The organism is Pseudomonas sp. YeP6b, from assembly GCF_025642995.1.
Lineage (GTDB): Bacteria > Pseudomonadota > Gammaproteobacteria > Pseudomonadales > Pseudomonadaceae > Aquipseudomonas.
Window position 1 is genome coordinate 3,644,548 of record NZ_CP080090.1, and the last position, 461,373, is coordinate 4,105,920.

Annotated in this window: 388 protein-coding genes, 2 tRNA genes and 21 pseudogenes (1 of these 411 only partly in view); 235 read left to right on the forward strand and 176 right to left on the reverse strand. The window is 60.5% G+C overall.

Annotated elements, in window-relative coordinates; genetic code table 11:
- Positions 1–15 precede the first annotated feature (15 nt).
- Genes KZH41_RS16275 through KZH41_RS16295 form a run of 5 tightly spaced genes read left to right on the forward strand, consistent with a single transcriptional unit; the run spans position 16 to position 6,458 of the window.
- On the forward strand, positions 16–1,641 hold the full coding sequence (locus KZH41_RS16275; protein ID WP_263273062.1) for an APC family permease: 1,626 nt from the start codon (positions 16–18) through the stop codon (positions 1,639–1,641).
- Between the two features lie 12 nt (positions 1,642–1,653).
- Positions 1,654–2,580: a 4-hydroxyproline epimerase gene (locus KZH41_RS16280; RefSeq protein ID WP_263273064.1), complete on the forward strand. Its 927-nt coding sequence runs from the start codon at positions 1,654–1,656 to the stop codon at positions 2,578–2,580.
- Positions 2,581–2,618: 38 nt separating this feature from the next.
- Positions 2,619–3,566, forward strand: coding sequence for a dihydrodipicolinate synthase family protein (locus tag KZH41_RS16285; protein WP_242149668.1), 948 nt, complete (start codon positions 2,619–2,621; stop codon positions 3,564–3,566).
- A 57-nt stretch (positions 3,567–3,623) separates the two neighbouring features.
- Positions 3,624–5,195, forward strand: coding sequence for an aldehyde dehydrogenase (NADP(+)) (locus KZH41_RS16290; protein WP_263273066.1), 1,572 nt, complete (start codon positions 3,624–3,626; stop codon positions 5,193–5,195).
- Positions 5,196–5,198: 3 nt separating this feature from the next.
- Complete coding sequence (locus KZH41_RS16295) at positions 5,199–6,458, forward strand: NAD(P)/FAD-dependent oxidoreductase (protein ID WP_263273067.1); 1,260 nt, start codon at positions 5,199–5,201, stop codon at positions 6,456–6,458.
- 23 nt (positions 6,459–6,481) lie between these two features.
- On the opposite strand, the gene KZH41_RS16300 is transcribed toward KZH41_RS16295, so the two are convergent.
- Positions 6,482–7,396, reverse strand: a complete 915-nt coding sequence (locus tag KZH41_RS16300) for an ADP-ribosylglycohydrolase family protein (RefSeq protein ID WP_263273069.1) — start codon at positions 7,394–7,396, stop codon at positions 6,482–6,484.
- A 256-nt stretch (positions 7,397–7,652) separates the two neighbouring features.
- The gene (locus KZH41_RS16305; protein WP_263273071.1) at positions 7,653–7,931 is read right to left on the reverse strand and encodes a hypothetical protein; all 279 of its coding nucleotides are present in this window, start codon (positions 7,929–7,931) and stop codon (positions 7,653–7,655) included.
- On the opposite strand from KZH41_RS16305, the gene KZH41_RS16310 reads away from it, so the two are divergent.
- The 7 genes from KZH41_RS16310 (at position 7,900) to KZH41_RS16340 (ending at position 19,563) form a co-directional block, all read left to right on the forward strand.
- Positions 7,900–10,344, forward strand: coding sequence for a LuxR C-terminal-related transcriptional regulator (locus KZH41_RS16310; RefSeq protein ID WP_263273073.1), 2,445 nt, complete (start codon positions 7,900–7,902; stop codon positions 10,342–10,344). The genes KZH41_RS16305 and KZH41_RS16310 overlap by 32 nt on opposite strands.
- A 168-nt stretch (positions 10,345–10,512) precedes the next feature.
- Positions 10,513–12,591 carry a hydantoinase/oxoprolinase family protein gene (locus KZH41_RS16315; protein ID WP_242149683.1) on the forward strand — a complete coding sequence of 693 codons (2,079 nt, stop codon included), beginning with the start codon at positions 10,513–10,515 and terminating at the stop codon, positions 12,589–12,591.
- Positions 12,592–12,603: 12 nt separating this feature from the next.
- On the forward strand, positions 12,604–14,262 hold the full coding sequence (locus KZH41_RS16320) for a hydantoinase B/oxoprolinase family protein (protein ID WP_263273075.1): 1,659 nt from the start codon (positions 12,604–12,606) through the stop codon (positions 14,260–14,262).
- A gap of 66 nt (positions 14,263–14,328) precedes the next feature.
- Entirely contained in the window at positions 14,329–15,219 is an 891-nt protein-coding gene (locus tag KZH41_RS16325; RefSeq protein WP_242149688.1) for a hypothetical protein, read from the forward strand.
- A 31-nt stretch (positions 15,220–15,250) separates the two neighbouring features.
- Positions 15,251–16,072, forward strand: coding sequence for an aspartate/glutamate racemase family protein (locus KZH41_RS16330; protein ID WP_242149691.1), 822 nt, complete (start codon positions 15,251–15,253; stop codon positions 16,070–16,072).
- Between the two features lie 20 nt (positions 16,073–16,092).
- A complete protein-coding gene (locus KZH41_RS16335; protein WP_263273078.1) occupies positions 16,093–17,436 on the forward strand; it encodes an MFS transporter in 1,344 nt (447 codons plus the stop codon).
- A gap of 141 nt (positions 17,437–17,577) precedes the next feature.
- A complete protein-coding gene (locus KZH41_RS16340) occupies positions 17,578–19,563 on the forward strand; it encodes an avidin/streptavidin family protein (protein ID WP_242149695.1) in 1,986 nt (661 codons plus the stop codon).
- Here the strand turns inward: KZH41_RS16340 and KZH41_RS16345 are convergent.
- The 4 genes and pseudogenes from KZH41_RS16345 to KZH41_RS16360 form a co-directional block, all read right to left on the reverse strand.
- Complete coding sequence (locus tag KZH41_RS16345; protein WP_242156061.1) at positions 19,499–20,482, reverse strand: GlxA family transcriptional regulator; 984 nt, start codon at positions 20,480–20,482, stop codon at positions 19,499–19,501. The genes KZH41_RS16340 and KZH41_RS16345 overlap by 65 nt on opposite strands.
- A 70-nt stretch (positions 20,483–20,552) precedes the next feature.
- Positions 20,553–20,771: pseudogene (gene lepB / locus KZH41_RS16350) on the reverse strand (signal peptidase I); the annotation flags it as partial.
- A gap of 301 nt (positions 20,772–21,072) precedes the next feature.
- Complete coding sequence (locus tag KZH41_RS16355; RefSeq protein ID WP_242149698.1) at positions 21,073–21,681, reverse strand: LysE family translocator; 609 nt, start codon at positions 21,679–21,681, stop codon at positions 21,073–21,075.
- 70 nt (positions 21,682–21,751) lie between these two features.
- A complete protein-coding gene (locus tag KZH41_RS16360) occupies positions 21,752–21,985 on the reverse strand; it encodes an alpha/beta fold hydrolase (RefSeq protein ID WP_263273082.1) in 234 nt (77 codons plus the stop codon).
- 58 nt (positions 21,986–22,043) lie between these two features.
- On the opposite strand from KZH41_RS16360, the gene KZH41_RS16365 reads away from it, so the two are divergent.
- From KZH41_RS16365 to KZH41_RS16380, 4 genes are read left to right on the forward strand one after another with little or no spacing between them, the layout of a single operon-like run.
- Positions 22,044–22,793 (forward strand): SDR family oxidoreductase, encoded by a 750-nt coding sequence (locus tag KZH41_RS16365; protein WP_242149700.1) that lies wholly within the window; start codon positions 22,044–22,046, stop codon positions 22,791–22,793.
- Between the two features lie 7 nt (positions 22,794–22,800).
- Positions 22,801–23,337 (forward strand): GNAT family N-acetyltransferase, encoded by a 537-nt coding sequence (locus tag KZH41_RS16370; protein ID WP_263273085.1) that lies wholly within the window; start codon positions 22,801–22,803, stop codon positions 23,335–23,337.
- The gene (locus KZH41_RS16375) at positions 23,338–23,592 is read left to right on the forward strand and encodes a hypothetical protein (RefSeq protein WP_242149705.1); all 255 of its coding nucleotides are present in this window, start codon (positions 23,338–23,340) and stop codon (positions 23,590–23,592) included. It begins immediately after the preceding gene.
- A 49-nt stretch (positions 23,593–23,641) separates the two neighbouring features.
- Positions 23,642–23,887, forward strand: a complete 246-nt coding sequence (locus tag KZH41_RS16380; RefSeq protein WP_263273086.1) for a helix-hairpin-helix domain-containing protein — start codon at positions 23,642–23,644, stop codon at positions 23,885–23,887.
- A gap of 8 nt (positions 23,888–23,895) precedes the next feature.
- On the opposite strand, the gene KZH41_RS16385 is transcribed toward KZH41_RS16380, so the two are convergent.
- The gene (locus tag KZH41_RS16385; RefSeq protein ID WP_263275112.1) at positions 23,896–24,414 is read right to left on the reverse strand and encodes a GNAT family N-acetyltransferase; all 519 of its coding nucleotides are present in this window, start codon (positions 24,412–24,414) and stop codon (positions 23,896–23,898) included.
- On the opposite strand from KZH41_RS16385, the gene KZH41_RS16390 reads away from it, so the two are divergent.
- The 3 genes from KZH41_RS16390 (at position 24,297) to KZH41_RS16400 (ending at position 25,994) form a co-directional block, all read left to right on the forward strand.
- Complete coding sequence (locus KZH41_RS16390; protein ID WP_263275145.1) at positions 24,297–24,626, forward strand: hypothetical protein; 330 nt, start codon at positions 24,297–24,299, stop codon at positions 24,624–24,626. The genes KZH41_RS16385 and KZH41_RS16390 overlap by 118 nt on opposite strands.
- 60 nt (positions 24,627–24,686) lie before the next feature.
- A complete protein-coding gene (locus KZH41_RS16395; RefSeq protein ID WP_242149711.1) occupies positions 24,687–25,247 on the forward strand; it encodes a fasciclin domain-containing protein in 561 nt (186 codons plus the stop codon).
- Between the two features lie 483 nt (positions 25,248–25,730).
- A complete protein-coding gene (locus tag KZH41_RS16400) occupies positions 25,731–25,994 on the forward strand; it encodes a hypothetical protein (RefSeq protein ID WP_242149713.1) in 264 nt (87 codons plus the stop codon).
- 82 nt (positions 25,995–26,076) lie between these two features.
- Here the strand turns inward: KZH41_RS16400 and KZH41_RS16405 are convergent, their stop codons facing one another.
- Together KZH41_RS16405 and KZH41_RS16410 are read right to left on the reverse strand one after the other, a co-directional pair.
- Positions 26,077–26,364: a helix-turn-helix domain-containing protein gene (locus tag KZH41_RS16405; RefSeq protein ID WP_242149716.1), complete on the reverse strand. Its 288-nt coding sequence runs from the start codon at positions 26,362–26,364 to the stop codon at positions 26,077–26,079.
- A gap of 410 nt (positions 26,365–26,774) precedes the next feature.
- Positions 26,775–27,716 carry an aromatic alcohol reductase gene (locus tag KZH41_RS16410; RefSeq protein WP_263273089.1) on the reverse strand — a complete coding sequence of 314 codons (942 nt, stop codon included), beginning with the start codon at positions 27,714–27,716 and terminating at the stop codon, positions 26,775–26,777.
- A gap of 96 nt (positions 27,717–27,812) precedes the next feature.
- On the opposite strand from KZH41_RS16410, the gene KZH41_RS16415 reads away from it, so the two are divergent.
- Together KZH41_RS16415 and KZH41_RS16420 are read left to right on the forward strand one after the other, a co-directional pair.
- Entirely contained in the window at positions 27,813–28,271 is a 459-nt protein-coding gene (locus KZH41_RS16415) for a winged helix-turn-helix transcriptional regulator (protein WP_263273090.1), read from the forward strand.
- A gap of 366 nt (positions 28,272–28,637) precedes the next feature.
- Complete coding sequence (locus KZH41_RS16420) at positions 28,638–29,129, forward strand: AAA family ATPase (RefSeq protein WP_242149724.1); 492 nt, start codon at positions 28,638–28,640, stop codon at positions 29,127–29,129.
- Here KZH41_RS16420 and KZH41_RS16425 read toward each other — a convergent pair.
- A pseudogene (locus KZH41_RS16425) lies at positions 29,111–29,248 on the reverse strand (transposase domain-containing protein); the annotation flags it as partial. The gene KZH41_RS16420 and the pseudogene KZH41_RS16425 sit on opposite strands and share 19 nt — an antisense overlap.
- Before the next feature lie 23 nt (positions 29,249–29,271).
- Complete coding sequence (locus tag KZH41_RS16430; RefSeq protein ID WP_242149727.1) at positions 29,272–29,655, reverse strand: winged helix-turn-helix transcriptional regulator; 384 nt, start codon at positions 29,653–29,655, stop codon at positions 29,272–29,274.
- A gap of 103 nt (positions 29,656–29,758) precedes the next feature.
- Between KZH41_RS16430 and KZH41_RS16435 the strand changes: the two genes are divergently transcribed.
- The 3 genes and pseudogenes from KZH41_RS16435 to KZH41_RS30485 form a co-directional block, all read left to right on the forward strand.
- Positions 29,759–30,601 (forward strand): enoyl-CoA hydratase/isomerase family protein, encoded by an 843-nt coding sequence (locus tag KZH41_RS16435; RefSeq protein ID WP_242149730.1) that lies wholly within the window; start codon positions 29,759–29,761, stop codon positions 30,599–30,601.
- A gap of 763 nt (positions 30,602–31,364) precedes the next feature.
- Positions 31,365–32,042: pseudogene (locus tag KZH41_RS30480) on the forward strand (PAS domain-containing protein); the annotation flags it as partial.
- 99 nt (positions 32,043–32,141) lie between these two features.
- Positions 32,142–32,576, forward strand: a pseudogene (locus KZH41_RS30485) (methyl-accepting chemotaxis protein); the annotation flags it as partial.
- A 331-nt stretch (positions 32,577–32,907) separates the two neighbouring features.
- Here the strand turns inward: KZH41_RS30485 and KZH41_RS16445 are convergent.
- The 4 genes from KZH41_RS16445 to KZH41_RS16460 all read right to left on the reverse strand — a co-directional run bounded on the left by KZH41_RS16445 (position 32,908) and on the right by KZH41_RS16460 (position 35,925).
- The gene (locus KZH41_RS16445) at positions 32,908–33,225 is read right to left on the reverse strand and encodes a hypothetical protein (protein ID WP_263275113.1); all 318 of its coding nucleotides are present in this window, start codon (positions 33,223–33,225) and stop codon (positions 32,908–32,910) included.
- Between the two features lie 442 nt (positions 33,226–33,667).
- On the reverse strand, positions 33,668–34,204 hold the full coding sequence (locus tag KZH41_RS16450; protein WP_263273094.1) for a hypothetical protein: 537 nt from the start codon (positions 34,202–34,204) through the stop codon (positions 33,668–33,670).
- A gap of 364 nt (positions 34,205–34,568) precedes the next feature.
- Positions 34,569–34,868, reverse strand: a complete 300-nt coding sequence (locus KZH41_RS16455) for a hypothetical protein (RefSeq protein ID WP_242149735.1) — start codon at positions 34,866–34,868, stop codon at positions 34,569–34,571.
- A 166-nt stretch (positions 34,869–35,034) separates the two neighbouring features.
- Complete coding sequence (locus tag KZH41_RS16460) at positions 35,035–35,925, reverse strand: LysR substrate-binding domain-containing protein (RefSeq protein WP_242149738.1); 891 nt, start codon at positions 35,923–35,925, stop codon at positions 35,035–35,037.
- A 115-nt stretch (positions 35,926–36,040) separates the two neighbouring features.
- Here KZH41_RS16460 and KZH41_RS16465 point away from each other — a divergent pair, with 115 nt between their 5' ends.
- Together KZH41_RS16465 and KZH41_RS16470 are read left to right on the forward strand one after the other, a co-directional pair.
- A complete protein-coding gene (locus tag KZH41_RS16465; RefSeq protein WP_242149742.1) occupies positions 36,041–36,481 on the forward strand; it encodes a PACE efflux transporter in 441 nt (146 codons plus the stop codon).
- A 49-nt stretch (positions 36,482–36,530) separates the two neighbouring features.
- Positions 36,531–37,061: a hypothetical protein gene (locus KZH41_RS16470; RefSeq protein WP_242149746.1), complete on the forward strand. Its 531-nt coding sequence runs from the start codon at positions 36,531–36,533 to the stop codon at positions 37,059–37,061.
- 203 nt (positions 37,062–37,264) lie between these two features.
- On the opposite strand, the gene KZH41_RS16475 is transcribed toward KZH41_RS16470, so the two are convergent.
- Positions 37,265–37,338: transfer RNA gene (locus KZH41_RS16475), tRNA-Cys, on the reverse strand.
- A 257-nt stretch (positions 37,339–37,595) separates the two neighbouring features.
- Positions 37,596–39,875 carry an acylase gene (locus tag KZH41_RS16480; protein WP_263273096.1) on the reverse strand — a complete coding sequence of 760 codons (2,280 nt, stop codon included), beginning with the start codon at positions 39,873–39,875 and terminating at the stop codon, positions 37,596–37,598.
- A 238-nt stretch (positions 39,876–40,113) separates the two neighbouring features.
- Here KZH41_RS16480 and KZH41_RS16485 point away from each other — a divergent pair, with 238 nt between their 5' ends.
- The gene (locus KZH41_RS16485; protein WP_094950080.1) at positions 40,114–40,491 is read left to right on the forward strand and encodes a fe2+ zn2+ uptake regulation protein; all 378 of its coding nucleotides are present in this window, start codon (positions 40,114–40,116) and stop codon (positions 40,489–40,491) included.
- Positions 40,492–40,498: 7 nt separating this feature from the next.
- Here the strand turns inward: KZH41_RS16485 and KZH41_RS16490 are convergent, their stop codons facing one another.
- On the reverse strand, positions 40,499–40,693 hold the full coding sequence (locus KZH41_RS16490) for a hypothetical protein (RefSeq protein ID WP_053255884.1): 195 nt from the start codon (positions 40,691–40,693) through the stop codon (positions 40,499–40,501).
- Between the two features lie 172 nt (positions 40,694–40,865).
- On the opposite strand from KZH41_RS16490, the gene KZH41_RS16495 reads away from it, so the two are divergent.
- On the forward strand, positions 40,866–41,003 hold the full coding sequence (locus KZH41_RS16495; RefSeq protein ID WP_176462913.1) for a hypothetical protein: 138 nt from the start codon (positions 40,866–40,868) through the stop codon (positions 41,001–41,003).
- Between the two features lie 48 nt (positions 41,004–41,051).
- Here the strand turns inward: KZH41_RS16495 and KZH41_RS16500 are convergent, their stop codons facing one another.
- From KZH41_RS16500 to KZH41_RS16520, 5 genes are read right to left on the reverse strand one after another with little or no spacing between them, the layout of a single operon-like run.
- Entirely contained in the window at positions 41,052–41,813 is a 762-nt protein-coding gene (locus KZH41_RS16500; RefSeq protein ID WP_094950081.1) for an ABC transporter permease, read from the reverse strand.
- Positions 41,810–43,009: an ABC transporter substrate-binding protein gene (locus KZH41_RS16505; RefSeq protein ID WP_263273099.1), complete on the reverse strand. Its 1,200-nt coding sequence runs from the start codon at positions 43,007–43,009 to the stop codon at positions 41,810–41,812. The genes KZH41_RS16500 and KZH41_RS16505 overlap by 4 nt, the downstream gene beginning before the upstream one ends.
- Entirely contained in the window at positions 42,996–43,799 is an 804-nt protein-coding gene (locus KZH41_RS16510; protein WP_263273100.1) for an ABC transporter ATP-binding protein, read from the reverse strand. The genes KZH41_RS16505 and KZH41_RS16510 overlap by 14 nt, the downstream gene beginning before the upstream one ends.
- A complete protein-coding gene (locus KZH41_RS16515) occupies positions 43,796–44,857 on the reverse strand; it encodes an acyl-CoA dehydrogenase family protein (protein ID WP_242149989.1) in 1,062 nt (353 codons plus the stop codon). Before KZH41_RS16515 ends, KZH41_RS16510 begins: the two co-directional genes overlap by 4 nt.
- 51 nt (positions 44,858–44,908) lie before the next feature.
- Positions 44,909–45,469 carry a carboxymuconolactone decarboxylase family protein gene (locus tag KZH41_RS16520; RefSeq protein ID WP_263273101.1) on the reverse strand — a complete coding sequence of 187 codons (561 nt, stop codon included), beginning with the start codon at positions 45,467–45,469 and terminating at the stop codon, positions 44,909–44,911.
- A gap of 102 nt (positions 45,470–45,571) precedes the next feature.
- On the opposite strand from KZH41_RS16520, the pseudogene KZH41_RS16525 reads away from it, so the two are divergent.
- Positions 45,572–46,477: pseudogene (locus KZH41_RS16525) on the forward strand (AraC family transcriptional regulator).
- Here the strand turns inward: KZH41_RS16525 and KZH41_RS16530 are convergent.
- Positions 46,474–47,385: a LysR family transcriptional regulator gene (locus tag KZH41_RS16530; RefSeq protein WP_263273102.1), complete on the reverse strand. Its 912-nt coding sequence runs from the start codon at positions 47,383–47,385 to the stop codon at positions 46,474–46,476. The pseudogene KZH41_RS16525 and the gene KZH41_RS16530 overlap by 4 nt on opposite strands.
- A 118-nt stretch (positions 47,386–47,503) precedes the next feature.
- On the opposite strand from KZH41_RS16530, the gene KZH41_RS16535 reads away from it, so the two are divergent.
- The 19 genes and pseudogenes from KZH41_RS16535 (at position 47,504) to KZH41_RS16625 (ending at position 70,713) form a co-directional block, all read left to right on the forward strand.
- Positions 47,504–48,499 (forward strand): aldo/keto reductase, encoded by a 996-nt coding sequence (locus KZH41_RS16535; RefSeq protein WP_263273103.1) that lies wholly within the window; start codon positions 47,504–47,506, stop codon positions 48,497–48,499.
- Between the two features lie 136 nt (positions 48,500–48,635).
- On the forward strand, positions 48,636–50,630 hold the full coding sequence (locus KZH41_RS16540; protein WP_263273104.1) for a methyl-accepting chemotaxis protein: 1,995 nt from the start codon (positions 48,636–48,638) through the stop codon (positions 50,628–50,630).
- A gap of 90 nt (positions 50,631–50,720) precedes the next feature.
- Positions 50,721–51,179: an SRPBCC family protein gene (locus KZH41_RS16545; protein WP_094950089.1), complete on the forward strand. Its 459-nt coding sequence runs from the start codon at positions 50,721–50,723 to the stop codon at positions 51,177–51,179.
- A gap of 98 nt (positions 51,180–51,277) precedes the next feature.
- Positions 51,278–51,724, forward strand: a complete 447-nt coding sequence (locus tag KZH41_RS16550) for a DUF411 domain-containing protein (protein WP_094950090.1) — start codon at positions 51,278–51,280, stop codon at positions 51,722–51,724.
- 3 nt (positions 51,725–51,727) lie between these two features.
- On the forward strand, positions 51,728–52,168 hold the full coding sequence (locus KZH41_RS16555; RefSeq protein ID WP_094950091.1) for a YqaA family protein: 441 nt from the start codon (positions 51,728–51,730) through the stop codon (positions 52,166–52,168).
- A 218-nt stretch (positions 52,169–52,386) separates the two neighbouring features.
- Complete coding sequence (locus KZH41_RS16560) at positions 52,387–53,400, forward strand: alpha/beta fold hydrolase (protein WP_263273106.1); 1,014 nt, start codon at positions 52,387–52,389, stop codon at positions 53,398–53,400.
- Positions 53,401–53,503: 103 nt separating this feature from the next.
- A pseudogene (locus KZH41_RS16565) lies at positions 53,504–54,516 on the forward strand (alpha/beta fold hydrolase).
- A gap of 26 nt (positions 54,517–54,542) precedes the next feature.
- Positions 54,543–55,496 (forward strand): D-2-hydroxyacid dehydrogenase family protein, encoded by a 954-nt coding sequence (locus tag KZH41_RS16570; RefSeq protein WP_263273107.1) that lies wholly within the window; start codon positions 54,543–54,545, stop codon positions 55,494–55,496.
- Positions 55,497–56,011: 515 nt separating this feature from the next.
- Entirely contained in the window at positions 56,012–57,565 is a 1,554-nt protein-coding gene (gene glgA, locus KZH41_RS16575; RefSeq protein ID WP_094950095.1) for a glycogen synthase GlgA, read from the forward strand.
- 31 nt (positions 57,566–57,596) lie between these two features.
- Positions 57,597–59,342 carry a malto-oligosyltrehalose trehalohydrolase gene (gene treZ / locus KZH41_RS16580; RefSeq protein ID WP_263273109.1) on the forward strand — a complete coding sequence of 582 codons (1,746 nt, stop codon included), beginning with the start codon at positions 57,597–57,599 and terminating at the stop codon, positions 59,340–59,342.
- Positions 59,339–61,423 (forward strand): 4-alpha-glucanotransferase, encoded by a 2,085-nt coding sequence (malQ, locus tag KZH41_RS16585; RefSeq protein WP_242150016.1) that lies wholly within the window; start codon positions 59,339–59,341, stop codon positions 61,421–61,423. Before treZ ends, malQ begins: the two co-directional genes overlap by 4 nt.
- Positions 61,420–64,176 (forward strand): malto-oligosyltrehalose synthase, encoded by a 2,757-nt coding sequence (locus KZH41_RS16590; protein WP_242150019.1) that lies wholly within the window; start codon positions 61,420–61,422, stop codon positions 64,174–64,176. The genes malQ and KZH41_RS16590 overlap by 4 nt, the downstream gene beginning before the upstream one ends.
- Before the next feature lie 24 nt (positions 64,177–64,200).
- Positions 64,201–64,479 carry a DUF2934 domain-containing protein gene (locus KZH41_RS16595; RefSeq protein WP_094950099.1) on the forward strand — a complete coding sequence of 93 codons (279 nt, stop codon included), beginning with the start codon at positions 64,201–64,203 and terminating at the stop codon, positions 64,477–64,479.
- A gap of 131 nt (positions 64,480–64,610) precedes the next feature.
- Positions 64,611–66,767, forward strand: coding sequence for a glycogen debranching protein GlgX (gene glgX, locus KZH41_RS16600; protein WP_242150022.1), 2,157 nt, complete (start codon positions 64,611–64,613; stop codon positions 66,765–66,767).
- Between the two features lies 1 nt (position 66,768).
- Positions 66,769–67,767, forward strand: coding sequence for an acyl-CoA dehydrogenase family protein (locus KZH41_RS16605; protein WP_263273113.1), 999 nt, complete (start codon positions 66,769–66,771; stop codon positions 67,765–67,767).
- Positions 67,764–68,522 (forward strand): PIG-L deacetylase family protein, encoded by a 759-nt coding sequence (locus KZH41_RS16610; RefSeq protein ID WP_263273115.1) that lies wholly within the window; start codon positions 67,764–67,766, stop codon positions 68,520–68,522. The genes KZH41_RS16605 and KZH41_RS16610 overlap by 4 nt, the downstream gene beginning before the upstream one ends.
- On the forward strand, positions 68,519–69,118 hold the full coding sequence (locus KZH41_RS16615; RefSeq protein WP_263273117.1) for a nodulation S family protein: 600 nt from the start codon (positions 68,519–68,521) through the stop codon (positions 69,116–69,118). Before KZH41_RS16610 ends, KZH41_RS16615 begins: the two co-directional genes overlap by 4 nt.
- Positions 69,115–69,774: a glycosyltransferase gene (locus KZH41_RS16620; RefSeq protein WP_263273118.1), complete on the forward strand. Its 660-nt coding sequence runs from the start codon at positions 69,115–69,117 to the stop codon at positions 69,772–69,774. Before KZH41_RS16615 ends, KZH41_RS16620 begins: the two co-directional genes overlap by 4 nt.
- 177 nt (positions 69,775–69,951) lie before the next feature.
- Positions 69,952–70,713: a PIG-L deacetylase family protein gene (locus KZH41_RS16625; RefSeq protein WP_094950105.1), complete on the forward strand. Its 762-nt coding sequence runs from the start codon at positions 69,952–69,954 to the stop codon at positions 70,711–70,713.
- 333 nt (positions 70,714–71,046) lie between these two features.
- On the opposite strand, the gene KZH41_RS16635 is transcribed toward KZH41_RS16625, so the two are convergent.
- Both KZH41_RS16635 and KZH41_RS16640 read right to left on the reverse strand, forming a co-directional pair.
- A complete protein-coding gene (locus KZH41_RS16635; RefSeq protein WP_263273121.1) occupies positions 71,047–72,483 on the reverse strand; it encodes an amino acid permease in 1,437 nt (478 codons plus the stop codon).
- A gap of 66 nt (positions 72,484–72,549) precedes the next feature.
- Positions 72,550–73,584: a histone deacetylase family protein gene (locus tag KZH41_RS16640; protein ID WP_263273122.1), complete on the reverse strand. Its 1,035-nt coding sequence runs from the start codon at positions 73,582–73,584 to the stop codon at positions 72,550–72,552.
- A 121-nt stretch (positions 73,585–73,705) separates the two neighbouring features.
- On the opposite strand from KZH41_RS16640, the gene KZH41_RS16645 reads away from it, so the two are divergent.
- The 3 genes from KZH41_RS16645 (at position 73,706) to KZH41_RS16655 (ending at position 77,392) form a co-directional block, all read left to right on the forward strand.
- Positions 73,706–74,221, forward strand: a complete 516-nt coding sequence (locus tag KZH41_RS16645; protein ID WP_094950108.1) for an Lrp/AsnC family transcriptional regulator — start codon at positions 73,706–73,708, stop codon at positions 74,219–74,221.
- A 71-nt stretch (positions 74,222–74,292) separates the two neighbouring features.
- On the forward strand, positions 74,293–75,021 hold the full coding sequence (locus KZH41_RS16650) for a CPBP family intramembrane glutamic endopeptidase (RefSeq protein WP_256589241.1): 729 nt from the start codon (positions 74,293–74,295) through the stop codon (positions 75,019–75,021).
- 211 nt (positions 75,022–75,232) lie between these two features.
- Positions 75,233–77,392, forward strand: a complete 2,160-nt coding sequence (locus tag KZH41_RS16655; RefSeq protein ID WP_242150039.1) for a TonB-dependent siderophore receptor — start codon at positions 75,233–75,235, stop codon at positions 77,390–77,392.
- Positions 77,393–77,669: 277 nt separating this feature from the next.
- Here the strand turns inward: KZH41_RS16655 and KZH41_RS16660 are convergent, their stop codons facing one another.
- Entirely contained in the window at positions 77,670–77,996 is a 327-nt protein-coding gene (locus KZH41_RS16660; protein WP_094950111.1) for a helix-turn-helix domain-containing protein, read from the reverse strand.
- Positions 77,997–78,159: 163 nt separating this feature from the next.
- On the opposite strand from KZH41_RS16660, the gene KZH41_RS30490 reads away from it, so the two are divergent.
- A complete protein-coding gene (locus KZH41_RS30490; protein WP_263275114.1) occupies positions 78,160–78,240 on the forward strand; it encodes a DUF4287 domain-containing protein in 81 nt (26 codons plus the stop codon).
- A gap of 45 nt (positions 78,241–78,285) precedes the next feature.
- Here KZH41_RS30490 and KZH41_RS16670 read toward each other — a convergent pair whose 3' ends face one another.
- Entirely contained in the window at positions 78,286–78,765 is a 480-nt protein-coding gene (locus KZH41_RS16670; RefSeq protein WP_094950113.1) for a DUF2867 domain-containing protein, read from the reverse strand.
- Positions 78,766–79,076: 311 nt separating this feature from the next.
- Between KZH41_RS16670 and KZH41_RS16675 the strand changes: the two genes are divergently transcribed.
- Together KZH41_RS16675 and KZH41_RS16680 are read left to right on the forward strand one after the other, a co-directional pair.
- On the forward strand, positions 79,077–79,676 hold the full coding sequence (locus KZH41_RS16675; RefSeq protein WP_242150044.1) for a hypothetical protein: 600 nt from the start codon (positions 79,077–79,079) through the stop codon (positions 79,674–79,676).
- 167 nt (positions 79,677–79,843) lie between these two features.
- Positions 79,844–80,005, forward strand: coding sequence for a hypothetical protein (locus KZH41_RS16680; protein WP_263273125.1), 162 nt, complete (start codon positions 79,844–79,846; stop codon positions 80,003–80,005).
- Positions 80,006–80,674: 669 nt separating this feature from the next.
- Here the strand turns inward: KZH41_RS16680 and KZH41_RS16685 are convergent.
- Together KZH41_RS16685 and KZH41_RS16690 are read right to left on the reverse strand one after the other, a co-directional pair.
- Complete coding sequence (locus tag KZH41_RS16685; protein ID WP_176462914.1) at positions 80,675–80,827, reverse strand: hypothetical protein; 153 nt, start codon at positions 80,825–80,827, stop codon at positions 80,675–80,677.
- 86 nt (positions 80,828–80,913) lie between these two features.
- A complete protein-coding gene (locus tag KZH41_RS16690) occupies positions 80,914–81,114 on the reverse strand; it encodes a hypothetical protein (RefSeq protein ID WP_263273127.1) in 201 nt (66 codons plus the stop codon).
- A 150-nt stretch (positions 81,115–81,264) separates the two neighbouring features.
- Here KZH41_RS16690 and KZH41_RS16695 point away from each other — a divergent pair, with 150 nt between their 5' ends.
- The 12 genes and pseudogenes from KZH41_RS16695 (at position 81,265) to KZH41_RS16750 (ending at position 89,697) form a co-directional block, all read left to right on the forward strand.
- On the forward strand, positions 81,265–81,594 hold the full coding sequence (locus KZH41_RS16695; RefSeq protein WP_263273129.1) for a hypothetical protein: 330 nt from the start codon (positions 81,265–81,267) through the stop codon (positions 81,592–81,594).
- Positions 81,595–81,699: 105 nt separating this feature from the next.
- Entirely contained in the window at positions 81,700–82,101 is a 402-nt protein-coding gene (locus tag KZH41_RS16700) for a hypothetical protein (protein ID WP_242150050.1), read from the forward strand.
- Between the two features lie 52 nt (positions 82,102–82,153).
- Positions 82,154–82,633, forward strand: coding sequence for a septation protein IspZ (locus KZH41_RS16705; RefSeq protein ID WP_242150053.1), 480 nt, complete (start codon positions 82,154–82,156; stop codon positions 82,631–82,633).
- A gap of 156 nt (positions 82,634–82,789) precedes the next feature.
- Positions 82,790–83,215, forward strand: a complete 426-nt coding sequence (locus KZH41_RS16710) for a hypothetical protein (protein ID WP_083358574.1) — start codon at positions 82,790–82,792, stop codon at positions 83,213–83,215.
- A 132-nt stretch (positions 83,216–83,347) separates the two neighbouring features.
- Complete coding sequence (locus tag KZH41_RS16715) at positions 83,348–83,968, forward strand: LysE family translocator (protein ID WP_094950121.1); 621 nt, start codon at positions 83,348–83,350, stop codon at positions 83,966–83,968.
- Positions 83,969–84,008: 40 nt separating this feature from the next.
- Entirely contained in the window at positions 84,009–84,524 is a 516-nt protein-coding gene (locus KZH41_RS16720; RefSeq protein WP_263273132.1) for an SUKH-4 family immunity protein, read from the forward strand.
- A 36-nt stretch (positions 84,525–84,560) separates the two neighbouring features.
- On the forward strand, positions 84,561–85,280 hold the full coding sequence (locus KZH41_RS16725) for an SDR family NAD(P)-dependent oxidoreductase (protein WP_263273133.1): 720 nt from the start codon (positions 84,561–84,563) through the stop codon (positions 85,278–85,280).
- Positions 85,281–85,296: 16 nt separating this feature from the next.
- Complete coding sequence (locus tag KZH41_RS16730; RefSeq protein WP_094950159.1) at positions 85,297–85,683, forward strand: ester cyclase; 387 nt, start codon at positions 85,297–85,299, stop codon at positions 85,681–85,683.
- Positions 85,684–85,708: 25 nt separating this feature from the next.
- Positions 85,709–85,824: pseudogene (locus tag KZH41_RS16735) on the forward strand (VOC family protein); the annotation flags it as partial.
- 327 nt (positions 85,825–86,151) lie between these two features.
- A complete protein-coding gene (gene dapA, locus KZH41_RS16740) occupies positions 86,152–87,015 on the forward strand; it encodes a 4-hydroxy-tetrahydrodipicolinate synthase (protein ID WP_094950124.1) in 864 nt (287 codons plus the stop codon).
- A gap of 142 nt (positions 87,016–87,157) precedes the next feature.
- Entirely contained in the window at positions 87,158–88,534 is a 1,377-nt protein-coding gene (locus KZH41_RS16745) for a pyridoxal-phosphate dependent enzyme (RefSeq protein WP_094950125.1), read from the forward strand.
- Positions 88,531–89,697, forward strand: coding sequence for a cystathionine gamma-synthase (locus KZH41_RS16750; RefSeq protein ID WP_094950126.1), 1,167 nt, complete (start codon positions 88,531–88,533; stop codon positions 89,695–89,697). Before KZH41_RS16745 ends, KZH41_RS16750 begins: the two co-directional genes overlap by 4 nt.
- Positions 89,698–89,850: 153 nt before the next feature.
- Here the strand turns inward: KZH41_RS16750 and KZH41_RS16755 are convergent, their stop codons facing one another.
- Entirely contained in the window at positions 89,851–92,049 is a 2,199-nt protein-coding gene (locus tag KZH41_RS16755; protein WP_094950127.1) for an OsmC domain/YcaO domain-containing protein, read from the reverse strand.
- 155 nt (positions 92,050–92,204) lie between these two features.
- On the reverse strand, positions 92,205–95,708 hold the full coding sequence (locus KZH41_RS16760) for an AAA domain-containing protein (RefSeq protein WP_263273137.1): 3,504 nt from the start codon (positions 95,706–95,708) through the stop codon (positions 92,205–92,207).
- Between the two features lie 483 nt (positions 95,709–96,191).
- On the opposite strand from KZH41_RS16760, the gene KZH41_RS16765 reads away from it, so the two are divergent.
- Positions 96,192–96,812 carry a LysE family translocator gene (locus KZH41_RS16765; protein ID WP_094950129.1) on the forward strand — a complete coding sequence of 207 codons (621 nt, stop codon included), beginning with the start codon at positions 96,192–96,194 and terminating at the stop codon, positions 96,810–96,812.
- A gap of 3 nt (positions 96,813–96,815) precedes the next feature.
- Here KZH41_RS16765 and KZH41_RS16770 read toward each other — a convergent pair whose 3' ends face one another.
- Positions 96,816–97,472, reverse strand: coding sequence for an O-methyltransferase (locus tag KZH41_RS16770; RefSeq protein ID WP_263273138.1), 657 nt, complete (start codon positions 97,470–97,472; stop codon positions 96,816–96,818).
- A 126-nt stretch (positions 97,473–97,598) separates the two neighbouring features.
- Between KZH41_RS16770 and KZH41_RS16775 the strand changes: the two genes are divergently transcribed.
- The 3 genes from KZH41_RS16775 (at position 97,599) to KZH41_RS16785 (ending at position 100,686) form a co-directional block, all read left to right on the forward strand.
- Positions 97,599–98,231 (forward strand): TetR family transcriptional regulator, encoded by a 633-nt coding sequence (locus KZH41_RS16775; protein WP_094950131.1) that lies wholly within the window; start codon positions 97,599–97,601, stop codon positions 98,229–98,231.
- Between the two features lie 28 nt (positions 98,232–98,259).
- Positions 98,260–99,066 carry a suppressor of fused domain protein gene (locus tag KZH41_RS16780; RefSeq protein WP_242150076.1) on the forward strand — a complete coding sequence of 269 codons (807 nt, stop codon included), beginning with the start codon at positions 98,260–98,262 and terminating at the stop codon, positions 99,064–99,066.
- A 306-nt stretch (positions 99,067–99,372) separates the two neighbouring features.
- On the forward strand, positions 99,373–100,686 hold the full coding sequence (locus KZH41_RS16785) for an NAD(P)/FAD-dependent oxidoreductase (RefSeq protein WP_263273141.1): 1,314 nt from the start codon (positions 99,373–99,375) through the stop codon (positions 100,684–100,686).
- 7 nt (positions 100,687–100,693) lie between these two features.
- Here KZH41_RS16785 and KZH41_RS16790 read toward each other — a convergent pair whose 3' ends face one another.
- Complete coding sequence (locus KZH41_RS16790; protein WP_263273143.1) at positions 100,694–101,200, reverse strand: GNAT family N-acetyltransferase; 507 nt, start codon at positions 101,198–101,200, stop codon at positions 100,694–100,696.
- 30 nt (positions 101,201–101,230) lie between these two features.
- Positions 101,231–101,668, reverse strand: coding sequence for a hypothetical protein (locus KZH41_RS16795; RefSeq protein ID WP_263273145.1), 438 nt, complete (start codon positions 101,666–101,668; stop codon positions 101,231–101,233).
- A 157-nt stretch (positions 101,669–101,825) separates the two neighbouring features.
- Here KZH41_RS16795 and KZH41_RS16800 point away from each other — a divergent pair, with 157 nt between their 5' ends.
- On the forward strand, positions 101,826–102,389 hold the full coding sequence (locus KZH41_RS16800) for a cysteine hydrolase family protein (RefSeq protein WP_094950136.1): 564 nt from the start codon (positions 101,826–101,828) through the stop codon (positions 102,387–102,389).
- Position 102,390: 1 nt separating this feature from the next.
- Positions 102,391–103,488, forward strand: coding sequence for an NAD(P)/FAD-dependent oxidoreductase (locus KZH41_RS16805; RefSeq protein WP_263273146.1), 1,098 nt, complete (start codon positions 102,391–102,393; stop codon positions 103,486–103,488).
- On the opposite strand, the gene KZH41_RS16810 is transcribed toward KZH41_RS16805, so the two are convergent.
- From KZH41_RS16810 to KZH41_RS16820, 3 genes are read right to left on the reverse strand one after another with little or no spacing between them, the layout of a single operon-like run.
- Positions 103,443–103,907, reverse strand: coding sequence for an NUDIX hydrolase (locus KZH41_RS16810; RefSeq protein ID WP_263273148.1), 465 nt, complete (start codon positions 103,905–103,907; stop codon positions 103,443–103,445). The genes KZH41_RS16805 and KZH41_RS16810 overlap by 46 nt on opposite strands.
- Positions 103,900–104,355 (reverse strand): bleomycin resistance protein, encoded by a 456-nt coding sequence (locus KZH41_RS16815; protein ID WP_263273149.1) that lies wholly within the window; start codon positions 104,353–104,355, stop codon positions 103,900–103,902. The genes KZH41_RS16810 and KZH41_RS16815 overlap by 8 nt, the downstream gene beginning before the upstream one ends.
- A gap of 20 nt (positions 104,356–104,375) precedes the next feature.
- The gene (locus KZH41_RS16820) at positions 104,376–104,807 is read right to left on the reverse strand and encodes an HIT family protein (RefSeq protein WP_263273150.1); all 432 of its coding nucleotides are present in this window, start codon (positions 104,805–104,807) and stop codon (positions 104,376–104,378) included.
- 148 nt (positions 104,808–104,955) lie between these two features.
- On the opposite strand from KZH41_RS16820, the gene KZH41_RS16825 reads away from it, so the two are divergent.
- Positions 104,956–106,308: a PBS lyase gene (locus tag KZH41_RS16825; protein ID WP_263273152.1), complete on the forward strand. Its 1,353-nt coding sequence runs from the start codon at positions 104,956–104,958 to the stop codon at positions 106,306–106,308.
- A gap of 216 nt (positions 106,309–106,524) precedes the next feature.
- Here the strand turns inward: KZH41_RS16825 and KZH41_RS16830 are convergent.
- Positions 106,525–106,638 (reverse strand): annotated as a pseudogene (locus tag KZH41_RS16830) (FAD-dependent monooxygenase); the annotation flags it as partial.
- Between KZH41_RS16830 and KZH41_RS16835 the strand changes: the two are divergent.
- From KZH41_RS16835 to KZH41_RS30500, 3 genes and pseudogenes are all read left to right on the forward strand, one after another.
- Positions 106,636–106,833 (forward strand): hypothetical protein, encoded by a 198-nt coding sequence (locus tag KZH41_RS16835; protein WP_263275146.1) that lies wholly within the window; start codon positions 106,636–106,638, stop codon positions 106,831–106,833. The pseudogene KZH41_RS16830 and the gene KZH41_RS16835 overlap by 3 nt on opposite strands.
- A gap of 231 nt (positions 106,834–107,064) precedes the next feature.
- A pseudogene (locus KZH41_RS30495) lies at positions 107,065–108,069 on the forward strand (cache domain-containing protein); the annotation flags it as partial.
- Between the two features lie 87 nt (positions 108,070–108,156).
- Positions 108,157–108,924, forward strand: a complete 768-nt coding sequence (locus KZH41_RS30500) for a methyl-accepting chemotaxis protein (protein WP_406979655.1) — start codon at positions 108,157–108,159, stop codon at positions 108,922–108,924.
- Positions 108,925–108,951: 27 nt separating this feature from the next.
- Here KZH41_RS30500 and KZH41_RS16845 read toward each other — a convergent pair whose 3' ends face one another.
- From KZH41_RS16845 to KZH41_RS16855, 3 genes are all read right to left on the reverse strand, one after another.
- Complete coding sequence (locus KZH41_RS16845) at positions 108,952–109,722, reverse strand: nucleotidyltransferase domain-containing protein (RefSeq protein ID WP_263273156.1); 771 nt, start codon at positions 109,720–109,722, stop codon at positions 108,952–108,954.
- A complete protein-coding gene (locus KZH41_RS16850) occupies positions 109,719–110,198 on the reverse strand; it encodes an AAA family ATPase (RefSeq protein WP_083358595.1) in 480 nt (159 codons plus the stop codon). The genes KZH41_RS16845 and KZH41_RS16850 overlap by 4 nt, the downstream gene beginning before the upstream one ends.
- A gap of 208 nt (positions 110,199–110,406) precedes the next feature.
- Entirely contained in the window at positions 110,407–111,435 is a 1,029-nt protein-coding gene (locus tag KZH41_RS16855) for a UV damage endonuclease UvsE (RefSeq protein WP_263273157.1), read from the reverse strand.
- Between the two features lie 232 nt (positions 111,436–111,667).
- On the opposite strand from KZH41_RS16855, the gene KZH41_RS16860 reads away from it, so the two are divergent.
- Both KZH41_RS16860 and KZH41_RS16865 read left to right on the forward strand, forming a co-directional pair.
- Positions 111,668–112,093 (forward strand): DUF2231 domain-containing protein, encoded by a 426-nt coding sequence (locus KZH41_RS16860; protein WP_263273159.1) that lies wholly within the window; start codon positions 111,668–111,670, stop codon positions 112,091–112,093.
- Complete coding sequence (locus KZH41_RS16865; RefSeq protein WP_263273161.1) at positions 112,090–113,382, forward strand: PQQ-dependent sugar dehydrogenase; 1,293 nt, start codon at positions 112,090–112,092, stop codon at positions 113,380–113,382. The genes KZH41_RS16860 and KZH41_RS16865 overlap by 4 nt, the downstream gene beginning before the upstream one ends.
- A 31-nt stretch (positions 113,383–113,413) precedes the next feature.
- Here KZH41_RS16865 and KZH41_RS16870 read toward each other — a convergent pair whose 3' ends face one another.
- A complete protein-coding gene (locus tag KZH41_RS16870) occupies positions 113,414–114,322 on the reverse strand; it encodes a LysR substrate-binding domain-containing protein (protein WP_242150111.1) in 909 nt (302 codons plus the stop codon).
- Between the two features lie 92 nt (positions 114,323–114,414).
- Between KZH41_RS16870 and KZH41_RS16875 the strand changes: the two genes are divergently transcribed.
- Together KZH41_RS16875 and KZH41_RS16880 are read left to right on the forward strand one after the other, a co-directional pair.
- On the forward strand, positions 114,415–115,437 hold the full coding sequence (locus KZH41_RS16875) for an EamA family transporter (protein WP_263273164.1): 1,023 nt from the start codon (positions 114,415–114,417) through the stop codon (positions 115,435–115,437).
- Positions 115,394–116,269 (forward strand): alpha/beta fold hydrolase, encoded by an 876-nt coding sequence (locus KZH41_RS16880; protein ID WP_094950147.1) that lies wholly within the window; start codon positions 115,394–115,396, stop codon positions 116,267–116,269. Before KZH41_RS16875 ends, KZH41_RS16880 begins: the two co-directional genes overlap by 44 nt.
- Before the next feature lie 178 nt (positions 116,270–116,447).
- Here the strand turns inward: KZH41_RS16880 and KZH41_RS16885 are convergent, their stop codons facing one another.
- Together KZH41_RS16885 and KZH41_RS16890 are read right to left on the reverse strand one after the other, a co-directional pair.
- Positions 116,448–117,851 (reverse strand): MFS transporter, encoded by a 1,404-nt coding sequence (locus KZH41_RS16885; RefSeq protein ID WP_263273165.1) that lies wholly within the window; start codon positions 117,849–117,851, stop codon positions 116,448–116,450.
- 143 nt (positions 117,852–117,994) lie between these two features.
- Positions 117,995–118,525: a GNAT family N-acetyltransferase gene (locus KZH41_RS16890; RefSeq protein ID WP_263273167.1), complete on the reverse strand. Its 531-nt coding sequence runs from the start codon at positions 118,523–118,525 to the stop codon at positions 117,995–117,997.
- A 153-nt stretch (positions 118,526–118,678) separates the two neighbouring features.
- On the opposite strand from KZH41_RS16890, the gene proP reads away from it, so the two are divergent.
- Entirely contained in the window at positions 118,679–120,181 is a 1,503-nt protein-coding gene (gene proP / locus KZH41_RS16895; protein ID WP_094950150.1) for a glycine betaine/L-proline transporter ProP, read from the forward strand.
- A 52-nt stretch (positions 120,182–120,233) separates the two neighbouring features.
- The gene (locus tag KZH41_RS16900) at positions 120,234–120,740 is read left to right on the forward strand and encodes a GAF domain-containing protein (protein WP_263273169.1); all 507 of its coding nucleotides are present in this window, start codon (positions 120,234–120,236) and stop codon (positions 120,738–120,740) included.
- A gap of 188 nt (positions 120,741–120,928) precedes the next feature.
- Here KZH41_RS16900 and KZH41_RS16905 read toward each other — a convergent pair whose 3' ends face one another.
- The 4 genes and pseudogenes from KZH41_RS16905 to KZH41_RS16920 all read right to left on the reverse strand — a co-directional run bounded on the left by KZH41_RS16905 (position 120,929) and on the right by KZH41_RS16920 (position 123,059).
- Positions 120,929–121,297: a hypothetical protein gene (locus KZH41_RS16905; RefSeq protein ID WP_263273171.1), complete on the reverse strand. Its 369-nt coding sequence runs from the start codon at positions 121,295–121,297 to the stop codon at positions 120,929–120,931.
- Positions 121,298–121,456: 159 nt separating this feature from the next.
- A pseudogene (locus KZH41_RS16910) lies at positions 121,457–121,666 on the reverse strand (helix-turn-helix domain-containing protein); the annotation flags it as partial.
- Between the two features lie 53 nt (positions 121,667–121,719).
- Entirely contained in the window at positions 121,720–122,085 is a 366-nt protein-coding gene (locus tag KZH41_RS16915; RefSeq protein ID WP_094950153.1) for a hypothetical protein, read from the reverse strand.
- Positions 122,086–122,237: 152 nt separating this feature from the next.
- Positions 122,238–123,059: an AraC family transcriptional regulator gene (locus KZH41_RS16920; RefSeq protein WP_094950154.1), complete on the reverse strand. Its 822-nt coding sequence runs from the start codon at positions 123,057–123,059 to the stop codon at positions 122,238–122,240.
- Between the two features lie 97 nt (positions 123,060–123,156).
- On the opposite strand from KZH41_RS16920, the gene KZH41_RS16925 reads away from it, so the two are divergent.
- Positions 123,157–124,368: an MFS transporter gene (locus KZH41_RS16925; protein WP_094950155.1), complete on the forward strand. Its 1,212-nt coding sequence runs from the start codon at positions 123,157–123,159 to the stop codon at positions 124,366–124,368.
- Between the two features lie 300 nt (positions 124,369–124,668).
- Here the strand turns inward: KZH41_RS16925 and KZH41_RS16930 are convergent, their stop codons facing one another.
- Positions 124,669–124,974: a DUF2834 domain-containing protein gene (locus KZH41_RS16930; protein WP_094950160.1), complete on the reverse strand. Its 306-nt coding sequence runs from the start codon at positions 124,972–124,974 to the stop codon at positions 124,669–124,671.
- A gap of 83 nt (positions 124,975–125,057) precedes the next feature.
- On the opposite strand from KZH41_RS16930, the gene KZH41_RS16935 reads away from it, so the two are divergent.
- Positions 125,058–125,846, forward strand: coding sequence for a helix-turn-helix domain-containing protein (locus KZH41_RS16935; protein WP_094950157.1), 789 nt, complete (start codon positions 125,058–125,060; stop codon positions 125,844–125,846).
- Between the two features lie 55 nt (positions 125,847–125,901).
- A complete protein-coding gene (locus tag KZH41_RS16940) occupies positions 125,902–127,611 on the forward strand; it encodes an amidase (RefSeq protein WP_242150135.1) in 1,710 nt (569 codons plus the stop codon).
- 280 nt (positions 127,612–127,891) lie between these two features.
- On the opposite strand, the gene KZH41_RS16945 is transcribed toward KZH41_RS16940, so the two are convergent.
- From KZH41_RS16945 to KZH41_RS16955, 3 genes are read right to left on the reverse strand one after another with little or no spacing between them, the layout of a single operon-like run.
- On the reverse strand, positions 127,892–128,629 hold the full coding sequence (locus KZH41_RS16945) for a CPBP family intramembrane glutamic endopeptidase (RefSeq protein WP_263273175.1): 738 nt from the start codon (positions 128,627–128,629) through the stop codon (positions 127,892–127,894).
- Positions 128,630–128,636: 7 nt separating this feature from the next.
- Positions 128,637–129,107, reverse strand: a complete 471-nt coding sequence (locus tag KZH41_RS16950) for a RidA family protein (protein WP_094953565.1) — start codon at positions 129,105–129,107, stop codon at positions 128,637–128,639.
- The gene (locus tag KZH41_RS16955; protein ID WP_263273178.1) at positions 129,104–129,322 is read right to left on the reverse strand and encodes a DUF6434 domain-containing protein; all 219 of its coding nucleotides are present in this window, start codon (positions 129,320–129,322) and stop codon (positions 129,104–129,106) included. Before KZH41_RS16955 ends, KZH41_RS16950 begins: the two co-directional genes overlap by 4 nt.
- A gap of 256 nt (positions 129,323–129,578) precedes the next feature.
- Between KZH41_RS16955 and KZH41_RS16960 the strand changes: the two genes are divergently transcribed.
- The gene (locus tag KZH41_RS16960; RefSeq protein ID WP_083358615.1) at positions 129,579–130,010 is read left to right on the forward strand and encodes a nuclear transport factor 2 family protein; all 432 of its coding nucleotides are present in this window, start codon (positions 129,579–129,581) and stop codon (positions 130,008–130,010) included.
- 16 nt (positions 130,011–130,026) lie between these two features.
- On the opposite strand, the gene KZH41_RS16965 is transcribed toward KZH41_RS16960, so the two are convergent.
- On the reverse strand, positions 130,027–131,352 hold the full coding sequence (locus KZH41_RS16965; protein WP_094953563.1) for a PLP-dependent aminotransferase family protein: 1,326 nt from the start codon (positions 131,350–131,352) through the stop codon (positions 130,027–130,029).
- A gap of 89 nt (positions 131,353–131,441) precedes the next feature.
- On the opposite strand from KZH41_RS16965, the gene KZH41_RS16970 reads away from it, so the two are divergent.
- Positions 131,442–132,332, forward strand: coding sequence for a DMT family transporter (locus KZH41_RS16970; protein ID WP_094953562.1), 891 nt, complete (start codon positions 131,442–131,444; stop codon positions 132,330–132,332).
- Here the strand turns inward: KZH41_RS16970 and KZH41_RS16975 are convergent.
- Positions 132,329–132,883 (reverse strand): YceI family protein, encoded by a 555-nt coding sequence (locus KZH41_RS16975; RefSeq protein ID WP_242150141.1) that lies wholly within the window; start codon positions 132,881–132,883, stop codon positions 132,329–132,331. The two genes, KZH41_RS16970 and KZH41_RS16975, sit on opposite strands and share 4 nt — an antisense overlap.
- A gap of 135 nt (positions 132,884–133,018) precedes the next feature.
- Here KZH41_RS16975 and KZH41_RS16980 point away from each other — a divergent pair, with 135 nt between their 5' ends.
- The 3 genes and pseudogenes from KZH41_RS16980 to KZH41_RS16990 all read left to right on the forward strand — a co-directional run bounded on the left by KZH41_RS16980 (position 133,019) and on the right by KZH41_RS16990 (position 135,227).
- A complete protein-coding gene (locus tag KZH41_RS16980) occupies positions 133,019–133,513 on the forward strand; it encodes a PaaI family thioesterase (RefSeq protein WP_242150144.1) in 495 nt (164 codons plus the stop codon).
- A 44-nt stretch (positions 133,514–133,557) separates the two neighbouring features.
- Positions 133,558–134,445 carry a YghX family hydrolase gene (gene yghX / locus KZH41_RS16985; RefSeq protein WP_263273182.1) on the forward strand — a complete coding sequence of 296 codons (888 nt, stop codon included), beginning with the start codon at positions 133,558–133,560 and terminating at the stop codon, positions 134,443–134,445.
- 474 nt (positions 134,446–134,919) lie between these two features.
- Positions 134,920–135,227, forward strand: a pseudogene (locus KZH41_RS16990) (DUF6124 family protein).
- A gap of 59 nt (positions 135,228–135,286) precedes the next feature.
- Here the strand turns inward: KZH41_RS16990 and KZH41_RS16995 are convergent.
- Positions 135,287–136,471, reverse strand: coding sequence for a DUF2252 family protein (locus KZH41_RS16995; RefSeq protein WP_094953558.1), 1,185 nt, complete (start codon positions 136,469–136,471; stop codon positions 135,287–135,289).
- 76 nt (positions 136,472–136,547) lie between these two features.
- Complete coding sequence (locus KZH41_RS17000) at positions 136,548–137,438, reverse strand: LysR family transcriptional regulator (RefSeq protein ID WP_242150147.1); 891 nt, start codon at positions 137,436–137,438, stop codon at positions 136,548–136,550.
- A 128-nt stretch (positions 137,439–137,566) separates the two neighbouring features.
- Here KZH41_RS17000 and ampC point away from each other — a divergent pair, with 128 nt between their 5' ends.
- Entirely contained in the window at positions 137,567–138,721 is a 1,155-nt protein-coding gene (gene ampC / locus KZH41_RS17005; RefSeq protein ID WP_263273183.1) for a class C beta-lactamase, read from the forward strand.
- Between the two features lie 49 nt (positions 138,722–138,770).
- Here the strand turns inward: ampC and KZH41_RS17010 are convergent, their stop codons facing one another.
- Positions 138,771–139,718 carry a polyprenyl synthetase family protein gene (locus KZH41_RS17010; protein WP_263273184.1) on the reverse strand — a complete coding sequence of 316 codons (948 nt, stop codon included), beginning with the start codon at positions 139,716–139,718 and terminating at the stop codon, positions 138,771–138,773.
- 326 nt (positions 139,719–140,044) lie between these two features.
- On the opposite strand from KZH41_RS17010, the gene idi reads away from it, so the two are divergent.
- Complete coding sequence (gene idi, locus KZH41_RS17015; protein WP_263273186.1) at positions 140,045–141,592, forward strand: isopentenyl-diphosphate Delta-isomerase; 1,548 nt, start codon at positions 140,045–140,047, stop codon at positions 141,590–141,592.
- On the opposite strand, the pseudogene KZH41_RS17020 reads toward idi, so the two are convergent.
- Positions 141,562–141,735, reverse strand: a pseudogene (locus KZH41_RS17020) (hypothetical protein); the annotation flags it as partial. The gene idi and the pseudogene KZH41_RS17020 overlap by 31 nt on opposite strands.
- A gap of 12 nt (positions 141,736–141,747) precedes the next feature.
- Between KZH41_RS17020 and KZH41_RS17025 the strand changes: the two are divergent.
- Positions 141,748–141,897, forward strand: a pseudogene (locus KZH41_RS17025) (LysR family transcriptional regulator); the annotation flags it as partial.
- Between the two features lie 6 nt (positions 141,898–141,903).
- Here the strand turns inward: KZH41_RS17025 and KZH41_RS17030 are convergent.
- From KZH41_RS17030 to KZH41_RS17045, 4 genes are read right to left on the reverse strand one after another with little or no spacing between them, the layout of a single operon-like run.
- Positions 141,904–144,798 carry a bpX6 domain-containing protein gene (locus tag KZH41_RS17030; protein ID WP_263273188.1) on the reverse strand — a complete coding sequence of 965 codons (2,895 nt, stop codon included), beginning with the start codon at positions 144,796–144,798 and terminating at the stop codon, positions 141,904–141,906.
- Complete coding sequence (locus KZH41_RS17035; protein ID WP_263273190.1) at positions 144,791–146,596, reverse strand: hypothetical protein; 1,806 nt, start codon at positions 146,594–146,596, stop codon at positions 144,791–144,793. The genes KZH41_RS17030 and KZH41_RS17035 overlap by 8 nt, the downstream gene beginning before the upstream one ends.
- A complete protein-coding gene (locus tag KZH41_RS17040; protein WP_094953171.1) occupies positions 146,583–147,029 on the reverse strand; it encodes a hypothetical protein in 447 nt (148 codons plus the stop codon). Before KZH41_RS17040 ends, KZH41_RS17035 begins: the two co-directional genes overlap by 14 nt.
- Positions 147,026–148,147 (reverse strand): AAA family ATPase, encoded by a 1,122-nt coding sequence (locus tag KZH41_RS17045; RefSeq protein ID WP_263273193.1) that lies wholly within the window; start codon positions 148,145–148,147, stop codon positions 147,026–147,028. Before KZH41_RS17045 ends, KZH41_RS17040 begins: the two co-directional genes overlap by 4 nt.
- A 91-nt stretch (positions 148,148–148,238) precedes the next feature.
- On the opposite strand from KZH41_RS17045, the gene KZH41_RS17050 reads away from it, so the two are divergent.
- From KZH41_RS17050 to KZH41_RS17060, 3 genes are all read left to right on the forward strand, one after another.
- The gene (locus tag KZH41_RS17050) at positions 148,239–148,727 is read left to right on the forward strand and encodes a GFA family protein (RefSeq protein ID WP_263273195.1); all 489 of its coding nucleotides are present in this window, start codon (positions 148,239–148,241) and stop codon (positions 148,725–148,727) included.
- Between the two features lie 94 nt (positions 148,728–148,821).
- Positions 148,822–150,645 carry a serine hydrolase domain-containing protein gene (locus KZH41_RS17055; protein WP_242150169.1) on the forward strand — a complete coding sequence of 608 codons (1,824 nt, stop codon included), beginning with the start codon at positions 148,822–148,824 and terminating at the stop codon, positions 150,643–150,645.
- Positions 150,646–150,661: 16 nt separating this feature from the next.
- The gene (locus KZH41_RS17060; RefSeq protein ID WP_094953187.1) at positions 150,662–151,453 is read left to right on the forward strand and encodes a MipA/OmpV family protein; all 792 of its coding nucleotides are present in this window, start codon (positions 150,662–150,664) and stop codon (positions 151,451–151,453) included.
- Between the two features lie 365 nt (positions 151,454–151,818).
- On the opposite strand, the gene KZH41_RS17065 is transcribed toward KZH41_RS17060, so the two are convergent.
- Together KZH41_RS17065 and KZH41_RS17070 are read right to left on the reverse strand one after the other, a co-directional pair.
- Entirely contained in the window at positions 151,819–153,096 is a 1,278-nt protein-coding gene (locus tag KZH41_RS17065; protein WP_094953179.1) for an ATP-binding protein, read from the reverse strand.
- Positions 153,097–153,804: a winged helix-turn-helix domain-containing protein gene (locus tag KZH41_RS17070; RefSeq protein ID WP_094953181.1), complete on the reverse strand. Its 708-nt coding sequence runs from the start codon at positions 153,802–153,804 to the stop codon at positions 153,097–153,099.
- 155 nt (positions 153,805–153,959) lie between these two features.
- On the opposite strand from KZH41_RS17070, the gene KZH41_RS17075 reads away from it, so the two are divergent.
- Complete coding sequence (locus KZH41_RS17075; RefSeq protein ID WP_263273198.1) at positions 153,960–155,159, forward strand: MFS transporter; 1,200 nt, start codon at positions 153,960–153,962, stop codon at positions 155,157–155,159.
- Here KZH41_RS17075 and KZH41_RS17080 read toward each other — a convergent pair.
- The gene (locus KZH41_RS17080; protein ID WP_083358633.1) at positions 155,115–155,717 is read right to left on the reverse strand and encodes a tRNA-(ms[2]io[6]A)-hydroxylase; all 603 of its coding nucleotides are present in this window, start codon (positions 155,715–155,717) and stop codon (positions 155,115–155,117) included. The genes KZH41_RS17075 and KZH41_RS17080 overlap by 45 nt on opposite strands.
- A 156-nt stretch (positions 155,718–155,873) precedes the next feature.
- Here KZH41_RS17080 and KZH41_RS17085 point away from each other — a divergent pair, with 156 nt between their 5' ends.
- Complete coding sequence (locus tag KZH41_RS17085) at positions 155,874–156,737, forward strand: universal stress protein (protein WP_094953184.1); 864 nt, start codon at positions 155,874–155,876, stop codon at positions 156,735–156,737.
- A gap of 1,220 nt (positions 156,738–157,957) precedes the next feature.
- On the opposite strand, the gene KZH41_RS17090 is transcribed toward KZH41_RS17085, so the two are convergent.
- Positions 157,958–158,428 carry a DUF1289 domain-containing protein gene (locus KZH41_RS17090; protein WP_094953656.1) on the reverse strand — a complete coding sequence of 157 codons (471 nt, stop codon included), beginning with the start codon at positions 158,426–158,428 and terminating at the stop codon, positions 157,958–157,960.
- Positions 158,429–158,824: 396 nt separating this feature from the next.
- Here KZH41_RS17090 and acnB point away from each other — a divergent pair, with 396 nt between their 5' ends.
- Complete coding sequence (gene acnB, locus KZH41_RS17095) at positions 158,825–161,434, forward strand: bifunctional aconitate hydratase 2/2-methylisocitrate dehydratase (RefSeq protein WP_094953657.1); 2,610 nt, start codon at positions 158,825–158,827, stop codon at positions 161,432–161,434.
- Positions 161,435–161,584: 150 nt separating this feature from the next.
- Here acnB and KZH41_RS17100 read toward each other — a convergent pair whose 3' ends face one another.
- From KZH41_RS17100 to KZH41_RS30505, 4 genes and pseudogenes are all read right to left on the reverse strand, one after another.
- The gene (locus tag KZH41_RS17100; RefSeq protein WP_242150179.1) at positions 161,585–163,231 is read right to left on the reverse strand and encodes a SulP family inorganic anion transporter; all 1,647 of its coding nucleotides are present in this window, start codon (positions 163,229–163,231) and stop codon (positions 161,585–161,587) included.
- On the reverse strand, positions 163,221–163,838 hold the full coding sequence (locus tag KZH41_RS17105; protein WP_263273201.1) for a ParB-like protein: 618 nt from the start codon (positions 163,836–163,838) through the stop codon (positions 163,221–163,223). The genes KZH41_RS17100 and KZH41_RS17105 overlap by 11 nt, the downstream gene beginning before the upstream one ends.
- A 201-nt stretch (positions 163,839–164,039) precedes the next feature.
- Positions 164,040–165,317 (reverse strand): serine/threonine transporter, encoded by a 1,278-nt coding sequence (locus KZH41_RS17110; protein WP_242150185.1) that lies wholly within the window; start codon positions 165,315–165,317, stop codon positions 164,040–164,042.
- A 349-nt stretch (positions 165,318–165,666) separates the two neighbouring features.
- Positions 165,667–166,653: pseudogene (locus KZH41_RS30505) on the reverse strand (methyl-accepting chemotaxis protein); the annotation flags it as partial.
- Positions 166,654–168,209: 1,556 nt separating this feature from the next.
- Here KZH41_RS30505 and KZH41_RS17120 point away from each other — a divergent pair.
- From KZH41_RS17120 to KZH41_RS17145, 6 genes and pseudogenes are all read left to right on the forward strand, one after another.
- Positions 168,210–168,404, forward strand: a pseudogene (locus KZH41_RS17120) (hypothetical protein); the annotation flags it as partial.
- A gap of 300 nt (positions 168,405–168,704) precedes the next feature.
- Positions 168,705–169,229 (forward strand): cysteine hydrolase family protein, encoded by a 525-nt coding sequence (locus KZH41_RS17125; RefSeq protein WP_242150187.1) that lies wholly within the window; start codon positions 168,705–168,707, stop codon positions 169,227–169,229.
- 98 nt (positions 169,230–169,327) lie between these two features.
- A complete protein-coding gene (locus KZH41_RS17130; RefSeq protein WP_094952743.1) occupies positions 169,328–170,281 on the forward strand; it encodes a 2-hydroxyacid dehydrogenase in 954 nt (317 codons plus the stop codon).
- A gap of 88 nt (positions 170,282–170,369) precedes the next feature.
- The gene (locus KZH41_RS17135) at positions 170,370–172,262 is read left to right on the forward strand and encodes a pilus assembly protein TadG-related protein (RefSeq protein WP_263273206.1); all 1,893 of its coding nucleotides are present in this window, start codon (positions 170,370–170,372) and stop codon (positions 172,260–172,262) included.
- Positions 172,263–172,392: 130 nt separating this feature from the next.
- Positions 172,393–173,460, forward strand: a complete 1,068-nt coding sequence (locus KZH41_RS17140; RefSeq protein ID WP_242150191.1) for a phosphotransferase family protein — start codon at positions 172,393–172,395, stop codon at positions 173,458–173,460.
- Between the two features lie 37 nt (positions 173,461–173,497).
- On the forward strand, positions 173,498–174,265 hold the full coding sequence (locus KZH41_RS17145) for an SDR family oxidoreductase (protein ID WP_094952746.1): 768 nt from the start codon (positions 173,498–173,500) through the stop codon (positions 174,263–174,265).
- 412 nt (positions 174,266–174,677) lie between these two features.
- Here the strand turns inward: KZH41_RS17145 and KZH41_RS17150 are convergent, their stop codons facing one another.
- A complete protein-coding gene (locus tag KZH41_RS17150; protein ID WP_263273210.1) occupies positions 174,678–175,304 on the reverse strand; it encodes a DNA-3-methyladenine glycosylase I in 627 nt (208 codons plus the stop codon).
- A 217-nt stretch (positions 175,305–175,521) separates the two neighbouring features.
- Between KZH41_RS17150 and KZH41_RS17155 the strand changes: the two genes are divergently transcribed.
- The 3 genes from KZH41_RS17155 to KZH41_RS17165 all read left to right on the forward strand — a co-directional run bounded on the left by KZH41_RS17155 (position 175,522) and on the right by KZH41_RS17165 (position 178,422).
- Complete coding sequence (locus KZH41_RS17155; RefSeq protein WP_263275115.1) at positions 175,522–176,847, forward strand: C4-dicarboxylate transporter DctA; 1,326 nt, start codon at positions 175,522–175,524, stop codon at positions 176,845–176,847.
- A 169-nt stretch (positions 176,848–177,016) separates the two neighbouring features.
- Positions 177,017–177,718, forward strand: coding sequence for a FadR/GntR family transcriptional regulator (locus KZH41_RS17160; RefSeq protein ID WP_094952749.1), 702 nt, complete (start codon positions 177,017–177,019; stop codon positions 177,716–177,718).
- Between the two features lie 17 nt (positions 177,719–177,735).
- Positions 177,736–178,422: a GntR family transcriptional regulator gene (locus tag KZH41_RS17165; RefSeq protein ID WP_263273212.1), complete on the forward strand. Its 687-nt coding sequence runs from the start codon at positions 177,736–177,738 to the stop codon at positions 178,420–178,422.
- Between the two features lie 31 nt (positions 178,423–178,453).
- Here KZH41_RS17165 and KZH41_RS17170 read toward each other — a convergent pair whose 3' ends face one another.
- Positions 178,454–179,032, reverse strand: a complete 579-nt coding sequence (locus KZH41_RS17170; RefSeq protein WP_094952751.1) for a TIGR00730 family Rossman fold protein — start codon at positions 179,030–179,032, stop codon at positions 178,454–178,456.
- Between the two features lie 228 nt (positions 179,033–179,260).
- Here KZH41_RS17170 and KZH41_RS17175 point away from each other — a divergent pair, with 228 nt between their 5' ends.
- Complete coding sequence (locus KZH41_RS17175; RefSeq protein ID WP_263273214.1) at positions 179,261–179,878, forward strand: hypothetical protein; 618 nt, start codon at positions 179,261–179,263, stop codon at positions 179,876–179,878.
- A 127-nt stretch (positions 179,879–180,005) separates the two neighbouring features.
- Here the strand turns inward: KZH41_RS17175 and KZH41_RS17180 are convergent, their stop codons facing one another.
- Positions 180,006–184,874: an NAD-glutamate dehydrogenase gene (locus KZH41_RS17180; protein ID WP_263273215.1), complete on the reverse strand. Its 4,869-nt coding sequence runs from the start codon at positions 184,872–184,874 to the stop codon at positions 180,006–180,008.
- Positions 184,875–185,366: 492 nt separating this feature from the next.
- Here KZH41_RS17180 and KZH41_RS17185 point away from each other — a divergent pair, with 492 nt between their 5' ends.
- From KZH41_RS17185 to KZH41_RS17235, 11 genes are all read left to right on the forward strand, one after another.
- Positions 185,367–185,720, forward strand: a complete 354-nt coding sequence (locus KZH41_RS17185) for a hypothetical protein (RefSeq protein WP_094952754.1) — start codon at positions 185,367–185,369, stop codon at positions 185,718–185,720.
- A gap of 213 nt (positions 185,721–185,933) precedes the next feature.
- Positions 185,934–186,893, forward strand: a complete 960-nt coding sequence (locus KZH41_RS17190) for an AAA family ATPase (RefSeq protein ID WP_017739127.1) — start codon at positions 185,934–185,936, stop codon at positions 186,891–186,893.
- Positions 186,894–186,898: 5 nt separating this feature from the next.
- Positions 186,899–187,831 carry a DUF58 domain-containing protein gene (locus KZH41_RS17195; RefSeq protein ID WP_263273221.1) on the forward strand — a complete coding sequence of 311 codons (933 nt, stop codon included), beginning with the start codon at positions 186,899–186,901 and terminating at the stop codon, positions 187,829–187,831.
- Positions 187,828–188,322, forward strand: coding sequence for a DUF4381 domain-containing protein (locus KZH41_RS17200; RefSeq protein WP_094952756.1), 495 nt, complete (start codon positions 187,828–187,830; stop codon positions 188,320–188,322). Before KZH41_RS17195 ends, KZH41_RS17200 begins: the two co-directional genes overlap by 4 nt.
- A complete protein-coding gene (locus KZH41_RS17205) occupies positions 188,315–189,403 on the forward strand; it encodes a vWA domain-containing protein (protein WP_094952757.1) in 1,089 nt (362 codons plus the stop codon). Before KZH41_RS17200 ends, KZH41_RS17205 begins: the two co-directional genes overlap by 8 nt.
- Positions 189,400–191,139: a tetratricopeptide repeat protein gene (locus KZH41_RS17210; protein WP_094952758.1), complete on the forward strand. Its 1,740-nt coding sequence runs from the start codon at positions 189,400–189,402 to the stop codon at positions 191,137–191,139. The genes KZH41_RS17205 and KZH41_RS17210 overlap by 4 nt, the downstream gene beginning before the upstream one ends.
- Positions 191,136–192,776, forward strand: a complete 1,641-nt coding sequence (locus tag KZH41_RS17215) for a BatD family protein (RefSeq protein WP_242150226.1) — start codon at positions 191,136–191,138, stop codon at positions 192,774–192,776. The genes KZH41_RS17210 and KZH41_RS17215 overlap by 4 nt, the downstream gene beginning before the upstream one ends.
- An 898-nt stretch (positions 192,777–193,674) precedes the next feature.
- On the forward strand, positions 193,675–193,974 hold the full coding sequence (locus tag KZH41_RS17220; RefSeq protein ID WP_094953438.1) for a DUF6124 family protein: 300 nt from the start codon (positions 193,675–193,677) through the stop codon (positions 193,972–193,974).
- A gap of 114 nt (positions 193,975–194,088) precedes the next feature.
- Complete coding sequence (locus KZH41_RS17225) at positions 194,089–195,330, forward strand: exonuclease SbcCD subunit D C-terminal domain-containing protein (RefSeq protein WP_094953439.1); 1,242 nt, start codon at positions 194,089–194,091, stop codon at positions 195,328–195,330.
- On the forward strand, positions 195,327–198,965 hold the full coding sequence (locus KZH41_RS17230; RefSeq protein WP_263273224.1) for an AAA family ATPase: 3,639 nt from the start codon (positions 195,327–195,329) through the stop codon (positions 198,963–198,965). Before KZH41_RS17225 ends, KZH41_RS17230 begins: the two co-directional genes overlap by 4 nt.
- Positions 198,962–199,555, forward strand: coding sequence for a glutathione S-transferase (locus KZH41_RS17235; protein WP_242150235.1), 594 nt, complete (start codon positions 198,962–198,964; stop codon positions 199,553–199,555). Before KZH41_RS17230 ends, KZH41_RS17235 begins: the two co-directional genes overlap by 4 nt.
- Before the next feature lie 126 nt (positions 199,556–199,681).
- Here the strand turns inward: KZH41_RS17235 and KZH41_RS17240 are convergent, their stop codons facing one another.
- From KZH41_RS17240 to KZH41_RS17260, 5 genes are all read right to left on the reverse strand, one after another.
- A complete protein-coding gene (locus KZH41_RS17240) occupies positions 199,682–199,861 on the reverse strand; it encodes a hypothetical protein (RefSeq protein WP_065907868.1) in 180 nt (59 codons plus the stop codon).
- A 155-nt stretch (positions 199,862–200,016) separates the two neighbouring features.
- The gene (locus tag KZH41_RS17245; RefSeq protein WP_263273227.1) at positions 200,017–201,192 is read right to left on the reverse strand and encodes a lactonase family protein; all 1,176 of its coding nucleotides are present in this window, start codon (positions 201,190–201,192) and stop codon (positions 200,017–200,019) included.
- The gene (locus KZH41_RS17250) at positions 201,179–201,475 is read right to left on the reverse strand and encodes a DUF5629 family protein (RefSeq protein WP_242150238.1); all 297 of its coding nucleotides are present in this window, start codon (positions 201,473–201,475) and stop codon (positions 201,179–201,181) included. Before KZH41_RS17250 ends, KZH41_RS17245 begins: the two co-directional genes overlap by 14 nt.
- Positions 201,476–201,592: 117 nt before the next feature.
- Positions 201,593–203,968, reverse strand: coding sequence for an efflux RND transporter permease subunit (locus KZH41_RS17255; protein WP_242150241.1), 2,376 nt, complete (start codon positions 203,966–203,968; stop codon positions 201,593–201,595).
- A gap of 16 nt (positions 203,969–203,984) precedes the next feature.
- Positions 203,985–205,019: a WD40/YVTN/BNR-like repeat-containing protein gene (locus KZH41_RS17260; protein ID WP_242156071.1), complete on the reverse strand. Its 1,035-nt coding sequence runs from the start codon at positions 205,017–205,019 to the stop codon at positions 203,985–203,987.
- 421 nt (positions 205,020–205,440) lie between these two features.
- Between KZH41_RS17260 and KZH41_RS17265 the strand changes: the two genes are divergently transcribed.
- Together KZH41_RS17265 and KZH41_RS17270 are read left to right on the forward strand one after the other, a co-directional pair.
- Entirely contained in the window at positions 205,441–206,556 is a 1,116-nt protein-coding gene (locus KZH41_RS17265) for a Gfo/Idh/MocA family protein (RefSeq protein WP_242150246.1), read from the forward strand.
- 326 nt (positions 206,557–206,882) lie between these two features.
- Positions 206,883–208,265 (forward strand): M10 family metallopeptidase C-terminal domain-containing protein, encoded by a 1,383-nt coding sequence (locus KZH41_RS17270; protein WP_263273230.1) that lies wholly within the window; start codon positions 206,883–206,885, stop codon positions 208,263–208,265.
- A gap of 219 nt (positions 208,266–208,484) precedes the next feature.
- Here the strand turns inward: KZH41_RS17270 and KZH41_RS17275 are convergent, their stop codons facing one another.
- Positions 208,485–210,110 (reverse strand): methyl-accepting chemotaxis protein, encoded by a 1,626-nt coding sequence (locus KZH41_RS17275; protein ID WP_094950693.1) that lies wholly within the window; start codon positions 210,108–210,110, stop codon positions 208,485–208,487.
- Positions 210,111–210,344: 234 nt separating this feature from the next.
- Between KZH41_RS17275 and KZH41_RS17280 the strand changes: the two genes are divergently transcribed.
- The 3 genes from KZH41_RS17280 to KZH41_RS17290 are packed head-to-tail and all read left to right on the forward strand — an operon-like array spanning position 210,345 to position 212,803.
- Complete coding sequence (locus KZH41_RS17280) at positions 210,345–211,772, forward strand: nucleobase:cation symporter-2 family protein (RefSeq protein WP_094950692.1); 1,428 nt, start codon at positions 210,345–210,347, stop codon at positions 211,770–211,772.
- Positions 211,773–211,784: 12 nt separating this feature from the next.
- Positions 211,785–212,246 (forward strand): LEA type 2 family protein, encoded by a 462-nt coding sequence (locus tag KZH41_RS17285; protein ID WP_263273232.1) that lies wholly within the window; start codon positions 211,785–211,787, stop codon positions 212,244–212,246.
- A gap of 5 nt (positions 212,247–212,251) precedes the next feature.
- A complete protein-coding gene (locus KZH41_RS17290) occupies positions 212,252–212,803 on the forward strand; it encodes a GNAT family N-acetyltransferase (RefSeq protein ID WP_263273234.1) in 552 nt (183 codons plus the stop codon).
- A 527-nt stretch (positions 212,804–213,330) separates the two neighbouring features.
- Here KZH41_RS17290 and KZH41_RS17295 read toward each other — a convergent pair.
- Positions 213,331–214,257, reverse strand: a complete 927-nt coding sequence (locus KZH41_RS17295; RefSeq protein WP_094950689.1) for a carbon-nitrogen hydrolase family protein — start codon at positions 214,255–214,257, stop codon at positions 213,331–213,333.
- Positions 214,258–214,348: 91 nt separating this feature from the next.
- On the opposite strand from KZH41_RS17295, the gene KZH41_RS17300 reads away from it, so the two are divergent.
- Positions 214,349–215,248: a LysR family transcriptional regulator gene (locus tag KZH41_RS17300; RefSeq protein WP_094950688.1), complete on the forward strand. Its 900-nt coding sequence runs from the start codon at positions 214,349–214,351 to the stop codon at positions 215,246–215,248.
- Here KZH41_RS17300 and KZH41_RS17305 read toward each other — a convergent pair.
- Complete coding sequence (locus KZH41_RS17305) at positions 215,241–215,495, reverse strand: hypothetical protein (protein ID WP_003190904.1); 255 nt, start codon at positions 215,493–215,495, stop codon at positions 215,241–215,243. The two genes, KZH41_RS17300 and KZH41_RS17305, sit on opposite strands and share 8 nt — an antisense overlap.
- Before the next feature lie 164 nt (positions 215,496–215,659).
- On the opposite strand from KZH41_RS17305, the gene KZH41_RS17310 reads away from it, so the two are divergent.
- Entirely contained in the window at positions 215,660–215,989 is a 330-nt protein-coding gene (locus KZH41_RS17310; RefSeq protein ID WP_094950687.1) for a DUF883 family protein, read from the forward strand.
- A 35-nt stretch (positions 215,990–216,024) separates the two neighbouring features.
- On the opposite strand, the gene KZH41_RS17315 is transcribed toward KZH41_RS17310, so the two are convergent.
- Both KZH41_RS17315 and KZH41_RS17320 read right to left on the reverse strand, forming a co-directional pair.
- Positions 216,025–217,062, reverse strand: a complete 1,038-nt coding sequence (locus KZH41_RS17315) for an Ldh family oxidoreductase (protein ID WP_094950686.1) — start codon at positions 217,060–217,062, stop codon at positions 216,025–216,027.
- 445 nt (positions 217,063–217,507) lie between these two features.
- Positions 217,508–217,777, reverse strand: coding sequence for a PepSY domain-containing protein (locus KZH41_RS17320; RefSeq protein ID WP_094950684.1), 270 nt, complete (start codon positions 217,775–217,777; stop codon positions 217,508–217,510).
- A gap of 152 nt (positions 217,778–217,929) precedes the next feature.
- On the opposite strand from KZH41_RS17320, the gene KZH41_RS17325 reads away from it, so the two are divergent.
- From KZH41_RS17325 to KZH41_RS17355, 7 genes are all read left to right on the forward strand, one after another.
- Entirely contained in the window at positions 217,930–218,925 is a 996-nt protein-coding gene (locus KZH41_RS17325; RefSeq protein WP_263273252.1) for a FecR family protein, read from the forward strand.
- A gap of 316 nt (positions 218,926–219,241) precedes the next feature.
- Positions 219,242–219,697: a hypothetical protein gene (locus KZH41_RS17330; protein ID WP_094950682.1), complete on the forward strand. Its 456-nt coding sequence runs from the start codon at positions 219,242–219,244 to the stop codon at positions 219,695–219,697.
- On the forward strand, positions 219,694–220,260 hold the full coding sequence (locus KZH41_RS17335) for an adhesin (protein ID WP_242150264.1): 567 nt from the start codon (positions 219,694–219,696) through the stop codon (positions 220,258–220,260). The genes KZH41_RS17330 and KZH41_RS17335 overlap by 4 nt, the downstream gene beginning before the upstream one ends.
- 67 nt (positions 220,261–220,327) lie before the next feature.
- Positions 220,328–221,002, forward strand: a complete 675-nt coding sequence (locus KZH41_RS17340; RefSeq protein ID WP_094950680.1) for a heme utilization protein — start codon at positions 220,328–220,330, stop codon at positions 221,000–221,002.
- A 62-nt stretch (positions 221,003–221,064) separates the two neighbouring features.
- Entirely contained in the window at positions 221,065–221,742 is a 678-nt protein-coding gene (locus tag KZH41_RS17345; protein WP_263273253.1) for a C39 family peptidase, read from the forward strand.
- 37 nt (positions 221,743–221,779) lie between these two features.
- Positions 221,780–222,529, forward strand: a complete 750-nt coding sequence (locus KZH41_RS17350; protein ID WP_242150270.1) for a hypothetical protein — start codon at positions 221,780–221,782, stop codon at positions 222,527–222,529.
- 49 nt (positions 222,530–222,578) lie between these two features.
- The gene (locus KZH41_RS17355; protein WP_094950677.1) at positions 222,579–223,889 is read left to right on the forward strand and encodes a hypothetical protein; all 1,311 of its coding nucleotides are present in this window, start codon (positions 222,579–222,581) and stop codon (positions 223,887–223,889) included.
- 86 nt (positions 223,890–223,975) lie between these two features.
- On the opposite strand, the gene KZH41_RS17360 is transcribed toward KZH41_RS17355, so the two are convergent.
- The gene (locus tag KZH41_RS17360; RefSeq protein ID WP_094950676.1) at positions 223,976–225,301 is read right to left on the reverse strand and encodes a sigma-54 dependent transcriptional regulator; all 1,326 of its coding nucleotides are present in this window, start codon (positions 225,299–225,301) and stop codon (positions 223,976–223,978) included.
- Positions 225,302–225,645: 344 nt separating this feature from the next.
- On the opposite strand from KZH41_RS17360, the gene KZH41_RS17365 reads away from it, so the two are divergent.
- Positions 225,646–225,906, forward strand: coding sequence for a hypothetical protein (locus KZH41_RS17365; protein WP_083358686.1), 261 nt, complete (start codon positions 225,646–225,648; stop codon positions 225,904–225,906).
- A gap of 90 nt (positions 225,907–225,996) precedes the next feature.
- On the opposite strand, the gene KZH41_RS17370 is transcribed toward KZH41_RS17365, so the two are convergent.
- Genes KZH41_RS17370 through gnd form a run of 3 tightly spaced genes read right to left on the reverse strand, consistent with a single transcriptional unit; the run spans position 225,997 to position 229,321 of the window.
- Positions 225,997–226,821 carry an HAD family hydrolase gene (locus KZH41_RS17370; protein ID WP_094950675.1) on the reverse strand — a complete coding sequence of 275 codons (825 nt, stop codon included), beginning with the start codon at positions 226,819–226,821 and terminating at the stop codon, positions 225,997–225,999.
- Positions 226,818–228,341, reverse strand: coding sequence for a glucose-6-phosphate dehydrogenase (gene zwf, locus KZH41_RS17375; protein WP_263273254.1), 1,524 nt, complete (start codon positions 228,339–228,341; stop codon positions 226,818–226,820). The genes KZH41_RS17370 and zwf overlap by 4 nt, the downstream gene beginning before the upstream one ends.
- Positions 228,338–229,321, reverse strand: a complete 984-nt coding sequence (gnd, locus tag KZH41_RS17380) for a phosphogluconate dehydrogenase (NAD(+)-dependent, decarboxylating) (protein ID WP_263273255.1) — start codon at positions 229,319–229,321, stop codon at positions 228,338–228,340. The genes zwf and gnd overlap by 4 nt, the downstream gene beginning before the upstream one ends.
- 269 nt (positions 229,322–229,590) lie before the next feature.
- Here gnd and KZH41_RS17385 point away from each other — a divergent pair, with 269 nt between their 5' ends.
- The 4 genes from KZH41_RS17385 to KZH41_RS17400 all read left to right on the forward strand — a co-directional run bounded on the left by KZH41_RS17385 (position 229,591) and on the right by KZH41_RS17400 (position 234,395).
- Positions 229,591–229,767, forward strand: a complete 177-nt coding sequence (locus tag KZH41_RS17385) for a DUF6026 family protein (protein ID WP_155296013.1) — start codon at positions 229,591–229,593, stop codon at positions 229,765–229,767.
- Positions 229,768–229,918: 151 nt separating this feature from the next.
- The gene (locus KZH41_RS17390; protein ID WP_242156075.1) at positions 229,919–231,661 is read left to right on the forward strand and encodes a phosphoethanolamine transferase CptA; all 1,743 of its coding nucleotides are present in this window, start codon (positions 229,919–229,921) and stop codon (positions 231,659–231,661) included.
- A gap of 129 nt (positions 231,662–231,790) precedes the next feature.
- On the forward strand, positions 231,791–234,031 hold the full coding sequence (locus tag KZH41_RS17395; RefSeq protein WP_263273256.1) for a TonB-dependent siderophore receptor: 2,241 nt from the start codon (positions 231,791–231,793) through the stop codon (positions 234,029–234,031).
- A gap of 142 nt (positions 234,032–234,173) precedes the next feature.
- On the forward strand, positions 234,174–234,395 hold the full coding sequence (locus KZH41_RS17400; protein ID WP_094950670.1) for a hypothetical protein: 222 nt from the start codon (positions 234,174–234,176) through the stop codon (positions 234,393–234,395).
- 113 nt (positions 234,396–234,508) lie between these two features.
- Here KZH41_RS17400 and KZH41_RS17405 read toward each other — a convergent pair whose 3' ends face one another.
- The 12 genes from KZH41_RS17405 to KZH41_RS17460 form a co-directional block, all read right to left on the reverse strand.
- A complete protein-coding gene (locus tag KZH41_RS17405) occupies positions 234,509–235,000 on the reverse strand; it encodes a GNAT family N-acetyltransferase (RefSeq protein WP_263273257.1) in 492 nt (163 codons plus the stop codon).
- A 158-nt stretch (positions 235,001–235,158) separates the two neighbouring features.
- Complete coding sequence (zapE, locus tag KZH41_RS17410) at positions 235,159–236,265, reverse strand: cell division protein ZapE (RefSeq protein WP_242150278.1); 1,107 nt, start codon at positions 236,263–236,265, stop codon at positions 235,159–235,161.
- 15 nt (positions 236,266–236,280) lie between these two features.
- On the reverse strand, positions 236,281–236,616 hold the full coding sequence (locus KZH41_RS17415) for a nuclear transport factor 2 family protein (RefSeq protein WP_094950667.1): 336 nt from the start codon (positions 236,614–236,616) through the stop codon (positions 236,281–236,283).
- 52 nt (positions 236,617–236,668) lie between these two features.
- The gene (locus KZH41_RS17420; RefSeq protein ID WP_263273258.1) at positions 236,669–237,385 is read right to left on the reverse strand and encodes a helix-turn-helix transcriptional regulator; all 717 of its coding nucleotides are present in this window, start codon (positions 237,383–237,385) and stop codon (positions 236,669–236,671) included.
- A gap of 233 nt (positions 237,386–237,618) precedes the next feature.
- Positions 237,619–240,276, reverse strand: coding sequence for an aminopeptidase N (gene pepN / locus KZH41_RS17425; protein WP_263273259.1), 2,658 nt, complete (start codon positions 240,274–240,276; stop codon positions 237,619–237,621).
- A gap of 13 nt (positions 240,277–240,289) precedes the next feature.
- Positions 240,290–241,120: a DUF2797 domain-containing protein gene (locus KZH41_RS17430; protein ID WP_094950664.1), complete on the reverse strand. Its 831-nt coding sequence runs from the start codon at positions 241,118–241,120 to the stop codon at positions 240,290–240,292.
- Positions 241,117–241,377, reverse strand: a complete 261-nt coding sequence (locus tag KZH41_RS17435) for a YeaC family protein (protein WP_094950663.1) — start codon at positions 241,375–241,377, stop codon at positions 241,117–241,119. Before KZH41_RS17435 ends, KZH41_RS17430 begins: the two co-directional genes overlap by 4 nt.
- A 79-nt stretch (positions 241,378–241,456) precedes the next feature.
- A complete protein-coding gene (locus KZH41_RS17440; RefSeq protein ID WP_242150287.1) occupies positions 241,457–242,380 on the reverse strand; it encodes a tetratricopeptide repeat protein in 924 nt (307 codons plus the stop codon).
- Positions 242,380–242,865 (reverse strand): hypothetical protein, encoded by a 486-nt coding sequence (locus KZH41_RS17445; protein WP_263273260.1) that lies wholly within the window; start codon positions 242,863–242,865, stop codon positions 242,380–242,382. Before KZH41_RS17445 ends, KZH41_RS17440 begins: the two co-directional genes overlap by 1 nt.
- Entirely contained in the window at positions 242,865–244,214 is a 1,350-nt protein-coding gene (locus KZH41_RS17450) for an ATP-binding protein (RefSeq protein ID WP_263273261.1), read from the reverse strand. The genes KZH41_RS17445 and KZH41_RS17450 overlap by 1 nt, the downstream gene beginning before the upstream one ends.
- Positions 244,215–244,252: 38 nt before the next feature.
- Positions 244,253–245,227 (reverse strand): metallophosphoesterase, encoded by a 975-nt coding sequence (locus KZH41_RS17455; protein ID WP_371917674.1) that lies wholly within the window; start codon positions 245,225–245,227, stop codon positions 244,253–244,255.
- Positions 245,224–246,114: an NAD(+) kinase gene (locus tag KZH41_RS17460; protein ID WP_003217892.1), complete on the reverse strand. Its 891-nt coding sequence runs from the start codon at positions 246,112–246,114 to the stop codon at positions 245,224–245,226. Before KZH41_RS17460 ends, KZH41_RS17455 begins: the two co-directional genes overlap by 4 nt.
- A gap of 145 nt (positions 246,115–246,259) precedes the next feature.
- Here KZH41_RS17460 and KZH41_RS17465 point away from each other — a divergent pair, with 145 nt between their 5' ends.
- A complete protein-coding gene (locus tag KZH41_RS17465; RefSeq protein ID WP_263273274.1) occupies positions 246,260–247,207 on the forward strand; it encodes a DUF1853 family protein in 948 nt (315 codons plus the stop codon).
- Here KZH41_RS17465 and KZH41_RS17470 read toward each other — a convergent pair.
- A complete protein-coding gene (locus tag KZH41_RS17470) occupies positions 247,200–248,819 on the reverse strand; it encodes a PvdJ/PvdD/PvdP-like protein (protein ID WP_094950657.1) in 1,620 nt (539 codons plus the stop codon). The genes KZH41_RS17465 and KZH41_RS17470 overlap by 8 nt on opposite strands.
- 142 nt (positions 248,820–248,961) lie before the next feature.
- On the opposite strand from KZH41_RS17470, the gene pvdM reads away from it, so the two are divergent.
- From pvdM to KZH41_RS17485, 3 genes are read left to right on the forward strand one after another with little or no spacing between them, the layout of a single operon-like run.
- The gene (gene pvdM / locus KZH41_RS17475; RefSeq protein ID WP_263273277.1) at positions 248,962–250,311 is read left to right on the forward strand and encodes a pyoverdine-tailoring dipeptidase-like protein PvdM; all 1,350 of its coding nucleotides are present in this window, start codon (positions 248,962–248,964) and stop codon (positions 250,309–250,311) included.
- An 18-nt stretch (positions 250,312–250,329) separates the two neighbouring features.
- A complete protein-coding gene (locus tag KZH41_RS17480; protein WP_083358707.1) occupies positions 250,330–251,610 on the forward strand; it encodes an aminotransferase class V-fold PLP-dependent enzyme in 1,281 nt (426 codons plus the stop codon).
- A gap of 30 nt (positions 251,611–251,640) precedes the next feature.
- Positions 251,641–252,513 carry a formylglycine-generating enzyme family protein gene (locus KZH41_RS17485; RefSeq protein ID WP_242150303.1) on the forward strand — a complete coding sequence of 291 codons (873 nt, stop codon included), beginning with the start codon at positions 251,641–251,643 and terminating at the stop codon, positions 252,511–252,513.
- Between the two features lie 306 nt (positions 252,514–252,819).
- Here KZH41_RS17485 and KZH41_RS17490 read toward each other — a convergent pair whose 3' ends face one another.
- A complete protein-coding gene (locus KZH41_RS17490) occupies positions 252,820–253,647 on the reverse strand; it encodes a N(5)-hydroxyornithine transformylase PvdF (protein ID WP_242150306.1) in 828 nt (275 codons plus the stop codon).
- 201 nt (positions 253,648–253,848) lie between these two features.
- Between KZH41_RS17490 and KZH41_RS17495 the strand changes: the two genes are divergently transcribed.
- Both KZH41_RS17495 and KZH41_RS17500 read left to right on the forward strand, forming a co-directional pair.
- Complete coding sequence (locus KZH41_RS17495; protein ID WP_242150309.1) at positions 253,849–255,501, forward strand: cyclic peptide export ABC transporter; 1,653 nt, start codon at positions 253,849–253,851, stop codon at positions 255,499–255,501.
- Between the two features lie 154 nt (positions 255,502–255,655).
- Positions 255,656–258,034, forward strand: coding sequence for a TonB-dependent siderophore receptor (locus KZH41_RS17500; RefSeq protein ID WP_318654888.1), 2,379 nt, complete (start codon positions 255,656–255,658; stop codon positions 258,032–258,034).
- 135 nt (positions 258,035–258,169) lie between these two features.
- On the opposite strand, the gene KZH41_RS17505 is transcribed toward KZH41_RS17500, so the two are convergent.
- Genes KZH41_RS17505 through KZH41_RS17515 form a run of 3 tightly spaced genes read right to left on the reverse strand, consistent with a single transcriptional unit; the run spans position 258,170 to position 287,330 of the window.
- Positions 258,170–268,588 (reverse strand): amino acid adenylation domain-containing protein, encoded by a 10,419-nt coding sequence (locus KZH41_RS17505; protein ID WP_412548772.1) that lies wholly within the window; start codon positions 268,586–268,588, stop codon positions 258,170–258,172.
- A gap of 10 nt (positions 268,589–268,598) precedes the next feature.
- A complete protein-coding gene (locus KZH41_RS17510; RefSeq protein WP_318654889.1) occupies positions 268,599–276,380 on the reverse strand; it encodes a non-ribosomal peptide synthetase in 7,782 nt (2,593 codons plus the stop codon).
- 3 nt (positions 276,381–276,383) lie between these two features.
- Positions 276,384–287,330 (reverse strand): non-ribosomal peptide synthetase, encoded by a 10,947-nt coding sequence (locus tag KZH41_RS17515; protein ID WP_263273280.1) that lies wholly within the window; start codon positions 287,328–287,330, stop codon positions 276,384–276,386.
- Between the two features lie 209 nt (positions 287,331–287,539).
- On the opposite strand from KZH41_RS17515, the gene KZH41_RS17520 reads away from it, so the two are divergent.
- Together KZH41_RS17520 and KZH41_RS17525 are read left to right on the forward strand one after the other, a co-directional pair.
- Entirely contained in the window at positions 287,540–287,740 is a 201-nt protein-coding gene (locus KZH41_RS17520; RefSeq protein ID WP_263273281.1) for a type II toxin-antitoxin system HicA family toxin, read from the forward strand.
- A 47-nt stretch (positions 287,741–287,787) separates the two neighbouring features.
- Positions 287,788–288,153, forward strand: coding sequence for a type II toxin-antitoxin system HicB family antitoxin (locus tag KZH41_RS17525; RefSeq protein WP_094952019.1), 366 nt, complete (start codon positions 287,788–287,790; stop codon positions 288,151–288,153).
- An 8-nt stretch (positions 288,154–288,161) separates the two neighbouring features.
- On the opposite strand, the gene ispC is transcribed toward KZH41_RS17525, so the two are convergent.
- Positions 288,162–289,343, reverse strand: a complete 1,182-nt coding sequence (gene ispC / locus KZH41_RS17530; protein ID WP_094952020.1) for a 1-deoxy-D-xylulose-5-phosphate reductoisomerase — start codon at positions 289,341–289,343, stop codon at positions 288,162–288,164.
- Positions 289,344–289,626: 283 nt separating this feature from the next.
- Here ispC and KZH41_RS17535 point away from each other — a divergent pair, with 283 nt between their 5' ends.
- The 4 genes from KZH41_RS17535 to ispG are packed head-to-tail and all read left to right on the forward strand — an operon-like array spanning position 289,627 to position 294,708.
- A complete protein-coding gene (locus tag KZH41_RS17535) occupies positions 289,627–290,637 on the forward strand; it encodes a terpene synthase family protein (RefSeq protein ID WP_263273282.1) in 1,011 nt (336 codons plus the stop codon).
- 28 nt (positions 290,638–290,665) lie between these two features.
- A complete protein-coding gene (dxs, locus tag KZH41_RS17540; protein ID WP_263273283.1) occupies positions 290,666–292,486 on the forward strand; it encodes a 1-deoxy-D-xylulose-5-phosphate synthase in 1,821 nt (606 codons plus the stop codon).
- On the forward strand, positions 292,483–293,412 hold the full coding sequence (gene ispH / locus KZH41_RS17545) for a 4-hydroxy-3-methylbut-2-enyl diphosphate reductase (protein ID WP_263273284.1): 930 nt from the start codon (positions 292,483–292,485) through the stop codon (positions 293,410–293,412). Before dxs ends, ispH begins: the two co-directional genes overlap by 4 nt.
- A gap of 18 nt (positions 293,413–293,430) precedes the next feature.
- Complete coding sequence (gene ispG, locus KZH41_RS17550; RefSeq protein WP_263273285.1) at positions 293,431–294,708, forward strand: flavodoxin-dependent (E)-4-hydroxy-3-methylbut-2-enyl-diphosphate synthase; 1,278 nt, start codon at positions 293,431–293,433, stop codon at positions 294,706–294,708.
- Here ispG and KZH41_RS17555 read toward each other — a convergent pair.
- On the reverse strand, positions 294,676–295,848 hold the full coding sequence (locus tag KZH41_RS17555) for an MFS transporter (RefSeq protein WP_094952025.1): 1,173 nt from the start codon (positions 295,846–295,848) through the stop codon (positions 294,676–294,678). The genes ispG and KZH41_RS17555 overlap by 33 nt on opposite strands.
- 142 nt (positions 295,849–295,990) lie before the next feature.
- On the opposite strand from KZH41_RS17555, the gene KZH41_RS17560 reads away from it, so the two are divergent.
- Positions 295,991–296,566: a TetR/AcrR family transcriptional regulator gene (locus tag KZH41_RS17560; protein WP_263273286.1), complete on the forward strand. Its 576-nt coding sequence runs from the start codon at positions 295,991–295,993 to the stop codon at positions 296,564–296,566.
- 6 nt (positions 296,567–296,572) lie between these two features.
- Here the strand turns inward: KZH41_RS17560 and KZH41_RS17565 are convergent, their stop codons facing one another.
- The 3 genes from KZH41_RS17565 to KZH41_RS17575 all read right to left on the reverse strand — a co-directional run bounded on the left by KZH41_RS17565 (position 296,573) and on the right by KZH41_RS17575 (position 299,488).
- Entirely contained in the window at positions 296,573–297,928 is a 1,356-nt protein-coding gene (locus KZH41_RS17565; protein WP_094952027.1) for an MATE family efflux transporter, read from the reverse strand.
- 25 nt (positions 297,929–297,953) lie between these two features.
- Positions 297,954–298,526 (reverse strand): DUF2239 family protein, encoded by a 573-nt coding sequence (locus tag KZH41_RS17570; protein WP_094952028.1) that lies wholly within the window; start codon positions 298,524–298,526, stop codon positions 297,954–297,956.
- Between the two features lie 131 nt (positions 298,527–298,657).
- Positions 298,658–299,488, reverse strand: coding sequence for an IclR family transcriptional regulator (locus KZH41_RS17575; RefSeq protein WP_263273288.1), 831 nt, complete (start codon positions 299,486–299,488; stop codon positions 298,658–298,660).
- 240 nt (positions 299,489–299,728) lie between these two features.
- On the opposite strand from KZH41_RS17575, the gene KZH41_RS17580 reads away from it, so the two are divergent.
- Genes KZH41_RS17580 through KZH41_RS17610 form a run of 7 tightly spaced genes read left to right on the forward strand, consistent with a single transcriptional unit; the run spans position 299,729 to position 306,167 of the window.
- Positions 299,729–300,757, forward strand: coding sequence for an ABC transporter ATP-binding protein (locus KZH41_RS17580; protein WP_094952030.1), 1,029 nt, complete (start codon positions 299,729–299,731; stop codon positions 300,755–300,757).
- Entirely contained in the window at positions 300,754–301,599 is an 846-nt protein-coding gene (locus tag KZH41_RS17585; RefSeq protein ID WP_242150340.1) for an ABC transporter permease, read from the forward strand. Before KZH41_RS17580 ends, KZH41_RS17585 begins: the two co-directional genes overlap by 4 nt.
- 4 nt (positions 301,600–301,603) lie before the next feature.
- Positions 301,604–302,398 carry an ABC transporter permease gene (locus KZH41_RS17590; RefSeq protein WP_094952032.1) on the forward strand — a complete coding sequence of 265 codons (795 nt, stop codon included), beginning with the start codon at positions 301,604–301,606 and terminating at the stop codon, positions 302,396–302,398.
- Entirely contained in the window at positions 302,398–302,688 is a 291-nt protein-coding gene (locus tag KZH41_RS17595; RefSeq protein WP_094952033.1) for a (2Fe-2S)-binding protein, read from the forward strand. The genes KZH41_RS17590 and KZH41_RS17595 overlap by 1 nt, the downstream gene beginning before the upstream one ends.
- Entirely contained in the window at positions 302,685–304,028 is a 1,344-nt protein-coding gene (locus tag KZH41_RS17600) for an NAD(P)/FAD-dependent oxidoreductase (RefSeq protein WP_263273289.1), read from the forward strand. Before KZH41_RS17595 ends, KZH41_RS17600 begins: the two co-directional genes overlap by 4 nt.
- A complete protein-coding gene (locus KZH41_RS17605) occupies positions 304,025–305,122 on the forward strand; it encodes an NAD(P)/FAD-dependent oxidoreductase (protein ID WP_263273290.1) in 1,098 nt (365 codons plus the stop codon). The genes KZH41_RS17600 and KZH41_RS17605 overlap by 4 nt, the downstream gene beginning before the upstream one ends.
- A 13-nt stretch (positions 305,123–305,135) precedes the next feature.
- The gene (locus KZH41_RS17610; RefSeq protein WP_094952036.1) at positions 305,136–306,167 is read left to right on the forward strand and encodes an ABC transporter substrate-binding protein; all 1,032 of its coding nucleotides are present in this window, start codon (positions 305,136–305,138) and stop codon (positions 306,165–306,167) included.
- A 52-nt stretch (positions 306,168–306,219) separates the two neighbouring features.
- Here the strand turns inward: KZH41_RS17610 and KZH41_RS17615 are convergent, their stop codons facing one another.
- Together KZH41_RS17615 and KZH41_RS17620 are read right to left on the reverse strand one after the other, a co-directional pair.
- Complete coding sequence (locus KZH41_RS17615; RefSeq protein ID WP_242150352.1) at positions 306,220–307,209, reverse strand: MBL fold metallo-hydrolase; 990 nt, start codon at positions 307,207–307,209, stop codon at positions 306,220–306,222.
- Positions 307,210–307,232: 23 nt separating this feature from the next.
- Positions 307,233–308,348 carry an NADH:flavin oxidoreductase gene (locus KZH41_RS17620; protein ID WP_242150356.1) on the reverse strand — a complete coding sequence of 372 codons (1,116 nt, stop codon included), beginning with the start codon at positions 308,346–308,348 and terminating at the stop codon, positions 307,233–307,235.
- A gap of 117 nt (positions 308,349–308,465) precedes the next feature.
- On the opposite strand from KZH41_RS17620, the gene KZH41_RS17625 reads away from it, so the two are divergent.
- Complete coding sequence (locus KZH41_RS17625) at positions 308,466–309,356, forward strand: LysR family transcriptional regulator (RefSeq protein ID WP_242150359.1); 891 nt, start codon at positions 308,466–308,468, stop codon at positions 309,354–309,356.
- A gap of 1 nt (position 309,357) precedes the next feature.
- On the opposite strand, the gene nadE is transcribed toward KZH41_RS17625, so the two are convergent.
- From nadE to KZH41_RS17640, 3 genes are all read right to left on the reverse strand, one after another.
- On the reverse strand, positions 309,358–310,167 hold the full coding sequence (nadE, locus tag KZH41_RS17630; RefSeq protein ID WP_263273294.1) for an ammonia-dependent NAD(+) synthetase: 810 nt from the start codon (positions 310,165–310,167) through the stop codon (positions 309,358–309,360).
- Between the two features lie 75 nt (positions 310,168–310,242).
- Positions 310,243–311,481: a nicotinate phosphoribosyltransferase gene (pncB, locus tag KZH41_RS17635; protein ID WP_263273296.1), complete on the reverse strand. Its 1,239-nt coding sequence runs from the start codon at positions 311,479–311,481 to the stop codon at positions 310,243–310,245.
- A gap of 11 nt (positions 311,482–311,492) precedes the next feature.
- Positions 311,493–312,140: a nicotinamidase gene (locus KZH41_RS17640; protein WP_094952042.1), complete on the reverse strand. Its 648-nt coding sequence runs from the start codon at positions 312,138–312,140 to the stop codon at positions 311,493–311,495.
- A gap of 146 nt (positions 312,141–312,286) precedes the next feature.
- Here KZH41_RS17640 and KZH41_RS17645 point away from each other — a divergent pair, with 146 nt between their 5' ends.
- On the forward strand, positions 312,287–312,979 hold the full coding sequence (locus KZH41_RS17645) for an NUDIX hydrolase (RefSeq protein WP_263273298.1): 693 nt from the start codon (positions 312,287–312,289) through the stop codon (positions 312,977–312,979).
- Positions 312,980–314,148: 1,169 nt separating this feature from the next.
- On the opposite strand, the gene KZH41_RS17650 is transcribed toward KZH41_RS17645, so the two are convergent.
- Together KZH41_RS17650 and KZH41_RS17655 are read right to left on the reverse strand one after the other, a co-directional pair.
- Entirely contained in the window at positions 314,149–314,922 is a 774-nt protein-coding gene (locus KZH41_RS17650) for an L-iditol 2-dehydrogenase (RefSeq protein ID WP_263273299.1), read from the reverse strand.
- A gap of 18 nt (positions 314,923–314,940) precedes the next feature.
- Positions 314,941–316,200 (reverse strand): ABC transporter substrate-binding protein, encoded by a 1,260-nt coding sequence (locus KZH41_RS17655; RefSeq protein WP_371917720.1) that lies wholly within the window; start codon positions 316,198–316,200, stop codon positions 314,941–314,943.
- A gap of 261 nt (positions 316,201–316,461) precedes the next feature.
- Between KZH41_RS17655 and KZH41_RS17660 the strand changes: the two genes are divergently transcribed.
- Positions 316,462–317,409 (forward strand): AraC family transcriptional regulator, encoded by a 948-nt coding sequence (locus KZH41_RS17660; RefSeq protein ID WP_242150378.1) that lies wholly within the window; start codon positions 316,462–316,464, stop codon positions 317,407–317,409.
- Here the strand turns inward: KZH41_RS17660 and KZH41_RS17665 are convergent.
- Positions 317,391–318,203, reverse strand: coding sequence for an aminoglycoside phosphotransferase family protein (locus KZH41_RS17665; protein WP_242150380.1), 813 nt, complete (start codon positions 318,201–318,203; stop codon positions 317,391–317,393). The genes KZH41_RS17660 and KZH41_RS17665 overlap by 19 nt on opposite strands.
- Before the next feature lie 205 nt (positions 318,204–318,408).
- Here KZH41_RS17665 and KZH41_RS17670 point away from each other — a divergent pair, with 205 nt between their 5' ends.
- A complete protein-coding gene (locus KZH41_RS17670) occupies positions 318,409–319,356 on the forward strand; it encodes a nucleoside-specific channel-forming protein Tsx (protein WP_094953781.1) in 948 nt (315 codons plus the stop codon).
- A gap of 14 nt (positions 319,357–319,370) precedes the next feature.
- A complete protein-coding gene (locus KZH41_RS17675; RefSeq protein WP_263273304.1) occupies positions 319,371–320,396 on the forward strand; it encodes a purine-nucleoside phosphorylase in 1,026 nt (341 codons plus the stop codon).
- Positions 320,397–320,518: 122 nt separating this feature from the next.
- Here KZH41_RS17675 and KZH41_RS17680 read toward each other — a convergent pair whose 3' ends face one another.
- From KZH41_RS17680 to KZH41_RS17700, 5 genes and pseudogenes are all read right to left on the reverse strand, one after another.
- Positions 320,519–320,854, reverse strand: a complete 336-nt coding sequence (locus tag KZH41_RS17680) for a DUF6124 family protein (protein ID WP_094953783.1) — start codon at positions 320,852–320,854, stop codon at positions 320,519–320,521.
- Between the two features lie 484 nt (positions 320,855–321,338).
- A pseudogene (locus KZH41_RS17685) lies at positions 321,339–321,768 on the reverse strand (AraC family ligand binding domain-containing protein); the annotation flags it as partial.
- 67 nt (positions 321,769–321,835) lie between these two features.
- Positions 321,836–322,006: a metallothionein gene (locus KZH41_RS17690; RefSeq protein ID WP_094952965.1), complete on the reverse strand. Its 171-nt coding sequence runs from the start codon at positions 322,004–322,006 to the stop codon at positions 321,836–321,838.
- Between the two features lie 88 nt (positions 322,007–322,094).
- Positions 322,095–322,550: a DMT family transporter gene (locus KZH41_RS17695; RefSeq protein WP_094952966.1), complete on the reverse strand. Its 456-nt coding sequence runs from the start codon at positions 322,548–322,550 to the stop codon at positions 322,095–322,097.
- A 4-nt stretch (positions 322,551–322,554) separates the two neighbouring features.
- A complete protein-coding gene (locus KZH41_RS17700; protein WP_094952967.1) occupies positions 322,555–323,043 on the reverse strand; it encodes a DMT family transporter in 489 nt (162 codons plus the stop codon).
- Between the two features lie 117 nt (positions 323,044–323,160).
- Between KZH41_RS17700 and KZH41_RS17705 the strand changes: the two genes are divergently transcribed.
- Positions 323,161–324,093: a LysR family transcriptional regulator gene (locus tag KZH41_RS17705; protein ID WP_242156079.1), complete on the forward strand. Its 933-nt coding sequence runs from the start codon at positions 323,161–323,163 to the stop codon at positions 324,091–324,093.
- A gap of 142 nt (positions 324,094–324,235) precedes the next feature.
- Positions 324,236–324,490 (forward strand): type II toxin-antitoxin system Phd/YefM family antitoxin, encoded by a 255-nt coding sequence (locus KZH41_RS17710; protein WP_263273307.1) that lies wholly within the window; start codon positions 324,236–324,238, stop codon positions 324,488–324,490.
- A 13-nt stretch (positions 324,491–324,503) separates the two neighbouring features.
- Here KZH41_RS17710 and KZH41_RS17715 read toward each other — a convergent pair whose 3' ends face one another.
- The 3 genes from KZH41_RS17715 to KZH41_RS17725 form a co-directional block, all read right to left on the reverse strand.
- Positions 324,504–325,823 carry an Nramp family divalent metal transporter gene (locus KZH41_RS17715; protein ID WP_263273309.1) on the reverse strand — a complete coding sequence of 440 codons (1,320 nt, stop codon included), beginning with the start codon at positions 325,821–325,823 and terminating at the stop codon, positions 324,504–324,506.
- A gap of 40 nt (positions 325,824–325,863) precedes the next feature.
- A complete protein-coding gene (locus tag KZH41_RS17720; protein WP_094952971.1) occupies positions 325,864–327,417 on the reverse strand; it encodes a DUF726 domain-containing protein in 1,554 nt (517 codons plus the stop codon).
- 87 nt (positions 327,418–327,504) lie between these two features.
- Positions 327,505–328,287: an AraC family transcriptional regulator gene (locus tag KZH41_RS17725; protein ID WP_094952972.1), complete on the reverse strand. Its 783-nt coding sequence runs from the start codon at positions 328,285–328,287 to the stop codon at positions 327,505–327,507.
- A gap of 99 nt (positions 328,288–328,386) precedes the next feature.
- Here KZH41_RS17725 and KZH41_RS17730 point away from each other — a divergent pair, with 99 nt between their 5' ends.
- Both KZH41_RS17730 and KZH41_RS17735 read left to right on the forward strand, forming a co-directional pair.
- Positions 328,387–329,259 (forward strand): EamA family transporter, encoded by an 873-nt coding sequence (locus tag KZH41_RS17730; RefSeq protein WP_242150392.1) that lies wholly within the window; start codon positions 328,387–328,389, stop codon positions 329,257–329,259.
- Positions 329,260–329,340: 81 nt separating this feature from the next.
- Positions 329,341–329,742, forward strand: coding sequence for a RidA family protein (locus KZH41_RS17735; RefSeq protein WP_263273311.1), 402 nt, complete (start codon positions 329,341–329,343; stop codon positions 329,740–329,742).
- On the opposite strand, the gene KZH41_RS17740 is transcribed toward KZH41_RS17735, so the two are convergent.
- Both KZH41_RS17740 and KZH41_RS17745 read right to left on the reverse strand, forming a co-directional pair.
- On the reverse strand, positions 329,732–330,628 hold the full coding sequence (locus KZH41_RS17740; protein ID WP_094952975.1) for a LysR family transcriptional regulator: 897 nt from the start codon (positions 330,626–330,628) through the stop codon (positions 329,732–329,734). The two genes, KZH41_RS17735 and KZH41_RS17740, sit on opposite strands and share 11 nt — an antisense overlap.
- 19 nt (positions 330,629–330,647) lie before the next feature.
- Positions 330,648–330,953 carry a helix-turn-helix domain-containing protein gene (locus KZH41_RS17745; protein WP_263273313.1) on the reverse strand — a complete coding sequence of 102 codons (306 nt, stop codon included), beginning with the start codon at positions 330,951–330,953 and terminating at the stop codon, positions 330,648–330,650.
- A gap of 723 nt (positions 330,954–331,676) precedes the next feature.
- Between KZH41_RS17745 and KZH41_RS17750 the strand changes: the two genes are divergently transcribed.
- The 13 genes from KZH41_RS17750 (at position 331,677) to KZH41_RS17810 (ending at position 350,034) form a co-directional block, all read left to right on the forward strand.
- Positions 331,677–333,485: a monovalent cation:proton antiporter-2 (CPA2) family protein gene (locus tag KZH41_RS17750; RefSeq protein WP_094952977.1), complete on the forward strand. Its 1,809-nt coding sequence runs from the start codon at positions 331,677–331,679 to the stop codon at positions 333,483–333,485.
- 73 nt (positions 333,486–333,558) lie between these two features.
- Positions 333,559–334,104 (forward strand): hypothetical protein, encoded by a 546-nt coding sequence (locus KZH41_RS17755; protein WP_242150401.1) that lies wholly within the window; start codon positions 333,559–333,561, stop codon positions 334,102–334,104.
- 273 nt (positions 334,105–334,377) lie between these two features.
- A complete protein-coding gene (locus KZH41_RS17760) occupies positions 334,378–334,659 on the forward strand; it encodes a peptidylprolyl isomerase (protein WP_263273315.1) in 282 nt (93 codons plus the stop codon).
- Between the two features lie 127 nt (positions 334,660–334,786).
- Positions 334,787–336,649, forward strand: coding sequence for an extracellular solute-binding protein (locus KZH41_RS17765; protein WP_094952979.1), 1,863 nt, complete (start codon positions 334,787–334,789; stop codon positions 336,647–336,649).
- Positions 336,649–337,710 carry a microcin C ABC transporter permease YejB gene (locus KZH41_RS17770; RefSeq protein WP_094952980.1) on the forward strand — a complete coding sequence of 354 codons (1,062 nt, stop codon included), beginning with the start codon at positions 336,649–336,651 and terminating at the stop codon, positions 337,708–337,710. The genes KZH41_RS17765 and KZH41_RS17770 overlap by 1 nt, the downstream gene beginning before the upstream one ends.
- A complete protein-coding gene (locus tag KZH41_RS17775) occupies positions 337,710–338,732 on the forward strand; it encodes an ABC transporter permease (RefSeq protein ID WP_242150404.1) in 1,023 nt (340 codons plus the stop codon). The genes KZH41_RS17770 and KZH41_RS17775 overlap by 1 nt, the downstream gene beginning before the upstream one ends.
- A gap of 10 nt (positions 338,733–338,742) precedes the next feature.
- Entirely contained in the window at positions 338,743–340,314 is a 1,572-nt protein-coding gene (locus KZH41_RS17780) for an ABC transporter ATP-binding protein (protein WP_094952982.1), read from the forward strand.
- A 127-nt stretch (positions 340,315–340,441) separates the two neighbouring features.
- Positions 340,442–341,839: a sigma-54 interaction domain-containing protein gene (locus tag KZH41_RS17785; RefSeq protein ID WP_094952983.1), complete on the forward strand. Its 1,398-nt coding sequence runs from the start codon at positions 340,442–340,444 to the stop codon at positions 341,837–341,839.
- Positions 341,840–342,759: 920 nt separating this feature from the next.
- On the forward strand, positions 342,760–344,151 hold the full coding sequence (locus tag KZH41_RS17790; protein WP_094951624.1) for a GntP family permease: 1,392 nt from the start codon (positions 342,760–342,762) through the stop codon (positions 344,149–344,151).
- Between the two features lie 7 nt (positions 344,152–344,158).
- Positions 344,159–344,932, forward strand: coding sequence for a 3-hydroxybutyrate dehydrogenase (locus KZH41_RS17795; protein WP_094951625.1), 774 nt, complete (start codon positions 344,159–344,161; stop codon positions 344,930–344,932).
- A 142-nt stretch (positions 344,933–345,074) separates the two neighbouring features.
- Positions 345,075–347,033 carry an acetoacetate--CoA ligase gene (locus KZH41_RS17800; protein WP_263273319.1) on the forward strand — a complete coding sequence of 653 codons (1,959 nt, stop codon included), beginning with the start codon at positions 345,075–345,077 and terminating at the stop codon, positions 347,031–347,033.
- A 137-nt stretch (positions 347,034–347,170) separates the two neighbouring features.
- Positions 347,171–349,708, forward strand: coding sequence for a PAS domain-containing protein (locus KZH41_RS17805; RefSeq protein WP_263273321.1), 2,538 nt, complete (start codon positions 347,171–347,173; stop codon positions 349,706–349,708).
- A gap of 50 nt (positions 349,709–349,758) precedes the next feature.
- Positions 349,759–350,034, forward strand: a complete 276-nt coding sequence (locus KZH41_RS17810) for a peptidylprolyl isomerase (RefSeq protein ID WP_003174397.1) — start codon at positions 349,759–349,761, stop codon at positions 350,032–350,034.
- A gap of 110 nt (positions 350,035–350,144) precedes the next feature.
- Here the strand turns inward: KZH41_RS17810 and KZH41_RS17815 are convergent, their stop codons facing one another.
- The 8 genes from KZH41_RS17815 to KZH41_RS17850 all read right to left on the reverse strand — a co-directional run bounded on the left by KZH41_RS17815 (position 350,145) and on the right by KZH41_RS17850 (position 356,779).
- On the reverse strand, positions 350,145–351,053 hold the full coding sequence (locus tag KZH41_RS17815) for a sugar kinase (RefSeq protein WP_094951628.1): 909 nt from the start codon (positions 351,051–351,053) through the stop codon (positions 350,145–350,147).
- Positions 351,054–351,170: 117 nt separating this feature from the next.
- Entirely contained in the window at positions 351,171–352,379 is a 1,209-nt protein-coding gene (locus KZH41_RS17820; RefSeq protein WP_094951629.1) for an amino acid deaminase, read from the reverse strand.
- 8 nt (positions 352,380–352,387) lie between these two features.
- A complete protein-coding gene (locus KZH41_RS17825) occupies positions 352,388–353,152 on the reverse strand; it encodes an IclR family transcriptional regulator (protein WP_094951630.1) in 765 nt (254 codons plus the stop codon).
- A 207-nt stretch (positions 353,153–353,359) separates the two neighbouring features.
- Positions 353,360–353,749 (reverse strand): RidA family protein, encoded by a 390-nt coding sequence (locus KZH41_RS17830; RefSeq protein WP_094951632.1) that lies wholly within the window; start codon positions 353,747–353,749, stop codon positions 353,360–353,362.
- Positions 353,750–353,763: 14 nt separating this feature from the next.
- Positions 353,764–354,546, reverse strand: coding sequence for an amino acid ABC transporter ATP-binding protein (locus tag KZH41_RS17835; RefSeq protein ID WP_094951633.1), 783 nt, complete (start codon positions 354,544–354,546; stop codon positions 353,764–353,766).
- A complete protein-coding gene (locus KZH41_RS17840) occupies positions 354,543–355,205 on the reverse strand; it encodes an amino acid ABC transporter permease (protein ID WP_094951634.1) in 663 nt (220 codons plus the stop codon). Before KZH41_RS17840 ends, KZH41_RS17835 begins: the two co-directional genes overlap by 4 nt.
- 11 nt (positions 355,206–355,216) lie before the next feature.
- Positions 355,217–355,879, reverse strand: a complete 663-nt coding sequence (locus KZH41_RS17845) for an amino acid ABC transporter permease (protein ID WP_028616418.1) — start codon at positions 355,877–355,879, stop codon at positions 355,217–355,219.
- 51 nt (positions 355,880–355,930) lie between these two features.
- On the reverse strand, positions 355,931–356,779 hold the full coding sequence (locus KZH41_RS17850) for a transporter substrate-binding domain-containing protein (RefSeq protein WP_094951635.1): 849 nt from the start codon (positions 356,777–356,779) through the stop codon (positions 355,931–355,933).
- 356 nt (positions 356,780–357,135) lie between these two features.
- Between KZH41_RS17850 and KZH41_RS17855 the strand changes: the two genes are divergently transcribed.
- Both KZH41_RS17855 and KZH41_RS17860 read left to right on the forward strand, forming a co-directional pair.
- On the forward strand, positions 357,136–357,384 hold the full coding sequence (locus tag KZH41_RS17855) for a hypothetical protein (RefSeq protein ID WP_094951636.1): 249 nt from the start codon (positions 357,136–357,138) through the stop codon (positions 357,382–357,384).
- Positions 357,385–357,475: 91 nt separating this feature from the next.
- Positions 357,476–357,886, forward strand: a complete 411-nt coding sequence (locus tag KZH41_RS17860; RefSeq protein WP_094951637.1) for a thioredoxin domain-containing protein — start codon at positions 357,476–357,478, stop codon at positions 357,884–357,886.
- Here KZH41_RS17860 and KZH41_RS17865 read toward each other — a convergent pair.
- The 3 genes from KZH41_RS17865 to rpiB all read right to left on the reverse strand — a co-directional run bounded on the left by KZH41_RS17865 (position 357,867) and on the right by rpiB (position 361,330).
- Complete coding sequence (locus tag KZH41_RS17865) at positions 357,867–359,432, reverse strand: TerC family protein (protein ID WP_094951638.1); 1,566 nt, start codon at positions 359,430–359,432, stop codon at positions 357,867–357,869. The two genes, KZH41_RS17860 and KZH41_RS17865, sit on opposite strands and share 20 nt — an antisense overlap.
- Before the next feature lie 392 nt (positions 359,433–359,824).
- Complete coding sequence (locus KZH41_RS17870; RefSeq protein ID WP_242150419.1) at positions 359,825–360,805, reverse strand: sugar-binding transcriptional regulator; 981 nt, start codon at positions 360,803–360,805, stop codon at positions 359,825–359,827.
- A gap of 63 nt (positions 360,806–360,868) precedes the next feature.
- A complete protein-coding gene (gene rpiB, locus KZH41_RS17875; protein WP_242150422.1) occupies positions 360,869–361,330 on the reverse strand; it encodes a ribose 5-phosphate isomerase B in 462 nt (153 codons plus the stop codon).
- A 283-nt stretch (positions 361,331–361,613) separates the two neighbouring features.
- Between rpiB and KZH41_RS17880 the strand changes: the two genes are divergently transcribed.
- The 7 genes from KZH41_RS17880 to dhaL all read left to right on the forward strand — a co-directional run bounded on the left by KZH41_RS17880 (position 361,614) and on the right by dhaL (position 368,894).
- Complete coding sequence (locus KZH41_RS17880) at positions 361,614–363,101, forward strand: sugar ABC transporter ATP-binding protein (protein WP_263273340.1); 1,488 nt, start codon at positions 361,614–361,616, stop codon at positions 363,099–363,101.
- Entirely contained in the window at positions 363,098–364,075 is a 978-nt protein-coding gene (locus KZH41_RS17885; protein WP_094951642.1) for an ABC transporter permease, read from the forward strand. The genes KZH41_RS17880 and KZH41_RS17885 overlap by 4 nt, the downstream gene beginning before the upstream one ends.
- Positions 364,076–364,132: 57 nt before the next feature.
- The gene (locus tag KZH41_RS17890; protein WP_094951643.1) at positions 364,133–365,140 is read left to right on the forward strand and encodes a substrate-binding domain-containing protein; all 1,008 of its coding nucleotides are present in this window, start codon (positions 364,133–364,135) and stop codon (positions 365,138–365,140) included.
- 146 nt (positions 365,141–365,286) lie between these two features.
- Entirely contained in the window at positions 365,287–366,042 is a 756-nt protein-coding gene (locus KZH41_RS17895; RefSeq protein ID WP_094951644.1) for an SDR family oxidoreductase, read from the forward strand.
- A gap of 26 nt (positions 366,043–366,068) precedes the next feature.
- Positions 366,069–367,184 carry an MDR/zinc-dependent alcohol dehydrogenase-like family protein gene (locus KZH41_RS17900; protein WP_242150425.1) on the forward strand — a complete coding sequence of 372 codons (1,116 nt, stop codon included), beginning with the start codon at positions 366,069–366,071 and terminating at the stop codon, positions 367,182–367,184.
- Between the two features lie 60 nt (positions 367,185–367,244).
- The gene (locus KZH41_RS17905; protein ID WP_094951646.1) at positions 367,245–368,246 is read left to right on the forward strand and encodes a dihydroxyacetone kinase subunit DhaK; all 1,002 of its coding nucleotides are present in this window, start codon (positions 367,245–367,247) and stop codon (positions 368,244–368,246) included.
- 3 nt (positions 368,247–368,249) lie between these two features.
- Positions 368,250–368,894, forward strand: a complete 645-nt coding sequence (gene dhaL / locus KZH41_RS17910) for a dihydroxyacetone kinase subunit DhaL (RefSeq protein ID WP_263273344.1) — start codon at positions 368,250–368,252, stop codon at positions 368,892–368,894.
- A 142-nt stretch (positions 368,895–369,036) separates the two neighbouring features.
- Here dhaL and KZH41_RS17915 read toward each other — a convergent pair whose 3' ends face one another.
- Positions 369,037–369,918, reverse strand: coding sequence for a LysR family transcriptional regulator (locus KZH41_RS17915; RefSeq protein ID WP_263273346.1), 882 nt, complete (start codon positions 369,916–369,918; stop codon positions 369,037–369,039).
- 150 nt (positions 369,919–370,068) lie between these two features.
- Between KZH41_RS17915 and KZH41_RS17920 the strand changes: the two genes are divergently transcribed.
- Positions 370,069–371,601 (forward strand): MFS transporter, encoded by a 1,533-nt coding sequence (locus tag KZH41_RS17920; protein ID WP_263273348.1) that lies wholly within the window; start codon positions 370,069–370,071, stop codon positions 371,599–371,601.
- A 154-nt stretch (positions 371,602–371,755) separates the two neighbouring features.
- Here the strand turns inward: KZH41_RS17920 and sohB are convergent, their stop codons facing one another.
- Positions 371,756–372,781: a protease SohB gene (sohB, locus tag KZH41_RS17925; protein ID WP_263273349.1), complete on the reverse strand. Its 1,026-nt coding sequence runs from the start codon at positions 372,779–372,781 to the stop codon at positions 371,756–371,758.
- Positions 372,782–372,977: 196 nt separating this feature from the next.
- Between sohB and KZH41_RS17930 the strand changes: the two genes are divergently transcribed.
- Positions 372,978–373,688, forward strand: coding sequence for a histidine phosphatase family protein (locus KZH41_RS17930; RefSeq protein ID WP_242150442.1), 711 nt, complete (start codon positions 372,978–372,980; stop codon positions 373,686–373,688).
- 56 nt (positions 373,689–373,744) lie between these two features.
- Entirely contained in the window at positions 373,745–374,059 is a 315-nt protein-coding gene (locus KZH41_RS17935; RefSeq protein WP_048730219.1) for an SCP2 sterol-binding domain-containing protein, read from the forward strand.
- Positions 374,060–374,121: 62 nt separating this feature from the next.
- On the opposite strand, the gene KZH41_RS17940 is transcribed toward KZH41_RS17935, so the two are convergent.
- The 3 genes from KZH41_RS17940 to KZH41_RS17950 all read right to left on the reverse strand — a co-directional run bounded on the left by KZH41_RS17940 (position 374,122) and on the right by KZH41_RS17950 (position 379,054).
- On the reverse strand, positions 374,122–374,715 hold the full coding sequence (locus KZH41_RS17940) for a hypothetical protein (protein ID WP_263273351.1): 594 nt from the start codon (positions 374,713–374,715) through the stop codon (positions 374,122–374,124).
- A gap of 145 nt (positions 374,716–374,860) precedes the next feature.
- Entirely contained in the window at positions 374,861–377,497 is a 2,637-nt protein-coding gene (locus KZH41_RS17945) for an MGH1-like glycoside hydrolase domain-containing protein (protein WP_094951653.1), read from the reverse strand.
- A 147-nt stretch (positions 377,498–377,644) separates the two neighbouring features.
- The gene (locus KZH41_RS17950; RefSeq protein ID WP_263273353.1) at positions 377,645–379,054 is read right to left on the reverse strand and encodes an OprD family porin; all 1,410 of its coding nucleotides are present in this window, start codon (positions 379,052–379,054) and stop codon (positions 377,645–377,647) included.
- A 289-nt stretch (positions 379,055–379,343) separates the two neighbouring features.
- On the opposite strand from KZH41_RS17950, the gene KZH41_RS17955 reads away from it, so the two are divergent.
- The gene (locus tag KZH41_RS17955; RefSeq protein ID WP_263273354.1) at positions 379,344–380,720 is read left to right on the forward strand and encodes a VOC family protein; all 1,377 of its coding nucleotides are present in this window, start codon (positions 379,344–379,346) and stop codon (positions 380,718–380,720) included.
- 157 nt (positions 380,721–380,877) lie between these two features.
- On the opposite strand, the gene KZH41_RS17960 is transcribed toward KZH41_RS17955, so the two are convergent.
- Complete coding sequence (locus tag KZH41_RS17960; protein ID WP_094951656.1) at positions 380,878–381,102, reverse strand: YdcH family protein; 225 nt, start codon at positions 381,100–381,102, stop codon at positions 380,878–380,880.
- A gap of 175 nt (positions 381,103–381,277) precedes the next feature.
- Here KZH41_RS17960 and tkt point away from each other — a divergent pair, with 175 nt between their 5' ends.
- A complete protein-coding gene (gene tkt, locus KZH41_RS17965) occupies positions 381,278–383,341 on the forward strand; it encodes a transketolase (protein ID WP_263273356.1) in 2,064 nt (687 codons plus the stop codon).
- A 1,157-nt stretch (positions 383,342–384,498) separates the two neighbouring features.
- On the opposite strand, the gene uvrA is transcribed toward tkt, so the two are convergent.
- The 8 genes from uvrA to KZH41_RS18005 form a co-directional block, all read right to left on the reverse strand.
- Positions 384,499–387,018, reverse strand: coding sequence for an excinuclease ABC subunit UvrA (uvrA, locus tag KZH41_RS17970; protein ID WP_263273357.1), 2,520 nt, complete (start codon positions 387,016–387,018; stop codon positions 384,499–384,501).
- The gene (locus KZH41_RS17975; protein WP_263273358.1) at positions 387,015–388,727 is read right to left on the reverse strand and encodes an ATP-binding protein; all 1,713 of its coding nucleotides are present in this window, start codon (positions 388,725–388,727) and stop codon (positions 387,015–387,017) included. The genes uvrA and KZH41_RS17975 overlap by 4 nt, the downstream gene beginning before the upstream one ends.
- A gap of 109 nt (positions 388,728–388,836) precedes the next feature.
- Positions 388,837–391,929 carry an error-prone DNA polymerase gene (locus tag KZH41_RS17980; RefSeq protein ID WP_263273359.1) on the reverse strand — a complete coding sequence of 1,031 codons (3,093 nt, stop codon included), beginning with the start codon at positions 391,927–391,929 and terminating at the stop codon, positions 388,837–388,839.
- Positions 391,905–393,320: a Y-family DNA polymerase gene (locus KZH41_RS17985; protein ID WP_263273360.1), complete on the reverse strand. Its 1,416-nt coding sequence runs from the start codon at positions 393,318–393,320 to the stop codon at positions 391,905–391,907. The genes KZH41_RS17980 and KZH41_RS17985 overlap by 25 nt, the downstream gene beginning before the upstream one ends.
- A gap of 7 nt (positions 393,321–393,327) precedes the next feature.
- Positions 393,328–393,942 (reverse strand): translesion DNA synthesis-associated protein ImuA, encoded by a 615-nt coding sequence (gene imuA, locus KZH41_RS17990; RefSeq protein ID WP_094952636.1) that lies wholly within the window; start codon positions 393,940–393,942, stop codon positions 393,328–393,330.
- Positions 393,942–394,559 carry a transcriptional repressor LexA gene (gene lexA / locus KZH41_RS17995; protein WP_094952635.1) on the reverse strand — a complete coding sequence of 206 codons (618 nt, stop codon included), beginning with the start codon at positions 394,557–394,559 and terminating at the stop codon, positions 393,942–393,944. The genes imuA and lexA overlap by 1 nt, the downstream gene beginning before the upstream one ends.
- Positions 394,560–394,770: 211 nt before the next feature.
- Positions 394,771–395,607: a glutathione-dependent disulfide-bond oxidoreductase gene (gene yghU / locus KZH41_RS18000; RefSeq protein ID WP_094952634.1), complete on the reverse strand. Its 837-nt coding sequence runs from the start codon at positions 395,605–395,607 to the stop codon at positions 394,771–394,773.
- 88 nt (positions 395,608–395,695) lie between these two features.
- A complete protein-coding gene (locus KZH41_RS18005; RefSeq protein WP_263273364.1) occupies positions 395,696–395,851 on the reverse strand; it encodes a hypothetical protein in 156 nt (51 codons plus the stop codon).
- Between KZH41_RS18005 and KZH41_RS18010 the strand changes: the two are divergent.
- From KZH41_RS18010 to KZH41_RS18020, 3 genes and pseudogenes are all read left to right on the forward strand, one after another.
- Positions 395,829–395,981, forward strand: a pseudogene (locus KZH41_RS18010) (LysR family transcriptional regulator); the annotation flags it as partial. The gene KZH41_RS18005 and the pseudogene KZH41_RS18010 sit on opposite strands and share 23 nt — an antisense overlap.
- A complete protein-coding gene (mug, locus tag KZH41_RS18015) occupies positions 395,978–396,511 on the forward strand; it encodes a G/U mismatch-specific DNA glycosylase (protein WP_263273366.1) in 534 nt (177 codons plus the stop codon). The pseudogene KZH41_RS18010 and the gene mug, both read left to right, overlap by 4 nt.
- A 30-nt stretch (positions 396,512–396,541) precedes the next feature.
- The gene (locus KZH41_RS18020; RefSeq protein ID WP_094952632.1) at positions 396,542–397,144 is read left to right on the forward strand and encodes a glutathione S-transferase family protein; all 603 of its coding nucleotides are present in this window, start codon (positions 396,542–396,544) and stop codon (positions 397,142–397,144) included.
- Between the two features lie 5 nt (positions 397,145–397,149).
- Here the strand turns inward: KZH41_RS18020 and KZH41_RS18025 are convergent, their stop codons facing one another.
- Positions 397,150–397,917 carry an SDR family NAD(P)-dependent oxidoreductase gene (locus tag KZH41_RS18025; RefSeq protein WP_094952631.1) on the reverse strand — a complete coding sequence of 256 codons (768 nt, stop codon included), beginning with the start codon at positions 397,915–397,917 and terminating at the stop codon, positions 397,150–397,152.
- Positions 397,918–398,055: 138 nt separating this feature from the next.
- Between KZH41_RS18025 and KZH41_RS18030 the strand changes: the two genes are divergently transcribed.
- Positions 398,056–399,204 (forward strand): aldose epimerase family protein, encoded by a 1,149-nt coding sequence (locus KZH41_RS18030; protein WP_263273367.1) that lies wholly within the window; start codon positions 398,056–398,058, stop codon positions 399,202–399,204.
- Positions 399,205–399,244: 40 nt separating this feature from the next.
- Here KZH41_RS18030 and KZH41_RS18035 read toward each other — a convergent pair whose 3' ends face one another.
- From KZH41_RS18035 to KZH41_RS18055, 5 genes are read right to left on the reverse strand one after another with little or no spacing between them, the layout of a single operon-like run.
- Positions 399,245–400,249: a substrate-binding domain-containing protein gene (locus KZH41_RS18035; RefSeq protein ID WP_242150474.1), complete on the reverse strand. Its 1,005-nt coding sequence runs from the start codon at positions 400,247–400,249 to the stop codon at positions 399,245–399,247.
- A gap of 37 nt (positions 400,250–400,286) precedes the next feature.
- Positions 400,287–401,150 carry an SMP-30/gluconolactonase/LRE family protein gene (locus KZH41_RS18040; protein ID WP_094952628.1) on the reverse strand — a complete coding sequence of 288 codons (864 nt, stop codon included), beginning with the start codon at positions 401,148–401,150 and terminating at the stop codon, positions 400,287–400,289.
- 15 nt (positions 401,151–401,165) lie between these two features.
- Positions 401,166–402,746 (reverse strand): aldehyde dehydrogenase (NADP(+)), encoded by a 1,581-nt coding sequence (locus tag KZH41_RS18045; protein ID WP_263273371.1) that lies wholly within the window; start codon positions 402,744–402,746, stop codon positions 401,166–401,168.
- A 10-nt stretch (positions 402,747–402,756) separates the two neighbouring features.
- Positions 402,757–403,749, reverse strand: coding sequence for an AraD1 family protein (gene araD1 / locus KZH41_RS18050; protein ID WP_263273373.1), 993 nt, complete (start codon positions 403,747–403,749; stop codon positions 402,757–402,759).
- 15 nt (positions 403,750–403,764) lie between these two features.
- Positions 403,765–405,087, reverse strand: coding sequence for an MFS transporter (locus KZH41_RS18055; RefSeq protein ID WP_263273375.1), 1,323 nt, complete (start codon positions 405,085–405,087; stop codon positions 403,765–403,767).
- Between the two features lie 191 nt (positions 405,088–405,278).
- Here KZH41_RS18055 and KZH41_RS18060 point away from each other — a divergent pair, with 191 nt between their 5' ends.
- A complete protein-coding gene (locus KZH41_RS18060; RefSeq protein ID WP_263273376.1) occupies positions 405,279–407,015 on the forward strand; it encodes an IlvD/Edd family dehydratase in 1,737 nt (578 codons plus the stop codon).
- A gap of 47 nt (positions 407,016–407,062) precedes the next feature.
- On the forward strand, positions 407,063–407,785 hold the full coding sequence (locus KZH41_RS18065) for a FadR/GntR family transcriptional regulator (RefSeq protein ID WP_094952623.1): 723 nt from the start codon (positions 407,063–407,065) through the stop codon (positions 407,783–407,785).
- A gap of 217 nt (positions 407,786–408,002) precedes the next feature.
- Here KZH41_RS18065 and KZH41_RS18070 read toward each other — a convergent pair whose 3' ends face one another.
- Positions 408,003–408,602, reverse strand: coding sequence for a hypothetical protein (locus tag KZH41_RS18070; protein ID WP_263273378.1), 600 nt, complete (start codon positions 408,600–408,602; stop codon positions 408,003–408,005).
- A 13-nt stretch (positions 408,603–408,615) separates the two neighbouring features.
- A complete protein-coding gene (locus KZH41_RS18075; RefSeq protein ID WP_263273380.1) occupies positions 408,616–409,200 on the reverse strand; it encodes a papain-like cysteine protease family protein in 585 nt (194 codons plus the stop codon).
- Between the two features lie 437 nt (positions 409,201–409,637).
- Between KZH41_RS18075 and KZH41_RS18080 the strand changes: the two genes are divergently transcribed.
- The 4 genes from KZH41_RS18080 (at position 409,638) to KZH41_RS18095 (ending at position 416,088) form a co-directional block, all read left to right on the forward strand.
- Positions 409,638–410,528 carry a bestrophin family protein gene (locus KZH41_RS18080; RefSeq protein ID WP_263273382.1) on the forward strand — a complete coding sequence of 297 codons (891 nt, stop codon included), beginning with the start codon at positions 409,638–409,640 and terminating at the stop codon, positions 410,526–410,528.
- 81 nt (positions 410,529–410,609) lie between these two features.
- Positions 410,610–411,497, forward strand: coding sequence for a proline iminopeptidase-family hydrolase (locus KZH41_RS18085; protein ID WP_094952619.1), 888 nt, complete (start codon positions 410,610–410,612; stop codon positions 411,495–411,497).
- A gap of 862 nt (positions 411,498–412,359) precedes the next feature.
- Entirely contained in the window at positions 412,360–414,771 is a 2,412-nt protein-coding gene (locus KZH41_RS18090; RefSeq protein ID WP_263273383.1) for a glucose/quinate/shikimate family membrane-bound PQQ-dependent dehydrogenase, read from the forward strand.
- A 51-nt stretch (positions 414,772–414,822) separates the two neighbouring features.
- Positions 414,823–416,088, forward strand: a complete 1,266-nt coding sequence (locus tag KZH41_RS18095) for a carbohydrate porin (protein WP_263273385.1) — start codon at positions 414,823–414,825, stop codon at positions 416,086–416,088.
- A gap of 42 nt (positions 416,089–416,130) precedes the next feature.
- Here the strand turns inward: KZH41_RS18095 and KZH41_RS18100 are convergent, their stop codons facing one another.
- Positions 416,131–416,727, reverse strand: coding sequence for an imm11 family protein (locus KZH41_RS18100; RefSeq protein WP_094953840.1), 597 nt, complete (start codon positions 416,725–416,727; stop codon positions 416,131–416,133).
- 1,237 nt (positions 416,728–417,964) lie between these two features.
- Positions 417,965–419,464: a CoA-acylating methylmalonate-semialdehyde dehydrogenase gene (locus KZH41_RS18105; RefSeq protein ID WP_263273387.1), complete on the reverse strand. Its 1,500-nt coding sequence runs from the start codon at positions 419,462–419,464 to the stop codon at positions 417,965–417,967.
- 109 nt (positions 419,465–419,573) lie between these two features.
- Here KZH41_RS18105 and KZH41_RS18110 point away from each other — a divergent pair, with 109 nt between their 5' ends.
- The 14 genes from KZH41_RS18110 (at position 419,574) to KZH41_RS18175 (ending at position 437,687) form a co-directional block, all read left to right on the forward strand.
- On the forward strand, positions 419,574–420,515 hold the full coding sequence (locus KZH41_RS18110; protein ID WP_094951860.1) for a LysR family transcriptional regulator: 942 nt from the start codon (positions 419,574–419,576) through the stop codon (positions 420,513–420,515).
- Positions 420,516–420,615: 100 nt separating this feature from the next.
- Positions 420,616–421,653 (forward strand): hypothetical protein, encoded by a 1,038-nt coding sequence (locus tag KZH41_RS18115; protein WP_242150506.1) that lies wholly within the window; start codon positions 420,616–420,618, stop codon positions 421,651–421,653.
- 403 nt (positions 421,654–422,056) lie between these two features.
- The gene (locus tag KZH41_RS18120) at positions 422,057–423,922 is read left to right on the forward strand and encodes a 3-dehydroquinate synthase (protein WP_263273389.1); all 1,866 of its coding nucleotides are present in this window, start codon (positions 422,057–422,059) and stop codon (positions 423,920–423,922) included.
- 5 nt (positions 423,923–423,927) lie between these two features.
- Positions 423,928–424,797, forward strand: coding sequence for a UbiA family prenyltransferase (locus KZH41_RS18125; RefSeq protein WP_263275117.1), 870 nt, complete (start codon positions 423,928–423,930; stop codon positions 424,795–424,797).
- A complete protein-coding gene (locus KZH41_RS18130) occupies positions 424,794–425,477 on the forward strand; it encodes an EboA domain-containing protein (RefSeq protein WP_094951856.1) in 684 nt (227 codons plus the stop codon). The genes KZH41_RS18125 and KZH41_RS18130 overlap by 4 nt, the downstream gene beginning before the upstream one ends.
- Before the next feature lie 32 nt (positions 425,478–425,509).
- The gene (locus KZH41_RS18135; protein WP_094951855.1) at positions 425,510–426,394 is read left to right on the forward strand and encodes a TatD family hydrolase; all 885 of its coding nucleotides are present in this window, start codon (positions 425,510–425,512) and stop codon (positions 426,392–426,394) included.
- The gene (gene eboE / locus KZH41_RS18140; protein WP_094951854.1) at positions 426,391–427,605 is read left to right on the forward strand and encodes a metabolite traffic protein EboE; all 1,215 of its coding nucleotides are present in this window, start codon (positions 426,391–426,393) and stop codon (positions 427,603–427,605) included. Before KZH41_RS18135 ends, eboE begins: the two co-directional genes overlap by 4 nt.
- Positions 427,595–429,040 carry an alkaline phosphatase family protein gene (locus KZH41_RS18145; protein WP_094951853.1) on the forward strand — a complete coding sequence of 482 codons (1,446 nt, stop codon included), beginning with the start codon at positions 427,595–427,597 and terminating at the stop codon, positions 429,038–429,040. The genes eboE and KZH41_RS18145 overlap by 11 nt, the downstream gene beginning before the upstream one ends.
- The gene (locus KZH41_RS18150) at positions 429,010–430,152 is read left to right on the forward strand and encodes a hypothetical protein (RefSeq protein WP_263273392.1); all 1,143 of its coding nucleotides are present in this window, start codon (positions 429,010–429,012) and stop codon (positions 430,150–430,152) included. Before KZH41_RS18145 ends, KZH41_RS18150 begins: the two co-directional genes overlap by 31 nt.
- 10 nt (positions 430,153–430,162) lie before the next feature.
- A complete protein-coding gene (locus KZH41_RS18155; RefSeq protein ID WP_263273394.1) occupies positions 430,163–432,526 on the forward strand; it encodes a hypothetical protein in 2,364 nt (787 codons plus the stop codon).
- 58 nt (positions 432,527–432,584) lie between these two features.
- Positions 432,585–433,508, forward strand: a complete 924-nt coding sequence (locus tag KZH41_RS18160; protein ID WP_263273396.1) for a hypothetical protein — start codon at positions 432,585–432,587, stop codon at positions 433,506–433,508.
- 18 nt (positions 433,509–433,526) lie between these two features.
- Positions 433,527–434,813, forward strand: coding sequence for a hypothetical protein (locus KZH41_RS18165; RefSeq protein WP_263273398.1), 1,287 nt, complete (start codon positions 433,527–433,529; stop codon positions 434,811–434,813).
- 3 nt (positions 434,814–434,816) lie between these two features.
- On the forward strand, positions 434,817–436,625 hold the full coding sequence (locus KZH41_RS18170; RefSeq protein WP_263273399.1) for a hypothetical protein: 1,809 nt from the start codon (positions 434,817–434,819) through the stop codon (positions 436,623–436,625).
- Positions 436,626–436,637: 12 nt separating this feature from the next.
- The gene (locus tag KZH41_RS18175) at positions 436,638–437,687 is read left to right on the forward strand and encodes a hypothetical protein (protein ID WP_094951847.1); all 1,050 of its coding nucleotides are present in this window, start codon (positions 436,638–436,640) and stop codon (positions 437,685–437,687) included.
- Positions 437,688–437,689: 2 nt separating this feature from the next.
- Here KZH41_RS18175 and KZH41_RS18180 read toward each other — a convergent pair whose 3' ends face one another.
- A complete protein-coding gene (locus KZH41_RS18180) occupies positions 437,690–437,986 on the reverse strand; it encodes a putative quinol monooxygenase (RefSeq protein WP_094951846.1) in 297 nt (98 codons plus the stop codon).
- A 917-nt stretch (positions 437,987–438,903) separates the two neighbouring features.
- Between KZH41_RS18180 and KZH41_RS18185 the strand changes: the two genes are divergently transcribed.
- From KZH41_RS18185 to KZH41_RS18195, 3 genes and pseudogenes are all read left to right on the forward strand, one after another.
- Complete coding sequence (locus tag KZH41_RS18185) at positions 438,904–443,736, forward strand: RHS repeat-associated core domain-containing protein (RefSeq protein ID WP_263273401.1); 4,833 nt, start codon at positions 438,904–438,906, stop codon at positions 443,734–443,736.
- Positions 443,737–443,906: 170 nt separating this feature from the next.
- Positions 443,907–444,125, forward strand: a complete 219-nt coding sequence (locus KZH41_RS18190) for a hypothetical protein (protein WP_094951844.1) — start codon at positions 443,907–443,909, stop codon at positions 444,123–444,125.
- A 299-nt stretch (positions 444,126–444,424) separates the two neighbouring features.
- A pseudogene (locus tag KZH41_RS18195) lies at positions 444,425–444,735 on the forward strand (IS66 family transposase); the annotation flags it as partial.
- A gap of 84 nt (positions 444,736–444,819) precedes the next feature.
- On the opposite strand, the gene KZH41_RS30510 reads toward KZH41_RS18195, so the two are convergent.
- The 3 genes and pseudogenes from KZH41_RS30510 to KZH41_RS18205 all read right to left on the reverse strand — a co-directional run bounded on the left by KZH41_RS30510 (position 444,820) and on the right by KZH41_RS18205 (position 447,031).
- The gene (locus KZH41_RS30510; RefSeq protein ID WP_412548781.1) at positions 444,820–445,683 is read right to left on the reverse strand and encodes a methyl-accepting chemotaxis protein; all 864 of its coding nucleotides are present in this window, start codon (positions 445,681–445,683) and stop codon (positions 444,820–444,822) included.
- Positions 445,681–446,433, reverse strand: a pseudogene (locus tag KZH41_RS30515) (HAMP domain-containing protein); the annotation flags it as partial. The gene KZH41_RS30510 and the pseudogene KZH41_RS30515, both read right to left, overlap by 3 nt.
- Before the next feature lie 364 nt (positions 446,434–446,797).
- On the reverse strand, positions 446,798–447,031 hold the full coding sequence (locus KZH41_RS18205) for a hypothetical protein (RefSeq protein WP_094951842.1): 234 nt from the start codon (positions 447,029–447,031) through the stop codon (positions 446,798–446,800).
- A gap of 628 nt (positions 447,032–447,659) precedes the next feature.
- On the opposite strand from KZH41_RS18205, the pseudogene KZH41_RS18215 reads away from it, so the two are divergent.
- The 4 genes and pseudogenes from KZH41_RS18215 to KZH41_RS18230 form a co-directional block, all read left to right on the forward strand.
- Positions 447,660–448,397, forward strand: a pseudogene (locus KZH41_RS18215) (MFS transporter); the annotation flags it as partial.
- Between the two features lie 111 nt (positions 448,398–448,508).
- A pseudogene (locus KZH41_RS18220) lies at positions 448,509–449,033 on the forward strand (MFS transporter); the annotation flags it as partial.
- Between the two features lie 121 nt (positions 449,034–449,154).
- Positions 449,155–450,375, forward strand: coding sequence for an MASE1 domain-containing protein (locus tag KZH41_RS18225; protein ID WP_263273403.1), 1,221 nt, complete (start codon positions 449,155–449,157; stop codon positions 450,373–450,375).
- 46 nt (positions 450,376–450,421) lie between these two features.
- On the forward strand, positions 450,422–451,777 hold the full coding sequence (locus KZH41_RS18230) for an HdeD family acid-resistance protein (RefSeq protein WP_263273404.1): 1,356 nt from the start codon (positions 450,422–450,424) through the stop codon (positions 451,775–451,777).
- Positions 451,778–452,206: 429 nt separating this feature from the next.
- Here KZH41_RS18230 and KZH41_RS18235 read toward each other — a convergent pair whose 3' ends face one another.
- Both KZH41_RS18235 and KZH41_RS18240 read right to left on the reverse strand, forming a co-directional pair.
- Entirely contained in the window at positions 452,207–452,404 is a 198-nt protein-coding gene (locus KZH41_RS18235; protein WP_094951838.1) for a hypothetical protein, read from the reverse strand.
- A 185-nt stretch (positions 452,405–452,589) separates the two neighbouring features.
- Positions 452,590–452,820: a hypothetical protein gene (locus KZH41_RS18240; RefSeq protein ID WP_263273406.1), complete on the reverse strand. Its 231-nt coding sequence runs from the start codon at positions 452,818–452,820 to the stop codon at positions 452,590–452,592.
- 365 nt (positions 452,821–453,185) lie between these two features.
- On the opposite strand from KZH41_RS18240, the gene KZH41_RS18245 reads away from it, so the two are divergent.
- The 3 genes from KZH41_RS18245 to KZH41_RS18255 all read left to right on the forward strand — a co-directional run bounded on the left by KZH41_RS18245 (position 453,186) and on the right by KZH41_RS18255 (position 454,524).
- Positions 453,186–453,617: a hypothetical protein gene (locus tag KZH41_RS18245; RefSeq protein ID WP_094951837.1), complete on the forward strand. Its 432-nt coding sequence runs from the start codon at positions 453,186–453,188 to the stop codon at positions 453,615–453,617.
- 109 nt (positions 453,618–453,726) lie between these two features.
- A complete protein-coding gene (locus tag KZH41_RS18250; RefSeq protein WP_094951836.1) occupies positions 453,727–454,053 on the forward strand; it encodes a DUF2388 domain-containing protein in 327 nt (108 codons plus the stop codon).
- A gap of 129 nt (positions 454,054–454,182) precedes the next feature.
- Positions 454,183–454,524: a hypothetical protein gene (locus tag KZH41_RS18255; RefSeq protein WP_242150545.1), complete on the forward strand. Its 342-nt coding sequence runs from the start codon at positions 454,183–454,185 to the stop codon at positions 454,522–454,524.
- Positions 454,525–454,782: 258 nt separating this feature from the next.
- Here KZH41_RS18255 and KZH41_RS18260 read toward each other — a convergent pair whose 3' ends face one another.
- Positions 454,783–455,013, reverse strand: coding sequence for a hypothetical protein (locus KZH41_RS18260; RefSeq protein WP_094953486.1), 231 nt, complete (start codon positions 455,011–455,013; stop codon positions 454,783–454,785).
- A gap of 82 nt (positions 455,014–455,095) precedes the next feature.
- Between KZH41_RS18260 and KZH41_RS18265 the strand changes: the two genes are divergently transcribed.
- The 5 genes from KZH41_RS18265 (at position 455,096) to KZH41_RS18285 (ending at position 457,302) form a co-directional block, all read left to right on the forward strand.
- Complete coding sequence (locus KZH41_RS18265; protein WP_263273409.1) at positions 455,096–455,425, forward strand: hypothetical protein; 330 nt, start codon at positions 455,096–455,098, stop codon at positions 455,423–455,425.
- Complete coding sequence (locus KZH41_RS18270) at positions 455,422–455,610, forward strand: hypothetical protein (protein ID WP_263273411.1); 189 nt, start codon at positions 455,422–455,424, stop codon at positions 455,608–455,610. Before KZH41_RS18265 ends, KZH41_RS18270 begins: the two co-directional genes overlap by 4 nt.
- Positions 455,611–455,739: 129 nt before the next feature.
- Positions 455,740–455,925, forward strand: a complete 186-nt coding sequence (locus KZH41_RS18275; protein WP_263273413.1) for a hypothetical protein — start codon at positions 455,740–455,742, stop codon at positions 455,923–455,925.
- Positions 455,926–455,996: 71 nt separating this feature from the next.
- Positions 455,997–456,233 carry a DUF4224 domain-containing protein gene (locus KZH41_RS18280; RefSeq protein ID WP_263273415.1) on the forward strand — a complete coding sequence of 79 codons (237 nt, stop codon included), beginning with the start codon at positions 455,997–455,999 and terminating at the stop codon, positions 456,231–456,233.
- 4 nt (positions 456,234–456,237) lie between these two features.
- Positions 456,238–457,302 (forward strand): tyrosine-type recombinase/integrase, encoded by a 1,065-nt coding sequence (locus KZH41_RS18285; RefSeq protein WP_263273417.1) that lies wholly within the window; start codon positions 456,238–456,240, stop codon positions 457,300–457,302.
- A gap of 127 nt (positions 457,303–457,429) precedes the next feature.
- Here the strand turns inward: KZH41_RS18285 and KZH41_RS18290 are convergent.
- Positions 457,430–457,520, reverse strand: a tRNA-Ser gene (locus tag KZH41_RS18290).
- Between the two features lie 152 nt (positions 457,521–457,672).
- On the opposite strand from KZH41_RS18290, the gene KZH41_RS18295 reads away from it, so the two are divergent.
- Positions 457,673–458,344: a Bax inhibitor-1/YccA family protein gene (locus KZH41_RS18295; protein ID WP_094952285.1), complete on the forward strand. Its 672-nt coding sequence runs from the start codon at positions 457,673–457,675 to the stop codon at positions 458,342–458,344.
- Between the two features lie 62 nt (positions 458,345–458,406).
- Here the strand turns inward: KZH41_RS18295 and murB are convergent, their stop codons facing one another.
- The 5 genes in view from murB to lpxK are tightly spaced (at most 24 nt apart) and all read right to left on the reverse strand, a layout consistent with a single transcriptional unit that may run on beyond the window.
- A complete protein-coding gene (gene murB / locus KZH41_RS18300; protein ID WP_242150548.1) occupies positions 458,407–459,426 on the reverse strand; it encodes a UDP-N-acetylmuramate dehydrogenase in 1,020 nt (339 codons plus the stop codon).
- Entirely contained in the window at positions 459,423–459,887 is a 465-nt protein-coding gene (locus tag KZH41_RS18305; protein WP_094952287.1) for a low molecular weight protein-tyrosine-phosphatase, read from the reverse strand. Before KZH41_RS18305 ends, murB begins: the two co-directional genes overlap by 4 nt.
- Complete coding sequence (kdsB, locus tag KZH41_RS18310) at positions 459,887–460,651, reverse strand: 3-deoxy-manno-octulosonate cytidylyltransferase (protein ID WP_094952288.1); 765 nt, start codon at positions 460,649–460,651, stop codon at positions 459,887–459,889. The genes KZH41_RS18305 and kdsB overlap by 1 nt, the downstream gene beginning before the upstream one ends.
- Positions 460,648–460,833: a Trm112 family protein gene (locus tag KZH41_RS18315; protein WP_094952289.1), complete on the reverse strand. Its 186-nt coding sequence runs from the start codon at positions 460,831–460,833 to the stop codon at positions 460,648–460,650. Before KZH41_RS18315 ends, kdsB begins: the two co-directional genes overlap by 4 nt.
- Positions 460,834–460,857: 24 nt before the next feature.
- A protein-coding gene (lpxK, locus tag KZH41_RS18320) for a tetraacyldisaccharide 4'-kinase (protein WP_263273421.1) crosses the window boundary here: on the reverse strand, positions 460,858–461,373 show its 3' portion. 495 nt of this gene lie beyond the right edge of the window; only the last 516 of its 1,011 coding nucleotides appear in the window; its start codon lies off the right edge, out of view; it ends in the stop codon at positions 460,858–460,860.

A 461,373-nucleotide genomic window follows, 5' to 3' on the forward strand; every position in this document is an offset into this window, starting at 1 on the left:
CAAGAAGGCGCCGCCATGTCTGCTCAAGGCAAGTTCAAGAAACAACTTTCACTGATGGACCTCACCTTTATCGGGCTGGGCGCCATCTTCGGTTCGGGCTGGCTGTTTGCGGCCAGCCACGTCTCCGCCATCGCCGGGCCCGCCGGGATTATTTCCTGGCTGATCGGTGGTTTCGCCGTGCTGCTGTTGGGCATTGTGTACTGCGAACTCGGCGCCGCCCTGCCCCGCGCCGGTGGTGTGGTGCGTTACCCGGTGTATTCCCACGGCCCGCTGCTGGGCTACCTGATGGGCTTTATCACGTTGATCGCGTTTTCAAGCCTAGTGGCGATTGAAGTGGTCGCCTCGCGCCAATACGCCGCGGCCTGGTTTCCCGAACTGACCAAAGTCGGCTCCAGTGACCCGACCACCCTCGGTTGGCTGGTGCAGTTCGCCCTGCTGTGCCTGTTCTTTGTCCTCAACTACCGCAGCGTGAAGACCTTCGCCATCGCCAATAACCTGGTGAGCGTGTTCAAGTTCATCGTGCCGCTGCTGGTGATTGGCGTGCTGTTCACCTTCTTCAAACCAGCGAACTTTCAGGTGCAGGGTTTTGCCCCGTTCGGGCTGTCGGGCATCGAGATGGCGGTGTCGGCCGGCGGGGTGATTTTTGCGTACTTGGGCCTCACGCCGATCATCTCGGTAGCCAGTGAAGTGAAGAACCCGCAACGCACGATTCCGATTGCATTGATCCTCTCGGTGCTGCTGTCGACGGCGATTTATGTGCTGCTGCAAACCGCATTCCTCGGCGGCGTACCCACCGAGATGCTCGCCAACGGTTGGGCCGGGATCAGCAAGGAACTCGCACTGCCTTACCGCGACATCGCCCTGGCGCTGGGCGTGGGCTGGCTGGCCTATCTGGTGGTGGCCGACGCGGTGATCTCGCCCAGCGGCTGCGGCAATATCTACATGAACGCCACCCCGCGCGTGGTGTATGGCTGGGCGCAGACCGGCACGTTCTTCAAGATCTTCACGCGTATTGACGAGAAGTCCGGCATCCCGCGCCCAGCGCTGTGGCTGACCTTTGGCTTGTCGGTGTTCTGGACCCTGCCGTTTCCGTCCTGGGAAGCGCTGATCAACGTGGTGTCGGCCGCGTTGATCTTGAGCTACGCCGTGGCCCCGGTGACCGTCGCCGCGCTGCGCCGCAATGCACCGGGCATGGCGCGGCCGTTCCGGGTCAAGGGCATGGCGGTGCTCGGCCCACTGTCGTTCATCATCGCCGCGCTGATCGTGTACTGGTCCGGCTGGAGCACGGTCTCGTGGCTGCTCGGCCTGCAAATCCTGATGTTTGCGGTGTACCTGCTGTGCGCGCGCTGGGTGCCGACTGCGCACCTGAACATCAAGCAGCAAGTGCGTTCGGCGGCGTGGCTGATCGGCTTCTACGCGGTGACCATCCTGCTCTCCAAGCTCGGCAGCTTTGGCGGCATCGGCGTACTCAGCCACCCGTATGACACGGTTGTCGTCGCCGTCTGCGCCTTGGGCATCTATTACTGGGGCGCCGCCACCGGCGTGCCTGCGCACCTGGTGCGCCTGGAACACGAAGACGACGAAAGCGAAGCCGTCAGCGAACCCCAGCACAACACACGCTTGTCCCCGGCCACCCATTGAATGGAGTGTTTTATGAAACGGTTGCACGTTATCGACTCCCACACCGGCGGCGAACCTACGCGCTTGGTGCTGGACGGTTTCCCCACCCTGGCCGGCAGCAGTATCGCTGAGCAACTGGACAACCTGCGCAGCGAGCACGACCGGTGGCGCCGCGCCTGCCTGTTGGAGCCGCGTGGCAATGATGTATTGGTCGGCGCGTTGTATTGCGAGCCAGTCACACCGGGCGCCACCTGCGGGGTGATCTTCTTCAACAACGCCGGCTACCTCGGGATGTGCGGCCACGGCACTATCGGGCTGGTCGCCTCGTTGCACCACTTGGGCCGCATCCAGCCGGGCGTTCACAGCATCGACACGCCAGTGGGCCCGGTAGCCGCCACCTTGCACGAAGATGGCGCCGTGACCCTGCGCAACGTGCCCGCCTACCGCCATCGCCAACAGGTCGCGGTGCAGGTGCCTGGCTACGGCGTGGTCTACGGCGACATTGCCTGGGGCGGCAACTGGTTTTTCCTGGTGTCGCAGCATGGGCAAACGCTGGAGATGGCTAACGTCGATGCCCTCACCGATTACACCTGGGCGATGCTCAAGGCCCTGGAAGAGCAAGGCATTCACGGTGCCGATGGCGCGCTGATCGACCATATCGAACTGTTCGCCGATGACGCCCACGCCGATAGCCGCAACTTCGTGATGTGCCCCGGCAAGGCCTACGACCGCTCGCCGTGCGGCACCGGCACCAGCGCCAAGCTCGCGTGCCTGGCCGCTGACGGCAAACTCGCGCCCGGCGCCACCTGGGTACAAGCCAGCATCACCGGCAGCCAATTCGAAGGCCGTTATGAATGGGACGGCGAACGCGTACGCCCCTTCATCACCGGCCGCGCCTACATGACCGCCGACAGCACCTTGCTGATCGACGAGCAGGACCCTTTCGCCTGGGGCATCTGAGCCCAGGCCTTATTTAACTGAACGCTGGAGTTAGAACAATGAGCGACAACATCTTCACCGGTTGCATCCCCGCGCTGATGACCCCGTGCACGCCACAGCGCACGCCGGACTTCGACGCCCTGGTCGCCAAGGGCCGCGAGCTGATCGATATCGGCATGAGCGCCGTGGTGTACTGCGGCTCCATGGGTGACTGGCCGTTGCTCACCGAAGCTGAGCGCCAGGAAGGCGTGGCGCGCCTGGTGGCCGCCGGTGTGCCGACCATCGTCGGCACTGGCGCGGTGAACAGCCGTGAGGCCGTGGCCCACGCAGCACATGCGGCCAAAGTCGGTGCCCATGGCCTGATGGTGATCCCGCGCGTGCTGTCACGTGGCGCTTCGGCCACCGCACAAAAGGCGCACTTCTCGGCCATCCTCAAGGCTGCGCCGAACCTGCCGGCGGTGATCTACAACAGCCCGTACTACGGCTTCGCCACCCGCGCCGAGCTGTTTTTCGAACTGCGCCGCGAGCACCCGAACCTCATCGGCTTCAAGGAATTCGGCGGCGCTGCCGACCTGCGTTACGCGGCGGAAAACATCACCTCCCAGGACGATAACGTGACCCTGATGGTCGGCGTTGATACTCAAGTGGTCCATGGTTTCGTCAACTGTAACGCCACTGGCGCGATCACCGGCATCGGCAACGCCCTGCCCCGCGAAGTGCTGCAACTGGTGGCCCTGAGCAAACAAGCCGCCAAAGGCGACGCCAAGGCACGGCGCTTGGCCCGTGAGTTGGAAGCCGCGCTGGGCGTGCTGTCATCCTTCGACGAAGGCTGCGACCTGGTGCTGTACTACAAGCATTTGATGGTGCTCAACGGTGACCAGGGTTACGCCCTGCACTTCAACGACACCGACGTGCTCAGCGATGCGCAGCGCCGTTACGCCGAACACCAGTACGCGCTGTTCCGCCAGTGGTACGCCCACTGGTCGGCTGAACAGAACCGCGCCTGACCCGTGCGCGCCGCTGTGGTTCTCGCAGCGGCCAACCCTTTTTTCCAGGATGACCCCATGACTCTGACGGGCAAGATGCTGATCGGTCAGCAAGCAATTTCCGGTGATCGCCAAGGGTTCCGAGCGATCAATCCCGCCACCGATACCCCCTTGGAACCGGCCTATGCCGGCGGCAGTGGCGAGCATGTCGAACAGGCCTGCGCGCTGGCGTGGGCCGCGTTCGACACGTACCGCGAAACCTCGCTGACGGCGCGCGCCGCCTTTCTCGAAGCCATTGCCGACAACATTGAAGCCCTCGGTGATGCGTTGATCGACCGCGCCGTGGCCGAAACCGGCCTGCCACGCGCGCGCATTCAAGGTGAACGCGGGCGTACCTGCGGGCAACTGCGGACCTTTGCCCGCACCGTGCGTGCCGGTGAATGGCTGAATGTGCGGGTGGACACCGCGCAGCCTGAGCGCCAGCCGCTGCCGCGTGCGGACCTGCGTCAACGCCACCTGCCACTGGGGCCGGTGGCCGTGTTTGGCGCGAGTAATTTCCCGCTGGCGTTCTCGGTGGCGGGCGGCGATACCGCGTCGGCACTCGCGGCCGGCTGCCCGGTGATCGTCAAGGCCCATGGCGCCCATCCGGGCACCAGTGAGCTGGTGGGCCGTGCGCTGGCCAAGGCGGTTGAAGACTGCGGTTTGCCGCAAGGCGTGTTTTCGCTGTTGTATTGCTCAGGTACCGACGTGGGCATTGCGCTGGTCACCGACCCACGGATCAAGGCCGTCGGCTTTACCGGTTCGCGCAGCGGTGGCCTCGCGCTGACACACGCAGCGCAGGCGCGGCCGGAGCCGATTGCGGTGTATGCCGAGATGAGCTCGATCAACCCGGTGTATCTGTTTCCCGGCGCATTGCAGGCACGCGCCGAAGGCTTGGCGCAGGGCTTTGTCGCATCGTTGACCCAGGGCGCCGGGCAGTTCTGTACCAACCCAGGTTTGGTGATTGCCATCGAGGGCAGCGCACTGCAGCGATTCATCGCCACCGCCAGTGAGCTGCTGCGCGGTTGCGCGGCGCAGACCATGTTGACGCCGGGCATTTTCAACGCTTACGAAACCGGCGTGGCTGCGCTGACCGAACACGCCCACGTCGCCGCCAAAGGTCAGGCGGCTGAAGGCCCGAACCAGGGCCAGGCGCATTTATTCGTCACCCAGGCCCGTGCGTTTTTGAGCAATGAGCACCTGCAAGCCGAAGTCTTCGGCGCCGCATCGCTGGTGGTGGTGTGCGCCAGCGACGCAGAAGTGCGCCAGGTCTCGGAACACTTGGAAGGCCAACTGACAGCCACGCTGCACGTGGATGAAGCGGACCTGGCGCGTGCGAAAACCTTGCTCCCGGTGCTTGAGCGCAAGGCGGGCCGCCTGCTGGTCAACGGCTGGCCGACCGGCGTGGAGGTCTGTGACGCCATGGTCCACGGCGGCCCCTTCCCTGCCACTTCAGACTCACGCAGCACCTCGGTCGGCACGGCGGCGATCCTGCGGTTCTTGCGCCCGGTGTGCTACCAGGATTTCCCCGACGACTTGCTCCCCGGCGCCCTGCAACACGCCAACCCCTGGCTGTTGCGGCGCTTGCTCGACGGCCAGAGAGAGGCCTAGGCCATGCGCGACTCCAACACTGGCGATATCGCGGTCATCGGCGCCGGTATTATCGGCGTGGCCTGTGCACTGCAATTGGCGCGTCAAGGCCGGCGCGTGGTGGTCATCGACCCGCAAGCGCCCGGCATGGGCGCCTCCTACGGCAATGCCGGGCACCTGGCGACCGAGCAGGTGTTTCCCATCGCCGATGTGTCGATCTTAAAGCGCCTGCCCGCGATGCTGATGGACCCCATGGGCCCGCTGCGCCTGGACTGGAAATACCTGCCCCGCGCCCTGCCCTGGTTTGTGCGCCTGCTGTTGAACCTGCGCCCGGCAAACTACCGGCGCACGGTGGCGGGCATTCGTGCGTTGAATGAAGCCAGCCTGGGCGCCTGGCAACGCCTGCTGCAATCGATTGAGCGCCCGCACCTGTTGCGCGAAGACGGTTCGTTGCTGGTGTTTGAGCGCGCCGAATCGCGCGCGGCGGTGGATGCGTTGCAACAGCGCATGCAGCAACAAAATGTACCGGTTGAGTTCTGGTCGAGTACTGCGGTGCGCACGGCCGCGCCGCAGTTGAGCGAAGCGATCCAAGGCGGCTTGTTCTTCCCCGCTACCGGGCATTTTCTGGACCCTTACCACGTGGTCTGCGAACTGGTGGAGGCCGCCAAGGCCGAAGGTGTGCAGTTCCTCAAACAGCGCGTGCTGGGTGGGCGCCTGGAACCAGAGGGCGTGTCGTTATTAACCGACCAGGGCAGCGTTACGGCGCGCCAGGTGCTGATCGCCTGCGGTGCGCACTCAGCCAGCCTGACCGCCGCACTCACCGGTAAAAAGATCCCGCTGGACACCGAACGCGGCTATCACTTGATGCTGCCCCAGGAACACAACCGCCTGCCATTCGCCGTCACCTCGTTCGAACGCAAGTTCATCATGACGCCCATGGCCGGCGGCCTGCGCCTGGCCGGCACCGTCGAGTTCGCCGGGCTCACGCGCCCGGCGAACATGCAACGCGCCTGGCAACTGCACCGGCTGAGCCAGGGTTTGTTTCGCCAGGACCTGAGCACGCAGGGCGCTACACCGTGGATGGGCTTTCGGCCGTCCTTGCCCGACTCGCTGCCGATCATTGATCAGGTGTGTGACGCCAAGGTGCTGCTGGCGTTTGGGCACCAGCATCTGGGGTTGACACAGGCGGCGGTGACCGCCGAGATGGTGGTGCAGTTGGCTACTGCGAAGCCTGCGTTTTCAGGCCTGCCGGCACTTGCACCGTTTCGGTTGGATCGATTCTGAGAAAACTCGCCGCGTGCGGGTTTTCAATCGGCCACTTGGGATGCACTGAACAACGCATCGGCCGCCTCTTGAATCTCCTCACGCATCCATAGCGTCTGCAACCACCCCGCCGGAATACCTTGCACGCCATAGTAGGCGCCCGCCAACTGCCCGACGATGGCGGCGGTGGTATCAGCATCATCACCCAGGTTCGCGGCGGCGAGCACGGCCTCAGCAAAGCTGTCGGTGTGATGAAAACACCAAAACGCGGCCTCTAAAGAGGCGACGGCATACCCGGAACCGACAATGTCATCACGGGACTTGTTGCGGTACTCACCCGCGGCGATAGCCTGCGCTTTAGGGGCCGTCAACGCTGGGTCGCGGACGTGCAGCACTTGATCTTTTGAAACACCGTTCAAGGCATTGCTGATGGCCTGCGCCAGCACCAGGCAACACTCGATTGCTTCTTGAGCGCCATGGGTCGTGCGTGAACTTTCGATAGTGTATGTACGCACCTTTTGCGGGTCGGCAAAGAAGAACAACACCACCGGCGCAAGGCGCATCATCGAACCATTGCCGGCCGAACGCGGGTGTGTAGAACCCGCAAATGGGTTGCCGTCTTGCTGGTACGCCGCCAATGCCTCACGTACGGTCATGCCGATATCAAAGCAGTCGCCGGTAGCACTCAAGTAGCCCCACTGCCACCAATTCAAGTACCGGCCCATCTGATCCTTCGCGTCAAAACCGCCCTTGCGCAGCAGGCTTTCGGCAAGGCACAGGGCCATTGAGGTGTCGTCCGTCCATTGGCCGGGCTTGAGGTTGAACGGCCCGCCGCCGACCATGTCGGTAACGGCGGCAAACGTGCCACGCGGCATGAATTCAACCGTGGTGCCGACCGCGTCACCGCAGGCTAACCCAAGCAGGCTGCCACGGTAACGATCAATGAGTGTGAGGGGCATCCGTCTTCCTTTAGAGCTGATCCAGTCGCAGGGTTATCCTACTCGACCAGCCGCCTTTTGAGGGAACTCGGCACCGTACGCTCAAAATCAGATAAATCCTGCGTTGCGTGTAGGAACTTAATCACACGCGGCTTTTTCTTGGCAGGTGCACAGGGCGTACAAGGGCTTAGCGCGATGGCATTGTGCCAATGCGCACTTGGCCAAGTGGCTTGTGGCGCGTTCAGAGGGCTTGAATAAACATCAGGTGACGATTGCGTCAGCCACAACCTAAAAAGCAGCTGATAAAACCAACGCAAACCTTTGCGTGCGAGACCGATGTCTTGAAAAGAAACTCTTCATCCGCTTCATCCAACGCTTGGTGCTGGGTCGGCAAGCTGGCACCGCCGTTGACATTGCTGACTTCCTTGCCGCGCCAGGCGTTACTGGACTCTTTTCGCGAGCGCACAAGCGGCCCTCTGGTGCTGGTGGTTGCTCCCGCCGGTTTCGGAAAGACGACGCTGTTGATGCAGTGGCGACGCGCCTTGCTGTCGACCACGCTACCCTCGACCATCGCATGGCTTTCAGTGGATGAGGCCGACGGCGACCCCCATCGTTTCCTGTCCTACCTGATCCTGACGCTGGACCACGCCGGCCTTGACCTGGGGCACCTGACCCGTCTGGCACACGCGCAATCACTGGATGTGCAACCGCAGCGCACGATCACGGCCCTGCTGCATGCACTGGCGCGTACTAACCGTAAGGTGACGCTGTTCCTTGACGACTATCACTGCGCGGCAAACCCCCAACTCGACCCCATCGTCCAGGCCTTGCTGGAACAGGCTTCGCCTTGGCTGGAATGGGTTGTAGCGGCGCGCCAGCGGCCTGGCTGGCCCCTGGCGCGCTGGAAAGCCAATGGCTGGGTGCACGAAGTATCCGCCCAGGCGTTGACATTCACAGCGGCCGAAACCACGGCGGTGCTCGGCGCAGATATACCCACCGCTGAACTTCTGGACTTGCATGAGAGAACCGAAGGCTGGGCGGTGGCGGTGCAACTGGCGAGGTTGTGGCGTGACAGTGGCGATGCCTCACTGCATGGCCTGAATGCATTTTCCGGGCGTGTCACCGACATGGCGGAGTACCTGACGGGGCAAGTCGTGCAGCGCCTGTCACCTGAATGCCAGGCTTTTTTGCGTGATATGGCACTGCTGGAGCGTTTCAACGCCGAGCTGGCCGACGCCGTCCGTGGCCGTAATGACAGCGCGCAGCGGATGGCGCAGTTAACGCATCTGGACGCCCTGCTTGTTCCCTTGGATGCCGGCCGCCAATGGTTTCGTCACCACCGGCTGCTGCGCGACTTTCTCAACCAGAGCATTGAGACCGACGCCGCTCATAACCTTTATAACGCCGCAGCTCACTGGCTGGCGGCACAAAGGGACTGGGTCCAAGCCATCCGCTATGCACTGCGTGCCCGTGATACCCGGCTGGCAGTTGACCTGCTCGTGCGGGCCGGCGGTTGGGAGGTGGTCATGCACAACGGCATCCGTTACGCCGAAAGCCTGCTGCAGCAATTCGATGAAAAGGCGCTGAGTACTGAACCGGACCTGATGCTGCTCCAGGCGTACTTGCACGCCAAACTCGGCGAACATGCCCTCGCCAAGCAATTGCTCGATTTGATCCGAGAGCAAGTGCAGGCAGATCAGCGCCTGGCGCGGGACTATCATGTGGTGCGCACGCTCGCCGACGCCTATGTCGATCGCTTTGAACTGGCGCCGTGGGAAAGTGACTGCGCCGACAATATGCTCGCCACGGGCACGCAGGAATGCGCTCAGGCCTTGAAAGCACTGAAACAAGGCCAACTGTCCCTGTCCCTGCAAGTGATTCGCTCGGCGCACATCAAGATGCGGGTGGCCGCCAACCCACGGGGTGAAAATTACTGTCGGATCCATGAGGCGCAAATCCTCGCGTTGACAGGCGATATTCGCGTCTCAGCACAGATGGTCGACACCGCCGTGGCCGTGGCCGACAGTCAATTCGGCAGCGAGAGTTCAGTCAGGGCGGTGGCCGGTTGCCTCAAGGCCCAGCACCTGTACTGGCAAGGCGCCTGGGCCGAGGCAACCCCGTGGTTGCGCGATGGTTGGGCTTCGCTCAAACACACCGACGCTTGGTTGGATATCACTGCCGTCACCGCCGAGCTGGCATGGCGCACTTCGTTGCGCACGCTTGGCTTGCAGCCAGCGTTGCTGGAGCTCACGCAAGTAGCCGAACTCGCCACTGCGCGCAACTGGCAGCGGCTGGAACGGCTGGTCAACGCGTGGCGAGTCGACCTGCTGGTGCAAGCCGGGGCCTTGACGCAAGCGCGTCAGGAAGCGCTGGCCAATGACCTGGAAAGCGCCGCAAAGAACCCCGATGACTGGCGTAACCATGAGGCCGCGACGTTGGCACTGGCCAGGTTACAGTTCGCGACCGGAGCGTCGGCTGACGCGCTCAACCACCTGCAACGCGGCGCCAGGCTCTTGCACGAACGCGGCTTGCAGTTACCCGCCTGGCGCCTGCAACTGCTGGCCCTGGCCGCCCACGGCAAAGGCCATCCACCCGAGCAGAACGCAATCTTGGCATCGATCCCGGCCCAGGCGTTGCCCGGGCTGCTGCTGGAAGCCGGGCCGTGTCTTTTGAGCGCGCTGGAAGCCTGCGCCAGCACCACCCACAGCCAACAAACCATCATCACGCGCTTGCGCGGATGGCGCGCCCACCCTGTGCGCTCACGCCTGTCGTTCAGCGCCAAGGAGACGCAGATCCTCACGTTGCTTGCCGAAGGTCAATCGAACAAAGCCATCGCCCTGGCGATGGATATTTCTGAAAACACCGTGAAATTCCACCTCAAGCACGTGTTTACCAAGCTGTGTGTCGACAGCCGCACCGCCGCAATGGCCGCCGCATTGCGCTTGGGCCTGCTCGACGCGCCCCATTGACCCACCAACCTACCCATGCGGGTAGTCGAAATGCCGCAATCGTCGTCACCTACCCGCCCTACTCGTAGCCTGCGCCGAGTAGCGCGCCCTAGCATCCCCCAACACCAGCGAGAGGCTCTCGCCTGGCTCCCATGACAACGTAAGTACAGCAGGAGATGCCCTGTGGGTATGGAAGGCAAAACAGTGCGCGTGGCCACCGACGTCGGCGGGACTTTTACCGACCTTGTGTATTTCGAACACGACCCGACCACCGGCGAACAGACGATTCGCACGGCCAAAGTCGACACCACCCCACCCAACTTCGCCCAGGGCGTACTCAATGTCATCCGCAAGGCGGACGTGGATCTGGCTGACGTCGACTTCCTGGCCCATGGCACCACCGTGGTCATCAATGCCCTGACCGAACGCCGGGGCGTCAAGACAGGGTTGATCACCACCCAAGGCTTTCGCGATGTGCTGGAAATCGCCCGCGCCAACCGCCCGGATTACTTCAACCTCAAGTGGGTCAAGCCGGCGCCCTTCGTGCCGCGCTATCTGCGTCGCGAAATAACCGGGCGCCTGCACACCAACGGTCAGGAGCGCCAGCCCCTGGACCTTACGCAAGTGGCGCCGATCATCGAAGCCTTTCGCGCCGACAACGTGCAGGCCATTGCGATCTGCTTGATACACGCCTACGCCAACCCGGCCCATGAGCAAGCTGTGCTGAATGAAGTACGCAGGCTCTGGCCGCAGGTGTCGGTGGTTGCGTCCCATCAGATCACCCGAGAATGGCGTGAGTACGAGCGCTCCAGCACAACGGTGCTGTCCGCCTATGTCCAGCCCATCGCCGCACGGTATCTGGACGACCTGGCGAGTGGTTTGCGCGACGGTGGCTACAAGGCGCCGTTGTACATCATGCAATCGAACTGCGGCGTCGACAGTGTGGAGCATGCGCGGGAAACACCGATCACCATGGTCGAATCCGGCCCAGCCAGCGGTTTTTGGGCGGCTGCCGAACTGGGACGGCTGATTGATGAGCCAAACGTACTGGGCCTGGACATTGGTGGCACCACCGCCAAATGTGCACTGATTCGCAACGGCCAGGTATCGATCAAGACCGACTACTGGATTGAGCGCAACCGAATCAATGCGGGCTACCCGATCATGGTGCCCGTGGTCGACCTGGTGGAAATCGGCAACGGCGGCGGCTCCATCGCCTGGGTTGATGACTTTGACAAACTGCATGTCGGCCCACATTCCGCCGGCGCGGTGCCGGGCCCCGCCGCCTATGGCAATGGCGGCACGCTGATCACCACTACCGACGCCAACCTGATGCTGGGGCGCATCAACCCGGATTACTTTTGCGGCGGCGACGTGGTAGCCGACCTGCCGGCCGTTGTACGCGGGCTAAACACCCTGGGGCAGCGCCTGCAACTGCCGGCCGATGAGGTGGCGCGCGGCGTGGTGCGTTTGGCCAACGACAATATGGTCAACGCGTTGAAGCTGGTGTCGCTGAGCCGTGGGCATGACCCACGCGAGCTGACCTTGATGGCCTTTGGCGGAGGTGGCGCCATGCATGCTGTTGCGCTCGCCCAGGAGCTGGGTGTGCAAAAGGTCATCGTCCCGCGCAGCGCCTCAGTGTTCTCTGCCTGGGGCATGACCCTCTCGGACTTGCGACGCGACCTGTTTATCAACCGTTTTGTACAGACCCGCCACCTCGTTGAACTGGAGCAGACCCAGCAGTTTTTGCAAGAACTGACGGGTGCCGCCCGCGAACAGTTCGTCGCGCAAGGCATCACGCCGGCGCACGTCGAGGTCCAGGTGCATTGCAAGCTGCGCTACCAGAACCAGGAGCATTCAGTTGAAGTGCTGCTCGGGCCGAACGAGCGCATCGACGCAGACTGGGCCGTGATCGAACAACGCTTTCACAGCCTCTACAAGCAGCATTACACCTACAGCCTGCAAGCACCCGTGGAAATCATCGGTTTTCATCTGGTGGCGATTGCTCAGATCGGCAAGTTGACGCCCCAGGCGTTGCCGATTACCGGCCGTTTGGTGAGCGAGGCCTGCAAGGGGTGGCGCCGCGTCGACTACGCCCAGGAAGGCATTCATGAGGCGAGTCTCTACGACTACGCCTTGCTCGAACCGCTGATGACGTTTAACGGGCCGGCCATAGTCGAGGACGCCGGCACCACCGTGGTGGTGCACCCCGGCAACCGCGTACAGGTGGACCGCCTGGGCAACCTGCACATCATGATCAACGGCTGACGGAGTATCGCCATGAGCAAGCTCGATATCTTTACCCGCGACATCATCCAGAACTCACTCCAGGCCATCGCCGACGAGATGTTCACTGCCATGCGCACGGCCGCCATGAGCCCGGTGATTTACGAAGTGTTGGACATGGGCACGGGCATCACCGACGCCCACGGCGAGATCGCCAGTTCCGGCGCGGGTATACCCGCCTTTGTCGGTGTGCTGGACAAAGCCGTGAAGAAAATCCGCCAGCACCATCCCTTGCCGCATGACATTGAAGACGGCGATATTTTTATCAGCAACGACCCGCATGATGGTGCGGTAACGCACCTCAACGATGTGGTTTTGGCCATGCCGGTGTTTGCCGACGGCCATCTGGTGGCCTGGACCGCCAACATCGCGCACTGGAACGATGTGGGTGGTCGCGTACCCGGTTCGTTGTCGACGGATGCCACGGATATCTTTCAGGAAGGCCTGCGCCTGTCCTCGGTGAAGCTGTTCAGCAAGGGTGAGCCGATCCGTTCGGTACTGCAGATTTTGCGCGCCAACACCCGTATGCCGGACTTTATGGAAGGCGATCTTTGGGCGGGCGTTGCCGCTGTCCGGGGTGGCGCAACGCGCTTGCGCGAACTCACGGAAAAATACGGTACGGCGCTGTTTTTGCTGGCGATGAGCGACTTCATGGACCTGGGCGAGAGAGTCTCGCTCAAGGCGCTGGCGGCGTTGCCTGAAGGGCAACTGAACCTTGAGGAGCTGCAAGATGATGGCAGCCTGTTCAAGGTGCGCATTGATATCCGCAACACCGAACTGGTGATCGACCTGCGGGACAACCCCGACCAGTGCCTGGGGCCGACCAACCTCAGCCGCGACGGCGCGGTAGTCGCGGCGCAAATGGCGTTCAAGGCCTTGACGGCGCCGCAAGGCGTGACCAATGGCGGCACGTTCCGCCCCTTGCGGGTGCTGACGCGCCCAGGCTCGTTGTTCGATGCGCTGCCGCCCGCCGCCGAGGGGTTTTACTTCGAGAACCTGATTCGGGTGCATGACCTGATCCTGTGCTGCCTGGCCCAGCAGTTTCCGGAGCGTTTACCCGCCGGCAACTTCGCGTCGGTGTGCGCCACCATCATTGGCGGCGCACACCCGGAAACCGGCCGCCTGTTCACCCAGGTAGAACCGGAAATCGGCGGCTGGGGCGCCGAACCCGGGCGCGACGGCAACAACGCGGTTTACTCCGGATTGCATGGCGAAACCTACAACTGCCCCGTTGAGGTCTGTGAGGCCCGTTATGGGCTGTATGTAGAGCGTCTGGCACTGAATGACGAGCCCGGCGGGCACGGCCAGTTCAGAGGTGGGCGCGGGGTGTGCATTGACTACCGAATTCGCGCTGACGGCAGCTTCATGACCTGCGGCTACACCCGTTCGGTCATCCCGCCCTGGGGCCTGGCGCAAGGGGGTGAAGGCACACCCAACTATGTCGAAGTCATTCGCGTGAACGGCCAACAGGAGCACTACAGCATGGCCAGCGGCATCGCCCTGAATGCCGGTGATCTGGTCCGGGTGCGCACCGGCGCTGGCGGCGGCTATGGCCCGGCCAGCCGGCGCGAGCCACACGCCGTTCGCGCAGACCTGAAGAATGGCTACATCGATGCAGCCACCGCCCAATCGGTCTACGGCTTGACACTTTAGCCCGGGGCGCATCGCGCGCCTTGACACTCGGCTTGAAAGAACAACAACAAAAAAGAGAGCACCACTATGAAACCGCAACACTCATCGCGTTTATGGGTAGCGCCTGCGCTTGCCTGGATGTTGGGATTCACCTCCGTAGCACAGGCTGATCAGTTCATTGGTTTCGCCCAGCCGGGCGTTCCTGGGAAGTGGGCACTGGAAACGTTCCCGGTGTTCAACCGCACGCAAAATGGCGACGTGCGCGCGGGCAGTAATACGGTGCTGACGTACTTCTCCGAAACCGGCTTTACCGGCACGCAACGTGATCAGTTGCAAGTATGGGTCGGTGCCGACGCGGGTTACACCGGCGCCAACGGCACGCGCAGCAATGGTTCGTGGGGCGTCGCCTCGCCCAACCTCGGCCTGGCCTATTACTACAACGTGGTAGAGCCCACCAGCGCCTTTGGTGCCGATGATTTCACCACGTTCTGGGTCAACCCCACCCTGTCGCTGGAGTTTCCCAACGGCAACGATGAAGGCAGCGGCTATGGCGCGTTTGCCAACCGCTATGGTGCCAGCTTCAGCGTGGCCAACTACTTGCGCGTGGGGCGCTTCGCCGCCACGTTCACGCCGGTCGGCATCCATTACGCCGCGCGCAATCGTCACGCTTCCGACCTCGGCGACGGCGACCCTACTCGGCTTCAAGGCGGTGTCAGCCTGTGGTTTGCAAACATTGCCGCGGGGTACCTGGTAAGCGATGACTTGTGGCTCGGTGTGCATCACGCCTACCACATCAACAACCGTACGGCCTCGGACTTCAAAGAGTCGCGCCAGGGCAAGATCGGCCCGGCGATGACCTACACCGGTTTCAGCAAGCAGGGGCTCTACCTGTCGAGCAACTTCAACTTCGATTACTACAACAGCGACAACCTGCCCCGTTCCAATAGCTTGACCATGGCGATAGTGAAATTTTTCTAGTGCCACACACATCATCTATGAGGAATACCGTATGGACTTGACTACCAGCACGCCAGAGCCACATGACATGCCGGTCATTGTGCGCTGGCTGAACCCGATTGGCTGCCCAACCTTCGACGCCCCTATCGCCGAACTGCTGCACAGCATCAAACAACCCTCTACCGAAGTTGAGGTGGTGTCGTTTGACCTGACCCCAAGCCCTACGCACTTGGAATACCGCGCCTACGAGGCACTCACTTATGAGCGCACTGTACGCATCGCCCGCGATTGTGCGCAGTCGGGCGTGGACGCCTTGGTGCTGGGCTGTTTTTACGATCCGGCATTGGCCGATGCACGCGAAATTTCCGGTAAAACCCTGGTCGTCGGCCCCTGCCAGGCAAGCCTGCAGGTGGCCGCGCACCTGGCCAATCGTTTTTCGATCATTGTCGGGCGCACCAAGTGGATCGAGCAGATGCGCAGCCTGGTCCAGGGCTACGGTGCCGGCGACAGACTGGCGTCAATGCGCCCGCTGGGCATGGGCGTGGATGAGTTCCAGCTCGACCACGCGGTGACCCGCCGCAAGATCATCGAGCAAGCCCGGCGTGCCGTAGAAGACGATGGCGCCGAGGCCATCATCCTGGGCTGCACCATCGAGTTCGGCTTTTTTGAGGAGGTGCAACGCGAAATCGGCGTGCCGGTGATCGACCCCGTGGTGGCGGCATTCAAAGTCGCCGAAGCCATGGCGGGCATGAAGTGCAGGTTTGGCTGGCGCCCCAGCCGCGTGGGCAGTTGTGAGCCACCACCGGAAGCCGAAATCGAACGATTCGGTTTGTTCAAGGGCCCCGCTCCCATAGGCAATCGCGTCAAAGCCTGAGCATAAAAAGGATAACCGCCATGCGTGATACTCCCTCCACGCCCGACCCGCACGGGTCACAACAGCACCGCAACGTGGGTGATGTGTTCAGAGACGTGCCCCTGACACGCAAGCACCTGCAGTGCTGCCTGGTACTGTTTCTGGTGTTTGCGATTGAAGCCTGGGAGATGATGATCATCGTCTACACCGCGCCGTTGATTGCGGCAGAATTTGCCCTGGATGCACTTGCCGTCGGCCACCTGATCGGCGCGATGTTCATCGGCATGCTGCTGGGTGCATTGCCCTGGGGCAAAGTGGCCGAACGCATCGGCCGCAAGCGCGCGATTATCTGGAGCCTTGGCACCTACGGGGTGATCTCCCTGGCCAGTGCGTTTGCGCCGGATTACTCCACCCTGTATGCCCTGCGATTGCTCAGCGGCGTGGCAGCCGTGGGCATGATGGTGGTGATCTTTGCGCATTTCCAGGAGCTGCTGCCGGTACGCCAGCGCGGTGCGTTAACGGTGTACCTCGCAGCAGGTTGGCCGATCGGTATGTTGCTGGCGTTGGGCGCCACCGTGTGGCTGCTGCCGCAAGGTTGGCGCGCCATTATCGTCTTGAGTTCGCTGGGCGGCTTGTGGGCAATTGCCGTCGCGCGCTGGGTACCAGAGTCGCCTTATTGGCTGGCGTCCGTGGGGCGTCAGGAAGACGCTAAAGCCACGATCTACACGTTGAGTCAGGGCACGGTGCTTATACCCAAAACGTGTGAACTGCAGGTTGATCGTACGACTTCCGGTCGCCAGCGCGATGTATTCAGTGCTGCGCTGCTCAAGGTCAGCCTGCTGCAAATCACCGTCAACTTCACGTTTTCGTGGGGTTACTGGGGCCTGCAAACGTGGCTGCCGACGTTGCTGCAACAGCGCGGCCTGAGCCTGCCGCAAAGCTACGGTTTTATCGCGCTGTCGGCGCTGTGCATGATCCCGGGCTACATGGCGGCGTCTTATTTGACCGGTCGTCTGGGGCGTAAAAAAGTCATCGTGAGTTTCATTAGCGCGTCGGTACTCGCCGGTTACGGTTTTGCCAACGCCCAGAGCCTGGAGATGCTCTACCTGAGCAACTTCGCCCTGGCGTTTTTCAGCCTTGGCGCCTGGGGCGTATGGGGCACGTGGGTCAGCGAGTTGTACCCGACGAGCCTGCGCACGTTGGGCTATGGCTGGGCCATTTTCGCCCAGCGCCTGGCAAATGTGGCGGCGCCGTCGCTGATCGGCGCGCTCATCGCCTATGGCTCCTCGTTCAACCTGACCGCCACCCTCATTAACGCGTTTTTGCTGGTCACGGTGGTGCTCGCCGCCTTCATCCCCGAAACGGAAGGCGAGGCATTGCGCTAAAGCCGGTGGTTTGAGCGTCGAGTCCGACCCACTCCAAGGCACGCTGCTGGCAGTCGCCGGCAGCAAACCCGGATTGAATACTGCCCCTAGACGGCTCCCGACATCAGTCGCAGCCCCCATCCCCTTGGAAACGGAGTTCCCATGGCTAACAGACCCTCGCCAAGCAGCCTGGTTTTCCCCATGCAGCGCGGGCCTTTTCAGAACAACGGCGCGACCCCGTGGTATTGCCCGCTCAAACTCGGCACGCCGGCGCAAACGCTGAAGTTCGCTATCGACACAGGTACCAATATCAACTGGGTTACGTCGACGCTCTGCCCGGATGATCAATGTGTGCATTTCGCGGGCGGGCGTTTTGACGTTCATGCCTCCAGCACCGCAAGCTTTAACGATTGCCTGCGCAGGCCTTACAGCTTTGGCCCTTGGGGCACGATGCAGGTCGAGTCCGCCTCAGACCTGTTGACCACGCCTGCTGGTGCTCAATTGGACACTCAGCTGTTTTTGGCCGCAGCCTATGAGGGTGAGCAATTCAAGCAACTGGACTGGGATGGCGGGCTAGGCCTGCCTTGCAGCAGTGCTTATGTGGAAGGCCGTCATTCATTTGTGCTCCAGACGTTGATGCGTGAAGGGCAACTCGACCCCGCCTACCCGTTTGTGACATTTGACTGGAACGCCGATGCGCACAACGGCACCTGCCGTATGGGCGCGGTTGACCCGCTGAAAACCAAAGGCGCATGCGTGTTTTTGCCTTGGTCCGTCTACACCGCGTTGCCTGGGGTGGAGTACATCTGGTCAGCCGAACTGACGTCTTATTCGGTAGGCTCAGAACAACTGGCGTCCAACCTCAAGTTCGCTATCGATTCCGGCTCTTCGCGGTTCAAGGGCGACGACAGGTTGATGCGCCAGACCCTGGCTCGCATGGCCTTGGGCGATCAACCCAACGTGGTACTGGGGTTCGCCGACGGTGAAATCACCCTGGGCGCCGATCTCTACAACTGCCTGATCGAAGAAGGCCCGCAAAAAAATCAGGTGCTGCCGCAGTTCGCGCCACTGGGTCTCACCGACCTGGTACTGGTAGGGTCGGTGGTGATGGAGCATTGCTATACGGTGTATGAGTACCAAGTGGTGAAATGCTCTAACACTGTTTATTCGCTGGCCCCGGTGGGCGTCTGGCTGTTCAACCGGCCTGATGGCCCCAAGATCATTACGCAATCGTCTTCGACGCCTTTCATCCCTGGCAAACGAACAGTGCTTGATGGCAGCGCCGCCCCGCCGCGCAGTGCCGAAGAAACTGTCTCAGTCGCCGGGACCTGGCAGAACGACTATGGCTCGTTGATGACCCTGGAGGTCTCAGGCCAGCACGTCTTCGGCACGTACCAATCGTCAACCGGCTCAACGGGCCATTACGCAATCTCTGGCTCTTTACTGGGGCCTGGCGCGACACGGCTGAAAAACCAGCCGTTGGCATTGGCGATTGAGTGGCACGACCTTGGCAATGAAACGAGCGACCCCAGTTGGCAGTGGGCCTCAGGATTAAGCGGGCAGCTGAGTACGGGTGACAAAGGCGATGTGCTGGCCCTGTCGCACCTGCTGGTCGCGTCCAGTGAGTTCCCTGACTTGGCGAACCGAGGCAATTACATCGACAAGCTGGTTTATCGTCGAGTGGCACAGCCCTCCCTCGCCACTCCCTGTGCGCCGATCGAATCGATATCGATTGATAACGATTTAAGCGGGCGCTGGGTCGCCAGCGATGAAACGCTCCTGTCATTGACGGTTGAGGCTGACTCCCAGCATCGCTTTGGCATTGTCCAGGGGCGGTTAACCTCGGGCGGCGTCTTTGTCGAAGTGTCCGGCTTTACCGATATCAACGCCGTCTCCAGCAAGCTGGCGTTTCAATCCGTGAGCTTGACCGTCACCAATACCCAGGCAGGCGAGGTTTCGACACTCTGTGGCACCTTGGATTTAGCCGGGCAAACATTGAGCCTGGTGGTATTGGCAAGTTCGCCTGTGGCCCCCGCACAGGCCTACTTGGCCACCAAGCTTTCGTCGTTGCGTTTTATCCGTGCTACTTCACCCGTCTCTTTTCCTTCGACGGCCTATACCCGAAATACGCGCTATAGCACTTACTGAAATGGCTCGGTGACACAAACCCGCACGCCACCAGCACATCCACTTGCGACAGCTCGGTGTGCTGCAACAAGCGCCGCGCCTCGGTGACGCGCAGTTCCATGTAATAGCGTTGCGGTGTGGTGCCCAGTTGTTCCTTGAACAGCCGCTCCAACTGGCGCCGCGAGCGGCCGGCATAGACTGCCAGTTGGTCCAGTTCCAGCGGTTCTTCGAGGTTGGCGTCCATCAGTTTGACCACTTCACGCAGCGGCGCGCTGACGCAGACGTTTTCGGTGGGTTTGATGCGCCGGTAGCGCGACTCTTCGAACGACAGGATGTCTTCGATGCCTTCGACCAACGCCTTGCCATGCAGGGTTTTGATCCAGTCCAGGGCCATGTGAAAGGCGCCTGATGGGCTGGAGGCCGTCAGGCGGTCACGGTCGATCACGTAGGGTTCGCTGGTGACCTGGGCGGCCTTGGCGACTTCCGCCAGTGCCGGGCGATGTTCCGGGTGGATGGCGCAGCGGTAGCCCTGCAACAGGCCGGCGCGCCCGAGGAACCAGGCGCCATTCCATAACCCGGCCAGCCCCACAGCCTGTTCGGCGGCGGTGCGCAGCAGTTGGATCAACTCATCGCAGGCTTTGAGTTCGGTGCGAAAGCCACCGCAGACCACCAATAAGTCCAGTTGCGCCAGCGCCGACAGTTCCAGCCGCGCATCGGGGCGGATCACCAGGCCCAGGTCGCTGATGACTTCGCCCTCGCAGCAACCGAAGGTACGTGTGGCAAACAATTCGGGGCGCAGCAGGTTGGCGGTGATGAGGGTGTCGAGGGTCTGGGTGAATGCGGGCAGGGAGAAGTGTTCGAGCAGCAAGAAGCCGACACGCGTGGTCGCTGCAGGCTGCTGGGGGGGTTCATTGAGGTAGCGCAGGTTTTTGCCTTTCATGCCACCGCTGAACTGGCGTCTTTCCATCGAGGGTAAGCCCACTTTTGTTGTAGATGCAATGGGCGTCATCTTAGAGGATTAGCGCGCCGAATCGACGAAAACGTGGCATCCAGTTATTCAGGATCTGCGCGGTCGCCAGCACAGGGTGCGCGCGGCCGATCAGCAGCCGGCGTGGCACAAAGCCGATTAGCGTGAATCCGCGCTGTTATCGCGGTTATCACCCAACATAAAGTAGCTGCCGGCCGGCACCAGCACCGGTGCCAAAATCGCGCAAGGCACGTGCTGCCGGGATCAATTTACTGCTGATCTTCATAAACGCGCCCGCCTCCCGAGCCCGCAGTTAAGCCGTCACGGCCCAATCTGATACGGTTTTTTCTTTGCTATCTGCGCCTGTATTGAAAACTGTTCGAAGCGGACAATAGGCCCATTCCCGGCAGGAAGATTCCTGCCGCCCTCTTCCTTTCGGAGGTCTTATGACCAAGATGGCACTTTTCCTGTTCGGCTTTTTGGTGCTGACCATTGGTATTGGCTTGCTGGCGACCATCTCGCCCGTTTAAGCCCGCACTGTTGGGCGGCTGTGCGCGGCGCTGTCAGTTGGCAAAGAGCATCGGGTACAGCGACAGCACCAACAACCCCGCCATCGACCCGTTGAACACCCGTATCCAGCGCGGCTCGCGCAACACGTTGCGCAGGCCGGTGCCGCAACCCACCCATACACACACGCTGGGCAGGTTGACCACCGCAAACACCAGGGCGATCACCAACACATTGGTCACATAACCTTCCGCTGGCGTGTAGGTGGTGATGGCCCCCAACGCCATGATCCACGCCTTGGGGTTGACCCACTGGAACGCCGCCGCGCCGAGGAAGGTCATGGGTTTGCCGTGCTCGTCACTGCTGTCGGACATGCCACCTGCGGTCGCGATCTTCCACGCCAGGTACAACAAATACGTCGCGCCCACATAGCGCAACACGGTGTAAGCCCACGGGAACAGCTTGAACACTTCGCCAAGGCCCAGGCCCACCGAAATCACCAGCAGCATGAACCCCATGCTGATCCCCAACGCATGGGGCATGGAGCGGCGAAACCCGAAGTTCACCCCCGACGCCAGCAACATGGTGTTGTTGGGGCCAGGCGTGATCGAGGACACAAAGGCGAACAGCACAAAGGCTGACAGCAGGCTGGTAGACATGAACATGGTGCGGCATCCGAACGGCAGTGGTATGCCTGCGACAGTAGTGGTTTGCGCAGCCCATCGCCCCGTACAGCTAGGGACAGATCAAGGCATACACTTTGGCCTTGTCGAGCAATTTGCGACAGTGTGCGGTGGTTCTGGCGCTGGCCTCGACCATCGGCAGGTGCCCCACACCCTCAAGTACTTCCAGGCGCGCATGCGCGATACCCGCCAGCCAGGTTTGCGCGCTGGCGACCGGCCCCTGCGACTCTCCATGTGGAATCGATGGACGCTGTAAGCAAGCGTCGACTCGGAAATCGACTACCATGAGCCTGCATTTTATCGGCGGAGGCCGCCCATTCCTGTCCCCAGCAAAGGATCACACCATGAGTGCCCCCGTCATCCTGATCACCGGCGGAAGTCGCGGCGTAGGCGCAGCCACTGCGCGCCTGGCGGCTGAGCGCGGCTACGATGTAGCAATCAGCTTCGTGTCTGACGAAGCCGCAGCTCTCGCCGTGGCCAACGACGTGAAAGCCACCGGGCGTCGAGCGCTGGCGATACGCGCCGACAGCGCAGACCCGGAGCAAGTCGCCGCGTTATTCGCCGCGATCGATCGTGAGTTCGGGCGCCTCGATGTACTGGTCAACAACGCGGCCATACTGGGGCCGCAATCGCGCCTGGAAGACCTCGACTTTGCACGGATGCAACGTATTTTCGCCGTGAACGCCATCGGCCCGATGCTGTGCTCCCAGCACGCCATCAAGCGCATGTCCCACCGCCACAACGGGCGCGGTGGCGTGGTGATCAACCTGTCCTCAGGGGCGGCGCGGCTCGGCAGCCCACATGAATACATCGACTACGCCGCCTCAAAAGGCGCCCTGGAGTCCTTCACCATCGGCTTCGCCAAAGAAGTTGCCCGCGACGGCATCCGCGTCAACTGCGTCCGGCCGGGGCACATCTACACCGACATGCACGCCAGCGGCGGCGAGCCGGGCCGGGTCGATCGGGTCAAGGACTCCATCCCTATGGGCCGAGGCGGCCAACCTGAAGAAGTGGCACGGGCGGTATTGTGGCTGGCGAGCGATGAAGCGTCGTTTATTACCGGGACGTTCCTTGATGTGACTGGGGGCAAATGAGCGGCCTATGATTCACTTACGCCAAGCGACAAAAGCCGATATCGACAGCCTGCGTGAGGTCGGCTGTGAGACTTATCGCGAGCACTTTTCCGCCATCTGGTCGCCTGCCGGCATGCAGAGTTTTCTAGATCAAGACTTTTCAGCCAGCGCCCTGAGCCATTCGCTTGAAGCGACCGAGCGGCATGTGTGGCTTATAGCCGCTGACAGTTGCGGTAAACCGGTAGGGTTTGCCAAGGTTAACTGGTCAACCCCCACGCCTATTACCGGGGTGCTGGGGGCGGAGTTGCAAAAAATCTACCTGCTCAAATCAGCCGCAGGTCACGGGTATGGGAAGCAGTTTCTGCAGTTCATTTGTGAGCAGGCGCAATCTCGTGGGGAAACGTTGCTTTGGCTGGATGTACTCAAGACCAACTTGAATGCCCGGGGCTTTTATGAGGCATTTGGGTTCAATCAAATCGGCGAGATCCCATTCAAAACTGACCTGGCTGAAATCGGCATGGTGGTGATGGGATTGGCGTTGAAGCAACGGCAGGCGGTGAAGTAGATGGAAGAGTTGATACAAGGCCTCGATGGGCCGAGGACTGCTCAGCAGGAATTGTTTTATGACCTTGAAGATGCGGCGGCGGTTATCGGCTGGTCGGTGGTTGAGCTGACGGCCATGGCGGCAGGCGCTAAAACGCCTGCGCAGGCAGTCGCGTTAATGAAGATTTGTGCGTTGCTGACGGCTCAGCAGGAGAAGATTGGTGGGTATGCGGGGGAAGTTAAGGAGCAACGTGTTATCAGGCATGAGGCCGAATGAAAACCCATCAGGTCGAACACGTATTCACGGTTAAATAAGGAGTTTACGGATGCCATTTTCAATGGAAGAAAGAACCGCTTTGCTCGCGCTCAAGGGAGTAGGCCCGACCGTCATTGCTCGGCTGGAGCAGATGGGTATCGAGTCGATGGAAGAACTTGGTAAAGCGCACGTGAGCGACATCCTCGCGCAAGCGTATGCGGCATTGGGTTCGACGTGCTGGAAAAACAGCCCTCAGGCGCGAGCGGCAATTACGGCGGCGGTAGAACTTGCGAGGGCTCAGGGAGAAAACGTCTGAACTTGGGGCTAGGAGTGACCCACGCTCGCGGCGATAGAACGCGTGTATATCAAGTCTTCAAATACCTGATCATTGATTCGTACTGCATTCGGAACACGGCTTTCCAGCGAAAAACCACACTTCTCAAGCACGCGACATGACGCAATATTCCCGGCTGTTACCGTGGCCTGGAGTGCAGTGAGCCTCAAGCTTTCATCTGCATAGGCAATCACGCTGCTCAGTGATTCGACACCATATCCCTTGCCGTGCTGCTGCGACAAAAGAAGGTAGCCGACTTCGGCTCCTGGCGCGTCAGCCCCATTGCGGGTCATCTTTAAGCCGGTGACACCTACAGGCTGGCCGCTATGTCGCTCGCAGATGACAAGGCACAACCAATGATCGGAATCTGGCGTCCACTCAGGAAGCCTGCATGCAAACTTCTCTCGTAGGCTATGTTCCGCAGGGTGGTCGCACACATACTCAATCACCTTCGGGTCAGTATGTAGCTGTAGAAAAAGCGCCCAGTCAGTTGAAGACAACTGCCGCATATGGAGTCGATCCGAAAAGAGCTCCAGCACCGGTTTTTCCTTCAATACAGTGGTTTTTCAAGACTGTAGCACTGAGGGCGAGATGCAAAAAAGCTCAATGCGCAGCCGGGCTGAGTATTTTTCGTGATCATTACGAACGTACAGGCTTTGCAGTGATGTACCCATTCACCGCCTTCACACAATTATTTTATGAAACCGTGCATCCACTTTGATGGTTGGCTCGTAGATTCAATACCCTCACTCGGAGGGCATAAGAGCCAAGGAGATACATCATGCACGCTTTTTACAAAAAACTTGCTGCAGCAGCCTGTTTCTCGATTCTCAGCGTCACTGCAACACTCAGCGTTGCCGCCGACACAGTGATGGTCGGAGGCGCAGCGATGTACCCAAGCAAAACCATCGTAGAGAATGCGGTCAATTCAAAGGACCACACCACACTCGTAGCAGCAGTCAAGGCTGCCGGGTTGGTTGATACGCTCAATAGCAAAGGGCCTTTCACCGTATTCGCGCCAACCAACGAAGCCTTTGCCAAGCTGCCGGCAGGTACCGTCGACACGCTGGTCAAGCCAGAACACAAAGCCGACCTGACTAAAATCCTGACCTACCACGTCGTGCCCGGCACTCACACATCGGCACAACTGATGGCCGACGCCAAGAAGAACGGCGGCACCGTTGTGCTGAAAACCGTGCAAGGTGAGTCGCTGAATATCAAACTGCACGACGGCAAGCTTTGGGTGGTGGATGCCAAGGGCGGTAAGGCAAGTATCAGCATCGCCGACGTGATGCAGTCCAACGGTGTGATCCACGTTGTAGACTCAGTCTTGATGCCTTAAACGCTCTGCAATCCCGGCAAACCCAGAGTTTGCCGGGTGTCAAACCTTGGTTGAGCACCACTAAACCTGGCTTTAATCCGGATAACACGGTAACTCTTGTGCCTGCGCTTCACGCTGAAACAGGCTGAACGGCTCCGGCCCGCCGGCTAACTGTCGTAGAAATACCACATCACAGACACCACGGTGGCGACCCATCCGAGGGTGAGCAGAAACGATAGACCTGCAAGGCGCTTATCCATGGTGACCGTTCCAAACGCTATGTTCGCACTACGAACGACACGACGAGCGTAGTTCATAAAGTCAGCAACAAAACAGGCATGGCGCAGATCGTGGAGGGTTTTCGAGCGTCAGGACAGCCAGCACGGACCCCCACGCGGGCATGGGCGGCGCAATAAGTCTCAACAAGTGCAAGCGTGGGCCGATACCCTGTAAAGAAGCGCCCCGAGTCGGGGAAATTGAGAAATGTGGCAGTGGATTTAGGTTATGAAAGATATTTACTTACTGGTAGAGCATGGAAGAGATCAAGGTGAGGTCTACATTTTAGGTTGGTTTGAGGACAAAAAAAGCGCTACGGATGTTGCTGAAGCGAAGGAGTGGCAGGCTTATCGAGACGCCTTGAATGCCGAGCACTCTTGGTCTCTTCATAAACCCGTCCCGCCTGACCAGACCAAGTATCGACGCTTCTGGGTTCAGGAGGTTTCCAAATTTGATCCAGCGCCCACTCAACGTACCTCGGCCATTCACTAAGGCCTCGCCGTACGGAGGCGGCAGGCGAGGTGCACTTTAAGAGCGTTGAGTGCCTCGCTCAGCACTGCGCGCCTCAGGGGGTTCAGTGAATAAGTTCTTTGGCTTTTTCCAAGCACTCAGTTGCGCTGTCCAGTGCCTCAGCCGCCTTCAGGGAGTCCGTACTGCCATTCTGTGTGCGCTGCCCGGTGATGACAAAGAGCACGTCAACGCCGGCTTTTGCAACAGCAGCCAAGTAATCCGCGCGGGGGAACCTTATATCGTTCTCGTAACGCCCCTGAGCATTCACTTCGACACCCCCCCACTTCCCGATCTCAGCTTGGGAGATTCCAAGCCGAAGCCTCTCACTCTTCAGCCTTGCACCTATGCTCATGTTTTTACTCAGGTTAACTAGGTGAAGGTAAGAGTGAGGCCGCAGATTATTAGTTCCAGACGGCACAGCCAAACTGAGAACGTTGGCAACCCTGCTCTCGACTCAACGCTTTCACATACGCCTGCCAAGCCTGCAGTGCGGTTACTGCGTTATTGCCGTCGACGCTGAGTAAGCGTTCGGTGAAGTCACCTTGATTCAGGCTGTGAGTTCTAAAATCTCGACAGCGCGTCGTTTTAGAGCGCCTCAAACTTCGGCAGAGCGTACGAGTACGATAAATAAACGGCGTGGCATCGGACTATGAATCCCGCGCTCCACTTTTCAGTCTTAGTCATCAACGCCCACTATCAGGCCAATGAGCTTCTCAGCAGGTGATTCCCTGGCGCAGGATCATTCAGCTACGCGCTTGTGCGTTAAAGTGCCTGCAGGTTTTTCCGAGCCCATTGCTCGGCGGTGGTGACCTGAATCGACTGTTGCTCGTTGAAAGTGGCAGCTTTAGGCCACGCCACTCCTCTACCTTGTGCGAACACAGCGCGGTACTTTTTGATGTGATGAGTGGGGTCTTTCTCCAATTCCTGGATTAGGTACGGAACAGTCCATACGTTACGTTTGAATGGGCGTCCCAGAACCTGTTCAAGGATATTCGCAACCTGCCCATACGTCACAGTGTCGCCAGAAAGGTAGACAATTTGATTGCGCAAGCGAGGCTCAAAGAAAACGATTTCCGCTGTCAGCGTACCGATGTCGTCTGGTGTCGTGAGCGTCACGCTGTTCTCAAGACTGCCCAGGGCGTTCACTGTGTCGTTTTCGAAGCCCACTACCTCAAATACAGGCTCAAAAAGAAAGCTGGTGAACATACCCGTCGAGATGATTACCCATTCAGTTTTGTCTTGGGCACGAAGCAACTCGCGCACATCGAGTTGAGCATCGAATAGATCCTGGGGACTGCCCCGACCGATCACCTCAAAATCGACGCCAAACTGCCATGGGAAGTAGCGCTTCACGCCGGACTTGAGCGCGGCTGTAGCCAACTTCATCGGGGTTTCTCGACCCGCGACCATGCCTGCACAGCCTATTACGGTATCAAACCGTGCGAACACTTCAGCCAGCTGATCAATTGAGTCATTCACCAGGTCTGCGGCGACCATTTGGATGCCTAGACTGCGAAGCTCATCGATTTCTACCTTTTTCTCCGGCACCTGAGTGTTGATGGTCGAATCCCTGAGCAGGACGCTGATTTTGGAGCCGGGCGTACGCTTTGCCACCCGCGCAAGATTGCGTAAAACCGGAAGACCCAGTTCACCTGCGCCTAGAACAAGAATTGATTGGGGGGGAAGCTGGGTCACTTTGCTCATGATTTCTCCTGAGACCTATTGCCTGTAAGATGAGCGAATGCTTGCACGATTCGGCAGCGCTCGTAAGAAGGCACACGTGTGATACCAGGGGGAGAAATGACCGATCATGAAACTCTTAAGCAGGCAGAAACTATCTGCCAAACGCTAAGAGAAGATGATGATGGCGTCAGGCGCGAAGTCCTCGCTCACGCAGGTAGCCGCTGGTCATTGGGCATTCTGCATGCGTTAGGTGTCTACGGTAAGATGCGCCATGCCGAGATTAAAAGGCAGATGGCGGGTGTAACTCAGCGAATGTTGACGAAGACACTACGCGCCATGGAGCGCGATGGTCTACTGATTCGGCGGGAGTTCGGTGAAATTCCGCCCCGGGTCGAGTATGAGCTGACGCCGCTGGGCCTGGGACTGTTGATCCGTATGTCCCCTATCTGGACTTGGGTAGTCGAGAACGCCGAGGAATTCCGCAAAGCGCGTCGAATGTTCGACAGTCAAGATGGCAAAAAGCCGTCGTGGCAAATTCCCGTGTCGATTCCAGTAGATCCAGAAGCGCCTGAGTAATCTTCAGCGTTACAAGCAACGTCTCACGACTAGATCGCTAAGCGTCCGTCCAACTTACAGCGCGTAAGTCAGGCCTGCATCCATTGATGTGGGAGAAGTTGATCAATATCACTGGCGCGCTGCGTTGGCAGCGACTGGATCAGACTCATGATCGCCGCTGCCCGTTTGCCACTGCGAAGCGATCCGGTAAACAACTCCATCTCGGAGCCATGACGCCCCCCTGGCTAACACACCTTCGATGCTGTTGTGTAAGACGTAAATTTTCACGGCACAGGGCCGACCTTTCCGAACTCCTGCCTAAAAACAGTTTCCGGCCACCCCTGCGTTCAAATGCTACATTCACGCTTTTCCTGGCCGGCCGTCTTCATGCACATCAATCCTGATCACTTCTTACAGACGGAGAATGGCCGCATTATTAATGCTGAGCTAAATAGACTGGCTTGGCAGAGGGCTCACCTTGCCCTATCAGAGGCTCTGCTAGTGACTCCCAAGCCTTCTCGTCTGTATGTGTTGATAGGCGCACAGGGTGCAGGAAAAAGCACTTGGGCCAAATCGACGCGTTTAGTTGAGCCTGGCGCTGTAATCTTTGATGCCATCCTGGTTCAGCGCTGTGAGCGTGAATCGCTCATACAGGCTGCCAAGAAGCATGGGGTAGATGCAGTAGCTACTTGGTTCACTACTTCGCTGGAAGACTGTTTGGCACGTAATCAATTGCGCCCTGATGATGAGATGGTTCCTGAGAATGCCATTAGAAACGTTTTTAAAGCACTTCAGCCTCCACGCTTGAGCGAGGGTTTCACCGAAATTTTAGTTGTTGATGCACAGGCTAGCGCGAACGCTCATGCTTCTAAAGACTGAATCGACTTCCAGTTATGCGGCCACAGCTCGGCGATCTCGCTCGCCCGTTGCGTCAGCAGCCGCGCCAGTACCTCCTTCAAATACGCATACGGATCATGGCCAGTGAGCCGCGCAGGCCCAACCAAGCCACGTAGTGGGTAACTTAACAGTTCATAATTCGCTCTTTTTTTTCAGCTGCGTCATAGCTACGTCGGCAGTCTTGAATGGCGTCCATATTCTCGACTGTCCAGTCGAACAGAACCGAGAATGCCCCCTGCAACGAGCTACCCAGTGGTGTCAGGGCATACTCGACACCAAGCACTCGTCCATCCAGAACTCTACGCGTCAACATTCCGTTGCGCTCCAGTTTGCGTAGCGTCTGGGTCAGCACGCGTTGGGTGATGCCATCGAGACGACGCTTGATGGCATTGAAGCGACAGGGCTCGCACAATACAGCCAGAACCATCATCGACCATTTATCTGCTATCTGATCGAGTATCACGCGGCTTGGACAATCGGCGCGGTAGATCGGGTCAGTATCTTCCATTGGTATCCTCCAGTACACCTAGGATGCTTCAGGTGCGTAATTGACTCCAAGTATCCAATAAATACTATCAGATCATTAGCGCACCTAACCAAGGAGTACTCAGATGACAGATACAGACGTCGGCAAACTTCACATTTCCAACGCTAATGGCGTTACGACGATCACAATTAATAATCCGCCAGTGAACGTACTCGACGTATCTTTGATGGGCGAGATACAGCGCTTTCTCCTTCGCGCTCGTGATGACACAAACAGCCGCGTGCTGGTATTCCAGAGTGCGGACCCAGAGTTTTTCATAGCGCATGTCGATATGACATTAATCGACGAGCCGCACGCGTTTGACGATTTTGTTCATGAGTCTCCAGAGGCTCTCAACCCGTTCCAGGCATTCGGCGAGCTGCTGCGAGATCAGCCACAGGTAACAATTATCAAGCTCGCCGGATTGGCGCGCGGGGGAGGCGCAGAGTTCATCTCGGCAGCCGACATGGTATTTGCCGCAGAAGACCGAGCAGGACTTGCCCAATGCGAAGCGTTGATGGGCATCACCCCAGGGGGTGGAGCGACTCAATACCTTCCTAGTCGGATGACGCGCGGCCGAGCTCTTGAAGTGATACTTGGCGCCGATCTCATCGACGCAATAACGGCAGAACGTTATGGATGGATCAACAGAGCGATACCTGCGGACCAACTTGACGATTTCGTTGATCGGCTGGCGCGCAACATCGCCGCACTGCCCGAAGGGGTAATCGCCGCCGCAAAAAAAGCAGTGCCCAGAACAGACCTGCGGGAAGGCTTTCGCCGCGAGCACGATGCCTGGGCGGGACTCTTCGAACGTCCGGCGGCTGAAAAGCTCATCCGGGGAGGACTTAAGGCTGGCGCGCAGACTAAAGAAGGGGAGCGAAATCTGGAGAGCCTTCTCCGAGGGCTGAATTGCCACCACCGGTAACGGAGGGCGGCGCCTTACTGGAGATAATCCATGGGCCACAACTGCGCACACCTTCGGCAGCTGCCGGGCAAAGGTCCCTGCAAACCGATTTCGACTTTGACGATCACAGCGCCCGAGAGAAACGCTGACCAGCACTTGTGCCAGAGCAGTACTTGCGTGCATTCGATCAACGTTGAGCCAGCTTGGTGGAATAGACGTCCGGCCGAGAAATCCGATCAAGCGCTTCAGCCGCTGACGTGGCCCGCAGGTCTTAATAAGTCAGTTTGATAAAACATATCAAACACGGAACGGATGGCACACGCTTCTACAGAGTTGAAAACGCGTGTAAGAGCATCATAGGTACCCATGCGGAGCATGGCACATTCAACGCATCCGCGATGCGCTCTTTATTGCAGCACTTAATACAAAACGGAACAACGCTTTTGAGTGTTTATTGAAAGCTGAACACCCAACTGAATAGATAAACCTCACTCAGTACAAAGACAGCCTTGGTTGGACACACAGAATAATGGGTTTCAAAAATCTTTAACACGTGTACAAGAGGTCAACTACAATTGAAAAGTAGCTAAAACCATCGAACCACCCAAGCGCTTAGCTAGCTAACTTAATTTTAGCTGCGATGGCTCCGCCTTAGGGCCCACACAACCTTACCTCGGGCATCTATATGTTCAACAGAACCTTAAAAAAAGAGCTAATGGAATTAAAGGGTGAAGTCAAAAGGCAGCAAGCATTACAAGACGGTGTAAGTGCTGAAATGGTCACCATGACTGTCGATAGCAACCTGACGATTACCTGCATCAATAAAAATTTCGCGAAACTAGTAGGTTACGAACAAACTAAATTAATTGGCGCCTCACTAGGCACCCTATCACCCTCGTATGTCAAAGACCTTTCTTGTTATAAAAATTTTATGCGTGCGATGTCTGAAGGACGATCAGTCAGCGATGACTACAGATACATCACAGCCGACGGTCGAATGGTTTGGATACACGCAGCTTGGTGCCCAATCAAAGATGAAAGTGGTCGTACAACCCATATGGCTTGTTATGGAATAGATGCCACAGACTCTATAGACAAGTCACGTGAAAATAGCGAATTCATCCAAGCGCTGCTGAGATCTACCGCAGTGATAGAATTCGACACGTCGGGAAAGATTATCACCGCGAACGATAATTTCTTAAATGCAGTGGGTTATTCACTTGTACAATTAGTGGGGAAGCATCATAGCTTATTTTGTGAGCCCGCCTATACTTCTTCCTCAGAATACCAGCAGTTTTGGAAAACGCTGAATGACGGAAATTTCGTAGCAAACCGATTCAAAAGAATAGATAGTTCTGGCCGGGAAATTTGGCTTGAAGCTACCTACAACCCTGTTTATGACACCCGAGGAAAACTTTACAAGATTGTAAAGTTCGCCACCGTGGTCACCGATCAAGTTCAGCGCGAACAAGAGATTAGTTCTGCTGCTAGCACGGCCTACGACATTTCACAGCAAACTGATATTTCTGCAAATCGGGGAGCAGAAGTTGTTCAGGAAACGGTCGGCACGATGAACAAAATTGTCGACCAAATATCGTCTGCTTCGGAAGGCATTGAAGCCTTGGGTAAGCAGTCTTATCTGATCAGCTCGATGGTACAAACTATCGGTGGAATCGCTGCTCAAACTAATCTATTAGCATTGAACGCGGCAATCGAGGCGGCGCGCGCAGGCGAACAAGGTAGAGGGTTTGCGGTTGTCGCAGACGAAGTACGGCAACTTGCAGGAAGAACGAGTAATGCGACTGAGGAGATCGTTGCAGTCGTGCAAAAAAATCAGCTTCTAGTCGATGAAGCCGTAGCAAACATGGGTAGCAGTCGTTCCCAGGCGGAGCAAGGGCTGATGCTGGCTCAACAAGCAGGAAGCGTGATACTGGAAATTCAATCTGGCGCCCGAGAAGTTTTAGGTGCGGTTGAACGGTTTGCAAAACAACTGTGAACCCGTTGTATCAATGCATCAAACTTGCGGCTTTACCCGACAAGAGGACGCGCTGGCCCTGTGAAATATGGCGGTTTCTGGCTGACCGCTTCTGCGCCAACACGGCGTCAGGATAGGCATAGCCTGCGTTCTCGTGGTGGATGATCGCCGTGACGAAACCAACCATTATAGCCGGCGGTGACAAATCCACGTCAGCACCACACCGGATGTCGGAAAGGCGAATGGCTAAGGGGCGAATAGTGCGCCGAGCTGAGTGCGCCGAATTAACGGCTTGAGCTGATCCAGATGCGCGAATTGGCCCAGCATTTGATTGCTGGGCCAGAAGGGTGAGTTAAAGCAATACAGTGGAAAGCATGCCCAAAGCGCCCAAGACGAACCCAATGAGTGCGCCTCGCCCTGGTGCTTCATGAAACAGAGACCAGACCACAACGGGCTCCAGAAGCAACAAAGAGGTAACCGAGACCACGGTGACGATCCAGATATCACCGACGGCAACGTATCCAAGCCAATAAGCACCCAGCAGACAAAGCCCTGCAAAACACATAAGTGCAACAGGAAGTACGAACCCTTCCCACGAGCCACTCCCTGTGTGGGCAAGCTTGGCGGTTACTACCTCACTGTAAATCGCACAAAACTCACCGACCACCATTAACCCTAGAGCAGAAACTCCGAGTAGTTCTTTGGACATATCAAAAACTCCTTCGTATTCAACGCACTATTTTTCAGCTCCCAGTTAGCGACACCGCCGCTCAGGAGCTTGTTGCAGTGATACGAAGTAGCCTTGAAAAGGCCTGAATTACCGAAGTGCTTTTCCATGCTCATGTCCTTCAAAGGGTGTGAGTCTTAGCGCCCGAAACGGTGCTTGTTCTGATCATACGTTCCGTGAACCAGTCTGAACAACCTACGTCACGACAGCCTATCGATAACGGCCCGAGCGCCTGGCCCTCCCCGGCATCAGTCATATCGCAGTGTGATCTGAAACATAGGCCGAAAGGTTCCCCGGGCAGCCGGTATGCCGGATTAAGTCAGGGCAGACACACCCCGATGCGGACGAAATCGCGGCCCACAATCAACCTGGCCACGAGCCCAGCTTAAAAACCGGGACTCGAGAACTGGATATAAGTGCTAAAGCTTGCAAGAACCACCCAGAAAATCACAAAAAGCCATGGGGTTCTCATAGAAAACTGAAGGGATTTTATATACCCCTTTTGACTGGATTCCGCTTCGCAGAACAGGGGCGAATCATCATAGTTAAGCCCCATTGCAGGCTCGCTGCGCAACAGATTGCTTTGCTTGAAATGCCAGTGATCAATTATTGCGTAAGCAGTTCGAATCCCTGGCCATGCATTCAGCGAACTCACAACCCCGAGTAACGCCAATAGCAATGGCACAACCAACGTAAAGATGTTGCCCCATTGCGGGTTGAGGTTGGCCATTGAGGATGCAAACGCAATCACCAAAAACGATTGCGCCGTCAGATTCGCATTTGTTCGATTCGATAGCAGAGTGGTTTCGTACTGAATTTCTCGGCGATAGAAATCGAGACGGTCTTTCGCAGTGCCGAATACAAATGCCTCAGCGGGAAGAGGCTCATGCGTACTGGTCTCATCGGTAATGATCTTAGACACAGTCGCTCACCAAATATGGATTAATTAATTTAGAAGCCCGTGGACGTGAGTAGTTCATTACATCCAAAAACGCCCCCGCTTTTATTACGTCAGCACTCACAAAGTGCCACTTTATCGATCCTTGATTGGTGAATTTATACGGGTTATCGAGGGCAATGGGCCGAGCTTTAGGAGGCCGACATGCAGGACCCTACAAGCCCGGTGCTTCAGCACCCTCACCTAACAGAGGATGGATCATGACTACGTCACAGCACTCGGCACAACCGGTAAACCTGGCGCAAAAGGTATTCGTCGTTGCCTGAGTGATTCAAGTGGAGTTGCTTATGGAGGGCAGATCTAAGACTCCTCCTTCGGCCAGAAGCGGTCATTCAGGTTGGGCGTCATCCGGATTGATTTTGTCTTCGACGTCAAATCTACTCAACAATGCGGCTCCATCCGAAACACCAAGAATCTGATCAATTGCGGCTATTTTTTGGGTCGCACAGTCGAGTTGAAAGTCAGCATTGCTGTATGTAGCCTCCGCCTCATTATGGAGTGCATAGGCCATATGGGCCGCAACACGGACGCTCATTGGAGCATCTACATCACTTCCCAGATAATCTGCAAGCAACGTCCTGATCTCTATCAGTGCAAGCGCGAGTAGCCTGGTTTGAGCAGTCTGCATAAAGGTATCCCGGGTATTACAACGAATTTGCGAACGGATTTCGCGAGATTACATAAACTTTCAGACTGTCAAAAGCGAAAGACCGTTAAGGGTCGATTCCGGTCTGTTTCGACTGACTGGTTTGGGTCGATTGCTGCCTGTCGTAAGGGGCAGCAAACGAATATTGTCATCCATCCTGTAGAGCAGCACCTGCCAGCCACATCAGGAACGCGCTCACATGTACTTGCCGCTCCCGCCCTGGCACGCACACCGCAATGTAACGCGGACCAAGCAGGCTGACTTCTGGCCTATAGGCCACTAATTCTCCATGCCTGAGGCTGTCGGCTACCAGTACATTGCTTGCCAGCACCAGCCCATGACCCGCGATTGCAGCACTCAAAGCAAAATGCTCATCGTCGAACTCACGCATCTGCGCCGTTTCAAGCCAGGCCTGGCATTCTGCGGCCGCGCACCAGCTCTCCCAGTTTATTGAAAATGCTCCCGGAATTTTCCAGTGTAGGTTGATCAGTTCGATCTGATTTACGTTCAGCGAGGCCACCAGACCGGGGGCGCCGTAAACCGAGAACTGCTCGTTCATTAGCTCCTGACAGAACAACTTCGGGTCATCGCGGCTGACCGAGCGAATAGCAAGATCGACACTGGAATCACGCAGCAGATCGACTAGTTCGTTACGTGTATCGACCCGCACATTGAATTGCGGAAAGCTCCGATAGAAACTACCCAGCCGTGGAATCAGCCAGGCTGCGGCCAAGCCCGGCGTAGTGGAAATGGTCAGGGTTTGGGGAACAGTGTCCGGATAGAAGGCCTCCAGGCTGCTGCGAATGTCTAATAATGCGCGATGAGTCTGGCGATATAGCAACTCACCCTCTTCGGTCAATGCCACACCTTGTCCAGATCGTTTAAACAGCGGCGCTCCGAGGCGGGTTTCCAACGTCTTGACCTGGTGGGAAATGGCCGCGGGGGTGACAGAGAGTTCCTCTGCTGCCGCTTTAAAGCTACCCAGTCGCGCAGCCGCCTCGAAGGTGCGCAACGCGTTAAGCGGAAGAGTCGAAAACACACATGGTTCCCTAGGTGAATTGAATTAATATGTATTCAATTTATCTCATTTTTCCTGGTGTGTACGGAGCGATACCGTCGCGGGTATTCGATCTACTCAACCTTCGGAAAACACCATGCAAGGACCTTCGCGAAAAATTCTTCAAGCCATCCTCTATGAATCAATCGCTGTTGCGGTGCTGTCGCCCAGCATCTCGTTGATATACGACGAAGGTCTGGCCCATGCGGGTGCGCTGTCGTTGATGTTGTCTGTATGCGCGCTGCTGTGGAACGTGCTGTTTAACTACGTTTTTGAATTCTGGGAAGCGCATCAGCCGCAGCGTACTCGCACGTTGGGTAGGCGCTTGCTCCACTCACTGGGTTTTGAGGGTGGGCTAGTTCTACTGTTGGTGCCACTGGTGGCATGGTGGCTGGAGATTTCTTGGTGGGCTGCACTGATCACCGACCTAGGGCTGTTCGTTTTCTTCTTCTTTTACGCGCTGGCGTTTCAATGGGTCTTCGATAGGATATTTGATGTACCAAACTCCGCGAAGGCGGAGGTTTCGGTTAACCCATAATCCGCCCGGAATCCGATTAGCCTACCTACAGCAGCACTAGGATTTGTACATGAAAAACACCACCAAAGCGATTGAGAACTACATCTTTGGCAAGGACGGAAATCGGCCCGACTTGTTGCGCCATGCTTTCAGTCTAGACGCAACTCTTAACGTGTTAGTGAAGACGAGCAGCATCCGATTTCCTCCCAACGTCCAGGGGCGCGAAGATATTGCTGAAGTACTGGTACGCGGCTTTAGCCTGCAATATGAGAACATTTATACATTCTGCTTCGGTGACCCTCCAAAGCCCGGAGCAAATGTTCATAAGTGCAAATGGCTGGTTGGCATGTCAACAAAAGCGACTGGAGAGTTACGCGTAGGTTGCGGGGAATATCATTGGGTCTTTTCACCGCAAAGCGGCCTGGCCATTCAACTGTCCATTGTTATCGAACACATGTTGGAGTGTCCTTCCCAGCATATGCGCAAAATAATGGATTGGCTTCAAGGTCGCAGCTATCCATGGTGTGAATCTACCGACATGCTTGATTCGGCACCGCCGCTCACTTGCCTCCAGCCGGTTCTTGCCTACGTTGCTGCATAACCCCTATCGATTTAAACGTACGCGTTTGGCAGTTAGTGGATGCTCAGGCTCCTCGGTCTCGAGCACAATCCCACGTCCAATCGAGGAGAGGCATACCGATAATGGCGTCTTGAATTTCCCGAAAAAGCGGGGTTGCGGACGCGATGACCAAATCGCAGGCAATAAAAAACCCCGTAGACGTTAATCTACGGGGTTTCTAAGAGTGGAGGCCGAGGTCGGAATCGAACCGGCGTAGGCGGATTTGCAATCCGCTGCATAACCATTTTGCTACTCGGCCTCAAACGATCAATGCCCTTACCACTGACATTCACCGCATAAAAACTTGAGTGGGCTATAGAACCCTGCCTCTACTCTAACTTATTGAATGCATTGAATGCATTGAATGCATTGAATGCATTGAATGCATTGAATGCATTGAAGTTTTTAATGCTTCGTTGCGTTCGATGGTCGCCATTATGTACTCATTTGCTTTTGGCTGCAACCCCTTGATTTCAAAAATATTTCGTATTGGCATCAAGGGGTTGCGCCCCTGCCCTACTCCTTGATGAGCTGTTGCTGATACTGCGGGTCGGCCTGGATCTGGGCTTCGGTGAAGGGCAGCGGGCGCAGTTTTTTCTCGGAGAAGGCTTGGGTCTGGTCCTTTGAATATTTCGATTGGGGGTTGCTGGATTCGGAGAACGCCAGTACGCCCAGGGCTTGGGGGCCTTTGTCGTCAAAGGTGACGATTTGCAGGTAGCTGCTGCCGCTGACCACTTCGCGCTTGCCGTCTTCGCGGGGCACGGTTTGCATGGCGTTGTAGATGCCAAGTTCTTGAGGGCCGCCGTGGATGGGGATTTGGCCGCAGACTTGGATGTCGCCCCAGCGGGTCAGGCCAAGCTTGCTGACGTCTGCGGTGGAGGCCAGCATGGCTTCGCGCAGGGCTTTGGCGACGGGTTCGCGGTCGATGGCCAGGCCGCGTGGCGTGGTCAGCGGGTGCGCCGGGTCGAAGGCGACGCGCCAGGCGTCGGGGAGTTGCTGCAGGTGTTCGAACAGGTTGATGAAGTGCACCAGCCCCAGGCCGCTGTCGAGGTTGGCGCGTTGGTCCCAGCTTTTCAGGCTGCTGCACAGCGGCTGCAAGGTCGCCGCGTCGGTGCCGAGGTGTTTGGCGCAAAACTCAAGCAGGTCGGGCATGACTTGGCTGGCGAGGTAGACCTCGTTGTCCATCACCATGTTTTGTAGGTCGACCACGCCGATCGGTTGTTTCTCCAGGGATTGCAGGCGTTGCACGGCGAATCGCGCGCGCGGGCCGAGGCCGATGTGGTCTTGGCTGATTACTGGGGAGAAACCGGTGAGCGGCGCCTTGGGGTTGGCCAGCCACGCGGAGTCGTTGGAGTGTTGTACGTAGTCGGTGCGTTGCAGTTGCGGCAGTTGGTCAGCGGCGAAGATGCCGGGCTGCGCCGCACGTGGGTCAATGTCCCAGGCGCAGGCGCTGTGGGCGCCGTCGAGCATGATCATCTGCAGGCCGGCCCGTGGGTCGCTGCATTGCGCGAGTTTGGCGGCGCTGACGTTGGGCACCACCGACAGGTTCATGTACAGGCTCTGGCCCTGGTCATCGGCGGCCACGGTATTGACCCATGGGATGCCTTGCAGGGTATGCACTGAGGTTTGCAGTTCCTTGAGGCTGGTGGCGCGGTTCATGGCGTACCACTGCTGCAGCACGCGGTCGTTGCCCAGGTTGGCGTCGCGCAGGCTGAAGGCATAGTGGTTGTCCCAATCCAGTTTGCCGGGCCATTGCACCACCGGGCCGAATTGCGAGCTGTAGACGGTATGCGGCTGGGCCTTAAGGCTACCGTCGGCTTGCTTGACCTGCACGGTTACCGAGGTTTTCTCCAGGGCAATGGATTTGCCGTCGAGCAGGTAGCGTGTGGAATCCTTGGGATCAAGGGTGAGGCGGTACAAGGTGAAATGCTTGGAGGTGTCGACGGTGTGGGTCCAGGCCACGTGCTGGTTGAAGCCGATGTTGATCACCGGCAGGCCCGGCAGCGCGGCGCCCATCACGTCCAACTGGCCGGGAATGGTCAGGTGCATCTCATAAAAACGCATGCCGCCCAACCAGGGGAAATGCGGGTTGGCGAGCAACATGCCACGGCCATTGAACGATCGATCACGCCCTACGGCGACGGCATTGCTGCCGCGGTCCAGGCTAAAGCGTTGCTGGTTGGCAGCGGCCAGTTCAAAGGCTTTCAAGTTGGGTTGCACGCTGGCGGACGCCTGAGGCGGTGCGGCGCCGACCAAGGCTTCGGCGAATTGGCCGACACCGCCTTCCACCAGCAGCCTGCGGGTGAGTTTGACCAAGTCTTGCACCACCAGCGGCCGCACCCACGCCGAGTGACATTGCGCCGGTGCGCCCTGCTCTTTCAAGTATCGGTTGTAGCCCGCCACATAGCCTTCAATCCGCTGCTGGATCTGCGGCGTCTGCGCGTTCCAGAAGGCAGCAACCGCTTCGGGGGTGTTCAGCCAGGTAAAAAATACATCGCTGGCGAGGTTGTTGCGCTCTTCCAGCGTCGCCTGTTCAGGGCCGAAGAACTTGGCGCGTTCGCCGTTGACCGTGACCACTTCATTGGCCAGCAGGCACAGGTTGTCTTGGGCATATGCATAGCCGATGCCGTAGCCCAGGCCGCGTTCGTCGTTGGCGCGAATGTGCGGCACGCCGAAGGTGGTGCGGCGAATCTCTGCCGACGTTTGTGTGACGTGCTCGCGCGCCGATGCGGCAAGGCTCAACCCGAGCAACACCCCGGCCATGCACACCCTGGACAACCCATTGGAAATAATCACGCAAGCTCCACAGTCAAATTGAACGCCCTCACCAGGGGTAACTACCCCACCGTAAGGACGCAAAATACCGGCTGTGATTTAGTCGCGCAGGGTATCTATTTATGTCATCTGCGCTGTGACAAAGCTGATACCGACAAAATTTCTACATCGCGCACTTCATGATTTTGCTCGCTCGTTCGTCTTATTAGATAAGAGCGCCATCATTTTCCTGATCAGGCTCTGATAAGGAGTTTTTTGCATGTACAACTCGCAACTGCCCACGGACGGACAAACACCTGCCGCCGACGCCACTTTCGGCAGCGGCGCGCAAGCATTTGGCAAAGCGCCGGAGCACGGCAACCAGCGTATTCGCCATTTGCTCAAATACTTCGGTTTGCGCACCAGCCTGATTCGGCTGAAGGTCATCGATGCCCTGCTCACCGCCGCCGACAACCAGCGCACCCTGGGAGTGCGCGGCGTGCACAGCCATTTGCTGGAGCTGGGCATTCCGTTGTCGTTTCTCAGCGTGCGTGAGGTGCTCAAGCGCCTGTGCAGCGAGGGCGTAATCACCCTCAATGCGGACAAAAGCTACCGCCTCCATGACGAGGCTGCCAAGGTACTCGAAGGTCGCGCCTGACTCCCCCTCAGAAGTTAGGCTTGACCTTGCGGCGCATGATGCCGTTGATCACCACCACGGTCACCGCCACGGCAATGGCGATGTACTGGAACGTTTTCTCGCTGATAACCCCGGTGTTCTGCAGGTAGGACAGGCCAAACATCGTCCCCAGTACTACAAGGGAAATCAGAATCGAATATTTCAAACGTTGCTTTTGGGTCATGACGGGTTCCTGAACCGGATAAATGTATTCACTTTGTATCGTCGAGCATGCCAAGCACATACCCAGTGACGGGGATGGATGGGGGTCGACAGGGTCGTATGTTACAGGCGATGAAAAGCTTTGGCTCGTTCAGCGCCAGATTGACCCTGTCAGTACTCTAGAGGATGTTGAAATGCTTCGTCGAATCACACTGCTGATTCCATTGCTGATCATGCTGAGCATGAGCGGCTGCTTCTTTTTCCCACGCGGCGGTGGTGGTGGCTGGCACGACCACCGCTATGACGACGGCCGAGGCTACGAGCACCGCTGATCGCCCATGCGTCTCGCTTTGCAGGGCGCAAAGCGAGACGTTTGACCTTCAACTCGCGTGCACCCAGCGTTGGTGCAGCCAACGCGCAAACGCATCCAGGGCAAACCCCAGCAGTCCGATCAGCAGCACCATCGCCATCAACTCCGAATAGGCCAGCCGGTCACGGGTATCAAGGATGTAATAGCCCAAGCCCGCACTGACCCCAAGCATCTCGCACGGCACCAGCACAATCCACACGATACCAATGGCCAGGCGCACGCCGGTCAGCACGTGCCCGACTACGCCGGGAATGATCACGCGCCGCAAGGTTTCCCAGCGCGTGGCACTCAGGCTCTTGCTCAACTGCAACCAGCGCGGGTCCAACTGGCGCACGCCGGCGGCGGTGTTGAGCATGATCGGCCACACCGCGGCAAAGGCCAGCAGGAAGTAGATCGGCTGGTCGCCCACGCCCATCAACATCACCACGATGGGCATCCAGGACAACGGCGAGATCATCCGCAAAAACTGAAAGGCTGGCGTGGTGGCTGCTTCCAGGTTGCGCGAACTGCCCACCAGCAGGCCCAGTGGCACGCCCACCAACAGGGCGAGAAACAGACCAACGAAGATGCGCTTGAGGCTCACGGCGATATGCAGGTACAGCTCGCCGCGCCCGAACAATTCCCACAGGCTGCTGACGGTCGCCGCCAGCGAAAAGCGCGCCGACAAGCCATCGGCGACGCCAAACACTTTGACGCCGAACCACCACAAGAACAGCAAGCCTGCCAAACCACTCAGGCCCAGCAACCAGCCCGGGAGTGTGCCTTTACTCAAGCGCCAATCTCCTCTTGCCGCTCGTAGCCATCCGGCAAGCCGAAGGTTTTCATGCCGCCCACCGACTCGATGGCATTACGCACAAAACGGTCGTCCACCAAGTCTTTGGCGACGAACGCCGGGTCAAGGTCGGCGAGAAATTTCTTGTCGCCCTCGATCAAGGTGTCCTTCAAGCGGCGCACCAGTTCCTCGGTGTAGCTGGGGAATGGGTACGGCTGGAAGTCGATGCGGTGCTCGTCCCAATGGGCGTGCTGGATGGCGCCGTCAGCCAGGTAAGCGGCACGGTCGCTGGCCGCCGGCGCGAGAACTTTGCTCAACACCGGTTCGGCATGCGGCGTGTAGCGGTTCGGGCCGTCCTTGGACAAAAGCTTCACCGCTTCTTCGCGGTTATCACGGGTCCACACCTGCGCCTTGACGATGGCATTCACCACTTTCTGCGACCATTGCGGGCGGTTGGTCAGGTCGTGCTCGTGCATGAACACCACGCAGCACGCATGGTTACGCCATACGTCACCGGTGAAGCGCTGTACGCGGCCGACTTTGAGGTTTTCCGCCAGGGCGTTGAATGGCTCGGCGACGATATAGCCGTCGATACGTTTGCTGGCCAGGGCCGGCGGCATGTCGGAGGGCGGCAACACAATCAGGTTGACCTCGTTGGCGGCAATCCCAGAACCGGCTGCGCGCGCCACGGACGTGAGGCCGTTATCGCGAAACAGTTGCTGCACCACCACGTTGTGGATCGAGTACCAAAACGGAATTGCCACCGACTTGCCGCCCAGTTGCTTCACATCGGTAATGCCTGGCGATACGGTCAAGCCCGAACCGCCGACGTGGTTCCAGGCCACCACTTTAGCCGGCACTTTGCTGCCATAGCGCGCCCACACCGTCATCGGCGACAACAGGTGAATCACGTTGACCTGCCCGGAGATAAACGCCTCGATCACCTGGGCCCAGCTGCGCAACAGCACCGGGCGCTCGGCCTTGATGCCTTCGGCTTCGAACAGGCCGTTGTTGTGCGCAACCAGCAGCGGCGTGGCGTCGGTGATCGGCAAGTAGCCGATGCGTACCGGCGCGTCCGGCTCGCTGGCCGCGCGCGCTTGCAAGCTGCTCAACAGCGGCAAGGCACCGGCAGCGCTGAGCACCGCCGAGAGTTTGAGAAAGTCACGGCGCGAGTGGGTCAGGTCATCCAGACACATAGTTGGGCTCCAGTTGTTCAAGAGGGTTGGGTTGAGGGCGGCTCGCCTGCCGTAAGGTTTTCAGAATCTCGATACGCAGCGCGCCGATGGCCTCAACTTGCTCTTCGCGCGGTTGCGCCAGGTTGATATGCCATTCACCCAAGGTCCGCGCCGGGCGGTTGCCCAGTAGCAGGATGCGGTCGGACAGCAGCAGCGCTTCATCAATATCGTGGGTGATCAATACGGCCGCCGAGCCTTGCTCGCGGTTGACCTTGAGCAGCAAGTGCTGCATATCGGCGCGGGTGACTTCATCCAGCGCGCCGAACGGCTCATCCAGCAGCAACACCTGCGGTTGGCGCGCCAGGCAGCGCGCCAACGCCGTGCGCTGGGCCATGCCGCCGGACAGCTGCGCCGGGAACTGCGCACGAGCATGTTCCAACCCAACCGCCGCGATGGCGTGGTCCACGCGGCGGCGACGCTCCTCAGTGCTCAAGTGCGGCTGGCGAGCGAAATCCAAACCAAAGGCGACGTTCTTTTCCAGGTTCAGCCACGGCAACAGGCTAGGGTCTTGAAAAGCCACGGCCACGCGCGGATGCGGGCCATCCAGCGGCTCGCCCAGCACCCGCACGCTACCGCCCTGGGGCGCCTGCAAGCCGGCCAGCACCCGCAGCAAGCTGGACTTGCCGACGCCGCTAGGACCCAGGATCGACACCACCTCACCCGGCTGCAAGTGCAAGTCAAACCCTTGCAACACCGGCCCACTGGCATACCCCAGGCAAACCGCCTGGGCACTCAATACCGCCTGGTTCATAGATTGGCCTGGCGATGCAGCTCGGTACGCAGTTGCACCAGGCTGGGCGTGACGATGGGCACAAAGGCCGACTCGCGCCAGCGCCGGGCGAAACCACTGCCGTGGGCAGTCAGGTACGCCTTGCCGCCGCTGGCCTGCAGTTCAAGCTGTACAGCACTGGCGGCGGTTTCCGCGAGGGCAATGCGCAGCTTGAACAACGGCACCGGTTCTGCTGCAAATCGCCCGGCCAGCAGGCCTTTTTTCAATTCGTTGACCAAGTGGTCCAGCGTCACGCGTAGCGCCTCCAACTCATCGCGCAATACGGTGCGGCTCGAGCCCAAGTGGTTGGCTACTTCCGCCAGGGAGCGACGGGCCAGGCCGATGGACATACCGCACTGCAACCCAAGAAACGCCGGGCGTACTGCCGGTAGAAACTTGCGCGCATCCTCATGCAACAACCAGTCACGACTCAGCTCAACCCCTTCCAGACCCAGGGCTGCTGTATTGCTTGATTGCAGCCCCAACAGCTCCAGGTCGCGCGAGCGTTGCAAACCCGCAACCGAATCGGGGATCGCCAGGATAAACGGCGCGCCACCACCGGCATGTTCGATAGCAGCGGCGGCAACAAAGCCGTTCTTGCGCAGGTTGGTTACCCAATGCAGGCGACCGTTGAGGGTCCAGCCGTCATCAGTCGGTTCGGCGCTGATTTGCAGCGTCTCGATGCCGGACAAAAACTTCATCGCATTCGACAGCCCCGTGGCCCCGGCCAGTTTGCCGCTGAGCAAGTCCGGCAACAGTTGCTCACGCAGCCGCTCATTCGGGCTCTGCAACAAATACTCGATAAAAGACCGCTGGCCCCAGCACACAAACGCCGCCGCCAGGGAATGGCTGGCGACATTGGCGATGGCGTCCACCGCGCCGGTCACATCGCCGCCCAGGCCACCAAGGGCCTTGGGCACGCCGATACGTAATACGTTGGCTTCTGCCAGCCTTGGCAGCACTTCCTGTGGATCGCAACTGCCCACATCCAGGGCCTGCGCTTGAACGTCGAGCCAACGGCTCAAGATTGGGTCAAGCATTCATGTTTCTCCTTTTTACTGCGTGGGGACCAACACCTGCGCGTGTGCGCCTCAGCTCGCCGGTTTTTCCCAACGGTATTGCGCCAGCTCCGGGTTCAGCGGGGTACGGGCAAACACGTTAGCGAAGTTGCACAGGGTTGCCAGGCTTACGCCCAAAATAACTTCCAGGGCCTGGCCGTCGGTGTAACCGGCGCCGCGAAATGCCTCGAAACCTGCGTCGCTGACATCACCACGCGTGGCGATCACTTCACGGGTGAAGGCGGCGAGTGTCTCATAGCGCGCATCTGGCAACTCACCCAACTGGCGCAAGGCTTCGATCACTGCCTCCGGCAGCTTGGCCTTGTTGCGCGCCACAGCGGTGTGGCCGGCCACGCAGAAGTCGCAACCGTGCGTGGTGGCGGCAATCAGTTGCACCACTTCACGGTCGGCCAGGCTCAGTTCGGCCTTAGCGTTAAGGCCCGACACGGTGATGTAGGTTTCCAGCGCAGCCGGTGCGTTGGCGAGTACGGCGAGCAGGTTAGGGATAAAACCCGAGGTTTTCAGAGCGTTTTCCAGGAACGGTTTCGCGGCTTGCGGCGCGGTTTCAGGGGTGAGCAACGGTACACGGGACATGGAGTGGTCTCCTGATGGGTTCGTGTACCCAGTCTGTTGGTTATAAAAAATCGCCTCAATAGTCTAAAGTAGCGATTACTTGCTCTAGAGTCTTTCCGTTAGATGAATTCGTCGAGTGCCCTTGTCGATTGGTTATTAGACAGCCTCGAACTCAACACCAGCCTGTTCCATGTGGGCCGCTATTGTGGCAGCTGGCATGCGAGCACCCATGGCCTGGCCAGCGCGAGTTTCCACCTGATCGTACAAGGCCAGTGCTGGTTGCATATTGACGGTGAACCTGACCCGAAACACTTGAACAATGGCGACGCGGTGTTTCTGTTGCGTGACCTGGTTTACCAGCTGTCTGGCGCCGCAACGGCGGCGGCCGCACGGGAATGCCCGCGCCGGCCGATGCTCGCGCTGGACAGCGCCGCCAATGACGGCGCGGGCCTGGTATGTGGGTTCTTCCACTTTCATTCCGGCCTGTCGGCCATGATTGTCGACACCCTGCCCGCCTGGATCATCCTGCGCGCCGGCGACCCTTCGTTGACCGCCGCGCGCAACCTGTTCGCACTGATCCTGCAAGAGTGCGAGCGTAGCCCGGCGCCCTCGTCCGCCTTGCTCGAACGTCTTTGCCACTTGTTGTTTCTGTATGTGCTGCGCCAGCAAGTGCTCGATAACGCCGAGCTTGGCGGCCTGGCTGCACTGGCCCGGCAACCGACGTTCGCCAACCTGCTGGAGCAATTGATTGCGCGCCCGGCAGAGCCTTAGACCCTGGAAAGCATGGCGGCTTGCACCGGGCTGTCGCGCTCGGCGTTTTTCAAACGGTTTAACGAGTTGTGTGGGCAATCGCCGGGGCAAGTGCTGTTGATGATGCGCATGCGGCATGCATGCCAGCTGTTCAAGCAAGACCAGACCGTGGCCGATGTATCGCTGGCGGTGGGTTACCAATCGGTGGCGGCGTTTACGCGTGCGTTTCACAAGGTAACCGGGCAGCAGCCCGGCGCCTATCGCAAGGCTCAAGGCTAGCGTTGCAAGCCAATACCCGGCTGCGCGCACAGTTCCACCAGCCAATCGACAAATACCCGCACCCGCGGTGATAACTGGCGATGCGGCGGGTACAGCGCAGTCAAGGCCATCCTCGGCGGCACAACCTCAGCCAGCACTTCCACCAGCGTGCCCTGCGCCAGCTGACGTGTTGCGTGATAATACGGCGCCTGGATCAACCCGTAGCCAGCCTCGCACGCTGCGAAATAACCATCGGAACTGTTCACCGCAACCACCTTGGGCAGGTTGATCTCCCGCAGTTCGGTGCCCACCTGAAACTCCAGGCCGAAGCGTTTGCCGCTGGCGCTGGACACGTACTCGACCATTTGATGGCCGGCCAGGTCGTCCATTGTAGCGGGCACACCGAAACGCTTGAGGTAGTCGGGGCTGGCCAGCGTCAACTGGTCCATCATCGCCAAAGGCCGAGCCACCAGCGATTCGTCCAGGGCCAGGCCACCGCGCAGCACGCAGTCCACGCCCTCGCGAATCAGGTCAACTGTGCGGTCATTAAGGCCGATTTCCAACGCGATGTGCGGGTAGCGCGCCGTAAACGTCGGTAACGCTGGAATCACGATCAGCCGACCGATGCCCGAGGGCATGTCGATGCTTAAGGTGCCGCGCGGGTTCTGGCGGCTGACGGAGAACACCGCCTCGGTTTCTTCCAGGTCTGTCAGCAATTGCACACAACGCTGGTAGTACGCGGCGCCATCCAGGGTCGGACTGACTTGGCGTGTGGTGCGCTGCAACAGTTGCACGCCCAGATGAGCCTCCAGCTGTTTGATCAGGATGGTCACCGACGCCCGGGGCAGTTGCAGGCTGTCGGCCGCCTTGGCAAACCCGCCCAACTCAACAATCCGGGTGAACACGCGCATCGCGTTGAATCGGTCCAAGGGACGACGCCTCCCGCCATTATTTAGAATTTACGAACAGTGATAGCGCTTTTAGCCGGTTTATCTCGGTTTTGTCGAGGATAACAATAGAGGCCTTCGCAACCCAGGAGCTGAACCTATGCACACCCGTCAACTCGGCAAGAACGGCCCTCAAGTCTCCGCCATCGGCCTCGGCTGCATGGGCATGACCGACTTCTACACCACCGGCAGCGATACCCAGGAAGCCGTCGCCACCCTGCACCGCGTGCTGGAGTTGGGCGTCACCCTGCTGGACACCGCCGACATGTACGGCCCGCACACCAATGAAACGCTGATCGGCAAAGCCATCGCTGGCAAACGCGACCAGGTGTTCCTGGCGAGCAAATTCGGCTTTGTGCGTGACCCGGCGAACCCGACAGTGCGCCGCGTGAATGGCCGCCCTGAATACATCCGCGAGGCGATTGAGGGCACCTTGAAACGCCTGGGCGTGGAAACGCTGGACCTGTACTACCAGCACCGCATCGACCCTCAAGTGGCCATCGAAGAGACCGTCGGCGCTATGGCCGAACTGGTCAAGCAAGGCAAGGTGCGTTACCTGGGCCTGAGCGAAGCCTCGGCCGCCAGCCTGGAGCGCGCGCACAAGGTGCATCCGATCAGCGCCCTGCAAAGCGAATACTCGCTGTGGAGCCGCGACCAGGAAGACAACGGTTGCCTGGCAGCCTGCCAACGTCTGGGCATCGCCTTTGTGCCTTACAGCCCGTTGGGGCGCGGTTTTCTCACGGGCGCCCTGAAAAACCCGGATGACTTCGCCGCCGACGACTACCGCCGCTCCAGCCCACGGTTTCAGGGGGAGAACTTTGCAAAAAACTTGCGGCTGGTGGACCGGGTCAAGACGCTGGCCGCTGAAAAAGGCATCACAGCCGGGCAACTGGCGTTGGCGTGGGTGCTCGCGCAGGGCGATTACCTGATCCCAATCCCCGGGACCAAGCAGCGCAAGTACCTCGAAGAGAACGTGGCGGCAGTGGATGTCACGCTGAGTGCTGCTGAGCTGTCAGCACTGGCATCGATCTTCGAGGCGGGCGCTACGGCCGGTTCACGCTACCCCGAGGCCGGGATGGGCCTGGTGAACCAATAGCGCCAATGTGGGAAAGGACGCCGTCAACCGTTCAACTTTGTACAATAGCACCTCAAGCTCTTCCTTACCAAGCCGATAGCCCGACGAAGCTCTAACAAAGCCGCGTCGATAATAAATGCTTCGTAAGGACGACCCCATGACCCCACTACGCTCCATTCAAACCCGCTACACCCTGTTTCTGGTGCTGTTCGTCCTGGTGCTATCAGTGTTAACCGTCGTGGGTATCGGCCAGTTGGTCGCCCCCACGCTAAAACACACCGAAGAACAGGTGGTGCTCAACCGCATCGCCGAGGTGGCTGTGCAGATTCAGGGCGAACTCAACAAGGTTCAAGCCCAGCAACGCAGCATCACCCAAACCATCCCGCTGCTCGACAGTGACGCCATCGACAAGGTGCTGCCCGGCCTGGTGGATCAGTATGGCGAGCTGAAAGTCTTCGGCGGTGGCATCTGGCCGCTGCCCAACCAGCGCACGCCGGGGCGCAACAAACACAGCACGTTCTGGCACCGCGATGCCTCGGGCAAGCTGGCCGTGAATACCTTCTGGAACAGCGACGCCGCGCCCAATTACTACGACCAGAGCTGGTACAAAGGCGGCCTCGCCTCGCCGCGCGGCCAGTGCGCCTGGGCGGCTGCCTACAAAGACGACGCCAGCCAGGAACCGCGCACCAACTGCGCCATGGCGATTCAGCGTGACGGCGCGGCTTACGGCGTCGCCACCATCGATGTGACCCTGGGCTTTTTCAATGAGCTGGTGGCCAACAAGGAAAAAGACATCGGCGGCCAGATGCTGATCGTCGAAGGCGACGGCAAGATCATCAGCAACAGCACGCGCATCAGCAGCCCGGTGGTGCTCAAGAACATCAGCGAACTGACCGGCACCTCGGCGTTTGCCGCCCAGGTCAGCAAGGCCCTCGCCCATCGCGACCAGGCGCTGCAGCGCAGTGAGTTCGACAACCAGGGCGTGTCCAGCACCTTTTACATGCGCCCGATCGAGGGCACGCCGTGGTTCCTCGCCACCGCCCTGCCTACCTCGCTGATCACCGCCCAGCGTGATGATGTACTCGGTAGCTTAGCGCTGCTGCAAATCCCGATGGTGTTGCTGCTGGTACTGCTGGCGTTCTTTGCGATTCGCCAACTGGTGCAACGCATGAAGTCGCTGCGCACCAATATCGACGCGCTGTCTGCCGGCGATGCCGACCTGACGAAGCGCATCACCATCCGTGCCGAAGATGAAATGGGCGCCATCGGCCACTCGGTGAACCGCTTTATCATCTACCTGCAAAACATGATCGGCGAAGTCACTCAGGCCACGGGCGCCATGGCCTCGGGGCTTGAGCAATTGCAGCAGACTTCGGAGCACACTAACCAGATTCTGGTACGGCACGCCTCGGAGACCGATCAGACGGTCACGGCCATCACCGAAATGAGCTCCACCGCCGACACCGTCGCGCAAAACGCCGCTGAAACCGCGTCGTTCACCCAACGCGCCAACGAACACGCCGACCGCTCCCGTGTGGTGGTGGGTGAAGCCTCCACCAGCGTCACCGCCCTGATCGGCGAAGTCGCCAGCGCTACCCATACCGTGGAAAACATGCGCCAGGACGCCGCGCGTATCACTGAAACCCTCGGCGTGATCGGCGCGATTGCCGGCCAGACCAACCTCTTGGCACTCAACGCCGCGATTGAAGCGGCGCGCGCTGGCGAGCAAGGCCGTGGGTTTGCGGTGGTGGCCGACGAAGTCCGAGCGCTGGCCGCACGCACCCAGGCCAGCACCTCGCAGATCAACGAGATGTTGGCGCGCCTGACCACCGGTGTGAGTTCGTCGGTAACGGCGATGGAAAACACCCAGGCCAGTTGCCAATCGGCGGCGGATGCCACGGCACGCGTCAACACCGGTTTGGATGAGATGGCCGGCTCGGTCAGCCATATCAACAACCTCAGCACCCAGATCGCCACCGCCGCCGAGCAGCAAAGCGCGGTAACCGAGGAGATCAACCGCAGCATGGTGCAGATCCGACATATGGTTGAAGAGCTGGTGGAAAGTGGCCATGCCACTGAAACCAATACGCAAAGCCTGCTGGATGCCAATGGCCGGGTGATTGCGTTGATGAGCCGTTTCAAGGTTCGCTGATAAATGAGTGAAACACTCCCGTGCAAACCACGGGAGTGGGACTATTCTGACAGCTCCCAGTGCGAGATCTCGCCACACAGGAGGTGTGTCATGCACGCTGCTGATCATTCTGTCCGCATGGAGCGGATCAGCCAGGAACGCTTCATCCAAGCCCCGATCGAAGTCGTCTACGACTACGTGACCCAGCCCGACCGCTGGCACGAGTGGCACCCTACCTCCCTGAGTGCCGACACCGGCACCACCGGTTCACTGCCGGTCGGCACCCGTTTTACCGAAGTCATCGACCTGCTGGGCGTGCGCGTGCCCATGAGCTACCGCGTGCAGATCGCCCGCCGCCCGAGTGAATTCAAAACCGTGTTTACCTCCCTCGCGGTGGACGGTTCTATTGAGTACTTCTTGCAAGCCCATCGCGGCGGAACGCTGTTCAAACGCGTGCTGACCTACGAAACCGAGTTGCAGCTCGCCACCTTGCATGAGCGCATGGCCGAGCTTTCTGCTATCGCGCTGGACCAGCTCAAGCAGCGGTTGGAAAACGCAGCCGTCGTATAATCTTGAAACATTAACGTCGCCCCCACCCACGTGTGGGCGCTGGCTTGCCTGCGACGCCGCCGTCATGATCGCCGCCATTCCTGCTCACGAGACACGCTATGAAAACCCCCGTGCGACTGGCGCTGCTGTGCGCCCTGCTCACCTCCACCCTGGCCCAGGCGGCCGACCTGATCCCGATCGACGTGCACCGCGACGCCAACTGCGGCTGCTGCAAAAAGTGGATCAGCCACCTGGAAAGCAACGGCTTCAAGGTCAACGACCATGTGGAAGCCGACATGAGCGCGGTTAAACAACGCCTGGGCGTGGCGCCGCGCCTGGGCTCGTGCCATACCGCCGTGATCGACGGCAAGTTCGTCGAAGGCCATGTGCCCGCCGAGCAGGTAATGGCCCTGCGCAAGCGTGACGACTTGCTCGGCATTGCCGCCCCGGGCATGCCCATGGGTTCACCGGGCATGGAAATGGACGGTATGAGCGACGCTTATCAGGTCATCGGCCTGACCCGTGAGGGTAAAGACGTGGTGGTGGCCGACTACCCGGCTCGTTGATTGATGCTCGCGGGTTACCTGGGCCTATTCTTCGCCGCCTTCGGTGCTGCAACGCTGTTGCCGATGCAATCGGAGGCAGTGCTGGTGGGCCTGTTGATCAGCGGGCATTACAGCCTGTGGGTGCTGCTCACGATCGCCACCGTCGGCAACGTGCTGGGCTCGGTGGTTAATTGGTGGCTGGGGCGTTCTGTTGAGCGCTTCAAGGCGCGGCGCTGGTTCCCCGTCAGCCCCCGGCACCTGGAAAAGGCTAGCCGGCACTATCAACGCTGGGGGCACTGGTCACTGTTGCTTAGTTGGGTGCCCATTATCGGCGACCCGCTGACCTTGGTGGCCGGGGTGATGCGCGAGCCGTTCTGGCGTTTTCTGCTGCTGGTCAGTGTTGCAAAAGGCGCCCGATACGCAGTGCTGGCGGTGCTGACGCTGAGCCAGCTCGCCTCTTCATAACGGCTGACCGTTGGTCGCCACTGTCAAATCTGACAGCTAGACGCAATCGTTGCCGGCCTCTAATTTGCGACTCATACGCCCGATAACGTGGCAGTTTTCCGGTAGGAATATTCTGTTTTTTTAGGGCGTTTTGCCTGTGTCTACCGAGTGCCAAAATCAGTTAATCCTCGATTAATTGTTCCCCGACAGCATCCGGCTTTTGATTTCGGAGTCACCCCATGCGACTGACGCGCACGCTCTATCTCAGCAGTTTGTTACTCGTAGCAGCCCTTACCGGCTGCGCCACCGGCAAAGACACCACCTATGGCCCCGAGCTGCAGGGGTTCAAATACCCTTACCCGGTCGAACGGTTCAAGTTTTCGTCCCAAGGCCAATCGTTGCAAATGGGTTACATGGACGTGAAGCCTGAGGGCACACCAAACGGCCGCAGCATTGTGCTGATGCACGGCAAGAATTTTTGCGGCGCTACCTGGGAAGGCTCGATCAAGGCTCTGAGCGACGCCGGTTACCGCGTGGTGGTGCCGGACCAAATCGGTTTCTGTACCTCCAGCAAACCTGAGAACTATCAATACAGCTTCCAGCAACTGGCACTTAACACCTATCAACTGCTGGATAAACTCGGGATTAAAAAGGCCACGCTCCTGGGCCATTCCACCGGTGGCATGCTCGCCACTCGCTACGCCCTGATGTATCCGGCGCAAACCGAACAGCTGGTGATGGTCAACCCCATTGGCTTGGAAGACTGGAAAGCCATCGGCGTGCCCTACCGAACCGTCGACCAATGGGCGCTGGCCGACAGCAAATTGACCTACCAAGGCGTGCGTAACTATCAACAGACCAACTACTACCTGGGGCGCTGGGAACCTGCGTACGATCGTTGGGTAGACATGCTGGTGGGGCTCTACAACGGCCCCGGCCAGAAAGAAGTCGTGTGGAACTCAGCGTTGATCTGGGACATGATCTTCACCCAGCCGGTGTACTACGAGTTCAAGGACTTGAAGGTGCCAACCCTGCTGCTCATTGGCACCTCCGACACCACAGCCCTCAACCGGGACCTGGCGTCACCAGAAGTCAGTGCAAAAATCGGCAACTACAAAGTACTCGGCAAGCACGTCGCCAAGTTGATTCCCCGCGCAACGCTGGTGGAATTCGCCGACCGGGGCCATTCGCCGCAAGTCGAAGACCCTGAGCAGTTTCACGCGGCATTGCTGCAAGGGTTGAAAGCCCTCTAACCCTTCTAGTACGGGGCGTCGACGCATTTCGCCGCGCCCCGTTAATCCTCGCTTAATCCCCCCGCCACAGCATCCGGACACTGTTGCCTCCGGAGCCTGACCCATGACGCTGATCCGTTCACTGTGCGCCGCCAGCCTGCTGCTCGGCAGCGCCCTTGCGGTCTTTGCGGCCACCGAAGGCCCGGCCTACGGCCCTGAGCTGCAAGGCTTCCAGTACCCTACCCGGTCGAGCACTTCAACTTCCAGTCCCAAGGCAAAACCCTGCAGATGGGTTATATGGATGTGCCCGCCAAGGGCAAGGCCAACGGACGCAGCGTGGTGCTGATGCACGGCAAGAACTTCTGTGGCGCCACCTGGGACGCGTCGATAAAAGCCTTGAGCGACGCCGGTTACCGCGTGATCGCGCCAGACCAGATCGGCTTCTGCACCTCCAGCAAGCCCGACCACTACCAATACAGCTTCCAGCAACTGGCGATCAACACCCACCAACTGCTGGATAAACTCGGCATTCAAAAAGCCACCCTCGTCGGCCACTCCACCGGCGGCATGCTCGCCACCCGCTACGCGCTGCTGTACCCGGCGCAAACCGAGCAACTGGCGCTGGTCAACCCGATCGGCCTGGAAGACTGGAAAGCCTTGGGCGTGCCCTATCGCAGCGTCGACCAATGGTATGAGCGCGAGCTGAAACTCAGCGCCGAAGGCATTCGCCAGTACGAACTTAACACCTATTACGTCGGGCGCTGGAAGCCCGAGTACGACCGCTGGGTCGACATGCTCGCCGGCCTGAATAAAGGCCCGGGGCACACCCAGGTCGCCTGGAACTCGGCGCTGATTTACGACATGATCTTCACCCAGCCGGTGTACTACGAGTTCAAGGATGTGCAGATGCCCACCCTGCTGCTGATCGGCACGTCCGACACCACCGCCATCGGCAGCGATATTGCGCCGCCTGCGGTCAAGGCCAGGCTCGGTCATTACGACGTGCTGGGTAAGCAAGTGGCCAAGCTGATCCCCCATGCAACCCTGGTGGAATTCCCAGGGCTTGGGCATGCACCGCAGATGGAGGAACCGGCTCAGTTCAATAAAGCCCTGCTAAAGGGTTTGAACGCCCTGTAATCCAACTTTATTCGAGGTACTCGTGAATGTCGGTACAGATCGCAGTCATTGATGATTGGCAGAATGTGGCCAGTGGCGTGGTGGATTGGTCGGCCTTGGACGCGGCGGGCCAAGTGCACTTCCTGCACGATTACCCGGCGGATACCGCGGTGATGATCGAGCGGTTAAAGGCTTTCGAGGTCATTTGCGTGATGCGCGAGCGCACAACCTTCGACAAAGCCCTGCTGCAAGGCTTGCCCAAGCTCAAGCTGCTGGTGACCGGGGGCATGCGCAATGCGGCCATCGACATTCCGGCCGCCAAGGCCCTGGGCATTCAGGTCTGCGGCACTGACAGCTATAAACACGCGGCGCCGGAATTGACTTGGGCGCTGATCATGGCGTGCACCCGTAACCTGCTGCAGGAAGCCAATGCCCTGAGGGACGGCGGATGGCAGGTTGGCCTGGGTGGCGACCTGTACGGCAAGACCTTGGGGATTCTCGGGTTGGGCAGCATTGGCCAGAAAGTCGCGCAGTTCGCCCAGGTTTTCGGCATGCGCGTGATTGCCTGGAGCGAAAACCTCACGCCGCAGCGTGCGGCTGAGGCGGGCGTGACCTGGGTCAGCAAGCGCCAATTGTTTGAACAGGCCGATATCCTCACCGTGCACCTGGTGCTCAGCGAACGCAGCCGTGGGCTGGTGGATGCCGAAGCGCTGGGCTGGATGAAGCCGACTGCGCGCGTGGTGAATACCGCGCGCGGGCCGATTGTGGATGAGCAGGCGCTGGTCGCTGCGTTGGTCGCCGGGCGCTTGGCCGGGGCGGCGCTGGACGTTTATAGCGAAGAGCCACTGCCGGTTGATCATCGGTTCCGGCGCCTGCCCACTGTGTTGGCCACGCCGCATGTGGGGTATGTGAGCGAGCAGAATTACCGGCAGTTCTACCAGCAGATGATTGAAAATATTCAGGCTTGGGCCAGCGGCACGCCCGTTCGCGTGCTCGACTGATCCTGCTTTGCACCATTTTGTGGCGAGCAGGCTTGCCCTGCGTTGGAGTGCGAAGCGCTCCCATTAAGGTGCTCTCGGTGTACCCGCTGTACCGAGGATGCCGATTTTAGGGCCGCTTCGCGCCCCAACGCAGGGCAAGCCCACTCGCCACAGCATTACTCGCCTCGCCTAATAACCAGTCCATCTCCAGTTACAAGTTTTTTGTCCTACAAAATTCCCACATAAACCATACAGGCTCTGGGATCTGTCCTAGACTCATGACCGATGGGTCCGTTCCAAAACAAAAACCCCGCAAAAAATCGAAACTTTCCAACTCTGCCATAGGTCCAGTTTTTAAGGGAGGCGAGTGCACGCGGTTCACGCCAAATGCCCGTTCATCCACTCTTTTTAGGCTAATCGTGCAACTGGCATACGCCTTGCCAGTTTGTACAGTGCTTGTGCGCCTGGCCGCAGGATGCGGTCATCGGAGCTAATGGCAGCGAGCCATTAGCCAACCAAATATGTGGGAGAGAGCTATGATCAGTGCTGCAGTAGATACTCAGGGAGAGCGTTTTAGTCAGCCGGCTGGGGGGCCAACATCTTTGGCCGACCTGCCCAACACTGTGCGGCCGATCGTGAGTAACCCCAATCGAAAGAAAGTCTTGTTCGTCACTTCCGAGTTCGCCGACTTGGTGAAAACCGGTGGTTTGGGCGACGTGTCCGCTGCCCTGCCCCGTGCCATGGCCCACTTGCATGATGTGCGCGTGCTGATCCCGGGTTACCCGCAGGTGATGGAAAGCGACAACCCCATCCACATCATCGGCGAACTGGGCGGCCACGCGGCGCTGCCGCCGTGCAAGATCGGGCGCATGGACCTCAAGGATGGCCTGGTCATCTATGTACTGATCTGCCCCGAGCTCTATGAGCGCGAAGGCACGCCCTACGGCGCCAACAACGGCCGCGACTGGCCGGACAACCATATTCGCTTCGCCCGCCTGGGCCTGGCCGCCGCCGACATGGCCGCCAACCTCGCGCAGATCCACTGGTGCCCGGACCTGGTGCACGCCCACGACTGGCCTGCCGGCCTGGCCCCGGCCTATATGCATTGGCGTGGTTCACGCACCCCAACCTTGTTCACCATTCATAACCTCGCCTATCAAGGCGTGGTCAGCTTGGCGTCCACGCCGGAGCTGGGCATTCCGCCGCATGCCTTGCAACAAGAAGGCATGGAGTTCTACGGCAAGATGTCTTTCCTCAAGGCCGGCATGGCGTATTCCAGCCATATCACCACGGTGAGCGCCACGTACGCCCAAGAAATCACCACCCCGGAATTCGGCTGCGGCCTCGACGGTTTCCTCGCCAGCAAGACCCAGCAAGGCCTGCTCAGTGGTATTCCCAACGGCATCGACGAAAGCTGGGAAACCTCCACCGACGCTCACCTGACCCACAACTTCAACATCGGTGACTGGGACGGCAAGGCCGTCAACGCTGCCCATGTACGCGAGCTGTTCGGCCTGCACGAATCCACTGGGCCACTGTTCGCCGTGGTCTCGCGCCTGGTGTATCAAAAGGGCCTGGACCTGACCGAAGCAGTCAGCAGCTTTATCGTCGAAAACGGCGGCCAGATCGCGATTATCGGTCGCGGCGAGCCGGAAGAAGAACACGCCATGCGTGAACTGGCCCTGCGCTTCCCCGGCCAAGTCGGCGTGCGCATCGGCTTTAATGAAACCGACGCCCGGCGCATGTTCGCCGGCAGCGACTTCCTGTTGATGCCTTCGCGCTATGAGCCGTGCGGCCTGAGCCAAATGTACGCGCAGCGCTTCGGCTCGTTGCCGGTGGCGCGTAATACCGGCGGCCTGGCGGACACCATTGAAAATGGCGTCACCGGCTTCCTGTTCAATGAATCCACCGTAGAGAGCTACGAAGAGGCGCTGAGCCGCGCGTTCCGCGTGTTTGCCAACAAAGGCCTGCTCAACGCCATGCGCAGCCGCTCCATGACCCAGCCATTCAACTGGTGCCAGGCGGTGGAACCCTACGCCGAGCTGTACGAACAGTTAGTGGCTAAGGCACTGGGGAAATCAACTAAATAGCCACATAAAAAACCAAGGGAGGGCTTCATAGATGCCGTCACGGACTCTGGAAACCTGGCCCCACGGCGCAATCATGCTGGACGCGCAACACACGCGTTTTGCCTTGTGGGCGCCAGACGCGTTTTATGTCAGCGTTGAATTGCAAGACGGTAAGTCGATTGCCATGCTGCCTCAGGCAGCCGGCTGGTTTAAGGTAGAAATACAGTGCCCGGCGGGCACGCTCTACCGCTACAACATCGACGGCGAAACCGATGTACCCGACCCAGCGTCCAGGGCCCAAGCCTTGGACGTGCATGGTTGGAGCGTGGTCGTTGACCCGCTCGCCTATCAGTGGCGGCACTGCCACTGGCAGGGTCGCCCGTGGCACGAAGCGGTGATCTACGAACTGCATGTAGGTGCCCTGGGCGGCTACGCAGCGGTTGAAAAACAGCTGCCACGCTTGGCCGAACTGGGCGTTACCGCGATTGAATTGATGCCTTTGGCGCAATTTCCCGGCGAGCGCAATTGGGGTTACGACGGGGTCCTGCCCTACGCGCCCCACTCTTGCTACGGCTCCCCCGAACAACTCAAAGCCCTGATCGACAGCGCCCACGAGCACGGCCTCGCGGTGATCCTCGACGTGGTCTACAACCACTTCGGCCCCGACGGCAATTACCTGGGCCAATACGCCAAGGGCTTCTTTCAAGAGGACGTACACACGCCGTGGGGCGCCGGGATTGATTTTGAACGGCGCGAGGTGCGCGACTTCTTCCTCGACAATGCACTGATGTGGTTACTCGAATACCGCTTCGACGGCCTGCGCCTGGATGCGGTGCACGCCATCGACAATCCTTGCTTCCTCATGGAGCTGGCACAACGCGTGCGCCAACAGGTGGACGTCGGCCGGCATGTCTGGCTGGTGCTGGAAAACGAACTGAACCAGGCTAGCTTGCTGAAGCACGACTTCGATGGGCAGTGGAACGATGACTTCCATAACGTCCTCCACGTGCTGCTGACCGGCGAAACCGACGCCTATTACAGCGACTTCGCCGAAAACCCTACCGACAAACTCGCGCGCTGCCTGGGCGAAGGGTTTATCTATCAGGGCCACACCACCCGCCATGGCCACGCGCGCGGCGAACCCAGCGCGGACCTGCCACCGAGCGCCTTTGTGGCGTTTTTGCAGAACCACGACCAGATCGGCAACCGCGCCTTGGGTGAACGCCTGCATCAGCTTTGCTCGCCCCAGGCACTCAAGGCCGCCACCGCGTTACTGCTGCTGTCACCGATGATCCCGCTGATGTTCATGGGCGATGAAGTCAACGCCGACGAGCCGTTCCTGTTTTTCACCGACCACCACGGCGAGCTGGCCGAAGCCGTGCGCGAAGGCCGGCGCAACGAGTTCGCCGATTTTGCTGCGTTCAAAGACCCTGAACGGCGCGAACACATCCCCGACCCGAATGCCCTGCCGACCTTTCTGCAATCGGCGCCCAGCTTTACCGAGAACGAACACAGCCAGTTTTACCGCCACCTACTGAGCCTGCGACACCTGCATATCGTGCCGCATTTACCCGCCAGCAGAGCCCTGGGCGCACAGGTGCTGGCTGACGGCGCCGTCACCGCGCGCTGGCGCCTGGGCAACGGCAGTGTGTTGCAGATCGACGTGAACCTGAGCGCTGAACCGCTGGATCATCCGGCCCCGCCACATCTGATATTCGAAACGCCTGCCACGGATGAGGCGCACCTCGCGCCGTTCAGTGCACGCGTCGCCCTATTCCCTGTTGGAGAGCACCCTTGAGCGAAGCGAACCTGGAAATACTCGCCAGCCGCGCGGGCCTGGCCGTCGATTGGATCGACGCAAACGGCCGCCCGCAACATGTAAAACCCGACGCCCTGCGCGCCGTGCTCAAAGGCCTGGGCCACCCGGCCGATACCGACGCCGAGATCGATGCCAGCCTGCTGGAACTGGAGCGGGTGCAACAGGACAAACACCTGCCACCGCTGATGACCGTCGATACCGGCGAAGGCCTGGACCTGGCGCGCTACTTTGCTGCGGACACGCCGTGCCGGGTCAGCCTGGAAGGCGGCGAAACCCTAGAGCTACGCCTCGACGGCGACGCCGTGCTGCCCGGCATCATTGCCCTGGGCTATCACCAAGTGCACATCGATGACCAGACGTTCACCCTCGCCGTGGCGCCCACCCACTGCTACAGCGTGGCCGAAGCCGTCGACAGCCAACTTTCCCGCGCCTGGGGTTTGAGCGCCCAGCTGTATGCGTTGCGCCGCCTGGGTGACGGCGGGTTTGGCGACACCCAGGCGCTGGAACACCTGGCGCGCTGCGCCGCCGAACGCGGCGCCGATGCCCTGGCGATCAGCCCGATGCACGCGATGTTCAGCGCCGACACCGAGCGCTACAGCCCGTATTCACCCTCCAGCCGCCTGTTCCTCAACAGCTTGTACGCCTCGCCCGCCTGCATCCTTGGCGAGCGCGAAGTGCGCAATGCCATTGAAGCCCTCGGCTTGGCCGAGGAGCTGCACGCACTTGAGCAAAACACCTTGATCGACTGGCCCGCCGCCGCCAAGGCCAAGCAACGCCTGTTACGCGCCTTGTACGAAGACTTCCGCCACGGCGAGCATCCACAACATGCCGACTTCTTGAGCTTCCGCCAGACCGGCGGCGAAGCCCTGGAAAACCACTGCCGCTTTGAAGCCGTGCAGGCCGTTCGCGCTGCTGCCGGTGAAGAACTCGACTGGCGCCACTGGCCCGAGGCCTGGCGCACGCCGCAGAGCCCAGCGCTGGTGCAATTCGCCGCAGAACACACGGATGAAATCGGTTTTTACGCCTTCAGCCAATGGCTGATCGCGCGCTGCCTGGAACGTGCGCAACAAGCCGCGCGTGGCAGCGGCATGGGCGTGGGCTTGATCGCCGACCTGGCCGTAGGCGCCGACGGCGGCGGCAGCCAGGCCTGGAGCCGTCAGGATGAGCTGCTGGCCAACCTCACCGTGGGCGCCCCGCCGGATATCCTCAACCGCGCCGGCCAAGGCTGGGGCATTTCCGCATTTTCCCCGGAAGGCCTCAAACGCCATGGTTTTCGCGCCTTTATCGAGATGCTGCGCGCCAACTTCGCCCATGCCGGCGGCCTGCGTATTGACCATGTGATGGGCCTGCAACGCCTGTGGGTCATCCCCATGGAGGCTTCGCCGCGTGAAGGCGCGTACCTGTATTACCCGGTGGATGACTTGTTGCGGCTGCTGGCATTGGAGTCCCAACGCCATAAGGCAATTGTGCTGGGTGAAGACCTGGGCACCGTGCCCGATGGGCTGCGCGAGAAACTCATCGGCCGTTCGATTCTGGGCATGCGCGTGTTGCTGTTCGAACAAGGCCACGATGGCCAGTTCAAGCCGATCCTCGACTGGCCGGACAATGCCCTGGCGACCACCAGCACCCACGACCTGCCCACCCTCAACGGCTGGTGGCACAGCCGCGACATCGAGTGGAACATCCAACTCGGCCTGATCGACGCACCCACCGTGGAGCAATGGAGCGAGCACCGCCTGCATGAACGCCAGGCACTGCGCCAGGCCTTGAGCCAGGACCCGCAGAACTTCGTCGATGAAATCCGCAATGACACCGACCATATGATCGACGCCAGCGTGCGCTACCTGGGCCACACCCGTGCGCCGCTGGTGTTGCTGCCGCTGGAAGACGCGCTGGGTATCGAAGAGCAAGCCAACCTGCCCGGCACCACCGACACCCACCCCAATTGGCGCCGCCGCCTGCCGGGTGAAGCCGCCAGCCTGCTCGACAACGCCGGCGCCGCCCGCCGCCTCGAGCTGTTGGCCGTCGCGCGCAACCAAGCCTATGAGCGTGACCGATGAAAGCACTGCCCCTGCGTGCGACCCAGCGCCTGCAATTTCATAAAGGTTTCACCCTGGATGACGCGGTGCCGTTGGTACCGTACTTCGCCCAGTTGGGCATCAGCCATCTGTATGCCTCGCCCCTGCTCAGTGCGCGCGCCGGCTCTATGCACGGCTACGACGTGGTCGACCCGACCACCGTCAACCCCGAACTGGGTGGCGAACCGGCTTTGCGTCGCCTGGTCGCCGCGTTGCGTGAGCATCAGATGGGCCTGATCCTCGATATTGTCTCCAACCATATGGCCGTGGGCGGTGCCGATAACCCGTGGTGGCTGGACCTGCTGGAATGGGGCCGTTTGAGCCCCTACAGCGAGTTCTTCGATATCCAGTGGCACTCGCCCGACCCGCTGCTCAAGGGCCAACTGCTGATGCCGTTCCTGGGCAGTGATTACGGCGAAGCCTTGCAAACCGGCACGCTGACGCTGCATTTTGATGCCGGCCACGGCACGTTTCACCTCGAACATTACGAACACCGGTTCCCGATTTGCCCACGCGATTACGCGTTAATCCTCGGCACCGACGCGCTGCTCAAGCCTTTGGCCGAACGCTTCAGTGCCCTTGCTTATCAAGATGACGCCTACCACGAAGCCGCCTGGCTCAAGCAGGCGCTGGTTGAGCGCGCCACCGAAGGCGACGTGCTGCACGCCATCGAACAGCGGCTCACCGCGTTCGACGGGCGCCAACCCGAAGGTTTCAATCGCCTGCATAACCTGCTGGAACAACAGGTCTACCGCCTCGCTAGCTGGCGCACCGCTGCGGACGATATCAACTGGCGGCGTTTCTTCGATGTCAACGAGCTGGGCGGCCTGCGCGTAGAGCGCACCGCCGTGTTCGAAGCCACCCACGGCAAGATTTTCGAGCTGATCAGCGAAGGGTTGGTAGACGGCCTGCGCATCGACCATATCGACGGCCTGGCCGACCCGCGCGGTTACTGCCGCAAGCTGCGGCGTCGGGTGGATTCACTGGCGCCTGAGCGGCATTTGCCGATCTTCGTGGAGAAAATCCTCGGCGAAGGCGAAACCCTGCGCGAAGACTGGAAGGTGGACGGCACCACCGGCTACGAATTCATGAACCAGCTGTCGCTGCTGCAACATGATCCCGAAGGCTTTGCGCCGCTCGCCGAACTGTGGACGCGCCACAGCGAACGCCCCGCCGCCTTTATCGAAGAAGCCTGGCTGGCACGCCAGCAGATCCTCAACGGCTCGTTGGCCGGTGACTTTGAAAGCGTGGCCCAGGCCCTGCTGCAAGTGGCCCGTGACGACGTAATGACCCGTGACCTGACCCTGGGCGCGATCCGCCGCGCCTTGCAGGAATTGATCGTGCACTTCCCGGTGTACCGCACTTACATCAGCGCGCGCGGGCGCAGCGAACGCGATGATGTGTTTTTCCTGCAGGCCCTGGCCGGTGCCCGCAGCACCTTGAGCGAGGGCGACTGGCCAGTGCTCGACCACCTGGAAAAATGGCTCGGCGGCCAACCGTGGCGCGATCGCTCGGTCGGCCGTGAACGCAAGATGCTCAAGCATGCCTGCGTGCGTTTCCAGCAACTGACCTCCCCGGCCGCCGCCAAAGCTGTGGAAGACACCGCGTTCTATCGCTCGGCGGTGCTGCTGTCGCGTAACGACGTGGGCTTCAGCACCGAGCAGTTCAGCGCGCCGGTGGCCGAGTTTCACGCCATCAACCAACAGCGTTTGCAGACCTTTCCCGACAACCTGCTGGCCACTGCCACCCACGACCACAAGCGCGGCGAAGACACCCGCGCACGCTTGGCGGTACTCAGCGAGTGTGCGCCGTGGTACGCCGAACAGGTCGAGCACTGGCGCACCCTCGCCGCCCCGTTGCGCCAGGACGCCAACACGCCGTCAGCCGGTGATGAGCTGATCCTTTACCAAGTGCTGCTCGGCAGTTGGCCGTTGGACGCGAACCCGGATATGCAGGGCTATCAACAACGCCTCTGGCAATGGCAGCAAAAAGCCCTGCGCGAAGCCAAGTTGCAAAGCAGCTGGAGCGCACCCAACGACGCCTATGAACAAGGCGTCGAGGCCTTCCTGTCGCGGCTGTTGCTCAGCGAACCGGGCCAGGCGCTGCGCGCTGCCATCGCCACTGCCGCCCAGGCCATCGCCCCGGCCGGTGCGGTAAACGGCCTGGCGCAATCCTTGCTTCGTCTCACCGTGCCGGGTGTGCCGGACCTGTACCAGGGCGATGAGTTCTGGGACTTCAGCCTGGTGGACCCGGACAACCGCCGCCCAGTGGATTTCAACGCACGGCAACACGCGTTGAACAATCCATCGGGCATCGACGAACTGTTGTCCCACTGGCGCGACGGGCGTGTCAAACAGGCGCTGATTGCGCAGGTGTTAGCCTTGCGCAAGGCTGATCCCGAGCTCTTTCGCAGCGGGCGCTACACACCGCTGGAGGTCACCGGCACACACGCTGAACACGTCGTCGCATTCTGTCGCGAACATCAAGGCAAACGCCTGCTGGTGGTGGTGCCACGTTGGCCCCAGCGCCTGCTGGAAAAGGGTGAGCAGCCCCGCATCCATGCGCAGGTTTGGGGCGATACACGGGTGAAATTGCCGTTCGCCGACACAACACAAAACTGGAAGGGACTTTTTCATACAGGCGCAGTCACACCAAACAAGGAGCTGTTAATCAGCGCTGCCCTGGGGGATTTCCCGGTCAATGTCTTTATTAATCCTGATGATCAAGAAAGCTGAAACTTTTCTGTGAGGAGCATTGTGATGAGTACTGAAGACAAACGCATACGCGAGTTGGCGCATCAGATCTGGGAATCAGAAGGCAAACCCCACGGTGAAGATGCACGCCACTGGGAGATGGCCCGCAAGCTGGCCGAAGCCGAAGCCCTGACCCCGAGCAAGCCCAAGGCTGGCGCCAAGCCGAAAACCGCGCCTAAGCCTGCGCCCAAAGCCAAGCCAACCAAACCACCGGCACCGGCCCCCAGCACACCGGCAGCGCCTGTGGCGAAAAAGCCGCCCGCGCCAAAAAAACCTAAGCCTTAAGCCTTTCAACCTTAGGGGCCTCCTCCCGGCGCTGCCGGCAGGAGGTTCGTTTTCAATCACACATGCGTCAGCTGAACAATCGCCAGCACGATCTCGCTCGGCCCGAAAAACATCCTTGCAGGAGCAACTCAATGAGCAAACCCGATAAAACCCAACCGACGCCGGAACACGAGCCGTCGCGGATTCGTGAAGGTTTGCCCTTCCCCCTAGGCGCCACCTGGGACGGCCTGGGTGTCAACTTTGCGCTGTTCTCAGCCAACGCCACCAAAGTCGAACTGTGCCTGTTTGACGATAGCGGCGAAGTGGAGCTGGAACGTATCGAACTGCCGGAATACACCGACGAAACCTTCCACGGCTACCTGCCCGACGCCCACCCCGGGCTGATTTACGGCTACCGCGTGTACGGTGCGTATGACCCGGCCAATGGTCACCGTTTCAACCACAACAAATTGCTGATCGACCCCTACGCCAAGCAACTGGTGGGCGAACTCAAATGGTCCGAGGCGTTGTTCGGCTACACCATCGGCCACCCCGATGACGACCTCAGTTTCGACGAACGCGACAGCGCACCCTTCGTGCCCAAGTGCAAGGTCATCGACCCGGCGCACACCTGGGGCAACGACCAGCCGGTGCGGGTGCCGTGGGACCGCACGATCATTTATGAAACCCACTTGCGCGGTATCAGCATGCGCCACCCTTCGGTCAGCGAGTCGGTGCGTGGCACCTGCGCAGGGCTGATGGAAGACGACGTGCTCAAGCACATCCGCCAGTTGGGCGTGTCATCGGTCGAACTGCTGCCGGTGCATGCGTTCGTCAACGACCAGCACTTGCTGCAAAAAGGCATGACCAACTACTGGGGCTACAACAGCATTGCCTTCTTTGCGCCAGACCCGCGCTACTTGGCCAGCGGCAAGATCGCCGAGTTCAAGGAGATGGTCGCGCACCTGCACGAGGCCAAGCTTGAGGTGATCCTCGACGTGGTCTACAACCACACCGCCGAAGGCAACGAGCGCGGCCCGACCTTGTCCATGCGTGGCATCGACAACGCCTCGTACTATCGCCTGATGCCCGATGACAAGCGCTTCTACATCAACGATTCCGGCACCGGTAACACCCTCGACCTAAGTCACCCGTGCGTATTGCAAATGGTCACCGACTCGCTGCGGTACTGGGCCACCGAGATGCACGTGGACGGTTTCCGCTTTGACCTGGCGACCATTCTGGGCCGCTACCGCGATGGTTTCGATGAGCGTCACAGCTTCCTCGTGGCCTGCCGTCAGGACCCGGTGCTGCGCCAGGTAAAAATGATCGCCGAGCCGTGGGACTGCGGCCCCGGTGGCTACCAAGTGGGTAAGTTCCCACCGGGCTGGGTGGAGTGGAACGACCGTTTCCGCGACACCGTGCGCGCCTTCTGGAAAGGCGACGACGGCCAGCTGGCAGACTTCGCCGCGCGCATGACCGCCTCGGGCGAGATGTTTAATCAGCGCGGTCGGCGCCCGTACAGCTCGGTGAACTTCATCACCGCCCACGATGGTTTCACCCTGCACGACCTGGTGTCGTACAACGACAAGCACAACGAAGCCAACGACGAAAACAACCAGGACGGCAGCAATAACAACCTGTCCTGGAACCACGGCGTCGAAGGCCCCACCGATGACCCGCAAATCAACGCGCTGCGCCTGCGCCAGATGCGTAACTTTTTCGCCACCCTGCTGCTGGCCCAGGGTACGCCGATGCTGGTGGCCGGTGACGAGTTCGCGCGAACCCAGCACGGCAACAACAACGCCTATTGCCAGGACAGTGAAATCGGCTGGGTCAACTGGGAGCTGGACGACGACGGCAAGGCGCTGCTCAAGTTTGTAAAACGCTTGATCAAGCTGCGCCTGGCCTATCCGATTCTGCGCCGTGGTCGCTTCTTGGTCGGTGACTACAACGAAGACATCGGCGTGAAAGATGTCACCTGGCTCGCGCCGGATGGCAACGAGATGACCACCGAACAGTGGCAAGACAGCCATGGCCGCTGCCTGGGCATGCTGATGGATGGCCGCGCCCAGGAAACCGGAATTCGTCGCCCGGGTGGCGATGCAACGTTGCTGCTGGTGGTCAACGCCCACCACGACATGGTCAATTTCCGCCTGCCGCCGGTGCCCGAGGGTGAATTCTGGACCTGCATGCTCGATACCAACGACCCGGCAGTACGGGGCCAGGAACGGTTTGATTTCGAGCACGAATACGCCGTCACCGGCCGCTCGCTGCTGTTGTTTGAACTGCAACACGACGAGGTGTGAAATGGCGTTGCATGGATTCCTTCAAGGCTTTCGAAGCTATGCGCACACGCAGGCTTTGGGGAGTGCCTTGAAGGCGCTTCAGGAGGAAGGCCTGGACCAGCTGCCGTTGCCCGGCAGCGGCCAGACGCTGGAGCGCTTCAGCCGTTTGGCGCAAGTGGCCGGGCATGATTTGCGCCTGTGCAAGTTGTTCGAAGGCCATACCGATGCCTTGGCGATCATCGCTGAGCTCAACAGCCCCTTGCCGCCTTTGGGCAGCGTTTGGGGCACCTGGGCCGCCGAGCCGCCCACGGCCAAGGTGCGCGTGCAGCGCGACGGCCACCGGTTGGTCGTCGACGGGCGTAAAGCCTGGTGTTCGGGCGCGGCGGTAGTCACCCATGGGCTGCTGACCGCCTGGGACGAAGAGGATCGCCAGCAACTGGTCGCCGTGGACATGCAGCAACCCGGCATCAGCGTGACTGACGAAGGCTGGAATGCCGTGGGTATGGCTGCCACGAGCAGTGTCGAGGTGGTGTTCGACGACGCCCGCGGCATCGCGGTCGGCGGCCCGGGGGATTACTTGTCACGCCCAGGCTTCTGGCAAGGCGGAATCGGCATCGCCGCGTGCTGGTATGGCGGCGCACAACGCCTGGCCGAGGTGCTGCGCGAGCAATGCGCGAAACACCCGGAACCGCATGCGCTCGCCCATTTGGGCGCGGTAGACAGCGTGCTCAACAGCGCCGCTTGTGTGTTACGCGACAGTGCTGAACAGATCGACCGCGAACCCCAGGCCTGTGCGCGACAGCTTGCCCAGCTGGCACGTGCCTGCGTCGAAGATACGGTTGAGCAGGTCATGCGCCATGTCGGTCGCGCGGTCGGTGCAGGGCCGTATTGCAAGGACCCGCACTTTGCCCAACTGATGGCCGACTTGCCGGTGTATATGCGCCAAAGTCATGCAGAACGCGACTTGGCGGCGTTGGGCGAGTTGGCCGCTGCAGACTCCGCACGGAGGTGGCATCTATGAAAGCTAATCCGATCGTCGGCCAAGGTACCCCGCTGCATCAGTGGCAGACGTCGTCGCACATGGCCGAGCTGCCCGAAATAAGCGTCGCGCAGTTGGTGCCCGAAGGCCATCGCGCGGTGATCATTGCCCCTCATCCAGACGATGAAGTGCTCGGTTGTGGCGGCCTGTTGCAAGGCTTGGCCATGCTTGGCCGGCCGATTCAGCTGATCTCCGTGACCGACGGCAGCGCCAGTCACCCAGGCTCCAGGCGTTGGCCGGTGGAACGCTTGAGCGTGGTGCGCCCGCAGGAATCGGCCCAGGCCCTGCATCGCCTCGGCTTGCCGCTGCACAGTTTGAAATGGCTGCGCGCGGGCTTCGCCGACAGCCAAGTGGCTGCGCGCGAGGAGCAATTGAGCGCGTTCATCCAGCGTTATCTAAAGCCCACCGACGTGGTGTTCACCACCTGGCGCGAAGACGGTCATTGCGACCACGAAGCCGTCGGCCGCGCCAGTGCCAAAGCCGCCAAGGCGGTGGGCGCGACGTTGTATGAGTTGCCGGTATGGACCTGGCACTGGGCGACGCCCGAAGACAGCCAAGTGCCGTGGCACCGCGCACGCAAGATCCCGCTGACACCCGAGGCGGTGGCGCGCAAACGCCACGCCATCCACGCCTTCGCCAGCCAGCTGGAGGGCGACCCGCAGATCGGCCTTCCGCCCGTGCTCGCACCTTATGTGGTGGAGCGTTTGCTGCAACCTTTTGAAGTGGTGTTTGTATGAGTGTTGCCACGCCGTATTTCGATCAGCTGTTCGACGGCAATGACGATCCCTGGGCGTTTCGACAACGCTGGTACGAGCAGCGCAAACGCGCCTTGACCCTGGCGGTACTGCCCCGGCCACGCTACGCGTCGATCTTCGAACCCGGCTGCGCCAATGGCGAACTGAGTGCTGAACTGGCGCCGCGCTGTGATCGGCTGGTGTGCTGTGACACGGCCGCCGCTGCCGTGGTGCTGGCAAAAACCCGGTTACTGGGCTTTCCCCACGCCCAGGTGCAGCAAAGCCGCCTGCCCGAGCAATGGCCGGCGGGCTCGTTCGAACTGATCGTGTTGAGCGAGCTGTGCTACTACCTCGACGCCGAGGACTTGCATCGCTTGGTTGACCGCGCCCTCGCCTCGTTGACCGAAAACGGGCAACTGCTGGCCTGCCATTGGCGCCCAACCATCGAGGGCTGCCCGCAAACCGCCGAACAAGTGCATGCCCTGTTGCAACAACGGCTGGGCATGCCGGTTATGGTGCAGCATCACGAGCGTGATTTTCTACTCGACCTGTGGAGCCGTGACGGCGCCTCGGTCGCGTCCGTAGAGGGCTTGCGATGATCGGCATTCTGATCCCGGTGCATAACGAAGAAGCGCTGCTGGCTGAATGCCTGAAAGCCGCATTGATTGCCGCCAGCCATCCTGGTTTGCTGGGCGAGGCGGTAGAAATTCTGGCGGTGCTCGACAGCTGCAGCGATGGCAGTGCGGCGATTGCCCAGGCATACCCGGTGCAGAGCCTGCACGTGCAAGCACGCAATGTCGGGCATGTACGCGGCGTCGGTGCGCGGCATTTGTTGAATCAAGGGGCGCGCTGGATCTCCTGCACCGACGCCGACAGCCGCGTGGCCCCCGACTGGCTGGTGGCGCAATTGGCATTGGGTGTCGACGCAGTGTGCGGCACCGTGACCGTGGACGCCTGGAGCGAAGGCTTTGACCCAGCGGCGCAAATTCGCTACACCCAGGCCTACCAGGCCCGCGACGGCCATCGGCATATCCACGGCGCCAACTTGGGCGTGAGTGCCGGTGCCTATGTGCGGGCCGGAGGGTTCGAGCCGTTGGCCTGCCAAGAAGATGTGCAACTGGTGCGTAACTTGGAACGCTGTGGCGCATCGATCGCCTGGAGCCATTCGCCGCAAGTGATCACCAGCGCACGCCTGGAATGCCGTGCCCAAGGCGGCTTCGGCGATTACTTGAAGAGCCTGATGCAGACCACTTAAAAAAAACGAGATTGCAAGATGTAAAAGTGCCGAATCCTTGACTATGCTGAGCAAGCCTTGCTGGCCATCCCAGTTGGATGGCAGCATCCTCACCGCAGCGGAGCCTGCGGTACAACAAAAAGCGTCGTCCCATTCTCGGGAAACGGCCCAGCACGAATCGACAAGGATGTGACACCCATGAAACTCGCCGCCTTAAGCGAGGGCCGTCGCGGCCCCGCGCAAATCTGGAACAGCGCCCCGCAGTTGGCGCAAATCCCCATTATCAGCCCCTCCTCTCTGGTGCCCCGAGGCGCACGCGTCGTCGTTATCGCGCCGCACCCGGGGGACGAGGTGCTGGCCTGCGGGGGCTTGCTGCAACTGCTCAGCACCCTGGAGCATCCGCTCCTGCTGATCTCAATCACCGACGGCAGCGCCAGCCATCCGGGTTCCCACGCCTGGCCGGCGAGCCGCCTGAGTGTGATTCGCCCACAGGAGAGCGCCGAGGCTTTGCGTCGTCTGGGTATGCCACTGCATAGTTTGAAGTGGATTCGTGGTGGCTTTTGCGACGATGCCTTGGCCGCCCGTGAGCAGCCGATGAGCCAATTTATCGCGCGCTACCTGCAAGCCGGTGATGTGGTGTTCACCACCTGGCGCAACGACGGCAAAGACGACCATGACGCCGTCGGCCGTGCCACTGCCAAGGCTTGTAGCCTGGTAGGCGCGCGGCTCTATGAGCTGCCCATTTGGGCCTGGCACTCGCCCGCGCGCGACGGTGCGATGATCCCGTGGCAGCGTGCACGCAAAGTGCGCCTGGACACCTGGAGCGTGGCGCGCAAACTGCACGCCGTGCATGCGTACGCCAGCCAATTGGTCGGCGACCCGGCCATCGGGTTGGCACCCATGCTCGCCCAGGACCTGCTGGAACGCATGCGCGAGCCGTATGAGATCGTGTTTGCCTAGGCTTATGTATCGCAGTGTGTACGCAGCGTTTAACCCGGGGCACTTGCTGAAACACCGCCGTTGCAGTTCGGTGCGCTGGGCATGGCGCATGCTGAAATGCCCGAGCCGCAAACGCCGGCCAGTCAGAGCCTAACCCCCCTTCGGCGCGCTCAAGCACATCAAGGCCGGCCTGCTCGATGCGGCGTATGCCGCCGTCGGCGTACCGACTATTACCCTGGAAGGCAGCGGCATTGGCCGCAACCTGCCGCAGGAAGCGCCGCCGGCGTTTGCCAAGGCCATCGTCTATGCGGACCACCTGTAAGGTTTTAGCTCCCCTCTTTACGCCATAGCGGGTCAGTGCGTGGCTTGCGTGTCGCGCGCACTGGCGTTCATGGCTACCTGTGCAATGAAGCGTTTACGAACGTGCGACAACTGGTAGGCAATCCCTAGCCAGATAAACCATGCGGGCATCACACACAGTGCCAGTCGCGTGTCCGGCCGTAACGCGAGCAGGCACAGCACGAAGCCGAGAAACGTCAGGGAAAACCACGCCATCGGCACGCCGCCGGGCATTTTATAGAGTGATTGTGCGTGCAAATCCGGGCGTTTTTTACGGTAGGCGATGTAGGACGCGAGGATAGTCGACCAGGTAAAAATCACCAGGATCGCCGAAACGGTGGACACGATGGTGAAGGCCGTCATCACCTCCGGCACCACAAACAGCAACACCAGGCCCAGCAACATCAACAGCGTGGTAAAGGCCAGGCTGATAAACGGCACGCTGTTGTTCGACAGCCGCCGAAAAATGCCTGGCGCATCGCCCAGGTCGGCCAAACCGAAGAGCATGCGGCTGGCGGAAAACACGCCACTGTTGGCCGACGAGGCGGCGGACGTCAGCACCACAAAATTGACGATGCCCGCCGCCGCTGGAAAACCGGCGACCAGGAACAGTTCCACAAACGGGCTTTTGCTCGGCGAGACCTGCTGCCAGGACGTCACGGCGATGATGCACGCCAGCGCCAGCACGTAGAACAGGATAATGCGCAGCGGGATTGAGTTGATTGCCTTGGGCAGGGTCTTCTCTGGCGCGCGGGTTTCAGCGGCCGCCGTGCCGATCAGCTCGGTGCCGGCGAAGGAGAAGATCGCCATCTGGAAACCGGCGAAGAACCCGAACACGCCGTTGGGGAACGCCGCCTGTTTATCCAGCAAGTGGCTTAACGAGGCGGTGACGCCGGTGGGCGAGACAAACGCACTGGCAATCAACACCAGGCTCACGCTGATCAGCGTCACCACGGCGATGATCTTGATGATCGCAAACCAGAATTCCACCTCGCCAAACAAACGGACCGTGAGCACGTTCAACGCGAACAGCGTGAGCAACATGCCCACGGCCGGCATCCACGCCGGTACGCCGGGGAACCAGTACTGGAAAAACCCACCCACCACCACGGCATCCCCCACCACCGCCACGCTCCAGCTCAGCCAGTACGACCAGTCGAGAAAAAACGCCGCGCGCGGCCCCAGGTAGGCACCGGCAAAGTCGGCAAAGCTCTTGAAGTTGAGGTTGGATAACAGCAACTCGCCCATGGCGCGCATCACGAAATACACAAAGAGGCCGATGATCATGTAGATCAGGATGATCGAGGTGCCCGAGAGCGCGATGATCTTGCCCGAGCCCATGAACAGGCCCGTGCCGATCGCACCGCCCATGGCCATCAACTGGATGTGGCGGTTGCTCAGGGTGCGTTGCAACGCAGGCTTTTCTGTCAGCCCTGGCGTGGTTGTTTTCATTACAAAACCTCTTGTTATGTTTTTGAGTTTTGGCAGAAAAGAAGTGAGCGGTTTTTATTTTTGGGTTCAGGCGGTCTTGCTTTCGAAACCGTGCAGCACGTTGACGGCATTGATGCCGATCTCATCGACCATGTAGCCGCCTTCCATCACAAACAGCGTGGGTGCGCCGACGCTGGCGATGATCTCGCCCATGCCGAGGAAGTCCTGGGTCTCCAGAAGGAAATGGCTGATAGGGTCGTCCTTGAAGGTGTCGACCCCCAGGGAAATCACCAGCACTTCGGGGGCGAAATCGCGCAGGTGCTGGCACGCGTCGATCAACGCGGTTTTGTAAGCGGCCCAGGTGGTGTTTTTCGCCAGCGGGTAATTCAGATTGAAGCCCTCCCCGGCACCCTCGCCGCGCTCGCTGCTGAACCCGGAAAAATACGGATAAGACACCGCCGGTTCGCCATGCAGGGAGATGAACATCACGTCCGGGCGTTGATAGAAAATATTCTGCGTGCCGTTGCCATGGTGGAAATCCACGTCCAGCACCGCCACGCGCTGGGCGCCCTGGGTGATGGCCTGCTGCGCGGCAATCGCCGCGTTGTTGAGGTAGCAATAACCGCCCATGTATTCACGGGCGGCGTGGTGGCCCGGTGGCCGGCACAAGGCGAACGCGCTGTTGTGGCCTTCGTCGATCAGGGCCAGGCCGGTGAGCGCGATGTCGGCGCTGGTCTTGACCGCATTCCAGGTGGTGGGCGTGATCGGCGAACCGGCGTCCATGGCAAAGAAACCCAACTTGCCGTCGATGAAGTCCGGCACCTGTTGGTTGGCCAGGTCACGCACCGGCCACACCAGCGGCAGCGCGTCATGGCTGCGACCAATCGCAGACCATTGCGCCCAGGCGGTTTCGAGGAATGACACGTAGCGTTCGCTGTGGGCGTTGACGTAACACGCTCGGTCAAAGGTGCGCGGCACGATGATATCGCCGAGCCCGACGTGCTGGACGCGATCGCGCACGGTGTCGGCGCGGCTCGGTTGTTCGAATGAGGGTTTGAGTACACCGTCCTTCAATTCGGTGCCATGGTGCAAACGGTGGGCATCACTAAAAACAGTCAGCATTTTTTAACATCCGCCAGTAAAAGACAGGGTCTATTTTGTTCCGGGGTTGCTGGGCTTTCTTTGCTTTTAGTTCGCGCACTGTTAGGTTTATCGGGAATTTTTACCTCAGCGATGGCGCATTATGAAAAATAAAACCAAGCAGGTCGCTCTTGATGACACCGATCTCGCCATCCTCGCGTTGCTGCAGGAAGACGCGAGTATTTCCAATGCGCAACTCAGCGAGCGCCTGTCCCTGAGCCTCACGCCGTGCTGGCGCCGACGTAAACGCCTGGAAGAAGAAGGCGTGATCAAGGACTACCAGGCCAACCTCGATCGCAAGATGCTGGGGCTGGATATCATGGCGTTCGTGCATGTGCGCTTCGCCATCCACACCGACCATGCCCCGGATGCCTTCGAGGCGGTGGTCAAGACGCTGCCCGAGGTGCTGGCCTGCCACAAAATCACCGGCGATGCGGACTATCTGTTGCAGGTGCTGGCCGAAGATCTGGACAGTTACAGTGAGTTTGTCGAGAACGTGTTGCGACGCCAGTTAGGCATTGCATCGATCCAATCGAGCCTGGCGTTGCGTGAGGTGAAGGCGACGAGCCGGGTGGCGATTCCCGGGCGGGAAAGCCCTCAAGCCGGGAACCGTCAATAACCAAGGACATGTGAGGTTAACCAGGTGACTTAGTGGCAAAATGCCTTTTTCCCCATACGCATGGAGCGACTGTGACGCACGTTATTGCCCCCTCGGAATCCACCCTCCGCCCAACCTCGCCTTCGAACTTCCGCTTCTTCAGACGCCTCGGGATGTTCGTCCTGGCGGCGTTGATTATGCTGCTGGCGCCAATTCCCGGCCTGCTGCTGGTGCCGCCAGCGATGCAGACCTACTTGATGTTCGTCACCAACATGGGCGTCGTCGGGTTGCTGCTGTCCGGGTTGTTCGTGGTGCAACACCGACATGACCTGGCCGCTACGTTTTATGGCGACCACATCCGCAAGCCATTACGCCTGGGCGCGATTGCCTTGGTTGCCGCGTATGCGCTGTGCGGGCTGGCCGTCAGCGCACTGGGGTTGCCGCGTGAAGCGTTCATGGCGCAGATGTACAGCGGCCTGACCCAGTGGCAAACCCTGATCAAATTGGCTTCGCTGATTATCCTTCCACCGATTGCCGAAGAGCTGATGATGCGCCACTACCTGCTGCGCCTGTTTCCCTACGAGCGCAGCGTGGCGTGGAAGTGGATCGCGGTGATTGTGACGTCCGCACTGTTCGCCAGCCTGCATACCCAATACGCCAGCTCGACCACGATGACATTGATCTTCGTGCTGGGCTGCCTATTCGCCTGGGCGAGAATTGCCAGCGGCGGCTTGCTGGTGCCGATTTTGCTGCACATGCTGGCGGAAGTGGTGGGGTCGAGTCTTGACTGGACCTGGACGTGGGCAGGGCTTTACGGCTGACCCCAGGCACCCTTCGGGATGGGCGTAAAACCTGATGTTCGCGCCCACTTCCAAACGTGAATGGCAAAACGCTCGCCCCCAAGATGTGAAAAATTCGTTAACTAATTCTCGCCGAAGGCTTTTTCCCGCTGCTTCAATCTGCCAGACTGATGCGAATAATTCTTAACATCATTATTATTCGCCAGGGACGGCGCTCGGGGAGAGTCAGTCCATGTCTGTGCAACAACACGTGAGCAAGCGTTTTTCACCCAATTTGATCGCGATGGCGGTGTGTATCGCCACCTCACCAGCGGCCTTCGCCGCCGATGCGCAACAGCCGCCAGCGGTGGTTGAGTTGGGCGCGACGCAGATCAACACTGAGCAACCACTCGGTACGACCACCGAGGGCAGCCAGTCCTACACCACGGGGTCGATGGCGACTGCGACCAAACTGCCGCTGAGCCTGCGCGAAACGCCGCAAGCGGTGACGGTGATTACCCGTCAGCGCATGGACGACCAAGCCATGACCAGTGTCAACGATGTGGTGAAGAACACCCCCGGCCTGTTTCTCAGCCAAGCCGACGGCCCCGGCCGACAGAGCTATAAGTCGCGTGGTTTCGACATCGATAACATGATGTTCGATGGCATCCCAAGCGCCTATTCCGGCTACGCCAACAGCGTGCAACCTAACCTCGCGATGTTTGACCGCGTGGAGGTGATTCGCGGTGCTACCGGTCTGGTCACCGGCGCAGGCAACCCTTCGGCGGCGCTCAACTTCGTGCGTAAACGGCCGACGGCCACGCCGCAAGTGTCGCTCACGGGCGCGGTCGGGAGCTGGGATGACTACCGTGGTGAAATCGACGCCTCCAGTGCCTTGAATGACAGCGGCACCTTGCGCGGCCGTATGGTGGGTTCGTATCGCGATGCGGACACCTTCCGCGATAAGGAAAACAGCAACCACGGCCTGTTCTACGGCATCACCGAAGCGGACCTCAACGAAGACACGACCGCCACCCTGGGCTTCTCGCGCCAGGAGGACCAGACTAATTTCTTCTGGGGTGGCTTGCCCATCGGCACCGACGGCCATCACCTGAACCTGCCCCGCTCCACCAACCCCGGCAGTGACTGGGAAAACAAGAAACTGACCATCGACACCGTGTTCGGTGACATCGAACGCCGCTTCGAAAACGGCTGGAAACTCCACGTCGCCGGCTCGTCATCACAACTCGACGGCGTATTCACCGGCAGCTACCAGTCGCGCTACAAAACTGAACTGGCGAGGACCGCCTATCAATCGCACCAGGATGACAAACAGTACGGGCTGGATACGTTTGCCAGCGGCCCGGTCAATGCCTTCGGTCGTACCCATGAATTGGTGGTCGGCACCAGCAAACGCATCTACGACGCCACGTCCAAGGAATACAGCCCTTACGACACCAATTATCCGCTTAACGGCGCGAAACCCGACTTCGTGCGCGACGGCAAAGGGCACAGCATCACCACCCAGGACGGCGTCTACGTGACCACTCGCCTCAACCTGGCCGACCCGCTCAAAGTGATCCTCGGCGCGCGTCTGGACTGGTACGACTACGATGACCGCCAAGGCGACGGCGACTACAAGATCACCAAAAACCTGACGCGTTACGCCGGTGTGATCTATGACCTGGACGAGCACCACTCCGTCTACGCCAGCTACACCGACATCTTCAGCCCGCAGTCCAACAAGGACTTCTCGGACAAACCCCTGACCCCCATCGTCGGCGAAAACTACGAAGTCGGTATCAAGGGCGAATACTTCAACGGCGCGCTTAACGCCAGCCTGGCGCTGTTCCGTATCGACCAGAAAAACCGCGCCACACTGCCTGAAAGCCAAGCTGGATGCCCGACCATTACCTGCTACGAAGCCTCCGGCCTGGTACGCAGCCAAGGTGTCGACATGGAACTGCAAGGCGCACTCACCGAAAACTGGCAAGTCGGTGCCGGCTACACCTACACCCGCGCCCACTACATCAAGGACAGCAACGCCGCCAACAACAACCAGCGCTTCGACACGGACACCCCCGAGCACCTGTTCAAGATCACCTCGTCCTATCGCTTCCAGGGCCCACTGGAAAAACTGCGCGTCGGTGGCAACGTGAACTGGCAGAGCCGCATGTATAACGACGTCGTCCTGGCTGACAAAAGCAGCTATCGCCTGGAGCAAGGCAGCTATGCCGTGGCGGACGTGATGGCGGGCTACCGGGTGAGCAAGCATTTGGACCTGCAGCTCAACGTCAACAACATCTTCGACCGCACCTACTACTCGGCAATTGCCACCAGCCCGACCTGGGGCGCCAACGACACCTACGGCAACCCACGCAGCTACGCGCTGACCGCCAAGTACGACTTCTAATCAGCCTTGGCGCTGCGTCTATCCGTTCGGATAGACGTTCTTAACGTCCCGCTCAGGGATGCCGATAAAGTTTTGGCATCCCTGAAGCTTAAAAAACACCGAATACCTGCTTCACGCCCCAGGCGGCCCGCGTGGCACGCCGCCTGCCTATGGTGCTGACGGCACTCTATCGCGCCATCGGCGGCCGCCGCCTGATGCACTGCTTTTGGATGCAGGCCTGATGATCGAGGTTGGATGCGTTGGGGCGCAGGTTTCATCAGTGACGCGCCCCAAAGCCCTACGCGTCTTTGGACAGTGAGGAAGTGATCTGTGCAATCGCACCGCGATCCTGCTTCTGCAGCGTACGGTACTGGTTGAGGATCTCCGTCTCTTGCTCGCTGAGGTCATCCGAACTCATGAGCGAACGCTCACCGCTAAGCAGGTAAAGCACATCAACCCCGCGCTTGCGGATAGCCATCAGGTAATCGGATTTTGGCAGCCGTTCACCGCGCTCATAGTGGCCTTGTGCATTCTCGGCCACGCCACCGAGGGCACCGAAGTCGTGTTGGGAGAGTAAGAGCCGTTTGCGCTCTTCCTTTAAGCGCACGCCTAAATTGCCGTCCATGTTGAATGCCTAATCTGAGGGGTTTAACCCACCATACGCTTATACCCAGGTAAGAAGGACATTCATTTGAGATGGCTGGGTGGGGCGAAAAGCGATAGATAGTCGGCTTATGTTCCGTTATGACCTGAACAAAAACACCTGAGCAAAAAAGCGAGTTTGCAGCATGACCGACGACACAAAAACAAAAGGCCCGGCCTGGCTTAAAACCGAACATGGCATGGGCCACGGCCACGCCAATGCGTGACTGGCGTATTACTTAGCCGCTGAAAACGGCAAATGAGCCACTGCCCTACCCTTCAAGCTTGCGTTTCAGTCGCCTCAGGTCACGGTTGACGATCAGCTTGTGCACCGGGCCGACCGGCACCATGTAGACACGGCCAAAGGCGTTATGGGTGACCACCGATGAAGTGACCGTAACCACACGCTCGCTGATCGACAGGCAAATCATCACATCCAGATGGCGGTCGCGCTCAGTCAGCACCAGCCTGTCGGGGGCACTGTGCTCCACCAGAAAAAAGTCCAGCCGCTCGCCCACCTGCACACGCTCTCGCCGAGTGCCGGAGAACCCACCGATGCGTTTCACGCCAAACAGCGCGCAAATCGCGTCGCGGATTCGGAATGCCTGCTGAAACAGCCATCCTGGCTCGGCCGTCACGATGTTCCAAGCTTCAAGCGCCGTGACCTCAACCGGCAGCAGGGTTGACCGGCAGTCGTAATAATCCAGTTCAGACAGTGCGCGCAGGGTGTGAGCAATAGGGGGCGTTGCCAAACGTTCTCTCCTTGGTCATAGCAATCAACTACCATCCTGCGCAGGTATTTCCTACCTCGCAACTCATAATTCTTACGCACGATGAGGTTTTATCCATGACGGGCTGGGACGCTGTTTATGCTGAGGCCGAACGCCGAGGGCCATCCCTTCTTTTGTCGCGAGCCATGAGCCTCGTGGAGGACCGTGGAAGCCATCGCACCTTTGAATCTGGCGCTGAGCGCACGACGGAATGGTCGACCACGATAGAGAAAATCGTGGCAACCTGAGTCGTTCCTGTTCTTGCCAATTTCCTTATAGCCTGAGCACAACAAATGGTATCCGCACAACAAGCCAGCGCCAGCATCCTTGAGCTATTTAAAGGTTCCATCAGAGATGGCCGTGCGCAGCGATTCGTCATTCAGTCGTGTGAGCTTTCTTCGGACGGCAACTTCTGGGTGATTCGCTGTAACACCGAGGACTATGTGGTGCACGGCAAGTTCGAGTATTGCCTTGTCGGCGTGAATGCCCATCTGGTCGACGTCAGAACCGGATCGCATGAGACGGTAGCCAGCTGTTTCAGTGTTGACGAGTACCTGCAAGACAAACGCGACGTTCATGCAGCGGCTGGTAAGTGCTACGTATTGGTCCCGGTCTTCTCTCGTGAAAGTAAAGAGGCGGTCATCAATCTGCGACAGAAGTTGCAGTGTTCTTACCCGCAAAGCTTTGCGCTCCTGTCGAGCACAGGTCGACGTTGGCTTACAGGTACGCGAAGGTACCTTGAGCATGCCCAGCGCTTGCTTGCTATCGAAGGAATAGCAACCGGCATTGAGCTGGAATCTGACCCGAGCGGCGCTATTGCGATTGGGCCGGAAACCTGGCACATCAATGCGGTACTGAGAGCGCTTGAAAAAAAACGGCTGCAAGATAAGTGAAATAAGGGTCAGACCACGTGAAACACAAGGGTGGTCTACGCCGCATTTTCAAAGATCCGACAAACAAAATAGGCTCAAGGACCGGTTTAGACTGCACCGAAATCCTGTTAGAGAGTATGGACATGCTGATTGAGTGCCAGCGATGCGGCCAAGGTTACGTTCGAGCAATGCGTGTTCGCTCTACGCAACGCTTGCTGTGGGTGTGCGAGGAATGTGACGCGACGTGGAAGCGCCAGGCTGATGTGAATGTCAGTCAATTTGAAGACTACGCAACCTTAATGGCAGCCATGGGGCACAGTGGTTTGTGGGACGCGTTGGAACCCCAGTGAAAAGCGCCCTCGCGTGCATTTTTATCAAGCGCTTGGGTTAAAAGCAGGCAACCCATTGCCCGGATAGAATGAAGCGGTGATCAATGACCCCATCCCTCCACACGGCAGCTGCTGTAGTGTGGGCAAATCAACCAGTCCCCTTTTCTAAAGTAGGTCCAAATGATGACTCCGCTCGATCTTCATGACTTAGATCTTGGATGGGTCGCCTCTGACGCCTTCGGGCAGGTTGCGCTCTTCACTACGGGTGGTCCGGGGCCGATTCCTGACTCCGCACTTCCCAGCGTCGAGAATTCAGAAGAATGGGTGCTTTCATTGCCGCAGGTGTCCGCTGTAGATCGGGCCACCTCCATGCCCAGCGCAAACGCTTTCGTTGAATTTGCCAAGCGTGGGTTCTTTGCCTATGACTGGTCGGACGTTCATCGCGCTACACACCGGGCCTTGAGGGGGTACGAGCTGCAATACCGTCCAATGAGTCCACTGACCCTTGTCGACTTGCCGGCCCCTTTACGGGCATTGGCTGAGGTTACCCGCCTACCTGACGTAACGTTTGGCGTATCTATCATCGTGATAGGTGACCAGGTTTCTTAGCCGTCATTCGGCGGTTAAAACCTGCCTCTGGCTGGTTGCCGTCCTTCGCGACAGACCTCAATCGGCCGATTGACCTGCCCATCAAGCCTGCGCAACAAACCCCTGCGCTGCCCGCCGTTCAAGCATCGCGGCTTCCGTCTCGCGCGTGGCCCGCTGGCCTTTGTCGGACAACAGCGTGTAAAACGTCGCGCTCCTGAACTCTTCGGGAACCATGGTGTGCGTGTCTTTGAACAAGGGCGCCAGGTCAATGGTGTTAGCAAAGTTTTCCTTGGTCAGGCTCTAGTAGCCCATGTAGCTGCCCGACCAAGGTGAATCGGCGTCTACCAGGCGATAGAGGCATCGCGATAATTCACCGCAGCCGCTTTGAGGCCAAGGGTGTTGTTCAGCAGATCCGTAAGCCGCTGGGTATCCGAACGACTGAGCTGGCTGGCGGTATCGAGCACTTTAAGCGTGCCGTCGGCCTCGACCGTGAAGCCATACTTTTTGTCGGCAAGGTCAGTCGCCCGTATCGCCACCTTCATAGTTGGGTTGCGGTCACTCACCCTCAAAGGGTATTAAGGTCGCGCTTACGCTTTCCGCTGGCCGTCGGTTTGATGCTTATCGGTTGTGCACCCACCCAAACCGACCTTGCAATGAAGTGAAAGTCAGTCATTAGCCATCGCGGGAAGAAGATGAAAGACCCCTTCAGCTATGTCTGGTTATTACCGCTGCTTGAAAAGCCTTTCGCAACAGCAGCACTTGATTTGCCAGAGGCGGTAAGCGCCCTCAGCGAAAAATACACGCTGCCTACCGGGATCGCACTGCAACCGCTGGTGATCACAGCGCTGACGTCAGATTCCGACTATTGGGCGGGGCTGGCGCTTAAATGGCTGGAGGATGGTTTTCCTACGGACCCTGAGCTGGCCGCTCTACTGGTTCATTGCGCCGAGAACAAAACATTGTCACAGTCTCACCGCCACAGGGCACGTAGACTGGCCTATCGAAAAATTTCCTCTAGTTGATGCTGGCGGTGAGTGGCAATTCCAGGCCAGAAGCAGTCTGCCCATTCACGAAAGCGGTGTTGGCCCCACCGAGGGCCTCTTAGTCGTTATACCGGATCTGAAGACATGCAATGCAAGCCCCTGAAGATACTTTTAATTTCTCTTTCAGCCATGACTCATACCGTGTCAGCGGATCAAAAAGACTTGAACCTTGAGCCGCTTGCCATGGCGAACATACGTTGCGCTGGGTTTTATACGGCCGCACTAATGGTGGTCAAGCCAGAAGCGAAGAAAGAGTATGAATCCAGATTCAACACGCATTACGCCCTGTCACACCAGCTCAGCGCCTCGTATGAAGCGCTGGCAGAGAACCTGAACAAAGAAATCCAACGCCACGCCACCGAAGTTTCCGCTTTTAAAGAGAAAGCGCAGGTTGTCGACTTCCTAAGCAAAAACTTCATTAAGTGCAGTTCAATCGAAGCCCACTCCGCGGCCCTGATTAAAAACAACACCCTTCACCCAGAATAACTCACTGACTCAATACTCAACCGCAACGCTAACAACAAGGATGTAGGCAGTCATGATAAAACGGCGATTTTCCCTGGCGTTCAGCCTGCTATGGCGCGCTTACGTTTTGCATTTCATGTACAGCTTTTTATGCGTCATCGTGCTCGGGCTGACGTTCGGCAATCGGATTATCGGCAGCAAAAACTTCTTGCTGTACGGGCCTTCAGTCGCGCTCGGAGTGTACGCGCTGCTGCTCGTAATCCTGGAGGCTGGATGGCGTATCAATTTACTGCGAGCAGTGTTCGGCGGGCGATTGAAGCGTTCGCCGGCTGAATGGCGAACCTACGTTCTTCTACTCACACTGTTGATCACCACGATGGCAACCGTTGACGCTCTGATTGCCTTTTTTGCTGCGGGGAATGTTTGGTTAGTCTACAAACTCTACGGTGGCCCTCTGCTGTTTGCCGTGGGTGTGTTCACTATCGGTTGGACCCAGGCGACGCCTATCACCGTAGAAGTGAGCACTGCGCCCGTAGAGAACGCGTCGGCATGATCGCCGTCGCCTCTGTGGGCTTGGATGCTGCGAATGCCCGATCCCTCCCATGGAACTTCCCGCAAAAATGATGTCAATTTGATTACATCGCACCACAGCAAGATGAATGGGATCGTTTAGCGTCAGGCTATTTCTTGGCACGCCATGGAGAGAAAAATGAGAGTCATCATTGGGATGTTATTAATGTTCAGTGCCTACGCATATGCCGGGTGCGGCAACATCAGTGACGACGATCAGCGCGCTTACTGCAACGCCAAAACCAGTGGCCAAAGTTGCGGTAACATCCACGACAGCGACCTTCGGGCCACGTGCCTTGCAGAAATGAGCGGCCAAAGTTGCGGCAACATCAGCGACAGCGATCAACGTGCTTATTGCAATGCCAAACTCAATGGCCAAAGCTGCGGCAACATTCGCGGCAGCGACCTTCGAGCCACGTGCCTTGCAGAAATGAGTGGCCAAAGTTGCGGCAACATCAGCGACAGCGATCAACGCGCTTATTGCAATGCCAAAATCAATGGCCAAAGCTGCGGCAACATTCGCGACAGCAACCTGCGTAACGAATGTGAAACCCTGAAGCGTTGAGCTATCAATCACGTGGGGCCAGCGGCTTTTAATCGATACTGGCCCTGCGAACTTGAACGCATCAGTTGTTTTAGCGCCTGCCCATCTCTTATCCTCGTGACCACCTATGCCCCCGTCGATACCGGAGTTCACATGGACCTCGCCACGCTCGCCCTCTTCCTCCCCGCCTGCTTCGCCCTGAACATGGCGCCCGGCCCCAACAACCTGCTGTCGGTCAGCAACTCCACCCGCTACGGCTACCGTACCTCCTGCCTCGCCGGTCTCGGCCGGCTGCTGGCCTTCGCCGGCATGATCGCCCTCGCTTCCGCTGGCCTGGCGGTGGTGTTGCAAACCTCGGAGTTGTTGTTCTACGCAATCAAGATTCTGGGCGCGGCGTATCTGTTTTATTTGGCGTTTCAGCTGTGGCGGGCTAATCCGCAGGCAGAGGCTGAGGCCGCTGCGGGCAAGGTGGGATTATGGGCGTTGGCGCGTCAGGAGTTTCTGGTGGCGGCGGGCAACCCGAAGGCCATTTTGATCTTCACCGCGTTCCTGCCGCAGTTTGTAGTGCCGGGCCAGCCGATCACGCCGCAATTTGCACTGCTGGGTGCGATGTTCCTGATGCTGGAATGGATTGCCATCAGCGCCTACGCGTATATGGGCCTGCATATGCGCCGCTGGTTTGCGGAGCCACGTGGCAAGCGGATTTTCAATCGCTGCTGCGCGGGGTTGTTGTCGGCGGCGGCGACGGTGTTGTTGATGGCCCGCCGGGCGTGAGTCGCCGCCGGCGAGTATCCCAACACTGCTGCGAGGGTCTATGAGCGAGTTTGACTTTAAAGCGCGGTTTGTCGCAGCGCTGCCTTCCCTGCCGCCAGTGTTGTACTTGCAGCTTGATGAGTTCATTTTCTGGGAAGCCGGCCAGCTTCCCGTTATGCCTGAAGAAGACGCCGAGTTTCTGGTTAAACAAGGGCTGCCGGACGGTGCCGCGCCCTTCCTGAGTTTTGCCGTTTACAGCGACACAGAAGCGACCCGCAGGCGGATGATTTTCGGGGTTGCCGATCACTATTTTCCGCTGGGGCATACCGGGTCTGGGGATGTGTTGGCACTCGACTGCCAAACGCGTGAGGTAGTCTATTTCAATCACGACTTCAACAATCAGCGCGTTTTTATCAACGCTACGCTGCCGCTGTTTGCGCAGTGCCTGTGCGTGTTTCAGCAGCATCTACGCGACAACACGATGGCGCGCTGCCTGGACGAGATCGGGCGTATTGACCCACTCGCGGCAGCGCCAGGTAGTCTGTGGGCCGAAGAAGTCAGCGCCGAGCTCGGTTGACACTGGCGAGTCGTAATCAGACATAAGGAAACGTCGATGAGAACCCTGGTAGTAGGCGCAAGCAAAGGCTTGGGCAAAGCATTTATCGAGGGGCTGGGTGAACCTGGGGACACGCTGATCGGCGTCTCGCGCTCCCAGCCTGCGCACCTGGACCACAAGGCCGGTGTAGAAGTGCAGTGGGTCGAGGCCAACCTGGCGGAACCGGCCAAAGCTGCGCGAGTTATTGAAGAAGCGGTGTCAGAGCACGGCCTGGACACGCTGATTTACAACCTGGGAATTTGGGAAGAATTGGCCTTCGACCCAGCGTACAGTTTTCTGGGCGACAGCGACGACCAGCTGGAAGCCATCGTCAGTTGCAACATCACTGCAACCCTCCTGCTGATCAAACGCCTGTTGCCAGCGCTGCTCAAAAGCGCCAACCCGAGGATCATCCTCACCGGCTCGACCTCCGGCCTGCCGCAAAGTGGCCGGCCGGAAGTCGCCTTCGGCGCCTCCAAATTTGCCTTGCGTGGTATAGCCGATGCACTGCGCGAAGGTTATCGGCAGCAGCGCCTGGCGGTCACGTGCCTGAACCTGGGCGACTTGAATACCGAAGACCCGTTGAGCACGCCGCGCGCGCTCGCCGAGCAACGCGGTGAAGGCCAGTTGATCCCGGTGCACGATGTGGTGCAGGTGGTACGCATGATCTTGAGCCTGTCGTCCGCCAGTTTCGTCAAGGACATCACCTTGCCGGCCATTCTGGATGAGCGCTTTTAACCTGGGAGAACGCGGCATGCGCCGTAACGAACTCGCCGAGTTTTACCGAGGCTATATCGACTGCCTCAACCAGCAGGACTGGCAACGCCTCGGCGATTTCGTGCATTCGCAGGTGACTTACAACGCCAACACGGTAGGCCTGGCGGGCTACCGCGCCATGCTGGAACGGGACTTTCGCGAAATCCCGGATTTGGTGTTTCGTGTCCAACTGCTGATCGCCGACCCACCGACCATTGCCAGCCGCTTGAACTTCAATGTGAGCCCACGAGGCGAATTCTTCGGGCTACCGATCAACGGCAGGACGGTGAGCTTCGATGAGAACGTATTCTATGAAATCGTCGATGGGAAAATCGCCCGCGTTTGGTCGGTGATCGATAAGGCGGCTATCGAGCAGCAGCTTTGATGGATAAACACCGAGGAGACCTGAGATGACTCCCAAAAACACGCTCTGCCTCTGGTACAACGGCACCGCACTGGAAGCCGCCCTCTTCATGCCAAGGCCTTTCCCGACAGCGCCGTGAAGGCCGTGCACTCCGCCCGCGGGTGAGTTAACTGAGTTGGCTTGCGTGGTACGAGCGCGCAGTTGACACATTCCGTCACATCCATTGAAGATGGAGGCCTTATTCAGGGTGTGCCCACACATGTCTGCATCGTCTTTCGTTAACCTTTGCGCCATTGGCTTGATTGCCAAGGCGCAAGGTTGCGTGGCGCACGCCCTCAAATCGAAGAAACAGTCGCTCATGTGACCGGGGCGCGCTGTCCCGTCAGATGAGCTGACAGGACATTGAGCGCGACGGACCTCCCTCCCTTTGCACAATTGCCTCTGCCCTTCTGACGGTGACTCAAGCGGTCAACCATCAGGAGAAAGTGCATGTCATCGTTTCAAGGTATCTGGGTTCCCATCGTCACACCGTTTCATGACGGCGCCATCGACTTTATCGGCCTGCGCCGACTGGTCAGCCACCTGTTGGAAAAGCACGTGGCCGGGATCATGGTGTGCACCACCACCGGCGAAGCCGCAGCCTTAAGCCGCCAGGAACAGCTGGCCGTGCTGGATGCGGTGCTGCAGCTGGTGCCCGCGCACCGCGTGGTGATGGGCCTGGCCGGCAACAACCAAATCGAACTGCTGCAGTTCCAGGCCCACATCCTGCAGCGCCCGGTGGCCGGTTTGTTGGTGCCGGCGCCAAGTTACATCCGCCCGTCCCAGGCCGGCCTTGAGGCGTTTTTCCGCACGGTGGCGGATGCGTCCAGCGTGCCGATCATCCTGTATGACATCCCCTACCGAACCGGCGTGACCTTCGAACAGGCTACGCTGCTGAACATCGTCAAACATCAGCGAATCGTCGCAATCAAGGATTGTGGCGGCAACCTGGCAACCACCTTGGCGCTGCTCGCCAGTGGCGACGTGGACCTGTTGTGCGGCGAGGACCTGCAGATTTTCAACGCGCTGTGCCTGGGCGCCAGCGGTGCGATTGCGGCCTCAGCACATGTGCGCACCGAGGACTTTGTGGCGCTGTGCCAGCAAGTGCGGGATAACCGGCTCACCGAAGCCAGGGCGACTTTTTTCAAGTTAGTGCCGTTGATCAACACCCTGTTTATGGAGCCTAACCCGGCGCCGGTGAAGGCCGCGCTGGCCCTGCAAGGGTTGATCGGCAGTGCGTTGCGCGCCCCGATGCAAACCGCCAGCACGGCCGTAATAGAGCGGTTGCAGCAGGTCTCAATCAGCGGCGCTTAATCATCAAAACCCGTTCATGCGCCAAAAAAAGACATCCACAGGACCGCCCGGTTGCGACCGGCGCGATCCCGGCCTATGTTCCAAGCCATGCTTTGCATTTTTGCTGTCCCGCACCCAATCCTCTTGCGTATCAGGTGACGACATGCCCACCCTTTCCCGCCCCGCCGTGCTCGAACTGATCGGCAATACGCCGCTCGTCAAGGTCAGCCGTTTTGATACCGGCCTGTGCACGTTGTTTCTCAAGCTTGAATCGCAAAACCCCGGCGGCTCGATCAAAGACCGCATCGGCCTGGCGATGATCGACGCCGCCGAACGCGATGGCCGCCTGCGCCCCGGCGGCACCATCATCGAAGCCACCGCCGGCAACACCGGCCTGGGTCTGGCGCTGGTCGGCCGAGCCAAAGGCTATCGGGTGGTGCTGGTAGTGCCCGACAAAATGTCCACCGAGAAAGTGCTGCACTTGAAGGCCATGGGCGCCGAGGTGCATATCACCCGCTCCGATGTCGGCAAGGGCCACCCCGAGTATTACCAGGATGTGGCCGCGCGCCTGGCCAAGGACATTCCCGATTCGTTTTTCGCCGACCAATTCAACAACCCGGCCAACCCGCTGGCCCACGAAACCAGTACCGCCCCGGAAATCTGGGCGCAAACCCAGCATGATGTGGACGCGATTGTGGTCGGTGTCGGCTCGGCCGGCACCCTCACCGGCCTGACCCGCTTTTTCAAACGGGTACAGCCGGAGCTGGCCATGGTACTGGCCGACCCGGTGGGTTCAGTGATGGCCGAATACAGTCGCAGCGGCAAGATGCAAACCCCTGGGTCGTGGGCCGTGGAAGGCATCGGCGAAGACTTTATCCCCTCGATTGCCGACCTCTCCAGCGTGCGCCACGCCTATTCGATCAGCGATGAAGAAAGCTTCGACCACGCCCGGCAACTGCTCAAGGCCGAAGGCATTCTGGGTGGCTCGTCCACCGGCACCCTGCTCGCCGCTGCGCTGCGGTATTGCCGCGAGCAAACCGTCCCGAAACGCGTGGTCACCTTCGTCTGCGACACCGGCACGCGCTACCTGTCCAAGGTCTACAACGACCAGTGGATGAACGACGCGGGCCTGCTGCAATACAAACACTACGGCGACCTGCGCGACCTGATCGCGCGCCGCTTCGAAGATGGCCGCGTGATCAGCGTGAGCCCCGACGATACGCTGCTCACCGCCTTCCAGCGCATGCGCCTGGCCGACGTCTCGCAACTGCCGGTGCTGGTCGATGGCCAGAAGCTGGTGGGCGTAATCGATGAGTCCGACATCCTGCTGGGGCTGCATCACGACGCCGCGGATTTTTCCATGCTCGTCGCCAGCGCCATGTCCGACACCTTGCAAACCCTGGCCCCGAGTGCCAGCCTGACTGAACTGCAGGCGGAACTGGATCGCGGCCTGGTCGCCATCATCGCCGACGCCTCAGGCTTCCACGGCCTGATTACTCGCGTCGACCTGCTTAATCACCTACGGAGATCCCTTGCATGAGTCAGCCCGATAAAAGTGCGTTTGCCACCCGCGTGATCCACGCTGGGCAATCACCCGACCCGACCACGGGCGCGCTGATGCCGCCGATCTATGCCAACTCCACCTATTTGCAAGACAGCCCCGGCGTGCACAAGGGCTTTGACTATGGCCGCTCCCACAACCCCACGCGGTTTGCCCTGGAACGTTGCGTGGCCGACCTTGAAGGCGGTAGCCAGGCGTTTGCCTTTGCCTCGGGGCTGGCGGCGATTTCCACCGTGCTGGAACTGCTCGATGCCGGCGCGCATATCGTCTCCGGCAACGACCTGTACGGCGGCACCTTCCGCCTGTTCGATAAAGTGCGCCAACGCAGCGCCGGGCACCGTTTCAGCTTTGTCGACCTGAGCGACCTGTCGGCATTTGAAGCGTCATTGCAGGACGACACGCGCATGGTTTGGGTCGAAACCCCGAGCAACCCACTGCTGAGCCTCACCGACCTGAGCGCCATCGCACGCATCTGCCGTGACCGCGGCATTATCTGCGTGGCCGACAACACGTTCGCCAGCCCATGGATCCAGCGCCCGCTGGAGCTGGGTTTCGACATCGTGGTGCACTCCACCACCAAATACCTCAACGGCCACTCTGACGTAATCGGCGGCATCGCCATCGTCGGCCATAACCCGGAACTCGCCGAGCGCCTGGGCTTCCTGCAAAACTCAGTCGGCGCGATTGCCGGGCCTTTCGATGCGTTCCTGACCCTGCGCGGGGTAAAAACCCTGGCGCTGCGCATGGAGCGCCATTGCAGCAATGCTCTGGATTTGGCCACTTGGCTGGAAAAGCAGCCGCAAGTGTCGCGCGTTTACTACCCAGGCCTGGCCTCACATCCGCAGCATGAGCTGGCACGTCGACAAATGCGTGGGTTTGGCGGGATGATTTCGGTGGATTTGAACAGCGACCTGGCCGGCGCTACGCGCTTCCTGGAAAACGTCAAGATCTTCGCCCTGGCCGAGAGCCTCGGCGGCGTGGAAAGCCTGATCGAACACCCGGCGATCATGACCCATGCCAGCATTCCAGCGGCGACGCGGGCGCAGCTGGGCATTGGCGATGGGTTGGTGCGGTTGTCGGTGGGCGTTGAGGATGTGGAAGACCTGAGGGCCGATTTGGCCCAGGCGTTGGCGCTGATCTAACCCATTGATCGTTCCCACGCTCCGCGTGGGAATGCCGCCTGGGACGCTCCGCGTCCTGCCTGGAAAGGGTGACGCAGAGCGTCACGGGATGCATTCCCACGCAGAGCGTGGGAATGATCAAATGTGGGAGCCTGCTCCCACAGGTGTTTAGCGTCAGGCTGAGGTGATGTTGGCGCGTGCCGAGTGCAGCTTTTTGTAGCTCTCGATCAAGCGCAAATGCCGGTCCAGCCCTTCCAGCTTCAGGCTGGTCGGCGTCAAGCCATAGAAGCGCACCGTGCCGTTCACCGAACCAATCACCGCATCCATCCGCTCGTTGCCAAACATGCGGCGGAAGTTGGCCTCATAATCCTCAAGCGCCAAGTCCTCGTCCAGGTGCATCTCCAACACCGCATTCACCGCCTGGTAGAACAGCCCGCGCTCAACGGTGTTGTCGTTGTACTGCAGGAACATTTCCACCAACTCCTTGGCGTCTTCGTATTGCTGCAAGGCCAGATAAATCAGCAGCTTCAACTCAAGGATGGTCAGTTGGCCCCACGCGGTGTTGTCGTCGAACTCGATGCCGATCAAGGTGGTGATGTCGGTGTAATCGTCCAGCTCGCTTTCCACCAGACGCTCAGCCAAGGCCTTCAGCTCGTCATCGCTGAGGCTGTGCAGGTTGAGGATGTCGGCGCGGAAAAACAGTGCCTTGTTGGTGTTGTCCCAGATCAGATCATCCACCGGGTAGATTTCCGAGTAGTCCGGCACAAGGATGCGGCACGCGGTGGCGCCGAGGTGTTCGTACACCGCCATGTAGGACTCTTTGCCCATGCCTTCCAGAATACCGAACAAGGTCGCGGCTTCCTGGGCGTTGGAGTCTTCACCCTGGCCCGAAAAGTCCCACTCGACGAATTCGTAATCCGATTGGGCGCTGAAGAAACGCCACGAGACCACGCCGCTGGAGTCGATAAAGTGCTCGACGAAGTTGTTCGGCTCGGTCACCGCGTGGCCTTCAAAGGTCGGCTGCGGTAAGTCGTTCAAGCCCTCGAAGCTACGGCCCTGGAGCAATTCGGTGAGGCTGCGTTCCAGCGCCACTTCCAGGCTTGGGTGGGCGCCGAACGAGGCAAACACGCCGCCGGTGCGGGGGTTCATCAAGGTCACGCACATCACCGGGAATTCACCACCCAAGGACGCGTCCTTGACCAACACCGGGAAGCCCTGGGCTTCCAGGCCCTGGATACCGGCGAGAATCCCCGGGTATTTGGCCAGCACTTCAACGGGTACGTCGGGCAGTGCGAACTCGCCTTCGATGATCTCGCGCTTGACCGCACGCTCAAAAATCTCCGACAGGCACTGCACCTGGGCTTCGGCCAGGGTATTGCCCGCGCTCATGCCGTTGCTGAGGTAGAGGTTTTCGATCAGGTTGGACGGGAAGTACACCACTTCGCCGTCGGACTGGCGCACGAACGGCAGCGAAACAATACCGCGCGCTTCATTGCCCGAGTTGGTGTCGTACAGGTGCGAGCCACGCAGTTCGCCATCGCGGTTGTAGATTTTCAGGCAGTAGGCGTCGAGAATTTCAGTCGGCAGCTCGTCTTTGCGCCCCGGCTGGAACCAGCGCTCATCCGGGTAATGCACGAACGGCGCGTTGGCCAGCTCCTCACCCCAGAACTGATCGTTGTAGAAGAAGTTGCAGTTGAGCCGTTCGATAAACTCGCCCAATGCCGACGCCAGTGCGCCCTCCTTGGTCGCGCCCTTGCCATTGGTAAAGCACATCGGCGAGTGTGCATCGCGGATATGCAGCGACCACACGTTAGGCACGATATTGCGCCACGAAGCGATTTCAATCTTCATGCCCAGGCCGGCGAGAATGCCCGACATGTTGGCGATGGTCTGCTCCAGCGGCAGGTCCTTGCCCGCAATGTAGGTGCCGGCTTCTGACGTGGAGCTTGGCATCAACAGCGCCTGAGCATCGGCGTCGAGGTTTTCGACTTCCTCAATGACAAACTCCGGCCCGGCCTGCACGACTTTCTTCACCGTGCAGCGGTCGATGGAACGCAGGATGCCCTGTCGGTCCTTGTCGGAAATGTCCGCCGGCAACTCGACCTGGATCTTGAAGATCTGGTTGTAGCGGTTTTCCGGATCAACGATGTTGTTCTGCGACAGGCGAATATTGTCCGTAGGGATGTTGCGCGTTTGGCAATACAGCTTCACAAAGTACGCCGCACACAACGCCGACGAAGCCAGGAAGTAATCGAACGGACCCGGGGCCGAACCGTCGCCTTTGTAGCGAATCGGTTGGTCGGCAATCACCGTGAAGTCATCGAACTTGGCTTCAAGCCGAAGGTTGTCGAGAAAGTTGACCTTAATTTCCATGCGGGCACACCAGAACGAGCTAAACAAATTGGCCGCCATTATGAAGATTTTCGCCGGGAAGTCTCAGGGTTTTCCGAATTGCCTGCCGATCGGTGCCTCTTTGCATCGCTACGTCAGCTGCTTGCAGCCCTCAGCTGACGTAGCGTTGCATCAGGCTACAACTCTCGTGAACTCACGCGCTGCGCAAGGCTCGTTCGATTGACGATAAGTTCGTCGCGCACATCAGGTCCTCGATAAACCATGGACGTCTCATGGTGAATGTAGTCACCCGAACGATCCGCGCTCAGCCAATTGAACGACCCGACACACAGCAACTCTTCATCGGCCATGACCATCTTGCTATGAACCTTGTTGACCACACGAACCTGTACATCATGGGATTTCAGAGCAGCTATCGCCTCCTTGAATTCTGCTACTTTGCCTGTATCACCATCGGGCTTACCGCGCTTGATATCAGTATTGAAACGCAAATCGGTATAGACCGTTACTTCAACACCACGCTGCACCGTCCCGCCCATAACGTCCAAAGCGCCGCTTTCATGCATCCTGTGTAACTTGACCCATGGCGTCACGATCTGGACCTGATGGCGAGCCATCTCCAGGGTACGCAACAGGAACCGATCATGTTCGGCAAACTCGTGCAAATGGCTCAATCCGGTGCGCGCCGTCAGCAAATCGACCCGAGGCTGGAAATCAAACTTCAACTCATTCGTCGCGTCATTGAGCAGGTAGCGGGCCAAGCGTCCACGCGGTTTGCTGGCTGATACCTGGGTGAACAGGTCCATGTCACCGAACACCAGGAAGCTGTCTTTGGCCCGTGAAACGGCCACGTTCAGCATACTGTCCCTGCGGTCTATAAATGGACCATCGGCATGTTTGGAGTAAACCGCCGAAAAAATCACCACTGGCCGTTCTGCACCTTGAAAGGAATGAACAGTGCCAATGGTTACTTCGCCGTCGCCTTTGCCGGTGCGGATACCCAACGCCGAGCACGCCTGGATGATCGATTGAGTCTGTGCGCCGAAGGGGGTTATCACACCCAGAATTTCCCACAGCTCCTTCTTGTAGCGTTGTGTGAGTTCCTGTTCGTTGACCTTAATCCACGCGGCAATCGTCTGTGCTTCGAGCACGTTATGACGGCTACCTCCCTGTTTCTGCTGGCACCTGCCATCAATGTGTAGATAGCCGAGCCCAGGCAAGCCACCTTGAGGTTTTGCACCCCGACGCGGTTCTAACTTGCCCTTGTAGCAAAGGGCATTGCAGTAATCGATGATCGAGTCATAGCAGCGACGGTGTTCATACAAGTACATACCCCGGGCGAGATCGCGATCGTAATGGTAACGGCTAGTCGACTGCGCAATCGACATGACACTGCCGTTCGCGGCACTGCGTCCGCTGTCGCAGAAGGCCGCGTAGTCATGATCGACCCTATCCCGAGACAACAGGCCCGCGCTGATCAGGTTGCCGATGTCGACGGCAGCGGGAATCGACCAAATAGGTTCAATTTGCTGAGTATCGCCAATGACCAACGCCTGCCTGGCCAATGCGAATGATGGCGCTGCGACCTCAGGCAGGACCTGGCCAGCTTCGTCTACGATCAGCAAATCGACAAAATTCAATGCGTAATCATCGACAAAACCGTTGCCATCGTGGCGCTTGCAGTGAAGTTCTGCTGGCAGCCTGAAAAACGTAGCAACGACACACGGTGTCAGCTTCATCCAGCGTCGCCAATTTTTCTCCAAGGTCTTGCGACCCTTTTTGCCACGGCTTTTAAGAATCTCTGGCAGTTCGTCCGCGACTTCCATCAACCAACGCCCTTCCCAGTAGTGCGTGGTCAGCAGGAAGATCTCGAAGCGCAAAGAGGTATCCGCCCAACTGTCGCAATCATCAAGTGTCACCTGTGCCGCCGCTTTGCCGGCAGCCTTTGGTAATACCGAGATTACAGCCTGCCAATTCAACACCTCACGTTGCTCGTCCTGCATCAACTCGCGGACTTGCGCCAGTTGCGTTTCAAGTGGTTTCAGTGCCTGCGCGGCCTGAGCAACAATGGCGGTCAATTGACGTTCGATCGAACTGACATCAGCGGCTGCCTGCAGCTCGGTGTCAGCCTCATCAACGCGTAATTTCGCCAGTCGAAGACGTTTGGCCGCGACCGGACCGAACCAGCTAAACAGCGTGTAGATCAATGGCTCATGAGCCAGGTAATGCTTGAAGTCTTTGAGGCGGGCTTGTGCTTTAGCAAGCTGTTTGGCCTGGTTCGCGAGCTGGGCTTCAAGACGTGCGATCCCCGCCTGTGGATCATCCCCCAGCAGCCTTTGAACGGCGTCGCGGGCAGCCACCCATGTTGCCCACCCCTTCTCGATCTCAGCGAGTTGGTGCTGACGCGCTCTGATCTCTGCCTGAAGTTTAGCGACTGTATTCTTGACGGTAAGAACCGGCTCACCTGCAAATGCGATGGAGGCTTTGCCAAGATAAGCTTGCTGCGCTTTGTCGAGATAGGCCTGCGACTCGATCTCCTGGAAAAAGCTTTTGGTTTGATAGGTGCGGGCCATCTCCGCTTCTGCGGAGGACTTAGGGAAGTACGCACCGAAGCTCTTGATTTCGGGTAGCCAGCGTCCCGCAAAAGGGCCAGTGCCCTCTGAGAAATCTTTACCGAATGCTTTGATGATGTTGGTGACAGCCTGATTGTTCGTAGAACTGGCGACAATCACCGGCGGCTCATCACCGTCTACCGCAGCCTTAGCCCAGAGCGAGGCAACAACGGACAAGAGCAAGGTGGTTTTACCGGTTCCGGGAGGCCCGTTAACCGCCAATACATCACCGGTCTCGCCGCAAAGCAGATGCGCCAGACTATCGCGCTGGGCAGGGGCTAACGCGTATTCGTCACCGGCATGCCCTAGCCGCCTGGCGAACAGGCTATTGGCAGGTAAACAAGGCTCGTCTGGTGTAGGTTCACGTTGAGCGAAACGATCGAACAAGGGCGCCGTGGGCTTCCCCTCTCGCAGATGATCATAGAGCGCGACGATATTGCGGCTAAAACCGTCTGCCTTTTCTTCTTTGAAGATAAAACAGTAATTGACTGGATCGAAACCATCATCGACCCCATTCCAACTATCGGACACCGTATGGAACATCTTCTTGCAGAACCGTAGGTAGCTGATCCACTTTTCTTGATATTGATCCGCAGTAAGTTCGCTGCCCGCCGTAGGCAGATCGAACTGTGGTGCTTCTTCTGCTGACAGAAACGTGTCCAGGTCGAACTGAGAACCGATGGTGAAATTGTCGCGATCCAATGGTTCAAGGATGTCGCGAGGCATCAGCGCCTGTGCAGTCGGATAAATATGCCCATCGCGAGTCACTGATACACGGCATAGGACCGGAGTGATCCATGCAGGTAAACCATTGCGCGCCTTACGGTGCTCCAGTCGCGATTTGTACACAAAAGGGCGCAGGGTGACTTCAACGTGCGGCAGTTGGGCGGGTTCGCCCGCAAACAACAGGCTGATCTGCTCATCGGGTAGACAGCCCTTGGCTAACGCGTCAATGGGCAAAACAGTGTAAGTTTTGACTTGGCTCGGCGATAAGGCGCCATTGCCGTTTTCGGCATCCGCCAGTGAATTTCGCCAGTAATTTGCGAGCTTGGAAGAATAGTCGTTCATCGTCCTGATTCATGAAGACCGTGACTCACTGTGACGGTCGGTGGATGGGTAATGGCAGCCGAGAGTAGCGTTTCGACACGCAGATGACTAATAACTACAGGTCTTGAAATACAAAGGTCCAACGTGCTTGGGCTTCGAGAACAAGGCATTATGCCATCAACCTCATAACCTCTGCTCAGCCTTGGGCCAACCGGCCTGTACCACGCCGAAGCGTCGGCGCTGGCCTAGCTGAAACCTGGCGTTAAAGGGCTGACCACCTACGGCACTTTCGAGCCTTGCGCCTTTGTAGGCAAACCGCCGTCCTGCGCTAACGCCTTAGTCAAATCAAGCATTCGCGCTTATTCGTAGCTATGCTGGATCCCGACCCACGCAACGCTGACGCGGCAATACAGAGCCTACGCGAAGCGCGAATCGAGGCCAGCGTCGGCCTCCTTGAATATCAGGCCGGATTGGACCTGACGCCTTACTTCAGCGGAACAGCCCATGTCCATCACCGATAACCTCCTCGCCTTCACCTTCGCCGCCACCCTGCTCACGCTCACGCCCGGGCTCGACACCGCGCTGGTGTTGCGAACCGCCACGGTAGAAGGCAAGCGCCAGGCGCTGCAGGCCACCCTGGGCATCAACGCCGGTTGCCTGTTGTGGGGCGCGGCCGTGGCCTTTGGCCTGGGCGCGCTGATCGCGGTGTCGGAGTTGGCGTACAACCTGCTCAAGTACTGCGGCGCCGCGTACCTGGCGTGGCTGGGACTGAACATGCTGCTGCGCCCGCGCCACTCACTGTCAACGGTTGAGGCCGAAAACAAGCCCAGTGGCAACTGGTTCCTTAAGGGCATGCTCGGCAATGTGCTGAACCCCAAAGTGGGGATTTTCTACGTGTCGTTTTTGCCGCAATTCATTCCCCAAGGCCATTCGTTGGTTGCCTGGACCTTCGGCCTAGTGAGCATTCATGTGGTACTGGGCCTAGCGTGGTCGCTGGTGCTGATTGGCGCCACCCGGCCCCTGTCCGGATTTCTGCGCAAGGAAAAGGTCATCCGGTGGATGGACCGCACCACCGGCCTGATCTTTGTGTTGTTTGCCGCGCGCTTGGCGTTCAGCAAACGCTAAGCCTTAGCGCAGGCGAATGGAGAGTTCGATGTCATCGGCAAACGCCACCGACAAATAGCCATTCGCAGGATCACGCACGCGCGCCAGGTATTGCGGGCAGTAGTCGGTGTTGTCAGCCACCACCAGCGCGCCGGCGCGCAGGTGGTTTTCCACCAGGTTCAGCACATCGCCATACAGGGCCTTGGCGCCGTCCAGCAGCAGCAAGTCGACCGCTTCCGGCATGTCTGTGGCCAGGGTGACCAGTGCATCGCCTTCACGAATGTCGATCAGGTCGTTCACGCCGCCTTCAATGAAATGCTTGCGCGCCAGTGCGATCTTCGAGGGCTCGAACTCACTGCCAATCAACACGCCGCCGCCGTTGTCGCGCAGCGCGGCGGCCAGGAACAACGTGGACAGACCGAACGAGGTGCCAAACTCGACAATCGCCCGCGCCTTACTGCTGCGCGCCAGCATGTAGAGCAAGTGGCCGGTGTCGCGGGAGACCGGCAGCCATAGGTCTTTGAGCATCGTGTAGAGCTCAAGGTAGTCGGTTTTGCTGTGCATCATCCGCTCGCGTTCTTCACGCGATACGCTGTTGATGAGCGGGCTGGTCGCCGCGCCGGCTTGTGCGTAAAGGCGTTCGATCAAGGGCGCCAGTGGCGCAGAGGTCAGGGTTGCCATGATTGATTTCCGTCAGGTTGAGGCTAAGCTGGCTGGGGCTAGGATGCGACTAATTCGTCGCATTAAAAGTATGCGAGTGATTCCTCGCATTCGCTATTCGCGTTAGCCCCGCCGCTGGAGCTCCTGATGACAACCCGGCAGACCGTCCGTATTTCCTCACGCAAGCAACCACAGCAGGCGCGTTCCACTGAGCTGGTGGCCGCGATCCTGCAAGCGGCTATTCAGGTTTTGGCCAAGGAAGGCGCCACCCGTTTCACCACCGCGCGGGTGGCGGAAAAGGCCGGCGTGAGTGTGGGTTCGGTGTATCAATACTTCCCCAACAAGGCCGCGATCCTGTTTCGTTTGCAGAGCGATGAGTGGCAGCAGACCACGCAGATGCTGCGTAACATTCTGGATAAAACCGACGTACCGCCGCTGCAGCGCCTGCGCACCCTGGTGCATGCGTTTATCCATTCCGAATGCGAGGAAGCGCAGATGCGTGTGGCGCTGAACGACGCCGCGCCGTTGTATCGGGATGCGCCCGAAGCCGTGGAAGTCCGCGCGGCGGGCCAGCAGGCCTTTGAGACCTTCATGCTGGAATTGCTGCCGCAAGTGCCTGAGCCAACCCGCGCGCTGGCCTGTGACTTGATCCTGACCACGCTCAGTTCGGTGGGTAAGGATTTTTCCGGCAGCCCGCGTACCGCCGCAGAAATAGCTATTTACGCCGACGGAATGGCTGATATGTTTCGCGCCTACGTGAACGCGCTCAATCACCTGTAAAGCACTCATCTCCAGCAAAGGAATGCACATGAACTTCTTCAAAAAGCTGTTCGGCGCAGCCAAAAAGCCCGAAACCGAAGCGGCCCTGCCGACGCCGGTTGACCCGGTTGAAACCCCAGCGGATGCCGCCAATACGGCCGCCCGAATTGCCAGCGAAGCATGCCTGGACCGGCATTGGCAGGCCGTGGGCACTGTGGAGCGCGACGTGCTGACGTACATGATCAGCCCAAGCTTCACCGGCGGTCCTCACTGGCCGTCCACCCGCCAGGCCTACCGCGTGGTGCGCCGTGACGGCGCCATCATTCTCGCCACCGAGGGCCTGTCCGACCCCTTCGACGATGCCGAAGGGCTGGGCAATGGGTTCGAAATGGAACTGTTCCTGGAAACCGCAGACATCCCCAACGACGCGCGTGGCGAGCTGGGTGATGTCGACCCTTTACGCCGTAGCTGGGCGTTCGAACTGATCGAACACGTGGCCAAAACCGTGGCTAATGCAGGCGGCATCACGCATCAGTTGGACAACCATGGCGTACTGTCCCTGGAACTGCCGGGGTTCAGCCTGTCGCACCAGATGAGCGAGCAAGTGCCTAAGTTGTTCGTCACCGACGACGATGCCGCCGGCGTGCTGCTCGGCGGGCCGGAACCCGACTTCCCGACCCGCCTGGAAGACATGCCGCTGTCGCCCGTGCGCCTGGTACCGGTGGTGTTGATCACCGCGTCGGAGCTCGAGTACGTGCGTTCCGGTGGGCGTGCGGCGCGGGAAGATCTGGTCGAGCGGTTGAAGGCCGCAGGTGTGGGCCATACCAGCAGCCTGTATCGCGCAAGCGTGGTGTGAACGGTCGTTGTGTCGACGCGTTGATTGTTTAACAAAGCCATAACTGAAGGTTCACAAACGACGATTGAACGCACCTGCGCACGATGGGAGCATCGGCGACCATGATTTCGCGCCCATGCTTGATCCGTCGTCACCTGCTTCCCTCCTTCGCGAAGGTGCAGGCGCGTTCCTGCGAAAATCCTCTGTTCAATATCATCCTGGCCTTCTGGGCGCTGTGGCATTGCCGTCATGCGCGCCCGCCCGATGCGTGCTTCTGATTAAGTCGAAATTGCCTGCCCGGCATTCATTTATCAGAAGGATCATCCCATGACCGCCGCTATGCGCCCTGTCATCGGTGCTGCCCAGCGCAGCGCTTCGTATTACACCGCCAGCCTCAACGACGCCACCCAGTACCCAGCGTTGCAAGGCCAGGTCAGCGTTGACGTGGTGATTATCGGTGGCGGTTTTACCGGCGTTGCCAGCGCCGTCGAGTTGGCTGAACGCGGGCTCAAGGTCGCGATTGTCGAGACTAACCGTATCGGCTGGGGCGCCAGCGGGCGCAATGGCGGGCAAGTCACCGGCAGCCTGTCGGGCGACGAGGCCATGCGCGCGCAAATGCGCAGCCGCCTAGGCGATGACGTGGACGATTTTATCTGGCACCTGCGCTGGCGCGGCCACGACATCATCGAGCAACGCGTCAGCAAGTACGCGATTGACTGCGACCTCAAGCACGGCCACTTGCATACCGCGATGAAACCCTCGCACATGACCGAGCTGCGCGCCTTTCACGATGAAGCGCAACGGCGTGGCATGGGCGATCAAGTCAGCCTGCTCGATGAGGCCGCTATGCGCCAACATCTGGACAGCCCGCTGTACCTAGGCGCGCTGAAAAATACGCGCAACCTGCACCTGCACCCACTCAACCTGTGCCTGGGTGAAGCACGCGCGGCGCAGAGCCTGGGTGCGCTGATTTTCGAGAACTGCGAAGTGCTGGACATCGTGCATGGCGAGCGACCCGCCGTGATCACCGCCCAGGGCCGCATCGATGCGCGCCAAGTGCTGCTGGCCGGCGACGTGTACCACAAGCTCGAAGCCAAACAGCTCAAGGGCAAGATTTTCCCGGCCATGGGCGGCATCGTCACCACCGCGCCGCTGGGCGAACTGGCACGCCAGATCAACCCGCACGACCTGGCGGTGTACGACTGCCGGTTTGTGCTCGATTACTACCGCCTGACGGGCGACGCACGCTTGCTGTTTGGTGGCGGCGCCAACTATTCCGGGCGCGATTCACGCGACATCGCAGCGGAGTTGCGCCCGTGCATCGAACGCACATTCCCGGCGCTGAAGGGCGTGGACATCGAGTTCCAATGGAGCTGCGCGATGGGCATTGTAATGAATCGCATCCCGCAGCTGGGCAAGCTGTCGGACAACGTCTGGTACTGCCAGGGTTACTCCGGGCACGGCATCGCCACCAGTCACATCATGGGCGAAATCATGGCTCAGGCGCTGACCGGCACCCTGGAAAAGTTCGACACTTTTGCCGGGTGCAAACACATCAAGGTGCCGCTGGGCGATGTGTTCGGCAACCCGATGCTGGCCGTGGGGATGTGGTACTACCAGATGCTCGAGAAGCTGCGTTGACGGGCAGTCAAACGGTGCGCCACGCCATGGCGCACCGGCTATCCGGTTCAAAGCCGTGGGCATATTCGTCTGCCAGAATGTCTGCCAGGCGCTGATCCACTTCAGGTTTAAAACCTAAGCGACTGTAGAACGGCGCATTCCACGGCACGTGCTTGAACGTCGTCAAGGTCACCGAACGCAACGGGGTTGAGCGCGCAGACTCCATCGCGGTTTCGACCAGCTTGCGTCCCCAGCCTTGGCTCTGCATTGCTTGCGCGACCGATACTTCATGAATATGCAGTGCGTCGCCCTGGCGCTCTGCGCTGAGGAAGCCTTGAGGCTGAGCGTCAGCGTCGACGACCACCCAACAGGTTAACAGCGCGATCAACTGCCGGTGACGCTCGACACTCATCGTGACGGTGTCCGCCAGCCAGCTCAAGCCATCGAGCGCGCGGAATACTTGAGCTGCGCTCAGTTCGATACGAGGCAATAGAGGCGCGTCATCGGGTAGAGCAATTCGAATGCGGGCAGGCATGAGGCATGAACTCGGGTTGGCGCAGAAAGTTTAATGATCACATTCAAATTGCTCAAACCCCAAACGACTGAAAGGCAACCAGAAATCCTCGCCTTCGTCGCCGCGGATGAGGTGCCAATCGAAGCCCGGATTCTTGCCGATGGTGTAGCTGGGATGAGGGTTATCGAGGTCAATATGAATCGAGAATACGAACAACGCAGACTCAGACGACGCCAGGACCCGGCACACCTGCATCCACTCGGCCATGTAGGTTTCACAATGCGCCTCGGCGAACCGCAATACCGCAGGCAAATCATCCCAAGCCGCCTGAACCAAGCCCTGCACAGCCGCGAGCCGCACGCGCAGCGGCTCACTCTCACGGTGCTCGACGTAGATCAGTCGCGTACCAAACTGAAATTCGCACTGTGCGACACCGGGTCGTACGCACCAGTGGCCAAGCATGGATTCGCTCAATAGATCGATGTTCATCAACGTACGACTCTCCCTGGAGAGCACTGCAAAAGCGCGCTTACTAAGATTCGGCGCAGCAGTTTAAAGGCAAACCGCAGCGGCTTTCGAACAAATCCCTGTTTGGGTGTACGCGAGGGCTGATATGTTTCGCCTCTGATCAGCAAAAGGACATGCCATGGAACCGTTAGCGACAAATGCAGCGCTGGTGATCATCGACATGCAGCAAGGCATGAACGACCCGAAGCTTGGGCGTCGCAACAACCCGGATGCCGAACAGCACATCCAGCAGCTTCTGAACGCCTGGCGGCAGGCTCAACGCCCGGTCATCCATGTGCGGCACATATCGCGCACTCCCGGCTCGGTATTTTGGCCGGGCCAGCCAGGCTGCGAATTCCAGCAAGCGCTGGCGCCGCTCAAGCATGAACACGTGGTGGAAAAAAACGTTCCGGATGCATTCACCGCCACCGGCCTGGAACGCTGGCTGCACATGCGTTCGATCAAGCAACTGGTGATCGTTGGGGTGATCACCAACAACTCCGTGGAATCTACGGCGCGTTCCGGCGGCAACTTGGGCTTTGACGTGATCGTGGCCGGGGACGCCTGCTACACCTTTGATCAAACCGATTTGTCGGGGCGGCTCTGGCCTGCCGAGGATGTGCATGCGCTGTCCCTGAGTAACTTGGCGATGGACTACGCCAGGGTCGTCGACACGGCGCAACTGTTGGCGGTTGGAGATTGAGATGGGCCAACACATCGTGGTCATCGGCGCCGGCATAGTGGGTGCGTCACTGGCCTATCACCTGGCAGGCAAAGTCGCGCAGGTCACCGTGGTGGAAGCCGGTGAAATCGCCTCGGGCGTCACCGCCACTTCGTTCGCCTGGATCAACACCTCGCACAGTGCGCCCGACCCGATCGCCGCCTTGCGCGGTGCAGCCATCGGCGAGTTTCGCCGCCTGCAACGCGAACTGCCTGACCTGCAGATACGCTGGACCGGGGCCTTGTGTTACGGCGCAGGCACCGATGCAGCCTTGCAGGCCACGGATCACGCCTCTTCGGCCACTCCGGTGCCGCGCTCACAGATTCTTGAGCTTGAGCCGACCTTGAAGAACCCGCCTGAACATGCCTTGTTCAAAGCCGAAGAGGGTGCGTTGGACGCGGTGCAAGCCACGCAGGCGTTGATCTCAGGTGCCCAGGCGCTGGGGGCGAAAGTGCTCACGCACACGCGCGTATTGGGTTTCAGAACGGTGAATGGCCAGGTAACCGGCGTCGAAACCGCGACGGGCACACTGGAGGCCGATGTGATCGTGCTCGCCGCCGGCACCGGCATCAAGGCGCTGACGGGCATGCTCGGCGCACCGCTTGCAGTTGAGGCCTCGCCGTCGGTGTTCATCCGCTACGCAGCACAGCCTGGCCTCGTGAATACGCTTATCTCCAACACGGAAATGGAGGTGCGCCAAACGGCGGATGGCACGTTGCTGGTGGCAGAAGACTACCGGGGCGACGCCGTGGAGGATCATCCGTCAGCAATTGCACTGCACACCGGCAAAGCGATCTGCAACGAACTCAGGGGCGTGCGTTCACTTGAACCGCAAATGGCCTGTGTCGGGCTCAGGCCCATCGCGGTGGATGGGCTGCCTGTGATCGGCTACTTACCCACGGCCGGCGGTGTGTACGTGTGCTCGATGCACCCCGGCGTGGCGCTGGCGGCAATCGTCGGGCGCCTGGCCAGTGAAGAAATTCTCGACAGCCAGGCACATGCCTCACTGCTGCCCTGCCGGCCAGCGCGCTTTTTTCAAGACGCCGCAGCGTCAAACACACCCGCGTCCACCAGTATTTGAGACAGGTCCTGCGGCCATACCGTATCGGTGGTTGAGCGCAATTGGTCTGCGGTCCACCAATGGTGATCGGCCATGACCAAGGCCTCTTCCTGCGTCCATTCGTCTCTTAAAAGCACGGTATTGGGCGCCTGCACGACAAAGAACTGCTCAATCGCCAACACGGTTTCGCCACTGGGCAGCATCAGCGGAAAACTGCGCTCTGCCACAGATGCTTGAACAGCGCTGAGCACAATGCCGGTCTCCTCGCGCAATTCACGTAGGGCCGCCGCGTGAAAGCTTTCGCCCTCCTCGACGCCGCCACCCGGCGTGGCCCAGTAATTTTTGCCGGCCAATGCACCGTCCTTATGCACGAACCTGAAAAGCAGGACGTCGCCAGCGGGGTTGATCACCAGTAATCGGGAAGCCTTTCGTTCACGCATTTGACGTTGTTCCTTTTTGAAAAGCGTTACTCTCGCGTTCACCCAGCCGCTCAACCAGCCGCACCAGATAACCATCCGGGTCCTGCACCAGGAACTCGCGCTGGCCGACCTCGATTTCGCCCGCCCTGTACCACACGTCTTTGCTTGCCGTGAACAAGGGATACGCCGCAGCGCCAAGCCGCTGAATAACCGCGAGTACGGCCGCAACGTCGATTTGCAGGTTCATACCGCGCCCAAACGGCGGCTCCAGCGCGCCGGTTTGCCATTGATTGGCGAGCGGGTCGACTTGCTCAAGCATCACCTGCGCGCCCTCCAGATCGAGGTAGGCGAACCCGTCCTCCAGGCGTTGATAGGCAACCTTGAAACCCAGGAGCGCCACCCAGAATTCCAGGCTCTTATTCAGATCCGTAACCATCAGTTCTGGGACGAGTTTATTTCGTTGCATCATGCGCTTGCTTCCATTGCGGGTTAACGGCTGATCAACTGTGCGATTTTCTTACGCAGGTCGCCGTGCTGTTCTTCAGCGTAAGGTGTAGCGGTTTTCCAGTCGTAGAACCAGACGGGCATCTTACGTTTGTCGGCCGGTTCCGAGGCGTAGCGAGGGAAAATGTGGCAGTGCAGTTCCGGCTCGGAGTTGCCCAGAATCTCATAGTTCATGCGCAGCGCGCCGGTCGCCTCTAGCACGGCGTCGCCCAGGCGGGCCATGTCGAGCAGGTAGATCGTGCGGGCTTCGGCGTCCAGGTCGTTCAGGCTGGCAACCACCGGGTCGGGCAGCAACAGGCAGTAACCCGGCAGAAACTGCACATCGCCCATCACTGCCCAGCCGGACGCCATACGGCAAATGACTTTATCGTTGGCGCCGTTACGGGCCAACGCGACGCGTTGCGTAATCAGGGGCATGGTTATCCTTAGAGGCAATGAAAGTGCCGACCACATATTAGCCACGCTTCAGACCGGTTGGCGGCGCAAGTCGTCGCGTGAAGCAGGTTCGATCATCAGGTACAGTGTCAAACACCTACACGGTATCAATGCACAGAAGGGATTTTGCGTGAGTACTCCACAGGACTGGCTGACGAGGCTTAAGAACCGGCAAGTGCCTGTACTCTCTTGGTCGGATCATCGCCGTAATGAAGCTTTAGCGTTGCTCGCGCACGCTGAGAGCACCGGCAACTGGGTAGAACTCAGTCGCCATTACAACGGTTTTATCCGCGAAGTCGCTGTTCGTGAGCTGTGCCGCCAGTCATCCCCCGAAGCCTTGGCAGCGTTGACTGAGCGCCTGAACGATTGGGTGCCGCAGGTCAGGGATATGGCCAGAGCTGGGTTGGCCCCTTACCTGTGCTCGCCCCAGGCTACAGCGTTGCTATATGTTCTGGAGCCCGTGATGGCCTTAGCTGCGTGCCAGCGGGTGGATCATGCGCCAACACTTGCCGCTATCCGTGCGGTACTACAAGCGCCTGACGCCCATGATCAGGTCTACGCGCACTTCCTTGCGCAGCAAGGTAAAGCGGCGCGTTATCTGTTTACGCTGTTACTCGAAACAGCATCCGACCCAACCGTACTCCTGCGCGCGGCCCTCGCCCACCGGGAGCTGACGACCCGGCTGCAAGCCGTATCAGCCTGCAAGTCGCTCCCCGCTGAAATCGCCCTGCCACTGCTACTTGAAGCGTTGTCACGACCGGGTGCCAAAGTACGCGTTTGCGTGCTGCACGCGTTACTGCCTATGCTCGCCGACCCGAAACCGCTACTGCGTGACGCCTTGCTCGATGCATCTGCAGCGATACGCAACCTCGCGCGTTGGGCGGCTACCCGCTACGGTATCGATCCCAACGCGGTCCTAAACCAACGATTAACGCAGGCGCTGCCCAACGCAAAGCGCGATTGGCTCGGCGTCCTTGGCCTGGCGGCAGAACTGGGCACAGTGCTTACCACGCCCTGGAGCACTCAGGCGCTGGAGTCTGACTACGCTACGGTCCGGCAAGCCGCCATTCACATGTTGCAAGACGACTCACGGGGTATCTTTCTTGCCGCGCTTGAGGACACATCGGACAGGGTCTTCAGAGCGGCCATCGCTAAACTGAACAGGCAGCCTTGGGCCCGTGTGAGCGGCGCATTGAGCGCAAAACTGGACAGCGATTGGCACCCACTGCCGGCGCCACGGCGCAACGCCATCTTTGCGCTGTTCCCCAGTTGGCAACAACTAGCCTACCTATTGAAGCGGCTGGACGGCGAACCCGTGGTGCAGGCGTATTGGCTACGCCACGTGCATGAGTGGATTGACCGCCAATACCTGATAGTCGACCCGGTCACGTCCAGGACCGACCGCAGCGCATTGGTGAATACGCTTCATACCTTGGCCGCAAGCGGTCTTATCACTGCCGGCCAACTTGCCCGCGTTACCTGAATGAGCACACGCCCCATGCGAATCACCTGCCTTCACACCGCAGCCAGCAACATCGCTTGGACACATCAAACAACCGCTACGATTGCCCGGCAGCGCCGCGCAGCTGTGCATCCGGCGCGCGATGACCGGCGTGCGCCGGCGCAAGTGACGAGTGCGCGTAGCCGATATCCAACTGATGCACTTCCCTGCCCCGGCGAATGTCGCCACGTTGCGGTTGTCGAGCAGCGGCTCGGGTGCAACGTTGGCCACCGCCGCCAGTTTCAAACCCAGGTTATAGGCATCCTGCACGCCGGTATTGAGGCCCTGACCACCGGTGGGCGGATGAAGATGAACCGGCCACAGCGCGACGAAGCCATGGTGCGCAAGGCCATGACCGACCGCGTGGATGACGCCCGCGAGCGCATTGGCGTGTCGATCTTCTCGACCTGGGACGAAGGCGATTTCGACAACTTGGTGCGGCTGATGCGCAAGTTCGCCGAAGAGATCAAGGCAGACTCGATACAGGCCACCCAAGACATCAGCTGAGAATATTTTCAGGACAATCGTGCTTCTTGTTGTACACAAAATATCGCTAAAGATTTGCAGCTCACTTGCCGAAACAGCGAGTGATAGCAAATCCTCGCCTCGCCTCCCGAGTCGACGATTTGGCCGCCCTTCCCGCTGATGGTCGTCCCGATGAAAATAAAAAATAGGCTGGTGCTTGCTTTCGTATCCGTCGCCTTTATCCCGGTTAGCCTGGTCGCGGTGATCTGCGTAATGAACACGCGAAGCCAGGCGGTCGAGCAGTTCATTGATGGCAGCACCCGCGAAATACGCCAGATCGATGGCAACATCCGGCAGTTTTTCGATGGCACGCTGCAGAACGTCGATCTAATGTCCGCAGATCCTGTATACACTTCCGTTAACACGCTCAAGGATTACCAACCCGCCAATGCCGCCAGCCAACCGATGCCGGCGCAGGCTCAGCAGGTGATCGACCAATTCGCGCGCTTCGGCGCCACCCATCCTTCAGCGGCGATCCTGTCCATCGGCCTGGAAGACGGCACCTACGCCAAATGGCCCGACGACCCACAACTGGCCAAGTACGACCCGCGCACACGTCCGTGGTACAAGGCCGCCATGGCCAGCCCGAACAAGACCGTGCGCACCCCCGCTTACTATTACGACAAAGATGCAGTGGCGTTGGTGGGCACCGCACGCGCGTTGCTGGATAACGCCGGCAAAGCCAAAGGCGTGTTTGTGGTCAGTGTGTCGCTGAAGAACCTCACCGAGTTGCTCAAGAGCATCAAGCTGGGTGAAAGCGGCTACGTGATGCTGATCGAAGACGGCGTGGTGCTGGTTGACCCACGCGATGCCGCACACAACTTCAAGCCGCTCAAGGACCTCGGCGCACCTTACGCGCAGCTGGCTCAGACGCCGCAGGGCTCCACCGAAGTGGTGATTGATGGCGTGCGTTACATGGCCAACATCTGGACCTCACCCGGCCTCGGCTGGCGCTACGTCGGGCTGATCGAGTACAACGAGGTCATGGCGGCAGCCACGCGTATGACCTACCTGACCACCGCCATCGTGGCAGTGCTGGTGTTGATCTTCGGGCTGATTGCAGCGGCGTTTTCCAAGGTGATCGTCAAGCCTATCGGCCAGGTCAGCACCGGCTTGCAGTCCATCGCCCAAGGCGAAGGCGATTTGCGCCATGAACTGCACGTACAAGGCAAAGATGAAACCGCCGAGTTGGCCGGCTGGTTCAACAAGTTTCTCGCCGCGATCCGCCAGTTGATCCAGCACATCGGCGCAGCCTCGACCAACTTGCAGGACGCGTCGCGAGTCAACAGTGAAGTGGCGCACAACATGAACGAAGCCGCCGGGCGCCAGCGTGAGGCGGTCGAGTTGGTGTCGACCGCGTTCAATGAAATGGTCGCCACCGCCAACGAAGTCGCGCGCTCGTGCAGCGGCGCGGCAGAATCCGCTGAGAACGGCCACCGCCGCGTCGCCGAGGGCAAGCAGCAGATCGAAGTCACCACCGACAACGTCAACCGACTGGGCCGCCGCCTGACCGAGTCGTCCCAGGCCATGGTCGAGTTGGAAGCCGGCAGCCGCAGCATCAACCAAATCCTCGGCACCATTCGCGCGATTGCCGAACAGACCAACCTGCTCGCGCTGAACGCTGCCATCGAAGCCGCCCGCGCCGGTGATCAGGGCCGTGGGTTCGCTGTGGTCGCAGATGAAGTGCGCGCGTTAGCCAAGCGCACCTCAGACTCCACCAGCGAGATCGAACAACTGCTCGGCACCCTCGGCAGCAAGACCGAGGAAGTCACGCAGAAGATGAGCAGTTGCCTTGACCTGTCGCGCGCCAGTGTGTCCTCCATCGAAAACGCGCGGGACAGCTTTGAGGGCATCCAGTTGTCGGTAAATGAAATCCGCGACCAGAACCTGCAGATTTCGGCCGCCGCCGAAGAGCAACACAGCGTGGCCGAAGAGATCAACCGGCATATCCAGCAGATCTATGACGAGGCGCGCTTGGTGGAAAGCCTGGCCAGCTCCGCGCAAGATGATTCTGGGCGGCTGGCCAACTTGTCGGATGAGCTGAACGGTTTGGTGGGGCGCTTCAAGTCCTGAAGCGTGCGGCGCTGAAGCTCCGCGAACCTAGACCTGCACTGAAACCATCCAGCTCACAAAGACCTGCAGCCGCGCGAAAAACGCCTCGCGCTCGGCGCTCGGGTTGCGCGCCTCAAACAGGAAGTAGGCGATCTGGATGCGCATGGTCGGGTAATGCTGCACGAACAAGGCAACATGCTCTTCGAGGGTTTGAGGCCAACCTGAGGCATCGGCCGCGCGCAACGTGTGCGTTGACCGAATCAACTTGCGTGCCGCTTCGCGCTGCAAGCGAAGCCGCTCGGGCGCGCTGCTGGCATGTTCGATGCGCGTGAGGTAGCCGTTCAACACCGGCTCAAAATCACCATTGAGCGCCAGGGCGATGTCACGCGAGGGCGCAAACGGTTCGAAGCGCAGCGAGAGGTCATCGCCCCACAGGCAACGGCAGTGATGCTTGAGCCAGAAGCCCCAGCGATTGCGGTTCTCGGGCGCCAGCACTTCGGCGCGGTGGCCGATATCGAAGTCGATCTTCGTCACCCCTTCGTGCCGTTGTTCCAGCGCCTGGCGCAGCTGTTCCAACTGCTCGAGTACTTGCGCGTCCGGCGGGTCAGTCAGTACCAGCGTGAGATCAAGGTCGGACTCGCCTGGGCTGGCATCGCCCCTGGCGACACTGCCGTAGAGATAAACGCTGTGCAGCCCCAGCCCTGCGGGTGACAGAGACGCGCGCACATCGGCCAGCAACGATTGGAATTCAGGTTGGGTGGGCGCATCGGCAACCGTCAGCACGCAACCATTCACATCGACACCTTGAACGGCGCTCATGGGCGATGCACCTCAATCACCAAACCTTCGGCCTCACTCGGCACACAGAAGTGCCGGGTGATCAGGTCAAACTCGGCATCGGTTGCGGCAAAATCATGCTCGCCCAGGGCATTGCGCGCATGCAGGCGCGCGCGGCACGTGGCGTCGTCCAACTCGAGGTAGTGCAGGCGGTGCGGCACCTGAGCGGTCTGCGCCAGACCGAGCAGCCATTCGCGGTTGGCCAGTGTGTTAGCGGGAAAATCCAGCACCACGTTGACGCCCGATTGCAGCAGGTTGCTCACCAGCGGCCCCAACACCCCGCGAACACGCTGGGCGCAGCGCAGATAATCGGCAACCGACAGGATCTCACCCGGATAGAGCTGCGCGAGCCAGTGATCTTCGCTGAGCACGACGGCGGCGTGCTCGGCGGCCAGGGTTTTAGCCAGTGTGGACTTGCCGGAGGCGATCTTGCCGCACAGCAGATGCAGGGTTGGCATGGAGCGGTTCCTTATGTCGGGCCATCAAGCGTTATTGCCCGTCAATTAAACGATAGCGTGGGCAGCCGTTAACCTGTGGCGAGGGAGCTTGCTCCCGTTGGGCCGCGAAGCGACCCTAAAACGCAGTCCAACGGGAGCAAGCTCCCTCGCCACAGTGACAGTGCTAAACCTTAACGGGCCGGTATTAGCCACCCAGCATGCCATTTTTTCACGCCGAACGATGTTGCCAATACTCATAAAATGCCAAGGCCGCGACGTTCTTGTCTTTGGCTTCGAGCATGATGTCGAAGCGCTCAAGAAACTGCAGCGCGTAATCATTGGTCCAGCGGTTCCACATTTGCGCGCTGTGGGCGTATAAGTCGCGCTTGGAAACCACCTGCAACAGCGCGCCCATCTCCAATTTTTGCTCGGCGTCAAAACCCAGTGTTTGCAGGCTTTCCTGAGGCTGGGAGTAATGCATCGTGGGGCGCACGCCGCGCCAGCTGTCGATCACGCGGGCGACGCGTGACGAATCGGGGTCGATGTATTCGTCTTCGTTGATCCAGCAGTGGTGGATGTCCAGCACCACTGGCGCCAGGTCGGCCACTTGCAGGCAGTGGTCCAGGCCGTAGGTCTTTTCGTCGTTTTCGAAAGTGATGCAGTTACGCGCCACCTCGGACAAGCGTGCCCACACCGCACGCGTGCCTTCAACGCCCAAACGGCCGGCGATGTGCAGGTTGCACTTGAGGTCCTGAAAGCGTCGGCCGTAGCCCATCATGCGAATCATGTCGGCGTGGTATTCGAACTCAGCCACACTGTTTTCCACCACGCCGGGGTTGTCCGAGCCCAGCACGCAATATTGGCCAGGGTGGAATGACAGCCGGATATCCGCGGTGCGCGCCAGGTCACCAATCGCGGCGAAACCCTCGATCAGTTGACGTTGAATGGCCGGGTCCTTGTACACATCCGCCACTTTCGGGTGGCTGTAGAACGGCAACAAATCACTGCTCAGGCGCAGCATGCGTAGCGTCGCCGGCAGCTCGGCGACATAGGCGAGCAGGCGTAATTGCGCTGCCAAATTATGTGTCACCACCTCAACCAATTTGCTGCGGGCGACCTGGGGTTCAACGCTGTCCATCCAGCGCAACGTCGTGGTGCGCGGGTTGAAAGGGCCTTCGATCATCTTGAGCGCACTGGCTGATGGCAGGCGTTCAGGGTGTTTGTACTGGCAGGCAAAGCCGATGCGAGGGTGGGTCATGGAAAGGCCTGGAAATGAGCGATCGTTAAGAATATACGAAGTTAGGCGCACGGCGCTGCCAGGGGTTCACTTAACCACCTTAACGCGCGAATCAAGTTGAATCTCGCTCGCCACAACAAACATCACGACACGAAGCCTCAGTGAACTTTCTTACAAGCACCAGGCTCCTTTCCTATGCGAAGTCATCGTGCCCTGATTCCAGGGTGCTGAACGATAAGGAGCCGCCACCGACATGACTACCCTCCCCGCCTACCCCACCGTCAGACCAGGCCCGCTGCATTCAATGCTGCTGGCCGGCAGCGTACCGTTGTTTCTCGGTGCCTTGCTCAGTGACATTGCCTACGGCCAGACCTACCAGATCCAGTGGGCCAACTTTGCGTCCTGGCTAATCGCCGGCGCCCTGGTATTCAGTGGCTTTGCGCTGTTGTTTGCGCTGGTCAACCTGCTGTGTGCCGACCACAAGGCCGGGCGCCCCACGGCTTATTTTCTACTGCTGTTGGCCGCTTGGGTGCTCGGGCTGGTCAACGCCTTTCAGCATGCCAAGGACGCTTACGCCATGATGCCGGGCGGCCTGATCTTGTCGGTGATCGTCACGGTGCTGGCAATCGCCGCCACCTGGATCGGCCTGACCAATCTGCGCGCAGGAGTTGCCAAGTGAAAACACTTCATACCCTAAGCGTATTGAGCGCTGCCCTGTTACTCACGGCTTGTGGCGGTGAAGGCGACAAAACCCAGGCCCGCGGCCCCGACCCTAAATTACCCGAGCAACAAAGCAGCCTGCTGCCGAGCATGAAAATTGCCGAGCCGGCGCCGTGGGGCGAGCAGAAACCCAAGGTACCCGACGGCTACAGCGTCACCGCCATTGCCACTGACTTGGCCATCCCGCGCCAAACCCTGGTGTTGCCCAACGGCGACATCCTCGTCGCCGAAGGCCGTGGCGGCAGCGCGGCCAAGCTCAAGCCCAAGGACGTGATCGCCAGCCTGATCAAGGCCGAGGGCAATACCAAGGTCAAGGGTGGCAACCGCCTGACACTGCTGCGCGATGCCGACGGTGACGGCACGTATGAACTGAAAACGGTATTCGCCGACAACCTCAACGCGCCCTACGGCCTGGCCTTCGCTGACGGCAAACTCTACGTCGCCAACCAAGACGCGCTGGTGCGCTTCGACTACACCGATGGCCAGACCAAAGCCAGCGGCCCGCCAACCAAAGTCACCGACCTGCCGGCGCAGATCAACCACCACTGGACCAAGTCCCTGGCGGTGAGCGAGGACGGGCGCCAGCTCTACGTGGGCATAGGCTCCAACAGCAACATCACCGAGCGTGGCATGGAAGTGGAAATCGACCGCGCGATGGTCTGGCAGATCGACGCCGCCACCGGCGCGCACAAACCCTACGCCACCGGCATTCGCAACCCCACCGCGCTGACCATCCAACCCGGCACCGGCCAAGTGTGGGCGGTAGCCAACGAACGCGATGAACTCGGCCCGGACCTGGTGCCGGACTACCTGACGTCGGTGCGCGAAGGCGCCTTCTATGGCTGGCCCTACAGCTACTGGGGCCAGAACGTCGACCCGCGCGCGCAACCGCAGAACCCAGCGAAAGTCGCCAGTGCGATCAAGCCGGATTACAGCCTAGGCTCCCACGTTGCAGCGTTGGGCGTGGACTTCTCCATCCCTGCCCTGGGTGAGAAATTCGCCGACGGCGTGTTTGTCGGCGAGCACGGCAGTTGGAACCGCGACAACCCGGTGGGCTACAAAGTGATCTTCGTGCCCTTCAGCAATGGCAAACCGGCGGGTGAGCCGATCGACTTCGCCACCGGCTTTCGTGGGGATGACGGCAAGACCCGTGGGCGCCCGGTGGGTGTGACGGTGGACCCTAAAGGTGCGCTGATCATCGCCGACGACCTGGCCAATACCATTTGGCGCGTGACACGTAACCCATAGCCCTTGCAGCACAGGGGCGGTCGCGCCCCTGTCAGCCATCACCCTGCAATTGCGCTTCAAGCCAGGCCAGCAGCGCCACAACCTCGCTGCGCGGGCCTGTGCCTTGCTGCCTGTAGACCGAAATCGCCTCGGGCAAATGCACACTCTCGGCGCAGGGTCTTACCAACGCCCCACTTTCAATCAAGCGGCTGGCGGTGCGACGCCAGCCCATGGCGACACCGTGCCCCTCCACAGCGGCTTGCAACATCAGCGGGTAGCTGTCGAAAGTGGCACTGCGCGCATCCACGGCCAATACCTGACCAAACACTTGCAGCCATTCACCCCACTCCATCAAGTGCGGTGGCGCGGCGCTGTGGTGCAAAAACGTGTGGGTGCGCAATACGCTGAGCGGCAGGGGTTGTTCGGCGCTGAGATACGCAGGGCTGCAGACCGGAAACACCTCGTCAGAAGCGGTGAACATCAAGGGGTGGGCGCCACTGGCACGCCGGGTACTTTGCAGGGCAACGTCGAAGTGGTCATTGAACTCAGTGAGCGGCCGGGTGGAGGTCACCACCTGGATTTCGATGTGCGGGTATTGCTGGTGAAACGTCGACAGGCGCGGCATCAACCAATAAAACGCCTCGCACAGCTGGCAGAGCAGGACCACACGACGGTGGTCAGTGGACGCGCGCAAACCCGCAGCGCCGTCACTGATGCTGTGCAGCGCATGGCTGACCACCTGCCCCAGTTCACGCCCTTCCTGGGTGAGGAAGACCGCGCGATTGCGCCTATAAAACAGCTTCACCCCCAGATTATCTTCCAGCCCGCGAATTTGCCGGCTGACAGCGGCCTGGGTGATGTGCAACTCATCCGCCGCCTTGGAGAAACTTTCCAGGCGGGCCGCCGCTTCAAACGGTAGCAAGCTGGCGAGGGGCGGCAAGTTTTTGCCAAGCGTATTCATAAGCTGAGGTTATGCATCCTGGGTCGAGAACTCGTTTGTAGCACAGCCCTGTGGGTGTGCACCATTAATCCATTACCTCATGGATACCTCTGATGACCTCAACGCGAACCTCTGTTTTCACCGGTGTGCTACTGGCCAGTGTTGCCACACTGGGCTGGGCGCTGAACTTCATCGCCCCCTACGTCACCGGTGACTACAGCCTGTATGACCTGATGACCGTACGGTTTCTGCTGGTCGGTGTGCTGGGCGTTTGCGGGATGATCCTGTGCCGCGCTCAACTGCGATTGCTCAGCCCAGGGCAATGCTGGCTCGCCGCAGCGCTTGGCGCATCCGGTTGCCTGGCGTACGGCGTGTGCATCGCCGCAGGCGTTATGTTTGGTGGCCCGGTATTGACGCCTGCCTGTGTCGGCATGGTGCCGGTGTTACTGGCCCTGGTCGGTAACGCCCGCAACAAGACAGTGCCCTGGCGTCGGCTGGCGGCGCCGTTATTGTGCCTGACCGTGGGGCTCTTGCTTTCGAACATCAGCAGCCTGCACCAACCGGCGTTAAGTGCAGTTTCGTGGCTGGCCGGCCTGTTTTTTTCGTTGAGTGCGGTTGCCTTGTGGCTGGGGTTCAGCGTGGTTAACCAAAAACACCTGACAACCCTTCCTGCCCAAGCCACCGGCCTCTGGACCGCGTTGATGTTGGTGGGCGCCGGCGGCACTGCCGCCTGCCTGTTGCCGGTGCTCTATGCATTCGACCTGCTCCAGCTGCCAACCCTGGGATTTGGCCTCCCTCAGGCAGGTGCGCTGTATGCCTGGAGCCTGATCATCGCAGTGATGTCCACCGTGGCCGGTGCCTGGGCCTGGAACGCAGCCACCCGGCGGCTGCCGATGGTGCTCAGCGGCCAATTGATCGCCCTGGAATCACTGTTCGCCACCCTGCTCGGCCTGTGGTTCCACGGTCGTGGCCCTTCTGTCATGGAAGCCACGGGGCTGGCGGCGGTGCTGGTCGGCGTGGTCTTGGCGGTGCGTATTATCCTGACAGGCGCAAAGCCCGTCTTAACGTTGAACACTGATGGGAGACCCAATGATGACCTGCACCCGCGACTCACTTGCACTGCCCGAAACCTTTGATTTTCAAGGCCAGGCTATCCGCTGGGGGCAAATCGGCACAGCCGGGCCCGCGTTAGTAATGGTGCATGGCACGCCCTTCTCGTCCCATGTATGGCGGCGTATTGCGCCGTTGTTTTCGCAGCGTTATCGCGTGTTCTATTACGACCTGCCGGGCTATGGGCTGTCGGCAAAAAAACCGGGCCAGGATGTGTCCCTGGGTGCGCAAAACACCGTGCTGGCAGCGCTGCTTGAGCATTGGCGTCTGGAGCGCCCGCACGTGCTCGCCCATGACTTTGGCGGCGCCACCGCGTTACGCGCGCACCTGTTAAATGGCTGCGAGTACGCCAGCCTAAGCCTGATCGATCCCGTGGCGATTGCCCCCTGGGGCTCTGACCTGATCCAGCATGTGCGCCGTCACGAACACGCATTCAGCGAAGCGCCGCCTTACATTCACGAAGCGATTGTGCGCGCCTATCTCCAGGGCGCCGCCTACACGCCGTTGCCTGCCGAGGTACTGCAAGCCTATGTCACGCCGTGGACCGGCGAGCAAGGCCAAGCGGCTTTTTACCGACAGATTGCGCAGATGGATCAACGCTACACCGACGAGATCGAGCACCGACTCGGCGAAATCCGCTGCCCGGTGTTGCTGCTATGGGGTGAAGAAGACGCTTGGATCCCGGCCGCTCAGGGCGACGTGCTCCACAGCAGGATCACCGACGTCACCTACCTGCGCATCCCGCTAGCGGGGCATCTCGTACAAGAGGACGCGCCAGAAGCCATCGCAGCTCATCTGGTCCATTTTTTAGAGCCAGCCCTTTCAACATCGTTGAAAAAACCAGCCCTATTTGACTAACACCCGTCAGTTAAGGGCAAACACTGCAACTGTAGCAATCTGGCTCACCATGGCGAGCGGGCTTGCCCCGCGTTGGGTTGCGAAGCGACCCCAAAATGGAACTGCTACGCAGCCCAACAAGACAACCCGAGAAGCTACAGTGCACGCCCACGCTGCCACCAGCGCGGGCATGCGCAGCTCACAAATCAGTGATTTCCTTATGGCGTGGCACCAGCGCCTTCATCACGCTCCACGCCACCAGGTACGCCAGCGCACAGATCGCGAACATGATCATGTAGCCGGTATGAATGTCGTTGATGGACTTGTAGTAGTCGAACACCCAACCGCCAATCTTGGTCATCACCACACCGCCCAGCCCACCGGCCATGCCGCCGATGCCGACCACTGAGGCCACGGTTTTCTGCGGGAACATGTCGGACACGGTGGTGAAGATGTTGCACGACCACGCTTGGTGTGCCGAGGCGCCCACGCCGATCAGCAGCACCGGCACCCAGAAGCTCAGGTAGCCGAACGGCTGCGCCAGCAACACCACCAGCGGGAACAGTGCGATGACCAGCATGGCTTTCATGCGGCCGTCATAGGGTGCATCGCCACGGGCCATGAAGTAGCTGGGGAACCAGCCGCCGCCGATACTGCCGACCATGGTCATGCTGTACAGCACCGCCAGCGGCATCACGATATCGGCGCCTTTCATGCCGTATTGCGCCGACAGGTAAGTCGGCAGCCAGAACAGGAAGAACCACCACACGCCGTCGGTCATGAACTTGCCGAAGGCAAACGCCCAGGTCTGGCGATAGGTCAGTAGCTTGAACCACGAGACTTTTTTCGGGATTGTACCGGCGGGTTCAGGCGTGAACGGTTGCACCGTCTGGTCGCTGCGGATATAGGCCAGTTCTGCGGCCGACAGGCGTTTTTGCTGTTCCGGTTTTTCGTAAACCATTGCCCACACCGCGACCCACACAAAGCCCAACATGCCAATGACCATAAAGGCCGCTTCCCAACCCCACATTCCGGCAATCAAGGGCACACAGATCGGCGCCAGGATCGCTCCCACGTTAGCCCCGGAGTTAAAGATACCGGTGGCAAATGAGCGTTCTTTTTTCGGGAAGTATTCGGCGGTGGCCTTGATCGCAATGGGAAAGTTACCCGCCTCGCCAATCGCCAGCACCGCGCGTGACAGCATGAAGCCGGCAATCGACACCGGGATCACCGCCAGGCCGATGGCACCGCTCACGGCAGCGATGCCCTCACCCATCGGCACCGAGAACGCATGCATGATCGCGCCGGTGGACCAGATACAGATCGCCACCACATAGGCGGCCTTGGTGCCGATCTTGTCGACAAACCGCCCGGCAAACAGCATGGAAATCGCATAGACAAACTGGAACACCGCCGCAATGTTGGCGTAGTCCGTATTGCTCCAGCCAAATTGTGTCGACAGCTGCGGCGCTAAAAGGCTGAGGACCTGGCGGTCGAGGTAATTGACGGTGGTGGCGAAGAACAACATCGCGCAGATAGTCCAGCGATAGTTGCCGACGGCCGTGCCGACGCGATGGGCGTTGAGGGGCTCATTCAAATTCATGGCATCACTTTTTATTTTTGTTAGATAGGACATACGCAACGTCATATGTCGTCGTACAACCGTGACTTTTATAGCGAGCTCCCAGAACGCTGTCAATCTGAAGGATTGCGGTTTATCTAGGTGTCAGGCGGGTACTAAAATACTCAGCTAGCAGAGGTTGTAGGATGACACAGGCGAAAAACCAGGCTCGGCGCCTGGCCCGACACATCGTCGAGCGCGCCAAAGGGCTGCATGCCAAGCTTTTCCAACACCCGAATTGAGGCGCCGTGATCGGGCCGCACCAGCCCGAATACCTCAGGCAAGCCGAGGGTTTGGAACGCCATCGCCAATGCATCACGCCCCAGCTCAGTGGCGTAGCCCTGCCCCCAGGCCTCGACGGCGAAGCGATAACCCAGGTTGATGCGCTGCTCGGTCAGGTAATTGAGGGGTGCCACGCCGCCAAAGCCAATGATGTGCTCCGGTGCCTCGCGGCGCGCAATCGCCCACCAGCCGTAGCCTTGGGTAGCCCACTGCTCGCGCCAGTGATTGAGCAGGCGTTGAGCGTCGGCCAGGCTGGCCATCGGGCCCGCAGGATTGAACAGGTTGGTCTGCGGGTCGGCGAAGATCGCGAACAATCGCTGCACGTCGCGGGGTTCGGGCTTACGGTAGGTCAGGCGTGAGGCGGTGACAGGCATTCGGATAATTCCCTGTTGAAGCCATGAAGTTCAATTCATTTGCAAAAAAAAGCAAATAGAGGTGAATTATTTCATGTCTGGTTGTATCTGAACTGACAGAGCGGTGCCATCGCAACGATGGCACCTCCCCTGTTCAGTTTTAGAGTGGCCCGCATGAAATTACGTAAGAAAAGCGTCAAACCCATCGGATTGAAAGACATCACCATCGTCGACGACGCCAAGGTGCGCAAGGCAATCACCGCCGCCGCACTGGGTAACGCCATGGAATGGTTCGACTTTGGCGTCTATGGCTTTGTCGCCTACGTACTTGGCAAAGTGTTCTTCCCCGACGCCTCGCCCAGCGTACAAATGATCGCCGCCTTGGGCACCTTCTCTGTGCCGTTCCTGATTCGCCCATTGGGTGGCCTGTTCTTCGGCGCCCTGGGTGACAAATACGGGCGGCAGAAAGTCCTCGCCGCCACCATCGTCATCATGTCCTTGAGCACCTTCGCCATCGGCCTGATTCCCGGGTATGCCTCGATTGGCATCTGGGCACCGATCCTGCTGCTGCTGTGCAAAATGGCCCAAGGGTTCTCGGTAGGCGGTGAGTACACCGGCGCCTCGATCTTCGTCGCCGAATACGCGCCGGACCGTAAACGCGGGTTCCTTGGCAGTTGGTTGGACTTCGGCTCCATCGCCGGTTTCGTGCTTGGCGCCGGTGTGGTGGTACTGATTTCCACCATCCTGGGTGAAGCCGACTTCGAAGCCTGGGGCTGGCGCCTGCCGTTCTTCCTCGCCCTGCCCCTGGGCCTCATCGGCCTGTACCTGCGCCACGCGCTGGAAGAAACCCCAGCCTTCCAGCAGCACATGGACAAACTCGAGCAAGGCGACCTCCAAGGCCTGACCCACGGCCCCAAAGTGTCGTTCAAAGAGGTCGCCACCCAACACTGGCGCAGCCTGCTGACCTGCATCGGGATCGTCGCGGCCACCAACGTGACGTACTACATGCTGCTGACCTACATGCCCAGCTACCTGTCGCACAACCTGCACTACAAAGAAAACAGCGGCGTGCTGATCATCATCGCGATCATGGTCGGCATGCTGTTCGTGCAGCCGTTCATTGGTTTTATCAGCGACAAGATCGGCCGCAAGCCCTTCATCATCGCCGGCAGTGTCGGCTTGCTGTTCCTGTCGATTCCGGCGTTCATGCTGATCACCAGCGGCAAGATCGGCCTGATCTTCGCAGGCCTGCTGATCCTCGCGGTGATCTTGAACTTCTTCATCGGCGTGATGGCCTCGACCCTGCCCGCAATGTTCCCCACGCATTTGCGTTACAGCGCGTTGGCCAGTGCGTTCAACGTCTCGGTATTGATCGCCGGTATCACCCCAACCGCCGTGGCGTGGCTGGTGGAAAGCACCAACAACTTGTTCATGCCCGCCTACTACCTGATGGTGTTTGCGGTGGTCGGCCTGATCACCGGCCTGACCATGAAGGAAACCGCCAACAAGCCCCTGCGCGGCGCGGCACCGGCGGCCTCGGACATGGCCGAAGCCAAGGAAATCCTGCAAGAGCACCACGACAATATCGAGCAGAAGATCGAAGACATCGACACTCAAATTGCCGAGCTGGAAGCCAAGCGCCAGAACCTGGTGCAGCAGCATCCACGGATTAATTAACCCCTGACCGTGCGTGGCGGCCCGCGCCGCCACGCCATTGGAGTGCTTAAGCATGGTTCCAAGCGTCACCGCAGCACACGCGTTACTCAGCGCCGATGAGCGCGCTGCCATCGCCGAAATCGAAGCCACCACCAGCGTCCTGCAATTGGTTACCCGCCTGACCGGCATGCGCTTTGCCGGTATCGCCAAATTCACCGACCAGGAATGGGTGGTGTGCTCGGCCTATGACCCGCTGCAAATGGGCATTCATGTCAACGACGTACTCGACCTGGAAACCACGCTGTGCAGTGAGTTCTGCATCGACCCTCAAACATTGTTCATCCCGCAAATCAGCCAGAACGGCCGGTTTGCCGCACGCCCGGTGGTCAAGCAATACGCCATCGAAAGCTATGCCGGCGCGCCGATCTTCCTGCCCGATGGCCGCCTGTTCGGCGCGCTGTGCGCCCTGGATTCGCGGGCGATGCTGTTTGACGACCCTAATCTGCCGGAAACCCTGAGCCTGTTTGCGCGGCTGATCGGTTGTATTTTCTACGCTAATTTGACGGCGGCTGATCAGTGATACCTGAGTTCGAAAGTTGTGGCGGAAGTTGGTTGTCTGCCCCATCTGCCTGCATTCCCCGCAGCAAACGCGTATTGGCGTGATCACGCAGAAAAAATGCACGGTGAAGAAAACCCAATTAAGAAGAGTCAAACATGATGCGTGGACAACGCAGGCTCTTCTTAATTAACTCTGTATAGTTCAGCCGACTATAGATAGTTATTATATTCTTCCGGCATAACGATTTCATAACCCTCACTACCAGAACCAAACACCAAATCTACTTTTTGCCGACTTTTCAAATCAGTTTCCACTTCCGCCTCGGAAGTGATAAAAAGTTCAAAATCACTTTCATTTGTGAGCCCTATGGTCTCGCTGACACTCAAATCACTCCCCTCTATTGCCCGAACGTTAAAGATCACCGCACCGTCCAATTCAGCCGTCACCGTGTAATCGGAAACCGGCCCCCTTACCTTTCTTTCGAACACTTCGATTTTGTCATACAGGTTCACACAAGAGAGCTGTATAGACCCCGCTGTCGTCAATGTGAATTTTAACTTGACTTGATTCTTAAACATCGCAGCCACCCTATTTAGCAGTTTAATGAAAATCGCTCACACAATGATGTATTTCAACAAGGTCGAGGATGGGGATGTAAGACGCAACTGCCAACTGTCAATGCTTACAGTTCTTTATAAGCATTCGCAATAATAAAGTGCGTATTTAAGCGCTCCAAATTACCCGAGCACCTGACTCGGCGTCTTGCCAAACTGCTTCTTGAACATGCGGGTAAAGGCGCTTGGGCTTTCATCGCCCAACTCGATGGCCACCTCGATGATCTTCTCCCCTACCGCAATGCGCTGCAGCGCCAACAGCAAGCGTGCTTGTTGGCGCCATTGGCCGAACGTCAGGCCGGTTTCCTTGCGGAACCAGCGCTGATTAGGTTTGAGCGGCACGTCAAACCGCGGGTTGACGTGCTCTATTCTTAACGCAGCATTATTCAATGAGGACTGTCATCGTAGGGAGGGGTAAGGCCTACGTAATAACTCGACTTATCAGGACCGAAGGTTAATTGCATGCTTTCACCGTGATTTAACGTAGTCATCCCGCCCGCGTCTATGTCAATCTTAGATAGACTTTCATTTTTAACGCTGAATGTCGTCTTTTCCTTCAGGCCGCTACCATCCAGCGCACGGACGCACAGGGATACGCAGATTCCTATTTTAGGTGAAATTTTATAGTCAACCGTGGCCGCTTTGATTTTTCTAATGGACACCTCTTTTCCCGCACGGGGGGAGTAAAAGATCTCCATAGGCTCGGTTGTATTTAATGTAATTTCCAAACTAATTTCATCATCTTCAGCCATCACTGTCACCTCACTGTGAATTATCTTTTAATGCCGCTCACCCACTATTTTGCTTGAGCCTGACAAAATTACTTTTTCACTGCGCGATTGCCAACTGTCAACATTCACAGTTCTTTAGAGGCATTCGCAATAACAAAGCGTCACGTGATGCACTATTTAAAAAACTGACTCGGCGTCTTGCCAAACTGCTTCTTGAACATGCTGGTAAAGGCACTTGGGCTTTCATAGCCCAACTCGATGGCCACATCGATGATCTTCTCCCCTACCGCAATGCGCTCTAGCGCCAGCAGCAAGCGTGCTTGTTGGCGCCATTGGCCGAAGGTCAGGCCGGTTTCCTTGCGAAACAAGCGCTGGATGGTTTTCTGATCCAGGTCCAGTCGCTCGCTCCAATCCGCCACCGTGGAGGCATCGCCCGGCTCCTGTTGCAGCGCCTGGCAAATACGGTTGATGCGCAGGTCGACTGGCTGCGGCAGCGACAGCGGCAAGGCCGGCAGGATGGCGAGCTCGTCGAGGATCAGGTGCATGATTCGGGCGTCGCGCGAATCCTCGGCGTACGGCGGCTTCAAGCTGACCGAGGCCTTGATCAGCTCGCTCAGCAATGGCGACACACTCACGGTCTTGGGTTCGCTGGGCAAATTGGGAAAGCGGTCCGGGCGCACAAACACGCTGCGCATCTTCAGGGTGCCCACGCAGCGCAGTGAATGGACTTGCCCGCAGGGCATCCAGAAGCCGCGATTGGGCGGCACCGTCCATTGGTTCAGCGCCGAATACACCACCATCACGCCTTCGACGGCGTAGAGCAGTTGATGCTTCTCGTGGCTATGCTCGGGGATCACCCAGTTTTCGGGGTAATCGGTGGCGGAACTGATCACAGCCCAGTCGCCTTCGTCGATCTCCCGCAGAAATACATCCAGTGATTTGATGATTTCGCCCTTTTTGCGATGGTTAGCGCCCGAATTACGCGAGACAGGCATTTTCTGCGAATCTAGCATAAACGCCGCAACATTTAGAAACGGGCAGCGCGCTAAAGTACGCACTGCCCCTGTTCGCTGCCTTGTATGGAATGCCTGCATGTCGAGCCTGACCGCGCCACCCGCCACAGCAACCACTACGCCGCAAATAAGCCCCTTGGTCATGCGCGTCCTTGGCGCCTGCGCCCTGGCGCACATGATCAATGACCTGATCCAGGCCGTGTTGCCATCGATCTACCCGATGCTCAAGGCCAACTACGGGCTGAGCTTTACCCAAGTCGGCCTGATCACCCTCACCTTCCAACTGACCGCGTCCTTGCTGCAACCCTGGATCGGTTACCACACCGACCGCCACCCCAAGCCCTGGCTGTTGCCGGCGGGCATGGTGTGCACGTTGGTCGGCATCCTGCTGCTGGCGTTTGTCGGCACCTTCCCGTTGATCCTGTTGGCGGCGGCGCTGGTCGGTGTCGGCTCGTCGACCTTCCACCCGGAAACCTCACGCGTGGCGCGCCTGGCCTCGGGCGGGCGTTATGGCCTGGCACAATCGACCTTCCAGGTCGGCGGCAACACCGGCAGCGCCTTCGGCCCATTGCTGGCGGCGGCGATCATCATTCCGTACGGCCAAACTCATATCGCCTGGTTCGGGCTGTTCGCCGTGTTCGCGATCATGGTGCTGTACGGCTTGAGCCGTTGGTACCGCCACCACCTCAACCTGTTCAAACTCAAGCAAGGCGGCAAGGCCACCCACGGTTTGTCAAAAGGCCGCGTGACCTTTGCCTTGGTGGTATTGGCGCTGCTGGTGTTCTCCAAATACTTCTACATGACCAGCCTCACCAGCTACTTCACCTTTTACCTGATCGAGAAGTTCCACCTGTCGGTGGCCAGCTCGCAGATGTACCTGTTCCTGTTCCTCGGCGCGGTGGCCGTCGGCACCTTTGCCGGTGGACCGATTGGCGACAAGATCGGGCGCAAGAAAGTCATCTGGTTCTCGATCCTGGGCGCCGCGCCCTTCACCCTGGCCCTGCCCTACGTTGACCTGTTCTGGACCGCCGTGCTCAGCGTGGTGATCGGCTTCATCATCGCCTCGGCCTTTTCGGCCATCGTGGTCTTTGCCCAGGAACTGGTGCCGGGCAATGTGGGGATGATCGCGGGTATCTTCTTCGGCCTGATGTTTGGCTTCAGCGGCATTGGCGCCGCGTTGCTCGGCTTGCTGGCCGACAACCACGGCATCGAGTACGTCTATAAAATCTGCTCGTTCCTGCCGTTGGCGGGCATCCTGACGATTTTGCTGCCCTCGACCAAAGGCGTCTGACCGGCCGAACATCGGCACTGTTGGCCCAGGCTTGCACAGCTAGTTGTGGCGAGCGGGCGTACCCCGCGTTGGGCAGCGCAGCAGCCCCATCACAGGCGCTGCATTTCTTCCAGTGAGACCGCGGCGGCAGGTTTTAGGGCCGCTTCGCAGCCCAACGCGGGGCAAGCCCTAATGCCGTTCAGTTAAGCGAACGCAATGCCCAAAGCAGCGAAGATTAAATGTGGGAGCTGCGCTTAACTGAGCGGCATTAGGGCAAGCCCGCTCGCCACATCGAAATCCTCAAGGTTGGAATGCAGCCGTTCATTCATCTCGGTACCCATTCACGACGATGTAAAGCAACGGCCCCACCGACACAAACACCACCGTCAGCAAAAAGTACGGCACCACGCAGGCAACCGAACGCCCTCGCCCGCGCGCATCCCGGTACATCCACACACACGCCAGCAGCGCCATCAGATACAGGTCGATCACCACCTGCGCGGTGTCCGGCCGAGACATCAGTTCCCGCCCGAACGCCAGCAGCGATTGCTCGGCCGTGAGCATCGTGACCAGTGTGTACAGCGAAAATCCCAGCAAACCGGCCAAGGCGAAATAGGGTCTGTGCATGGTGCCTTCCTTGAAATGATCAAGGCTCAACATAGTGATAAGGTTGCGCCTCTCGCAATGACCTCGGAGGTCATAATCTGGCCATGGATACCCCTTCAACTGCCGGCCAACACCTGCGCCAATTGCGCCGACACGCCCAACTGAGCCAGCTGGACCTGGCTTTGATCACGGGTGTTTCCCAGCGCCATCTCAGCTGCATCGAAACCGGCCGCGCCAAGCCGAGCCCGGGCACGTTGCATGCGTTGCTCATGGCCCTGGACGCCCCGCTGGAGCAATGCAACCGCGTGTTCCTCGCCGCCGGTTATGCGCCGCGCTACACCGCTACACCGCTCGCGTCACCGGCCATGGCCGCCATTCGTGAAGCGGTCAGCCACGTGTTGCACGCCAACAACCCCGCCCCGGCGATTCTGCTGGGCAGCCAGTGGGAAGTCCTCGCCACCAATGCCAGTACCTGCGTTTTATTTGAGCTGGTGGGGATCAAAGCGAATGCGGCCAACGAGCTAAACCTGCTGACAACCCTGCTGCAAACCGGCGGCCTGGGTGATCACCTGATCAACGCCGAAGAGATCCGCACCGTCGCCTGGCAACGCGCCACGCGCGAGGCTCTGGGCAACCCGGCACTGGCGGCGTTGCTGGCGAGTTTGCCGGCGCCGCCCCGTACCGAACTGCCCATCGACATGCCGCCACTGGTGTTGACGCGTATCCGCTCAAGCCGGGGCGAGCTGAACTTCCTGTCGACCTTCACCACGTTCGGCATGCCCCAGGACATCACGCTCACCTCGCTGCGTATCGAACATCTGATTCCGGCTGACGAGCCCACGTGGCAAGTGATGCGCGCTGGCTATGCGGATTATGCCGCGCTGGTTTTGTGAAATATCTGTACGTAGACTGCCGCCATACCTCCAACTTGAAGGCGGCGAAAAACACGTGATGCACGTTACTGAAGTTTCCATTGCCCAACTGCGCGCGGCACTTGAAAGCGGCCAGACCACTGCCGTAGAACTGGTCCAGGCTTACCTGGCGCGGATCGAGGCCTATGACGGCGCGCAGACCGCCACCGCCTTGAATGCCGTGGTGGTGCGCAATCCCGAGGCGCTCAAAGAAGCCCAGGCGTGCGATGCACGTCGGGCCAAAGGCGAAACCTTGGGGCCATTGGACGGTATTCCCTACACCGCCAAAGACAGCTATTTGGTCAAGGGCCTGACGGCAGCTTCCGGCAGCCCGGCCTTCGCCAAACTGGTGGCGCAGCGTGACGCCTTCACCATTGAACGCCTGCGCGCCGGCGGCGCCATCTGCCTGGGCAAGACCAATATGCCGCCGATGGCCAACGGCGGGATGCAGCGCGGCGTGTATGGCCGCGCAGAAAGCCCGTATAACGCCGGCTACCTCACCGCACCGTTTGCCTCCGGTTCCTCCAACGGCGCGGGCACGGCAACGGCTGCCAGCTTCGCCGCCTTCGGCCTGGCCGAAGAAACCTGGTCAAGCGGGCGCGGCCCGGCGTCCAACAATGGCTTGTGTGCCTACACGCCGTCGCGCGGGGTAATTTCGGTGCGCGGTAACTGGCCGTTGACGCCAACCATGGACGTGGTGGTGCCGTATGCGCGCACCATGGCCGACTTGCTCGAAGTACTCGACGTGGTGGTCGCCGACGACCCCGACACCCGTGGCGACCTGTGGCGCCTGCAACCCTGGGTGCCAATCCCCAGCGTGGCTTCGGTGCGCCCAGCGTCTTATGCGGAGCTGGCGGTGAGCAGTGAATCCCTCGCTGGCAAACGTTTCGGCGTGCCGCGCATGTACATCAACGCCGACCCCGACGCCGGCACCAGCGAAAAGCCTGGGATCGGCGGGCCGACTGGGCAAAAGATCAACACCCGCGCCAGCGTCATCGACCTGTGGCAGGACGCGCGCCAGGCGCTGGAAGCCGCCGGGGCTGAAGTGATCGAGGTGGATTTCCCGCTGGTGTCCAACTGCGAAGGCGACCGCCCTGGCGCGCCGACCGTATTTACCCGCGGCCTGGTCTCTAAGGAATTTCTGCACGACGAATTGTGGGAGCTGTCGGCCTGGGCGTTCGATGACTTCCTGCGCGCCAACGGCGACCCGCACCTGAACCGCCTGGCTGACGTGGACGGGCCGAAAATCTTCCCACACGACCCCGGCACCCTGCCCAACCGTGAAGACGACCTGGCCGCCGGCATGGACGAATACGTGCGCATGGCCGAGCGCGGCATCACGCCGTGGAACGAGATCAGCACCGTGCCGGATGGCCTGCGTGGCCTGGAGCAAACCCGGCGCATCGACCTGGAAGACTGGATGGACACGCTGGGGCTGGACGCGGTGCTGTTCCCCACCGTGGCCGACGTTGGCCCGGCGGATGCCGATGTTAACGAAGCCAGCGCCGACATTGCCTGGAGCAACGGCGTCTGGGTGGCCAACGGCAACCTCGCGATTCGCCACCTGGGCGTGCCCACCGTCACCGTGCCGATGGGCGTGATGGCAGACATCGGCATGCCGGTGGGGCTGACCTTCGCCGGGCGTGCCTATGACGACTCGGCGCTGCTGCGGTTTGCGTGCGCGTATGAAGCCACCGGCAGCAAACGCCAGATCCCACCGCGCACGCCGCCGCTGACAGCAGAATAAACGCGGGCAAAAAAATGTGGGAGCTGGCTTGCTCGCGAAAGCGCTGGGTCAGTCACCGGATGTATTGGCTGACACACCACCTTCGCGAGCAAGCCCGCTCCCACATTGGCCTGTGTTTCAAATCAAGTGATGCAGGGCACGGCGATCAGTAGCAGGCTAAACGCGGTCCAAATGTGGGAGCTGGCTTGCCTGCGATAGCGGTGGATCAGTTGGCCTAGTTGTCACTGAAAGACAGCCATCGCAGGCAAGCCCGCTCCCACAGATTTTGCTGTGTTTCAACTCAAGCCATGTAGGGCACGGCAATCAGCAAGATTGCCGTGCCGTGGGTGGCGGTCGCCGCCAGTACGCCATAGCGCAGGCGCACCAGCGCGCAGGCCAACCCTTCGATCAGGGTGAACAGCAACACCGGCCAGCCGAGTTGGGTCACGCTCAGCGCCAGGAATGCATGGCAGGCCGCAAAGGCTACGCCGCTGATCAATGCCGCACGCAATGGTGTCAGTTGTTGCTCCAGGTAACCCTGCAAGAACCCGCGAAACAGCACCTCTTCCAATGCATTAGCGCCATAGGCCAAGACCACCATGCCCGGCAGCCAGACCCAGTAGCCATGGATCTCGCTGGCCTCGATGCCTTGGTAAACCCGCAGCGGCACACCGATCAAACAGCCAACTATCAGCCCTGCACCCAGGCCAACAACCGGGTTACCGATGGTCCAGCGCACCAGCCGCCACAACTCCGGCGCGATGCGTGCCAACAGCATAATCAGCAACACCGACAGCCCGCCCAGTGCCGCCAGCACGAACGCATTGGCGCTGAATGCAATCTGCACCTCGCGGCTGAGCGCCCACAGGCCCAGCGGCGTCATTGCATCACGCATCAACACGAACGCCGCCAACAAGATCAGGATGCGCATCGCAGTCAGCACCCTGGGCGTCAGCGCAAACCACACGCCAAACAACACCAGCCCAGGCGCTACGTAGGTGGCGTAGTTGATCAGTACCACCAAGCCCTGAGTGATCATGTGCGAGTCAACCGTGAGCCACGGCAATCATGTCGATCTCCACCGCCGCCGACTTCGGCAACTGCATCACCCCCAGCGACGTACGCGTATGTACCCCGGCGCTGCCGAGAATCTCGTGCAACAGGTCCGAGGCACCGTTGGCCACTTCACTTTGCTGATCAAAATCTTCAGCGCTGCGCACATACACGTTGATGCGCGGGATGGCCTTGATCTGGTCCAGCGAACCCAGCGCCTGCTTGAGCAAGCCCAGGCAACGCAGTGCGCTGATACCGGCGGCGATTTGCGCCTGGGCCAGGGTCAGGCTGTCGCCGACTTTGCCCGGCAGCACGATAGTGTCTCCCACACGGGGAATCTGGCCGCTGATGTACAAGTGGTTGCCCTCGCGCACCCACGGCGTGTAGTTGCCGCCGATTTTGAATTCGTTCAGCTGATAGCCAATGCGCTGTTGAGCGGCCTGGTATTTTTCGTCGCGTGTCATGGGCGTGAGTCCTCGTTTCGACGTTGCCACTCAACCACCACATCGCCCAGGGTCTTGGGAATGTCGTTGCGAATCCAGGCCATGAATGGCCGGTCGAACTTGAACGCGGGGCCACAGTGTAAAAGCATGAAGCGGCGTACGTTCTGGGTACTTTTGTAGTGTGGCGTCACGGGCGTAGCGCGGGTGATGGGGTCGCTGTGCCAGTCAAAATCCATAGTGTTCACCGGGCGATTGTTGTTTCGGCAGTAGCATAGCGATGTGCTACTTGGGCAGGAAGCGGCAAGATCAGTCCTTGAAACCCACCCAATGTGTTGGGATATCGTACAAGGGCAACAGGCTCTTAAAATGCCTTTTAGCCCATCACTTTCAAATATTTCAAATTTTCACTTTCCTTCACCGCTCGAAATATTGCATGGTTGTACGACAACTTAAATTGTCGTGTTCGCCCCTAACAACAATAAGGAAGCACCCATGCCAAACGTCAAAGTGCTGATCGGTTTTCTGTGCCTGTTTACCGGCTACGTCGCAGCTGCGCCTGCCCCCGCCGAGAAGGATGTGGCCCAAGCGGTCGACCAACTGACCCAAGCCATGCTGCACCTGGACCTCAAACAGCTTCACGCCTTGACCTCCGACAAACTCACCTACGGCCACTCCAGCGGCAAGGTGCAGAACAAAGCGCAATTTATCGCGGACCTTGAAACCCACACCAGCGCCTTCAAGACCCTCGAAATGCAGAACCAGACCATCACCCTGGACGGCGACACCGCCCTGGTGCGCAACCACTTTCACGCGCTGGCGGTGAACAGCGGCGTAGACACGCCCACCGACATCGACAACTTCCAGGTCTGGCAGAAGCAAAAAGGCCAATGGCTGCTGATCGGGCGTCAGGCTTACAAGTACTGATCGCCATCGGTGCGGCTCACCACCGCACCACTTCGCGCACCGTCACCAGCGCCTCACGCAGCGCCGCCATGTCCACCGAGCCCAGCGCCAACCGCAACGCATGCGGCACGATCGCCGACACCGTAAACGGCTCGGCGGTGGACACGCAAATACCCTCGCGCTGCAACACCATGGCGACCTGATCAGCCCGCGCGTCCTCCCCCAGCGGCAACCACAGAAAATACGATGACGGGTGGCTGATGTACTCCACGCCTTTGAGCACCTGCGCAGCCAAGGCCTGCCGCGCCTGGGCATCCTGGCGTTTTTGCGCTTCCAACTGCGCGACGGTGCCGTCCTCGATCCAGGCCACGGCCAGCGCGCTCATCACCCCGGGCACGTTCCAAGTGGTGGCCATGATGGTGCGTTCCAGCTTCTTTACCCACGGCGCCGGCGCTGCAACAAACCCCACGCGCAAGCCGGTGGCGACGCTCTTGGAAAACCCGCCGACGTACACCGTGCACTCAGGCGCCAAGGTCGCCAGTGGCGGCGGTGCCTCTGCGGCCAGAAACGCGTAGGCCGCGTCCTCGATGATTATCAGGTGGTGCTGACGGGCAATGCTGACCAGTTGCTCGCGCTGCGCCAGGCTCATCACCCAGCCCAACGGGTTGTGCAAGGTCGGAATGCTGTACACCGCGCGCACCGGGCGCTTGCTGCACAGGCGTTGCAGTGCGTCCAGGTCCGGGCCGCCGGCAGTGACCGGGATGGCGACGATTTCCAGGTGCAGGGTTTCGGCCAGCACCTTGAAGCCTGAATAGGTCAGTGCATCGACGGCGACCACATCCCCAGGCTTGAGCAACGCCATCATGGTCACCGCCAGCCCATGCTGCGCGCCGCTGACCACCAGCACCTGCTCGGCCTCAACACTCAGGCCCCGGCTCAACAGGTGCCGCGCCACCACCGCGCGCTCGTGCAGGCGGCCAGCGTGGGGCTGGTAACGCAGCAAGGCGTCGAGGTCGCCCGACAGCGCCAGTTGGCGCAAAGCCGTGCGCAACAGATCGGCCTGGCCCGGCAACGACGGGTAGTTGAAGTTGAGGTCGAGCATGCCGGTTGCGACGCTCATCTGCCCACTGCCCTGCCCCGGCGGTAACGAAATCTCACGCACAAAAGTGCCCCGCCCGGTTTCACCACTGACCAGGCCCATGGCCTCAAGCTCGGTGTACACCCGGCTGGCGGTGACCAGCGCCAGGCCGTGGTCGGCGGCCAATTGCCGGTGGGTGGGCAAGCGTGTGCCGGGCGCCAGTGCGCCGCTGCGGATGTCCTCGGCGTAGGTGTCGACCAACGACTTGTAGCGGGCGCGTGGCATCGGCGATGTATCCATGACAATTTTTTGATTGTCTTAATCTTCAATCCTAGGATGGCCAAACGCAACTTATCCTTTTCGAGCACGCCCTCATGGAACGCACCTCACGCCTCAACACCCTCGACAGCAGCACCCAAGGTTGGATCAACGGCTTTATCGGCGTGGTGATTTTCAGCGGCTCGCTGCCGGCCACACGTTTGGCGGTGATGGAATTCAACCCGGTGTTCCTGACCATGATCCGCGCCACCCTCGCCGCTGCGCTGGGGCTGTGCCTGCTGTGGCTGTTCCGGGAGAAACGCCCCGCGCGCGGCCAATGGGCGCCGCTGGCAATCGTCGCGTTCGGCGTGGTCATCGGCTTCCCATTGCTCACAGCGCTGGCGCTGCAATACGTGACGTCTGCCCACTCCATCGTGTTTATCGGCCTGCTGCCGCTGGCCACGGCGGTGTTTGGCGTGCTGCGTGGCGGCGAGCGGCCGCGCCCGGTGTTCTGGTTGTTTTCTATCCTCGGCAGCCTGCTGGTGATGGGCTATGCCGTTGCCCAAGGCTTGAGCGCCGCGCCCGCCGGTGACGTGCTGATGTTATTGGCGGTGCTGGTGTGCGGTTTGGGGTATGCCGAGGGCGCCAAGTTGTCGCGCAGCCTGGGCGGTTGGCAGGTGATCTGCTGGGCGCTGGTGGTGTCGTTGCCGGTGGTGGCGCCGTTGAGCCTGATCCTGGCGCCCGCGACCTTGACCGGCATCAGCCTGCCAGCGTGGCTGAGCCTGGGTTATGTGTCGTTGTTCAGCATGCTGATCGGTTTTGTGTTCTGGTACCGCGGCCTGGCCCAGGGTGGCATCGCCGCCGTCGGCCAGTTGCAACTGCTGCAGCCGTTCTTTGGCCTGGCGCTAGCGGCGGGCCTGCTGCATGAGCAGGTCAGCCTGGGCATGCTGCTGGTAACCGTTGCGGTGATCGGCTGCGTGGCAGGGGCAAAAAGGTTCGCACGCTAGCGTTGCGGCGCGACCATCTTGAACTTGATGTTGATGTCGTTGGACACCACGCTGTTGCCCGCCCACTCGCCCTCGCCGATCTTGAAGTCGGCGCGCTTGAGCACGAACTCACCGTCGAACACACCGATGCCGCTTTGCTCCTTGAGCAACACCGTGATATCCACCGGCCGCGTAATGCCCTTGATCGTCAGGTTGCCGGTGATCTTGTAGCGGTTATTACCCAGCGCCGTGGCGCCGCTGGATTCATACACACCGACCGGATAGGTCGCGGTGTCGAACCACGCGGCCTGTTGCAACTGGGTATTGGCGTCCTGGCTGCCGGCATCGATGCTGGCGAGCTGGATCTTGAGCAACGCACGCGCCGCTTCGGGCTTTTGCGTATCGAAGCTCAGGGTGCCCTCAAAGTCGCTGAAGGTGCCGTACACCCGCTGCCCGAACTGCTGAAAGGTAAAGCTGATCTGGCTGGCCGTACGGTTAACGTCTTTGTATTCCACCGCCTGGGCGCTGGCAAACCAACCAGAGACGAGGGCCAGCAGGACGACCAGGGACATTCGACACTTCATGGAACACTCCGCAAAACAAAGGACAAACGTGCTGAGCTAACACGCCACGGTATGGATTTATTCCCTTTCGGTGCGTGCCCTGCTAAACAGAGTAGTCGCCAAAAGAAACAATAAGGACTTTGCATGCACACCCCTTCCCTGCAGGACACCACCGCCCCCGAAGGCATTTGCTACGGCTGCGGCGGCAGCAACCCGCATGGCCTGCATATCAAGAGCCGCTGGTATGCCGATGGCGTCCATGTCATCGCCGAGCATCAGCCCGAGGCCAAATACAGCGGCTGGCCCGAGCTGGTCTACGGCGGCCTGATCGCCATGCTGGTGGACTGCCACTCCAACTGGACCGCCATGGCCTACCACTATCGCGCCGAGCAGCGCGAACCCGGCAGCCTGCCGCGCATCGACTGCGTCACCGGCAACCTGGGCATCAAATTCATCAAACCCACGCCCATGGGCGTAACGCTGAGCCTACGCGCGCGGGTGGAGGGCGAAGTGGGGCGTAAAAGCCGCGTGGTCTGCGAGGTGTACGCCGGAGACGTGCTCACCGCCATCGGCGACTCGGTGTTCGTGCGCGTCGACACCCGGCAACTGTCAGATTCCGCCCATGGCCGCGTGCGCTGATCCTGGTCTACATTGACTGGCACCGCTAATCGAGGAATGCACCGATGACTCGTCTCACCGCGAAAGACTTTGCCCCCGAACTGCTGGAACTCTACGACGGCTACGCCCACGGCAAGCTCAACCGGCGCGAATTTCTAGACCGCGCAGCGCTGTTCACCTTCGGCGGCCTCACCGCCTCCGCGCTGCTGGCGGCCCTGAGCCCCAACTACGCGCTGGCCGAACAAGTCAAATTCACCGACCCCGACATCATCGCCGACTACATCACCTACCCCTCGCCCAAAGGCAACGGCACAGTGCGCGGCTACCTGGTGCGCCCGGCCAAAGCCAGCGGCAAACTGCCGGCCGTGGTGGTGGTCCACGAAAACCGTGGCCTGAACCCCTACATCGAAGACGTGGCAAGGCGCCTGGCCAAAGCCGGCTTCATCGCCCTGGCGCCGGACGGCCTGACCTCCGTGGGCGGCTACCCCGGCAACGATGAAAAAGGCGTGGAACTGCAACAGAAAGTCGACCCCGAAAAACTCATGAACGACTTCTTCGCCGCCATCGAATGGCTGATGCACCACGACAGCAGCACCGGCAAAGTCGGGATTACCGGCTTCTGCTACGGCGGCGGCGTGACCAATGCGGCAGCGGTGGCCTACCCCGAATTGGGCGCGGCAGTGTCGTTCTACGGGCGTCAACCGGAGGCCAAGGACGTGCCACGCATCAAGGCGCCCATCATGCTGCACTACGGCGAGTTGGATACGCGGATCAACGAAGGCTGGCCTGCTTATGAGAAGGCGTTGAAGGCGGCGGGTACGACGTATGAGGCGTTTATCTACAAGGGCGCCAACCATGGGTTTCATAATGATTCGACGCCGAGATATGACGAGGCGGCGGCGAATCTGGCGTGGGAAAGAACCCTCGGCTGGTTTCACAAATACCTGGCCTAGCCCCCATCTAAACTGTGGGAGCTGGCTTGCCTGCGATGGCGGTCTTGCAGTGACAAATATGCTGGCCGGCCCGGCGCTATCGCAGGCAAGCCAGCTCCCACATATGATCGGTGTTGGTTGATCGACATGCATTGTTAAAGGCCAGCAATCCATATCCCTTTAATTTGCAGGAAGTTTTCTAGACAATCCTTCGGCCTTGCGCCTGCTCACGCCACTGGCTAGCCTTCGCTCTGTCGCTGCACATCAGCGATCGGGTGTGGAAACCTGGGAATCAGTAGGCGCAAAGCGCCAGCACCATCAGACCGATGTCGGCGTTTTCTTTTCGCCTTCAGAAAGCTATATGGCGGCTGTTCGTGGGCAGACTTCGGTCTGACCGGGTCCTACTGCCTGGTTTTCCACCCTGCGTACAGCTGCCACCCTTTGTCGTGTGGAAACGACATCAGGATGGCTCCCCTTTTCAGTAGAAGCTTATGCATGAGCAAAATTGTCCCGGACCCGCCCCACGCCATCCCAGACCGCGAAGTCTTCGAGCGCGCCCTGAGTCACTCCCTGCAACCCGCCTCACCACCGTCCTTTACCGTGCACCAAGACCTCAGCTTCGAAGACGCCCTCGCCCAAATCTGCGGCCTGCTGCGCTGCGCTGTGCTGCAGCCACCGCCGCCGACACCCTCCAAGGCCTGACCGGCGATCAACGCCACATGGCCGGCGCCACCGAACACCTGATCGACATGGCCCGCACACTGGCCGACCGCGCACTGGATTGCCTGCAACCCAAGGCATAAGCCACTACCCCTGACACAACACCACCCGCTCCCACATTGGTTAGTCGCTTTTTTTCAGATCAATGTTCCAACGCATACCGCCGACAATGGTTGAGATACCCCTGCTCATGGCTGCCCACCAATTGCACCACACTGGTCCATAACCACGACGGTGCATCCAACTGTTTCGAGCGGTTCTCCTGCAACACCGCCATCCACTGCTTGCGCGTATCGCGGTCCATCTGCCGGGCGTGGGCGATGCCGACCACGCGGGCCAGGTAACCGGCGGCGTGCATGGCATCGATTTCGCTGAGTTCATCCAGCTCAAGCTTCATGTCCTGGGGCAGCAATTCACGGATGAAAAAACCGTGGTCGAGAAAACGCGTCGCGACCATGCGCTCGCCCAAGCTCGGTGAAAGCTGACGCGCGCCCTCCACCACGCGCCGCCCGTTATCCCTGGGCATCTTCGCGCGTGCCGCACGCGGTGCGGCGGCGCCGACGGCTTCCTTGATGTCGATCAGGCAATATTCCTGATCCTCCTTGTCGCCAACGCCCAGCAGCGCGGCATAGCGCAGCAAGCCCAGGGAGCTGCAACCTTTGACCCAATAGGCTGAGTCCAGCAGTTCAACCTTGGCGTCTTTGGGGCGGCCTTTGAGTGAGGTGACCAACTGGTGGATGTCATCGGAGGCGCACAGTGTTTGCAAGGCGCCCTTCTCTGCCCGAGACAATGACCAGAAGTGCTTGCCCAGCGGGATCGTCGGCCGGGCACTTTCGATGCGTTCACGGGCGAGGTTTTTCCAGGTGCGCTCCACGGCGCTGCGCATGCCGGCCTTGACTTGGGAGGGGCGTGGCGGCGCTTCGTCGGGTTTGTCTTTGAAGGCTTGCGCGTAGCCGACCATCATTTCTTCAAGCATGCGCGCGGTGGTCACCCCTGGCAGGTCCGAACCGCGTGCGGCGGTGGCCAAGGACAGCGCCAGGCGCACCAGGTCGTGGGCCGGGTTGCCGATCACGGTCTGGTCGAGGTCGCGGATGTGCATGTCGATACGGCCTTTGGTATCACCGGTCGGGCCGAGATTACCCGCGTGGCAATCGCCGCAGATCCAGATCGCCGGGCCATGGGGCAAGCGGCGGCCGGACTGGCTGTGCAACCATTCGTAAAACTGCACCGTACTGCCCCGCACATAGGCATGGGCGGAGCGTGCCATCTTCAAATTGCGTAGTTGCGTGAGGTGGGGCATGCGGTCGGCGGGGCGCGGGGTTTTCATGGATGAACTCAGTGCGGGAGATGGGGTAGATCTCTATCGCCGAGAGAATGTTTCATTTTGTTTCAAAATAGTGGCATTAAGACAGTTTTCGCTGCGCTGTCGACAGTTCCTCCAGCCACCCCTTGAACGCCAACATGGCGGCTGTTTCAACCCGCGACTGCAAGCGTGTCAGCCAGTAACTGCCGGTGGTGATGCCCACCTCGAACGGCTGGCGAATCGCATCCGTGGCCAATTGCCGCGAGAACATCATCGCCGGTGCCAGCGCCACGCCGATGCCTTGCAGCGCCGCTTCCATCATCGCCAGCGACGAGTCGAACACGATGCTGCGCGGCACCACGGTGTCAGCGGGCAGGCCGGCGGCCTGGAACCATTGAGTCCACTCATCGGCGCGGTAGGAGCGCAGCAAGGTATGCTTCAACAGGTCGGCTGGCGTGCGCAATTGTTCGGCAAGCGTGGGTGTACACAACACGGTCAGCGGGGCTGCGAGCAGCTCACAGGCATCCGTGCCGTGCCAGGCCCCGGCGCCGAAGCGGATCGCGTAATCCAGGCCTTCGGCGGCCACGTCAACGCGGTTGTTATGGGTGGACAGGCGCAGGTCGATAAACGGGTAGCGCGCCTGAAAGTCCGGCAGGCGCGGCAGCAGCCAGCCCACGGTAAAAGTACCCACCGCGCCGACGGTGAGCACTTCGCGGTAATGCCCGCCTTCGAACTGGCTGAGGGTCTGGGCGATGCGATCAAACGATTCGCGCACCACCGGTAGCAGGGTTTCGCCTTCGCTGGTGAGCATCAAACCGCGTGGCAGGCGCTTGAACAACGTGACATTGAGTTGGGCTTCCAGGCTTTTGACCTGATGGCTGACCGCCGCCTGAGTCACACATAACTCAATGGCCGCGCGGGTGAAGCTCAAATGGCGAGCCGAGGCCTCGAAGGCGCGCAAGGCATTGAGCGGCAGGTGGGAACGCAGCATGCTTAACCCTAAATTTTCTAATGGCTGGTGCGAGATATCATCGTTTGTTCGCAGCCGGCAAACTGCCTACATTGGCCTCGCCTGCGCAGGCTCTTTATTCTATCGAATCTTCTCATGGAAGCACCATCATGCCCCAACTGTCCTTGCTTGGAGTACGTAATTTAACGGCTCTGACCGCATTGCTCGCCGCCGGCAACTGCCTGGCCGCAAACGACCTGCAAGCCGTGGTAGACGCCAGCGTAAAACCGTTAATGCAACAACAGGCCATCCCGGGCCTCGCGGTCGCTGTCGTACAAAACGGCAAGGCGCAATACTTTAACTACGGGACTGCCTCAAAGGAAACCCAGCAGCCCGTCAGCGAAAACACCCTGTTTGAAATCGGCTCGGTGAGCAAAACCTTTACCGCCACCCTTGGCGGTTATGCCCAGGCGACCGGCAAACTCAAGCTCTCGGACAAGGCCAGCGAGCACCTGTCCGTTCTGGCCGGCAGCGCCTTTGACCAGATCAGCCTCCTGCAACTGGCGACCTACACCGCAGGCGGCCTGCCCCTGCAGTTTCCGGATGCTGCCGACAGCGCCGAGACCATGCTCGGCTATTTCCAGCACTGGAAACCGACTTACGGGCCGGGCGCACAACGCCTGTATTCCAACCCGAGCATCGGGCTGTTCGGCTACCTGTCGGCGCAAAGCCTTGGCCAGCCGTTCAACGTCGCCTTGCAGAAAACCCTGCTGCCCAAGCTGGGCTTGAACAACACCCATGTCAGCGTGCCTGCTGACAAGCGCGGCCTGTACGCCCAAGGCTACGACAAGAATCTGAAACCCACACGCGTCAGCCCCGGCGCACTGGACAGCGAAGCCTACGGCATCAAGACCAGCACCCAGGACCTGGCTCACTACGTGATGGTGAACATGCACCCGGAAACCTTGGATAAGCCGCTGCAACAAGCCATCGCGGCGACCCACGCCGGTTACTACACCGTGAACGGCATGACCCAGGGCCTGGGTTGGGAGCGCTACCCTTACCCGATCACGCTGCAAGCGTTGCTGGAGGGCAACTCCACGCCCATGGCGATGGAGCCGCACAAGGCCAATTGGCTGACGCCGGCACAACCGCAACCGGCCAACGTGCTGTACAACAAAACCGGCTCAACCGGCGGGTTTGGCGCGTACGTGGTGTACGTGCCAAGCAAGGACATGGGCGTGGTCATTCTGGCGAACAAGAACTACCCGAATGCTGAGCGGGTCAAGGTGGCTTATGCGATCTTGAGTGCGATGGATCACTAAACGACGCGCCTGTTTCCGACCGTCGCGGACACACGTGGCCGCGACGACGCTACGCCAGCACGCGCGTGTAGTAATTGTCATCCGGCCCCGGCTGGAAATGGACGCTACTTAAAAACGCCTCCAGCACTTTGATATTAGCCGCCCCCTCGCGCTGCCTGACAGCGTCTAAGTAACTTAGAAGCTGTGCATACGTTTCCTCCATCAACGCCAGAGCGGCGTCGAATACACCCGCCTCCCCGAAGGCCCGAATAATTTGATTTTTTTGATCCGCCGTTAATGCGCCCTTGACCAATGGCGCATTTGCCAAAATCATCAAGAACGATTTTGGGCCGCCTTCCAGATCCATCGCAAAGCCTTTCTTTTCAAAATGAGGAATATGATTAATATCGCAGTAATCATTGACGTAGCGATAATAGACACCCAGTAGAAGCATCATCGATTCGAGCAGACTATACGTGTCAATATCCAGCGGCCTTAGACATTGGCAGGCTTTTAATAAAACCACGAAAAAACAACCGGTATTGGCCTGTGCAATGCACCCATACTCTTCCAGGGAGGGCAACTTTTCACCGGCACTTACTTGAGCATCGAGGTATTGACCGACGTGCAGGCACTCAAGGCTCTCTATGCCGGCACGCACAATATTCATATCATTTAATTCAGCGAGCACTCTCAGCCCATCCAAGTAGCCGTACATCCCTGACACCAGCGCGACCTCTGCGCCATATTGCTTCCACACCGTTGGAATTCCACGGCGCAAACTGTCCCCATCGAGCAGATCGTCACGTATCAATGAAGACAGGTTTATTCGCTCTATGGCAGCGCACAACACGTGCGCCTGGGCGCAAGGCAAGCCGTAGAATGCGCAGAGCGCCCACGCAAGCTCCGTTCGCACGAGCTTTCCAGGTGTACGTTCTTGATACATGAAAGGCTCAGACCACTGGGCTTTGGCATTCAAGTACCAGGCCTTATCAAATGACAAGCAGGAATTGACCATCTCAACGACCTCGCTGGCTGACAGGTATGAGAGCGTCCCCTCTCACTTTTTTACACAGTGTTTTTTCACGCGTAAAAGACCGTCAACACAGCACAGGTCACTGCTTTACGTGGACTACATTGCTACTGAATCAACGCTAGCAACGTTCTAAACTTATCAACCAACTTTAACGAAATTAAAGCAGCCAAGAAAACCAACAAAAAGCATAAGACGCTCCCTGCTTATAAAGCCACACCCTCGCCACTTAAAACGTTTACAAAAAAACCACCCTCGCCGCCCCATTCAGCACTATAAGTTACCTTACAATTTCGCCCGACGACTGCCCAATGGAAGATCTACTGATACTCGTTGACCTCAACAATCAGCAAATAGGAACTGCCGGAAAACTGCGCGCGCATCAAGAAGGCTTGCTGCACCGTGCGTTCTCGATCTTCCTATTCGACCGACAGTCTCGCGTACTCCTGCAACAACGAGCAGACGGCAAGTACCACTCCCCTGGTTTGTGGAGTAATACCTGCTGCGGACACCCACGGCTGGGTGAAAAGACACTAGATGCCGCAAAACGTCGCCTGATGGAAGAGATGGGACTGGCCTGCGAATTGACTGAGCGCTTCACGTTCACCTATCAAGCACAGGTGCCGGGAGCGTTGATGGAGTACGAATATGATCATGTATTAGTGGGTTTCAGTGAGGCGACACCCATTCCAGCCCCTGATGAAGCCAAGGCTTGGCGTTGGGTACACCCTCTCGCGTTGCAGGATGAGCTGGATAACGCACCCGATACCTTCACGATTTGGTTTCGCACGCTGGTTGAGCATTACGGGTTAAATGAGATAGCCAAGTGGGCAGATTCATCGGAACACGCTCCCTCACCCTCATCGCCGATTAACACCCCGCCGTCGGTTGCTCCCTTCCATTTACCCCTCTGGCTTGAGACAGCCACTTACCCCCTGAGCCCCTTTACGGATCAGGTCCAACAGCACACTCGTCAATGGCTCAAGTCCATGGGGTTGGAAGACACCCCCGAAACTACCCGCCGATTGGATATATACGCTCCCAGCAAATATGCCGGTTACATGTGGAGTGATGCCCCCTTTGAAATACTGATCATTCTTTCTGACCTTTTGGGGTGGTTCTGCTGCCAGGGCAACCTTGCCGACGAGGACCGTCATGAGCCTGAAGCCCTCGAACGCTTGATTCGCGGCAGTTACACCACTGCCTTCACACGCGACACCACGAACCGAGAGCCCTTGGGTCGTGCGCTGGCAGATATCATCCGGCGCGCGTCACGCCTGATGCCTCCATTGTGGAAACAGCGCGTTGCCGAGCAATACTCATCGTACCTGGCGCCCTCCACCACCGCGTTGATGCACCGCATCAACCACACACAGCCGGGTGTGGAAGGTTATGAAACGCTTTGGCAAACCGCCGGCGGTTTTCAAGTCTGCCTTGAGTTCACCTACCTGGTGCAAAACATTCAGTTATCGTCAGCGCTTTACTACAGCCAACCCTGGCAGGAGCTGCGCAGCCTGACCTTGAACTTACTGAAGGCCGTTAACGACTTGCTGTCGTTTCGGATCATGGAAAACCCTGATGAAGACATCTACAACCTGCTCACTCACCTGAGGCACACCCAAGGTCTTAGCGCGACGCAAGCCGCGAACGAGGTGTCGCAACGCATTGAACAGTGGGCCACGCAGTTCGCGCGGGCTCAGGCTGTGCTACCCGAGCGCCTGGCAGCGTTGGGCTATGAAGTGCGGGCTCAGGAGCAAGCGATGATTTGCGCCCAAGCGCTGCATAATCAATGGCGCGGCAACATCGCCTGGCACCTGACAGTGCCACGCTATCGAGAAATACGCTTCAAGGGCCAGTAACCACTGCGCCCACAAAGTGTCTGCATGTACATCCCCAGCCAGTGCGGCAAGGCCAGCGAAATAAACAGCAGGCAGGTCACCATAATCAGGAATACCCGCAAGATCATCAGCCACGGCAACGCCGCACGGATGGTCTGGCCAACGCCACGAATGCCGAGTCCGCCGCCGTGCGGCACAACCGCACCCTGCAACGGGTGGCGGTAAAGCGCGATGAGCCCTGGGCGATTTGCGAGCGCAGTATCCTGGTGCGCGAACTGGAAGCACTGCCCGGCACCCTTCGGGCGTTGATCGCCACCTTGATACCGACACACTCAGTGCAGGCTGATGTTGCGCTGGCTGGCGTTATCGATATTGATATGGCTCAGCCGTCCCTGCTCATCGAACAGCAACAGATCAGCTCCCAGGCGGCGAAGCTGGGCCGGTGATTGCGGCCAGTGCAAAGTGACGCAAAGCCGATCGCTGACACGGTGAATAACGTGCCAGCACGTGTCCTGCTCCTCAACCCGATAACTGATCAGCAACCAGTCCTCAAATAGGAACGGGCTGACAGACTCATCCCATTCTTCGTCCGGCAAGTTGCCGGGCAGCCTGTAGCGCTTTCGAACCCCGTGCTGCTTAAGTACCAGCGTGGGTATTCCATCGTCGTGCTTGATCCGATACTGCGCCGATTCAGCGGTGGCGCTGGGAACCTGGAAGTCCGTCTGCACGATGTCAAACGCGCTTTCGCGGCTGACCAGGCGTCGCTCCGGCAGACGATAATGCCAAAGCATCAGGCAACCGCCCGGTGCTGACAACCACAGGTATTCGTTGTATTCATCCACGTTGATGGCACGTACCGACTCCGGTAGGTCACTCACATGCCAGAGCGTTTCAAGGGCACGGTCAACATCCACCACGCGTAACTGCTGGCCTTTGCCGATGGTCCAGTTGCAGCCATCAAACTCGTTTGCAAATACATCCATGGCCAGTACACCGAGGTCTTTGGCGACGCGGTTCACCAGGTCCAGTTTGCTGATACGCCATACCGATCCGCGCCGGATCAGCACCAAGGCCACCTGGCGACTATGGGCAATGACGATCTTCTGCGCCGGCACCGCAAAGTGAAACAGCGTCGCGCCCGTTGCATCCAACACCATGACTCCCGCCTCGCCCAGCGCCACCAGGTAACGCTCATCGTCCAAGGGTACCGCGTCGAATAGGGGCCGATTGCCTGCGGCGGGCGCTGACCACTCGCGGGTGTCGGCCAAGCGGTCCAGGGAGACCACCGCTGCACGCTTCAGGGCGTGGCCAGGCAAGTCCGCCTGAAGCAGTTTGTCCTGACTCATCTTGACCAGCGCCTGTAGCTGATTGTGCGTCAGCTGCCCTTGAGCGCTGAATTGATCGGCAAGAATCGCGTGCACGGTGGCACCTGCCAGCCAGGCCAGGGCGGTAGTGTTCGACTTGTGCAGCAACAAGGCCTGCGCCAAAGCGGCTCGCTCGCCGGCACGCTCGGGGTCGTCACGCAATTGCTCCACCCATGGCCCGTAAGCATGCAGGGTCTCGGGCAACAGGATGGCGCGTTTGACCAGTGCGCCAATGGCCAGGCGCCCGCCGGCGGCCTCGGCATTCAGCAACCATTGCGCGGCACGTGGGCGTTCTGCGGGAAGGCTCCAAATCACGTCGACCGCTTGCAGCCACAAGCCTTTGGCGATCAATGACTCAGCCCACTCCAGACGCAGGCGGTCGGCGATTGGCGGCGACTTGGCTTGGAGCATCACCACGGCATCGGCGAAAGCATTGTCGCGCCGCGCCACCAGCACGGCGCGCTGCCACTGCTCGGCCAGGCACAGCAGACGCACGATCACCGCAGGCGGCATGTCCCATGCAAGGGCCAGGTCAGCGGCCTGCTGATAGCGTGCATGTTTCTCCAGATAATCGAGGGCTTGCTGACGCTCCTTGAGCAATTCGGCGAGGACAAACACCGCTTCTTCTATACGACCGGCACGGTCCAAGCGTTCAAAGGTCTGGCGATACACCTGCCGCAAGTGCTCAGCCAAGTCTTCTTCGAACAGCATCGAACGCGCCGGGCCGTCCTGCTGGCTGAGGTTCAGGTCCTCGCGGCGCTGGGGCGTACCAAAGCTCTGTTCACCGCTGGACGCTCCACTGTTCAAGGGGATCGCGTGGCGCAAGGCTTCTTCGAAGTTGCCCTCTTCGAACATCTCCAACATGCGCTGCATGTAGGCGGCCTGGCGTTTGCCATACAGTTTGGAGAGCTGGGAATGCTGGGTCAGCCGAGTCAACAGCCGGCGCCACGCGGCAGGTTTGTGCCTGCGCGGGGTGGCACGCGCAGCGATGCCTGGGCTAGCAGATGCAGGGGCAACCGGCCTAGGCGCGGCTTTGGCGGGTGCCGACGCGCCACGATGCAGGAAGCGGTTCAACCCGTACAGTAACGCGGTGATCACAACCATCCAGATCATGGCACTCAGGAGCATACCGCTGAACGACTGTGTGTGCGCGGCCAGCGCGGCTGCGGGCGCGCTGTGGCCGAAGAGGCGGATCAACCCTCCCACCAGCACCAAGCCAATCACGATTTTCAGCACCGGGGATGAGACTTCGCGGGCGGGAGTCGCGTTGTTTTGCGCAGACGACGAGCTGGCGCCAGCCCCTGTACTCGGCGTGTGACGCTGGCGCTCCAGCAGCGCTTGCATCACCGCTTCACGCTCCGGGCTGACGGGCTCCAGTGGCCCACCAAGGATTTCGCGCAGGTCGGTGACCACCGCGTCCGGCACCGTGGCAGTCAACGGGGTATGGCAGTCAAACGTATCGAGCAGCGTGTAGGTGCTGATGTCGAGCCACAGCCCAGGCGTCAGCACGTGAGCATCGCGCAATTGCAGGCCGTCGACTTGACTGCCGCGTACCAGCCACAGGTCGGCAGCGGCCAGCCCTTGCAGTTCATCGGGGTGCAACGCGGCAGACGACAAGCCCCGGCCCTGGCGGATCAGCGGCCAGCCATGCAGGCTTTCGCAGTGCACCGGGCACGGTGTGTGGAACTGCAGCAAGTCGCCGTCGGCAAAGCGATAGGCACGCGCGCCGGTTTGCCAATAGTCGAGGATCAAGCGCCGGCGCTCGCCTTCATCAAAGCGTTCGCCGGCAAACCATAGGCCATCAATCTGTTGGTGCCCGGTCAGTAGCGGGCGGCGAATCAGCATCCGTTCTGGCTCAAACATTGGCACCTTCCTGAGTGAGCTGCGGTGCCTGGTTGCACATCACTTGCAGGCGCATGGCGCGCTCGGCAAGCGAGTAAACCAGTAATTCCCGGTCAGTGGTCAATACGGCGATCAAGCCGCTCATAGGGCAAAAGCTCGCGCGGGCAATCGGCGCCGAGGTGGTAAACAAATTGCGCTGTTGCCCCTCGATGTACAGCCCGACGCTGTGCTGGTTCGGCCCCAGCAGCACCAGTGAGTAGAGCTGCCGTTGGCCGAACGCATGGTGCAGGCCGATGGCTTTCCAGCCCGGCGCCAAGTCGATCTGTTCGTGCTTGGCCGGAAAGCTTTCATGGGTGACCAGGCGCCAACTTTGATTACCGTCCTGGGTGGTCAGCAGCGCGCAACCGCCGCAGTACTGCCGCCAGTAAAAGTTGGCGGCCAACAGCACTTGGCTGACGCCCGCTGCCGAGCCGACAGCATGACCATTGGCGCGTAAACCGTCGGCAGACCCCGAATACGCGACGATCTGCCCGCCTTCGCTGCGCGCATAGGCGATGGTCATGGGGTCGACCTGCACCAAGCTCAGCACGTCGTCCGCCACTTGGCAGAGTTGACGCGACTTCCAGTAGGCAAGCCGTCCCTGGCTATCGAGCAGGTAGACACGCACTGAGTTCTGGCTGTGCAGCCAGACACTCGGCAGGAACGTCGCGGTGCCCGGTGGCAGTTGCAGCTGTTCACGGGCGGGCTTGTCGACGGTGGCCATACCGGGGATGTTCCAGAACGTCAGGCTGTCGTTATCGCTCAACACGGCACCGAGGCTGCGATGGTGAAAGGTGGTGCTCAACACGCGCTGATGCTTGCCCCACAGACGGCGTCGAACCTCCAGGGACTTTTTCTGGTTCTTGTGCGGCAGCTTGATCACCACCATGCCCGGCTCATCGAGCAGGCGCAGCGCCACATGGTTACCGGCGCTGGAGATCACGGGCGGCAAGGTCAACGCTACCCGTGGCACCGCACGTGCGAGCTTCGACGGCGGTGCCTGGACTTCATCGTCGAACTGACCTGTGAGCAGTTGCGCCGCGCGCCCTTCATCCGGCATGGGCAGCAGCACGCGCCGTACCGACCCGGCCTGCAACTCAAACGACAGGCTGCGCCCATCCAGGCTGCGCTGCACCTGCACCCGATGCGTACAGGTCTGGCTTGCGTCCTTGGGCAATCGATGCCCGACTGTCCAGCACTCACCCAGCGTCTCGCCCTGCGCGGCCAGCCATTCATGCCAGGCGTGCCAGTGCGCCGGGGCGACACTTTCATAGGTGCGCGCCTTGAGCAGCCGTTTGAGCTGCGCCGGGCTATCGAATTCATGCAACACCGGCGAGCCTTGCAGGATGCCCCAGCGCAACTGCGCCCCCGACTCCTCGGCACGCCGGGCCAACAGCATCAGCAAGGCGATATGCACCAACCGCGCGGCGCCCAATTGCGACGGGCCTGCGTCGAACAGCACGACAATCAGGCGATTAGCCTCGCGGGCGCGGTACTGCGGTGCCAGGAACATATGTTCGCCGCCGACGGCCCGACGCATGAACTCATCGGGCACTTCGTCAGCCAACAGCCATTCGCTGGAGAGCAGGCGTTCATAAGGACCACGCCGTTGCAGATCACCCACGCCGTCAGGCTCTGGCACACCGCCCTGCTGCATGCCGCGCAGTGGCCCAAGTACCGGGTTGAGGCGCCCCAGCAGGTCGGCGAACAACGGCAGATGTTGCGGCGCGAACCACACCAGCCATTGGCGCCAGGGTTGCAGGGCTTCAGGCAGTTGCATCGCTTGCTCCCCAGTAAGTCGCTATCCGCTGAAGATGCTCGACAGACACCGGCAACAGGCGATCCAGCGGCACCACCGCTGGCGGTTCGCGCCACAACAGCAAGGGCGAGCGCTTGAAACGCGCCGACAGCGTCTGGCCGAGCAGGTCCACCGGCACTGTCGGTTCCCAACTGGTGGGCAGCCACACGCCAGGCGCGCCGGGGTGCGCTGCGGCGTATTCCACGCCATCGACCCAAGGCAAATCAACCGCCGCCCCGGTCACCACCAATACGTCGCCGCTGGCGGTGGCGTGCAAGCGCGAAGCCTGTTCATCGGCAAGCAACAGCAAGCGCGCCTGCAAGCGGCGTGCGGCATCGCCCCAGGCCACCGCCGCCTGAGGGTCCGCGGGCAGCTGCCGCGGGCGCCAGGCCCAGGTCTGTGTGCCAGCAATCATGGCGTCGGCGTCAGCAATCGGGCCAGTTGGCCGCGTACGTGCTGCAAGGGTTCCGGCAGGGTCTGGCTATTGAAGTTGGCATCGATTTCGCGCAACAGGCTTTCCAGCGCCGGGCTGGCTGGCGGCTCGCTACGTGCCAGGTAGTCTTGTGCGGTTTCAAGCAAGCGATTCAAACGCGCCATCGGTTGCAAGGTGGCCTCTTCGACCGCGCTGAACAAATGGCTGTTGCTGGACGCGGCAAACAGGTCCCGCAGCACCTCGCGGCCATGTTGCTGGGTTTCCTTGGTCGGTAGCACATACAGCAGTGGCCAGAGATCAGCGTCGCTGGCTTGCAGCCGCCCGCCCAACAACGCAGCGGCCGCGATCAGCCGTTGGGACTTGACGATGCGGCGGTCCGACAGCTGGATGCCGGCTTCGCGCAGACGACGAATCGCCTGGGCCAGAGCCGGACGTACGGCGCCCAGGTCGACGTTTTTCAAGGCTTGGCTCAGCGTGTCCAACTGGGCCAACCCCAGCAACTGTTGCACCGGCCGCTGCTCCGACTGCCAACCGCCCGCGAGCATCGCTTCCAGTTGATTGTCCGGCACCGACTCAACAAACAAGTGCAACAGGAAGCGGTCGCCAAATGCCGCCAGTGCTTCATCGTCCGGCAAGCCGTTGGCAGCCCCGACGCACACCCGCAAAGGGCATTGGATTTGGGTATGGCCACGGCGAAAGCGGCGCTCGTTGAGAACGCCCAGCAAGGTATTGAGAATGGCGGTCGAGCCCAGGAAGACCTCATCGAGAAACACGATATCGGCCTCCGGCAGCATGCCGCTGACATCGGTTTCGACCGTGCCTTCACGCAGTTTCTTCAGGTCCACGGCACCGAAAAGCTCCGACGGTTCAGTGAAGCGCCCCAGCAAGTACTCAAAGTAGCGCCCACCCATGGACTGCGCCACACGGCGTACTACGGCGCTCTTGGCCGTGCCGGGCGGACCGATCACCAGAATGTGCTCCTGGGCGACCGCTGCCAGCACAATCAGCTCGGCCAATTGCTCGCGCCCGACCAACCCCTCGGTCGCCGTACGCACAGCGTGGCGGATTTGCGTGGCAGCGCTTTGCAAGTGAGCAATCATGGGTGTCTTCCCTGAAACCAAAGCGGAGAATCTTGCCTGAGGCTAAGGTATTAGCAAAGCGTTGTTACAACCTGCCTTGAGGAGTCAGCTCATGCAACTCGAAGGATCCTGCCATTGCGGCGCCGTAACATTCAGCCTAAACAGCCAGCATCCCTATCCCTACCAACGTTGCTACTGCTCGATCTGCCGCAAGACCCAAGGCGGCGGCGGTTATGCGATCAACCTTGCCGGTGATACGCAAACCCTGAAGGTACAGGGTCGCAGGCAGATCTCGATCTACCACGCCAGGCTCAAGCCTGAGGGCGCCAGCCGCGCGCATGCGAGCACCGCCGAACGGCATTTCTGCTCGCAGTGCGGCAGCGCCTTGTGGCTGTTCAGCCCGCAGTGGCCGGAGCTGATTCACCCGTTTGCCTCAGCCATCGACACACCCTTGCCGGTGCCGCCGGAACACACGCACATGATGCTCGGTTCCAAGGCGCCGTGGGTCGAGGTCAGCGTGTGCAAAGGCGACTTGCAGTTCGATGAATACCCCGAAGCGTCCATCGCCCACTGGCATGAACGCTTAGGACTGGCGCGTTAACAGTCTTTGACAGTTTCCCGACAAAGCTCTCAAAGATTGTTGGTCAGCTGCGCCCTAGCATTCGAGCATCCAAATCACCATCCGGGTGCTCTTCATGTTTCGCACATTGCGCGGTATTCCGCTGTTGGGTTGCCTGCTGGGCAGTCTCGGTTGCCATGGGCAACCGCCTGCCCCGCCGCCGATTCCCAAGGGTGATTACGGTGCGATCATTCGTTACCTGCAAGCGCGTATTCCACAGGAGATGGCGCGGGAAAATGTGCCCGGGCTGTCGATTGCGCTGGTCAATGGCCAGGAGCTGATCTGGGCGCGCGGTTTCGGCATGGCCGACAAGGCCCAGGGTGTGCCGGTGACGCCGAACACGGCGTTCCGTGCCGGCGGCATTTCCAAACTGCTCACCGCCACGGCGGCGTTGCAGTTGGTTGAGCAGCAGCGTCTGGCGCTGGATGCGCCGATCCAGCAGACCTTGCGCGAGTTCTACGTGCGCTCGCGCTTTCACAGCGACCAAGACGCCGCCGACCGTGATATCACCCTGCGCCGCTTGCTCAGCCATCAGTCCGGCCTGCCCAGTGAACACCTGCGTGACCTGCGCAGCACCTTCGCCATGGGCCAGATGCCGATGCGCGTGTCCGGCGTCTGGCTGAGCAGCCAACCCGGTTCGCAAGTGGCGTATTCCAACCTCGGTTATTCGCTGGTGGGCGCGGCCATTGAGCGGGTCAGCAACAAAAGCTTTGAAGCGCAGATGCAAACCAGCCTGCTCAAGCCGCTGGAGATGAGCCAGTCGAGTTTTGTCGGCACCGGTACACAGCTGAGCTTCCGCGCCTTGGGCTACGAGGACGGCGTGGCGAGCACCGACGCCCAGGTGCGTGACCTCGCCGCCGCTGGTTTGTGGGCCAGCCCGAAAGACCTGAGCCACTACGTGCAGATGCTGTTCGCCCAAGGCCTCTACAAAGGCAACCGGGTGTTGGGCAACGCGTCGATTGAGGCGATGTTCACCCAACAAAATACCGGCAACGCACTGGATTTCGACTGCCAGATGGGCCTGGGCTGGTTCCTCGCGCCGTGCGGCGATGAGCCGGTGGGCTCCGGTGTGCGCACTTATCAGCACAGCGGCGGTGGCGACGATTTTGCCGCGCAGTTGAGCGTGCTGCCGGACCAGCAACTGGCCGTGATCATCATGGCCAATGACAGTAACGCCGAAGAACTGGTCGCCCGCCTCGCCACCGACGCGCTGCGCCTGTTGCTGCAGGCGCAAACCGGCGAAGCGGTGTGCGCCGACGACTGCCAGGTGCCCAGCCATGGGCTCAAGTTGCGCCACGTGCCGGCGGCCGTCGACCGCAAGCGCCTGGCCGGGTTTTATGCCACGGCCTGGGGCGTGTTCCGCATCAAGGATGAGAACAACCGGCTGGCCGGCGAGTTGGCCGGGTTCGACTTCGAGTTATTGCGCGACGATTCCGGCTGGCTGCGGGCGCAGAAAAAGGTCCTGGGCTTGTGGTTCAAGGACCTCGGCGACCTGGGCCGCGTGCAACTCGATGTGGTCACGGTGCAGGGCCGCCAGATGCTCACCGCCCGCAGCCACGGCCAGCGCATTGCTATTGGCGAGCGTATTGACCCGCCGCCGCTGCCCCTGGCCTGGGCCGACACCATCGGCACGTATCAAGTGCTCAACACCCACGAGCCCGACGCGCCTTTGAGCGGCATCAGCGTGCGCCTCGAAGAAGGCTTCCTGGTGATTCGCGGCCACTTGCACGACGAGCCGCTGACCGACTACATCCTGCTCCCCGTCGACAACGCCCACGCAGTCCTGGCCGGCAACGGCTACGGCCTGGGCGACACCGTAAGCCGCCAGGTCAATGGCCTGAGCGCTTCGGGCTATTCCTTCAAACGTACCCACTCGCCCCACAACCGCCTGGATTTCTAACATGGACGAACCCCTGATGCGCTCAAAAAACCTCTGCCTGTCGTTCACCTCGCTATGCCTGCTCGCCGCTGCCGACACCGCGATTGCCGAAGACTGGCAATACAGCCTCAAGGCCGGCGTGGCCAACGCGCCGCGCTACAGCGGCAGCGACGAACGCATGACCGCGCCATTGCTGGGCGGCAAAATCGTCAGCCCCTGGGGGATTTTCCTCGACACCGGCAAGGGGCTGGGCTGGGGCTACGAAGGCAATGCCCTGAGCTTCAGCGCCTACGTCGGCGCCAGCAGCGCGCGCAAGGATAAAAACGAAAGTTTGCATGCCGGTTCCAAGCGCCTCAAGGGTATGGGCGAGATCAAGTCGCGCCCGCAACTGGGCGTCAGCGCCGCCTACAACCTGGGCGGCGTGATCGTCGGCGCGACGTTGGAACACGCGCTCAAGGAAGATGACCACAAGGACACCGGCAAGGCCTACACCCACCTTGAGTTGAGCTTGGGCACCAATTTGTATGAAGGCCGCTACGGTTCCGTGGACGCCAGCCTCAGCAGCCACTTCGGTGACCGCGAATACCTGATGACCTGGTACGGCGTGACCACCGGCCAAGCCGCACGAAGCCGCTTCAAGGAGTACAAGGCCGGCGCAGGCAATATCAGCAACGGCATGAACCTGGTGTGGAGCATGCCGATCAGCGAGCACACCCAATTCTCGACCTTGCTGGATGTGCAGTATTTGGCGGATGAAGCGGGCAAGAGCCCGATTGTGGAGCGGCGGTTGCAGACATCGGTGATGGGGGTGCTTGAGTACACCTTCTGACTTGGGAGTGAGGGCTGGCGTGCCTGTGATGCAGACACTTCGGTGTATCAGGCATAACCAGTTGATGCCATCGCAGGCAAGCCAGCTCCCACAGAAAAGCAGAGCACTGCGGGGCTGGCAGTCGAACAAGGTCAACGTGTGGGAGCGGCCGTGCGACTTGCCCGCTCCCACATTGGGATCTCATTACATCAGCTAGATGGGGTGCTCTGCTTCTGCTCTGCTGTGCTTCTACCACTCAGGTCGGCCACTAGGCCGCCGTGCTCTTGCTTGTGATCTTGATCTGAGGCGCCCCGTTAAACCACGCTGGCCGCAGCAACGGCTATGTACTCCATCGACCGAAACAAAAATGGTCATAGCTGCCAGCCCTACTCAGCATAAGCCCAAGTCATCCGAAACGACGCCCCGCCCCACTCCGAATCCAGCACTTCCACCTGCCCACCATGCCACTGGCTAACCCGCTTCACCAACGCCAACCCCAAACCAAACCCACCGGTGCGCCGGTCACGGCTGGTGTCCAGCCGCAAGAAGGGCTCGAAGATCTTCGCCCGGCCCTCCAGCGGCACACCCGGGCCATCGTCGTTAACCCGCACTTCGTAGCCACTGCCAAACTTGACCAACGACACCTCCACCCGCCGCTCGGCATAGCGAATGGCATTGCGCAGCAAGTTGATGACCGCACGGGCCATAAAGCGCGGTTCAATCTGGATAAAGTCGACCTCACAGGTACGCAACGACAACTGCACCCCCGCCGCCTCGGCTTCCAAGGCCACACTGCCGATCACACTGTCGAGCCAGCTGTGGGCCTCAATGTTTTCCCGAGTAACCTGAGTGGCGCCGCGCTCCAGGCTGGCGTAGGTGAGCAGCTCGGAGACCATTTCTTCCAGCTCACCCAGGTCGGCATACATGTCAGCGATCAGCGCACGGCTCTGGCGCGGGTCGGACTGTTGCTTGAGCTGGTCGAGTTCAAATGACAAGCGCGCTATCGGCGTGCGCAGTTCGTGGGAGACCGCGTTGGTCAGTTCGCGCTGGTTGGCGATCAGGCTTTCGATGCGTTCGGCCATCTGATTAAAGTGCCCAGCCAGCTCACGCACGGTGGAGCGGCGCGGCAGCAGGATGCGCGACGCCAAATCGTTATCACCAAAGCGTTGCGCGGCCAGGCGGATATGCTCCAAGTCACGCCAGTGTGGGCGTACCCAAAAATACAGCACGATGGCCAGGCTCACGCCCAGAAACCCATAGGCCCACAGGTAGAGCCACTTGGGTTCCTCCGGCAGTTTGATTTGGAGTAATTGCGGGCCGTCGTCAATCGTGGTCAAGAACTCCATAAAGTCCCCGCGCACGACCAGTTGGCCGTCAGCCAGCAGTTTTTGCTCGCGTTCGTTCAGCGCCAAGGTATCGCGCGGCACCAACTTCAGGTGCAGCCCGTAATGGGGCTGAAGCTCAGCCAGGCGAGCGTCGCGGGCCGCCCCCTGCACCGGGCGCAATTGTTCCACCACGCCGTAAGCCGGCCCGCGCAAAGCTTCACGGTTATAGACTTCGTTGGCTTCGGGCAATAACTCGTCGAAGGTGTAGTTGACCAGCCAGATCGCCCCCGCTAAACCGAGCGCCAGGATCACATACAGGCGCAGAAACAGCCGCAGCATCTAGACCTCCCACGCAAACGGGTTGAACAGGTAACCCTTGCCCCAAATGGTCTTGATGCACACCGGCTCACGCGGGTTGTCATTGAGTTTGCTGCGCAACTTGCTGATGTACACATCGACGCTGCGGTTCAGGCCATCAAAAGCAATGCCGCGCATGCGGTTGAGGATGTCGTCACGCGAGAGGATCTTGCCGGCGCTGCTGGCCAGCAGCCACAGCAGCTCGAATTCCATGGTGGTGAGGTCAATCTTATCGCCGCCCAGGCTGACCAGCCGGCAACTGCGGTCAATCGCCAACTGACCGAACTCCAGAGCACCGCGCACCGTCGGCTCGGGCACCTGGCGACGTTGCAACGCGCGCAAACGGGCGAGCAGCACCGGTGGTTTGATGGGTTTGATCACATAGTCGTCGGCACCCGACTCAAGGCCGAGGATGTGGTCAAGGTCGTCTTCCTTGGCCGTCAGGATCACGATCGGTGTGTCGGACACGTTCCGAATCTCGCGACACACGTGCAGGCCGCTCTGGCCCGGCAGCATCAGGTCGAGTACGACGATCTTCGGCTTGAAATCGAGGAACGCGGCCAAGGCCTTATCGCCCCGGTGCACCACCCGCACCTCGAAACCGTGTTGCGACAGAAAATGTGCGATCAGCCCCGCCAGCTTTTCATCGTCCTCAACGAGCAGGACCTTGCCCAGACCCAGGTTTTCCATAAGTTCTCAGTGCGCGCGCGGATTGAAGTGCGGCCATTATAGGTGGCAAGCTGTCCGGCAGAAGCGGTTGACCGGTTTTGCCTGACGAAGCTTCATACTTTTAAGAGTTTTTAACAAATTGCCTGCAATCTTTAACGCCATTCACAGGGAGTTGTATGCGCAAGGATTATCTGGCGTTCTTTGTTTCACTGTTCCTGTCGCGGCTGGCGGACCAGATCCTGCTGTTTATCGTGCCGCTGATCGTGTTCCAGACCACCAACAGCGTTTCCTGGGCGGGGCTGGCGTTCTTTGTCGAGTCGCTGCCGCGTTACCTGGCCTTCCCGGTGTGCGGCGCATTGTGCGACAAGTTCTCGCCGGTGCGCATCCTGCATATCAGCCAGGTTTACCGGGCGCTGGCGTGTGTGGTGGCGGTAGCGTTGTACGGCGTGTTCGACGGTATCTATTGGCTGGTAATCCTATCGGCGCTGTGCGGGGTGTTGACGACCCAAGGCATCATGGCGCGCGAAGTGGTCATGCCGCATATCTTCAAGCATTACACCTATGCCAAAACCTTGTCCTACTCACAAATCGCCGACCAGAGCGGCCTGGTACTGGGGCCGTTGGTGGCGGCGTTGATGCTGCAGGTCTGGGCCTGGCATTGGGTGGTCATTGGGATTGCCGGGCTGTTTGTGGTGGCGGACTTGGCGATGCTGGTGTGGCAGCGCAACACCACGGTCAGCCTGGAAAGTTTTGAGCAGCACCAGGATATCTGGCTGCAACCGCTGCGCATCGCCTTTGGGCATATCCGCAACCTGACGGAGTTGAAGCGGGTCATTACCCTGGCCGTGGGCGTTAATTTGATCATCGGCGTGACGCTGGCAACGTCCGCCGCCATGGTCACTGGCCTCTACGCTGCCGGCAAGGATGCCTACGCCCTGCTGCAGGCTGCCGGCGCGGTGGTGACTATCGTCATTCTGTTTTACTTGGCGCGCGCAACCCTGCCCTTGAAAATGCTGGGAGGGCTCTCCTATGCAATGATTGCGGCAGGCGCACTGATCATGGCGATCAGCCCCAACCTCTGGGCGTATACCCTGGGCTTCCTGCTGATCACCGGCTTCGACAAGATGTTCAATGTGTACATGCGCAGCACGCGTCAACGGGTGATTCCGGTGCAGGACTTTGGCAAGACCGTGGGCGTTATCACGCTATTCAACAACCTGGCCCAGCCATTGGCAGGCCTGGCGATTGCCGTGCTGGCAGCGCCACTGGGTACACAAACGGTGATCCTGCTGCTGGCCGGGATCACCGCACTGCTCGGCGTGGCCGTCGCTTCAGGCTGGCACGCCACTGTGAAAGCGGAACTCGATGTCGGGTGATTCGATCAGTTCCTGCTCGGCCGCCCTCACCCGCTCGATCACTTGGGCGACGTCTTTGGCGTCGCCGTACTGGTAGGCCAGTTTCAAGTAACCCTGAAAGTGCCGGGCCTCGCTTTTGAGCAAACCGAAGTAGAACTTGCCGAGTTCTTCGTCCAAATGCGGCACCAGTGCTTCGAAACGCTCGCAACTGCGCGCTTCGATAAAGGCGCCGACCACCAGCGTATCCACCAGTTTGACCGGCTCGTGGCTGCGCACCACTTTGCGCAAACCTGAGGCATAACGGCCGGCGTGCAGTTGGCGCAGCTCGACTTTGCGCTTTTTGATCAAGCGCATGACTTGCTCGTGGTGCACCAGTTCTTCGCGGGCCAGGCGCGACATCATGCTGATCAGGTCAACATGGGCGTGGTACTTGGCGATCAGGCTCAGTGCGGTGCTGGCGGCTTTGAATTCGCAGTTCTTGTGGTCGATCAACAGGGTTTCCTGATCGGCCAACGCAGCCTGGACCCAGGCGTCGGGGGTGCGGCAGCCGAGGAATTCGTGGATTTCGGGCAAGTTCATCGGGCTCACGGGCAAAAGGATCACAAAAGGGCGCCGATTATACCGACCCCGTCGCAGACCACCAGCCGCCGGCTTTGATGTGCATCAACATGACGCCTGGCGAGCAGCAACTATAGTTGTCCAAGGCCCCTTTTTCCCGTCTCCGGAGATCCGTCCATGCAAGCCATTCGCAGCATCCTGGTGGTCATCGACCCCGAGCACTCGGAAAGCCTGGCCCTCAAGCGCGCCAAGCTGATCGCCGGCGTCACCGGCGCGCACCTGCATTTGCTGGTCTGCGACAAGAAACACGAGCATTCGGCATTGCTGAGCCTGCTCAAGTCCGGCTTGCAGGAAGACGGCTACAACGTGAGCACCGAGCAAGCGTGGAACGACAGCCTGCATGAAACCATCATTGAGGTGCAGCAAGCCGAGGGCTGCGGCCTGGTGATCAAGCAGCACTTTGCCGACAGCCCGCTGAAAAAGGCGCTGCTGACGCCGGCGGACTGGAAACTGTTGCGCTACTGCCCGACGCCCGTGCTGCTGGTGAAAACCTCCACGCCGTGGGCTGGCAAGGTTGTGCTGGCGGCGATTGACGTGGGCAACAACGACAGTGAACACCAGGCACTGCACAACACCATCATTGACCACGGGTTCCAAATAGCGAGCCTGGCCAAGGCGCAATTGCACGTGATCAGCGCCCATCCGTCGCCCATGCTGTCGGCGGCAGACCCGACCTTCCAGCTCAAAGAAACCATCGAGGCGCGCTATCGCGAGCAGTGCAAGGCGTTCCAGGTCGAATTTGACGTGGATGACGCGCACCTGCACATCGAAGAAGGCCCAGCAGACGTCTTGATCCCCCACGCGGCGCATAAATGGCAGGCGGCGGTGACCATCATCGGCACCGTGGCGCGCACCGGGATTTCCGGGGCGTTGATTGGGAATACGGCCGAAGTGGTGCTGGATGCGGTGGACAGCGATGTGCTGGTGCTCAAGCCGCAGGAACTGATGGATCACCTGCAAGAGCTGGCGACTAAGGCCTGACCCAAACCCTTCATACAATGAAGATCATTGTGGGAGCTGGCTTGCCTGCGATAGCCATGGGTATCTACGCGATTTTTTGTGTTGCGTTAAGTTTTTGGCGGGTTTAGGTAGATTGAGTACATATCCGTTGCTGCGGTAACGGCTTCGTAGGGTTCCGCCCTTACGGCGGGTCACTTTGGAAAAGAGCCCCAAAAGTAACCAAAGGGCTCTTGCCCCACCACTCGGTGCCTCGCCTGAGCTCGGCATGCCCTCACTCCGGCTTGAATCCGTGGGCCGCCGCCATGGGCCATCCTTGGCCCATCGCGGCTAACCCGGCGTCCTGCCGGGTTACCCACGGATTCAAGCCTGCGTTCGGCCATCGTGGTTTAACGGGGCGCCTCAGATCAAGATCAAGATCAAGATCAAGATCAAGATCAAAAGCAAGAGCACGGCGGCCTAGTAGCCGACCTGAGTGGTAGAAGCAAAAGCAGGGCAAAAGCCCGGCAGTACACTCTCTGCCTGATGTACTGAGATCCCAATGTGGGAGCGGGCTTGCTCGCGAAGGCGGTGGGTCAGCCAGCTCATGTGTAACTGCCCACCGCCTTCGCGAGCAAGCCCGCTCCCACAGTTTTGACCGAGTTTAGCTGCCAGCACCGTGGCACTCTGTTTTCTGTGGGAGCTGGCTTTGCCTGCGATACAGGCACCTCGGTCCATCAAGTACACCGAGTTGATGCCATCGCAGGCAAGCCAGCTCCCACATTAGATTGAGTTCAGTTTCAAATATCAGGTCGGCTGTCAGGCCGCCTCGGTTTTGCTTTTGATTTAACCACTCAGGTCGGCTACTAGGCCGCCGTGCTTTTGCTTTTGATCTTGATCTTAGGCGCCCCGTTAAACCACGCTGGCCGAACGCAGGCTTTGGAGCGGGGGTAAACCGGCAGGACGCCGGTTTAGCCGCGATGGGCCAAGGATGGCCCATGGCGGCGGCCCCGCTCCAAAGCCGGAGTGAGGGCACACCGAGCCTAGGCGAGGTGCCGAGTGGTGGGGCAAGAGCCCTTTGGTTACTTTTGGGGCTCTTTTCCAAAAGTGACCCGCTGTAAGAGCGGAACCCATAGCAGCCGTTACCCAAATAACGGATATGTACCCCGCCCCCCCGAGACAACCAAAGAATTCAACCCATAAAAAGATGTGTAGATACCTAATGCGGCGATCCAACAAGCCAGCCCCCACATTGACTGCCTCAGTCAGCGTCCCAGCGCGTCTTTCAAAAAGCCCGGGGCGATATAGCGCTGGTAATGCGCCTCCGACAGGATAAAAAACTCCCGATCAATCGCATCGCGCAGTTCCGGCAACGCCCAATCGCGAAACTCCGGCATCAGCACCATGCCATAGGCCTCCAGGTTGGAAATCACCCGCGCGCCGCGGGCGATCAACTGGTAGGCCCAGCAGTATTCGGACTGGTGCGGCACAAAGCGAATCTTGCGCTGCTCCAACTGCCCGCGCAGCATCTTGGGGTCGAAAACCTCCAGTTTGCCGGCCATCACCTGCACCAACAGCTGCTCAAGCCGCAGCCATACCGCACGTTTTTCCTCTTCGTTATAGCCGTTCCACTGGATCACTTCGTGGTGGAAGCGCTTGCAGCCTCGGCATACCAGATCGCCGTAGACCGTGGAGCACAGGCCGACGCAGGGGGTCTTGATGGTTTGGTTGGACATGGGCAGCGGCACACAACTCAGCGAAACGATGCGTCATGTTAGCCCTTTGTCTAAGGTTGATCACCCAGCAAACTTGGTTAGGCAACTTACCTTTAGATTTTTTTTGCCGTAGAATCATCCGGCCTTGTAAGGCGCCAATAATCCGCTGGAAGCTGTTTTCAAAGCGTCACGAGCACAGTCGTTCCTTCAGAACGGTGTTGGCGATGGTTATTACCCGGTAGGTAAATGCCAGCGCCAACCCTCATCAGCTCCGTTCTGCAGGCGTAAAACTTTGAAAGCAGCTTCTGTGAGGAATGCCGGCAGCGCTGGCTTTGCGGCCCAAAAAGCCCCCGAGCGCATGCGTGCCGTTCATTTCTGGATGAGCGTCCCGTGGGACCACTGATGAGGGTAATAACTGTGCTTGAAGCCTACCGCAAACATATCGAAGAGCGTGCAGCACTGGGTATCGTTCCCCAGCCGCTTAATGCCGAACAAACCGCAGGCCTGGTCGAGCTGCTGAAAAATCCCCCGGCTGGCGAAGAAGAATTCCTCGTTGACCTGATCACCAACCGCATTCCACCAGGCGTTGACGAAGCTGCCTACGTCAAGGCCGGTTTCCTGTCTGCCCTGGCCAAGGGCGAAGCCACTTCCCCCCTGATCGACAAAAAACGCGCTGTTGAACTGCTTGGCACCATGCAAGGCGGCTACAACATCGTGACGTTGGTCGAGCTGCTGGACGACGCCACGCTGGCGCCTGTCGCTGCTGCCCAACTCAAGCACACCCTGCTGATGTTCGATGCGTTCCACGACGTGGCCGAAAAAGCCAAGAACGGCAACGAACACGCTAAAGCCGTGCTGCAGTCCTGGGCTGACGGCGAGTGGTTCAAGAACCGCCCGACCCTGGCCGACAAGATCAGCCTGCGCGTGTTCAAGGTCACCGGCGAAACCAACACCGACGACCTGTCCCCTGCCCCGGACGCCTGGTCCCGCCCTGACATCCCGTTGCACGCCCTGGCCATGCTGAAAATGGCGCGCGAAGGCATCGTGCCGGACGAGCAAGGCAAGACCGGCCCGATGAAGCAGATCGAAGAGATGCGCGGCCAAGGTTTCCCAATCGCCTACGTCGGTGACGTGGTCGGTACTGGCTCCTCGCGTAAATCGGCAACCAACTCGGTACTGTGGTTCTTCGGCGACGACGTTCCTTACGTGCCGAACAAGCGTGCTGGCGGTTTCTGCTTCGGCAGCAAGATCGCTCCAATCTTCTACAACACCATGGAAGATGCCGGCGCACTGCCAATCGAGTTCGACGTTACCAACATGAACATGGGCGACGTGATCGACCTGTACCCGCATGCTGGCAAAGTCTGCAAACACGGCACCGATGAAGTCCTGACCACCTTCGAAATGAAGACCCCGGTACTGTTGGACGAAGTCCGTGCCGGCGGCCGTATCCCGCTGATCATCGGCCGTGGCCTGACCGAGAAGGCACGTACTGAACTCGGCCTGCCGCCTTCGACCCTGTTCAAGCTGCCGGAAGCTCCGGCTGAGAGCGACAAGGGCTTTACCCTGGCGCAGAAAATGGTGGGTCGCGCATGCGGTCTGGCAGAAGGCAAAGGCGTTCGTCCTGGCACCTACTGCGAGCCGAAGATGACCACCGTGGGCTCCCAGGACACCACCGGTCCTATGACCCGTGACGAACTGAAAGACCTGGCGTGCCTGGGCTTCTCGACCGATCTGGTGATGCAGTCGTTCTGCCACACCGCGGCTTACCCTAAGCCGATCGACGTGACCACCCACCACACCCTGCCTGACTTCATCATGACCCGTGGCGGTGTATCGCTGCGTCCAGGCGACGGCATCATCCACAGCTGGCTGAACCGCATGCTGCTGCCGGACACCGTCGGTACCGGTGGTGACTCCCACACCCGTTTCCCGATGGGCATCTCGTTCCCGGCCGGTTCTGGCCTGGTCGCATTTGCCGCAGCCACTGGCGTTATGCCACTGGACATGCCGGAATCGATCCTGGTGCGCTTCAAAGGCAAAATGCAACCTGGCATCACCCTGCGTGACCTGGTTCACGCCATTCCTTACTACGCGATCCAGGCTGGCCTGCTGACTGTAGAGAAGAAAGGCAAGAAGAACGCCTTCTCCGGCCGCATCCTGGAGATCGAAGGCCTGAACGACTTGACGCTGGAACAAGCTTTCGAGCTGTCCGACGCCTCGGCTGAACGTTCGGCTGCCGGTTGCACCATCAAGCTGTCGAAAGATTCGGTTACCGAGTACCTGAACTCCAACATCACCCTGCTGCGCTGGATGATCGGCGAAGGCTACGGCGATGCACGTACCCTGGAACGTCGTGCCCAAGCGATGGAAGCCTGGGTTGCCAACCCTGACTTGCTGGAAGCCGATGCCGACGCGGAATACGCTGAAATCATCGAGATCGACCTGGCTGAAATCAACGAGCCGATCCTCTGCGCACCAAACGACCCGGACGATGCCCGCCTGTTGTCCAGTGTTGCCGGCGAGAAGATCGACGAAGTGTTCATCGGTTCGTGCATGACCAACATCGGTCACTTCCGCGCGGCCGGTAAGTTGCTGGAACAGGTCAAGGGTCAGCTGCCAACCCGTCTGTGGCTGTCGCCGCCGACCAAGATGGACGCTCACCAACTGACCGAAGAAGGCTACTACGGCATTTACGGCAAAGCTGGCGCGCGCATGGAAATGCCGGGCTGCTCGCTGTGCATGGGTAACCAGGCACGGGTAGAGCCGAACTCGACCGTTGTGTCGACCTCGACCCGTAACTTCCCGAACCGTCTGGGTGATGGCGCTAACGTTTACTTGGCTTCGGCTGAGCTGGCGGCAGTCTCCTCCACCCTGGGTCGCCTGCCGACCGTCGAAGAGTACATGGGCTACGCGGCCAAGCTGGACACCATGTCCGGCGAAGTTTATCGCTACCTGAACTTCGACCAGATCGCCGAGTTCCGTAAAATCGCAGCAAGCGCAAACATCCCGGTGCTTCAAGCCTAAGGGTGTGTTGATGTAAAAGACGCCGCGTATCGCAAGGTACGCGGCGTTTTTTTATGCCTGGAATACAGCCTCCACCCCAAAACACCTGTGGGAGCGGGCTTGTCGGCTCGCCACAGAGGGATGTGACGCTCTGCGTCACGCTCAGCACACTCAGGGCCGGGTCTGCAGCGCCAACTGCACAGCGCCGTCAACGCTCAACCCACTGAGCAGGACCTGTGGCGCAACCGCTTCCGGCAAGGCTTGCAGCACTTCCAGCGCCTCATGCCGTACGCGCGCCAGCACCAAGCGCTTGCCCTCCCCGCGCACCTGCGCAAAAAACGCCGCCAGCGCTTCGATACTGGTGCCGTCCAGGTCGGGCGACTCCTCCAGGCTCAGCACCACCGTCTCGACTTTTGACTGACGCATCAGGCGCAACGCCGCACCCAGGATGCGCTCGGCATTCGCAAAGAACAGCGCCTCGCTGGGCCGCACGATCAACAGGCCGGGCACCGCCACTGCATCGGCATGATGCTGACAATCAACAAAATCATGACTGTCGCCCAGGCGCCCAAGCACCTGGATTTCGGCCGCCGACATCTGGCGTAGCATCAGCACCACGCTGATCGCGACCGACACCAGCAAGCCATCCAGCACGCCCAGCACCAACACCGCCGCCACCGCACAGATCACCAGCAACCGGTCGCGCCGCCACACAAAGTAGCGCCCCAGGGGCTGCAGGCTCAAACCACGGCCCAACGCGTAGATGACGATAGCCGCAAGCACCGGCTCCGGCGTCAACGCGACATACGGCAACACCGTCAACACGATCACCAACACCACCAACGCCGCAACGATGCCGGCAAAACGCGAGCCCGCGCCGGCCGCCTCATTGGCCGAGGTTGCCGAATAGCCCGCGCCGGCCGGCATGCCGTGAAACAACCCGGATATCAGGTTCGCCGCACCCAGCGCCAGCAAGTCACGATTGGATGACACCCGGTCGCCATGTTTAAGCGCGAACGAACTGATGGAGCCGTAGGACTCCGCATACAAGATCATGACCAAGGCAAACGCCAACTCGCCCAGGCGCAGCCAGTCGGCGAATGGCAGAACCGGCAAATGCCCCAACTCCAAACGCAGGTCGATCATGCCGATCAAGCCCACACCGTGGGCCTGCAGGTCCAGGTACTGCCCGGCGATGATTCCCAGGATCACCACCAGCAGCCCGCCCGGCAGGCGCGGAATACGCGCGCACAGCCACAACACCACCAATGCCGCCGCCGCGACCAGCGCCGCCGCCCAGTTCCAACGCGGTAGCTGCTCCATCAGCTGCGGCAGAAAACGGATCAGGTTGTTGTCGCTCAGGTGCACACCGACCACGCTGGCCAGCTGCTTGAGGATGATGGTCAGCGCCAGGCCGAAGGCAAACCCGCGCAGTACGGGTTTAGCGATAAACGACGTCACGCCGCCGAGCTTGAACAGCCCGGCCAGCAAGAAGAGTACCCCAGTGATCAGCACCAGCCCGAATGCCAGGGACAGCCTCAGCGCGGGATCATCACCCGCCAGACTTGAAGTGGCTGCCGCCAATACCGCCGCCGAGGACGAGGTGGCCGAGACAATTGCAAAACGGCTGGTGCCGAACAGGCCGTAACACACCAGCCCGGCAAACAAAGCGATAACACCCGCCTGGGGCGGCAGCGCAGCGATGCTGGAATACGCCACGGCTTCGGGCAGCAGCAAACCGGCAATGGATAAACCGGCGAGGATGTCTTGTGTACGATTGTTCGGTGCAACAGCCGGCGGAATGCTTTCAGTTTTCAATCGAACCAACCCATCCTGGCAAATAGCGTGCTTCCTGGCTGCGCGCCAGGGTCATGGCCTTACCCAGCAGCTTGGCGTTTAACTGGCTGACCACATCGCTGCCAATACGGCTACGGAAGAAATCCGCCCACAGGAACTCGCTGAACGGTGTCGCGTCCTTGGCGTAACCACCGGCCGTGCGCAACAGGCCCGCGAGGCTGCGGTAAGGGTCGTCCTGCAGGTCAGTAATCTTGCGCGGAATGGCTTCATAGGTACGCCGCAGGCCGCGCGCATCATAGGGGTGCACCCATTGATTGAACGCCATGACATTCCAAAACGTGCTGCGCTCCACGAACGACAAGTCCTTGAGCACCAGCAGCGACACGCTTTTGACGTCTTCCAGCAACAGCGCCAGGCCGAAATGGTGATGGTCGGTGATGTAATAGCGCCCGTCCGGCCCCAGTACACAAGGAAACCAGTGCTTGTCGAGCGCAGCGGCGCGCTCCTTGCGCTTGAGCTTGGTCCAGGCTTCACGTTTGCTGGCGACTTCAGCCATGCCCACCGTCAATTGAGTGGGGTGCAACTTTTCCAGCTTGCTTGTGACCAGTTGCGGACGGGGCCGGGCCATGAGTGTCTCCAAAAGGGAACCAATAAGCCGACAGCTTAGCCCGCATTGCCGGGCCGATTTTTTCGTACGCAAAAAAAAGCCGATTCGCGCAGTACGCGAATCGACCTTGTTGTGTGCAACCCGCTACAACAGATCCTTTGTGGCGAGCGGGCTTGCCGGCCCGCTCGCCACAACAGCGCTCACAAGCAGCCCATGCTGCCTTCAGGACAGCAGCGAATAGATCAACGCGGTAATCGCGACCAAGCCTACGGCGGTGACAAACACATTGGACGCCTGCCCACGGTACTTGGCCATGGCCGGCACCTTGCGGATCGCGTACATCGGCATCAGGAACAGGATCGACGCGATGATTGGGCCGCCCAGGGTCTCGATCATGCGGAGAATGCTTGGGTTGAGCGTGGCGACGATCCAGCACACCACCAGCATGAAGGCAGCGGTCATGCGGTCCAGGGATTTGGCCGCCGGGCGGCGACCGGTCTTGAGCACCAGGCCCTTGAGGCCTTCACTGGCGCCGATGTAGTGGCCCAGGAACGACTTGGCAATCGCTACGAACGCAATCAACGGCGCGGCGAAGGCGATGGTCGGGTTGTCGAAGTGGTTGGCCAGGTACGACAGGATCGACAGGTTCTGCGCTTTCGCTTCGGCCAACTGCGCCGGCGACAAGGTCAGCACGCAGCTGAACACGAAGAACAGCACCATCACCACCATCAACAGGTGCGCGCGGCACAGGATCTGCGAGCTGCGCTCATCGGCGTTGGCGCCGTACTGGCGCTTCTGGTCCACCGCGAAGGCCGAGATGATCGGCGAATGGTTGAACGAGAACACCATCACCGGAATCGCCAGCCACAGCGTGTTGAGCAACGCCGAGGGGGCCGGGACTTGATTGGCGGTACTGAGGATGCCGCCGGTCCAATGCGGGATGAGGTACACCGCCAGGAACAGCAAGGCGACGATAAACGGATACACCATCAGGCTCATGGCCTTAACGATCACTTGCTCGCCACAACGCACCACGGCCAACAGGCCGAGGATCAGCACAAACGCCAGGATCGCGCGTGGCGGCGGCATGATGTGCAGTTGGTGTTCCATAAAGCTGCTGACCGTGTTGGTCAGCGCCACGCTGTAGATCAGCAGGATCGGGAAGATCGCGAAGAAGTACAGCAAGGTGATCAGCGCACCGGCCTTAACGCCGAAATGTTCTTCAACCACGTCGGTAATGTCGGAGCCTTCACGGCCGGACAGGACGAAACGGGTCAGGCCGCGGTGGGCAAAGAACGTCATCGGGAAGGCCAGCAATGCCAGGATCACCAGCGGCCAGAAGCCCCCGAGGCCCGCGTTGATAGGCAAGAACAAAGTACCGGCGCCGATGGCGGTGCCGAACAGCCCGAGCATCCAGGTAGTGTCCTGGCGGCTCCAGCTTGTGAGGGTTGCAGGTGTCGTTGCATAGCGTTCGTCGACGCTATTGGCCTGATCATTCATCCGGTCGGATCTCCGCATTTCCACAGCCGGGACGAGTCAGAAAAACCTGACAGGCAGCGCCCCAGCCATAACAAGCGCGCGATTGTCCGGGATTCTCGTGAATAAGCAAAGACTTAGCTGAGGAGTGGTTATGCGGTGCGGCCGCTCAAGGGCGGCCGCAGGCGACGGTTTCACACGGTTTCAGGATTTTTGGACTATCTTCACGATCCTAGGTTAGCTGGCCTCGCAACGACAGAAATCTTGGACTTTCTGCCGTATGGAGGGGGAGATGAACCCTTGCGAATCGGTGAAATTGAAGCTTCCCTTTTAAACACCTTCAGCAAAACGGCGTTCAAAAAAGAGCCGACATTTAGAGCCGAAAACTACCCATCTGCTTCGTCAGGTTTTCGGATAGCCCACGCAGCGTACGACAATCTTCGCGACAGCGTTGCACCTCGCTATTGGTGGTGGTTGCAAGGTCGGCGATCCCCTGTACATTACGATTGATCTCCTCTGTTACTGACGATTGCTCTTCCGTGGCAGTCGCCACTTGGCGGTTCATATCGCTGATGTGCTCAATCTGGCTGGAGATAGTTTGCAGCAAGCGGTTGGTACTTTCGCTCGCCTCAACACCGGTACCGGTGGCTGCTTGGCCAGAACTCATTGAGCTGACTGCGGCCTCCGCGCCTTGCTTGAGGTTCTGGATGATCCCCTGAATTTCGTCAGTAGAACCCTGAGTACGTCCAGCAAGCGTGCGCACCTCGTCAGCAACAACCGCAAAACCTCGGCCCATCTCCCCTGCCCTGGCAGCCTCAATAGCAGCGTTCAGGGCCAACAGATTGGTCTGCTGCGATATCCCACGAATAACGGCCAGCACCTGATCAATCGTCGCTATTTGTTCGGCCAACGCACTGACCGATTTTGCTGCATGGCCAATGCCGTCGGCCATTTGCTCGATATGCACCGTCGAACTACCAACCATTTGGCTGGCCTGTTGAGCTTCGGAGCGAGCGCTGTTTGAGGCCTCCGCTGCGCTGCTGGCATTACGTGCAATCTCCTGCACCGTCAGGCCCATTTCATGCACCGCCGTGGCGACCATATCGGTCATCTCATTTTGCTGCACCGCTCTCTCGGCCGTCCCTTCAACAACCTGCGTGACTTGGCCAACCGCGACATTGAGTTGTGCGCTGGTTACCAGTGCTTGGCCGATCAGCTCCCTGAGCTTTGTACTCATCACCCGGACACTAGACATCGCGCTATTGGCGGGCGCGTCGGGAATCAGAACCCCGAGGTTGCCATTGGCGATTTCGCTCAAAATCTTATCCAGCACAGCGGGTGTACCACCCAGTTGCGCTAGCATTTGCTTTCGCCCGAGCATAACCAACAGAGCAATTTCCAGGATCAACGCCAAGAGCACGGCAATAAACAGGTTCTGGAACAGAGACAGCGTATTATCCGCGACGGTGACCTGTTGATCGGTACGTTCCTCCACCAAGCCGAAAAACTCGTCAACGGGCTTCATGATTTGCCCTTTGAACTGGTGATATTCGCGGCCGTGCAACAGGTCACGCGCCAACGCCAAATCAGGTGCAGCGTTGATTGAGTAAGTGCCCTGAGGGTCAATGAATTTACCTTTGACGGCATTCATTGCCTTGGTTTCAAGCTGGACCAAACCGTCGGATTTATCCTGAGCCTCTTTAAGCCTCGCAAACTCGGCATCGTTGAAGCCCGCACGACGCATGAGCTCATTCAATGCAACTGTTTCACCATCTGGCCTTGGTTTCAGATTACCGGCAGCAACAAAATCCCAGTAGATTCGATGGTATCCCTCAGGTCTAGGGGCTTTACCGTTGCGGATCTGCTGAACCTGCAGGTATTCGCGTTCGTACTCAGGATCGGCCGTGACGGCATAAGTTCGGGCCAACCGCGTCAGGTCATCAGAACTCTGCCGCAACTCATCTGCCAGTAAGTAAGAGTGGTAGCGCTTTTCGCTGGAGACCAATAAGTCCTTGGAGGAGAGCTTTATCGAGTAAAACGTATAAACCAAAGCCACGAATGTTATGGCGATCAGAATCAACAAGCCGTAAAGCGTCTGCGATGTTTTAGCTGCGTTCATAGCGTTATGAGTCCTAGGGAGGGGACAAAACCAAGCCACACAACGGCGGCAATTTTCGGATCATTAGCAGAAGCTATGCAGTGACATATCGGAGTCTAGGCGCAAGTCGGGTGCTCAGGTAATTTTTAATTCATGAATAGTTGCAGCCATCACTTGACAACGCAGCACTAGGACGCGAACAGATTAATAGTGCCCAGGACCACCGAGGTATTAGGCGCCTATTGAAGACATAGTGATTGCTGAGTAGGTATTTTCAGCACGCTTCGATGTGATCCGACTGTTGGGTTGACCACGCTGTTCGGCCTGTCAAACCGGTGGAGGGCTGGAAAAAAGCTGCTGGGTGTGGGCGAGTTGCGCACTTAACACGGAAGGCCTGGCGAAAACGCCCTTAATACATGGCGCATCGGCCGCGTTTTCCACCTGCCGACGCGGTGCGACACGTTTATCGGAGCCCCCCTTATAACTCCAAACTTTCAAAAAGAGCCAAATAAAAAATTCAGACATACTTTTCCAAACCAAGAATCCGCAACAACAGCTGTATATACATGTTACGGAAATACACATACCTGTTGAGCAGCGTCTGAGTTCCTAACTACTCCCCAACCCTCACCGAGTGCAAAAAAATGATTCTTATTTAACACTTTTAGGCGTTCTAACAATACAAAGACTCACTACGGTTTTTGCCGGACTGTTTCTTGCTGGAATATTTAGCTCACCCGAAACTTACGCAAAACAAGGGGAGCCAGGATCAGACGTCTATACGCTGGCCTCTTCCCCTCAGTGGTTGACCACCAAAGTCTGATAACGCGGTCATGTTAACGGTGTTTCTTAAACATGATCAGTCACGGCCGTTAAGCGCACTGAAAGCACAACTGGCCAAGCAGGAGTTTCACACAGTATTTCCTCCTGCCGGAGTGGAAGTCGTCAGTTGGAATATAACCATGGGCATCGGGCAGGTCATCGTCCCGCGCCTGGCAGAAGTCCCCCTGGCGCGTGCGGCACGCGGCAGTGGCCCGTCAGACGAATTCCTGGAAGCCACACGAACCAAGCTGCTGCCCATGAAGAATTCGGAAGCGACCGTTGACAGCCGTGCGACCACGCCAGCATGATCGGGCCATGAACCTTATTCAGCCGTGCCTCACTCGCACCACCACCACGACCGCTTATGGCGGGTCGTGCGGTTGCTGTGGGTGCTTGAGCTAGAAACATCCCGGATACAACCCAAGGCCCCGCCAGCAATGGACGGGGCCTTTTTATTGCCCCGCCACCTGGCCACTGCAAGGAGCAAGACCATGGCAAACGCCCTGCTGATCATCGATATGCAAAACGGCTTATACGATGGGCCAGACAAACCCTTCGAGCGCGAGCGCGTGCTGGGTACCATCAACCAACTGATCCAGCGCGCCCGCACAGCCAACGCGCCGATCTTCGTGGCCCGCCACACCGGCCCGGCAGGTTCACCGATTGAAGCTGGCAGCCCTCTCTGGCAGCTGTGGCCGGGGCTGAATGTCGACGCGGCACGCGACCATCTGTTCAATAAAACCCGCCCCAGCTGCTTTTGGGGCACTGATTTGGCGCAGCAATTGGCGGCGAAGCAGGTCGATGAATTGGTGATTGTGGGGATGAAAACGCAGTTCTGTGTCGACACCACTTGCCGAGTAGCCGTGGAACTTGGGTTTTCGGTCATATTGCCGGAGGATGGCCATACCTGCATGGACACCCCGCTGCTGTCGGCCGAGGCAATCATCGCGCATCACAATGCGACCCTGGCGGGGGCGTTTGCGAAGCGGGTGACAGCGCGAAGTATTGAGTTCTAACTAACGACCCTCTGCGGGATTTTTACGACTGAACAAAACGTTCCGTCTTACAAATCCCGCATACTCATCCTCTCAAACCCTTCAGGAAGAGCCTTCCGATGACCACCACTGTTCTGGTCCTGGTTGAAACCATCAACGAATACCTGCAAATCATCGAGAGCAATGATTTTCATGTGATTCTGGCGCCGACGCCGGCGGAACGCGCCCAGGCGATCAAGGCCCACGGTGGGCAGATCAAGGCGGTGCTGACCCGTGGCCCGCTGGGGCTGTATGCCGAGGAAATCGCCGCACTGCCGCTGCTGGAGATCATCTGCGTGATCGGTGCCGGCTACGAGCATGTGGACCTGCAGGCGGCGAGCAACCGTGGGATCGTGGTGACCAACGGCGCCGGGGTGAATGCGCCGTCGGTGGCCGACCACGCCATGGCGTTGCTGCTGTCACTGGTGCGCGGTATTCCCCAGAACGACGCGGCCGTGCGGCGCAGCGAGTGGCCAAAGGTGATGCGCCCTTCCCTGGGCGGCAAGCAACTGGGCATTCTGGGGCTCGGCGCGGTGGGCATCGAGATCGCCAAGCGTGCGGCCCTGGGCTTCGGCATGGAGGTGAGTTATCACAACCGCCAGCCCCGCGATGATGTGGACTACACCTACTGCGCCACCGCCGTGGAATTGGCGCGCACCTCGGATTTTCTGATACTGGCCACGCCCGGCGGTGCGAGCACCCGTCACCTGATTGATCGCCACGCCTTGGACGCGCTGGGGCCGAACGGCTACCTGGTGAACATCGGGCGCGGCAGTGTGGTGGTGACCGACGATCTGGTGGCAGCTCTTGAGCAACGGCGTATCGGCGGTGCAGCGCTGGACGTGTTCGACGACGAACCCAAAGTGCCCGATGCCCTCAAGCGCCTGAGCAATACCGTGCTCACCTCGCATGTCGCCGGCCTGTCGCCGGAAGCCGCCCACGACACCGTGCAGCGCGTGGCCGACAACTTGGTGGAGTATTTCGCCGGTCGGCCCGTGCTTACACCCGTAAACCTGCCGCCACGCAAACAATAGCGTTTAGCCAGCACCGACGCGAAACCTGACTACACTGCTCTGCGGGTATGCTCAGGACGTCGGTGCATGACCGGCGAAGGAACGCAGAATGTTTGGCCATGGACTCGGCCCGGCCCGCCAACGCGGGGCCATCGGCTTGATCGGCGCAGTTACCCTTGGGATCGCGCTGTTGTTTATGTTGCTGGTGGTCGACAGCGGCCGCTTGTACCTGGAGAAGCGCAAATTGCAGCGCGTGGCCGATACGGCGGCGCTGGAAGCGGTGAGCCGCAGCGGCAAGTGCGCGGCGCCGACTAACAATGCCACGCAGTTTGCGACTGAAAGCGCAGCGCGCAACGCCTTCAAGATCGACGCCAATCGCACATTGGCTGTCGCCTGCGGCACCCTGGCCACCGGTGCGGACTTTATGCGCACCTTCAGCGCCGACCCCGCCAAAACCGATGCCATCCGGGTGATTGCCACCCACCGTGTGCACACCAGCCTCGCCCATGGCTTGCTCATGCTGTTCTCGGCTAAACCCATCACCATGATGACGCTCTTGAGCGCCACGGCGGTCGCCGCCGCGCCGACTCCGACGGTGGCATCACTCACCGTGCGCAGCACTTTGCTGACCGTGGACAGCACCAAGTCCGTCGCCCTCAACGCCCTGATCGGCGGCTTGCTGGGCGGCACGTTGCAACTCGACGCGGTGGGCTGGAACGGCTTGATCAACACCAATATCAGCTTGCTCAAGTACCTGGATGCCTTGGCCATCCGCTTGAACGTCAGCGCCGGCAACTACGACCAGTTGCTCAAGACCGACGCCACCGTCGGCCAGTTGATCCAGGCCGCCATCGATGTACTCAAGCTGGGCGGTGACGCGGTCAAGGTGGTGATCAACAACCTGGAAGCCATCAAACTGATCGCGCCGGGCACGCAGATCCTGCACTTGGGCGACCTGATCAACATCCAGAACGGCACGGACAAAAGTGCGCTGGATGTGAAGCTGCAACTGTTCAACCTGATTCAGGGCTTCGTGCAGCTGTCGAACAAGGCCAGCGCGGTCGCCGTGGAACTGCCGGTGGATGTGCTGGGGCTGATCGGCGTCACCGTCAGCACCAAAGTGATTGAGCCGGCGCAGCTCTCAAGCATCGGAGACCCGAAGAACATCGCCACACAGCCTATCTTTGTCCGCACCGCTCAAGTGCGAACCCTGATTTCGGTGAAGTTACCCATCGTCACGCTGGTCAACAATGTGTTGGGTGGCGTGGTGCAAGCGCTGAATGACGTGCTGGGCGGCCTGTTGGGGCTGCTTGACCCCAATTGTTGCCTGGTCACCAGCCTTGAAATCGGCGACAAACTCGACATTGCCCTGGAAGCCGCCGGTGGCAGCGCCAAGGTCAGCGGCTACAGTTGCGACGGCGATAACAAGGCACTGTCGGTGCTCGGTGAAACCTCGGCCTTACGCGCGATGATTGGCCAGGTTGATCCCAAGAATCTGTTCTCGTCCACCCAAACACTGCAAGTCGACGAGTACCCGGTGGTGGATATCGGCACCAAGACCTGCAAGCGCGGCACGGGAGTCTGTGGCGACCGACAGGCATTCGCGGCCGGCGGGCTGGGCATCCGCGTCGACAGCAGTGTGGCCCGAACCCAACGCGCACACACCTACACCCACCCGCCGGCGGTGAATCAGCCACCGACGTATTATCAGTTCGCCGCCTCGAATGTGGTCAGCAGCCTGAGGGAAACACTCACCGGCATCCAACTGATCAACCACCCGCCGAAAATGGCCAGCCTGTTGGGCGTCGTGCTGGGCATCGTCACAGGCCTGCTCAACGGCTTGCTCTCGACCCTGGGCGGGCTGATTGCCGGGCTGCTCGGCCCACTGCTCGACCCCATCGTCAACAACCTGCTCGCCGGCCTTGGCATTGACCTGGCAAAAGTTGAAATCGGTGCCAACCTGTCCTGCAACCCCGGTGGCCGGGCGATGCTGGTGATTTGAGCACATCAGGCCCGCTGATCATCATCCAACACGCTAACCTATTAAGCCGCCCCGACCTTGTCGCTGGGCGGCGGTGCGCATTAGATTAGCCAATAGTCCAAGGCCTTTAGAATAAGCAGAAGGGATAAGCATGGCGCTTAACGACCAATCGACCCAGATTCGCCCAGGCGAAGAACTTGATGCCAGCCTCATCGATCCCTACCTCAAGGCCCATATTCCGGGCCTGCACGGCACGGTCAAGATCAGCCAGTTCCCTGGCGGTGCGTCCAACCTGACTTACTTGCTGGAGTACCCGGGCCAGGAATTCGTGTTGCGCCGCCCGCCCTTTGGCCACAAAGCCAAGTCCGCCCACGACATGGGCCGCGAGTACCGCATTCTCAACCAGCTTAAAGACGGCTTTCCTTATTGCCCCAAAGCCTACGTGCATTGCACCGATGAATCGGTCATCGGTGCCGAGTTCTATGTGATGGAGCGGGTCAACGGCATCATCCTGCGTTCCGACCTGCCGCCGGAACTGGGCCTGGACGCGACCAAGACCGAAGCACTGTGCAAAAGCTTTATCGACAAGTTCGTCGAGCTGCATCAGGTGGATTACGCAGCCTGCGGCCTGGCCGACTTGGGCAAGCCCGAAGGCTACGTAGAACGGCAGATTCGCGGCTGGAGCGACCGCTACGAAAAAGCCCTGACCCCCGACGCCCCGAGCTGGGAAGCCGTGCGCGCCTGGCTCAATGACAAGATGCCGGCCGACCACCCGACCTCCAGCATCGTGCACAACGACTACCGCTTTGACAATGTGATCCTGGACCCCAATAACCCGATGCAGATCATCGGCGTGCTGGACTGGGAACTGACCACCCTGGGTGACCCGCTGATGGATTTGGGCAACACCCTCGCCTACTGGATCGAAGCCGCCGACCCGGCCCCGGTGCAACTGATGCGCCGCCAGCCGAGCAACGCCCCCGGCATGCTCACCCGCCGCCAGTTCGTCGATTACTACGCAGAGCGCTCCGGCATTCAGATCGACAATTTCGACTTCTACTACACCTACGGCCTGTTCCGTCTGGCCGGCATCGTGCAGCAGATCTACTACCGCTTCTTCCACGGCCAGACCCAGGACAAACGCTTTGCGCAGTTCATCCACATGAACAAGCTGCTGGAGCAAATGAGCCTGAATGTCATCGGTAAATCCGCACTCTGACGGCAAGAACTCTATCTTGAAGAACAAGGAACCCCACATGTCCAAGACCCACCTGTTCGACCTCGACGGCAAGATTGCTTTTGTGTCCGGCGCCAGCCGCGGTATCGGTGAAGCCATCGCCAAACTCCTGGCCCAGCAAGGCGCCCACGTGATCGTCTCCAGCCGTAAGCTGGAAGGCTGCCAGCACGTGGCGGATGCGATCATCGCCGACGGCGGCAAAGCCACCGCCGTGGCGTGCCACATTGGTGAAATGGAGCAGATCACCCAGGTGTTCGCCGGCATCCGTGAACAGTTCGGCCGCCTGGATATCCTGGTCAACAACGCCGCGACCAACCCGCAATTCTGCAACGTGCTGGACACCGACCTGGGCGCGTTCCAGAAGACCGTGGACGTGAACATTCGCGGCTACTTCTTCATGTCGGTGGAAGCCGGCAAGCTGATGCGCGAGAACGGCGGCGGCAGCATCATCAACGTGGCGTCGATCAACGGGATTTCCCCAGGCGTGTTCCAAGGCATCTACTCGGTGACCAAGGCCGCGGTGATCAACATGACCAAGGTGTTTGCCAAGGAATGCGCAGCGTTCGGCATTCGTTGCAACGCCCTGCTGCCGGGCCTGACCGACACCAAGTTCGCCTCGGCGCTGGTGAAGAACGATTCGATCCTGAAGATGGCCCTGGCGCAGATCCCACTCAAGCGCGTTGCCGATCCCAGCGAAATGGCCGGCGCAGTGCTGTTCCTGGCCAGCGATGCCTCCAGCTACACCACCGGGGTGTCGCTGAATGTGGACGGCGGTTTCCTGTCCTGATCAAGCGTTCGGCGGTTGCCGACGAAAACTCACCGCCAGGCGGTTCCAGCCACTGATGCTGGACACCGCCATGGTCAGGTCCACCCGTTCCTGCTCGCTGAACTCCACGCGCACCGCCGTAAACAGTTCATCCCCGACGCTTGAGCGTCGCCAGCGTTGCCACCGACTCGCTCCAAGCCAATGCAGCTTTCTCCCGCGCGGTAAAAAGGCGATAACCTACAAGGTGGGTGAATCGTCTTATGAAAAGGCTGAGGTGCTGACGCCGCTTGCGCGGTAACCCCCACGCCACAAGGTCAATGTGGGAGCTGGCTTGGCTGCGATTGCGGTACATCAGACACAGATGCATGAGCTGCCCCACCGCTATCGCAGGCAAGCCAACTCCCACCGTTTGAATGGTGCTGGGTACGAGGGCTCAGGGCCGTTTGAACTCCCGCCGCATTTGCTCGATCAGCGGTCGGCAAGCACAGCCGTCCAAGTGATCATTGACCATCCCCATCGCCTGCATCAGCGCATACATCGTGGTGGGGCCAACAAAGGTCCAGCCGCGTTTCTTCAAGGCCTTCGACAACCTCACCGAAGCCGGTGACGTCGGATTACCCGTCCAATAAGCCATGTCCACCATGGCCGGGCGCTCCTCCTCGCTAGGCTCAAACGCCCAAACCCACCGCGCCAGCGAGCCAGTTTCATCCACCAGCTCACACGCCCTGCGCGCATTGTTGATGGTGGACACGATCTTCGCCCGATTGCGCACAATGCCGGGGTCCTGCATCAGCCGCTCAATGTCCGCCTCGCCATACCGCGCCACGCGACGAAAATCAAAGCCCTCAAACGCCACCCGGAACTGCTCGCGCTTGCGCAAGATGGTGATCCAGGCCATGCCCGCCTGAAACCCCTCCAGGCAAATCTTCTCGTACAGCTGGATATCATCCGCCACCGGCACGCCCCACTCGTGGTCGTGGTAACGCGGGTATTCCGGCGCCGCTGTGCGCCAGGTGCAATGCGTCTGCCCTGCGTGCGTGGTCAGTCCTGGTCTGTCCATCGATCACCTCGCCAATCTTGCCGCGGATGATAAGCGAAAAAATTTCCAAACCACCAACCGCTCAAGCATCACGCTTACCGACCAACTGGTCAGACCGGAACCTGTCAACCGTTCAATATCTACTTGTGATTTCAAAAAAACCCAGCGTAGACTGGCCACGCACTGGACTTACCGGTAAGACCACAACAATTAAGCCCTGGAACCACCAGGGCACCGAATAGAGATCCCTCCCATGCTCAGATGGTGCTCGCGTTCGATTTTCCTGCAAGTCGTGATTGGCCTGATGCTCGGCATCGCCTGCGGCCTGGCCCTTCCCGAATTCTCCTCGCAACTCAAACCCCTGGGTGACGGCTTCATCAAGCTGATCAAGATGCTGATTGGCTTGATCGTGTTCTGCGTGGTGGTCAGCGGTATTTCCGGCGCCGGCGACTTGAAGAAAGTCGGGCGCATCGGCCTCAAGTCGGTGATCTACTTTGAAGTGCTGACCACTGTTGCGCTGGTGATCGGCCTGATCATGGCCTTCAGCACCGGCATCGGCACCGGCGCCAATATCCACCTGGAGCAATTGTCCTCCGCCGGCCTGAATGAACTGGCTGACAAGGGCCAACATATCCGTGGCACCAGCCAGTTCCTGATGGACCTGATCCCCAACTCGGTAATCGGCGCCTTCGCCGACAACAACGTGCTGCAAGTGCTGCTGTTTTCAGTGCTGTTCGGCAGCGCGCTGAACTTGGTGGGCGAAGCCGCTTCGGGCATCTCGCGGTTGATTAACGAGCTGAGCCACGTGATCTTCCGCATCATGGGCATGATCGTGCGCTTGGCGCCGATTGGCGTGTTCGGCGCCATCGCCTTCACCACCAGCACCTACGGCCTGGATTCGCTGCAACATCTGGGCAGCCTGGTAGGCTTGTTCTACCTGACCTGCTTTGCCTTTGTCGGGCTGGTGCTGGGCCTGGTGATGCGCTTGTCCGGCCTGCGCATGTTGCCGTTGCTCAAGTACCTGCGCGAAGAGTTGCTGATCGTGATGGGCACCGCCTCATCCGATGCGGTGCTGCCACAGATCATGCGTAAACTCGAGCACCTGGGTATTGGCAGCTCAACGGTAGGCTTGGTGATTCCGACGGGGTATTCATTCAACCTCGACGGTTTCTCGATCTACCTGACCCTGGCCATCGTGTTTATCGCCAACGCCACCGGCATCCCGCTGTCGATGACCGACTTGCTGACCATCCTGCTGGTGTCGCTGATTACCTCCAAGGGCGCTCACGGGATTCCGGGCTCGGCGCTGGTGATTCTAGCCGCGACCCTCACCGCCATCCCGGCGATTCCGGTGGTCGGGCTGGTGCTGGTGTTAGCGGTGGACTGGTTCATGGGTATAGGGCGTGCATTGACCAACCTGATCGGCAACTGTGTTGCCACCGTGGCCATTGCCCGTTGGGAAAAAGACATCGATATCCAGCGCGCCAACAAGGTGCTCGACGGCCAGCAAGGCTATGCCTTCCAGGCCAAGAAGCCGGTGCTGCCGGCGCATCAAGAGTTTTAAGCGATTTCATAAACAACACAGATCCACTGTGGGAGTTGGCTTACCTGCGATAACGGTGGGTCAGCAATAGAGATGTTGACTGACCGTCAGTCATCGCAGACAAGCCAGCTCTCACACTGGATCGTCACAAGACTCACCATTGTATTTGCACTATCAAGGAGACGTAGACGTGATCAGCACCTCAACCGTCGTCAATTCAGTCGTAGAAAAACTGCGCGCCGCACTCAAGCGCGGCCAGTGGCGGCGTGGCGAAATGCTGCCCGGCCAGCGTGAACTGGCCGAACAAATGGGCATCAGCCGCCCAAGCCTGCGTGAAGCGGTGATCGTGCTGGAAACCCTGGGCCTTGTGCGCTCGATGCCCGGCAAAGGTGTGGTGGTGCTGGAAACCAGCGTCAGCGAACCGCAATCCAGTGACGCCGTGGCCGATGCCAGCCTGGAAGACATCCTGCAACTGCGCTACACCCTCGAGCCGTTCATTGTCGGCCTGGTCGCCCAATCCATCAGCAGCAAAGAAGTCGGCCAATTGCGCCTGACCCTGATGGACATGCGCGAAGCCCTGGATGCCGGTGACGCCGAAGCGGGCATGAACGCCTACATCGGTTTCCACGAAGAACTGTTCGCGCTGACCTCCAACCCGATCTTCCAGAACGTGGTGCAACAGACCAGCAACGCCCTCAAGCAAAGCGCCCAGGTGCTGCGTAATTCGCCCGAACACCTGGCGGAACGCCTGCAGGAAAACGAGGCCGTGGTGCGCGCTATCCGCAACAAGAACAGCGCCCTGGCCAGTGCCGAGATGCGTCGGCACATCCTCCAGGAAGGCCTGCGCATGGGCATTCGCTTGAACATCCCGGACGACCATCTGGGCAGCTGAATTTTTGGAGACAGGCCATGACCGCCCACGCCCTGCAACGCCACCCCATCCTCCCTGCCCTGCGCCTGGTGGCAGGCAAAAAGCCCTCGGTGGATGACATCTACCCGCGCTTGTTCGACGCCATACTCGAACAACGCATCGCGCCCTCCAGCCGGTTTACCGAAGAAGGCCTGGGTGAAACCTTTGGTGTCAGCCGCAGTGTTATTCGCCGTGTATTGGCAAAACTGTCTCACCAACAAGTCATCATCCTGCGCCCCAACCAACGCGCTCAGGTCGCAGCGCCGGATGCCCAGCAAACACGGCAGATTCTAGAAGCGCGGCGCCTGACCGAAATCACCGTGGTGCAGCTGGCCTGTGCCCAGGCCACGCCGACGCACATCCGCCAGTTACGCGAACTGATCGCCCGAGAGCGTGAGTACATCGAGCGCGACCAACGCGGCCCGGCAATTCGGCTGTCCGGGGAGTTTCACCTGCAATTGGCCGCGATGGCACGTAACGCGCCCTTGGCGCAGTTCCTCAACAGCCTGGTGCCGCTGACCTCGCTGATCATTGCCCAATACGAGGCGCAAGCCTGTACGTATTGTGCGTGGCAGGAGCATGTGGCGATTGTGGATGCACTGGAACAACGTGATGTGACTGGCGCGATCAGCCTGATGACCCAGCACCTGGATCACCTGGAAGCGAAACTGCTGAAACTCAACTGACGGTCACCACCGCGTCGTTTTTTTTGCACCTTCAGGTGTCTTCTCGGTTGATCCACTTGGGCACGTTGGGCGCCTGATAACTCAGCACCGCGGCCAGCAAACGCTCCACGTTCGGTTCAACGATGAGCATGTCGCGGTGCACGGGTTTTAGAAACGCCTCACTGACAACCGTGTCGAGGAACGTGGCCAAGCCGTCGTAAAAACCGTTGATGTTGAGCAAGGCGCAAGGTTTTGCGTGCTGCCCGAGTTGCGCCCAGGTCCACACCTCAAACAACTCTTCAAACGTACCGATGCCGCCGGGCAACGCGATAAAACCGTCGGACAGCTCAGCCATCAGCGCCTTGCGCTCATGCATGGAGCTGACGATCCGCAGGTCTTGAAGGCCAGTGTGGGCCAGTTCTTTCTCGGCCAGGAACCCCGGCATCACACCGATCACTTCACCGCCACTGGCCAGCGCGGCATCAGCCACCGCACCCATCAAGCCAACCGAGGCACCACCGTAGACCACACCGATACCCGCCTTGGCCAGCGCATGGCCCAGTTGAGCCGCCATCTCCGAGTACACCGGCAACCGGCCCGGGCTTGAACCTGAGAAAATACAAAGTCGCATACAGCCTCGCTTGATCTGGTTGTGTTGGAGTACAGCCCTCATTTAACGACGCTGATAAATCAGCACCAGGCCTATCCGCTCACGGCAGGCTACCGCATACATGACGTAATCGCACAACAGGGTTTATACGATAGAAAGGTTTTTTGCGTATTTACTGACAGCACAGATGACCAACTATCCGCACAATGCGGGCACTCCAGAAAGCCTTACACGCGGGTGAATACCTCTATGCAAGCCCTGACCTTTACGCTAATCGCTGCCCTGTTCATTCCCTTTGCACAAGCAGGTGAGAAGGCCACGACCGACACTCATGTCATCACCGATGCGAACCCTGTGTGGTTGCTTGAACGGCCCTACCCAGAAGGCCCGATGTTGGCCGCACGTACCTTTGGTGGCAGCGCTTACGGTGATCACCATATGAAGGCTAACCTTGTGATCAGCTGTCACCCGCAGAACCCAAACGCTGGCCTGTCGCTGGAGATCATCCCGCAATTACTGGGCTGGGACGTCGACCCATTTGAAGGCAAGGATGCCAGCGCAAATGGGCCACTGAGTATCACGACAGGCACACGCGCCGCCGTCGAACACGTGGTCAGTGGCGTCTGGAATTACGGCGGGATGTTCCAGATGGGTTTGGTCTTTGAGCTCAGCACCTCTGTCCCGCGAGAGGAATTAGCCTACTGGGCCACCGATGCCTCGCGCGGGCAAACCCTGACACTTTCGTTGGCCCCCGCCACTGAGGGCGGCAAGCCGCTGACGGCATCGTTCTTATTGCCGGCAAACAACAACGGGTTGAAGAAAGCCATCCAGCCTTGCCTGGGGCCAGCCGGCGCGGCTACACGCTAACCTGTGGAGATCAAAATGTGGGAGCTGGCTTGCCTGCTCCCCCCGTTGAACCCGTTGTTTGATAAATCGTGTTCCAACAAAAAGCCCCCGCATCTCACGATACGGGGGCTTTTGTTTTACTGCCTGATCAAGCCGGTTGCAGCACCGACTGACCACTCAGCGCCAGGTCCAGCAACTCACGGTTGGCGACCGCGTACATGGCGTAGTCCGTGCCGACGGCGGCACGAATTTCCACCATCATTGCGCGCCAACGATCGGCCATGTCCTGGTGCTGCTCAAGCCACAGGGCCACGCGGGCTTCCATGTCTTGTGGCGCGTCGGCCATTTGCAGTACCGAGATGGTGATCGCCCGTTGCTGCCAGTCCACGTCGTCGCGGAAGGCTTCGCGGGCCGCGGCTTGCCAGTTGTTGGCCACCGGCAGATCGCTGATCTGCTGCAGGTACCACGGCAAGTCCAGGGCGCTGCCGACGGCGAAGTAGGCCTTGGCCACTTCGGCGGCGTCATGCCCGGTCACGTCAGCGGCTTCGATGATCGGCAGCAAGGTGTACAGGTGAGTCGTGCCTGCAACCATGCGCGCCAACAACTCCGGTACACCCGCTTCGGTGTAAGCCAGGTAGCGGGTCTGCCAACCTTCACGGGTCGGGCCTTCCAGCAGTTCGTCGAGCTTGAGGCCCAACGCCGCCAGGTGCGGACCGAAGTGTGCGGTGTCGCGGCCAGCGTCCTGCTCGTTGCGACGGCTGCGCAGGAACCAGCGCGTGGCACGGCGGCCCAGGCGCATCAGCTCGTCCATCAGCTCCAGTTGCACGTCGGCGCAGACCTGGTGGTCCAGGGCTTCGATCTGACGGAACCAGTGCGGGAGATGGAAGATGTCACGCACGATCACATAAGCGCCGGCCACGTTCGCCGGGCTCATGCCGGTCGACTCTTTGAGCCGTTGAACGAAGGTGATGCCCATGTGGTTGACCAGGTCGTTGGCGATCTGGGTGCTGACGATCTCACGCTTCAAGCGGTGACGGCGCATCGCTTCGCCGAACTTGGCAACCAGGCTCGGTGGGAACGCGGTCTCCATGTCACGGGTCAGGTAGTCATCATCCGGCACCAGCGACTTGAGCAGCGCTTCCTTGAGGTCGATCTTGCTGTACGAGATCAACACCGACAGCTCCGGACGCGTCAGGCCCTTGCCGGTGGAAGCGCGCTCGGTGAGCTGCTCCTCGGTCGGCAGGTACTCGATGGCACGGTCCAGCTTGCCACGGCCTTCCAGGTCGCTCATCAGGCGCTTGTACTCAGCGGCACGCTCGTAAGCTTTGCGGGCGGCCAGGGACAGGGCCTGGGTCTGTTTGTAGTTGTTGCCCAACACCAGGCTGCTGACTTCGTCGGTCATGCTCGCCAGCAGCTGGTTGCGCTGCTTGTCGGTCATGTCACCGGCCTGCACCACTTCGTTGAGCAGGATCTTGATGTTCACTTCGTGGTCGGAGCAGTCCACACCACCGGCGTTGTCGATGAAGTCGGTGTTGGAACCGCCACCATTGAGGCCGAATTCCACACGACCTAGCTGGGTCATGCCGAGGTTACCGCCCTCGCCCACCACCTTGCAGCGCAACTCGTTGCCGTTGACGCGCAGGGCGTCGTTGGCCTTGTCGCCCACGTCGGCGTGGCTTTCAGTGCTGGCCTTGACGTAAGTACCGATGCCGCCGTTCCACAACAGGTCCACCGGCGCCTTGAGCAAGGCGTTCAGCAGTTCGGTCGGGGTCAACTTGTCGGCCCGGATGTCGAAGCGTTCTTTCATCTGTGGCGAAATGGCAATGCTCTTCGCGCTGCGCGAGAAGATACCGCCGCCTTCGGACATGATGCTGGTGTCGTAGTCGGTCCAGGCCGAGCGCGGCAACTCGAACATGCGCTGACGCTCAACGAAGCTGGTCGCCGGGTTCGGGTTCGGGTCGATGAAGATGTGCAGGTGGTTGAAGGCCGCGACCAGTTGCAGCTTGTCGGACATGAGCAAGCCGTTACCGAACACGTCACCGGCCATATCGCCGACGCCCACCACAGTGATGCTGTCTTCCTGCACGTTGATGCCGCGCTCACGGAAGTGACGCTGCACACCGACCCACGCGCCCTTGGCGGTGATGCCCATTTTCTTGTGGTCGTAACCGGCGGAACCACCGGATGCGAACGCATCGCCCAGCCAGAAGCCGTAATCAATGGCGATGCCGTTGGCGATGTCGGAGAAGGTCGCAGTGCCCTTGTCCGCTGCCACTACCAGGTACGGGTCATCGTCGTCATGACGCACGACGTTGGCCGGAGGCACCAGGGCGCCGTCTTTGAGGTTGTCGGTGATGTCCAACAGGCCGGAAATGAAGATGCGGTAGCAGGCGATGCCCTCGGCCGCGATCTCGTCCCGGCTGCCGCCCAATGGCAGGCGACGCGGCAGGAAGCCGCCTTTGGCGCCCACCGGCACGATCACCGAGTTCTTCACTTGCTGGGCTTTTACCAAGCCAAGCACTTCAGTACGGAAGTCTTCTTCACGGTCGGACCAACGCAGGCCGCCACGCGCGACGTTGCCAAAGCGCAGGTGCACGCCTTCAACACGCGGCGAGTAGACGAAAATTTCAAACTTCGGCACCGGCTTAGGCAGCTCAGGAATCGCGCGCGGGTCGAACTTGAAGCTGAAGTACGACTTGTTCTGGCCGTTGGCGTCGGTCTGGTAGAAGTTGGTGCGCAGGGTGGCCTTGATCAGGTCCAGGTAGCGACGCAGGATGCGGTCTTCGTTAAGCACCTGAACATCGTCAAGGGCCGTGAGAATCGCTTGTTCCAGGCGTTGCTGCTTGTCTTCCAGGTCATCGGCGGTGAGCTTGCGCGCCAGGTAGAAGCGCGTCTTGAACAACCGGGTCAGCTCGCGAGCGATGTCGGTGTGGTTGTTCAGGGTGCTGGCGATGTAACCGAGGTCGAAGCCCAGGCGGATCTGCTTCAAGTAACGCGCGTAGGCACGCAGCAGCGCCACGTCGCGCCATGGCAGGCCGGCAGTCAGTACCAAACGGTTGAACGCATCGTTTTCGGCATCGCCGTGGACGATGTGTACGAACGCGTCTTGCAGAGTGTCGTTGAGCTGTTGGATGTCCAGGTTCACGCCTTCGGCGGCGATGAACGCGAAATCATGAATCCAGAACTCACGGCCATTGGCACGGCGCAGGCGGTACGGGAATTCACCCAGCACACGCAGGCCGAGGTTTTCCAGGATCGGCAACACGTCGGACAGTGCCAGCGGCGTGTCAGCGTGGTAGAGCTTGCAATGCAGCTCGCGCTGGCCGGAGACCTGGCCCAGCGGCTGATAGAAACTCATCACCAGCGGGTTGGCTTCGGTCAGGCTGTTGAGGTGCTGCATGTCGACCACAGCCGAATGCGCCGCAAAACGCTCGCGGTAACCGGCCGGGAAGCCTTTCGGGAAGTCTGCCAGCACATTGGTGCCTTGGGCTTCGCCGAAGCTTTCGACGACGAGACTGGAGTAGTCGTCCTGCCAGCTGCGGCAGGCCTGCACCACTTCTTTTTCCAGTTGCAGCGTGTCGATGTCCAGGCGGTTCTTCGGGTCAACCCGCAGAATCAGCTGTACACGGGCCAACACGGATTCGGAGAAGAAGGTCCAGAACTCGCAATCCGAGGCTTTCAGGCGATCCATCAGCACTTGCTGGATCTTCTGGCGCACTTCGGTGGAATAGATGTCGCGCGGCACGTAGGCCAGGCAGTAGCAGAAACGACCGTACGGGTCTTTGCGCAGGAACACGCGGATCTTGTTGCGCTCCTGGATCTGCACGATCGACATCACAGTGCTGAACAGCTCGTCGACCGGGGTCTGGAACAGGTCATCACGGGGCAGCACTTCAACCACCTGAGCAAGCTCTTTGCCCAGGTGAGCCTTGGCCTGGAAGCCCGAACGGCGTTCGATTTCCGCAACCTTGCGACGGATATAAGGGATCACCCGCACGCTTTCGCCGTACACCGAGGAGGTGTAGAGGCCCATGAAGCGGTGTTCCTTGATGACCTTGCCGTCGGCGCTGATCTCACGGATCGACACATAGTCCGGATAAGCCGGGCGGTGCACGCGGCTTGGGTGCGCGGCCTTGGCGAACGACAGCACAGTCGGTTCACGCAGGTAGGCCACGGCGTAGTCTTCGATGCGCAGGTCTTCGGCGGTAAGGCCGGCACGCAGCAGTTTGGTCAGGCCGAGGAAGGAGCTGGCGTCATATTCGATATGGCCGCCGTCCGCCTCGTCACGTACCACGAACTCTTCATAGCCGAGGAAGGTGAAGTGGTTGCCCACCAGCCACTCCAGGAAGTTCTTGATCTCGGCTTTTTCTTCGCCGTCGATGCTGAACTGGCTGGCGTCGATACCGTCCAGCAACTCCTGGACCTTGGCCTTCATCGGTTCAAAGTCGGACACGGCCACGCGCACTTCGCCCAGCACTTGCTCAAGCTCTTTGCTCAGCACGTTGAGTTCGGCGGCATTGGCGCAGCGGTCGATTTCCAGGTACATCAGCGATTCTTGCTGGACGCCTTCGCCCTGGGTGCCTTTAGGCAGGATTTCCAGCAACTCGCCCTTCTTGCCACGGCGCACGCTGAGCACGGTGGTTTGCAGGGTGTGGATGCTGTAGCCACGACGGTTCAGCTCGGTACGTACCGAGTCCACCAGGAAGGGCAAGTCATGGTGCAGCACTTCGACCGCTGTGTGGGTAGATTGCCAGCCATGACGTTCGTAATCGGGGTTGTAAACGCGCACTTGCGGGGCGCTGTGGTCAAAGCGCTCAAGCAGGCGCCAAGCAGACAAGGTGCAACCGGCCAGGTCGGAAAGGCGACGTTGGGTCAGTTCGTCCAGGGAAATAATGCCGAAGAATTGCTCAGCGAACAGCGCCACTTGTGGCAGTGCCTGTTCACTGATGTGCTGCGCCAGTGCCGCTTGCAGTTGATGCTGGAAGTCGGCCTTGCTGGCTGCGGTGAAGAACGCCATCTGTGGTACTCCGCTTGGGCTTGTTATTGATGGAAGCGTCGCGTGTTATCCCCTTGCGGGGAGACCGTCAGCGCTGTTCGTCGGTACGGATAATAAGCACCATAAACGAATCAGGGTGACAGGTGGGTGAAGCTGGACAAGACAGTCAGGTCACATACAACTTCCATAAGAAGTGCACCTTACCAGGCGACGGTACGACGGGCAGGTCAGGCTCCCGGCACAGGGCACATCCGTTGCGCAGCTTAACGAGTGTAGGAAGACAACTGCTTGCGATGCTGCGACATATTCGGTCATCGGTACGCAGGCTTGAGGTTGCGACTTGGGCAACCTGGATTTTCCCGAAGAAAATCCGGCTATATTCAAGCCTGGGAGTACCGAAAATGACTGGTATTGCCCGTCAGGTCATGCACTGGGTCTGACATATGATGCAGCACAAAATTCGCCGCAATGGCACAATTGCCGAGCTGCGCCCTCCCCCTGACAGGATTTCCCATGCTGCAACTGAACACTGACGCACTGATGGCCACCCCGTGCGACGACGAAGAAGACAACATGGCTATGCTCTGCTGCCACGGTAAAAACGGCGAGATGTTCATGCTCACCCGTTACCCGGATGAAGATGAGGTTGAACTGACCTGGGACTACGAGCCGTCGACCCTCGATGGGCTGAAGGTCACCCTGAGTGACACGACGCTGCTGGTTGAACTGGCCGCCGGGGACGCCGACGCGTTGGGTGGCAAGGATCAGCTGCAGATCACCCACGCCACTGCCGCGTCGGATTTGGCTGAAGTTGAAGAGACCTTGCAGAACATTCTCAAGGGCACCGGCACCTTTACCCGAATCTAAACTGCCGCACAGATCAAATGTGGGAGCCAGCTCCCACATGGGCAAGGCAAGCCTTCAGCACAATTTGTGCTGCACACACAAAATTCCTACAAGTTTTCCTAAAAATACCCCGCGCGCCGTTAGTCGCCGCACCCCTCGATGCATTAAAGTAAGCCCCCCAGGCCAGGCGTTTTTTTCTCAATGCCCGGCCAATCTCTCCAGGAACCGTCATCGATGGAACATCGTGAAGCGCTGCTTGCGCTGCGAACCTTTCTTTCTACGCAGATTCTCGGCCAGGAAAAACTCATCGATCGCCTGCTGATCGCGCTGCTCGCCGACGGCCACATGCTGGTAGAAGGCGCGCCGGGCCTGGCCAAGACCAAAGCCATCAAAGAGTTGGCCGAAGGCATCGAAGCGCAGTTCCATCGTATCCAGTTCACCCCCGACCTGTTGCCCGCCGACATCACCGGCACCGAGATCTATCGCCCAGAAACCGGCAGCTTCGTGTTCCAGCAAGGGCCGATCTTCCACAACTTGGTGCTCGCGGACGAAATCAACCGTGCGCCGGCCAAGGTGCAGTCGGCGTTGCTCGAAGCCATGGCCGAGCGCCAGGTCAGCGTGGGGCGCAGCACGTACGAGTTGTCGCCGCTGTTTCTGGTGATGGCCACGCAAAACCCCATCGAGCAGGAAGGCACCTACCCACTGCCCGAAGCCCAGCTCGACCGTTTCCTAATGCACGTCAAAATCGGCTTCCCGGACGCCGCCGTCGAACGGCGCATCCTGCAACAAGCCCGTGGCGAGGCGCTCAACGGCGAAACCAAGCCTGAGCGCCGTGTCAGCCAGCAGGCAATCTTTGCTGCACGCAAGGAAATCCTCGGCTTGTACATGGCCGACGCCGTAGAGGAATACCTCGTGCAACTGGTCATGGCCACGCGCACCCCGGCCAAGTTTGATCCGGAGATGGCCGAGTGGATCGCCTACGGCGCCAGCCCACGCGGTTCCATCGCCCTCGACCGCTGCGCCCGCGCCCACGCCTGGCTGGCCGGTCGCGACTTTGTGAGCCCGGAAGATATCCAGGCGGTGCTGTTCGACGTGCTGCGCCATCGCATCATTCTGTCGTTCGAAGCCGAAGCCGCCGGCATCGACCAGGACCGCGTGGTGCAACGCATTCTCGACGTCGTTGCCGTCGCTTGAACCCCATGAATGCAAGCGATGGGATCCGCGTCACGCTCAGCGAATTGATTGAGATGCGCCACCGCGTGCGCGAAGTGCAGCTGTTTTCCACGCCGAGCCAGCGCAGCCCGCTGATCGGCCTGCACCATTCCAAGCTGCGCGGGCGCGGTGTCGACTTTGACCAGGTGCGCGTGTACCAGGCTGGGGACGACGTGCGCACCATCGACTGGCGCGTGACGGCGCGCACCCAGGAGCCGCACACCAAGCTGTTCCACGAAGAACGCGAGCGGCCGATTTTCATCATGGTTGAGCAAAGCTGCCGGCTGTTTTTCGGCTCCGGCCAGATGTTCAAGTCGGTGCTCGCCGCGCAAGCCGCCAGCCTGATCGGCTGGGCGGCGCTGGGGCACAACGACCGCGTCGGCGGGCTGGTGTTTGGCGACAACGAGCACTATGAAATCAAGCCCCGGCGCAGCAAGCAAAGCCTGCTGCAACTGCTCAACCGACTGGTGCGCGTCAACCAGAGCCTCAATACCGAGAGCCGCCCCGAAGCCGACGCCTTGGGCATGGCCCTGCGCCGTGGCCGTGAAGTGCTGCGCCCTGGCAGCCTGGTGATCGTGATTTGCGATGAGCGCGCGCTGACCGAAGGTGCCGAGCAACAGCTGAGCCTGCTGTCGCGGCATTGCGACCTGCTGCTGTTGCCGATTTCCGACCCGCTGGACCACGCCCTGCCTGCTGCGGGGCTGTTGCGTTTTGCCGAGCGCGGCGCGCAGCTGGAACTGGACACACTGAATTTCGACTTGCGCCAAGCCTACAAGGCCCAGGCCGAAGCCCGCATCGCCCGCTGGGAATTATTCGCGCAGAAACTGCGAATCCTGCTGATGCCGTTAAGCACCCAGAGCGAAATGGTCGAGCAACTGCGCGAATACCTCAACCCGCAACGCCCGGTTAAAAAACAATGAGCAGCCTCGATCAACTGCAACCGCTGATCGCCCCACCGGCCATCGGCTTCTGGCCGCCTGCGCCGGGTTGGTGGCTGTTGCTGCTGGTGGTTCCGCTGCTCGGCTGGGGCTTGTGGTCCTTGCGTCGCTTGCTGCCCACGCGCCGCCCGGTGGCTCGCGCCGAACAACCGCTGGACCCGCTGCGCATCACCGCCCTGGCCGAGCTGGCCTTGATGCCCAAACCCTACGACGGCGCACCCGCCGGCGCCTGGCTGCAGCAACTCAACGGCCTGCTCAAACGCCTGTGCCGCAACGACTACCCCTACAGCCAGAGCCATACCCTCAACGGGCGCAAATGGCTGGCGTTCCTCGACAACCGCTGCCCGGCCGCCGGCCTCACACGCTGGATGGTGCTGGTAGAAGGCGCTTACAAACCCGAATGCAAACTCGACGACAAAGCCATCGCCGGCCTGACCCAAGCCGTCGACACCTGGATTCGCAAACATGTTTGAGTTCGCCTGGCCGTGGATCTTCGCCCTGCTGCCATTGCCCTGGTTGATGCGGCTTATCTTGCCGGTGGCCGACAGCGGCGAACCCGCGCTGAAAGTCAGCTACCTCGCCGACCTCGAAGGCCTGGCCCGCCGCCGTGCGCGGATCAACCTACCGGGCTGGCGCCAACAAGCACCGTTCGTGGTGCTGTGGCTGCTCTTGCTCACCGCTGCGGCCCGCCCGGAATGGCTCGGCGAACCCCTACCGATTGCCGCCAGCGGCCGCGACTTATTGGTCGCCGTGGACGTCTCCGGCTCCATGGACTTCCCCGACATGCACTGGCAGGACGAAGACGTCAGCCGCCTGAGCCTGGTGCAACACTTGCTCGGCGACTTCCTGGAAAGCCGTGAAGGCGACCGCGTCGGCCTGATCCTGTTTGGCAGCCAGGCCTACCTGCAAGCCCCGCTGACCTTTGACCGACGCACCGTGCGCACCTGGCTGGATGAAGCGCGCATCGGCATCGCCGGCAAGAACACCGCCATCGGCGATGCGATTGGCCTGGCCCTTAAACGCCTGCGCCAGCGCCCGGCACAAAGCCGCGTGCTGATTCTGGTCACCGACGGCGCCAACAACGCCGGGCAGATCGACCCGCTGACTGCCGCACGCCTGGCCGCTGAAGAAGGGGTAAAAATCTACCCGATCGGCATTGGTGCCGATCCAGAGCAAACCGGTTCGCTGGGCATTCTTGGCGTCAACCCGAGCCTGGACCTGGACGAGCCCGCGCTGAAAGCCATCGCCGACGCCACCGGCGGCCAGTACTTCCGTGCCCGTGACGGCGACGAATTGCAGAAGATCAAGGAAACCCTCGACCAGCTTGAGCCCGTCGCCCAACAACCGACCCAAGCCCGCCCGGCCCAGGCGCTGTACAGCGCGCCATTGGCCCTCGCGCTGGTCCTGAGCATGTTGGTGGTGATCCAGGAACGCTGGCCCAACAACGCGCTGCAGCGCTTCTTTAATAAACTCTCGACCCAGGGCAATTTCCTGCAACAGCACCCTGAATGGCGCCAGCGCCTCAAACGCCTGCGTTTGCGGAGGCGTCGATGATCGACCTGTGGCCGCACTGGTTCCGTCCTTGGTGGCTGTTGCTGTTGCCGCTGCTCGGCTGGCTGCTGTGGCAGCTGTGGCACCGGCAAAAGCGCGCCGGGCGCTGGCAGATGATCCTGCCGCCCGCCTTTCATGCGGTGTTGCTCAGTGGTGGCAACGGCCGCGAGAGCAAATCGCCGTGGGTGGTGCTCGGCATCGCCTGGCTGCTGGCCGTGTTGGCCTTGCTGGGCCCAAGCTGGCAAAGGGTTGAACAGTCCAGCCAGAAACCCGCCGACCCGCTGGTGGTGCTGCTGGAATTGACCCCGGAAATGCTCGCCACCGACAGCCCGCCCAATCGCCTGGAGCAGGCACGGCGCAAGCTGTATGACTTGCTGCAAGCGCGCGCCGACGCACCGACCGCCATCGTCGTGTATGCCGGCAGCGCCCACACCCTGGTGCCGCTGTCGGATGACCTGGCCACCAGCCGCAACCTGCTCGAAGCCCTGCGCCCCTCGATCATGCCCGTGCCCGGCCATCGCGCCGACCTCGCCGTGGAGAAAGCCCTGGGCTTACTCAAGCAAGGCGGCCTCGGCCAAGGGCGCTTGCTGCTGGTCGGCTCGTCCCTGTCGAAACAAGAACGCCAAGGCATCCGCCTGCAGTTGCAAGGCGCGCAGGCGCCGACCTTGTCGATCCTCGGCATCGGCAGCCGCGAAGGCACGCCGGTGACCCAGGAAAGCGGCGAGTTCCTCAAGGATGAACAAGGTGCGATCCTGGTGCCACGCCTCGACAGCCCGACCCTCAAGGCCTTCGCCAGCGAAATGGGCGGCCACTACCGCGCCGCGCGCCTGGACGACAAGGACCTGCGCCAACTCAACCTGCTCGATGGCCCGCAAACCCTGCGCAACGACGGCCAACTGTTGCACCTCGACAGCTGGGCCGACCAGGGTTACTGGCTGCTCCTGCCGCTGTTGCTGCTTGGCGCCTGCGCCGGGCGCCGCGGCTGGCTGTTTTGCCTGCCATTGCTGCTGTTGGTCGCGCCGCAGCCCAGCTATGCCTTCGAGTTTCAAGACCTGTGGCTGCGCCCCGACCAGCAGGGCCAGTACCTGCTGAAGAAAAAGCGCCCGGCCGAGGCTGCCGAACGCTTCGAGAACCCGCAGTGGCAAGGCGTTGCCCTGTATGAGGCGGGCAATTACGCCGAGGCGATCAAGCGCTTTGCGCTGAGCAACGACGCCTACTCCCACTACAATCGAGGCAATGCGCTGGCCAAGTCCGGCGAACTGGAAGCCGCCATCGACGCCTACGAACAGGCGCTGGAAGCCCAGCCCGACCTGCAACCGGCGCTGAAAAACAAAGCCTTGGTGGAAAGCCTGATGCAGCAACACGCTCAGCCTGACCCCGCCAAACCCGAAAAAAACGAGGATGACGAAACCACCCAACCCGGCCAAACTGCGCAACCGGGCACAAGCGGGCAAAGTGCTTCAGGCGGCGAACAATCGTCCCAAGGCCAGGGCGAGGCCGGCACGGGTGATACTCAAACCGGCGGCACGCCCAAAGCCGGCGGCAACGACGTACCGGGCAGCGAACTGGGTGATGAACAAACCACCACCCCGCCGCTGCGCCCCGCCGATGCCAGGATTGACGGCGAGCATCGCCAAGCGTTGGAGCAATGGCTGCAGGAGATCCCGGACAACCCTGGCGAACTGCTGCGGCGCAAATTCTGGTACGAACAGCAACAACATCAGGACAAGACTCGATGAGCCGCCGCACCACCCTTCTGCTCCTGCTCGCGTTAACGGCAGGCCACGCCCAGGCGGCGAACCTGGTTGCCAGCGTCGACCGCAGCCGCCTCAATTCCGGGGAAACGGTGGAGCTGACGGTGGAATCCAGCGACGTCACCCAGTTCGGCAAACCCGACCTGTCGCCCCTGGATGCGCAGTTCGAAGTCAGCGGCACGCGCCAGATCAACCAACTCACCACCCTGGGCGGCGATAACCACGCCACCACGCGCTGGATCATCACCCTGTTGCCCAAGGAAAACGGCACGGTGGTGATTCCGCCGCTGCAAGTGGGCGAACTCAAGACCCAGCCGATCAGCCTGCAAGTGGTCGAAACCGCCAGCCAGAACACCAGCGCCGAGCTGGCGCCAGTGTTCATCGAAGCCAACCTAGACCAGAGCAGCGTGTACGTCCAGGCCCAGGCCTTGTTGACCGTGCGCGTGTACCACTCGGTGTCGCTGTACGACGACAGCAGCCTCACGCCGTTGCAGATCCCCGATGCACGCATCGAGCAACTGGGCGAGTCGCGCACCTACGAAAAAGTCATCAACAGCATTCGCCACGGCGTGATCGAGACCCGCTACGCGATCTACCCGCAGCACAGCGGCGCCTTGGTGATTGCGGCGCAGACCTTCAGCGCCACGCTGGTGGAATCGCGCCCACCCCAGGAGAACACGCTGCAAGGCACCAAGCCGGGCAAGCTGATTCACGTCAGCTCCGCCGAGCTGTCGCTGAACGTCAAGCCCAAGCCGGCGCTGTACCCGGCTGACGCCCCCTGGATACCGGCCCGCAGCCTGACCCTGACGCAAGCCTGGAACCCTGAGCCTGAGCACGTACAAGTCGGCGACTCGCTGACCCGCAGCCTCACGGTCAAGGCCGAAGGCTTGTCCAGCGCGCAACTGCCGGCCCTGCCCAGCACCGACATCAACGGCCTGCGCCGCTACCCCGACCAACCGGTGCTCGCCAACCAGAACAACGACCACGGCCTGACCGGCAGCCGCGAAGACCGCGAAGCGCTGGTGCCGACCCGCGCTGGCGCCGTCGAACTGCCGGCGGTGGAAGTGGTGTGGTGGAACACCCACGAAGACCACCTCGAACGCACCAGCCTGCCCGCCCACACCCTGCAAGTGGCGACCAACCCGAGCCTGGTGGTGGACACGCCTGCCACGCCAACCGTGATTACAGCACCGGACGATGACCGCCTGTGGCTGTGGCAACTCAGTACACTGATCTTCATCTGCACCACCCTGCTGGGCTTTGGCCTGTGGTGGCGTGCGCGCCGCCAACCCGCCGTGCAGCGCACCGCGCAAACCGGCCCGAGCCCGCGCTCGCTGCTCGACGACCTCAAGCGCGCCACCCAGGCCAACGACCCGCAAGCCACACGCCAGGCACTGGATGCCTGGGCGCGGCAACAGCCGGAAACCCTAGCGGATATGGCGGCGCGGTTTGTGCCGTTGTCGGATGCTCTCGACGGATTGAACGGCGCGCTCTACAGCGAAGGCGGCCATTTCTGGCTGGGCGAAGACTTATGGCGTGCGGTCAAAGCCATCCCGATAGCCGAGCGCGAACACGACCCGGCGACCGATACCACCAGCTTGCCGCCGCTGTATCCCAAGTAAACCTCAGCTACCTGACACCACAAAATCCAAGTGGGAGCTGGCTTGTCGGATCGCTGCGATGCAGGCACCTTGGTGTGTCAGGCATAATCCGTTGATGCTATCGCAGGCAAGCCAGCTCCCACAGAAAAACAGAGCACTGCGGTGCTGGCAGCCGAACTCGCTCCCACAGTTGGATCTCGGTACATCAGACAGAGAGTGTGCTGCTGTGCTTTTGCCCTGCTTTTGCTTCAACCACTCAGGTCGGCTACTAGGCCGCCGTGCTCTTGCTTTTGATCTTGATCTTGATCTGAGGCGCCCCGTTAAACCACGCTGGCCGAACGCAGGCTTTGGAGCGTGGGTAAACCGGCAGGACGCCGGTTTAGCCGCGATGGGCCAAGGATGGCCCATGGCGGCGGCCCACGGTCCAAAGCCTGCGTGAGGGCACACCGAGCCTAGGCGAGGTGCCGAGTGGTGGGGCGAGGACCTTTTGGTTACTTTTGGGTCCTTCCAAAAGTGACCCGCTGTAAGAGCGGAACCCTAGGTGGCCGTTACCGCAGCAACGGATATGTACTCAATCTACCTAAACCCCTGATCGACATGCATTGTTAAAGGCCAGCAATCCATATCTCTTTAACTTGCGGGAAGTTTCCTAGACAATCCTTCGGCCTTGCGCCTGCTCACTCCACTGGCTAGCCTTCGCTCCGTCGCTGCATATCAGCGATCAGGGGTGAGATCCTGTGATGTGATTAGGTGCCAAGTGCCACAACCGCGAGCAACATGCTCTATGGCGGCTGTGTGCGGGCAGACTTCGGTCTGACCGGGTGCTCCTGACCGGCAATCTCACCCCGCACATAGCTGCCACCTTTTGACGAGTGAGATCGGCAAAAGAATGGCTCCAGACCTTTCAGGAGTTTCATTCATGAACAAAATCGTCCCAGACCCACCCCGCTTCACCCCCGACCGCGAAATCTTCGAGCGCGCCCTGAGCCACTACCTACAACCCGACTCACCGCCGTCTTTCTCCGCACATCACGACCTCAGCTTCGAAGACGCCCTCGCCCAACTCTGCGACCTGTTGCGCTGCGCAGCCGCCACCGCAGCGGCCTCCACCCAAGGGCTGTCCGCCGACCAACACCACCTGGCCGGCGCCACCGAGCACCTGATCAACAGCGCCAGAACCCTCGCCGACCGCGCGCTGGACTGCCTGCACGCCGCATAACCCCTGTGGGAGCTGGCTTGCCGGCTCCCACATTCGATCTGGCTCGTCCGCAGGCACTGTGTGGGCTTTTACAGGTAAACTCCCCTCCTTTTCATCTTCTCCACGGAGTTCGCCTTGCGTCTGTTCCACACCTCCGACTGGCACCTCGGCCAAAACCTGCATGGCCAGGAACGCGACTTCGAACACGCCTGTTTTCTCGAGTGGCTGCTGGGCCAATTAAACGCCGAGCAGCCAGATGCGCTGCTGATCGCCGGCGATATCTTCGACACGGTCAACCCGCCGCTCAAGGCCCAAGAGCGTCTGTATGACTTCATCATCAGCGCCCATGAACAAAACCCGAAACTCACGATTGTGATGATCGCCGGCAACCACGACTCCGGCTCGCGTATCGAATTGCCGGCGCCGCTGATGCGCCGCTTGCGCACGCATGCCTTGGGCCGCGTGCTGTGGCTGGATGACGGCCAACTGGATGCCGAACGTTTGCTGATCCCGCTGCCTGACGCCAAAGGCAAGATCGCCGCCTGGTGCCTGGCGCTGCCATTTTTGCGCCCGGCGGAAGTCACCGGCGCGCACTTGGGCGACGACTACCTGCGCGGCATCGGCCAAGTACATGAGTGGCTGATCGCCGCCGCCAACGCCAAACGCAAAAAAGGCCAGGCGCTGATTGCCATCAGCCATGCGCATATGGCGGGTGGCTCGGTGTCGGAAGACTCCGAGCGCAGCCTGATCATCGGCAATGCCGAGGCGCTGCCCGCCAAACTGTTCGATGCCAGCGTGGCCTATGTCGCCCTCGGCCATTTGCACAAGCCGCAGCAAGTGAATGGCGAAGAAAGGATTCGCTACAGTGGCTCGCCAATCCCCTTGTCGTTTTCCGAAATCGGCTACAAACATCAGATTCTCGATGTGACCTTTCAGGGCCAACGCCTGGTGAGTGTCGAGCCGCGCCTGATTCCGCGCTCGGTCAACCTGCAACGCCTGGAAGCCGCGCCGCTGGCGGATATCCTCAAGGTATTGGCCGACCTGCCCGACATCGACCTGCTCGCCGAAACCCAACGCCACCCGTGGCTGGAAGTGCGCGTGCGCCTCGACGAGCCGCAACCGGACCTGCGCCAGCAAATCGAAACCGCCCTGCAAGGCAAAGCCGTGCGCCTGGTGCGCATCGCCGCTGAATACGCCGGCCAACGCGGCAGCGACAACACGGACGACGAGCGCCTGATCGAACTCGACCAGCTCACGCCCCAGGAGCTGTTCAGCCGCGCCTGGCAGGACAGCTACGGCAGTGAAGTGGATGAACAGACCTTGAAGGATTTCGCCGTGCTGCTCCAGGAAGTACAACAGGAGGGCGAACAGCCATGAAGATCCTCGCCATCCGCCTGAAAAACCTCGCCTCCCTGGCAGGCCCGTTTGAAATCGACTTTACCGCCGAGCCCCTGGCCAGCGCTGGGTTGTTCGCCATCACCGGGCCGACCGGCGCAGGTAAAAGTACGCTGCTCGATGCGTTGTGCCTGGCGCTGTTTGGCGCAGTGCCGCGCCTGGGCGATACCGGCCAGGCCAAGATGCCGGATGCCGACAGCGATATTTCCATCGGCGACCCGCGCACCCTGCTGCGTCGCGGTACCGGTGGCGGTTATGCCGAAGTGGATTTTGTCGGCGTCAGTGGCCGTCGCTACCGCGCTCGCTGGGAAGCCAACCGTGCCCGCGACAAGGCCAGCGGCAAGTTGCAGAACAGCCGACAAAGCCTGATCGACCTCGACAGTGACCAACTGCTGGCCAGCCAGAAGACCGAATACAAAACCCAGCTGGAACTGGCCCTGGGCTTGAACTTCGAGCAGTTCACCCGTGCGGTGTTGCTGGCGCAAAGCGAGTTCAGTGCGTTTCTGAAGGCCAACGACAATGAGCGCAGCGAACTGCTGGAAAAGCTCACCGACACCGCGCTCTACACCCAGCTTGGCCGCCGCGCCTTCGACAAGGCCAAGGATGCCAAGGACGCGCATAAACAGCTGCAAGACCAAGCCACCGGCGTGGTGCCCCTGGCTCCCGAAGCCCGCGCCGAACTTGATCAACAGTTGGCCGAGGCCCAGCAACAGCTCAAGACCCAGCAGGCCCAGCTCAAGCAGTTGGAGCTGCAACACACCTGGCTCAAGGAACTGCGCGAATGGCAGGAGCGCCAGCACAGTGCGACGGAGCAACTGCAGCGGGCGCAGGCGGACTGGGACGGCCAAGGCGCACAACGCCAGGACTTGAGCCGCCTGGAGCATTTGGCACCGCAGCGCCATCAGTTTGCTCGGCAAGCTGAACTGGGCACATTGCTGACGCCCCTCGCTGCGCAGATTCAGCAGCATATCGAGCAGCAAACCGTGCTGCACACACGTCAGGAGCAGGCGCAACAGCAGCAAGCAGCCGCGCAGGCAACATTGGCCGACGCGCTGAAAACCCAGGCCGACGCCGTGCCATTGCTGCGTCAAGCGTTTGAGGAACAAAGCACCCTCGCCCACCTGACCAAGGACTTGGCCAAACGCACCGAGGATAAACAGCAACACACCAGTGCCTGTACCGAAGGCCACGCGTTACTCAAAGCGTTGCAGGACAAACACAGCCAAGTCGCCGAGGGCCTGCAACGCCTGGCCGCTGAGCTTGAGCGCAGCGCCACTCTCGCCCCGCTGAGCGACGCCTGGAGCGCTTACCGCGATCGTCTGCAACAGTTGATGCTGGTCGGCAATCGCCTGAATAAGGGCCAGGCTGAATTGCCGCAGCTGGAACAGCGCGCCACCACCGCCGCCGAGCAGTTCACCCAGCAACGCGACGCGTTGGACCTGCTGTATCAGGAAGCCGGCGCCGAGCCACACGCCGTCGCCGAGCAGATCCAGTTACTCGCCAGCCTGCTGCAGGACAACCGCAAACAGCAGCGCGCGTTTGAAGACCTTACGCGCCTGTGGGACAGCCAGCAGCAGCTGGATCAACAGAGCGCCAACCTCACACAAAGACTCGCGGACGCGCAGCAGCAGCGCGAACAACTGAACCAGAGCGGCCTGCAAACCAAGGCCGACCTGACCATCGCCGAGCAAACCCTGACGGTGACCAAGCAACTGCTGGAACGCCAGCGCCTGGCGCGCAGTGCCAGTGTCGAAGAACTGCGCGAGCAGTTGCAGGATGACCAGCCGTGCCCGGTGTGCGGCAGCCATGAACATCCGTATCACCAGCCTGAAGCGCTGCTGCAAAGCCTCGGCCGACATGACGAAAACGAAGAAGCCACGGCGCAGAAAGCCGTCGATATCCTCAAGGAAAAACTCACCGAGTTACGTGGTGAAGTGGGCGGCCTGATCGCCCAGCAAAAGGAGTTCCTGCAACAGCAGGAGCAACTGGCGACGCAGCAACAAGCACTGAAACCGAGCCTGGATGCCCACCCGCTGGCCGCCTCACTGTTCAATCAGGACGCCGCCAAGCGCAGCACTTGGTTGGCCCAGCAACTGGCGCAGTTGACGCAAAGCATCACCCAGGACGAACAACGCCAAGGCGCCCTGCTCAACCTGCAACAAAATGCCGGGCGTTTGCAGCAACAACTGCAAGCCGCCCAGGACGCCAGCCAGCAAGCCCGCCAGTTACTGGCGGACCAGCAACGCGAGCTGTCCAACGACCGTGAGCGCCTTGACGAAGAACTCAAGGCCTTCGCCAGCCTGCTGCCCGCCGAGACCCTCGACGGTTTGCGCCGCGAACCGGCAGCGACCTTCATGCAGCTGGACCAGCACGTCAGCCAGCGTCTTGAGCAGCTTGGCCACCAGCGCGATGAACTGGCCGAGCAGCAAGAACGTCAGCAGGCCATCGAGAAAGAACAGACCCACCAGCAGCATCGCCAGCAGCAGCTGGACGCTTTGCACCTGCACGTCACCGAGTTGGCCACGCAACAACAGGCCGCACAGGAAAGACTCACGGCCCTGCTGGGCGATCACGCCAGTGCCGAACAGTGGCAACAGCAGCTGGAACAGACGGTGGTGCAGTCACGCCAGAGCGAAGCCGACGCCAACCAACAACTGCAAGAGATCCGCAGTGCGCTGGTGCAACTGGCCGCCGACCTCAAGGCGCAGCAGGAGCGCCTACAGGCGCTGGCGGCCGAGCAACATAGCCTCGGCGAGCGCCTGGGCGAATGGCGTGCCCTGCACCCTGAACTGGATGACGATGGGCTCACGCGCTTGCTGGGCTTTGATGACAGCCAAGTCAGCGCACTGCGCCAGCAGCTGCAACACAGCGAAAAAGCCGTCGAGCAAGCCAAGGTGCTGCTGCAGGAACGCGAACAACGCCTCGCCGAGCATCAGGCTTTGCACAACGGCAACCTGGACGTTGAGCAACTCGATAGCAGCCTGGCTGCGCTCAACCAACAATTCACCGAGGGCGAGAAACACTGCGCCGAATTGCGTGCGCGCCAGGCCGAAGACCAGCGTCGTCAGGACGCCAACCACGCGCTGGCCGACCAGATCACTAAGGCTTACGAAGAATGGCAGCGCTGGGCGCGCCTGAATGCACTGATCGGCTCGGCCACTGGCGACACTTTCCGCAAGATCGCCCAGGCCTACAACCTCGACTTGCTGGTGCACCACGCCAACGTGCAACTGCGCCAACTGGTGCGCCGCTACCGCCTAAAACGCGGCGGCAGCATGCTGGGGCTGTTGGTGATGGACACGGAAATGGGCGATGAACTGCGCTCGGTGCACTCGTTGTCCGGTGGCGAGACGTTCCTGGTGTCGCTGGCGCTGGCCTTGGGCCTGGCGTCGATGGCCTCCAGCACGTTGAAAATCGAGTCGTTGTTTATCGACGAAGGCTTCGGCAGCCTCGACCCCGAGTCGCTGCAATTGGCGATGGACGCGTTGGACGGTTTGCAGGCCCAGGGCCGCAAGGTCGCGGTGATTTCCCACGTGCAGGAAATGCACGAGCGCATCCCGGTGCAGATCCAGGTCAAGCGCCAGGGCAATGGCCTGAGCACCTTGGAGGTCAAGTGAGCGAGGCGCTGCTGTATTCGTTTCGGCGCTGCCCGTACGCGATGCGGGCGCGCCTGGCCTTGCGCTATTCAGGCGTGCCCGTACAGATCGTCGAGGTAAGCCTCAAGGCCAAACCGGCGGAAATGTTGGCGCTGTCGCCCAAGGGCACGGTGCCCGTATTGAGCGTGGACGGCCGGGTGATTGAAGAAAGCCTGGAAATCATGCAGTGGGCGCTGGCGCAGCACGATCCTGAGGATTGGTTACTGCAGGGTGACCCGGCGGTGCTGGAACTGATTACCGAGAATGATCAGGTGTTCAAACATCACCTGGATCGATACAAATACGCCGATCGCTACCCGCAGCAGCCGATGGAACATTATCGGGCAGAGGGCGAGGTGTTTTTGCAGAAGCTGGAAGGATTGCTGGCGGGCCGGGAGTTTTTGCTGGCCGACCATTTGAGCCTGGCCGATGTAGCACTGGCGCCGTTTGTGCGCCAGTTTGCGCATGTGGACCGGGAGTGGTTTGCCGGAGCGCCGTATCAGCGCTTACAAAACTGGCTACAACGCTTTCTGGAATCGCCGCTGTTTATTGCAGTGATGGCAAAACCCTGAAATCAACACAATCAAATGTGGGAGCTGGCTTGCCTGCGATGCCGTCAACTCGGTCCAACGGATACACCGAGTTAATTTCATCGCAGGCAAGCCAGCTCCCACATTTGACCGCCGTTCAGCTCAAGCTCAGTGCTGGGTTTTGTGATCCAGTGCGGCATAGAAGTTGGCGCTTTGTTGCAGGTATTTCTGGGTGTAGGCGGATGTACTGGATTTTTTGCCGGCAACGTCCACGCTGGCAGCGGCTGGCAATGCCACGGTGGCGGAAACAGCAGAAGCGGCGATGATGGAGAAGAGGTTCAAGTTCATGTCGGTAACCCTTGTGTTCGTTTGGTGAGGTGACCGGGAAGGCCTTGGAACCAAACTTACGCCCGAGGGCTGAACCTTAGAAATGCTTTGAAACAGTAGCCGCTATTAATACAATTAATACTAAAGGTCAGGCCCCGCACTGCGGGGCCTGTGGCTTATTGACGCACCAGGAACTTGAGGTCGCTAGGGGCATCGATCGGCAGTTTCTGCACGGTTTTACCCAGCAGGCCGGTCTTGGGGTCGCGTTCGACGACCACGATTTGGTTGCTTTTCTGGTTGGCGATCAGCAAGAACTTGCCGCTCGGGTCCAGGCTGAACTCACGCGGGTGGTCGCCTTCCACGGTGCGGCGCTGCAGCTCCTTGAGGTGCGCGGTGGCCGGGTCGATGCTGAACACCAGCATCTGGTTGGCGGTGCCACGGTTGCTCACGTAGAGGAATTTGCCATCGCTTGAAGCATGCAGTGCGGCGCCGGCCTTGTCGGACACCGGTTGCCCGCCAGCGAACTCCACCAGTTGGGTTTGGCTGAGCTTGCCGTCGTTGTAATCAAACACCGCGACCTGGGCGCTCATCTCGGTGGTCAGCCAGGCATGCTTGCCGTCCGCGCTGAACAACAAGTGACGCGGGCCGCTGCCGGGCGGCAGCTGCACCGAGGCCGGGTTGGCCGGGGTCAGTGGCAGCTCGTGGTTGGCCTTGGGGTCGTAGTGGTAGGCAAAAATCTTGTCGGCCCCAAGGTCCTGAACAAACACGTACTTGCCGTCCGGCGATGACACCACCGAATGCACATGGTTGGATGCCTGGCGCTCAGGGTTCACCCGGCTGGACGGGTGCCCGCTCAATTGCACCGGCGCCGATAACTTGCCATTGGCGTCGACCGGCAGCACGGCCAGGCTGCCGCCCGGGTCTTCGAGTACCGAATAGTTGGCAACGAACAGGTAGCGTCCATCAGCCGCCAGGCTGGAATGGGTCGGCTCATTGCCCAGGCTCTGCACTTGGTTGATCAGGCTGAGCTGGTGACTCTGCGGGTCAATGCTGTAGCTGCTGACGCGGCCGACCGAGTCTTTCTGGCCTGGGCCGTTTTCGTTGACCACAAACAGATGCTTCTGGTCTTTGGAGATCGTCAGCCACGACGGGTTGACCGCCTTGGCCGCCAACTCAGGTTTACCGGTGAACTGGCCGGTACGGCTGTCAAATTGCAGGCGGTAAATACCTTCGCTGGTGCCGGCGGTGTAACTGCCCACCAGCAATTCGTAGGTGTCAGCCGGCGCAGCTTGCACCGACATCGCACCGACACTGCCCGCCATCAGCAGAGGCCAGAATTTACGCATCATCATCCGCTTCGTCCTCGTCGTTATTGTTGCCGGTGACGCCGCTCATGCAGACCAGGCGATGCTCGCCCGACTCACCGGTAAGGGTCCAGCTTTGCAGGGTTTGATCAAAGACCGCAGCGTTGATTTGCTCCAGGCTGAAACTCCAGCGTTTCTCGGCACGACCGTCCATGCAGACGATTAGCAACTTCTGGTCATCCAGGCTGAAGTCGAAGGTGTGCAGCCCATCGATTTCGACCATCTGGCAGTCTTTAAACGCGTCGAGCAAGGTAGCGGTGTCGGCAGTCATAACTAACAGTCATCAAAAGGAAAGACCTCATGATAGGTCAAATTGTTGCATCGACCTAAGACCACGCCATGCAAAACGCCGTAGCACAGGCCACGGCGTTTTGGCGACAACGATGAATCAGTGCGCAAACAACGAATTGCCCTTCTGCCCCGCCAGCTTTTCCGGCTTGATCAGGAATCGTGCCAGCGCCGGCAACAGCCACAATGCGCCGAACATGTTCCACAGCAACATGAAGGTCAGCATCAGGCCCATGTCGGCCTGGAACTTGATGGCCGAGAAGATCCAGGTGCACACGCCGATGGCCAGGCACAGCCCGGTAAACAACACGGCCTTACCGGTGGATTTGAGCGTCTGGTAGTACGCCTCTTGCAACGGCAAGCCGGCGCGCAGAAAGCTTTCCAGGCGACTGTAGATGTAGATGCCGTAGTCCACGCCAATCCCCACGCCCAATGCCACCACCGGCAAGGTCGCGACTTTGACGCCGATGCCCATGAACGCCATGAGCGCATTGCCCAATACCGACGTCAGTACCAGCGGCAGCACGATACACAGGGTCGCCGCCCAGGAGCGGAAGGTGATCATGCACATGGTCGCCACGCACAGGTACACCAAGATCAAGATGATCAGTTCCGACTCTTTAATCACCTCGTTGGTCGCGGCTTCAATCCCGGCGTTACCGGCGGCGAGGATAAACTCCAGGCCATCCTTGTTGTTGTCCTTGGCGAAGTCCTGCACCGCATGCACCGCGCGGTCGAGGGTTTCGGCCTTGTGGTCGTTGAGGAACACCAGCACCGGCGCCAGCGAGCAATTGTTGTTGTACAGGCCGTCGGCGCGGGCGATGGAGTTGTTCAGCACGTCGGGGTTGCGCGACAGGGTTTCCCATTTCAGGTTGCCCTCGTTCATACCCTTGATCATCTGCTTGGACACGGTCACCAAGGAGATCGCCGACTGCACGCCTTCGGTGTTCTGCATCTTCCACATCAACTGGTCGATGGGCGCCATGGCTTCGTAGCGCGAGCAGCCTTCGGCACGCGTCTTGACCATCACCACCAGCACGTCGGAACTGGTGGAGTAGTTGCTGATGATGAAGTTGTTGTCTTTGTTGTAGCGCGAGTCCGGGCGAAGTTCCGGCGCGCCTTGGTCGAGGTCGCCGATTTTCAGGTTCTGGCTGTACCAGAGGCCGCCACCGAAGGCGATCAGGGCCAACAGAATCGAGACCGGCGCGACTTTGGGGCTGGCAAATTTTGACAGCAGGCGCCAGAACGGATGTTCGCGGTGCGCGTCCTTCTTGCTTTTGGCAATGGCGCGCGTGCTGATGCCGACATAGGAAATCGCCACCGGCAGCAGAATCAGGTTGGTGAACACGATCACCGCCACGCCGATGGAGGCGCCGATGGCCAACTCGCGGATCACGCCGATGTCGATGATCAACAGCGTGATGAAGCCCACCGCGTCAGCGAGGATCGCGATCATGCCGGGCAGGAACAGTTGCCGGAACGTGCGTCGCGCCGCCGTCAGCGCGTTGTCCGCTTCACTCGATTGCAGGGCAATGCCGTTGATCTTCTGCACGCCGTGGGAAATACCGATGGCGAAGATCAGGAACGGCACCAGCATCGAATACGGATCGAGCCCGAAGCCGAAGAAGTGCATCAACCCGAGTTGCCAGACCACCGCCACCAGCGTCGTGCTCAACACCGCGACGGTGCTGCGCAGGCAGTTGGTGAACCACAACAGCAGAATCAGGGTGATGATGAAGGCGATGCCGAAGAACAGCACCACCATCACCAGGCCGTCGATCAGGTCACCGACCTTCTTGGCAAACCCGACGATGTGGACCTTGATATTGGGGTTCTGCGCTTCGAATTTGTCGCGGATCTTGTCTTCGAGTTCATGGGAGAACGTGCGGTAGTCCAGGGCCAGCAACTTGCCCTGGTCTTGTGGGTCCGGGTAGGACTCCAGCAGCGGAATGTCGACGATGCTCGACTTGAAATCGTTGGCAACCAGGCGCCCAACCTGGCCGGACTTGAGCACGTTGTTGCGCAGTTGGTCGAGACTTGCCGGCGAGCCGTTGTAGCTCTGCGGGATCACTTCGCCGCCGGCAAAGCCTTCTTCGGTCACCTCTGTCCAGCGTACGCTGGGGCTCCACAGTGACTTAAGGCCCGAGCGGTCGACGCCGGAGATGTAGAACACCTCGTCGTTGATCTGGCGCAGGGTCTCCATGTATTCCTTCGTGAAGATGTCACCGTCCTTGGCCTCCACCGAGATGCGTACCGTGTTGCCCAGGTTGGCCAAGTCGTTGCGGTGCTCCATCATCTTTTCGATGAAGGGGTGCTTGAGCGGGATCATCTTTTCAAAGCTGGTGGACGGGCGAATCAACGTCGCCTGCCAGAACAGGAAAATACTCACCAGCAGGCAGATGACGATGACTGCCGGGCGGTTATTAAAGATCAGGCGCTCAAGAAAGGTCGCTTTATCGTTGTGATGACTGCTCATTCTTTCCCCGCCCTTATTATTGTTTTACGCGTTCAGCGCCGCTGGCCGTGGCGACGCGAACGCCACCCTGCCCGACCAGAATCAAGTTGCCGTTGCCTGCCGCCGTGACCGCCGAGAGTGAAATGCGGTCCGGGCGATTGAATACGCTGAAGGTCTGCCCGTCGTCGTGGCTCACAACCACGCTGCCACCGTTGCCGACCACCACCAGCGAGCCGTCATCGAGCAAGGTCGCTCCCGACAAGCCGAACTCCAGGGCGCCGCGCGTCGCGTTCAGTTCGACCTGCTCCCAGGTGCTGCCGAAATCCGTGGAGCGGTAAAGATTGCCGCGCAGGCCATAGGCCAACAGGGTTTGTGCTTGAGCGGTGCCGATCACGCCAAACAACGAGCCCTCATACGGGCCTTCGAGTTTTTCCCAGGTCTGGCCATCGTCACTGGAGCGGAACATGCTGCCTTGCTCGCCGACGATAAACAGGCCGGCATCCTTGATGTAGGCGATGGCGTTGAGGTGAAACTGGTCTTCGTTGTCGAGGCGCTCGCTGACGTCGTCCCAGGTTTTGCCGCCATCGGTGGTTTCGATCAACGCACCGTAGGCGCCCACGGCCAGGCCGTGGTTGGCGTCCTTGAACCAAATGTCGAGCAACGGCGCTTCGCGTTTGAGGTCCTGGTATTGCTGGGTCCAGGTGGCGCCGCCGTCGGCGCTTGCGAGAATTTGCGCATCATGGCCGACGGCCCAGCCTTGTTTAGCGTCGACAAAAAATACCGCTGTGAGCAGTTGCCGGGTCGGCACCTTGGCTTGGGTCCAGGTGCTGCCCTGGTCATCGGAATAGAGGATGTGCCCCCGATCACCAACGGCCACTAGGCGAGAGCCCGCGTGGACCACATCGATCATCAGGCCTTTGGCGGCCTTGGGGGATTCAATCGCAAATGCCGGCGCTGCGCCGGTATCGCCGGCTGCCAGCACGGGTGTCGACAACACCCCCAGCAGCGAGAGCGCTGTGGCCAACATCGCAACCCTGCGTGCGGCGCGTGGGCGGCAAACAACCCAACCCATGACAGGCTCACTCATAGACCTTTCTCCCGATTTATTATTGTTAGGTCGTCTCGCCTTCCTGGGCTCTGAAACCTGCAATCTAGAGCGCCTGGAGCAAGCAGGATCCATCCTATCGGGGTTTCGAATCGTCTGACAATCGGCGCTACGTTATCTTTTGTTAACTGGCGGCTTTTGGCCATGGGCTGAATATGACTGCATTACCGCGCTTGATGATGCTCACTCCCACGCTCCTGCGTGGGAATGCATCCCGTGACGCTCTGCGTCACCCGCAGGACGCAAAGCGTCCCCGGCGGCATTACCACGCAGAGCGTGGGAACGATCGAGATCGACTGCAATGAATTTTTATTCCATATCTTGAAATGTGCGAATTTTTATTCCATTAATACCCCTCTTGAAAACAATAATTCAAAGGAACACCGCTATGCGTGAACTCGGAATCGGCCTGATCGGCACGGGCTTCATGGGGCGCGCCCACGCCCTGGCGTTCAACAATGCCCGCGCGGTCTTCGAACTGCCGGTACACCTCAAGCTGGCCGCGCTGGCCGATGCCGACACCGAACGCGCCCAACGCTGTGCCGCGGCCTGGGGGTTTGCCCAGGCCCATGGCGACTGGCAGGCGTTGATCAACGACCCCAAGGTCGACGTGGTGGCCATCACTACGCCCAACCACTTGCACTACCCCATGGCCATGGCAGCGATAGCGGCGGGCAAAGCGGTGTATTGCGAGAAGCCGCTGGCCGTCAGCCTGGAGCAGGCCGACGCCATGCGCCGCGCCGCCAGTGCGGCTGGGGTCGTCACACGGGTCGGCTACAACTATCAGCACAACCCGATGATCAGCCTGGCGCGGCAGATGATTGCCAATGGCGAGCTGGGCGAAATCATCAGTTTCCAGGGTGAGTTCAGCGAAGACTTCATGGCCGACGCGGCCTCGCCTTGGTCGTGGCGCTGCGAAGTGGAGCATGCCGGGGGCGCCCTGGCCGATTTGGGCAGCCACTTGCTGTCGATGGCGCGCTATTTAGTCGGCGATGTGCACAGCGTGTGCGCCGACACCCAGACCGTCCACGCCCAGCGCCCGGCCGTCAAAGGCAGCAGCGACCTGAAACCCATCGCAGTGGATGACCAAGTGCATGCCCTGCTGCGATTCGCCAATGGCGCGCGCGGCACGGTGAGCAGCAGTTGGCTCAAGCACGGCTACAAAAACCACCTGAGTTTTGAGATCAGCGGCACTCAAGGCACGCTGGCGTTTGACCAGGAACGATTGAATGAACTACAGGTGTGCCGCGTCGGCCAGGACGGTTTCCAACGTGTGCTGGCCGGTCCCGCCCTGCCCGGCTATGCCGCGTTCAGCCCGGCCGCTGGGCATCAACTGGGTTACAACGAGTTGAAGACCTTGGAAGTGCACGAGTTGATCATGGCGCTGGCTGGGCAAGGCGCGGATGGCACTGACTTTGATGCTGCCTGGGCGGTAGAGCGGCTGGCCGCCGCCATACGCCTGGCCGCCATACAAGCGCGATGGGTCAACGTCAGCGAGCTTTAGGACGCTCGCGGTCCTCGGCTGGGTCGGCGTGCCCCCCCAGGGTGTACGCCGCCAAGCATGCTCACAGGCGCTGGGTTAAGGTATTCCCAATGCCCATACGCCAGGGTAGTTAATACAAAACGCGCCAGCCCTGTTTAACCGAATGACTTTTTCGTCCCGACAGACTATTAAGTTCCGACACACTTACACTACTTATCATACCCCCGCGCAAACCTGACCTATTTAAGTCGCATATAGAAATACACCCAAACTTCTATTCCCAACAAAAAAGATTATTTTATCGCCTCTCCCAACGCGTTCTTTATTCTTTTTTGCCGAGGATTGCCATGTCGCTCACTCCCGCGAATACGACTGCACTTTTCCATGCCCATCAATACAACGCCGACAACCTGCAGACGCCAATCAAACATGACGTTCCGTCACCCGCCCATCCAAGGGATATCGCAACACAGCTCACCCGCGAAAATTTCAGAATCAAGGATCAAAACGGTGACGGCCAAATAACCATAGGCTACAAATTCTTCAACTCATCCGATCCCCAAGCGTCCTGGCTTAAAGACAGCGGGGCGTTGGCGTTCAGCGAAGCCAGGAAAAAAGCGTTCAGAAGTTCAATTCGGGCGTGGGAAGATGTGGTGAAGGTCAAGTTTGTCGAGAATGCCAAAAATGCAGACGCCTTGTTGGTCGTTCATGGCAATAACGGTGTAGGCGGTTACGCCACCATGCCCAGTGACCATAGTAAAAACATGAACATCGGGATCGGCTTGGGCGACGATAACTCACCTTTGAACTCGTCAATGATTCACGAAATCGGTCATAGCCTGGGGCTTGGGCACCCGGTTGGAGAGCACCCTGAAAACAACAAGACCCATACGGCCATGTCCTACAACACCCATTGGTGGCGGCCCCGTGACGAGAATGGCGTCAGCGTGTCGGACAGCGCGTCAACCCCTATGATGCATGATATTACTGGGGGGCAGCGTCTCTACGGTGCCAACAATGAAACCCGTACGGGCAATACCACTTATGGCTTCAACTCCAACGCTGACCGCGATTACTATAGTTTGACCTCCGCCGATGAATTGACCTCCTTCTGCGTATGGGATAACGGCGGAAATGACACCTTGGACTTTTCTGGTTTCAAACAAAACCAGAAGATCAACTTGAACGCCGAACAGCTTTCGAACGTAGGCGGCAGGGAAGGTAATGTATCTATCGCCAAGGGCGTTATTGTGGAAAATGCCATCGGTGGCGCCGGGCACGATCTACTGATCGGCAACGCTGTTCGCAATCGCATAACTGGAGGGGCCGGGGGCGACACGCTCTACGGCGGCGGCGGCGCTGATACGTTTATATACCGCAGAGTCAGCGACTCCTCTCCCAAAAGACCAGACAGACTTCAGGATTTCGTCAGTGGTGTCGATAAAATAGATATTTCCGGGGTCTTGAAAGAGTCTGGAATCTCTAAGGTAAGTATTACCGAGGCGTCTCCCGGCGAGCGCGGAACAATGGATGGTCAGAAAGGCGAGTTGATGTTGGACTATGATCCAAATGTTAGAATGCACCGGTTGATTCTGAATGTGGGTGATGGCTTCCACAATGTATTAATGATCCTTAGCAAGACCCCCATAAAACCAGACGATATATTGACAACCGCCCGCTCACGCCCTCAATTACACCGCCCACGCCAAAGCAGGGCTGAAACCGTATAAAACCTTTAACGATGATGCCGTCTGCGCGCGTCCTACAACAACTCGCATTTGCTCACGAAACTTACCCCGAGAGAGTACAAAATCAACGTGAGCAACATGAGTAAAAACACACCCATAACGCTTAACCACGTCAACACATAGGCGTGAAATCCCAGTAAGGCGGCGATCTCTAAACGCCACGGCGGGAGCGCTGCACCGTCGCTCCCGCACATTTAAGTGTCAGATAACGAAGCGCGCGACCATCCCATTTAAATCCACCGCCAGGCGCGACAGCTCATGGCTGGCTGCGCTGGTCTGGTTGGCACCGGCTGCCGACTGGGTCGCCAGGTCGCGGATGTTGACCAGATTGCGGTCCACCTCACGGGAAACCTGGGCCTGCTCTTCCGACGCACTGGCGATCACCAGGTTGCGCTCGTTGATCAGGCTGATGGACTGGGTGATCTGCTCCAGCGCCACACCGGCGGCGCGGGCCATTTCCAGGGTGCTGTGGGTGCGCTGGTTGCTCTGCTGCATCGACTGCACTGCTTCACCGGTGCCGGTCTGAATGCCGGCGACCATTTTCTCGATTTCCTGGGTCGACTGCGCAGTGCGGTGGGCCAAAGCCCGCACTTCATCGGCTACCACCGCAAAGCCACGCCCGGCTTCACCGGCGCGGGCCGCTTCAATCGCCGCGTTGAGCGCCAACAGGTTGGTCTGTTCAGCAATCGCGCGGATCACGTCGAGTACCTTGCCAATGTCACGGCCTTGAGTGGCCAGGCCTTCAATCATCACCGAGGTGTTTTGCACGTCCTGGGTCATGGTCTGGATCGCGCCGACGGTTTCCACCACGCGGTCGCGGCCTTCACGTGCCGCTTGGTTGGACTGGCTGGAGGCTTCGGAGGTGGACACCGCGTTGCGCGCCACCTCTTCCACTGCAGCGGTCATTTCGTTGACGGCTGTGGCGGCCTGGTCGATTTCGTTGTTCTGTTGTTGCAGGCCTTTGGAGGCCTCTTCAGTGACAACGCTCAACTCATGCGCAGCAGACGCCAACTGCGTGGCCGAACCGGCAATGTGCTGGATGGTCTGGCGCAGGTTGATTTGCATCGCCGACAAGGCGCCGAGCAGGCGCGCCGGCTCATCCTTGCCATCGTCTTCGATGAGCTTGGTGAGGTTGCCGCCGGCGATGGTTTCGGCCGCTTCCACGGCTTTGAGCAGCGGCGTAACGATGCTGCGAGTCAGCAGCCAGGCCAGCAATACCGTCATCAGTGCCGCAACCACTGACACGATGATGATCCCGGTGACAGCTTGCTGATAGCTGCTTTCAGCATCCAGAGCCGCCTGGTCAGCGTCGGCGCCGTTGATGGCGATCAGCTTGTTCAACTGCTCGCCCATCCGGTCGGTGCCGTCCTTGATGCGCGTATTGATCAAGGTGCGCATCTCTTCAACTTTGTTCTGCTGGGACAGCGACATCATCTCGGCCTGGGCGGCTAAGTAACTGTCGAGGGTCGCGACGAAGGTTTTGTACAGCGCCGCCTCTTCCGCACCTGCCGGCATGACGGCATAAGCACTCTGGGCCTGCTTGACCTTATCGACCAATACGGCCACGCGGGTCTTGGCTTCTTCCAGGGCCGCCGGCTCGCGGTTGATCAGGATGCGAAAAGACAGGATGCGCAGGCGCAGGACGTTCTCGGTCAAGTTGCCGAGATACTTCACACTGGGTAATTGATTGGTCCCCATGTCCAGCGAAGACTGGCGAATCTGCGTCATGCGGTTGACGGCAAATACACCAAGGATCACGACGAGCAACGCAATGAACGCAAAGCCGAGAAACGCGCGAGGGGCAATATTCAGATGACGGAGGGACATAGGGCTGCTCTCGAGAAGTAGTGTTGGCGTGCATCCCTGCCGCGACACGATCAGCCGGCGTCAACGCGCAGCTCTGATCTTTGGGCACCACTGTTGTAATAGTTGGGTGGGCTTAACGAGGGTATCGGCAGGCGAGTGGATTTTATGCAGGATGTTTCGAAATATTTTTACACACTTCTGGCAGCTGGAACTTTCTGGCATCCTGCGCGCCCCTTTCCTTCTCGGGCCTGTATTTTGTCTGAAGCTCAAACCCCTCGCCCCCGCTATAAATCCGACCTGATCTACGGCCTGGAAGACCGCCCGCACTTCACCGCGGCGATTTTTGCCGCGTTGCAACACGTGCTCGCCAGTTTCGTCGGCATCATCACCCCCACGTTGATCGTCGGCGGCGTATTGGGCCTTGAAAGCGAAGTGCCCTATCTGGTGAGCATGGCGTTGTTCGTGTCGGGCCTGGGCACTTTCGTGCAGGCGCGCACCTTTGGCCCGATCGGTTCCGGCCTGCTGTGCCTGCAGGGCACCAGCTTTTCGTTTATCAGCGTGATCCTCAGCGCCGGCTTTATGGTCAAGGCTCGGGGCGGTGGCACCGATGAGATTCTTTCGACGATTTTCGGCATCTGCTTCTTCGCGGCGTTTATCGAAGTGGTGCTCAGCCAGTTCATCGGCAAATTGCGCAAACTGATCACACCCGTGGTGACCGGTACCATCATCACGTTGATGGGCTTGTCGTTGATCAAAGTGGCGGTCACCGACATGGCCGGCGGCTTTGGTTCAAGCGAGCTGGGCGCGGCGAGCAACATGGGCCTGGCGGCGCTGGTGCTGCTGACCATCGTGGTGCTCAACCGCTTCAACAACCCGTTCCTGCGTCTGGGTTCGATCGTGATCGGCCTGACCCTGGGGTTTGTGGTGGCCTGGTGGATGGGCCGCGTCGACCTGGCCGCATTGCCTCAAGTGCCGTTGATCAGCGTGCCGGTGCCGTTCAAATACGGTTTCTCGTTCGACTGGGTGGCATTTATCCCGGTGGCGGTGATCTTCCTGATTTCACCGTTGGAAGCCGCCGGTGACTTGACCGCCAACTCGATGATTTCCCAACAGCCAGTCAAAGGCCCGCTGTATATCAAGCGCATCAAGTCGGGCCTGTTGGCCGATGGCCTCAACTCGGCGATGGCGGCGACGTTCAACAGCCTGCCGATGGTGACTTTCGCCCAGAACAATGGGGTGATCCAGTTGACCGGCGTGGCCAGCCGTTATGTGGCGTACTTTATCGCCGGCCTGCTGGTGCTGCTGGGGCTGTTCCCGATGATCGGCGCGGTGCTGCAACTGATGCCCAAGCCGGTGCTCGGCGGCGCCACGTTGATCATGTTCGGCACCGTGGCGGTGGCCGGGATCAAGATCCTTGCCGAAGCCGGGCTGCACCGGCGCAATGTGCTGATCGTGGCGATCTCGCTAGGCATGGGCCTGGGCGTGGCCGCCGTGCCGGAAGTGTTGCGCGACCTGCCCAAGGCGCTGCACAACATCTTCGAATCGCCGATCACCGTGGGCGCATTCTGTGCAATCCTGCTGAACATTTTCCTGCCGGAAGAGTTCATAGAGCTGCAAGAAGATGAATTTGATCCGGAGTCCTCTACCCTCAAGGTCATGCAGGATCCGGACGTCACGAAATAGGAGCACCTTTATATGCGCAAGCTCATGGTTCTATCGTTACTGCTGCTGACCTTGAGCGCCTGCGCGCTGTTCCCCAACCGCGACCCGGTGAATATCACCGTGGTGGGGATCGAGCCCCTGCAAAGCCAGGACTTGGAAGTGCGCTTCGCCGTGAAGCTGCGGGTGCAAAACCCCAATGAAACGGCGATTGACTACAGCGGCGTAGCCCTGGACCTGGACGTCAATGGCCGGCCATTGGCGTCTGGGGTGAGTGATCAAACCGGAAGCATCCCACGCTTTTCCGAGACCGTGCTGACAGTGCCGGTCAGCGTTTCAGCGTTTTCTGTATTGCGCCAGACCCTGGGCCTGAGCCAGACCCAAAGCTTTAACAATCTGCCTTACGTACTGCGCGGCAAACTCGCGGGTGGCCTGTTCGGAACCCAGCGTTTTGTCGATCGCGGTACGTTGAACCTGCCGAACACGGCCACCTGGTAAACGCCATGCAACCGACTTTGTTCACCGAAAGACTGATCCTGCACCCGCTGACCCTGGACGATGTCGAGGCCGTCCAGCAGCAATTCGCGCATTGGGAAGTGGTGCGCTACCTCAGCGACGAGGTGCCGTGGCCCTTCCCGGCCGACGGCGCTCGCAGCTTCCTGGAACAGGTCGCCTTGCCGGCCATGGCCCGAGGCGAACATTGGCATTGGTCGATCCGCCTCAAAAGTGCGCCAGAACAGTTGATCGGCAATATCTGCCTGATGGATGAGCAGGACGATAACCGGGCCTTCTGGCTGGGCCCGCAATGGCAAGGCCAAGGCTTGATGACCGAAGCCAGCGCGGCGGTGACCGAGTACTGGTTTGCTGTACTCAAGCGCCCGCTGATGCGTGTGCCCAAAGCCGCACCCAACCAAGGGTCACGGCGGATATCGGAACGCGCCGGGATGCGCTTGATCAGGACGCAGACAGGCCAATTTGTCGCAGGCAGCTTCCCGCGGGACATTTGGGAGATGACCCGCGAGGAGTGGCTGGAACTCAAATCAGCCAAACAATGAAGATCTAATGGGGGAGCGGGCTTGCTCGCGAAGGCGGTGGGTCAGTCCGCTCATTTGCAACTGAAACACCGCCTTCGCGAGCAAGCCCGCTCCCACATTGGGATCTCATTACATCAGCTAAATAGGGTGGTGTGGTGCTCTGCTTTTGCTTCTACCACTCAGGTCGGCTACTAGGCCGCCGTGCTGTAGATTTTGATTTTGATCTTGATCTGACAGGCCCCGTTAACCACGATGGCCGCACGCAGGCTTGAATCCGTGGGTAACCCGGCAGGACGCCGGGTTAGCCGCGCTGGGCCAAGGATGGCCCATCGCGGCGGCCCACGGATTCAAGCCTGCGTGCGGGCATGCCGAGCCTAAGCGAGGCACCGAGTGGTGGGGCAAAGCGTTTTTTGGTTACTTTTTTAGGCGTTTGTAAAAAAGTGACTCGCTGTAAGAGCGAAACCCTAAGCCGCCGTTACCGCAGCAACGGATATGTACTCAATCTACCTAAAGAAGCGCCCCCCAAAGACCGCTATCGCCGGCAAGCTTTAGTCAGTGATAGTGCGCACGCCCGGCTTGGCGCGCTCATCCACCACCAGCTCGAAAATATCCGGCCGCGCATAGTGCCCCACCACGTCATAGTCATAACGTGCGCGTACCAAATCATCGGTATTGATCTGCGCGGTCAGCAGCCCCGCCTCCCCCAGCAGCGGCCCAGCGAGAATGTCGCCCATCGGCCCGATAATCACACTGCCGCCAGCGATCAACGGCCGGTCTGACGGCCAGTTGGCAATCTCCACGCCCAACGCCTCAGGCGATGCCTGCACCTGGCAAGCGCTTACCACGAAACAACGGCCTTCATGGGCAACATGGCGCATGCTCACCTGCCACATCTCGCGCTCATCCACCGTGGGTGCGCACCACACCTCCACGCCTTTGGCGTACATCGCGGTGCGCAGCAAAGGCATCATGTTTTCCCAGCACACCGCGCCGCCGAGGCGGCCTACCGCTGCGTCGATCACCGGCAAGGTCGAGCCATCGCCCTTGCCCCAAATCAGCCGCTCGGTGCCGGTAGGCATCAACTTGCGGTGCTTGGCCACCAGGCCGCCCGACGGCTCGACATACAGCACGGTGCAATACAGCGTGCTGCCACTGCGCTCGATCACACCCAGTACCAGGCTGGCGCCGGTGCGTGCCGACAACCCGGCCAGCGCCTCAGTCTCCACGCCTGGCACGTCGATGGCATTGGCAAAGTAGCGCGCAAACGCTTCGCGACCTTCGGGCAGGCGATAACCCAACTGCGTGCCGAAACCCTCACCCTTGGGGTAGCCGCCCAGCAAGGCCTCGGGCATCACCACCAGTTGCGCACCGCTGCGCAGGATCTGGTCCTCATAGGCGAGGATTTGCGCCAGGGTCTGAGCTTTGCCGCCGGGCAACGAACCGATTTGCAAAGCGGCCACGGTAGAAATGGGCATCACGATCACTCCAAATGTTAGGGGTTGCCCATTCTCCGGCCAGCCTCGATCATGAATAAAGCCCACCTCAGTGCTAAATGATATGAGCCAAATGAATATCGCCCAGGTTGATTTGAACCTGCTGAAAACCTTCGAAGCCTTGCACGATGAGTCCAGCGCCAGCCGCGCGGCATTGCGCCTGGGCGTCACCCAGTCGGCGGTCAGCGCAGGCCTGAGGCGTTTACGCGAACTGTATGGCGATCAATTGTTTGTACGCACTGGTCGCGGTTTGGCGCCCACCTTGCGCGCCAACCAGCTGAAACCGGTGATCAGCGAAGCGCTGGACCGCTGCCGACAGAGTCTGGCGATGATCAATCCGGATAACCCCGACTACCAGGGCCGGTCAGTGGTACTGGGCTTGTCCGATGATTTCGAGATTGCCCATGGCCGCCAACTGATGCAGGAAATTGCCCTGCGCGCGCCCAAACTGCGGGTGATCTTCCGGCAAACCCACAGCCAGATCGTCGCGGGCGCCCTGCTCGACCGCAGCCTGGACTTGGCGATCACCGCCGGCGGCTTTGCCGAGCGCCGGCTGAGCCGGCACGTGTTGGGGGAAGGCGATTACCGCTGCCTGGTCGACCCGCACAGCATGGCGCCAGGCCAGCTCGGCATCAGCCTGGAAGCGTTTGTTGCACGCGAACATGTGTTGGTGTCGTCGGGCGGGTTTATCGGGATTACCGATGAAGGGTTGGCGGCCCAAGGGTTGAGCCGTCAGGTGTGCGCGTCCACCAGCCACTTTGCCGCACTGCCGTTCCTGCTCAAGGGCAGCAACGCGGTAGCGACGATTCCCGGGCATGCCGCCGAGGCCATTGCGCAGCTCAGCGGCTTGCGCGTGCTGCCCTGCCCGCTGGCGCTGCCGCGCTACCCGGTGGAACTGGGCTGGCGTACCCAGGCCCAGCGCGATCCGCTGCTGCTGAAAGTCCGCGAGGCGGTGGTGGCGTGCTTTACTTAGCCGCAGCCATCAGCTTGTTGACTTCGCTGCGCACCATGTTGGAAAACTCCGGCGGCGACATGCCATCAAGCTCGGCGCGCACCCACTCGGCCCACTTGCCTTTACGCTTGGCGCGCTCGCCAAACAACCGCGCCGCTTCGCCCTTGGCCTTGCCCAGGTTGGTCTGCCACAGGTCGTAGAGGCGGGACTTTTCATCTTCCAGCTCGGCGCGTTCGGCGAGGGTTTTGTTGGCCAGATTGAAGCTCATGTTGAATTACCTGCTGCACAAATAGGCGACATCTTACACTGTAGGTCGAAACTTCCAGATTCGGATTTTACTCAGCGCAGCGCCGCCAGCAAAAAAACTGCAACTTTTGGCGCGGCCCGACACTCCATTGTTCACTGTCACATTCACTCGCAAGGAGTCACACAATGGCCCGCAAAACTGTCGCCCAAACTGCCCAAGCTGTTGAAGATCAAATCAAGGATCAAGCGTTCAGTGAACTGACGGCGTTGATCGAAGAATCGGACAAGCTGCTCAAAAGCAGCGCCGCCCTGATAGGCGAGGAAGGCGAAACCTTGCGCGAGCAGGTCGCTATCAAGCTCAAGCAAGCGCTGGACTCGGTGTCCAACGTGCGCGAGCGCAGCAAGCCGGTGGTGGATGCCACCGAGACCTACATCGGTGGCCACCCATGGCAGACCGTGGCCATTTCCGCAGGCTTTGGCCTGGTGGTGGGTCTGTTGCTCGGTCGTCGCAACTAAGCGACTGGGGCTGCTGCCTGCGGCAGCAGCCCGGTTCAACCTTCGGCCAATTCCTGTAGCTGCTGCAGATCCTTCGCTTCAATTTCAACCCCAGCCTCCTGCGACTTCGCCCGTGTGCGATGGCGCCGATCCCCCGGCAACCGCCGCAACCCCGCTGCATGCATCTGCCGCACCAGTTCCTGGCTGCGCTCGGCAAAGCTTTGCCCGGCGGTTTTGCTCGGGTCGATCAGGATCAATAACTGCCCGGTCCAGGGCGTGCGTGCACCCGGGTGATCCGACCAATCGAACTCAAACGAGAAGTTGCCACCGGTCAACGCCGCCGCCAGCAGCTCGACCATCATCGACAGTGCCGAGCCCTTGTGCCCGCCGAACGGCAACAATGCACCGCCTTCAAGGATGGCTTTAGGGTCCTGGGTCGGCTGGCCAAGGCTGTCGACGCCCATGCCCGGCGGCAGGCGCTCGCCGTTGCGCGCGGCAATCTGCACGTCGCCATGGGCAATGGCGCTGGTGGCCAGGTCAAACACGATGGGCGCGCCGTCTGCCCGTGGTGCGGCAAAGGCGATGGGGTTGGTGCCGAACAGCGGGCGATCGGCACCATGGGGCACCACACAGGTCATGCTGTTGACCACACTCAGCGCCACCAGGCCTTCTTCGGCGAAGGGTTCGACATCCGGCCACAACGCGGCAAAGTGATGGGAGTTGTGAATAGCCAGCAATGCAATACCCGCACTGCGAGCCTTGGCCACCAGCAACGCGCGAGCCGCCGCCAGCGCAGGTTGGGCGAAGCCATTGCAGGCGTCTACCCGTAAGAAGCCGGACGCCACATCGGTGACCACCGGCACGGCCTTGCCGTCGACCCAGCCGCTGGCCAGGGTGCTGAGGTAACCGGGGATGCGGAAGATGCCATGGCTATGCGCGCCATCGCGTTCGGCGCTGGCGCAGTTGTGCGCCAGGATGGCGGCCACCTCAGGCGATGTGCCGTGCGTGACGAAGACCTGTTGTAGCAATACCACCAACTCAGTGAAGCCGATAGAGATTGACGCCGTGGCAACTGTCGGAGACTGCGCAGACATTTGAAGCTCCGTTTTTATGATTGGAAGGGGGCAACGAATGGACATTCAGGCCGTTGATTAAACACCACGCACCGCGCCTGATGTCAACTTGCGCACGGCCTCATCAGAATCCGCAAAGAGGCTTCGCCTTTACTGTTCGCGATGACAATAAGCGCAGGCTGTTTTTGGTCACTCGGTTCTTTCAACCGGACCTGGGTAAATACTAGAACCATCAGCAAGGGGGTTTGGAAAGACGTTGGTGGCGGCACTGAAACCAGTTCGGTTAAACAAAAAATCCTCAGTACCACCGGCGCCAAGCACCTAAAAGCTGCCCGACAGGTATTCATGAGCGACGCCGACACGCGCATGGACACCCTCTTGGCCAACGCCGATTCGGCGACCTGCTTGATTACTCACCTGGGCCGCGTATTGGATCCGGGGGCTTGAGCAGCCCCCAGAGGCACCGTCAGTCTTTCTGGTCGCGCAGGATGTTGCCGGAAGCGCCGTCGATACGTGCTTCATACACGGTGCCATCGGACTTGCGGCCTTTAACTTCCCAATAGCCGTTGTCGTCCGCTTCGGCCGCGTAAACCTCGACGTATCCAGCCTTGGTCTTGGCCACTTCGATGGCCTTTTCGATGGTAATCCAGCCCGCGCCCGGCTTATCAGCCATCGCTGCACCGGCACTGAGCAGGGCGGTGGTTGCACACAGGGCGACTAAGGTTTTCTTCAGCATGTTCGTACTCCATTGTGGGAATGACGGACTCGTGTCCTGTAATTTCTGATATTCCCAAACGAGAATAAGTTCCAATTGATGTGCAATCGCCATGATGGCTGTTCTCGCGGTCCGCCTCAGGAGGTTAGAATGCGCGAAATCAGGATGAGTTAATGAGCGAAAAGTCCCTTTCAGAAGCCGAATATGACGCCATCACCGACGCCGCCGCGCATTGGTGCATGCGCCTGCATGCCAGTGATTGCACGGCGGGCGAACGTCAGGCTTTTGCGCAATGGCACGATGCCGACCCGCTGCATGCCTTCGAATATGCGGCCATGTTGGAAATCTGGGACGTGGCCGATCACCTGCCGCGCAGCGAACCTGTGGCAGTGGTGGTGCCGTTCAAGCCGCGCAGCCGCTTGCGCACCTACGCAGTGGCCGCCGCAGTGTGCCTCGCCGCATTGCCGCTGGCGGCCTTTACCGGCTGGGAAGCGGGCTGGCTGCCCAGTTCCTATGAACACTTTGACGCCGCCAATGGCCTGCGCAAGGTCACCCTTGGCGATGGCAGCCAGGTCGAGCTGAACCTGGGCACTGAACTGGTCTACAGCAACTACAAAAACCAGCGCCGGGTGACCCTGAAAAAGGGCGAAGCGTTTTTCAAAGTCAGCCATGACGGCAATCACCCGTTTATCGTGCGCGCGGGCGAAGGGCAGGTTAGGGTCACCGGCACCCAGTTCAACGTCTGGAAGTATGAAGACCAGGTGCGGGTCACGTTGCTTGAAGGCTCAGTGCAGATTGCCAGCGACGCGCTGCACGCCAGCGTGCCGCTCAGCCCCGGCATGCAGGCCAGTTACCACACGGGAGATGCCGCCCCGCAGGTCGCCGTCACCCACCCCAACGACGCAGGCCTGGCATGGCGCCAGGGCAAGCTGGTGCTCGACAACCTGGCCCTGGCCGATGCGCTGCCGCTGATCAACCGCTACCTGAACAAACCGGTGATGCTGGCCGACGCCACAACCGGGACGATTCGCATCGGCGGCATTTACAACATCAATGAGGTTAATAACCTCATCCCTTCCCTGCCCAAGGTGCTGCCGGTCTACCTGACCCAGAACCAGGACGGCAACCCCGTACTCAACTCCATCCCGCGTAAAACGCCCAAAGGCTAAGCCTTTGTTGCACCCATGGGCGTGCTTGCGCCCGCAGTGTCCATTTTTGATACACCTGCCTGGCCTGAACCGCCCACCCGGTGCGGACTCATGCTTTTGTCATGGGCACTGTTACATCGCTGAGACACCCCTGCGGTGGGGCTGGGCATACCCAGCCATACGGCGGGTGTCTCAACGCTGAAACACCCTGGCCATCACTTCGCCCCGCCTTAATCACAACCCACTGAATATCAACACAAAACCAAAAGCGGCACGCGTTCTGCTCTTTCCCTTACAGCGCTGTTTAGGGTCAGCGCGAAGAATAAGGAACACTGCCGTGGACACACACAATCCAGGCTCACTGAGCCTCCTGCTGATCAGCTGTGCATTGAGTGCCAGCGTGAGCTTTCCAGTGCTCGCGGCGGGCGACGGTGTGATCGTGGTCGAACGTCAGGTCCAGCCTTATTCGATCGGCCGTGCACGCGGCGTCGACCCCTACCCCACCACCGTCAATGCCAACCCCTCTGCGCAAGTCTTCCGCGCGACCAGCAATGAGCTGAGCGACCACGACATCGCCGGTATCAGCAGTGGCTCAAGCATTACCCGCAGCATCATGCCCAATGGTGACATCACCGGTTTGAACAACATCGGCAGCGCCAACAACCTGGGTGCGGCCAGTGCAGCCGGCCACGGGGGTGGTAGCGCAATTGCGGGCACCGTCAACGGCGCGATCTCCAGCGGACTCGCCCCGTTGAACAACATCAGCGGCATGGTCGGGGGGGCAATGAAATGAATCGCTCCTGGATGCTTCTCGCAGCGTTCAGCTGCACAGCGGCGATGGCCGACAGCAGCAACAACAACGCAACTATCGACAACTCGGGCAGCCAGTACAACGGCGTGGCCTCGATCAACCAGGCCGCCGGCGACCAGCAACAGTTGAGCAATAACGTCGCCATCGCCGTGGGCCACAACGCCCAGGCCAACATCTCCGTCACCCAGAGAATCAGCGGTGCCGCCGACGACCGCGCCTTGAACGCCAAGGCCGCGATCCAGGGCAACTCTTTCAGCAATGGCAACGGTGCACTGAGCGTCAACCAGTCGGCCGGGGCCCAGAACCAGATGATCAATGCCGTGCGTATCAGCCTCAGCGCTGGCCCGCAAAGCATCGACGACAGCGTCATGTCGCAACAGAACGTTGCGCTTGCAACCGACTCAGCGTTGACCCCTACCACTGGCAGCCGCCAGGTCGTTACCAGCGACCAGGCCTTCACCGGCAGCCGTGGAGTGGTTCAGGTCAACCAGAGCGCCGGGGTGGGGAACCGAGTGGCTAACACCCTGAATGTACGACTCAACTGATGGAGCTGAGTCGCTAGATAGACCGTACCAACACTTAACCAACTAATTAGAAGCAAGGAGATACACCATGAAAACTACAATGGCTCTTAAACCACTGGCTTTCGCTCTCGCTGCGCTCATGGCTGTTGCTGCTCAAGCGGGTCAACCTCCTACCACGGCGGCGGCAACCACACTGGATGGTCAAAGCAACCACGGCAACGTGGTGATCAATGACAAAACCAAAAACAACGCCTCCGCCAATGACTCCTACAACCACATCAGCGGCGTGGCCAACGGCAACGTGCTGAGCGGCGACAACAACCAAGGTAAAAACGATGTGGCTATCGTTGCCGGCGATGCCGACTTCGTGTTTGCCACCACCGGCACCGCACAATCGAATACCGGCAACCTGGTGGTCAACAGCGGCACCAAAAACAATGCTTCGCTCAACGACAGCGGCAACCACGCTTCGGGTGTGATTCAACTGAACGCCGCCTCGGGCACCTCCAACCAAGGCAGCAACAGCGTTGCAATCGCCTCGGGCAATGGCAACAGCGGCGCCGCCGCCGTTACCGGCGTGCAAGATGTATCGGGCAACCTGACCCTCAACCTGGCCAGCGGCCACGGCTGGAACACCAAACCGGTGGTCAACAACGCCAGCGTGAACAACTCGATGAACTACAGCTCTGGGGTGTCGAACTCCAACGTTCTGTCGGGCAGCAACAACCAAGGTCAGAACAACGTAGCAATCACTCGCTTCTGATCCTGATCGGGCCTTGGCAACAAGGCCCTTTTTATTTCCAGTGTCCAGCAGGTCATACGATCATGCGCCTCGTTGCCGTCCTTCTTTTGCTCGCACTCACCGGCCACGCCTTGGCAGGGCAAGTGGCAATCGTCATGCCCGGCGGTGGGTTGATGTACAAAAAGGTCGAAAGCATCCGCGAGCGCAAATTCGCCAACCTGGTGGAACAGAAAACCGATTTCAGCTGCGGTGCCGCCGCACTGGCGACCATCCTGCGCCAAGCCTATTGGATGGACGTGGATGAAGACCACGTCATCAAGGGCATGCTGATCAACGCGGACCAGGATCTGGTCCGCACCCAGGGCTTATCCATGCTTGACATGAAGCGCTATCTGGAAAGCATCCACATGCGCGCCAAGGGCTACCGGATTACGCCTGAAGTGCTGATCACCGTGAAAGTGCCCGTGGTCGTGCTGCTGGAAATTCGCGGCTACAAGCACTTCGTGGTGTTGCAGCGTGCCGACAAGGAGTGGGTGTATATCGGCGACCCCGTGCTGGGTAACAAGCGCTATGCCAAGGAAGACTTCGTCAAGGGCTGGAACGGCATTGTGTTCGCGGTGATCGGCGAGGGCTATGACAAGGCCAACGCCCTGCTCACGCCGCCCACCCCGCTGACCGCCAAGAACCAGCTGAACGAGTTCAGCCCGGTGCGCGACAGTGAATTGATGGACTTCGGTTTCATCCAGAGCGACTTCTTCTAGAGGCGCAATAAGGAGCAGGATGCTCCAGGAGCAAACGATGAACACTCTCCGTTGGCTGACGGTCATGTGCCTGGCAGCCTCAGCACCGGCTTACGCATCCTCCGCGTTCAAGCCGATCGAACTCAAAGACTCGGAAATGGCTGACCTGCGCGGGCGTTATGTGATGCCCGGACGGATCGTCAGCTTTGGCCTGGTGATGAGCAGCACCTGGACCAACGCCGCCGGTGCAACCGTCACCGGTACCGCCAATATGCAGGTCAACGCTTCCACCATCACCCCGCAGTTCTACGTGCAGATTACCGGCAACGACGGCACCGGCGTGGTCAAGCAGCCTAACGGCACCGGCACTGTGGTGGGCGGTGCGGGCCTGGGCACGGGCCAAGGCGTCACGCAAAGCGTGCGGGCGGCAGGTGACGGTAACACCGCCAATAACGGCGTCGACATCAATGTGACGAAAAACGGCCTGGCGCCGGCCAATTACGTGCAATCCGGGCAGGCCCTGGTTGCCGGCCAGCCGATTACCGGCGGCACGGCGGCCGGCCAAGTCACGGTCACGGCTAAAAATGGCGGGCTGCAAATGGCGCTTCAGGCCAACAACAACCAGGGCAATGTGGTGCAGCAAATTGGCGGCGGCAATGTCCTCCAAGGCACGGTTATTCAAGGCAACAGCAATTTCGTGAACAACCTGACCCAACTCAATGTGGTGCTGGGCAACAACGGTTTGAACAACATCACCCAGAACCTGAATCTTGATCAACTCAAAGGCCTACGCCCTGCCGGTTATTGAACTACGCTGAGCCACGACACTTACGCATTAGAAAGGGACGGCTTATTTCATGCATCGATCGTTATCGTTACGTGCCGTGATTTGTTTGAGTACGCTCCTACCCGCATCCGTGCTGTATGCCGCGCCGGATACGGATATCGAGACGTTGAAACAGGAACTGCTGGAGCTCAAACAGCGTTATGAAGTGCAGCAAAAAGCACTGGCCGTATTGGAGCAACGCGTAAGACAAGTAGAAGATCAACCTGCCACGCCGGCACCCAAACGCTTGGCCAAATCACCTGCCGACTTCCAGAAAGGCGGCACCACTGTCGCCGGCAATACACGCGGGGTCGGCGCTGCTGCAGCTTCTGGCGGCGCAGCGGGTGGCAGTTCCTACGGGCAAAACCTGAAGGACGACTCGGCGCCGGCACAAAGTGTGAGCAACTTGTACAACGAGGCCAGCGGCTTTTTCGGCAACGGCAAGTTCAGCTTTGAAACCGGCATCACCTATGCGCGCTACGACGCGCGCCAGTTGTCGCTCAACGGCTTTCTGGCACTGGACTCGATCTTCCTCGGCAATATCAACCTGGACCGGATCAAGTCAGACAGCTGGACCCTGGACCTCACCGGCCGCTACAACCTGGACAACCGCTGGCAGTTCGACCTGAACGTGCCGGTGGTGTACCGCGAAGCGACCTACCAGTCCGGTGGTGCCGGCGGCGATGCCAAAAACACCTCGGAAGGCTCGGTCACCCGAGACCCAACCATCGGCGATGTCAACTTCGGCATTGCGTATAAGTTCCTCGATGAGAGTGCCAACCTGCCGGACGCGGTGGTGTCATTGCGGGTCAAGGCGCCGACCGGCAAGGAACCCTATGGCATCAAGCTGATTGAGCAAGCCGGCAACGATAACCTCGCGATACCGGAAAGCCTGCCAACCGGTAACGGTGTGTGGTCGGTGACGCCGGGCATTTCCCTGGTCAAGACGTTCGATCCCGCGGTGCTGTTCGGTTCGCTGTCCTACACCCATAACTTCGAGGATTCGTTCAGCGACATCAACCCCAACGTCAACCAGAAAACCCCCGGTAAAGTCAGCCTGGGTGACAGCTTCCAGTTCGGTGTGGGCGTCGCTTTCGCCCTCAACGAGAAGATGAGTATGTCGTTCTCGGTGTCCGACCTGGTGCAACGTAAAAGCAGGGTCAAGCAGAGTGGCCAGGATTGGCAATCGGTGGTCTCCAGCGATGCGAACGCCGGTTATTTCAACGTCGGCATGACCATTGCGGCGTCGGAGAACCTGACGATTGTGCCGAACCTGTCCATTGGGATGACGGATGATGCGCCGGACTTTACGTTCAGTTTGAAGTTTCCGTATTACTTCTAGGGACAGCCGGGCGCGGAGCGTCCCTGGCCACAAAGAAAAGCCCCGCAACGATAAGGGTCGTTGCGGGGCTTTTCGGTTTACCCGCCCTAGCGGATCTGGTGTTTGTGCAGCAACCGGTAGAAGGTCGGCCGGGAAACCCCCAGCACACGGGCCGCGACACTCAGGTTGTCGCTGTGCCGGTTGAGCACATCGCACAGCGCCTGACGTTCGGCGCGGTGCTTGTAATCTTCCAGTGTAGCCATCGGTGGCGCGATTGCCTGCTCAACTTGCAGCCCCAGATCAACGGCTTCGATCTGCCGCCCTTCCGCCAGCACCAAGCCACGGCGTACACGGTTGGCCAACTCGCGCACATTGCCCGGCCACGGGTGTTGCCCCATCGCCACCAGCGCATCTTCGCTGAAACTGCGTGGGCGACGCCCGGTTTCCTGGCTGTAAAAGCGCGAAAAGTGATTGGCCAGCATCGCCACGTCGCCATGGCGCTCACGCAGCGGCGCGGTAATCACCTGCAGGACATTGAGCCGATAATACAAGTCTTCACGAAAAGTGCCCTTCGCTACCGCCGCTTCCAGGTCGACGTGTGTCGCCGCCAGTACGCGCACATCCACCGGGATGGGCTGGCTGCCGCCGACGCGTTCGATTTGTTTTTCCTGCAGAAAACGCAGCAGGTTGGCTTGCAGTTCCATCGGCAAATCGCCGATCTCGTCAAGGAACAGCGTGCCACCGTGGGCCGCCTCAATGCGCCCGACCTTGCGCTGGTGCGCGCCGGTAAACGCACCTTTTTCATGGCCGAACAGCTCGGACTGAATCAAGTGTTCGGGGATCGCGCCGCAGTTGATCGCGACAAATGGCTTGGCATGCCGCTGGGATTGACGATGCAGGGTCTTGGCCACCAGCTCTTTACCGGTGCCGCTGTCGCCGCGAATCAGTACCGGCGATTCGGTGGGCGCAAGCTTAGCCAGCAATTTACGCAGTTCACGGATGGGTCGGCTGTCGCCGAGCAGTTCATGTTCCGGCTCGTCGACCAGCGCGTAGCCTTTGCCGCGCAGGCGTGCCATGCCGAACGCACGCCCCAGCGTGACCTGCACGCGTGCCACATCAAAAGGCAATGTGTGGAAGTCGAAAAACCATTCGCAGACAAAATCACCGACTTTTTGCAGACGCAGAACATCCGGGCTGAGCACGGCGATCCATTCGGTACCGCTGCGGCTGATCAATTCCTTGACCGCTTCTGGGCGTTCAAGGTGCTCGGGCTGCAAGCGCAGCAAGCCCACATCACACGAGCGATCGCCCACCGCACCTAGGGCACAGCTGTCCACTTCCCACCCGGCGGTGCGCAGGCCGGGCAATAGCCCATGGCAGTCGTCACAGGGATCGACCACCAGCAGGCGACGTTGGGCAGGTGTAACAACCATGACTATTCCTTGGCGCCAGAATTATTAAAGTTATTTAGAAACAATGGTTTGTGATGCCTGGCGCTAACACTAGCAAGGTATTGACGCGCGCCTTGTACCGTTTCGCTATAAGTGTTGGCAAAAAGCCACCTCCCGGACTTTTCGACTAAAAACTAGAGGCGCGCCGAAACGTTCATTCAGCTTCCAAAACAGCCGCTTACATGACGTTAATCACGGAAAGTTAAAATTTCTTGCTCTAGGATGTGACCCGTACCCCGCCATCGTGCATCAGTACAAGTAACTAGCCGTTTGGCTCGCCCAACCGACGGCACTCACTTGAATGGGCATTTAGAGAGAACACCCACATGAACGCCCCGCTCCGCATCAACGAAGCTCTTTTGATCGCAGACCGTGCTTTCCAGCCCTTTCAGTGCGTGGCCTGGCACGATGGCAATGGCGCCCTCAGCCTGAGCGTCATCGACCGTACCAATACCCGTATCGGCAGCAAACAACTGTCTTCGAGTGCCTATACCGACCCGGCGCAACTGGAAGATTTGTTGTTGCAGGCGCGCGCCGAACTCGACAAAGATGGCCATCAGTTGCAATCGTGGGCAATGCCGAAGTAATGCGAGGCAGCAACTTGCGATCATTGTCTGCAAGCAGAAACAATGATCGCAAGTTCGCTGTTAGAGCGTGGCCAATTCAAACTGGCGCAGTTACTTCTGCGCGAGAATAAACCGCTCGATAGCTTCGGCTGCGCCATCCTCGATATTACTGCCGGTGACGACGCTGGCTTGACGCTTGACCACTTCTTCGGCCTGGCCCATGGCAATCGACAACCCTGCCACGTGAAACATCGCCGGGTCGTTGCCACCGTCACCGATGGCCAGCGTTTGCTCAAGCGGCACCCCAAGGTGCGCCGCCAGGGTCTTCAGGGCTTCACCCTTGTTGGCGAGCATGGCGGTCACGTCCAGGTACACCGGTTGTGAGCGCGACACATGCGCCAACCCTTCAACCTTGGGTTGCAGCTGTGCTTCCAGCTCTTTGAGCAATTGCGTGTTGTGACTGGCGGCGACGATCTTGTCGACTCGATCCAGGTACGGCTCGAAACTCTCGACCACCACCGGCCCGTAGCCCAAGCCATCCGCTTCCCGCGCGACCATAGGGCCAGGCGGGTCACGGCGCAGCCAATCACCGTCGGCAAACAGCCAGACTTCTACGTCCGGCTCTGCGCTGAACAGCGCCAGCGCAACCAATGCCGCGTCTGCCGGCAGATGATGCGCCAGCAGTATGCTGCCATCGGGGTTGACCAACGTACCGCCATTAAAGCCCGCTACCGGCACATCAATGCCAAACGCTTCGACCATCTGCATCATGGCCTTGGGCGGCCGCCCGCTGGCCAAGCTGAAGAAGACCCCGGCCTCGCGCAAAGCGCGCACCGTGTCGATGGTGCGCTGGCTAGGCGTGTGGTCAGCGCGCAGCAACGTGCCGTCCATATCACTCAGTACAAACCGGATGGGATGGATCGCGGCGTCACTCATCCGAGGCTATGCCAGGTGCGGCCATCGCGGGCCAGCAAGGCATCGGCAGAGGCCGGGCCATCTTCACCGGCCTTGTAGGCCTGGATACCGTCGTCTTCTTTCCAGGCATCCAGGAACGGCTGCACCGCACGCCAGCCGTTTTCGATGTTGTCGGCGCGCTGGAACAGGGTCTGATCACCGGTCATGCAGTCGTAGATCAGGGTTTCGTAACCCGTAGACGGCTGCATCTCGAAGAAGTCCTTGTAGTCGAAACCCAACTCGATATTGGCCATTTCCAGGGTCGGCCCAGGTTTTTTCGCCAACAGGTCGAACCACATGCCTTCGTTCGGCTGGATCTGGATTTTGAGGTAGGTGGGCTTGAGCTCATCCACTTCGGTATCGCGGAACTGCGCGTAAGGCGCGTGCTTGAAGCAGATCACGATTTCAGTGTCGCGAATGCTCATGCGCTTGCCGGTGCGCAGGTAGAACGGCACGCCGACCCAGCGCCAGTTGTCGATCATCACCTTGAGGGCCACGAACGTCTCGGTGCTGCTGTCGGGCGCGACGTTGGCTTCTTCGCGGTAACCGGGAAGCGCCTTGCCGCCGATCTGGCCGGCGGTGTACTGGCCGCGTACCGAGTTAGCCCGCGCATCTTCCAGTGACCAGGGCCGGATGGCCCCGACGACCTTGGCTTTCTCACCGCGTACCGCATCGGCGCCAAACGCTGCCGGCGGCTCCATGGCGACCATCGCCAGCAGCTGGAACAGGTGGTTGGGCACCATGTCGCGCAGGGTGCCGGTTTTTTCGAAGAAATTACCCCGGGTTTCCACGCCGACGGTTTCCGCCGCGGTGATTTGCACGTGGTCGATGTAATGGTTGTTCCAGAACGCTTCGAACAGCACGTTGGAGAAACGGCTGATGAGGATGTTCTGCACCGTTTCCTTGCCCAGGTAATGGTCGATGCGATAGATCTGCTTCTCGCTCATCACCTTGAGCAGGCACGCGTTCAGCGCTTCAGCGGTGGCGAGGTCAGAGCCGAACGGCTTTTCGATCACCACACGACGGAACGCGTCATCGGTTTCGTTGAGCAAACCGGCGCTGCCCAGGCGCTGCACCACTTCACTGAAGAAGCGCGGTGCAGTGGCCAGGTAGAACACCGCGTTACCGGTGCCGCTGTCGGCGATTTTCTTGCTGATGTCGGCATAGGTGCTGTCGTCGAGGAAGTCACCCTCGACGTAGCTGATACCTTTGGCCAACTGCGCCCACAGCTCAGGGTCCAGGGCGTTGTCGGCATTGCCCTTGACCTTGCTCGCGGCCTCGGTGCGGATGAAATCCTCGAGCTTCTTGGCGAAGTCGGCGTCACTGATGGCGTTGTGATCAACGCCGACAATGCGCAGGCCATCGCCCAGCAGCCCGTCACGACTCAGGTTGTACAGCGCAGGCATCAGCAGGCGCTTGACCAGGTCGCCATGGGCGCCAAACAGAAACAGCGTGGTGGGTGGAGCGGGTTCGGCCTTGGGTTTCTTGCCGTTAACGGTCATTTTTTGGAAGTCTCCACATGGCCGCCAAAGCCGAAGCGCATGGCAGACAGCATTTTGTCACCGTAGGTGCTCTGCTGGCGGGAACGGAAACGCGCGAACAACGAGGTGGACAATACCGGTACCGGCACCGCTTGCTCCATGGCCGCTTCGATGGTCCAGCGGCCTTCACCGCTGTCGGCCACGGAGCCTGAGTAACCGTCGAGTTTCGGGTCGGTAGCCAGGGCGTCGGCAGTCAGGTCCAGCAGCCAGGACGAGACCACGCTGCCACGGCGCCAGACTTCGGCGATGTCGGCGACGTTGAGGTCAAAGCGCTGGTCTTGCGGCAGGTTTTCCGAGTTCTTGGTTTTGAGGATGTCGAAGCCTTCGGCAAAGGCCTGCATCATCCCGTACTCGATGCCGTTGTGAATCATCTTCACAAAGTGCCCGGAACCGGCCGGGCCAGCATGGATGTAGCCGTGCTCGGCGCGGCTGTCAGCCTGGGCGGAACGGTCCTTGGTGCGTGGGATATTACCCAGGCCCGGAGCCAGGCTGGCGAAGATCGGGTCGAGGCGCTGCACGGTCTCGGCGTCGCCACCGATCATCATGCAATAGCCACGTTCCAAGCCCCAAACGCCGCCAGAGGTGCCGACGTCGACATAGTGCAGGCCTTTTTCCGACAGCGCTTTAGCGCGACGTACGTCATCCTTATAGTTGGTGTTGCCGCCGTCGATGATCACATCACCGTCTTCCAGCAGTTCGCTCAGTTCATTGATGGTGTTTTCAGTCGGATCGCCTGCAGGCAGCATGACCCAAACGGCGCGCGGCTTTTGCAGGCCGGCTACCAGGGCTTTCAAGCCGGCGACGCCGGTGGCGCCCTCCTCGCTCAAGCCTTTTACAAATGCTTCGTTACGGTCGTATACAACGGTGGTATGCCCATTGAGCATCAGGCGCCGCGCAATGTTACCGCCCATGCGGCCTAGTCCGATAATCCCCAGTTGCATGTGCTGATGCTCCTAACTGCTAAAAAATGTGTGACATAGTTTATAGCGCAATGAGGCTAATGAGGGTTAGTCCAGAGCAGATCCGTGTAGTTTCATGACAAAAAAATAGCCATCGTTTCAGCATCACGGCCCAAAAAGTCACAAGACCATCAAAAATAAAAAAGTTCCCTTGATTCAAAAAAGAATTCAGAATTGCTTCCGACTGTTGTCGAGAACCTTGATTTAAGCGTTCCGGCACCGCGATCTACCGGCTATTTGCGAGGTAAGCAATGAGCACAGCACAGATGACCCGCCCGCCACAGACCCTCTACGTCAGCGTCCGACGCGATGAATTGCGCCAGTTGAAAGACGAGCGCGATCAGTTGCAGCAGGAAGTGCTGCGCCTGCGCTCACACCTTCAGGCCCAAATCAACCTAGCCTCCGGCACCCAGCCCGCCCTTTGCTGAACGTAAGCTGAACGAACCGTTCAGGAATAACTCACAAAGTTTTCACATCTTCCTCCCGATACTCCCGCCGAAAAGGGCCGCCCACGTGCGGTGGCCCTCTGTTGCGCGCATTCCTGCGCGACGACTGGCAATTATCGGGTTGGAGCGCTGGATGGCGATGTTCAAACGCAGCACGAAGTCTGCGAAAGGCTTTGATTGGGCTGGCCTTGGCTGGCTGTTCCTGTTTTTCTGGTACTTCTCGGGTATTACCCAACTTCTGATCCAACTGACCGGCACCTCCGGTTTCAGCGGTTTTCGCCAAGCGTTCTTCATGAGTGCGCTGTGGCTGGCGCCGATGCTGCTATTCCCACGGCGTACACGCTTGCTCGCCGCCTTGATCGGTGTGGTGCTGTGGGCCTGTTCCATGGCCAGCCTGGGTTACTTCTTCATCTACCAGCAGGAATTTTCGCAAAGCGTCATCTTCATCATGTTCGAGTCGAACATCTCTGAAGCCGGCGAATACGCCACCCAATACTTTGCCTGGTGGATCGTGCTGGCGTTCATCGCCCATACCGCCCTGGCTGTTTTTCTGTGGACCCGCGTGCGTCCGGTTTACTTGCCGCGTGGCCAGTCGATACTGGCGGCGACCGCCATCGTAGTGGCCGTGGTCGGTTACCCGCTGGTCAAACAGATTGCTACCAATGACAGCATGGAACACGCCATCGACGGTTTCGAGACCCGCATCGAACCTGCGGTGCCGTGGCAGATGATCGTCGCTTACCGCCGTTACACCGAACAGTTGAACAGTATGCAAGGCATGCTGACCAGCGCCAGCCAGATCCCGCCCCTGAAGAACCTCAAGGACAGCATGGCCGGCCAGCCGTCGACCCTGGTGCTGGTCATCGGTGAATCCACCAACCGTCAGCGCATGAGCCTTTACGGCTACCCGCGCAACACCACGCCGGAACTGGACAAGCTGCGCGACCAACTGGCGGTGTTCGATAACGTCATCACCCCGCGCCCCTACACCATTGAAGCGCTGCAACAGGTGCTGACCTTCGCCGATGAAGAGAACCCGGACCTGTACCTCAAGACGCCGTCAATCATCAGCGTGATGAAACAGGCCGGCTACAAGACCTACTGGATCACCAACCAGCAGACCATGACCAAGCGCAACACCATGCTCACGACCTTCTCCGAACAGGCCGACGAGCAGGTGTATCTCAATAACAACCGCAACCAGAACGCCCGCCAATACGACGGCGACGTGCTGGCACCGTTTGCCAAGGCCATGGCCGATCCCACCGAGCGCAAGTTCATCGTGGTGCACCTGCTGGGTACGCACATGAGCTATCAGTACCGCTACCCGCCGACCTTCGACAAATTCACCGATCGCCAGGGCGTACCGCCGGGCATCAGCGACGCGCAGCTGCCGGTCTACAACAGCTACGACAACGCCGTGCTGTACAACGACTTCGTGGTATCAAGCCTGATCAAGGACTACGCCAAGACCGATCCCAACGGTTTCCTGCTTTACCTGTCAGACCACGGCGAAGACGTGTACGACTCGGTCGGCCACAGCACCCTGGGGCGTAACGAGGGCAAGCCGACGGCACCGATGTACACCATTCCCTTCATCGCGTACGCCTCACCGAAATGGCGCGAAACCCACAACTGGAGCTTCGCAAGCAGCCTGCAGCGGCCCTCCAGCAGTTCGCAATTGATTCACACCTGGGCAGACCTCGCCGGGCTGAGCTTCGATGAATGGGACCGCAGCAAAAGCCTGGTCAATGACAGCTTCAAGCCGCGCCCATTGATGATTGGCGACCCCTATATCGCCCAGAAAAAAGGCCTGATCGATTTCAGCTTGATCAAGCCGAAGAAGCCGGATGCGGCTGAGGTGGTTGCCAAATAGCTGAGGGCTCTGCAACAGAAAGATAACAATCATTCTCGTTTAAGTCTAAAGTTCTCCGCCTCCTTTCGTCTTTGAGCCATGGCCTTCCCTTTCCGGGGCGGCCTCAAAGACGACAAGGAGTCTACCGCGATGTTCGCGCCTTTTACCCGTTCAATGACCCTCACCCTTGGCCTGTTCGGCGCTGTTTTAAGCCCGGACCTGCTGGCTGAAACCGACCCCGAACACCCTCCGGCGAAAGCCCTTGAGCTGGGCGCCACAAGCATCACCGCCGAAGGCCTGGGCGCCAACACCGAGCACACCGGGGCCTACACCACGGGCTCGATGAGTACGGCGACCAAGCTCGACCTGTCCATTAAAGAAACCCCGCAGTCGATCTCGGTGATCACCCGCCAACAGATGGACGACTTCAATCTCAACACCCTGACCGACGTGCTGCGCCAGACCACGGGTGTCAACGTCCAGCACAACGACTCCGACCGCGTTTCCTATACCTCCCGTGGCTATGGCATCACCAATTACCAGGTTGACGGTATGCTCAGTACCTTCGGGTATATGAAGTCAGACGCCGACACCATCATCTACGACCGCATCGAGGTCGTCCGCGGTGCCACGGGGCTGACCACCGGTGCAGGCGACCCCTCGGCCACCGTCAACATGGTACGCAAGCGCCCTACCGCAAAATGGCAGGCCAAGACCGGCGTGAGCGCTGGCAGCCATGACAACTACTACAGCTACGTGGATGTGGGCGGCCCACTGGCATTTGACGGTCGCTTACGCGGGCGCAGCGTGCTGGCCTACCGCGACAGCAAGTCGATCCGTGACAACTACGGGCTACAGCGCACCGTCGGCTACGGCATTCTAGAGGGCGATCTTTCAGACGACACCGTGCTGGCCGTAGGCTTTGATTACCAGGACAAGCACGTGCAAGGTACCTCCTGGGGCACCGTGCCTTACTGGAACAGCCAAGGCGGCAAGGCCAAGCTCTCGCGTTCCACCAACATGGCGGCGGATTGGAGTTCCTGGCCACTGACGGACAAGACCACCTTCGTGACGCTGGACCATCGGCTCGCGGGTGACTGGCACCTGAAAGCGGCCTATACCCATCGTCAAAGCGATACGGACGGCAAGGTCTACTATGGCGGCGCCGGCTTTCCTAATGAAAATCGCAGCGGCATGAACGCCTGGAGCAGCCATATGCTCGGCACCTCCAGAATGGAGGCCATTGACCTCAGCCTCGCCGGGACTTATGCGCTTGCCGGTCGCGAGCACAAGCTGATGGTGGGGTATGCGGAAGCCGCGCAACGCGACACCTCACCGTTTATGCGCAGGGGCAAAACACCAGACGGGTACAACACCATCGAAGACTGGAAATACATGGGCGGGATCGGCAAGTTTCCCGACACGGTCACCCACCTCAAAGGTGAACACAGCAATAAAAAACAAAAGGCGGGTTACCTTGCCACTCAACTGAACCTGACCGATCGCCTGCACGCCGTGCTGGGCAGCCGTTATGGCAGCTGGGAATACGAAACGGCCGTCCCTGACTATGACGCCAACGACCAGCTGAAGAACAGCGACAAGTCCCGCCAGACGCACAATGATATGTGGACGCCTTATGCCGGGCTGCTCTATGACCTGACGCCGGAGTACACGGTCTACGCCAGTTACACCGATATTTTCACACCGCAGGACGCCCTCGACGCAAGTAACAAGTACCTGGAACCCGTCGTAGGTAGCAATTACGAGGTGGGCCTCAAAGGCAGCCTGCTGGAACAGCGCTTGAATGTGGCCGCGGCTTATTTCTGGAGCACCCAGGACAACGTGGCAGAACGGGACGACTCGGTACCACCGAACCCGACCACAGGCGAGGAGTACTACAAATCCGGTGGCAAAGGTAACAAGGTAAAGGGCTTCGAACTGGAGGTCGCCGGTGAAGTCATGCGCGATTGGAATGTGACTGCCGGCTACACCTATACCCACTCGCTGAATGGCTCAGGCAAACGCAACAATACCGAACAGCCACTCAACCTGCTGAAGGTCTCCAGCGCCTACCGGCTGCCTGGCGCGTGGCACAAGCTGACCGTCGGTGGCGCGGTCAACTGGCAGAGCGACACGTATGACTTCAGCAACCGCCCGACGGGCGCCCGGGATGGCGAGGGCAACCTGATCACCACGCGGGCGAAGATCACCCAACAGGCCTACACCGTGGTCAACCTGATGTCGCGTTATCAGTTCGACGAGCATGTTTCGGCATCAGTTAACGTCAATAATCTATTTGATAAAAAATATTACGAACGTGTCGGCTTTTATAATGGCGTGTATTGGGGAGACCCGCGCTCTATCACGCTCGCGCTGGACTGGAGGCTTTAAGCCACGCCCCCGAAGTTAACACAATCGTTAACTTTCGGGGCGCGCCCCGTTAATTCCCTCTTAATAAGGCCCCTCCAAACTCGCCCCATGAATCTGATCAAGGAGCGACCGGAAACCTATCACTCTTAATGGGAATACTGCCATGAAACTCTCGACCTTGATGCTTGCCAGCCTGATGACCCTGACCTCCGCTGCCGCCTTTGCAGAAGGCGGTTCAGAGCGCTCCAAGCAGTTTTACAACGACTTCACATTCATGCAGCAAAAGACACACGGCACGGCTGACAAAACAGCGATTGCCGATGGCAAGACTGTAAAGCCTCGCACTACCGAACAACCGGATGCCGAGCAAAAACCGAACAGCTAATTTAATACTTAGTTAATCCGCACTACCCTGCGCCATTCCGCTCCGTTGGCAAAGGTTAACTTGGCGCCATTTAATGGCGCCTTTTTTTGTTTTGAGTTTAATAACCGCAACTATTAAAGCGGCTTATTCCAGAACAACATGCGCCCGTGAGCCGGGTCAAAAATCGAATCATCAAAACCGAACTTGCGATACGCCGACTGAGCCACCTCATTGCCCTCGAGCACCTCCAGGGTGATCTTGCAGCAACCACGCTGACGCGCGATCTCTTCGACCTTCTGCAACATTTTCTGACTCAACCCCAGGCCCCGAAACTGATTCATCACCACCACGTCGTGAACGTTGACCAACGGGCGGCAAGCAAACGTCGAGAACCCTTCAAAGCAGTTAACCAACCCCGCCGGCTCGCCGCCGACAAACGCCAGTACGCTGAACGCGTGGGGGCGCTTGGCCAGTTCGGCGGGCAGTTGCTGCAGCAAGTCCGCAGGCAACGTATGGCCGCCGCCCATTGGGTCTTCGGCGTAATGGTTAAGCACCAGGCCGATGGCCTCGGCATGAACGGGGTTGGTGTAGCTGGCTTGCAGCACCAGGATGTCTGGGGTGTCCATGTCCTTCCTCAATCACGACAACAAGGGAATAGGCTCCCTTTTAGGGGAACAATTGTAAGCGCGGAGCCGGCAGTAGATGAAGGAGATTAACTACAAATGCCCGATAGAAAGCGCGAAGGTTGTGCGCATTAACAGGCACCATCAGCCTCGGATTTGTCCTATGCGCCGAAACGTTGAAGTTGCATCTCTTGTAAGCGGCTCAGGGTCCGTCGAAATGCAAACTCCAGATAGCCTTCGGTGTAGAGGTTTTGCAGCGGCACGCGGGCCTCGATGAACAACGGCACTTTACGGTCATAACACTCGTCCACCAGCGCTATAAAACGCCGCACGCTGTCATCATGCACCGACAATTCAGGTAACTCACGATCACCGGCCACGACGCGCTGGGCAGCATCTTCGGTGCCCCGGGCAATGCGCGCCGGGCGTTTTTGCGCGCTCAGGTTGGGGACTTCACCCAGCAGAATCGCCTTGAAGCGGTCGCACAGCAGCATAAAGTCCATGGCCGCCAGCGGCTGTTCGCACAGATCACAGTAGCGGCACCACAGCACCGTGTCGCTGGACTGCACCGCCACAATCGAACGATAGCCAACCGTGACCGCCCCGCCGCTCACCGCCTGCCCTTCACTCAGTTGCTTGAATACCGTGGCAAGTGCATCCGGCTGGTTCACCCAGTAGCGTTGCAGGCCCACACCAGGATGCAACCGGTGATCTTCACCACCGTCTACCGCCACCACTTGCATGTGCTGCTTGATCGCCTCAATGCCCGGCAGGAAACGCTCGCGATTGAAGCCGCCGGCGTAGAGCTGGTCGGGCGGCTGATTCGACGTGCAGACCACCACCACGCCCTCCTCGAACATCACCTGGAACAAGCGGCCGAGAATGATCGCGTCACCGATGTCATTCACGAACAGCTCGTCGAAACACAGCACGCGTACTTCCTGGGCGAGTTCCCGAGCCAAAGCCTGCAAGGGGTCCTGGATACCGCTGAGCTGGAACGAACGCTGATGCACCCAGCCCATGAAGTGATGGAAATGCTGGCGCCGCGCGGGCACCCGCAGGCTTTGGTAGAACTGGTCCATCAACCAGGTTTTACCGCGCCCCACCGGCCCCCACAGATAAACCCCGGTGATGGGCGCGCGGCCTTGATGCAAGGCCTCGTGGCAGGCTTGCAGGGCTTGCACCGCCTGGCACTGGGCGTCGTCGGGGACGAACCCTTGCTGGGCGATGGCGTGTTGGTAAGCGGCGAGAGGCGAGTCGAAAGTCATGCGTGCCAGTATGACTTACAAGGAGATATCCAGCCGTGAAATCTTGCCCTGCCCGTTCAGGCGGAAGGTGTAGCGCAGCTCCAGCGGGCTACCGGGGAAATTGCCGGAAACCACATTACTGACCAACACCTTGCCGGTGCGATGCTGCACGTTGAGTACTTCGACCCGCGGCTGGTAGCGACGCCCGGTGTCTTCCATCCAGCGGGCAATGGCGGCACTGCCGGCCTGATGCTCGCCCTCATCGAACACGTTGGCGTCCTCGGCAAACCAATCGGAAACGGACGAAATGTCGCGGGTATTCGTCGCAGTGATATAGGCCACGATGGCCGGCGCCAATTCAGCAGTAGACATGACACAGCTCCTTGTTTGGTGATTTGTAACGCCATGCTAAGCCAGGGCTGTGTCAGTTTTTGTCAGGAGTAAACGGCCCGGCTTCATTCTGCTCCATCAACTTGCGCCAGGCGCGTAGCCAGTCGCTGCGTCGCCCCGGATAACGCTCGCCGTGGGCTTGGGCGACGGCCACCCGGTCGGTGCGAAAAGTGCGATAGGCACCGCGCAATTCACACCAGGCCACGATCACCCGTACCTCGTTGAGAAAGCCCAGGGCCAGCGGCCAGATCAGGCGCTGGCTCTGGGTTTGGCTCGCGTCTGCGTAATCGATATGCAATTTGGCCTGATTGCGAATGGCCTCGCGAAACACATTAAGCGGCACACGGTTTTCCGGGTAGCCAAACCCTGGCGGGCCCGGCAGCAACGTCGGGTTACGCAGGGCTTCCTGCGCCGTCGGGTCAAGCACATCGGCAATCTTCGCCAAAGCGTTCGCGGCGGCGCGGCTCAGTACCTCATCACCGCGCTGATCCACGTAGCGCAAGCCCAGCACGATCGCTTCGGTTTCGTCGGCGTTGAGCATCAATGGCGGCAGAAACAAGCCGCTGCGCAACACATACCCTACCCCGGCCTCGCCGAAAATCGGTGCGCCCAAGGCGGTCAGTTCGGCGATATCGCGGTACAGCGTGCGCTCGGAAACTTCCAGCTGTGCAGCCAGTACGGCGGCTGTTACCGGGCGTTTTTTGCCGCGCAGGGCTTGGAGCAAAGTCAGTAGACGAGTGGTACGCGACACGTTGATCCCGCCTGAAAAACGAAAATGTGCCGCAGCTTAGCAGAGCCCCCTGTCAGAAAATGTCAGCAGTAAAAAAGCCTTCTGACTGAATAGCTGACGCAGATCATTTTGTTTTCGATGGCGACCTCGCAGCGGGTGGCAACTTACTAAATACCGGCGCGCGCCCTCGGCCAACCGTTATCTGAGACGAAAAAAAACGGCCTGAGCAGGCCGTTTTTTTTCAAGCGCAGAACTTACGCAAGGCTCTTGCTGACCACCTCGAACACATCGCTGGACAGCTCACCGCAGGCACGAATGCGCTCCAGCTGCGCCTTCATCAGCGCCTGGCGCGCGCTGTCGTATTTGCGCCAGCGAGTCAACGGCGCCAACTGGCGCGAGGCGATCTGCGGATTGAAGGCGTTCAACTGGATCACCAAGTCCGCCAGGAAACGGTAGCCCGAGCCATCCGCCGCGTGGAAGTTGATCAGGTTCTGCCCGGCAAACGCGCCGACCAGCGCCCGTACCTTGTTCGGGTTCTTGATGTTGAACGCCGGGTGTTCCATCAACGCGTTGACCCGCGCCAGCCCGCCCGGCAAGGTGCTGCCAGCCTGCACGCTGAACCACTGATCCATGACCAACGGGTTGTCCTTGAAGTTCTCGGCAAACACCGCCAGCGCCTTGGCCTTCTCGGCCTCGAACGGCGAATTCACCAACACCGCCAGCGCGGTCAGGCGTTCGGTCATGTTGTCGCTGGTGTCAAACTGGTCCAGCGTCGCCACCAGCACTTGCGGCTTGCCGCTGAGCATCAGGTACGACAGCGCGATGTTCTGCAAGGCGCGACGGGCAAAGTGCTCGGCCGCCGCCACGTACGGCGTCTGCTTGGACAGCTCGCGATTGGCCTGGTAGCGCAGCCACAGCGATTCATAGAGGTTGTCGGCCAGCTGCTTGCGGGCAAACTCACGGGCAGCGTGGATCGCATCCACATCCGCCACTTCACTGATTTCGGTCAGGTAGGCTTCGCTTGGCAGCGAGAGCATCTCGGCGACCATCGCCTGGTCCAGGCTTTCATCGCTCAACACCGTGCGCAGCGCGTCGATCAAGCGCTGATCCAGCTTCAGCGGCTGACCCGCCTGATGCTGACCGATCAGCTCCTGCAACACCTGCACCGACAGTTGCTGGCCGGCATCCCAGCGGTTGAAGCCGTCGCTGTCATGCTGCATCAGGAACATCAGCTGGTCGCGGTTGTACGGGAAGCTCAGTTTCACCGGCGCCGAGAAGCCGCGCAGCAACGACGGCAACGGCTGCTCGGCGATATCAACGAACGTGAAGGTCTGCTCGGCTTCGGTCACCGAAATCACACGGGACGTGGCGCCAGCGCTTGCCTCACCGGCCAGGCGCAAGGCGATAGCGGCGCCCTTCGCGTCCAGCAGGCCCAGCTCAACCGGAATCACGAACGGCAGTTTTTCAACCTTGTCCGGGGTTTGCGGGCAGCTCTGGCGGAAGGTCAGGCTGTAGGTCTTGGCAGCGGCGTCGTAGGACTCGCTCACCACCAGGCGCGGCGTGCCGGCTTGGCTGTACCAGCGCTTGAACTGCGTCAGGTCGGCGCCGTTCGCATCTTCCATGGCCTTGATGAAGTCGTCGCACGTCACGGCCTGGCCGTCATGGCGTTCGAAGTACAGGTCGCTGCCTTTGCGGAAGCCTTCGGCGCCGAGCAAGGTGTGGATCATGCCGACCACTTCCGAGCCCTTTTCGTACACGGTCAGGGTGTAGAAGTTGGAGATTTCGATAAAGCTGTCCGGGCGCACGGCGTGGGCCATGGGGCCGGCGTCTTCGGCAAACTGGTGGGTACGCAGGTACGCCACGTCCTGAATGCGCTTGACCGTGGCCGAGTTCATGTCGGCCGAGAAGCCCGAGTCGCGGAACACGGTGAAGCCTTCCTTCAACGACAGCTGGAACCAGTCGCGGCAGGTCACGCGGTTGCCCGACCAGTTGTGGAAATATTCGTGGGCGACGATCGCCTCGACCCGCTGGTGCGCGGCGTCGGTGGCGGTTTCGGCGCGGGCCAGCACGGCGCTGGAGTTGAAGATATTGAGGCCCTTGTTCTCCATGGCGCCCATGTTGAAGTCATTGACCGCCACGATCATGAAGATGTCGAGGTCATACTCGCGGCCGTAGGTCTCTTCATCCCAGCGCATGGACTTTTTCAGGCTGTTCATGGCGTGCTGGCACTTGTCGATATTTTCTGGCTCGACGTAGATGCGCAGCGCCACTTCGCGGTGGGTCATGGTGGTGAAGGTGTCTTCAACACACCACAAATCACCGGCCACCAGCGCGAACAGGTAGGCCGGTTTCTTGAACGGGTCTTCCCAGGTCGCCCAGTGGCGGCCGTCTTCACCCGGGCCGCTGGCGATCGGGTTGCCGTTGGACAGCAGCACCGGGTAGCGGTGTTGCTCGGCGATCACGGTGGTGGTGAAGGTGCTCATCACGTCCGGGCGGTCGAGGTAATAGGTGATTTTACGGAAGCCTTCAGCCTCGCACTGGGTGCAGAACATGCCGCTGGATTTGTACAGGCCTTCCAGGGCGGTGTTGGTTTCCGGGTGGATGCGCACGCTGGTGTCGACCGTGAAGGTGTCGCTGGTCGGGTGCAGGGTCAGGTGGCTGTCGGTCAGCTGGTAGTCGGCTGCGCTCAGTTCACGGTCGCCCAGGGTGACGCTCAACAGCTCCAACTGCTGGCCATCGAGCAACAGCGGCGGCAGGCCGGCGCCGCGCTCGGGGTTGCGGCGCATCACCAGCTGCGCGTGGACCAGGCTGTGGTCCTCGAACAACTCGAAGGTCAGGTGCGTCTCTTCAATCAGGTAGTCCGGCGCCTGATAGTCCTTCAGGTAAATCATCTTCGGTTGTTCGGTGCGCATGGGTGGCATCCTTCTACTGATGCACGGCGAGCTGGTAGGCCGTGTACTTACGAATGTTGATAACGCCGGTGTCGAAGATCAGGTATTGGCCCTTGATCCCCAACAGCGTGCCTTCGGCAATCGGGTTCTTGTCCAGGTTGAAGCTGACGATCTTGGCGGGATACTGCTCCACCGGGTAGCGGATTTCGAGTGGTTCGATGTCGGTTACCGGTTGGATGGCTTGTAGGCCAAAGCGTTCCTGCAAATTCAACAGGCCTTCGGCGCACGAGGCGAACAGCTCATCGCGCACCTGCGCAAGGTCCACCGATTGCGCGTCGCCCTTGAGTAAAGCACGCCAGTTGGTCTTGTCCGCCACTTGGCTGCGGAACAGGTCTTCGACGAAACCTGACTGCTGGCGAGTCGCAACGCGCATGATCGGCAGCGCCTGGCTGGCGCCCTGGTCCAACCAACGGGTTGGCAACTGGGTGGCACGGGTGATGCCGACCTTGATGCCCGACGAGTTAGCCAGGTACACCACATGGTCGGTCATGCAGAATGTTTCGCCCCAACCCGGATCACGGCAGGTGCCGGCGTCGTAATGGCAACGCTCGGGGCTCATGATGCACAGGTCGCACTGGGCCAGTTTGGTCATGCACGGGTAGCAGTAACCCTGGCTGAAACTGGTCTTGGTCTTGCGACCGCAATGGCTGCAATGGATGGCGCCGAGGTATTCCAGGCGCACGTGAGTGCCGATCAATGGGTTGACCGGCACCTCGGTATCGCCAAGGCGAAACGCGTATTGAACGGTCGGCTCACCGAGTTGCGCCGACATTTTGCTGACTGCACCGCGACCAATTTCAATCAATGGATCGCATCCGACTTGAACAGAATGTTCGGCACCGGCGCCGACTTGGACGCACATTCCTGCGGGCCCATGTAGCCGGTACGCTGCTCTTCTGGCAGGTTCTGGATTTCCCAGGCGATCACCGCTTGCAGCGACAGTTCGCGCTGCTCAGCAGTGAGCTTGCGGCCATCGGACCACTTGCCGATTTCCACGGCGAGCTTGAGGCTCTCGTAGACGTCCGGGGTGATGTTTTCGATCATTTCAGCAAAAGACGACATGTGCACAACCTCTAGATAACGGTCGCTGGTTCAGCGAATGCAATGATGACAATTGACGGCCGGGCGCGATACCGGCGCGTCAGAATTCCTTGGACAACTTGACCTGGGCCAGCTCCTTTTCCAGCAAGCGCCGGAAGATCTGCGGCGCCGCGAAGGTATAGGCCGCAAACGCCAGCCACACCCAATCAATCATCTGAGCCACTTGTGGATGACCCTGGGTCGCCAGGGTGATGACCACCACACGATAGACCACGAACATAAACAGCAGCAGGACAATGGCGCGGGTGGCGCTGCGCTCGTTCATCCAGCTGTTGAAGCGCCACCAGGCACCAAGAAACACATTGCTGCGGGCTTTTACCGCCGTCAGCAGGTGCAACGCCGCGACATTCGTGGCGTTTTCCTGCAAGGCCCAGATGGCATGGTCGCGGGCGCCGTTGATATCGCCTTCGCGCAGCAGCAAATGCCCCAGCACCACCACCGCGCCCGCATTACTCGGATCGGCCTGCAACGCCTGGCGCGCGAACTGATGCGCCTGGTCCCAATGGCCGCTGGCACGATGAAACTGCGCCATGGCAACCAGATTGGAAGCATCGTCGGGGCCCAGCTCCAGGGCTTTTTCCAGTGGTTCGCGGCTCTGCGCCAAGCGGCCGGTCAATTGATAAAGTTCGGCCAGGCAGCGGTAATTGACGGGGTTGAGCGGTTCCATATCCAGCAGTTGGGTCAGATGTTCCTGAGCCAGGCTGAATTTGCGCAGGGCAATCGCCACCTGGGCCGCCGCGTAGTGGGCCAACGGCATCTGCGCATCGGCCGCCAGGGCCAGCTGCACTTCACGCTTGGCCGCGTGCACGCGCCGCATGTTCATCAAACAGATCGCCAATAACGCATGGGCTTCGGCCGAATGCGGGTCGCTGGCCAGCAACTGGCGCAACGCATCGATGGCGCCGTCATTGTGGTCAGCCTGTAGGCGTTGATAGGCCAATTGCAGCAAGTAATCGGTATTCATCAGCTCATCACCAGATACCAAAGGGTGCTGGGCACCCATTTGACGACCATGCCCTTGAGCACAAAGCCACCAATCAACGCCAAGGGAAGACCAAAGCGGTTGAGGACACCGCCGTAGTACTGGTAAATCTCGATGGTCGCGTTCTGCTGCATATACAACAGGTAACCAATGCTCAATTTCCACACCACCAGCACCAGCAAGGCATATTGGATCTCGGCCTGGCTCTGGATGTAGCCCAAGCCCACCAGTTGCAGCAACCCGAAACCGATCACCACGCTGCCCACCAAAGCCACGACAGCCAGGACCCACTCACGCACGCGTGTCGGGCTGCCCACAGCAATCGAGTTGAACACAAACCATGGCAAGCCGAGCCAGGCACCGCCCAGCATCAGGCCCAACAATGGCCAGAGCGGTGAAACCGCCCACTTGGCCAAGGCGCCCGGGCGCGGTTCATCTTCGATGCGGTAACCACCGTATTGCGCCATCAGCGACCCTTCCCGTGCTTGTCGAGGAAGGCCAGCACCTCGTCATATTGATTGCCTTCATTGGCATAGCGCGCGTAATTGCGCGCCGTGGTCAGCCACTCCAAGGTGGTAGCACGCACGTCTTTCAACGCTGCCTTGAAATGGCGGTCGCAGATCGACTGTTCGGCGCCACTCTCGATAGAGGCTTCAATCGCCTCGTCGGCGGCGGTTTCCACCAGCTCGCTGAGGTCCGCGCCCGAGAAGCCCGAAGTGTTCTTGGCCAGGAAGGCAAAGTCGATGTCATCGGCCATCGGCCGGCCTTTCATCATCACCTTGAGCATGCTTTCGCGCGCTGCGCGATCCGGTGGCGGCACGAACAGCACCCGATCAAAGCGACCGGGGCGACGGAATGCCGAGTCCACCGACCACGGCACGTTGGTCGCGGCGAGGATCAACACCCCGTGGTTGTCATTGGTAAACCCGTCCATCTCGGACAAGAACTGGCTGACCAGTTTTGACGACGTCGACTCGCGGGTGTTGGACCGTTTGCCACCCAGCGCCTCGACTTCATCGAAGAACATCACCGCAGGCGCCTGCGCCCGTGCCTGTTCGAACAGCGCGTGCAATTTGCGCTCGGATTCGCCGATGTACATGTCCAGCACATCGGAAATGGCCACATTGAAAAACGTCGCCTTGCACTCCCCGGCCGTGGCACGAGCCAACAATGTTTTGCCACAGCCCGGTGGGCCGTACAGCAGCACGCCGCCGCCGACCTTCTTGCGAAAGCGCTGGAACAAGCCTGGTTTTTGATACGGCAGAATGATCTTTTTGTGGATGGTCTTTTTCAGCTCATCCAGGCCACCGATATCATCAAAGGTCAGGGTTTCCTTTTCCGGCACCAACAGGCGCACCACTTCGCTCTGGTCGGTGTCGTCATTGGAAATCACGCGCAGGCGCGGGCGCCCTTCGGCGGCCGGAAAATCCAGCACCGAGACATTCAAGCGGCGCCACAGCGCCATGTCTTCCAGCGCCGGGTTGGCATCGACCGCCGCGCGGTATTCCACCTGGGCTTCCTTGAGGCGCTCCAACGCCGCCAGCGCACGCGCCTTGAGCAGGCGCGCGGCAGGCTCATTACCCTCAATCAGTTGCAAGGCACGCGAGGCTTGGCCGGCGACCAAGCACAGCTGCGCTGCGGCCAGCTTCAGGGCGGCAGCATCGGGCCACTGTTCAAGGTCGGCCGGCAGCAGTTTAAGCCCCCGCTCATGCTCGCCGCGCTCAAGGCTGGCGCCAAGCAGCAGCGTCAGCAGCGCGACATTGCCGGGCGCCGCAGACAACGCGGCCTCCAACTGGTCGAACGTCGAATCATCCATGGTGCTTCCTTAAAAGTTCAGTGACGGCACACAGAGGCTCATGCGATCACCTCCGGCCGTTCAACATCGACCCACACAAACTTGCGCGGATCCAGTTGGGTTTCCTGATCCAGCCGGTAGGCCACCAGCTTGCCGTACAGCACGGCGCTGTAGTCCAGGCAGGCCAAGTTGGGGCGGATCGGTGCCGGTTTGCCGCTGCGCCAGTAATGGCCGACGAACAACAACGGTTCGTCGACGCCATAACGCAGCAGGGAGTTTTTTTCGGTCGACGACAATGGCGTACGTGCCACCGGCTCCGGCAGCGCATCGGGCTGGAACACGATGTCGCCGTAGGTTTTCGGGTCGTCTTCCCAGAATTTGGTGCGAAAGAACGAGCGCGTCAGCCCATCGCCACCGGTCAGCGTCAGGCCATCCGGCAGGCGCATATCGGTGCCGCGCAGTAAGCGGTCGAAGGCGTTGCAGGCAAAACTGCCCGGCACGGCAGCGGCCTGCAGGAAATGCTGGTCGATGCAGCCATCCGGGAAAGTCGCGCGCAGCGGCTGGATAAACCCATCATCCCAGCACGCATGCACCACGCGGAAACGCCCCGCATCAACAAACAGCGGCATGTCGTAGAACCAACCGAGAAAATCGTGCCAGTCGCCCGGGTGCTGTTCGAATTGGGTCAGGGTTTCGTGGATCAATCGCGCGTGGCGTGGGTTGTGCTCGCGCACGAACTGCTTGCCGCTGCCCGGCGGCGCGGCTGTGCTCCAGCCCAGCGCGTTGAATTCGTGGTTGCCCATGATGCACAGCGCCTGACCGGCCTCGGCCATGTCGTGGACGATATGCAGCGCCTCGCGAATGCGCGGGCCACGGTCGATGATATCGCCGAGGAACACGGCCATTCGCGACGGATGGCGCCAAGTGCCACCCTGCTTGTGGTAACCCAGCCGGTCGAGCAAATGCTCAAGGGTATGAGCGCAACCGTGCACGTCACCAATCAGGTCGTAGTTACGCGCGGGATCGAGCATCAGTCGCCTCCACCCCCCAAGCGGCTACCCCAGCCCAACTTGGTGCGGCACACTTCGTAGTAGTTGTGATCCAGCGGGTGGATCAACCGCAACTTCTGCGCCTTTTTGCTCACGGTGATGGTGTCACCGGGGGCGCAGGTGAAATGGTTCTGCCCGTCACAGGAGACTTGCGGGTAGATCTGCATGTCTTTGGACACCACGATTTTCAGCTCACTGTTGCCATCGACCACAATTGGCCTGCTGGACAACATATGGGGGTACATCGGCACGATCACAATGGCATCCAGCTTGGGATGCATGATCGGGCCGCCTGCCGACAGCGCATACGCCGTGGAACCGGTCGGCGTGGCGACGATCAGGCCGTCGGCCTTCTGGCTACACACGAACTGGCCGTCGATATACAGCTCGAACTCGATCATCCGCGTGGACTTGCCCGGGTGCAGCACCACGTCATTGAGTGCATCGCCCTGGCCGATGGCCTCGCCGTGGCGGCGCACTTCGGCTTGCAGCAGGAAGCGGTTTTCGACCAGATAATGGCCGTCGAGCACCTTGGCCACTTCGACTTCCAGCTCATCCGGGCGGATGTCGGTGAGAAACCCCAGGCTGCCGCGGTTGATCCCCAACACCGGCACGTTATGCCGCGCCAGGGCCCGGGCGGCGCCGAGCAGGCTGCCGTCGCCGCCGACCACAATGACCATGTCGCAGACTTCGCCGAGCATTTTGCGCGACGAGGTTTGCAGGCCGTGGCCCGGCAGGATTTCGGCGATGGTGTCTTCGAGGATCACGTGCAGGTGGCGCTCGAGCAGAAACTTTTTCAGTCGGCGGACGGTGTCCAGCACCTGGGTACTGCCCAGGCGACCGATAATGCCGATATTGCGAAATTGCTCCATGGGGCTCCTGCGGGATGTTGGGTGTGGCGAAAAACAACGATTATGGGCGAAAGGCCGCTTCAGGCAAAATCCTTTGTCGCCATGAAGCCTTGATGACAATGGTTCTCAGCCACCTGTCCTGCGCTTAAAAGGCTATGCTCGGACCATGACTGTGTTCCCGGATCTGCACAACCTGCCCCGCCAGTTGCGGCACCCCGAGGTGCGCGACCTGGCGTGGGTGATGCTGGCCCCGCCGATGCTCGCGCAAACGCCTTGGCCACAGCGCCACCCGCTGGCCGGTAGCGACTGGGTGCAGGCACCGCACCTGCTGGAACACTGGTTGCGCACTCTCGACCAAGACAGCCGCGCCTTGCAGCATTGGCTCAGCCTGTCACGCACCCGCCGCCTGGGCCTGTATTACGAACGCCTGTGGCAATTTGCCGTGCAGCATGCGCCGGGCGTGGAATTGCTGGCTGCCAACCTGCCGATCCGCCGTGCCGGGCATACCTTGGGCGAGCTGGATATGCTGCTGCGCGACCGCGATGGCGTGCACCACCTGGAACTGGCGATCAAACTCTACCTGGGGCCGCAGAGCGGCAATGGCCTGGACACCGCGCAATGGCTGGGGCCCGGCTGTCATGATCGGCTGGACCGCAAGTTAGCGCATCTGGCCCAGCACCAACTGCCGATTTCAGCACGCCCGGAAAGCCGCGAGGCGCTCGCAGCGCTGGATATCCAGCAATTCGACGCGCACTTGTGGCTCGGCGGGTATTTGCTCTACCCCTGGCCCGGCCAGGCCGAGCCGCCCCACGGCGCCCATCCGCTGCATTTGCGTGGGCGCTGGCTGCATCAGCGCGATTGGCCGGCGCTGGTCAGTGCCAGCCCACCGGGGCGCTGGCAACCGCTGCCCCGGCACGCCTGGCTGGCGCCGGCGCATTACCCGCAGGCGCAAGTGTGGAGTGAGGAGCAGATGCACGGCTGGCTGGCAGCGCTGGACCCGATGGCACCGGCGCAACTGTTGGTGCGCCTTGTGCAAAATGGCGAGGATTGGGAGGAAGCCGAACGCCTGTTTCTGGTAGCCGATCTCTGGCCAAACGTCCCAGGCGTTACTTGACCTTCAAGTGCCGCGCATACCAGGGCCGCCTCGGCACACGCTTGAACAATGCCTGCAAGCCTTCGTCCTCAGCGGCAAATGTAATACGCAGCGCCAGCTTCATGGTCTCCGGGTCCATTTCCATCGAGCGCCCCATCTGTAACCCCGGCGTGGTGCTGCAGCCGTGGGTGTCCGGCCCCAGCCACGGATCGCCCACTTCCACCCAACGCCCCTGCGCGAACCAGTTCACGCCATTGACCTCAAGCCGGCTGACCTCGCCTGGATTAAAGCGCTCGTGGGCGCGATACCAATCCTCGATGCGGTCGTCGATCCAGCCGTGAAAATGCCAGAACACCGGGTTTACATGCGATGAAAACGGGTCGCCGAGAAAGTCGTTTTCCGGCGCATACCAGCGCGCGGCAAAGTCCGACGGATCGCGGGCGAACGGCACCGGCGCGCCGTTGGACGGGTCACGCGGCACCGAGGCCCAGCGCATGTGCAGCCAGTCGTGCAGGCCCAGCTCCATCTCCGAGCCCAACTGCCCCAAGGTCAGCTTGGCCAAGTAACGCGGATCGCGGTATTGGGATTCCCAGACCTGGAAGTTGCTGTGGTAGGCCTCGGCCGCCTTGATATCACTGACCCATTGGGTGTAGTCGCTGTCATCCGGCGCCGACCAACACGGCGGCAGCGCGAAGCCGTCGTGGTTATCGAAATAACGCACAAAGCCCAGGCGATCGCGTTCCAGCGCCGGCTGCGGTTCGGGGAATTGCGGCCACGACGGCAAATCTTGCATGGAGCGTGCGGTGCCGAGCATGTGGCGGTGCATGAAAAAGAAGTCGATACCCGAACCGTTGCGGTCTTTGCGCTTGCCGCGTGCGTCGCGTTCCTGGCCGCGCGGGCCAGGCTGCCAGCCGATACCGCGCAAGGCGTCGCGCTTCTCTTGCGAGAGTTTGTGCCACTGGTCACGGGTGGCATGCCAGAGCTGGTGAAACAGGCGGTGCTCGGGCGAAATCAGCCAGGCCAGCAGCGTCGGGTTGAGGCCGATGCGTTGGCGGGCTTCGGGAAACAGCTGCTTGTGGGCGATAAAGCGGTTGTCGCGTTCGGTCAACGCCAACGGCCGATCGAGGTTGAGAATCTGCCCGCTGAGGGTACTGCTGCCGGCGTTGGCGAAGTCGGCCCAGACTTCATCGAGGGTCATCTTGAACTCATAGGCCGGTGCGCCGTCGGCCGCATCGCGGTCGATCAGGCGCCAGTAAAGCAAGGCGCCCTCGCCTGTCAGCACATCACCGAGTACGCGGTAGCGCGGCTCACCTTCGGCGCGCAGGTTGTGTGCGGTGTCGAGGTAGCCGCGCAAGCCACGGCCACGCGGGGCAATGTCCAGCAGCAGTTCCAGACCTTGCAACGGCAGGCCCTTTAGCCCGGCGTCGCGGCCTTCCAGGCGCAGGCTCCACACACCGCGCAAAATGTTCGCCAAGTGCTGGCCTTCGGTGTTAGCCAACTCCACCGTGGCCTCGCCCGGGGTGATGGGGAACTCTTCTTCACGCGTCAGCTCGCGATGGGCATAAAAGGCCGCCGGCACGGCGGCGCCTGTCAGCGCCAGGCCTGCGATGAACCCACGTCGAGAGATCGTCATTGTCTACCTTAGGAAACGGCTTAATCAGAGCTAGAACGTTTGCAGCCCCGGGAAATTTACCGCAGCGCCCACCAGGCCTAAATTTCCCCCGCCATGGCTCGTTCTTCCCTGATAGCAAAGGCCTCAACTGACTGAGATGGCAATGACAAAACCACGTTCGAAAAAGGCGCTGTTAATCGGCCTGCCGCTGGCATTGGCCATCGGCGCCGGGGCTGGCTTTCTGATCTGGGACCACTGGTTCCGGGGCAATGCCGGTTACCCGCTGGAGGTGATCAAGCAAGCCAATGAAATGCAGGACCGCCTGCTGTCGTTCGACAGCCACATCACCGTGCCGATGGATTTTGGCACCGCAGGCAACGAGGCCGACAAAGATGGCAGCGGCCAATTCGACTTGGCCAAGGCCGCACGCGGGCGCTTGTCGGGCGCCGCGCTGACGATTTTCGGCTGGCCGGAAATCTGGAACGGGCCCAACGCGCCGCACAAACCCACTGACGGTTTTGTCGAGGAGGCCCGCCATGAGCAGGAGGTGCGCTACAAGATCATCTCCGGCATGGTCCGCGACTTTCCCAACGTGGTCGGCATTGCCTACACCCCGGACGATTTCCGGCGCCTGCATGGCGAGGGCAAGTTTGCGGTATTTATCAGCATGCTCAACGCCTACCCGCTGGGCGATGACCTGAACCAGCTGGACCTGTGGGCGGCGCGCGGCATGCGCATGTTCGGTTTCAGCTATATCGGCAACAACGCCTGGTCCGACTCATCCCGCCCACTGCCGTTTTTCAATGACACCACCGACGCCCTCGAAGGGCTGTCGCCCATCGGCCAGCAAGCGGTGCATCGCCTCAATGACCTGGGCGTGATCATCGATGTGTCGCAAATGTCGACCAAGGCCCTGGAACAGGTGGCGCAACTGAGCCGCACACCGATGGTGGCGTCCCACTCGGCACCGCGCGCCTCGGTGGATATCCCGCGCAACCTCAGCGACAAAGAACTGCAACTGATCAAGAACAGCGGCGGCGTGGTGCAGGTGGTGGGTTTCCCGGCCTATTTGCGCCCGCTGAGCCAGCCAACCCAGGAAAAACTCAACGCCCTGCGCGCGCGTTTCGACTTGCCGCCGCTGCCAGACCTGGCCATGGCCTTGATGCCCGGCGACGCGATTATCGCCGCCTGGTCCGAGCAGAAGTTCGGCCAGTACGCCCAAGGCCTGTACGGCATTCTTGAAGAAGAACCCAAGGCCACCCTCAAGGATTGGGGCGATGCCATCGACTACACCGTGCGCAAGATCGGCATTGATCACGTCGGCATCTCGTCAGACTTCAACGACGGCGGCGGCATTCAGGGCTGGGAGAACGTCGGCGAGGTGCGCAACGTCACCGCCGAACTGATCCAGCGCGGTTATTCCGAAGCCGATATCGCCAAACTGTGGGGAGGCAACTTCCTGCGGGTGTGGGACCAAGTACAAAAAGCCGCCAAGCCATTGGCCAACCGCTAACCACTTAGAAGCAAGTCCATGACCGACCGCCGTACATTTCTCAAGCAGGCCGGCGTATTCGCCGCCAGCCTGCCGATGGGCGCCGCCCTCCTCCCGCAGGCCCTGGCCGCCGAGCCGGCACCCACTACAAACGACCCATGGACGGGGCTCAAACAACTGTTCACCCAGGACCCGAATTACCTGCATTTTTCCAACTTCCTGGTCACTTCACATCCCCGGCCCGTGCGCGAAGCGATTGACCGCTACCGCCAACAGATCGACCGCAACCCCGGCCTGGCGATGGACTGGGGCCTTGAAGAAACCTGGATACGCGAAGGCCAGGTGCGCGAATGGGCCGGCCGCTACCTGAACGCCAAGCCGCCACAGATCGCGCTGACCGGCAGTACCTCGGAAGGCCTGGCGATGATCTACGGCGGCATCAAGCTTGGGCCCGATCAGGAAATTCTCACCACCGAGCACGAACACTACGCCACGCAGAGCGTGCTGGATTTTCGCGTCGCCCGGCAAGGCACGCAGGTGCGTCGAATCCGCTTGTTTGAGAATGCCAGCCAGGTCTCCAGCGACGAAGTACTGGGCAACATCAAGCGTGCCATTCGCCCCAATACCCGCGTACTGGGCATGACCTGGGTGCAATCGGGCAGTGGCGTGAAGCTGCCCATCGGCGAGATCGGCACGCTGGTCGAAGAACTCAACCGCAACCGTGACGAGCAGGACCGCATTCTCTACGTGGTCGATGGCGTGCATGGCTTCGGCGTGGAAAACCTCGACTTCCCGGCCATGCACTGCGACTTCTTTATCGCCGGCACCCACAAATGGATGTTCGGCCCGCGCGGTACCGGGCTGGTCTGCGCGCGTGACGCCGAGAACAAATACGTCACGCCGATGGTGCCGACCTTCTCCGAAGACACCAACTTCGCCACCACCATGACCCCTGGCGGTTACCACGCCTTTGAGCATCGCTGGGCGGCGGACGAAGCCTTCAAACTGCACCTGCAACTGGGCAAGGCGCCGGTGCAGGCGCGTATTCACGCACTCAACACCGAGCTCAAAGACCAATTGCTGGCCCACCCGCAGATCGAACTGGTCACGCCGCGCAGCCCCGAGCTCTCGGCAGGCTTTACCTTCTTCCGGGTCAAGGGCCAGGACAGCGAAGCCGTGGTCGCGCACATGATGAAAAACCGCGTGGTGATCGATGCAGTGGACCGCGATGTCGGCCCGGTGATTCGCACCTCACCCGGCCTGCTCAACAGCTCGGATGAGATCCAGCGCTTCATGACCTTGCTGAGCCAACGGTTGTGACCCCACTTTCCCTTTGAACGAGATGCCCACATGACTCCATCCCGACTCAAGCCCCTCACTGCCCTGGCGCTGACCGCCCTGTGCGGCGCGCTGTTGCCCGGCCTGGCCCAGGCCGCCACCCCGCAGCCGGGCAAAGTATTCAAGGACTGCAAGGACTGCCCCGAAATGGTCGTGCTGCCTGCCGGCACCTTCACCATGGGCACCCCTGAAGACGAAGTCGGCCGCGAGCCGGATGAAGGCCCAATGCATGCGGTGACCTTCGCCAAACCCTTCGCCATGAGCCGCTTCCACGTCACGGCCGCAGAGTGGGACAGCTACGTGCGCCAGACCGGGGTCAAGATCGCCAATGGCGACGACCGCCCCGGCCGCGAATGCATCGCCAGCAAGCCGCGCTACCCCCAAGGCCCGCGCCAGCCGGCGGTGTGCATGGACATGGACGACATCAAGAACTACGTGGCCTGGCTGTCGAAAAAGACCGGGCAGAAGTACCAGATGGTCAGCGAAGCACAACGTGAATACGCCGCCCGCGCCGGCTCAACCGGGCCCTTCCCTTTCCCCTTCGATGAAGGCAAGGGCTACAGCATCGCCGAGCATGCCAACACCTACGGCCCGGCGGATGGCTACAGCTACTCTTCGCCGGTGGGCAGCTACCCGCCGAATGCATTCGGCATGTACGACATGCACGGCAATGTCTACGAGCGGGTTGCCGATTGCGAGCATCCCAACTACATCGGCGCACCCACCGACGGCAGCGCCTGGGTAGAGCCGAACTGCGAGAGCTACCAGATTCGTGGCAACGACTGGGGCGAGGCACCCGTGTTTTCGCGCTCGGGCAACCGCAACAACATCTACCCGCACACGCGCGGTGACTGGATTGGGTTCAGGGTCGTGCGCGAACTCTAAGACCACCACCTTTCAAAGGCGGGAGCGGGCTTGCTCGCGAAGGCAGTGTGTCAGCCACCTGATGCATCGACTGATTCACCGCTTTCGCGAGCAAGCCCGATCCCACATTTTACCCTGGGTACATCAGGTAGAAATTCGCGGCAATGACTAGAGGGATACGCGAACGCTGCAGCGGACACTATCAATTGTGGGAGCTGGCTTGCCTGCGATAGCGGTGGATCAGGCAAATAATCTCAGGTGGCCTGCCGTCATCGCAGGCAAGCCCGCTCCCAAATTTTGATCTGTATGCACCCAATAGGGTTAGGTTCAGGCCTGCTTGGCCAACAACTCCAACCCTTCATGCAGCGCCGGGAATAGGCTGTTGTTGAAGTTATTCCAGCGCAGTTCGAGGATGGTGTCCTCGGGCGAAATCTCGGTTTTGAGTACATCGTGGAACACTTCACCGGAGTCGATGCCGTTATCCACGTAGTGGAACGACGCCCCGGTGAGGTACAGCGGCTCCGACGGCGTGGTGGCCTTGGTCGCCCAGTCCACCACGGTTTGCCCGCGCGCGCCGTACAACGCATTCCAGGTGGCGTAAGCGCCACGGCGTTCGTAAGGCGATTCGATGCGGGTGATGCCTGGGTGGATATTCATGATCCGCCGTGCAAACGGCGCCCCTGGGCGCACCAGCTCATCCAGAATCACCAGCAGACCATCCAGCACGACGATATCGGCCTTTAACTCCACCAGCGTGTCATGCAGGCGACGCTCGAAATCCTGCTTGCCCGCAATGTGCTCGGCGCTGCCGCGCGGCAGGCGGCGATAGGTGGATGGCACGCTCAGCAACAGGTCGTTGACCAAGCGCCCCTGCACCTGCAAGTCCGCCGGGTACAACCACTGGCGGCCTGGCTTATAGGCAAAACCGTAATCGCTGACCAGTTGCTGATCACGCGGGTTCTGCTCGTCATCGTCGTACACCACGCCGACCAGGTTGTAAGTCTCGCCCAACGGCGTGTCGTTCAGCGAACCCACCAGAAACTCCAGCACCGACTTCATGTAGCGCGCGTGGTCCTTGTAGGCCACCGGCTGCCCGGCCTTGTCGGCGGCGGCATTTCTCAGGGACCAGACATACACCAGGTTCTTTTTCGTCATTGTTTCGCTCTCGCTGAATGGACTGCGCGCCGTGTCGATACACGTGCGCCTACAGCACAAGAACGAACCAGCCCGGCGGCAATTTATCCCGCGCCGCCAGCAAAGGGCACGCCGCGCTAAATACTCGCGCCAGCGCTTCGTTTGTCATGGGTAAGGGTCTGTGTGCCCAGCCCCCTCTTTTTGACTTTCCGGGAAGTATTTATGACCGACCCCAAGCGCGGCGCCTTCAAAGGTTTGCTCGCATTGCTCAGGCCTTTTCGCACTATCGTGACGGTCTCCGTCGCCCTGGGCATGGCCGGCGGCCTGGCCATCACGTTGCTGCTGGCGACGATCAATAACGCCCTGCATTCCACCACCGGCATGACCCAGGGCGTGATCCTGACCTTTGCCGCGCTGTGCCTGTTGGCGCTGACCAGCTCCATCGTCTCGGATATCGGCACCAACTATGTGGGCCAACGGATCATCGCCGCCTTGCGCAAGGACCTCGGCGAGAAAGTGCTGTCGGCGCCCATCGAGCAGATCGAGCGCTACCGCGCCCACCGCCTGATTCCGGTCCTCACCCACGACGTCGACACCATCAGCGACTTCTCCTTCGCGTTCACGCCGCTGGCCATCGCCACCACGGTGACCCTCGGCTGCCTGGGCTACCTGGCCTACCTGTCGGTGCCGATGTTCCTGATGATGATCGTGGCCATCGTCATCGGCAGCAGCGTGCAGTTCATCGCCGGCCACAAGGGCATCCGCGGTTTTGACGAAGCCCGCGACCTGGAAGACGAACTGCAACGCTACTATTCAGCGATTGCCTCGGGCGCTAAGGAGCTGCGCATCCACCGGCCACGACGCTACCGGATGAACACCCACCGCATCCAGGCAACCGCCGACCAGATCAGCGCTATCCAGGTGCGCTCGGTGAATATTTACATCGTGGCGAAAACCTTCGGCTCGATGCTGTTCTTCGTGGTCATCGGCCTGGCTCTGGCCATGCAAGCCTACAACCCCAACCCGGACCCTGCAGTGATCACAGGCTTCGTGCTGGTGCTGCTGTACATGAAAGGCCCGCTCGAACACGTGGTCGGTTACCTGCCGATCATCGGCAAGGCGCGGATTGCCTTTGCGCGCATCACCGAGTTGTCGGATCGCTTCTCGTCCCCCGAGCCACACTTGTTGATGGACGGCAGCGAAGCGCCGACACCGGTGGTCAACAGCCTTGAATTGCGCGGCATCAGCTACAGCCCGCCGCCGGTGGAAGGCAGCGAGCCGTTCCACCTGGGGCCGATCAATCTGAGCATCAAGCAGGGCGATATCGTGTTTATCGTCGGCGAGAACGGTTGCGGCAAGACCACCCTGATCAAGCTATTGCTCGGTCTGTACCAACCCGACGCCGGTGAAATCCGGCTTAACGGCGACACCGTGACCGACCCCGTGCGCGATGACTATCGCCAATTGTTCACCACGGTATTCGCCGACTACTACCTGTTCGACGACCTGGTCCAGGGCAGTGCCACGCAATCGCTGGACAGCGCCGCCAAGTACCTGGAGCGCCTGGAAATCGCGCACAAGGTCAGCGTCAAAAACGGCGTATTCAGCACCACCGACCTCTCCACCGGCCAGCGCAAACGCCTGGCGCTGGTTAATGCGTGGCTCGAAGAACGCCCCGTGCTGGTGTTCGACGAATGGGCGGCCGACCAGGACCCGGCGTTCCGCCGCGTGTTCTACACCGAGCTGCTCCCAGACCTCAAACGCCTGGGCAAAACCATCATTGTGATCAGCCATGACGACCGCTATTTCGATGTCGCCGACAAGTTGGTGCGCCTGCGTGCGGGCAAAGTGGTGCACGAGATGGAACCGGCGTGAAATTTCTTTTCCGGTTTCTTCGGATAGGAACGTCTCACTAGTGGTAATGAGAATTGACCTCAATAAACACTAAGAACTGCCCACTTAACACCTAGAAGAGAATGCATCCATGCCAGCAACGTTCGGTCTGAGTCCCTTGAGCAAGGCACTCTCCATGCGCCGCCTCTTGAACATCCCTATCCTGCCCAGCAGCCTTGCCTTTGCAATGGCGTTGCCGGTGGCGGGTTATGTGCAGGCTCAGGAAATCGAATTGAACGTGCCTGCACAGCCGCTGGGGAGCGCGCTTCAGGAATTCGGCCGCCAGACCAATTTGCAGGTGCTGTACAGCCCGACCGATGTAGAAGGCAAACGCAGCCACCCGATAAAGGGCAAGTTACAACCCAGCCAGGCCATGACCACCTTGCTGACCGACACGGGTATCAGTTACGACCTGCAAGGCAACTCGTTTACCATCAGTGCAGCTAGAACGTCGGCACTGGAGCTGGGCGCGACCCAGGTGACGGCCAACCAGCTGGGGACCATCACTGAAGGTTCCGGCTCCTACACCCCCGGCACCATTGCCACCGCGACCCGCATGGTATTGAGCCCACGCGAGACGCCGCAGTCGATCTCCGTGGTGACCCGACAGGCCATGGATGACTTCAACCTCAAGTCCATCGACGACGTCATGCGCCACACGCCGGGCATTACGGTCGCGACCTATGACAGCGAGCGCACCAGTTACTTCTCCCGTGGCTTTGCCATCCAGAACTTCCAGTACGACGGCATTCCGATTCTGCAGGATGCCCAGTACTCCTCGGGCCACACCCTGACCGACACCGTGATCTACGACCGCGTCGAAATCCTCAAGGGCGCCACCGGCCTGCTTACCGGTGCCGGTGGCCCGGGCGGTACCATCAACATGGTGCGTAAAAAACCCACATCGGAATTCAAAGGCTATGTCGACTTGGGCGCGGGGTCCTGGGACAACTATCGCTCGGAAATCGATGTCAGCGGCCCGTTGACCGAGTCCGGCAATGTGCGCGGCCGTGCTGTCGCGGCCTACCAGGACAAACACACGTTCCTCGATCACTATCAGCGCCAGACCAACGTCTACTACGGCATCCTCGAATTCGACCTGGCGCCGGATACGCTGCTGACCATTGGCGGTGACTATCAGGACAGCAACCCACAGGGTTCCAGTTGGTCCGGTGCGGCCTCGTTGTTTGACTCGGCCGGTAACCGCATCAGCACGCCGCGCTCCTTCAACAACGGCGCCAAGTACAGCAAGTGGAAGCAGTACACGCGCACGGCCTTCGCGACCCTGGAACACACGTTCGACAACGGCTGGGTCGGCAAGGCGCAGTACAACCACCAGATCAACGGTTATAAAGCGCCGCTGTCGGCCCTGCTGTCGCCAGACGCGGTCACCGGCAAAGCCTCGCTGCTGACCCGTACCTACATCGGTGAAACCACCAGTGACACCGGCGACTTGTATGCCACCGGCCCATTCAGCCTGTTCGGGCGTGAGCATGAGCTGGTCGTCGGCACCTCGGTCTCGCGCTCGCGCTGGCTGGGCAACGACTACACCAACGCCACCAACTACAACAACAGCCACGACTACTTCAACTGGGACGGCGACGCCCCCAAGCCGGACCGTGGCCCCCGGACCAAAAAGAACGACGAGCTGACCCGCCAGAGCGCCGGCTACATCACCGGGCGCTTCAGCCTGGCAGATGACCTGCACCTGATCCTCGGAACCCGGGTCAACAACTACGAAGTCAGCGGCACCAGCCAGGTCAAGGACACCGGCAAGGTCGTGCCTTACGCCGGCCTCACCTATGACCTCAACGACAACTTCTCGGCCTACGCCAGCTTCACCGAGATCTACCTGCCGCAAGACGACTACCGCGACCGCAACGACAAGCCGCTCGAACCGGATGAAGGCAAGAACTACGAGATCGGCATCAAAGGTGAGTTCTTCGATGGCCGCCTGAATTCGAGCCTGGCGTACTTCGAAGTCCACGAGAAAAACCGCGCAGTCGACGACGTCGCCTATATTCCCAACAGCCACCCAGGGTTGGATTACGCATCTCTGGGCACCGAAGCTAAGACCAAAGGCTACGAGGCGGAAATCTCTGGCGAACTGGCGCCGGGCTGGCAGTTGCAAGCGGGTTATACCCACAAGATCATGCGCGACAAACAAGGCCAGAAGCTCTCCACCTGGGAACCGGAAGATCAGGTCAATCTCTACACCAGCTACAAACTGACCGGCCCACTGGACAAGCTGACCTTGGGCACCGGCGTGCGCTGGCAGGGTACCGGCTGGAAACTGCTGAACAACTACGCCAAAGGCACTACGGAAAACTTCTCCCAGGACCCGCTCTGGGTAGTGGACGCGATGGCCCGCTACCAGGTGACCAAGAGTGTCTCGGCGACCCTTAACGTCAACAACATCTTCGACAAGAAGTACTACACCAACATCGGCTTCTACAACTCGGCCTACTACGGTGACCCGCGTAACGTGATGCTCAGCACCCGCTGGAACTTCTGATCTAGCACAAAACCCCTGGTCATCGCGGATGACCAGGGGTTTTTTATTGCCCGCTGAAAAGGCCCTGTGCTGAATAACCCGCATAAAAAAACGCCCCTGGGCACCTGTCCAGGGGCATTGCTTTTACACGGGGTGTTACTTCATTGCATCGGCAAAGCTCTGCACGAACGCGGCGTTATCGATGATTCGATCATGGGTAGAGTCGATCAACACTGACTGCTCAATGCACGGCCAGCCCATGACCTGCTCCATGCTTGCTTCTATCAACTGACGATGCTGGCCAGCCCGGCTCGCGGCGGCCCACCAGCAACTGATCGGCGCGTTGATCGGCTTGAAGTCGGCATCCTTGAGGCGCTGGCCCAGGGCGCGATCCAGCGCCCAGGAGATCTGCGCTTCATCCCCATCAAGCAAGGAGTTCTTGATCTCCAGAAAGGTCTCACCCAGCGCACCTTCGGCCCAGGCGCTGAAGGCCTGCCATTGCTGCGCCTCTTCACCAGCAACCGTCTGGCTTTGCAACCAGGCAACCTGGATCGACTGGCTTGAGTCCGGGAACATGACCTGTAACAGCTCCACGCGACGTTGATTGACCGGCAACTCACTGTCATCCGCCACCACCGCCGTGTCCCAGTAGGCCCTGAGCCAATACGGCGGCGATGCGTCGATCCAACCGACAAGCTCCACCACCCGCCCAGCCTGCTCCAGCGCGTAAGCGACTTCCATGGCCAAGTTGCCGCCCAGGGACCAGCCGGCCAAGCGATACGGGCCTTGCGGCACGGCCTCGAGCAGCTGTGCGGTGTAGTCCTCCACCATGGCCTGCCAGGTGGGTACTTCACTGCCCTCATCGACCAGTGCCCGGCTGATCACGCCAAGCACCGGCCGCTGCTCACGCAGCGCCAGGCCGATGGCCTTGTAGCAATGCACCGAACCGTAGCTGGGGTGGAACAGGAACAGTGGCGTGCCTTGGGTCTGACTGTTGAGTTTGACGATCAGCGAGTGGCGGGTGTCGCCGCCCAGGCACGCCACCTGCCCCGCCACCGTCGGGTTGAGCATTAATTGGCTGACTGACAGCAATGTCCCGGTAGCCTTGCGGATGCGCTCCTTGAGCATCAGCACCAGCAGCGAGTGCCCGCCCAGCTCAAAGAAGTTGTCATTCAAGCCCACTTGTTCGACGCCTAGGACCTCGCTCCAGATAATCGCGAGGCGCTGTTCCAATGGGCTCTGCGGCGCCTGATAGGCACGCTCCCGTTGATCCGCACCGGGCCTTGGCAATGCCTTGCGATCCAGCTTGCCATTGGGGCTTAGAGGCATCTGCGCCAGCAGCACCCACTGCGCCGGCACCATGTAGTCAGGCAGATGCGCCAGGAGATACGCGCTGAGAGACGCGCGCCAGTGCTCGCTCGGGGCCTGCAATACCAGATAGCCCACAAGCTGCTTGCCGTCGATAACCTGCACCGAGGCCTCTTGCACCTGTGGATGTTCGAGGATGCGCGCTTCAATCTCGCCCAACTCGATACGCAGGCCGCGCAGCTTAACCTGATGATCCAGGCGCCCCAGGTATTCGATAACCCCGTCGGCGCGCTGGCAGACGCGGTCGCCGGTGCGGTACAGACGCTCTCCCGACTTGAAAGGTGAAGCAATAAACCGTTCGGCCGTGAGCCCCGGGCGCCGATGATAGCCGCGCGCCAGCCCGATGCCGCCCAAGTACAATTCGCCCGCCACGCCCACGGCAACCGCCTGCAGATCCGCATCCAGCACGTAGGTCCGCAGGTTGGCGATGGGTTGGCCAATGGGCACCGTGTCACGCCCTTCGTCAACGCAAACCCAATGGGTCACGTCGATAGCCGCTTCAGTTGGGCCATACAGGTTATACAAGGCAGCCTGCGGCAGCTTGGTGAATACCTGCTGCTGCGCATCCACCGGCAGCGCTTCGCCGCTGCACACGATGCGCTGCAAGGTCTGACAGGTGCCCACCGTGGTGTCTTGCAGGAACGCCTGCAGCATCGACGGCACAAAGTGCAGCGTGGTAACGCGTTCGGCGTTAATCAGCGCCACCAGCCTGGCGGGGTCGCGATGATCACCGGGGGCGGCGACCACCAGGCTTGCGCCCGTCATCAGCGGCCAGAAAAACTCCCACACCGAGACATCGAAGCTGAACGGGGTCTTTTGCAAGACCGTGTCACTGGCACTCAACGCGTAGGCTTGCTGCATCCAGCACAAGCGGTTGGTCAGCGCCAAGTGCCGGTTACCTGCGCCTTTGGGCTGGCCGGTGGAACCGGAGGTGTAAATCATGTAAGCCAGGTTTTCGCCAGACAGTGCTATGCCAGGGTTCGTATCGCTGTAACCCTCGAACCCGGACTCTCCCACTACCAGGCATTCCAACCCTGGGGAAATCGGCAGTTGCTCGAGCAAATGCGCCTGGGTCAGCAGCAGCTTCACGCCACTGTCTTGCAGCATGTAGGCCAGGCGCTCGCGCGGGTATTCAGGATCGAACGGCACATAAGCGCCACCGGCCTTGAGCACCGCCAGCAGGCCGACGACCATTTCAATCGAACGCTCGACGGCGACCCCCACCAACACATCCGGGCCGACACCCGCCGCCATCAGACAATGGGCCAGACGGTTGGCGCGGCGGTTGAGCTCAGCATAGGTCAGGCGCTGTTCGGCAAAGACCAACGCCTGCGCATGCGGGGTACGCTGGGCTTGCGCTTCGATCAACTGGTGAACGGGCTGCTGCGTGTAGCCCTGCTCGGTCGCGTTCCAGTCTTGCAGCGCCACCCGTTGCTCAGTGCGGTCCAGCATCGGCAGTTGGCTGACGCGCTGCTGCGGGTCGTCGAGCATGCCTTGCAAGATATTCTGCCAGTGACCAAGCATGCGCTGGAGCATCGCCGGCTCGAACAAGTCAGTCGCATAGGTGAGTGTGGCCCAGATGCCATCCGCCGATGCCTGGGTGTCCAGGCTCAGGTCGAACTGCGCGGTCTGGCTGCCCCAGTCCAAGCCTTCCACACGCAAGTCAGGCAAGTGTCGGCCCTGGGTGGCCAGGCCTGCATCGTTCTGGTGGTTGAACAACACTTGGAACAAGGGGTTATGGCTCAGGCTGCGCTCCGGCTGCAACGCTTCGACCAATTGCTCGAACGGCAGGTCCTGGTGGCTCTGGGCATCCAGGCTGCGGCGCTTGACCTGCTGCAGCAACTGGCGAACGGTGAGTTGCTCGTCGAATTCGGCCTTGAGCACTTGGGTGTTGACGAAAAAACCCACTAGACGTTCGACTTCGACACGGTTGCGGTTGGCGATCGGCACCCCGACGCGGATGTCGCGCTGGCCGCTGTAGCGATACAACAGGCCCTGGAATGACGCCAGCAACAGCATGAACACCGTCACACCTTCGCGCTGGGCCAAGGCGTTGAGCCCAGCGGCCAATTGCGCCGGCAACTCGACGTCCAGGCTCGCGCCACGATAGCTTTGCACCGCCGGACGCGCACGCGCAGTCGGCAGCTCCAAGACCGGCTGTTCGCCCCCCAGCAGCGCGCGCCAATACGTCAATTGGCGCTCGCGCTCCCCGGCCGCCATCCACTGGCGCTGCCAGTGCGCGTAATCGGCATACTGCAACGCCAACGCCGGTAACTGCGCCACCTCACCCTGGCGGTAAGCGCCGTACACCTGCACCAGCTCATCGACCACCACCTGCATCGACCAACCATCGGAGACGATATGGTGCTGCACCAGCACCAGCACATGCAGGTCCTGCGCCAGGCGCATCAGCGTGACGCGCAGCAGTGGCCCTTGTTGCAGGTCGAAAGGCCGCGCAATTTCGGCTTCCACCTGTTGCTGTAGCGTAGCTTCAAGGGCATCTACCCGCGCAATCAGCACCGGCTCGGCCGGGCGAATCACTTGCACCACGCGCTCATCCTGCTGATTGATACAGGTACGCAAGCTCTCATGCCGTGCGACCAGTGCGTCAAAGCTGCTCTGCAAAGCCTGCTGATCCAGCTGACCGCTCAGGCGCAAAATGCTCGGAATATGGTAGGCAGCGCTGTGGGGGTCCAGTTGCCAAAGAAACCACTGGCGCTCCTGAGCAAAGGACAGCACTAACGGCTGATCGCGCCCGACCGCCACCATCGTCGGCGCCAGGTCACGATCAGCGGCCTGCAGCGCCAGCACAAACCCTTGCAGTTGCGGCTGTTCAAACAAGGTGCGCAGTGACACTTCGCGCTCAAGCAGTTGCCGCACGCGAGAGATCACCTGCATGGCCAGCAACGAGTGCCCGCCCAGCTCGAAGAAGTGGTCAGTCAGGCCAATACGCTCGGCCCCCAGCACCTGCGCCCAGATCGCTGCCACCTGCTGCTGCAACGGCGTGACCGGTTCAACCCACACACCCTGCGACTGCGCCGTATCCGGCGGCGGCAGCCCCTTGCGGTCAAGTTTGCCGTTGGGGGTCAACGGCATTTGCGCCAGGAACATGAAATGCGCCGGCACCATGTAGTCCGGCAGGCAGGTTTTCAGAGCGCGGCGCAGGGCTTCGCGGAACTCGGTTTCGTTGACGTGGGCGGTTGCCGCTACGACATACGCCACCAGTTGCTTACCACTCGGGCTTTCCTGGGCCACAACCACGGTTTCACCGACGCTGTCCTGTTCGCGCAAGCGCGCTTCGATCTCGCCCAGTTCGATACGGAAGCCGCGAATTTTTACTTGATGGTCGACACGGCCGAGGTAATCCACCACACCATCCGCACGGCCACGGGTCAGGTCGCCGCTGCGATACACACGACTGCCGGGCTTGCCGAATGGGTCGGGTACAAAACGCTCGGCGGTGAGGGCCGGGCGCTCCAGATAACCACGGGCCACGCCCTCTCCGCCCAGGTACAACTCGCCGGCCACGCCAATCGGTTGCAGGTTGAGTTGTGCATCCAGCACATAGCCGCTGCGGTTGCCCAGCAGTGTGCCGATGGGTGCGTAAACGGCACCGCATGGGTCGCCTCGACGGGCTTTCCATAGCAGCGGCGTGACCACGGTTTCGGTCGGGCCGTAGCCGTTGAACAGGTAAGTCGGTTTCAGCGCGCGCCATGCCAGGTCGTAACTGGCTTGAGCGACGGCATCGCCGCCAAAACAGTAAACGCGTACCGCCGGTGGGTTACCGTCGCGTTCGGCATGCTCAGCCAACTGTTGCAGGTACACCGGCGGGAACACGGCCATCGTTACGTTGTGACGGTGCATTTGTGCGTAGGTGTATTCCGGCAGCCACAGGCTGTCATCGCGGATCAAGACGCTGGCGCCATTGATCAGCGGGTGCATCCAGCCTTCGTGGGAACCGTCGAAGGCGAAGGACATAAAGTGCAGTTCGCAATCGGCCGGGCTGGTTTCGTAGCGCTCGCCGGTGGCGATGATGTGCGCCACCAACGGGCCGTGGGAAACGGCCACGCCCTTCGGCATGCCGGTGGAGCCGGAGGTGTAAATCACATAGGCGAGGTTGTCGCCGTCCAGGTCGACTTGCGGCGCGGTGTCGCTGTAACCGCTCCACTCCTCTGTTCGGTCAATGGCCAAGGTAGCCAGGCCATCGGCGACCGGCAGTTGCTGCAAGGCACTGGTGTGGGTCAGCAGCAGTTTGGCGCGACTGTCTTGCATCATGTACAGCAGGCGATCACGCGGGTATTCAATGTCCAGCGGCACGTAGACGCCACCGGCTTTGAGCACGGCGAGGAACGCCACCATGATTTCGGCACTGCGCGGCATGGCAATCGCCACGCGCACTTCCGGGCCGACACCACGGGTGATCAGCGCGTGAGCCAGGCGATTGGCTTGGCGGTCCAATTCGCCGTACGTCAGGGTCTGCGCATCGAATTTAACCGCCACGGCATCCGGGTTTTCCCGTGCACGATCAGCGACCAATTCATGCACCAAACGCTGCGCCGAGAAGCCCGAGTCAGTGCGATTCCACAGCTGCAGAATGTGCTGCTGCTCGTCATAGTCCAGCAGCTTCAGTTGGGCAACGGTTTGCTGCTGGTCAGCAACCATCGCCTGCAACAGGTTCTGCCAATGGCGCGCCATGCGCTCGATGGTCGCAGGCTCGAACAAATCGGTGGCGTAGCCCAACGAGGCCCACAGGCCTTCTGCGCTTTCATGCACATCCAGGTCGAGGTCGAAGTGCGCGGTACGGCGCTCCCACTCCAGGCCTTCAATGTGCAAATTCGACAGCGTCTGCGACGGGGCGCCCAGCCGCCCTTCGCTCTGATAGTTGAACATCACCTGGAATAACGGGTTGAGGCTCAGGCTGCGCTCCGGCTGCAAGGCTTCCACCAGTTGCTCGAACGGCAGGTCCTGATGGGCCTGGGCATCCAGGGCACGCTGTTTGACCTGGGCCAGCAGCTCGGCAACCGTAAGGTGCCCGTCGAGGTCGGCCTTGAGCACCTGGGTGTTGACGAAGAAGCCAATCAGGCGCTCGGTCTCGACCCGATTACGGTTGGCAATCGGCACACCGACGCGAATGTCCTGTTGGCCGCTGTAGCGGTGCAGCAACGTCTGGAACGAGGCCAGCAATAGCATAAACATCGTCACGCCCTGGGCCTGAGCTAGAGCTTTAAGGCTCTGGGCCAGGCTGACGGGCAATGGCACATCCAGACGCGCACCGCGATGGCTCTGCTGCGCGGGGCGTTGGTGGTCGAACGGCAACTCCAGCACCGGCTGCTCGCCACCCAACAGTTCGCGCCAGTAGGCCAGTTGGCGCGCCTTCTCACCGGCTTCCATCCAAGTACGCTGCCATACGGCAAAGTCAGCGTACTGGATCGGCATCACCGGCAATTGCAACAACTGGCCCTGGCTGAACGCCTGGTAGAGCTGCACCAGCTCGTCGATCATCACCTGCATCGACCAACCGTCGCAGACGATGTGATGTTGCACCAGCACCAGTACATGCTCGTCCGCTGCCACGCGCAGCAACGTCACACGCAGCAACGGCCCTGCTTGCAAGTCGAACGGCCGCGCGATTTCGGCTTCAACGTGCGCCTGCACGTCGGGTTCTTGCACGTCAACGCACGGGATGGGTAACGCCATCTGCGCGCGAATAACCTGCCGTGCAGCGTCCGGTTGCGGTTCGATGTACGTGCGCAGGCTTTCATGGCGGGCGACCAACACATCGAAACTGCGCTGCAACGCGGAGGTATCCAACTGTCCCTTGAGGCGCAAGGTACTGGGGATATGGTAAGCGGCACTGCCGGGGTCCAGCTGCCAAAGGAACCACTGGCGCTCCTGGGCATAGGACAGCGGGAACGGTTGATCGCGTCCGACCGCAACCAGTGCCGGCGCCTGTTCGCCCACCACCGCCTCCGATGCGTGCAAGGCGGCGGCAAAGCCTTCGAGGCGCGGTTGTTCGAATACCAGTTTGAGTGGCACTTCACGGCCCAATGCATGGCGCAGGCGTGAGACCACCTGCATCGCCAACAGCGAATGGCCACCCATTTCAAAGAAGTGATCCGTCAGCCCTACCCGTTCAGCACCAAGGATTTGAGCCCATACAGCAGCAACTTGCTGTTCCAGCTCAGTCACCGGCGCGACCCAGGCCTGCAGCGATTGGCAGGCATCAGGTTTGGGCAGTGCCTGACGGTCCAGCTTGCCGTTCGGGTTCAACGGCATGCGATCAAGGAAGACCAAGTGGGCCGGCACCATGTAGTCCGGCAGCTGTTCACGCAGCGCGGCCTTGAGCGCTTCGGCGTCTTGCTGCTCGGCGACCAGGTAGGCCACCAGTTGATTGTCGGCCGCCAGCACCAAGGTTTCGCGCACACCCGGCTGGGCCAGCAACAGCGCTTCGATTTCGCCCAGTTCGATACGCAAACCACGGATTTTAACTTGGTGGTCGACCCGCCCCACATACTCAATGACGCCGTCGGCGCGGCACCGCGCCAGGTCGCCGGTGCGGTAGAGGCGCTCGCCGGTGTCACCGAACGGGTCCGGCACAAAGCGTTCAGCCGTGAGCACTGCGCGGTTCAAATAGGCGCGTGCCAAGCCACGGTGGCTGGCGATGTAAAGTTCGCCCACTGCGCCCAACGGCGCCAGGTTCAGGTCGCGGTCCAGCACGTACAGGGCACGACCTGGCAACGCGCGGCCAATCGGGCTGGCCGTGGCGCCGATGATTTCACTGGCGGATGTGCAGTCCAGCACACTCGACACCACCGTCGCTTCAGTCGGGCCATAGGTATTGAGCAATCGTACATGGCCCAGGCCGGCTTTTAACCATTGCGCCGGTCCCTCCAGCGGCATGGCTTCACCACCGATATGCACCTGGCGAAGCGCGCCGTAAGCGCGCGGCCCGGTGGCCAGGCAATCGAGCAGGAACAGGTTCCAGTAGGCGGTTGGCAGATCGGCCAGGGTAATGCCCTGGGTGATGATTTCCTCATACAGCCGCGCGCTGTCCCATAACTCGGGGCCGCGCAGAATCACCGTGGCACCGTGGGTCAGTGCCGGGTACAACTGCTCGACAAACCCATCGAAGTTCAGGGTCGCAAACTGCAGCACGCGATCTGCCTGGGTCAACTGCGAATAACCGGCGGCAATACTGGAGAATTCAGTGAGTGCCGCGTGATTGATCGCCACGCCCTTGGGCTTGCCGGTGGAACCGGAGGTGTAGATCACGTAAGCCAGGTTCTGCGGATCGACCTGGACCTGGGGGTTGTGCTCAAAGCGGCCTTGCAGGTCGCCATCGAGGCGATCGAGATCCAGCCGCTCAATGTGTTCCGGCAGCGGCAACGGCACTGACGATTGACACACCACCAGGCGCACAGCGCTGTCTTCAAGCATGTGCAACAGGCGCTCGCGCGGGTATTGCGGGTCCAACGGCACATACGCACCACCGGCCTTGAGTACCGCCAGCAGGCTAACCACCATCGCAAACGAGCGCTCCACCGCCACGCCCACCATCACTTCGGCGCCGACGCCTTGGTCGATCAGATAATGGGCCAGGCGGTTGGCTTGCCGGTTCAGCTCGGCATAGCTGATGGTTTGCTCACCCAGGCACAGGGCGATAGCCTCCGGCCGTTGCCGCGCCTGCACCTCAAACAGGCTCTGCACGCCCGTCGACTCTACGAACGCGGCAGCAGCGTGATTCCAATCGTGCAACACGCGGCGCTGCTCATCCTTGGTCAACATCGCCAGTTGCGCGACGCGATTTCCCGCGCGCGCGACGACCGCCCGTAACAGTGCCTGCCAATGCTGCGCCATGCGCTCAACGGTGGCCGCGTTGAACAGGTCGGTGGCATAGGTCAACGAAGCCGCCAGGCCTTCGGGTGACTCCTGAGTGTCCAGGCTGAGGTCAAACTGCGCGCTCTGATCACCCCACTCCAAAGCCTCCAACGCCAAGCCTGGCAATTGCTGCGCAGCACGCGTTTTATGGCCTTCGGTCTGGTGGTTGAACATCACCTGGAACAACGGGTTGTGGCTCAGGCTGCGTTCGGGCTGCAAGGCCTCGACCAACTGTTCAAATGGCAAGTCCTGATGACTCTGCGCTTCCAGGGCGCGCTGCTTGACCTGCGCCAACACCTGGCTGAAAGTCATTTGCCCGTCGATATCCGCTTTCAGCACCTGGGTGTTGACGAAAAACCCGATCAGACGCTCAGTTTCTGCGCGATTGCGGTTGGCAATCGGCACGCCGACGCGGATATCCGACTGGCCGCTGTAGCGATACAACAGCGTCTGGAACGACGCCAGTAACAGCATGAACAGGGTCACGCCCTCACGCTGCGCCAATGCCTTGAGACCATTGACCAGCGCTGCCTCCACGCTGACATCCAGGCGTGCGCCACGGTAGCTCTGAACCGCCGGCCGTGGGTGGTCCAACGGCAACTCCAGCACTGGTTGCTCACCGCCCAACCGCTCACGCCAGTAACCCAGCTGGCGCTCTTTCTCGCCAGCCTCCATCCAACTGCGCTGCCACAGCGCATAGTCCGGGTATTGAATCGGCAACGCGGGCAGTTGCACGTCTTTGCCCTGGCTGTAGGCGACATACATCTGCACCAGCTCATCGACCATCACCTGCATCGACCAGCCATCAGACACGATGTGGTGCAACACCAGTACCAGCACATGCTCATCCGGTGCCAGTTGCAAGACCTTGACCCGCAGCAAGGGGCCTTGCTCCAGGTCGAAAGGATGGGCAATTTGCGCTTGCACCCAGGCCTCAAGTTGCGAGGCATCGCCCGTTTCATAAGCAACCTCAACCTGCTGGTGCGGGCGGACCACCTGCAACACCCCGTCGACGTCCTGCTGCAGATGGGTACGCAGGCTTTCATGGCGGGCAACCAAGGCATCGAAGCTGCGCTGCAAGGCCGCCCGATCCAGTTGGCCTTTCAAGCGCAACGCTCGCGGCAAATGGTAGGCAGGGCTCTGCGGCTCCAGCTGCCACAAAAACCACTGCCGCTCCTGGGCATAAGAGAGTCGCAGCGGCTCGCCTTCCTGACGCTTGAAAACCGGGGCAATCTCAAACAGGTTGATGCCTTGCTGCTTGAGCATTACCGCCAACGCTTTCTTTTGTTGCGCCGAAAGTGACCCTACCGACTCGATTAATGCTTGCACGCCACGCCCCTCAGGAAATCAATTTATCCAAATCTTCTGCTGATAGACGTTTGAGGGCCTCCAAGGATTTAGCCAATGCGTCCTGCACCGGCGAATTATTTGTGTGTTGGGCTGCCACGTAGGCGCTGAAATCCGCCAGGGTCGGGGTGGTGAAGATCGATTTGACGTCGAATTCGGCGTGCAACTGCTCGCGCAGGCGCACCACCACCTGGGTGGCCAGCAGGGAATGCCCGCCCAGCTCGAAGAAGTTGTCATGCAGGCCGACCCGCTGTACCTCCAGCACCTCGGCCCATATCGCGGCGATCTGTTGTTCCAGTTCACTGCGCGGAGCTACGTATTCGCGCGCCTGCAAGTTGGCATCCGCCTTGGGCAGCGCCTTGCGGTCGAGCTTGCCATTGGGGCTCAGGGGCATCTGCTCCAGCAACATCCATTGCGCGGGCACCATATAGTCCGGCAGGTGCAGGGCCAGATGCGCGCTCAACACGTCCCGCCAATCGTCACCGGCGTTTTGCAGCACCAAGTAGCCCACCAGGTATTTGCCGTCGACCGCCAGCACCGCCGTTTCGCGGACCCAGTCATGCTCCAGCAGGCGCGCTTCGATTTCGCCCAACTCGATGCGCAGGCCACGCAGCTTGATTTGATGGTCGATACGCCCGGCGTACTCGATCACACCGTCGTCGCGATAACGCGCCAGGTCGCCGGTGCGGTACAGGCGTTCGCCTTTGATAAAGGGGTGGGCAATAAAGCGCTCGGCCGTCAACGCCGCACGACGGTGATAACCACGCGCCAGGCCAACGCCGCCCAGGTACAGCTCGCCCAACACGCCAACGGGGGCTGGCTCGAAATGGCTATCGAGGATGTAGCAACCCAGGTTGGCGATCGGACGGCCAATCGGCACCGCATCACGACCTTCATCGATGCAGGTCCAGTGGGTCACATCAATGGCAGCCTCGGTTGGGCCGTACAGGTTGTAGAGCCCGGCCTGAGGCAGCTTGGCAAAAACCTGTTGTTGCGCGTCAACGGGCAGCGCCTCGCCGCTGCACACAATACGGTGCAAGGTGTGGCACGTCGCAACGCTCGGGTCTTGCAGGAACGCCTGCAACATCGACGGCACAAAGTGCAGCGTGGTGATTTGCTCGGCATTGATCAGGCTGACCAGCTTGGCCGGATCACGGTGGTCCCCAGGCTGCGCAACCACCAGCCGCGCACCGGTCATCAGTGGCCAGAAAAATTCCCATACCGACACGTCGAAGCTGAACGGGGTCTTTTGCAGCACCGTGTCGCTGACGTCCAGAGCGTAGGCTTCCTGCATCCATTGCAGGCGGTTGGTCAGGGCCGAATGGCGGTTGCCGGCGCCTTTGGGCTGGCCGGTGGAGCCGGAGGTGTAGATCACGTAGGCCAGGTTTTCGCCGTCCAGCAGGATGCCTGGGTTCGCTTCGCTGTAGTTGTCAAAACCGGACTCGCCCAGCACCAAGGTTTCCAAGCCGTGTGGAATCGGTAATTGATCCAGCAGGTGCGCCTGGGTGAGCAGCAGCTTCACGCCGCTGTCTTCGAGCATGTAGGCCAGGCGCTCACGCGGATATTCCGGGTCCAGCGGCACATAGGCGCCACCGGCCTTGAGCACTGCGAGCAGGCCGACGACCATTTCGACGGAGCGCTCCACGGCCAGGCCCACCAGCACGTCCGGCCCCACACCGGTTTGCATCAGGCGATGAGCCAGGCGGTTGGCGCACCGGTTCAACTCGGCGTAGCTCAAGCGCTGCTCGGCAAACACCAGTGCTGGTGCGTGCGGCGTACGCGCAGCCTGCGCTTCAATCAGTTGGTGGACTGTTTGCTGCAACGGGTAATCGCGCGAGGTAGCGTTCCAATCCTGCACCACTTGCTGACGCTCAGCCACGTCCATCATCGCCAGATCACCCAGGCGTTGTTGCCCCTCCTCAAGCATGGCCTGCAGCAGGTTGACCAGGTGGCGGCCGTAACCTTGCACGGTATCTTCGTTGAAGTGCGCGCGGGCAAAGCTGAACTGCACCGACAGGGTTTCGCCCAGGTCCACCAGCACCGTCAGCGGGAAGTTAGTTTGCTCGTGGGCGTGAGGCGTGCCAAAGCGAATGCCGCTGCCGCCGCTTTGCTCCAGGGCCTTGGACACCGGGTAGTTTTCGAACACCAGGATGTTGTCGAACAAGGCTTCACCGCCCTGCCCGGCCCAGCGCTGAATGTCGTACAGGCCGGTGTGTTCATGCTCACGCAAGGCCAGGTTCTGCGCCTGCACTGCTTGCAACCAGTCCACCACCGATCGCTGCCCATCCACCGCGCAGATCACCGGCAAGGTGTTGATGAACAGACCGATTTGCTGCTCCACGCCCGCCAGATCCGCTGGCCGCCCGGACACGGTGGCGCCGAAGGCCACCACTGACTGCCCGCTGTGTCGCTGCAACAGGATCAGCCACGCCGCCTGGATCAGTGTATTGAGCGTGACCTTGTTGCCACGGGCAAACGCCTCAAGACGCGCGGTCAATGTGCGGTCGAAATCGAGGTAATGCTCGCCATGCCCGTGCACCGCCGTCGGTTGGCTGCTGCCCAGGCGGGTTGGGGTTTGCAGCGCGCTCAACTGCTCGCGCCAGAAGGTTTCGGTCGCATCAGCGTCACGCTGCTGCAGCCAGCCGATGTAATCGCGATAACGCCCGGCCGCCTCAGGCACCGCAACGCCGGCATAGCGTTGCAGCACTTCACCGAACAGCCGCGAATTGCTCCAGCCGTCCATCAGGATGTGGTGGTTGGTGTAGATCAATTCATGGCGCTGCTCATCGGTGCGCACCAGCACAAGGCGCACCAGCGGTGCCTTGTTCAGCTCAAACCCTTGGCGGCGCTGGGCTTGCTGCAAGCTGTGTAATTCCAGCTCGCGCTCCGGCATGGCACGCCAGTCCAGCGCCTGGATTGGCAACCGAGCCTCGCGGTACACCACTTGGCACGGCCACGCCAACTGCCCCTCCCACAAGAACCCGCTGCGCAGCACGTCATGGGCCTGCACGGTGGCGTCCCAGGCCTGCTGGAAACGCGCCACGTCCAAGCCCTCGACCGTCACGCGGATCTGGTTGATGTAATCACCTGCCGCCTGCTCATACAGCGTGTGGAACAACATGCCCTGCTGCATGGGCGACAAGGTGTAGATGTCTTCGATGGCATCGAAGGCCAGCGGTAACGATTCAAGCTGCGCCTGGTTCAAGCGCGATAACGGGAAATCGGAAGCGGTCACGCCGCTGTTGCCGGGGGTGCAGCAATGCTCTACCAGTGCGTTGAGTTCGCGGGTATAGGCCGCGCTCAGCGTTTCGATCACAGCGGGGTCGAACATCAACGGGCTGAAGGTCCAGCTCAGCTGCAACTCACCGCCGTACACCTGACCGTTGAGCGTCAACCAGTTGCCCAGCGGCGCATCCGGGCTTTGCTCGGCCCCCGCGCTTTCGGTCGCCGGAGCGAACAACGCGTCCGGCTGGTCAAAGCTGCCGTCGACCTGCCCCAGGTAGTTGAAGGTGATACGCGGCACCGGCAAGGCACTGAACGCCTCACGCGTGGCGGCATCACTGAGGTAACGCAAAGCGCCGAACCCCAGGCCTTTATCCGGCACGGCACGCAGTTGCTCCTTGATCTGCTTGATTGAGGACGCAAGCGTTTCGGCCGGTGTCAGGCGGACGGGAAACAGGCTGGTGAACCAACCCAGCGTGCGCGTCAGGTCGATGTCATCAAACAGGTCCTCGCGACCATGGCCTTCCAGCTGGATCAGGCTGCTTGCATGCCCGGTCCACTGACACATCACCCGCGTCAGGGCAGTGAGCAGCAGGTCGTTGATCTGTGTGCGGTAGGCCATCGGTGCCTGTTGCAACAGTTGCCGGGTGCGCTCGGCATCCAGTTGGCTGACCACGGTTTGGGCCAGTCGACCGGGACGCGCACCGTGCGGGTCACGGCAGGGCAAATCGGTGGCCGCGCCTTCAAGCTGTTGCAGCCAGAAGTCTTTCTCGGACGCAATCGCAGCGCTGCGGGCGTGGGCTTGCAGCCGCTCGGCCCAGGCCTTGAACGACGAGGTTTTGGCTGGCAGGTTTTGCTGGCGATACAAGGCTTGCAGGTCTTCAAGGAACACCCGCCAGGACACTCCGTCCACCACCAAGTGGTGCATGACCAACAACAGACGCTGGGAACCGTCAGCCAGGTCGGCGAGCACCGCACGCAGCAACGGCCCCTGTTGCAGGTCGAGGCTGCGTTGGGCTGTTTCGCACAGTTCAGTCAACTCGTCGGCATCCTTCACCGAGGCTTGCCACAGCACCTGCGTAACAGCTGCACCATGCTCGGCCTTCCAGCCCTGTGCGTGCTGACTGAAGCTCAAGCGCAGCACATCGTGGTGCACAACCAAACCCTGTAGGGCGGCTTCCAGGCGCTCGCCCTCAAGCACCTGGCGCGGCGTCAGCAGCAGGGACTGGTTCCAGTGATGACGATCCGGCAGCTGCATGTCGAAGAACAACTGCTGGAACGCCAGCATCGGCGTCTCACCCTGCACCGGGCCTTGGTCGATCACCTGGGCGGTCTGCAATTGCGCCACTCGCGCCAGACTGCGCACCGTCTGGTGCTGGAATAACGCTTTGGCAGTGAAATGAATACCGGCAGCCCGGGCGCGGCTGACCACCTGGATCGAGATGATCGAGTCGCCACCGCGCTCGAAGAAGTTGTCGTTCAAGCCCACGTGTTCGATACCCAGCACATCGGCCCAGATCGCAGCAATCTGCTGCTCAAGGGCGCTTTGCGGGGCTTCGTAATGCTGCGCGGTTTCGGGTTTGGGCAGCGCCTTGCGATCCAGCTTGCCGTTGGGGCTCAGGGGCATCTGCTCCAGCAACACCCATTGCGCGGGCACCATGTAGTCCGGCAGGTGCTCGGCCAGATGAGTCACCAGCACATCACGCCAATCGTCAGCGGCGTTTTGCAGCACCAGGTAGCCCACCAGGTATTTGCCGTCGAGCGCCAGCACTGCCGCTTCGCGGACCCCGTCGTGTTCCAGCAGGCGCGCTTCGATTTCGCCCAACTCGATGCGCAGGCCACGCAGTTTGACTTGATGGTCGACACGCCCGGCGTACTCGATCACGCCATTGTCGCGGTAACGCGCCAGGTCGCCGGTGCGATACAGGCGCTGGCCTTTGACAAAGGGATGGGCAATAAACCGCTCGGCCGTCAGCGCCGGACGACGGTGATAACCCCGCGCCAGGCCAATGCCACCCAGGTACAACTCACCGAGCACACCGACCGGCACCGGTTCGAAGTGGGCGTCGAGAATGTAGCAGCCCAGGTTCGCAATCGGGCGGCCGATTGGCACGGCCTCACGGCTTTCATCGACGCAGGTCCAGTGGGTCACGTCGATGGCGGCTTCGGTCGGGCCGTACAAATTATAGAGCCCGGCTTGCGGCAGTTTCGCGAAGACTTGCTGCTGCGCATCCATCGGCAACGCTTCGCCGCTGCACACGATGCGTTGCAGGCTCTGACAGGTCGATACGGCCGGGTCATGCAGGAATGCCTGCAGCATCGAGGGCACAAAGTGCAACGTGGTGATGTGCTCGGCCTTGATCAGACTGGCCAGCTTGGCCGGATCACGATGGTCCCCAGGCGCTGCGACGACCAAGCGCGCGCCGGTCATCAGGGGCCAGAAGAACTCCCACACCGACACATCAAAGCTGAACGGCGTCTTTTGCAGCACGCTGTCGCTGACGTCCAGGCCGTAGGCTTCCTGCATCCATTGCAAGCGGTTAAGCAGTGCCGAATGACGGTTGCCGGCGCCTTTGGGCTGGCCGGTGGAACCGGAGGTGTAGATCACGTAGGCGAGGTTTTCGCCGTGCAGCGCGATGCCAGGGTTTACATCGCTGTAGCTATCAAAACCAGACTCGCCCAGCACCAGGGTTTCCAAGCCCTGTGGAATCGGTAGCTGCGCGAGCAGATGAGCCTGGGTCAGCAGCAGCTTCACGCCGCTGTCCTCCAACATGTAAGCCAGGCGCTCGCGTGGGTATTCCGGGTCCAGCGGCACATACGCGCCACCGGCCTTGAGCACCGCGAGCAGGCCGACGACCATTTCGATGGAACGCTCCACGGCCAGCCCCACCAGCGCATCAGGACCGACGCCCGCCTCGATCAAACGATGAGCCAAGCGATTGGCGCGGCGGTTCAGCTCGGCATAACTGAGTGACACCTGATTAAAACGCAGCGCCGTTGCCTGCGGCTGCGCCAACACCTGCGCCTCGATCAACTGATGCACCCACTGGCCTTGCGGGTAGTCGCGCTCGGTGGCATTCCACTGGTAGACCAACTGTTGGCGCTCTGTGGCATCCAGCGTCGCCAGGTCCTGCAAGGCGGATGCAGGGTTGGCCTCCGCCGCGCGCAACAGGCTCAGCCAATGACCCATCATGCGCGCGGCGGTGGCCGCACCGAACAGGTCGGTGGCGTAGGTCAAGGATGCCCAGATACCGTCGCCGGTTTCCTGGGTGTCCAGGCTCAGGTCAAACTGAGCGCTCTGAGTGTCCAGCTCCAGGCTGGCCACACTCAGGCCCGGCAGTTGCGGCTCTGCGGTTTGGGTCTTGGCTTGGTGGTTGAACATCACCTGGAACAACGGGTTATGGCTCAGGCTGCGTTCGGGCTGCAGGGCCTCGACTAACTGTTCGAACGGCAAATCCTGATGGGCCTGGGCTTCCAGCGCGCGGCGCTTGGTGTGTTGCAGCAGTTGGGCGAAGGTCATCTGGCCATCGAGGTCGGCCTTGAGCACTTGGGTGTTGACGAAGAAGCCGATCAGCGATTCGGTCTCGACCCGATTGCGGTTGGCGATCGGCACACCGACGCGGATGTCCTGCTGCCCGCTATAGCGATACAAAAAAGCCTGGAACGACGCCAACAGCAGCATGAACATCGTCACGCCTTCGCGTTGGGCCAGCGCTTTGAGAGCGACGACCAAGGCCGGTTCCAAGGCAATGTCCTGACGTGCACCGAGGAAGCTTTGCTGCGCCGGGCGCGGGTGATCAAGCGGCAATTCCAGCACTGGCTGCGTACCGCTGAGCAATTCCCGCCAGTATTCCAATTGGCGCGCCTTCTCCCCTGCTTCCATCCAACGGCGCTGCCACAGCGCGTAGTCAGCGTACTGGATCGGCAGCGGCGCTAATGTGCAGGGCTGGCCTTGGCTGTAGGCGGCGTAGAGCTGCATCAGCTCCTGCACCATCACGCCCATCGACCAACCATCAGAAACGATATGGTGCTGCACCAGCACCAGCACATGCGCCTCTTCGTTCAAGGACAGCAAGCTGACGCGCAGCAACGGGCCGTGCCGCAAATCAAAAGGCCGGGCGATTTCAGCTTCGACGCGCGTCTTAAGCGCAGCTTCGTCGACCGAGCCTTCAACGATCTCGATCACCGCATGGGCCAGCACTTCCTGAGCACGCTGCTCGCCATCCAAGTGCAAACGCGTGCGCAAGCTTTCGTGACGCGCTACCAAGGTGTCGAAGCTGCGTTGCAGGGCGGCCTTGTCCAACCGCCCATTCAGGCGCAGGGCGCCGGGGACGTGATAGGCCGCGCTGTCCGGGTCCAGTTGCCACAGGAACCACTGGCGCTCCTGGGCATAAGACAACGGGGCGTGTTGGCCCGCTTCGCGAATCGAGGCGATCGGCAGCTGGGCGAAACTCATGCCCCGGCTTTGCAGGCGTTGGTAGAACTGCTGGCGCTGTTCCAGAGGCAGACGAAGAAAGCGCGAAACCAGATCGATATTAGGGTTGGAAAGCATGGTTCAAATCGCCTCTAGTTCGCTCAAAAAGTCACGAAAATCATCAAAATCTTCCGCGCTACCGGCGCGGAAGGTGGCAGCGGCCTGGGCATAAGCTCGCAACGTTTCGGTCTGGAACACTTCCACCAACGGCACCTCCAGCCCCAGCTCGGCTTGCACCCGCGACGTGATCTGGATCGCCAGCAGGGAATGGCCGCCAACCTCGAAGAAGTTATCGTCAAGGCCTACCCGCGGCAGGTGCAGAATCTCGGCCCAGATCGCGGCGATTTGCTGCTCCAGCTCGGTTTCGGGCGCTACGTAATGCTGCTGCATCAAGCTCGCGTCCGGCTCGGGCAAGCCCTTTCGGTCGAGTTTGCCGTTGGGGGTGAGTGGCATCTGTGCCAGGAACATGAAGTGGGTCGGCACCATGTAGTCCGGCAAACGGGTTTTCAGGGCACGGCGCAGGCTGTCGCGGAACTCGGTTTCGTTGACGTGGGCGATTGCCGGCACCACATACGCAACCAGTTGTTTGCCACTCGGGTTTTCCTGGGCCACAACCACGGTTTCACCGACGCTGTCCTGCTCACGCAGGCGCGCTTCGATCTCGCCCAGTTCGATACGGAAGCCGCGAATTTTTACTTGATGGTCGACACGGCCGAGGTAATCCACCACGCCATCCGCACGGCCACGAGTCAGGTCGCCGCTGCGATACACACGACTGCCGGGCTTGCCGAACGGGTCCGGCACAAAACGCTCGGCGGTGAGGGCCGGGCGCTCCAGATAACCACGGGCCACGCCCTCTCCGCCCAGGTACAACTCGCCGGCCACGCCAATCGGTTGCAGGTTGAGTTGTGCGTCCAGCACATAGCCGCTGCGGTTGCCCAGCAGTGTGCCGATGGGTGCGTAAACGGCGCCGCATGGGTCGCCTCGACGGGCTTTCCATAGCAGTGGCGTGACCACGGTTTCGGTCGGGCCGTAGCCGTTGAACAGGTAAGTCGGTTTCAGCGCGCGCCATGCCAGGTCGTAACTGGCTTGAGCGACGGCATCGCCGCCAAAGCAGTAAACGCGTACCGCCGGTGGGTTACCGTCGCGTTCGGCATGCTCAGCCAACTGTTGCAGGTACACCGGCGGGAACACGGCCATCGTTACGTTGTGACGGTGCATTTGTGCGTAGGTGTATTCCGGCAGCCACAGGCTGTCATCGCGGATCAAGACGCTGGCGCCATTGATCAGCGGGTGCATCCAGCCTTCGTGGGAACCGTCGAAGGCGAAGGACATAAAGTGCAGTTCGCAATCGGCCGGGCTGGTTTCGTAGCGCTCGCCGGTGGCGATGATGTGCGCCACCAACGGGCCGTGGGAAACGGCCACGCCCTTCGGCATGCCGGTGGAGCCGGAGGTGTAAATCACATAGGCGAGGTTGTCGCCGTCCAGGTCGACTTGCGGCGCGGTGTCGCTGTAACCGCTCCACTCCTCTGTTCGGTCAATGGCCAAGGTAGCCAGGCCATCGGCGATCGGCAGTTGCTGCAAGGCGCTGGTGTGGGTCAGCAGCAGTTTGGCGCGGCTGTCTTGCATCATGTACAGCAGGCGATCACGCGGGTATTCAATGTCCAGCGGCACGTAGACGCCACCGGCTTTGAGCACGGCGAGAAACGCCACCATGATTTCGGCACTGCGCGGCATGGCAATCGCCACGCGCACTTCCGGGCCGACACCACGGGCGATCAGCGCGTGAGCCAGGCGATTGGCTTGGCGGTCCAATTCACCGTACGTCAGGGTCTGCGCATCGAATTTAACCGCCACGGCATCCGGGTTTTCCCGTGCACGATCAGCGAACAACTCATGCACCAGGCGCTCGGCCGAGAAGCCCGAGTCAGTGCGATTCCACAGCTGCAGAATGTGCTGCTGCTCGTCATAGTCCAGCAGCTTCAGTTGGGCAACGGTTTGCTGCTGATCAGCAACCATCGCCTGCAACAGGTTCTGCCAATGGCGCGCCATGCGCTCGATGGTCGCAGGCTCGAACAAGTCGGTGGCATAGCTTAACGAGGCGCGCAGCTGTTCCTGGGACTCTTCGACATCCAGGGTCAGGTCGAACTGCGCGACCGTCTCGTCCCAACTGATCGGGCTCATCTGCAACTGCGCAAGGCGCTGCAAATGCTGACTGGCCAGGCTGATGTTGTGATTGAACGCGACCTGGAACAACGGGCTCAGGCTCAGGCTACGCTCGGGTTGCAGAGCTTCTACCAGTTGCTCGAACGGCAGGTCCTGATGCGCCTGCGCTTGCAGCGCGCGCTGCTTGACCTGGGCCAACAGCTTGGTAACAGTGAGGTGCCCATCGAGGTCGGCCTTGAGCACTTGAGTGTTGACAAAAAAGCCGATCAGGCGCTCGGTCTCGACCCGATTGCGGTTGGCAATCGGCACACCGACGCGGATGTCCTGTTGGCCGCTGTAGCGATGCAGCAAGACCTGATAAGACGCCAGCAACAGCATGAACAGCGTCACACCTTCACGCTGGGCCAGGGCTTTGAGCTCGCCCAGCAACGGCGCGGGCAGCGCAATATTCAAGCGTGCACCGCGATGTGTCGGCACCGCCGGGCGTTGATGATCGAACGGCAGCTCCAGTACCGGCTGCTCGCCACCGAGCGTTTCACGCCAATAATCGAGTTGACGCGCCTTCTCCCCCGCGTCCATCCAACTGCGCTGCCACGCAGCGTAGTCGGCATACTGGATCGGCAGCGCCGGCAGTTGCAACAACTGGCCCTGGCTGTGCGCCTGGTAGAGCTGCACCAGTTCGTCGACCATCACCTGCATCGACCAACCATCGGAGATAATGTGGTGCTGCACCAGCACCAACACGTGCTCATCTTCGGCCAGGCGCAACAGGCTGACACGCATCAACGGGCCTTGGCGCAAATCAAACGGCTCGGCGATCTGCGCTTGCACCTGGGCTTTGAGAGAGGCCTCAACGGACTCGATCAAGACCAGCTCGATGCGCGCCTGCGGGCTGATCACTTGTACGGTACGCCCGGCCTCTTGTTGCAGATGGGTGCGCAAGCTTTCATGGCGCGCCACCAGCGTATCGAAGGCACGCTGCAACGCGGCCTTATCCAGAACCCCCTTAAGGCGCAGCACGCTGGGCACATGATAGGCAGCGCTGGCGGGGTCCAGCTGCCAGAGAAACCACTGGCGCTCTTGGGCGTAGGACAGTGCGAGCGGTTGCCCACGCTCCACCGCGACCAAAGGTTGCGAGGTTTGCACCTGCAACGCTGCGCACGCCGTCGCAAACCCTTGCAACGTCGGGTGTTCAAAGAGCGCCCGCAGGGGCACTTCGAGGCGCAGTTCATGCCGCACGCGGGAAACCACCTGGGTGGCCAACAACGAATGCCCGCCCAGCTCGAAGAAATGATCCGTGAGGCCCACCTGCTCGACCTGCAACACCGCCTGCCAGATCACCGCCAACTGCACTTGCAGCGGGGTTTGTGGCGCTACATAGGCGTGTTGACGCACACTCAGGTCAGGCCCCGGCAGCGCACGGCGGTCAAGCTTGCCGTTGTTGTTCAGCGGCAAGGCGTCAAGCACCAGCCAGTGCGCGGGCACCATGTAGTCCGGCAGCGACTGGCGCAAGGTTGCCGCCAGGGCTTGCCCGTCCAGGGTTTGACCGTGGGCGGGCACCACATAGGCGACCAATTGCATGCCCACCGCACTCGGCTGGGCGATGACGGCGGCTTCACGCACCGCCGGCAAGGCTTGCAGGCAGGCCTCGATCTCGCCCATTTCGATGCGGTAGCCGCGAATTTTGACCTGATGGTCGATACGACCGACGTACTCCAGCACCCCCGCCGCGTTGTAACGGGCCAAGTCGCCGCTGCGGTACAGCCGCGCACCCGGCTCGCTGGAGAACGGGTCGGGCAGGAAGCGCTCGGCGGTCAAGGCCGGGCGGTCGAAATAACGCTGGGCCAGACCCGCCTCGGCGCCGATGCATAGCTCACCGACGCCGTCGGTGGCCAGCAGCTCGAAACCGCTGTCGAGCACATACAGCGAGCGGCCAGCGATGGCCCGCCCGATCGGCACACCGAACGCATCACTGGCATCCGCCAGTTGGCAGTCGTGCACGCTGGACACCACCGTCGCCTCGGTCGGCCCATAAGTATTGACCAGTCTTACGCCGCCCAGCCCGGCGGTATGCCAGGCACGCACGCCTTCCACCGACATGGCCTCGCCGCCCACATGCACTTGGCGCAGGTTACCCAAGCTGCGGCGGTCGGCCGCGCACTCCTTGGCCAACAAATACCAGTAAGCGGCGGGCAAGTCGGCCAGGGTCACGTCTTGCTCGACGATCTCGCGCGCCAGTTGCCCGGCGTCCCACAGCTCATCGCCACGCATGATCAAGGCAGCACCCACGCACAGCGGCGGGTAGCACTGCTCCACAAAGCCGTCAAAGCTGAAGGTGGCAAATTGCAGCACGCGGTCTTCGGCACACAGGCGGCTATACGCCTCGGCGCTGTCACAGAACTGACCGAGGGCGGCATGGTCGATGGCCACGCCTTTGGGCAGGCCGGTGGAGCCGGAGGTGTAGATCACATACGCCAGGTCGGCGGCCGCCGCATGGCTGGGTGGATTGGTTGCCGGGTAGCTGTCCAGTTCTTCACCGCAGGCGCTGAAATCCACGCGGATCAACCCTTGCGGCAGCGGTAGATCGGCGAGCAACCCGGTTTCGCTGAGCAGCAGGTCCAGGCGACTGTCCGCGAGCATGTAGGCCAGGCGCTCGGCTGGGTATTTCGGGTCCAGCGGCACATAGGCAGCGCCGCTTTTGAGCACCGCCAGCAGGCTGACGATCAACTGCGGGCCACGCCGACTGGCCAGGCCGACGCGCTGGCCCGGCCCTGCGCCGAGCGCCAGCAAGCGGTGGGCCAGGCGGTTGGCGCGCTGATTGAGCTGGGCGTAGCTCAGGCGCTCACTGCCCGCCTGTACCGCCAGCGCGTCAGGCGTAGCATGGGCCTGGGCAGCGATGCGCTCGTGCACACGCTGATGACGCGGCGCAGCACCAACGGATTGGCTGAGGCTGAGTACTTGGTGCTGCGCGGCGGCGTCCAGCAGTTGCAGGTTGCCCAGTGCCACACCCGCATCCGCCACCAGCTGCGTCAACAGGTGACGCAGGTTAGCGCCCAGTTGCGTGACCTGTTGCTCGCTGAAGTGGGCACGGTCGTAGCTGAATTCCAGACGCAGGCTGGCGCCCAACTCAACGCCCAGGGTCAGCGGGTAGTGAGTGCGTTCGTGGTTGTGCATCCGGCCGAAGGTCAGGCCGGCGGGCGCGCCTTGCTTCAACGCTTCGGCCACCGGGAAGTTTTCGAACACCAGCAAGGTGTCGAACAACGCACCTTGTTGACCGGCCCACGCCTGGATGTCGTAGAGCGGCACGTGTTCATGGTCGCGCAAGCTCAGGTTCAGGGCTTGCAGCTCACCGAGCCAAGCGCTGGCCGACTGAGCGGGTGAGGCCGCACTGATGATCGGCAAAGTGTTGATGAACAAGCCCAGTTGCTGCTCGATCCCCGGCAATGGCGCCGAACGCCCGGCAACGGTGGCGCCGAACGCCACGCAATCCTGGCCGGTGTAGCGTTGCAGCAAGAGGCCCCAGGCGGCTTGCAGCACGGTATTGAGCGTGATTTTTTGTTGGCGGGCAAACTCGCCAAGCGCGTGGGTAAAGCCGTCGTCCAGTGTCACTTGATGGTCAGCCATGCCCACGCCGTCGACCGGCGCACGCAGTGCTTGGGCCAGCAACGTTGGCGCTTGCAACGGCGCCATGGCCGCTTTCCAGAACGCCTCTCCCGAAGGTTGCTGTTGCAGCCAGCCCAGGTAATCGCGGAACTGCCCCAGCGGCGCCTCCAAGGCCTGGCCTGCATAGTGGGCAATCACTTCGCCGAGCAACTGCGCATTACTCCAGCCATCCATGAGGATGTGGTGGCTGGTGAAGATGAAGTGCCAGGCAGACCCGACGCCGCGCACCAGCATCAGACGAAACAGCGGTGCGGCATTCAATTCAAAGCCGCGTGAGCGCTCGGCATCGGCAAGGGCATCAAGGTCGGCATTCACGTCTTCGATCACCTGCAACTGCACGTCGACCTGACGCTTGATCACCTGATGAGCACTGTCCAGGCCCAGCCAGTGGAAGCTGCTACGCAAGATGTCATGGCGGTCCAGCGCCGCTTGCCAGGCACGGCCAAAGGTCAGCAGGTCCAGGCCTTCAATGTCCAGGCGCAGCTGGTTGATATAGGCCTGGGCCTCGGGTTCGTACAAGGTGTGAAACAGCATGCCCTGTTGCATCGGCGACAGCGGGTAGAGGTCGGCGATGTCCGGCCCGGCCACGGGCAGTGCATCCAGCTGCTGCTGGGTCAGGCATGCCAGCGGGAAGTCCGATGGTGTCACCTGCCCAGCAGGCGTTGTGCAGCAATGCTCGATCAAGGCCTTGAGTTCCGTGGCGTAGTCATCGGCCAGGCGCTGAATAGTGGCGGCGTTGAACATCTCGCGGCTGAAGCCCCATTGCAGCGACAGCTCACCGCCATACACCTGCCCTTCCACCGTCAGCCAGTTGGCCAACGGCGCTTCCGGGTCCTGGGCCTGGCCACTGCCTTGCGCGGCGGGCACGAACAACGCCGACTCGTTGAACTGGCGGTCGAACTGCCCCAGGTAGTTGAAGGTGATACGTGGCGCAGCCAAGCCGGCCAGGGTTTCGCGCGATTTCGGGTTGCCCAGGTAGCGCAGCAGGCCGTAGCCCAGGCCTTTATCCGGGACGGCGCGCAGTTGTTCTTTGACGGATTTGATCGCGTCCGACAGCTCGCCCTGGGCCTGCAAACGTACCGGAAACAGGCTGGTGAACCAGCCGACCGTGCGGCTCAGATCGATGGTGTCGAACAGGTCTTCGCGACCATGCCCTTCCAGTTGAATCAAAGCCGCGTGGCCGCTCCAACGGCTGATTACTCGCGTCAGCGCCGTCAGCAGCAGGTCGTTGACCTGGGTGCGATAGGCCGCCGGGGCGTCTTGCAGCAGTTGGCGGGTGAGCTCCGCATCGAGGCGGGTTTCGAGCTGGGTGCCCAGGCGGTTTTGCAGGCCGCCCTGAGGGTTGTCGCACGGCAGGTCGGCGTCGCTGGACTGTGCTTGCCAAAAGGCTAATTGATCATCAAGGGTTTGCGCGTGGGCCTGCAGTTGCTGCGCCCATTGCTGGTAGCTGCTGGTCTTGGCCGGCAATGCGGCTTCTCGATAAGCCTGTTGCAGGTCTTCCAGCAGGATGCGCCAGGACACGCCGTCGACCACCAAGTGATGGACCACCAGCAGCAGGCGCTGGGTGCCATCGGCCATCTGCACTAACGCTGCACGCAACAATGGGCCTTGCTGCAGGTCCAGGCTGCGCTGGACTTCATCGCACAACCCGGCCAATTGCGTGTCATCGCTTGCAGAGGATTGCCATAGCGCCGGCTCGTTGACGGGCGCGCCGTGGGCTTGCTGCCAGGTGTCGCCCTGCTGCACAAAACGCAGGCGCAACACGTCGTGGTGGTTGATCAGTTGCGTCAGCGCCGCTTCCAGGCGTGCAGGCTCCAGCGCCTCACGCGGCGTCAGCAGCAGCGACTGGTTCCAATGCTGACGTGCCGGGATTGCCTGGGCGAAAAAGCTTTGCTGCACGGGCGTCAGGATCACGTCACCGGTCACCGGGCCTTGATCGATAACGGCCGCCTGTTCAAACGCGGCCACCAGCGCCAGGCTACGCACGCTTTGGTACTGGAACAGGTCGCGCGGGCTGAGGCGAATGCCTGCCTGGCGCGCGCGGCTGACCACCTGGATGGAGATGATCGAATCGCCGCCCAGCTCGAAGAAGTTGTCGTCCAGACCGACTGGGGCGACGCCGAGCACGTCACTCCAGATCGCCGCCAGGGCCTTTTGCAATTCGCTGGAAGGCGCAACAAAGGCGTGTTGCGGCGCCGCATCTGGCACCGGCAATGCCTTGCGGTCGAGCTTGCCGTTGGCGGTCACTGGCAGTTTGGCCAAGTGCACCATATGGGTCGGCACCATGTATTCCGGCAGACTGCTGAGCAGCCACGCCTTGAGGTCGGTCGGCGCTTCGCCTTCGAGCACCAGGTACGCGACCAACTGCTTGCCACCCTGCACCAGCACCACCGCCTCGCGCACTGAAGGATGTTGCATCAGGCGCGTTTCGATTTCGCCCAATTCGATACGCAGGCCTCGCAGCTTCACTTGATGGTCGAGACGGCCAAGGTATTCGATCACGCCATCGGCGCGCTGGCAGACGCGGTCGCCGGTACGATAGAGGCGCTCGCCGTGGATAAACGGGCTGGGTACAAAACGCTCGGCCGTCAGCGCGGGGCGACGGTGGTAGCTGCGCGCCAGGCCGGTGCCGCCCAGGTACAGCTCGCCGGCAACACCGGCTGGCACCGGGTTGAGTTGGGCGTCGAGTACGTAGGTGGCAAGGTTGGCGATCGGACGGCCGATGGGCACGCTGTCGGCGCCTTCGTCGACGCAAGTCCAGTGGGTCACGTCGATGGCAGCTTCGGTCGGGCCATAGAGGTTGAACAAACCCGCCGTTGGCAGCTTCGCGAACACCTGCAGTTGCGCGTCCAGTGGCAAGGCTTCACCGCTGCACACGATGCGCTTGAGGCTGGCACAGGCTTGCACGCCCGGCTCATGGATAAACGCCTGCAGCATCGACGGCACGAAGTGCAAGGTGGTGATGGCGTGGCGGCCAATGGTTTCGATCAGGCGGGCCGGCTCGCGGTGCTCCCCAGGCGCCGCGACCACCAAGCGGGCGCCGGTCATCAGCGGCCAAAAGAATTCCCATACCGACACGTCAAAACTGAACGGAGTTTTCTGCAGGACCGCATCGCTGGCGTCTAAACCATAGGCCTGTTGCATCCAGCACAAACGGTTGACCAACGCGCGATGGCTGTTGCCGGCACCCTTGGGTTTGCCGGTGGAGCCGGAGGTGTAGATCACGTAAGCCAAGTTCAGCGCCTGGATAGCCACGGCCGGCGATTCGCTGCTGTAGCCGTCGAGCCAACCGGGCGCCTGATCCAAGGCGATCACCTGGACGTTTTCAGTCGGCAGTGACGCCAGCAGGCGCTGCTGACTGAGCAGCAGCGCGATGCCGCTGTCTTCGATCATGTAGGCCAGGCGTTCCTGGGGATACTCTGGGTCCAACGGCACGTAGGCGCCGCCGGCCTTGAGGACCGCGAGCAGGCCTACCACCATTTCGATGGATCGCTCGACACACACGCCCACCAGCACGTCCGGGCCCACGCCCTGCTCGCGCAAGGCGTGCGCCAGTTGGTTGGCGCGGGCATTGAGTTGGGCGTAGGTCAAGGTGGTTGCGCCACACACCAAGGCCGGCGCGTCCGGCGTGCACTGCACTTGGTCTTCGATCAGTTGGTGGATGCCGCGCTCGGTCGGATAGGCTTCGCCGGTCTGGTTCCACGCATGGATCAGCACGTGTTGCTCCTCGGCCGCCAGCATCGGCAACTCACCAATGCGCTGTTCGCCATCGGCCACCATGGCCTGCAACAGGCTGATCCAGTGCTGGGCCATGCGCGCAATAGACGGCGCATCGAACAGGTCATTGGCATAGGTCAGCGCGGCATGCAGGGTGCCGGATTTCTCGAAGGTGTCGAGGGTCAGGTCGAATTGGGTGGTACGGCTTTGCCACTCAACCAGTGACAGTTCGAGGCCGGAGGCGGTGCTGACCGAAGCGATATCGGCCACTACCGGCTGGTGGTTGTACATCACTTGGAACAGCGGCGTGTGGCTAAGGCTACGCTCGACGTTCAGCGCTTCCACCAGACGCTCGAACGGCAACTCCTGATGGTCCTGGGCGCCCAGCGCGTGTTCCTTGATGCCTTGCAGCAGCTCGGCAACGCGGGTCTGCCCGGTCAGTTCGGTGCGCAGTACCTGGGTGTTGACGAAGAAGCCGATCAGCCCTTCAACTTCACTGCGGTTACGGTTGGCGATGGGCACGCCGACGCGGATATCGCCCTGCCCGGTGTAACGGTGCAGCAGCACATTGAAGGCGCCCAACAGCAGCATGAACAGGGTGACGTTGTGCTGTTGCGCACAGCTGCGCAGTTGCGCGGCCAGGCTCGGATCAATGGCGAAATTATGGCGAGTGCCTTGGTAGCTGGGCATGGCCGGGCGCGAGCGATCCGTCGGCAATTCCAATACCGGATGCTCATCGCCCAGGCGCGCCTGCCAGTACTCCAGCTGACGCGCCTGTTCGCCCGCTTCCAGCCAGCGGCGCTGCCACAGGGCGTAATCGCTGTACTGGATCGGCAGCGTCGGCAATTGCGGCGCCTCGTTGCGCTCGTGGGCGTCGTAGCAGCGGATGAACTCGTCGATCAGCACGTTCATCGACCAACCGTCGGAGACGATGTGGTGCAGGGTCAGCAGCAGCACGTGCTCCTGCGCGTCGAGCTTGAGCAATTGCACGCGCAGCAGCGGGCCGTGTTCAAGGTCGAACGCCAGCAGCGATTGACGCGTCGCAGCTTGGTTGACGGCCAGCTCCCGCTCAGCGGCGGCCAAGGCACTCAAGTCCAGGTGCTCGACGGCCAGCGACGGTTCTAGCGCAACCTGGGTCAGGCGCTCATCGGCCTGACGCTGGAACACTGTGCGCAAAGTTTCATGCCGAGCTACCAGGCTGGCGAAGGCTTGCTCCAGCGCACGCAGGCTGAGCGCCCCCTTGAGCCGCACGGCGCCGGGCAGGTTGTAGGCGCCGCTGGCCGGGTCCAATTGCCACAGAAACCACATGCGCTGCTGGGCGTAGGACAACGCTTGGCGATCCTGCGCCTCAACCCCTGCCGGAATCGGAAACCGGGAAAAATCCACGCCTTCTTTCTGCAGGGCCTGCAGGAACACTTGGCGTTTTTCCAGAGGCAACCCGATAAACCGGCGAGCAAGTTTCAAGGAGTCTTCAGCATTCATTTCTTGGAGTCCGGAGCAATAGGCAGGAAGCACAAAGGCACGTCGTCCCTATAAAACGAACCGGACGGGGAAAAATTAGCGGGGGATGAATGGCTTGGAGCGAGGCGTCATCAAGGGTTACATCAATTTTCAGGAAAGACACTCCAAGCCGAGCTAGCATTGACGAACACCACTTTTGCAACTACATTTAGTTACACGCAGGGAACGCCGTGTCCAAAAATGAAAAGCTGCTCGCCAAACTGCTCAATGAGCACATGGCCTTTACTTGGCCAGAGCTCGTAACGCTGCTGCATCGTCTTGGCTACACACAGATTGAAGGGGCTGGAAGCCGGGTCAAATTCGACATCGGCGACCCCAGTGCAATGATCACCTTGCACAGGCCTCACCCCGGCAACGAACTGAAACATTAAATTCGGCGCCAGATCATCGAACAATTGAAATCAGGAGAACTGATTCAGTGAACAACCAACTGAAACACAACGGCTACATCGGCTCTATCGAAGCCAGCCTCGAAGACAATTGCCTGTTTGGCAAAGTGCTGTTTATCAAGGCGCTGGTCAGCTATGAGGGTAAAACGGTCGCAGAGCTGGACGCGGCCTTTCGTGAGGCGGTAGACGACTATCTCGCTACATGCCACACCCTTGGGCAGACACCGGAGAAGCCGTGCAAGGGTTCATTCAACGTGCGGGTCGGCCATGACCTGCATCTGGCTGCGGCCCTGGCGGCGGCCCGTAAGAAAGTGACGCTCAATGACCTGACACGCCAGGCGCTGGATGAGTTTTTGCAACATCACAGCGCGGATGCCTACCCTGCGGTTGGCTGATGCCTGGCCTAAACCGTCGCTGCGCAGATCTTCACCTGCGCTCGCGCCAATCGACGTGCCTGGTGATCCAGGTCAAGGATGGCCTCAAGGCCGGAGTGGTTCGGTAGGTCAATATGCTGCAGCGCCTGCTCTACCACCTGCGAAATTTGGGTAAACCGAATACGTCGCCCCAGAAATGCCTCGACTGCCACCTCGTTAGCGGCATTCAAGGCGGCACTGGCCCGGGCCCCGTCGGCCAATACCTGCATTGCCAGGCCCAGACAAGGAAAACGTCCCACGTCGGGGTGTTCAAACGTCAACCCGCCAAAGCTCGTCAAGTCCAGTGGTGCGACGCCCGACTCAATCCGCTGTGGATACGCCAGGGCGTGGGCCACAGGCATGCGCATGTCGGGGTTGCCCAGTTGCGCCATCACCGACTGATCACGAAATACCACCATGGAATGCACCACGCTTTGCGGATGGATGAGGGCTTCGATGCGCTCGGCAGGCAGGTTGAATAACCAATGGGCCTCAATGATCTCCAACCCCTTGTTCATCATGGTTGCGCAATCCACGGAGATCTTACGGCCCATGGACCAATTGGGATGAGCACAGGCTTGCTCAGGGGTTACTTCGCCCAAGCTGTCCAAGGGTCTGTTCTTGAATGGGCCACCGGAGGCCGTGAGTATCAGGCGATTTACCCCTTCGAATGAACCCTGGCAACCTTGCAGGCACTGAAAGATCGCATTGTGCTCACTGTCGAGAGGGATTACGGTTGCGCCGGCGTCGGCGGCCGTCCGAATAAATAAAGCCCCCGATATGACCAGCGCCTCCTTGTTGGCCAAGAGGATTTTCTTGCCCGCCTGCGCGGCACTCAAGGTCGGCAACAAACCCGCGGCACCCACAATAGCCGCCACCACCGTGTCGATTTGAGGCTCTCGCGCGGCGCTACACAGCGCATCGACACCACATAACACCTCAGTGCGCAGGCCCGCCGCCAGCAAATGAGCCTGCAACTCAATGGCGTGTTGCGGTTCGCTGACCACCGCTATCGCGGGTTGAAAGCGCAAACATTGCTGGTACAGCTTGTCCATACGCGTATGGGCGGTAAGCCCATGTACCACTAATGTCTCGGGGTGACGCGCGACTACATCCAGAACACTGTCGCCGACCGACCCGGTTGAACCGAGAACGAGCAGGCGTTGCACCATGGTCTTGCCATCCTTTTTGGTCATTCGTGCCAAGCAATACTAGGCGCCCCTCACTGTTTTACAACGGCACATACATACCGACTTGCGATTAACCAAATGCCCTTTACTTCTAGGGTGGTGCCTATCGCCTTTCCCAAACACTTCAATTCCAAATCAAACTAACCGACAGGTTGTTTTTTGCGCCACAGCGTCTAAGTTATATAACTTCTACCTACTACTTTTTTGCGCTTCTATCCTTGGTCCGCAGTACCGTCCAATGGCGTAGACACTTCGGAGTCTTGCTATGAACGAATCGCTGTCCCTTCCCGTCTTCTCTTTTAAGTGGCCTGATGCCTGTTCGCCGCATGCGCAAATGGTAGAAAACCATGTCATCGAGTGGGTCGAGAAACACCAACTGATGCCCAACAGCAACCTTCGCGCCCACACAGTCAGGTGCCGTTACGGTTGGCTGGCAGCGCGCTGTTACCCCACCGCCCCACTCGAACTACTGAACACCATCGCCGACTACATCGCCTGGCTGTTTCTGGTAGACGATTTGTTCTTCGACTGCGCGCAGGTCCCATCACCCCGCACCGTGGCCCATATCACCGCGATTATCGACGTACTTGACCTGAACACTGCCCAACGGCAGCCCGAATTCGGCGAGCGCGCCCTGCTGGATATCTGCCAACGGTTGAGAAGACACCTGGACGCGGAGCGCTTTGCCCACTTCGCCAATGGTTCACGCATGATTTATGGCGGCGTCGCACTGCAGATCCTGGCACATATAAATAGTGAACCCGTGACGCTGCGCCAGTACCGCTGTCTCCGGCGGCATGGCAGCGGCATGATTCCCGCGATGGCCCTGGTCGACGCCGCCAGCCCCGTACCTCTGGAAGGCGAAGTGCGATTTTCTGCCGAGATCGAACAACTCGAAGACAGTACCAATACCATCGTCAGTTTGACCAATGACATTTTTAGCTTGAGCACTGAACTCAAACAAACTGGACTGCATGAAAACATGGTCACTCTGCTGGCGGGTCAAGGCCATACATTGCAAGAAGGTATTGATATAACTGCGGATAAGATACGCACTGAAATAAACAACTTCACTCAACATTCAAACCAACTTCTTGTCAACGCGAGCCCCGCCCTCAAGTACTACATTGACGGCTTGAGGCATTGGATAAGCGGCCATCAACGTTGGTTGGAGATCGATACCTCTCGTTATCGCGCAGCGCTTTTCGACAGTGATGCAGACCAGCGCTCGATGGCCCATGCCATTCAATGTGCGCACAGCGTGACGACGTCCTGAAGCCTCGTACCGCTGAGGAAATCCTGCCATGTTCGAACTCCTCGACACCGTCGACAGCCCTTCGCGCCTAAGGGCCTTGCAGTCCGCCGCCCTAGGGCCGCTGGCTGATGAACTACGGGGCTTTATTCTGCAAAGCGTGAGCGCTACAGGGGGCCATCTTTCGGCCAACTTGGGCAGCGTAGAACTGACCATTGCCCTGCATTACGTGTTCAACACTCCGGATGACCGAATTATCTGGGATGTCGGGCATCAGTCCTATGCCCACAAGATCCTTACCGGACGCCGCAAGGAGATGGGCGGGATTCGCCAATTTGGCGGAATTTCGGGGTTTGCGCGCCGTTGTGAGTCCTGTTATGACTGCTTCGGCACAGCGCATGCCAGCACCTCGATCTCGGCCGCGCTGGGTATGGCCCTCGCGGCTCGCACCCTCAGGCAGTCGCGCCACTGCATTGCAGTGATCGGCGACGGCGCCCTGAGCGGCGGCATGGCCTTTGAAGCGCTGAACAATGCGGGCGTATTCCGCGACCTGCCGTTCCTGGTGATTCTCAACGATAACGACATGTCGATCTCGCCCTCGGTGGGCAGGCTGCGCGAACACCTGGGCGCCCTGACCGCAGACCGCAATGGCGACCACGACGCCGGCCTGTTCAAGGCGCTGGGCCTTGCGTACAACGGCCCCATCGACGGGCATAACCTCGATGAACTGGTGACCGCCCTGCGTGAACTGAAAACCCGCCGTGGGCCGCAGTTGCTGCATATCGTCACCGAAAAAGGCCATGGCTATGGCCCGGCAGCCACTGACCCGGTGCTCTATCACGGGCCGGGTAAGTTCGACCCGATAGAGGGGATTCACCCTGCGGCTGCGGGTGCGCTCACCTATACGCAGGTATTTGGCCAGTGGCTGGCGGATGAAGCCGAGCGTAACCCGCGAGTGGTGGTGATCACCCCGGCCATGCGCGAAGGCTCAGGCCTGGTCGCATTCGAACGACGTTTTGCCGAGCGCTACTTCGATGTTGGAATCGCCGAGCAACATGCGCTGACCTTCGCCGCCGGGCTGGCCGCCGAAGGTCTGAAACCAGTGGTGGCGATCTACTCGACGTTCCTGCAGCGCGGTTATGACCAACTGATCCATGACATCGCCCTGCAGCAACTGCCTGTGGTGTTTGCCATTGATCGCGCTGGCATCGTGGGGGCCGATGGTGCCACCCACATGGGCGCCTTCGATATCGCGTATTTGCGCTGCATCCCTCATCTCACCATCATGGCGCCGGCCGACGAGCAGGAATGCCGGCAGATGCTGCACACCGCAGTACAACAACCGGGCCCGTGCGCGGTGCGTTATCCTCGAGGCTCGGGCAGCGGTATCTCACCTTCACCCGAGCTGACCGAACTACCGATGGGTAAAGGCGAGATCCGCCGCGCCTGCACCCAGGCCTACGGGAAACGCATCGCGATCCTGGCCTTTGGCTCAATGACGCAACAAGCGTTGGAAGCTGCAGAGTTGCTCGACGCTACGGTGGCTAACATGCGTTTTATCAAACCCCTGGACCGTGACTTGATCCAGACGCTGGCGCGCGAACATGATTGGCTGGTGACCGTCGAAGAAGGCTGCATCATGGGGGGTGCAGAGTCGGCCTGCCTGGAGTGCCTGGCCAGCCAGAATATACGCCCTCCACTGCTGCAACTGGGGTTGCCCGACCACTTTATCGAACATGGTACGCCCGAGCAGCTGTTGAGCCATTACGGCCTGGACGCCCTCGGTATCGCGCATTCGATACACCGGTTCGCCCATGAACAACAGCTGGGGTACCCGTCGCCCTGCGACACACTGGCGAGTGCACAAGCATGAACATTATCCTGGCCCAACCGCGAGGTTTCTGTGCCGGCGTCGTGCGCGCCATCGATACGGTCGAGCAGGCCTTGGAGCAATTCGGCGCACCGGTCTACGTACGCCACGAAATCGTGCACAACCGCCATGTGGTTCAGACACTGCGGGACCAAGGTGCCGTTTTTGTCGACGAACTGGAGCGCGTGCCGGTCGGTGCCCTGACCATTTTCAGCGCACACGGGGTGGCGCGTGAAGTGGAACGCCAGGCGTTAGAGCGTCAACTTCAAGTGGTCGATGCTACGTGCCCGCTGGTGACCAAGGTGCATAACCACGCCCGCCAATACGCCGCGAAAGGTTATCAATTGATCCTGATCGGCGAACCCGGGCACCCGGAAGTCATCGGCATCCTTGGCCAGGTAGACGCGCCAATCACCTTGATTCAGACCGTCGAACAGGTCCGGGCCCTGGATTTTCCTGCCGATACCCTACTGGCCTACCTCACCCAGACCACGCTGAGCGTGGATGATACCCGCACCGTAGTCAAAACCCTGACGCAACGCTATCCCAACATTATCGGGCCCGACGCCCGCGATATTTGCTATGCGGTGCAGAACCGCCAACAGGCCGTACGTGAGCTCTGCGCCCAAGTGGATGTGCTGCTGGTAGTCGGCAACGCCAACAGCGCAAACGCCACAACCTTGTGCAAGCAGGCTAACGACAGCGGCACGGCCAGCTACCTTGTGAGCGACGGCAGTGAGGTGGATACCCGATGGTTTACACCAGAAATGAGCGTTGGGATCAGCGCAGGCGCTTCAACCCCGGAGGTCTCGGTACAGGACGTGATCGCTGCCCTGGCACGGTTTGCCCCGCTGCACATCCAGACCTTGCCAGGGCGCGAAGAGCATGCGCAGTTTCGCCTGCCTCCCGGACTGATTGCCCGGCAATAAGCCAGAGGAGGCACTGCCATGAACGTCCCCATTGCGCGTCGCGTCACCCGCCAGGTGCGGATCGGCACACTCAACCTTGGCAGCGACGGGCCGATCGTGGTCCAGGCCATGACCAATACTGACACCGCCGATGCCCAAGCCACCGCGGCCCAGGTGGAAAGTCTGGCCCGCGCCGGCGCGGAGCTGGTGCGCATCACCGTCAACAGTCATAAGGCCGCCGCCCAAGTGGCGACCATCCGCGAATTGCTGGATCGACGTACTGTTGAAGTGCCCCTGGTGGGCGACTTTCACTTCAACGGCCATCGCCTGCTGACGGCTTACCCGGAGTGCGCCCAGGCCCTGGCCAAGTACCGGATCAACCCCGGCAATGTCGGCAAGGGTTCACGACGCGATGAGCAATTCTGCCAAATGATCGAAGTCGCTTGCCGCTATGACAAGCCGGTGCGCATCGGAGTCAATTGGGGCAGCCTCGACTCGGACCTTCTGGCACGCATGATGGATGCCAATGCCGCCCTCCCCACGCCACTGGCGGCCGACGCGGTGATGCGCGAGGCGTTGGTGGTTTCGGCGCTCGACAACGCCCAGCGGGCGGTTGAAGTCGGGTTACCTGCGGACCATATCGTGTTGTCGGCCAAAGTCAGCCATGTGCAGGATCTGATTGCGGTCTATCGAAACTTGGCGGCGAGCTGTGACTTTCCCTTACACCTGGGGTTGACTGAAGCCGGCATGGGCTCCAAAGGCATCGTCGCGTCGACGGCCGCACTGGCCGTGCTGCTGCAGGAAGGTATCGGCGACACCCTGCGCATTTCCCTCACCCCACCACCTCGCGGTGAGCGCACCCAGGAAGTCCACGTGGCCCAGCAGATCCTGCAAACCATGGGTCTGCGCGCTTTTACGCCACAGGTGGTGGCGTGCCCAGGCTGCGGGCGCACCACCAGTGTGTTTTTCCAGGAACTGGCGCAGCGCATCGAAGGTTTTCTGCGCGAACAGACACCGCTGTGGCGCGCCCAGTACCCCGGGGTCGAGCGCCTGCAAGTGGCCGTCATGGGCTGCGTGGTCAATGGGCCCGGGGAAAGTCGCTTGGCCGACATCGGCATCTCTTTGCCTGGTGCAGGTGAACACCCTTCGGCCCCGGTCTATATGGATGGCGAACGGGTCATGACGCTAAAGGGCCAAACCATCGCCGAAGACTTTATCCGGTTACTGGAGGCCTACGTTGCCGCGCGTTTCGGCCATCAGAAACAGGCCCTGACGGCCCTGCTCTCAACCCAGGCGCCGATAGCCCAGCAACGCTGAGCCCAGCACCACCGCGCCCGCCACCAACGCCACCCAGAACCCGCTGGTGGCGCCAAACTGGTCGATCATCCAACCCGAGCTGGCCGCACCGATAGCCACGCCGATGCTCAAGCCGGTGATCAGCCAAGTCATGCCTTCGGTGAGGCGACTGGGCGGGACGACCTGTTCCACCAGGGCCATGGACACGATCAGCGTAGGTGCAAAGAACAGACCGGAAATAAACACCGCCACGGCCAGCCCGGGAATATGGTTTACCAGCAGCAACGGCAAGGTGGTCAACGCTGTCGCCACACCGCAGAACAGGAACTGGCGTGGCAACGAGGCCTTGAGCTTGAGTGTGCCAAAGGCCAACCCCGCCAGGCACGAGCCGATGGCATACACCGAGAGCACGATGCTCGCCGCCGCCGGCTGACCCTGCTGCTGGGCAAAGGCGACGCTGACCACATCTACCACGCCAACGATGACGCCCATGGCCAGCAGCAGGGTCATCAGGATCAGCACCGAAGGTGAGGCGATCAGCCAGCGACCGTGATGGCCGTGGTGTTCATGCACTGGCGGCTCAGTCGCACGTTGCAGCACGAAGGTGGTCACGCCCACCGCCAACAGCAGCGCGGCTACCAACGGCCCGGCCTCCGGGAACAGCACCACGCTCAGGCCCACCGAGATCGGCGGGCCGATAATGAAACACACCTCATCGAGCACCGACTCCAGGGCAAACGCGGTCTGCAATTTGGGTTGTCCCCGATACAACTCGGTCCAGCGCGCCCGCACCATGGCCGACATATTGGGCATGCAACCGGCCAAAGCGGCAAACACAAACAATGTCCAGCTCGGCGCCTGAAGCCGGGTGCATAACAGCAACAGCAACAACGCCCCGCCGCCGATCAGTGCCGCCAGCGGCAGCACCCTGCCCTGGCTATAACGGTCCACCAACCGCGAAACCTGCGGCGCGCAAAACGCCGTGGCCAAGGCAAACACCGCTGCCACCGCGCCCGCCAGGCCATAGCCGCCATGCACTTGCGAAAGCATGGTGATCAGGCCGATACCGACCATCGATATCGGCATGCGCGCCAGCATGCCGGCCAATACAAAAGCCCGGCTGCCTGGGGCCTGGAACAACTCGGCGTAGGGATTTGCCATCCTGCTTGACCTCTTCCTCAGCGCCTTGAAACTTGCTATCTGCAGTCATCAAGGCAACATACATACGGTGCGTATGTGGCAAATCATGCGTAACATACGCAGCGTATGTCAATCACTCAAACACCCATCGCGAGCCTTACCTATGAGCCGAGCCCGTGCCGAAATGATCGAAGACACCCGCGCCCGGCTGATCGCCAGCGCCCGCCAGGCCTTCGCCACGCAGGGCTATGCCAACACGTCGATGGACGACTTTACCGCACGCGCCGGCCTGACCCGTGGGGCGTTGTACCACCACTTTGGTGACAAGAAAGGCCTGTTAGCGGCGGTGGTTGCCCAGCTCGACAGCGAAATGGACGCGCGCTTGCAGCGCATCAGCGATCAGGCCCAGGACCCTTGGGACGGCTTTTGTGAACGCTGCCGCACCTATTTGCGCATGGCGCAGGACCCGGAAATCCAACGCATTGTGTTGCAGGATGCGCCAGCCGTGCTCGGCGATACAGGCGCTCAACAACACTGTGTAGAGTCACTACGCCAACTGCTTGAGGGCTTGATGCAGGCGGGTGCCATCGCGCAAGGACCCAGCGTTGCGCTGGCGCAGTTGATCAATGGCAGCTTGGTCAACACCGCGCTGTGGATCGCCCGGGATGAGCACCCGGGCGCGCGGCTGGAAGAAGGCTTGCAGGGCCTGGAGCTACTGCTGCGCGGTTTGAAGCAATAAGCCCCGCTACACCAACCGTACGATCTGCTTATGCCGCCACACCAATCGGTAGTAAGCGGTCTGCAGCGCCAGCATCGCCAGGTAGGTCACCGGAAACGCCATCCACACGCCTTCAAGGCCAAAGTGCGCGTTGAGCATGTACGCCATCGGCAGTTCAACACACAGCACGCAGAAAATAGAGATCGCCACCGGCATCAGCACCACGCCGCTGGCGCGCATGATCCCGCCCACCACCGCCTGGAAGCCGAACACCAGGATGCTCCACAACATGATGTGCAGCAGGTGCTCGGCATTGAGCCGCGCCGCGTCGTCGGTGATGAACAGCCCCAGCAGCCAGTGCGACAGCAGGTAGCCGAGCACGATCAAGCCACCGGTGAGGCAGGTGTTGATCAGCAAGCCCGTACGCAGGATCGGCCCGATCCGCTCCAGGCGCCCGGCGCCAATCGCCTGGGCCCCGAGAATCGACGCAGTGATCGCAATCGACAACGCCGGGAACTGCACGTAATTAACGATCTGCGTCACCGCGCCATACGCCGCCGTGGCTTGGGAGCCGTGGCTGTTGACCAAGGCGAGGATGACCAATTCCGACAACGACAGCACCACCATCTGCAAGCCGGTCGGCAGGCCGATGCGCAGCACTTTGCCGAGGATCGCCCGGTCCAGGCGCAAGGCGGCGAGCAGTTCGCGGTCCGGCGCCATCACGTGTTTTTTGTGGCGCAGGCGCACTATCAGAAACAGCATCGCCGAGGCGTTGCCGACCAAACCTGCGTACACCGCACTCTGGATGCCCATGGGCGGCAGGCCGATCCAGCCGCGAATCAGCGCCGGGGTCAGCAACAGGCCGACCAGGGTCGAGACCATCAGCGCCAGCAGCGGCGAAACCGTGTCACTGACGCCACGCAGCAACTGGGTGTAGAGGATGAAGACCAGCAGCAGCGGCATGATCAGCATCATCATCTGGGCATAGCCCACGGCATCGTCGAGAACGTCAATCGGTGTACCCAACGCCTGCAGCGCCGGGCGCGCGAACAGGCCGCCGAGCACGGCCGCGATCAACCCCACCAACGCGCCCAAGGTCAACGTCGCACCGGTGATCGCCTTGACCAATCCGGTTTCCTGGGCGCCCCATGCCTGGCCGATCAGTACCGAAGCGCCCGCCCCCAGGCCGATCACCAAGGCAATAAAGAAAAACACGATCGGGAACATCCCCGACACCGCCGCCAGCGCCTGGGTGCCGAGCATTTGCCCGACGTAGATGCCGTTAAGGGTGCCGGAAAAGCTTTGCAGGAAATTGGACAGCACCATCGGTGCCAGAAAGATCAGGTAGATCTGCCACAACGGCCGTTGTTGGGTGACTGGCATGGTGGTTCGAGTCCCGGAATTATTGTTAGACGGGGAACGCATTACGCGACAACCAGGCCAGGTACGTCTGCACCTCGTTAGGCCAATGCGCGATCTTGTTGGCGAAGGCCGCCGCATCCTCAGCGAACAGTGCCCGCGAGGCGTCTTCAAAACCTTGCAGGTTGCCGCCAATGGCACTCATGAAACGATAGCTGGCTTCCTTGGCCTGGCGCGCCTGATCACGTGCGGCATTGGCATTGCGTGCTTCATCCACCAGCCGGCGCAAGGCTGCCGAGGCGCCGCCGCGTTGTTGGCCCAGCCATTCCCAGTGGCGCGGCAGCAGAGTGACTTCGCGCGCGATCACGCCCAGCTTTGGGCGCCCAACCGAGGGGACCGAGGGAGGCTCGTCATCGCTTGACGCCTGCGCAGGTTGCTCAGGCACATAACCGCTGGGCCAGGGGTAATCGACTTGGGTGCCGGTGGCGTCATCAAAGACCAGGAAGGTGCCCGCCGGCAGGTCCAGACCTGCCAGGGTATCGGCCACGTCCGAATAGGTACCGGCCGCCACGCGTTGGTGGCGGAGGAAGACAGTGCACTGAGGAGCGTTTAGCGTCGGCATGGTTTATTACCCGGGTGTTATTTGTTTTACCCGGGTTATATTAGCCATTATCTGGCAGCATGCAAGGTTATTGTGGTGAAACCTCCAAAGGCCGCCACCTATGGACCTGTGGGAGTTGGCAGGCAGATAAGTTACCCCCCGAAGGTTTGTGAAGGCCTGCGCAACGTTGGATCAAACGGATTAATCCTAGGCCCAATCGCCGCGGCCTCGCGTTTGAGCAACTCCACCACCATCGGCAACCGGCTCGGCCCCAAGCGGTCACTGATGGTCGCCACACTCAACGCCGCCACCGCATGGCCATCCCGATTGAGAATAGGCACCGCCAGCCCGGCCATGCCTTCCAGCACGCCAGTGTTACGCGCTGCGTACCCCAGGTTACGCACGCTCTCCACTTCCGAACGCAGCAGCACTTCGTCATACAAGTGAAAATCCTTGAGCCGAGGCAGGTTGTAGCGGATCACCGCCTCACGCTCCTCCTCCGGCAAAAACGCCAGAATCGCCAGGCTGCCCTGCCCCACACCCAACGCGACACGCCCACCGATATCGCCGGTAAACGTGCGGATTGGATACGGTCCCTCGCTGCGGTCCAGGCAGATCGCATCAAAGCCGCTGCGCGCCAACAGGAACAACGAATCGCCCAATGAAGCACTCAGGCGCAACATGCTCGGCCGCACCAGGTCGCGCAGGTTGCCGGTCTTGCCCGCATTCGCCGCCAGTGCGAAGAACTCCAGGCTCAGGCGATAGCGCTTGCTGCGTGCGTCCTGCTCGACCATGCCTTCGTCCATCAGGCTGCGTAACAGGCGGTGAGTGGTGGGCTGGGACAGGCCGACCTGTTGTGCAAGTTGGGTGACCCGTTCGCCGCCCTCGGGCACTTCACCCAGGGTTCGCAGCAGCGCGAACAAACGAGACACGCTGCCCGCCCCGACTTCTTTACCGCCATCAGTTCGCTCAGTGGAATCCATAACACCCAATCTCTTTGTAAATTCCGGTGAGTGAATAAATCTTAAAATACTTACTCATTCAGTGAAATTCCATCTTTCGCCCATCCTAGTCTTCGTCCTAATCTGCGTCCACAGGGGCGAAATGAACAACAAATGGCAGCCGACTCGAGATCGAGCGCCAACGCACCCGCAACACCCTTTCGCATCTGCCCAAAACAAAAAAGCGCGTTTCGACGCGACTCAAAAAGGTGGAACGCAGACATGGCATTTCTCCAACTCAACGCCTTGAGCAAACGCTACGGCGCCGTCGATGCGGTGGTCGCCACTGACCTTGCGGTAGAAAAAGGCGAGTTCGTTTCCCTGCTCGGCCCCTCGGGCTGCGGCAAGACCACCACCCTGCAAATGATCGCCGGCTTCGTCGACGTGAGCGGCGGGCAGATCCTGCTCGACGGGCGCGACATCACCCACGCCAAACCCGCCAGCCGTGGCCTGGGCGTGGTGTTCCAGAGCTACGCGCTGTTCCCGCACATGACTGTGCGCGACAACGTCGCCTTCGGTTTGAAGATGCGCAAAGTGCCGGCCGCCGAGATCGCCAGTAAAGTCAAAACCGTGCTGGACCTGGTGCGCCTGGCCCCACACGCCGAGCGTTACCCGCGTGAGCTGTCCGGCGGCCAGCGCCAGCGTGTGGCCTTGGCTCGCGCGCTGGTGATCGAACCGCCGGTGTTGCTGCTGGATGAACCGCTGTCGAACCTCGACGCCAACCTGCGTGAAGAAATGCAGTTTGAAATCCGCCGCATCCAGTGCGCCGTGGGCATCACCACCTTGATGGTCACCCACGACCAGGCCGAAGCCTTGTCCATCAGCGACCGCGTGGTGGTGATGCAGGCCGGGCGCGTGACCCAGATCGACGCGCCTTACAAACTCTACGAACACCCGCGCACGCGCTTCATTTCGGACTTCGTCGGCAAAGCCAACCTGCTGCCGGGCGACTACGACGAATTCGGCGCCCCGCAAGTGCGCCACGCCAGCGGCGACGGCGAGCTGACCCTGAGCCTGCGCCCGGAAAAAATCACCTTGGTGGACGCCGGCAGCGGGCGCGTGCAAGGCAAGGTCCTGGACAGCTACTTCTTCGGCAGCCAGTGGCTGTACCGCATCCACACCACCCTCGGCGAAATCACCGTGGTGCGCAGCAATGACGGCAGCGCGCCGCTCGGTTGCGGCGCTGCCGTGGGCCTGGACTGGCACGCCGGCTTGCTGCGCGTGTTGGCGGTGGATGAGGTGCGCGCATGAGTCGGGGTTATCTGTTGTCGTTGCCGGCCCTGGCGCTGTTTACCGGGCTGTTGATTCTGCCGCTGGTAATGACCCTGGTGCTGTCGTTCAACGTGTTCGACTACCAAGTGGGCGTGAAGGCGGATGAATGGACCTTGGCGCATTACCTGTCGCTGTTCAGTGATTCTTACTTCTACGAGATCTTCTGGCGCACCTTCTGGATCAGCGCGCTGGTGACCTTGCTGTGCGTGGTGATCGGCGTGCCCGAGGCCTACATCCTCAGCCGCATGGGCACGCCGTGGCGCTCGATCTTCCTGATTCTGATCCTCACGCCGCTGTTGATTTCGGTGGTGGTGCGCGCCTTTGGCTGGAGCCTGCTGCTTGGCGCCGACGGGCTGGTCAACCAAGTGATCCAGGCCCTCGGCGGGCGTCCGGTAAAACTGTTGTACACGCCGTTTGCGGTGATCATCGCGCTGGTGCACGTGATGCTGCCGTTCATGATTATTCCGGTGTGGACCTCGCTGCAAAAGCTCGACCCGTCGGCAGAACAGGCGGCGCTGTCGCTGGGTGCGAGCCAGGCCACGGTGATGCGCAAGATCGTGTTGCCGCAAGTCATGCCTGGCGTGTTATCCGGCACCTTGATTGTGTTCGGCCTGGCCGCCAGCTCGTTTGCGATCCCCGGCCTGCTCGGCGGGCGCCGCCTGAAAATGGTCGCCACGGTGGTGTACGACCAGTACCTCTCGGAACTCAACTGGCCCATGGGCGCGACCATCGCGGTGGTGCTGCTGTTGGTCAACCTGCTGATCATGCTGAGCTGGAACCGCATGGTCGAAAGCCGCTACAAAAAGTCCCTGGGGGTTTAAGCGCATGTCCAGAAACGGTCCTTTGGCCCTCGGCTTTCATGGTTTGGTGGTGCTGTTCATGATGGCGCCGCTGGTGGTGGTGTGCCTGGTGGCCTTCACCCCGGAAAACACCTTGAGCCTGCCCACCTCGGGCTTCTCCCTGCGCTGGTTTCGTGCAGTATTCGAGCGTGCCGACTTTATCCAGGCGTTCTATAACAGCCTGATCCTGGCGTTTACCGCCGCCACGTTGGCGACACTGATCGCAGTGCCGGCGGCCCTGGCGATCAGCCGGTATCAATTCCCCGGGCGCAACTTTTTCAGTGCGTTGTTCCTGTCGCCGATCATCATCCCGCACCTGGTGCTGGGTGTGGCGATGCTGCGTTTGTTTGCGCTGATGGGCGTGAATGGCAGCTTTATCTGGCTGATGCTCGCCCACGTGGTGATCATCACCCCGTACGTGCTGCGCCTCGTATTAGCGGCGGCGATTGGCATTGACCGCAGTGCCGAACAAGCGGCGGAGTCGCTGGGTGCCAGCCGCTTTACGCTGTTTCGCCAGATCACCTTGCCGATGATTTTGCCCGGTGTGGCTGGCGGCTGGTTGCTGGCGTTCATCAACAGTTTCGATGAAGTGACCCTGTCGATCTTCGTCAGCTCGCCGGCCACGCAAACCCTGCCGGTGCGTATGTACGTGTACGCCACCGAGTCCATCGACCCGATGATGGCGGCGGTGTCGGCGCTGGTGATTGCGCTGACCGCAGCCACCATGATTCTGCTCGACCGGGTCTACGGCCTGGACCGCGTACTGGTGGGGAAACATTGATGGCGTTGTTCAAACGACTGGCCGAAACCCAGCGCCCTGCCCTGGCCTTCACCCTCGACGGCCAACCGGCCACCGGCTTGCTCGGCGACACCGTGCTGACCGCCGTACTGACCTGCGCCGAGCACCTGCGCGGCAGCGATTTCAGCGCCGAACGCCGCGCCGGTTTCTGCCTGATGGGCGCTTGCCAGGACTGCTGGGTACGGCTTGAAGATGGGCGCCGCGTGCGGGCCTGCTCGACGCTATTAGAAGAAGGCCAGGCAATCAGCCGTGACCCGGGGCGCCAAGCATGAAGCCAATCGTGATCGTGGGCGCAGGCCCGGCGGGAATCAGCGCGGCGCGCACCCTGCTCGACCATGGCATCAAGCCGTGCCTGGTGGATGAAAGCCTGCGTGGCGGCGGGCAGATTTACCGGCGCCAACCGGCCAACTTCCAGCGCTCGGCCAAACAACTGTATGGCTTTGAAGCCAGCAAGGCCGAGGCCGTGCACCGCACAATGGATGCGCTGGCGCCTTTGATCGACTACCGGCCCGAAACCCTGGTGTGGAACGCCGAGGACGGTCGCCTGGACATGTTGAACAACGGCCGCGCCGAGAGCCTCGAGTACGCGCAGATCATCGTCGCCACCGGCGCCACCGACCGCATCCTGCCGGTGCCGGGCTGGACCTTGCCGGGTGTCTACAGCCTGGGCGCGGCGCAAATCGCCTTGAAGTATCAGGGCTGCGCCATCGGTGAGCGCGTGGCGTTTTGCGGCAGCGGACCGTTGCTGTATCTGGTGGCTTACCAATACGCCAAGGCTGGAGCCGAGGTGGTCGCGGTACTCGACAGCGCCCCGTTCAGCGCCCAATGCCGCGCCTTGCCTGCATTGCTGGGGCAACCTGCGACCTTGGCCAAAGGTGTGTATTACCGCGCCTGGCTGACGGCCCACGGGGTTCCCGTGCATCAGGGCGCAACGCTGACACAGATCGACGGCGAGCAACGGGTCAAGGGCATTCGTTGGGGCGAGCACACAGTGCACTGCGATGCCGTGGCCTTCGCCCATGCCTTGCGCAGCGAAACGCAACTGGCGGATTTGCTTGGCTGTGAATTTGCCTGGAACAGCTTGAACCGCGCCTGGTTGCCGGAGCGCGACAGCGCCGGACGCAGCAGCGTCAATGGCGTTTACTTAGCCGGCGACGGTGCCGGGATCATGGGCGCGGATGCAGCGCAGATCGCCGGTGAGCGCGCGGCGCTGGCGGTGCTGGAGGATTGCGGCATTGCTATCGACCAGCGCCGCGCGGCGGTGCTGGAGCAAAAACTGGCAGGCATCCAGCGCTTTCGCCATGGCCTGGAAACCGCCTTCCCTTTTCCTGAACAGTGGGCCGCGCAGGCGCCGGATGAGCTGATGCTGTGCCGCTGCGAAGAAGTCAGCGTCGGCGAGGTGCGCGCGGTGGTGGATGAAGGTCACTGGGAGATCAATCGGGTCAAAGCCCATTGCCGGGTCGGCATGGGCCGCTGCCAGGGCCGTATGTGCGGGCTGGCGGCAGCGGAAATCGTGGCCGAACGCAGTGGGCGCGGGATTGAACACGTCGGCCGCCTGCGTGGCCAGGCACCGATCAAGCCGCTGCCGTTTGGTGTAGAGGTGCAGCCATGATCGACGTGATCGTACTGGGCGGCGGCATCGTCGGCGCTTCGGCAGCCTTGATGCTGGCGCAGAAAGGCCAGCGCGTGGCCTTGGTGGAGCGGGACTTTTGTGGCTCGCATTCCAGTGGCGTCAACTACGGTGGCGTGCGCCGTCAGGGGCGGCCGTTGCATCAGTTGCCATTGTCGCAGCGCGCTCATCAGCTGTGGGCCGACTTGCCGGGGTTGATCGGCATCGACGGTGAGTACGTGCGCTCCGGGCATTTGAAGCTGGCGCGCAGTCATGCGGATTTTGCCGCGTTGCAAGCCTATGCCGAGCAAACCCGTGGCTTTGGCCTGGGTTTGCAACTGTTGGGCTACGCCCAATTACGTGCACGGTTCCCTTGGGTGGGCGATATCGCGGTCGGCGCTTCGCTGTGCCCCGAAGACGGCCACGCCAACCCACGCCTGGTCTCGCCCGCCTTCGCCCGTGCAGCGCGGCGACTCGGCGCCTCGGTCTACGAGCAGGCCGACGTGATTCGCATCGAGCATGACAGCCGCCAATTCCACGTGCACTGCGCCAACGGCCTGCACCTGTACGCACCGTGGCTGCTCAACTGCGCCGGGGCCTGGGCCGGCACCGTCGCCGCACAGTTTGGCGAACCCGTGCCGATGACTGCCGCGCACCCGGCGATGCTGGTGACCGAGCCGCTGCCGGTGGTGATGAACGTCAGCACGGGCGTTGAAGGCGGCGGGATTTATGCGCGCCAAGTCGCCCGTGGCAATTGCATCCTGGGCGGCGGCCGTGGCTTTGCCCTTGGCCCGCTGACAGCGCGTCCAGGGCACGCGGCGGTGCTGGAGATTCTGCGCAACGCCGGCGAGTTGTACCCGTTTCTCAAAGGTGCCCAGGCCATTCGCACCTGGAGCGGCACCGAAGGTTACCTGCCCGATCATGAACCGGTGATCGGCCCCAGCAGCACCCAACCTGGCCTGCTCCACGGTTTCGGCTTTGCCGGTGCCGGGTTCCAGCTCGGCCCCGCGGTCGGTGAAGCCCTGGCAGAGATCGTCTGCAGCGGGGCCAGCCGCCACCCCATCGAAGCGTTTTCCATCCGTCGTTTCCAAGCCTGAGAGGAAAAACCCCATGCACACACGTATCGCGTTGTCCTGCTTGACCCTCGCGTTGCTCGCGACCACCGCCCATGCCGCGCCGACGCTGTACCTGGGCATGAACGGCGGCACCATGGAGCGGGTGTACGCCGACAAGGTGCTGCCCGCGTTCGAAAAGGCCAATAACGTCAAGGTGGTAATCGTGCCCGGCACCTCGTCGGACATCCTCGCCAAGGTCCAGGCCAACAAAGACAACCCACAGATGCACGTGATGTTTCTGGACGACGGCATCATGTACCGCGCCATCTCCATGGGCCTGTGCGACAAACTCGCGCCCAGCGCGCCCCTGGAGCAGATCCCGGCCAAGGCGAAGATCAAGGATGAAGCCGTGGCCGTGACCCTGGGCGTCACCGGCCTGGGTTACAACGCCAAGATGTTCAAGGAAAAAGGCTGGGCCGCGCCTACCTCGTGGATGGACCTGGCCGATCCCCGATTCAAAGACAAGGTGGTGTTCCAATCCCTGGCCTCCTCCACCTTTGGCCTGCACGGCTTTTTGATGTTCAACCGAATCCAGGGCGGCTCTGAAACAGACGTGGAGCCGGGCTTCAAGGCCTGGCCAAAAACCATCGGCCCCAACGTACTGGAATACATCGCCAGCTCGGCGAAGATCTCCGAAATGGTGCAAACCGACGAAGCCGCAATCTTCCCTCTTACCCCGACCCAGGTCACCACGCAAAAACTGCTCGGCATCCCGATGGAATATGCGCAACCCAAGGAAGGCGCAGTGGTGCTGAACGTGGCCGAGTGTGTGATTGCGCGTAATGACCAGCCGGAACTGGCGCAAAAGCTCGCAGCGTTTTTGCTGACCGCGCAAGCCCAGGCGCCGGCGCTGGAAGAAGGCGACCAGATCCCGTCGAACCCGACCACGCCCACCACCGACAAAACCCGCGCGCGGGTGGAGGCGATGCAAGGTTACTTGCAGACGGCGATTTCGATTGATTGGGATCAGGTCAACCAGGCGCGGCCGGAGTGGAATGCGCGCTGGAGTCGCTCGATTGAGCGGTAGTTGGACCTAAAAGACCGAGCCTTCCACCGCAAGGAAGACTCGCAACGCTTCGCTATTTGCCCGCCTTCTGCACGGGCACATTGACCGGCGCACACGCGGGGTACACCCCGCAGAGCGTGAAGTCGCGATAGGCTTTTTGGGTAATCCGGCTCTGGTCACCTTGCCCGGTTCGCAGCTTGGCGGCTTCGAGCATCTCCAGCAAATGCGCACGGCCAAGCGCCAGGCCCATTTCCTGGGGCGCGTAGTGCTGGCCTTTGGGGTTATCGGCATAGGGCGCGCGCTGCTCGATGTGCGAGCCCAATACGTGGGCGACCAACCGGGTACGGGTGAAGTCGACCAACCGTTGCAGGCTGTCCTGCGTCACTTGCGGGTCGGCGTCATTGACGTAGATGCGGCCTGGGTAAACCGAGTCGCCCGTCAGCAGTACGGCGGTCTGGCGGTCATACGCGGCGATGCTAGTGGCGTCATGCCCGGGGATCGGGATGATGTCGAGCACACGACCACCCAGGTCGTAAGTGCCCACCTGCTGCGGCCACTTGGCGATGCCGAAGAAGGTTTTCAGCGCCTCAACATCGCCCGGCTTGACCAAGGTGGTGTTGGGCCGTTTGACGAACAGGGCATCGCCCCAGGTGTGGTCCGCATGCGAATGCAGGTGGGCGACCACCAGCGGCAGCGAGCGTCGGTTGTGCTTCGCCAGCCATTGGTTGATGACCTTGTCGACGGCACCGACCACATCCGGAACCCTGCCGGTGGACGGGTCCGTGTCACTGCCCGCGCCGGTATCAAACAATAGGGCGCGGTCCTCACCGAACAACAGGTACAGGAACGGTTTTTCCGCGTTGACGCAGCCTGACTCGCGCAAAATGTAGAGGTTATCGTTGTAGGCGTGAACCTGAAAATCCTCACTGGTAGCCGCGCAGTTTGCTGCACCGCTGGACCATGCCAACGGCAACTGACCCTCCTCGTACTGCACGCTCGGCAAGTGCTGAGCCGCGGTTTGCGCGGCAGACACCAGCGGTGCTGCGGCAACGGCGATCGCCATGCACGCACACTTGAGGAAGGCGTTCAAAGTGCCTCCCCAAAAGCCAGCTCGCTGCCCTTGATATTGGCAATAGGGCCCAGGATCGCCCCGTCGAACGGCCTCGGTTCGCCCCTCGATTCGAACAGCTGTGGCAAGTCCGGGTTGCTGAGGGCGCCCTTCCCCAGGGCCACCAGGTCCGCGCCGTCTTGCAATGCGCCATTGGCCCGCGTCAAGCTGTGCAAACTGCCGTTGGCAATCAGGCGCACGCCCGGCGCGTAAAGCCGTGCCAGTGCCAGCAGGGAGTCTTGCCCATCGGCGAAGGCCGGCTGCCAGGCTTCGTGTTCGGTCACGTGGATAAAGTCCGCGCCAGCCTCAGCCAATGAACTGAAGATAACCTGAGCGTCTTTTTCGCCACCCGGCCACTTGTAAAAGAAGTCGTTCACTTTGCCTTGCGAAATACGGATGCCCACAGGCACCGCGCCACCGACCTCAGCCTTCACTGCTTTGACGATAGCCACCAGCAGGGTCAGGCGGCGCTCCAGGCTCCCGCCCCAATCATCAGTGCGCAGGTTGGTGTGGGCGTTCAAGAACTGGTCAAGCAAATACCCGTTCGCACCGTGGATTTCAATGCCGTCAAACCCACTGATGTGCACCGCACGGGAAGCCGACTGGACAAAGCCTTGTATCACTTCGTCAATCTGCGCATCGCTGATTGGCCGGGGCTGCGGGTAGCCGCCTTCGCCGAAGTAAAAAGCCATTTGCTCACCGGCCGGCACCACGGCCGACGGCGCGACGGTGTGGTCGCGAAACCGGTTGCCTTGGCTGAGTGCACCCGCGTGCATCAACTGCGCGAACATTTTTGTGCCCTGCTGTTGCAGCGCTCGCGTAATACCGGCCCACGCCAGTGCCTGCTGGTCATCGACCAAGCCTGGCTGATACCGGTAACCCTGGGAAAACGCTTGGTCGGTGTAGATGCCTTCGGAGATGACCAGGCCAAAGCCGCCTTTGGCAAACCGCAGGTAGTACTGCCGCATGGCCTCGGTGGGCACCCCGTCTTCGCTGGCGCTTACGCGGGTCATCGGTGCGACCGCCAATCGGTTGTTCAATTGCACATTTTTAATAACACATGTAGATAAGATAGCTTGATTGGAGCCGGTCATTGAGTGTTTACCTTGGGCTGTTCTGGCTAAGACTTGAATGAACTCCAGCTTACGCAGGCCACTGCGCGGATCAATCACACGCACAGTGAAGGCGCTATAACCAATACGGATATAACAATGCTGATTTCCGATGTGCGAATTTTCCTCGCTGTGCACGCAACCGGCGGCCTCTCCGCCGCGGCTCGACAGCTGGACATCGCGCCTATGCAGGTCTCGCGACGGCTGGCCGCATTGGAAGAGGAGCTTGGCGTGCGCCTGTTTCACCGCACCACACGCTCGGTGTCGTTGACGGCAGAAGGCGAAGCCCTGCTGCCCTATGCCCAAACCATGAGTGAAGCCGAAGAAAGTGCGATTGGCGAGTTCAGTCAAACCTCGGGCAAAGTCACGGGCATGTTGCGCATGAGTACGCCCAGCGTGTTCGGCCAAACCATCGTATTGGCGGTATTACCGCGCCTATTGGCGCAACACCCTGAGCTGCGGGTTGACCTGAATGTCAGCGACCGTGTGGTCGATATCGTTGCCCAAGGGTTTGACCTGGCGCTGCGCATTGCACCCTTGGTCGATTCGGAACTGGTCGCTCGCAAGGTCGCGGCCAACCCGCGCGTGATCTGCGCGGCGCCCGACTATTTGAAACGGCGCGGCACCCCACGCGTTGCCGACGACCTGGACAGCCATGACTGCCTGCTGCTGGAGGCCATCCCGCGTTGGCCGCTGGTAAAATACGGCACGCTGTACCGCAAGCGCGTGGCCGGGCGATTGCAGACCACCAGCGTCGATGCCGTCAGAACCGCAGCACTGCGGGGTTTGGGGCTGGCGATGCTGACCTATCTGGATGTGTACACACAACTGCAAGAGGGCTCACTGATCCAAGTGCAGTTGCAGGACGTCTCCATGGAGCAGTTGGCCGTGTGGGCCATCACCCCGACCCGGCGCTTTGTGCCCCGGCGCGTGAAAGTGTTTCTTGAAGCCTTGGAAGCTGAGCTGACGCAGCAAAACCAGAGCCGTTGATTCAGCGTGGGCCGATGGGCAAGGCGCGCTTGTGCGCTGTTCTGCTGTAAGCCCCTTCGACAATTCCCTTCACTCGCTCGCTCACCGTTTCGCCCATCAGGTAGGCATCGATCTCGGCGTAGGTGCAGGTGTAGGCCTGCTCGTCCAACTTGCCCGGCGCCAGCTCTTCCAGGTCGGCGGTAGGTGGTTTGTGTACCAGGTTGGCCGGGGCTCCAAGCGATGCAGCCAACAGCCGCACCTGGGTTTTGGTCAGGCCCGACAACGGTGCCAGGTCGCAGGCGCCGTCACCGAATTTGGTGAAGAAGCCCATCAACGCTTCGGCGCCATGGTCGGTGCCGACCACCAGGCCGTTGTGCAAGTTGGCCACGGCGTACTGCGCGATCATCCGCGTGCGGGCCTTGACGTTGCCTTTGATGAAGTCGACCTGCGCGGCGCTGGCTTCAGTGGCAGTCAGGCTCGCCATCAAGCCGTCGACACTGGCGGCGATGTTCAGGGTATCGATGTGGTCCGGGGTGATAAAGCCCAGGGCGGCCTGGGCATCGCGCTCGTCGGCCTGGGCTTTATACGGCAGGCGCATGGCGATAAAGCGCGCGGTGTAGCCTTCGGTACGCAGTTGCTCCACGGCCAACTGGCACAGACGGCCGGCTGTCAGGGAATCCACACCGCCACTGATGCCCAGCACCAGGGCCTTGCAGCCGGCGTTGCGCAAGGTGATCTTGATGAAGTCGATGCGCCGCTGAATCTCCTGCGGCTCGCCGCCCTTGACCAGCTCGCGGTCGATATTCAGTTCCCGCGCGATACGTTCTTGCATGTCACACCTCTTTGTTGGCTGCATTGACCTGTGGGAGCGGGCTTGCTCGCGAAGACGGAGTATCAGTCAACACAGTCAGTGCTGACCCACCGCTTTCGGGAGCAAGTCCCCTCCCACAGAAAACACCTTCGCCGCGTACTGCAAAAACGAGGCGTCTTCACAGACGTTCTTGATCGGGTCATCAGAAAACTTCACCACCGGCTCGCCGTGCACCCGCACCAGTTTCATCACGATGCTCAGCGGCTCGACACCTTCTACGTCGCACGCCAGGCTGGTGCCCATGCCGAAACCGAACTTGGCCTTGCCGCGGATGTGCCGCAGGATCGGCAGGCATTTCTCGAAGTTCAGGCCGTCGGAGAACATCAGGTCCTTGGTCATCGGGTCGATGCCCAATTCCTTGTAGCGGGCCAGGACTTTGTCGGCCCAGACGATAGGGTCACCGGAGTCCTGGCGCAGACCGTCGTAGAGCTTGGCGAAGTACAGGTCGAAGTCCTTGAGGAAAAAGTCGGTGCTGATGCAGTCGGTCAGGGCGATGCCGAGACGGCCACGGTATTCACGTACCCAGTTTTCCAACGCGGCGTTCTGGCTCTCGCGCAGGCGCCCCAGTTGCTGGTGCACCATCAGCCATTGGTGGGCCATGGTGCCGATCAGCGGCAGGTCGAACTCATAGGCCAAATGTGCGTTGCTGGTGCCGATGAACTGGCCGGGGAAATCGCGGCGCATGATATCGATAACTTCGCGCTGGGCCTTGAACGACAAGCGCCGGCGAGTCGAGAAGTCGGAAACGCGCAGGTCAGCGAGCTCGTCGCGGCTGAGGTTTTTCTCCAGCCAGTCGAACTTCTGATAGAGCTTGCGGGTAACGTCCTCCAAGGTCACGTCGGGGTATTTGTCGCGGTTGCGCAGTTCGCTGACCAGCGCCAGCACCGGCTGTTCGAACATGATGCAGTGCAGCATCGGGCCAACCACGCGGATATTCAGTTGGCCGTCGACTTCGCTGACGTGGATATAACGCAGGTTGAAGCGGAACAGGCCGAGGAAGCGTTCGTAGTCCGGGGTCAGGTATTCGCGAAAGCGTGGGTTGAACAGAAAGCGCAATTCGCCTTCACGCATCTGCAGGCTGGCGAGTTTTTCCAGCTCGTCGCGCAGCTGCGGGATCAAGTGGCCGAGCTTTTCCTTGGAGCGGACGATGAAGTTGTACTCCACGTCGACATTCGGGTGCTGGTGCAGCACCGCCTGCATCATGGTGAAGGTGTAGTAGTCGGTGTCGAGCAAGCCCTGGATCACCGGGGATTCGTAGTCGTAGGCACTTTCCATGGTGTTTCTCCTTAACGCGTGGCCATCGCGGCCAGTTCTTCGCGGGTGCTGCTGATGCAGGCACCGGCCTTGAGCAACTCATTCACCGCCTGTACGCCGCCCTCCTCGCTGATACTTCGGCAGGCCGGCAGGTGCAGCACCACTTCCAGGCCGGCCTTGAGCAGTTGCAGGGCGGTGGTCTTGACGCAGTAATCCAGGGCCAGGCCACCGACGATCACGCGACGCACGCCTTGAGCGTTCAGGTACTCGATGACGCCCGTGGACAACTTGTCGTGCAGGTCGTGGTAGCAGGCGCCGTATGGGTGCAGGTCGGGTTCGACGCCTTTCCAGATGAAGTAGTCGTAGTCATACGGGGTCGGCAGTTCGTCCAGCAGGGTAAAACCCTCAGTGCCCGGCACACAGTGGCTGACCCACGTGACATCGGCGTGGGCAAGGCCGGTGGGTTGCAGCATCTCGCTGTGCTGCGTGACCACCCACGGTGCATGTGGGGTGTGCGCGTCTTTGCTGCCGACACGCCGGCCGGACAAGCTGGCCATGTAGTTGAGTTCGGCACCGATCTGGTCACCGCCCGCCACCGGCAATTCGTTGGGGCACAGTGGCGTGAAGCTCTTCTGGGCGTCGACGTCGAATGAAGCGATGGCAGTTTTCGAGAGGGTCATGGTGGTTCTCCGGTGGCCTGGAAACAAAAGTACACGTCATGTACTTTCATTGCAAGAAACATTTGGTTATCTATCCTGGAGCAGGTACATGACATATCTGTTCGATCCGTTAGACTGTGCCCCACCGCTGTTCAGAAGGATTCCACATGCCACTTAGCGCCTACCTCCATACCGTCGACCTGTGCGTGTTGTTCTACTGCCGCGCCTCGGGGGAATTGAAACTGCTGCTGAATAAGCGCGAAGCTGAGCCGTTCGCCGGGCATTGGGCATTACCGGGCGTGGTGGTGAACGGCGGCGTGCAAGATCTGAGCCTCAAGGATGCGGTGGAGCGTTTGCGGGCCAGCGACAAGGTGGGTTTTGAGCTGGCCTGGAGTGAGCAAGTGGGCACGGTGGGTGATGCGTTTCGCGACCCGCGCTGCTGGTCGTCGTCCACCTACTACCTGGCGATCGTGGCCGAAGAAGTGGTTTTGAGTGAGCATCAGGCTTGGTTTTCGCTGAATGCGGTGGCCGATGGCAGTATCAAATTGCCGTTCGATCACAACCTGATCGTGGCGGCGGTGCAGGAACGACTGTTTTCCAAATCGCTGTACAGCAACTTGCCGTTGATGTTTCTGGGGCATGAGTTCAGCGCGCCGCAAGCGACCACGATCTTTTCGCGGGTGCTGGCGCGGCCGGTGTTGAAGACCAGTATTCGTCAGCGTTTGCTGAAGCTGACTGAGGCGGGGTATTTGCGTGAAACGGGCCGCAAGAAACAAGGCGAAGGTGGCCGGCCCCAGGCGACGGTGGAGAATCTGAAGCCTGGGGAATTGTATTTCTTTGATCGCAGTTTTGCTGAGTGACTCGGTATCACCAACAATGGAGATTGAATGTGGGAGCTGGGTTGGCTGTGATAGCGGTCTGTCAGTTACAGCTTTGCGGCCTGACCCACCGCTATTGCGGCATAGGTATCTACACATCTTTTATGGGTTGAGTTCTTTGGTTGTCGCGGGGGCGCTGGGTACATATCCGTTATTTGGGTGATGGCTGATATGGGTTCCGCTCTTACAGCGGGTCACTTTTGAAAGGAGCCCCAAAAGTAACCAAAAGGGCTCTTGCCCCACCACTCGGTGCCTCGCTTAGGCTCGGTGTGCCCTCACTCCGGCTTTGGACCGTGGGCCGCCGCCATGGGCCATCCTTGGCCCATCGCGGCTAAACCGGCGTCCTGCCGGTTTACCCCCGCTCCAAAGCCTGCGTTCGGCCAGCGTGGTTAACGGGGCGCCTCAGATCAAGATCAAAATCAAAAGCAAGAGCAAGAGCAAGAGCAAGAGCAAGAGCAAGAGCAAGGCGGCGGCTAGTAGCCGACCTGAGTGGTTAAATCAAAAGCAAAACCGAGGCGGCCTGACAGCCGACCTGATCTTGATGGCTGAACTCAATCTAATGTGGGAGCTGGCTTGCCTGCGATGCAGGCACCTCGGTCCATCCAGTACACCGAGTTGATGCCATCGCAGGCAAGCCAGCTCCCACAGAAAAGCAGAGCACTGCGGTCTGGCAGCAGACAGAAAGTGTGCTGCTGTGCTTTTGCCCTGCTTTTGCTTCTACCACTCAGGTCGGCTACTAGGCCGCCGTGCTCTTGCTTTTGATCTTGATCTTGATCTTAGGCGCCCCGTTAACCACGATGGCCGAACGCAGGCTTGAATCCGTGGGTAACCCGGCAGGACGCCGGGTTAGCCGCGATGGGCCAAGGATGGCCCATGGCGGCGGCCCACGGATTCAAGCCGGAGTGAGGGCATGCCGAGCCTAGGCGAGGCACCGAGTGGTGGGGCAAGAGCCCTTTGGTTACTTTTGGGGCTTTTTCCAAAGTGACCCGCCGTAAGGGCGGAACCCATATCAGCCGTTACCGCAGCAACGGATATGTACTCATACCTACCTAAAACCCCCCTCAAAAACTTAACGCAACACAAAAAGTTGCGCAGATACCCATGGCTATCGCAGGCAAGCCAGCGCCCACATTCTTAATGGAGGCTAGGCTTTAGTTCATCCAGTTGCCGCCATCAACGTTGTAGGTCTGGGCAACCACGTAGTCGGCGTCTTTCGACGCAAGAAAGATAGCCATCCCAGTCAAATCCTCCGCTGTGCCCATGCGCCCAAACGGCACCTCAGCCCCAACCCGCTTCTTCTTCTCCCCCGGCGGCAACCCCTCATGCTTGGCAAACAGCGCGTCCACGCCATCCCAGTGCTCACCGTCCACCACGCCGGGGGCGATGGCATTGACGTTGATGCCCTGCTTGATCAGGTTCAACCCCGCCGATTGCGTGAGGCTGATCACCGCCGCCTTGGTCGCGCAATAGATCGCCACCAACGGCTCACCCCGCCGCCCGGCCTGGCTGGCCATGTTGATGATCTTACCGCCGTGGCCCTGGCTGATCATCTGCCGGGCGGCAGCCTGCAGGGTAAACAGCGTGCCGGCGACGTTGATCGAGAACAGCCGGTCAAAGCTGTCGCGGGTGATGTCGACGAGGGGCGCCAGGTCGAACAGTGCGGCGTTGTTGATCAAGATATCGAGCTTGCCGGCATGGGCTACCACGGCGGCAATCGCGGCGTCGATCGAGGCTTGGTCAGTGACGTCCATTGCTACCGCATAAGCCTGTGGGCCCAGCTCAGCCGCCGTGGCCTGGGCGCGTTGCAAGTTGATATCGGCGATGGCAACGGTTGCGCCTTCAGCGATGTAGGCCTGGGCAAAGGCGCGGCCGATGCCGCGCGCCGATCCGGTGATCAGCGCGCTCTTACCTTCGAGTCGTTTCATGGTGGTGTCCTGTAGAAATTATTTCGGGTAGCCGGCGCGTTTCATCTCGCGTTCGGTGGTGGACTGCGCTTGGAGCAACGCCTGATCCACCGTCATGCCACCGGTGAGCGCCGCCGAAAACAGCTTGCCGACGGAGGTGCCGATAGCCTGAAATTCCGGGATGGTCACGTACTGGATGCCGACGTACGGCACCGGCTTGGCCGACGGGTGCGCAGGGTCGGCGTGCTTCATCATCTCCAGCGTCACCTGGGCAAACGGCGCGGCTTTCAAGTAAGCCTCGTTGTAGGTGGACTGGCGGGTGCCTGGCGGTACGTTGGTGATGCCTTCTTTATCGGCGACCAATTGGATGTAGTCCTTGGAGGTCGCCCAGGCGATGAACGCCTTGGCGGCGTCTTTGTGCTTGGAGGTGGCGGGAATCGCCAGGGACCAGGCGTAGAGCCACGAAGAGCCTTTGTCGGTGACTTCGGTCGGGGCGGCGGCAAAGCCTACGTCGTCGGCGACTTTGCTTTGGCTCTTGTCGGTGGTGAAGGAGCCGGCGACGCTGGCGTCCACCCAGATCGCGCATTTGCCACTGTTGAACAGCGCCAGGGTCTCGTTGAAACCATTACTGGAAACGCCCGGTGGGCCGTAGTTTTTCAGGGTATTGACGTAATAGTTGGCCGCCGCCGTCCACTCGGGGCTGGTCAATTCAGGCTTCCACTGTTCGTCGAACCAGCGCGCGCCGAAGGCGTTGGCCATGGTGCTCAACAAGGCGATGTTCTCGCCCCAGCCGGCCTTGCCGCGCAGGCACATGCCGTATTGGCCTTTGTCCTTTGCGGTGAGCTTGGCGGCGAATTCGCCGAGCTGGGTCCAGGTCGGGTGCGCAGGCATGCTCAGCCCTGCTTGTTTGAACAAGTCGGTGCGGTAGTAGGTGACCGTGCTTTCGCCGTAGAACGGCAAGGCATAGAGGGTATCGTTGACCGACAGGCCCTGGCGCACCGACGGGAAGATATCGTCGGCGTCGTAGTCGGCCGGCAGTTGCGTCAGCGGCTCCAACCAGTGCTTGGCGCCCCACAAGGGGGTTTCGTAGGTGCCGATGGTCAGCACATCGAACTGCCCGCCCTGGGTGGCGATGTCGGTGGTGAGGCGCTGACGCAGCACGTTTTCTTCGAGCACCACCCAGTTGAGCTTGATGTCCGGGTGCTGCTGCTCGAATACTTTGGACAGGCGCTGCATGCGGATCATGTCGCTGTTGTTGACCGTGGCGATGGTCACGGTGTCGGCGGCGTAGCTGGGCATGGCCACGGCCAGACCAGACAGCAAGAACACTGCGTGTGGGAGCTTGAACATGGCGGTTTCCACCTGTTGTTTTTGTTGTTGAGCGCCGATTACAGCAGCTTGACCAAGCCCTCACAAACGCATGGCGAATGCACGGCTGATACTTTTTTAACCGAGGGCCGCGGATCAAAAAAGTACCAGTGCCGGGCGAAACCAGGAGTAGCGCACCGGTGACCAACCCGCGTATTTTGAGCAGATTCCACAAATAGAAGAGGCATCACCATGCCCATCAGCCGCGCCAAACTGTTCGAACACCGCCCTGCCGAACTCGAAGTCATCCTGCCCGAGCCGGATCACTGTTTCCGCTGGTTCGAACATGACTACCCGTACGACCTGGCGCGCTGGAACCACCACCCCGAGTTCGAAATCCACCTGATCCGCCAAGGCAGCGGCAAGCTGGTGGCGGGTGACTACATCGGCGCGTTCAGCGCCGGGCATGTCGCGCTGATCGGTCCGGACCTGCCCCACGACTGGATCGGCGACCTGGCCCCCGGCGAATACCTGACCGGGCGCGACGTAGTCCTGCAATTCGACGGCGCCGCCCTCCTCGCCCTGCGCAAAACCCTGCCGGAACTCGGCGACTTGCAGCCGCTGTTCGAACACGCCCGTCGCGGCCTTCAATTTCGCGGCGACACCGCCGTGCAGGCCGCGCGCTTGATGGAGGGCATCGGCAAGGCCCACGGCCTGCAACGGCTGATCCTGTTCCTGCAGCTGCTCGACACGCTGAAAAACGCCCCCGCACCGCACGTGCAAGCGCTGGCCAGCCCTTGCTACGCTCCGACACTGGACGCGCGCAGCGCCGAGCGCATCAACAAAGCCTTCGATTACCTGATGCGCGAGCTGACCGGCGACTTACGCTTGTCGGTCATCGCGCAACAGCTGGAGATGAGCGAGCCGGGCTTCTCGCGCTTCTTCAAGCGCAACACCGGCCACGGGTTTATCGACCTGATGCGCAAGTTCCGCGTGCAACGTGCCTGCCGGTTGTTGCTGCAAAGCGACATGTCGGTGGCAGATATCTGCTTTGAAGTGGGCTACGCCAACCTGTCCAACTTCAACCGGCATTTTCGCATCGAGATGAACCAGACGCCGAGCGAGTATCGGCGCGAAACGGCGATGCATTTGTTTAATCGCATCGCTGAGCAGCCATCGCCCTACACCGTCGGCCATTGAGCCAACGCGCGTTGCGCCAGGCGGGCGACTTCAAGGCCAATGGCTGCGCGCTGGCGCTCTCCATCTTCAAGGAACCACGCTGCGGACAGACCTGCATGGGCCAACACCCATTGCAGCAGGCGCGGGCGCGCGAGGTTGGCAGCCTGGGCAATCACCTCGACCTGCCGGGTGAAACGCAGCGGGTCGTGGCAGGTCGGCAAATCCGGGTTGCAGATCAGGTTGGCATAGTCGTAACCGCGCTCGCCGATGACGCGCTTTGGATCAATCGCCAGCCAGCCGCGAGCACCGAAATCGAGAATATTGTCGTGATGGATATCACCGTGCAGCACCACGACATCCTGTGGCGCCGCCAACAGTGCACGGGCCATCGCTGCGCAGTCGCGCAACACGCCGCCGTTGTCATCAGCGGCCGTCCACAAGGACTGGAACCGGGTTTGCAGGGGCACTAACCCTGGCGGCGGCGATGGGCGTGACGCATGCAACCGGGCAACCGTGGCGCAGGCGATCTGGCTGGCTTGATCATCCTGCCCATTGAGGGCCATGCGCATCAGGGAGCCTGGGCCGATGGCCCGCTCCATCAGCAACACCGTGTCGTCATGGGCATACACCTGCGCGGCACCCTCGCCCGCCCACCAGCTCATCAGCCGGCCACCGAGTTGCTCTTCAGCGGTGTGCGCCATTTTCAACATTGCCGGCCGACCTTGCCAACGCACGGGCAACAGGTGGCTGCCGGGCGTCACCACAGGATCGCCATCAACGGTCAGGTTCCAGGATTGCAAGTAGCGTTCGAACATTCTTGTGACTCCTCGGTTTTGCCTACAAAAATGACACCCAATCATTTTTGATCAAAAGGTCGACTAATTATGCCTTTTTCCATGTCATTCAAGCCATTGAGCAAAGTTGGTACAGCCTGTGCAAACGTTTGCGGAACGAACTTGGTAGGCAAGTTCACCGTTGCCCGAGAAATCGGGTCAAACCGCGTACGAATAGGGATTTTCCATGCACCTCACCTCAAGGCATCCTGCTTTCTTTGGTGTTTCCTTGCTACTGGCAGCCGTTACGGGAGTACTCAGCGCACCCATTTTGGCGCAGGAGAAACCCGCCGATGACTCAGCACAGGGCGAAACCCTGGCCCCCGAAGCCAGCCCGACGAAAAAAGGCGTGTATATGTCGGACTGGTTCAACCAGGACCTGACGCTGATCGGCAGTAAAGACATCAGCTTCGGCCCCAAACCGCAAGATGACGTGTACCTGGAATACGAGTACTTCGGCCGTAAAGGCCCGTTCGAGCTGTACGGCTATATCGACGTGCCGAAGATTCTCGGCATCGGTAACAGTAATGACAAGGGCGCATGGGACCATGGCTCGCCGGTGTTCATGGAGCACGAGCCGCGTATCTCCATCGATTACCTGGCCGGTCGCAGCCTGGCTATCGGCCCGTTCAAGGAATGGTATGTGGCGTTTGACTGGATCTACGACCACGGCAGCAACAAATCGAACCGCGCCAACACCCTGTACAGCGGCTTGGGTACCGACATCGACACCCACTCGCGGGTCAACCTGTCGGCCAACTTCTATGGGCGCTACCAGTGGGAAAACTATGGCGCGAGCAATGAATACCAGTGGGACGGCTACCGCGCACAAATGAAGTACATCGTGCCCATCGGCAAGTTCGACAACGGTGCTTCGCTGACCTACATCGGCTTCACCAACTACGATTTCGGCTCGGACCTGCACAAGGACAACCCGGCGCGCACCGCTAATTCCGTGGTGGCCACCAACGTGCTGCTGTACTCGTTCACTCACCTGCGCTTCTCCCTGGTCGGCCGTTACTTTCATAACGGCGGCAACTGGGAAGATGGCAGCGAGCTGAATTTCGGCGAAGGCAACTTCCGCGCTCGCTCCGATGGCTGGGGCTACTACGCCGGTGTCGGCTACCAATTCTGATCAAGGAGTATTAGATGAACGTGTTTACTCGTCTCTCGCTGGCTGTCGGCCTGGCTCTGTTGCCCCACGTGGTATTGGCGGACACCGCGCCGATCAAGCCCAAAGTGATGCTGATCACCATGTTCGCCCCCGAGGCGCAAACCTGGATCGATCGCCTGGAACTCAAGCAGGAAGTGCGCGTGCCGGGCCTCTCCGCCGAATACCCAGTGATCCGCTGCAACACCCAGGACGTGTGCCTGCTGGTCACCGGCATGGGCCAGACCAACGCCGCCGCCTCGACTCTCGCCTTGGCGTTGTCGCCCAAGTTTGATTTGCGCCAGAGCTACTTTTTGATCGCCGGGATCGCTGGCATCAGCCCAAAACACGGCACCATCGGCACCGCCGCCTGGGCGCATTACTTGGTGGAATTCGGTACCCAGTGGGAAATCGATTCGCGTGATGCGCCTAAAGATTGGCCGACCGGTTACATCGGCATCAATACCAAAGGCCCCAACGAAAAACCGCCGTTGGACTACAAGACCGAAGTGTTTGAGCTCAACCCCAAGCTGCAAGCCAAGGCATTTGCCCTGTCGCACAAGGTTGAACTGAGCGAAAGCAAGGAATCCAGCGCCTGGCGCAAACACTACCCGGCCGCCCCGGCCAACCAGCCACCGCAAGTCACCCGCTGCGACACCCTGGCGGGCAACACCTGGTTCTCCGGCACGCGCCTGAGCGAGCGCGCCGAAGTCTGGACCAAGTTACTCACCGACAACAAAGGCGAGTACTGCACCACCCAGCAGGAAGACAACTCCACCTACGAAGCCCTGCTGCGCGCCAGCCGCGAAGGCCTGGTGGATATCCAGCGCCTGGCCGTGGTGCGTGCCGGCTCGGACTTCGACCGGCCGTACCCTGGCTACAGCGAAGTGGACAACTTGCTGAAATACGCCGACCAAGGCGGGTTTGTGCCGGCGCTGGAGAACCTGTATCGCACCGGTAATCCGTTGGTTCAAGCGATTCTGAAGAACTGGTCCGCCTGGGAAAAAGGCGTTCCCGAGGCCTGATAAAAGTCAAAATGTGGGAGCGGGCTTGCCCGCGAATGCGGTATTTCAGTCAACCTTTCTGTGACTGACCCACCGCTTTCGCGAGCAAGCCCGCTCCCACAGTTTTGACCGTGTGAAAGTCGTTATGCCGCCGGATGGGCCACATTCAGAGCCTTATCCACCAACAGTTGCACCCCTTCCAGCATCCGGCAGATGCCCAGCGCGACATTACGTTGCGAGCCTTCGATTTCAAACGCCATATGGTTGGCAATCTCGCTGATGGACGCCAGGTCCTGGGACGCATTGACCAGCAAGGTTTCCGTGCCCAGATCGGCGCGCACGCTGAAGAGCCCGTCGGTCGGTTCGGGAATTGGTTTTCCGGGGTTGAGGTAGTGGTTGATCGCGCGGTAGGCCACTTCGTGCAGGGTGCTTGTATCGAAGTCTTTTTGGCCGGGGGGATTTGGGCTGTCTTTGATCATGGTGGAACTCCTGGTAGTGGAGCTGCCATCACTCGCGGTCAAACGAAGTGGGGTGGCAGCTGAACGCGGGTTGACCGACCGGAACCAGGGATCCGGCATACCCGAAGGTATCCCGCGCACAGCTGCCGCGACACGATACATCAAGCGTAGAAAAAACGCCTGATATAGGTCTTGGGTGCTGTAGCGCACTGGTTTAGTCGGACGGTCAAATCCGGTCGCTGAATTGGCAGCGACGGCAGTGAGGTTAGTCAGCCGCCTTCCGAGCGACAACCTGAAACCCTTGTAGGAAACCTCCGAGCCAAACTCACTCCCAAAGCCCAGTGAAGATCAAACTGTGGGAGCGGGCTTGCCCGCGATGGCGGCCTGTCAGGCAAAGCATTGTTGACTGCCCCACCGCCATCGCAGGCAAGCCAGCTCCCACAGTTTTGACGGTGTTAGGGCAGGGAAATGAGCTTGTCTGCACTGCCTTTGTTCACTTCCTCATACGGCGCGCCCGCTGCAATTCCAACAGGGCCAGGCCGACCACAGCGTCGTAGTAAGCGCTATCGCCGTTGTCGCCCTGATCGACCAAGGTCACGATCAGCTCACGCAACAGCCCACCGACTTCAATCATCTGCACCTGGCTGTCCAACGTCGCCGCCAAAGCCGGGCGCAGGTAGATATTGCGCATCTGCAAGTCGCAGACCACGCGAATGCCGTGCTCCACGCCCGGAGGCAGCCACACCGCGCGTTGCGGCGGTACAACCAAGGCTTCCCGAGGTGTTTCGACCCACATCACGCCGCTCATGGCGTAGAGCAACTGGCCCCAGTCGTGGCTATGGGGTTCTACGTACAACCCACGCGGGTAGGTGCGCGCCAGGGGTTGCATAGGCACGGCGTGATCACTGAGGTCGGGGGGGAGCGGCCAGGGCCATGAACAGCACATCAATCAAGGGTGAGCGGCCATGGTAATGACCGCCACCCGATAATCCGAGAGGATTTTTAGCCGTTGGCGGACTTGGCGCACTCACAGCCCGTCGCCGCTGCGCACGGCTCACCATGCGCATGGTGCTCGGCGCAGCCCTGGCAGCAATAGCCCTTACCGTCCTTCATTACCGCGTCGGCGCCGAGTACACATTTGCAGTGTGGGCAGGCACAGGTTGTATCTGGCATGGTCAGACTCCTTTTTCATGGTCGTCCAGGTGTTGCGAACGCAGCACCTTAACCAATGACTCCCGGCAAGGCGCCAAGGTTCAGCCCGTTAATCGGCCTGACGAGTATTGCTGCGGTACATGAACACCAGCGCCAGGGCCAAGCAGAGCATCGCCACGATACGGCTGCCCGACAGTTCGATGGCCGGGTTACCGAGCCAGCCGAAGTTATCGATCAGCATGCCCATGCCCAACTGCCCGACGATCACCGCGACGGTCGCCACCGCCGTACCGACGATAGGCACCGCGCCGACCATCACCATCATGTACACCACGCCGAACAGCGCCCCGGTCAGTTGCCATTTGGGCACGTCCAGCAGGCTGACGGCCTGGGCGGGCTCAAAGAAGAAAATCAGCAGCGCAGTGGTGATCGCGCCCACCGCGAAGGTCAGCAAACTGCTGCGCAACACACCTACAGCCTGGCCCAAGCGACCGTTGATGGCCGCTTGCACACTCAGCACCGCGCCGGCGGCAATCACCAGCACCAATAACAGAATCAAATTCATCGCCTTAGCCTCGCGCTATCAAAACAAGTGCCGCCACAATCAACGCCAGGGCTATCCAGCGCTCGCCATTGACGCGCTTGCGCGCCGTGCCGAACCAGCCAAAATGGTCGATCAACACGCTCTTGCCTACCTGACCCGACAGAATCGCGATCATGGTCATGGCGATACCGATATGAGGCGTGGCCAAGGTCAACACCACCACGTACATCGGCCCCAGGAACCCGCCGATCAGCTGCCAGCGCGGCAGGTCAGTCAGTGCCGGGCCCTTTTGCGGGCCGCTGAACAGCAGCAGCAAAAACAGGATCGCCGTGCCCACGCCAAAGATGCTCAAGGTCGCCCACAAGTGGCCCACCTGTACACCCAGCGGCCCGAGCAAACCGGCCTCCACCGACAGGCCCATGCCCGCCAGAATCACCAGCGGCAACAACAGTAGCCGTAGAAGGTTTTTTTTCGGCGTGGCCTGCGCCACGCCTTCGATTGAACTTGCCTGCATACATCACCTGCGCTTCAAGAACTGAACATGGCGCGCATTATCCGGTGGCCGTGCTGTGCGATAAATGGGAGCATGCGGATAACACCTTTGCGCATTACGCACAGCTTGGAGACCATGATGCAGGGCTTGAATGAATTGAGTTTCAAGGCGTTGCGCCTGTTTGTCGCCGTGCTGGATCACGGCAGTTTTTCCGAAGTTGCGCGCCGCGAAAGCCTGGCGCCCTCCTCCATTTCTCGGCAGATCCAGCTGATGGAGCAGGCACTCGGCCAACAGTTGCTGTACCGCCACACCCGCGCCGTCAGCCCTACCGAAGCCGGGCGCCTGCTCGGGCATCACGCGCGCTTGATGCTGGAACAACTGGAAACAGCCGGCCAAGCCTTGCAGGAACAGGAAAGCGAACCCAGCGGCCTGGTACGCATCAATGCGCCGATGGTGTTCGGCCAACGCCACCTGTCACCGTGGCTGGGCGAGTTGTGCCGGCGCTACCCCAAGTTGCAACTGGATATCCAGCAAACCGACACCTACGTCGACCCGCTGCAAGACGGCACCGACCTGCTGTTTCGCATCGGCGTGCTCAACGACTCGGGCATGCAGGCGCGCATCTTCGCGCCCCAGCGTTTTCGCCTCGCCGCCAGCCCTGCCTACCTGGCCCGCCATGGCACACCGCGCCACCCCGACGAACTGGTCAACCACCAGTGCCTGGCTTACAAAGGCATCACCGGCCAGCAACGTTGGTTCTTCCGTCGCGACCAAGGCGACTGGACGCCCTACAGCGTCAAAGGCCCAATCACCGGCAACCACGCCGACACCCTCACCCACGCAGCGGAGCAAGGCCTGGGGCTGGTGGTGTTTCCCTCCTGGCTGATCGGCGAAGGCTTGCGCGCAGGCACCTTGCAGGCGGTGCTGACCGAATACGACGTGGCGACAACGCTGGAGCCGCAGCAGATTGCCGCGTTGTGGCCGGGCAGCCGACGCCTGTCGCTGAAGGTGCGCACGGTGATTGATTACTTTGTGGAGTGTTTTGGGACGGTGCCTTATTGGGACAGATGAGCGGTCTCGATCACTCTGAACAGCGGGTGTCAGGTAAAAAAGCTTACTGGGAAAAGTAGGCTTATTCTGATTTCCCAGGCCACCATTCCCGGGCACGGCGCCCTGCGCCAAACTCAGGCGACTTCCGCAAAGGAGAGACGCCATGAGCGCATCGTGCACCGCAATCACCGTTTCGTCAGGCCAGGCAAAGGCCAGCGTTTCACAGCTGGCTCATCAGTCCAGTACCGGCCAAACCATTCTTATCACCAAGAACGGATGGGCGCTTGCCCAGCGGGTGCCGGCCGGGAAACCTCACAGACGTCGAATCGGCCTTATGAGAGGGAAACTGCTGGTCCCGGACGACTTTAGCTCGCCACTACCGGACGACCCGCTGGATGCGTTTGAGGGCGCCTTTTGACCTGAACATCCGATCAGAACAACCACTGCCCAATCAACCACGCATTCGCCCCACTGATCACCGCGAACAGAAACCACGCCAAAAGCCGCGTGGGCAGGCGGTTAACAAACGGCCCCATCAGTTGCTTGTCATCGGTCATGCGAATCAGCGGGTACAGCGCGAACGGCAACTGCAGGCTGAGGACCACCTGGCTGAGAATCAGCAGTTTGCCGATAGCATCGTCGCCCATCAGCCACACCCCGAGAAACGCCGGGATCAGTGCCAGGCCACGGGTGATCAGGCGTCGCTGCCAGCACGGAATACGTAGGTTGAGGTAACCCTCCATGATCACCTGCCCGGCAATGGTGCCGGTAAACGTCGAACTCTGCCCGGAAGCCAGCAAGGCGATACCGAACAGGATACTGGCGAAGGCGCCGCCCACCAGTGGGTCGAGCAGGTGGTAAGCATCCTGGATCTCGACCACGTCGGTATGGCCGGTCTTGTAGAAAGCCGCAGCGGCCAGCACCAGGATGGCAGCGTTGACCAGCAAGGCCAGGGCCAGGGAGCCGATGGTGTCGATACGCGCCAGCTTGACCGCGTCCTGTTTACTGGCGAGGTCTTTGCCAATCAGGCGGGTTTGCACAATGGAGCTGTGCAGGTAGAGGTTATGCGGCATCACCGTGGCACCGAGTATGCCGATGGCCAGGTACAACGGCGCAGCATCGCTGATGGCCGACAGTGACGGGGTGAAACCACTGAGCACGTCCGGCCAGTAAGGCTTGATCAGCACCAGTTCGATAAAGAAGCACACGCCGATGGTTGCGACCAGCGCCAGCATGATCGCCTCGAGACGCCGGAAGCCGCGGTTTTGCAGGGCCAGGATCAACAGTGTGTCGAACGCGGTAATGACAATGCCGGTGGTCAGCGACACGCCCAGCAACAGGTGAAACGCCAGGGCGCAACCGAGCACTTCGGCAAGGTCGGTGGCGATGATCGAGATCTCGGCCAGCAGCCACTGCGTACGCGCCGAGCGTTTGCTGTAGCGCTCGCGGCACAGCTGCGCCAGGTCTTTACCGGTGGCGATGCCCAACCGCGAACACAAGCATTGCACCGCCATGCCTGCCAGGCTGGCCAGCAGCACCACGAATAACAGGCTGTAGCCGTAGCGTGAACCGGCCTCGATGGCTGTCGCCCAGTTGCCGGGGTCCATGTAGCCGATAGAGATCAGCAGGCCGGGGCCGGCGAACATCAGTGCTCGTTTGAAAAACGAAGCCTTGGGGTCAACGATAACGGAGCCGGCCACTTCCGGCGGGCAGAACGGGGCGGTAGCGATTTTCGGCAGGCTGAATTTCACGCGGTATCCCAGGCAAACACACAAGTCAGAACGCAGCTTATCAGTCCGACGCGACCGTGCGCATCACCGTCTCCCGGGGCAGGCCAAACGTGTCCACGACCTGCACCACCAGGTCCAGCTCCTGGTTCAGCGCCTCGCGCTCCATGCGCTGGCGAATCATGCCGATCATCAACACCGATAAGGTGGTAATCGAATACGCCGGGCCGGAAAACGCGCGCACGCCGGTGACCAGCAACATCGCCGCCGCCAATGCCTGGCCCACCACTGGAATCGCCGTGGCGGCGCCGCGCCGCACGATAAACCCGGTTAACCCCGCCAACGCCGTGCCGCTCAAGGCGGTGGTGGCCGAGCGGCCGACGTCGAAGCGGTTGAACAAACCCTGCTCTTTTTGCGCGGCGGCCTTGAGTTCGGCGTCGAAGGCCTGCCGGTCGGCGCGACTGAGTTTGTCCTTGTACTGCTCGATCAATTTTTCTGCGACCTGGGCCTCGATGTCCGCCAGTGCAACGGTTTCCACCGGTTCATCAAACTTGATGCCCAGCCGCTGCGCCACGCCTTCGGCGATCTTGCGATAACTCACGCCATGGCCACGGGCAAGGTTCATGATGCTGTCACCGCCCATGCGCTGCAGCTCGATGGCCAGTTTCAGCGGTTCGCGCACAGTGGCATCAATCGAAGCACTGCGCTTTTGCGCCATCAACTCGGCCAGGAACTTCAGCTCGTCCGGCCGCGCCTGGACCAATGCGGGGAACAGTTCCACGTCCTCTTCGGCAAAGCGCACTTCACTGCTGCGCTGATCGGCGCGAATCATGCCGCGCCGTTCCTGCAACAGGTCGGTGTATTGCACCACCGTCTTCAACTGCGGCCAATAGGCGCCATGGTCGAACGTGGCCAGGTGCACATTGGTGACCTTGGCCTTGAGCGCCGGCGTGACCTCAATCGCATAGCGGCCAATACACCGCTCGGTGTCCGGTTTCATCGCCAGCGCCCAGTCTTTACTGGAATGACAGTTGATCACCCGCCCCTTGAGCGGCGCCGACACTTCATCCCACGGGCTGGACGTACAGATCGCCCCGCCCATCAGCAACACGTTGTTCAACGGCAGTTCGCGCGCCACCTCGGGGCTGGCCAACACACTCTTGACCAGGATGCGCGCGCCGAGGGAATGGCCGATCAGGTTAATGCGCCGCACCTTCAGCGATTCGGCGTGCAGGTAGCTGGCCAGCTCAGGCAATAACGTTTTAGCGACTTCATCGACACGCGCCTCGACACTTTTGTAATGGTCGAGAAAATACGCAATCGCTTTGCCCACGCCCACCGTCGCCGCGCCCAGGCCGCCGCCACCGAGCATCGAGGTGATGACATCCTTGAACGGCGCAAACAGGTTTTCCAGAAAGTGCCCCGCCGGCCAGAACAGCATCAGGTTGGTCGAACCTTCGATGCTCGCCAACTGCTGCTTGAAATTGCCCAGTTGCTGGCGATTGAAGAAGGCCGAGTAACCGTGAACGTAGAGATTGAGCACATCCCCTTGGGGCTCGCCGCACAATACAAACGTGGGCTTGCGGGTGCGGTGCATTTCATCCCACTGGTGTTGCATGGGCCGGTGACTCCTGGTGACGATGGACGGCGATAGTAACAAAGCATGGCCTTGGTAAAGGTGAATCCTGACCGACGTGTGCAGTGTTCAGAACACTGATGCCGCCTTGGATTTGGCCAGGTAGCGCGCCGGCGAGTCCCCCAGGTTGCGGCGGAACACCGAGGTGAAGGCGCTGGAGCTGCTGAAACCCAGCTCTAACGCCACCTGGGTGATGGAGGCGCCGTGGCTGAGCCGGGCGGTGGCTTCGAGCAGGCAGACTTGCTGGCGCCAGGCCACGAACGTCATGCCGGTGCAGTCGTGGAAATGGCGAGTGAAGGTGCGGCGGCTCATGTTCGACCAATCGGCCATTTCGTCAAGGGAGACGGTTTGCGCAGGCGCGTCCAGGAAGCGCTGGCAAGCCTGGGCCAGACGCGGTTCGGCGGGCAATGGCGCACTGAGGGGCAATTCGGGCATGGTGCTTATTTCATCGATCAACAGCGTCAATATGCAGTGCTGCCGGACAGCGGAGGCTGGCGATGGTCCGATAGCCAGTGCCGCTTCCAGCAGATGCCTGAGCAGCGGCGACACGTCGAATACCTGGCAGCGGTCCTGCAGCCCTGCCCGTTCGGCAGCTCTGTCGTCAAGGTAGGTATTGAGCATCACCACATCGCCACGCATGTGCATTTCATGGGGCACACCGCCCGGCACCCAGATCGCCCGCTGCGGTGGCACCACCCAATTGCCGAGGTCGGTAAACATCCTCAAGGCACCGGTTGAGGCATAAGCGAACTGCCCGCGCGGGTGGGTATGGCGCGGGAATACGGTGCCGGACGCATAGTCGCGCAGTGTGACGACGGCTTCAGGGTCGCTGGTTTCAAATATCGGGATCATGGCCCGATCTTGTCAACATATGACCTGGGATAGCAAGCGGGCCATTTCCACGCGCCCTAGCATTCACGCCTTTGATCAACCTTGTTCAAAGGAACACCCATGCATAAGAAACATCTGGCCCTCGCCCTGCTGGTCACGCTGGTCTGGGGCTTGAACTTCCCCATCACCAAGCTGGGCCTGCGCTCAATCGACCCCTTTGTGCTAACCGGCATGCGCTTTGCCCTCGCCGCCGTGCCATTGGTATTTTTTATCAAGCGCCCCGCCGTGAGGTTCGGCTATGTGGCCGGCTATGGCGTTATCTTCGGGTTGGGCATGTGGGGCGTCATCAACTATGGCATCCAGGTCGGCGTCAGCCCGGGGATCGCTTCGCTGATCATTCAGCTCAGTGTGTTTTTTACCCTCGGCTGGGGCTGCCTGTTGTTCAAGGAACACATCCGCCGTGCGCAGTGGGTCGGCGCGTTACTCGCCTTGATGGGCCTGGCGGGCATCATCTGCACCCAGGACGGCGAGCATGCGGTATTCGGTGTGCTGTTGATCGTGCTCAGTGCGTTGGCGTGGAGCATCGGCAACGTCATCATCAAGGCGTCAGGGGTGAAGGAAATTTTCTCGTTCATGGTGTGGGCCAGCCTGTTTCCACCGATTCCGTTGTGCCTGATGGCCTGGTGGATGCACGGCAGCACCGCATTCGAGAACGTACCCGCCAGCCTCGACCTCACCGCAGTGACGTCGATCCTGTTCCAGGTTTACCTGGCGACGCACTTTGCCTACTGGGGCTGGAACTCGCTGCTCAAGGCCTATCCCGTTTCGACCGTGGCGCCGCTGTCGTTGTTGATCCCGGTATTCGGCATTGGCAGTTCGATGCTGATACTGGGCGAGCGCATTTCCACACCCCACCTGATCTTCATCACGCTCATCATCATCGGTTTAGCCGTGGGGCTTTACCGTAAGCCGATTGTGCAGGCTGATAGATAGTCATGGCAAAAAACCGGGATTTTGTTCACGCATTCGGTCCACTAGCATTCGCCAAGTCTTGTACTGAACCGAGGAAACACCATGAGCACCCCCGAGTTTTTTGTCACCCCAGGTTATGGCGATTACATGCGCGAACACTTGCACTACTCGCAAGCGGTGAGAGTCGGCAACCGCGTGGAAACCTCAGGCCAAGGCGGCTGGGATGATGATTTTCAGATCCCGGCCGACCTCGGCGAAGAAATCGCCCAAGCCTTCCTTAACCTGGAGCGTACCCTGACCACCGCCGGCGCGGGTTGGGAGCATGTGATTCACATCAACTCCTACCACGTCGGCGGGTTCCCACCGCAGGTCAACGAGGCGATGGTCAAGCACTACCGCCGCTTGATGCCCGACCATGCGCCGATCTGGACACAAATCGGCGTCGAGGCCCTGGGTTTGCCGACCATGCGCGTGGAGATTCGCGTAACCGCGATTATTCCCTAATCCCGAACGTGCGGATGACCCACTCGGTAAACACCTTGAGCCGCGCGCTCTGATGGCGATTGGGTGGGTAAAGGATATGCAGCGGCGTGGCCGGGCGTGACCAGTGCGGCAACACGCGGATCAGTTGGCCGGTGTCGAGGTAGTACTGCACGATAGAGGTGAAGTGCTGCCCTACGCCAAGGCCTGCGAGCAGCATTTCCTTGAGGCCATTGCCTTCATTGGTCGAAAAGGCACAGTCGTTGACCTCGATACGCTGCCCAGCCGTCTCGAAAATCAGCGGTTCCGGCTTGCCCGAGCCGGTAAAGAAATAGCCGACTTTGAGGTGGTTGTTCTGCAGGTCCTCCGGCGACTGCGGCACACCCCTGCGGTCCAAGTAACTGGGCGCTGCGCAAGTCAGGTACTCAAGGTCGGCCACCTTGCGCCCGATCATCGCCATGTCATCCAGCTTGCCGGCTCGAATCACACAATCAACGCCCTCCCCGACGATGTTGACCGCACGGTCGCTGATGCCTAAGGCGATGGTGATATCGGGATACTCGCGATGAAAATCCACCAGCGCCGGTATCAACAGGCAATTGGCAAACGAGGCCGGCGCATCCACCCGCAAATGCCCACCGGGCTTGAGGACTTGCCCGCGTGCGGCGCTGTCCACTTCATCCAGCTCAGCCACCAGCCGCCGCGCATGGCGGTAATACTCCAGCCCCTCAAGCGTTGGCGCCAAGGCGCGGGTGGTGCGGTGCATCAGCTTGATGCCCAGGTGCTTTTCAAGGTCGGTGATCAGCTTGCTGACCGTGGAACGCGGCAGCGCCAGTTGGTCGGACGCACGGCTGAACGAACCGGTATCGACAACACGGACAAAGGCGCGCATGGCGAGGAGTTGGTTCATATGAGTGGCCCAATGCACCTTAGTAAGCGAAGTTGTCGATCTTGACCCGGCCACCCGGAAACGTCGCGATGATTTCCAGTTCGCCGCCCATGGCCCGGATGTAGTCGCGCAATGTGCTGATGTACATGTCGGTGCGGCGCTCCATCTTGGAAACCGCCGCCTGGTTGATATTCAATGCCTTGGCCAGGCGCTCCTGGCTCAATTGTTGAGCCTTGCGCAGTTCGTGCAGCGGCATTTCTTTAAGAGGCTGGCGGAACAACTGCTCGGTCTCAGCACGCGCTTCGAGCGTCATGCTCGCTTGAAATTCAGCGAATTTTTTAGCCATGGTGACGGCCCTGAATTTAGGTTGCCGGAAACAGGAATATTCCTTTAAAGGAATTATTTCAATAATCTTTTATTCCCTCATTTTCCAGATTGGAATGCCACCCGTGGCGAGCGGGCGTGCCCTAATGCCGTTCAGTTAAGCGAACGCAATGCCCAAAGCAGCGAAGATTAAATGTGGGATCTGCGCTTAACTGAACGGCATTAGGGCGTGCCCCCTCGCCACAAAGGGCGCGGCTCTTTCATATCCTTAAGTCGCGGCATTGCAGCCCAGTAACAATCACTGCAAAAAAAACCGCCCTTTCGGGCGGTTAAAGGTGCTCGGCTTTGATCAGAAACCGAGAGAGAAGCTGATGGTCATCGCATGGTCCTTGTCGTTGCGCGAACGTTGCCCCGGATAGCCCAGGCCCAACAGTGCCAGGTCGAGGGTGCCGGAGTTGTTCAAGCCTTTCATCCATGAATGCGCAGAAGCCCAACTCTATTAACCCACACGCATCAAACTCGAAATACCTGACCGTGGCGACAACCGATCCAGTGTGTCGAAACGGTAGTAGACCTACAGAAAAGTCATTGAATTAAATGGTATTAATACTTTCGTAAACGCCCGACAAGAATGGGATTTCAGCCAACATACATTGACTGTCGCGGCAGAAATACACGTTTCAAAATGTGAAAAAGCGCTCTAATAGCGCCCTGTCGATTCGCTTTAAAGAGCCTGGAGTTCGCAATGCCCCATGAAGGCAACCTGTTACAAGCAGCCGTGGTGTTCCTGCTCGCCGCCGTGCTGACCGTGCCGTTGGCCAAGCGTCTGCAACTGGGCGCGGTGCTGGGTTATCTGTTCGCCGGTGTGATCATCGGCCCCTCGGTATTGGGCCTGATCGGCAACCCGCAAAGCGTCGCGCAATTTTCGGAATTGGGGGTGGTGTTGCTGTTGTTCATCATCGGCCTGGAGCTGTCGCCCAAACGGTTGTGGGTGATGCGCAAGGCGGTGTTCGGCGTTGGCCTGGCCCAGGTGTTGCTCACGGGCGTGGTGATGGGTGTCGTCGCGCTGTGGCTGTTCGGCCAAACGTGGAACAGCGCAATTGTGCTGGGCCTTGGCCTGGCGCTGTCCTCCACCGCGTTCGGCCTGCAAAGCCTGGCCGAGCGCAAGGAACTGAACCAGCCCCATGGACGCCTGGCGTTTGCGATTCTGCTGTTCCAGGACATTGCCGCGATCCCGCTGATCGCGATGGTGCCGCTGCTGGCCGGCAGCGATCACCCGACCACCGAAGCCCAAGGTCTGCAGCATGTGTTGCAGATCCTCGGCAGCATCGCTGTGGTGATCATCGGCGGGCGCTACCTGTTGCGCCCGGTGTTTCGCATCGTCGCCAAGACCGGCTTGCGTGAAGTGTCCACCGCCACCGCACTGCTGGTGGTGATCGGCACCGCCTGGCTGATGGAACTGGTGGGCGTGTCGATGGCCCTGGGCGCGTTCCTCGCCGGGCTGCTGCTAGCGGACTCGGAATACCGCCACGAACTCGAATCCCAGATCGAACCCTTCAAGGGCCTGCTGCTCGGGCTGTTTTTTATCAGTGTGGGCATGGGCGCCAACCTCAGCCTGCTGCTCAGCTCGCCGCTGGTGGTGATCGGCCTGACCCTGCTGTTGATCGGCTTAAAGCTGCCGCTGCTGTACGCGGTCGGCCGGCTGGTGGGCGACCTGAATCGCGAAAGCGCGCTGCGCCTGGGCGTGGTGCTGGCAGCTGGCGGTGAATTCGCCTTCGTGGTGTTCAAGATCGGCCGCGACCAAGGCCTGTTCGAACCGCACCTTTACGATGTGCTGGTGCTGACCATCACCCTGTCGATGGCCGTGACGCCGCTGCTGTTGTTGGTCTGCACAAAGCTGTTCAAGTCCAAGGCCAAACCGGTGGAGGTGCCCGAGGAATACCGCGCCATCGAAAGCGATGCGCCACGCGTGGTGATTGCCGGCATGGGCCGTATGGGCCAGATCGTGGCGCGGATCCTGCGCGCGCAAAATATCTCGTTCATCGCCCTCGACACCTCGGTGGAAACCATTGAACTGACCCGCAGTTTCGGCGGCATGCCGGTGTTCTACGGCGACCCGCAGCGCCCGGAAATCCTTCACGCGGCCAAGGTCGATCAGGCTGAATTCTTCGTGATTGCCATGGACGATCCGCAGATCAATATCAAGACCGCCGAAATGGTACGCAGCCTCTACCCGCACATGAAAATCATCGCCCGTGCCCGTAACCGCCAGCACGTGCACCGCCTGGTGGACCTGGACGCCTCACCGGTGCGCGAGACCTTTTACTCCAGCCTGGAAATGAGCCGCCGTACCTTGGTCGGCCTCGGTTTGAGCCAAGCCCAGGCGGATGCACGCATCTCCCGTTTCAAAAACCACGACCTGCAATTGCTGGCCGCGCAACACGCGGTGTACGACGATGCGGCCAAGGTGATGCAAACCGCCCAGGAAGCCCGTACCGAACTGGCGCGGCTGTTTGAGATGGACCGGCTTGAGGAAGAGTCCGACAAAGCGTGAGGGTGCGAATGAACGATATTGCGAAATCTCTGACAGAATACTCCGCAATTTCGTTCATCTCCTGGAGCGCTTCATGGCCACCTTCACCAAGACCGCCGTCCTGCTGGCCCTCGCGCTCACCGCCGGCAGCGTGTTCGCAGCCAGCACGCAAACCATCTCGACCCTGGGCGGCAAGTTCACCTTCAACTTGCCCAAGGCCTACATCGCCGACACCCTGCCAACCGGCAAGGTTGAGGATGGCACTGCCGACACCCAGGGCACGCTGTACGCCAACGCGGCCAGCAAAAGTGTGGTGATCGTCGCCGAAACCGTGCGCAACGATGGGGCCACGATCAAGGATAACGACCCGCAGTTTCTGGATGGCGCCGTGGCTGGTTTCGTCAAAGACCAGAGCGCCGCCCTGCCCGACTTCAAGAAGCAGAACGAGAAGAAACTCACCTTTAAGGGCCTAGGACTTCGCCAGGTCGACAGCACCGCCACCCAGGGCGGTGGCAAGACCTTGAACTCCACGTTCCTCGGTGGCTCAGGCAAGCACTTGCTGGTGATCCAGGCGATTTCCCGGGCGGATGATGTGAAGGGGCATGCGGAGTTGGTGAAGCAGATTACTGGCGGCAAGTAAGCTGATCTCGCTGACAAATGTGGATGAGTACTGGGGTTGTTGTGCCCCACCACTCGGCACCGAGTGGTGGGGCAAAGACCTTTTGGGTACTTTTGGCTGGGCCGGCATTCCGCGCGTTTGCCAAAAGTGGCCCGCTGTAAGAGCGCAACCCTAGTTAGCCGTTACCGCAGCAACGGATATGTACTCAACCAACCAACAAAACATGGAACTTTGCCAACAAATAACCGCCTGAATCCGGTACGCTCACCCTTTTTATTCAAGGAGTTATTCCCCATGGTCAAAGCTACCGCCCGTCACATCCTCGTTTCCACTGAAGACAAGTGCAACGAACTCAAAGCCCAGATCGAAGGCGGCGCCGATTTCGCAGAAGTCGCCAAAGCCAACTCCAGCTGCCCTTCCAGCCGCCAAGGCGGTGACCTCGGTTCGTTCGGCCCAGGCCAAATGGTCAAAGAATTCGACACCGTCGTCTTCAGCGCCCCGGTCAACACCGTGCAAGGCCCAGTGAAAACCCAGTTCGGCTACCACCTGCTGGAAGTCACCAGCCGCCAGGACTGATCCAGTCCGTGCTAATGCTATAAACAACGGCCCGCCTTATGGTGGGCCGTTGTGCATGTGATGACTGGCAACGTTGAAGCCGTTAACGTACAAAAACCTATTCTTCACCCGGCACTCAAGGCTGACAATGCGATTGGCTTTTTCCACAGCACTCCTTAGCTCTGCCCTGGCCCTGCTGCTGGCCAGCACCGCCGTGATCGCGGCCCCGCAGACCTACCTCACGGTCTACGGCGAACCGGCCAAGTACCCCGCCGGCTTCACCCATTTCGACTACGCCAACCCCAACGCCCCCAAAGGCGGCAGCCTCAAGCGCTCAGCCCTTGAGATCGGGCGCTTCGACCACGTGCTGCCGTACATCGACAAAGGCATCGGCGTCTCCCAGGTCGACGGCTGGCTGTACGCCCCGCTGGCCCAACGCTCCCTGGATGAACCGTACACCGTCTACGGATTGGTCGCCGAAAAGATGGAACGCGCCGACGATGGCCTGTCGCTGCGCTTCTACCTCAACCCCAAGGCGCGCTTCGCCGACGGCACACCGATCACCGCCGAAGACGTGCGCTACAGCTTCGACCTGCTGATGACCCAAGGCAGCCTGCGTTTCCGTACCCTGTTCGCCGACGTCAAACACGTCGAAGTCGAAGGCGAGCGCCAGGTGCGCTTTGATTTCTCCAGCAATGAAAACCGCACCCTGCCCCTGGATATCGCCACCCTGCCGGTGTTCCCCGAGCACTGGTGGAAAACCCGCGACTTCTCCAACGGTGGCGGCTACGAAGCCCCACTGGGCAGCGGCCCGTACAAGGTCAGCAAGATCGACTCCGGCGCCACCATCACCTTCACCCGCAACCCGGACTGGTGGGGCAAGGACTTGCCCGTCAGCCGTGGCCTGTACAACTTTGATCACCTGAGCCTGGAGTACTTCGGCGACACCGAAGTGGCCCGCCAGGTGCTGCGTGGCGGTGCCTACGACTTCAACCGCGAGTTCTCCGCCACCGGTTATTCCATCGGCTACAACGGCCCGGCCCTCGACGATGGCCGCCTGCAACGCGCGCACTTGGCCAAAGAGATGCCGCAACCGGCCCAGGGCTACGTGTTCAACGTGCAAAAGCCGATGTTCAAGGACCGCCGCGTGCGCGAGGCCCTGGCGATGCTGTGGGACTTCGAATGGGCCAACCGGCAGATGATGCGCAACCTGTACATCCGCCAGCAGAGCTATTTCTCCAACAGCCCACTGGCGGCGAGCCAGTTGCCGACCCCAGAGGAGCTGGCGATTCTTGAGCCCTTGCGCGGGCAGATTCCCGACGAAGTGTTCACCCAAGTGTTCAAGGCCCCCGTCACCGACGGCAGTGGCATGATCCGCGACAAGCAGCTGCAAGCCCTGGCCTTGCTGGAGGACGCGGGCTGGAAGCCGCAAGGTGACAAGCTGGTCAACGCCGAAGGCGAGCCGCTTGAGTTCACCTTCCTCAATACACAAAACGGCCTGGAACGCTTGCTACTCCCGTACAAACGCAACCTGGCGCAGATCGGCATCACCCTGAATATTCGCCGCATCGACTCCTCCCAGTACGTCAACCGGCTGATGACCCGCGACTACGACATGATCGTCACCGGCTTCCCGGTCACCACCTCGCCGGGCATGGAGCTGTACAACTATTTCGGCTCCGCCGCCGCGTTTGATTCGGGCGCCAACAACTACATGGTGCTCAAGGACCCGGCCGTCGACACGCTGATCAAGGGCCTGGTCAAGGCCAACACCCAGGCGCAGATGCTCACCTACGCCCACGCCCTGGACCGCGTGCTGCAATGGAACTACCTGTGGATTCCCAACTACTACCCGCCCGGCACCTCCGCCGCGTGGTGGAACCGCTTCGGCCGCCCGGCCATCGAGGCGAAGAACGACGAAGCCTTGGAAACCTGGTGGGAAATCAGCCCCACGCCACTGACGAATGAACAAATGAACGCCGAGTTGAAAAAACGCGCAGGTGCCCGCTGATGTTTGCCTATATCGTGCGGCGCCTGCTGCTGATTATCCCGACGCTGGTGATCATCCTGCTGGTTAACTTTGTGATCGTCCAAGCCGCGCCTGGCGGCCCGGTGGAGCAAGCCATTGCGCACTTGCAAGGCATCGGCGGCGGTGCCGTCGGTGGCTCATCCGGCGAGGGCATCAGCAGCGGCTCACGGGCCAGCCGCGGCCTGGACCCGAAGTTGATCAAGGACATCGAAAAACAATACGGCTTCGACAAGCCCGCCCCGGAACGCCTGTGGCTGATGCTCAAGAGCTATGCGCAGCTGGATTTCGGCAACAGTTTCTTTCGCGGCGCGACCGTGACTGACCTGATCCTGGAAAAGATGCCGGTGACTATTTCCCTCGGCTTATGGGCCACGTTGATCACCTACCTGGTGTCGATCCCGCTGGGGATTCGCAAGGCAGTACGCCATGGCAGCAGCTTTGATGTGTGGAGCAGCACCGCCATCGTCATCGGCTACGCGATGCCGGCGTTCCTGTTCGCGATGTTCCTGATTGTGGTGTTCGCCGGTGGCACCTCGCTCAACTGGTTCCCGGTACGCGGGCTGGTCTCGGAAAACTTCGAAGAGCTAAGCACCGTGGGCAAGATTGCCGACTATTTCTGGCACTTGGTGCTACCGGTTACCGCGCTGGTTATCGGCGGGTTTGCGACCTTGACCATCCTTACCAAAAACTCGTTCTTGAATGAAATCACCCGCCAATACGTGGTAACGGCCCGCGCCAAGGGCTTGAGCGAACGGCGCGTGCTCTACGGCCACGTGTTCCGCAACGCCATGCTGCTGGTGATCTCGGGGATTCCCCAGGCGTTTATCAGCGTGTTTTTCGCAGGTTCCCTGCTGATCGAGGTGATCTTCTCCCTCGATGGCCTGGGCCGCATGAGCTATGAAGCCGCCGTGTCCCGCGACTACCCGGTGGTGTTCGGCTCGCTGTTCATCTTCACCTTGTTTGGCCTGCTGATAAAACTCATCGGCGACCTCTGCTACACCTTGGTGGACCCGCGTATCGACTTCGCCGCGAGGAACGCCTGATGCTTAATTTGTCTCCGGTGGCGCGTCGGCGTTTCGAGCGGTTCAAGAAGAACCGTCGCGGGTGGTGGTCGCTGTGGTTGTTTATCGGCCTGTTTATCCTGACCCTGGGCGGCGAGTTGATCGCCAATGACAAGCCCTGGGTGCTCAGCTTCAAGAACGAGCTGTATTTCCCAGTGTTCAAGCGCTACACCGAGCAGCAGTTCGGCGGGCAGTTGCCGTTCCAGGCCGACTACCGCAGTGACTACGTGCAAAAGCTGATCAAGCAGGACGGCGGCTGGATGCTGTTCCCGCCGATCCCGTTCAGCGATGACACGCCCAACTACGAACTGAGCCGCCCTGCCCCCAGCCCGCCGTCGACGGTGAACTGGCTGGGCACCGATGATCAGTCGCGTGATGTGCTGGCGCGGGTGATCTTTGGCGCCCGCGTGTCGATTTTGTTTGCCCTGGCGTTAACGGCCATCAGCGCCGCCATCGGCATTGCCGCCGGCGCCTTGCAGGGTTACTACGGCGGCTGGGTGGACCTGCTCGGCCAGCGCATTCTGGAAGTGTGGTCCGGGCTGCCAGTGCTGTACTTGCTGATCATCCTCTCAGGGTTTGTCGAGCCGAACTTCTGGTGGCTGCTGGGGATCATGGCGCTGTTTTCCTGGCTGGCCCTGGTGGACGTGGTGCGCGCCGAGTTCCTGCGCGGGCGCAACCTGGAATACGTCAAGGCCGCGCGCGCCTTGGGCCTGGGCGATGGCAAGATCATTCGCCGGCATATCCTGCCGAATGCCATGACCGCGACGTTGAGCTACCTGCCGTTTATTTTGACCGGGGCAATTTCGACCTTGAGCGCCCTGGATTTCCTCGGTTTCGGCATGCCGGCGGGCAGTGCGTCACTCGGCGAACTGATCGCCCAGGGCAAGCAGAACCTGCAGGCGCCCTGGCTGGGCCTGACGGCGTTTTTCACCTTGGCGCTGATCTTGTCGCTGCTGGTCTTTATCGGCGAGGCATTACGTGATGCCTTCGACCCACGCTCATGAGTGACTGCCTATGAACCTCATTGAAATCCGCGACCTGAGTGTCGCCTTCAGCGGCCAGACCGTGGTGAGCAAGCTGTGCCTGGACCTGCGCCCCGGCGAATGCCTGGCGCTGGTGGGCGAGTCAGGCTCGGGCAAGTCGGTGACGGCCCACTCGATCCTGCAACTGCTGCCCGAAGCCGGCACGCAGACCACGGGCTCGGTGAAATATCGAGGCCAGGAGTTGATCGGCGCCTCGGCGGCCACCCTGCAAAAGCTGCGTGGCAACCGCATTGCGATGATCTTCCAGGAGCCGATGACTTCGCTCAACCCGCTGCACAGCATCGAAAAGCAGATCGGCGAAACCCTGCTGCTGCACAAGGGCCTGGGCGGCAAGGCGGCGCAGGCGCGCATCCTTGAACTGCTCGAATTGGTGGGCATCCAGAAACCCCTGGAGCGCCTCAAAGCCTATCCGCATCAGCTGTCCGGCGGGCAGCGCCAGCGGGTGATGATTGCCATGGCCCTGGCCTGCGAGCCGGAACTGTTAATCGCCGACGAACCCACCACCGCACTCGACGTGACGGTGCAGCGCAAGATCCTGCTGCTGCTCAAGTCCTTGCAACAACGCCTGGGCATGTCGCTGCTGCTGATCAGCCATGACCTCAACCTGGTGCGCAGCATCGCGCAGCGCGTGTGCGTGATGCGCGCCGGTGAGATTGTCGAGCAAGCCGACTGCCAGACGCTGTTCAACGCACCGCAACACCCTTACAGCCGCCTGTTGCTGGATGCGGAACCGGCCGGCGATGCATTGTGCAGCGATGAGCGCGAAACGGTGTTGCAGGTCGATGACCTGACGGTGCAATTCCCCCTCAGCGGCGGGCTGTTTCAGCGCAAGACCTACCTGCGCGCGGTGGACGGTATCAGCCTCAGCGTGCAGCGCGGCAAGACCTTGGGGATTGTCGGCGAGTCCGGCTCGGGTAAATCGACCCTGGGCCAGGCGATTCTGCGTTTGCTCGATTCCACCGGCAGTATCCGCTTCCAGGGCGAGGCCCTCGACCCGCTCAACCACAAGCAAATGCGCCCGTGGCGCAAGCAGATGCAGGTGGTGTTCCAGGACCCTTACGGCAGCCTCAGCCCGCGCATGTCGGTGGAGCAGATCATCAGCGAAGGCCTGGAAGTGCACGCACCGTGCAGCCTGGCCGAGCGCGATGCGCAAGTGATGCAGGTGCTCAAGGACGTGGGCCTCGACCCCGCCAGCCGGCACCGTTACCCACACGAATTTTCCGGTGGCCAGCGCCAACGCATCGCCATCGCCCGCGCCCTGGTGCTTAAACCGGCGCTGATGCTGCTGGACGAACCCACTTCAGCCCTGGACCGCACGGTGCAGAAGCAGGTCGTGGCGTTGTTGCGTGAACTGCAAGAGAAGTACGGCCTGACTTACCTGTTTATCAGCCATGACCTGGCCGTGGTACGCGCCATGGCTCACGACATGATTGTGATCAAGGATGGCAAGGTGGTGGAGCGTGGCGCGAGTCATGAGGTATTTGAAGCGCCGCAGCACGCGTACACCAAAGAACTGCTGGCGGCTGCGCATATCCCCTTGTGAGATTGCTCCCACGCTCTGCGTGGGAACACAGCCAAGGACGCTCCGCGCCCCGCACGCCAAGTGACGCAGAGCGTCACGGGAGGCATTCCCACGCAGAGCGTGGGAACGATCACAGGATTCGGCACGCATGAATAGCAACGAAAGCCTCAAGGACTACCAACAGGTTCGCGGCCTGGCCATCCAGTCGCTGTTCGAGATCATCGAGCAGTCCAGCGAAGGCACGGTGATCGTCGACCGCGACGCGAATATCGTGTGGATGAACGAGCGCTACGCCAAGCGTTTCGGCCTCAAAAGCGCCGACGAGGCCATCGGCCAGCCCTGCGAACAGGTGATTTCCAACAGCTTGTTGCGCCAGGTGGTGCGCAATGACCAGCCGATCTTGCTGGACATCCAGGACACGCCCAAAGGCCCGCTGGTGGTGATGCGCCTGCCAATTCACGACGATGCCGGCGCGGTGATCGGTGCGATTGGCTTTGCGCTGTTCGACGAGCTGCGCAACCTGTCGCCGCTGATCGAGCGCTACCTGAGCATGCAGCAGGAGCTGGCGTCGACCCGCTCGCTGTTGCGCTCGCGCCAGAGCAAATACAACTTCGCGCACTTTATCGGCACCAGCGCGGCCAGCCTGGAAGTCAAACGCCGGGCGCGGCGCAGTGCGAGCGCTGAGTCGCCAGTGTTGCTGCTCGGCGAAACCGGCACCGGCAAGGAGCTGCTGGCCCAGGCGATTCACGGCGCATCACCGCGTGCGCACAAAGCCTTCGTCAGCATCAACAGCGCGGCGATTCCCGGTGACCTGCTCGAAGCCGAGTTCTTCGGCACCGCGCCGGGCGCGTTTACCGGCGCCGACCGCAAAGGCCGCCCCGGCAAATTGCAGATCGCCCAGGGCGGCACGCTGTTCCTTGATGAAATCGGCGACATGCCGCTGCCGCTGCAAAGCAAACTGCTGCGGGTGTTGCAGGAAAAGGAATACGAGCCAGTGGGCTCCAATGAAATGCGGCACAGCGATGTACGGGTGATTGCCGCCACGTCCATGGACCTGGAGGCGGCGATCAAGCGCGGCGAGTTCCGCGCGGATTTGTATTACCGGTTGAATGTACTGCCGATCCAGGTGCCGCCGTTGCGTGAGCGGCTGGATGACATTCCGGCGTTGAGTGAGGCGATTCTGGAAGAGTTGCGCAGCCAGCATGAACTGGACCGCGAGGCACTGGCGCTGTTGGCGCAGCATGCGTGGCCGGGAAATATCCGCGAGCTGCGCAATGTGCTGGAGCGCGCGGCGTTGCTGAGTGATGACTTGGTGCTGGATGCGGGAGAGATTCGCGCCGCGATTGGCACGTTCAGCCCGGTGGCGCGTGGCGCAGTGGAAACGGTCGAGGGCGAGACGTTTGCGGCGGCGCGGGAGCGCTTTGATCGCCAGGTGATTGGGGCGGCTTTGGCGGCGTGTGAAGGCAACGTAGTAGGGGCAGCCAAGCGCCTGGGGCTGGGGCGGTCGACGCTGTACAAAAAAATGGTCGCCCTTGGCATTACCTAGTCTCTATATCGGGACGAGAATCTACAAATGTAGATATTCTAATGTGGGAGCGGGCTTGCTCGCGAAGGCGGGGTCAGTTATATATGAGCTGACTGACCCACCGCCTTCGCGAGCAAGCCCGCTCCCACAGTTTTGACCGAGTTCGACTGCCAGCACCCCAGTGCTCTGCTTATCTGTGGGAGCTACCTTGTCGGATCGCCGCACCGCTGCGATGCAGGCACCTCGGTACATCAGGCGCACAGAGTTGATGCCATCGCAGGCAAGCCAGCTCCCACATTTGATTGAGTTTCAACTTCCACTATCAGGTCGGCTGTCAGGCCGCCTCGGCTTTGCTTTTGATTTGCTTCAACCACTCAGGTCGGCTACTAGGCCGCCGTGCTCTTGCTTTTGATCTTGATCTTGATCTTAGGCGCCCCGTTAAACCACGCTGGCCGAACGCAGGCTTTGGGCGTGGGTAAACCGGCAGGACGCCGGTTTAGCCGCGATGGGCCAAGGATGGCCCATGGCGGCGGCCCACGGTCCAAAGCCGGAGTGAGGGCACACCGAGCCTAGGCGAGGTGCCGAGTGGTGGGGCAAGAGCCCTTTGGTTACTTTTGGGGCTCTTTTCCAAAAGTGACCCGCTGTAAGAGCGGAACCATACGAAGCCGTTACCGCAGCAACGGATATGTACCCAGCCCCCGAGACAACCAAAGAATCCAACCCATAAAAAGATGTGTAGATACCTATGGCCATCGCAGCCAAGCCAGCCCCCACATAGAATATTCACCTGTCTCAAAATAGAGACAAAATTCAAAAACGCAGCTTAAAGTAAAAACAATATCCTTATATTTCAACACGTTAATGTGTTGGCACACATCTAGCTATAGCTCCTCTCCAAAGCACCACCCCACAAAAATAACAATTCGATCTGGAGACACACCATGAGTGTGATCATTGCCCTGGCAGCCCTCGCGCTGCTGATGCTGGCCGCCTACCGTGGCTACAGCGTTATCCTGTTTGCCCCCATCGCCGCCCTCGGCGCCGTCCTGCTCACCGACCCGTCCGCCGTCGCCCCTGCGTTTACCGGGGTGTTCATGGAAAAAATGGTCGGGTTCATCAAACTGTATTTCCCGGTATTCCTGCTCGGCGCGGTGTTCGGCAAGCTGATCGAACTGTCGGGCTTCTCGCGCGCCATCGTCGCCGCCGCGATCCGTTTGCTCGGCACGCGCCAGGCGATGCTGGTGATCGTGCTGGTTTGCGCCCTGCTTACCTACGGCGGCGTCTCGCTGTTTGTGGTGGTGTTTGCGGTGTACCCGTTTGCGGCGGAGATGTTCCGTCAGAGCAATATCCCCAAGCGCCTGATCCCGGCGACCATCGCCCTCGGCGCGTTCTCGTTCACCATGGACGCCCTGCCCGGCACGCCGCAGATCCAGAACATCATCCCCAGCACCTTCTTCAACACCACCGCGTGGGCCGCGCCGTGGCTGGGCTTGATCGGCACGATCTTCGTGTTCTGTGCCGGCATGCTCTACCTGGCGCGCCAGCGCAACAAGGCCCAGCGTGCCGGTGAAGGCTACGGCACCGAGCTGCGCAACGAGCCGGAAACTGCTGAAAATATCGCCCTGCCTAACCCGTGGATCGCACTGTCGCCGCTGCTGCTGGTGGGCGTGATGAACCTGCTGTTCACCCACTGGATCCCACAGTGGTACGGCAAAACCCACAGCCTCAGCCTGCCGGGCATGAGCGCGCCGGTGACCACCGAAATCGCCAAGCTCACAGCGATCTGGGCGGTGCAGGCGGCGTTACTGGTCGGCATCGTGATGGTGTTGGTATTCGGCTGGTCGGCAATTCGCAGCAAGCTCGCCGAAGGCAGTAAAAGCGCGGTGAGCGGTGCGCTGCTGGCGGCGATGAACACCGCGTCGGAATACGGCTTTGGCGCGGTGATCGCCTCGTTGCCGGGCTTTCTGGTGCTGGCGGACTGGCTCAAGGGCATCCCCAACCCGCTGGTCAACGAAGCGATTACCGTGACCTTGCTGGCCGGCATCACCGGTTCCGCCTCCGGCGGCATGAGCATTGCCCTGGCGGCGATGTCCGAGAGCTTTATTTCGGCGGCCCATGCGGCCAATATCCCCCTTGAAGTGCTGCACCGGGTCGCGGCCATGGCCAGCGGCGGCATGGACACCCTGCCTCACAACGGCGCGGTGATCACGCTGCTGGCGGTGACCGGGCTGACACACCGCGAAGCCTACAAGGACATTTTCGGCATCACGATTATCAAGACCCTTGCGGTGTTCGTGGTGATCGGTACTTTCTACGCCACCGGCATTGTGTGAGGTTTTCATGACGACTTTGAACGGCAAGACCGCCCTGGTTACCGGCTCCACCAGCGGCATCGGTTTGGGCATCGCGCTGAGCCTGGCCAAGGCCGGCGCCAACCTGATCCTCAACGGCTTTGGCGACGCCAGCGCGGTGATCGCCCAGGTGCAGGCGTTCGGCGGCAAGGTCGGCCACCACCCCGCCGACGTCAGCGACCCGGCACAGATCGCCGACATGATCGCCTACGCCGAGCGTGAGTTCGGCGGCGTGGACATTCTGGTCAACAACGCCGGCATCCAGCATGTGTCGGCGGTGGAAGACTTCCCGGCCGAACGCTGGGACTCGATTATCGCGATCAACCTGTCTTCGGTGTTCCACAGCACGCGCTTGAGTTTGCCAGGCATGAAGGCCAAGGGCTGGGGGCGCATCGTCAACATCGCCTCCGTGCATGGCCTGGTCGGTTCGGTGGGCAAGGCCGCGTATGTGGCGGCCAAGCATGGGGTGATCGGTTTGACCAAGGTGGTGGGCCTGGAAACCGCCACCAGTAACGTCACCTGCAACGCCATCTGCCCGGGCTGGGTGCTGACGCCGTTGGTGCAGAAGCAGATTGATGACCGCGCAGCCAAAGGCGTGGGCCCGCAGCAGGCGCAGCATGATTTGCTCTCGGAGAAACAGCCGTCGCTGGAGTTTGTGACGCCGCCGCAGCTGGGTGAGTTGGTGTTGTTTTTGTGCAGTGAGGCGGGCGCCCAAGTGCGTGGTGCCGCGTGGAACATCGACGGCGGCTGGCTGGCCCAATAAAAACAGACACTGAAGATCAAATGTGGGCGCTGGGTCAGCTGGCTCATGCATGACTGATACACCGCTATCGCAGGCAAGCCAGCTCCCACAATTTGGCGCTGTGTTGTTGGGCAGATTGATACAAGAACAAGAGACTTTGCTGATGTCCGAAATCCTCTGGCAACCCTCCCCCGAACGTATTCGCAACACGCGCATGGACCAGTTCCGGCGCTTTATCAATGAGCGTCACGGCCTGCAGCTGCCCGACTACCCTGCCCTGCACCAGTGGAGCATCGACCAGCGCCCCGACTTTTGGCAGGCCATCGTCGCGTTCTTCGACGTAGCGTTTCGCAGCCCGCCCACCACGACGTTGATCGAAGACACTGAGATGCCCAACGCCCAGTGGTTCCCCGGCGCCACCCTGAACTTTGCCGAACACCTGCTGCGCCGACGCGACGATCACCCGGCGGTGGTCGCGATCAGCGAGGACGGCCAGCGCGAACAGCTGACCTACGCCGAACTGGCCGAACACGTCGCCGGCCTGCAACACAGCCTGCGCGCGGCCGGTGTCGGCGTGAGCGACCGCGTGGCCGCGTGCATGCCCAACACCTGGCAAACCCTGGTGGGCATGCTCGCCACCACCAGCCTCGGGGCGATATGGTCGTGCTCGTCGCCGGACTTCGGCACCCAAGGCGTGGTCGATCGGTTTGGCCAGATCGAACCCAAGGTGTTGATCACCTGCGCGGGTTACCGCTATGCCGGCAAGGACATCGACCAGACGGCCAAACTGAATGAAATCCTCGAACGCCTGCCGTCCCTCGAACAGTTGATTATCGTGCCCTATGCGCGGCCGCAAGCGCGCGCCGAAGACTATCGGACCCCGGCCAAGGTCGCGCTGTGGCGTGATTTTTACCAACCCAACGGCGTGCCCGATTTCGTTGCGGTGCCGTTCGATCACCCGCTGTACATCCTCTATTCCAGCGGCACCACCGGCGTGCCCAAGTGCATCATCCACGGCACCGGCGGCGTGCTGCTCACCCACCTCAAGGAGCACGGCCTGCACGCCGATCTGTCGCGCGAGGACTGCCTGTTCTACTACACCACCTGCGGCTGGATGATGTGGAACTGGCTGGTGTCGGTGCTGGCCCTCGGCGCCACGGCGGTGCTGTATGACGGCTCACCGTTTCACCCAGGGCCTGCGCGCTTGGTCGACCTGATCGACGCGGAAAAAATCAGCGTGTTCGGCACCAGCCCCAAGTTCCTCGCCACCCTGGAGAACGCCGGGCTGCAACCACGCTTGAGCCACGACCTGAGCAGCCTCAAGGGCCTTATCTCGACGGGCTCGCCGCTATCGCCGCAAAGCTATGACTACGTGTACCGCGAAATCAAGGGCGAGCTGTGCCTGTCGTCGATGTCCGGCGGCACCGATATCGTCTCCTGTTTTGTGATCGGCAACCCGGTGCTGCCGGTGCGCCGTGGTGAAATGCAATGCAAGAGCCTGGCGATGGCCATCGAAGTGTGGGACGACCAGGGCAAGCCGCTGATCGGCGAAAAAGGCGAGTTGGTGTGCACCCGGCACTTTCCGGCCATGCCGATTGGCCTGTGGAATGACCCGCAGCAGAAAAAACTGCGCGCCTCGTATTTCAGCCAGTTTCCCGGGGTGTGGGCCCAGGGCGACTACGCCGAGCAGCGCCCGAATGGCAGCCTGCTCATCCACGGCCGCTCTGACGCGGTGCTTAACCCCGGCGGCGTGCGCATCGGCACAGCGGAGATTTATCGCCAGGTGGAAAAGGTCCCGCAGGTGCTGGAAAGCCTGGCCATCGGCCAACGCTGGCAGGACGATGTGCGCGTGGTGCTGTTTGTGCGCCTCAATGACGGCGTCGAACTCGATGAGGCCCTGCAGCAGCAGATTCGCCAGGTGATCCGCGCCAACACCACGCCGCGCCACGTGCCGGCGAAGATCCTCGCTGTCAGCGATATCCCGCGCACCCTCAGCGGCAAGATCGTCGAACTCGCGGTGCGTAACGTGGTGCATGGCGAGCCGGTGAAGAACACCGATGCCCTGGCAAACCCGCAGGCCTTGGAGCAATTTCGCCATCGCCCCGAGCTGGCTGAAGGATGAAAGGTTTCAGCGCAAAAGCACTCATTTGAAGACAAAGCCCCAATGCATGCTATTTTTCGAGGGGTAGTCAGCCGTTCCCGACTCGCGGGATAATCGGCTTTTGTGGTTTTTCAAAGTGTTATGCGTAGGGTTTTTTCATGAACGCAACATCCACCGGTAGCGAAGCTGCTGCATTGATTGCACGGCTGGACTGGGCGCAAAGCCCCCTCGGTGCGGCCAATGATTGGCCACAAAGCCTGCGCACAGCGGTGGATATCGTCGTCAACTCACCGATGCCGATGCTGCTGCTGTGGGGCGGCCAACTCACCCAGCTGTACAACGACAGTTTTGCCCGACTCGCAGGCAACAAGCACCCCGGCGCCATGGGCCAGCCGGCCCACGAGACCTGGCCGGAACTGGCGAGCTTCACCGCGCCGGTCTACGACGCGGTGCTGAGCGGCCAGGTGCGCAGCTTCAGCGAACAGCGTTTCGTGCTGCAACGCCACCATCGCGACACTGAAATCTGGCTCGACCTCACCTACAGCCCGGTCCGTGATGAAAGCGGCGCGGTCGCCGGCATCCTGGTCACCGCCATCGAAACCAACGAACGCCGCAGCAAAGCCTTGGAGCTGCAACAGCGCTCCGAAGACAGCCTCAAGGCCCAGCACAACTCCGAGCAACGCCTGCAACTGGCACTCGCGGCGACCGATGCGGTCGGCACCTGGGATTGGGACATCGGCGAAGACCGTTTTGTCGCCGACGCCCACTTCGCCTACCTGCACGGCGTTGACCCGAGTGATGCCGACCTCTTGCCGATCAGCGACTACCTGCACGGCGTGCACCCCGAAGACCGTGGCATGGTGGCGCGCAGCATCAAGCACTGCATCACCTTCGGCACCGAGTACGCCGAGGAGTACCGCCTGTTGCAAGCCGACGGCCAAGTGCGCTGGGTGTTTGCCCGTGGCCGTTGCTACAAGGATCACCAAGGCCGCCCGGCGCGCTTTTTAGGCGCGGCGCTGGACCTGACCGAACGCAAACACACTGAACAGGCCCTGCGCCAAAGCCAGACCGAGCTGCAGCTGATCATCAACGCCATGCCGGTGCTGATCGGCTACGTCGACCATGAAGAACGCTTTCGCTTGAACAACAGCGCGTACCTGGAATGGTACGGCATGACGCCGCAGGAGTTGTACGGCAAGAGCATCCGCGAAATCATCGGCGACGAACTGTATGCCGGGCGCGAGGACAAGATCGCCGCCGCCCTGCGAGGCAAGGCGTGCAGCTTCATGACGGTTACGCCGCACCACGACGGTCGGCCGCGCCATGCGTTGATGAAGTACCTGCCGCGCTTCAGCAATGACGGCTCGGTGAACGGTTTCTACATCTTTGTCATCGATGAAACCGAACGCAAACTCACCGAAGAAGCCCTGCGCAACCTCAACGAAAACCTCGAAGAACGGGTGGCCCAGCGCACCCAGGCGCTGGCCGAGGCCAACCAGCGCCTGCAAAACGAGATGTTCGAACGCGAGCGTGCCGAAGATGCGCTGCGCCATGCGCAGAAGATGGAAGCGGTGGGCCAACTCACCGGCGGCATCGCCCATGACTTCAACAATATGCTCACCGGCATTATCGGCAGCCTCGACCTGATGCAGCGCTATATCGCCGCCGGGCGCAGTGACGAGATCGGCCGGTTTACCGACGCGGCGGTGTCCTCTGCCCACCGCGCGGCCGCCCTCACCCATCGGCTGCTGGCGTTCTCACGGCGCCAGTCGCTGGACCGGCGCCCGCTCGACCCAAACACGCTGGTGGCGTCCCTGGAAGACTTGTTCCGGCGCACCAAGGGCGCGCACATCGCGCTCAAGGTGGAACTAGGCAAAGATATCTGGCCGGTCAACACCGATGCCAGCCAGCTCGAAAACGCCCTGCTCAACCTGGTGATCAACGCGCGTGATGCAATGCCTGACGGCGGCGAATTGTTGATCGAAACCGCCAACAGTTACTTGGACGGCACCGACATCACCACGCTGGAACCGGTCAAGGCCGGCGATTACGTGATGCTCGGCGTGAGTGACAACGGCAGCGGCATGGCGCCAAAGATTCTGGCCAAGGCGTTTGACCCGTTCTTCACCACCAAGCCCATCGGCCAGGGCACCGGTCTGGGGCTGTCGATGATCTACGGCTTCGCCCAGCAGTCCGGCGGCCACGTGACCATTCAAAGCGAGCCCGGCCAAGGCACCTGCGTACGCCTGTACCTGCCGCGCCTGCATGGCACGGCCTTGGAGAGCAACCTGCCGCAACACCTGAGCGAAGCCCCGCTGGCGCTGGCCGGTGAGGCGGTGGTTGTCGTCGAGGATGACCCTGCGGTGCGCATGTTGGTGGTCAACGTGCTGGATGAATTGGGCTACACCGCGCACCAGGCAGCCGACGCACGCGCGGCGCTGCCGTTGCTGGAGTCGGATTTGCGCGTGGACTTGCTGGTCACCGACGTCGGCCTGCCGGGCATGAACGGCCGGCAACTGGCAGAAATCGCCCGCCAGCATCGGCCCGGCCTGCGCGTGTTGTTCATGACCGGTTACGCCGAAAAAGCCGCCGAGCGCCAAGGCTTCCTGGAAGACGGCATGGACATGGTCGCCAAGCCGTTTTCCATCGACTTGCTGGCGACAAAAATCCGCAGCATGATCAGCGTCAACGAATGAGTTCAGGCATAATCGCGCGCCCTTACGTTTGACCGTTGCAAGGTAACAACATGAAAGCCCAAGCCCGTCACATCCTGGTGAAAACCAGCGAAGAAGCCGAACAGCTCAAGCAGCGCATTGCCAAGGGCGAAGCGTTTGATGTGCTGGCCAAAAAGTACTCGACCTGCCCGTCCGGCAAGCGCGGCGGTGACCTGGGTGAAGTGCGGCCGGGGCAGATGGTGGGGGCGATTGATGCGGTGATCTTCAAGAAGCCGGTGAAAGTGGTGCATGGGCCGATCAAGAGCAAGTTTGGGTACCACTTGGTGCAGGTGTTTTACCGCGACTGACCAGCGATCGTTCCCACGCTTCGCGTGGGAATGCCTCACCGGACGCTCCGCGTCCGCTTCTGGGACGCAGAGCGCCCCTGGCTGCATGCCCATGCGGAGCGTGGGAACGATCAGTGTTTAGGGATCAGTGCTCCGGGCACCTGGATAACCCGGCTCGCCAACCGATGCCCAGCCAAGGCCGCCGCCTCTGGCGAACCACCCTTCAGCCGACTGGCCAAATACGCCGCACTGAACGAATCCCCCGCCGCCGTGGTGTCCACCACCTTCTCAACCTTCAGCGCCGGCACGGCAAAGCGCTCGCCCGCGCAGCGGATCAAACACGCCTGCGCCCCGCGCTTGAGCACCACCTCTGCCATCGCCGGGTACGCCGCAAACACCTGCTCGCTGTCGGCGTAGCCAAACAACGCACGCTCGTCGTCCTCGGTCAGCAAGGCGATATCCACTTCGGCCAACACCGTGTGATAGGCCGCGCGCGCCGCCTCGACGCTGGCCCACAAACGCGGGCGATAGTTGTTGTCGAACACCACCTGGCCACCGCGCTTGCGGGTTTCGATCAGGGTTTGCAGTAAACGAGCACGCCCGACTTCACCCAGCACCGCCAGGGTGATGCCGCTGAAATACACCACGTCGTAATCCGCCAGGGCGGCCAGGATCGGCTCGGCGGCCGGCGTGGTGAAGCAGTCGCGCACAGCGGCTTCGTTGCGCCAGTAGAGGAATTTGCGTTCACCGTTCGCGTCCGTCTGGATGCAGTACAAACCTGGCAAACGCCCGGGCAGGCGCTGCACCATGCCCAGGCCCAGGCCTTCTTCGGCCCAGTGCTTGCACATGGCATCGCTAAAGCTGTCATCGCCCAGGGCGGTGACGTAGTCGACCGTGCCGACATCGCCCAGCTCACGGCGCAGGTACACCGCCGCGTTCAGGGTGTCGCCGCCGAAGCTTTGTTGCAGGCTTGCATCGGCGCGGTGTTGGAGTTCGATCATGCATTCGCCGATGAGGGCGATGCGCGGTTGTGTGTTCATAGCCAATGTCTCTGGTGGGCGTTAAGGCCTCATCGCAGGCAAGCCAGCTCCCACATTTGAAATGTATTCACACTTCCAATGTGGGAGCTGGCTTGCCTGCGATGGGCGCGACGCGGTTTAGAAGCAGGTATGCAATGACTCAACCACCTGCAACTGCTCATCCACCAGGCAGCCCACTTGCCACTTGTCGAAGGTCAGGCACGGGTGTGAAGTGCCGAAGGAAATGATGTCGCCAATACGCAACTCAACCCCAGGCGCAACGGTCATGAACGCGTGCTGGTCCATCACTGCGGTGACTTTGCAGGCGCTCACGTCATCGCCTTCAGCCGGCAGGATACCGGCCTTGTAGCGCTTGAGCGGCACCGGCAAGCCGGCGTCGTAGGCCACGTCGCGTTTGCCCAGGGCGATGACCGCAAAGCCTGGCTCGGGCATCGATTGCACGTGGGCCCAGATTTCCAGCGCCGGGCGCAGGCCTTCGTTGAGGTCGCTGCGGCGGTCGAGCACGCAGCATTGCGCCTCTTTGTAGATGCCGTGGTCGTGGGCCACATAACTGCCCGGGCGCAACACGCTGAGGAAACGGCCGGCGGCGTTCTGGCTCTCGAACGACTCGGCGATCAGGTCGTACCACGCCGAACCCGAGGCGGTGATGATCGGCTTGGGCAGGTCGAAAGAACCATTGTTTTGCAGGTCGACGGCCAGACGCACCAGGCTGGCGGCGAAGTCGCGGATACCGCTGACGGCGTGCTCGCCGTGGATCACGCCTTCGTAGCCTTCAATGCCGGTGAGGGCCAAGGCTGGCTGGGCTTTGATCGCCGTGGCCAGCTCGCGCACCTCCTGCTCGCTGCGGCAACCGCAACGGCCACCGACCACGCCGTACTCAATCATCACGTTCAAGCGCAGGCCACGGGCGGCGAAGAACAGGCCCAGGTCGGCGACGTTGTCCGGGTGATCGACCATGCAGTGGAAGTCGAAATCGTTGTCGGCCAGCAGGTCGGCAATCAACGCCATGTTCGGCGCGCCGACCAGTTGGTTGGCCATCAACACGCGGCGCACGCCACCGGCATAGGCGGCGCGGGTTTGCACCGCGTTAGCCAGGGTGATGCCCCAGGCGCCCGCCTCAATCTGGCGCTGAAACAGCGCCGGCATCATGCTGGTTTTGCCGTGGGGTGCGAGTTCTGCGCCGCTGTTGCTGACAAATGCCTGCATCCAGCGGATGTTGTGTTCCAGGGCGTCGCGATGCAGCACCAGAGCCGGCAGGCTGACGTCGCGGACCAAGTGAGCGCCAACGGCGGCGGCGCCTTTTTCAACGGCATTGAGGGCAGACATAAAAACTCCTATTCGTTGATGCGACGGGCCAGGTTGTTGGCGCTGTCGATCAACACCCGGCGATAGTCGTTGTAATTTTTAAGCGCGTCGGCCCGTGGGGCAACGATGCACAAGGTCGCAATGCTGATGCCCTGCGCGTCCCGCACCGGGGCGGCAAAGCAATGGGTAAAGGTGTCGGCCACGCTGTCGAAGGAGAAGAACCCATCGAGGGTGGCCTGGCGGATTTGCGCCAGGAAGGTTTCCAGCGGCAGGCGCTGGCCGTCCGGCAGGATGAAATCGTCGTAGTCGATCAGGTCGATGATTTGCTGGTCGCTCAAGTGCCCCAGCAGCAGGCGCCCGGAAGCTGTCCACGGGATTGGCGCGTTTTCGCCGATGTCCGACGAGATGCGAAAATGCCGCTCGCCTTCGCGCATCAGCGCCACCGTGTATTTGCGCCCGTTGAGCAGGCACATCTGCGCGGTTTCGTGGGTTTGGCTGACGATTTCCTGCAAGGCATGATCGGCCTCGCGGGTCAGGTCGAAATGGCGCAGGTGCGCCTGGCCAAGGAAGTACAGCTGGCGGCCGAGGTAGACGTGACCGTCCTTGCCTACAGTTTCGAGGATGCGCCGTTCCAGCAACGACGCGACCAGTTCGTAGACCGTGGATTTGGGGCTGCCGATGCCGCTGGCGATATCATTCGGGCGCAGGGGCTGGCCGATTTCCTTGAGGAAATCGAGGATGTCGAATGCACGGTCCAGGCCTTTGGCGCGGCGTTTGATGGTGTCTTCGGTCATGGCAGTTTCGGTCCGGTCAAAGTCTAAAAGCTAGTGATAACCCTGTGGCGAGGGAGCTTGCTCCCTCGCCACAATAGCGCGCGCTACAAGGCAGCCATGATCGTTCCCACGCTCTGCGTGGGAAGGCATACCGTGACGCTCTGCGTCACAGAAGCGGACGCAGAGCGTCCAGGGCGACGTTCCCACGCAGAGCGTGGGAACGAGCATTTAGCCTTTTTTCTTGTAGGCCACGCAATCAATCTCAACCTTGCAGTCCACCATCATGTTGGCCTGCACACAGGCGCGCGCCGGGGCGTGTTCTGGGGTGAAGTATTCGCCGAAGACTTTGTTGAAACTCCAGAAGTCCCGTGGGTCTTCCAACCACACGCCCACGCGCACGACGTCTTTGAGTTCAAAGCCGGCCTCTTCGAGGATCGCCACCACATTGCGCATGGTCTGGCGGGTCTGTTCGACGATGCCACCGCTGATGATTTCACCGTCCACCGCTGGCACCTGGCCCGAGACGTAGAGCCAGCCGTCCGCTTCCACTGCACGTGCGAAAGGACGAGGTTGGCCACCGCCGGCGGTGCTGCCGGTGCCGTAACGAGTAATGCTCATAAAGTTGCTCCTGATTAAAAACGAATGTTCTTCAAAAATTCCGCCAGGCGCGGCGATTGCGGGCGCTCGAAGATGTCCTTCGCGCTGCCCTGCTCTTCAATACGGCCCTGGTTCATGAATACGATCTTGTCTGATACTTCATAGGCAAAGCGCATTTCGTGGGTGACCAGCAACATGGTCATGCCCTCCTCCGCCAAGCCCTTAATCACGCTGAGCACCTCGCCCACCAACTCAGGGTCGAGGGCGGAGGTGACTTCGTCGAACAGCATCAGGCTTGGGTTCATCGCAATCGCACGGGCAATCGCCACGCGCTGTTGCTGGCCGCCGGACAACTGACCGGGGAAGTGGTTGCGCCGTTCCAGCAGGCCGACGCGGTCCAGCCATTTTTCGGCCAGGGCCACGGCTTCGTCCTTGCCCATCTTCTTGACCTTGAGCAGGCCGAGGGTGACGTTTTGCAAGGCCGTCAGGTGCGGGAACAGGTTGAACTGCTGGAAGGCCATGCCGGTCATCGCGCGGTGCTGGGCGATCACGCGCTCGGGGTGACGCACGCGCTTGCCGGCGATCTCACTGTAGCCGATGGACTCGCCGTCCAGGGTGATCTGCCCACCCTGGAATTCTTCCAGCAGGTTGACGCAACGCAGCAGCGTGGTCTTGCCCGAGCCGCTGGAGCCGATCAATGTCACCACGTTGCCGCGTTGCATGGACAGGTCGACGCCCTTGAGCACTTCGACCTCGCCGTACTGTTTACGCAGGCCGCGAATGTTCAGCAGCGGTTGTTCTTTTTGAGGTTGGTTCATGGCAAGGCCACCCGCTTTTCAATGTAGCGCCCGAATAACTCGATGGCGTAGTTGATGACAAAGAACAGAAACCCGGCGAACAGGTAGAACTCCAGAGTCATGAAGGTACGCGCAATCACTTGCTGGGTGCTCAGCAGCAGTTCGGCCACACCGATCACCGAGAGCAAGGTCGAGGCCTTGACGATTTCCGTGGAGGAATTGACCCAGGTCGGCAGGATCTGGCGCAGCGCTTGAGGCAACAGCACGTAGCCCAGGGATTGGTAGAACGTCAGGCCAATCGCCTTGCCCGCCTCCAGTTGCCCACGGGGAATGGCCTGCAGCGCACCGCGCACAATTTCCGAGACGTGGGAGCCGCAGAACAACGTCAGCCCGACGGCGCCGGCCTGGAACGCGGTGATCTGCCAACCGAGCGCCGGCAGCATGTAGAAACACGCCAACACCAGTACAAACACCGGTGTGCCACGGATCAGATCGACATACAGACGAAACGGCGCGCGCATCCAGAATTTGCCGTAGGTCAGGATCAACCCGGCGACAATGCCGATCAGCGTGCCGAAGATAATTGCCAGCGCAGACACATACACGCTGGCCTGAAAGCCCGCCCACAGGGTGTCCCGGGCGATCCACAACTCATGCAACACGCTTGGGGACTCGTACATGGAAACCCTCCTTAACGACGGATCGCCAGACGCTGTTCCAGGTAACGGAGCAGCATGGCAATGAGGTAACAGGCAGCCACGTAGAGCGCGGTCGTGACCATCCAGGTTTCAATCACCCGGTAGCTTTCGACGTTGATCTTGCGGGCGTAATAGGTCAGCTCCGGCACGGCAATCGCAGCGGCCAACGAGGTGTCCTTGAACAGCGAAATGAAGTTGTTCGACAGCGCCGGCAGCACGTTGCGCAGCATCACCGGCACGGTGATGTAGGCGCGGATACGCCACTCACCCAAGCCAATCGCCAGGCCGGCTTCACGCAAGCCCTTGGGAATATTCAACAGCCCGGCGCGGAACACTTCGGTCAGGTAAGCACCGGCGTACAACGACAGGGTAATGATGAAGGATGGGATTTTATCCAGACGAATGCCCAGTGACGGCAGTGCGAAGTAGATCAACAGGATCAGCACAAGGATCGGCGTATTGCGCACTACCGTCACATACACCGAGGCGAAGATTCGCAACGCGCGGTGCTTGGACAGCATGGCAAACGCCATCATCAAGCCGATCACGCAGCCAATCGCGATCGACAGCAATGCCAGCTCAAGGCCCAGGCCGAGCCCCGCCAGCAAGCTGGGAAAATCACGCCACACGGCGGCAAAGTTCAACTGATAGTTCATGGTCGGCAGTACCTGATTGGGGCGTCGTCAGCGACGCCCCAGGGTTACGATTTACTTGAACTCAACCGGGAAACCGATCGCCGGCTCTGGCAAATCCACACCGAACCACTGTTTGAACGAGGCTTTGTAGGTGGGGAACTCCACGCCGGTCATGGCTTCATGTAACGCAGTGTTGACGAAGTTCAGCCAGTCCTGGTCGCCACGCTTGACCGCGCACGCATAGGTTTGCGGGCTCCAGGCGTAGGTCGGGCTGCGGTAGCGGCCTGGGTTCTGCACCATCAGGTACTTGACCGAGGATTGGTCGGTGGCAGCAGCATCGGCGCGGCCGGAGTTCACGGCCTGGTACATCAGGTCGACGCTGTCGTATTGGTCAACCTTGGCCTTGGGCAGTGCCTGGTGCACCAGTTCTTCGGCGTAGACGTTTTGCAGCACGGCCACGGTAACGCCATCGCCGCCCGCCTGCAGGTCTTCGATTTCTTTGTATTTGCTGTTATTCGGCAACAACAGGCCCACGCCTTCGCGGTAGTACGGCAAGGTAAAGGCCACCTGCTGCGCACGGCTGGCGGTAACGGTGATGAACTGGCAACTCATGTCGACCTTATTGGTCAGCAGGTTGGGAATACGCGCGTCGGAGGACTGCACCACAAACTCGACCTTGCTCGGGTCGTTGAACAAACCCTTGGCCACGATGCGGCCGATATCGATATCAAAACCCTGCAACTTGCCATCCGCTCCCTGGAAGTGCCAGGGCGCATTGGTACTGCCTGTACCCACGATGAGATGCCCACGCTTGAGCACATCATCGAGCTTGCTGTCCGCCGCTTGCACAACGCTTGCGAGGGAAGCCGATGCGGCGAAGAGAAAAACACACGCTTTAAACACGGAAGGTCGGTGATGCATGACAAGCACTCCAGGAGTTGTGTATTCCGCTATACCGGAACTTGGTATGTAACAAAGGAATAGACAGCAGAAAGTGTGCCATACGCTGTAGGAGAAAAACATGTCGGGGATTAATTCGTTTTAAATCAGGTAGATAAATTTTTCGGGGAGTAACGCGCTGGGCCAGCAGGTGGGAGCAGTTTGCTACTCAAGGCCACACAGTGCGGTGACAGGGTTATGGGGTGCACCATTGAGGCGTTACCGTGCACCGTCGCGGGGCTGTGCGCCGATCCCACAAAGGGTTTCTTTGCCGGGCTCTGGCTGATTTTTTGGGCTGGGCTAGGCTGAGGGAAATCTGTCTTTAGGAGCCTGGCGTGATGAAGTTAAGCCTTAGTGTGGTTTTGCTGTGCTGTTTGGCGGCCGGCACGGCTTCGGCCAGCAATGATCGGCGTGAATGCAAGGAAGAATTGACCAAGCTCAAGGAGGCCTTCAGCACGGACTACACCAGCCAGAACCATCATGGTTACCGCAAGGCAAAGGCGTCGCGGGATAACGAGGAATATAAGAAATGCGCGAGCCAGGCGCGCAAAGCTCGCGAACGCGTGGAGCGTGCGGAGGATGCGTGAAGCTGTCTACCTGTGAAGGTTGACAGTAGACGGTGGTGCTCTCTCGACTTAGCGTTGGCCGAAACGAATGCTGTCAAAAAAGGAGACTGCCATGGGGATCACCAACGCAACCATTGCCAATGCCGAGGACTATCAGAGAGTTCTGAGCACCCACCACCCCGTGTTCCTGCTGTTTGCCTCGCAGTCTTGTCCTGCCTGCCCGGACGCGGTGGAGCTATTCGAACTGATCGCTGCCAGGTATCCGGACGTCGTCAGCCTGGTGCTCGACTGCGCCAATACGCCGAGGCACCCAGAGGTAGGAGGCACACCGACGCTGTTGATTTATCTCAATGGGCAGTTGCAGGAAAAACTCAAGGGCTTTGGCGTCTACGAGGGCCAGGTAAAACGGCTGATGCGGACGTTTATGCGCTACGCAAACACGCACAAACGGCCGACATCATCCCTGCACAACCCCAAGCATCACCTACATGGCACACACCGGCTTAAATCGCAGGCGCACTAGCCATTAACAACACCTGCGTAACTCGCCGCTCCTCCACCGCCGCCACGGTAAGGCGCCAGCCTTCATGCTCCAGGCTGTCGCCGACCATCGGCAGGCGGTCCAGCAGGCTCATCACTAAACCTGCGAGGGTCTGATAATCGTCGGTGGCCACGGCCTTGAAGCCGGTGCGCTGGCGAATCTGATTGAGGTTCAAGGCGCCATTGGCGCGAAAACCTTGACCTTCCTCGACGATATCCGGCCCTTCAATCTCGCTGGCATCCGGCAATTCACCGGCGATGGATTCGAGAATGTCGGTCATGCTCAACACGCCCATGAAATCGCCGAATTCGTTGATCACGAACGCAATGTGGGTGGATTCCTGGCGCATCTGCTCCAGGGCGTTGAGGATCGAAAAACTCTCCAGCAGGTTAATCGCACGGCGCGCCAGGTGTTCCAGGTTCGGCTCGTTGCCGGCCAGGTATTCCTTGAGCAGTTCCTTCTTATGCACGAAGCCTAATGGCTCATCAACGGCACCATTGCGGATCAACGGCAGCCGCGAGTAGGACGAATGCATCAGTTTCAGGCGAATAGTGTCGGGATCGTCCGCCAGATCGATACAGTCAACCTGCGCCCGTGGTGTCATCAAGGTGCGGATCGGCCGCTCGGCCAATTGCAGCACGCCGCTGATCATCACGCGCTCGCGTCGGTCGAACAGCGGGCCCTGGGTCGCGTCCGGCTCGCCCATCAGGTCGGCAACCTCGTCATCCATGCCCTCCACTGCCAGACTGCGACCGCCCAGCAAACGCATCACCGCATGCGCGGTACGCTGACGAACTGGCAAGGTGCCTTGCGCCGACTTCTTGCGACGGGCACGGGCAATCTGGTTGAACACCTCGATCAGAATCGAGAAACCAATCGCCGCATACAGGTAGCCCTTCGGAATATGGAAGCCCAAGCCTTCGGCAGTCAGGGCGAAACCAATCATCATCAAGAAGCCCAAGCACAGCATGATCACCGTCGGGTGCGCATTGACGAAGCGGGTCAGCGGCTTGCTGGCCACGATCATCAGGCCGATGGAGACAATCACCGCGATCATCATCACCGCCAGCTCATCGACCATGCCCACGGCGGTAATCACCGCGTCAAGGGAGAACACTGCGTCGAGCACCACGATCTGCGCCACGATCGGCCAGAACATCGCATACGCCACATTGCCCGAGCGCTGGGCCACATGGCCTTCAAGGCGCTCGTGCAATTCCATGGTGGCCTTGAACAACAGGAACACACCACCGAACAGCATGATCAGGTCACGGCCGGAGAAGCTCTTGTCGAACACCTCGAACAATGGCTGGGTCAGCGTCACCAACCAGGAAATACTCGCCAGCAAGCCCAGGCGCATCAACAGCGCCAGGGACAAACCGATCAACCGCGCCCGGTCGCGCTGCTCCGGCGGCAACTTGTCCGCCAGGATCGCGATAAACACCAAGTTGTCGATGCCCAGCACCAGTTCCAGCACAATCAAGGTCAACAGGCCGAGCCAGGCCGTTGGATCCGCTAACCATTCCATTTATAGAGTCTCGTAATAGATTTCAGAGTGCCAGACACGGCAAAGCGCGGTCAGTGGACCGGGACAATGTTAGCAGTCGGAATACGGGATGCTTTAGCGCAAACAGCGGCAGTGGGTGTCTTGGGGAAAGACGACCGGGAGGCTCCGAGAGGGTGTTCATGCAAGTCCTGAAATGACAAAAGGACTCAAATCCTACAACCCAAACCCAAATTCCCCACAACATAAAACTATTACAAGATCTGTAATCAACCCTCTCACCCCCACAGAAACCTGTGGGAGCCGGGCTTGCCCGCGATGCAGGCGACTCGGTCTATCAACAAGACCGAGGTGATGCTATCGCAGGCAAGCCAGCCCCCACACACGCCCGATCCCACATTTTAATCGGTGTTGAATCAGGTTTTACGCGTTGCATCATCCAACGCCAAAATCGTATGCGCATTCGTCACCGTGGTTGCGAGGGTATTAATCACCCCCGACCGCAACGCCCCCAGCGTCGCCGCCGCCTTGGTGTTCTCACTGGCAATCGCCACCACATCCGGGATGCGAAACAACTCCTGCACCGTCAACCCGATCACCCGCCCTTGAATCGCGTTGACCGCCGGCTGCCCGTGAATGTCGATAAAGTCATAGCCCATCATGTCGCCCACCGTACCGGACAACCGCGCCTGGGCGATTTCCTGAGGCGAGAACCAGCCCATGCGCACCATGTTGCTGTTTTCGCTCATATCGCCAATGCCAATCAGCGCAATGTCCGCCCGCCGCGCCCGGTCCAGGGTCGAGCGCACCGTGTCGTTATTGATCAACACCCCACGCAGTTCCGGGTTCGCCACCAGTGCCGGGGCGTACAGGCTTTCACTCTCGCCGCCAAAGCGCAGGGCCAGGCGGCGGCAGATATGGTCGGGGTTCATGTACTCGCCAGCCTTGAGCGAACCGCCGATGGCACAGACAAATGTGCAATTGCGCGTCACCGGCAAAAACACGTTGTCAGCCACCGCACCCACATTACGCCCCATGCCCACCGCGACGATCATGCCGTCACTCAGGGTTTTATTCAGGTAGTTGGCCACCAGGCTGGCAACGGCCGAGCGCTGGGTGTCGGGGTCGCTGTGGTCGACGGCGATCAACGCCCGGTCGAGCTTGAAGCGTTCCACCAGCGCCCGCTCCAGCTCGTTGTTCATCGCCGGGTGCTGCAACACGCGCACTTCGACAATCCCTTCATCGCGCGCACGCTTGAGCAGGCGACTGACCTTGGCGCGTGACAGGTCGAAGCGTTTGGCGATGGCTTCCTGAGTGACGTTCTCGAGGTAATAGAGCATCGCCACTTCGGTCATCTGATCGATATCGCTGGCGATGCGCTGGGTACTCTCACTCATGGGGACGGGCTTCCGTTTCGGCGTCAAAGGCGCATTCTCCCGACTCTTACCCCGCGCCGTCCACTACTGATGCCCATCACGCTCGATCGCATTGATGCGCGCCACCTTGGCCCCGGAACGCGCCGCCTCGAACTCCGATGCCAGGAACGAGGTGACGATGCTTTTGGCCAGCTCTGCGCCGATCACCCGCGCGCCGATGGACAGGATCTGCGCATCGTTGCTCTTGCGCGCCCGCTCCGCCGAATACGTGTCATGCGCCTGCGCAGCCCGAATGCCCAGCACCTTATTGGCCGAGATAGCCATGCCTATCCCGGTGCCACACACCAGCACGCCCAGGCGCTGCTGCCCGGCATTGATGGCATTGGCCACCGCCAGGGCGATGTCCGGGTACAGCACCGGCGCGGTGGAGTGGGTGCCGAAGTCGGTCACCGGGTAACCCAACGCCTCGATATGGCGCTTCAACAGCTCTTTGAGCTCAAAACCCGCTTCATCGCATCCGATAGCCACCGGGAAAGGTGTGTTCATGGCGTCTGGCTCCGCTGCCGTGATCGTACTTATGACTGATCATATGATCACTCAATGAAATTTCGCTCAGTCATTTCGCGGGTATTAAGCCCTTCCTGTCAAGCGAGTTTTAACTGACCTCGCAGTCAAAGCCCTATAAATGGGCTTTATGACCCCGCCAGATGAGATTTACACCTTTTAAGTGAAAGAGATTGACTGATCAGAATTTCATTTGATACACATATGATCACAGCAAAACATGACTGTGCGACCTAATAAGAATTCACAGCACGAGGACACGCCGATGGCCACGCCATTACTGCTCCAGGCTGAACACGTCGCCAAGGCTTACGCCGGGGTGCCTGCCCTGCGTGACGGGCGCCTCTCTCTGCGGGCCGGCAGCGTCCACGCGTTGTGCGGCGGCAATGGCGCAGGCAAGTCGACCTTCCTGAGCATCCTGATGGGCATCACCCAACGTGACGCCGGGAGCATTCTGCTCAACGGCGCACCCGTGCAGTTCAACCGCCCGAGCGAAGCCTTGGCGGCGGGGATCGCGATGATCACCCAGGAGCTGGAACCCATCCCTTATATGACCGTCGCCGAAAATATCTGGCTGGGCCGTGAGCCGCGCCGTGCTGGCTTCATCGTCGACAGCAAGACCCTCAACCGCCGCACCCGCGAGCTGCTCGACAGCCTGGAGTTCGACGTCGACGCCACCAGCCCCATGCACCGCCTGAGCGTGGCGCAGGTGCAACTGGTGGAAATCGCCAAAGCGTTCAGCCATGACTGCCAGGTGATGATCATGGACGAACCGACCTCGGCCATCGGCGAGCGCGAGGCGCAAACCCTGTTCAAGGCAATTCGCCGCCTCACCGACCGCGGCGCCGGCATCGTGTATGTGTCGCACCGCTTAAGTGAACTGGCGCAGATCGCCGACGACTACAGCATCTTTCGCGACGGCGCCTTTGTGGAAAGCGGGCGCATGGCCGATATCGACCGCAACCACCTGGTGCGCGGCATCGTCGGCCAGGAACTGACGCGCATCGACCACAAGGTCGGCCGCGAATGCGCCGCCGCCACCTGCCTGCAAGTCGATAACCTGAGCCGCAACGGCGAGTTTCACGACATCAGCCTGCAACTGCGCCAAGGCGAAATCCTCGGCATCTATGGCCTGATGGGCTCGGGGCGCAGCGAATTTCTCAACTGCATCTACGGCCTGACAGTGGCGGACTCCGGCAGCGTCACCCTGCAAGGCAAGCCCATGCCCATCGGTTTGCCCAAGGCCACGATCAACGCCGGCATGTCGCTGGTCACCGAAGACCGCAAAGACAGCGGCCTGGTGCTCACCGGCAGCATTCTTTCCAACATTACGCTGTCGGCCTACAAACGCCTGTCGAGCTGGTCGCTGATCAATGCACGCAAAGAAGCCCAGCTGGCGCAGGACATGGTCAAGCGCCTGCAGATCAAAACCACCTCACTGGACTTGCCGGTGGCCTCCATGAGCGGCGGCAACCAGCAGAAAGTGGTGCTCGCCAAATGCCTGTCGACCGAACCGGTGTGCCTGCTCTGCGATGAACCGACCCGGGGCATTGATGAAGGCGCCAAGCAAGAAATTTACCAGTTGCTCGACCAGTTCGTACGTGCCGGTGGCGCGGCCATTGTGGTGTCGTCCGAAGCCCCGGAGTTGCTGCACCTGAGTGATCGCATCGCCGTATTCAAGGGCGGCCGGCTGGTGACCATCAGCACCGACACCGCCCTTTCCCAGGAAGCCTTGTTGAGTCTTGCCTCATGAATGCCAAAACCATTGCCCCACCCCTGACTGCCACGCCGCGCAATCGCCTGCGTTTGTCCCTTGACCGTTTCGGCTTGCCGCTGGTGTTTATCCTGCTGTGCGTGGTGATGGCGTTTTCCAGCGAATACTTCATGACCTGGCGCAACTGGATGGACATCCTGCGCCAGACGTCGATCAACGGCATCCTCGCAGTGGGCATGACCTACGTGATTTTGACCAAGGGCATCGACCTGTCGGTAGGCTCGATCCTGGCGTTCGCCGGGTTGTGCAGCGCCATGGTCGCCACCCAAGGCTACGGCCTGCTGGCGGCGGTCAGCGCCGGGATGTTTGCCGGGGCGATGCTCGGCGTGGTCAACGGTTTTATGGTCGCCAACCTGTCGATCCCACCGTTCGTGGCCACCCTCGGCATGCTCAGCATCGCGCGGGGCATGACCTTTATCCTCAACGACGGCAGCCCGATCACCGACCTGCCCGACGCTTACCTGGCGCTGGGCATCGGCAAGATCGGCCCGATTGGCGTGCCGATTGTCATCTTCGCCGTGGTCGCGCTGATCTTCTGGATGGTGCTGCGCTACACCACGTACGGGCGCTATGTGTACGCAGTAGGCGGCAACGAAAAGAGCGCGCGCACCTCCGGCATCGGCGTGCGCAAGGTGATGTTTTCGGTGTACGTGGTCTCAGGTTTGCTCGCCGGATTGGCCGGCGTGGTGCTGTCGGCACGCACCACCTCCGCCCTGCCCCAGGCCGGGGTTTCCTATGAGCTGGACGCGATTGCCGCTGTGGTGATCGGCGGTACCAGCCTGTCGGGCGGCACCGGCAGCATTGTCGGCACGCTGTTTGGTGCGCTGTTGATCGGCGTGATCAACAACGGCCTTAACCTGCTCGGCGTGTCCTCCTACTACCAGCAGGTCGCCAAGGGCCTGATCATCGTGTTCGCGGTACTGATCGATGTGTGGCGCAAGAAAAAACGCTAGTCGCTGTTCCTCAAAAAATGCACTGAACGACCCACAACAATAAGCGGAGTTCTCACCATGAAATCTGGAATGTCTTTGGCTGCTGTCGCGGCCCTCTCCCTGCTCGCCAGCAGTATCGCGTTGGCCGCCGATGGCAAGACCTACAAAGTCGGCGCAGCCGTCTACGGCCTCAAGGGCCAGTTCATGCAGAACTGGGTCCGCGAGCTGAAGGAACACCCGGCGGTCAAGGACGGCACCGTGCAGTTGACCGTGTTCGACGGCAACTACGACGCCCTGACCCAGAACAACCAGATCGAAAACATGGTGACCCAGCGCTACGACGCCATCCTGTTCGTGCCAATCGACACCAAGGCCGGCGTCGGTACCGTGAAACAAGCCATGAGCAACGACGTGGTGGTCATCGCCTCCAATACGAAAGTAGCCGATGCCTCCGTGCCTTACGTGGGTAACGATGACGTGGAAGGCGGCCGCCTGCAGGCCCAGGCCATGGTCGACAAGCTCAACGGCCGTGGCAACGTGGTGATCATCCAGGGCCCGATTGGCCAGTCGGCACAGATCGACCGGGAAAAAGGCGAGCTGGAAGTGCTGGGCAAGCACCCGGACATCAAGATCATCGAGAAAAAGACCGCCAACTGGGACCGCGCGCAGGCCATGACCCTCACCGAAGACTGGCTGAACGCGCACCCCAAAGGCATCAACGGCGTGATCGCGCAGAACGACGACATGGCCCTGGGCGCCGTGCAGGCCCTTAAGTCCCACGGGCTGACCTCCAAGGACGTGCCGGTGACCTCCATCGACGGCATGCCGGACGCGATCCAGGCGGCGAAAAAAGACGAAGTCACCACCTTCCTGCAAGACGCCCAGGCGCAATCCCAAGGCGCGCTGGACGTGGCCTTGCGCGCGTTGGCGGGCAAGGACTACAAGCCGCAATCAGTGATCTGGGAGCGCTATGCCAAGGACGTGAAATGGGCTGATGGCACGGCCAAAAACTACATCCTGCCGTGGGTACCAGTGACCAATGCGAATGCGGATGCGCTGTACAAACAAGTCAGCGGCGGTAAGTAGCTTTCACCTTGAAATAAGGTCAAGTGTGGGAGCTGGCTGGCCTGCGATGGCATCACCTCGGTTTGACTGAAAGACCGAGTCGCCTGCATCGCAGGCAAGCCAGCTCCCACATTGGATCAGCAGCGCTTTTGAAAGAGGAGTTATTCATGTCTGGATTCTGGAACCAAGCCTTCGACCTCACCGGCCGTTGCGCGGTGATCACCGGCGGCGCCGCCGGGATTGGCCTGGCCTGCGCCACCTTGCTGGCAGAGCGCGGCGCACGCGTGGCCTTGCTTGACCGTGACCCAGCGGTGGTTGAAGTCGCCGCCCGCCTGGGCGCCCAACACCTGGGCATTGCCGTCGACCTCAGCCAGATCGGCCAGGTACAACACACCATCGACCAGGTGTTCGAGCACTTCCAACGCCTGGATTACCTGATCAACAGCGCCGGCATCGTCCTGCTCGACAAGGCCGTCGATGTCAGCGAAAGCGCTTGGGACAGCACCCTGGATATCAACCTCAAGGCCAGCTTCTTCGTGGCCCAGGCCTGCGCCAAACACATGCTGGCCAACGGCGGCGGGCGCATCGTCAACCTCGCCTCGCAAGCCGCCGTGATCGGCCTGGACCGCCACGTCGCCTACTGCGCGAGCAAGGCCGCCATCGTCGGCATGACCAAGGTGCTGGCCATGGAATGGGCGCCGCAGATCAACGTCAACGCCATCTCCCCGACCATCGTCGAGACCGCGCTGGGCAAGAAAGCCTGGGCCGGTGAGGTGGGCGAACGGGCCAAATTGCAGATCCCGGCGGGCCGCTTCGCCCAGCCGGAAGAAATCGCCGGGCTGGCGTTGTACCTGCTCAGCGACGCAGCACAGATGATCACCGGCGCCAACATGGTGATCGACGGCGGCTACAGCATTCAGTAATTCATTTTTTGTCGTGAGGTTTTGTCATGTCCACCGTCACCGAACGCACACCTGAACAACTCGCCCCGAGCATCCCGAAAACCATGCAGGCTGTGGTCTGCCATGGCCCGGAAGACTACCGCCTGGAAACCGTCGACGTGCCCACGCCCGGGCCTGACGAGATCCTCACCAAAGTCGAGCTGTGCGGCATCTGCATGGGCGATATCAAGACCTATCGCGGCGCGCCGTCGTTCTGGGGCGATGCCGAGCAACCGCGCTACGTAAAACCGCCGATGATTCCCGGGCATGAATTCGTCTGCCGCGTGGTTGCCCTCGGCCCAGGCGCGGAAAAACGTGGTGTGGCGGTCGGTGACCGGGTGATCTCCGAGCAGATCGTGCCGTGCTGGGGCTGCCGTTTCTGCAACCACGGCCAGTACTGGATGTGCCAGAAGCATGACCTGTATGGCTTCCAGAACAATGTGCAGGGCGCCATGGCCCAGTACATGATCTTCACCAAGGAAGGCATCATCCACAAAGTGCCGGAATCCATCGCCCCCGACGAAGCCATCCTGATTGAACCGCTGGCCTGCTCACTGCATGCCGCCGAGCGCGCGAATGTCGACCATGACGACATCGTGGTGGTGGCCGGTGCCGGCACCCTGGGCCTGGGCATCATCGGCGCCGTGCGCCTGCGCAACCCGAAAAAGCTGATCGTGCTGGACATGAAACCCGAACGCGCGGCCCTCGCCCTGCGCATGGGCGCCGACGAAGTGTGGAACCCGGCGGAAGTCGACGTGATGGCCAAAATCCGCGCGATCACCGACGGCTATGGCTGCGACATCTACATCGAAGCCACCGGGCACCACAAGGCGGTGAACCAAGGCCTGGCGATGCTGCGCAAGCTGGGGCGTTTTGTCGAATTCAGCGTCTTTAATGATGAGGCCACAGTAGATTGGTCAATCATCGGCGACCGCAAAGAGCTGGACATTCTGGGCTCACACCTGGGCCCGTACATGTACCCGCGCGCCATCGACTTTATCGGCAACCGCAAGATCGACATGCGCGACGTAGTGACCCACAAATTTGCGCTGGCGGACTTCAAGGAAGCGTTTGCGGTGATGGAGCGCGGGGACAAGTCGCTGAAGGTTGTGCTGGAACCCTGACCCCAGCCCCCACAGTTGATAGTTTGTTGCCCTATACATAAGAACACAGGAACCCGCGTTATGAATCGAGTGATCAACGATCCGGACCAAGTGGTCGAGGACATGCTGCGCGGTATTCTGGTCGCGCACCCCGAGCTGCGCCAATACGAGTCCAACCCACGCGTTATCGTCAAAGCCAAGCCCTCGAACAAGGGCCACGTGGGAATTGTCACCGGCGGCGGTTCCGGCCATGAACCGGCGTTTCTCGGCTACGTCGGCCCAGGCTTGGTGGACGCCGTGGCCGTCGGTGAAATCTTCTCCTCGCCCACCGCCAAGAGTTTTTTCGACGCCTTCCGCGCCGCCGACCATGGCGCGGGCGTGGCCTGCCTGTATGGCAACTACGCCGGCGACAACATGAACGTGAAGCTGGCGATGAAAATGGCCGCCAGCAAAGACATGCGCATCCGCACCGTGGTCGCCAACGATGACGTGGCCTCCGCGCCCAAGGCCGAAATCGCCAAGCGCCGTGGCGTGGCCGGGGAAATCTTCATGTGGAAGATCGGCGGTGCCGCCGCCGCCCAGCATTATGACCTCGACGGGGTGATTCGCGTCGCGCAGAAAACCGTCGACCATTGCCGCTCGATCGGCATCGGCCTCACACCCTGCACCATCGCGGCGGTGGGCAAGCCGAACTTCCAGATTCCCGACGGCCAGATGGAGTTGGGCATCGGCCATCACGGCGAACCGGGCATTGAAGTGATCGCCATCGAATCCGCCGCTGCCATGGCCGAACGCATGCTCGCGCCGATCCTGGCCGACCGTGACTTCAGCCAGGACGACAGCGTGGTCGTGCTGGTCTCCGGCCTGGGCGCCACGCCAGTCATGGAGCTGTACATTTTCTACGCTGAGGTGGAACGCCAGCTCAAGGCCAAGGGCTTGAAGATTCACCGTTGCTACGTGGGCAACTACTTCACTTCCCTTGAGATGATGGGCGTGACCCTGACCCTGCTCGGCCTCGACGCCGAGCTTAAAACCCTGATCGACCAACCCTGCCGCTCCATCGGCATGACCCAGGCGGAGTGAACCATGAGCCAACATTTTTCCACCCATGACGGCAGCGCCATCGTCGCCGACTTGGTCAGCGTGATTGTGGCCAACCGTGAATACCTCAGCGAAGTCGACGGCGCGATTGGCGACGGCGACCACGGCATCAACATGGCCAAAGGTTTCGCCCATTGCGGGCGCACTATCGAGGGCCGGCAACTGACCCTGGCCGAAGCCCTGGAGGAACTGACCCTGAGCCTGATGGAAGGCATCGGCGGCTCCATGGGGCCGTTGTACGGCAGCCTGTTTATCGGCATGGCCGACGAAGTGCGCGGCCGTGAAGACATCGACGCCGCGACCTTTGCCCACCTGCTGCGCGGTGGCCTGACCTCACTGCAAGACATTACCGAGGCGGGCGTGGGCGACAAGTGTTTGATGGACACCCTGATCCCGGCGGTTGAAGCCTTTGAGCGCGCGCATGCAGGAGGCGCATCCTTCAACGATGCGCTGGACGCAATGAAAACCGCCGCCTCACAGGGGCGCGACTCGACCAAGGATCTGGTCGCGAAAATCGGCCGCGCCAGCCGTTTGGGCGAGCGCTCGCTGGGCGTGCTGGATGCCGGGGCGGTGTCGTGCTGCCTGATACTGACGCGGTTGGCGGATTCGGTTCAACCGAGGTTGGTGTAGCGCCCCAGATGACCCCTTCGCGAGCAAGCCCGCTCCCACATTAGATCGAGTTCCAGCATTTGGAATGCGGTCGAATGTGGGAGCGGGCGTGCTCGCGAAGGTAGCAACACCGTTAACCCGCAAAGTACCCCACCCGCCACGATCAAGCCTCCGCCCTAGCTATCTGCTTGACCTGCTGGATATACCGCGCCACCGCCGGCGCTTTCTCAAAGCGCCGGTGAATCAGCGACAGCCACGACGACGCCTCGCTGCCCTGAATACCGCGGTACACCACGCCAGGCAAGCTCACATGCCCGACCATCGACGCTGGCACCACCGCCACGCCCTGCCCTAACGACACCAGCGCCACCACCGCAACCAACCCACCCGGCTGCGGCCCCAGGCGCGGGGCAAAACCGCCCTGGGCGGCGACGTGCAAAGTGCCGCTGATTTGCTCCGGCAGGATAAACGTCTCGTTTTGCAGGTGCTCGCAGCCAATGGCCTTGAGCCCCAGCAGCCAGGAATACTGCGCCAGCGCCAACACAAACCCTTCGCTGTGCAGGCGCACGGCTTCCACACCGTCGGGCAGGGTCATGGGCGAGCGGATATAGCCGATGTCGTAACGCCCGTCCGCCATTGCACTCGGCAAGGTCGCCATCGCGCATTCGCGCACGTTCACGCTTACATCGGGAAACGCCTGGCTGAACGCTTGCATCTGCCGCTGCAATACACCGGAGTACACCGCCGAGGCCACGTAGCCCAACTCGATATGGCCGATCTCGCCACGCCCGGCGCGCTGGGCATTGCGCTGGGCAAATTCAAATTGGCGCACCGTGGCTTCGGCCTCAATCAACAACGCGGCGCCGGCTTCGGTGAGGCTGACTTCGCGTTGCTGACGGATAAACAAACGCGTGCCCAGGCTGGCTTCCATGTCCTGGATCTGTCGGCTCAAGGTCGGCGGCGCGATGCCTAGCTGCTCGGCGGCGCGGGTGAAATTGCGCTGACGGGCAACGGCCAGGAAGTAGCGGAAGTGGCGGATTTCCATCGCAGGATTAGCTCAAAGGTAATGAAGTGCATCAGGCCAGCTAATAGAACGAGCTGCGGCTAGGGATAAGCTCAGCGTACCTCAACACTAGAGAGCCTTTGCGATGTTAGTCAACTGCCTTTCCCCTATTGCCCGCAAGGTAATTAAGCCATGAGCCGGGCCAGTCCGCGTTTGACGCTACTGACCGCCTCCGGCGTGTGTTCGCTGATCGTGCTCGACACCAATATTGTCGCCGTGACCCTGCCGAGCATCGCCCGCGACCTGGGCGCCAACTTCGCCGATATCGAGTGGGTGGTCAGCGCCTATATGCTCGCGTTCGCCGCCTTGTTGCTGCCGGCCGGCAGCATCGCCGATCGCTTTGGCCGCCAGAAGACGCTGATCTGGGGCTTGAGCATTTTCATCCTGGCCTCCCTAGGCTGCGGTGCGGCGCCCACTGCGCTGCTGCTGGATGTCGCCCGCGCAGTGAAAGGTGTCGGCGCGGCTTTGTTGCTGACGTCCGCCCTCGCGTCCATCGGCCATACCTTCCACGATGAAGTGGAACGCGCCAAAGCCTGGGCGTTCTGGGGCGCGTGCATGGGCGTGGCGATGACCGCCGCGCCCACCCTGGGCGGCGTGATCACCGAATACCTGGGCTGGCGCTGGATTTTCTACCTCAACCTGCCCGTGGGCCTGGGCTTGATGGCGCTGGTGCTGCGTGCGATTCCAGAGTCGCGCGACACTCAGTCGGCGCGGCTTGATCCATGGGGCAGCCTGGCGTTCAGTGCGAGCCTGCTGTGCCTGATGTGGGGGCTGATCGAGGCCAATCGCATCGGCTGGGATAACCCGCTCACCTCTGCACGCCTGATCGGCGGCGCGGCGCTGCTGGGTGTGTTTGTGATCGTCGAGCGTGTGCAACAACGGCCCATGGTGGACTTGCAACTGTTTCGCCATCCGCGTTTTATCGGCGCCCTGCTCGGCATGTTTGCCTATGCCGGGTGCGCCCAAGTGATGATGACGTTGCTGCCGTTCTACCTGCAAAACGGCCTGGGCTTCTCCGCGATTGCTTCGGGCCTGGGCATGTTGCCGTTTGCGCTGACCATGCTGATCTGCCCCCGCATCGGCGCGCGGCTGGCGGGGCGCTTTGCACCGGCGACGATGATGGCGACCGGCTTGGCCCTGGTCGGTTGCGGCAACCTGTTGAGTGCCTGGGCGGTGACGGCGGGCGGCTATCTGCCCTTCGCCCTGGCGATTGCCGTGACAGGTGCCGGTGCGGGCCTGCTCAATGGCGACACACAGAAAAACATCATGGCCTGTGTGCCACGGGACCGCGCGGGGATGGCCTCGGGCATGAGCACCACCATGCGTTTCAGCGCAATCATGTTGGCTATCGGTGTGTATGGGGCATTGCTGAGCAGCCATAGCGAACAGCTGCTGCGTGCGAGCATCGATCCGCAGTGGCAGGCCCAGGTGGCGGGGATTGCATCGCGGGTGGTGGCAGGTGATATGCCAGCGGCGATGGGTGTGTTGCCGGAACCGGCGCGGGTGCAGGTGCAACCGCTGGCGCGGCAGGCATTTGTGGGTGGCTTCAGCGGGGTGTTGTGGGTGGCGGGGTTGTTGGGGCTGCTGGGGGCGTTGGTGGTGGGGACGTTAATGAGAAACCCGATTCCCTCAGTACAACAGTCTTCCAGACTGACTCAGAACTAAATGTGGGATTAGATCGCTCCCACGCTCTGCGTGGGAATGCCGCCCCGGACGCTCCGCGTCCAACCTGCCCACGCCAGACTCAAGCCCTTCGCAAGGGTGACGCGGAGCGTCACAGGATGCATTCCCACGCAAAGCGTGGGAACGATCGGTCGACTTACCAGAACCGCTGCTGGGTCAATCGGCTCCACCAGGTCAGCAGCACGCGGTCTACCGAGCCGCTGGCCGCCAGGCCCACTCGCTCCTGCAGGCTTTTACGCTCGGCATAGTGCAGGTGGTACACCTCGGTAGTCTTGGCCTTGGTGGCCAGGTATTCGTCGCTGGTTTGCAGCTCGTCGACCAGTTGTTTGTCGAGCGCTGCAACACCCAGCCACACTTCACCGGTCGCGACTTCATCAATCGCCAGCTGTGGGCGATAACGCGAGACGAAGTTCTTGAACAGCTGATGGGTGATGTCCAGGTCTTCCTGGAACTTCTCACGGCCCTTCTCGGTGTTTTCGCCAAACACGGTGAGGGTGCGTTTGTATTCACCGGCCGTCAGCACTTCAAAGTCGATATCGTGCTTTTTCAGCAGGCGGTTGACGTTGGGCAACTGCGCTACCACACCAATCGAGCCGAGGATGGCGAACGGGGCGCTGATGATCTTCTCGCCGATGCACGCCATCATGTAGCCGCCGCTGGCGGCGACCTTGTCGATGCACACGGTCAACGGCACGCCGGCCTGGCGGATACGCGCCAGTTGGGAGGACGCCAAGCCATAGCTGTGGACCATGCCGCCGCCACTTTCCAGGCGCAGCACCACTTCATCTTTAGGCGTGGCCAGGCTCAGCAGCGCGGTGATTTCATGGCGCAGGCTTTCGGTGGCAGAGGCCTTGATGTCGCCGTCAAAATCCAGCACGAATACCCGCGGCTTGGCCTCGGGCTTCTTCTTGCTGTTCTTCTTTTCGGTTTTGCTTTCGGACTTGCGCAGGGCCTTGAGCTGGTCTTTGTCGAGCAGGCTCGATTCCAGGCGCTCACGCAGGCCCTTGTAGAAATCATTCAGCTTGCTGACCTGCAACTGGCCGGCCGCTTTGCGACGGCCTTTGCTGCGCAGCGCCGCGAAGCTGATCAGTACCACCAAAATAGCGACCACCAGGGTGACGGTCTTCGCTAGAAAGCTCGCGTATTCAGCCAAAAAATCCATGTGTCTCCTTAACAATGCACGGCGCCAGGCGCGGATTACCCAAGCATACCGACGCGATCGTCAGGCGACCAGTGCTCAAACCGCCAGCAGCCAAGCTGCTCTAACGCACTTTTAAAACAAGCGTATGTTTTTTCATTGACAGCTCGCAGGCATCCTCATAACCTCGCCAGACTTTCAACGTACCGGGAAAACGGACGTGGGCAGCATTTATTTGATTCGACATGGCCAGGCCTCCTTCGGTGCAGACGACTATGACGTCCTGTCGCCCGTCGGCGTGGAACAAGCGCAAGTACTCGGGCGCCACCTGGCCGACCTGGGCCTGACGTTCGACCGCTGCATCGCCGGCGACCTGCGCCGCCAGCAGCACACCGCCACGGCCGCGTTCGATCAATACAGCGCCCTGGGCCTGCCGGTGCCGCCTCTGGAAACCGACCCGGCGTTCAACGAGTTCGACGGCGAGGCCATCATCCGCGCCCTGCTCCCTGACTTGCTCGCCAGTGAACCCCACGCTGTGGAGGTGCTGCGTAATGGCGCGCAGAACCGCAGCGAGTTCCAGCGCATCTTCGCGTTGATCATCGAGCGATGGCTGGCCGGTACTTATGATCCACCGGGGCTGGAAAGCTGGTTGGGGTTTGTCGAGCGTGTACAAGGCGGCCTGCAACGAATTCTTGAAGCCGCCGACAGCTCGCACAAGATCGCCGTGTTCACCTCCGGCGGTACCATCACCGCCCTGCTCCACCTGATTACCCGGATGCCTGCCGCCCAGGCCTTCGAACTGAACTGGCAAATTGTTAACACCTCGCTCAACCAGCTGAAATTCCGCGGTCGCGAGGTGGCACTGGCTTCCTTCAACAGTCATACCCACTTGCAACTGTTGAAGGCGCCGCAGTTCATCACTTTCCGATGAATTGCGGCCAACCGTGACCCCAAGGTCACTGGACTCTACCTTAAAGGATCGAAACCATGACTGACGTAGCCAAAGCTGTAGAAGCAATGAAAGCCAAATTCAACCCAGCCGCTGCCGACGGCCTGGACCTGGTGTTCGGTTTCCGTATCGACGACACCCAGAACTTTTCGCTGGTGGTGAAGAACAACACCTGCGAACTGCTGGAAGGCGAAAACCCGGACGCCCAAGTGACCCTGGTCATGGACGGCGACACCATGAAAGGCATCGTTGACGGCTCCACCGACGGCATGCAAGCGTTCATGGGCGGCAAGCTGCGCACCGAAGGCGACATGATGCTGGCGATGAAACTGAGCGAGCTGTTCCCGGCCTGATAACGCCGCGCTCAAAAAAAATCCCGCCAATGGCGGGATTTTTCGTTCAGCCAGCCTCCCGATCAACGGGTGCCGGCGTTATCCATCTGTTCAAATGTGTCCATGTACGCGGGGTCATTACCATCGTTCTCACGAATGTAACGCGCTTCGTTCTCGTCGGTGATATCACCGGTATTGACGTCCAACCCAATCACGATCACCACCTTGTATTTACCCATCTGCAAATACATGTCGTAGAAGTCCTTGGGTTCGTCAGGCGCCACAAAGACGCTGTAGGTGTAACGCACACGTCCCGTCAATACAGGCCACTGTGACTCAAGCGTGCGGGTATCGAGGGATGAGTCGAATCTTTTGATCCCTCTTATCGCGGCCTCTACCAGCTTGTCATTGTCCTTGGCCGTGAAGACCACCGGATGCTTGCGCGTCATCGAGCGCATCGGGCTGGGATCAATGTCCGTTTCAAGACGGTACATGCCGCTGCTGAACCATTTCGTCGCATCAAAGGTGTGGTCACCTTTCTCGCAGTCGCTGCAATGCATCATCAGGGGCGCCGCAACACTTGCCTGGGCATACAGGGACGTGATGAAAATACTGGTGGTCATCAGCAATGCACCCAAGAGGCTCGCATTGCGAAACCGCGCGATAACATTCGCCATTGTCTACATCCTTGTCTTAAGGGGCGGCGAATTTACCTGATTCAAACCGTTGCCGGCAGGATTTTTTTGCATGCAATTTCTGAATCGATGCAGCGCCAATGTGGGTGCTGGCAAGCCAGCGCCCACGCCCGATTGCTGGTGACTGTTAAGTTTTCGGTTGCAACAACAACGCCACCAACGCACTCCACCCCGTCTGATGCGAAGCACCCAACCCCCGCCCGGTCTCGCCATGGAAATACTCATGGAACAACACCAGATCACGGCTGGCCGGGTCGGCCTCCAGTTGCGCATAGCCCGCCATCGACGGCCTGCAGCCATCCTCATCCCTTAAAAACAAGCGTGTCAGTCGCTGGCTCAGCCCGTCAGCAACCTCCTCCAGGGACGCCAGGTAACCACTGCCTGTCGGGTACTCCACCGAGAAGTTATCCGCGTAATACCGATGAAACTCACGCAACGACTCGATCAGCATGTAGTTCACCGGCATCCACAACGGCCCACGCCAATTGGAGTTGCCGCCGTACAGGCGCGAGTCGGATTCCCCAGGCTGATAACGCGCGCACAACGTATCGCCATTCATCTTCAACGCCAGCGGCTGCTCGGCAAACGCCTTGGACAAAGAGCGCACACCAAAGGCCGACAGAAACTCATTGTCATCAAGCATGCGCCGCAACAGGTCCTTGGTGCGCTCGCCACGCAACAGCGCCAGCAACAGGCGATTGCCCTGCCCCGGCTCGTTCCAGCGCGACACCAACTTGGCCAGGTCCGGCCGGTGGTGCATGAACCCCAGCAAGCGTTCACGCAAGCCTTGCAAGCCCTCATGCTCGCGTTGCTCCAGCACCAGCACGGCGAACAGCGGCATCAGGCCAACAATGGAGCGCAGCCGTACCGGCTCGTTCTGGCCGTCGGGGCGGTGCAGTACGTCGTAAAAGAACAGGTCCTGCTCATCCCACAGCCCTTCGGCGCTGTCGTCGACGCGGTTAATGGCACCGGCGATATACAGGAAGTGCTCGAAAAACTTCACCGCAATGTCGACATACACCACGTTGCGCTTGGCCAGTTCCAACCCGATTCGCATCAGGTCCAGCGCATAGGCCGCGACCCACGCCGTGCCGTCGGCCTGATCCAGCTGGTAGCCCGGCGGCAAGGTGGCCGAGCGGTCGAACAAGGCAATGTTGTCCAGACCGAGGAAGCCGCCCTGGAACAGGTTGCGGCCTTCGGCATCCTTGCGGTTGACCCACCAGGAAAAATTCAACAGCAGCTTATGGAAAATCCGCTCGAGGAAATCCATGTCGCCGACGCCGGTCAGCGCCTTATCCTGCTGATACACCCGCCAACTGGCCCAGGCATGCACCGGCGGGTTGGCGTCGTCGAAACGCCACTCATACGCCGGCAACTGGCCGTTGGGGTGCATGAAACGGTCCTTCACCAGCAGCAGCAACTGCTGCTTGGCATACCCAGGATCGATCAGCGCAATCGCCACTGCCTGGAAGCCTTGGTCCCAGGAGGCGTACCACGGGTATTCCCAAGTGTCAGGCATGGAGAGGATGTCGAAGTTGGACAGGTGCCGCCAATGGGTATTGCGGATATGCAGGCGCTCAGGCGGCGGCGCGGGCTGAGCCGGGTCGCCGTCGAGCCATTGGTTCACGTCGAAGTAGTAGAGCTGCTTGGACCATAGCAACCCGGCCAGGGCCTGGCGCTGCACATTGCGCGCGTCTGCATCGCTAATGCCGTGTTGCAAGGCCGCGTAGAAGTCATCGGCCTCTTGGCGGCGCTGTTCGATCAGCTTGCGCGCATTGACCTGGGGCGCGTCCGTGGGCGCAAACCGCAGGTACAGGGTTTTGCTTTCCAGGCCTGCCAGCTCGAGGATGAAACGCGCGGCGACCTTGGTGCCGGCGTCCCGGCGAATCGCCGATTGCACGCCGCCTACCACGTAATCATTGATGCCGTCCTTGAACGGCCCAGGCGCCGGTTGCCCGCCCAGCGTGGGAAAGTTGCTCTCGTTTTCGCAGAACAACCATTCCACGCCGTCCTGGCCCCAGGCGCTAAGGTGGCGATCGGAAAGTTCATGATGCTGGGCCAGCACGTGCTCGCCGTCCAGGCGCAACTGCGGCTTGGGCGCATCGAAGGTCCAGCTCCAGTCATTGCGTGCCCACAGTTGGGGCAGCACCTGCAAACGCGTCGGCTGGTCCGAGCGGTTATGCACGGTGACCTTCATGAAAATATCATCGGGCTGATGCTTGGCGTATTCGACGCTGACATCGCAGTAGCGGTTGTCTTCAAACACGCCAGTGTCGAGGATCTCGTACTCGGCATCCTCAAGCCCGCGGCGCGCGTTCTCGGTGGTCAGGTCGGCGTAGGGAAAAGCCGCATGCGGGTATTTGTAGAGCATGCGCATGTAGGCATGGCTCGGTACGCCATCGACGAAAAAGTACAGTTCCTTGACGTCTTCACCGTGGTTGCCCTCGGCGTTGTTCAGGCCGAACAGGCGCTCCTTGATGATCGCGTCGCGCTCGTTCCACAGCGCCAGGCCCAGGCACCAGCGTTGCGCTTTGTCGCTGAAACCGGCCAAGCCGTCCTCGCCCCAACGGTAGGCGCGGCTGCGTGCATGTTCATGGGGGAAGTAGGCCCAGGCATCGCCGTCTGCGCTGTAGTCTTCGCGCACCGTGCCCCACTGGCGTTCACTCAAGTACGGGCCCCACTCACGCCAACGCTCAGCCTCTTGCGTTGCCAGGCGTTGGCCTTCAATCGTTTCAAGGATGTTGGTTACGGGCGTGGCCGTCATTGGGTCCTCCATCACTGACAAAGTGAGGGGCAGTGTAGAACCCATCCGTGCTGCGATGCACATGAAGTCTCATCCAGTCGCGCAAAAAAAGAGGCCGCTGATGAGGCGGCCTCCGTTTTTTTCGACTGTGTAAAAGCACGCGCTTTCTTAGAAGATCGCGTAGGTATAGTTGAAGATCAGGCGCGTTTGATCCTGATCCGCAGTGCCGGTGTTGTGGCCGTGGTAAGTACCGGTGCGGAAGGTGGTGCCAAAGCCTTTGAGCGGGCCGGCCTGCACGACGTAATCCAGGCGGAAGTCGGTTTCGTTTTCTTTCTGATCAGGGCCACCAGCCACCTTGGACTTGATGTCCGTACCGTCCAGGTAAGCCACGGACGCTTTCAGGCCGGGTACATAGGCCTTGAAGTCATACGTGTACTGACCAAAGTTGACTTGCTCACCCGCACGGGAGAACTGGCCAACCACGGCGTCGGTGAACAGGTAGAAGTCGCTGCCGCCGGCGCCTTGTTGTTGCGGGTCGGCGAGGCTGCCCTGGTTAACCCATACGAAGCCGCCATCGTCGCTTACGCCGATGTGGCCGAGCATCAGGCTGCTGCCGCCCAGCTGGTAGGTGAACGCGGCGCTGTAGGTTTTGTTATCCACTTCGCCGGCGTGCTTGGCGTAGCCACCGTTGTTGTTGAACGCATAGCCGCTCTCGCCATTCTTGCCGTCGCTGGTGCTGTCGAAGTAGCGCAGGTCAGTCTTGAACGACTGGTCATTGCCCAGCGGCAATACGTGGACCAGGCCGAAATAGTTCTGTTTGTAGAAGTCCTGCAGGTTGGCGTAGTAGTACTGCAACGTCAGGTTTTTCGCGATGGCGTTGTCGGACGAGCCGAACGGTTTGTAGTCCACACCACCGAACTTGAAGCTGTCGCTGTCACGCGTACCACCGGCCACACTCAAGCCCGTGGAGTTGCTCGAAGCACGGCCTTCGGCCTTGTTCAGCTCACCGCCGGTGAAGGTCACGTTAGGAATGTCGCTGGAGGTGAGGATGCCGCCGTCAAAGGTCTGCGGCGCAACACGGCTGTCGTTGGAGACCAGGATCGGCAGCACCGGGGCCAAACCGCCACCCACGTGCAACTCAGTCTGGGAAATCCGGAACTTCACGTTACCCGCCGCGCGGCCGAAGCTGTCGGCAGGCTCGGTGCCGTTGTTTTTGGTCGGGAAGAAGCTGTTGCCGTTCCCCGCCAGGCCTGGGCCAGCGGCGTGGCCGTCGCCACCATCAAGACGCAAGGCGCCGAACGCCATCACGTCGAAACCGACGCCAAGGGTGCCTTGGGTGTAGCCGGATTTGTAGTCGAAACGCAGCAAGGTCGCGGCTTCGCGCAGATCGTTGTTGGTCCCCGAGCGGTTATCTGCGCTGTAGTACATGGTCCGCGAACTGACCGCCGCATGGCTGTCTTCAAGAAAGCCACTGTGACCTGTGCCCGTGCCCAGTGAGCCGAGCCCAAAATCATCCGCGCAGGCTTGTTGTGCGAGCAATGCGGCGGTGATGGATAACGCCAGTGTAGAAATTTTCATGTGTGACGGCCCCTAAACATTTTTTTATGTACGTTGTGTGCAAAACGGCGTTTTCATCCCTACAAACGTGACGATTGTTTCATGAGGACCGGGGCGCACCTCGTGAAGAATTTGTTAGGAAAGGGGCTGCGAAAATGAAATTTTACCGTTGCCGTTTTTTGTCATATTCACGTCATCTCATTCATTTGCAGAATGAAGTCCAGAGGAATCTTCGTTTGCAAGCCGCCCCCAAGCTCAACAAAATCAGAGGCAGGCCACGCTCATCACAATAGCCATCAGGAATTTTTCTATGCCAACCACCGCACATGTCAGCCCCGACGAGATCCGCAAAGGCTTCTCCAAGGCCATGTCCGACATGTACCGAGATGAAGTCCCGCTGTATGGGGCGTTGATGGCGCTGGTGGCCGAGACCAATACCCAGGTGCTGGCCAGTGATTCGAGCCTGGCCCGGCAGCTGCGCCGCACCGGCGAAATCGAGCGCCTGGACAAGGAGCGCCACGGCGCCATCCGCCTGGGCACTGCCTTTGAGCTGGCAACCATCGGCCGCCTGTTTGCGGTGATGGGCATGCAACCGGTGGGCTACTACGACCTGACCCCGGCGGGCGTGCCCGTGCATTCCACCGCCTTTCGCGCCGTGCATGAACGCTCGCTGCAGATCAGCCCGTTCCGCGTGTTTACCTCGTTGCTGCGCCTGGAACTGATCGAAAACCTCGAACTGCGCGCCTTCGCCGAAAGCGCGCTGGCTAAGCGCAAGATCTTCACCCCAGGCGCCTTGGCGTTGATCGAACAAGCGGAACGCGACGGCGGCCTCAACGCCCCTGATGCCGAAGAGTTCATCCGCCAGGCCCTGGAAACCTTCCGCTGGCACCACACCGCCACCGTCACCGGCCAGCAGTACCAGCAACTGAGCGACCAGCACCGCCTGATCGCCGACGTGGTGGCCTTCAAGGGCCCGCACATCAACCACCTGACCCCGCGCACGCTGGACATCGACAAGGTGCAGGCCGCGATGCCCGGCAAAGGCATCACCCCCAAGGCCGTGATCGAAGGCCCGCCGCGCCGCCACTGCCCGATCCTGCTGCGCCAGACCAGCTTCAAGGCCCTCGACGAGCCCATCGCCTTCACCGACGCCCAAGGCAGCCACAGCGCGCGCTTCGGCGAAATTGAACAACGCGGTGTCGCGTTGACGCCCAAGGGCCGCGCCCTGTACGACCAACTGCTGAACGCCGCGCGCGATGAACTGGGGGCTTTTCCCAATGAGGCCAACGCCGCACGTTATGTGCACTTGATGGAGCAACACTTCGCGGCCTTCCCCGACAACCACACGCAGATGCGCGAACAGGGCCTGGCGTACTTTCGCTATTTCGCCACCGAGCAAGGCCTGGCGGCACACGGCCAAGCCGATCAGCCGAAAACCTTGGAGGCGCTGATTGCTGCCGGCCACGTCGACGTGGAACCGTTGGTGTATGAGGATTTTCTGCCGGTGAGTGCGGCGGGGATCTTTCAGTCGAACCTTGGGGATGCGGCGCAAAGTCACTACGCGGCGAGTTCGAACCAGGCCGAATTCGAGAAGGCGCTGGGCCGCAAGACGATTGATGAGTTGAAGCTGTATGGCGAGACGCAGCAACGCTCTATAGATGAATGCACCCAAGCGCTACTGGCATGAAAGAGAGTGTCCGCCCGGCTCACCAGCGCAATCCTTGCGCCACAACAGTCCCCAGAGCCGGGTGGACGGGGCGCATCATAAACACGCAAAAGCGCGCTGTCCCTCAGGCAATTCTGAACAAATATGTCCGCGCCCCTGTAGGAGCGCGGGCGTTGATTTAGCCCAAGTGCTGCACAATCTCGTCTTTAACCAGCAAGCGCTTCTCCTTCAACTTGCGCAGTTCCTCATCGCTGCCAGCTGCTTTTTCAGCAGTCACCACCAAGTCATCGACGGTTTTGTATTTATCAAAGAGCGCATTCAGATGGGGATTTTTTGCCCGGCGCTCGTCGACAGTTTCTTTACTCAAACCCAGGTCCTGCAACAGGTCGTGTTTCACTGGCATGGAGTACCTCCGCACGTTGATCAATGGCCTACGCTCTTGAAGCTAGCCCATTCCAAGGGGTCTTGTCATGTCTTGAGTCAATGCATCCCCGTTCGTCGCAAGGTGGGCGATGGGATCAAACCTTTGCCGCACCCTGCCCTCCACTGTAGATCGCCACCTGAGGGAGAACGGTTTTATGACTCACGCTGCCACTGCTGTCGACACCCAATGCATCAACACTATTCGCACCCTGGCCATGGATGCCGTGCAGAAGGCCAATTCCGGCCACCCGGGCACGCCCATGGGCTTGGCGCCGGTGGGCTACACGTTGTGGAGCCGGTTCCTGCGTTATCACCCCGAGCACCCCGACTGGCCTAACCGTGACCGCTTTGTGTTGTCGGTGGGGCATGCCTCCATGCTGCTCTACTCGCTGCTGCACTTGGCCGGCGTGGTGGAGATTGACGCCCACGGCAAACGCTCCGGCCAACCGGCGATCAGCCTGGACGATATCAAGCAATTCCGGCAGATGGGCTCCAAAACCCCAGGCCATCCCGAGTACCGCATGACCACCGGCGTTGAAACCACCACCGGCCCGCTGGGCCAGGGCTGCGCCAACAGTGTCGGTATGGCCATGGCCGAGCGTTGGCTGGGCCAGCGCTTTAACCGCGACGACAAGGTGCTGTTCGACTACAACGTCTACACCCTGTGCGGTGACGGCGACATGATGGAAGGCATCAGCAGCGAAGCGGCGTCGATGGCCGGGCACTTGAAGCTGGATAACCTGTGCTGGATCTACGACAACAACACCATCAGCATCGAGGGCCACACCGAGCTGGCGTTCAGTGAAGATGTGATCAAGCGTTTCCAGGCCTACGGCTGGCACACCTTGCACGTCACCGACGCGAATGACTTACAGGCCTTGAGCACGGCGCTGGAGACCTTCAAAGCGAATACCGGCGCGCCGACCCTGATTGTGGTCGACAGCGTGATCGGCTATGGCTCGCCGCACAAACACAACACCGCCGCCGCCCATGGTGAGCCGTTGGGCGCGGACGAAATCCGCCTAACCAAGGCCGCCTACGGCTGGCCCGAAGACTCCAATTTCTTGGTGCCCGACGAAGCCCGCAGCGTTTTGCGTGACGCCCTGCTGGAGCGCAGCAAGCCGTTGTATGAAGAGTGGAATGCGCGGTTGTCACAGCTGGAACAGTACGAACCGGAACTGGCGGATGAACTGCGCCGCATGCGCGCAGGCGAAATGCCCGAGCAGTGGCAAAATGAGCTGCCCAGCTTCGACACCGACGCCAAGGGCGTGGCCAGCCGTGCCGCCGGTGGCGAGGTATTGAATGCCTTGGCCCAGCACATCCCCTGGCTGCTCGGCGGTTCGGCGGACTTGTCGCCTTCAACCAAGACCAACCTCACCTTTGACGGTGCCGGGCGTTTCAGTGCTGACGACTACAGCGGTCGCAACCTGCACTTCGGCATCCGCGAGCACGCCATGGGCGCGATTGCCAATGGCATGGCGCTGTCCTACCTGCGGCCGTACACCTCGACGTTCTTGGTGTTCAGCGACTACATGAAACCGCCGATCCGCCTGGCGGCGATTATGGAGTTGCCGGTGGTGTTCGTGTTTACCCATGACTCGATTGGCGTGGGTGAAGATGGGCCGACGCATCAGCCTATCGAGCATCTGACGCAACTGCGTGCGACGCCGGGGTTGCTGACCTTACGGCCAGGTGATGCCAACGAAACCCTGGAGTTGTGGAAGGTCGCCCTGGCGCAAACTCATCGGCCGAGTTGTGTGGTGTTGTCGCGTCAGGCGTTGCCGACGTTGGACCGTACCCAATATGCGGCGGCGTCTGGCGCGGCCAAGGGCGCTTATGTATTGGCGGGTGCTGACAAGCCGAAGGTTCTGCTGTTGGCGACGGGCAGTGAAGTCAGCCTGGCGGTGGCGGCGTATGAGCAGTTGAAAGGCCAAGGCATCGCGGCGCAAGTGGTGTCGATGCCGAGCTGGGAGCTGTTTGAAGAACAGGACCAGGCTTACCGCGACAGCGTGTTACCGCCGGCGGTGAAAGCGCGCGTGGTGGTGGAACAGGCCGGGCCATTGGGTTGGGACCGGTATGTCGGGCAGACCGGCGCCAAGGTGGTGATGAACAGCTTTGGCGCGTCGGCGCCGTTGGCCAAGTTGCAGGAGAAATTTGGGTTTACGGTGGAGAATGTGGTGAAGCTGGCTAAAGAGCAGATTCAACTGACTCAACACTGATCAAAGACTGTGGGAGCTGGCTTGCCTGCGATGGCGGGCTGTCAGTCGATACTGCTTTGACCGATGTATCAGTCATCGCAGCATAGATATTTACGCAACTCTTTAAGTTGAGCTTAGCCTGTGAGGGGTTAGGTGGATTGAGTACATATCCGTTGCTGCGGTAACGGCTGCTATTGGTTCCGCTCTTACAGCGGGTCACTTTTGGAAAAGAGCCCCAAAAGTAACCAAAGGGCTCTTGCCCCACCACTCGGTGCCTCGCCTAGGCTCTCGGCATGCCCTCACTCCGGCTTGAATCCGTGGGCCGCCGCCATGGGCCATCCTTGGCCCATCGCGGCTAACCCGGCGTCCTGCCGGGTTACCCACGGATTCAAGCCTGCGTTCGGCCATCGTGGTTAACGGGGCGCCTCAGATCAAGATCAAGATCAAAAGCAAAGAGCACGGCGGCCTAGTAGCCGACCTGAGTGGTTGAAGCAAAAGCAGGGCAGAAGCAGAGCACCACATTCTCTGTCTGATGTACCGAGATCCAACTGTGGGAGCGGGCTTGCTCGCTCCCACACTTTGACCGAACTCGGCTGCCAGCACCGCAGTGCTCTGCTTTTCTGTGGGAGCTGGCTTGCCTGCGATGCAGGCACCTCGGTGTATCAGGCATAACCAGTTGATGCCATCGCAGGCAAACCAGCTCCCACATTTGATTGAGTTCAGTTTCAAATATCAGGTCGGCTGTCAGGCCGCCTCGGCTTTGCTTTTGATCTAACCACTCAGGTCGGCTACTAGGCCGCCGTGCTCTTGCTTTGATCTTGATCTTAGGCGCCCCGTTAAACCACGCTGGCCGAACGCAGGCTTTGGAGCGGGGTAAACCGGCAGGACGCCGGTTTAGCCGCGATGGGCCAAGGATGGCCCATGGCGGCGGCCCCGCTCCAAAGCCGGAGTGAGGGCACACCGAGCCTAAGCGAGGTGCCGAGTGGTGGGGCAAGAGCGTTTTGCTTACTTTTGCGCTTTTCAAAAGTGAGCCGCTGTAAGAGCGGAACCCATATCAGCCATCACCCAAATAACGGATATGTACCCAGCGCCCCCCAAAACAACCACACAATTCAATTCGAAAAAAAGATGTGAAGATACCAGGCAAGCCCGCCCCCACATTTCGACCTCATAGCTAGTTAAATCAGCTCTCGGCTCAGAAACGGCGCAGTACGGCTAACCTTGCTTTTCGCCACCTTCTGCGGCGTGCCACTGACAACCACCTTCCCGCCCAAATCCCCCGCCCCCGGGCCGATATCAATCACCCAGTCACTCTGCGCCACCACGCGCATTTCATGCTCCACAACCACCACCGTATGCCCGGCGTCCACCAGATGATTCAGCTGCCTGAGCAAGCGGTCCACATCCCGTGGGTGCAGCCCGGTCGTCGGCTCATCCAGCACGTACAAGGTGGCGCCCCGTGCATTGCGTTGCAGTTCGGTCGCGAGCTTGATGCGCTGCGCCTCACCGCCGGACAGTTCCGTCGCCGGCTGGCCCAAACGCAAATAACCCAGGCCGATATCGCGCAGCACCTGCAGCGAACGCAACACCCCCGGCTGTTCGGCAAACACCTCCACCGCCTGTTCCACCGTCAGCGCCAGCACCTGGGCGATGCTCAAGCCCTGCCATTTGATCGCCAGGGTGTCCGGGTTATAACGCGCACCGTGGCACGTCGGGCACGGCGCATACACGCTCGGCATAAACAGCAACTCGACGCTGACAAACCCTTCACCCTCGCAATTCGGGCAGCGGCCCTTGGCGACGTTGAACGAGAACTGCCCAGCATCGTAGTGGCGCTTCTTCGCAGCCGGTGTGGCGGCGAACAGTTTGCGCACGTTGTCGAACAGCCCGGTGTAGGTTGCCAGGTTAGAGCGCGGGGTGCGGCCGATGGGTTTCTGGTCTACCTGCACCAGACGGCGGATGTGCTCCAGCCCGGCACTGATACGCCCACCGCTGGTTTGTGGGGTGGCGTCTTCCAGGCTGGGTTCTTCGTCGTTTTCCACAACGCGGCCCAGGCCAATGCCCACCAGTTCCAGCAACGCCTGGCTGACCAGGCTGGATTTGCCCGAGCCGGAAATCCCGGTCACTGCCGTGAAGCAGCCCAGCGGGAAATCCACGTTCAGGTCATTGAGGTTATTGCGTGTCACGCCTTTGAGCTTCAACCAGCCGGAAGGCTCACGACGCGCCTGACTCGAAGGGCGCTGCTCGGCAAACAGATACTCGCGCGTCTGCGATGCCTCGACATCCGCCAAGCCCGCTGGCGGGCCGCTGTAGAGCACTTGCCCACCGTGCTCGCCGGCCGCCGGCCCCACATCGATCAGCCAGTCGGCGCGGCGCATGGTTTCCAGGTCATGCTCCACCACGAACAACGAATTGCCCGCCGCTTTCAGACGCTCAAGCGCGGTGAACAACGCTTCGCCATCCGCCGGGTGCAGGCCCGCCGACGGCTCATCCAGCACATAGATCACGCCGAATAACTGCGAGCCCAATTGCGTGGCCAGCCGCAGGCGCTGCAACTCGCCGGAGGACAAGGTCGGTGTGCTGCGCTCCAAGGACAGATAACCCAGGCCCAATTCAGTCAAGGTGCTGACCCGCTCCAGCAAATCCTGAGCGATACGCTGTGCGGTCAGGCGCTTTTCCACCGATAGTTTCATTTTGTCCTGCCCCGCCGCGACCGGGCGCAGCAACTCGGCCAGTTGCGACAATGACAGCTGCGACAACTCACCAATATCCACCCCGGCGAACTTCACCGACAGCGCCGCCTGGGTCAGCCGTTTGCCCTCGCACAACGGGCAGGCACTGCCTTGCATAAACTGCGACACGCGCTTTTTCATCAGCGCACTTTGGGTGTGAGTGAAGGTGTGCAGGATGTAGCGCCGCGCGCCACTGAAAGTGCCTTGGTAGCTCGGCTCGAGCTTGCGCTTGAGTGCGTCGCGAGTCTGTTCAGGGGTGAAGCCTGCGTACACCGGCACGGTGGGGGTTTCTTCGGTGAACAGGATCCAGTCGCGCTGCTTTTTCGGCAGCTCGCGCCATGGGATATCCACGTCGTAACCCAGGGTCACGAGGATGTCGCGCAGGTTTTGCCCCTGCCACGCCAACGGCCAAGACGCCACCGCGCGTTGACGGATGGTCAAGGACGGGTCGGGCACCATCAGCGCCTCGGTCACTTCGTACACCCGGCCCAGCCCATGGCATTGCGGGCACGCGCCTTGGGGCAGGTTCGGTGAAAAGTCCTCGGCGTACAGCATCGCCTGCCCCGGCGGATAGCTGCCGGCGCGGGAGTACAGCATGCGGATCAGGCTCGACAAGGTGGTAACGCTGCCCACCGAAGAGCGCGCACTCGGCGTGCCGCGCTGCTGTTGCAGGGCCACAGCCGGTGGCAGGCCTTCGATGGAGTCCACGTCCGGCACGCCGACCTGATCGATCAGGCGTCGCGCATAGGGCGCCACCGATTCGAAATAACGCCGCTGGGCCTCGGCATACACCGTGGAAAACGCCAAGGATGATTTGCCGGAGCCCGAGACGCCGGTGAACACCACCAGGGCATCCCGGGGAATGTCCACATCGACGTTACGCAGGTTGTGTTCGCGGGCGCCGCGCACCCGGACAAAACCTGGGCGCTGGGCAGTGATGGGAGGGATGTTGCGCTGTGAAGTCATGGGCAACCTTGTCTGGCGGTGAGCACGCTGCGCACCCGTTGCGTCAAGGCTTCGGGGCTGTAGGGCTTGCTCAGCAGGTGAATGTCGGGGCTCAGCAGGTGATTGCTGGAGAGAATGTCGCGGGTATGCCCGGAGGTGAACAGCACCGCCACCGGCGGCACCTGGGCGCGGGCCCAGTCAGCCAGGTCGGTACTTTTTATCCGGCCGGGCATCACCACATCGGTAAAAATCAGGTCCGGTTGTACGCCGCCCAGCAACGTTTGCATCGCGCGGTCGCCGTCTTCGGCGGTGAGCACGGTGTAGCCCGACTGTTCGAGCAAATCCACTACCGTCACGCGTACGTCAGCATTGTCCTCGACCACCAGGATCGTCTCCTGGCCACCCGTATGCAGCACAGGGTCAACCTCGGTGTCGTGGCTTTCCTCGCCGAGGCTGCGCGGGAAATACATCTGCACCACCGTACCCCTGCCCTCCTCGCTCCACACCTCCACATGCCCGCCGCTTTGGCGCACAAAACCAAATACCATGCTCAGGCCCAGGCCAGTGCCGTGGCCCTCACGTTTGGTGGTAAAAAAAGGCTCGAACACCCGCGCCAGGATCGCCGCCGACATGCCCCTGCCGATATCCGTGACGGCCAGGCGCACGTACTCGCCCGGCAGGAGGCTCTTACCTGCACAGTCGTCGGGGTTGAGGAGGATGTTTTCGCCGGTAATGCGGATCACGCCCTCGCCTTGCATGGCATCGCGGGCATTGATCGCCAGGTTGAGCAGCGCGTTTTCCAACTGGTTGCGGTCGACGTTGATGCACCAGGAATCCTGGGGCAGTTGCACATCGATATGGATGGTTTCGCCCAACGCACGCTGCAGCAGTTCGACCAACCCGGCATAAATGCGCTGAGGGTTATAGACCGCCGGCGACAGCGGTTGACGGCGGGCAAAGGCCAGCAGTTGCGAAGACAGTTTGGCGCCGCGCTCCACCGCCGCGATGGCGGCCGTGACACGCCGCTGCACCTGGGCGTTTTCCGGTTCATGCCGGGCCAGCAGGTGCAGGTTGCCAGCGATCACTTGCAGCAGGTTGTTGAAGTCGTGGGCCACGCCGCCGGTGAGGCCCCCAATCGCTTCAAGCTTCTGCGATTGGCGCAGTTGCGCTTCGGCGGCGGAACGCGCCTGCACTTCGGCAGCCACGCGTTGCTCCAGGTTATGGGTCAATTCCTGGCGCAGGCGCTCGGAGTTCACGTGCGCGGTGGTCTCCACCACAATCGCCAGCACCCCGGCCGGTTGCTGGTTATCGCCGGCGATGGGGCTGTAGTAAAGGTCCATCCACACATCTTCGGGCTTGCCGTTGCGCAGCAGCACCAGTTCTTTGTTGTTGAACGACAACGTGCCGCCCGCCAGGCAAGTGTCCAGCACATAGCGGTTGAACTCGGCCACTTCAGGCCAGCCCTGCTCCACGGGCGTACCGAGCAAATACGGGTGCCGCCCGCCGGCAAGCACCGAATAGCTGTCGTTGTAGATCATGTGCCCCGCCGGGCCCCAGAGCATCACCATCGGTATGGGCGAGGCCAGCATCATCTGCACGTTGCAGGCCAGGCTGGTGCTCCAGCTGTCGATCGGGCCCAGGTCAGTGCTCGACCAATCGAAGGCACGAATACGCCGGGCCATTTCACCAGACCAGCCTTCACAGCCGTAGGGGTTAGATAAAAATTGCATCGGTTGGCTCTGTGCAAAGAGAGGGCAGTCGCAAGTTTTGGAGCACGCCAGCAGCAGATGGTTTCACTGGGTATACGTTAGGGGGTAATGCCGGCAAAAAACACTGGCCTCAGTGAAAATCTCGGCTGCGCACATGAATGCCTTCCAACAGCGGCGTCAGGTCGCTCAGGCGCCCGGCAATCAGGTGCCGCACCTCGCCTACAGCTTCCCAGCGCCCGTCGACTTTCAACAGTCGTGAACCGATTAATGCCTGGCGCTGACGCTCGGCCAGGTCGCGCCAGACCACCACATTGAGGTTGCCGAATTCATCCTCCAGCGTGACAAAGGTCACCCCGCTGGCGGTGCCCGGGCGCTGTCGACCGGTGACCAACCCCGCGACGCTGACATTGCGCCCATGCTCCACCGTCATCAGCTCCTGGGAACTGCGGCAGCGGCGCTTACGCAACTCAGCACGCAACAACGCCAACGGATGCGGGCCGAGGGTGGTACCCACCGTGGCATAGTCGGCGTGCAGGTCCTCGCCGACCGTAGGGGCAGGCAGTTCCACCCGCGCTTCATCGGGGCTGGGCAGGCCAGCAAACAGCCCCAGCTGCTTATGCACGCCCGCCACCTCCCAGCGCGCCTTGTGCCGGTTGCCAGCCAGGGCCCGCAAGGCGCCCGAGTCCGCCAGCAACGCCTGGGCGCGGGCATCCAGCCCGGCGCGCTCGTCGAGGTCGGCAATGTCGCTGAACGCCCGGCGCTGGCGGGCCGCTTCGATGCGCCGGCCATCCTCCTCGCGAAACCCCGAGATCATGCGCAACCCCATACGAATCGCCGGTTGCTGGCCGTCGATGGGTTCCAGGCTGCAATCCCAGTCACTGGCCAGCACATCCACCGGGCGAATCTGCAAGCGATGACGCCGCGCATCCTGCAGGATCTGGTCCGGGCTGTAGAAGCCCATCGGCCAGCTGTTGATCAGTGCACAGGCGAAGGCCGCCGGTTCATGGCATTTGAGCCAGCAACTGGCGTACGTCAGCAAGGCGAAACTGGCCGCGTGGGACTCGGGGAAACCATAGCTGCCAAAGCCTTTGATCTGCTCGAAAATCTGCGCGGCAAATTCCTCGCTGTAACCGTTTTTGAGCATGCCGGTGCGCAGGCGCGCCTGATGCGGTTCCAGCCCGCCGTGGCGTTTCCAGGCCGCCATAGAGCGGCGCAACTGGTCGGCCTCACCGGGGCCATAATCGGCGGCAACCATGGCGATCTGCATGACCTGCTCCTGGAACAGCGGCACGCCCAAAGTGCGCTTTAACACGGCCTCAAGCTGCGGCGACGGATAGGTGGTGGGCTCTTCCTTGTTCCGCCGCCGCAGGTACGGATGCACCATGCCGCCCTGGATCGGCCCGGGCCGCACGATAGCGACCTCAATCACCAGGTCATAGAAAGTTTGCGGCTTGAGCCTGGGCAGCATCGACATCTGCGCCCGCGACTCGATCTGGAACACACCGATGGTGTCGGCCTTGCTGATCATCGCGTAGGTGGCGGGGTCTTCCTTGGGGATGCTCGCCAAGGCCAAGTCCAAGTTGCGGTGGCGACGCAGTAAATCGAAGCAGCGGCGGATCGCGCTGAGCATGCCTAACGCGAGGATATCCACCTTGAGCAGGCCGACGGCATCGAGGTCGTCCTTGTCCCACTGGATGATGGTGCGCTCGGCCATGGCGGCGTTTTCCACCGGCACCAGGGTGTCCAACGGGTATTCGGAAATCACAAAACCGCCGGGGTGCTGGGACAGGTGCCGGGGGAAGCCGATCAATTGCTGGGTGAGCGTGAGCACGCGGCGCAGGATCGGGCTTTGCGGGTCGAAGCCGCCTTCGCGCAGGCGCTCCAAGGGCGGTGCATCTTCACTCCAACGCCCGCAGCATTCAGCCAAGGCGTTGATCTGGTCCGGCGGCAAGCCGAGGGCCTTGGCCACATCGCGCACCGCGCCAGCCGCGTGGTAGCTGCTGACCACCGCCGTCAACGCTGCTCGGGTGCGGCCGTAGCGCTGGAACACGTACTGCAGCACTTCTTCGCGGCGTTCGTGTTCGAAGTCGACGTCGATATCCGGCGGCTCGTTGCGCTCCTTGGACAGGAAGCGCTCGAACAGCATGTTCATCAGGCTCGGGTTGATCTCGGTGATGCCCAAGGCAAAACACACCGCCGAGTTGGCCGCAGAACCCCGGCCCTGGCACAGGATCGAGCGGCTGCGGGCGAAGCGCACGATGTCATGCACGGTGAGGAAATAGCTCTCGTAGCCCAGCTCGCTGATCAGCTCCAGCTCATGGTTGATCTGCTGCAAGGTCTTGGCGTCGACACCCTGGGGCCAGCGCTGGGCGATGCCCTCTTCGGTGAGCTGGCGCAGCCAGGATTTCGCATCCTGGCCTGCGGGTACCAGCTCGCGCGGGTAGTGGTAACGCAACTGGCTCAAGTCGAAGGTGCAGCGCCGCGCGATAGCCAGGGTTTCGTCGAGCAAGGCTTGCGGGTACAGCGCGGCCAAGGCGTCGAGGCTGCGCAGATGCCGCTCGCCATTGGGGTGCAGGCGCGTGCCGGCGTCGGCCACCGTGACGTGATGGCGGATCGCGGTCATGGTGTCTTGCAGGGCACGGCGGCCACGCGCATGCATGTGCACATCGCCGCAGGCCACCGCCGGAATATGCAGGCTGGCGGCCAGGGCCAGGCGCTGCACCAGATGGCGCGCATCGTCCTGGCCGCAATGCAGGTGCACCGCCAGCCACAGCCGTTCGGCGAAGGTGCGGCGCAGCCATTGGATCGAGGCTTGGGTGTCGCTGTCTTCGGCGACCCACAATGCCAGCAACCCCGGCAGTGGCTGGTCGAAGTCTTCCTGTAGCAGGCGATAGCGGCCTTTTTCGGCGCGGCGTCGGGCCAGGGTGATCAGGCGGCACAGGTGTTGGTAGCCGCTGAGGTCCTGCACCAGCAGCACCAGTTTCGGGCCGTTCTCGATGCGCACCTCGCTGCCGATAATCAGCGGCAAGTCCACCGCCTTCGCCGCCTGCCAGGCGCGCACGATGCCCGATAAAGTGCATTCATCGGTGATCGCCAAGGCGCTATAACCCTGGCGCTTGGCGCGCTCGAACAGCTCCAGCGCACTCGACGCGCCGCGTTGGAAGCTGAAATTGGACAGGCAATGCAGCTCGGCGTAGCTCATGCAAACCAGCCTTGCAGCCACAGCCCATCGCTTTGCCCCACGGTGCGATAGGCCCAGCCTTGCTGCCCGGCGCGGGTCTGGATCAGGTAATAGTCGCGGCGAATATCGGCGCCATCCCACCAGCCGGACTCGATGCGTTCCGGGCCCATCAAAATCTGTACGCCCTGCTCGGCCAGCAAGGTCGGTTCGTGCAGCAGCCAACCGGGGCGTTGCACCTTGCTCAAGCTTTGGCACGCGCGGTTATCGGCGGCGGCTTGCCAGGCGCATTCGGGGCGGTGGTCGGCATGAAAACGCAAGCCTTGCACCGCTTCATCGCCAAGACGTGCGCGCAGGCGTTCGCGCAGTTGCTCCCAGGGCAAAGTCTGTTGCGGGCGGTCGTCGAACAAGTCCTGGCGCTGCGGCACGAACACCGGCAGGTCCTGGGCCACCAGGCGAAAGCCGCGTACCGGCGAGGTGACTTGCACCTGTTCCAGGCGGCCACGGGCCAGTTCGAAGAGCATCGCCGGTTCACGCTCGGCGCTGAGCAGGCCGACCTTGATCACGCTGTCGGGCGCCTGGGCGTGTTCCAAGTGCAGGTCGAAACGCTGCACGCCACTGTCGCGCCCGCAAAGGAAGGCAGACAGATCACCGGTCAGGCGGCGCAAGGGAAACAGCAGCGCCTGGTGGGATTGCACGTCGAAATTCAACTCGATGCGCACATCGAACTGGTCCGGCGGCTGATAGAACGCCAGTGGCAGCGGCCGCTGCCCGGTCAGTGCATCCAAGTGCTTGAGCAAGCTGGCGTCAAAACGCCGCGCCAGCGTATGCCGGGGCAACGCCTGCACCTGGGCCAGCGTGCGCAGGCCCATGCGCGACAAGGCGGTGGCGGCCTGCGGTTCAAGGCCAGCGCGATCAATCGGCAGTGGCGCCAGGGCTTGGTGCAACGCGTGCTCATCGGCCACGGCCAGGCCATCGTAACTATTCGCCAGCACCCGCGCCGCTGCCGGGTTGGGTGCGGCAACGATACGGTGGCGAAACCCCAGCTCGGTCAGCTCCTGGCGCAACCGCGCCTCGAACTGCGGCCACGGCCCGAACAGGCCCAGGCTCGACTCGATCTCGAACAACAAGGCGCGCGGGTAATACACGCTGACCTGGGAACTGAAACGGTAGGCCCAGGCCGCGAGAAACTGCTGCCAGCGCTCGATCTCTGCGGGGTCGTATTCGGCGCTGGCAAAGGTCTTGGCCAGGGCATGCGCGGCGGTCAGCGATTGCCCGGGGCGCAAACCCAAGGCGCGCGCGGCGTCATTGACGGTTTGCAGCACGCGGCGCTGCGGCGTGCCGGCCAGCAGCGCCAGCGGTTGCTCGGGCTCGGGATGCACACGCTGCACCCCGTCCAGCGCCAATTGCGGGAAGACAATACACACCCAGCGCATGGCAACCTCAGTGCCCCGCCAGCGCAATCGGCGCCGGATGAGCCAACCCGCCGCGGCACTTGAGCACCCGCACTTGCGCAGGTTTTGCCTCAACGGCCAGGCGCAAGGCGGCGGGCGATGCATTAACCGCCTCCTGTAAAGAGCGCCAGGCAAACGCCAGGGTCTGCCCGGTTTCCGCCGCCACCTGCAAGCGGCGCAGGGCACGGTCATCGGCCTTGCGCGGCCAGCACAACACCGCGCCGCAGCTGCCGGAACGCAGGCATTGCTCGACCGCCCACAAGGCATCGCGCTCTTCGGCCTGGATCACCGAGAGCTGACGCAAATCCACCCCGGCGTTCTGCCAGGCGTGCGGGTACGGCGTGTAAGGTGGCGCGACCAGCACGATGCGCTCGCCGGCCTTTGATAAGCGCGCCAGGGTCGGCAACACCAATTGCAATTCGCCGACCCCTTCCTTGGCCATCAGGATTTCGCTCAAGGCCGCCTCCGGCCAGCCGCCGCTGGGCAGCACCGCATCCAGCGCCGCAAGCCCGGTGGGGTGCACGCTGGCCGGTGGCGCGGCAGGCCGGCCCTTCCAGACTCGGCCGCCATTGAACAGCGAGTCCAGGGCAACGACGGCGCCCATCAGCCTTGCCTCACCAGGCCGCAGAACACCCCTTCGATGGCCAGGTCCTGATCGGGCCCGACCACGATGGGTTGATACGCGGGGTTGCGCGGCAGCAAGCGCACATGCTCGCCGTGACGTTCAAAGCGTTTGATGGTGACTTCGCCGTCCAGGCGCGCCACCACAATCTGGCCGTTCAAGGCTTCGGCGCTGCGGCGCACGCCCACCAAGTCGCCGTCGAGGATGCCGTCTTCGATCATTGAATCGCCCTGGACCCGCAGCAAGTAGTCCGGGGTTTTGGCGAAGGTGGCGGGGTCGAGTTGCAGGCGGTTGTGGACTTCGGCGTCGGCGCCGATGGGCAAGCCGGCGGCGACGCGGCCGAGCACGGGCACGTCCAGCCATTCGGGACGAGCCGGCTGGTTAAGCAGGCGAATGCCACGGGCCTGGTTGGGGTTGACCTCGATGAAGCCGGCTTCGGTGAGCGCCACCACGTGCTTGCGGGCGACGCTGCGCGAGGCGAAGCCGAACGCCTCGGCGATCTCGGCGAGGCTGGGGGGTTGGCCTTGTTGCGCGATACGGTCGCGAATGAAGGTCAGGATGGCGGTGCGGCGGGGGGTCAGGGTTGTCATGGAGTACATTTGTACTCTTGTGGGAAATTCCTGACAATAGCCGGTAGTCGGGTGGGGGTTTGATCGAGTACATATCCGTTATTTGGGTAACGGCTGATATGGGTTCCGCCCTTACGGCGGGTCACTTTTGGAAAAGAGCCCGGAATGCCGGCCCAGCCAAAAGTGACCCGCTGCAAGAGCGAAACCATACGAAGCCGTTACCGCCGCAACGGATATGTACTCAGTCCAAATCACTCGCATCATGCCGCTCACGCAACTGCTCCGCAGGCTCCCCAGAAACCCGATTCACCCGCCGCCCCCGCTGCACCGCCGGCCTCGCCTCAATCGCCTCAGCCCAGCGCAGCACATGTTTATATTCATGCACCGACAGAAACTCCGCCGACGCCCCATACAAACGGCCTTTGACCAACCCACCATACCAAGGCCAAATCGCAATATCGGCAATGGTGTACTCGTCCCCGGCAATATACTCACTCACCGCCAAACGCTGATCCAGCACATCCAGCTGACGCTTGGTCTCCATGGCAAACCGATTGATCGCGTACTCCATCTTGCTCGGCGCATACGCATAAAAATGCCCAAACCCACCGCCCAGATACGGCGCGCTGCCCATCTGCCAGAACAACCACGACAAACACTCCGCACGCGCCGCAGGTTCGGTGGGGAAGAACGCCCCAAACTTCTGCGCCAGGTACTGCAAAATCGCACCCGACTCAAACACCCGAATCGGCGTATCACCACTGCGATCCAGCAATGCCGGGATCTTCGAGTTCGGGTTCACCGCAACAAAGCCGCTGCCGAACTGATCACCGTCACCGATCTTGATCAACCAGGCATCGTATTCCGCGCCGGCATGCCCCAGGGCCAACAGCTCTTCCAGCAGAATCGTGACCTTCTGCCCATTGGGCGTGGCCAGGGAATACAGTTGCAGTGGGTGCTTGCCGACCGGCAGTGCCTGCTCATGCGTGGCACCGGCGATAGGCCGGTTGATGCTGGCAAAGGTGCCGCCGCTTTCGCTGTCCCAGGTCCAGACTTTCGGAGGTACGTACTCGGTCATGCTGACTTCTCCTTGGTTTAAATAGGGTTCGACGCAGCCAATTGAGCCACGTTCCACCCGTCACCCAGCGCTTTGATCAGCGCCCACATTAGCGCTCAATGGCTGAGTTTGCAGGTGTAATTCGCTGCAGCGCCGCCAATTGGGCAGTCAACACATCCAGGTAAGCCACGGCGCGCTGGCGATAACGCGAGGTCGAACGGTCTTCGGCATAGTGCGCCGCCGCGCAGGAAGATAGCTTGCTCACACCGTTGGCAGACGCCACCATTCGCGGCCCCAACTGGGCCCTCTTGACCCATCGCGACAGTGAGCATGATCCGCTCGCGCGCCGCTTTACCGAGTGGCTGCTGACCCATTTACAGGCAGAATCAACATGAGCGACCGCCTCGAAGACATCCTCGCCGACCACCTGCACGTGATGTTCTGCGGCATCAACCCGGGCAAAGGCTCCGCCGCGCTCGGCCAGCACTTTGCCAATCGCAGCAATCGCTTCTGGCGCACGTTGCATTTGGCTGGTTTTACGCCCCATGAGATTCGCCCGCAAGATGGCACCACACTGTTGCAGTATCACTGCGGGCTAACCACGCTGGTGGAGCGGCCGACGGCCAGCGCGGGGGAATTGGCGCGGCATGAATTCAAGGAGGCGGCGACGGCGTTTGAACAGAAAATCCACCGCTGCCAGCCGCGCGTCATCGCGTTTCTCGGCAAAGCCGGCTATAGCGCGTTGTCCGGCCAACAGCAGATTGAGTGGGGGCCGCAAGCGCAGTTATTCGGTGGCGCGTCGGTATGGGTGCTGCCCAACCCCAGCGGGCGCAACCTGGCGTTCAGCCTGGACCAACTCGTGCAGGCCTATCAACAACTGCGCGAGGCTATTGCGCAGGCCGCCGCCGTGCCCTTAATCTCGTGAGCCCACCCCCCTGAGAGCAATGGAGGCTTCATGAAACTGGTCGGCATGCTGGACTCGCCTTACGTGCGTCGCGTGGCAATTTCCCTGGAGCTGTACGGCGTGGACTTTGTGCACGAGCCTCTCTCGGTATTCAGCACCTACGCCGAGTTCTCCAAGATCAACCCGGTGGTCAAGGCGCCCACGCTGGTGCTGGATGATGGAACGGTGCTGATGGATTCCAGCCTGATCCTGGATTACTTCGACACCCTGGCGCCGCCCGACAAGAAACTTCTGCCACACACCGCCGACACCCGCGCCAAGCACCTGCAAGTGCTCGGGCTGGCCCTGGCGGCCTGTGAGAAAACCGTACAGATCGTCTACGAACACCACCTGCGCCCCGCGGAGAAACTGCACGAGCCGTGGCTCGAGCGGGTGACCGAGCAGTTGTTGGCCGCTTATTCACTGCTGGAAAAACACCTGGCCCAGGCTACCGGCGAACACCTGAACCAGGCCGCGCTGACGGCGGCCGTGACCTGGTCGTTCACCCAACTCAAGCTGCCGACGGCGCTCAAGGCTGATGCGTTTCCCAACCTGCAACGCCACGCCAGCCAACTGGAACAACATCCGGCCTTCAGGAAGTACCCCATCGAATAACCGGCTTACACCCAACCGCCATCCACAATAAAGTTCTGCGCCGAACACATCGCCGACACGTCGGAGGCAAGAAACAACGCCATGTTGGCGATGTGTTCCGGCAGCACACTGCCCGGCAGGCACTGGCTGCGGCTGATCAACTCCCTGGCCGCATCGTCTACCCACATCGCCAGCTGTTTTTCCGTCATGACCCAGCCCGGCACCAAGGTGTTGACCCGGATGCGGCTGGGGCCCAGTTCCCGCGCCAGCGCCCGGGTCATGCCGTGGGCTGCGGCTTTGCTGGCGGCGTACACCGGGTAGCCGGCGGACGCCATCATCCAGCCGACCGAGCCCAGGTTGATGATCGCCCCGCCACCGGCGGCCTTCATCATCGGCACCAGCGCCTTGGCGGCAAAAAAGGCGTGCTTGAGGTTGACCGCGATCAGCCGGTCGAACATGTCCGAATCGACTTCTTCCAGGGTGTGACGCACGTCGTTGGCCGCATTGTTGACCAGCACGGTGATCGGCCCCAGCGATTGCTCAAAGCGTGCTATCGCCGCCTTGTAGGCGATCTCATCGGTGATGTCGCACCACACGAACTCCACGGTGTGCCCCTGGTCACTCAACAGCGCCGCCAGCCGCTCGCCCTGGCTTTGCGCGCGGTCCACGAAGGCCACCTTGGCGCCCTGCGCGGCAAAGGCGCGCACCATGAATTCGCCAATGCCTGAGGCACCTCCAGAAATCAATACGGTCTTACCCTTGAGGTCAGGATAAACGGCCTGTTCAGTACTCATATAACGATTGCCTCGATCAATTAGTCTTATTTTATTTTGCGAAACTGGCGTTAAAGGCTATAAATTCGCTGTAAACTCGACGAAATATCGCACATTAGTAGAACTATTCCACTCAAAACAACAAAAGGAAGTTCGACCATGAAGCACCCTAGACATCTGCTTTCAGGCCTCGCCTTGTCCATGTTGATCGCCAGTGGCAGCGCCCAGGCGGCCGGGCTGAGCAGTGAACACAAGCCTTTCGGCAAAACCAATGACGGCACCGCCGTCGAGCAATACATCTTGCGCAACAGCCATGGCATGCAAGCCACGGTGATCACTTACGGCGGTGTGTTGCAGTCGCTGAAAGTGCCGGACAAAAACGGCAAGGTCGATGACGTGGTACTCGGCTTCGATGACGTGCAGGGCTATCAGGGCGGCACCGCATTTTTTGGCGCGACCATTGGCCGTTTCGGCAATCGGCTGGCCGGCGGTGCCTTCGAACTCGACGGCAAACGCTACCAGGTGCCGCTCAACGATGGCCCCAACTCGCTGCATGGCGGCGCCCAGGGTTTTGACAAACACGTGTGGCAAGCCGAACCAGTCAAGGGCAAGGATTCGGTCGGCGTGAAGCTGAGCTACCTGTCCAAGGACGGCGAAATGGGCTTCCCGGGCAACTTGAAAACCGAGGTCACCTACAGCCTCAACGATAACAATGAACTGCACATCGACTACAAGGCCACCACCGACAAACCCACGGTGCTGAACCTCACCAACCACAGCTACTTCAACCTTGCCGGCGCGGGCAATGGCGACATCCTCAAGCAAGTGGCGACCTTGCACGCCAGCCACTACACGCCAGTGAACGCCACCTTGATTCCGACGGGCGAACTGGCGCCGGTCAAAGGCACGCCGATGGACTTCCTCACACCGACGCCTATCGGCCAGCGCATCAAGGACGAGCATCCACAGCTCAAATTCGCCGAGCCGAAACAAGGTGGGTTTGACTTCAACTGGGCACTGGACACCCAAGGCAACATCAAGCAACTCGCCGCCGAGGTGCACGACCCCGCGTCCGGCCGACGTTTGCAGCTCTACACCACCGAGCCTGGCGTGCAGTTCTATACCAGCAACTTCCTGGATGGCACGGTGAAGGGCAAAGCCGGCAAGGCGTATGCGCACTGGAGCGCGTTTACCCTGGAGACCCAGCACTTTCCGGATGCGCCGAACCAGCCCACATTCGCCTCGACCCGGTTGAACCCGGGGCGGACTTATAGCCAGAACACCGTGTTCAAATTCTCCGCTGATTAAACTGTGGGCGCAGGCTTGCCTGCGCCCACATTTGATTGCCTCAGTTCCAGAGGCCGATTTTTTCCAGTTCCTGCTTGAAGTTCTCACGGGTGATCAGCGTGACTTCGTCCATGGCGGTGTACTTCGGTGGTTCCTTGCCGGTGGTGACCCAATCGAACATCATCTTCGCGGTGTTGTAGCCCTCAATGTGCGGGCTGGGCAGCATCGAGCCGAAGAAGCCGCTGTTGGCTTTCTTCAGTTCGCCGATGGCGTCGGTGCCATTGATGCCGATACCGATCACATTGGCGGCGGCAAAACCGGCCGTTTCGGTAGCGCGTACGCCGCCCAGCACGGTGTTGTCGTTCATGCCGCCGATGATCAGGTTTTTCACGCCGCTGGGCAGCTTGACCAGTGCCGAGTTGGTGGCATCCATGCTGCCCGGCACGTCAAGGGTCTTGGCGGCGGTGAACACGATGTGGTCCTTGGGGAAGCCCGCGTCTTCGAGGGATTTGACCGAGCCATCGGTGCGTTTTTTACCGGTGTCGAGTTCATTGAAAGTGTTGATCACCGCATAGGTGTCCTTCCAGTCCCAGCCGCGTTTTTTCGCCTCGGCCGCCATCGCCGCGCCCTGCTTCTGGCCGACTTCGAAGGCGGCCATGCCCAGGTACGGCACGTCCTCCATGAAGTTGCCCTTGGCATCGACAAAACGGTCATCCACCGCAATCACTTTCAGGCCATTGGCGCGGGCCTTGGCGACGATGGCCGGGCCCAGGGACACGTCCGGCGGGCAGATCACAAAGCCCTTGGCGCCGTTGGCCGCCAGGCTGTCGATGGCCGAGAGGGTTTTCTCGCCATCGGGCACGGCGATTTTGATCACGGTGAAGCCATGTTCCTTGCCGGCTTTTTCGGCAAAGGCCCATTCGGTCTGGAACCACGGCTCCTCCGCCTGCTTGACCAGAAAACCGATCTTCACTTCCTCGGCGGCCAGCAACAGGCCGCTCAGGCTCAGGGCCGACACCGCCGCAGCGGCGCAACATAGGGAACGGATACCACGACGACGATTCATACGGGTGACTCCTTGTTGTTGTTTTTGGGTCTTGGGTTTATCCGGCAAAGCGGTGACAGGGCGTGCCTGGCACATCGACCTCGATGGCCAGCACCGCGCCGTCCAGCGGGTGATCGAGTGGGCTGGCGGCGCTGGTGATGTAGAGGGTGGTGAGGTTGGGGCCACCGAATACGCAACTGGTGGGACGGCTGACGGGCAATTCGATAATCCGGTCCACGCCACCGTCCGGCGCCAGGCGCAGCAGGCAGCTGCCATCCCAGCGCGCGTTCCAGATATAACCTTGGCTGTCCATCGCCGAGCCGTCCGGCCCGCCACGTGAATGCGGACCGAACCATACCTGCGCCGGGTCGAGCTGGCCGCCCGCCTGGATCGAATGCCGGTAGAGCGTGCCATCCAGGCTGTCGCCAAAGTGCACTTGGCTACCGTCCTCGCTCCACAGCAAGGTATTGGGAATACCCAGGCCATGCAGCAGCGGCGTGACCTGCGCATCGGCATCAATGCGAAACAGGCCGCCGGAACGTCGGGTGATGGGCAGGTCTTCGCCGTGCTCGCCAATGTTGTTCTGCATGGTGCCCAGCCATAGGCGGCCCTGGGCATCGCAACGCGCTTCATTGCCACGGTTACCGGGTTGCGGGTCGGCCACGCACAGCAAGCTCAGGGCTTCGGTTTCCAGGTCCAGCCGATACACGCCGCTGCTCAGCGTGACCAACGCATCGCCACTTTCACAGGGAATGAAGGCCGAGACGTGCTCGGGCAGTTGCCAGATCTGCAAGTGTCCGCCCATCAGGCGCAGCGCCTGTTTGCCGGCGATATTCACCCAATACAGCGCCTGGGTCGGCACGTCCCAGAACGGGCCTTCGCCCAACTGCGCACGGTGCGCAGTAACTGCGGTACACGGCATAAAACCTCCTGGTGGTTACAGCGGGTCGCGAGATGGCGTGCCATCCACCAGCCGCTGGATACGCAACGGGTTGGCGTTTTTTAACGCGTCGGGCAGCAGGCTATCAGGGTAATTCTGCAAGCACACCGGGCGCAGGAACCGGTCGATGGCCAAGGTGCCGACCGAGGTGCCACGGGCATCCGAGGTGGCCGGGTACGGGCCGCCATGCACCATCGAATCGCAGACTTCCACGCCGGTCGGGTAGCCGTTGAGCAGGATGCGCCCGACTTTCTGTTCCAGCAGTGGGGTGAGTTCGGCGAACTGCTGCAAGTCGTCGGGTTCGCCGATGATCGTGGCTGTCAGTTGCCCATGCAGGCAATGCAAGGCGGCGCTGAGCTGGGCTTGGTCGGCCACCTCGACAAACACCGTGGTCGGGCCGAACACTTCTTCCTGCAGCACTTCATCGCCGTCGATCAGCAAAGCCACGTCGGCCTTGAACACCTGCGGCTGCGCCTGATTGACCGCCTGGGCATTGCCCGCCAAGTGCTGAATGCCAGGGTGCGCCAAGAGTTTCTCCAGGCCTTTGCCATAGCTGCTCAAGGTGCCGGCGTTGAGCATGGTTTGCGCCGGCTGATCAGCGATCAGTCGCGCAACCTGCTGGGTAAACGCGGTGAACGGCGCCGACGCAATGCCGATCACCACACCAGGGTTGGTGCAGAACTGGCCACAGCCTTGCACCACCGAGGCGGTCAGGTCGCGAGCCACCGTGTCCGCCCGCGCCTGCAAGGCCTGTGGCAACACGATGACCGGGTTGATGCTCGACATCTCGGCAAACACCGGGATCGGCTGCGGGCGTGCCGCCGCCATGTCGCACAAGGCGCGGCCGCCCTTGAGCGAGCCGGTAAAACCGACAGCCTGGATCGCCGGGTGCTTGACCAGCGCCTCACCGACGCCAGCGCCGAAGATCATATTGAACACGCCCACCGGCATCTCGGTGGCCTCGGCCGCGCGAATGATCGCATCGGCGACCTGCTCAGCCGTGGCCATATGCCCGCTGTGGGCCTTGAACACCACCGGGCAACCTGCCGCGAGCGCCGCAGCGGTGTCGCCACCGGCGGTGGAAAACGCCAGGGGAAAGTTGCTCGCACCAAACACCGCCACCGGGCCCAGGCCAATGCGGTATTGGCGCAGGTCCGGGCGTGGCAGTGGCTGGCGGTCGGGCAAGGCCTGGTCGATGCGCGCGCCGTAGAAGTCACCGCGACGCAGCACCGTTGCGAACAGGCGCATCTGGCCGCTGGTGCGACCGCGTTCGCCTTTGATACGCGCGGCAGGCAGCGCGGTTTCGCGGCAAACCAGCGCGACGAAGTCATCCCCCAGCGCGTCCAGCTCATCGGCGACGGCATCCAGGAACTGCGCGCGGCGCGAAGCACTCAGCGCACGGTAGGCGGGGTAAGCCGCTGCGGCGGCCTTGGCGGCGGCGTCGACCTCCTCCGGTGTGGCCTGGTAGAACGTTTGGGCCAAGGCTTCGCCGCTGCTGGCATCAATGCTTTGCAGGGTCACGCGGCCTTTGGCACTGCGCTGGCCGCCGATGTAGTTATGGCCGAGGAACTGGGGCATGGTGCTCTCCTTAAAGGGTGATGACATTGCCGGGCTCGAACGCAGCGCCGGCCTTGCCGACAGCGTTGACCAGCGGCGCGCCAAACTCGGCCTGGCTGATCTCGAACACATCGCCCGGTTGGGTACGTATACCGTCGGCGAATGACAGCGTGGCGGTGCCGAAGAAATGAATGTGCACGTCGCCCGGTGTCAGGAATTGACTGTATTTGAAGTGGTGATACTCAAGGTTTTCCAGGCTGTGGCACATATTCGCCTCGCCACTGAGGAATTCGTTCTGCCAGATCACCTGGCCATCGCGCAGGATGCGGCTGGTGCCCGCCAGGTGCTGGGGCAACTCGCCCACGCGCAACTCAGGGCCATAGCTGCAACTGCGCAGTTTGGAGTGAGCCAGGTATAGGTAATTCTTGCGTTCCATCACGTGGTCGGAGAATTCGTTGCCCACGGCGAAGCCCAGGCGATAGGGTTTGCCGTCGTGGCCGATCACGTAGAGGCCGCCGATTTCCGGCTCTTCACCGGCGTCTTCGGCGAACGCCGGCACCGGGAAGGCCTGGCCCGGGCGTACCACGATGCTGCCGTCGCCCTTGTAGAACCACTCGGGTTGTACGCCCGCTTGGCCGGCCGGTGGTTTGCCGCCCTCCACGCCCCATTTGAAGATGCGCAGGGTGTCGGTCATCGCGCTGTCGTGCGCGCCGTGCTGGTGCATCTTGTCGCGCGCCGAGGCACTGCCCAGGTGAGTCAGGCCGGTGCCGCTGATCAGCATATGAGCCGGGTCCGGGTGATCGAGTGGCGGCAGGATTTTCAGGTCGGCCAGCAATTCAGCATAGTCGTAGCTGTCGCCCAGGCCCAGGCTGTCGACCTGTTGCTGCAACTTGACGCCCGCCTCGATGGCCGCCAGCGCCAACTCGCGCACGCTGCGCGCCGTGCGCACTTCTCTTAGCGTGCTGCCTTGCACCACGCCGACAAGGCGTTCGCCGTTGCGTAACTCGAACTGAACTAAACGCATGCAGCTTCTCCTCGATTAAGTACGTGTAGCACCACGCGCGCTGGCGGCGAATTGGTCGGCGGGCAGCACGTGCTTGCGCTCCAGCACGCGGTAGACCACGCCGGTCAAGACCAGCCCGAACACCATCACCCCGGACAAGAAGTACAAGCCCGAAGCCAGGTTGCCGGTGGATTCCTTGAGCGCGCCAATCACAAATGGGCCGATGTAGCCGCCGAGGTTGCCCACCGAGTTGATCAGTGCAATCCCCGCCGCCGCACTGGCGCCGGCAAAGAAGCGCCCGGGCAAGGTCCAGAACACTGCCGTGCAGGAAAACAGCGCGAACGCCGCCAAGCACAGCGCGGCCATTTGCAGCACCGGCACACTCAACCAGGCACTGCAGAACAGGCCGATGGCACCGAGCACATAGAGCACGGCGAGATGGCCATAACGATCATTCAACCGGTCGGAACTGCGCGGGATGATCAGCAGCCCGATGATGCCGAAAATGTACGGCACTGCTGAGACGAAACCGGTGACCAGGTCACTGCCGCCGAACTGTTTGATCAGCGTCGGCAGCCATAGGCCGAGCCCATAAATGCTCAAGGTCACCGGCAGGTAGAACAGCGCCAGCAGCAACACGCGCTTGTCCTTGAGGGCATGCAGCGGGTTGCCGTGGCGAGTCTGGCCGTAGGCTTGCAGGTCTTTATTCTGCTCGCCGGTGAGCCAGGTTTTCTCGTCCTCGCTCATCCACTTGACCTGTTGGGGGCCGTCCGGCAGGAAGCGCAGCACGGGCCAGGTCAGCAGCAGCGCCGGGGTACCGATGACGATGAACAGCCACTGCCAGCCGTGCAGGCCGAGGATGCCGTCCATGCCCAATAAACCGCCGGACACGGGGCCTGTGATCATCATCGCAATGGGTTGGGAGAGGATGAACAGCCCAAGGATCTTGCCGCGATGGCGCACTGGGAACCACTGGGTGATGTAGTACAGCACGCCAGGGAAAAACCCCGCCTCCGCCGCGCCGAGCAGAAAGCGCATCACATAGAAGCTGTGCGGCCCCTGCACGAAGGCCATGCCAATGGTGATGGCGCCCCAGGTCAGCATGATGCGTGCAAACCAGCGCCGCGCGCCGAAGCGATCGAGCATCAGGTTGCTGGGGATCTCGAACAGGAAGTAGCCAATAAAGAACAGCCCTGCGCCCAAGCCGTACGCCGCGTCACCGATGCCGACATCGGCGCCCATATGCAGCTTGGCGAAACCTACCGCTGAGCGGTCCACGTAGGCGATCAGGTACAGCAGGATCAGGAAGGGAATCAGTTTCAGCGTGATGCGCCGAATAAGCCGCAGTTCCTGGCTCATGGGTCGATCTCCGATTGTTGTTTTTATAGAAGCTCGGCGGCCGCCTCCGGCCAAATTCAGCCAGGATCATGCCTCAGTTGAAGCTGACTATATAGTATGACTATTTACAAAACAACACTTCCAAACCCTCGATTTTGCGCTTATGTTTAGGCGCATATAGAACATATAGTCATACAATAAGAGAGTCGATCATGCCTGATAAAAAGCCCGCCCTCCGCTCCGCCCAGTGGTTTGGCACCGCCGACAAGAACGGCTTCATGTACCGCAGCTGGATGAAGAACCAAGGCATCGCCGACCATCAGTTCCATGGCAAACCGATCATCGGCATTTGCAACACCTGGTCGGAGCTGACGCCGTGCAACGCGCATTTCCGTCAGATCGCCGAGCATGTCAAGCGCGGGGTGATCGAGGCCGGTGGCTTCCCGGTGGAATTCCCGGTGTTCTCCAACGGCGAGTCCAACCTACGCCCCACCGCCATGCTCACCCGCAACCTGGCGAGCATGGACGTTGAGGAAGCGATTCGCGGCAACCCCATCGACGGTGTGGTGCTGCTCACCGGCTGCGACAAAACCACCCCGGCGCTGCTGATGGGCGCCGCCAGTTGCGACGTGCCGGCCATCGTCGTCACCGGCGGGCCGATGCTCAATGGCAAGCACAAAGGCCAGGACATCGGCTCGGGCACGGTGGTGTGGCAGCTCAGCGAACAGGTCAAGGCCGGCACCATTACCCTGGACGATTTCCTCGCGGCCGAAGGCGGCATGTCGCGCTCGGCGGGCACCTGCAACACCATGGGCACCGCCTCGACCATGGCCTGCATGGCCGAGGCGCTCGGCACTTCCCTGCCCCACAACGCGGCGATTCCGGCGGTGGATGCGCGCCGGTATGTGCTGGCGCATATGTCCGGCATGCGCGCGGTGGAAATGGTGCGCGAAGACTTGAAGCTGTCGAAGATCCTGACCAAAGAGGCGTTTGAAAACGCGATACGGGTGAACGCGACCATCGGCGGCTCGACCAACGCGGTGATCCACTTGAAAGCCATCGCCGGGCGTATCGGCGTCGAACTCGACCTGGATGACTGGACGCGCATGGGACGCGGCGTGCCGACCATTGTCGACCTGCAGCCGTCAGGGCGCTTCCTGATGGAGGAGTTCTACTATGCCGGGGGCTTGCCTGCCGTGCTGCGCCGCTTGGGCGAGGCCAACCTGATCCCGCATCCGAATGCCCTGACCGTCAACGGCAAGTCCCTGGGCGAGAACACCAAGGACTCGCCGATCTACGGCCAGGACGAAGTGATCCGCACCCTTGACAACCCGATCCGCGCCGACGGCGGCATCTGCGTGCTGCGCGGCAACCTCGCACCGCTGGGCGCCGTGCTCAAGCCATCGGCCGCCAGCGCGCAACTGATGCAGCACCGTGGCCGTGCGGTGGTGTTCGAGAATTTCGACATGTACAAGGCGCGCATCAATGACCCGGAATTGGACGTGGATGCCAACTCGATCCTGGTCATGAAAAACTGCGGGCCTAAGGGTTACCCGGGCATGGCCGAAGTCGGCAACATGGGCTTGCCCGCCAAGCTGCTGGCCCAGGGCGTGACCGACATGGTGCGTATTTCCGATGCGCGCATGAGCGGCACGGCCTACGGCACGGTAGTGCTGCATGTGGCGCCGGAAGCCGCCGCCGGTGGGCCGTTGGCCACGGTGCAAGAAGGCGACTGGATCGAACTCGACTGCGCCAACGGCCGCCTGCACCTGGACATCCCCGACGCAGAGCTGGCGGCGCGCATGGCGGACTTGGCGCCACCGCAGAAGCTGATCGTCGGCGGCTACCGCCAGCTGTACATCGACCATGTGCTGCAGGCCGACCAAGGCTGCGACTTTGACTTTCTGGTGGGTTGCCGGGGGGCTGAAGTCCCCCGTCATTCCCACTAATTGGGATGCTATGATGCCGCCTATTTAGCCAGAGCCTCCCGTTCGTTATGGATCACCAGCCGCCCAAGCCACGCAAGAGCATGCATGCCCAGATCGTTCAGGACTTGGGCATGCACATCGTTTCCGGTCGCTTCAAGCCCGAAGAACGCCTGCCCATGGAAGCCACGCTGTGCGAGGAGTACAAGGTCAGCCGCTCGGTGTTGCGTGAGGCGACGCGGGTGCTCAGCGCCAAGGGCCTGGTGTATTCCAAACCACGGGTAGGCGCCGTGGTGCGGCCGCGCTTGAAATGGCATTTGCTCGACCCGGACGTGCTCTCCTGGCTGATGCAGACCACGCCCCACAGTGAGTTCTTCAACACCCTGGCCGGCGTGCGGCGCATTCTCGAACCGGAAATCGCCGCCATGGCCGCGACCACCGCCACCGACGAAGACATCGCCACCATCGAAAAAGCCTACCTGGGCATGGAAACCGCCAAGACCCACGACGCCCTGCTGCAGGCCGACCTGGACTTTCATCGCGCCATCGCCGATGCCACCCGCAACGACTTGCTCGCCTACATGTGCAACATGCTCTCACTGCCGTTGCGCGAGTCGATCAACATCACCAACCGCCGCCCCGACATCCAGGGCCTGAGCCTGCCGCGCCACAAGGCGATCCTCACCGCGATCCAGAACCGCGACGCCCTCGGCGCCCGGCACGCCTCGCTGGTGCAGCTGGATGACACCCGCGTGGCGCTCGACACAGTGATGAATGTGCTGACGCCGCTGTAAATCCAGCGTCTACGCTCAGGGGGCAGTTCGAGGAACCGGCCATGTGCGCACGACGCACGCAGCACTGCGGTGCTCATGACTTCGCGGTGCCCTCCACGCCTGTCGCCCTGCTGCCGCTTGAAAATGACCTGGTGCACGCCGACCGCGCCTCTGTCTTGCTGAATCATGTCGATAAAAAACCCGGACCATGTCCGGGTTTTTTTACCCTAGGGTTTTATCAACTGCCCAACTGCCCACGGGTGTCCGCGTCGAAGCGCTGACGGGCCTGATCAGCCGCCGGTTTGAGCAACGCGAGCAGCGCCGCCTCACCGTACAACTGAGTGACCGCCAGTTCCTTGGGGGTCGGCTCAATCGGGATCAGCATCTCTTCGCCGTCGGCGTGCAGCCAGATGGCCACAACGTGCAGTGCCGAGATGAATAACACACGCAGCTCCACGGTTTTACCCTGCAATTGCGGCGACTGTTCCGCCAGTTTCAGCGCATCCACCGTCGCCGCTGCCAACGTTCCGTGGTTGAGCGAAGCGAACTCGACATGCCCGCGTACGTCGGCCAATTGCGCGTCGGCAATCGTCGCTCCATCGGCAAATACCAAGTAATGCCAATCGCCGATCTCGGCGTCTTTCAGGCCTTTACCCAGACTCAAGTCCTCCAGGCTGAGCGAGTAGCCACGATAGCCTTCGCTCAGCCTGATTTGGCCCGGCACAGCGGCCGCGAATTGGCGATTGATGCCGAAGCCCTGGGTTTGCAGCGCAGCTTGCAGCGCTGGACGCAGTACCTGTACGCCGTTGGAGGGCGCCTTTGGATAAGTCAGTTGCATGATGTAGCCCTCCTTAGTTTTTTACGGTGAAGTAAGTGTTGGTCCAATTGCCGCCGCCGTTGTACGAACCGGGGAACGAGTTCAATGCGCGAGTCGAATAGCCGTAGATCGAATCTGCGATCAACAGGTAGTTGCCGTTGGTGCCATAGATCACCAGAAAGTGCGCACCGCCACCGTACCAGGCGCAACGCAAACCAATGGGTCGGCCCCTGTTGAGCTGGTTTTGGATGGCGGGCATCTGCAGCGAGCCTTGAGTCATGCCGTTGTAGCTGCGCGTGATTCGCAAGGCGGAATCCAGATAGCCGTAGATGTTGCACGGTCCCGGCTGATTGCAGCAGTTGCGGTCCAGCGCGTTGCTGGCGACACCGCACTGGGTCCAGGACCCGGTGCCGTAGTAGTTGCCGACCGAGGCGGAAACAGCCGCCCAGCACCAGTTGGTCTGGGTTTGTTTCTGCATGCTGAAATTCAGGCTGGCGGCCGCCATTACTTTAGGCTGATGAGCCGCTTCGACTTCGACCAGTTGCGGGTCGAGCAAATGGCCGATCAGGCAGTTGGGCTGTGGGTCGCCGGTGAACCGGGTTGTTTCAGGGGTTAACATTTTTCAATCCTCCATGAATGAAAACACGCGTCCAGCGTGTATGGGTGCAGCGGTGTTACTGAGCGATCGACGTTCCGGGGTGCGCCTATTCGAGGGCGCGTTCCGATCTGGCTCGAGGTAACCCTAGGCGCTAATATGCATTAACGCAAACATTTAAATGCATATACGCATATTTGATCTTCCTCAAAAGTGACAGTTTCTAAAAGGCGACGCATTGCCTGAAGGCTCGATCTATCCCATTTGCCGGATTTTTTGCAGTGTCAAAATCAACGAAGTCTTCGTTTCGGAATTTCCAAGCTACCCGCCACGCCTAGACGTGAGCGTTTGAAACATAGCCATACGTAACTGAAACGATTCAGGCCCAACGCGAACCTTTCTCCGCAAACGGGCGTCCGAGCTTAAGCACTGTTGCTTATCGCCCGCCGCGAGGTCCTCGTTTGAAAGCCGCCATCATCAAAAAATACCGACTGATCATCAAGACCATGGGCTATGTGGGCTGGGCTTTGTTCTGGCTGCTGTTGTGGGATGTGGCCGTCACGGTGGACTTCATGCTGTTTCTGACCACCAAGATCAATTTGCCGCTGATGCCGCTGACGCTGCTGGGCTCGGCGCTGGTGGTGCTGATCAGTTTTCGCAACAGCAGCGCCTATAACCGCTGGTGGGAAGCCCGCACGCTGTGGGGCGCGATGGTGAACAACTCGCGCAGCCTTGCCCGCCAGGTGCTGACCTTGCTGGATGACCCGGACGGCGAGGTCAACCCGGTCAAAGCTACGCTGCTGCGCCGCCATGTGGCCTATGTGAATTGCCTGGCGGCGCACCTCAGGGGTAATGCTTGCCCGGAGGAAGTGCGCGCGTTTATCCCCGCTGAGGAGTTCGCGCGCAACGGCGCGACCAACAACTTTGCCAATGACATCCTCACCGGCTCGGCGGCTTTGTTGGCCCGCGAATACAAGGCCGGGCACCTGGACAGCATTCGCCTGGCGCGGCTGGAGTCGACGCTGGTGGACCTGTCCAACGCCCAGGGCGGCATGGAACGCATCGCCAACACGCCGCTGCCCTACCCTTACGTGTATTTCCCACGGCTGTTCATTTCGCTGTTCTGCCTGATCGTACCGGTGGGCCTGGTGGAATCTTTGGGCTGGTTCACCCCGCTGGCGTCGACGGTGGTCGGCTTTATGCTGCTGGCCATCGAGCGTATCGGCACCGACCTGCAAAGCCCGTTTCACTCCAGCGAGCACCAGATCCAGATGGAAAGCATCTGCGAAACCATCGAGAAAAACCTGCAGTCGATGCAGCGTGATGCGCTGGGTGGCGAGCGTATCGGTTGATAACCTATCATTTTTACCAGTACACCTGACGCACCGTTTTCGCTAGCCTGTACTCCATCAGATCCCAAGGAGGTACAGAACATGCAGGTACGCGAAGGCTATGCCGAATTCCGTGGCTATCGGACGTGGTTCCGGGTCACCGGCGACTTGAATTCAGGGCGCCTGCCCTTGATCGTCGCTCACGGCGGCCCGGGCTGCACCCATGATTACGTCGACAGTTTCAAAGACCTGGCCGCCACTGGCCGCGCGGTGGTGCACTACGACCAAGTCGGCAATGGCCGCTCAACGCATTTGCCCGGCGTTTCCCCCGACTTCTGGACCGTGGCGCTGTTCCTGGCGGAGCTGGACAACCTGATCGAACACCTTGAGATCAGCGACTACGCGCTGCTGGGCCAGTCTTGGGGCGGCATGCTCGGCGCCGAGCACGCGGTGCGCCAACCCGCCGGGTTGAAGGCATTGATCATTGCCAACTCGCCAGCCTCCATGGCGTTGTGGAGCGAAGCGGCGGATGAGCTGCGCCAGGCGCTGCCACGCGAGGTGCAGGCGACGTTGCTACGCCATGAAACCGCAGGCACCACTGACAGCGCCGAGTACCACGCCGCGGCGGAGGTTTTTTACGCGCGCCATGTGTGCCGTGTCCAACCGGTGCCCGCCGAAGTTGAGCGCACCAATGTCGCCATTGAGGAAGACCCTACCGTCTACCACGCGATGAATGGGCCGACTGAGTTCCATGTGATCGGCAGCATGCGCCACTGGAGCATCATTGATCGGCTGCCGCGTATCCTGGTGCCGACGCTGTTGATTTCCGGGCGGTTTGATGAGGCCACACCTGCGACCGTGCAGCCGTTTGCCGATGGCATCAGCGACGTGCGCTGGCAGATTTTCGAGCAATCGAGCCATATGCCGCATGTTGAAGAGCGTGAGGCGTGTATGGCGTGTGTGGATGGGTTTCTCGCGCCCTTGGGGTGAAGACCAAGCCCTGTGTGACAAGCAGGCTTGCCCTGCGTTGGGCTGGGAAGCGGCCCCAATAAATACACCGCGGTCTGCCAGCCAGAGCGCGGTGTTTGGTTTTAGGGCTGGCGTATCTTTGGGTAGATTGAGTACATATCCGTTGCTGCGGTAACGGCTGATAGGGGTTCCGCCCTTACGGCGGGTCACTTTTGAAAGAGCCCAAAAGTAACCAAAAGGCTCTTGCCCCACCACTCGGCACCTCGCCTAGGCTCGGTGTGCCCTCACGCAGGCTTTGGACCGTGGGCCGCCGCCATGGGCCATCCTTGGCCCATCGCGGCTAAACCGGCGTCCTGCCGGTTTACCCACGCTCCAAAGCCTGCGTTCGGCCAGCGTGGTTTAACGGGGCGCCTAAGATCAAGATCAAAAGCAAGAGCACGGCGGCCTAGTAGCCGACCTGAGTGGTAGAAGCAAAAGCAGGGCAGAAGCACAGCAGCACACTCTCTGTCTGATGTACCGAGATCCCAATGTGGGAGCGGGCTTGCTCGCGAAGGTGGTGGGTCAGTTACACATGAGCTGGCTGACCCACCGCATTCGCGAGCAAGTCGAATCGTCGCGCCGCCGCTCCCACAATTTGACCGAGTTCGGCTGCCAGCACCGCAGTGCTCTTGCTCTTGATCTTAGGCGCCACGTAAAACCACGCTTGCCGAACACAGGCACACCGAGCCTAATCGCCACAGTTAGCCCGTTCACCACAATGGCGCTAAACCTCACCCCATCATCCCCAAGCCTGTAAAAGACTATTACCGGGCGCAATGTACTAACTAGTTACTTATCTTGCTAAAATCGCGTCTTTGCCCACTCACCTTCGAGTTCTGTCGATATGAAACGAGCATCGCGCGCCGCTGGCGCCTCTAGATTTCTCCTGCTGGGCCTGGGCATTGTCATTGCCCTGCTCGGCGTGGCCATGGCCGTTGGCGGCGCCAAACTGGTCAGCCTGGGCGGTTCCTGGTACTTCTTGATCGGCGGCGTGGCCATGGCGGTTTCTGGTCTGTTGATCGCGCGGGGTAAACCGACTGGCGCGTGGTTGTTCGCGGCCTTCCTGGTGGGCACGGCCGTGTGGGCGGTGGCGGATGTCGGCCTGGTGTTCTGGCCACTGTTCTCGCGGCTGTTCATGTTTGCGGTGATCGGTGTGGTGGTGGCGCTGGTGTACCCGCTGCTGGCCGGCAGGCCTGCACGTGGTGCTTACGGCATCGCGGCCGTGATGGCCGTTGGCGTGGCGGTAGCGGCGGGCAATATGTTCGTCGCGCACCCAAGCGTAGCGCCAACCGGCAAAGGCCCCGGCATCACGCCGGTGGCGGCGGCCGATGCGCAGAAAGACTGGGCGCACTACGGCAATACCGAAGGCGGCAGCCGTTTTGCGGCGCTGGACCAGATCAACCGCGACACCGTCAACAAGCTCAAAGTGGCGTGGACCTACCACACCGGCGACGTGGCCATCAGCGACGGCAACGGTGCCGAAGACCAACTGACGCCCCTGCAGATCGGCAACAAGGTGTTCATCTGCACGCCGCACAACAACCTGATCGCACTGGATGCCGACACCGGCAAAGAGCTGTGGAAGAACGAAGTTAACGCCACGTCGGCGGTGTGGCAGCGTTGCCGGGGCATGGCGTATTTCGACGCCACCGCGCCGATTGCTCAACCGACCCAGCCGAACAGCTCGCCAATTATCGCGGCCAGCGTACCCGCCGGTGCGCAGTGCCAGCGTCGCTTGCTGACCAACACCATTGATGCGCGCCTGATCGCAGTGGACGCCGACACCGGCAAGTTCTGCGAAGACTTCGGCACCCACGGCCAAGTGGATTTGAAAGCCGGCCTGGGCAATGTGCCGGACAGCTACTACCAACTGTCTTCGGCACCGCTGATCGCCGGCACCACCGTGGTGGTGGGCGGGCGCGTGGCGGATAACGTGCAGACCGACATGCCCGGCGGCGTGATCCGTGGTTTCGACGTGATCAGTGGGCAAATGCGCTGGGCCTTCGACCCGGGCAACCCCGAGGACAAGAGAGCCCCGGCCGCCGGCAGCACCTACGTGCGCAGCACCCCGAACAGCTGGGCGCCGATGTCGTATGACCCGTTGATGAACACGATTTTCCTGCCGATGGGCAGCTCGTCCACTGACATCTATGGCGTGGAACGTACCCAACTCAACCACAAATACGGCGCCTCGGTGCTGGCGCTGGACGCCTCCACCGGTGCAGAAAAGTGGGTGTACCAGACCGTCCACAATGACCTCTGGGACTTCGACCTGCCGATGCAGCCGAGCCTGATCGACTTCACTCCACCGGGCAGCGACAAACCTGTACCGGCGGTGGTGATCGGCACCAAGGCCGGGCAGATCTATGTGCTCGACCGCGCCACCGGCAAGCCGCTGACCGACGTCAAGGAAGTGCCGGTCAAGGCCGCCAACATCCCTAACGAGCCCTACTCGCTGACCCAGCCTAAATCGGTGGGCATGCCGCAAATAGGCGCGCAAACCCTGAGCGAATCGGACATGTGGGGCGCCACGCCGTACGACCAACTGCTGTGCCGCATTGATTTCAAAGGCATGCGCTACGAAGGTCTGTACACCGCGCCCGGCACCGATAAATCGCTGAGCTTCCCGGGCTCCCTGGGCGGCATGAACTGGGGCAGTATTTCCACTGACCCGGTGCACGGTTTTATCTTCGTCAACGACATGCGCCTGGGCCTGTGGATCCAGATGGTGCCGTCCCAGAACAAGGCCCAGACCTCGTCCGGTGGCGAAGCGCTGAACACCGGCATGGGCGCCGTGCCGCTCAAAGGCACACCGTATGCGGTGAACAAAAACCGCTTCCTGTCGGTCGCCGGCATTCCGTGCCAGGCGCCACCGTTCGGCACCCTGACGGCCATTGACATGAAGACCCAGCAGATCGCCTGGCAAGTGCCGGTCGGCACCGTTGAAGACACCGGCCCCTTGGGCATCCGCATGCACCTGCCAATCAAGGTCGGCCTGCCAACCCTGGGCGGCACGCTGTCGACACAGGGCGGCCTGATCTTTATCGCCGGCACCCAGGACTTCTACCTGCGCGCCTTCAACAGCGGCAACGGTGATGAAGTCTGGAAGGCCCGCCTGCCAGTGGGCAGCCAAGGTGGCCCGATGACCTACGTGTCGCCGAAAACCGGCAAGCAATACATCGTTATCACCGCCGGCGGCGCGCGCCAGTCCACCGACCGTGGCGACTACGTGATCGCCTACGCACTGCCGGAATAACCCTGTGTTCGCGCGGTGCCCCCGCACCGCGCTTCTGTTTGGAAACCACGCATGAACCCCACTTCTCATCTGCCCTTTGGCGGCCTGGTGCTGGGCCTGGCCTTTGCGGCCGCCCTGCCCGTTCAAGCCGACGACACCACCCTGACCGGCGACTGGGGCGGCCTGCGCCGTGAACTCGACGAGCAAGGCATCCGCTTCACCGGCGACTACAGCGGCGAGACCGCCTACAACGCCGACGGCGGCCAGCACCGCTCGGCGCGCTACTCGCAAAACATCAAGCTTGGCGTGCAGTTCGACTTGGGCAAGCTCTACGGCCTGAACAATGGCGACCGCATCCAGCTGACCATCAACGACCGGCGTGGCAGCAGTGCCTCCGAAGACTTGGTGGGCAACCGCCTGCCGATCCAGGAAAACTACGGCGGCCTCTACACACGGCTCACCGAGCTGAGCTACGAGCGCACGCTGTTTACCCCCGCGCTGAACGTCAAGCTCGGCTACATGGCAATGGGCAATGACCTCGGTGGCCTCGACAGCGGCATCCTGTGCAACTTCATGAACGCCGGTTTCTGCGGCCACCCGCTGAACATGTCCGGCGGCAGCGGCTGGGCCAACTACCCGAACGCGCACCTCGGCGCGCGAGTGAAATACGACTTCTCACCGTCCTGGCAACTGCGCGTGGCGGCGTTCAATGTCGACCCGTCGAGCAACGGCAACGCCAGCCGCGCCTGGCACCTGGGGCCCAAACACACCACCGGTACCGTGGTGCCCATCGAGCTGGTGTACAAGCACGCGGGCACTCTGCCGGGTGAATACAAGCTGGGGTATTACTACGACAGCTCAAACGTGAAACGCATCGGCAGCAACAAGGAGGTCAGCGGCCGGGGCGGTCACTACCTGCTGATTGATCAGGCGGTGTGGGCGTCCAGTTCGTCTGCCGGGCGCGTGCTGCATGCTTTCGGCCAATACTCGGCCGCCAGTGAGGCCGCCTCGCCGTTCAGCAAGTGGTATGGCGCGGGCGTGGTGCTGTACAAGCCGTTTGAAGGTCGCCCACGCGATACCGTCGCCTTGGGTTATGGCCGCGCGGTGCCGAACCCGCGCAGTCGCGACGTGCAGGAACTGGCAGCGTTCAACGCGGGGGCGGACTACCCCAACCTGAACAATGCCGAGCAGTTGATCGAGCTCAGCTACGGCTACCAGGCCACGCCATGGCTGACCCTGCGCCCGGATGTGCAATACATCATTGAGCCGGGGGCGTTTTCCGGGGTGGATATCGATAATGCATGGGTATTGGGCTTACAAGTGAAAGCCGTTTTCTGACGGGATGACGGCCTAGGTGCGAGCGACAGCAGCTTCTCGCGCCTAGGTCACCGTGGTTTTGTCACCATTCACCGAATCAAATGCTATGCCGACTACCCCAGCTCTTTCGAAGCGACGTTTTACTTCTTCACTGACGATGATTCCGCCTAGATAGTGCTTAAGCCTGAAAATATCTCGGCGAGCTACTTTTACCGGGTCAATAACGAGCCTGGTAAAGCCGCGATAATCCCCCGCCAAGTCCGGCCTCACCGGATCATCTACGGTATACCGCTGATATTCCGAGCGCTGTTCATCAACGCATTCAACCTGCGTCTCGATGATCATCACGAAATAGTCCTGTTCAACGAGCGTATTCGCGATTTGCACCGGCTCAAGTACGAGGTGGTGATAAGGCTCATCCACCTCCGGCAAGCCCACTAATGCATCACGCGCTCTTCTGCTCAATACCGGGACACTGCCATAACCCGCCAAAGCGTAATCAACCTCAGCGCCTTCAAACTTGACGTCGAGGGTGTAACTGCCTGGCTCCATGTAATTAACTGGCGGATCTCTGAAGTGCCAGTTATTAACGTGCCGTATGTCCCCAAGTACCCATTTTTCCGGTACTGCGTGATCCGGTCTGAGTAAGTAATACCGCATGTCATTCATCCTTTCCCCCGCGCCAGCCGACAGTATGAAGCACCTGAGTCATGTGGGAGCCGCGTTTGCTCGCGATGGCGGTGGGTCTGCCAGCGAATGCACGACTGATACACCGCCATCGCAGCATAGGTATCTACACATCTTTTTATGGGTTGAGTTCTTTGGTTGTCGCGGGGGCGCTGGGTACATATCCGTTATTTGGGTAACGGCTGCTATGGGTTCCGCTCTTACAGCGGGTCACTTTTGGAAAAGAGCCCCAAAGTAACCAAAGGGCTCTTGCCCCACCACTCGGCACCTCGCCTAGGCTCGGTGTGCCCTCACTCCGGCTTTGGACCATGGGCCGCCGCCATGGGCCATCCTTGGCCCATCGCGGCTAAACCGGCGTCCTGCCGGTTTACCCACGCTCCAAAGCCTGCGTTCGGCCAGCGTGGTTTAACGGGGCGCCTAAGATCAAGATCAAGATCAAAAGCAAGAGCACGGCGGCCTAGTAGCCGACCTGAGTGGTTAAATCAAAAGCAAAACCGAGGCGGCCTGACAGCCGACCTGATCCTGATGGCTGAACTCAATCTAATGTGGGAGCTGGCTTGCCTGCGATGGCATCAACTGGCTATGCCTGATACACCGAGGTGTCTGCATCGCAGGCAAGCCAGCTCCCCACAGAAAAGCAGAGCATTGCAGTGCTGGCAGCTAAACTCGGTCAAAATTGTGGGGAGCGGGCTTGCTCGCTCCCACATTGGGATCTCAGTACATCAGACAGAGAGTGTACTGCCGTGCTTTTGCTGTGCTTTTGCCCTGCTTTTGCTTCTACCACTCAGGTCGGCTACTAGGCCGCCGTGCTCTTGCTTTTGATCTTGATCTTAGGCGCCCCGTTAAACCACGATGGCCGAACGCAGGCTTGAATCCGTGGGTAACCCGGCAGGACGCCGGGTTAGCCGCGATGGGCCAAGGATGGCCCATGGCGGCGGCCCACGGATTCAAGCCGGAGTGAGGGCATGCCGAGCCTAGGCGAGGCACCAAGTGGTGGGGCAAGAGCCCTTTTGGTTACTTTTGGGGCTCTTTTCCAAAAGTGACCCGCCGTAAGGGCGGAACCATACGAAGCCGTTACCGCAGCAACGGATATGTACTCATAGCTACCTAAAAACCCGTCATCGGCCTAGCACGACACAAGAAGTTGCGTAGATACCTATGCCCATCGCAGGCAAGCCCGCTCCCACCGTTGACCTACAGTGTTCCGATGTTACTTAGACACGGGCATCGCAAACTCCGCGCCCTGCTCAATACTCTCCGACCAACGCTGCATGATCGACTTCTGCTTGGTGTAGAAGCGCACGCCTTCAGTGCCGTAGGCATGCATGTCACCAAACAAGCTCTTCTTCCAGCCACCAAAACCGTGCCAGGCCATCGGTACCGGGATCGGCACGTTGATGCCGACCATGCCCACTTCGATACGCCGTGCAAACTCGCGGGCAATATTACCGTCGCGGGTAAAACAGCTGACACCGTTGCCGAATTCGTGGTCGTTGACCAGCTTGATCGCCTCGGCAAAGTCATCCACGCGCACGCAGGCCAGCACCGGGCCGAAGATTTCTTCGCGGTAGATGCTCATGTCTTTCGTCACGTGATCGAACAAGGTAGCGCCGAGCCAGAAGCCATTTTCCAGGCCCGGTTCGGTGGGCACGTAGTCACGCCCATCGAGCAGCAATTGCGCGCCGGCTTGCACGCCTTGCTCGATGTAGCCGCTGATGCGCTCGAGTGCCGCGCGCGAAACGATCGGGCCCATCTCGGCCTTTAAATCGCGGCCGTCGGTGATGCGCAGTAGCTTGCCGCGCTCGGTCAGGGCAGCGATGACTTTGTCGCCCACATCGCCCACCAGCACCGCCACCGAGATCGCCATGCAGCGCTCGCCGGCACTGCCGTAAGCCGCGCCCATCAGCGCATCAACGGTTTTTTCGATGTCCGCATCGGGCATCACCACCATGTGGTTTTTCGCGCCGCCCAGGCCTTGCACACGCTTGCCGTTGCGGGCGCCGGTTTCATAGATGTATTGCGCAATCGGCGTAGAGCCGACAAAGCTCACGGCCTTGACGTCCGGGTGTTCGATCAGTGCATCCACCGCTTCCTTGTCGCCCTGCACCACGTTGAACACGCCTTTGGGCAAGCCGGCTTCGCGCAGCAGCTCGGCCATGAACAGCGAGGCGCTCGGGTCCGTCGGGCTTGGCTTGAGGATGAAGGTGTTGCCCGCGGCGATGGCGATCGGGTACATCCACATCGGCACCATCACCGGGAAGTTGAACGGCGTCACGCCGGCAACCACACCCAGTGGCTGGCGCATCGTCCAGTTGTCCATGCCCCGCGAAACCTGGTCGGAATGTTCGCCCTTGAGCAGGTTCGGAATGCCGCACGCGAATTCGAGAATGTCGATGCCCCGGTCGACTTCGCCCTGGGCGTCGGTGAACACCTTGCCGTGTTCGGCGACGATGATGCGCGCCAGGTCGTCCTTGCGTTCGCGCAACAGGTGCAGGTACTCGAACAGCACACGGGCACGGCGGATCGGCGGCGTGTCGGCCCAGCCGGCAAACGCGGCTTGGGCGGCGGCGACGGCTTCGCCCACGGTCTGGCGGCTGGCCAACGCGACACGGCCGGTCACCTCGCCAGTGGCCGGGTTGTAGACGTCCTGATAGCGATCATCGCGGGAAACGCGCTGGTCGTTGATGTAGTGCTCGAGGGTGATGCTCATGGCAGTTGATCCCAGGTCGGTAACGTTGGAGCCCACGATAGGCTTTCGGTTTGTTCCAAACCAGAGCAGAATCCAGAACTTATTGTCCTTATAAGCGAACAATAGAATCATGGAAAAGGCTGAGATCGAGGGGCTCTGGACGCATATTCACTGGCTGTCAGTGCTGGAGGAGCAAGGCACCTACACCGCCGCCGCCGCGCGCCTGGGCGTGAGCAAATCCGCGGTCAGCCAGCGTATCTCGGACCTGGAAAAGGCCACAGGTACACGGCTGGTCACCCGTACCACACGTAGCGTGCGGCTGACCGATGCGGGGCAGTCATTGACCCGCGAAGTGCGTAGCGCCTATGAACACATCGCCCGCAGCTTCTCCTCGGTGCGCGACTCTGCCGGGGAGATTCGCGGCCTGGTCCGCCTCACCGCACCGGTAGCGTTTGCCCGACAACAATTGGTGCCGCACCTGTCCGAATTCTTGCAGCGCTATCCCCAGGTGCGCATCCAGCTGGACGTGTCGGACGCCCTGAGTTCGCTGGCCGCCGAAGGCTACGACCTGGCGGTGCGACACGGCTTCCAGGTGCCGGAAACCCATGTGGCGTGGAAACTGTGCGACACCGGCTCGGTGCTGGTCGCCACGCGGGCCTACCTGCAACAGCACGGCGAGCCGCGTGAACCCAGCGATCTCAGCACACATAACTGCCTGTACTACCCACGGGGCACCGACCAGCCAGCGTGGACGTTCGAACGCGGCGGCAAAAAAGTCGAGCGCATCACCGTGCCCATCGCCGGCAGCTTTTCCACCAACAACAGCGAAGCCCTGCGTGACTCGGCGCTCAACCACCTGGGCATCGCCCTGCTCCCGGATTTCAGCGCGCATGCCGCGCTGGCCAGTGGCACGTTGGTGCAGGTGCTCAAGGGCTGGACGCTCAAAGGCGCGTTTGCCGATGAGATTTACTTGATTCGGCCGTACTCCCCGCATGTGCCGAAGTCAGTGACTGCGTTGGTGGGGTTTCTCAAGGACAAGCTATCCGGTGGTTTTCGCTTCGTGGGCAATTGAAGTCTGCACCCAGCATGGTCATCGTTTCTCCACACAACCTCACGGGAAACTCCATCGAGAGTCGATAACCTGATCAGCCCTACGTTCAAAGGCGATCGACATGTTGGCCCTCAACCCACGCGTACTGCTCATGGTCCTGTTGTTGCCCGCAGGGCTCTGGGCTCAAGACGTTGGCGCCGCCCGCCTGAAGAACGATATCCCGCCGCGTCTGCAATGGACGGCGAACTTCGGTTACTGCGGTGAAGCGGCCTTCGTCAGCGCCGGGCTCTACTACGGCCAGTACGTTTCCCAATACGACGCCCGGGCCATTGCCAGCCCGGGTATTGACCAGTCCAAAGCGGGGAGCCAGTTGCTGGTGGGTGTGAACGATGGCGCCGCCGCCGCTCGGATGCATTTGCAGGCGGTGCAGTGGAACAGTGTCAACACGCCGGACGCCAACGCCTTCCTGACGTGGTTAAAGGGCAATGTGCTGGCCGGTTACCCGGTGATCATCGGTGTGTATGAAAACATGCACGCGTTCCAAGGCTCCACTGAGGCCGAGGCCGGCGACGCGCAGTACGACCATATCGTGCCGGTGAACGGTATCTCGTCGAAATACCCGCTGACGTTACCGCCGCACGCTTACCCCGACGATGTGCTGGCCCTGAGCGACAACGGCCTCTGGTCACCCGACGGCGCCCCGGCGTATCGGTATCACTTCTCGTTCGACCGCTTCCAGGCCAATCGTCAGGAGGCCAACGCGCCGTCACAGGCGCTGTATTCCCTGCCGCGCAACAGGCAGTTCGGCGTGGCAGTGACCGGCATCATCGATCACGACGGCCAGACGCTGCCGGTGCGGCTGTGGACCGAGGTGATCGACGAGCAACCGCCGATGGCGCAACACGCCAATACCCGGCCCCCGTCTGCCGCGTTGGCATTGACCGTGACGGTCTCCGGGTTGAAGCCGAGCGTGCCCTACACCCTGTATCGCTACGACACCTTCGCCGCCGTCCCGGACGCCGCCTTTAACGCCAACGCTTCCCAGGCGGCGCAACAGTGGAAGGTCAAGATCAAGACGGGCTCGACGTATACGTTGAAAGAGACCATTCGTTCGGACCAGGTCGCGGTGTATCGGGCGGTACCAGACACGGCGCCTTAACCCCTCACCGAGTTAAGCGGAACCGTTCCCAACCACCCGCCGCTGTTAGAGTTACATATAGCCAGCGGCAATAATCTACATAACGAACCTAGCGACTTATTGATTAAGTTTTTACTGGCAAGGGCCATGAACAACGGCTTATTGACGCGCGGAAAAAGTCCATACAACTAATTGTAAACACTGAATAAACACCGCCTGGCTGCGCCTCCTGAAACGCCAGTTTCAAACACATCCCTTCGCAAACTTGCAAAACAACCACAACCGGCTAAGTTCATGAATACCGTGAAAGCCATCAGCCATTACGTATACAACCCGCCCTTCAGGCCAGGGGTTCTATTGCTCTAAAAACAGCGCTTAACAGTGACACGGAACTTAAGTCTTAACTCTCAAAAGGGATGCTTTGATGAAGCGCAGCCGGTGGTATCGTGCGTTTTCGAAAAAGGGGCCAGCCGCGCATTTTTGGCTGTCGTTGATGGGCTTTTCTGTGCTGGTGATTGCCAGCTTCCTGTTGTTTGAACAACAGATCCAAGCGTTCCTGACTCACCTCAACCTGTACCAACCCTCGACACCTGCCCAAGCATTCAACCTGGCACTGCTGCTGATCGCCCTGCTCGCCCTCGACGTGGTGCTGCCGGTGCCGTCGAGCATGGTCGCGCTGCTGGCGGTGGCCGTACTCGGCAGCCTCGGGGGTTACCTGGTGATTTTCATCGGGCTGTGCCTGGGCGCCGGGTTGGGTTATGCGCTGGGGGCCGGTTATTTTCGGTTGCTGTCCGGCCGCCTTGGGCTGCATCAGCGCCAGCCTGGGCAGTTGGCGTATCGGCTGGGTACGTTGTCGTTGATCTGCCTGCGCGGTGTGCCGGTGTTGGCGGAAACGTCGGTAGTGGCCGCCGGGATGCAGCGTTATCCGCTGCGCGCGTTTTTGCTGATTACCACGTTGGCGAATGCGGGGCTGGCGCTGGCCTACACCGCCATTGGCACGTTGCTGATCGAGCAGCACGCGCTGCTGGTCACCCTCCTCGCCAGCATGGTGTTGCCGCTGGCGTTTGTGGCCGGTTACAGCCTGTTCAAGCGCAAGCCCAGTGTGGATCAGCCCCTGCGCGGGCGGTTCGAGGTCCGTTACGACTACCCGGTGATCTTCACCGACCACCTGTTCGACCCGCTCAACCCGTGCCTGCATCAGCAACTCACTCACCCACACAACGGGCCGGTGAAGGTGATGGTGTTTGCCGATGAGCAACTGCTGCACAGCGCGCCTCAGTTGTTGGCACAGATCGACGCCTACTTCGCCGCCCATGCCGACCTGCACGTGCACGCCGCGCCCATCGCCGTGCCGGCCGGTGAGCTGAGCAAAAACGCGCAAGTGCTGGAGCAGCTCTACACCGACATGCTGCAACACGGCCTGGACCGGCACTGCTACGTGCTGGCCCTAGGCGGCGGCGCGGTGCTGGATGCGGTGGGCTACGCCTGCGCCACCTTCCACCGCGGCATTCGCCTGATCCGAATTCCCAGCACCGTGCTGGCCCAGAACGACGCCGGCATTGGCGTAAAAAACGGCATCAATGCCTTCGGCCAGAAAAACCTGCTGGGCGCCTTCTACCCCGCCACGGCGGTGATCAATGACTTCCAGTTGCTCACCAGCCTGACCCGCCGCGACCAGATCGCCGGGCTGGCCGAGGCGGTCAAGGTGGCGCTGATCAAGGACCAGGCATTTTTCGAGTGGATGGAGCAGCACGCCGACGCCCTCGCCCGCTTCGATCACCCCGCCAGCCGCTACGCGATTCGCCGCTGCGCCGAGCTGCACCTGGCGCACATCACCGGTGCCGGCGACCCGTTCGAACGCGGTAACGGTCGGCCGCTGGATTACGGGCACTGGGCCGCGCACAAACTGGAAAACCTCAGCCACCACCGGCTGCGCCATGGCGAAGCGGTCGCGGTGGGCATGGCGTTGGATGGGTTGTATGCCAATGCATTGGGGCTGCTCGGCGATACCGACACTGAGCGGGTGATGAACCTGTTGTGCACGTTGGGCTTCAACCTGTGCCCGCCGGAGCTGAGTTTGATCGATGCACAGGGCCGCTCGCCGCTGCTGCTAGGCCTGGAGGAGTTCCGCCAGCACTTGGGTGGGCAACTGTCGATCCCGATGCTCAACCGCATCGGCCAGTCGGTGGACCTGCATGAAATCGACAGCGCGAAGATGCAGGCGGCGCTGCAACAGCTGGCGTCGCGCAGTGTTGCGCCGCTGCCACTGGGTGAGGGTTACGCACAATGAGCCCGATGAAAACCTGGATGACCCTCGGCCGGGTTTCCAACCTGCCCACGGTGTGGACCAACACCCTGGCCGCCGCCCTGCTCGCCAGCAGTGCCGGCGCGCTGGCGCCGCCGTCGTCGCAGGCGTGGGTGCTGCTGTTGATCACGCTGTCGTTGCTGTACCTGGCCGGCATGCTGTTGAACGACTGGCTCGATGCTGATTGGGACCAGCAACATCACAACCCGCGCCCGATCACCCTGGGTTTGGCCAGCCGCCAGCAAGTCGGCCTGGCCACCGTACTGTTGCTGATCCTTGCCGCCGCGGCGGTGCTGGGCTTGAGCCGCTTGATCGACCAGCCGCATTGGCTGCTTGGCGGCGTGGTGCTGCTGGTCGGCTGCATCGTCGGCTACAACCTGCTGCACAAGAAATACGCCCACAGCGTGTGGCTGATGGGCGCCTGCCGCTCGGCGCTGTACCTCACGGCGGCGGCCAGCCTGGCGGTGCCGCCGGAGCCAATCTGGCTGTGCGCGATTCTGCTCGGTGTGTACATCAGCGGCCTGACCTACCTGGCGCGCCAGGAACACCGCAACCAGTTGATCAGCCGCCTGCCGTCGCTGCTGATGCTCAGCCCGCTGGCCCTGGCGTTCTACTCCAACAACCTGTGGTTCTGGCCGGTGCTGCTGCTGTGGTTGGCCTGGCTGGGCTGGCATTACTGGAAGCACCTGGCCCACCCGCAGCACAGAAACGTCCGCGCGTTTATCGGCGCGGGCCTGGCCGCCTTGCCGTTGTTCGATGCACTGGTGCTGGCGGTAGCCAACCAGCCGTTGGGCAGCCTGTTGTGTGTGTTGGTGTTTTTTCTGCTCCCCCACTTTCAGCGTTGGATCAAGCCGACATGAACATACGCCAGGATGGCCTCACCGAACGCCAACAAACCCTGAGCCAGCAACTGGAAGCCACCGAACTGCAAGGGTGGCAAGCGGCGCAGGCACAGCTTGCCCAGCAACCCAGCGCCACCACAGCGGCGCTGTTGAGCGGCCAGTGCAAGCGTTACCTGCCGGCACCTTCGGTGAAATTAGCGCGCGGGTTGCTGCTGGCCCAGGCACTCGAACACACCGAGGCTGCCGAGCAGTTGCCGCTGCTGCGCCAGCTGTTCCTGTGGGGCGACGATCAGGAAAAAATCGCTCTGCTTAGCGCCCTCGACTGGCTCGACAGCGACGGCGAGTGCCTGGAACTGGCCTTGCAGGCCGGGCGCACCAGCAACCCGCAGGTGTTTGCCGCCCTCGCCCTCGACACGGCCTACCCGTCACGCCACTACTCGGAGCGCGCCTTTCACCAACTGGTGCTCAAGGCACTCGGCATGGGCCTCGACGTGGGGCGCCTGGTCGGCCTCACGCAACGCCACGGCGTCACGCTTAATCAGTTGGCCCTCGACCTGCTCGACGAACAACTCGCCGCCGAACGAACCGTGTCCCCCGGGCTGCCCCGGGTGATTGCCTTCGAGCTGCTCAGCCCGGCGCAACAGCAGCGCCTGCGCGGCTTGCGTTTGCCGGTGCAATGGCACGCCTACCTGAACTGACGCACATCGCCTTCCCTTGACGAGGATTCACCATGCTCAAGTACTTTGATCCGCATATTCACATGGTCAGCCGCACCACCGACGACTACCAGAACATGGCGGCCGCCGGCATCACCGGCGTCATCGAACCGGCGTTCTGGCAGGGCCAGGCGCGTACCAGCGTCGGCAGTTTTGTCGACTACTTCGACACGCTGCTGGGCTGGGAACGCTTTCGCGCGAGCATGTTCGGCATCCACCATTTCTGCACCATCGGCCTGAACCCCAAAGAAGCGAATGACCTGTCGATCGCCAATGAAGTGCTGGAGATTCTGCCGCGCTACCTGGTGAAAGAAGGCGTGGTCGCGGTTGGCGAAATCGGCTACGACGACATCACCCCTGAAGAAGATCGCTTTCTTGCCGCGCAGCTTGAGCTTGCGAAGCAATTCAACCTGCCGGTGCTGGTGCACACGCCACACCGCGACAAGATCGGCGGCACCAAACGCACCCTGGCGGTGATCCGCGACGTGGGGATCGGCGAGCACCTGGTGATCATCGACCACCTCAACGAACTGACCTTGCCGCTGGTGCTCGACAGCGAGTGCTGGCGCGGCCATTCCATCTACCCCAACACCAAGATGTCGGAGCAGCGCATGGTCGCCTTGCTCAAGGAATACGGCACCGAAAAAATGGTGGTCAACAGCGCCGCCGACTGGGGCATCAGCGACCCACTGAAAGTGCCCAAGACCGGCCAGGCGATGTTGGCAGCGGGCTTTACTGAAGCCCAGGTGGAACAGGTGCTGTTCCACAACCCGGTGGACTTTTTTGCCCAGAGCGGCCAGTTGGACAAGGCCTTGGTCAGCACGCCACTGCCCATCGACCAGCGCAAGCAATGGCAGGAAAACTCGGCCCTGCGCGGCCAGGACCCGGTGGTCAAATGAGTGCCGCCAGCAGCTGGACGGCCGCCCAGGTCGGGTATTGCAGCAACGTGCACCCGGCCCGTGACCTGGCCGGGTTACGCGCCTCCATCAAGCAGCACTTTCAAGGCGTGCGCAGCCTGCGCGGGCTAGAGGAACAGGACAGCGGCCTGTGGATTTGCGCTCACGCGGCGGCGCAACTACAGCAGGATTCGGCGCGTGTGCAGTTCCTGGCATTGCTCCAGCACAGCGGCCTGCGCCTGACGTCACTGAACGGTTTCCCCTATGGTGAATTCCATCAGGGCGCGGTGAAAGCCGACGTCTACCTGCCCAACTGGGCCGACCCGCAACGGCTAGCCTACAGCCTGGACCTGGCGCGCATCCTCGCTCACGCCTTGCCTCCCGACTGCCGCCAAGGGGTGATTTCCAGCGTACCGCTGGGCTATGCCGCCACCTGGAACGAGGCCTTGCAGGCACGCGCCGATGAGCACCTGAGCCAACTCACCGCCGCGCTCGCCCGCCTGCATTGGGAAACCGGCAAGAAAATCGTGTTCTGCCTGGAGATGGAACCGGACTGCGTGCTGGAGACTACCGAGCAGGCCATCGCGTTCTTCCAGCGCCGGCAAGCCATGGACCCGAACCATGCCTACCTGGCGCTGTGTTTTGATGTGTGCCACCAGGCGGTGATGTTTGAAGACTGCTACCAGTCGCTGGACCGGCTGCGTGAGGCCGGGGTGCCGGTGGGCAAGGTCCAGCTGTCCAACGCGCTGATTTGCCGCCTGCCGTCTGACGATGAACAGCGCCGCGAACACGTGCTCAAGACCCTGAGCAGCTTTGCCGAAATCACCTACTTGCACCAAGTGAAGGCGCTCGACGCACAGGGCCGCCGAGTGGCTTGGCCGGACCTGCCCGCCGCCCTGACGCATTGCGCCGGGTTCAACGAACTGCGCATCCATTTCCACATTCCACTGTTCAGCGAACACCTGTTGTTGCCCGAACTCAGCGGCAGCCAAGTGGCGCTGGCGCAGACCTTCGACTACCTGGCGGCCCATGGCGATTTCCGCCCGGTGCTGGAGGTGGAAACCTACAGTTGGGGCGTGCTGCCCTTTGAGCTGCGGCCCGCCACCGAGCCTGCGCAATTGCAAGGCATTGCCGCCGAACTGCGCTGGGTCGAAGAACAACTGCGCCAGCGCAACCTGTTGCACGTGCAGAAGGTATACGCCGATGCCCTCTGAACAACCGCTGTTGCTGATCAATGTGGTCGGGCTGACGCCGTCGCTGTTGGGTGAAGCGACGCCGCACATCAATGCCCTGCTCAAGACCGCCCAGATGGCCACCCTGCAACCGGTGTTCCCCGCCGTCACCTCGACCGTGCAGGCCTCGATCCTCACCGGCGCGCCGCCGTCGCAACATGGGATTGTCGGCAATGGCTGGTACTTTCGCGACCAGGCTGAAGTGCGTTTCTGGCTGCAACCCAACGCGCTGATCCAGGGCGAAAAAGTCTGGCACACGCTCAAGCGTGAGATCCCGGGTTTTCGCTGCAGCCAGTTGTTCTGGTGGTACAACATGTACGCCGACGTGGACGCCGCGATCACCCCGCGTCCGCATTACCCGGCCGATGGGCGCAAGCAGTTCGGCTTGTATTCGTCGCCGCCCGGGCTGCATGAGCAGATCGAGGCGCAGATTGGCGAGTTCCCTTTCCATGGCTTCTGGGGCCCGGCGGCGGGCATTGCCTCGAGCCGCTGGATCGTCGATTGCGCGATGGCCGAGTTCCAGCTCAATCGCCCTCACCTGCAATTGATTTACTTGCCCCATTTGGACTACAGCTTGCAGCGCGTGGGGCCTGAACATCCGTCGATTGCCGATGAAGTGCGCGCCATCGACGCCGAGGTGGGCCGCTTGCTGAGCTTTGCCGAGGCGCAGGGCGCGGCGGTGATGCTGCTCTCCGAATACGGCATCGAAGCGGTCGAGCAATCGGTGTCGATCAACCGCGTGCTGCGCGCCGAAGGCCTGTTGCAAGTGCGCCAATCCTTGAGCTGGGAGTTGCTCGACCCTGGCGCCAGCGCGGCGTTTGCGGTGGCCGATCATCAGGTCGCGCATGTGTATGTGAAGCAGGCGCAGGACATTCCCCGCGTCAAAGCCTTGCTGCAGCGCCAGCCGGGTATCGAGCAGGTGCTGGACCAAACCGAGCAACGCACCTGGCAGTTGGACCACCCACGCAGCGGCGAGCTGGTGGCCGTGGCCGCAGCGGGTTACTGGTTTGATTACTACTACTGGCTGGACGCGCGCAAGGCGCCGGATTTTGCGCGCACCGTGGACATCCACCGCAAGCCCGGCTACGACCCGGTCGAGCTATTTATCGACCCGGCGATTCGCTTCCCTAAACTGAAAGTCGCGCGCCGCCTGCTGCAAAAAAAGCTCGGCTTTCGCTACTACATGGACCTGATCCCGCTGGACACCCGCCTCGTGCGGGGCAGCCACGGCCGCCTGCCCAGCAGCGCGCAGACCGGCCCGTTGCTGATCACCAATTGTGATCTGGCGTTACCGCAGCACCTTGCGGCGACGGCAGTGAAGCAACTGCTCCTGGAACATTTCCTGGGGCGCCCACACCTGGAACTGGCCAATGCCAAGGAGCTTCCATGCGGCGAGCCTTATCTATCACTGTCTTGAGTGCACTGGCCGGACTGGCCCAGGCCCAAGGCGCAAACACGCCCTTCGACTGCACGGGTTTCTTGCAGTTTGGTGGCGACATCGACAAGACCCGGGCGACCTTCACCCAGAGCCCCGAAACCCTGGCCTGGAACTGGTTTGCCTGCCTCAACCAACCCGCTGCGGCACAAAGCCCTGACTTGGTCTGGGAAACCATGAAGCCGTCGGATCAGGTCTACCTGGCCAACGGCGCGCAACCCCTGCCCTACGCCCAGCGCGTGCCCGTGCCACCCGCGGTGCTGACGCAAGCCCAGGCGATGGGCATGAACGCCAACCGCATGTTCCATAACCTCAATGCCACGCAACAGGTGGACGGGCTGATCCTGGAAATGGGCGGGCAAGTGCCGCAAGCCCAGCAAGGCCAGGCGGTGCGCTTCCAGCTGCTGATGGGGCCGGACACCTTCAACTACATCGTGCAGCAGAAGGTCTACAACGTGAATGGCCAGGCCGCGTTGACCAGCGACCTGAACTTCCCCTCCACCGCGTGGGAACTGAAGGCCGCCTGGCTGTGGATCGGCAACAACCCGACCTATCAGCAGCAACTGGCCAACGACGGCTACTACATCGCCCAGACCTACTACCAGCAAGGCAGTGAGTACGTGGTCGGTTATGCCGCGTTGAGCGGCTTGCACGTGATCAACAAACTGAACCCCGACTGGGTGTGGACCACCTTCGAAAACCGCAACAACGGCAAGTACACCGTGACCAACGCGATCCCGCCCACGCCGATGACCAACAGCACCGGGCCGACCACGGCGGCGCAACCGGTCAATGTCAGTTTTCAGGCGAGTTACCCGACGCTGGCGCAATACGAGCTGATCGGCGTGCAGTCCAATACCACGCCCACCTTGCTCGCCAACTCCCAGTTGGAATCGGCGTTCCAGAGCATGTCTTCGTGCTTCGCGTGCCACAGCACCGCCGCGTACTCGTCGACTAAGGGCTACTTCAATTTCGCCCTCAAACAACAGGGCGGCATCGTCTACCCCACCGCCGAACTGCCGGCCTCCGACTTTGTCGGCTATCACAAACTGGACTTTGTCTGGTCGCTCAAACGCGCCCAGTGGCAACGCTAAGGAGCCTCACATGAGCGTATTGAATTTCCCGCGTATCTACCTCGGCGGCCATATGTTCTGGAACCCGCCGACCGCCAACAATAACGACATGTACCCGCTCTACGATGCGGTGAAAATGCAGATGAACTGGCGGTTTCTGGAAGCCTTCAAGATCACGCCGCTGAACGCCGCCAGCAACCTGCTGCCGTGGACCATCGCGCCATTGGCCCCGGCCGCCGTACCCGACTACGTGATGCAGGTGCCGGGCAATGCCGGGCAGTTGGCGTCCCCCATGATCCCCGGCGAATGGAACCTGTTCGGCGACAACGCCTGCGGCACCGTGAGCTACAACCAGACCCAGTCGGTGATCACGGGCGGCGAGTTGCCCGACGGCGGTTATGTGAGCCAGGACCCGCTGATCAACCAAAGTTATCAGCTGCTCGGCAACCCGTTTGGCGGCGCGCCGAATTCCCCGGCGCGCTTTGTCGACGTGAGCCCGTGGCAGAACACCTTTACCGCGCTGTACTTCGACAAGTTGGTACTGGGCAATGCCGAGTGCGGCCTGACGCTCAACCGCGAGCACCGCATGCTCGACCGGTTCCTCAACTTCAACTGGGCCAACCTCGGCGGCCTGGCGTACGTGACCACCACTTGGCAGACCTGCTTCCCGAAAGAAAACCTGGCATGGGTGATCGGCAACTCGGCCTTGCTGCAAAACCTGCAGGCGCAGATGGCGCAACAGAATGCCAAGGGCCTGATGTTTCGTTTTACCACCTACCTGACCTGTTACGACAAGAACGGTATCTTCAACAACTACCCGCCCATCGACACCCACAGCTCCACGCCCGAAGCCCAGGCCAAGGTGCAAGCCATGTATCAACAGGCGCTGGATAACGTCGGTGACATTTTTTTCAACCCGGCCTATAGCCGCACCGTAGGCAGCCTGGGGCTGTGGTTTGAGGATGAGTTCCCCACCGCGCCAGCGGGCCGGCGCCTGGTGCCAGCACAAAAGGTGCCCATCTACAAAACCTCACCGGGTACCACCAGCCAGGTCCAACTGGGCGTGATCTCGGCCCAGGCCCATGGCACGACCTTGTCGCTGGACCTGGGCAACGCGTTCCCGTTCTACCCCGTCGACAGAAAGGCCGAGATCCCCGTTGCCGCCAAGTACCAGGCCGGCAACTACCAGATTGGCATCCGCCAAGGCACGCAATTCAGCCCGTTGGCAAGCTTTGGCTATGACGACTACCAGCAGTTGGCGTTCGACAAACGCGCCGGCATCCTCGACCTGCCGCTGACCGTCCAAGCTCAGGCGCAGCTGCAAACTGGCAGCCTGGAATTGCAACAACCAGGTACCACGCCAATCATCGCCGCGACCCAGCAGATGTGGACCGCCGAGGTGGTAGAGAGCGCCAGTTTTATCGACGTGGGCGACACCAAGACACTGCAAATCATGGTGCAACACGACGGCCAGCCCGCACCGGCCGGCACCACGTTATGGGTGGCGGAATACGGCAATGCCTACATGCTGTGCACCACCGATTACTACCTGGCGTTCAGCAACGCGGCGGACTTTTCGCTGTTCAACAACGACCCGCAGAACCCGGCCAACAACAGCCCCTGCCTGCCGCAGTTTAGCGGGGCGAAGACCCTGCTCGGCCAGATCACCGAAGGCACCGGTCGTCAGCTCATGGCAACCCGGCTCGCGGTGTCAGCCGATCAGACGACGCCGGTGACCTATCAGCAATTCCTGCAAACACCGGCCGCAGTCGCCTTAAGCCCGACGCTTAAGTTCGTCAACCCGATTGCCCTGCAAGGCACGCTGCAAGACCCGCTGAACAGCAACGTGCAATACAGCGTGACCAAGATTCAGACCGATGCCAATGGCATCGCCAACCTGACCGTCACGGCCCAGGCGCCGGGCTTTCCGACCTTGCGTTTCTTTGTGCAGGAAGGTGAGCAGGCGCCGGTGATTCCGTTCAGTTTCCCACTCAACCAGGCCTTTACCGACTTCCTCGCACCGCTGCGCGTGCTGCCGCTGGAACCGCAGATGCAGCAGGACTTCGTCAACGCCTGGAACCTGATCTATCAGCGTGAGGACGCCGGCCAGCTGATCTGGGAGACCTTCATCTACCCGTTCATCTTGCAGCCGTTCTATTACCTGTACCCGATCATGAGCAAGTACATGCCGCTCAATAACCTGAAGCGCATCGAGGGCGCCGTCGACCAACTGATCGTGCTGATCAGCAAGCAATATCAGGAGGAAAGCACCCTGGCCATGCCCATCACACGCGACATGCCGCAAAGCCGGCGCGCCGTGCTGGAACTGTGGGCACAGGCGCTGGTGAAGCGTAACTACCCGCCCGTGCAGCTGAGCATGAGCGACTACACGTAAGCCTCACACAGGACCACCGGGTGACGCGCCTGTCGCCCGGTTTTCAAAGGAGTGTTGTATGAACGCCAGCCTCTTGAGCCGACTGTTACTGTTGTTACTGTTGCTGAGCCCCGTTGCGTTTGCCGAGGACGACAGCGGCGCCGTGTACTTCACCAATGGGGTGCACAACAGCGAAGGCTGTAATGCACAGAACGGCAACTGCATCGCCAAACGCGCGCCCAGCGACCCGTCCGATCCGTTTTTCCCGGCGCAATGGATCAGCGATTGGACGATGTACCGGGTGATGAACAACTACCAGAACAACCCACCACCTTACAGCAGCCCACCCTCCACGCTCAAACCTGCGGACTACACCGTCTCGCGCGGGACCAGCTACTACGACAGCACCTACATCCCAGCCGACGGCGACGGTTTCGGCGCGATGATGGAGCACTACGAGAAGTACTGCCTGCCGATCTTCCCGATCAAGAACAACAACTACAGCTGCTCGTTCGTGTCCCTGGGCAACAAGGCGTACTTCCTGACCTACCCGCAGGACCGCCCGAAAGACATGCCGGCCTGCTGCATGTTTTCACCGATGAACCATCCGCCGCGCCAGGACTTTATCGAGCACCTGCCCTACAGCGCCGAACGCAGCAAAAACCTGGGTGGCAGTGTGCAGGCCTATGCCTTGGACCTGATCTCGCCGGCGGGACCGATTTTGTTCGGGTATGCGTTTAACAAGCAGCAGACGGGCAAACCGCCCTACCGCCTGCCCCAGTCGTTCTTCTTTTCCGGGGACGTGAGCGTCGCGAATGCGCCCATCGTGAGCCAGAACTACACGAACTTTCGCATCGACAAACCCGACCCGGCGCAGACCTGGGCGCAAGTGATCGCCATGTGCCCGTCGAACCCGCCGCCGTGCCAATTGTTCGAGCCGCCGGCGTCCCAGAGCAACGGGCATAAGGCCCAGTGGAACCAGCTCATGCAGCGCAAACCCTGAACACAAGGACGTATCGCCATGAAAACACTCGTGAGTGTGATGCTACTCGGGCTGGTCAGCCTGTCGGCCCAGGCGCGGGAAGCGCCTCAGCCGTTGACGCTGGCCACGCAATTCAACTGCCAGCCACCCAGCAGCGCGCCGGCGGCCACCGCCAGCCAGGATCAGTTCGATCAATACAGCTGGCAGCTGTTTATCGCCTTAAACTGGCCGGCACAGGACGGGCAACGTGGCACGCCCAACTGCAGCAAACAGCCCGGCGATTCGGGCTATACCGTGTGGCAGACCTACAAGACGGTCAGCGAAATATTCCTGCCGGGCGCTGCCAACCCAGGGCCGTGGAATAGCCCGCTGACCGCCCGAAGCCTGGGCATCATCAACATCGCGGCGCTGAAGAACAGCTCGCTGGTCAACTCCATCGACCAGGCGGTGGGTGGCTGGCTGATCGACCAGGCGGGCAACCCGACCTATTACGATATTTCGGCCAACCAGGCGTCCTACAACTACATCGTCAGCAATAACTTCTACAACGCGAATGTGGTATCCAAAGCCAACACCATCAACTTCCCCAATGGGGTCATCGAGGTCAAATCCAGCTGGCGCATTCTGACTGCCCGGGACAATGCCAGCCATTACCTGACGCAGTTTGCCCGCGTGGCGCGGTTCAACAGCCAGGGGCAGCGCATTGGTGTCGGCGAGGCGTATTTGGGGTTGGTGGGCTTGCACATCATCACCAAGGTCAATGGTTACCCGCAGTGGATCTGGTCGACCTTCGAGCAGGTCGAAAACGTGCCGCCCAAAGCCAAGGTGAACGGCCAGTGGGTTGACCAACCGGTAGCCGGTACCGCCTATTCCTACTTCAACGCCGCCGCCCCCGCCGCCGCACTCAACCAGTCGCCGTGCAACTGGCAAACCCAGGGCACGCAACTGGTCTGCGTGCCCAAACCCGGCACCTCGTTCCAGACGCCCAACCCACTGAACCGCGTGACGCCGATTGCCGACGCCACCGCTTGGGTGAACAACAACTATCGCACACACCCCGGGCTGCAACGCAGCGTGTTGAAGTACTACCAGTTAATCACCACCCAGCGCCCGTTGATGCCGAACAACCCGAGCAACCCGCTGGGGCAGCCGACCCCGGCACTGTCGGCCAATGTGACCATGGAGAGTTATATCCAGCCCAACAGCAGTTGCATGAACTGCCACTCGATGGCGACGCCGGTGAAGAGCCCGTTCAAGTCCGACTTCTCCTACCTGTTCAAATTCGCCAACCCGCCTCTCACCCCTCACGCCACGGACAAGGAATAGACCATGAGCATCCTCAATGGACCACGACTGAATTTCTGGGGCGGCATCCGCACGGACGTGAGCTTGCCAAACAACTCGCCGACCATTCCTTTCAATGGCGATGATGAATGGCCGCTCTTCGACCTGACCACATCAACCCTGGCGCCCGGCGCGCAGTCGTACACCGACGACCAGTTAAACAACATGATCAACGCCCCCACCGGCAACTACTACACCGCCGGCGGCTGGAACCACTACGGCCAGCATGTGGTGGACATGCAGAACGCCTTGATCAGCTCCCAAGGCAGCCCCGGCAACATCAGCACCACGGGCGATCAGGTCGGCCAGCCGGTGTACCTGCTTGGCTCGGTGGACCCGGCGACCGGCCAAGGCCCCGTGTCCGGCCCGATGATGGTCGACCTGGACCCTAGCGCCTCGACCACCACGCAGATCTTTGTCGGCGGCCTGCAAATCGGCAGCGGCGAAAATATCCAGCTGCTGATTCGTTGCAATGCGGTATGCAGCAGTTTCGACGTGACCGGCCGCGTACTCGAGCCGGCGAAGATGGATGCACCGGGCTCGTTCCACGCCAGCGGCACGTTCCAGCTGACGTTTCCGCTGAGCAGCATCGTCAGTTGGAACAAGAACAGCAGTGGCCTCAAGGCGATCATCCAGGCGCCGGGGGCGACGGGTATTGTCCTGCGTTTCGTGATGTTCGAGATGTGCCCGCAGATGACCACCGCGCAACTCGATGCGGATTATGCCGCCGGTAAATACACGCCGAACCCGAGTATCGGCCGGGTCATCGGCACACTGGCGCCGGCCTTTGCTGGCGAGCCGCTGAGCTGCCAGCCGGGGCGGCAATTGGTCAATGCGTCCACGGGCAACGCGGCCTACGCGGCGCTGGGCACTAACGGTTTGCTGAGCCTGGACATGGTCAACGTGATTCCCAAGCAAACCTTCCGTGCCGTGCGCGACGACATCACCAGCCCCATCGGGCCAAATGCGAACTATGGACCGGTGACGATTTCAGCTGGGGCCACCGCGCTGATAACCCTCAACCCGACCGCCAGCCCGTTGGTCAATTACTACGTGTACGGCGGCATCGTCGACGTGCCCCTGAATGCCAGCCAGCAACAAGCGGTCAAGACCACGCCGCTACAGATCACCGGCCCTAACCCGGTGGCGGGTAAGACGCTTAGCGCGAGCGAATCCATCTACCGGGTGTATGCCGACCAGCGCAACCTGTACCTGGAGGATTACCCTAATGGCCTGACGATCAATTTGCAGGTGCGCTACTTGGGCGGGCCGGTGCCGAAAGCCACCACGGTCAGCCTGGGCGCCAGCGCGCCTGGGGTCTACGACCAGAAGCAATACATCGACTTCCTCAACTTCCCGAGTTCGCTGACGGTGAGTGCCGGCCAGCAGGCCGTGAGTTTTCCCGTCACGCTTAAACCCGGCAGCGCCGCCCAGGCGGGGTTTGTGGCGCTGACCTGCACGGCCAATGGCGTGGACAACGGTGCGTTCTTCACCAACTTTCGCAAGTACGCGCAGACCGACTTCGGCATCGCCAAGGGCAGCATCATCACCTGGCAGCAGGTGTACCCGAACGTGCTGCGTTTTCACTACCTGGCCTTCCCCGCCATGTCGCGCTACGTGCCGCTGAACCAGCCCGACGCGATCATGGCGGCGAAAAACGCCATCCTCGCGCGCACCTCGGATGCCTACAAAGGCACCACGCTGTTCATGCCGGTGGTGCACTCGATGTCCCCCGCCCAGCGTGCACTGCTGCGTGCGTATCTCACCGGCAGCCCGTGGCAGCCGCCGCAATAGGAGGCAAACCCGATGACCCTTCATATCCCAGCTCAACCCATTGAAGCCCTGCGCCCGAGCACCTTTGTCGCTGAAGGTTTGCTCAACCCTCGCGGCGTGTGCCTGCAAGCCGATGGCAGCCTGTTGTTGGCCGAAGCCGGCTCAGGTTCAGCGGACCAGCCGTTTAGCGGCCGCATCACCCGGCTGCAACCCGACCCGCAGCAGCCTGGCGCCTACCTGCCCGGCGAAGTCGTCGCCCAGGGTTTTCGCAGCATGAACATGCAGGCGCGCATGCTGCGCGATGAAATCATGGGCGTGTCGGACATTGCTTGCGGTGACGGTCGCTGCCTGGCCAGCCAGACCGATTACATCGGCGGCTCCAGGCTGCTCGACTTGCAATACAGCCCGCCCGAACCGGTGTTCCACAGCCGGGGCAACCTGAATGCGCTGTGCTACCACCCAACACGGCGCAGCTGGCTGGCCGTCAAGCCCGATACCAACCAACTGGTGGAGTTTTGCAGTGGCGAGGACGAACACGTACTGGCGCAACTGCCCGCGCTGGACCAAGGCCAGGAAGCGGTGCCCGTTACTCTGGTGTATGAACCGCAAACAGACGCGGTGCTGATCAGCCTGTTCTCCGGTGAACTGCACGGCGACCCGGCCCGCAAAGGCATCGACTTTGCCGACTACGCCGGGCAGGTGATTCGAGCCCACCCGGCAGGCGGGCAGATCGAGGTGGTGATACGCGGCCTGCAACTGCCCACCGGGCTGGCGCTGTGCCCGCAGGGCAAGCTGCTGGTGCTGGAGTTGTGCAGCCACCTGCAACAACCGTTGCCGCCAAACTGGAACGGCGAGCCGCTGCATGGCGGCTTCACCCGGTTTGCCGGGCGACTGTTGCGGTGCAACCTGCAAAACGGCCAAGTTGAAGTGCTCGCGCGCGGCTTGGATACACCGTCCAACTTATGTGTGGTGCAGGGTGCTGTGTTGGTGAGTGAAGGCATGGGGCTGGCGGGCCGGCAGGTCCCGGCACCCGATCACACGCTGGCATCGTTGACTGGCCGGTTGCGCCGGGTGCAGTTGTGAACCTACACCGCCGCCTCTAACAGCAAAACGGTCGCAGGCACAGCACGAAAAGATGGAGTGTGCTTGGCCGCTTCCAGCATATGCGCGGCCAGGTGGTGGGCGTCCAACGCGGCTTTGGAGGCCCACTTTTCGATCAACACGAAGCTGTCGTTATTGCCGACAACCGGGTGTAAATCGTATTGCAAACAGCCATGCTCGGCCCTGACCTGGGGCGCCAGCTTTTCAAACGCGGCCAGCTGCTGCGACCCTTTGCCGGGCTGGGTATGGATAATGACGACAAGCCGCACTTCATCTGACATGAACACACCACCGCAGAGGTTGGATAAGGAACACGCACAGTACGTGAGCAGGCTGCCGGGTTGCAAAAAAGCCTACCCGGCGTGCGTATTTCACGCGGTTTTCACAGGCAGGCGCCTAGGCTCAACTCAGCTCCTAAGTGAACACCTTTAAGCCCGCGCCCCCATCGTGGGCTTTTCTTTGTCTGCATGGCGATCCACCTTGCCGGCGGCCGGGCTCAATACCGACCGCTGACGTCAGTGCATGAAGGCTTACGCGGAGCGACCTCTGTTACGACTTTGTTGTTTTTTAACGCCCTTCCCGATCTTTAGCTCGTATTGGTGGTGAATGAACCAGACGACCAAAAGCAGGCCTGCCAAGCCAAAAATGAGTAGCAACAGCTCTATTGCGGGACCTTCGTGTGAAAACATCTTTCGTTCCTCGTCCTGAAGTCGCACAACCCAAAACAGGCCGCACCCGAAATTATTCGTAACAATTCAAACATTTTCAGGTTAGCGGCCAAAGTCATAGGTGGCAACCCTGGATTGCGTTGGAACTGTTGATCTAGAGGGGTTGCTTGTTGAAACGCGTGGGTCACATTCAGCTCAGGCACCCAGGGCACGCCCTTGGGCAACGGCGATTTGGACGACTTCACCCTGACCTTTCCGGCTATTTTCGTGAATGGCGAAAAAGTGCCCATGGCGCCCATTCACTTCAAGAAACGTGAAGCGCGTTATGCACCGGTTTTTAATTACTGAGTTGAATCCGCCGGCCGTGGAAAATCGACAGACTTATAATAAAAAAAACTAAAAACAGCACAAATCAATATAAGAAACTGTGAGAACTGACAGTTACCTCCCGCTGCAGAGCCGCGTACTTTCAAAGAGCAACCGCTGCCACCTAATGAATGGGTGGCCTATCACATCATAGGGAGATGAACATGGCTCACAATCCAATGGGTACAGACCCAAGCGATTACGAAAACGACCCGATTTTTAATGCAACCACTCAAAAGCGCAACGTGGTCGACCCACGTACGGGTCTATTCGAGAACTATGTAAAAACGGAGTCACTCATCGGAAACTGCGGCCTCGGGCCTACGTTTGATATGAGCCTTTACTACACGCCAGTGGTCAACAATGAATCGGCATTGGGGGATGGTTGGTTTTATGGTGTCACCACCTACAGCGAAACCTATAAAAAGTTGACACTGCACTCGGGTGAGGTGTTGGAAATAGAGAAAAACAAAGACCTGACGACGCTGGCTGTTATAGCAAAATGGGCCGGTGGCAAGCTGACAGTGCAGCACAAAGGCGGCAGAAAAGAAGTACTGGTACTGTTGGAGGGCACGGGAACTTACGTCACTGAGTCATTGACCACCGATGACCTTAACAAACTGCTTTTCGAGTGGATGACAACGGCCCACGTCATAGAAGGTAAAACGTATTACCAGATCCAGTTAACCGGAATCAAAGATGCCACCCGCAACCTGCTCAAGGTCGACTACACACCCGACGCCCCGGATGCGTCACCGGCGCTTGAGACCGTCAAGTTTATTTTCTGGCCGGATGATACCGCGCAAACCCTGACCTATACCCTGGCCATCAAGGATTACGCCCTGCAGTCCGTGAGCCTTGGGGATAACATTCAAAGCACCTTCGAGTACCTGGATCATCCCGTTTGCGGCTGGTTGCTGACCACGCTCACTAACTTCGATGGTCTCGAAGAAAAGGTCGTGTACAAAGACAACGGGCTGGCATTCCCGGACAATCCAAAACTGTCGGCACTGCCGTGTGTCAGTACCCACACATTAACGCCCAATGGGGGTGGCACACCGGTTACCACCACGTATGTCTATGAGCGTCAGGACGAGAAAAAGTACCGAACCATTATGAGTGAAGGGACGCCGGCAATTCGCACCACGGTTTACCAATACGATGAAAAGCACGAGGTGACCTCGCAGACCCTGACCCAGGGCACCGCCAAGACCCAAACAGACTACGCCATGGAAAACAGCTCATTTATAGTGAGTCGTTTAACCAGTATGACTTACACCCAAGCAAACAAAAGCTATAAAAAAACAAATGGCAACTTGTTTAACACCAACTCCGCGCTAAGACTGAACAACCAAAACAACGTCACTACCGAGATGGACTACATCCGCGGCCGCAACGAGAGTCCCGGAGAAATAAAGGCGCGCACATTGCTGGGGGCCATTAAGGCGGCGTCCAGACAACCATCGAAGAGTACACCTGACACTTCCTGGGGCCCTGACGGCAACAACTTGAACGCGCGGTTTGAGTCGACTTATGTTGACACCGAATTTGTCGACACACCCGGGCTGCTATCGTTAATACCTGGGCTATTACCCTCCTTGCTTCCGGGCCTGTTGAACGTTGCCCAGTTCAAACTTCACGGTTATAAAGTGTTGCCGGAACTGAGTGAAGCCAAGCTCACCAATACGTTGCAGGGCAGCCTCGCCACCGATAAGTTTGCCGATGCCGCGTTGATCGGCCAGCGGTTCGAATATTTCGAAAGCAACGACTTTCGTAAAGGACGCAAAAAAAGCATAAGCCAGTCCACGCTGGACAACCGCTCTTTGGCACCTATTGTGACCGACCCGGTACGCTCTTTCGACTACGCCTTGGGAGGCGTCGGTGACACTGAACTGACCACCACGACCACCGAAACCGATGACCAGGGTAATCAGCGCACGGCCTCAGAAACCCAGAACACTCTTAATGGTCGCCTTATTCGCCAAGTCGACGCCGACGGCAACCGGACCGAGTATGCCTATAACCCATACGGCCAACTGGCCACGCTAACCGTCTGTGCGCAAAGCCCGACCTACCGCCAGATCACCACCTACACCTACCCGGCGCCCGGCCAAGTGCAAATCACCGAGCCTAATGGGCAAACCCGTTTAAGCCAGTACGATGGCCAGGACCAGTTGGTCAGCGAGTACCTGATTGAGGATGGCCAACGAAAACAGACCAAAGCCGTCAAATATGACGCCATCGGGCGCGAGGTACAGACCACCCGTTTTGATTACAAGGAAAATGGCAGCCTACTCAGCGAAACGCAGGAGCTGCGATACGATGAATGGAATCAGGTCTGCGCTCGCAAATACAACGATAGCCGGGAAGACTTCGACTTCTACGACCCAATAGCACTGACCCGCACGCAGTGGACCGGAAAAGCAACTGATAAACACGCAACGGTCACCTCCTATGACACCGACCAGACGATCAAGAAAATCGAGTGGAAAGGCCAGGATGGCAACGTCTATCAAACCCAGACAGCCACCTACACCCGTGCCAAGCAGGTCAAGCAACTGCACACCAAAGGTGAGTTGGGTGTCACGACCATTGACTACACCTACGATGGCAGCGGCCGGCTGCTGAGCGAAAGCCACAGCGAAAAAGACAATGGCCTACTCGCCCCTGCCCTTGTCTATACCTACTACTACACCTACCCGCAGCACTGGCTATTGCGTGAGGCCGAGCAGGTGGCGATCGAATTCGGCGGTAAACGCCAGACCCTGGGTAAACGCACTTTCGACAGCTGGGGCCGAGTAACGTCCATCACTCGCGGTACTTGCACCGAAACCTACACCTACGCGGGCGCCAGCTTGGTACCGGTATCAACCGTCACCGCTGAAGGCAGCGTGCTGCAGCATGACTACATCAAGGAACTGGGTAACCGCCTGGCCAAGACCCAAACCGCCACCCCCGGTGAACAGAAGACCTTCAGCTATGCCTACGGGGCACAAGGACTCGCGACAGCCAGCGAGGGGGAGCATATGCTCCGGTACACCCATGACCGCAACCTGCGCGTCACCCAACAAAGCGTACAAACACAGCCTGGCCAAGCCAAAGAGGTGCTGTCCAATTACTCACTGGGTGGGCGCTTGTTCGACACGACAGACGCGCTGGGTGAAAAGTCGCTGTTTCTCTACGACGGTAAGGGGCGCCGCGTTCAATCCAACACCCTCTATTTTTCAGGCTCGCATACTTACAATGACCAAGGCTTGCTTCTTCGTGACAGTATTTATGGCGCGCCCAATTCGGGCATCTCTTTTGGTGTGGACTACACCTACGACTCACAACAACGCGAAACCAGCCGCCAATTCACGCTCAGTGGCAAAATCGACCTCACGTTGGAGAGTACCTATTACGCCGATGACAAATTGAAGTCGGTGCAGCTTAAACAAGGCAATACCGTTCTGGGTTCTCGCAGCTTGGCCTATACCCCGGGCGGACGCCTCAAAACCTGCACAACCACGGGTGTATGGCGACCGAAGACCCCCAAAAACAAAGACATCGACCAGCAAGCCTTCACTTACGACGCACTGGGGAATGTCATCACCTGCATCACCACCTTCGGTGGTGGGAAGAATACCGCGACCCACACCTATGACAGCGTGAACGGTTTCCGTCTGACAAAGGTTGCAAACACTCATGCGGACTACCCGGCTGCTGGCAGTTTGAGTTATGACGCAGCCGGGCGGGTAACCCAGGACCAGACAGGTAAAAAATACACCTATGACTGGCTGGGACGACTGATCCAGGCCGGCGGCACCCGCTACAGCTACGACCCCTCTGATCGTTTGATGACCCGCGAGCAGGACGGTGATAAAACCCAAATCATCTATGACGGGCTCAACGTCTCTGGCGAGTACTCACTGGAAAACAACGACACCTATCGCAACCTGAACCCCGGGAGTGCGGGCTGTACGGTGCAACAAATCAAACGCTCTGGGGTGAAAAGGACCCTGTTTGAACTGCGTGATGCCAATGGCACCGTGTGCGTCAGCTACGACCTTCTGGCTCAAACCTTTAAGCACCACGCTTATACGGCCTACGGCGAGCACTTTTCGGATGAGAGCGACTCACTGCTGGGCTTCAACGGCGAATACTGCGACCCCATCACAGGCCAGTCCCCCTTGGGCACGGGATACCGCTGGTATGACGCGCGCTGCATGCGCTTCCACGCACTGGACAGCTTCAGCCCATTTGGGCAGGGGGGGCCGAACATGTATGCCTATTGCGCCAACGGTGATCCCGTCAATTACCAGGACCCCAGCGGGCACGCGTCAGTGGATGCAGGGTTGAGGAAAATATGGGGAGATGATTTGCCTGGGCCGCTCAGTTTGGGTAAAGACACGCAATTGATCCACACCTTCCTCTGGGCGGGTGTCGGCATATTGACAGCCGTCATGACCGGCGGCACGTCAATTTTTCTATCGGCGGCGTTAGTCGGGGCTGCCATGATCTCAGCAGCTACAGGCATCGCATCGGTGCTTATCGGCGACAGTGATTCAAAGGCGTCAGAAACGCTGGCCTGGATATCGCTGGGATTTGGAGCCGCCGGAGGGGGGCTCTCGATCGTCGGAAAAACAGCCAGGCTTGCCGCCTACCTGGGGCGTTCAGGCGTCGCCGTTGCCAGAAATCTGTTCGGCAAAGCGGCTCCCGCCACGACCTCCTTATTCAGACCGACCGAGCTATTGAGGAAGCTTTTTCCTCGCCTACTCCCACGCAAGGCTGAGCCACTGATACTCAACGGAAATTCGCTGCTGGAAACGCCGAGAGCAACAAACCTCTTCAATGTCGGTGATTTCAACACCGTCGCGTTTATAACCGCCGGTGTCTTGTCGGGCACCGAGGTAATCAACGCTGCACCTGGATCCGTTCAGTTTGCCAACACCGCTGTGGGCGATATTACGTGGTTGCCTTTTGGGAACTTCACCCCCTTATGGTTGAAAATAAAGTGATAATTGAGTGCTCCGCCCTCAAATCCTTGAGAAGGAAGCGGGGGGAACGGGCGATATAGGCCCCTAAACAACAAGCAAAAAAATCCCGCAGCACCGTTGGTGCGCGGGATTTTGTTTGAGGGCTGGCAGTAAACATGCTTAAGGAAATGGGGTAATGAAAGAGAACACAGATGACTGACTGGCGAAACCAGAGCTTTTGGAGCAAGGCGTGGACCTATGTTCTGCTGGCACTGTTCGTATGGATTTCCGATGGCTCGGATCTCAGTTGGCTGGGTGGAGGGTCCTCAAACCGCAAGCGGGTATTCAGCCCTGGCTTCATCGCCTTCTGCGTTTTTGTGGCGGTGGTTGAGCTGATTTTGCTGAACCACTTTTATGGCGCCCGTCAGTGAGTGGTTACAATCGCCCGGCCACGTAGCGGCCTTCCATCGTCTACGCCAATACGTTCGACATCTGCGTATCAATGCCCGATTTAGCCTCATGGACAGAGGACAAACACTCACCCAATGCTGATTGGGCAGCTGTGTTGAGGGTAGCCAAAATCAAGTTCGACAAGACCACTGCCTTTTCACACCCCTTTCACACCCCTTTCACAGTCGAGCGTCTAGAGTTATTTCAGCTCCTAGTGAACATCCTTTTAAGCCCGCTACTCCCCATCGCGGGCTTTTCTTTGTCTGCGATTCGCCTGGGGCGGTTGCAGCCTCTGGTCGATGCACTGCGCGAGGTGGTACTCGGGCAGCAAATCATCCACACCGATGCCCCCCCGTGCAGATGCTCGCGCCGGGCTCGAAGAAAACCCACCGTTCCTATGTTTGGGCCTACGCCACCAGCCAGTTCTCGGACTTGTCAGCGGTGGTTTACGACTTCAGCCCCAGCAGAGCCGGACAGCATGCTCGCAACTTCCTGAACGACTGGAAGGGCAAGCTGGTCTGTGATGATTTTGGCGGCTACAAGGCTAGCGTTGAACTCGGCGTGACTGAGATCGGTTGCATCGCCCATGCATGATGTCGTGCCCGAAGGTTCGGCTATCGGCTAGCTCTAGAGCTGCAAACGACTAGATAAAACGCAAAATGGTTCACTGTCCGCTTACAGTCGGAAGCGATCGACCGACTGCGATAGCCTCTGCGCCAACGTGGACAACTCGTCCGTCGTCAACGCCGTCTTTCCGATCACGTTGCTATTAGCCTGCGACGTACCGGCAATCATCTCCACTTGATGGGCGATTTCGTTGCTGGCCAGGCTCTGTTCACTGATGGTGCGGGAAATATCGTTGACCAACTCAGTGGTATTCAACGTGGCCTGGAGAATATCGCGAATGGCCCGCTCGACATCGGCGGTCACAACCATCCCTTTGTCCACTTGAGCAACACCCTCCTCCATACTGGTCACCGCTTCCCGGGTGCTTTGCTGGATGCGCCCGACCATACTTGCGATCTCTTGGGTCGACGCGCTGGTGCGACCCGCCAGGCTGCGCACTTCATCCGCCACCACCGCAAAACCACGGCCCTGTTCGCCGGCACGAGCGGCTTCAATCGCGGCATTCAGAGCCAACAGGTTTGTTTGGTCGGCGATCCCCTTGATCACCTGAATTATGCTGTAGATCGCCTCGGACTCCTTGTCGAGCGTGCGGATGACCTGGGCAGATTGCTTCGCCGAACGAGCAATGCCATCCATGTCACTGACCACCTGGTGAATCACTCGGCCGCCGTCCTTGGCCAAGGCTTCAGCCTGATTGGCCATATCCAGCGCGCGACGGGCATGCTGGGTGATTTCCTCAATACTGGCGGTCATTTCAATCGCCGCTGCTGCCATGGTGCTGGCGGCGGCGCTTTGTTGCTGGCTGCTGCTGGCCACTTCATGGCAACCATTGCTCAGTTGCTCGCTCATGACATTGACGCCTTTGGCATTGCTGCGCACCACTTCGATCATGCTGCCTAAGTCCCGCTGCATGATGGCAAGGTTGCGAATCAATGAACTGGCTTCATCTTTGCGACTGGTTTCGACGATTGGCTCGCTCAAGTTGCCACGCGCAATGCTGGCAGCAATGCGGCTGGCGGCCTGTAGCGGTCCCATGATGCTCAGCATTACCCAACGGCCCTGAGCCAGGAGCAGCAAGAGACTGACGATCAGCACCGTGCTCAAGATGAAGTTGGCGTTGCTGATGGTGTCCCGAGTTTCCATGCTGGTTTGTTGGTTCTTGTTTTCGATCAGCTCACTCAGGCTCCCCATTTGATCTTCAAGAAGGGTGAACGCCTTATTGAAGGTCTCCAGCTCTCCGCTAGCGGCTTCGGGATTGTCCAGGGCCAACGCGACGATGCGTTCACCGGCACTTATATAGGCGTCAAGACTGGGGCGGATCTTGTTTAGGCTCATCCTGAGCGTATCGTCCAGAGGCAGCTTGAGATTGTCCCCTAGTACCTGACGGAAGTGCTCGGCATGCTCCTTCAGCGAAGTGCTGACCTCGGCCTTGGTACTGATGCTTTTACCCAACCCCACCAACATCGCCGAAAACACATCGGCGCGCAGCGCATCGTGCATCATGTCGGCTTCCAGGTGATTGCGCAGCACCATCATGCTAATTTCATTTTCCTGAATGGCGCTGCCCGTCCGGGTATTTCCCAGATAACTGGATAGGCTCATAACCAATGCGGTGAGCAGTCCGGTCGCAATGAACAGAAATAAGCGTAGTTTGATCGTCATACTGGTAATCCTTTTACCCAGAGCGTCGGATTGAAAATCCTACCGTGCACGCGTTGCCCATAACTTTATCGGCATAGTCCTACCGTTATTAAAGCCTAAGCTGGCGAATATGCGTGTGCGGCCTTGCCGTACCGAACGCCGCGATTACCCTAGCTAATGCGGTCTCGGTGCCTGCGCACATGTCCATCAGCTCGGTGGCGCGCCAGATGGGATCGATGCGGATCATCGCCGCCTGTCTCAGCGCAAGGTTGCGCAGGTAGATGACTTGGCCGGACGCATACCAACACCTGCAAATTCCTTTTGCTGAATCGCCCTTTCCGTGGGCAATAAAAAGCCCCGCTCTAGGCGGGGCTTAATGAAAACTTTAATCGTTTGAGGTTTGAGGGACTGGGGCCTCGTCGATGCTAATGCAGTGCTCAATGTCCGTTATTTTCCGCAGCGCAAGCTCGGCCGTTGAATAAGCCCCGAACATTCGCCCCTGATAAAAAACAACCCACGCAAACTGAATATCCGCGTTGCCAGCCTGCCCTACAACCAACTTCTTGAACCGTTCCGCCAAGTCGTCGACATGCATCTGTGCCATGCCACGCAAAACCATGACGCTCTCCCAGTTTATAGTCGGAAGCTCTATTTTCGGCTTTGCACACACTGAGCGCAATAAAAAGCCCGGCACATTAGCCGGGCCTTTTCAATGCCAACCCCTGACGCGCAAGATCGACAGGATGGATAAATCCTCTCTCAGTTCCTCACTCATCGCAATGGCTATTTGCTACGCCGCGCAACGTTGTTCTTGAGCGGCCGTGAGTGCCTCATTCACCTGACCATCCAGCGCCGTGTGGATCGATGAGCGCCACCGGTACCGGCGGTCGCACCGAGTTGAGCAGCTCCAGAATGGCGCCGTGCTTGCGCTTATCGGCTGAGTCGGTGCAGTTGCCCCGACGGTGCTGGCAGTTAAAAGAAGCACCCGCAACGTCGACCTTTTTCCTGAAAACACTCATTTATTCCTGATTTCAGCAAGTGATGCTCCCTCTCACCCTTTCGACCGCTTTAACAAGTGCCAAGCCAATCTCACGACTGAGTTGGTCGCCCATGCCTGGCCTCTTAGTAATACGGTCTGCGCCTTGGCGGCGGCGGCCGCATCGGTGGGCGCCTGTTTAATCTGGCAAGGTGTTCGGGCGAATGTACTTTGATGTTCGCCTGAATTACCGCTGGCAACCGCATGCTGAAAACACAGCCTTCAATTATTCCTTGCGATGCGGTCGTACCGCACCGACGATAGGGAGCAGAATTTACTCAAGCTGATCGCCAGGAAACATGTCGGAAACCGGCCGGGACGGATTGAGCCTCGCGCCATAAAATGCCGGCCCAAACCTTACCCGATGCTGATGCAGACGCGTTCGGCGGCAAGGGCCGAGGTCAGAAAAAATGTTAATACAACGAAGGCACCGATGAACGCAGTGATTGATAACCGTAACAAGCTGCTCATCACCTTGACGGTGATGATTTTTGGATTGAGCTACGGTTTGAGTGCACCTTTGATTGCGATCAAGTTGACGACCGCAGGCTTCAGCGAAGTTTACATTGGCATCAATGCCGCCATGCATGCGGTAGGTGTGTTTGCCATCGCGCCATTTCTACCGATGCTGTGTCGCCGTTTCAGTCCCAGGCGGTTGTTGGCCATTTCGCTGGGCGCGCTGGTGGTGTTGTTGGCTGCATTCCCCTTCGTACCCATCGAAACCTGGTTTGTACTGCGCCTGGGCCTTGGGCTGTTCAGCGAAATCATTATGGTGGTGTCGGAAACCTGGCTGAACCACACGACGGTCGAGCAGGCCCGTGCAAGAACGATGGCGATGTATGTGGCCAGCCTGTCTTTGGGATTTGCCCTGGGGCCGTTTATTCTGTCTTGGTTGGGAAATGCGTCGTCGGCAGCGTTCTTTGTCGGCAGTTTGATTACACTGCTCGCCGGCCTCTCGCTGCTCGGGATCAAAACCTGCGGCCGTCCGATTGCGCACGAAAAGGGCCGACCGCTCTCACTGTACCTGCACATCGCAACGCTTGCGCTGGTGGCGGCCGCGCTGAACGGCGCACTGGAAAGCGCCGGAATGAACATGCTGGTGATTTACGCAATCAACGTGGGCTGGCCGGTGCAGCAGGCCACCTGGTTGCTGTCTATGCTGCTGTTTGGCGCGATCGTTCTACAGTTGCCGATTGGCTGGCTAGCCGACCGCATGGACCGTCGCCGCCTGATTATTGTGTTGTCGGCGCTTTCAGCGGTTGGCGCGCTGATCTGGCCATTGGCACTCACTGAACGCTGGCTTTCGTATGGGTTGTTGTTCGTGTGGGGCGGTGTATTTGTCGGGATTTATACGGTGGTGGTGACTCAGGTCGGCGAGCGTTTCAGTGGCACCGAACTGGTCGGGGTTTACAGTGCACTGTCGGTTGCATGGGGTATCGGCGCACTGTTGGGCCCGGTATTGGCCGGGGTTTCCATGCAGTTGGGTCTGCACGGTTTGCCCCTGCTCACCGCCGCCTTGTGTGCTCTGTTCACGTTGTTTGCCGTCACGCACACACAGCACACACCCGCGCCTCCTCAGGCTTGAACCCCAGCGTCATGGCGCCATTGTCAGGCAATAAGCCATGACGTACGCCACATCCACTTTTTGAATCGGAAAAACGCCAGTGATACTACCGAGGGCTCTACTACAGGCCGCCAGCTTACTAATGTGGGCACTGGCCTATTACGTGACGGGCATCATTTCACTCGAGTTCGATGACCCTGTCTCTCAGGTGGCCGTGGTGTGGTTCCCTGCGGGCGTGGCCGTCTCGGCGTTCCTCATCTCGCAACGTTCCCGTTGGCCACTGCTGTTTGCGGTACTGCTGACCACGCGAATTTTTCTGGACTTCCAGTGGCGACACGATTGGGCCGCCACGCTGGTGCATTCCTGCCTGGCATTGAGTGCAGCCATTTGCATTGCCTGGCTGGTGCGCCGTTTCGCCCGGCGCAACGACTATTTGCACGCCATTGTGCTTTGGATAATCGCCACCGTGTTTGTGTGCGCGGTGGAAGCGGCATTGACCGCAACCTGGCTATCATTGACGAGCGATGCGCCACTTCAACGTCTGCTGTGGGTGACCTGGATCGCCAACATTACCGGGGTGATCTTCACCACGATTGCGATCATGAGCCTGCTCCATGATGATCTGAATGTATGTCGCAGCGGGTGGCTGGCCAGGCTCACGGGAGTGACCGCGTTTGTCCTGATGTGCCTGAGTACCTGGTTTATCTTCGGCGTCAATTCTCCCTGGTTGAAGTCCGACATTACCGACTCGGCCGGCTCCGCGATGAACTTTGCGCTGGCGTGCATCCCGATCATCTTCTGCGTGGTTGTTTCGGTCACCTGGGCCGGGCGTGGCGCGACCCTGGCGTTGCTGACGCTGGCAACGCTGGTGATTCATCACACCGACAACGGCCAAGGGCCGTTTTTCCTCAAGGGGCTTAACCCGGGAGAACCGCTGCTGTTGGCCCAGTGCTATTTGTGCGCGACCGCCTTGTTGATCGTTTTTCTGCGGGTGCTGGCCCAGTCAGCGCGCCGTTACGACCTCGACACCGGCCGGGCGGCGGGTGAAGGGGTGATGTACCGGCTGCACCCCGAGTCAGGCGAGATTTACTGGGACGATAACCTGCGTGAGGTACTGGGCATCGACGCGCCGGTACTGTCCACCTTCAATGACGTGCTTGAACGCGTACACCCCAAGGACCGGGAAAAGCTTCGGCGCCATTGGTCGACTCAACAGCGCAGGCGGGGCGGCGCCTCGCTGACGTTCCGCATCACTGCGCAGGGTTCGGATACCCGTGTTATCTGCGACAACACCCCAGGCCTGATGGCGGACTCGACCGGCGAAGTGATCGTCGGCAACTGGCAAATCAGTCACTACAAATAATGATGCGCGACCTCGATTGGCAACATTGGCAACAAGGAAACATCTCATGATTCAGATCGCACTGATGTTATTCGGCGCAGAGTTCGTCCGCTCCAAAGCCAAAGTGATTGGCTGCATCGGTTTGCTGTGGGGCTTGATCGGCGTGGGTGTGCTGATCGACGGCATGGACGGGGTATTGTATTTCCCGATGAAGGCGTTCGGCATCCTGCTGATGCTGGAAAGCCTGGTCACGCTGAGTGTCGCCTCGAGCGGAATCGGTGCGCAAAAGGCCGTGCTGTTTTTCAAGGGCGGTGTGTGTTTCTTCGTGTCCCTGTTGATTCTGGCCAACAAGACCTACAGCAACCTGTTGCTGGCGATTATTTTCGGTTTCTCCTATTTCATCTTCGGTTTGCTGGTCATCACGTCCGCGTTTGTCGTCCGGTACCCTCATTGGCGCCTGTCAGTCGTCACCGGCACTGCCAAAGTGATCTTCGCCCTGTTGCTGTTCACGCCCTATCCCGTCGGTTACCAGTCAACCGTCTCGTTTTTTATCGGGTCATTGATGATCGTCAGCGCTATCAGCACCCTACGCGTGGCCAGGCGCGCCAGCTTACTGGTGCGTGGGACGTCCTCATTTGAGTTGCTGACGCCCGCTGCGCCTGTGCTCAACATCACCAAAAAGGCGGCAGTCAAACCGGAACTTGCTCAGGTTTCTATCAGCCCGCCAATTCATGAGCCGTTGGTGGTGCATATCTGGACGCCGGAAGGCACGGCGGAAAATACGCCGGTGCCGCGACCGGTCATCAACCGTTACATCGCCGCAGTGGACAGCCAGGGGGTTATTTCCACCGGGCACGCAGCCCTGGAGTTGCAACCCTCGATCTATATCAGCCTGTACCCTGCCGCGGATATCGACCGCTCGCCCTCGGAGTTTTTCCGCATACTCAAAGCGACCAAGGACAATGATGTGCCGGGTACTTTCCAGCCTGACTATGAGAAAGAGGCGGCAGATTGGTGCGAATCGGATCGCAAGATAGTGTTCCATTACTACAACAGCGGTGCCCTTGAGCATTTCTGGATGAACTACAGGCTCGATAAGCGCTACAACCTGACCTACCGCAACTGTTCAAGCTCAGTCGCTTATGCGCTTGAAGCGTCCCTCGACGGCGTGCTTGCGTTTCGCAGCGAGCGCTGGCGAGACTGTTTACGGACCCTGTTCATGCCGGAACTCTGGATTGCGGCGCAGGTACGCAGACGTGCGCTGACTATGGCCTGGACCCCCGGCCTGGTGATGGATTACGCCAGGGCGCTGCGGGCCATCGTGCACCCGGTTCCGCAGTCCTGGTTTCAGCGCATGCCCTGGAAGGCGCGTCACGTTGATAGCATTTCGACCAGCGTGACGGGCGGTCCGGATTCACCTTAAGCGCTTCTGACGTCGCAGCCCCCTGACGCTCATTCAAGTCACCATGATCTCGGTTTGCGAATGAGCTTGCCCGTGCAGCACCGCGACGATAATCCCCTGAGGGAGACCGGCAGTCTTGGCGGCGTCTATCGCCTTGGCGATGGCGCTATCCTTTGGTCCAAAGGCCAAGACACCGCCACCATAAAAAGACCGAAGAATGACCCCATTTGCGTTTTACGAAGGGGAAATCAGAACCGTAACGGGGTTAGCATTGCCGTTGATAGCTTGGTTTTTGAATTTCTTGCCAAGCTCGCGTAAAGACATTTTTTCACCTATTGCGGTTACCGCGTCTGAATTCTTTCAACATGTGCAAATTCCTTTTGCTGAATCGCCCTTTCCATGGGCAATAAAAAACCCGACTCAGGGCCGGGTTCGTCGATCTAAAAATCATCAGTTGTCTGGATGCTCACTCGCCACTGAATCGGCAGCGTCCACGTCCGACATATCCTCTTCGAGGGAGGGATCGTCATTCTGAGGCGGCCGGATCTCGCGCTCATCCCGACGAGGATCGTGACCCGCTTCGTTGTCCGTGCCGCGTGTCACTTCCTGTTGCGAAATGTTGCCTGGGGCATTCTTATCAATATCCATGCTGACTCTCCGTTCAGGCGCTCGGAATATCCGCGCATAATCAGGGTAGTCGGCAGGTCACAGCGAGCGCCGAACACTGGACGAACGGCGCAAAGCAAAAAACCTCGCACAGTGACGAGGCTTTTAGCGTGAATCTATAACGCGAAAAATCGCTATGATGGATAAATATCCTTTCACGTTCTCACTCATTGCAATGGCTCTTTGCTAAGCCACGCAACTTCGATTAATCCCTCTGCGCCGAGCAGCTCCTGAGCTGCAGTCAGCGCTTCATACACCTGGTCATCCGGTGCTTTGTGGATCGTCGAGCGCCACCGGTACCGGGTGGATTCCGGTTTGCCGTCGTTATCCCAATTGGTGATGTCGTACCAGCGAGACACCTGGCGGTCGAACATCAAGTTGCCGGTGTTGGTGATCATGACGGCAGCCTCGCAATCAGATCAGCCAGTAGCTGGGCGTTGGAGTTGCCGCCGCCCTTCTCTATTAGTTTGAGCTGAGCCTTACGCTTCTCGATCTCAAGCCGCTTCAGCTCGCCATCCAGATCGATATGGTCTTTCTCGTTGAACTTGTTTCTGCCCTTTCACACTTGGGCTCCTCTGGTCATCCCAGTTCCTGGTAAACCCGCTTAACCCGCCCTCCGCAGCCGACCCCATCACGGCATATCTTGTTACAACCATTCGCCTGTAGGCTCCGTCCGCAAAGAACTTCAAACTTTTGCTCTAGTCCTAATGCTGGGCGTGCTTTAAACCGTGAGCGCCTGCTGACAACCCATAGAGGTTCAAAAATGAAAATTACACTACCCGCCCTAGTTCTGGGTGTCCTCATTTCGCAAGGAGCGATGGCAGCCGGAGATGGCACAGCCGCTCTTGGAGGCGGCGTTGGTGGTGCACTTGGCAATATCGTAGGTCAACAGCTCGGCGGCTCAACGGGCGCGGCGGTAGGCGCCGGCGTAGGTGGTGCTGCCGGCAGTGCTGTCGGCGCTCAGAGAGGCAACAGAGCTGAAGCCGCATTAGGTGGCGGTATCGGCTCGGCTGGTGGCTCGCTCATTGGTAACCGCCTCGGCGGCACAACTGGCTCGACTATCGGTGCAGGTCTCGGCGGCGCTGCGGGTGGTGCCCTAGGAAACAACCTGGCGGACGATGAGAGCAGTCATCGATCTGATGGTAAGAAGCACAAAGGAAACAACAAGCATAAACACAAGAACAAGCATCGTTAGGTTCTGACACTGTCACATCGAAGCCCGGCTCTGCGCCGGGCTTCTTGTTTCTGACAAGCGCCCTGCTCTGCTATGGTGGCCCTTCTGATCGCAATGGAAGCATCGAAGAATGAATTCATGGAAGACCCTGGCAATCGCCGTCATGGTGCTGAGCAGCACTCAGGCCATTGCAGCAGAAAACAACAATCCGTTCCAAGGCGCGCTCATGATCACCACCATCGTGCCCGCAGTGATCACCTCAGCGCCCACGGCTATTACCTCGGAAATTCCAGAGTATTTTAAGTCAGCCAAGACCGACGCCCTTGCATTCATTGGTTCGGACGGCGAGATTCGCGGTGCGGAGTTTGAGCAGGCGTCCCGGTATTATCGTTCGGCCTACACATCGCCTCATATGTCTGACATGCAACTGGCGCAGGCGATAGCGGCCTCGTACTGAGCGCGACCTTTCGCATCCCTTTCACCGCTACCAGACGCCAAAAATCGTTCACCCGCAGTGTTGGCAGGCGCGTGATGATGGCCTTCAAAACTCTCTGCTCACTTTTATTTGATTGCTAAGGATTCGCGCATGCAAACTTTGAGGATTGTGCCTCGACTTTTCCCTGCGTTGCTCGAAGGAAGCAAGGGGTCAACGATCCGCTTCGGCGAATCGCACATAGAGCCAGGCTATTTGCGCTACGAATGTGAGCACTACCCGGGAAAGGCAACCGTGGTGTGGGTTACTCGTTGCACGTACATGCCTTTAAACAAAGCCGCGGCTTTCTGCGGTATGGAGGAAGAATGGCCACCAATGCTGATGCTCAAGGGGATGCGGGAGCATTATCCTCTCATTCAGCTATCTGACATGGTTCAGGTGGTTGAGCATGAAACACCTGAGCAGACGAAAATTAGGATTTCCTCAGGCTCTTGAGAGCCTGCTTTTAAGCAATATAGAGCTAAGAATCGATCAACGAACTGCAGGTCGATACTGAGCAATCACTCGAATGTCGATGGTACGCTCCCGGTGTGCCTTCCTCGCTGGAGACGAAGATGCCCCCCCTGAATAGCCCTAGCTCGAGCCAACAGATAACCAGGCCCAGCGCCGGGCTTCTTGTACCCGTACTCCACCCGCAAAACCTGTAACCCCCTCCCCCTTCAAAGTCAGCCGCTATAGCGGCAAGGAGAGGTTCTACGGCGCGAACTCACCCAGGCTTTCGCGAGCGGTTGGGATGGCGTACTCAAGCAACTCTAAAGGGACATCCTGCTCGAACAGGGTCACCTCAAAACGCAGAGTTTCGTCATTCCTGAATATCTCAAACACCATATCGTTGCCGCGCCAGCACTCAATCCCCAAGCCGTCATGCCCCTTTGTAACGTGTGAAGCGGTAAAAAACTTGTATTCAACTCCGTGTACGACCACATCGCACCTCCCTATCTGAGGTGGCAACCATACCTCTCCCTTCTATGAATTTGGTAGCCGCTATAGCGGCAAGGACGAAGTCATGCCTGAAGAAATCAAATTAATCCAGCCAGCCCCGGTCGTGCGCGATGAATACGGCATGTTCGCTCACCCCGATATACCCGACTTCGACGAGGGCGATGGTAACAAGTGCAAGGCTTGGGTCGCTGCACAGCGCCTGCAGGTGAAGATGGTGCAACTCGAATATCACAGCGACGAAGCGGTCTCTGAGCGCTATTTCGAAGCTGGCGACCCAGACTGCAGCTACTGGGAGCCGGATCGGCCTGATGGCGAAGGCTGGTTCTGCCTGGCCATCCACGACACGGATGATGGCCCTGTCTGCTGGTGGGCACGCCGGGAGGTGACGCCATGAGCCGCACCGTGATTCTCATCGGCAAAGCAGTCGTGAATTTCCGAAAGGTAATCAAGGACATTGATGACGACGAGATCGAGCAACTGCTGGCCAGCAATGATCTGCGGGAAGCCCAGATCGACGACGAAGATCTGCTCGATATCGAGTGGATTCACGATGACGTCGATATCAAGGTGACGCCATGATCGCCACCCTCTGGTTCGCCTACGTCTTCATCTACAAGGGGCCGAGGCCATGAATGCCAACTGCAAATAGTCGGGAAACCGTCAGTTCGCCGCGTTGAACATAGGGGCTCATCACACTAGGAGTACCTCATGAAAAACTTTGCAGAAGCAGTCATCGCCATTGCCCCTGTGGCCAGCCGCAAGTCCAGAAATCGCTTCTTCCGCGACTACGACAGATGGACTAACCGCCTGCTTATGCGGCGCCTCATCAACCTTCACGAGCGTCAGGATCTGCGTAAGGAAATCGCAGAGGCCTATTTAGCCTCCTTGATGTAACAACCCCCACTACATCCTGCAGCCTAGCGGCAGGCCCACCTTCTGCCGCCCAGCGCGGCAAGGACACCACTATGGAAATTCAAAGCGAAACCCTTGCCGAGGGTGAGATCGCGGCAATCACTGGCTACATGATTCCGTCAGGCCAGATCGCCTGGCTCAATCGAAACGGCTGGAAATATTTGCTGACCCGCGCGCGCAGTCCGGTAGTGGGCCGCGTCTACGCCCGCATGAAACTGGCAGGCGTGAAACCGTCAGCAGAGAATGTCGCTGTCGAAGCCTGGTCGCTGGATCTATCAAAAGTAAGATAAAACGATGCGAGCAAAAAAGGCGGCAAACAGGGACCTGCCGCCACGGATGATTCGGCGGGTGCGCGCACTGAAAGGCGGTAAAGAGTGGGTTGGGTACTACTACGACGGAAGGAATGAAGACGGGAAGCGGGTGGAAATCCCGCTCGGGGATGACTTGGATATCGCCAAGGCTGAATGGGCAAAGCTCGATTGCAAGCCGGTGCCGAAGAAGAATGCTCTTCTGGGCCAGGTATTCGACCGCTACGAGCGAGAGATCATCCCCGGCAAAGCGCCGAAGACGCAGAGCGATAACTTGCTCAGCCTAAAGCAGTTGCGCAAGGCCTTCAGCGATGCGCCCATCGATGCTGTGACGCCGCAGATCATCGCGCAATACCGAGACAGCTGGACCGCCAAGGTGAGGGCCAATCGGGAGATCTCCCTGCTTTCGCACATCTACAACATCGCGCGTGAGTGGGGCATCACCGACAGCAACCCGGCCGCCGGTGTCAGGAAGAACAAGGAAGTGCCACGAGACTTTTACGCAACCGAGGAAATCTGGGCTGCCGTATACGCGGTTGCTGCCTCGGAGCTGCGCGACGCCATGGACCTGGCTTATCTGACCGGGCAGCGTCCCGCAGACGTACTGTCGATGCGGGAAGCGGACGCGGTTAACGAGTTCCTGCAAGTGTCCCAGGGCAAGACATCCAAGAAGCTGAGAATCCGCCTCACTGCCGCCGGCGTGCTGAATGACTTGGGCGCGCTGGTGGGGCGGTTGATAGAACAGAGGCGCTCCCGCGCGGTGCGAACCCCATACCTGATTATCACTGAGGGCGGCAGGCAGGTGACTAAGCCGATGCTACGCCTGCGCTTTGATGACGCCAGGGACCGGGCTATCGCGACAGCCAAAGAACAGGGAGATGGGTTGCTTGCTGCTAGCATCCGGCAGTTCCAGTTCCCCGACATCCGCCCCAAAGCCGCAAGCGAGATCCTTGACCTGGGGGATGCAAGCCGACTTTTGGGACACACGGACAAGCGGATAACCGAGACAGTTTATCGACGTGTTGGAGAGATCGTGAAGCCAACTCGCTGACCGCCATTCGCCGCGAGTTGCGGAACCTGCGTGAAATGATGCGGAAACTATCAACCGATAAAATAGCGACATCACCAAACCCCAGAAACGCAAAAGCCCCGCTTTCGCGAGGCTTTCGTGTAAATCTTGGCGGGAAACCAGGGATTCGAACCCTGGGAACGCTATTAACGTTCGCCGGTTTTCAAGACCGGTGCATTCAACCACTCTGCCAATTTCCCTTTTGCATCACAGGATTATAGTAGCCCATCCCGTGTCAGCGGGCGCCATAATACCCGAATGAAACACACTGTCAAACTCTTGCCATCGCTTGTTACAGAGCGTCTGTTATGATCCTTGCGACTGAATGTTTCAAAACTGAAGGAGTGTCGCCATGCGCGAACAGAATTACGCAGTGAATGGTAACGCGCAGGCTGAGCAGCTTGAAGTCAGCCGCGTGTTGCGCAACACCTACGGCTTGCTCGCCCTTACCCTCGCGTTCAGCGGCGTAATGGCGTATGTAGCGCAGCAAATGCGCGTGGGCTACCCGAATATTTTTGTCGTGCTGATCGGCTTCTACGGTCTGTTTTTCCTGACCAACAAGCTGCGTGACTCGGCCTGGGGCTTGGTGTCGGCGTTTGCCTTGACCGGTTTCATGGGCTTTATCCTCGGCCCGATCCTTAACCGTTACCTCGGCATGGCCGGCGGCGCGGAAGTGGTCAGCTCGGCGTTTGCCATGACTGCCCTGGTGTTTGGTGGTCTGTCGGCCTACGTGCTGATCAGCCGCAAGGACATGAGCTTCCTGGGTGGTTTCATCACCGCAGGCTTCTTCGTGCTGCTGGCAGCCGTTGTAGCGGGCATGTTCTTCCAGATCAGCGGCCTGCAGTTGGCGATCAGCGCCGGTTTCGTGCTGTTCTCCTCCGCGTGCATCTTGTTCCAGACCAGCGCCATCATCCACGGCGGTGAGCGTAACTACATCATGGCGACCATCAGCCTGTATGTGTCGATCTACAACCTGTTTATCAGCCTGTTGCAGATCTTCGGCATCATGAGCCGTGATGATTGATTGCTAGCGGCATAAAAAAGGCCCCGCATCGAAAGATGCGGGGCCTTTTTGTTTCCAGCGCTTCAGTACTGGTTAGGTTCCATTTCCAGATCGACCTTGAAGCGTTCGGCAATATCCTGCTGGATACGCAGCGCCAGGTTGGCAATGTCGTGCCCCGAGGCGGCGCCGTAGTTAACCAGCACCAACGCCTGCAGCTTATGCACGCCTGCGTCGCCGTCACGAAAGCCTTTCCAACCGGCCTTGTCGATCAGCCAGCCGGCGGCGAGCTTCATCTGCCCATCGGGCTGCGGGTAAGCCACCAGGTCTGGATACAGCGCCTGTAGCTCTGCGGCCAGCGCCTGGGACACCAGTGGGTTCTTGAAAAAACTCCCGGCATTACCCAGTTGGGCCGGGTCCGGCAGTTTTTCGCGGCGGATGCTGCAGATGGCGCGGCTGACGTCGCTGGGCGTCGCCTCGGTGATGCCCTGCCCGGCCAGGCGTTGCTGCACCGGGCCGTAGTCGAGTTTCAGATGGCTGACGCGGCTCAAGGCAAAGCGCACGCGCAGAATCAACCAACGCCCTGCATCGTGCTTGAACAGGCTGTCACGGTAGGCAAAGTCGCACTCTTGCAGGCTGAAGTCGCGCAGCTCGCCGGTGTGGCGATCCAAGGCGGTCAGGCCGGCAAACACATCCTTGACCTCCACACCGTAGGCACCGATGTTTTGCATCGGTGCAGCGCCGACGGTGCCGGGGATCAGGCTGAGGTTTTCCAGGCCACACAAACCATGTTCCAGGGTCCACAGTACAAACGGATGCCAGGCTTCGCCCGCTTCGGCCTCGACCACCACGTGCAGGCCATCATCGTGCAGCACCCGAATACCCTCGGTCGCCATGCGTAACACCAACGCCTGGATATCCTGGGTCAGCAGCAAGTTGCTGCCACCGCCGATCACCAGCAGCGGCAGCCGTTGCGCTGCCGCATAGGCCAGTGCTTCGCGCACATCGGCGTCGCTGCGGGCCTCGGCGAACAACTGGGCGCGCACATCGATGCCAAAGCTGTTGAATGGCTTGAGCGATACCTGCGCAAGCACTTGCAAGGTCATAACCGCCCCTTCAATTCGATCACCAATAAATCACAGGCGCGCTCGATCAGGTCGAGGACGCGCTCAAAGCCTTGTTCGCCTTCGTAGTAAGGGTCCGGCACCTCGTCCACTTCGGCCTCAAACCGGCGCAGGAACAAGTCCAGCTGCGCCTTGCCTTGCCCAGGGTGCAGTGCCTTGAGGTTGCGCAGGTTACTGTGGTCCATGGCGAGGATCAGGTCATAGCGCGCAAAGTCAGCGCGCGAGACCTGCTGGGCACGCTGTGCCGACAGGTCATAACCGCGCACCAACGCTGCACGCTGGCTGCGCTGGTCTGGCGGGTTGCCGACATGCCATTCACCGGTGCCGGCCGACGCTACTTCGACCTGGCCTGCCAAGCCCGCCTCGCGCAACTTATGGCGCAATACGCCCTCGGCGGTTGGCGAGCGGCAGATATTGCCCAGGCAGACAAACAGAACCTCCATCAGGCCCCCAGCAGGCGACGGACGCGCTCAAGGTCTTCCTGGGTGTCGACACCGGCAGGCGGCGCTTCCAGGGCATCGCCCACATGGATACGCACGCCGTGCCACAGGGCACGCAGTTGTTCCAGGGCTTCGGTGTTTTCCAACCAGCACGGGCCCCAGCTGACGAAGTCCTGCAGGAAGCCGGCGCGGTAGGCGTAGATGCCGATATGGCGGCGGTACGGCACGCCCTGCGGCAATACGTCAGGGCTCTTGGCGAAGGCGTCGCGCGCCCACGGCAGGATCGAGCGGCTGAACGTCAGCGCCAGGCCATTAATATCGCTGACCACTTTCACCACGTTCGGGTTGAACAGTGTTTCGATGTCTTCAATCGGCTCAGCCAGGGTCGCCATGCGCGCTTCGCCATGGGCAGCCAGGTTGGCGGCCACCTGATCGATCACGCACGGCGGAATCAGCGGCTCGTCGCCCTGCACATTGACCACGATGGCATCGGGCGCCAGGCCCAGCTGCATGGCGACTTCGGCCAGGCGGTCGGTGCCGGAGTTGTGGTCTTCGCGGGTCAGTACCGCTTCGGCACCAAACCCTTTGCAGGCTTCGACGATGCGCGGGTCGTCGGTCGCGACCACGACCCGTTCAGCGCTGCTCTTGCAGGCTTGCTCCCACACCAGCTGGATCATCGGCTTGTTGCCGATCAATTGCAGCGGCTTGCCCGGCAGGCGTGTCGATGCATAGCGCGAAGGGATGACAACGGTAAAGGCGGTGGTCATTTATCCAGGCGCTCATCAGTGGTCAGGGTACGGGCTTCGCTCTCCAGCATCACCGGGATGCCATCACGGATCGGGTAAGCCAGGCCTGCGCCCTTGCTGATCAGCTCGGTTTTGTCGGTGCTGAGCTTGAGCGGGCCTTTGCAGATCGGGCAAGCGAGAATGTCGAGCAGTTTGGTGTCCATGAGTGTTTCCTGGAAAAAAGCGATTTAAGGCAAGAGTCGGGCAGGCAGCAAGCGCATCAGTTGCGTGTCGAACCAGGCAACAAATGCGGGCGACGGTACCGCATCCACCGCAAGGTACCACCAGTCGGGCTGAGCAAAGGCGCGGCACTTCACCGCGTCCTTTTCGGTCATGACCAGCGGTAACGACGGCGTGAAATTCAAGACCTCGGCGCTGTAGGGCGCGTGGTCGGCAAAAGCATGGGGTATCGGCCGCCAGTGTAGCGTTTCAAGGGTATTGAAGAAACGTTGCGGGTTGCCGATACCTGCAACCGCATGCACCTGTTGGCCCAGCGGAAAATAATCGGTCGGCTGGCGCTCACCGGTGTTCAAGTTGATCAGTGCCGTGGGCACCAGGCGAAAGGCAAACCCGCCCTCGCGATCAGCATCGGCGCCGTTAAAGAGCAACGCATCGACACTCTGCAAACGCTCCACTGGCTCGCGCAGCGGCCCGGCTGGCAGGCAGCGGCGGTTGCCCAAGCCGCGGGCGGCGTCGATCAGCAC

Coding starts and splice junctions, on each gene's coding strand:
- KZH41_RS16275 (WP_263273062.1), top strand. CDS start 16: ATGTCTGCTCAAGGCAAGTTCAAGAAACAACTTTCACTGATGGACCTC.
- KZH41_RS16280 (WP_263273064.1), top strand. CDS start 1,654: ATGAAACGGTTGCACGTTATCGACTCCCACACCGGCGGCGAACCTACG.
- KZH41_RS16285 (WP_242149668.1), top strand. CDS start 2,619: ATGAGCGACAACATCTTCACCGGTTGCATCCCCGCGCTGATGACCCCG.
- KZH41_RS16290 (WP_263273066.1), top strand. CDS start 3,624: ATGACTCTGACGGGCAAGATGCTGATCGGTCAGCAAGCAATTTCCGGT.
- KZH41_RS16295 (WP_263273067.1), top strand. CDS start 5,199: ATGCGCGACTCCAACACTGGCGATATCGCGGTCATCGGCGCCGGTATT.
- KZH41_RS16300 (WP_263273069.1), bottom strand. CDS start 7,396: ATGCCCCTCACACTCATTGATCGTTACCGTGGCAGCCTGCTTGGGTTA.
- KZH41_RS16310 (WP_263273073.1), top strand. CDS start 7,900: ATGCAGTGGCGACGCGCCTTGCTGTCGACCACGCTACCCTCGACCATC.
- KZH41_RS16315 (WP_242149683.1), top strand. CDS start 10,513: ATGGAAGGCAAAACAGTGCGCGTGGCCACCGACGTCGGCGGGACTTTT.
- KZH41_RS16320 (WP_263273075.1), top strand. CDS start 12,604: ATGAGCAAGCTCGATATCTTTACCCGCGACATCATCCAGAACTCACTC.
- KZH41_RS16325 (WP_242149688.1), top strand. CDS start 14,329: ATGAAACCGCAACACTCATCGCGTTTATGGGTAGCGCCTGCGCTTGCC.
- KZH41_RS16330 (WP_242149691.1), top strand. CDS start 15,251: ATGGACTTGACTACCAGCACGCCAGAGCCACATGACATGCCGGTCATT.
- KZH41_RS16335 (WP_263273078.1), top strand. CDS start 16,093: ATGCGTGATACTCCCTCCACGCCCGACCCGCACGGGTCACAACAGCAC.
- KZH41_RS16340 (WP_242149695.1), top strand. CDS start 17,578: ATGGCTAACAGACCCTCGCCAAGCAGCCTGGTTTTCCCCATGCAGCGC.
- KZH41_RS16345 (WP_242156061.1), bottom strand. CDS start 20,482: ATGAAAGGCAAAAACCTGCGCTACCTCAATGAACCCCCCCAGCAGCCT.
- KZH41_RS16355 (WP_242149698.1), bottom strand. CDS start 21,681: ATGTTCATGTCTACCAGCCTGCTGTCAGCCTTTGTGCTGTTCGCCTTT.
- KZH41_RS16360 (WP_263273082.1), bottom strand. CDS start 21,985: ATGGTAGTCGATTTCCGAGTCGACGCTTGCTTACAGCGTCCATCGATT.
- KZH41_RS16365 (WP_242149700.1), top strand. CDS start 22,044: ATGAGTGCCCCCGTCATCCTGATCACCGGCGGAAGTCGCGGCGTAGGC.
- KZH41_RS16370 (WP_263273085.1), top strand. CDS start 22,801: ATGATTCACTTACGCCAAGCGACAAAAGCCGATATCGACAGCCTGCGT.
- KZH41_RS16375 (WP_242149705.1), top strand. CDS start 23,338: ATGGAAGAGTTGATACAAGGCCTCGATGGGCCGAGGACTGCTCAGCAG.
- KZH41_RS16380 (WP_263273086.1), top strand. CDS start 23,642: ATGCCATTTTCAATGGAAGAAAGAACCGCTTTGCTCGCGCTCAAGGGA.
- KZH41_RS16390 (WP_263275145.1), top strand. CDS start 24,297: ATGCAAACTTCTCTCGTAGGCTATGTTCCGCAGGGTGGTCGCACACAT.
- KZH41_RS16385 (WP_263275112.1), bottom strand. CDS start 24,414: ATGCGGCAGTTGTCTTCAACTGACTGGGCGCTTTTTCTACAGCTACAT.
- KZH41_RS16395 (WP_242149711.1), top strand. CDS start 24,687: ATGCACGCTTTTTACAAAAAACTTGCTGCAGCAGCCTGTTTCTCGATT.
- KZH41_RS16400 (WP_242149713.1), top strand. CDS start 25,731: ATGAAAGATATTTACTTACTGGTAGAGCATGGAAGAGATCAAGGTGAG.
- KZH41_RS16405 (WP_242149716.1), bottom strand. CDS start 26,364: ATGAGCATAGGTGCAAGGCTGAAGAGTGAGAGGCTTCGGCTTGGAATC.
- KZH41_RS16410 (WP_263273089.1), bottom strand. CDS start 27,716: ATGAGCAAAGTGACCCAGCTTCCCCCCCAATCAATTCTTGTTCTAGGC.
- KZH41_RS16415 (WP_263273090.1), top strand. CDS start 27,813: ATGACCGATCATGAAACTCTTAAGCAGGCAGAAACTATCTGCCAAACG.
- KZH41_RS16420 (WP_242149724.1), top strand. CDS start 28,638: ATGCACATCAATCCTGATCACTTCTTACAGACGGAGAATGGCCGCATT.
- KZH41_RS16430 (WP_242149727.1), bottom strand. CDS start 29,655: ATGGAAGATACTGACCCGATCTACCGCGCCGATTGTCCAAGCCGCGTG.
- KZH41_RS16435 (WP_242149730.1), top strand. CDS start 29,759: ATGACAGATACAGACGTCGGCAAACTTCACATTTCCAACGCTAATGGC.
- KZH41_RS16445 (WP_263275113.1), bottom strand. CDS start 33,225: ATGGTGGTCGGTGAGTTTTGTGCGATTTACAGTGAGGTAGTAACCGCC.
- KZH41_RS16455 (WP_242149735.1), bottom strand. CDS start 34,868: ATGCAGACTGCTCAAACCAGGCTACTCGCGCTTGCACTGATAGAGATC.
- KZH41_RS16465 (WP_242149742.1), top strand. CDS start 36,041: ATGCAAGGACCTTCGCGAAAAATTCTTCAAGCCATCCTCTATGAATCA.
- KZH41_RS16470 (WP_242149746.1), top strand. CDS start 36,531: ATGAAAAACACCACCAAAGCGATTGAGAACTACATCTTTGGCAAGGAC.
- KZH41_RS16485 (WP_094950080.1), top strand. CDS start 40,114: ATGTACAACTCGCAACTGCCCACGGACGGACAAACACCTGCCGCCGAC.
- KZH41_RS16490 (WP_053255884.1), bottom strand. CDS start 40,693: ATGACCCAAAAGCAACGTTTGAAATATTCGATTCTGATTTCCCTTGTA.
- KZH41_RS16495 (WP_176462913.1), top strand. CDS start 40,866: ATGCTTCGTCGAATCACACTGCTGATTCCATTGCTGATCATGCTGAGC.
- KZH41_RS16505 (WP_263273099.1), bottom strand. CDS start 43,009: ATGTGTCTGGATGACCTGACCCACTCGCGCCGTGACTTTCTCAAACTC.
- KZH41_RS16510 (WP_263273100.1), bottom strand. CDS start 43,799: ATGAACCAGGCGGTATTGAGTGCCCAGGCGGTTTGCCTGGGGTATGCC.
- KZH41_RS16515 (WP_242149989.1), bottom strand. CDS start 44,857: ATGCTTGACCCAATCTTGAGCCGTTGGCTCGACGTTCAAGCGCAGGCC.
- KZH41_RS16520 (WP_263273101.1), bottom strand. CDS start 45,469: ATGTCCCGTGTACCGTTGCTCACCCCTGAAACCGCGCCGCAAGCCGCG.
- KZH41_RS16535 (WP_263273103.1), top strand. CDS start 47,504: ATGCACACCCGTCAACTCGGCAAGAACGGCCCTCAAGTCTCCGCCATC.
- KZH41_RS16540 (WP_263273104.1), top strand. CDS start 48,636: ATGACCCCACTACGCTCCATTCAAACCCGCTACACCCTGTTTCTGGTG.
- KZH41_RS16545 (WP_094950089.1), top strand. CDS start 50,721: ATGCACGCTGCTGATCATTCTGTCCGCATGGAGCGGATCAGCCAGGAA.
- KZH41_RS16550 (WP_094950090.1), top strand. CDS start 51,278: ATGAAAACCCCCGTGCGACTGGCGCTGCTGTGCGCCCTGCTCACCTCC.
- KZH41_RS16555 (WP_094950091.1), top strand. CDS start 51,728: ATGCTCGCGGGTTACCTGGGCCTATTCTTCGCCGCCTTCGGTGCTGCA.
- KZH41_RS16560 (WP_263273106.1), top strand. CDS start 52,387: ATGCGACTGACGCGCACGCTCTATCTCAGCAGTTTGTTACTCGTAGCA.
- KZH41_RS16570 (WP_263273107.1), top strand. CDS start 54,543: ATGTCGGTACAGATCGCAGTCATTGATGATTGGCAGAATGTGGCCAGT.
- glgA (WP_094950095.1), top strand. CDS start 56,012: ATGATCAGTGCTGCAGTAGATACTCAGGGAGAGCGTTTTAGTCAGCCG.
- treZ (WP_263273109.1), top strand. CDS start 57,597: ATGCCGTCACGGACTCTGGAAACCTGGCCCCACGGCGCAATCATGCTG.
- KZH41_RS16590 (WP_242150019.1), top strand. CDS start 61,420: ATGAAAGCACTGCCCCTGCGTGCGACCCAGCGCCTGCAATTTCATAAA.
- KZH41_RS16595 (WP_094950099.1), top strand. CDS start 64,201: ATGAGTACTGAAGACAAACGCATACGCGAGTTGGCGCATCAGATCTGG.
- glgX (WP_242150022.1), top strand. CDS start 64,611: ATGAGCAAACCCGATAAAACCCAACCGACGCCGGAACACGAGCCGTCG.
- KZH41_RS16605 (WP_263273113.1), top strand. CDS start 66,769: ATGGCGTTGCATGGATTCCTTCAAGGCTTTCGAAGCTATGCGCACACG.
- KZH41_RS16610 (WP_263273115.1), top strand. CDS start 67,764: ATGAAAGCTAATCCGATCGTCGGCCAAGGTACCCCGCTGCATCAGTGG.
- KZH41_RS16615 (WP_263273117.1), top strand. CDS start 68,519: ATGAGTGTTGCCACGCCGTATTTCGATCAGCTGTTCGACGGCAATGAC.
- KZH41_RS16620 (WP_263273118.1), top strand. CDS start 69,115: ATGATCGGCATTCTGATCCCGGTGCATAACGAAGAAGCGCTGCTGGCT.
- KZH41_RS16625 (WP_094950105.1), top strand. CDS start 69,952: ATGAAACTCGCCGCCTTAAGCGAGGGCCGTCGCGGCCCCGCGCAAATC.
- KZH41_RS16635 (WP_263273121.1), bottom strand. CDS start 72,483: ATGAAAACAACCACGCCAGGGCTGACAGAAAAGCCTGCGTTGCAACGC.
- KZH41_RS16640 (WP_263273122.1), bottom strand. CDS start 73,584: ATGCTGACTGTTTTTAGTGATGCCCACCGTTTGCACCATGGCACCGAA.
- KZH41_RS16645 (WP_094950108.1), top strand. CDS start 73,706: ATGAAAAATAAAACCAAGCAGGTCGCTCTTGATGACACCGATCTCGCC.
- KZH41_RS16655 (WP_242150039.1), top strand. CDS start 75,233: ATGTCTGTGCAACAACACGTGAGCAAGCGTTTTTCACCCAATTTGATC.
- KZH41_RS16660 (WP_094950111.1), bottom strand. CDS start 77,996: ATGGACGGCAATTTAGGCGTGCGCTTAAAGGAAGAGCGCAAACGGCTC.
- KZH41_RS30490 (WP_263275114.1), top strand. CDS start 78,160: ATGACCGACGACACAAAAACAAAAGGCCCGGCCTGGCTTAAAACCGAA.
- KZH41_RS16675 (WP_242150044.1), top strand. CDS start 79,077: ATGGTATCCGCACAACAAGCCAGCGCCAGCATCCTTGAGCTATTTAAA.
- KZH41_RS16680 (WP_263273125.1), top strand. CDS start 79,844: ATGCGTGTTCGCTCTACGCAACGCTTGCTGTGGGTGTGCGAGGAATGT.
- KZH41_RS16690 (WP_263273127.1), bottom strand. CDS start 81,114: ATGAAGGTGGCGATACGGGCGACTGACCTTGCCGACAAAAAGTATGGC.
- KZH41_RS16695 (WP_263273129.1), top strand. CDS start 81,265: ATGAAAGACCCCTTCAGCTATGTCTGGTTATTACCGCTGCTTGAAAAG.
- KZH41_RS16700 (WP_242150050.1), top strand. CDS start 81,700: ATGCAATGCAAGCCCCTGAAGATACTTTTAATTTCTCTTTCAGCCATG.
- KZH41_RS16705 (WP_242150053.1), top strand. CDS start 82,154: ATGATAAAACGGCGATTTTCCCTGGCGTTCAGCCTGCTATGGCGCGCT.
- KZH41_RS16710 (WP_083358574.1), top strand. CDS start 82,790: ATGAGAGTCATCATTGGGATGTTATTAATGTTCAGTGCCTACGCATAT.
- KZH41_RS16715 (WP_094950121.1), top strand. CDS start 83,348: ATGGACCTCGCCACGCTCGCCCTCTTCCTCCCCGCCTGCTTCGCCCTG.
- KZH41_RS16720 (WP_263273132.1), top strand. CDS start 84,009: ATGAGCGAGTTTGACTTTAAAGCGCGGTTTGTCGCAGCGCTGCCTTCC.
- KZH41_RS16725 (WP_263273133.1), top strand. CDS start 84,561: ATGAGAACCCTGGTAGTAGGCGCAAGCAAAGGCTTGGGCAAAGCATTT.
- KZH41_RS16730 (WP_094950159.1), top strand. CDS start 85,297: ATGCGCCGTAACGAACTCGCCGAGTTTTACCGAGGCTATATCGACTGC.
- dapA (WP_094950124.1), top strand. CDS start 86,152: ATGTCATCGTTTCAAGGTATCTGGGTTCCCATCGTCACACCGTTTCAT.
- KZH41_RS16745 (WP_094950125.1), top strand. CDS start 87,158: ATGCCCACCCTTTCCCGCCCCGCCGTGCTCGAACTGATCGGCAATACG.
- KZH41_RS16750 (WP_094950126.1), top strand. CDS start 88,531: ATGAGTCAGCCCGATAAAAGTGCGTTTGCCACCCGCGTGATCCACGCT.
- KZH41_RS16755 (WP_094950127.1), bottom strand. CDS start 92,049: ATGGAAATTAAGGTCAACTTTCTCGACAACCTTCGGCTTGAAGCCAAG.
- KZH41_RS16760 (WP_263273137.1), bottom strand. CDS start 95,708: ATGAACGACTATTCTTCCAAGCTCGCAAATTACTGGCGAAATTCACTG.
- KZH41_RS16765 (WP_094950129.1), top strand. CDS start 96,192: ATGTCCATCACCGATAACCTCCTCGCCTTCACCTTCGCCGCCACCCTG.
- KZH41_RS16770 (WP_263273138.1), bottom strand. CDS start 97,472: ATGGCAACCCTGACCTCTGCGCCACTGGCGCCCTTGATCGAACGCCTT.
- KZH41_RS16775 (WP_094950131.1), top strand. CDS start 97,599: ATGACAACCCGGCAGACCGTCCGTATTTCCTCACGCAAGCAACCACAG.
- KZH41_RS16780 (WP_242150076.1), top strand. CDS start 98,260: ATGAACTTCTTCAAAAAGCTGTTCGGCGCAGCCAAAAAGCCCGAAACC.
- KZH41_RS16785 (WP_263273141.1), top strand. CDS start 99,373: ATGACCGCCGCTATGCGCCCTGTCATCGGTGCTGCCCAGCGCAGCGCT.
- KZH41_RS16790 (WP_263273143.1), bottom strand. CDS start 101,200: ATGCCTGCCCGCATTCGAATTGCTCTACCCGATGACGCGCCTCTATTG.
- KZH41_RS16795 (WP_263273145.1), bottom strand. CDS start 101,668: ATGAACATCGATCTATTGAGCGAATCCATGCTTGGCCACTGGTGCGTA.
- KZH41_RS16800 (WP_094950136.1), top strand. CDS start 101,826: ATGGAACCGTTAGCGACAAATGCAGCGCTGGTGATCATCGACATGCAG.
- KZH41_RS16805 (WP_263273146.1), top strand. CDS start 102,391: ATGGGCCAACACATCGTGGTCATCGGCGCCGGCATAGTGGGTGCGTCA.
- KZH41_RS16810 (WP_263273148.1), bottom strand. CDS start 103,907: ATGCGTGAACGAAAGGCTTCCCGATTACTGGTGATCAACCCCGCTGGC.
- KZH41_RS16815 (WP_263273149.1), bottom strand. CDS start 104,355: ATGATGCAACGAAATAAACTCGTCCCAGAACTGATGGTTACGGATCTG.
- KZH41_RS16820 (WP_263273150.1), bottom strand. CDS start 104,807: ATGCCCCTGATTACGCAACGCGTCGCGTTGGCCCGTAACGGCGCCAAC.
- KZH41_RS16835 (WP_263275146.1), top strand. CDS start 106,636: ATGAACCGGCCACAGCGCGACGAAGCCATGGTGCGCAAGGCCATGACC.
- KZH41_RS30500 (WP_406979655.1), top strand. CDS start 108,157: ATGAACGAAGCCGCCGGGCGCCAGCGTGAGGCGGTCGAGTTGGTGTCG.
- KZH41_RS16845 (WP_263273156.1), bottom strand. CDS start 109,722: ATGAGCGCCGTTCAAGGTGTCGATGTGAATGGTTGCGTGCTGACGGTT.
- KZH41_RS16850 (WP_083358595.1), bottom strand. CDS start 110,198: ATGCCAACCCTGCATCTGCTGTGCGGCAAGATCGCCTCCGGCAAGTCC.
- KZH41_RS16855 (WP_263273157.1), bottom strand. CDS start 111,435: ATGACCCACCCTCGCATCGGCTTTGCCTGCCAGTACAAACACCCTGAA.
- KZH41_RS16860 (WP_263273159.1), top strand. CDS start 111,668: ATGACTACCCTCCCCGCCTACCCCACCGTCAGACCAGGCCCGCTGCAT.
- KZH41_RS16870 (WP_242150111.1), bottom strand. CDS start 114,322: ATGAATACGCTTGGCAAAAACTTGCCGCCCCTCGCCAGCTTGCTACCG.
- KZH41_RS16875 (WP_263273164.1), top strand. CDS start 114,415: ATGACCTCAACGCGAACCTCTGTTTTCACCGGTGTGCTACTGGCCAGT.
- KZH41_RS16880 (WP_094950147.1), top strand. CDS start 115,394: ATGACCTGCACCCGCGACTCACTTGCACTGCCCGAAACCTTTGATTTT.
- KZH41_RS16885 (WP_263273165.1), bottom strand. CDS start 117,851: ATGAATTTGAATGAGCCCCTCAACGCCCATCGCGTCGGCACGGCCGTC.
- KZH41_RS16890 (WP_263273167.1), bottom strand. CDS start 118,525: ATGCCTGTCACCGCCTCACGCCTGACCTACCGTAAGCCCGAACCCCGC.
- proP (WP_094950150.1), top strand. CDS start 118,679: ATGAAATTACGTAAGAAAAGCGTCAAACCCATCGGATTGAAAGACATC.
- KZH41_RS16900 (WP_263273169.1), top strand. CDS start 120,234: ATGGTTCCAAGCGTCACCGCAGCACACGCGTTACTCAGCGCCGATGAG.
- KZH41_RS16905 (WP_263273171.1), bottom strand. CDS start 121,297: ATGTTTAAGAATCAAGTCAAGTTAAAATTCACATTGACGACAGCGGGG.
- KZH41_RS16915 (WP_094950153.1), bottom strand. CDS start 122,085: ATGGCTGAAGATGATGAAATTAGTTTGGAAATTACATTAAATACAACC.
- KZH41_RS16920 (WP_094950154.1), bottom strand. CDS start 123,059: ATGCCTGTCTCGCGTAATTCGGGCGCTAACCATCGCAAAAAGGGCGAA.
- KZH41_RS16925 (WP_094950155.1), top strand. CDS start 123,157: ATGTCGAGCCTGACCGCGCCACCCGCCACAGCAACCACTACGCCGCAA.
- KZH41_RS16930 (WP_094950160.1), bottom strand. CDS start 124,974: ATGCACAGACCCTATTTCGCCTTGGCCGGTTTGCTGGGATTTTCGCTG.
- KZH41_RS16935 (WP_094950157.1), top strand. CDS start 125,058: ATGGATACCCCTTCAACTGCCGGCCAACACCTGCGCCAATTGCGCCGA.
- KZH41_RS16945 (WP_263273175.1), bottom strand. CDS start 128,629: ATGATCACTCAGGGCTTGGTGGTACTGATCAACTACGCCACCTACGTA.
- KZH41_RS16950 (WP_094953565.1), bottom strand. CDS start 129,107: ATGACACGCGACGAAAAATACCAGGCCGCTCAACAGCGCATTGGCTAT.
- KZH41_RS16955 (WP_263273178.1), bottom strand. CDS start 129,322: ATGGATTTTGACTGGCACAGCGACCCCATCACCCGCGCTACGCCCGTG.
- KZH41_RS16960 (WP_083358615.1), top strand. CDS start 129,579: ATGCCAAACGTCAAAGTGCTGATCGGTTTTCTGTGCCTGTTTACCGGC.
- KZH41_RS16965 (WP_094953563.1), bottom strand. CDS start 131,352: ATGCCACGCGCCCGCTACAAGTCGTTGGTCGACACCTACGCCGAGGAC.
- KZH41_RS16970 (WP_094953562.1), top strand. CDS start 131,442: ATGGAACGCACCTCACGCCTCAACACCCTCGACAGCAGCACCCAAGGT.
- KZH41_RS16975 (WP_242150141.1), bottom strand. CDS start 132,883: ATGTCCCTGGTCGTCCTGCTGGCCCTCGTCTCTGGTTGGTTTGCCAGC.
- KZH41_RS16980 (WP_242150144.1), top strand. CDS start 133,019: ATGCACACCCCTTCCCTGCAGGACACCACCGCCCCCGAAGGCATTTGC.
- yghX (WP_263273182.1), top strand. CDS start 133,558: ATGACTCGTCTCACCGCGAAAGACTTTGCCCCCGAACTGCTGGAACTC.
- KZH41_RS16995 (WP_094953558.1), bottom strand. CDS start 136,471: ATGAAAACCCCGCGCCCCGCCGACCGCATGCCCCACCTCACGCAACTA.
- KZH41_RS17000 (WP_242150147.1), bottom strand. CDS start 137,438: ATGCTGCGTTCCCACCTGCCGCTCAATGCCTTGCGCGCCTTCGAGGCC.
- ampC (WP_263273183.1), top strand. CDS start 137,567: ATGCCCCAACTGTCCTTGCTTGGAGTACGTAATTTAACGGCTCTGACC.
- KZH41_RS17010 (WP_263273184.1), bottom strand. CDS start 139,718: ATGGTCAATTCCTGCTTGTCATTTGATAAGGCCTGGTACTTGAATGCC.
- idi (WP_263273186.1), top strand. CDS start 140,045: ATGGAAGATCTACTGATACTCGTTGACCTCAACAATCAGCAAATAGGA.
- KZH41_RS17030 (WP_263273188.1), bottom strand. CDS start 144,798: ATGTTTGAGCCAGAACGGATGCTGATTCGCCGCCCGCTACTGACCGGG.
- KZH41_RS17035 (WP_263273190.1), bottom strand. CDS start 146,596: ATGCAACTGCCTGAAGCCCTGCAACCCTGGCGCCAATGGCTGGTGTGG.
- KZH41_RS17040 (WP_094953171.1), bottom strand. CDS start 147,029: ATGATTGCTGGCACACAGACCTGGGCCTGGCGCCCGCGGCAGCTGCCC.
- KZH41_RS17045 (WP_263273193.1), bottom strand. CDS start 148,147: ATGATTGCTCACTTGCAAAGCGCTGCCACGCAAATCCGCCACGCTGTG.
- KZH41_RS17050 (WP_263273195.1), top strand. CDS start 148,239: ATGCAACTCGAAGGATCCTGCCATTGCGGCGCCGTAACATTCAGCCTA.
- KZH41_RS17055 (WP_242150169.1), top strand. CDS start 148,822: ATGTTTCGCACATTGCGCGGTATTCCGCTGTTGGGTTGCCTGCTGGGC.
- KZH41_RS17060 (WP_094953187.1), top strand. CDS start 150,662: ATGCGCTCAAAAAACCTCTGCCTGTCGTTCACCTCGCTATGCCTGCTC.
- KZH41_RS17065 (WP_094953179.1), bottom strand. CDS start 153,096: ATGCTGCGGCTGTTTCTGCGCCTGTATGTGATCCTGGCGCTCGGTTTA.
- KZH41_RS17070 (WP_094953181.1), bottom strand. CDS start 153,804: ATGGAAAACCTGGGTCTGGGCAAGGTCCTGCTCGTTGAGGACGATGAA.
- KZH41_RS17075 (WP_263273198.1), top strand. CDS start 153,960: ATGCGCAAGGATTATCTGGCGTTCTTTGTTTCACTGTTCCTGTCGCGG.
- KZH41_RS17080 (WP_083358633.1), bottom strand. CDS start 155,717: ATGAACTTGCCCGAAATCCACGAATTCCTCGGCTGCCGCACCCCCGAC.
- KZH41_RS17085 (WP_094953184.1), top strand. CDS start 155,874: ATGCAAGCCATTCGCAGCATCCTGGTGGTCATCGACCCCGAGCACTCG.
- KZH41_RS17090 (WP_094953656.1), bottom strand. CDS start 158,428: ATGTCCAACCAAACCATCAAGACCCCCTGCGTCGGCCTGTGCTCCACG.
- KZH41_RS17105 (WP_263273201.1), bottom strand. CDS start 163,838: ATGGCCCGGCCCCGTCCGCAACTGGTCACAAGCAAGCTGGAAAAGTTG.
- KZH41_RS17110 (WP_242150185.1), bottom strand. CDS start 165,317: ATGAATGATCAGGCCAATAGCGTCGACGAACGCTATGCAACGACACCT.
- KZH41_RS17125 (WP_242150187.1), top strand. CDS start 168,705: ATGGCAAACGCCCTGCTGATCATCGATATGCAAAACGGCTTATACGAT.
- KZH41_RS17130 (WP_094952743.1), top strand. CDS start 169,328: ATGACCACCACTGTTCTGGTCCTGGTTGAAACCATCAACGAATACCTG.
- KZH41_RS17135 (WP_263273206.1), top strand. CDS start 170,370: ATGTTTGGCCATGGACTCGGCCCGGCCCGCCAACGCGGGGCCATCGGC.
- KZH41_RS17140 (WP_242150191.1), top strand. CDS start 172,393: ATGGCGCTTAACGACCAATCGACCCAGATTCGCCCAGGCGAAGAACTT.
- KZH41_RS17145 (WP_094952746.1), top strand. CDS start 173,498: ATGTCCAAGACCCACCTGTTCGACCTCGACGGCAAGATTGCTTTTGTG.
- KZH41_RS17150 (WP_263273210.1), bottom strand. CDS start 175,304: ATGGACAGACCAGGACTGACCACGCACGCAGGGCAGACGCATTGCACC.
- KZH41_RS17165 (WP_263273212.1), top strand. CDS start 177,736: ATGACCGCCCACGCCCTGCAACGCCACCCCATCCTCCCTGCCCTGCGC.
- KZH41_RS17170 (WP_094952751.1), bottom strand. CDS start 179,032: ATGCGACTTTGTATTTTCTCAGGTTCAAGCCCGGGCCGGTTGCCGGTG.
- KZH41_RS17175 (WP_263273214.1), top strand. CDS start 179,261: ATGCAAGCCCTGACCTTTACGCTAATCGCTGCCCTGTTCATTCCCTTT.
- KZH41_RS17180 (WP_263273215.1), bottom strand. CDS start 184,874: ATGGCGTTCTTCACCGCAGCCAGCAAGGCCGACTTCCAGCATCAACTG.
- KZH41_RS17185 (WP_094952754.1), top strand. CDS start 185,367: ATGCTGCAACTGAACACTGACGCACTGATGGCCACCCCGTGCGACGAC.
- KZH41_RS17190 (WP_017739127.1), top strand. CDS start 185,934: ATGGAACATCGTGAAGCGCTGCTTGCGCTGCGAACCTTTCTTTCTACG.
- KZH41_RS17195 (WP_263273221.1), top strand. CDS start 186,899: ATGAATGCAAGCGATGGGATCCGCGTCACGCTCAGCGAATTGATTGAG.
- KZH41_RS17200 (WP_094952756.1), top strand. CDS start 187,828: ATGAGCAGCCTCGATCAACTGCAACCGCTGATCGCCCCACCGGCCATC.
- KZH41_RS17205 (WP_094952757.1), top strand. CDS start 188,315: ATGTTTGAGTTCGCCTGGCCGTGGATCTTCGCCCTGCTGCCATTGCCC.
- KZH41_RS17210 (WP_094952758.1), top strand. CDS start 189,400: ATGATCGACCTGTGGCCGCACTGGTTCCGTCCTTGGTGGCTGTTGCTG.
- KZH41_RS17215 (WP_242150226.1), top strand. CDS start 191,136: ATGAGCCGCCGCACCACCCTTCTGCTCCTGCTCGCGTTAACGGCAGGC.
- KZH41_RS17220 (WP_094953438.1), top strand. CDS start 193,675: ATGAACAAAATCGTCCCAGACCCACCCCGCTTCACCCCCGACCGCGAA.
- KZH41_RS17230 (WP_263273224.1), top strand. CDS start 195,327: ATGAAGATCCTCGCCATCCGCCTGAAAAACCTCGCCTCCCTGGCAGGC.
- KZH41_RS17240 (WP_065907868.1), bottom strand. CDS start 199,861: ATGAACTTGAACCTCTTCTCCATCATCGCCGCTTCTGCTGTTTCCGCC.
- KZH41_RS17245 (WP_263273227.1), bottom strand. CDS start 201,192: ATGATGATGCGTAAATTCTGGCCTCTGCTGATGGCGGGCAGTGTCGGT.
- KZH41_RS17250 (WP_242150238.1), bottom strand. CDS start 201,475: ATGACTGCCGACACCGCTACCTTGCTCGACGCGTTTAAAGACTGCCAG.
- KZH41_RS17255 (WP_242150241.1), bottom strand. CDS start 203,968: ATGAGCAGTCATCACAACGATAAAGCGACCTTTCTTGAGCGCCTGATC.
- KZH41_RS17260 (WP_242156071.1), bottom strand. CDS start 205,019: ATGGGTTGGGTTGTTTGCCGCCCACGCGCCGCACGCAGGGTTGCGATG.
- KZH41_RS17265 (WP_242150246.1), top strand. CDS start 205,441: ATGCGTGAACTCGGAATCGGCCTGATCGGCACGGGCTTCATGGGGCGC.
- KZH41_RS17270 (WP_263273230.1), top strand. CDS start 206,883: ATGTCGCTCACTCCCGCGAATACGACTGCACTTTTCCATGCCCATCAA.
- KZH41_RS17275 (WP_094950693.1), bottom strand. CDS start 210,110: ATGTCCCTCCGTCATCTGAATATTGCCCCTCGCGCGTTTCTCGGCTTT.
- KZH41_RS17285 (WP_263273232.1), top strand. CDS start 211,785: ATGCGCAAGCTCATGGTTCTATCGTTACTGCTGCTGACCTTGAGCGCC.
- KZH41_RS17290 (WP_263273234.1), top strand. CDS start 212,252: ATGCAACCGACTTTGTTCACCGAAAGACTGATCCTGCACCCGCTGACC.
- KZH41_RS17295 (WP_094950689.1), bottom strand. CDS start 214,257: ATGCCCATTTCTACCGTGGCCGCTTTGCAAATCGGTTCGTTGCCCGGC.
- KZH41_RS17300 (WP_094950688.1), top strand. CDS start 214,349: ATGAATATCGCCCAGGTTGATTTGAACCTGCTGAAAACCTTCGAAGCC.
- KZH41_RS17305 (WP_003190904.1), bottom strand. CDS start 215,495: ATGAGCTTCAATCTGGCCAACAAAACCCTCGCCGAACGCGCCGAGCTG.
- KZH41_RS17310 (WP_094950687.1), top strand. CDS start 215,660: ATGGCCCGCAAAACTGTCGCCCAAACTGCCCAAGCTGTTGAAGATCAA.
- KZH41_RS17315 (WP_094950686.1), bottom strand. CDS start 217,062: ATGTCTGCGCAGTCTCCGACAGTTGCCACGGCGTCAATCTCTATCGGC.
- KZH41_RS17320 (WP_094950684.1), bottom strand. CDS start 217,777: ATGCTGAAGAAAACCTTAGTCGCCCTGTGTGCAACCACCGCCCTGCTC.
- KZH41_RS17325 (WP_263273252.1), top strand. CDS start 217,930: ATGAGCGAAAAGTCCCTTTCAGAAGCCGAATATGACGCCATCACCGAC.
- KZH41_RS17335 (WP_242150264.1), top strand. CDS start 219,694: ATGAATCGCTCCTGGATGCTTCTCGCAGCGTTCAGCTGCACAGCGGCG.
- KZH41_RS17340 (WP_094950680.1), top strand. CDS start 220,328: ATGAAAACTACAATGGCTCTTAAACCACTGGCTTTCGCTCTCGCTGCG.
- KZH41_RS17345 (WP_263273253.1), top strand. CDS start 221,065: ATGCGCCTCGTTGCCGTCCTTCTTTTGCTCGCACTCACCGGCCACGCC.
- KZH41_RS17350 (WP_242150270.1), top strand. CDS start 221,780: ATGAACACTCTCCGTTGGCTGACGGTCATGTGCCTGGCAGCCTCAGCA.
- KZH41_RS17355 (WP_094950677.1), top strand. CDS start 222,579: ATGCATCGATCGTTATCGTTACGTGCCGTGATTTGTTTGAGTACGCTC.
- KZH41_RS17360 (WP_094950676.1), bottom strand. CDS start 225,301: ATGGTTGTTACACCTGCCCAACGTCGCCTGCTGGTGGTCGATCCCTGT.
- KZH41_RS17365 (WP_083358686.1), top strand. CDS start 225,646: ATGAACGCCCCGCTCCGCATCAACGAAGCTCTTTTGATCGCAGACCGT.
- KZH41_RS17370 (WP_094950675.1), bottom strand. CDS start 226,821: ATGAGTGACGCCGCGATCCATCCCATCCGGTTTGTACTGAGTGATATG.
- zwf (WP_263273254.1), bottom strand. CDS start 228,341: ATGACCGTTAACGGCAAGAAACCCAAGGCCGAACCCGCTCCACCCACC.
- gnd (WP_263273255.1), bottom strand. CDS start 229,321: ATGCAACTGGGGATTATCGGACTAGGCCGCATGGGCGGTAACATTGCG.
- KZH41_RS17385 (WP_155296013.1), top strand. CDS start 229,591: ATGAGCACAGCACAGATGACCCGCCCGCCACAGACCCTCTACGTCAGC.
- KZH41_RS17390 (WP_242156075.1), top strand. CDS start 229,919: ATGGCGATGTTCAAACGCAGCACGAAGTCTGCGAAAGGCTTTGATTGG.
- KZH41_RS17395 (WP_263273256.1), top strand. CDS start 231,791: ATGTTCGCGCCTTTTACCCGTTCAATGACCCTCACCCTTGGCCTGTTC.
- KZH41_RS17400 (WP_094950670.1), top strand. CDS start 234,174: ATGAAACTCTCGACCTTGATGCTTGCCAGCCTGATGACCCTGACCTCC.
- KZH41_RS17405 (WP_263273257.1), bottom strand. CDS start 235,000: ATGGACACCCCAGACATCCTGGTGCTGCAAGCCAGCTACACCAACCCC.
- zapE (WP_242150278.1), bottom strand. CDS start 236,265: ATGACTTTCGACTCGCCTCTCGCCGCTTACCAACACGCCATCGCCCAG.
- KZH41_RS17415 (WP_094950667.1), bottom strand. CDS start 236,616: ATGTCTACTGCTGAATTGGCGCCGGCCATCGTGGCCTATATCACTGCG.
- pepN (WP_263273259.1), bottom strand. CDS start 240,276: ATGCGCACCGAACAACCGAAGATGATTTACCTGAAGGACTATCAGGCG.
- KZH41_RS17435 (WP_094950663.1), bottom strand. CDS start 241,377: ATGTCGTCTTTTGCTGAAATGATCGAAAACATCACCCCGGACGTCTAC.
- KZH41_RS17440 (WP_242150287.1), bottom strand. CDS start 242,380: ATGAATACCGATTACTTGCTGCAATTGGCCTATCAACGCCTACAGGCT.
- KZH41_RS17445 (WP_263273260.1), bottom strand. CDS start 242,865: ATGGCGCAATACGGTGGTTACCGCATCGAAGATGAACCGCGCCCGGGC.
- KZH41_RS17450 (WP_263273261.1), bottom strand. CDS start 244,214: ATGGATGATTCGACGTTCGACCAGTTGGAGGCCGCGTTGTCTGCGGCG.
- KZH41_RS17460 (WP_003217892.1), bottom strand. CDS start 246,114: ATGGAGCAATTTCGCAATATCGGCATTATCGGTCGCCTGGGCAGTACC.
- KZH41_RS17465 (WP_263273274.1), top strand. CDS start 246,260: ATGACTGTGTTCCCGGATCTGCACAACCTGCCCCGCCAGTTGCGGCAC.
- KZH41_RS17470 (WP_094950657.1), bottom strand. CDS start 248,819: ATGACGATCTCTCGACGTGGGTTCATCGCAGGCCTGGCGCTGACAGGC.
- pvdM (WP_263273277.1), top strand. CDS start 248,962: ATGACAAAACCACGTTCGAAAAAGGCGCTGTTAATCGGCCTGCCGCTG.
- KZH41_RS17480 (WP_083358707.1), top strand. CDS start 250,330: ATGACCGACCGCCGTACATTTCTCAAGCAGGCCGGCGTATTCGCCGCC.
- KZH41_RS17485 (WP_242150303.1), top strand. CDS start 251,641: ATGACTCCATCCCGACTCAAGCCCCTCACTGCCCTGGCGCTGACCGCC.
- KZH41_RS17490 (WP_242150306.1), bottom strand. CDS start 253,647: ATGACGAAAAAGAACCTGGTGTATGTCTGGTCCCTGAGAAATGCCGCC.
- KZH41_RS17495 (WP_242150309.1), top strand. CDS start 253,849: ATGACCGACCCCAAGCGCGGCGCCTTCAAAGGTTTGCTCGCATTGCTC.
- KZH41_RS17500 (WP_318654888.1), top strand. CDS start 255,656: ATGCGCCGCCTCTTGAACATCCCTATCCTGCCCAGCAGCCTTGCCTTT.
- KZH41_RS17510 (WP_318654889.1), bottom strand. CDS start 276,380: ATGCTTTCCAACCCTAATATCGATCTGGTTTCGCGCTTTCTTCGTCTG.
- KZH41_RS17515 (WP_263273280.1), bottom strand. CDS start 287,330: ATGAATGCTGAAGACTCCTTGAAACTTGCTCGCCGGTTTATCGGGTTG.
- ispC (WP_094952020.1), bottom strand. CDS start 289,343: ATGGTGCAACGCCTGCTCGTTCTCGGTTCAACCGGGTCGGTCGGCGAC.
- KZH41_RS17535 (WP_263273282.1), top strand. CDS start 289,627: ATGAACGAATCGCTGTCCCTTCCCGTCTTCTCTTTTAAGTGGCCTGAT.
- dxs (WP_263273283.1), top strand. CDS start 290,666: ATGTTCGAACTCCTCGACACCGTCGACAGCCCTTCGCGCCTAAGGGCC.
- ispH (WP_263273284.1), top strand. CDS start 292,483: ATGAACATTATCCTGGCCCAACCGCGAGGTTTCTGTGCCGGCGTCGTG.
- ispG (WP_263273285.1), top strand. CDS start 293,431: ATGAACGTCCCCATTGCGCGTCGCGTCACCCGCCAGGTGCGGATCGGC.
- KZH41_RS17555 (WP_094952025.1), bottom strand. CDS start 295,848: ATGGCAAATCCCTACGCCGAGTTGTTCCAGGCCCCAGGCAGCCGGGCT.
- KZH41_RS17560 (WP_263273286.1), top strand. CDS start 295,991: ATGAGCCGAGCCCGTGCCGAAATGATCGAAGACACCCGCGCCCGGCTG.
- KZH41_RS17565 (WP_094952027.1), bottom strand. CDS start 297,928: ATGCCAGTCACCCAACAACGGCCGTTGTGGCAGATCTACCTGATCTTT.
- KZH41_RS17570 (WP_094952028.1), bottom strand. CDS start 298,526: ATGCCGACGCTAAACGCTCCTCAGTGCACTGTCTTCCTCCGCCACCAA.
- KZH41_RS17575 (WP_263273288.1), bottom strand. CDS start 299,488: ATGGATTCCACTGAGCGAACTGATGGCGGTAAAGAAGTCGGGGCGGGC.
- KZH41_RS17580 (WP_094952030.1), top strand. CDS start 299,729: ATGGCATTTCTCCAACTCAACGCCTTGAGCAAACGCTACGGCGCCGTC.
- KZH41_RS17585 (WP_242150340.1), top strand. CDS start 300,754: ATGAGTCGGGGTTATCTGTTGTCGTTGCCGGCCCTGGCGCTGTTTACC.
- KZH41_RS17590 (WP_094952032.1), top strand. CDS start 301,604: ATGTCCAGAAACGGTCCTTTGGCCCTCGGCTTTCATGGTTTGGTGGTG.
- KZH41_RS17595 (WP_094952033.1), top strand. CDS start 302,398: ATGGCGTTGTTCAAACGACTGGCCGAAACCCAGCGCCCTGCCCTGGCC.
- KZH41_RS17600 (WP_263273289.1), top strand. CDS start 302,685: ATGAAGCCAATCGTGATCGTGGGCGCAGGCCCGGCGGGAATCAGCGCG.
- KZH41_RS17605 (WP_263273290.1), top strand. CDS start 304,025: ATGATCGACGTGATCGTACTGGGCGGCGGCATCGTCGGCGCTTCGGCA.
- KZH41_RS17610 (WP_094952036.1), top strand. CDS start 305,136: ATGCACACACGTATCGCGTTGTCCTGCTTGACCCTCGCGTTGCTCGCG.
- KZH41_RS17615 (WP_242150352.1), bottom strand. CDS start 307,209: ATGGCGATCGCCGTTGCCGCAGCACCGCTGGTGTCTGCCGCGCAAACC.
- KZH41_RS17620 (WP_242150356.1), bottom strand. CDS start 308,348: ATGACCGGCTCCAATCAAGCTATCTTATCTACATGTGTTATTAAAAAT.
- KZH41_RS17625 (WP_242150359.1), top strand. CDS start 308,466: ATGCTGATTTCCGATGTGCGAATTTTCCTCGCTGTGCACGCAACCGGC.
- nadE (WP_263273294.1), bottom strand. CDS start 310,167: ATGCAAGAACGTATCGCGCGGGAACTGAATATCGACCGCGAGCTGGTC.
- pncB (WP_263273296.1), bottom strand. CDS start 311,481: ATGGAAAGTGCCTACGACTACGAATCCCCGGTGATCCAGGGCTTGCTC.
- KZH41_RS17640 (WP_094952042.1), bottom strand. CDS start 312,140: ATGACCCTCTCGAAAACTGCCATCGCTTCATTCGACGTCGACGCCCAG.
- KZH41_RS17645 (WP_263273298.1), top strand. CDS start 312,287: ATGCCACTTAGCGCCTACCTCCATACCGTCGACCTGTGCGTGTTGTTC.
- KZH41_RS17650 (WP_263273299.1), bottom strand. CDS start 314,922: ATGAAACGACTCGAAGGTAAGAGCGCGCTGATCACCGGATCGGCGCGC.
- KZH41_RS17655 (WP_371917720.1), bottom strand. CDS start 316,200: ATGCCCAGCTACGCCGCCGACACCGTGACCATCGCCACGGTCAACAAC.
- KZH41_RS17660 (WP_242150378.1), top strand. CDS start 316,462: ATGCCCATCAGCCGCGCCAAACTGTTCGAACACCGCCCTGCCGAACTC.
- KZH41_RS17665 (WP_242150380.1), bottom strand. CDS start 318,203: ATGTTCGAACGCTACTTGCAATCCTGGAACCTGACCGTTGATGGCGAT.
- KZH41_RS17670 (WP_094953781.1), top strand. CDS start 318,409: ATGCACCTCACCTCAAGGCATCCTGCTTTCTTTGGTGTTTCCTTGCTA.
- KZH41_RS17675 (WP_263273304.1), top strand. CDS start 319,371: ATGAACGTGTTTACTCGTCTCTCGCTGGCTGTCGGCCTGGCTCTGTTG.
- KZH41_RS17680 (WP_094953783.1), bottom strand. CDS start 320,854: ATGATCAAAGACAGCCCAAATCCCCCCGGCCAAAAAGACTTCGATACA.
- KZH41_RS17690 (WP_094952965.1), bottom strand. CDS start 322,006: ATGCCAGATACAACCTGTGCCTGCCCACACTGCAAATGTGTACTCGGC.
- KZH41_RS17695 (WP_094952966.1), bottom strand. CDS start 322,550: ATGAATTTGATTCTGTTATTGGTGCTGGTGATTGCCGCCGGCGCGGTG.
- KZH41_RS17700 (WP_094952967.1), bottom strand. CDS start 323,043: ATGCAGGCAAGTTCAATCGAAGGCGTGGCGCAGGCCACGCCGAAAAAA.
- KZH41_RS17705 (WP_242156079.1), top strand. CDS start 323,161: ATGCAGGGCTTGAATGAATTGAGTTTCAAGGCGTTGCGCCTGTTTGTC.
- KZH41_RS17710 (WP_263273307.1), top strand. CDS start 324,236: ATGAGCGCATCGTGCACCGCAATCACCGTTTCGTCAGGCCAGGCAAAG.
- KZH41_RS17720 (WP_094952971.1), bottom strand. CDS start 327,417: ATGCAACACCAGTGGGATGAAATGCACCGCACCCGCAAGCCCACGTTT.
- KZH41_RS17725 (WP_094952972.1), bottom strand. CDS start 328,287: ATGATCCCGATATTTGAAACCAGCGACCCTGAAGCCGTCGTCACACTG.
- KZH41_RS17730 (WP_242150392.1), top strand. CDS start 328,387: ATGCATAAGAAACATCTGGCCCTCGCCCTGCTGGTCACGCTGGTCTGG.
- KZH41_RS17735 (WP_263273311.1), top strand. CDS start 329,341: ATGAGCACCCCCGAGTTTTTTGTCACCCCAGGTTATGGCGATTACATG.
- KZH41_RS17740 (WP_094952975.1), bottom strand. CDS start 330,628: ATGAACCAACTCCTCGCCATGCGCGCCTTTGTCCGTGTTGTCGATACC.
- KZH41_RS17745 (WP_263273313.1), bottom strand. CDS start 330,953: ATGGCTAAAAAATTCGCTGAATTTCAAGCGAGCATGACGCTCGAAGCG.
- KZH41_RS17750 (WP_094952977.1), top strand. CDS start 331,677: ATGCCCCATGAAGGCAACCTGTTACAAGCAGCCGTGGTGTTCCTGCTC.
- KZH41_RS17755 (WP_242150401.1), top strand. CDS start 333,559: ATGGCCACCTTCACCAAGACCGCCGTCCTGCTGGCCCTCGCGCTCACC.
- KZH41_RS17760 (WP_263273315.1), top strand. CDS start 334,378: ATGGTCAAAGCTACCGCCCGTCACATCCTCGTTTCCACTGAAGACAAG.
- KZH41_RS17765 (WP_094952979.1), top strand. CDS start 334,787: ATGCGATTGGCTTTTTCCACAGCACTCCTTAGCTCTGCCCTGGCCCTG.
- KZH41_RS17770 (WP_094952980.1), top strand. CDS start 336,649: ATGTTTGCCTATATCGTGCGGCGCCTGCTGCTGATTATCCCGACGCTG.
- KZH41_RS17775 (WP_242150404.1), top strand. CDS start 337,710: ATGCTTAATTTGTCTCCGGTGGCGCGTCGGCGTTTCGAGCGGTTCAAG.
- KZH41_RS17780 (WP_094952982.1), top strand. CDS start 338,743: ATGAACCTCATTGAAATCCGCGACCTGAGTGTCGCCTTCAGCGGCCAG.
- KZH41_RS17785 (WP_094952983.1), top strand. CDS start 340,442: ATGAATAGCAACGAAAGCCTCAAGGACTACCAACAGGTTCGCGGCCTG.
- KZH41_RS17790 (WP_094951624.1), top strand. CDS start 342,760: ATGAGTGTGATCATTGCCCTGGCAGCCCTCGCGCTGCTGATGCTGGCC.
- KZH41_RS17795 (WP_094951625.1), top strand. CDS start 344,159: ATGACGACTTTGAACGGCAAGACCGCCCTGGTTACCGGCTCCACCAGC.
- KZH41_RS17800 (WP_263273319.1), top strand. CDS start 345,075: ATGTCCGAAATCCTCTGGCAACCCTCCCCCGAACGTATTCGCAACACG.
- KZH41_RS17805 (WP_263273321.1), top strand. CDS start 347,171: ATGAACGCAACATCCACCGGTAGCGAAGCTGCTGCATTGATTGCACGG.
- KZH41_RS17810 (WP_003174397.1), top strand. CDS start 349,759: ATGAAAGCCCAAGCCCGTCACATCCTGGTGAAAACCAGCGAAGAAGCC.
- KZH41_RS17815 (WP_094951628.1), bottom strand. CDS start 351,053: ATGAACACACAACCGCGCATCGCCCTCATCGGCGAATGCATGATCGAA.
- KZH41_RS17820 (WP_094951629.1), bottom strand. CDS start 352,379: ATGTCTGCCCTCAATGCCGTTGAAAAAGGCGCCGCCGCCGTTGGCGCT.
- KZH41_RS17825 (WP_094951630.1), bottom strand. CDS start 353,152: ATGACCGAAGACACCATCAAACGCCGCGCCAAAGGCCTGGACCGTGCA.
- KZH41_RS17830 (WP_094951632.1), bottom strand. CDS start 353,749: ATGAGCATTACTCGTTACGGCACCGGCAGCACCGCCGGCGGTGGCCAA.
- KZH41_RS17835 (WP_094951633.1), bottom strand. CDS start 354,546: ATGAACCAACCTCAAAAAGAACAACCGCTGCTGAACATTCGCGGCCTG.
- KZH41_RS17840 (WP_094951634.1), bottom strand. CDS start 355,205: ATGTACGAGTCCCCAAGCGTGTTGCATGAGTTGTGGATCGCCCGGGAC.
- KZH41_RS17845 (WP_028616418.1), bottom strand. CDS start 355,879: ATGAACTATCAGTTGAACTTTGCCGCCGTGTGGCGTGATTTTCCCAGC.
- KZH41_RS17850 (WP_094951635.1), bottom strand. CDS start 356,779: ATGCATCACCGACCTTCCGTGTTTAAAGCGTGTGTTTTTCTCTTCGCC.
- KZH41_RS17855 (WP_094951636.1), top strand. CDS start 357,136: ATGAAGTTAAGCCTTAGTGTGGTTTTGCTGTGCTGTTTGGCGGCCGGC.
- KZH41_RS17860 (WP_094951637.1), top strand. CDS start 357,476: ATGGGGATCACCAACGCAACCATTGCCAATGCCGAGGACTATCAGAGA.
- KZH41_RS17865 (WP_094951638.1), bottom strand. CDS start 359,432: ATGGAATGGTTAGCGGATCCAACGGCCTGGCTCGGCCTGTTGACCTTG.
- KZH41_RS17870 (WP_242150419.1), bottom strand. CDS start 360,805: ATGAGTGAGAGTACCCAGCGCATCGCCAGCGATATCGATCAGATGACC.
- rpiB (WP_242150422.1), bottom strand. CDS start 361,330: ATGAACACACCTTTCCCGGTGGCTATCGGATGCGATGAAGCGGGTTTT.
- KZH41_RS17880 (WP_263273340.1), top strand. CDS start 361,614: ATGGCCACGCCATTACTGCTCCAGGCTGAACACGTCGCCAAGGCTTAC.
- KZH41_RS17885 (WP_094951642.1), top strand. CDS start 363,098: ATGAATGCCAAAACCATTGCCCCACCCCTGACTGCCACGCCGCGCAAT.
- KZH41_RS17890 (WP_094951643.1), top strand. CDS start 364,133: ATGAAATCTGGAATGTCTTTGGCTGCTGTCGCGGCCCTCTCCCTGCTC.
- KZH41_RS17895 (WP_094951644.1), top strand. CDS start 365,287: ATGTCTGGATTCTGGAACCAAGCCTTCGACCTCACCGGCCGTTGCGCG.
- KZH41_RS17900 (WP_242150425.1), top strand. CDS start 366,069: ATGTCCACCGTCACCGAACGCACACCTGAACAACTCGCCCCGAGCATC.
- KZH41_RS17905 (WP_094951646.1), top strand. CDS start 367,245: ATGAATCGAGTGATCAACGATCCGGACCAAGTGGTCGAGGACATGCTG.
- dhaL (WP_263273344.1), top strand. CDS start 368,250: ATGAGCCAACATTTTTCCACCCATGACGGCAGCGCCATCGTCGCCGAC.
- KZH41_RS17915 (WP_263273346.1), bottom strand. CDS start 369,918: ATGGAAATCCGCCACTTCCGCTACTTCCTGGCCGTTGCCCGTCAGCGC.
- KZH41_RS17920 (WP_263273348.1), top strand. CDS start 370,069: ATGAGCCGGGCCAGTCCGCGTTTGACGCTACTGACCGCCTCCGGCGTG.
- sohB (WP_263273349.1), bottom strand. CDS start 372,781: ATGGATTTTTTGGCTGAATACGCGAGCTTTCTAGCGAAGACCGTCACC.
- KZH41_RS17935 (WP_048730219.1), top strand. CDS start 373,745: ATGACTGACGTAGCCAAAGCTGTAGAAGCAATGAAAGCCAAATTCAAC.
- KZH41_RS17940 (WP_263273351.1), bottom strand. CDS start 374,715: ATGGCGAATGTTATCGCGCGGTTTCGCAATGCGAGCCTCTTGGGTGCA.
- KZH41_RS17945 (WP_094951653.1), bottom strand. CDS start 377,497: ATGACGGCCACGCCCGTAACCAACATCCTTGAAACGATTGAAGGCCAA.
- KZH41_RS17950 (WP_263273353.1), bottom strand. CDS start 379,054: ATGAAAATTTCTACACTGGCGTTATCCATCACCGCCGCATTGCTCGCA.
- KZH41_RS17955 (WP_263273354.1), top strand. CDS start 379,344: ATGCCAACCACCGCACATGTCAGCCCCGACGAGATCCGCAAAGGCTTC.
- KZH41_RS17960 (WP_094951656.1), bottom strand. CDS start 381,102: ATGCCAGTGAAACACGACCTGTTGCAGGACCTGGGTTTGAGTAAAGAA.
- tkt (WP_263273356.1), top strand. CDS start 381,278: ATGACTCACGCTGCCACTGCTGTCGACACCCAATGCATCAACACTATT.
- uvrA (WP_263273357.1), bottom strand. CDS start 387,018: ATGACTTCACAGCGCAACATCCCTCCCATCACTGCCCAGCGCCCAGGT.
- KZH41_RS17975 (WP_263273358.1), bottom strand. CDS start 388,727: ATGCAATTTTTATCTAACCCCTACGGCTGTGAAGGCTGGTCTGGTGAA.
- KZH41_RS17985 (WP_263273360.1), bottom strand. CDS start 393,320: ATGCGCTGGGTGTGTATTGTCTTCCCGCAATTGGCGCTGGACGGGGTG.
- imuA (WP_094952636.1), bottom strand. CDS start 393,942: ATGGGCGCCGTCGTTGCCCTGGACTCGCTGTTCAATGGCGGCCGAGTC.
- lexA (WP_094952635.1), bottom strand. CDS start 394,559: ATGTACTCCATGACAACCCTGACCCCCCGCCGCACCGCCATCCTGACC.
- yghU (WP_094952634.1), bottom strand. CDS start 395,607: ATGACCGAGTACGTACCTCCGAAAGTCTGGACCTGGGACAGCGAAAGC.
- mug (WP_263273366.1), top strand. CDS start 395,978: ATGAGCGACCGCCTCGAAGACATCCTCGCCGACCACCTGCACGTGATG.
- KZH41_RS18020 (WP_094952632.1), top strand. CDS start 396,542: ATGAAACTGGTCGGCATGCTGGACTCGCCTTACGTGCGTCGCGTGGCA.
- KZH41_RS18025 (WP_094952631.1), bottom strand. CDS start 397,917: ATGAGTACTGAACAGGCCGTTTATCCTGACCTCAAGGGTAAGACCGTA.
- KZH41_RS18030 (WP_263273367.1), top strand. CDS start 398,056: ATGAAGCACCCTAGACATCTGCTTTCAGGCCTCGCCTTGTCCATGTTG.
- KZH41_RS18035 (WP_242150474.1), bottom strand. CDS start 400,249: ATGAATCGTCGTCGTGGTATCCGTTCCCTATGTTGCGCCGCTGCGGCG.
- KZH41_RS18040 (WP_094952628.1), bottom strand. CDS start 401,150: ATGCCGTGTACCGCAGTTACTGCGCACCGTGCGCAGTTGGGCGAAGGC.
- KZH41_RS18045 (WP_263273371.1), bottom strand. CDS start 402,746: ATGCCCCAGTTCCTCGGCCATAACTACATCGGCGGCCAGCGCAGTGCC.
- araD1 (WP_263273373.1), bottom strand. CDS start 403,749: ATGCGTTTAGTTCAGTTCGAGTTACGCAACGGCGAACGCCTTGTCGGC.
- KZH41_RS18055 (WP_263273375.1), bottom strand. CDS start 405,087: ATGAGCCAGGAACTGCGGCTTATTCGGCGCATCACGCTGAAACTGATT.
- KZH41_RS18060 (WP_263273376.1), top strand. CDS start 405,279: ATGCCTGATAAAAAGCCCGCCCTCCGCTCCGCCCAGTGGTTTGGCACC.
- KZH41_RS18065 (WP_094952623.1), top strand. CDS start 407,063: ATGGATCACCAGCCGCCCAAGCCACGCAAGAGCATGCATGCCCAGATC.
- KZH41_RS18070 (WP_263273378.1), bottom strand. CDS start 408,602: ATGCAACTGACTTATCCAAAGGCGCCCTCCAACGGCGTACAGGTACTG.
- KZH41_RS18075 (WP_263273380.1), bottom strand. CDS start 409,200: ATGTTAACCCCTGAAACAACCCGGTTCACCGGCGACCCACAGCCCAAC.
- KZH41_RS18085 (WP_094952619.1), top strand. CDS start 410,610: ATGCAGGTACGCGAAGGCTATGCCGAATTCCGTGGCTATCGGACGTGG.
- KZH41_RS18090 (WP_263273383.1), top strand. CDS start 412,360: ATGAAACGAGCATCGCGCGCCGCTGGCGCCTCTAGATTTCTCCTGCTG.
- KZH41_RS18095 (WP_263273385.1), top strand. CDS start 414,823: ATGAACCCCACTTCTCATCTGCCCTTTGGCGGCCTGGTGCTGGGCCTG.
- KZH41_RS18100 (WP_094953840.1), bottom strand. CDS start 416,727: ATGCGGTATTACTTACTCAGACCGGATCACGCAGTACCGGAAAAATGG.
- KZH41_RS18105 (WP_263273387.1), bottom strand. CDS start 419,464: ATGAGCATCACCCTCGAGCACTACATCAACGACCAGCGCGTTTCCCGC.
- KZH41_RS18110 (WP_094951860.1), top strand. CDS start 419,574: ATGGAAAAGGCTGAGATCGAGGGGCTCTGGACGCATATTCACTGGCTG.
- KZH41_RS18115 (WP_242150506.1), top strand. CDS start 420,616: ATGTTGGCCCTCAACCCACGCGTACTGCTCATGGTCCTGTTGTTGCCC.
- KZH41_RS18120 (WP_263273389.1), top strand. CDS start 422,057: ATGAAGCGCAGCCGGTGGTATCGTGCGTTTTCGAAAAAGGGGCCAGCC.
- KZH41_RS18125 (WP_263275117.1), top strand. CDS start 423,928: ATGAAAACCTGGATGACCCTCGGCCGGGTTTCCAACCTGCCCACGGTG.
- KZH41_RS18130 (WP_094951856.1), top strand. CDS start 424,794: ATGAACATACGCCAGGATGGCCTCACCGAACGCCAACAAACCCTGAGC.
- KZH41_RS18135 (WP_094951855.1), top strand. CDS start 425,510: ATGCTCAAGTACTTTGATCCGCATATTCACATGGTCAGCCGCACCACC.
- eboE (WP_094951854.1), top strand. CDS start 426,391: ATGAGTGCCGCCAGCAGCTGGACGGCCGCCCAGGTCGGGTATTGCAGC.
- KZH41_RS18145 (WP_094951853.1), top strand. CDS start 427,595: ATGCCCTCTGAACAACCGCTGTTGCTGATCAATGTGGTCGGGCTGACG.
- KZH41_RS18150 (WP_263273392.1), top strand. CDS start 429,010: ATGCGGCGAGCCTTATCTATCACTGTCTTGAGTGCACTGGCCGGACTG.
- KZH41_RS18155 (WP_263273394.1), top strand. CDS start 430,163: ATGAGCGTATTGAATTTCCCGCGTATCTACCTCGGCGGCCATATGTTC.
- KZH41_RS18160 (WP_263273396.1), top strand. CDS start 432,585: ATGAACGCCAGCCTCTTGAGCCGACTGTTACTGTTGTTACTGTTGCTG.
- KZH41_RS18165 (WP_263273398.1), top strand. CDS start 433,527: ATGAAAACACTCGTGAGTGTGATGCTACTCGGGCTGGTCAGCCTGTCG.
- KZH41_RS18170 (WP_263273399.1), top strand. CDS start 434,817: ATGAGCATCCTCAATGGACCACGACTGAATTTCTGGGGCGGCATCCGC.
- KZH41_RS18175 (WP_094951847.1), top strand. CDS start 436,638: ATGACCCTTCATATCCCAGCTCAACCCATTGAAGCCCTGCGCCCGAGC.
- KZH41_RS18180 (WP_094951846.1), bottom strand. CDS start 437,986: ATGTCAGATGAAGTGCGGCTTGTCGTCATTATCCATACCCAGCCCGGC.
- KZH41_RS18185 (WP_263273401.1), top strand. CDS start 438,904: ATGGCTCACAATCCAATGGGTACAGACCCAAGCGATTACGAAAACGAC.
- KZH41_RS18190 (WP_094951844.1), top strand. CDS start 443,907: ATGACTGACTGGCGAAACCAGAGCTTTTGGAGCAAGGCGTGGACCTAT.
- KZH41_RS30510 (WP_412548781.1), bottom strand. CDS start 445,683: ATGCAGCGGGACTTAGGCAGCATGATCGAAGTGGTGCGCAGCAATGCC.
- KZH41_RS18205 (WP_094951842.1), bottom strand. CDS start 447,031: ATGGTTTTGCGTGGCATGGCACAGATGCATGTCGACGACTTGGCGGAA.
- KZH41_RS18225 (WP_263273403.1), top strand. CDS start 449,155: ATGTGGGCACTGGCCTATTACGTGACGGGCATCATTTCACTCGAGTTC.
- KZH41_RS18230 (WP_263273404.1), top strand. CDS start 450,422: ATGATTCAGATCGCACTGATGTTATTCGGCGCAGAGTTCGTCCGCTCC.
- KZH41_RS18235 (WP_094951838.1), bottom strand. CDS start 452,404: ATGGATATTGATAAGAATGCCCCAGGCAACATTTCGCAACAGGAAGTG.
- KZH41_RS18240 (WP_263273406.1), bottom strand. CDS start 452,820: ATGATCACCAACACCGGCAACTTGATGTTCGACCGCCAGGTGTCTCGC.
- KZH41_RS18245 (WP_094951837.1), top strand. CDS start 453,186: ATGAAAATTACACTACCCGCCCTAGTTCTGGGTGTCCTCATTTCGCAA.
- KZH41_RS18250 (WP_094951836.1), top strand. CDS start 453,727: ATGAATTCATGGAAGACCCTGGCAATCGCCGTCATGGTGCTGAGCAGC.
- KZH41_RS18255 (WP_242150545.1), top strand. CDS start 454,183: ATGCAAACTTTGAGGATTGTGCCTCGACTTTTCCCTGCGTTGCTCGAA.
- KZH41_RS18265 (WP_263273409.1), top strand. CDS start 455,096: ATGCCTGAAGAAATCAAATTAATCCAGCCAGCCCCGGTCGTGCGCGAT.
- KZH41_RS18270 (WP_263273411.1), top strand. CDS start 455,422: ATGAGCCGCACCGTGATTCTCATCGGCAAAGCAGTCGTGAATTTCCGA.
- KZH41_RS18275 (WP_263273413.1), top strand. CDS start 455,740: ATGAAAAACTTTGCAGAAGCAGTCATCGCCATTGCCCCTGTGGCCAGC.
- KZH41_RS18280 (WP_263273415.1), top strand. CDS start 455,997: ATGGAAATTCAAAGCGAAACCCTTGCCGAGGGTGAGATCGCGGCAATC.
- KZH41_RS18285 (WP_263273417.1), top strand. CDS start 456,238: ATGCGAGCAAAAAAGGCGGCAAACAGGGACCTGCCGCCACGGATGATT.
- KZH41_RS18295 (WP_094952285.1), top strand. CDS start 457,673: ATGCGCGAACAGAATTACGCAGTGAATGGTAACGCGCAGGCTGAGCAG.
- murB (WP_242150548.1), bottom strand. CDS start 459,426: ATGACCTTGCAAGTGCTTGCGCAGGTATCGCTCAAGCCATTCAACAGC.
- KZH41_RS18305 (WP_094952287.1), bottom strand. CDS start 459,887: ATGGAGGTTCTGTTTGTCTGCCTGGGCAATATCTGCCGCTCGCCAACC.
- kdsB (WP_094952288.1), bottom strand. CDS start 460,651: ATGACCACCGCCTTTACCGTTGTCATCCCTTCGCGCTATGCATCGACA.
- KZH41_RS18315 (WP_094952289.1), bottom strand. CDS start 460,833: ATGGACACCAAACTGCTCGACATTCTCGCTTGCCCGATCTGCAAAGGC.